The following is a 461,373-nucleotide window of genomic DNA, read 5'->3' on the forward strand; positions in this document are numbered from 1 at the left end:
CAGAAAGTTTTCATAGTTGCAGTCATGGTGCTGGGCGCGTGATGTCGCGCACTAAGGCAAAGCAATTGGTTAATTTGGAAGAGCATAGACGAGCATTGCAGCGTGTAGAATGTAAAAAGGATGCCAGTACTTTGGATGAGACGCCCAGTGCATATAAAGATATTGATGCTGTAATGGCAGCACAAAATGATTTAGTTGAGATTGTTTATACTTTGAAGCAGGTTTTATGTGTGAAAGGATAGTTTGAAAAACTATTGTAGTTTTATGTTTATTTTACAAGAGGAAAAATTCGACGCACCGAGGCACGTCGGAGAATTTCTGTGTATCTTTGAAAACGGGTTCTAAACATAAGCTGAGTGATTTCCAGTCGTAGGTTCAGGCATATAGTTTGGCTGGAACTCACATAGAAAGTTAATTCCCTCTTCAATTTCGCCAATTTGTTGATCTACTACGAAACGTCCATCAACATATAAACTATAAGCAGCCAATATAGCGAGCGAAGCAGATAAAACAGCCATTCCCATTGAGAGAAGTAGGGCACTAGCAGGTCCTGTAAGCACGGCTGCAGTAAATAAAATAGAACTAGCGCCACCTATTCCCATAACGAACGAATTCGACATCATATTCAAGCAACTAAAAGTGACATCCCAACATACAGAATTTGAAAGTTCATCTTTTAAGCGAAACATAGTATTCTGTAATGGGTGAATATGCTGCGTAAGGTTAAGTTTACCTCCGGCAAGTACATGATCAAATGCTTCGGTTATATATTTATTTAACGCTTTAACCGTTTCTTCATTACTTGCAAATGCTTCTAGCTCATGAATACTTGCGGCAACTTTTTCCGCATGTTTTTTTAGTTTCCATAACTGTTTGTAGTCTTTATTCGCTAGAGCCAATGTTTCTGGTTGGCGAAGTTTTTTGTTAATTTCTGTTTCATATGAAGGGCTAAAAAAAGCAGGGAAATATAGTTTCATTGATGCAACTCGCTTAACTGATCATTAAGTGTGCAAATTATACGTGTTTTATATTTTACTGCAAGAAAAACATGGCATTTAAAGACAAAATTAAACCGAACTCATTCTTTTATAAACAAAAAAGGGAACTCTACTTATAATCGCCATAATTCCTCGCCAGAAAAAAGGATAATAAATAAGTCGTTTCTTTCTGCGCAAAGCATTCCAGCAAGCTTGGGCACATGCTGTAGGCGGGCCAGCATAAAAAATTCCAGGTTGACCATAAGTTTGTCGCGTATCAATAAAACCTAAGCGCGCAATAGTAATTTGTTGGCTGCTGCTTGCTCCCTGTTGCAAGCCGTGCAGGTAAACTTCAATGCATGCTTTAGTCGCACCATAAAGGCTGTTTTTAGCACGCCCACGGCAGGCAGCCACTGAGCTTAAATAAAGTAGGTGATGCTGTTTTTGTGTCCTATTTAAGTAGGCATTTATAAGTAGGGTCGTTGCTTGAATATTTACTTGGATTAATTGCTGTATCGAGTGCGGATTTAAGTGATCATTTTCGGTAAAATCACTATGTGCAATGAATAAATCCAGCTCCTGAGCATTATTATTTAAAACGGTAGGTAAGGTTTCAGGAGCGGTCATATCTACAACAAAAAATTCACATGGAACTTTATAGCGTAGTTGAATATCTTGGGCTATTAAGTTTAATTGCTCTGATTGACGACCAATTAAACGTAAGCGATGTCCAGCTTGTGCTGCGATATGGGCGAATTTCTCTGCAATAATTGATGTAGCTCCCAAAATTACCCATGTTCTTTGTGTCATTTTATTATTCCTAAGCGTCGCGCCATATCTGACTGGGCAGTGCAGCCATAATGTTTTAATACAGAAGAAAACGCATTTTGATGTTCATACATTTTTTGATACTGCTCCGCATTGAGCAGTTGATCTTTTGCTAAATATACTCGTCCATTACACTCGCTAATTAATTGATTCATGGCGTTTACAGCATTTATGGCGCTGTTATTATGGATAAAATCAACAGCAAGCGTGAAACCGGGTTGGCAAAACGAAAGTAAGCCATGGCCTGATTGGGCGAATAGTTTAAGTACAGCAAGTGTTGGTGTCGCTTTGTAGATTCTTATTAATTGTATTAACTGTTCTAATATTTTTGCTGCTTGTTCCGGAGCAAATACTGCTTGAAATTGCATAAGTCCTTTTGGGCCGTAGAGCCGATTCCAATGATTTAATTTATCGAGTGGATTATTAAATTGTAGGAGTTCAAGAGTCTCTGTTGCTTTTTGTTGTTTATAGAACAGAGAATTAAATAATTTCATGTTCCATTTTTTAATGCAGCTAAAGGGCAGCTTGGGTACTGTAAGTTCTTTATGTTTTGGGAATGGTTGAGTAGAAACACAATGATCCGCCAACGAGAGGACGGAACGCGGTGTTGTACGCAACAAATCCAGCCAAGCAACTTGATAGTCATGTTCACGTCCATAACCTATCATAGCCTGAGTTAGGGGACCTAAAGCGCTAAATTGTTCGCGTTTGATTTGCAGCAATCGCGATTTTTTTTGTAGTCGGATGGCCGCACGCATAATAGTTCCAGTTAGCCCAAGACCTGCAATTGTGGCATGGAACAGCTCCTGATGTTCCTCAGGACTACAGCGTATTTGTTTTGTTCCTAGAAGTAAGTCCATCCAAAGAATATGATGGCCGAAACTGCCTGCATGAGGATTATTTTTTCCGTGAACATCATGAGCGATGCCACCAGCTACCGTTGCATAAATTGTTCCTGGGATGACTGGCGGAATAAAATCTGGATGCACTAAAAACAAATCTTTAATAGGCAAGCCCCCTTGGCAGACCACAACGCCCGAGTTCGCGTCAAAACTGATTAAGTGATTGAAACGTTGCGTGTCAACAATAAAGCCATCTGTATTGAAGCAACTGTCGTTATAGCTTAATCCTGCTCCACGGGGGAGTAGCGGTTGGTCTGGATGTTGGACGCTGTATTCAAGCAGCTCATGTTCATTTTCAGGGCGCGCACATAAAGATTGGCTGAACATTGCATGGCTAAAATTGGACAGTAGGATTTTTTTACTGCGCATGTACCATTGCCGAATTAGTAAAGATACAAAACTATAACGATTTAGATAGTGATTGAAAAGAAATTGTTGGCTATATTCTGGTTGGAAATACAAATAGTTCGTTTTCATTACAGTTATTTACTAATAAAAGTCTTATTTTTGTTAACTCATTGACGAGGCCCTCTTTTTTATGTCAAATTGCGTAGTCTAAATGGATCAGCTGTTTGATTTTTAATTAAATTTTTAAAAATATGCAATTTGCATAGAAACATCAAAAAACGGTATTGAATTTTAGTATTTTTTAGTATGGATTGCTTATGGCTGAGAAAAACGTTTTATCGCAAGAAGAAATAGATGCTCTTCTAAAGTCAGTTGATGAGTCTGCTGAGGAAAAAGAAGCGCAAAATGCTGAGTTTCAAGAAACAGCCAAAAAGAAATCTTCCCGAAAAAAAAGTAGCGCTGCTAAACAAGATGAAGTGAGTGAGCTTGCAGAAGAAGCTGCTGAGCCTATTATTACTTTTGAAGAGAGTGAGGTAAAAACACTCAACTTTTCCACTCAAGAACGAATCATAAAAGGTAAATTGCCTGTACTCGAGCGAATTTATGATCGAGCTGTACGTTCATTTGCCGCGGATATATATCAATTAACTGCTAAAGACTTCGAAATTTCTCAAGATCAGTTACAAATCGTTAAAAACCGCGATTTTATGGAAAGTCTTCCCAACCCCAGTTTGATGCATGTTTATAAATTCAAACCTTTGCGTGGCAAAGGAATTATAATGTTTGATAGTACCTTTGTTTATGATTTGGTTGATTATTATTTTGGTGGTAGTTCGCAATTTTTTGCCCAAAAAGACCGTACTGACTTTACTGCAACCGAATTGCGGGTGATGGATGCTGTATCTAAAAAGTTGGTTGCTGATTTGATGTCAGCCTGGAAGCCGATTATTCAATTAGATATTACTAAATTTAATGATGAAACAAACCCCCAACTCGTGAACATCGCAGAACCGGAAGAAATGTTGTTGGTGGTGCGTTTTACCTTGGATTTTGGTAAGGAAACAGGAGATTTTTATTTTGTTCTTCCTTATTCCATGGTTGAGCCTATTAAAGAGCAATTAGAATTAGGTGCTGCTCGCCCCGAGGATGAAATCGATCCAAACTGGGTCAAATCCTTAAAAGAAGAGTTAATGGATGTCGAATTAATTATTAGCTCGGCAATGGCGCAAGCAAAAACTACTCTAGGTGGAGTAATGGCTTGGCAAGCAGGGGATTTTATACCGGTAGAAATGAAAGAAATTGTCACATTAGATATTGAAGGCACACCGGGTTTTACAGCAACTCAGGGTACGGCAGGTGATAAGCGCGCTGTAAAGATAATCAAGCATATTAGTTATTAGGGGATTTAGATGACAGATTCAGCAATGGAGCAGCCAAAACAAGTAAGTGCACTACCTCATGAAAATGATGAAGAAAAAATGGCACTGATTTCAGATATACCTGTTGCGATAACGGTAGAAATTGGTCGCACTAAAATGACCATTCGTAACTTACTGCAATTAAACCAGGGGGGGATTGTAGCTCTGGATCGTTTAGCGGGTGATCCTCTTGATGTATTAGTTAATGGTACGTTGGTTGCCCATGGCGAAGTTGTTGTGGTTAACGATAAATTTGGAGTTCGATTAACAGACATCGTGAGTAAAGCTGAGCGGATTAGACGATTAAGATGATGCAACACGCAATTACTCAAGGCGAGCTTGTGCGTCTTGTATTGGGCTTGTTTTCGGTCCTGTTAGTTATCATGGTTTTATCTTGGGTGGTAAAGCGATTGCAAGGAGCACACTTAGGCTCATCTAAAGGATTTCAATCTGTTGCCAGTATGATCCTGGGGCCTAAGGAAAAGATTATGCTGTTGAAAGTTGGTACACGATATCTATTGCTGGGTTCTGGTTCCGGTCACATCACACTTCTGTATGATTTTGGCGAAGAGTTACCTCCAGGTTTTGATGCACCAAATAAACCTTCATTTGCGGAGCTGCTTAAATCGGCGGTAGTGAAATCATAAAATGAAAATAAAAAGTTATGTATTATTTGGTGCTTTATTAAGTGTTTTACCTTTTGTAGCACAAGCGACAGCTTCTTTATCTTTGCCGGCAATGACTGTGCAGCCAGGGGCTCATGGTTCTGAATCATATAGCGTCAATTTGCAAATCCTTATCTTTATGGCGTTGCTTACGGTCTTGCCAGGTTTATTGATGGCAATGACCGCATTTACACGAATCATTATTGTTTTGTCCATTCTACGTCAGGCAATTGGCTTGGCCCAGGCACCCACAAATCAAGTATTAATTGGTATTGCCTTATTTATGACTTATTTTGTGATGGCACCCACATTTAATAAAATTAATGAGACTGCGATTCAGCCTTATTTAGCTGAAACTATGGAGTTTCCTCAGGCTATGGCAAATGCACAAGCACCATTGCGACAGTTTATGCTCAATCAAACCCGAAAAAATGATTTGGCTTTATTTGAAAAGTTTGCCAATAAAGAGCCTGCCTCGTTAGATGAATTGCCAATGAGTGTGATTATTCCTGCTTTTATTACTAGTGAATTGAAAACAGCATTTCAAATTGGGTTTATTTTATTTTTACCTTTTTTAATTATTGATTTGGTTGTATCGAGCGTTTTGATTGCGATGGGGATGATGATGCTATCGCCTTTAATTATCTCCTTACCATTTAAGATTATGTTGTTTGTTATGGTTGATGGTTGGACATTAATTCTAGGTTCTTTGGCATCAAGTTTTGCAGTGTAGCTAGAGTTGTAGCCCATATTAGCGCAGCGTAATACGGACTACGACTCCTGCTGAACGAATAGGGCGATTGAGGTGAAAACCCTACGCTTAAGATTTTTTATGTATTTTTACAGGGAGAGCAAATGACACCGCAGTCGGTTGTTGCGATATTCAGCGAAGGTGTTTACATCATGCTGCTACTGATTACCGTGTTAGTTGTGCCAGGTATGCTCGTTGGACTAGTTGTCTCCATGTTTCAGGCTGCAACGCAAATTAATGAATCAAGTATCAGCTTTATTCCCAAATTATTTGCCACTTTTTTAGTGATGATATTTGCAGGGCCATGGTTATTAAAAACGGTGATCAATTATACAAGCTCTTTGATTAGTAATATTCCTTATTTGATAGGTTAATGCAGCAATGAATATTGATTATCCAACATTAATACGTTACGTCAGCCAGGTTGTTTGGCCGTTTGCACGTGTTGGCGGATTATTAATTGCTGTCCCTGTCTTTTCATCAGTACTAATACCGACTCGAGTGAAGATTATTTTTCTTTTTGTTTTAAGCTGGATTTGTTCCACTTTAGTGCCTCCGGAGCTTAGCTTTCTTAATTTTAATGCCGCTTACCCTTTATACATTGCCCAGGAAGTATTATTAGGTATGTTGATGGGCTTTGTGGTGCAGTTATCCTTTCAGGTATTTATTTTAGGCGGGCAAATTATTTCCATGCAAACCGGGATGGGATTTGCGGTAATGGTTGACCCAGCCAGTAAGGCTAGTGTTCCATTAGTTGGTCAGCTTTATTTAATGATGATGACCTTAATCTTTTTAGCTTTGAATGGACATTTACTCATTGTCGAAACATTAATGGATAGTTTTAAAACGATGCCTATAGGTAAGGCATCGGTGAGTTCTAATATGTTGTGGAGTGCAATTACTTTTTCAGGATGGATGTTCAAAAAAGCATTGCTAATTTCTATTCCTGCTTTATTGTCTTTACTCATAGTTAGTTTATCATTTGGAGTTATGGCGCGTGCCGCGCCTCAGTTGAATATTTTCTCTTTAGGTTTTCCTATTACTTTAGTAATGGGAATTGTAGTGATTAAAATTGGCTTGCCTAGTGTGGCAGCTCAGATGACAGATATTATTGATGATGGAATACGATTTGTAGTAGGGATGTTACGTTAATGTCAGAACAAGAGAACGACGAAAAAACCGAACAGCCCTCGCCCAAGCGACTTAAAGAAGCTCGTGAAAAAGGTCAGGTTGCTCGTTCGAAAGACTTTAATACTACCTTTGCGTTGTTATTTACAGCAGTAGGTTTTTTAGTTTTTGGCAAACAGTTATCAACGCAATTAGGCTTGATGATGCGTGAGGCCTTTGAGTTTGATACAGAAGTAATTATTACGCCCGTCGTTAGTCTGGAGCGTTTGTTTTTTACTGCTAAAATGGGGGTTTTGGCATTATTTCCTCTGTTGATTGTTATTTTCCTTGTTTCTTTAGTCGCGCCCCTTTTAATGGGGGGGTGGGTATTTAGCGCTCAAGTTGTAAAACCAAAGTTTTCCCGCTTAAACGTATTGCAAGGTTTGAAGCGTATGGTTTCGCTCAAGAACTTTGTCGAAATGATTAAATCATTTTTTAAGTTTGTCTTAGTTGCCATCGTTGCCGTTGTAGTACTTAACCTCCAAGTTCCTATGTTGCTTGCCTTAGCGCATACGCCTATTGAAATTGCAATTAGTACTGGTGCGCTGATTGTTATCAAATCGTTTCTTTGGGTTTCAGCAAGCCTGCTTTTAATTGCTGCAGTGGATGTGCCTTTTCAATTGTATCAGCACAATAAAGGCTTGAAGATGACTAAGCAGGAGTTACGGGAAGAGTATAAAGACACTGAGGGAAAGCCTGAGGTTAAAAATGCTATTCGCCGTGCCCAACAAGAAATTGCCAGACGGCGAATGATGGCGGAGCTACCTAAAGCGAATGTTGTATTAACCAACCCAACGCATTATGCCGTCGCGCTAATGTATAAAGAAAAAGGGAATAAAGCTCCTGTTGTAATTGCTAAAGGAAAAAATTTAGTAGCATTTCAAATCAGTGGTGTTGCTAAAGAGCATGACATTCCAATTATTTCTGTACCTCCTTTAGCTCGAGCACTTTATTTCTCGACCAAATTGAATGCGGAAATTCCCAGAGGACTTTATGTTGCAGTGGCACAAGTCTTAGCTTACGTGTTTCAACTACGTGATAAAACACGTTATGAGCATAAACCGGAAGTATTGCAAAATGTGCCTATTCCACCTGAATTAGCGCGTGAGGAGGATGTTTAATGAGTAGTACTAAGAGTGCTTGGCAACATGTGCAATTTTGGATGCGCCAAGGTTTAGGCACACCGTTGATGTTAGTGGTCATGCTTGGCATGATGATATTGCCCTTACCGCCATTTTTATTAGATGTATTTTTTACTTTTAATATCGCCTTATCTTTAGTGGTTTTATTGGCCGTAATTTATAGTGAGAGACCTTTAGATTTTGCCGTATTTCCTACCGTTATTTTGCTTGCCACCTTGCTTCGTTTAGCGCTAAACGTTGCTTCTACCCGTGTTGTTTTATTGAATGGGCATAATGGAACGGATGCTGCAGGGCATGTGATTCAGTCATTTGGTGAGGTGGTTATTGGCGGTAATTACACTGTTGGTTTAGTGGTATTTATGATTTTGCTGGTGATCAACTTTGTGGTGGTTACCAAAGGTGCGGGACGCGTTTCGGAAGTGAGCGCTCGTTTTACTTTGGACTCCTTACCTGGAAAGCAAATGGCGATTGATGCGGATTTGAATGCCGGACTAATCAATCAAGAACAAGCGATTAAGCGTCGTTTGGAAGTGGCTCAGGAAGCTGATTTTTATGGTTCAATGGATGGTGCGAGTAAATTCGTACGTGGAGATGCTGTTGCGGGGATATTGATTCTCGTAGTTAATATTATTGGTGGATTAATCATCGGCGTATTTCAACACAGTATGAGTATCTCTGATGCCTTACATAATTATATTTTGTTAACTATTGGTGATGGCTTGGTTGCACAAGTACCCTCATTAGTCTTATCTACTGCAGCTGCGATTATTGTTACGCGTGTTTCTAGTGCACAAAACATGGGGCATGCGGTTGTTTCACAAGTTGTGGCTAATCCGCGCTCCTTAATTATTGCTTCAGTGATTATGGGAGTGATTGGTATTATTCCCGGAATGCCTCACGTGGCATTTATCCTTTTGTCTGTAGGACTTGGAGGAATAGCTTATTTATTTGCACAGCAAGAAAAAGAAAAGCATAAAAAGAAGGTGGTCAAAGAAAGCGATACATCTACTGTTCAAAGCCCAAGTATGTCAACCGAATTATCATGGGATGATGTAAACCCTGTTGATGTGATTAGTCTCGAAGTAGGTTATCGATTAATACCGCTTGTTGATAATTCTCAAGGTGGTGTTTTATTGGCACGCATTAAAGGAATACGTAAAAAGATATCGCAAGAATTAGGTTTTTTAATTCCCTCAGTGCATGTTCGTGATAATTTGGATTTAAAACCCAATCAATATCGAATTAGCCTTGCTGGTGTGATTATGGGCGAGGCGATTATTCACCCTGACCGTTCTTTGGCAATTAATTCTGGACAAGTGTTTGGGGAGTTGGATGGGATCAAAGGGCGGGATCCTGCTTTTGGTATGGAAGCGGTATGGATTACTGAAGCACAAAAAGAACAGGCACATACTTTAGGATATACGGTGGTTGATGTCTCTACAGTTGTTGCCACTCATTTAAGTCAAATTCTTGAACGTAATAGCCAACAGTTACTTGGCTATGAAGAAACACAGCAATTATTGGATAAACTTGCAATTTCCTCACCGAAGTTGGTGAAAGAGTTAGTACCAGATGGATTAACTTTAGGAATGGTCAATAAGGTACTTCAAGGTTTACTCACAGAACATATACCTTTAACAGATATTCGCACGATTGTCGAAACGTTGGCAGAAATGGCGCCAAAGTCTAAGGATAGTGAATTTTTAATTAGCCAAGTACGCATTGCTTTATCTCGATTGATTACGCAGAAAATAAGCGGTATGAATGAAGAGCTACCCATTATTACGTTAAAACCTGAGCTGGAACAATTACTGCAGAACACAATTCAAAGTGGTAATTCCAATGGTGTAAGTTTTGAGCCTGGCATGGCTGATAAAATACAACATTCTTTAGCGCAGCTGGCTATGCAGCAGCAAGCAAAACAAGAAAGTTCAGTATTGGTTGTTCAACCGGGAATACGCTCTGTGTTAGCTCGATTTGTACGTAATATTTCTCATGATTTCCATGTTTTGTCATATCAGGAAATTCCTGATAATAAACAGATAAGAATCATTGGCACCGTGGGGTAAGTAATATAGAATTTTCGTTATAAGTCTGTAGGTTGGGGCATGGTTCAACATGGAGTTCTGATGTGGCTCGATGTTTTTGTTGGGCTATGAGCCTAACCTACAAAGAATAACTCTTAACTTAATGGTAATAAGGTTAGGTAAAGGGGCTGACTTTTTGCGATTTTTCAGGTAAATAGTTGTTTTATATAAAAAAACGGAAGTAGTACTTAATTTTTAATATTGACGATTGGGTACGCGTCATAGCAGGGGGAGCTTTATGAAATTAAAACGATTTGTCGCCGCAGATACACGAACAGCAATGCAGCAAATTAAGGCGACATTTGGTTCTGATGCAGTTATTTTATCCAGCAGTGATGTTGATGGTGGAGTTGAAATTGTCGCAGCGATTGATTTTGATGAAACGATTCTTTCAACAGAAGCTGCGGTTGCATGTGCAGAACCACCAAGTCAAGTCGATAAATTCCAAACCCAAACACCATTTGATGATTTGCGTATGGAAATTCAAACTCTGCGTGGCATGCTTGAAGCTCAATTAAGAGGCGGAAGTGTAGGGGGAAGCACAGAACCTCTACATACAGTCTTATTACAAAAGCTTTTGTATTTAGGTGTTAGCCCCACAACAGCGGCAGCCTGGACACGTTCAGTGCGCCCTGATTTAAATCAACAACGCGCATGGCAAGCTGTTTTAACTCACATTACTGAGCAACTACCCATTCGTGACACCCGCCGAATCGAAGAGGGCGGAATCTATGCATTTTTAGGGCCTACTGGTGTTGGTAAAACAACGACCTTAGCCAAGATTGGTGCTCGCTTTGCGCTACGTTTTGGTGCAGATAAATTAGGGATGGTAACTATGGATACCTACCGTATGGCAGCACAAGAACAATTAATGCTCTACGGAAAAATTTTGGGTGTGCAAGTATGCCTAGCTAATGATGAAGTGTCCTTATCTCGTGTATTGCGTCAATTAAGTGATAAAAAACTTATCCTTATCGATACTGCAGGAATGAATCCTTCGGATGAGCGGGTCATTCGCCAAATGCAAATTCTTAGCAATCACATGCAATCCATTTCTAAGGTATTGGTTCTGCCCGCAACAAGTCATTACCAAGTGCTTGTTGATGCAATTCATCGCTATGAAACCAATTGTGTGGATCAATGTATCTTAACGAAACTGGATGAGGCACAAGCAATTGGTGGTGCTTTAAGTGCTGCAATTGAAACAGGATTACGCATCAGTTATTTAACACATGGCCAACGCGTTCCAGAAGATATTAAATTAGCTACACGTCATCAGCTTGTTGAATTATTTGCTCAACAAGAACAGCAATTGTTTCCAGTAGAAGCGAACTACATGAGTAAAGAGCGACAACCTGCTGGGAGAGAATATTATGTTGAGAGTTAATGATATTATTGGCGATCAAGCTTCGGGCCTGAGAAATTTATCTCGAGTTAAGCCAATGAACATCATTGCGGTTACAGCAGGTAAGGGCGGTGTTGGCAAAAGCAATGTATCGGTGAATTTAGCTGTTGCATTGTCTCAGCTGAATAATAAAGTGATGCTCTTGGATGCTGATTTAGGCTTGGGAAACATCGACATTATGTTAGGTTTACATACCAAGTATGATTTGTCGCATGTGATTCAAGGATCCTGTCAATTAAATGATGTAATTTTACAAGGTCCTAATGGCTTAAAAATAATTCCTGCAGCCTCTGGTACAGAGTTTATGGCACAACTTGGTAGTCGACAACATGCTGGAATTATTGATGCATTTAATCAGCTCACTGAAGATTTGGACTACCTGATCATTGATACTGCCGCAGGGATTTCCGATACAGTTTTAAGTTTTACCCGCTCTGCTCAAGAGTTGCTCGTAGTGGTTTGTGATGAGCCAACCTCACTCACTGATGCCTATGCATTAATTAAAGTGATGAGTAAGCGCTATGGATGGCCAAATTTTCATATCGTAGCCAATATGGTTCGAAGTGAGAAAGATGGACGTGATTTATTTAATAAATTATTCCGAGTTTCCGAGCAATTTCTTGAGGTTAAGCTAGACTATTTAGGAGCGATACCGTTTGATGAACATGTTCATAAGGCGGTAAAAAATCAAAAACCTGTACTAATGGCTTATCCGGATTCTAATGCTGCGGCTTCTATAAGAGAAATTGCTGCAGGTGTAGCTAATTGGCCATTAAAGTCTTTATTAGGTGGCAATACAAGTTTCTTTTTAGAGCGTTTGGTAATGGATGAAGTATAAATTTGATGGGTAGTTTGCGATAAGGAGAGTGTCGTGGATGCTTTGGCTGCTTACAGCAAAGTAAATCAACAAATCCAGGAAACGCTGGTAAAGAATCATGCTTTGTTAGTGAAACGCATTGCCCATCATTTGCTGGGACGTTTACCGAGTAGTGTTCAGCTTGATGATTTAATTCAGGCTGGGATGCTTGGTTTGTTAGAAGCTACAAGACATTATGATTCATCCAAAGGCGCTTCATTTGAAACTTATGCTGGAATTCGCATTAGAGGCTACATGCTTGATGAGGTTAGAAGGAATGATTGGGTTCCGCGCTCAGTATACCGGAACTCAAGAATGATTTCTGAAGCAGTAAAGCATGTAGAACATCAACTTGGGCGCGAGGCAAAAGATTTTGAAATTGCTGCAGAGCTTGGTATTCCGCTTAATGAGTATCATGAAATGCTGCAAGATTCAGCCAGTAGCCACTTATATGGTTTTGAAGATTTAGGCGTTACGGACGATGCTTTGCAAGGAGAGGATGGACAAACCTCTACTGAACCTCATGCAAATGTGTTTCATAATGATTTAATGAGCCGTTTGTCAGAGGTGATAAAAGGGTTACCCCACAAAGAACAAATGGTGTTGTCTTTGTATTATGAACACGATTTGAATTTGAAAGAAATTGGGGAGGTTCTAGGAGTAAGTGAATCACGTGTTTCACAAATTCTTAGTCAAGCAACACATCGTGTTAAATCACGATTACCGGAATAGTAGGGATAGTAGAGCGTATGGATGCATTAACATTTATGGGTCTTGTGACCAGTTTTCTAGCCATCATCATTGGGCAAATGCTTGAAGGTGGTACTATTCAGTCTTTATTAAACTTTTCTGCCTTGCTTATAGTGGTTGGAGGTACGATTGGTGCGGTGCTCGTACAGTCGCCACTACATACCTTTAAGCGGGCAATAAAAATATTACCCTGGATCTTTAAACCGCCACATCTTGATTTCGAGGCGTGTAGAACGCGCATGTTTGAATTAGCGCGAAAGGCCCGCCAGCTCGGGATGCTCTCTCTTGAAGATCATTTGGAAGTAGAAAAAACACCACTGATTAATAAGGGATTAGAGTTATTAGTGATTGGAGTCGATAAGCAGACGATTAGACAAGTTTTAGAAGCTGAAATTGATCGCATCGAGCATAACAATTTACGTGCAGCCCACGTTTATGAAAGTATGGGAGGCTATAGCCCGACTTTAGGAATTTTAGGGGCAGTACTTGGATTGATTCAGGTAATGCGTCATTTATCTCAGCCAAATGAACTCGGGGCAGGTATTGCTGTGGCTTTCGTTGCTACTGTGTATGGTGTTGGATTAGCGAACCTGGTTTTTCTACCTATTGCAAATAAGTTAAGAGCCTGCATTGCACGTCAGGTTCATTATGATGAAATGATTGTTGAAGGGATGGTTTCTATTGCAGCCAGTGAAAGTCCCGGCATTTTATTGTTAAAACTTAATAATTTTGGGCAGCAAAAGAAAAATGAGATCAAGAAAATCAAAGACTGAAGAACACGTAGATCATCATCGTTGGGTTATCTCATACGCTGATTTTATTACCTTATTGTTTGCGTTTTTTGTGGTGATGTATGCCATTTCATCCGTGAATACCGCAAAGTACAAATCACTTTCTGAAGGGATGAAAACAGCGTTTAGTAAAATGGATAAGCCGCATGAAGAGCAGTCTAAAGAAGATCAAAAAAAGGGCCCCTATACGAAGAAAGTATACGGACAATACCAAGATGGTTTAGATGAAATAAATCAATCCTTGTCTCAGTTGGAAGATAAAAACTACAAGATTAATCGGCAAAAAGGTTGGATTGAATTAGATATCAAATCAGGTGCTTTATTTGGTTCCGGTGATGTAGATTTAAAGGCCGATGCATTAGTCAAATTAATGCAACTTGCTGAAAAGCTTAAAAAATCACATGCTATTGTTTCTATAGAAGGGTATACTGACAACATGCCAATAGAAACACCTCAGTACCCATCAAACTGGGAACTGTCAGCTGCTCGTGCAGCAGCGGTGGGTCGTATTTTAAACTCTTATGGTATTGATACGAGTCGCTTGATGGTGACAGGATATGGAGAGCAGTATCCTATATCTGATAATGCTTCAGATGTAGGAAGGGCATTAAATCGCAGGGTAAGCATCATTATTGCTGTAGACAGAAATAGTAAACGTCTTCTTAATCCAGCATTAAATAAACAGGTGCATCATGTTGTTGTAGGGAAATAAGGAAATAAAATGATAAATAGTATTATTATGAGTTTAAACGTAGGACTCTTCGTGTTGTTTGGAAATTTTTTATGGGCTCAACGTAAGAAAATGATGGTTCTTGAAGAACGTCAGGAAAGCCTTGCCAAGTCTGTAGAACAAATTGCTAAAGATCATCCTGTTTTGATTCATGCTGATTTATTATTCTCAAAGCAATTGAAAGAATTAAACTCACAGTTAGTCAGTATGGATAGCCAAATCCAAGGTTTAGAAAATAAACGTGATAACGATGGCGGTTACCAGCATGCAATGAAAATTCTGGAAATGGGTGGTAATCGAGAAGAGATTGTTGATAGTTGTCATCTTTCTCACGCAGAAGCAGAGTTTTTAATGAATTTACAGGCCTACCGCGCCGCAATGAAAACCGTTTAATTGTCAAATCAACATAGCCTGGTTGTTTGCAACCAGGTTGTCAATGTCATGCCATGCTGTTAATTAAGTCTTAATTACAAGCAGCCTACTTATACCCCATAAATGATTATCAATACCAAGCCAATCTAGCTTGTACTCAAAAAATATTATGTTACCATCCCGGATGTGTAGGGCTATTTACAGGTCAAAATGTAAGTAATCCATAGATTATTATAGAAATAAATTTAAGGATAAATGATATGCGTTTAGGAATCTCTGTTCTTGGTATAGCCGGGGCTTGCTTCTACTCTTCATTTGCTTTCGCAGGTGAATCAGGTATTCAATCCATAGCTCCCAGTTATCGGTCAGTAGTTTCCCTTCTTGGTGGATATGCCAGTATTAATGTCGGTAGTCGCGGTTCTTATTTGGGTGATGATGATAATATTTATACGTACCACAGCTCAAAGGATAGACATAATGACGGTTTTATCGGGGGATTTATAGGTTTAGAACATCCATTACCTTGGTATAATGTGTTGTTGCAGGCAGGGGTTGAATACAGCTATTTTTGGCCTGTAACTGTGCATGGATTAAATACTGTTGGTGTTGAACCGGAAACATCTACCTTATATGGCTACCAGTACCGCTTTCAAACGCAGCAAGTTCTTGCTTCAGCTAAATTCTTAATGACAACTCATGAGCGTTATCATCCATATGCTTCAGTAGGCTTAGGCGCTGCATTTAATGATATTGGGTGTTTTCGGGCGGCAACTGCAGAAACAGGCAACCTAAATGGTACTGCATACTTCAAAGATAATAATAAAACACAGTTTAGTTATAGCCTGGGCGCAGGTATTGATGTGGATGTAAATTCGAATGTTCGCGTGGGATTAGGTTATCGATTCAGCGGATTTGGTGATGCCTCGTTTAAAGGAGGACATATTGTGGCTGGTGATTATATGGCTCCAGTACCATTTACCTATGGCATTCGAAATCTTTATGCGAATCAATTAGTTGCACAAATCAGCTACATAATTTAATTTCATTGGAACAGGATTTTCATAAATGAATAAAAAATATAATTTGGGCTTGTCTCTTATTGCTATGTTTGTCTCGGCTCAGGCAATCGCCGCCGCTAATTTTACGATAGGTCCCAAACCAGGGACCACACTGCCAACCACGGTACCCGCCGGAAAAAGTGTCTCTGCATATTACACAATCACTAATAATACGAATTCAACACGCAGTGGATACACTTTAAAAGGACTTCCAGCAACAGTAATAGCGAATGTAAGTAATGGAAATTGCACGTTCCCCCTTACGCTAGGAGCTAAAGCAAGTTGTGTATTACAGCTAGACATCAGTGGAGCTGCTTCAGGTGTCTTTTACCTATGTAAAGCATCCAGTTGCACTTCCGCATCAGAACCTTTAAATGTCAGTGTGGTTTCTATAGCACCTTTTATTGCGGTAGGGGGATATGACAGTAGCACTAGGGCAAATTCTTTAATTGCAACGAGCATTGATAATGGTGCGAAATGGAGTTATACCCTTTCAGGGGTTACAGGACCCTCTATTCCTGCTGCTTTAGCGAATAGCGTACCTGCTTATAATTTCGATGGCGGACCAGCTCCGCTGTGGGCCGTTGATTGTGTGCAGAACAATTGTTCTGCTGTCGGTGGCTATGGCACCCAACCTTATCCACTTATTGCGAGCAGTACTGATAGCGGACAAACTTGGAGCTATACTATGACTGCACATAGTGCAGCACAGCAGCCTACGGATTTTACTAGTGGAAACTTTTTAGGTGTTTCCTGCAGTGGAGTATTTTGTGTTGCGGCAGGTACCTATTCTGATAGCAGCAAACAGTATCCAGCAATTGTTTTTAGAGCTAATCTTACTGCGAATTGGACTTACGCATCACTGCCAGCTCTGTCTAATTTTAATATCAGCATGGGGTATTCAAATGTGAAGTGTACTACAACAACTTGTGTTGCTGTAGGCACCTATACTACGAATTCTCTTACCACATACCCACTCATTTCAACTAGCCAAAACAAGGGAGTGACTTGGGCCAATACAGTTGATAGCAATTCAAGTGGGCTACCTACTGATTTTTATAATCAAGGGGTTCTTAATGCGGTTGATGCAAGCGGAGCTAATTTCATTGCTGTAGGTTCTTATGATGATTTTAGTTTAGTCACCTACCCGTGGGTGGGACTAAGTACCAATAATGGTTCTACTTGGACTTTCCCTATTGATAGCAATACTTTAGTCGATGATTACTCTGGCAATGGCGTGTTTTATAGTGCGAGTTGCAGTGGTAAGACATGTGTTGCGGCAGGCTCTTATAGAAACAACGAAAATAATACTTATCCTTTAGTAATGACAAGTTCAGATCAAGGTCAGACTTGGACCTATACGATGGATAGCTCTAAACCCCTGCTACCTGCTGATTTTCTCTCATCAGGAGGTTTTGGCCAAGTTTATTCCGCTGCCTGTAGTGGAGATATTTGTGTTGTCGGAGGAGTGTATCAAAATGAAAATGGAGCTTTTCCTTTATTGGCAAACAGTTCTAATGGTGGGAAAACATGGACTTATAGAATTACTAGCTCTTATCCTAAGATGACGAGTGATACGATGGTGGAGGGGAATTTTAAAGTAGTTCAGTGCAAAGGAACCACCTGTTTTGCGGCTGGGGGTTACTCCAATGGCACTAAAAATTATCCCTTATTAGCAGTGAGTCGTGATGGAGGTATTACTTGGAGCTATTCAATTAATAGTGTTTATCCTACATTGCCTTCTGATTATCAAGATAATGGATTGTTCACTAGTTTTGGTATCCCTGGGGTATCTAAATTTCTTCCTCATTCCTTAAAATTCCTGGTAAGTTAGTATTCAGTTGTCCTCACTTCAAAACTGTGCCGGCATCGGCACAGTTTTGTATATTTAACTCAGTTAATGCAGTTGACTCTAGATAGAAAAGCACTTTCGCGGTAGAATGCGAAGTTAATTTTTTAAATGAGACACTTATGTTGGAAGTAAACCAAATTAACCTTAATCTGGTAGATCTGGATAAGCGGGTGGAAGCGCTTAGGGGGTATCTTTGACTTTGACGCCAAACGCGAGCGTTTAGAGGAAGTTGTTCGTGAGCTAGAATCCTCTTCGATATGGGATAATCCTGAAGTTGCCCAGGCTTTGGGTCGAGAGCGAACTCAACTTGAAAAGATTGTTTTGACATTAACGGAATTAGGTCAATCCATCACGGACTCGATTGAGCTGTTTGAATTAGCTCGAGAAGAAAATGATGAACAATCGATTAATGAAATAGGATTCGAAGTACAAGCTATTGAACAGAAAGTGGCTGATTTAGAATTCAGACGGATGTTCTCTGGAAAGATGGATACCTGTAATGCCTATTTAGATATTCAATCAGGTTCAGGCGGTACCGAAGCCCAGGATTGGGCTGAAATGTTATTGCGGATGTATTTGCGTTGGGGTGAGCAACATGGGTTTACTACTGAACTCATTGAATGTTCACCTGGAGATGTTGCGGGAATTAAAAGTGCCACTATTTATTTTAGTGGCGAATATGCTTTTGGCTGGTTACGCACTGAGAGTGGGGTGCATCGCTTGGTTCGTAAGTCACCATTTGACTCTGGAAATCGACGACATACCTCTTTTGCTGCGGTATTCCTTTCTCCAGAAATTGATGATGACATTGAGATAGACATTAATCCGGCTGATTTACGGATTGATACTTATCGTGCTTCAGGCGCCGGTGGCCAGCACGTAAACCGAACGGATTCTGCAGTACGTATCACTCATGCTCCAAGTGGCATTGTGGTCCAATGTCAGAATGATCGCAGCCAGCATCGCAATAAAGATCAAGCAATGAAGCAATTACGTGCTAAATTGTATGAATTGGAAATGCAAAAGAAAAACGCTGAGCAACAAGCGTTGGAAGCCAGCAAATCAGATATAGGTTGGGGATCACAAATACGTTCTTACGTATTGGATCAATCCCGTATTAAAGATCTACGGACCGGTGTAGAAACAAGCAATACGCAAGCCGTGTTGGATGGTGCCTTAGATCAATTTATCGAAGCCAGTTTAAAGGCAGGAGTAGGTGCAGCATGACAGATGAGCAACAAGTAGAACATTTAGATGAAAGCGAAGTTTATCTTATCCGTAAGCAAAAGTTAGCAGACTTGCGCACAACAGGGTTTAATTTCCCTAATGAGTTTCGTCGTGAACATTTAGCTACTGATTTAGTTAAAGAATATGCTGAATCAGAAAAAGAAATGCTTGCGGAACAGCATGTTAAAGCTGCAGTTGCGGGACGAATTGTACTAAGACGTATTATGGGGAAAGCAAGCTTTTTCCACATTCAGGATGTTTCTGGTCGTATTCAAATTTATATTAGAGCCAATGATCTTCCTGAAATATATGAACAATTCAAGCATTGGGATTTAGGTGATATCGTTGGTGTTCGTGGGGAGTTGTTTAAAACGAATACTGGTGAATTGACCGTAAATGCAGAACATGTTGAATTGTTGACTAAATCCTTAAGACCATTACCAGATAAGTTTCATGGTTTGGCGGATCAAGAAGTTAAATACCGTAAACGTTATGTTGACTTAATTGCAAATGAAGATAGCCGTGCTACCTTCTTGGCTCGCTCACGCCTTATTCAAGCATTTAGACAGTTTATGGATAAAAATCAGTTTCTCGAAGTAGAAACTCCTATGATGCATCCTATTCCTGGCGGAGCCGTTGCGCGTCCATTTATTACGCATCACAATAGTCTTGATATGACTATGTATTTGCGTATTGCTCCAGAGCTGTACTTAAAACGCTTGGTTGTTGGTGGTTTTGAACGCGTTTACGAAATCAACCGTAACTTCCGTAATGAAGGGCTTTCTACGCGCCATAACCCTGAGTTTACAATGGTTGAGTTTTATCAGGCATACGCTGATTATAATGATTTGATGGACTTTACTGAGCAATTATTACAGTATTTATGTGATGTAGTAGTTGGCTCGCGTCAAATTGACTACCAAGGCCACGTGATTGATTTTAATAAGTCATTTGCACGTATGACAGTAAAAGAAGCGATTTTGCATTACCATCCAGAAATCAGTGCGCAACAATTAGAAAGTGTCGAATTCTGCCGTAAGCAACTTGAAGAAAAAGGTTTTGCGTATAAAGAAACTGATGGTTTAGGTAAACTACAAATGATTCTGTTTGAAGAGACTGTAGAACATCAACTGTTTCAACCTACCTTTATTACTGCATATCCTACGGAAATTTCACCTTTAGCACGCCGTAATGATCAGGATCCTGAAGTTACCGATCGTTTTGAGTTCTTCATTGCTGGCCGAGAAATTGCGAATGGATTCTCTGAGTTAAATGATGCAGAAGATCAAGCGGAGCGTTTCCGTAAGCAAGTAGAGGAAAAGGATGCTGGGGATATGGAAGCGATGCATTATGATAGTGATTACATTGAAGCCCTTGAATATGGATTACCGCCAACAGCAGGAGAGGGGATAGGAATTGATCGATTGGTCATGCTATTTACCAATTCGCAATCTATTCGCGATGTAATTTTATTCCCACATTTACGTCAATAGTAAATCATTTTGTTGTAGCCTGGTTGCTTGCAGCCAGGATCCACTGAGGTATGTCATCCTGAACGAAAACACCGATCGTCAATGTGTCACGTTCAGGAGACCAAGGCTTAATCTTAATTTGTTCTAATAACAGGTGAGCAATGTTAGCTAACGAGTTCCACAAAGCAATTACATACATTAGAGAAACTCAAGAAGTCGCGTTATTTTCAACCATGGCTGATACTCGATGGTACTCTGCTTTTGGAGGTTCTCCCTTATTCTTTATCATGTTGCCTTTTATTGGGATTTTATTAACTCTTAACGCATTGATGAATGCTTATAAACTGATTCAGGCTAGTAATAAAAACCTGGATAAATGGTTTAATCTGATTATTTCGGCAACCTGTGCTTTTTTTGCGAGTATCTCCCTTTACGGGGCGGTACTATCAGCCTTTATGGGCCTTAGTTTTACTGCTGGGCCATGGTTCTTTTTAAGCAGCTTGAGCCTTGCTTTTACTCATCAAACAATAATGATGGGGATTAATTTTTATCGAGCTTACGAATCATGGGCTGACCGTAGCCCGCGTATGCACCATGTTCAGGCAGCACTCAATAATTTATTTATTCTTGGATTACTTTCTGCCGCTGTGGGCTCCGTTCTTTTTATTATGCTGTTTCCTTCTGTAGCACCTACTTTAGGTATAGCATGCGCAATGTCTGCAGCAGCATTAACTCTATTTGATATGATATGGCGCACACTTCCTCATAATGGAAAAGTGTGGATTAAAGGCGCACTTCATTTAGGAAAATCAGAGTTACCTCAGAATAATATGCAGCCTCAAATGGTGCACGGTTCTAGACCGGGAGATGAGGAAGCTCAGGAAATCAATCCTAATCATCATAGATTATTTACTTGTGTTGCATACAGTAAAGAAGTGAAATGTATGGATGTTGAGCAGGCCAGTAACTACCTCACACGAATCATTGAACGAAAAATCAATGCTTATGGTGCTAGTGAAGTCATTCCCCATGATATGAAGACAAACGACAAAATTGCTGTATTAAGTAAATTACTTACCGTTATTTCTAATAAAGAAGATACTCCGTTATTGAAAGACTCTTTGCTTGCAAAATCTCCCTTAGCCTTCCAAAGCTTCTGGGTTGAAAAGGGAGAGGTAGAGCAGCTCTGCGACGCTGTGATCGAATTTCAGAAAAAGCTGAAAGACACACCCAACACTGATCTCAGCTTGAGTGATGTGCCCCGCAATTTGGGTTTCTGAGCATATTCATTTTCCCACTATTTCGTGAAACGTAGTAACGAAACAATCCAGGGGCGTGTGGATTGGACCCTGGATTTCCCCTCATTTCGTTTGTAATAATAGGCTTAAAGTAAAGAAATAAAGCCTAATCGTGCTTCAATTTTTGATATGGATTAAACTTTTCAAGAACATCGGTCCATGCTTGTTCTTCTGATTCATTTTTGTAAATCTCTTTAGCAGTTTTATTGGTTTTGTAAGATTTAAAGTGCTCTGGTTTAATAGGCTTTTCGTTAATCTTACTGACACGGTCTACGGCATATGGTTGAGGATTGAGATAGCTTTTCATAGGTGTATCCTCCTTCATAACTGTTAGCAATAAATTAATATCTATTAATTATAGACGAAAATTAAAAAACCTCTCGGAGAATAGCTTTCAACTAAGCTACTTAGGCAAGGATTCGGGATAAAAAGTTACGATAAATTGAATGAGTTTTTCGCGAAGTTCATTCCGCAATCGTGACATATCATCGGCATTTTTAGCGCTCGCTAAAACTTGTAATTGCATCACGTGTGTTTGTAAATCGCTTACGATGATATTCGATACTTGCCCATCCCATAAAGGAGAAGTACTTAATATTGTATTCAGTTCTTCGCGCAGTTTAGGTACGGGTAAGGTAAAATGCACATATAAAAAAAACGTGCCAATTAAATTACTGTTTTTAGTTCGGCTCCAGTTCTCAAAAATATGATCTAAAAAATAATTGGTGGGAACAACCAAGCGGCGCCAGTCCCACAACCTTACGACAACACTTCTAAAATTAATTTCTTCGATAGTTCCCAACTCATCGTTAATAACAACACTATCGCCAAGTTTAATTGGCTGAGTAATAGCGATTTCTAATCCAGATAAGATGCTGCCTAAGGGTTTTTGTGCCGTAAATGTAAAGATTAAGCCTACGACACCTGCGGTGGTTAAAACACTGGCACCTAATGCTCTAACATTATCAAACAGCATCAAAATCGAGCCAATACTAAAAATGACAATAAGGCTGTATATAATTCGTTTTATAATCAATGTTTGGGTATAAATTTTCCGTGACGCGAGTGTGCCACGTTTTTGAGTAAAATAGCGGCGAACTAATATTTGTTCGGCAATATCAACGATTTTAAATAAAATCCAACTAATAGCACTAATGATTAAAATACTCGTAACTTTCGTGAAAATAAACGACAGTGCCGGAGGTATATTTATATATTGAACAATAACATTGAATAAGATTAAAAAAGAAAGGATTTTTAAAATCACAACAAATAAGGGCAAAACGATTTTAATCAGTGAGTGATCATTAAAAATGTTTGATTTAATTAATAATAAAAACGCTTTATTAATCACCCGAACAGCCAGCCAATACGCACTTAGAAATATAAAAAGATAAAAAATTATCTGCTCTATGGTCCTTATGGCTGAAGATGCGGGAAATAATTCTTTTAGAGCGCTACTGCCTTGTACAAATAAATGCACAGCCAGCAAGGCTGCCATGAGTAAAACAGGCCCTAACCAGACTTTAAAAAAAGCTTTTGATTGCTCGGCTTTTACTATTCTTTGTTCTTTCATAAGATTACAAGTAATAAATTATAAAACCTAGAAGACAATAGCATTTTTTTAAAACAAAAAATGAATTGAATCTAGGTTTTTAGTTTGCATTATTCTGCATAACAATAAATATCACTACCACCAGCTACTCCTGCATGGAATATTATTGCATTAACTCCTACAATGTCTCTTTTTTCTTTAAAACACCTATGGCCGCTATAAGAATAATAAAAATCACCTTCGGGAACTGGACCTTCATAACGATAGACCTGGGTGCCGGGATCAATAACTATCGGGACGCTTTTCCAATTACTTGTCTCGGTAACAATAGTATCTGCAAAAGCTAGTGAGCATATTTGAGTTAACAATAATCCTATAAGAAGCTTTCTCATTTCATCCTCTCCTTAGATAAGTTTCACTCTGATACAATTATAGTTCAAATATCACTCAAATGGTGCGCTGCGGAATTCTAGGGCTTCGTGCATAATAAATTGACCCTGAGCACCCAGGGAGTATAATGTACCACTCTTTATAGTTTTTTTTTCTTTGGTAGTTTTAATATATGCTAACCCATGCTATGGCAGCAGCTTGTCCTGTAGTGCTCCAGAGCTTTTTAAAAACGCCTGATGTGATTGATAAGTTGGCGTTTCTTAATATGCCCTCAGAGGTTATTGTTAACTTAATTGATGAGTTACGCAATGAATCTCTTTATTGGGCTGTGAAAATTTTGCTTTCTCGGAATCAAGATGATGATCTTCGTTGGCAAATCCAAAGTTTAAAAAAACTAATTAAAGCTAAACGATATGGCAATGAACACCTGTTTTTTTGCAAAACGCATAATATCAATCATCTTGATGAATTAATTAGAGAATATATTAAAGACAAAACCGGCGATGCCCATCTTTATGGTTTAGTTTTTTTGCTTATAGGCTCAAACCTTTATTTACCTGATGAGTTAGCACGCCATTTATTAGTAATACATCATGCGAATCACTGGATTCCGCTTACGACTGAAGAGCAGCGGGTCGCTTGTTTTAATGAGTTATTAAATAATGCGGATACTCATAAAAAATATATTAATTTGATACAGTTTTTAAGCATTAATAAAGAACAAGTTAAGGCTGAAGTAAAAAATATCATCGATGATATCTGGGAAAAGTATCCGCATTTTTCTTCGGACAAAGGGCAAGGTTTTGATGCGGAAGATAGTCTTACTATATTACAAATATTACCAGTATTGATTCTTTGCCTTAATGATAAGAGACATCAAGAATTAATTGATGTCATTCTTCCAAAACTAAATGATGATGCTCCTTCTATTCGTGAGGCAATACTAAAAATTATTTCTGTATGTATTCCTTATTTTAATGATAAGAATCGTGAGCTGATGTTTGCTGCCATACGCTCTAAATTAAATGATAGAGAACCAAAGGTTCGTTTTGTGGCACAGAAAATCGTCAGTGAGCATTTATCCCAGCATGAGAGTAACTTGCAAACAAACGATGCTGTTTGGGAGTTATCGAACGGAATAAATAGTATTTATGAACATGCCTTTCCTGCAGTTGCTACGGCTTATTTTGACGATGCTCGACACGAAAAAGTAAGTGAATTGATTGTATTAAAGTTGAATGATAAAAATTGGCTTATTGGTGAAGAGGCTTTAAAAATTATATCTACGTGCATACCTTATTTAGATAATGCCTGTTGTGATGTGGTAATTCGTGCACTTTTTGTTAAATTAAGCATTGAAGATTGGAAGCAAAGCCTTGCTGTTTTAAAAATTATTTCTGCGTGCATACATTATTTCAATAGGGAACAATGTATTGAGGTATTTAATGCAGCTCTTCCTCACCTGGAGAGCAGCAACGGACGAATACGCAAAGCTGTTTTAGAAATTATGGGGATATGTATTCCTCATTTGAGTGATGTTAAACGTGAAGAAGCGTTTAACGTTATTTTTGCTAATTTAACTGATATTAATTGGATCGTTCGTGATGCCATATTGCAAGCGATGCTTCAGTTGATGCCCTATCTTAGTAATGAACAACATCGACAAGTACTTGAAATCATTTTACCTTATTTGGAGGAGAATGACTGGAGCCATCGTTACATGATATTGCAAGCAATGCTGTCGCTTATCTCGTACTTAAACGATGAGAATCACCAAGTGGCATTTGATGCAATTATTCCTAGGGTAAATGATAATCACTCTATTGTCCGAGGCATGGCATTGCAAGTGATTACCCCTTTGATACCAGGGTTAAATGAACAAAATCGCCAGAGAGTTTTTGATCTGATTTTGCCTATGGCTAATGATAAAAACTCTTTTGTGAACAATATAGCTCGCAAGACGATTATTAAATTCATGCCTTATCTGGAAGAACCTACACAGCAGTTGATTCTTAAGCAAATGCTCTTAAAAATATATGACAAAGATCCCCGTATTTGCGAGGTTGCATTACATGATTGTATTGGCTGTATCCCATATTTTAATGAGACACTACGTAGCGAAATATTGAACGCTTCTCTTGGATTGCTTGCTCAAGCTCCTTTAGAAATTAAGCGTGCTTTATTACAAGTACTTACGGCATGTATGCCTTATATCTCTGATGCGGAACGTCAGGAGCTAATTCCTACTGTTTTCTTAAAATTGAATGATGAGTGCTGGGATCTTAGTGAGGAGACTATTAGGATGGTGCTTACTTGCAGTTTATATCTCGATGATGAACGTAAAGCATTGCTCTCAAACCAATTGGCTGTTTATTTTAATCAATACTCTTTAAGCAAGTGGTGGGATGAGCTTGCTATCATGCAATGGGATAGTGAAGTTGTGGAAGAAGAGGCTTAGCCTAGCCTCCAAGAACTGTTGTTTTGATTAGCTTTGGGTTTTTCTTGCCAATGCTCGAATTACCGTGGCTTGACCACGATATCCATAAATATTCTGCGCTTATTCACCGCGGCCAAGCCGCGGCAAGCCGGTTTTCTAATAAGCCATTTAGGCTACATTCCCGAATAATTAGGACCACCGCTTCCTTCAGGAGCATGCCATACTATATTTTGGCGTGGATCTTTGATATCACAGGTCTTACAATGAATGCAGTTTTGAGCATTAATTTGTAGACGTGGTCCGTCTTCGTTTTCAACAATTTCATAAACTCCTGCAGGGCAGTATCTGCTTTCAGGAGATGCATATTTTTTTAGATTCACATCGATTGCTAGTTGAGGTTTTTTTAACTCAAGGTGGCAGGGTTGATCTTCCTCATGAAATGTACCTGATAAAAACACGGAGGATAATCGATCAAAAGTAAGCACATTATCTGGTTTAGGATAATCGATTTTTTTAGCTTTCTTAGCTAATTTTAAGCTCTTGTAATCGGCATGATTTGTCAATGTCCAAGGTGACTTCCCATTCGTAATGTAGGTTTCAAACGCGGCATTAATTAATCCCGGAATTAGCCCACATTTAAAGCCTGGTCTTATATTACGAACAGAATATAATTCTTGTTCCAACCATGAGCTCTTTACTTTTTCAGGATAACTGGTTAATTCAATTGGTGTTTCTTCTGTTTGTTTTAATGCGTCGAAACAGGCTTCAGCGGCGAGCATTCCTGATTTCATCGCCATATGAATACCTTTAATTTTGGGAACATTAAGGAAACCCGCTGCATCACCAATTAATGCTCCACCAGGAAACGTCAATTTAGGCAGGGACTGCCATCCGCCTTCATTTATAGCACGTGCTCCATAACTAATACGCTCCCCACCAGCTAATAGCGAACTAATCATTGGATGAGTTTTAAAACGCTGGAATTCAGAAAAGGGGCTAAGCCAAGGATTTTTATAATCCAATCCGACAACAAAACCAAGGGCCACACGTTGTTTGGACAAGTGATAAATAAAGGAGCCACCATAGGTAGAATAGTCCATAGGCCAACCTATGGTATGAACCACTTTACCTGGCTCATGTTTCTCGGCACTGACTTGCCAAATTTCTTTGATTCCTAAACCATAAGTTTGTGGGTTTGATTTATCTCTTAAATGATAACGAGCCATCAATTTTTGGCTTAATTGGCCGCGGCAGCCTTCAGCCAATAAGGTTTGTTTGGCAAGCAAATGCATACCCGGTTGGTAATGTTCTGTTTTTTCATTATTTTTATTAATACCAACACTACCTGTTTCTACACCAATAACTTGATTTTGGTCATTATAAAGTGCTTTGACTGCAGCAAAGCCAGGATAAATTTCACAACCCAAGGCTTCTGCCTGTTCTGCAAGAAATGTACAGAGCTCGCCTAGGCTAATAATATAATTTCCCTCATTGTGCATTTGTTTTGGAGTAAGGAGCTTATAGGAGCTGTTTTTGGTGAGAAAATAAAATAGATCCTCACTCACAGGGGTATCTAGTGGTGCATCTTGCCAAGTATCAGGTAGAAGCTCTTGTAGGCTTTTGGGTTCCAGCACAGCTCCTGAAAGTATGTGAGAACCAACTTGAGATCCTTTTTCCAGAATACAAACGGAAAGCTCTTGTTGCGCGGCTAAGGCTAATTGTTTTAGTTTTATCGCGGCAGACAAGCCTGATGGCCCCGCACCGACGATAAGTACATCAAATTCCATAGTTTCGTATTCCACGCGCGCTCCTACGTACAAAAAAGTAAAATAATCGCCTTTATAGGCTTTAATATCAAGAGCATAACGAGAGATATTTTTTTATTTTTTTTGTTTCATTTTGAAAAGTTGGTCTTTAACATAAATAAGAGAGCGTGCATGACTAAATCCTAGCCAACTGAATAAATTAACAATGGCTGCACGGTGCGTGTTAAGAGCAATATAAAGTTCTGATTTAGGATTGTTAATCAGTTCTTCAATGCGGTCTGTAAATTTTAATCCCTCAACAGCATAGATAATATGATCCAATTTGGTACCGCTATTCATCCAAAAAGGGTTCCAACGTCGGTCTTGGCCTGTTCTTAGTCGGTGCATTACGTCGATGATTGCGTGGCCAGCAGGTCCATGCCGGGTAAGTATATTAACTGCAAAATAAAGACGGGGTACGGGCTCACTAGAACGTGCATAGCCTTGGGCAATGGTTTTAAGTGATGCATTATAGTGCTTACGATAATATTCTACTCGGTTATGGTTACCTGCGAGCGCATATCCCATAGCAATAAAATCAGGATTAACCAGGTGTCTTAAGCGATATTCTTCTACTTTGCCATGATTCCCAGTACGTGCATAGCCTATAGCAATCAGACCTGGGTCGGCACGATATAACAGGCGGTACTCTTCAGCCCGCACATGATTATTAGCTAGTGCATAGCCCATGGCAATTGAACTTACATCTGCCTCATGGTGTAAACGGTATTCTTCAACCTTAGCGTCATTACTTGCTTGAGCATAGCCTACTGCGATGGCATTGGGGCTCGCCTCATGCGTGATGCGGTACTCTTCCACTTTGCTGTGATTACCTGCGAGCGCATATCCCATCACAATAGTATTTACATCGGCTTTGTGCTGAACCCTATAGTCATTAACTTTTTTGTGTTCCCCTGCAAGAGCATAACCCATAGCAATCGCTTTAACATCCGCTTTATGTTGGGTTTGATATTCTTCGACTTTGCTATGATTACAGGCTTGTGCATAGGCCATTGCTATGGCATTTATATTGGCTCGATACTGCAGACGATATTCTTCTACCTTTTCATCATTATGGGCATGGACATAACCCATAGCAATAGTACTGGGATTGGCTTGGCATTTAACTCGATAAAGATCGACACTATCGTGATCACCGGCAAGGGCATAGCCCATGGCAATGGAGCTGGGATCTGCTCGATGGGTTATGCGGTATTCTTCAACCATTCGATGAGTGCCCGCGAAGGCATATCCCATTGCAATCGGATCGACCAGTGCCCCTATGTTACGTAACATTTCTGCGGCTTTATAGTGCCCACCTGCGGCTAATTTACCTGCAGGGGTAAAATAGGGGGGCGAATGATCCAGTACATCAATATGTGTATCTGGGAGGCTCTTATTTAGCTCATAAACATCTTGGGCTTCCAGTGCCGCATTATAAATTTTGTCAAACATAAGATCTCTTATGTAAGGGATAACTTCTTTAATATATTATGGCAAAGAAAATTAGCTCTGTTGGTAATAATCTATTTTAAGTGAATCAACATAAACGTCAATTGAGAGATTAGGTTATTTTTCAAAAAGTTGATAACCCATATTAGACGAAGTCGTAATATGGGTATCATGCGATAAATTGATTAGATCATGAACGAGTTTTCTGGTTCTACATAGAGGTTAGATAAAGGAGGTATTACCGTGGATGACATGCGCGTAGCTAAAGATACGGTATTGTAAGGAATACTAAGTACGGCTAATAATAGCCCCGCAGCAGTACCAAGGAGCATCGTGCCTGTATAAGCCAATGCCTTACCTGTGTTTTCCAAGGCGGTATCTACAGCCTCTTCACTCATAAAAAGAATGCTCGCCATGGTGATTAATAAATCGCCCACCAGGGCAACAGCTCCGATAAGTGTATTATAGGCGGCAATGACGGAGCCAATTGAAAAAGCAAGGGGACAACGTAATATAGTGAATAGGTCGTGAAAAAAATCAGGCCTGTCTTCAAAGGGTTTAAAAAAATTCATCCTTTGTTTGTATACTTCAAATCCACGTTCTGAAATATCAGAAAGATAGCTGCGCTCCTTACACTCGTCGCTTAGATCAAAAATATAATCTAAATCTTCCCAGTCTTCTACATTAATAAACATAAAAAGTCCCCACTGATTGAAGTCGCTCTATGGTATTTAATTTGGTCTTTGTAGTCAAATAATTATCAAAAAAGAGACTGATTGCTTGCAACTAGAACTTCCTTAAAATAAGCTACACTGACAATAGTGCATCTAAAGGAGAATAGAATGAGGGTATTACTCAGCTGCTTGCTTTTGGGGATATCAATTATGGCTTATGCAGACGATGAGACAATGACGGTGAATGTGAAAACTCCTGAATTTGTTATTAACTTACCTGCAAATCCTACTACAGGATTTCAGTGGTCCGTTGTTAAATATGACCATGGTCTTTTAACTTTAAGTTCTAGTGCTTATGAGAAACCTAAAACGAATCTGATTGGCGCTGGTGGTCAAATGCATTATGTTTTTCAGTTAAATAAAGGGAAGGCTGTTCCTGAAAATACAGTGTTGAAATTTAAATACGGCCGCAGTTGGGAACCTAAAACAGCGACGCTAAAAACAATTAAAGTTAATTTTGTTAAATAGACTGTTATTAGTGGTGCAACCAGGTTATAGATAGTGAATTAATTGTAGCAACTGTCTCTTGTTCGGCATTAACTAATAATGTGTATAAGATACAGTTGCAAGCAACCAGGCTATACCTAAATCAAAAATTATATTTTCTTAAAAGGTAAATACCTAGGCATCCAAAACATATCCGAAATTAATTTTTCCAAATCTTCCGCTTGATTCTTTTGAGCATGACCTGAAGCTATTGCGGATTTAGCTACGGCAATAGCAATTTCTTTAGCCACTGTTTGTGCATCATCTAAAGAGGGCAGTAATGGTAAGAAACTATCTTTCTTGCTTGGAGCAAACCGGCACAAGGCTTCTGCAGAAGCAAGAATCATATCTTCAGTCAATTTTGATGCGTCAACCGCTAATACTCCCAGACCAATACCTGGAAATACTAAGGCATTATTGCATTGGGCAATTTGCACCATACGATTTTGATACTCAATTGCAGGAAATGCGGTTCCTGTTGCTATTAACGCTTTTCCTTGGCTCCAAGCTAAAATATCTTCAGGTTTTGCCTCACATTTTTCATCCGGATTTGATAATGGGAAAATAATAGGGCGTTCACAGGTCTGGGTCATTATTTCAATAATGTCTTGTGAAAAAGCACCTGCTTGAGCAGAACAACCAATAAGAATTGTGGGTTTAACATGCCTTACTGTATCCGTGAGAGAAGGGTTCTGTTTCTTAGTATGCCATTGGGCTATCTCATTGGGATCGCGGGCATAAGGTTTTTGTGCTCCAGTAAGCTCGGCATCGTTATTAAGCAATAGACCTTGCCTATCAATTAGCCAAAAACGGTTATATACTTCTTCTTCACTTAAACCTTCACGAATCATCGCGTCGACAATTTGATCACTGATGCCTGTTCCTGCAGAGCCCGCACCAAAAACAACAATACGCTGATCTTGAAGTTTGGTTCCTGTGACATTACATGCAGACATGAGGGCTGCTAAAGTAACGGCTCCAGTACCCTGGATGTCATCATTAAAGGTACATAGCTCATCTTGGAATTGATCCAGAATACGGCGGGCATTACCGCGACCAAAATCTTCCCAATGTAAAAAGGCATTAGGGAAGTGTTTATGAATGGCTTCGACAAAGCTCGCAATAAACTCATCATAAGCAGCACCACTAATTCGTGGATGGCGGCAACCCAGATATAATGGGTCATTCAATAAGTCCTGGTTATTGGTGCCTACATCAAGGAAAACTGGGAGAGTGCGTACAGGATTAATACCACCACATAAGCAATAAACCATTAGCTTGGCTACAGGGATATCCATGCCACCAATACCCTGATCACCAATGCCTAAAACTCCTTCACCATCAGTGACCACAATCACATCAATTTCTGGATTAGAGCGATTACCGATGATTTCATCAATTAAGTTTTTATCTGAATGAGCAATATACAAGCCTCTGGGTTGTCTGTATTCATGACTGAAACGCTTTACTGCAGTGCCAACAATAGGGGTATAAATGGTTGGCAACATTTCACCTAAGTGGCGATGCAATAATTTATAAAATAAGATCTGATTTTTATCGTGTAAGTTATTTAGATAAATATTCTGCTGTAGTCTTGTAGTGTAGCTAGAATATTGTAAATACGCACGCTTGACTTGTTCATCGAGCGTTTCTACCCGATGTGGAAGTTTACCTAATAAACCAAACGCTCTTCGCTCTTCATGGGTAAATGCGGTGCCTTTATTTAATTGGGGCGTTGTCAGTAACGGTTTTCCGCACAAAGAGGTTTCTAAATATTGTTCTCCAGTATGTTCATCACGTTGTAATTTAAAATCTAACATGGGGAAATTCTCACTAAGATGGAATTAGGAATTATCTGATGATAATATCGACTTTTTGTAGTTTACATCAAGAGGTTGAGCATGAATAAGTACTTGGTGGCAATATTAGTAATGTTGGGATTAACATCTTGCATGAATAAAGATGAACATTATTACCAAACCCATCCCAATGAATTACAACAGGCAATAAAAAGTTGTCCAGAACAACAGCCACAAGGTATGACTTGTAATCAGATACAAGAGATTGCAGGAAGAATGAATAGCCTGGCCTATCAATTACAACAAAGTCCCCAAGCCTTTGGTAATAAAATTTTAGCATTGCAAGAGCACATTGCGGCTCAAGAGCAGAAATTAAAAACAGACGCCAATAACAAAGAATTGCAAGCAAGTGTTGCTCAAAATCAGCATGATTTAGAAGAGTACTTAGCAGTTGTGAAATGGTTAGAGTCTCCAGCGAGTTAACAATGAAAGTACTAATAAGCAATGATGATGGGGTGCATGCTCCAGGAATTACTATTTTAGCTAAAGAGTTATCGACTTTTGTGGATATAGACGTCGTAGCCCCTGACCGCAATCGCAGTGGAGCCAGTAATTCTTTAAGTTTGAGCCGCCCATTGAAAGTAAAGCAATTAGAGAATGGGTATTATAGCGTTGAAGGCACACCGACTGATTGCGTACATTTGGCGTTAACAGGGTTTTTAAGCCAAGTTTTTGATATGGTTGTTTCAGGAATCAATGATGGCGCTAACTTAGGTGATGACGTTCTTTATTCGGGAACCGTAGCTGCTGCAATGGAAGGGCGTTATTTAGGTTTGCCTGCAATCGCTATGTCTATGGTTGGTGACACGATTAAACATTATGAAACAGGTGCCTATATTGCCAAGCAATTGGTGGGAAAATTAAGCACCCATAGTTTGCCCTCACAAACAATTTTAAATGTGAATGTTCCTGATTTACCTATTGAGCAAATTAAAGGGTTACAAGTTACTCGTTTAGGGACTCGCCATGGTGCGCAGCCTTTAGTAAAAGATCAAGATCCTCGAGGACGTCCTATTTATTGGATTGGATTGCCAGGAGAAGCTGCTGATTGTGGTCCTGGAACTGATTTTTGTGCGGTTAAGGAAGGCTATGTTTCTATAACGCCCTTACATTTGGATATGACCAACTATAAAATGTTTGATCAATTATCCAGTTGGTTAACTGGCGTTAATTTGATACTTTAGTAAGGGACATTATTCTGAAGCAAGATTCTGAACGGGATGAGGGCGTTGTACTTATGGCGCCCCATGTTTTCTCGATGTTACGCGGCATGTCTGCGGAATCCAGTAATCTGGCAGATTTTTTAGAATAACAGAGAATACGAGCTTTCCCTAAGGTTTAAAATTATTTGAGGCAGATTTTTTAATGAAATTATTTGCTTGAGGCAATTCATGATACTGACATTTTGCAAAAGATCTTTATGTCTTTTTCTGGCAATCGCACTTGTAGGTTGTGGTTCCAATTTAGCTCCTGTAACTGAGTCAAAATGGCGACCATACTCCAGGTATCAAGGAACACATATTGTTCAACGTGGTGAAACACTTTTTGCTATTGCATTTCGTTATGATACTGATTACCGTAGCCTGGCGCGTTTAAACCATATTTCTCCCCCTTATTCATTAAGAGTTGGTCAGGTTTTAAATGTACGAGGAGGAGCTCGTCGGGTGCCTGTACAAAGACGAGTATCACAATTTAAACAATACCGACCAGCACCTATTGTTGTACCTCGAGTAATTCACTCGCCCACTCGACGCTACGCTCGTTCTGCTTCTGGATGGTTGTGGCCTGTTAGTGGACGTGTGGTTACGTCTTTTATTCCTGCTCAGGGTAAAAAGGGCATAAATATTGCTTGTAAGTCTGGGGAAAAAGTTATTGCTGCTTCAGGTGGTACAGTAGCTTATGCTGGAAGTGGTTTGTCAGGATATGGTAACTTAATTATCATAAAGCATAACAATGAGTTTTTGACCGCTTACGGCAATAATGCGCGAATTATGGTTTCTGAAGGGCAACATGTGAATGCCGGTCAAGTAATTGCTATTGCCGGAGTTATTGATCGTAAGTACACAGGTGTACATTTTGAAATCAGAAAAGCGGGGATTCCTGTCAACCCGTTGAATTATTTACAAAAAGGTTGACATTTAATGAGTGGTTGTAGCAACAATAGAGGTACTATATGGTTGCAGCTCGTCATGTTCTAAGGGATTTCGTGATGGGATGACTACCTGAAAAGGTGTAAATTCTAGAAACACGGCTAAACATTACAGGGTGAAATCATGCAAAATGACGATGAGTCAATTAAAGATACTGAATTTAAGGATGAGGAGTTGCCAGAAATAAGTACTGACGACGAGGCGTTCTTGATGGATGATGACGATTTTGAGGTCCTCACTGAAAAGGATGAGGGAGAATCTGAGTTACCTGATTTTTCGGATGATGCTGCTTTTCCTTCTTTTAGTCGCGGCAAAAATGCCATAAAAATGATGGATGCAACTCAATTGTATTTGAGTGAAATTGGATTCTCTCCCTTATTAAGTGCTGAGGAAGAAGTTCATTATGCAACGCTTGCGTTAAAAGGCGATGTTGCAGCGCGTAAAAAAATGATTGCATCGAATTTACGTTTGGTTGTTAAAATTTCTCGACGTTATCTTAACCGCGGACTTCCTTTACTTGATCTGATTGAGGAAGGAAATTTGGGGTTAATGAAATCCGTTGAAAAATTTGATCCAAATCGTGGTTTTAGATTCTCAACTTACGCTACTTGGTGGATTAGACAAACGATTGAACGTGCGATTATGAATCAAACTAGGACGATTCGTTTGCCCATTCATGTGGTTAAAGAACTTAACGTATACCTACGAGCAGCGCGCCAGCTTACTCAAAAGCTAGACCATGAGCCTTCACCGGAAGAAATTGCCGAAATGGTAGATAAGCCTTTAGAGGATGTGCAAAAGCTCTTGGGCTTGAATGATAAAGTTGCTTCTGTTGATACACCTATAGGCTTTGATGAAAACAAATCTTTGTTAGATACCATTGCCGATGAAAATAGTGTGAATCCAGCAGAGCTATTAACCAATGAGAATCTACGCCTTCATATCGAATCGCTTTTGGATAAGTTAACCGAAAACCAACAGCAAGTTATTGCTCGACGTTTTGGTTTACGTGGCTTCGAAAAAGCAACTTTGGAAGATGTGGGGAAAGAAATTGATCTTACTCGTGAGCGTGTACGTCAAATTCAGGTTGAAGCTCTAAAAACGCTACGTGGCCTGTTAGAGAAAGTAGGTTTAACCCAAGAAGATCTATTCTAAAATGCCCTAAATGTAGGCTGGGCAGCCCAGCCTACGATTTATATCTACAGACTACAGCTTAAAAGCTGGCTTTAAGCCCTGCCAACAATCCGCATAATTCCTTTGTCGTTCTTGGGCATCCATTGCTTGCTCAGTAACTTGCCAGACATCACGCGTTTCAAACATAAAAGCCAAGGTATTTAAATAAGCTTCCGGCTCTAATTTCTTCGAAGTAGCGGCTTCATAACTTACTTGATCAGGACCGTGCGGTGTCATGCAATTATGAATGCTCACCCCACCAGGCACAAATCCCTCTTTTTTCGCATCATATTCGCCACGTATAAGCCCCATTAATTCATTCATGTAGTTTCGGTGAAAATAGGGTGGTCGGAAGGTATGTTCTGCTACCATCCAACGTGGAGGGAAAATAACGAAATCAAGATTGGCGACCCCCGGGGTATCACTTTCGGATGTGAGCACGGTAAAAATAGAGGGATCGGGATGATCAAAGCTCACCGTATTAATGGTATTAAATAAGCTTAAGTCATAGCAATACGGAGCATAATTTCCATGCCAGGCAACCACGTTAAGTGGGGAATGAGTGCTGGGGGCGCTCCATAGTTTGTTTTGGTGTTTACAAACTAAAGTAACACGTTGCTCTTGCTGTTCATATGCGGCTGTTGGGTATTTAAAATGACGTGGATTAGCTAATCCATTCGAACCAATAAGCCCTAATTGCGGTAGGGTTAAAGGATTACCCGAGTTTTCACATAAATAGCCTTTGGCCTCTTTGCTGATTAATTCTACTTTAAATTTTACCCCACGAGGAATAACGGCAATCATACCTGGGCATATATTTAACCTGCCAAATTCGGTATGAAGGTTTATTTCCCCTATATAAGGTACAAATAATAATTCGCCATCATTATCAGCAAAATAGGTATGTTGCATGGAACGATTACACTGATAAAGATAGGTTGTTACTAAATGGCATCCTGCAAGATGAAACAAGCCATTAATGAAGTCAGATTCGTTATCTGCATTGCCAATAGGTGACCAGCGTAATGGATCGGGAGATTGTTCAGGATGATAAGGTTTTACTAATTCATTTTTGTAGGGTTCATAATTTCCTTGGACCACCGAAGGGAGTATACGATAAAGCCAACTATGTTGATTCATGTGGCGGGGTCGGGTAAACGAAGTGCCGCTTAATTGTTCTGCGTAAAGACCTAAATTACAGTTCTGCGGAGAATTTTGGTTACTTGGTAATGCCCCTGGGACCGCTTCGCTTTGATGATAATTGCCAAAACCTTGCAGATACACTGTCTATCTCCTTATATAATCGATTAATAGGTTAGTGTGCCATGAAAACAGGCAATTTTATAGCCTGTATTAGACGAAGTCGTAATAGGGGTAGTTATGGTACAAATCCCTATGTTACTAGGAACATTATCTAATTAAGGATGCAGATTTTTAATAACAGAGAATGTATAATCGTACACAAATTAAATTCGAGTTAGAGGTCAGTTATGGCAGGTCATAGTAAATGGGCGAATATTAAATTTCGCAAAGGAGTTCAAGACGCCAAGCGCGGTAAAATATTTACAAAACTAATTCGTGAAATTACTGTAGCCGCGCGCATGGGGGGAGCAGAAGAGTCTTCTAACCCGAGATTACGTGATGCAATTAAAAAAGCACTTGCTGCAAATATGAAACGCGACACAATTGATAATGCAATTAAACGTGGTGTTGGTGGACTGGATGGCGAGGCAATGGTTGCCATGCGTTACGAGGGTTATGGTCCAGGTGGTGTTGCTGTATTAGTCGATTGTTTATCTGATAATAAAAACCGTACGGTTTCTGAAGTGCGCCATGCCTTTACTAAAAATGGTGGTAATTTAGGAACAGATGGTTCTGTAGCTTATTTATTCACCAATCAAGGTGAAATTCTCATGGCTGTAGGCGTATCTGAAGATCAAGTAATGGAAGTTGCGCTTGATGCTGGGGCAGATGATGTTTCAGTTGAAGATGGACAAATTGAGGTAATTACTCCTGTAGAAGCTTACCATAGCGTATTAAATGCTCTGAGCGAGGCTAACTTGGTAGTAGAACAATCTCAATTAACAATGCGTGCTCAAACCTTAGTACCAATTGACGATGAATCAGCTGAGAGCTTGATGAAAATGATCGACATGCTGGAAGATTTAGATGACGTCCAGGAAGTTTACAGCAACGCTGAATTCTCCGAAAAACTTTTAGAATCAATGAGCTAATGACTGTCATTCTAGGTATTGATCCAGGCTCACGAATTACTGGTTATGGTTTAATCAGACAAGTAGGCCAGAAAATAGAATACGTGGATAGTGGGTGTATTCGTACTACACCTACTGGCGAGTTGAGCCAAAAGCTATTACAAATCTATGATGGCGTTTGCCAATTAATGGATCATTACAGTCCTGAAGAGGTAGCAATCGAGCAAGTGTTTATGCACCAAAACCCTAATTCTGCCTTGAAATTAGGCCATGCTCGTGGGGTTGCCATGGTTGCTGCTGCATCACATCGTGTAAAGGTCAGCGAATATTCTGCACGAGAAATCAAACAAACAGTTGTTGGCTATGGAGCTGCAGAGAAAGCTCAAGTAGGGCATATGGTAGTGAGTTTGTTGTCGTTAAATAAAGCACCACAAACAGACGCCGCAGATGCTTTGGCAATTGCTATTTGCCATAGCCATATGCGTCATAAATTATCTGCAATTATAGGCAATACCAGTGTTAGTTTAAGGAGAAGAAGACGATGATTGGATGGCTTGATGGTCAAATAGTTGATAAGCATCAACCCGGCAAATTAGTAGTGAATGTCCAGGGGGTTGGCTATGATGTGGAAACCTCATTAAATACCTTTTTCCAGTTAGACAGCTTACATGGCTCTGTCGGTTTACATATTCATACCGTTGTTCGTGAAGATGCTTTGTTATTGTACGGTTTTTTAGATAAGCAAGAACGTGCATTGTTCCGGGCATTAATCAAAGTAAATGGTGTAGGTCCTAAAATGGCGATGGCTATTCTCTCCAGCACAACGCCTAATGAATTTATTCAATGCATAAAGCAGGAAAATGCTGCCTTTCTAACTAAACTACCCGGGATTGGTAAAAAGACTGCTGAGCGTTTGGTTGTCGAAATGCGGGATAGCATTAAGCAATTTACTGACTCACCTACGGATGCTTTACAGGCACCAGTAAACGTAATTCTTGGACAGGATGAAGCTGTAAGTGCGTTAGAAGCATTGGGTTATAAACCTCAAGAAGCGTTAAAAGCCGTGAATAAGGTTGATGATGGAACGAAGAGTTGTGAACAGCTAATTCGGGAAGCACTACAGATTTTAGCTACGCGTTAGTTGTAGGTTAGGGGTAAACGGCCCAACATTAAGTTCTGTATGGTTCGGATACCCCGTTGAGTTCGGGGCCTATATATCTACTTCTCCCCATCAAGCGGTAAAAACACCCGAACAATAAGCCCTGTGCCTGTTGTCGGTGCATCCAACTCAACGCGTCCATTATGCAACTGACAAATTTGCTGAACAATACCAAGTCCCAATCCACTTCCAGGACTTTTATTACCCAAAATACGGAAGAAGCGCTCAAAAACACGAGCGCGTAATTCGGCTGGAATACCTGGACCGTTATCGCAAACCTCAAGCATCATTTCGTGTTGTTGCTTAGAAAGCCGCACAACAATATGCCCATTTTCATTACAATAGCGAATTGCATTATCTACGAGATTACGGATTAATATGCCAAGTGCTGTTGAGTTTCCATGAATTGTAAGACTCTCTGCATTGCTTTCAAATTCTAAATCAATTTGTTTTTCAACTGCTGATGGGGCAAGCATCGCTAGCGTCTCACGAGCCAGACGGCTCAGATTTACCTCATCCATTCCATCCATGTGAGCAGCTTCAGGAACTAAGCGGCTCATAGTTAATAGCTGTTGCACAACGTGAGTACTACGGTTTACACTCGCAATCAACTTTTGTAATGCTTGGTTTTTTTCTTCAATATTATTCGTATGTAATGCAACTTGGGCTTGGGTTTTCAAGGCTGCAAGGGGCGTGCGTAGTTCATGGGCGGCATCAGCTGCAAAACGTTTTTCTCGTTCAAATCCTTCTTTTAACCTAAAAAATAACTTATTTAATTCATCAATAACGGGTTTTATTTCTTCTGGCACTTCCTGCAAATCTACTGGTTCCAAATGACTCGGTGCACGGTTTGCTACTTCCTCGGTAACCTTATCCAAGCTATCTAAACCTCGTCCAATAATAATCCATATTAACAATCCCGATAGGGGAAAGGTGAGGAGCATGATGTAGAGATCATCTTGGGCAATACGATGCCCTAATTCATTACGTGTATCATAGCGCTCAGCTAAAACAGTGCGAACCCCAGCTTTTGCATTATAGGTGGTAAATACACGCCAGTCTTGATCTGCAATTTTTTTATCACTAAACCCATCAACCTCTGAAGCAAGGGGGATTTTAGGTGCTGTTGATGAATGTAATAAAAGGTTTCCGCCATTGGTCCAGACCTGAAAATTAAATTTATCCATGTAATTTTCTGGTGGTTCGTCATTTAAAAATCTTTTTTGATAAAAGTTATCTACCTTTTGGGGAATCGTTTCTAGTGCTTCTTGAATTTTTACAAGGGGACGTTGATGGAGGTCATCACCTAAAAGAGCCTGATACGATAATGCGGAAACAGCCATTAACGTATCTAGGTGATCTTGAATATCTTTTTGATCAAGATAATAGTTTCCAATGGCTGTTAAAGTAGTGGTAATCGTAATAGCCAACAATAAGTTAAATAATAAGAACTTTCGTATAGACGATTTCACGATACCACAATACCATCATTTTTTTCAGCCATATAACCAACGCCGCGAATAGTACGTATAAAATTGGCATTAAGTTTTTTACGTAAATTATGAATATGAACTTCAAGTGCGTTACTATCTACGTCCTCTTCCCAGCCATAAATACTTTGCATCAACTGTTCACGTGATAAAACTTGTCCGCTGTTTTCTAACAGTTTTTGTAGTAACGCAAATTCTCGGCGCGGGACGTTAACCAGAACATCATCAACAAATACTGAATGAGCTGCAGGATCTAAGGTAATGTTTTTATATTGTAACACAGCATCAGCACGCCCTTGAGAACGTCGTACCAACGCTCTAATTCGTGCACTGAGCTCATTTAAGTCAAAAGGTTTAACCAAGTAATCATCCGCACCACTGTCTAAGCCTTTAACGCGATCTTCAACTGATTCACGTGCAGTGAGAATAATTACCGGAGTAGGGTTGCCGTCATTACGAATATTTTGTAATAAGCCCAACCCCGATAATTTCGGCAAACCCAAATCAAGAATAATTAATTCGAAGGATTCTGATTTTAAAGCAGCTCGTGCTGCCTCCCCATCCTTGAGCCAGTCGACTATATAACCAAACTGGGTTAATCCTGTTTTTACAGCATCTCCTAGTAATTCGTCATCTTCAACTAGCAATAGTCTCATTCTGGCTCCTATTGTTTCTCAAGTCCGGTTTCATCCATATGTTTTGTTAGGTAAAACGCCTGTATTAATACAAAAAGCAGGGTAAATCCTACTCCACCAAATAATTTAAAGTTAACCCAGGCATCTGTATCGTAATGGTAGGCGACATAAATATTGACCGCACCCATTAGAATAAAGAATAAAGACCATGCATAATTGAGTCTATGCCAGATTTTGGATGGCAGCGATACATTAGCCTCCATCATTTTTTGAATTAGGGGTTTGCTTCCTATAAAACTTGAGCTGAAGAATATCAAAGCAGAAAGCCAATAAATTCCGGTTGGTTTCCATTTAATAAACCATGGATTATGGAAAAAGAGGGTAGCTCCGCCGAGTACCATAATGATTGCTAGGCTGATTAGGTGCATTTTTTCATAATGCTGGAATTTTAAGCGGTAGAAGGCCACTTGGCTTAATGATGCAACCATTGCGACTGCTGTGGCTGTATATATGTTAGAAAGTTTATATACGATAAAAAATAAAACTATAGGGAAAAAATCAAATAGTAATTTCATATATTCATTAATACTATAAACAAGTTATTTTCAGTATAACACAAGTTTTGATTTCACTCTCGCAAGGTTCATGCCCGAAATAAAAAATTTTTGTAACTATTTTGTTAAAAATGAACGAGCTAATACGGTTGCCAACCAAACTTCGCTTGGCTTCATGTAACTAAGGGAAATTCTTGAAGATTTTTTGAAAAATAATTCGCGATTCACTAAGCCATAGAAAACCAGGTGGGCCCCTTGACCAGACACTATCTTCCTTGATTGACACATATCTGATTTAATGGATAAATCAATAAGACCAGCATGTTGTTAGTGTTCATTTGGCAGTGGAGCCATCACTGTGCTTCCAGCAAGAGAAACGTCGAGTCATGGGCCTGACCTACGCAGGCAATTTATCCGATAAGAATTTTTTGCCCAAGATATAACGGCGTATTCCATTTAAGCCCAGGATTCAATGAAATAATTTGATTTAATGGAAGTTTATGACGTTTTGCGATTCCATCCAAAGTGTCGCCGTTGCGAACTATATATTGCTTCGGTGGCTTTATTGTTTTCCAAATAATTAATTGTTGTCCGACACGTAAAGCTTGATTACTGGATAATTTATTCCAGCTTAGAATGTCGTTCGCATTAACCCCATACATTTTTTCCAGACGTTGGTAGCTATCAGCTGCTTGCACTATATGGATCATGCGGTGACTTCCCACCATAATGGGAGTGGACGTAGAAGGGAGTGGTGCTTGATATTGGTTCGGCTTTCCATAGTAGGTCGTTTTGACTAGGGCAATATTATGCTTCGGAGTGGCCGGAGCTGGGGCAAGTGGTGCATTTCGAGTACTGGGAATCAAGATGGACTGATTGAGCTTTATTTGATTTGTAGTTAATTGGTTTAACTGCTTAATTAAATTTACGGTCGTATGGTATCTATTCGCAATAGAGTCTAGATTATCTCCCTGCTGTACTTGATGTTTGGTCCAACTTACTCGTTTATCTTCAGGAAAATTCGCTAGATTTAAGTTAAATTGACGTACCTTTTCTGCAGGGATTAATAGTTTAAAGGGTTTATAAGGTGCTGTAGTCCAATGATTGAATCCGGGATTTAACTTGATTAACTCTCGATAACTAATTCCGGCTAATTTGGCAGCATGGTTTAAATCGATTTGACTGCCTATGTTTACTTCTTGGAAATAGGGCTGATAGGGAATTTCTGGAATTGATAATTTATATTGCTGCGCATTTTTTACAATCTCTGCAAAGGCGAGCAGTCGTGGTACGTAAATCTGGGTTTCTCTAGGGACTGACAAGTCCCAGAAGCTTGTGCTGCGATTCTCTTGTTGGGCTGCTTTGATCGCCCGAGAAATAGTTCCTTCCCCTGCGTCATAAGACGCGATGGATAGTGTCCAATTGCCGTCAAAAAATTTATTCAGGTAGACTAGGTAATTGAGGGCTGCATCAGTTGAATGACCAATGCTACGTCGTCCATCAAACCACCAGTCTTGTTTTATTCCAAAATCTTTGCCTGTTCCAGGCATGAGTTGCCATAAGCCTGCGGCACCAACAACCGAATAAGCAAAGGGATCAAAGGAGCTTTCAATCATAGGGATTAACGCTAACTCACCAGGTAAGTTTCTTTTCTTAATTTCTGTAACGATGTGGTAGATATAAGGTTGGGATTGGCTAAAGACTTTTTGCAAATAACCTGGATGAGCTATTAACCAGCGGATTTGTCCTTGGACTTCGGCTCGTGAAACTTCATGATCTAATTTAAATTCGCTACGAAGCACTTCCCATACATCAGAAGTAGCATGGGCATTGGCTATACCACAAAAAATGAGAATACCTAATAAAAATCTTTTTATTATTATTATTTTCAATGGTATTTACCTATGAATACTATTGGTTTGCCAGTGTACTAAAGTTTATTCGATGATTAAACCCTTTCTGATTTAAATTGACCCACAGAGGAATAAATTGAGTCTTTTTGTTTTTTTTATTTGAAATTGTTTTTTGCTTCGCGTAGTGCCGCAAAAATATCTAATGAGTTAGTGGATGAGGCTCCATGATGCCGTGCATACGTTTGTACCTCGGTACTCTGAGTGCGTAAAAAAGGGTTTATTAACAGTTCCATTTCAATCGTCGAGGGTAAAGTACAAGGATTCGTTTGTGCGTGTAATTTTTGGATGTACATTTTGATAAATTGGTTATGCGGTTCTACCGTCTCAGCAAAGCGTAAATTTTGCATGGTATATTCATGAGCACAATATACTTCTGTTTCTGGCGGTAATGATTTGAATAGTTCCATTGAACGATGCAATTGCTCCATTGTTCCATCAAATACTCTGCCGCAACCAGCAGAAAAAAGTGTATCGCCACAAAATAACCAGCCTTGCTGGGCTTCATAATAGCTAATATGGCTGGAGGTATGTCCTGGATTAGATAGAATGTGAAAAGAATAGTGCCCAATGTGTATGGTTTGATGCTCACTTACATGATGATTTATGTAGGGAATGCGAGAATCGTGTGGACCATAAACAGTACAGTTAGGGGCGTGATGAATGAGCGGACCAACACCACCGATGTGATCGTGATGATGGTGTGTTAATAAAATAGAACGTAATTGCAGATGCTGTTCTTTCGCAAATTGAAGCACTGGCGGTGCCTCACCAGGATCTACGCAATCAAATAATCCCTTCTCTTTATCAATAATTGCCCAAATGTAGTTATCAGAGAATGCAGAGATAGGGATGATTGTCATGTTAGTATGTCTCAATAAGGTAAGAAGAAACCCCTGGATTAAAATAGACGCGTAGGGCATCTAAGGCTGTTTTCATTTCCTCAGCAAACGTATAGGGCGGATTAATTATCCATAGTCCTGCTCCGGACATTCCTGCCATGGGGGCCATAGTTAAATTAAATTCAATGCGTAAGGCGCTATTGCCTTTAATCTCTTTCATGTTTCGTACTAGTCTATCAACGAGTCGTCTATCAACAACTGGATACCAAAGACAATAAACGCCAGTAGAAAAACGAGCAACTGCTTGTTTTATCGCGGCAGGGATTGTTTTGTATTCATCTTTTATTTCAAAAGAGGGGTCAATAAAAATTAAACCTCTTTTTTCAGGTGGTGGCAGTAATGCATTCATTGTGGCAATTCCATCAGTATTACTGAAATGCACTTTTCTGTTATAACGAGGTAGGGTACTTAGTTCATCAAACTCTTTTGGGTGGAGCTCGCAAAAATACATTCGATCGTGAGCTCGTAAATTTTTAATGGCTAAACTTGGAGAGCCTGGATAGTACTTCAACTCGTTATTTTTATTGAGCTCTGATATAGCTTGTGTGTAATTATGGAACACAGGAGGTAGGGCTTTATGATCAGGCCAGATTAGCTTGATACCTTGTTTGTATTCTCCTGTTTTTTCAGCTTGTTTATTCTTTAAGTCATAAACCCCTTTTCCTGAATGAGTTTCTAGGTAAAACAAAGGCTTATCTTTGATCGTAAGATAGTTTAGTAGGCGTGTTAACGCAATATGTTTAATGACATCGGCATAATTACCGGCATGATATCCGTGTTGATAACTCAGCATAATTAATTTTCGTATTAAGAGTAATGTGATGAATTATATCAGATTAAAAAAATTTTCTACTATACTCTTTGTAGGAAGGGTGAATTTTACAGTATCTCGTACCCTTTTGATAAGTCGGCTAGGAGACAGTGATGAGAGATCTGCATGAAGATTATGATGATCAGTCTTTTTCTGATTATGGTTACGATGATGAAGCTGATGTTACTGACACTGCTCATCGAAAAAATGTACGACGAATGCTAGAAGAACGATTAGAGCGCAAACGTTTACGTGAGGAATTTAAAGGCGATTTTGACGAACTCAGTGGTGAGTTTGATTGGGATTCTTTTGAAGACAAATAGCCTTAAAATCTATTCGATAACCTGGTAATTTTGACCAGGTTTTCTCTATTATTTGAGCATTAAGGTGGCCATTAATGTGTTTTCAAGTAAACTGACAACGGTCATTGGACCTACACCACCAGGAACCGGAGTAATCCAGGCAACTTTATCGCGTGCTTTTTTGAAATCCACATCGCCACGAATTGTTCCATCAGGGAGTCGGTGGATCCCCACATCAATAATGACTTGGTTTTCATTGAGCCACTCAACTTCAATAACATCCATATGACCTGCTGCCACAACAATAAGATCAGCAATGCGTACGAACTGTTCGAGGTTTTGAGTAAGACGATGACACACGGTAACTGTCGCTCCTGCTGCCAGTAATTCCAAACTCATGGGGCGTCCCACAATGTTTGATGCACCAATGACCACAGCATGTTTCCCTTTCACGTTCAACTGATAATGTTCCAGCAGGTTCATAATGCCCATAGGAGTGCACGGACGAAGCAGGGGATTTCGTTGTGCCAGCCGACCTAAATTATAGGGATGGAATCCATCAACATCCTTTGCAGGCTTTATGCGTTCAATGATTGTTGCTTCATTTATATGCTTGGGGAGTGGTAATTGGATGAGAATGCCATCAATTTCTGGGGCTTTATTTAACTTCGTGATAAGTTTAATTAATTTTTTCTGGCTAATGTCTTCAGGCAAGTGATGAAAATCAGAGAGAACTCCTACTTCCTCACAAGCTTTACGTTTGTTATTAACATAAACTGAGGAGGCTGGATCTGTACCAACAAGTACCACTGCAAGACCTGGAGCACGATGTCCTTGCTGCACGAGCTCATGCACACGTTGTTTTAATTGATCTCGACGGAGAGCAGATAAAGTTTTTCCATCAATCAATGATGCTGACATAGTAATCCGGGAAAAAAGCAGGGGCTAAATTATGTATTAGAGGTAGGGCTAATGCAAGTGAAGAATTCTATTTGTAGGTTGGACCTTGGCCCTGCGAAGGATCAGACCACATCGAAACTCAATGTGGGGCCATGGATCCAACCTACTGGTACCCAATTTTACTTATCTACTTGTACCGCCTGGTTCCGGCCAAAAATATAACTTACAGAAACCAATACTTCATTAGAATGATACGAACCTGGGTTTAATGATTGATTCGACCAGGTTCCTTTTCCTGGGCCAGAACTAATTTGCCCTAAGTCTTGATAGCTATATCCAACCGACAGGGTCCATTGTGGTGTAAGTATTAGATCAATACCTGCACCAACATTGTACGTAAACTCACTCGTGCTGAAATTGCCAAATTGTGGGCTTATTCGTGGAGTTACGCCAGCGGGAGCTCTTTCTCTATAGTGAGAGGTTCTGTTAAACGAGCTTCCAATTCCTGCATGCGCAAAAGGAGAAAGTTTTTTATATTGAAAGAGATTCACTTTTGCAGAAGCCAGCAGCATATTTGCTGTTAAATCCCAATCATATTTATAATTAGCAAATTCTGGGCCTGAGTTGTGCAGAATTGTATTTCCAATATTCGTTCTGAAAAAATACTTCCATACAGCGTTAAAGGAATAGGCCGGAAACCAGACGCTATCATGTTGCCAACGCCGTCCTAAAGCCATGCCAATCACGGGCTCACTTTGATTGCGAGTGGAAAATAGATTGTTACTACGAGGAGTTAATGGGTTCGGAGTATTGTTAACTCTCATTAGATCATTCCATTGTGGATACTGCACGCCAGCCCCGAAAGAAACAACCCAATTTCCTGATGAACTCCAAAATGGTTCTAAGTTGTTTTCTGTATCTTGAGAAAAAGTAGGACTACTAAAAACAAATGCTAAACTAGCAATGCTGCGACAAAAAAAATTCCATCTCATAGAATACGTCTCAATGTGCTTTTTCGAAATAAACCCATGAAATTATCATGGCTAATTAAATGGATCAAGAAAAATAATTACTCTCTGATGCTTGAGAAGATAAACTTTGAAAATGAATCATCTAAGGTATAGACAAAGCAAATACAGTAATATAAATTGAGCCATTTTATTTAGGAATAATGAATGCGTATTGCCTTGGTGCTTGAATACGATGGTAGCCACTATCATGGCTGGCAAGCACAAACGGGCTTGCATACCGTGCAACAAGCCTTAGAACATGCTTTATCAAAAGTCGCCGATAGTCCTATTTCTGTTGTATGTGCTGGCAGAACAGATACAGGGGTGCATGCAACCAATCAAGTGGTCCATTTTGATACAGATAAAGAACGCAGTATAAGAGCGTGGATTCATGGTGCAAATTCCTTCTTGCCTAAAGATGTTTGCGTTAAATGGGGTAAAGAACTTCCAGAAGAATTTAATGCACGGTACTCAGCAACAGCCAGAAGATATCGTTATATAATATACAACGGGGCGATTCGACCTGCATTACTGCGCAGCAATATGACCTGGCAATACAGACAACTGGATCACCGTTTAATGCATCAAGCTGCACAGTTTTTAGTTGGGGAAAAAGATTTTACTTCCTTTCGTTCGGTTGAATGCCAGTCAAATACACCGATGCGAAATGTTCATAAAATCCACGTAACCCGTGCCAATGATTTAGTCATCATTGATATTACTGCAAATGCTTTTTTGCATCATATGGTGCGTAATATCGCTGGTGTTTTAATTGCTGTAGGCTCAGGAAAACATCCTGTCTCTTGGGTTGAAGAGGTTTTAACAGCACGTGATCGCCGACTAGGCGCAGAAACGGCACCTGCCTATGGTTTGTATTTAGTCCAAGTGACGTATCCTCAAGAGTTTGGAATATTACAAAATAGTCCGGGACCAGCTTTTCTTTGGGAGAAATAATTGAATCCGTCGCGTGTGCGAGTCAAAATGTGTGGTATGACGCGTAGTGACGACATTGCACATGCTGTTCACTTAGGCGTTGATGCTATAGGTTTAATTTTTTATCCTAAAAGCTCGCGCCATGTCACGGTTGAACAGGCTAAGATTTTATTAAAAAATAGTCCACCATTTGTTGATGCAGTTGCCGTTTTGGTTGACCCTGAGGTGGAGTTAGTACATCAAATTATCGAGGAACTACCGATTCAACTACTCCAGTTTCATGGTGCGGAATCAGTAGAATTTTGTCAGCAGTTTAATAAACCGTTTATTAAAGCCATTCATTCGGATTCAAGTGCATACATTCAACAGATGGCACAAGATTATGTTAATGCACGTGCTTTATTGTTGGATACGCCCTCCAATACCGCAAGAGGGGGGACTGGGCTTACTTTTGATTGGGGAATCATTCCCCGACGACTAGAGAAATCATACATATTAGCAGGTGGATTAGATGAATCGAATGTGTTGGCTGCAATTAAAAGTTGTCATCCTTATGCAGTAGATTTATGCAGTGGTATCGAAGCGTCTCCTGGAATAAAAGATCACACTAAGATGACGCAATTTATGAAGCGTATTTCAACGCTTACCTTAAATTAAATACCATGACTACTAGGTTCTTTAGCCTAGTTTACATAGTGAGGTATATACGCAATGAATAAAAAAGAACTTCCTGATGAACACGGGCATTTTGGCCCTTATGGCGGCATTTTTGTTGCAGATACATTGATGCATGCCTTAAAAGAATTAGAACAAGCTTATAATAAGTATCGCCATGATCCTGAGTTTTTGGCAGAACTAAGTCGAGAATTAAATTACTTTGTGGGTCGTCCGAGTCCACTTTATCATGCAGAACGTCTAAGCCAGCTTGTTGGTGGAGCACAAATTTATCTTAAACGAGAAGATTTGAATCATACCGGCGCACATAAAGTGAATAATACGGTAGGACAGGCGTTACTTGCAAAACGCATGGGCAAAACACGAATTATTGCTGAAACGGGGGCAGGGCAGCATGGTGTTGCTTCAGCAACCGTGGCTGCCAAGTTGGGCTTTGAGTGCGTTGTTTACATGGGTTCTGAAGATGTTAAACGTCAAGCAACTAATGTCTATCGCATGAAATTATTAGGTGCTGAGGTAGTGCCAGTAACCGCAGGCTCTCAAACATTAAAAGATGCACTGAATGAGGCAATGCGCGATTGGGTCAGTCACATTGATGATACCTTTTATATTATTGGGACCGTGGCTGGTCCTCATCCTTACCCACAAATAGTACGTGATTTTCAGACAGTTATTGGGACAGAGGCTCGTGCCCAATTTTTAGAAGCAAAAGGACAGTTACCTGATGCATTAGTAGCATGTATTGGTGGCGGTTCTAATGCAATTGGCTTATTTCATCCTTTCCTTAATGACGAGTCAGTAGCCATTTATGGTGTTGAAGCGGGTGGTAAAGGTTTGGAAACTGGCGAACATTCTGCTTCTCTAATTGCAGGAAAGCCAGGGGTATTGCATGGTAATCGCACCTATCTACTTTGCGATGAGAATGGACAAATTCAAGATACCCATTCGATTTCTGCGGGTCTTGATTATCCTGGCGTGGGGCCTGAGCATGCTTATTTAAAAGATATTGGTCGCGTCAAATATGAAGCGATTAATGATGATGAGGCCTTACATGCGTTTCGCACCTTGACGCGTGTAGAAGGTATTATGCCTGCTTTAGAGTCTAGCCATGCGATAGCCTATGCGATGAAATTAGCAAAGACAATGGAAAAGAACCAAAACATTATCGTGAATTTATCGGGGCGTGGTGATAAAGACATGCATACTGTTGCAAGCATTGATGGGATTAGCGTATGAACCGAATAGACAAAACTTTAGCCAAGCTACAAGCTAGTGGCAAAAAAATGCTGAGTCCTTATATTACAGCAGGTGATCCTTATCCCGAGATAACCGTACAGTTGATGCATGAGTTGGTAAAGGCGGGAGCGGATGTTTTAGAGTTAGGCATCCCTTTTTCTGACCCCATGGCGGAAGGAATCGTAATTCAGCAAGCTATGGAGCGTGCATTAGCGCATAAGGTATATACTACAGGCGTATTAGCCATGGTCAGGGAGTTTCGCCAACAAGATAAAGAAACACCTATTGTGATCATGGGGTATTTAAATCCTATCGAGCAATACGGCTATGAATTGTTTGCCGAACACGCAGCTGAGGCAGGGGTTGATGGTACGATTTTAGTGGATTTACCGCCTGAAGAGGGGACAGAGATTAATTCTATATGGAAAAAGCATGGCTTATATAGTATTTTTCTTTGCTCACCCACAACTACTGATGAGCGTATGGCTTTAATTCAAGAGCATGCGCAAGGGTATTTATATTATGTTTCTTTAAAAGGAGTGACAGGCTCAAGCACTCTTGATACCACTTCTTTAAAGGCCCAATATCAACAACGCAAGGCGCAAGTAAATTTACCTTTGATGGTTGGTTTTGGCATAAAAACCCCGGAGATGGCTGCAGAGGTTGCCAGTTTTGCTGACGGGGTTATTGTTGGTGCTGCTTTGATTAATCAGATTTTAGAGGCATATCAAGCAAAACATGATATGCTGCAAGCCGGAGCAAGCTTAATACATTCCATGCGCTGTGCGATGGATCAGTGAAGAGCAATGTGTAGGTTGGGCTGTGTCTGACCTGCAAAAACTAAGTATTTAATATAACGATCAAACAGAGATCATATGGAAACGATGGAAAAACCGATGACAGAATCAACCGAAAAACGAGCACATTTTATCAGACAATTGATTACTGATGAGCTAGCTAGCGGCAAACATAAATCATTAGTGACGCGCTTCCCGCCAGAGCCTAATGGTTATTTGCACGTAGGGCATGCCAAGTCCATTTGCCTCAATTTTGGTTTGGCACAGGAGTTTGGTGGTATCTGTTATCTACGATTTGACGATACAAATCCCATCAAGGAAGAAGATGAATACGTACATGCCATTATTGATGATGTGCGTTGGTTAGGTTTTGAATGGTGCGCTATGACCCATTCATCTGATTATTACAAAGAACTTTATGAGTTTGCTGTGTTATTAATCAAAAAAGACTTAGCTTATGTAGACAGTTTAAGTATGGAAGAGATTCGTGCTTATCGTGGAACTTTGCAAGAGCCAGGACGTGAAAGTCCGTACCGCAATCGTCCTATGGAAGAAAGTCTTGATTTATTTACGCGCATGAAAGCTGGTGAGTTTGCTGACGGTACGCATGTATTAAGAGCAAAAATTGACATGCAATCGGGTAACATTAATATGCGCGATCCGGTTTTATATCGTATTCGCCACGCACATCATCAACGCACGGGTGATGAGTGGTGTATTTACCCAATGTATGATTATGCGCATCCAATTTCAGATGCATTAGAGAAAATTACTCATTCTTTATGTACTTTGGAGTTCCAAGACCATCGACCATTGTATGATTGGCTTATCGAAAATTTACCAGTGCCTGCAAAACCAGTACAAACTGAATTTGCCCGTTTGAATTTATCACACACGGTAACGTCTAAGCGTAAGTTACGTGAGTTAGTTGAGAAAAATGCAGTTTCTGGTTGGGATGATCCACGTATGCCAACATTACGTGGTATGCGTAAACGTGGTTATCCACCAGCAGCGATTCGTCAATTTTGTGAAATGATAGGTATTTCGCGTAGTGATTCAGTCATTGATATGACTTTGTTGGAAGAATGTGTTCGCGCTGAATTAAACCGAACTGCGAAGCGTGCTTTATGTGTGATGGATCCTTTAAAAGTAGTGATTGAAAACTACCCTGAAGGCAAAGTTGAGCAACTTAATGCATCATATAACCCACAAGATCCTGAAGCGGAACGGCGAGAACTTCCTTTCACAAGAGAGCTTTATATTGAGCGTTCTGATTTTATGGAAGAGCCTCCTAAGAAATTCTTCCGCTTATCACCAGGTGCGGAAGTGCGTTTACGTCATGCTTATGTAATTAAGTGTAATGATGTAATTCATAACGAGCAAGGTGAAGTGGTTGAATTACGTTGTACCTATGATGAAAACACTTTAGGAAAAAATCCAGAAGATAGAAAAGTCAAAGGTGTTATTCATTGGGTATCAAGCGAGCATGCGTATCCGGTAACGGTTTTACAATACGATCGTTTGTTTACTGATGCGAATCCGGCTCGTGAAGATGATTTTTTCCAGTTTTTAAATCATGACTCATTGCAAAGGACGCAAGGATTTTGCGAACCCTCTTTAGCTAATCAGCCTGTAGGTGAAGTATTTCAATTTGAACGGCTGGGCTATTATTGTGTTAATGAAGAAAAAGACGGGCGCGTAAGTGTTTTTCATCGTGTGGTTGATTTAAAAGATACTTGGGGAAAAGTGAGCTAAGGGGCAGAAATGTTACATTTATTTAATTCGCTAACAAGAACAAAAGAGCCGTTTGTTTCCATTAATCCAGGAAAAATCGGAATGTATGTTTGTGGTATTACGGTATATGACCACTGCCATTTAGGCCATGCTCGCTCTATGGTGTCCTTTGATGTGATTGTGCGTTATCTGCGTTCCCAAGGCTATGATGTAACCTTTGTTCGTAATATTACCGATATTGATGACAAAATTATCGCACGTGCCAATGAGCGTGGTATTCCCATTGAAGAATTAACTGCGCATTACATTGCCGCCATGCATGAAGACATGAAGGCTTTAAATATTCTGCCCCCCGATTATGAGCCAAGAGCAACCGAACATATCGCTACGATTATTCGTTTAATTGAGCGGTTGTTAGCAAAGGGTAATGCTTATGTAAGTGATAATGGGGATGTATGCTACCAAGTAGATAGCTTCGCTGATTACGGTAAGTTATCGCATAAGGATTTAGATGGTTTGATGTCTGGTGCGCGTATTGAAGTAGTGAAAGAAAAGCGTTCACCACTTGATTTTGTGTTGTGGAAAAAAGCCAAAACGGGTGAGCCAAGTTGGCCTTCACCTTGGGGTGAGGGACGCCCAGGATGGCATATTGAATGCTCCGCGATGGCGATGGAAGAACTTGGAGAGCAATTTGATATTCATGGTGGTGGTTTAGATTTACAGTTCCCGCATCATGAAAATGAAATTGCGCAAAGTGAAGCTGCTACCTGTAAGCCATTTGCTAATTATTGGATGCACGTGGGTATGCTGCAGGTAAATAATGAAAAAATGTCTAAATCATTAGGTAATTTTTTTACTATTGCTGATGTGTTAAATGAGCATCATCCTGAAGTTGTTCGTTATTTCTTGTTAAGTAGTCATTATCGCAGCCCATTAAATTATTCTGAAGAGAATTTAGTAAATGCTAAAAAGGCATTAACTCGTCTTTATCAAACGATGAAAGATGTTTCGATTTTGAGTAATGGTGAGTTGGATGAGCATTGGATTGCTGAATTTAACAAGGCAATGAATGATGATTTTAACACGCCTGTTGCTTTATCTGTTTTATTCCAGTTGAGTCATGAAGTGAATAAAAATGCCAGTCCCGTTTTAGCCACAACCTTAAAGCATCTTGCTGAGGTAATGGGGTTATTGCAGTCTGACGCTTCAGAATTTCTACAAGCAGGCCTTGCAGATGACGACAAAGCAATAATCGAGCAATTAATCACCCAACGCCTACAAGCAAGAGCAGATCGCAATTGGGAGCGCGCCGATCAAATCCGCGCTGAATTACTCGAGCAAGGGATTGAGTTGGAGGACGGCCCGAAAGGAACGACGTGGCGGAAGCTGGTTAAGTAAAGCGCAAATTTGATGCTATAATACCCGTGTTACGACTTTGTCTAATACGGGTTACGGCTGAGGAGGATCAAGTGATCGTACGATTATTGTTAATTCTGTGTCGTCACACGAAGCACTTCTGCTAGAGCAGTATCACCCGCGAGAACGCGTTTAAAACCATCATCACGAATACTCGGCATGGTCGGTCTTAGATATTCTTCCATTAGCTGCAAATTATCATTTCGATGAATCATGCCTCTTAAGGTGTCATCAATGGTGATTAATTCATAAATACTTGTTCGGCCACGATATCCCAGATGATTACATAAATCACAACCCTTAGGCTCAAATACCTTAGATAAATCCGCATTAGGAGCAAGGCCCATTAATTCTTTTTCATCATCTCTTAATTGATGCGGTGTTTTACAATGAGGGCAGAGCCTGCGAACTAGACGTTGTGCAATCAAACCAACAATACTTGATGACAAAAGGAATGATTCCACGCCCATATCACGCAAACGTGTTAATGCACCCAATGCGCTATTGGTATGTAAGGTGGAAAGCACCAAGTGTCCCGTTAAACTCGCTTGTACCGCGATTTCGGCTGTTTCCAGGTCACGAATCTCTCCAATCATCACCACATCTGGATCCTGCCGTAATATAGCTCTTAAGCCCTTAGCAAAGGTCATTTGAACTTTGGTATTAACTTGAGTTTGGCCTATTCCTTCTAAGTCATATTCAATTGGGTCTTCAATGGTCAAAATATTTCGCGTAACCTCATTTAATTCGGTAAGCATTGCGTACAGTGAGGTTGTTTTTCCTGAGCCTGTAGGGCCGGTAACCAAAATAATTCCATGCGGTTCGGCAATTAATTCGCGAATTGTTACTAAGGCTGAAGCTGGCATACCCAACAGATTTAAATCTAATTGGGCCGCTTGCTTGTCCAGAATCCGCAATACCACACGTTCACCATGATTTGAGGGTAGGGTAGATACCCGCACGTCGATATTATGTCCACCGATGCGTAATGAAATACGACCATCTTGTGGTATGCGTTTTTCAGCGATATCAAGTTTAGCCATTACCTTTACCCTAGAAATAACTAAGGGAGCAATAGCACGTTGAATCTCTAATACTTCATGTAAAACCCCATCAATACGATTACGAACTAATACGCGATCCTCATAGGTTTCAATATGAATATCTGATGCTTTTTGTTTTATTGCTTGTGTAAATAAGGCATTAAGTAAACGGATAATTGGTGCATCATCCTGATTTTCTAATAAGTCCTCACTGACTGGAAGCTGACTTGCTAATAATGAAAGATCCATATCCTCTTCCATACCACCAGCGGCTTCTAAAATAGATGATTTAGACTGATAGGTATTTGCCAGGTGTTGTTGAAAAGCTGTCTCATCAACTGGTTTTAATGACAACTCATACTGCAATAGTCGCTTTACTTCAGCAAGTGATTGGAGGGACACAGTGGGTAGATGGTAAACAATAGCTTTTCCATCGACTAACTCGGTCCCAACAACAATTCCATGGTTCTTTGCAAAACTATATGGAATTTTAAGTGATTTCTCTTCAGCATCCATAGTTTATTTAGTCACTAATAAAGGTGGGCGGCTAAAGGGTCTAGGTAAGTCGGCTCGGTTTAATGCAGGTAATACTGTCGAGTTATTACTTTGCAGATAGGCCTCTTCTGAGCGTAACCAATCCAATTGATACTGACGAGTATGGTTGTATCTCTGATCAGTCGCATGCACCGTATCACGTTCATTCCGGAGAATAATAGGCTTGATAAACACCATAAGTACTCGCTTATCTCTTGTGTGTATACTCCGTTTAAATAATCTGCCAACACCAGGTATATCACCAAGAATAGGAATACGGTTATTGTCACTACTCAGACTATCTTGGGTTAATCCCCCTAAGACAACTACATTACCACTTTCGACATGTACTGAGGTTACAATACTACTGATTCTAAAGGTTGGTATGGTTGATGTCTCTGCTACTACTGGTGGATCTAAAGTATCATTACCTTGGTCAATTTGCATTTGAATACCATTGTCACGGGTAATTTGTGGTCTTACATACAGATGCAATGCTACGTTAACTCGATCGAAGGTGGTAAATGGGCTTGCTGTTGTGGTGCCATTCGCATTGTTTGGATAATTACTAGCCGCAACAGAAACCTGTTTACCCACAAGGATTTTTGCCTGACGATTATCAAGAACTACAACTGATGGTGTTGATAATATATTCGCCTTGTGCGCGCGAGCTAGTGCATAAATTTGCGCTTGGAAATCATCAAATCTAGTTTGGTTATTGATAATAGCAAATCCATTTCTAAAGCTAGAAGGTTTTCCTGTTTGTTGATTCGTACCCCATTCAATACCCAGGTCATTTGCATCTTCTTGGTTAATTTCAGCAACTAAGGCCTCAATTAATAATTGTGCAGGTTTAATATCTAATTGCGAAATAACGCGCTTTAAAATGCGAATAACAGAGGCGGGGGCATTAAGAATAATGGAGTTAGTGTTTGGTTCGCCAATGATTTGTACTGTTGGCTTAGTGGAACCTTCATTTTGGGTGCTGGCTGCAGAGGTATTTGCTGTAGCAGCAGAAGAAGACAAACCACTGCCACTATTACTCGTGCTTGAGCTCATTTGATTATTTTGGCTATTATTTACAAGATTTGAAGCAGGATTTGTACTATCTAAGGCTGGTCTGGTAATGGTTCCCATTGTTGTGCCTACATTTCCACTAAAGTTTGCTTGAGCAATACCTGCAAGAATAGGGACCAGATCTTCGGCACGCATGTAATTGAGATACACAACTTGAGTATTGCCATTTAGGCCTGTTGAGCTTTCTCGGTCTAGCTTTAGAATAAGCATTCTCAGCCGTATTCTATCTGTTTTGGAGCCGCTAACTAAAAGAGAGTTGGAGCGATCATCTGCGGAAATAGAAATTTGTGTTCGCCCTCCGGCCATATTCGGTTGGGCTTTGATTAGGTCCTTCAGTGTATTTGCGATATCCATCGCTAAAGAATGTCTAAGTGGAACAATATCAATTCCGTTGGCTGCTGAGTTATCAACCTGTTTTATGATATCAGCAAGGCTTTTAATATTATTTGCACGCCCCGAAAGAATCAACATATTGGAGGGACCATAAGCAGACACGCTACTCCATTGTGGCATTAAAGGCCTTAAAACGGGGACTAATTGTTCTGCAGGGACATAGTGTACAGGCACCACTGCAACCATCATGTCATCGCCTTGCGGAGGAATTCTTAGATCAGATGATTGTGTTTTGGCATCAATATTAGGAATAATTTTAATAATTTCGCCACTGGGAATTGCTGCATATCCAGAAACCTGAAGGACAGAAAGAAAAACCTGGTACAGTTCATGGGAGGACATTGGAGTGGAGGATACGATGGATATTTTTCCTTGTACTCTTGGATCAATCACAAAGTTTTTACCCGTAACACGAGAAACCTCAGCAATAACCGCGCGAATGTCTGCATTGCGTAAATTCCATAATTGGCTGTCTTCAGACACTTCAGACATTGTTTGTGTTGTATCTGCACCATTAGCTGTTGAGTTTGCAGCAACTAAAGAAGATTGATTTTTGGATGTTGCGTTATTATTAGAAGTATTTATTTTTTGAGAAAGTGTACGCTGTAATTCTCTTGCAGTTGGGTAATCATTTATTGGGCCGATTTGCACGAGATAGAGACGTTTATCGGATAGATTTTTAATTTCTATTGGTGAGTTAACTAAGGTGGACAATTGCTTTTTTCGTTGTTGAGCATCTTTTTCTAAATTAAAGGCGCCAGCCTGAAGAAAGAACGTTGTATTTCCATCCTTGGTGGTTGTCGAAATATTAATGTCATTTGCATAAACAAATGTAGAACATAATATTAAAAATGTAAGTACTATCGAGCGCATTGAAAAACCGCAAAATCCTAGATAGTAACATGATATCTAAATTTAAAAACTTAACAACAAATTTTTTGATATTTTAAGGAAAGATGATTGATTTTAAAAGGAAAATGGTGGCTATGGGTGGACTCGAACCACCGACCTCAGCATTATGAGTGCCGCGCTCTAACCGACTGAGCTACATAGCCGCGAGGACCGAGATTTTGTCCTTTTAGCGGGCATATGTCAATACTTAAATTAATAAAAATAATATTTTTTTTTATAAATCTAATAATTCGATTGTTTTTGTTGATTAATTGTTCAGATGAACGGCGTCACATTAATTGTTAGGTGTAGCCTTGTTGTGTGCAACCAGGCTACACGGATTTGATAACTACATGTTCGCCATCGTTATCACAAAATTAGGAATATTGGGTGAGCCCACTCCAACAGCGTCATTCCAAAACTGATCTTCGGGCTCAACTGTAAGAGCTGAATCCCAACCAAAGGTTATATGACCAAGTGTAAATGCAGAGGCCGGAGCTGGAGTATTCTGTATTGTGTTCGATGGGGGCGGGGTAGCACCACTAATAATCAGAGCTGGGGGAATAATCAAATTAATCGCTCTGTTGGCAAGTAAAACATCATTCTTTTGATATAAGTAAGGCGCTGCTTGCCCAATAGGGGTTCCCTTATTTAATAAACTACGTGCTTGATTTACTAACACCAAGGTCGCGGAAAATAAGGGGCAAGCCAAACTGGTGCCACCATCTTGTACTTGGGCTCCATTAGCAATAATTAATAGGCCTGTTTGCGGATCACCAAGCATTGCAACGTCCGGTAAAGCACGTCGGCTGCCATAGTTGCTGATAACTCCGTAACCCCCAGCAGTAAAGTTATTGATCGAACCTTGCCATGCGACAGGCCCGTAATACTGACTAATTCCTCCACCTGTGCCCCCATCGTAGGATAAGGTACCACCAATAGAGCGTACTGTTCCCCAAACGGTTTCAAAGGCATAGCGGTAATTGGCGTCCACAAATAAGGCAGTTGCTCCTATGGCAGTAACATAAGCCGAACTGGATGGATAATTTACTGTCAGTGGCGAGGGCCACGTTCCGCTACATTTTGACGAGGTTGGGTAGGTATTATCGCCACAATCTCCAGAAGAAAAATTCACACTGATTCCTGCCGCGGCGGCAAGCTCTAATGCGGATTCCAGTGCCGGGTCATTAATTTCAGCTCCGCTCCAGCTATTGGAAATAACGTAGGCATTCTTAAAGCCGTGGATGCTGTAGTTATTCTGAATTAAAGTATTAATCACATCAATTAATGTATCACGCTGGTTTGTTCCCAAAACTAAAGCAGTATTATTACCGGGGGCAATGGTGTGGGATGCTTCAACATCTAAAACAATTTCTCTACTAAACGAAGGAGTCCCTGGGCAGGATGTAAAAGGAGTACCATCAGGATTAATGATGGCAAAATTCTTCGTTGCCCCTGATACCTTAAACGGGGTAATGCCATTGCTAATAAAATATTGATTGGCATCACTTAATATTTGCGCAGGTCCATTAGAACCACATTTATCAACAATCACTAAGGTTTGCCCTGCACCATTTAAATGTACCCCATTAATTCTGGGAATATTGTTCAGGTTATAGGTTTTTTGTAGATTGGCTCCCGTAAAACCTTGTAAGGAAATAGTGGTAGGAATCGCGCTAGGCATAAAATTGCGCCAAATAAAATTTAATTCATCAATTTGTGGTGGTTCTTGCTGAATGGTGCTCCTTCGATTGGAATGAAATTCAGGGATATTATTAAGCCCGGTAATTTCTGAAATAAATTCAGCGAGTTCTGCGGGACATTTTGGCTGGTTAGCATTAGCATAAAAGGTTTCTTGTTGATAACGATAATAATTCATTTGTACTTGGAGTGCGCGTTCGATTTGCTTTGCTGTACCTGTTACACGAATACTGTGATTTACTATTTTAGCTCGCATACCTTGGGCGGTAAAAAAATGTTGAATTAACTCTTCTGTATCTCTGCTTGGAGCAAATTGTTGCTCATAAATATCTGTAGTCAAATAGTGATGATAACGAGGACTATCCGCATCATAAACATCTTGAACAAGCTGATTTAGTGCTTCCTTATTGCGTAATTTCAGCCATACAGTAAATGATAGCTCTGTACTTGCTGTGACTGGTTTGATCAAATTTGCCTGGCTTAGCAAATTAAAACCAGTACTGAATATCGGCGCGAAATCCTTTATTGTATTCGCATAGGAAGTCATTACCATAAAGCCCAGTGGCAATAAGAATTTAAGTTTTGACATGAGTTATCTCCCTATGACTCAATTAATCTAGAAAATATAAGCTGGTTATGGGGCTATAGGTTACAAATCCCAATTCATCACCCGTTGTTAATGAGAAGACATAACCACCTTGGGTGCCAGCATAAATTAAACTCGCATCAGCGTTGACGAATAAGGTATAGGTTATCTGTGATAACAGACTCCATATCGGATTAGCATCGGTGAGGCTATTGCTTGTATAAGTGTATTCAAAATCAATTGTTCCTGGGGGTAATGTATCATTAGAGGTCGTTTGCCGCGTGTTGACATAAAGTTGGCTATTGGTGGCGAACACATTGTATACCGGTACGGAACTACTTGTTTCTGGACCATTAATTAGGTGCCAGCTAGTTCCATTATTTAGTGAATAATAAACGTTCCCATCCTGACTTCCGGCATAAATTGTACTGGTTGGTGTGATGAATAGGCTATTTACAGCCCCTGTGCCTGGATTTGCTGTTGCTGTCCATGTAGAGCCATCAGTAGAATAATAAACATGTCCATCTTGGGTTCCACAATAAATGGTAATCGAGCCGTTTCCTAGTACAAAAACACTATTTACGGGGCTGTTTCCACTAACTGTTGAAGTAGCATTCCAAGAGGAGCCATTATTCGTTGAATAATATACTTTGCCATCGGCACTTGCTGCATACAGGGTTGAGGCGTTTGCAAAAACACCATTGACGCTATATCCACTAGAGGGTGGGGTGCTGGCATTCCAGGTTAAACCATTATCCGTAGAAAAATAAACAAAGCCACTAGCGGTTCCCGCATAGATTATTCCACTACGTGTAAAGCTTGCTTCTACGGTGTGATTTGCATCAATCTGAGATAGAGTTAAGGTTGAGCCGCCTTTTTGAGCAATTCCACCATCAACAAGCCATTGATCCACTTGATATCCAACGCTTGGTATTGCCCTAAATGTTAAGTTGGTTCCGGCATATACTGTTTGCGGTGTGTTTGGCGTGATTACTCCATTCATGCGCATTAATGGAGTAATTAGGTATTTTGTTAAGGGGACAAAGATGATATTTAAAGTATTCGCTATGCTCGGTTGATAGCATTCAAGCATGCTTCCTTGCTGACATATAATGGGGCCGCCATAGATATTGCCGCTTAAAAGGCTACCATTAACTAATAAATTTAGGGTGCACGATTGTTTATAAGCCAAAGTAAATGAACTGGGGCAATTTCCAGCACTTGTGATTTGCGTAATTCCTTGAATGGGTTTCATTACAAGCGTATGGGGTCTATGGGAATTATTCGTGATAGTGTATTTAATTGTCGCAGAGTTTGTTGATGTGAGTGATATTTGTGGTGGGTAATCTGGATTCGGGGTAATCGTCCATAAGGGGTTGCCTGCATAACAGCTAAGATTCAACAATAAAGTAACCAGGTATACAGCCACTTTGACCATTTTGGGCATTTAAAAATCCATTTCTTAGGGCAATTTTTTTACTATTTTAGCCTTATTTATATAAATCAATCAATAAAATTAATGTGTTGGGTTGAGGCTTTACAAAAGAAAAACCTGGTTGCATGCAACCAGGTTTTCATAATTAGATAATCAACAGATAAAGAGCACCAGGTCCACGTAACACTTGTACCAGTAACTCATTTTTCTTTTGCTGCGCAATGTGTTGCAGAGATTTTACGTCTTTAACAGGAGATTTATTAGCCGAGATAATAATATCACCAGGTCTTAGACCTGCTCGCCATCCAGCACTGCTTTCTACCGCACCTACAACTTGAACCCCTGTGACATTGCCATGAGGTGGTGTTTCTTGATCAAAAGCTCTTAATGCTAAACCATAAAGGAATGGGTTGCTTGATTGCAGCTTTTGCTCATGAGATTTAACATCAGTAACTACTGCATCAAGAGTGATTGGCTTACCATCGCGTTGAACCATAATCTTGGCACTAGAACCTACACGCAATAAGCTTACTGTTGTTTTTACCTGAGTTCCTTGGGTAATTTTAGTATTATTAATTTGGGTAATAATATCGCCAGCTTTCAAACCTGCAAATTCTGCTGGAGAACCAGGATTTACTTGTGCAACCAGGGCGCCTTGGAAATCTTCTGGATATCCCATCGCTTGGGCTAATTCAGGGGTTAAGTGTTGAACAAAAATCCCCATCAATCCGCGATGAATTGAACCGTATTTTATTATTTGTTGTGCAACATCTTTTGCCATGTTAATTGGAATAGCAAAACCAATACCTACGTTGCCACCGTAAGGTGAAAGAATTGCTGTATTGATACCAATTAATTCACCCTTAGAGTTAACCAGCGCACCACCTGAGTTACCTGGGTTAATTGCAGCATCTGTCTGGATGAAGTTTTCTACACCTTCAATATTTAAATCGCTACGCTTTAAGGCACTAACAATACCAAAGGTTGCAGATTGGCTGTTACCAAAACTATTTAAGCCAAATGGGTTACCAATTGCTACCACAAAATCACCAACTTGTAGTTGATCTGAATCACCTAGAGGCAATGATTTAAGGTTTTTGGCATCAATTTTTAACACGGCCAAATCAGTTTCACTGTCACCACCGATTAGTTTTGCTTTTAAACGTCGACCATCTTGTAGTGTAATTGTAATGAGAGTGGCATTACGAATCACATGGTCGTTTGTAATAATAACTCCCTGGTTCGGATCGACAATTACCCCTGAACCTATGCTTTCAAACTTGCGTCCTTTTTCAGGTAATTGTCTTGAGCGTCTATTATTTTGTGCCTCTTCATCCGCTGCAGCGCCTGGAGCGTTGATTTCACTGGGTAAGTAACCTTGTACGGCAACATTCACAATGGCAGGCATAATGTTTTTTAATACAGGTGCCATACTTGGCATAACCACTTCTTCGGCCGCATATGCTAGCGGCATGGTTGCAAAGAGCAGGGCACTAAAGAATACTTTCATGCTTTTTATCATTTTTAGTCCTGAGGTTGAGGTTGATTATTAAACCAGATTAAGGTGCCTATTCTACCTGTTTGAGAGGTTTTTCGATAGGAAAACAACTCATTTTCTGACTCAAAAGTGCATAATTCGGACTGATATACCGCATTTATACCTTGTGAGTTCAGCACCATTTCCGCAATTTTCGGCAAATTAGCCAGCCATTTTGAGTTAACTGGTTTAAATGCTTCTTTGCTAAAAGGATATTTCGTAGTGAAGGTTTGGTATACCTCATCGCCCACTTCATAACATTTTTGGCAAATTGCGGGTCCTATCCATGCGAGCAGGTCAGAAGCTTTGCTGTGCATTTTGGCAAGCGTATTTTCTACGATCCCATTTACTAAGCCTTTCCAACCTGCGTGAATGGCGGCAATTTCATTGCCTTGTACATTGCATAGAGTAATGGGTAAACAATCTGCGGTAAGAATTACGAGCGGATGTTTACTTGAACGAGTTACTGAGGCATCTGCCTCACGATTTACATCTTCTTCTACCAGCACACAACGAGTACTGTGTGTCTGACGTAGCCATTGAGGTTCACCAGGTAAATGCAGTAACTCAACCAGTTGTTGGCGGTTTTGCAAAACATGCTGATCATCATCTCCAATTCCTAATCCCAAGTTATTGGAGTTATAAGGGGGCAAGCTATATCCCGATAGACGAGTTGTACTCAGCGCGGTGATATTTTTAGGCGCTGGCCAACAGGCTAAATTAGTCTTCATAATGCGCATCCAATGTGTTAAGAAGATATTGAAAATCATCAGGTAAAGGCGCTGTAAATGTCAACTCCTCATCCGTTTTTGGATGGAAAAAAGAAAGGCTACATGCGTGTAGGGCTTGTCTTTTAAATTCCTGAATGAGTGTTCGAAGCTCAGATGATGCCTGGGTAGGGACTTTCATGCGACCGCCATAAAGTTGATCGCCAACAACTGGATGATTAATGTGTGCCAAATGAACGCGAATTTGATGCGTACGCCCAGTCATTAATTTAACATCCAGTAGAGTAAAGTCTTGGTATTGCTTGTTGATTGAATAATGAGTAATTGCCTCGCGCCCATATTCTTGCACTGTCATTTTCAAGCGGTTACGCGGGTGACGTCCAAAACCTGTCTCAATGGTTCCCCCTGAAATAAGATGGCCTTGCACTAAGGTAATGTAGTGGCGTTGAATTTCTCGTGCCTGCATTTGCCTTATCAGGGAAGTATGTGCGGTTAAGCTTTTGGCTACCACTAATAAGCCCGTGGTATCTTTATCCAAGCGATGAATAATCCCGGCTCTGGGTAAATGATGTTGAGCAGGCTCATGATGTAATAAGGCATTAACCAAGGTATGTTCCCGATTTCCAGCGCCTGGATGTACCACCATATTGGCAGGTTTATTCAATACCAATAACTCATCGTCTTCAAAAACGATATTTAATGGAATTGCTTCAGGAGCACAAGACTCGAAACTGGTGTCAATTACATTTAGATCCACGTTAATTTCAATAAGATCACCATCCAAAGCCTTATCTTTAGGTTTGCAGGACTTTTGATTCATGGTGATCGCACCGCTTTTTATCCAGTTACTGATTTGTGAGCGGGAATATTCGGGAAGCATATGCGCGAGCACACTATCTATGCGCTGATTATGATGCTCGCGGGGAACGGTTAATTGTTTTTGAATATGTTCTATCATTAGGATGTGTGAGCCTCAACTTCAACGAGTCGTCCACGTAATGAGTTAGGTAATGCCTCATTAATATGAACATTAACAAATTGGCCGATTAAATGAGCGGGGCCATCAAAATTTACTACACGATTGCATTCAGTACGACCAGAAAGTTGTTGGCTGTCTCTTTTAGCATGTCCAGTAACTAATATTCTTTGCGTACTATCAATCATTGATTGGCTATAACGAGACGATTGGAGCAACAATCGATTTTGTAGAATTTGTAGTCGTTGTTTTTTGACTTCGAGTGGGGTGTCATCAGGTAAATTAGCTGCTGGTGTTCCTGGTCTTGGGCTATAAATAAAGCTAAAGGAAATATCAAAGCCGATTTCATGCACTAAATCCATAGTCGCCTGGAAGTCTTTATCTGTTTCTCCAGGGAAACCCACGATAATATCAGTAGACAAGCGAATGTCAGGACGTACTTTACGTAGTTTTCTGATTTTCGATTTAAATTCTAATGCGGTATAACCTCGTTTCATCAGGCCTAAAATACGATCAGAACCACTTTGTATTGGTAAATGTAAGTGATTTGCCAATTCAGGAACTTCGGCATAGGCATTAATTAAATTATCTGAGAATGCTAATGGATGAGAGGTGGTGAAACGAATTCTGCCAATTCCATCAATTGCCGCAATATAATGAATTAGAAGCGCTAAATCAGCGATGTCACCATTTTCCATTTTGCCACGATAGTCATTAACGTTTTGCCCAAGTAAGTTGATTTCTCTTACTCCTTGGGTTGCTAAATGGTAGCACTCAGCCAATACATCATCAAAAGGACGGCTGATTTCTTCACCACGAGTATAGGGGACTACACAGAAGCTGCAGTATTTGCTGCATCCTTCCATAATGGATACGAAGGCAGTAGGTCCTTCTGCTCTTGGCGCGGGTAAATGGTCAAATTTCTCAATTTCCGGAAAGCTAATATCAACAACAGGCTTTTTCTTTTCAATACGCTCATTTAGCATGGCGGGAAGACGATGTAATGTTTGTGGGCCAAAAACGAGGTCCACAAAGGGGGCTCTTTTAACAATATCAGAGCCTTCCTGGCTGGCAACACAGCCGCCAACGCCAATTACCACATGGGGGTTTTTAGCTTTATAATCACGCCATTGCCCGAGTTGAGAAAATACTTTTTCTTGCGCCTTTTCACGAATAGAACAGGTATTAAGTAATATTACATCAGCTTCTTCAACTTGATCTGTTTTCTCCAGACCATGAGATTCCCGCAATACCTCTGCCATCTTTGTTGAATCGTATTCATTCATTTGGCAGCCATTCGTTTTAATGTACAGTTTTTTAGCCATATTAAAAATCTACTTTTAAAGATAATGCAGGCTTGTTGCGTGCCGATTAAACCTACATTGAGATCACAATTTGTGTGTATTATACCCAAGAAACTTCAAAATGCCATTTTTGTGAGTAACTTCATGGATTATGATGTGAATTTAGAGTGATAGCCTTGATGCAGCTCAACCAATGGGGTGTCTGGTACAACCAAGCCTTGATTACTGCGCTGCATCAAGGCTACTGGTTTGAGACGTGTTTAATTTACGCTTTGACAATAAGTTTCTTTTATTTTAGGCAAAATAAGTAAGGCGATAAACATACCTAATGGGAGAATTGCTAATCCAGTATGATAGGCCTCCATGGGATATACTCTGACAGTACCATTTAATTCCCCGGTCCATAATCTGTCAAGGATATAGCCGATAAGTGGTTGAGCTAGAGCAATACCTATCATATTCATCATGTTCATAAAACTTAAACCGGTCGCAACGTATTTTTTATTACACAACTCTTTAACTACAGTAAATGCGGGTAAAAAGCCTGCAGAAAATATACCAAAGAAAAACAGGAAAAATTGCATTAAAAAAGAGGTGGTGATCGGAGCAAAGATAAAAAATGATGAGCAGAATAGGGCGCCGACACAGCCTATGTACATTGGTGGTTTGCGTAGACCAATGCGGTTGGAAAATATTCCCCATAATGGGCTCGCAATAGCCCAACCAACAAATACTAAGGAAATATAATTAGCGGCTGTTTCTTTACTAATTGCCATTTTTGCCATAAGGAATGGAACACCCCAAAGCCCACAAAATACGGGAGTTGCCATATACATTAGTCCGCCATAACAGGCGACCAACCAAATTTGTTTGTTTTTCATCAAGGCAATTAAGCTGGGTATTAAATGCTCTTCTTCCTCTAGGGGATGATGATGTACTGCAGGCTGATAGTTTTTGGGTGCATCTTTAGCGATAATAAAAATCAATACGGCGAGAACAAGGCCAATGTAGCCCATAATCATCATGCTTTTGCGCCAGCCAAAAGCTTCAATAAGCAGAGCTAAGGGTGTTTCACCACCAATGGCACCAAGCATTCCAAGGGTAACCATTAAGCCGGTTAATAGTGCAAAGCGATGTGCAGGGAACCAGTTTGCTGCTAATTTCATGGTTCCTACTGCGGCAAAAGCAGAACCAAAGCCAATCATTAATCGGGCAATGCACGCCATGAAAAAGTTATCAGTCATTCCAAAGGCAATGGTACTCCCCGCACAAACAATAGTTGCCAGGGTCAAAAGACGATGGGGCCCAAAATAATCCATTAACACACCACCAGGGAGCTGCATTGCCGCATAAGAGTAGAAATAGACTCCTGATAAAATACCTAGCGTTTGCCCTGTAACAGCAAAATCCCGCATTAACTCATTACTCATCACACTGGGGGATACTTGGAGAAGACATTCATAAAAATAGAACAAACAAGCTAATCCCCATACGATCCATGACATAATGGAACCTTTGCCAGAATTTTCTAGCGATTGTGTATTGTAATGTGCCATTAGTGTTTCATTCTCCAGATTCGTCCAATCAAAAGCCAACCGCTAAAAATAACACATTAATATCAAATACATCAAATAAAATATCAGCCTGTGTAATAGAAGCCCATATTTTATGCTCAGCAAGCACCTTATCTATCGTTTGCATCATTCGGAGCATCTATTACCACTCTGGTTCCTTGCATGCCCCCACCTGGTAAATCCACAAACTCTTCATTAAGCCAGCGTGCATCTTCAGTAAACATGCGTACACAACCATGGCTTGCTCTAAAGCCTGGAACATCATCGCTACCATGTAATGCATAACCACGGAAAAAGTGCATGCAGTAAGGCATTAAAGCGCCACCGCTTTCACCATAAGATCGTTGTGGGAATACCGTAGAGACACAATCTATATCTTGCTTGCGAATAATACGAAATGAGCCAGTAGGTGTAGTGCATCCACCACGTACTCCAGGGCATTTACTAAGTCCAGATGAAATAGGCCCCCACCAAAGAAGTTCCCCATCGACATCATAGGCTGCCCAGGCTAATTTTTTTTGACTCACGTAAATCGTTTTCTCACCTGTAGATTCTATATAACGAGGGAATGGGGATACATCATAAATTGTGAGGCGATCGATGTTTTTGGGAACCGCAATGGTCATTCCTGCACGCAAGGATATGTTCATGCGATTAATCCGGCGCACCATATCGCGCTCTTCTGGATTAGGAAAGAGTTGATCCCAACTTTCTCCTTTTTTAATTTTAATACAGAGGTAATCTGATGAAGCACATAAGCTTTCTCCATAACGTGTGGCGGCTAGGGCACATGGGCTAATCAACATAAAGTATACTGAAATCAAGATTGATATCATAATTTTCATGGCATGATCTCAATTTGTGGGGCTTATATTATCCTTAGCGGCATGTTGCTGAATAACTTTATAAAAATTTTGCAGTGGATTTTTCGGGGGAGCCCGTATTAGGTGAAGTTGTAATACGGGTGGCACATAATTTACGTTTATTAGTAAGTTTAATTTGTTGTTTCTGATGATTTGGGAGAAATTTCTTTCCAAGCTTCATGTATTTCTCGTAGTAATTCAGTCGATTTAGCCAATAAGTCTTTATCATTATGCAGGTTAGCTTTTAAAAGTAATATTTCTATGTGCTCATAAATTTGGAGTAGGTTAGCTGCTATTTCGCCACCTTCTTCCTGATTTAGACAAGTTTTTAAACCGGCAACAATACCCAACGCTTTGCTTATGTGCTCGCCTTTTTCGCGGATTTGTTTGCGTTCTATACTTCCTTGCGCTGCAGCAATATGATTACGTGCGCCTTGTAAGAGTAAGTTGATTAACTCATGAGGATCTGCTGCCGCGACTCGAGTTTTTAACTCAATAGATTTATATTGCTCTGCTGCTTTGTTATATGGGTTTTTCATGAATTAAACCTCTTAAGTCTGTATGTAAGTTGGCCAACTTAATTTTAGAGCTGGCCAATTGTTTTATAGAATTAATCTTTAGTTTTTAATTTGGGTAAATTAGCCAGAACTTGACTAAGCATCCCGCTTGTATCTTGTAGTTTTGAGATGAGTAGATCGACAGCATTCCATCGTTTTAGATATTTTTGCTCCAGCATCTTGCTTTTATCATCAATTCGTTGTTGCTGTTTATTTAACTGATTTACGTCTTTATTTAATGCATCTGTTCGCTCTTCAAATTCACCTTTCTCACCGACATATCCATCAAGCATCTTATCTAGCAGGACTGCAACCCCATCATTAACAATGATTTGACCACGATCACCTGTACTACCGGCAAGCACGTTAATTGATAAAGTATTTAATTTCCCAGCTCCTGTCATGGTAATACCATCAGTAGATATTCCAGGAAGATCACCAATACGTCCTGATAAATTCACGCCAGGAACAAAATCAGTTAAAAATACGTCATAACTTCCGGCAGCAACTTTAGTATCCATTGAGTTAATTTGAATGTTGGGATCTGTTGCAGTGATGGATTTTGCAAATAAAGCACCGATGGCTTCAAAGTTTTCATTGAGGGCTGTTTTGAACGTATCTTGATCTAACTCCAGTGCACCACCTTTTTTAGTGGTAATACCGATGTCTGTAAGTGACTGAAAAGGGCTACCGCTTGGCGCAGTAAAACTGCTTATGAGGTGCTGCATGTTTTGCTTCAAACCTTTGATTTGGGAGTCACCCTGGAAAAATCCACTGGTTTGAGTCTCGGCGTCATATCCTATTGCGCTACCTAATAGCGTCATGCATTCGTTATATTTTTTGATGAAGTCATTAATGCATGTTGTTAGATGCTCTTGGTTGTTTGAAACCGTTAAACTAATGTTTGAACCAGTGGTAACTTCTTTTAAGTTAAGTGTAATTCCTGAAAGCACATCTTTAAGTTGATTTGTACTTTGATTTATTGTCATACCATTAACGAGCACGACACTATTTTGTGCAGCTAAATTTTGTGTTAGTGATGTATTACTCGTTGTTGGATCATAATTCAAGGCAGTGATATCACTAGTAATTTGCATTGCATAGTTCTCTCCTGTTTCAGAAGAGGTAAGACTTAATCGAGCACCTAAGCTATCTTGTATGATACAAGCACTTACTCCCGCATCTGCTGCATTGATTGCATCACAAACTGCACGGAGGCTATCACTTCCTGGGGCGATGGTAATCGTTAATGGATTTACCTCTGAGTTTGCAGTAAACGTACTTAGATCACTGCTATAGGTGCCGAAATTAAAAGTAATCGTACCATCACCTAAAGAGGTAGCACTGTTTGCAAAATAAGCGCTGGAAAGGCTTTGGGATTGAGCAAGGGATTGCACTTGCACTTGGTATGTCCCCGGTTGAGCCTGAGTCGTAATTGTTGCATCAAAATATTTAGAGTCGCTAATCGAGCTTTTCATTTTAGTGATTTGGCTCATGTTGGATAAGTTATTTAGCGTCGTTTTCAAATTAGCTAAAATGCTTTTAACTTGTCCAATCGCGGAAATCTCTGCATTGGCATAGGTTAATTTTTTATCATGGCGGGCTTGCGCACTTGCTATGTCCGCTTTAACCATGGCATCCACCATGCCTTTAATATCGAGTCCAGATCCTATTCCAGGTGATGATAAGCCCATAATGTCCCTTATTATTATTCTTATATTCGTTTATTTATTCAAAAGCAGATCATTCGTTTTAAATCCGTTTATTGACGGATCCATTAACTATTTCATCAAGTAAACTTAATAAATGCAAGTATTCATCGGAAGGTATTTTACGTAGTACTTTATCTGAAATTTTTAGGGTTACAATGCTTTGTAGTAAGCCAGTTACGTTATCAATAGTTTGCTTCACGTCAGTATCTAAATTCTCTGTGGAAGTAGAACTTTTTGTCATTGGTTTAATATTTTTGTCATTAAGCTTTACTAAATCAGCTTGTAGCATTTTATTTGTTGGGGGGATTGATTCAATTGTCATTTATTATTCCTATTCCCATAGCAATAGATATTTAGCTGTTAGGGTAATAAATAAAAATCGAAGTACAGTAGACTGTACTTCGATTAAAATACCTACAATTAGTTTAATAATGAAAGAACAGATTGTGGCATGCTGTTTGCTTGTGCCAACATTGCAGTTCCAGCTTGTTGCAGGATTTGGTTCTTAGTTAAATTTGCCATTTCAGCTGCATAGTCAGTATCTTGGATACGGCTACGAGCAGCTTGAGTGTTATCAGAAATGTTTTCTAAGTTAGCAATAGTTGCTTCAAAGCGGTTTTCCATAGCACCCATAGCAGCACGGTTAGCAGTAATGCTTGCTATTGCTGAGTCAATTCTTTGGATTGCTGTTGTTGCACCTGATTGAGTACTAATGTCCAGAGTATCAATACCGCTGGTATCAGTCATAATTGTACCGGAAGTAAATCCTAAGTCAGCAATAGTACCACCTAAGTAAATTACGTTGTTACCTGTCATTGTTAATGTACCGGTTAACGCAGTACCAGATGTAAATGATCCTGCAGCTGTTAATGGAGTATCTCCAGTTTCAGTCACAGTAATATCACGGCCATCAGCAGCAGCTAAAGTAACGATAGTACCAGTTGCGTCTAATGAAGATACCACACCAGTTTGTGATGATTGGCTGTTGATCAAATCATTCAATGTAGTTGCAGTTAAAGCAGTATCATCACCATCAAATATGGTTATGCCGTTGATGTCTAAAGCATAAGCACCACCAGCAAAAGCGAGGGCACCAGTAGTACCTGATGTTTGTGCAGTAACTGATAAGCCATTAACGTTTGCTGCATTGATTGCTGCTGCTTTCGCGAATGCAGAACCAGCGCCTTGACCTGCAATGCTGGTAGCATAAAGTGCAGAAGAAGCAATCGTTTTAGTTCCAGGAGTACCTGCCATACCAATTGTGATATCAGTAGCAGTAGCTGTAGTTACGTTAGTACCAGTAGCTTGTGCCAGGAAGCCTATAGAACTAGCTGAAATACTATCAATTCCAAAAGAAGTAGTTTGGTTTGCGTTAGCACCTACTTGGAATGTTGTACTTGAGAATGCACCGTTAATAATGCTTTGACCGTTGAATTGCGTGTCGTTTGCAATATCATTAATCTGGCTAATCAACTGACTGACTTCATCTTGTAATGCCAAACGGTCAGCAGAATTGTTAGTACCGTTTGCTGCTTGTACAGACAATTCACGCATTTTTTGTAAGTTGTCAATAGCTGAACCCATACCGCCTTCAGCAATACGCGCAAGAGAAATCGCATCGCTAGAGTTTTGAGCTGCTTTATTCACACCATTAATTTGAGCTGTCATTAATGTAGAAATTGCAAGACCTGCAGCGTCATCTTTTGCACTATTGATTTTTAAGCCAGATGAAAGTCTTTGAATTGCTGTAGACATTGCATCACTGCTTTTTGATAAGTTACGTTGTGCTAATAGCGACGATACGTTGGTATTAATAACTTGAGCCATATTTATAGTCTCCTCAGACTTGATCCCTGTTTGGGATTTTATTTCCGTTTAGTAATCAAGAATTTCATTTTTAATATGAGCTTCCTGTTCCCAAAATGTTTATCGGCGATGATGTAAAAAACTTTAGGAAAAAAATGGAAATTTTTTAAAAAAAATAAAAAAAATGATTAATAAAATGAATATGTTGCGTTGGTGCTCTTTATTTGGTCTCCCTGAAAATATTAATAATAAATCGTTTACTTTGATAGGGGATTATGGTATTGAGGCTAATGTTTAACTGGATACGATTTCAGAATATTTTTTTATGTGTATAATGCTAGCGAAAAAAAAGCAGTAGATTTTTCCTATAATGGAAGAGACTGCTTTTTTTATGACTAAGATTCTATAAATAATGGGTTCCAATTTATGAGTTGGTTAAAAAAATTATTACCATCAAGAGTAAATACTGATACCTCGCAGAAAAAAGGGGTACCTGAAGGTTTATGGCTTAAATGTTCTGGCTGTAATGAGGTTCTATATAGCACTGAATTGACCAAGAATTTAATGGTCTGCCCGTCATGTAATTTTCATCATAGAATTTCAGCACGAGTTCGTATTGGCCAGTTTCTCGATGAAGCAGGTCAAGAGGAAATCGCCGCATCGTTAGAGCCAATTGACAGGTTGAAGTTTAGAGACTCCAAAAAATATAAAGATAGAATTTCTCAAGCTCAAAAAGCTACGGGTGAAAAAGAAGCATTAATTGTTGTTAAAGGTACATTAATGCAACAGCCTGTTGTGGTTAGTGCTTTTGAATTTAACTTTATGGGTGGCTCAATGGGAGCTACTGTGGGTGAAAAGTTTGTGCGTGCGGTTTCTGTAGCAGCAGAAGAACATCGTCCTTACATTTGTTTTACTGCCAGTGGCGGTGCGCGTATGCAAGAAGGTTTATTTTCTTTAATGCAGATGGCGAAAACTTCAGCGGCATTGGCAAAATTTGCTGAAACGGGACTTCCTTTTATTGTGGTGCTGACAGATCCTACTATGGGTGGTGTATCTGCGAGTTTTGCAAGTCTAGGGGATGTGATTATGGCTGAGCCTAATGCTTTAATAGGTTTTGCAGGCCCAAGAGTAATTGAGCAGACAGTACGACAAACTTTGCCGGAAGGTTTTCAACGTAGTGAGTTTCTTTTAGAGCATGGTCATATTGATATGATTGTGCAACGAAAAGAACTTCGTCCGCTTATTTCTGAATTGGTATCGAAGCTAACTCGCAAATATTAATTAGCTGAGCTTATCTCAGTGAATGCGGGACTTTCAGTACTCCCGAATACCGCGTCAAGTCGCGGTAATTCGGGGGTGAGTTGCGAGCTCCAGAGCTTTTATCTTATCTAAAATTCAGCCAGGAGTACTTTTTTGTTCAAGCCTTATCACGAATGGAGCTTAGCTGAATGGCTATCTGATCTCGAAACTCGAAATGTCAACGAAATTCAATTAGGTTTAGCTCGAATTCAAATCGTTGCAGAGCGATTACAATTACTTAGGCCTAAATGTAACGTCATTACCGTTGCCGGAACAAATGGAAAAGGTTCTACAGTAACCGCCTTAGAACATATTTATCATACAGCTGGTTATAAGGTAGGGGCTTATACCTCTCCGCATCTTATTCATTTTAATGAGCGTGTCCGTGTTGGTTTAACACGAATAAATGAGGACATCTTGTGTCAGGCCTTTGCTTTAATTGAATCAGTACGCCAGGATACGGTATTAACTTACTTTGAATTTATAACACTTGCTGCATTATGGTATTTTCACCAAGAGCAGGTAGATATTATTATCCTTGAGGTTGGTTTAGGTGGGCGTCTGGATGCAACCAATATTATTGATGCGGATCTTTCAATCATTACTACTATTGATTTGGACCATCAGGACTTTTTAGGTGATAGTCTGGAGGTGATTGGTTATGAAAAAGCAGGCATTCTTCGTAGTGGAAAGCCATTTATTTATGCTGATGAGAATCCCCCTGCAAGCATTGTCGAAGTGGCTACAGCATTGCCCGTTTCTTCTTATTATATAGGTAAGGAATTTTCATTTGAAGAACTCGATCTGACTTGGAGTGTTTATTGTGGTGAAACAAAAATACATGATTTACCAAAACCGGCCATACAACTGAAATCAGCCGCCGCTGCAATTACTGCATCCCATATATTAGCCCAGAGCCTCCCTGTGTCTTACGAGCATTTACAAAAGGCAATGGAGAGTATTTTTATTCCTGGACGTTTGCAATTACAGAAGGGGAGCGTTGATGTTCTCTATGATGTATCTCATAATCCTCAATCTGCAAGGTTATTAGCTAAGACTTTGCAGCATTATGGTAAAAAGTCTAAGATTCATGCTGTGTTTTCAGCGTTAAAAGATAAAGATATCCTTGGTTTAATTGTACCGTTAAAGGATTATGTTGATTATTGGTATCCGGCTCAATTAAATGTTAAACGCGCCATTAGTGCAAATTTATTGCTTTCTTATTTTAATGATGCAGAAATTTTTGTGAAAATTTGTTATAATGAGCCGCTTCTTGCCTTTAAAACGGCATTAGATCAGGCAAAACCAGGTGATTTAATCGTTGTTTATGGGTCATTTTTTACTGTGAGTCATATAATGGCTGTCCAGTCTAATTAGGAGGTTCGATGAAACTGGTAATGGATGAGAAATTAAAACATCGTTTAGTTGGTATATCTGTGGTTTTATCATTAGGGGCAATTTTTTTACCTGCTATGATGAAAAAATCAAGCCAACATTTAGAAAGCAACCTTAGTGTTAATGTTCAGTTACCCCCTAAACCTATTGCTCCAAATGTTGCCGTTACTGATGAAGAGCAAATGTTCAAAACGATTAAAATTGCTAAGGTAAATATTAAATCGGCTGCTCCTCAAGTTAAAGAAGATTTCATTGCTTCAGCCCCTGTTCATGAAAAATCAAATATGCCTGTTGCTACGGTGGACCCAACGCCAGCTCAGGTTGCAATCGAAAAGCCAATAGAACTTGCCTTAAACAATGCGGTACAAACTTCCGTACATAAAGAAGTCAAAGTAGTTCAGGCTAAAGTTGAAAAACCTGTGATTAAACCTACAGCACCAGTAGTTAAACCTGTTCAGGTTGCTGCACAACAAGTCATTCAGCGTAAAGTAGAGCTTGTTAAACCTAAGATGCCGGTAAAACCCGTTGTGGCCCAAGTAGTTACTAAAAAGCCTGCTGTGAAGCATGATATTTATGCAGTACAACTTGCATCTTTTTCAAAGCTCGCTAATGCAGAAGCTTTGGTACGTAAATTGCAAGGTAAAGGATATAAAGCGAGTTATGCACGAGTAGCAGGAAGAAATGGGACCATTTACAAAGTGTATGTTGGGCATTCTCCAATTAGAGACAACGTAGTTAAGCTGAAAACTCAATTGGCAAGTGCTATGCAATTAAATGGATTTGTGGTTAATACTGGAGTCAGCTAGTGATGCAATTTCAATGGATAGATTTAATTCTTATAGTGTTGATTGGATTATCTACGATAACCGGATTATTTCGTGGGGTAATAAAAGAAGTAATTGCTTTAGGTGTCTGGATAGTTGCCATATGGACGGGATATAACTATTCACAAAGTTTAACCCCCTGGTTGTCACAATTTATAGGAAACCAAACAGCACGCACCGCCGCAGCATTTATGATTATTGTTATTGGTGTGATGTTTGCTGGAGCGGTAATTAATTTTATTCTAGGTCTTATGCTTCGTCGTTCAGGTTTAAGCAGCATTGATAAGATTTTGGGAGGGTGTTTTGGTTTTGCAAAAGGAGTTTTAATGGTGTCATTTGTATTGGCTGTATTAAAAATGACCTCCTTGCCTTATCAGCCTTATACCCAAACCTCAGTGATTTGTAACAAACTACAGCCTGTAGTGAATTGGGTGTCTAGTTATATTCCTATCGTGCTTAATCAAATGAAGTCAATGGATGCGGTTTCAGGTAATCTTGGTAATATTATCGATTCCATTCCTCACCCTTAAAAAATATAACTAAATCTGAGTAGTTAATAATACCTGGTTGCATGCAGCCAGGTTTTCTTTCTTTATAATCCTGATACACTAGGGACTGTAAACAAGCCTTGAATATTTCTCGAAAGTAATGAGATAGTTACTATTTACAGGATGAATCTTAATCTATGGTTGGATTAATTAACTTCTTATCTTTTTTAGCGCTACTGGGGGTTATCCCGGTCATTACTTTATTCCTGCAATTTCTTTTAGTTGGTCTTCACGGATTAAAAAATCATTACTCACAATGTAAAAATTACACTCCTAGGGTGGCCATTATTATCCCTGTTTGGAATGAAGAGGATGTGATTGGCTTTAGTATCGATAGTCTCATGAGCATGAATTATCCCTACGAGTGTTTACGAGTTTATGCCATAGATGATGTTAGCACTGATAATACACCCCAAATTCTTGCGGCTAAAAGCCAAGAATACCCTGATCATGTTTTTAACGTTCGTCGTACTGAAAAAATCGATTTTGGCAAGGCCGCAGTAGTTAATCACGGTTTGCGAACAATCTTGAACGACTCTTGGGCTGAAGCGATTATGATCATTGATGCGGACGTCATGTTCGAAAAAAATACTTTGCTAAGAATGACTCGTCATTTTGCCGATCCACATATTAGTGCGGTAACTGCCTACATTAAAGAGGGGCAGAATCCAGGTAATTTCATTAGCCGTAGCATTGGATTTGAATATATAGTTGCCCAAGCTGCCACGCGACGTGCACAAAATGTTCTTGGTGTAATGGCATGTCTGGCTGGAGGAGCACAATTACACACCAGGGCAAATATTGAGCAATTGGGCGGCAAAGTTGATACTTCAACATTAGTAGAAGATACCTACACAACATTTAAAACCCAGTTGCATGGAAACAAAGTCCTCTTTGATGGAAATGCCATCGCGATTGCTGAAGAGCCTGGCGATATAAGCAGTCTATGGCGACAGCGTTTTCGTTGGGCAGAGGGTAATGTACAGATTATTCGAAAGTTTAAGAAAATATGGTTCCGCCCTAATACACCTGGCGGGCTTGGAGGGATTTTTTTTGGGTTGATTTGGTTTAGCACGGTTTTGATGCCCTTAATCATGATTACCACTTCTTTAGCGCTGAATACTCTTTATTTTTTAAACACCTCATTATCGTGGCAGTTTTTCCGCATTTTTTCTCTAATCAGTTTTGCCGCTTATTTATTCACTACTTTTTATAGCTTTTGTATTGATCCTAAAACCGCAAAACGAGTCTGGTTTGAAGGAATTATGTTTCCAGGATTAATTTCGTTAATTAATATGTTGGTCGCTGTTTTTCCAGACCATGCAACTTTACTCATTCATCACTATGGTTCAATAGAACTCATCTATATTTATGACCATTATTTTTTACTATGGGCTAATACTTGGATTGCTTTATGCATGTTTTGTGCTTGGGTTGTTTATCACTTGGATAGGGCGGGCGTACCACAAATAATTACTAGCCCATTACTTTTATTAGTTGGTTATGGACCATTGCTCTGTGTTATTACCTTATCTGCTTATCTTGTGCAGTTTTTTCATCGTGAAATGAAATGGAATAAAACTATAAAAACGTGCAAAGTAGAAGTGAAAAAGAATACACCACCTATGGCTTACAATTTTCAAAAGATTTTAGTGACTGATCAGAAAGCAGAACGGCGTTTATTTTATTATGAAGTGTTGATGCTTATGATTTTAATTATTTTTTGTGTTTTACATCGATATTATGGATTATCATGAATATGACTTGGTCTAAATACAGCCTAGTACTTGTTATGCTTGGCCAGACTTTTTTGTTAAGGGCAGAAAATGCACCATTAGTGTGCGATGCTAATCAGGGACTTACTTTATTAAATCAAGACAACCCAGCCTTTTCGCAAATCAAGAGCATGCTCGCAGCTTGTGATAAAACCATGCCCAAAAATGTGCAGGTTTTACTTTTGCATGGTTTATTAGCTCGAAAAGAAGGAATGAAAAATAATGATTATTCAGAAGCAATTGCTTGGTTGAAACAAGCTAAAGCAATAGCCGCTGCCACTAATTATATTCCGGCATTAGAATTGGCGGTCACCTATGAATGGGCGAGTCAACCAGATAATGCACAGCCCATATATGAGCAAGTTTTAGCAAAAAATCCTGATTCTCGCCCCGCATTACTGGGATTGGCTCGTACAGCAACAGCAAATAATCACTTGGAGAATGCACTTAATATTTATAAAAAGCTATTAAGTATAAATCCCAACGATCTTGATGCGTTAAATGGAATGGGGCGGGTCATGATGGCTTATAAAGTGTATGATGAAGCGGCACTTTATTTTAATCAGGTTTTAACCATACAACCAGGCAATGCAGATGCGCAAATTGGCATGAAGCAGGTTAATCGGTTAAATGAAGAAGTTGCAAAGCTAGACTCTACCATTACGCCAATTTTTACTTGTGATCCTGCCCAAGGGTTAAAATTAATTAACCAGTCTCCTCCCCAATTATTGTTGGTACAACAAATCCTCTTAAATTGTGCGCGTGAGAAAAATACTGATGTGCAAGTATTATTGTTGCAGGGATTACATGAGCGTGCACAAAAAAGATATCCTCAAGCCATCGAATGGTTAAAAAAAGCTAAGGATGCAGCTCCAGCAGATAATCCTGTGCCCGCACTGGAATTGGCTGTAACTTATGAATGGTCGCATTTCGATTTAACAGCAAAAAATATCTATGAGACCCTCTTGGCTAGCCATCCTGATTTACGTCCTGCCTTACTCGGTAAGGCGCGTATTGATTTATGGCAAAAAAATAATGTTGAAGCCCAACGCATTTATATGGGGTTATTGCAAAAAAATCCTAAGGACGTAGATGCCTTAAACGGTTTAGCCCGTATTCACATGATGGGAAAAAATTATGCGCAAGCCAAACATTATTTTGATCTGGTTTTGAGTCTGGAGCCAGGAAATTATGATGCTAAAATCGGTTTAGAACAACTTAATTCAAACAAAGTTGCAAGCCAGCCTGTACACAAAGTGCTCCCAACAAAACCTTCTCCTTGCAATACGGCGGCAGGATTGCTATTGGTTAATGCAAAAAATCCTCGCGTGAACGAGGTGCAGCGCATTTTGAATTATTGCAACCAATTAAAGCATCGTGATGCTCAAGTCTATTTATTGCATGGCTTATTAGCTCGTTCACAAAAGAATTATCTTGATGCTATACGCTGGCTTCAACGTGCTAAAGATGCTGCACCGAGTAACGATCCCGTGCCAGCACAAGAGTTAGCATTAACTTATGAATGGTCTTTACAATTAAAAAAAGCACAAGCTGAATATCAGGAGTTATTGGCTAAAAATCCCAAATCTCGGCCCGCATTATTAGGTGTGGCACGAGTTGAAACAGCACAATACCATATTCGCCTAGCGAATCTTATTTATAGTCAATTGTTGGCCGAAAATCCTAACGATGTCGATGCATTAAATGCGATGGGCCGTTTACAAATGACTAATAAAAAATTCAAGCAGTCACGTGCTTATTTTAATAGGGCTTTACAACTTAACCCCAAAAATAGCGATTCACTATCGGGATTAGAGCAACTGAATAACTCCACGCGTTATATGGCCAGTTTTAATCAAGGACAATACCGAGTACTCGACAAACAATCAAACAGCAGTGTGCTTTATGGGTACAGTGATATTAATGCTACGGATAGGATCATTGGTATTGCCACCCATAACAGCCAACAATTAAATTTAGATTTAACCGTTGAACCAACGATCTTGCCTAATAACAGCATTTTTCTTGCTTACCAACGCCAACTCCCTGGTAAATATGGTTGGGGTGTTAGTTATGATTTCCGACAGCATAATAATTTGCCTATAGAGTCACGAGTTGGTGGCACAGGTAATCTTTACTTGCTTAATTCTTTACAATGGTTCGGTGGTTTTTGGGCTGGTTTTCCTTCGCCATGGAATAACCAACTATATTTTTCCGGCCTCACTTATTATACCCCACTTCCGTTCAACATTAGCGCTACAGGTTTTTGGGGAAATCAGCAAATAGGGGGGCAAAACACTACCTATTCCCTTGATTTAAGTAAAGAATTTGCAAACTCTGCTTTTTATGATGTGGGAGCTTCTTATAACACAACGCAAAAATTTTGGGGTTATCATGGACGCCTTATTTTCCCTACATTTAAGCATCAGGCGATAGAGGGAGCTGTTGAGCATTATGAGTTTAATAATACAACCATTTTTTCAGCGGGTTGGCGAATATACTGGGCGTAATGCTGTATGTAACATACAGAGTTAAACGGCGACAACGCTGTCGCGTAGAGGGCAAAAATAATGAGAATTTTATTAACAGGAGCTGGTGGGGCGGCAGCAGTCAGTGTTTGGAAAAGCCTTAATCAAGAACATGATATTTTCATGGCAGATATTGATCCTTGTGCAGCTGGTCTATATTTAGTTCCTCCAGCGCGAAGATTGATTATTCCGCCTGGCAATTCACCGAAGTTTTCATCTATATTGCTTCAGGAATGTCAAAAGCATCAAATCGAATTGTTTATTCCTACAGTAGACTGTGAATTAGCTCATTTAGCATTACAGGCTAAACAATTTGCCGAGCATGGCATCAAAATGCCACTTAGTTCAGTGGAGTCCTTAGAACGTTGTCGTGATAAATACTCCTTGTTAACTTATTGCCAAAGCACCGGTCATACACCCACATTTAGCTTGTTTACACCGGCGCTTGATGTGGCACTATTGCAATTTCCTTGTTTTGCCAAACCACGCTGTGGTGCAGGCTCAAATGGCGCTATGATCATTAATGGTGTTGAGGAACTTAAAATGCTACCTGATGATGGTAGTTATCTAATTCAGGAATTGCTTCCTGGGGATGAATACTCTGTTGATGTGTATATTCACAGTACTGGTATTCCAATAGCTGCAGTCCCTCGTTTACGTATGAAAATTGATTCTGGAATTGCAGTTGCAGCACAAACCTGTATTAATCCTCAATTATCCAGGATGGCTATTGATATTGCTACAAGGGCAGGAATTACTTATGTGGCCAACGTACAATTTAAAGCGGATGCAAAAGGGGCGTTTAAGCTATTAGAAATTAATCCTCGTTTCCCAGGCACTTTGCCATTAACTGCCGCTGCTGGAATTGACATCCCTCAACTATTAATTGACGATTTGTTAAATAAACCATTTACTTCTGATTTATTACCCTTTAAAGAGTTAATGGTTGTTCGCTATTGGACGGAGCATTTTTTTGCTCCTGATGAATGGAAAGCACTTTGTTCATCTCAAACCCCTGATTAGTCCAGCATGGAGGAGCTAATATAAGAATAATATATTAAAAAACTGACTTATATTTTTTCTCCTCTATACTTATCTATAAATATTGCCTAAAATTTTTAATAGTTGGATATGTTATGGATAGACCACCTTATAAAATTTTACTCATCGAACCCAATCACAATGTTGCTCGTAGCATTTTAAATTGGTTACAAAACCACGCGGAAGTAACTCATGTATTGGATAGTGACGACTGCAAAAAGAAAGTGGCGCTGGCCGATTGGGATCTAGTCATTACTGATATGAATTCACCTGAAATGGATGATTTGGATATCACCATTATGGTAAAAAATGTAAATCCTGAAACTTCATTACTTATCGTTACAGAAGATAAAAAGGTAGACTTTATTATTTCCGCCATGCAAAATCATGCGGATGGCTTATTTTTTAAACCATTACAAGAAAAAGAATTTGTTTCTAAGGTGTTAACACTAGCAGAAGAGTCGAGAAACAGGCGTTTTAAAAGCAAAAAAATAGTCCTTGCAATAGGAGCTCATCCAGATGATGTAGAGTTTGGTTGTGCTGGTACGTTAGCAAAGCATCGTGCTGACGGAGACTCTCTGAACATTCTCACATTAAGTATGGGTGAGGTTGGAGGGGATTCATCAATTAGAAAGCAAGAATCACAGAAAGCAGCAGAGATTCAAAATGCACAATTATTCATGGGAAGATTTGTTGATACCGATATCAATCATTCGGCGAGTACCATTCAGTTTATTGAGAAAATAGTACAAGAAATACAACCTACTCATATTTATACGCATTCATTTCACGACAGCCATCAAGATCATCGGAGTACGTATCAAGCAACGATCACGGCATGCAGAAAAATCCCTAATTTATATTGTTACTTATCTCCCTCAAGTACCGTAGATTTTAAGCCAAATGTATTTATTAATATTGATCGGTTTATCGAGGCTAAGCTGCTGATCCTTGGCGCTTTTTCAAGCCAATACGACATTCGCCCATATCTTGAGCCGGATTTGATCAAAGCAACGGCAAGATACTGGGGACGTTTTAGCAATTACCATTTGGTTGAACCAATGGAAGTGATTAAAGGACATTCATAATTACTGCTGTTTTACCTGATATAATCGTTTATTCTTAATGTATTGATACACCTCTTTAGGTATTTTGCAGTCTACATTATTTCCATTTTTAATCTCTTCACGAATCATCGTTGAAGAAATCTCATAATAACCGGCATCAAACAGATATACGGCACCAGCCTTACTGTTCAGGAAGACTGTTTTTTCTTTACATTGATAATTCTTTAAGAATTGTTGCATTAGTTCAGGGATTTGATGTTGAACAAATTCATTACGATTGATAACTAGAATATTCGCTAGAGTAATAAGCTTTTCCCACTCATGCCATTTAGGCAACGAAATAAAGGCATCATAACCAATAATTAACGTAATTGACGCATCTGAATGTTGGTTTCTAAAGCTTTGTAGCGTTTCAACCATATAGGAGGGACTATCACGTTCAATTTCACGTAAATCCAATTTAAAATGAGGATTGGCCTTTATAGCTAACTCGATCATTTTGATACGTTGCTCATTACTGGCTAAGGCAGCCGGCTTTATTGTTGGAACTTTGCAGGGTAAAAAAAAATAAGTATCAAAGATAAAAGAGGATTGAATGTTTAAACTTGTTTGTAAATGCCCATTATGAATTGGATCAAAGGTACCACCAAAAATTGCTATATGCTCCATGTATCACCTATTAATTTTCCAAGACATAGTGAGAGAGCAAGATTTTCCAGAGCATTCCATATTTGGCTGCTAAAACTTGATTTAATGCGTTCATCGATTTGGTAACAATATTGGTGTAGCTGTTGGAGTTCGGCTCTATTTAAGCGTTTGCTGGCCGCTTGATAATGGCTAAAGCGCTGAGGCCATATCTTTAATTGGCTACAGGCAGTTTTAATATCTACTTGTTGCTGTAGTAAATGGGATAGTTGGAGCAGGAGTCTTACTTCTTGAGCGAGCATCCACAATACTAATGTTGCTTCTGTTTTATTATTTGCCGCATGCCTTAAAATTGGAATAGCCTGTTCAGCATGCCCCAATAAGCAGGCTTCAGTTAATTCAAACAAATCATGATCACATTGATCGGATAACTGTTCTTGGGCTTGTTGAACACTAATCTTATCATTTGGTGCATAGGTTAAAACCAGTTTTTCAATGACTTGTGCACAAGCAAGCATGTTGCCTTGCGTGTAATGATGAATTACTTCCGGCACTAGTGGGTCGAAGCTAAATGCATTAGCTTTCAGTTGATTTGCAATCCAACCCTTCATATTGGCTGGATTTAATGTGTAGGCTACCGAAAGAACTGCTTGCTCGTGTGCGGCAAGCCACTGTAATTGCTTTGCCGGTATATTCGGTGCACGGATGATAATAAAACAGCGTGTATTAATTGAGTTTAGATAATTGGTGATAATTTTTTTTCCAGTAGCATCCAGTGATTTTTTATCAAAATAAATATTTAATAAGATAGCGTCGGAAAATAAAGAGTAGCTATTAGCCTCTTCAAGAACGTTATTCCAGTCATCAGTAGATTGAATGGATATGATTTTTTCATCACACTCATAATCTTTTTTAATGGCCGTTTTTATCGTGCTTAATGAATCATCAAGAAGGTAAGTATCCTGCCCAATCAGCATGTAGAATGGAGCAATTTTTTTTTGTACCTGCTGAGCAAGCATTTGCTGTTTAATTTGCATGGTATTTCACTAGTTAATTAACAGGCTGAATTCCATTAGTATTTATTTCTACGTCACGATGGCTGAGTTGGTTAAGTAGTTGAATGGCCGCGTCTTGCTTCATTTCACTTATTAAAATGGCCTCTTCATCGGTGGAGCCCAGAATACGATCATTGTTTATAGTGATTTGACGTGTAACCTGAACTTGTTTTGGTACTTTTAGTATTTTTCCCTTACGGGTTTGCAGCATAAACTCAATAAGCAAGGTGACTGTAAACTGTCTGGGATTAGTACTCGCTCCCACACTAACAATTTGACGTGAAATAAGCTCTCGGTTGATCACTAACCAGTATTTAGCTAGAGCAGGCTCTGATTCCACATGAATATTATAACCTTCTAATTGGGCCTGAAGTATCGATATGAGCTCTTTATCGGGTTCTTTAGCAACAATTGCAATATCATTGAGCCAGGTTGGGATATTTACCATACCACGTAAATGAAAGCCGCATGCACAGAGCAGGAGGCTAAGCATTAGTGGTATGAATAGTTTTTTCATTAGGCTACGACCAGGTTAATCAATTGTCGGTGAGCTACTACAATCGCTTTTTTAACGGTTTTACCTACGATAAAATCATGAGCATGCACTTTTGCTGCTTCAATTAAAACATCTTCAGCTGAATCAACACTTGCCGTAAATTGTGCTCTTAGTTTTCCGTTAACTTGGACCACGAAGTCAACTTCTTCAGTCTTTAATGCGCCTTTATCAACCCGAGGCCAATTAGCATCAATAATTGCTTTTTCAAAGCCTAATTGCTGCCATAAATGATGCGTAATATGGGGGGTGATTGGTGCAAGCAAGCGTAATAAAATACTCATGCTGGAGTGAATAAAGAATTTATCCTCTTCAGTTTCCATAGAGTATGCTGAAATTTCATTAAATAGCTTCATGCAGCCAGAAACAACCGTATTAAATTGGTTTCGATCATAATCATGAGTTGCTTGGGCAAGGATTTGGTGCACCACATGTCGTGATTTTTTCAAACGGTTATCTGCTTGTTGCCAGTTAACATGTCCGTTACCACCAAGGATAATGTCATTAATCTCAACAAACATATTCATGTGTTGGTATGCATAAGCCCAAACACGTTTTAAGAAACGATGGGCTCCTTCAACCCCAGCATCTGACCATTCGAGTGATTGCTCAGGAGGAGAGGCGAACATAACAAATAAACGCGCTGTATCCGCACCATAAGTGTCAATAAGTTGATTTGGATCAACAATATTACCAACAGACTTCGACATTTTATGGCCGTCTTTTAATACCATACCTTGAGTCAACAAGGCTTTAAATGGTTCATCCGAATTTACTAAGCCTTCATCGCGCATCAATTTATGGAAAAAGCGAGCATAAAGTAAATGCATTACTGCATGTTCAATTCCACCCACATATTGATCTACAGGAGTCCAATATTTGGCACGATCGTCTAACATGGCATTTTCTTGGCCTTTACATGCAAAACGTGCGTAATACCAGGATGACTCAACAAAGGTGTCAAAAGTATCAGTTTCACGGCAAGCATCCTGTCCGCATTTGGGGCAGGAGACGTTAACGAATTCTGGACACTGAGCTAAAGGAGATCCTGTGCCAGTAAACGATACATTTTCGGGTAAAACTACAGGCAAATCAGAATCTGGAACCGGAACAGTACCGCATTGTTCACAGAGAATCATTGGTATTGGTGTACCCCAGTATCTTTGTCTGGAAACACCCCAATCACGCAAGCGATAATTAATGGTTGCCTTACCTGCATCATTCTCTTCAAGGAAATCAGTAATTGTTGAAATTGCCGTAGTTGAGTCTATTCCATCAAATTGACCGGAGTTAATTAAAGTACCTTCACCAGTGTATGCTGATTTTTTAAAATCATGATCCGCATCGCCAGTAGGCTTAATTACTTGCTTGATCGCTAAGTTGTACTTTTGTGCAAATTCCCAATCTCTTTGATCATGGGCAGGAACTGACATTACCGCACCAGAGCCGTATTGCATTAATACGAAATTGGCGATCCAAATCGGAAGTTCTTCACCGGTAATTGGATGAATTGCCGTCATACCTGTTGCAATTCCACGTTTTTCCATGGTTGCTAGTTCAGCTTCAGCCATTTTAGTGCCCTGACAGCTGGCAATAAAGTCGGTTATTTCTTGGCTATGAATTGCCGCTTCTTTCGCAATAGGGTGATCGCTTGCCACTGCAAGATAGGTAGCCCCCATTAATGTATCCGGGCGTGTGGTATAGATTTTTAAACGTTTAGGATAGTTATTTACGTTGAAATGGATTTCTGTTCCTGTTGAACGGCCAATCCAATTACGCTGCATTTGTTTAACCTGAGCAGGCCATTCATCTAAAGTATCTAATGAGCTCAATAATTCATCAGCATAAGCAGTGATTTTAATAAACCATTGGGAAATTTCTTTTCGTTCAACTAATGCACCAGAACGCCAACCACGACCATCAACTACTTGTTCATTAGCAAGTACGGTTTGGTCTACCGGATCCCAGTTAACAACCGCATTTTTTTTGTAGACTAAACCTTTTTCAAATAAGCGTATAAAAAACCATTGTTCCCAACGATAGTATTCAGGAGTACAGGTGCAAATTTCACGGCGCCAATCATAGGCATTACCTAAGCGTAAAAATTGCTTCTTCATTGATTCTATATTTTGTTTAGTCCATTCTGCAGGATGAATGCCATTTTTAATCGCAGCATTCTCGGCAGGTAGGCCAAAAGCATCCCAACCAATAGGTTGCAGTACGTTTTTGCCTAAGGCTCGTTGATAACGTGCAATCACATCACCGATGGTGTAATTACGAACGTGCCCCATGTGTAATGTTCCACTGGGATAGGGAAACATGGATAAACAATAAAATTTCTCTTTGTTTAAATCTTCAGAAACATTGAAAGACTGTTTTTTATGCCAATACTGTTGAGCTTGTTCCTCAACTTCTTGTGGTATATAGGTATTATCCATGGTTCAACATTATTTAGTAAGTAACTTTAAGATCGCTAAGGATAACTCCTCTTGTCCTTGCCAGCAATAGAAAATCGGGCTGCTGCATGCATAAAAATTTCTTGACATTTTATAGGCATCACGTTAGGGAGTAGGTAAAAGTAGACATAATGTAGCCCGTATTAGCGCTGCGTAATACGGGAGTTTGTGGCATAGTCACCCGTATTATTGCTTCGGCTAAGACGGGATACAATTAAGCTTTCTGGCGAAACCACATTAATAAAGTAAAGGAGAGAAATAGAGCACAAAAGATAAATGCGGGCATTTCACTCCATCTAATCCAGGGAGTCATACCTTCAGCAGGATAAATGCTACCTTGCAAAATTCCCGCACTAAAGGGAGGGAGCATTTCAGTTATATCACCATTAGCACTAATTACCGAAGACAACCCATCATTATTCACTACGACCTGATAGCGGCCTGTAAGGATGGATAAAATTTGAGCCATTTGCAGTTGCTGGTAACTGGCAAGGGAGTGTCCGAACCATCCATTATCACTAATTGAAACAATCCATTGAGCCTCTGGCATTTGCATTCTCAGAAGATAAGGATATGCAATTTCATAGCAAATAAGGCTCGCTATTGGATGATTCGCTACCTTAATTAATGACTGATGAATTTTTCCTGGAACTAGATTGGCATCTGGTAAATTAAACCAACGATTTATAGTTTGTAAGGGTTTGGGAATGTATTCTCCAAAAGGCACTAGCTGCCTTTTTAACACGTTCCCTTTCCCGGTCCCGAGAGTAATGACGGAATTATAGTAATTAGCTTCACTGTCATTCGTGGGTTGCAGTATGCCTAACATAAGGGCGCTATTAGCTTTTATAGCCTTGTCATTGAGTTTATGTAAATACTTATCTAAATAGCTAGCAGGCAAGGGGAGTGCTGATTCAGGCAAAATAATTAATTGTTTACCCAATAGCTTGTTAATTGCTTGCTCATAATATTTTAACAAATTCCAAAACAGCGTTTCATCCCATTTGTCGCGCATGGATAGGTTTGCTTGAACCCCGCCAATGGTAATAGGGTCTTTTTGCACCTGAGTCCAGTTCACATTTTTCAATGCAAAAGGGCTAAGGATTAGGAGGATAAAAACAATTACATAGGCATTGCGTTTGTTGGAGCGCTCTTCTTGCACCGTAAGTACTAAAAATGCTGCAATGAAGGCACACATCAAGCTTAAGCCATAAATTCCTAAAACTGGGATTAGGTATTTAATCGGTGTATCAATAAGTACGGTTCCTACAAATAACCAAGGAAAACCACTAAATAAAGTTGCTCTCAGGTATTCACTGACGCACCATAAAACTGCAAAAAGAACAGCAGATAACAATTTACTGTGCTTAAATTCAAGAATATTGAATAAGTAAGCAACTAGTGCAGGGAAGAGTGACAGATACATAATAAAAATTAAGGTCACTAACCCTGAAAGGAGATAATTTAATTGACCATAGTCATGAATGCTAACAATAACCCACGAAACGCCAAAGCCAAAGAAGCCCACTCCATAAAAAAAGCCACGATAAAAACTTTGTTTTCTAGAGCAACTTTTTAAACTGGCATATAAAAAAGCCAAACTTAAAATCGTTAATCCCGGCATATGAAAGGGAGCAAAGCCCAGTGCCGCTATAAGCCCAAGAATGAGAATCAATAGATATTTAATATAGCCAATGCGTATGGAAGTACTTAGTGGAATGGAATTGGCGAAAGCAGTTTGCTTCATATGCTGTCATAAAATTGGAAAATCATAAGATAAAGGAGTACTGTTTTCAGGTCAAGAAATTTGAAAAAGCTATTTTGAATATAGATTAACACAGCTCACTTTGCAATTGACGAGTTTTTGTGTACGATTATCCCCGACTTACAATGGAGAGGGATTTATATGTACAATGTCATGATTACGGGTGCAGGGAAAATTGGGAGTTTAATTGCCTGTTTATTAACGGAAAGCGGCTCTTATCAAGTCCATTTAGTCGATGTTGATTTTAATGGGTCTGATGTAAAGCGATTACTCAGTGCTTTACCCAAAGTAAAAACAGTAGCTTTAGATGTTACTGATGAGCTAGCCACAAAAGCTTATATGGAAAAGAATAATATTGTGGCGGTTATTTCGAGTTTACCTTATTTCTTAAATACGCATGTTGCCTCAGCAGCTAAAGCAGCTGGAGCCAATTATTTTGACTTAACTGAAGATACATCGGTTACTGAAGCAGTAAAAGCAATTGCTAAGAATGCTGAAACCGCCTTTGTTCCTCAGTGTGGATTAGCTCCAGGCTTTATTAGTATTGCTGCAAATAGCTTAATGCAAGAATTTGAAGAGTGTCACCATGTTAAAATGCGTGTAGGTGCATTGCCACAAAATGCAAATAACGCATTGCATTATTCACTAACCTGGTCAACTGACGGGGTAATCAACGAGTACGGAAATCTTTGCTATGGTATTAAATACGGTAAAGAAGTTACTTTATCTCCCCTAGAAGGTTTAGAAGCAATTCAAATTGATGGCTGTGAGTATGAGGCATTTAATACTTCGGGTGGTTTAGGAAGTTTGGCAGAATTACATACCGGCAAAGTTCAAACTATGAACTACAAAACAATGCGCTATCCTGGCCATTGCCAAAAAATGAAATTCTTAATGAATGACTTACGCTTAAATGAAGATAGAGGAACTTTAAAGCGTATTTTAGAAAACTCTATTCCTAAGACTTATCAAGATCTTGTTATCGTTTATGTTACTGTTGAAGGTATGAAACGTGGTGAGCTGACTGAAAAGAACTACGTGAAGAAAATATATCCACAAGTCATTGCAGGATTAGAATGGTCTGCAATTCAAGTAAGTACTGCTTCTGGCGTTTGTGCTGTAGTTGACTTGGTATTAGGACAAGCGAATGAGTACAAAGGCTTAGTCTATCAAGAAAACTTCCAATTATCGGCAGTATTAGAAAACCGCTTTGGCCGTTATTACGCTTAAGGCTAATAACGTGACCCGTATTAGTCAAAGTCCTAATACGGGTATCAGTGCCACAACGCCCTGTATTACAACTTCGTCTAATACGGGCTACAAGTTAAATCAGTCCCATTATCCTATACAAAAGAGTTTTCAAGGAGTTATACATGGAATTATTAAGGCAATTACATATTCAAGATACCAATGCAGGGGCTTTTAGTGGCCAAGGCTGGCACAGCAATGTTCATGCAGATACCTTTGCCTCTTTCTGTCCAACGAACAATGAAAAACTTGCTGAAGTAGCGTCTTGCACTATGGATGATTATGAACAGGTTATGACTCGTGCACAAAGTGCTGCTCAAGCCTGGAGAATGGTTCCTGCACCAAAGCGTGGGGAAATCATTAGACAAATCGGTCAAGCTCTACGTGAGAAAAAAGATTTACTTGGAAGCTTAGTTTCTTTAGAAATGGGTAAATCCAAGCAAGAAGGTGATGGCGAAGTTCAGGAAATGATTGATATTGCTGATTTTGCAGTTGGCCAATCACGTATGCTTTATGGTAATTCCATGCATTCTGAGCGTCCAAATCATAGAATGTATGAACAATGGCATCCATATGGGATCGTTGGTGTTATTTCTGCCTTTAATTTTCCGGTAGCTGTTTGGGCTTGGAATGCCTTTTTATCAGCAATCTGCGGAAATGTGACGTTATGGAAACCTTCTGAAAAGACTCCGCTTTGTGCGATCGCGGTTCAACATCTATGTAATGAAGTTTTAAAAGCAAATAACTGCCCAGAAATTTTTAGTTTAATTATTCCTCAAGGCCATGCAGTAATCGATGCAATGGTTAATGACAAACGTATTCCACTGATTTCTTTTACTGGTTCAACTGCGGTAGGGAAACTAGTTGCTGCAAAAGTTGCAGCACGATTAGGTAAGACTATTTTAGAGTTAGGTGGTAATAATGCCATCATTCTCGATGAATCAGCTGATTTACATTTAGCAGTTCCCGCGATTGTTTTTGGTGCGGTAGGAACAGCAGGCCAACGATGCACTACAACACGGCGTTTATTTGTTCATGAGTCTCAGTACGATTTTATTATCGAGAAATTGCGTTCTGCCTATGAGCAAATAACAATTGGTGATCCTTTAGACACACATAATTTAATGGGGCCTTTGATTGATAAGCACGCAGTAGAGCAATTTAAAAAGACTGTTATCCGTGTTAAAGAAGCTGGAGGCAAGATTGTTTTTGGTGGTGAGACATTGAATCAATCTGGTTCTTTTGTACAGCCAACGTTAGTCTGTAATGTAAAAAATGATTGGGATATCGTGCAAGAAGAGACTTTTGCACCTATCTTATATGTGATGTCGTATCGTTCTTTAGATGAAGTGATTGAGATGCATAATAATGTTCCTCAAGGCTTGTCTTCCGCGATGTTCACGCAAAACTTAAAGCATGCAGAGCGTTTTTTAAGTGCTTGGGGTAGTGATTGTGGAATTGCGAACATCAATATTGGTACTTCAGGAGCTGAAATTGGGGGGGCCTTTGGAGGTGAAAAAGATACGGGTGGTGGACGTGAATCGGGCTCCGATTCTTGGAAGGCATATATGCGTCGCCAAACCAACACCATTAACTGGGGTAATGAGTTGCCATTAGCTCAGGGTATTAAATTTAATCTAAGTTAGGAACTTTTTATATTTCTACTAGCTTGACCAACATGGCTTGATTTTCTGTGCTCCGATGCTCACATACTTATGTGTGCTGTACTTCGGTGCTCGACAATCAAGCAATTTTGCCTCAAGGGAGCGAAATGTAAACAGTTCCTATAATTGGTCCTGCAGCCGCAGGACCTTGAGTGCGGATGATATTCATTAATTAATGAGGGAAAAATAATGCAGGAACCATTTTTCATAAAAAAAGTCGCGGTTCTCGGTGCAGGGGTTATGGGCGCACAGATTGCTGCACATTGCGTCAATGCTGGAATAGAAACTCTACTCTATGATTTGCCTTCTAAAGATGCTAATGCCAATGCATTAATCGATAAGGCAATTGCCAATTTAACCAAGTTAAAACCAGCACCTCTTGCCACAGCACAAACAGCTGCGTTGTTACAAGCTCGAAATTACGAGCAAAATTTAGCTGAGCTGGCTGAGTGTGATTTAATTATTGAAGCAATTGCAGAACGTTTGGATTGGAAAGAAGACTTATACAAACGTATTTCACCTCATTTAACGAGTCGCTCCATTTTAGTTAGTAATACTTCTGGACTTAGTATTAATGCTCTGTGCGCCGTCTTACCTGAAGCACACCGTAAAAATTTCTGTGGCGTTCACTTTTTTAACCCACCACGTTATATGCATCTTGCAGAGCTTATTCCTGCCCATACAACTGATGCAAAATTAGTGGATCATTTAGAAGCTTGGTTAACCAGTTATTTAGGCAAAGGTGTGGTTCGCGCTAAAGATACTCCTAATTTTATTGCAAACCGCGTGGGTGTGTTTTCTCTGTTAACCACCTTGCATCATGCTTCTGTCATGAATATGGGATTAGATGAAGTTGATGCTTTGACTGGGCCTTTATTAGGCCGACCAAAATCTGCAACCTTCCGCACTATGGATGTAGTTGGTTTAGACACCATGGAACATGTTGTTCGCACCATGCAAGAACAATTAAAAGAGGACCCTTGGCATCATAGTTTTAAATTACCTGAGTGGTTAGCCGGACTAATCAAAGAAGGGCATTTAGGACAAAAATCAGGCCAGGGTATTTATCGCAAAAATGGTAAAGTCATTGAAGTATATGACATTCAATCAGCAAGCTATCGTCCATCAAAAGCAGAGGTAAGCGATGAGCTGAAAGCAATCATGGGGAATGCTGATCCTGTTGCACGCATGCACGGCCTGATGACCTCTAACAATAAACAAGCTAAGTTTTTAGCTGCTTGTTTTAGAGATCTATTCCACTATTGTGCTTATCATCTCGAGACGATTGCTGATAACGTAAGAGACGTGGACCTGGCAATTCGTTGGGGCTTTGGTTGGATGCAAGGGCCATTTGAAACTTGGCAATTATCTGATTTAGCTAAAACAATACAGTTTATTAGTGAAGCAATTAAAGAAAAAGCAACCTTAAGTACAGCTCAATTACCTGGATGGCTTTTTGAAATAGATGCATTTTATAAACAAGAGGGTGCTTATTCACCACAGAAAAATAATTATCAACCACGCAGTGAATTGCCTGTTTATCAGCGTCAGTTTTTCCCTGATCGCGTAATTAAAGAATCCGCACATCCTATGCCTGTTCTTTATGAAAATGAAGGGGTACGTTTATGGCATTTACAAGATGATGTTGCTGTTCTTAGTTTCAAGAGTAAAGCGAATACTTTAGGACAAGCTGTTCTGGATGGTTTGGAAGCATCCTTGGATGTTGCAGAAAAGCAATGCCGTGGACTTATTATTTATCAACAGGATGCTGCAAACTTTAGTTCTGGAGCTGACTTACGGCATGTCATGAAATTAATCCAAGATAATAAGATGCAGGCGCTTGATGACATGATTGCCCAATTTCAAGCAGGAGCAATGCGTTTAAAATACAGTTCTATTCCAACGATTGCTGCACTAAGAGGTCGTGCTTTAGGTGGTGGTTGTGAGTTTATGATGCATTGTGATGCCGTCGTTGCTGCTTTTGAATCATACCCCGGTTTAGTTGAAGTTGGAGTCGGGGTAATTCCAGCTGGTGGCGGATGTAAAGAAATGGCGATGCGGGCTGCAAGTATTCCTCATGCTGATTTAATGACCGTCATTCAAAGTTACTTCCAACAAATTGCTATGGCACAAGTAGCTGGTTCTGCTGCTGAGGCAAAACAAATGGGCTATTTACGTAGTACTGATACCTTTGTAATGCATGCGGATGAAGTGCTTTATGCGGCACTACGCAAAATTAAATTAATGCATGCGGAAAATTACCTCCCACCGTTACCAAGGCAATTTAAAGTGGCAGGAATAGAGGGATTAGCTAGATTGCAAACAGGCTTAGTGAATTGGCTAGAAGGTGGATTTATTTCACAACATGATTATTTCTTATCTACTGAATTAGCAAAAGTACTTTGTGGTGGCAATCTCAATCAAGGTGCATTGGTTGATGAAGCTTGGATGTTGAAATTAGAACGCGATGCATTCGTTACTTTAGCATCAACGCCAGCAACCCAGGCTCGTATCAGTCATTTATTAGAGACTGGCAAACCATTACGTAATTAAATGCAACTTATCTTCTCTCTCGGCCTAGTCGAGAGAGAATGAAGCATAAGGAAGATTAACAGATGACTAATGTATACATAGTTGATGTATTAAGAACTCCAGTAGGAAAAGCTCCTCGTGGTGTATTTAAGCATACGCTACCTGATGATTTATTGGCGCATACAATACGAACCTTAATGAGCCGCCATCAAGGTATTGATTGGGAAGAAATTGGTGATGTTGTTATTGGTTGTGCGATGCCAGAAGCAGAACAAGGTATGAACGTGGCACGTATCGCTTCTCTCCTCGCAGGCATGCCGCAATCTGTCCCTGCAATGACAATCAACCGTTTCTGCTCTTCAGGAGTACAAAGTATTGCAACTGCTGCCGCATCGATTCGCAGTGGTGAGATGCAATTAGCTCTTGCAGGTGGTGTTGAAAGTATGTCTATGGTGCCTTTAGGTGGTAATAAATACACAGCAAATCCATCGTTTTTTGATAATGAACATGTTGCTATTGCTTATGGAATGGGGATAACTGCGGAAAATGTGGCGAAGCAGTGGGAAATTACCCGTGAACAGCAAGATGAGTTTGCTGCTGAAAGCCATAAAAAGGCAATTGCTGCTCAATTGCGAGGTGATTTCAAAGCAGAAATTACACCAGTAGAAATTACCATAAGACAGCCGAATTTGGCAGACTCAACAACAAATGTTAAGAAAAAATTGATCACTGATGATGAGGGGCCAAGAGCAGATACATCTTATGATGTCATCTCTAAATTAAGACCTGTGTTCGCCTTGAAGGGAACAGTTACTGCTGGTAATAGCTCACAAACCAGTGATGGAGCAGGTATTGCTTTGTTGGCTAGTGAAGAAGCGGTTCGTAAATATAATTTAAAACCAATGGGACGCTTATTAAGTTTCGCTGTAGAAGGGGTTCCACCTGAAATTATGGGAATTGGACCTATAAAAGCCATTCCGGTTGCTTTAAAACGCGCTGGATTAACTTTAGATCAAATCGATTGGATTGAATTAAACGAGGCTTTTGCGGCTCAGGCTTTAGCAGTTATTAAGGATCTGGGTTTACCGCGCGATAAAGTAAATCCTTTAGGTGGAGCTATTGCATTAGGGCATCCTTTAGGAGCAACCGGCGCAATTCGAACCGCAACCTTATTACATGGTTTACAACGAACCAAAGGTAAATACGGTATGGTGACAATGTGTATTGGTACTGGTATGGGAGCCGCCGCAATATTTGAGGCCTTATAAATCTACCATTAAATAGCATCAGCCGTCACGGTATGGTGGGTGTGAGGTGAAATCCGGGAGCAGGCTTGAGTCCGCTCCCGTTAGGTTTACTGTTGCATACCTAATCCTGGCTTTTATGCACCTAATAAATTAATTACCTCCCTCGAATCCCTTTGTTTTTTATTGGGCCTATTACCAAGTGCGTATACAGGGCATTATTTGATAATCGTTATAATTCTCTTTCATTTGTCGATACCCTGACAATAGAACAATCTGAGTTTTTGTAATCGATTTAGGGTGACGATTGAAAATGCTGCTCGAGCATTTGCAAATGCCTATTTTGAAGAAGATAGTCTGGACAATGCACAAAAATTCTTAAAAAACTTTTACCGAATGCTCCTAGTACAACCTTTTTTTGTTTCAGATTTTGACGCAGATAATTCTAGTTTTAAGCCGTCTATATGATAATGGGCCTGATGGCCCATTGCATATTAGCAAACAAATTAATTCTTATCGCGGAATATAATGCGAGCTTTTGATAAGTCGTAGGGAGTTAATTCCACTTTAACTTTATCGCCGGTTAAAATTCTAATGTAGTTTTTGCGCATGCGACCAGAAATGTGAGCAGTGACAATATGCCCATTTTCTAATTCAACACGAAACATGGTATTGGGCAGGGTATCTATAACTGTGCCAGCCATTTCTATATGATCTTCTTTTGCCATAGGTCTCTCAAATGATTACCAAATCGGTTAATTAATGTTTTCAATATGAAAACATGACTCTCCCGCAAGTATACTGCTAAAATGAAGATAATGGCAATTATGCGATGCTGAAATTTATACTATAGGTATAAATTGTAAATTAATTGTACTGATGTGCGTTATCCTGCGATCTAAAACCTCACGAAGTATGATGTTTTAATTTATCCAAGTTGTATTTTTTTAACCTAATGTTTGGGCTACTATTATTTCCTTTATTAAAGGGGTCTGTTATTTTATGACTCTTCCATGGAATGGAAATAGCCTATACTTTTATAAACAACTGGAGCATCAAGTGAACCGTATTTTGCTATTTATTCTAATCAGTATTGTTGGTGTTGCTAATGCCGGGCAATTTGGGCCTAAAGTAAAACCTACTTGTCCTGTGCCTGGAAAATCCATGAACGTTGATAATTTTCGAATAATTCCTACTGGTGCCACTTCGGTAATTGAAGATGAAAAAGGTCGGGAATGGAATGTATACATTTACGGTAAAAACATCACGATAAACAAAGAGATTATTAAAGAGGTAATTTCTAACCCTATAAATGAAATGCCCAGACAGGCAAAAGAAGTATTCGGTGCTTGGTTGTGTGTTTATGATGGTAAAGCTAATGATGTAACATTTGAAGGTAGTTCAAGTTACATAACGCCATAAGTATGTAGTCAACGGTATCTTATACACCTCGCTTAGGACATAGGCTGCTCTACACTTTGATGTTTCGTGATTTTTTGCCAATCCCAGAGACACTGCCATTAAGTTAAAAAAATTTATACAGTTGCTTGCAACCAGGTTTTCCTTAGCGTAATAACTTTCGCAATCGAGCATTAAAAAGGAGCTTGCCATATTCCCTGCATGCTCGGATATTCCAATGTATCATTTAATAGGCGCATAAAATCAGTACGACTAATAACTTCCGCCCCCAAGCTAAGTAAATGAGGGGAGGGAAGCTGGCAATCAATAAAATCAAACCTCCATTGATTCATTGTTTGGCATAAATAATAAAAAGCAATTTTTGAAGCATCTGTGACCTTATGAAACATAGATTCACCAAAAAAAGCACGACCCAGACTAATTCCATATAATCCGCCAACTAATTCATCGTCAAGCCATACTTCAAACGAATGAGCATAACCCATTGCATGTATTTGGGTGTAGGCCTCGATCATGTCGTTAACAATCCAGGTATTATCCATTCGCTCTGAACTGGTGGCACAGGAACGTATCACCTCTGGAAATGCAGTATCCACAGTGATTCTAAATGGTTTTTTTAGTGATTTTTGTAAACTATGAGACACTTTAAATGCCGAAGGGCGTACAATAAGTCTTGGATTCGGTGACCACCAAAGAACGGGAGAGCCAGGCCCATACCAAGGAAAAACACCTTGCGAATAGGCTTGTAATATACGTTTGGGGTTTAAGTCACCACCGATAAGTAATAGCCCTTGTTTATCACTGGTTTCAGGATCTGGAAATACAAAATCCTCGTTAAGGTCTATTAACATTTGTACAGTTTCTCCATGAAGCTCACAAAAATCGAGATTTGGAAGTATATTGAATATATTCTACAATTACTATAAATAAGCACGGGGGAAATCAATTGCACTTGGATTATCTTTACAGTTTAGGAAACATTTTAATTCTTCTTAGCCTGAGCTGCAGAAAAGTTCTTTTGATCCGTATTATCTTTGCTTTATCAGACGGATCGTTTCTATTGTATGGAATATTAGCTCACATTCCACCAATGGCTTATTGGGCAATTGCTTCGTTACTTATTAATTTCGTGCAAATTGGTTTTTTGATACGCGATATGATGCCTAAATATTTAAGTGATGAATTACAATCGATTAAAAAAATATTTTTCGACAGCATGCAAACCAGTGACTTCTTACGCTTGATTAAATTAAGCCATCGAGGCACGGCCTGTAATGAAATTGTGCTAGAAAAGAATAAACCAGTGAAGGCCTTAATGCTCATAACCAATGGTCAAGTTTACATTGATCTTCCTGATTCAATTCTAGAGCTGGGGCATTATCATTTTATTGGGGAAATGAGTTATTTTAGTGATGGCAACGCAAGCACTACAATTCATGCACGTGAACCGGTCGAATATATTTATTGGAATTACAGCGACTTGCGACGGTTACAAATTAAAACGCCCCCATTATTCATGAAAATGATCGAAGCTATGGGGAAAGACATTATGTTGAAAATGTTGAACCGCAATAAAGAAACGCCCAGAGCAACGCCAGCCAATTAACAAATAAAATCAAGTGCCTTTTTTAAAGAGGCTCAGAGTTCAGTACCTCATTCCCCTGAAGGGCTTTCTCACGATGAGTCATTATTTGAAATCGAGCCGGAAGCTAAAGGAATGATATATGAGCATATGAGCAATAAACGCTCTAGAACTCGAAATTAGAGGCGGTTAACACCAATGGTGTAGCTTTATTTTGAAATCATTAATACTTTGCGAATTCCCTTCGTTTGATCGCGGGAATTCGCTTGTGATTTTTCTCCCTCTAGAAGGGGAGAAGGACTTTTTTACTTATTCGAACTCTAAATCCAAATACTGCTCTGCATCAAGTGCTGCCATACAGCCAAACCCCGCAGAAGTAATTGCTTGGCGATAAACGTGATCAGCGACATCACCACAAGCAAAGACTCCGTGCACTGAAGTACTGGTTGCCATACCATCAAGCCCTGATTTAATAGTGATGTAACCATCTTTCATATTAAGTTGCTCTTTGAATAACTCAGTATTTGGTGTATGACCGATAGCTATGAACACACCATCAACATCGAGTTGCTCTGTAGAATCATCACGAACATGACGGATTTTTGCACCAGTAACTTTTTTCCCATCGCCAATTACTTCATCTAAGGCGCTGTTCCAAATGATTCTGATATTACCATTTCGCGCTTTTTCAAATAATTTGTCTTGAAGAATTTTTTCTGCTCGCAAACTGTCACGTCGGTGAATCAGGGTGACATGAGATGCTAGATTAGACAAATACAAAGCCTCTTCAACTGCGGTATTTCCACCACCGATAACACAAACAGCTTTGTTACGGAAAAAGAATCCATCACACGTTGCGCAGGCAGAAACTCCACGACCTTGATATGCTGATTCGGATTCTAGACCTAAGTAGCGAGCAGATGCTCCAGTTGCAATGATTAATGCATCACAGGTGTAGGTTTCGCTATCGCCACGTAAGGTAAACGGTCTCTTAGATAAATCAGTGCTGACGATATGATCATAAATAATTTTTGTATCAAAACGCTCAGCATGTTTTTGCATGCGCTCCATTAATGCAGGGCCTTGTAGACCTTCAATATCTCCAGGCCAGTTGTCTACTTCCGTAGTGGTGGTCAATTGTCCACCTGGTTGCATGCCGGTAATTAATACTGGATTTAGGTTTGCTCTTGCGGCGTAGACAGCAGCAGTGTAACCTGCAGGTCCTGAACCCAAGATGATTAAGCGGTGGTGATTACTATCGCTCATCGACTCTGCCTTCCTTAATATTTTGTGTTAAGATGGCGAACATTATGACATAAACAAACCTTTGAATATACCTATGGCAAAACAACAATCGGGAAGAAAGGCTGGCTCCCTAAAAAAAACCATGCCAAGTTTTATCATTAAACGTCTTAGCGAGGGCAGTTTTATATTGTCTTTAACTGGGGCCTTATTTGTTCTTTTATCGTTAATGACCTATCAATTCACTGATCCAGGCTGGTCGCATGTATCACGTGCTGGAAAAGCAGTTGCTAATTCTGGTGGACAAGTAGGTGCGTATATTGCCGATGCGCTTTATTTTATTTTTGGTTATTTCGCTTATTTATTACCTGTTGTTTTTGTTTATGTTGCTTGGGCAATCCTGCAAGATCTACGTGCATTAAAAGTACTTGATCTTCGTGTTTTATCGTTGCGCCTAGGTGGATTCTTGATGATGGTCATTGGTGGCAGCGGTATATTAAGTTTTCAAGCGCATTGGAATCGTTTGGATGCCATGCATGGTCCAGGAGGGCTTATTGGCCAAGCCGTGGGTAAAGCATGGTTTCACATGCTGAATTTACATGGTGCAGTACTTGTTTTATTAGCCATGCTTTTGGTAGGAACTACCTGGCTTACTGGAATATCATGGTTGCAGGCCGTGGAGCTAATTGGTTTTTACACTTTATCTCTGATCAATAGGGCTTATGTTGCGGCGAGAAATGCGATTAGTGCAAGCCGTTCATGGATTGCCGGGTATCAAGCGCGCCGACCAGCTACAGAAGATAGGCCAGCACAAGAAAAAGCAGTGCCTAAGTTATTTAATTCCAAACCTGAGCCAGAACAGGAAAAAACACCTCCTGTATTAATGGCTAATGTAGAGAAACCCATTGCTCCAAAACCTGAGCCGGTTAGAGCCGAGCCAGTTCGAGCGGAGGTAGTAAAATCTGCTCCAGTGGTTGTTGCTGCTGCTGCTCCTCCTCCACGTGAATTAAAAGAAATTCGTGCCCCTAAACTTCATAATCCAGGCACTTTACCAGGCTTAGACTTGCTAGATAGAGGAGAGCCCGGAAAACCAATGGGAGGTTATACCCATCAGGAATTAGAACACGTTTCTCGAGAGGTTGAGCAACATCTATTGGATTTTGGTGTGCAAGCAGATGTTGTTGCTGTACATCCAGGCCCTGTTGTTACTCGTTTTGAATTGCAATTGGCTGCTGGCGTTAAAGTTAGTAAGTTAACGGCCTTATCTAAAGACTTGGCGCGTTCTTTATCAGTAATTTCAGTACGCGTAGTTGAAGTTATTCCAGGTAAAACAGTTGTTGGTTTGGAGTTACCGAATCAGTCGCGAGAAATGGTTCGCTTGTCGGATGTCTTGTCTGCTGAGGTGTACCACCAGGCACACTCACCAATTACCTTAGCCTTAGGAGTTGATATTGCAGGACATCCTGTGGTTGTTGATTTGGCTAAAATGCCACACTTATTGGTTGCTGGAACAACTGGTTCGGGTAAGTCAGTAGGGATTAACGCGATGATTTTGAGTATCCTATTCAAGGCTACTCCAGAACAAGTTCGTTTAATCATGGTGGATCCAAAAATGTTGGAATTGTCTGTTTATGATGGTATTCCTCATTTATTAGCTCCAGTAGTAACCGACATGAAAGAGGCTGCAAGCGCCTTACGTTGGTGTGTTGAAGAAATGGAGCGGCGTTACCGACTAATGGCTTCACTTGGGGTCAGAAACCTTGCTGGTTTTAATACGAAAGTTTCTGAAGCGATTGCTAGTGGTGAACCATTAACGAATCCATTATGGAAGCCAGTAGATTCAATGGATGAAACTGCGCCCTTGTTAGAAACTTTACCTCATATCGTTATTGTTATTGATGAGCTTGCTGACATGATGATGGTTGTGGGTAAAAAGGTTGAGCAATTAATTGCTCGTATTGCCCAAAAAGCACGTGCTGCGGGAATCCACATGATTTTAGCAACACAGCGTCCGTCGGTGGATGTTTTGACTGGATTGATTAAATCAAACATTCCAACACGAATGTCATTCCAGGTTTCTTCAAAAATAGATTCTCGTACTATACTGGATCAGCAGGGCGCTGAACAATTATTAGGACATGGAGATATGTTGTATTTAGCTCCAGGAAGCGGTGCTCCATTACGTGTTCATGGTGCGTTTGTTGATGATAAAGAAGTTCATCGTATTGCTGATGATTGGCGTGCTCGTGGTGAACCTGATTACATTGAAGACATCACTCGAATTGGTGTTGATGGTGATGAAGGTAGCGGTTTGGATGGAGAGAGCCAAGCTGAAGATGATGATCCACTTTATGACCAAGCCGTAGAGTTTGTCATTCAAACACGTAAAGCCAGTATTTCTGCAGTACAACGACGATTGAAAATTGGTTACAACCGTGCTGCACGTATGGTTGAAGAAATGGAACGTACAGGAATTGTTGGCCCCTTAGACGGTGGCTATCGTGATGTCTTAGTGAACTCAGTAACAGAGGATTGATCATGAAAAAAATACTGCTTGCAGTTCTTATGAGTTTTTCTGCCGGTGCATTTTGTGAAGCGGCTGATCAGGTATTACAAACTAAATTAAATGCGATTCGTTCAATGACCGCGAGTTTTAAGCAGGTTGTTAAGGCGAAAGAGCGTGTGGTTTCTCGTTCTTCTGGGACTATGGCCTTGCAAAGACCAGGACGTTTCCGCTGGCAAACAAAAGAGCCTATGGAACAATTGATGATCGCTGATGGTCAACGTATCTGGATTTATGATACGGATCTTGAGCAGGTTACGGTGAAAAAACAAGAAAAAGGCTTAGGTGGGACGGCTGCTTTATTTTTAAGCGGCTATGATGATACGGTAACTCGAGATTTTACCGTAGTTCAGAGTGGTTCTGGGGATAATTCTGTTTTTGATCTGAAATCCAAATCATCCAAAGCAAATTTCCAACGTATGAAGCTAGTATTTCATAAAAATATGTTAGCTGAACTAGTATTGTATGATCAGCTAGGACAAGTGACTACAGTAAAGTTGACCCAACCGAAGTTAAATCCTCAATTGGCTGCTTCATTGTTTCAATTTAAGGCGCCAAAAGGGGTTGATGTGGTACAACAATGACAGAGTCAAGGAAACAACCCTCCCTACCATTGGCTGAATTATTGCGGCCGAAACATATTGATGACGTAATCGGTCAGCAGCATTTGTTGGGAGAGGGAAAACCCTTACGACTTAGCTTCATGGGTGGCAAGCTCCACTCAATGATTTTATGGGGGCCTCCTGGGGTTGGTAAAACAACCTTAGCCCGAATCACAGCGGAGGCATTTGATTGTGAGTGGATCGCACTTTCAGCTGTTTTCTCCGGAGTTAAAGACATTAGGGCCGCAATGGAACAAGCCCAAGAGAATTTAACTCAAGGCAAACATACCATCCTGTTTATTGATGAAATCCATCGTTTTAATAAATCCCAACAAGATGCATTACTTCCTTATACTGAATCGGGTTTAGTAACGTTTATAGGGGCAACAACAGAAAATCCTTCCTTTGAAGTCAACTCTGCTTTGTTGTCACGGGCACAAGTTTATGTATTGAAGTCATTAACTAATGAAGAATTAAAACAATTATTTGAAAAAGCACACCAGGCAGTTCTTGCTGAAATTCCATTCGATGAAGCAGCAATAGCAATTATTATTGACTATGTTGATGGGGACGCCAGAAGATTACTGAATTGTATGGAACAGTTACAGACTGCATGTCGCGCAGCGAAAGTAACTGAGGTGACTAAAGATTTTGTGATTAACTCCTTAGCTCAGCATATGCGACGATTTGATAAAGGCGGCGAGAATTTCTACGATCAAATTTCTGCCTTACATAAATCAGTTCGTGGTTCCAATCCCGATGCAGCTCTTTACTGGCTTTGCCGCATGCTTGATGGGGGAGTTGATCCCTTATATCTGTCCCGACGCATTATTAGAATGGCATGGGAAGATATTGGCTTAGCCGATCCCCGGGCTATGCAAATTGTTAATGATGCCGCAGAAACCTACGAGCGATTAGGTTCTCCAGAAGGAGAATTAGCCTTAGGTCAAGCCGTAATTTACTTGGCAATAGCTGCTAAAAGTAATGCGGGTTACAACGCGTTTAACGAAGCCATGGCTTTTGTAAAAAAAGACAAGTCGCGAGAGGTTCCTATCCACTTACGAAATGCCCCCACACGTCTAATGAAACAATTAGGATATGGCCATGAATATCGATATGCCCATAATGAGCCTCATGCCTATGCTGCAGGAGAGCGTTATTTACCTGAAGGCATGAGAGAGCCTAATTGGTATCAACCTGTACTGCGAGGTTTAGAACTCAAGATTGCAGAAAAAATGGCATTTTTAAGAAAACTTGATTCAGAATATAAATCTAAGTAGTTCCTTAGTTTTACTGCGCTTTAGCTGACACAGCTTTGTATGATGCCCATCGAAAAAAACCTTTATAAAGGAGAAGGGTTTTTGGGCGCAAGGGATTCACCACCGTCTGATACCACGGGCTCTTTCCTAAACATGCTCAGTTTTTGCAGGGGGCTGTTTCCACGCCGTTCATTATTTTGCCCATTAAACTCGATTGGGACGTTAGGCAACGAGGGGGTATTTTGATTTGCTAACTCCGGAGAGTTTAACTCTTTTGAGGAGCTCTCCTCAGACTCTAAAACTTCTTTTCCTTCCAATTCACTTAGCTGCTTTTGATACCTTTGCAGGAGTTTTTGAAGGGAGTTAATGTTATCAGATAGCTTTTGCTTAAGTTCTGTTTCATTCGATGGGTTTGATGTGTCTTTGGAGGCAGAAAAAAGCTCTGCTAATTCTCTTGATTCATGAGATTCAACTATAGGTCGCTTATTTTCCTCTTTATCCTTTAATGCACTTTGTAATAAATCAATTTTCAATGTTAGTAATTTAACTTTTTCTTTTAACGAGTCATTTTTATATTCAATTTGCGACAATAAAAGGTGATTTTGATTTAAACTATCAATTAGAACTTCTCTTCTTTCTTCTAGCTCTTTGGTTAATTGCTCATGAGGATCATGAAAGAATACCTTGTTTAAAAGTAGACTTGCTGAAATGAATAAGAGAGTTACACCAATTATTGCTAGACTAATTGGGGATAAGGATGCTGCCAATACAGAAGATGTCTGCAGAAAACTCAATTGCGTGAGTCCCCCACCAAGCAAAGAGGATAACCACGTAAAAAGCCCAGTAAATGCGGTAGTTACAAAGGTTAAAACAGCAGCAAATTCTTTTAATCTTGTTTGTATGGGCGAGGTTGCATTTATCAGCTCTTTCAATTGAGGTAATTTTAACAATCGCAACATCTGATCAAACAGCTGCCCTAGAGCAATAAAAGGTATTGCTATATAACTAGCTAAATTTTTTAAAGCCTGAAGGAAGTAATGTTCTTTTTCTGTGTTTTTAATGTTATCAATAGGTTCTTTTTTAATATTAACAGAGGAGGTATTTGGAGGTTCTATATCTGAAGAAATACCTAAGCTTTCCGCAGATTGACGAAGAGATTCCAGCTCTCTTTCTAATACATCGTGTTGCGCATATTGGAGCTCAATTTCTTTTGCAAGGCTTTTAATTTGGCTTTCATGTGCATCTCTGGTCTCAATCGCTTCCATTAGTTTTTGGGACTTATTAAGATAACTGTATATGCTATGCCCAGCCAGTACTACTCCCCCTATCAGCATCGCTGATCCAACGGCTATCCAACCAGCTGGTGTCATAGCGAAGCCTAAAAAGGAGCTAACGGACAAGGCAAGGGTTATTACTGCACCGTATTTAGTAAAATGGTCTAAAAAAGTATTAAAGCCAGTAAAGAAACCAGCAAGGTATTTTTGTTTACTGTAAAGGGGGTCCTGTGGAAGAACTGACAAAAAGTGGGATTTCAAGATTTAGCCCAACAATCCGTGCAATTTTATTGCAAATAATTAAAAATGAACGCGTTACTTAAGTAACTTTCCAAAAATGCTGCTTTAAATGTTTTTCCAGTTCCTCAACCATTGTTGCAATATTAATATCACCATTACTTTTTTTAAAACTGTACTTTCCGGTAAAGGCAATATGCGCCCAAGCAATAGGTGATATTCTAATAAATTCATCAATAATGTTTTGGCTAACTCCTTCTTTAAGCATTTTTTCATAAATAGTATTCAAAATAATACCGTTGTAGGCAATGATACAGTTTGCAACAAGTCTTACTGCATGTGCACTGACTCGATTATTAACAATTTTCTTTCCCTTAAAGACCCCACGATAAACTTTCCTAATGAGACCTTGCAATTGGTGATAAGCCTCTGTTCGATTTCTTGCTGCACGTATGGCCTTCCTAAGCGCCATGTTATCTATTAAATTTAATACATGCGTAGTTTTTAATATTTTATTGTACTCAAAAAGTGCTTTTTTTAATCTTCCATACCGAGCAGAAGAGTTTATTTTTTTAACGATGATGCTCTGAGTATTTTCCTGCAAAAGTAAGGAGAGTAAAACCCGTAATATCCCTCTTTCCTCAGATTTAATCAGACCTTTATTAATAACCCCACTAGGACGAATAATTCCAGTGTAGTGATCAACTGATTTAACTGAAAACAAATCATTTGTCGCTTCTTTAACATTTTTTATACTTGGAACATATTCAATATCTATTGAATCCAGTATAACAAAATTGAGTTGATTTAAAGAGTGGTTGTCTCCAGTCACCATGTCAATATCAATGTCTGTCTTATTGCCAAAGATTACATCATAGAGACAGTGTCCTTCATACTCGTTAGGTCCAATATTCTTGGCATTCACAGCAACAAAATTTGCAATTAATGTATACACAGAAAGCCCAGGTTCCTTACCAAGAAATTTTTTTGAATATCTTGACTGAATTGTACTTTCACTAGTTGGAAGCTTTTGCCCGTCTGCATCAGCTAATAATTGTAAATCCATTAAATTCCATTGTTTAAAAATAGGCAATGAATGGAGTAAATTGCTTGCTATATCATTCGCAGGGCATAAAGTATCCACACGAATGAAATCTTCATGAGTTGATCGCAAAAGATTATGGCTAAGATCTGACATATCAGCCATTTTTTCCTCACCAATACCAAAGGCATCGGACAGTACGCACGCATTAACAACCAAAGGAACAGGCTTTCTTTTTTTATGATAACGGGTTTTCATGTGGGTAAATGCACGCCACATATCAACGTGATTACCAATATGCATAGTAATATCAGGGATTTCTACTTGTGTGAGGGTCTTAAAAAAAGCATCATCTAGCTTATCCAGGCTATCGTAGCCTAGACTCCACTCTTGCTCACCAGATTTAGTTTCTTTTATCAGAAATCCAGGATTTTCGCCAAGACTAATGCGTTTTGTTGCCCTATCCCACGTGTTATCTAGGACGTTAAGCACTTCATCTAAGTGCTCACTGCAATAGATTGGAATATTTGGATAACCAAATTCATGGGCTATTTTTTCTACATCATCCACTAACGCATCATCAATTAAATCATGGTCTATGTCACAATAAGAGACACTTTCATTGCAACAGAGCAGTCCTTTATCTAAACGACGATACATTTTTTGATAGACAAAAAATTCAAATAAATGGGGATCTACATGCTCATCAGTTGGATTTGCTTTCAAGTAAGGAATCATTGTTTTAGAGATGGCGTCCTCCAAATCCTTTGGCAGCTTAAATGATGATGGACTTTTATCAGCACCATAGTGTTTTTTGAGTAAATCGATAAGCCTCATAATATCGCTGTCTTTTTTATAAAATACGAGCGGTACTGCTAACATAATAGGCCGGAGATACAATGCAATTTGCCTTGATGATTCCAGAAAAAATGCCCATTTGGCTGCTTTTTTATCAAATACACTGCCTTCCAAAAATTGTGCAAGAGCAGGGAACTGTTCCACTGGTAAAATATTATAAGCTTGGTGGTTTAGCTCATCATGGGTTAAATTATGCTTACGATTTGGAAACCATTTTAGAAATCGAGCCAATTTTGGTAAGTCAACAACCAAACCTGAACTATGCTCAGCCATTGCCTTTTCAGCATATATTTTACCCTCATTCATTATACCTCTGGTGTGATATATAAAGCTGGTAATTAAGTGATCCATAATTTGTTGATAACGATGATATACAAAACACAAAGCTTGAAGCCATTGTTGTGGCTTACTTAAACGTCTGAGCCTAGAAGCCGCGTACTGTTCCGCTAAATCAGCATAATAGCGAATAGAGTTCTTGGATATTTTGAGTCTTGGGAGGAAGCTTTTTGCAAAATCATATAATTCGGCAAGTCTCAAGGCCTTATCTACCTCAGCCTTGATAGCCTTATATTTAAAATTCTTCTGATCCAACCGGATTACATTCAATGGAGTTATCCCATCCTCTTTATTGATTAAAACCGACAGTTGTTCTTTTTTTGATTCTGGAATAACTGAAATAAGTGCATCAAGTCGAGCATCTTCTATTGAATATGCATTGGTAAACATATCCTGTATGGTGCGATACGAAGGTAAAACAATCTGTTGATTACTAAAGTAGTTTAATAATTGTCGTAGAGCATCATGTCCTTTTGGGTACAGCTTGATCAGCTCACTTAAATGAAGCTGAATTTTGGGCTCATACGGTGGCTGCCAATCTTTAAAGCCAAACAACAAGAGAATATCAGTTTTTTGTTTTTGATAAGTTTTAAAATCGATTTGACCTGTAAGTCCTAGTAGGTGTTCCCCGAAATATTTTCCTAAAATAAATTGTGAGTCATTATCTTGGCCTAAATTAAATTTATAAAACTGTTGCTTGGCCTTAAAATACCCAAGCAATCGAATAAAATAAATCTGTGCCTTCGTAGTGCGATATTTTTTGACGATGAGCATTTCCTCATCCGTTATTGAAAAATACAACTCTCGTTCAGCTTTATTAAATTCAGGGATAGCATAAATGGCTTCAATTTCTTGATCAGATAACAGGTTTATTCGATTAGGGCTATACATTAATTACTTGGATACCTATTATTGAAAACGTTCGTTTTTGAGTAGATTAAACTACGTTAGGGTAGATCCCCGTTTTTATTGGATTCTGTTATTCTCAATAACCATTCTTGATATTGCTTTCTTACTGCATTATACTTGATATGAGTTTTGAGAAAAGAGGACAACGAGTAAATGCCAACAATTAGTGCATTTTATGGAATACTGATTCAAATGTTTTGGGGTGATCATGCGCCACCTCACTTTCATGCCTTATATGCAGAATATGAAGTGCTCATTGATATACATACACTTGAAGTAATTAGGGGCTCTATGCCTCGTCGAGCATTGGCTTTAGTATTGGAATGGGCATTTGCACACCGCGCAGAGTTACTTGAGGATTGGACATTATGCGAACAAAATCAGTCACCAAAGAAAATATCGCCCCTGGAATAGTATGCACTGCTCCTTGGCGTTTAACAAAAGTAAAACCACTACAAAATTATGAAATTGAAGTCGAATTCAATGATGGCACACATGGTTTTGTTGAAATGATTACATTAATAATGAGTGAGCGAGCGGGCATTTTTGCTGCACTTAAAGATAGAGACGTCTTTAATCAAGCCCATCTTGAATATGGGGTATTAACTTGGCCTGGAGAAATTGACTTAGCACCAGATGCGATGCACGATGCAATCAAACAAAAGGGTCGCTGGGTTTTATCATAGAGGATTTGTTATGTTGGTTGGTTATGCGCGTGTTTCAACAATTGATCAAAATCTGGAACTTCAACTTTCTGCATTGAAGGAAGTGGGCTGTGAGAAGCTATATCAAGATCACATATCAGGAACCAAAGCAAATCGCCCAGGTCTCGATCTAGCTCTTGAAGTATTGAGAAAAAATGACACTTTGGTTGTTTGGAAATTAGATCGATTAGGACGAACTGTTAAAGGATTGATTGACTTAGTTAATCATTTGCATCAGAAAGAAATCCACTTTAAAAGCATTACCGATAATGTCGATACGTCCACACCAGCAGGCCGTTTCTTTTTTCATGTTATGGCAAGCCTTGCACAAATGGAACGTGAATTAATGGCCGAACGAACTAAAGCGGGCTTAGCTGCTGCGAAAGCAAAAGGTAGAGTTGGTGGTCGTAAACGAAAAATGACTCAAAGCAAAATTGAGTCGGCTAAACAATTACTGTCTTCTGGCTCGTTACCTCGGGATGTTGCACAAAATCTTGGGATATCTATACCAACTTTGTATCGATGGATACCTGCTTCTAACCAGGGATAGGAAACAAAGCTCCGTATAGTTACTATAATAATAGAATAATTCTTACAAAACAAAACCAGAGAAAGACCATGCCTGAACCTATTGCCTATATATATAGACAAGCTCGCGACTCCAAGGGGAAGATTAATGCTGATGCTTTGGGTAGTCTGATACCTAAAGACACGGTGGAAGAAACAATGGAAGGTGATCGCATTCTTTATATTCATCAGCCACCCTCTACTGAAACTCAACCAGGAGTTTTAATACTCATGGATGGCGAACAAGAAATGCGGCCAGGGGATTCTGTTAAATCTACCCCTGCAATTTTAGATGAGTTGTGTAAAAAGAAACAAATATCTCCACAAGTCACTGTATATATTCCTGCACCGGAGGATAGGATAGGTGAGTACGCTTGTAATAAAGAATTCGCTGATTTTTTAAGTAATAAACTTGTCCCTCTGCTTCAAGAACCTCCATTTGGATGTAGTAAACGCCGAGAACAAACAACAATAGGTGGCACCAGCTTTGGTGGGCTTGCAGCAACACATGCTGCACTTACAAATCCTGAAACATTTGGTAATGTTCTTTCTCAATCAGGTGCTTTCTGGTGGAATAAAGATTGGAAAGGATTTGATAAATTTGAGGAGTGGGGAAAGGCAGCCAAAACATCAATACTTGAAACAACTAAACAAGCAACGGCGATGGCGTGGTTGAGTAAAATACCTCATAAAGATGGCTTGCCAATAAAATTTTATCTAAGTGGTGGTGAAATTGAGGAAGGTAAAACTCCTAGTTTAAATGGTGAATCATTCCCTGGAGCAATTACATTAAACAAGGGGTTGAGTTTACAGTTAGCCGAACGTGGACATATTGTAAAAACAGAAATTAAAAGAGGAGACCATAATTACGACTCTTGGCAAGCTGATAAACCAACGGCGTTGCGAACGTTGCTCCCTAAACCAACACCACAGTTAATATCCGAGAAAGAAAAAACAAACCAATATAGAGATCATGTTAGAGAAATGAGGCGACCTGAGCCAGGATATATGGCACCTACAGAGTCATCTAAGGCAAAAGAAAGAGAAAAATTTAGTCCTTTGCACACAACACCAAAACCATGGAAATAATACATATCAATGGCTATTATTTTTATTTCCTAGCGCTTTAATTAAAACCGAATTAATTGTTGGGGTTTTCCTGAAATCCCACTTTTTGTCAGTTCTTCCACAGGACCCCTAAAGCATTTTCACTGCTTGCTCAGTATTACGTTTTTCATACCAAGACGTTACTTTTTTTAGTAGGGCCGTGACTCGTTCGATCATTTTAATCCAATCATAATGAATCCCAATAATTATGATTATAGATTATGCTCATTGATCATTAATTGATTTATTTGTTTTTTTGTGTCTAATTTTATTAAATAGTGATTTCTCTCGCGGGACGACAGTGCTTCATACTGGATTTAAATAATCGAGTTGAAAATACCTGTCAATGATGCAGTAATATTAGGAGTCCTCTCTAGCACTCATCCAAACCATCACATTTTTTAATATAAAATAAACGATAAAAGCTTAAATCCTATTTATTTTTCTGTGCTTTGTTCAATTAATAATCACAGAACATTTAAAAATAATTCTATGATTTTAAAAGCATTTTGCTTTCTATTTAAAATTTGTTACAGTCTTTAGATTCGTATAATCATAATGTCCAGTATGCATTATTCAAATTACCAAACTTGTGCAGTAAGGCCTCAGATGCCTATATCTGAATGGGATATTTTGTCGAGCCTTCCGACTGCTTTAGTTATTATTAATTCTCAAGGCCGGATTGTTTGGTTGAATCCTCCTGCGGAGGCAATGCTGGGTTATGGTTTATTTGGATCTTTATGGTTGGATGTTTTATTACGTGCTTTTGCTCCACGCGCAGATGATGGGCATGAGGTTTCTTTGGTTGATGGGCGGCGTGTGCATGCTGCTCTTGCTACTTTAGATAGTTTACCTGGCATTTTAATTAGCTTGACTGATGTAACCACAACGCGTGATTATGAGAAAGCAAAAGAAAATGATAAGCGTTTGGTTTCTATTGGTACGATGACCGCGCAATTAGCGCATCAGATCAGAACGCCTTTAGCTTCTGCGATGTTATTTACTGATCATTTGCATAGTCTCACTGGTATTGATGAGCGAACACAAAATTGGCTTCAAAGATTGAAGGAGTGTCATAGTAGCATCGAACAGCAGATTCAGGATTTGTTGTTATTTGCTCGGGGAACTACTATAGAGCCTACACGGATGGATATGAGTTATTGGTGTTCACAGTTAATCCAGAGGGCGCAACCTTATGTTACATCACATTCGGTATTGTTTGAGGTAAATAACCAATTAATTTCCCAAGAAGGGATGATTCATGGAGAATCGTTAATTGGAGCCGTTTTAAACTTAATAATTAACGCAATACAATCTGGGGCAACAGAGGTTTACTTAACTCTTGCATCAATGGATAATTTAGGTATTCATATATCAGTTGAAGACAATGGTAAAGGAATGTCTGAGGAAGTGAAAAGTCATGCTTTTTCACCTTTTTATACGACAAAGGCCCAAGGAACTGGTTTAGGTTTAGCTGTAGTTTTTGCAGTCGTAAAGGCTCATGGAGGAACCGTGAGTTTAGAATCTATGGAAGGGGTAGGTACGCAGGTTAATTTGTATTTGCCATAATCTTAAAATTCAGTTTTTAAGATGATGCGTAAGCCTTAAGATAAAATCAGAAGTTGTTTACATTTTTTCTGTAGAACGAGTTGAAATGTAAGGGACTTTAGCTTGGAAAAAGGGATTTTTATTATGAGTCATGTTCTAATTGTTGAAGATGATCCAGTCTTAAGAGAAGCCTTAGCTGAAACAATGACCATTGCAGGGCATACCTACATTACCGCTAAGGATGGTAAAGAGGCTCTTGTGCTACTTGAATTGCATAATCCAGCAGTTGTGCTGACTGACATACGTATGGATGGTCTGGACGGCAATCAATTACTGAATGAAATTCAACGAAAACGCCCTGGCTTGCCAGTTATTTTGATGACGGCTTATGGCTCAGTCCAAGATGCTGTTGATGCGATGCGTAGGGGGGCTGTCGACTATTTACAAAAGCCTTTTAGCGCTCAAGTTCTCATTGAAAAAATTAATCAGTTCATTAAGGTTGGACCGGATGAAGACGATAGTGGCGAGCCTATTGCCCAAGATCCAAAAAGCCAAGCTTTATTATCTATGGCATTAAAAGTTGCCCAATCTGACGTAGGAGTCATGATTAGCGGGGAAAGTGGAACGGGAAAGGAAGTACTAGCTCATTTTATCCACGATCATTCCACGCGTAAGAAAAAACCGTTTATTGCTATAAACTGCGCGGCAATTCCTGAGCAAATGCTAGAGGCTACTTTATTTGGCTATGAGAAAGGCTCATTTACAGGGGCCTATAAATCAACCCCAGGTAAATTTGAGCAGGCTCAAGGCGGGACTTTGCTTCTTGATGAAGTAAGTGAAATGCCTTTAAGCCTGCAGGCCAAATTATTGCGGGTTCTGCAAGAAAAGGAAGTGGAACGCATTGGCTCGAATAAAACGATTAGTTTGGATGTGCGAATTCTTGCGACAACCAATAGACAATTAAAGGATGAAGTTCAAGCGGGTCGTTTTCGAGAGGACTTGTTTTATCGCCTAAATGTATTTCCATTACAGTGGCATCCTTTAAGAGAGCGGAAAAATGACATTATTCCTCTTGCTAATTACTTAATTCGTAAGCACTGCAACCATAAACAACCAATTGTGCCTGTAATTAGTCCTACAGCACAAAAATCTATGCTTGCATATGCTTGGCCTGGAAATACACGTGAATTAGATAATGTCATTCAACGCGCTTTAGTATTACAAACACAAGGTATTATTGAAGTAGAGCATTTACAACTTACATCAATCGAAATTCAAGAAATCGAGGTTGTGGCAGCGAGCAGTAAAAATTTGCAAGTGCATGAATTTGAACTAATTGTTAAAACTTTAATGGAAAATAATGGGAACCGACAAAAAGTTGCCTCATTATTAGGAGTTAGTGAGAGAACTTTACGTTATAAGCTAGCAAAAATGCGTGAAGAAGGGTATGTTGTATAGCATTCATGTTAGTATGTTAGTGAAAATTAGGTTTGCGTTCAAAGTATGTTAAACCTGATTTTTCAGTGAACTAAGCTGAATAGTTACCATGTTTTTAGGCGGAGCTAAACAGAGAGCGTTTTAGGGACTAAATGCGTTCGAGGTTTAAGTTTTATAGATATAATAAGTACGTTATGTAGAGGAAGACGAAGGAATGAATGACATTAATACCGTTGGCCTATTTGATCAAATGCAATCAATGGCAGCAAAGGCTGAAGGCGCAATAGTCGATAGGGAAGCAAATCAATCCTCATTCAGTGCAATTTTTAAGAATGCTTTAAATCAAGTGAGTGATTTAAGTAATAACGCCGATTCTTTAAAAAGCCGTTTTGAACTTGGTGACCCCAAGGTAAGTATTGGCGAAGTAATGATCGCAACTCAAAAGTCAAATATTGGACTTGAGGCTGCTTTACGAGTCAGAAATAAATTTTTACAAGCATATCAAGACATTATGGGCATGCCAGTATAGACAAATCATAACTCCCAAGTTATTTTACAGGGTAGATTTTACAGGAGTTTCGTATGGCATTGGCTGATAATGCTTCAATGGTGGCAGCAAAATTTGCAAGCTTATCTATACCACGACAAATTGGCTTATTAGTTGGTTTGGCGGCGAGTGTTGCTATAGGTTTGGCAGTGGTTTTATGGTCTCGCGACCCTAATTATGTTCCTCTATATACTCAAATGAATGCCCGAGACACTGCTGAAGTCGTATCGGCTCTTGAGCGCAATGGTATTGAGTTCAAAATTGATAACAATAACAGTACCATTTTAATCCCCTCAGAAAAACTACAAGGCACGCGCCTTAAGTTAGCTGCTGAAGGCTTACCACGCGATCCGGTGGGTTCTGAGGAGCTATTCACCAGTGGTAATGCATTTAATAGCAGCCAGTTCATGGAGGTTGCGCGCTACAAGCAAGCGTTGGAAGCAGAGTTAGCTCGAACTATTAGTAAATTTAATGACATTAAAGCAGCTCGTGTGCACCTAGCTATCCCACGTGAATCTGCGTTTGTTCGTGATACACAGCAGCCTAGCGCATCAGTTTTCATTGATGTCTATTCAGGGCTTGAGCTTAAAAAGCAAACCATCGCAGCGATCGTGAATTTGGTCGCCTCCAGTATTCCTAATTTAGCAGCAAGTCGTGTTACGGTTGTGGATCAGGATGGTCAATTATTGAATGAGGGTGGTGGGCAGAGCTTCTTTACTGATACCGAGCGTTTCCTGGATTACAGACAGAATCTTGAGCGTCAATATGCGCAAAAAATTCAAGATATTCTGACACCATTATTAGGCTATGGTCGTGTGCGCGCTAAAGTATCTGCTGACGTCGATTTTACCAGCTACGAGCAAACCCAGGAGCTATTCAACCCAGAACAATCTTCTTTGCGTAGTGAACAAACACTGCAAGAGAAACGCAATGCGAATAGTGATGCACAGGGAGTTCCTGGTTCATTATCTAATACACCGCAGTCAAATCCAGCACTTACAGGTAAGAATCCAAATGCTCCAGCTAATCCGCAAGGGCAAGGACAGCAATCAGCAGAGACGACTCAAAATACTGATGTACGTACGCAAAGCACTAAGAACTTTGAGTTGGATAAAACCATTAGTCACACTAGAAATCAGCCTGGCTCGATTAAGCGCTTGTCGGTAGCTGTCTTAGTAGATAATCCTGCAGTAATGGATGAAAAAACTAAGAAGATGACTAAGAAAGCTTTAACTGCCAAGGAGATCGATCAAATCAAGCTGTTGGTGGCTGATGCGATTGGTTTAAATGCTAAACGTGGTGATAGCTTGAATGTAATCAATAGTGATTTTGTGAAGCCAGATCCTATAGCGCCTCTCCCTGAAGAACGTTTTTGGCAAAAAGAAATCTTCTGGTCCATCGTCAAGCAAGTTGTTGGCGCACTGTTTATCTTGTCAATAATCTTTGGGGTTTTAAGGCCAATGCTTAAAACCCTGGCAAGTAATAAAGGAGCGGGTGGGGATCTGCCTTATCTTGAAGAGCAGCCAGAGACTCGAGGCGAATTGCCTTTTGATGACGGAATTAATGTAGGTGATGCCCATGATTATGAGTCACAATTAAATTTACTACGCCAAGTTGTTGATAAAGAACCCAAGCGTGTTGCGCAGGTAGTTAAAACTTGGGTTGATCGAGGATAAGCGATGGATGGAATAGAGCGTGCGGCCATACTGCTTCTCAGTATGGGGGAGAAAAATGCAGCTGAGGTTTTAAGGCATTTAGAACCTCGACAGGTGCAGAAAGTTGGAATGGCAATGGCTGCACTAAATAATGTCAGTAAAACAAAAATGCAAAATGTTTTAGCTGACTTTACTAGTGCTATCGGTGACCAGACGAGTTTGGCTGTTGATACAGAGCATTATTTAAGAACCATACTTATAGAAGCCTTGGGACTAGAAAAGGCAACGCCATTTATCGACCGTATTTTGGTGTCGGATAAAGACAGTGGTCTTAATCGTTTGAAATGGTTAGATGGACGGTTAATTGCTGATGTTATTCGAAATGAACATCCGCAAATTATTGCAACCATTTTGATTCATTTGGATAGTGAGCAGGCTGCCGAAGTAGTTAGTTATTTTAGCATGGAAAAACGCTCAGAAGTTTTATTACGAATGTGTAATATTGATACTGTAAAACCAGAAGCTATTAGTGAGCTTGGACAGGTAATTGAAAAACAACTTAGCGGGCAAAAGGTGAGTAAATCAGCTTCTGTTGGTGGAATCAAAAGCGTCGCTGATGTTATTAACTATTTTGATGGTGCGATGGAAGAAGAGGTCCTGGATAAAATTAAAGAATGGGATTCGGATTTAAGTGAAAAAATTCGCGATAAAATGTTTGTGTTTGAGAATTTAGTCGATATGGACGATCGCAGCGTACAAACTTTGTTACGTGATGTATCTCAAGAGTTATTGAAGTTAGCTTTAAAAGGTACAACCGAAATAACCAAAGAGAAAATATATACTAATATGTCCAAACGTGCAGCTGACCTGTTGCGTGAAGATATTGATCTTCAAGGCCCGGTTAAGGTTGTGGATGTAGAACGGGCACAACGAGATATTCTTACAATCGCTAAGAGCTTAGCAGAAGAAGGGAAGATTGCATTAGGCTCTAAAGGTGGGGATGAGATGATTTAATTTTCGAAGGCGAGTGTACGCGTTGTGCGGGATAGAATATAGGCTCGGCTCTGCGGCAGCCCGGCTTACATTAGACAAGTTGGCGCCATTAGCGTTTACTAGGTTTTTAAATTTCACCGTTGCGTTCGCAACAGGCGAAATATAAGGGACTAAGGGTTTTACATGGCAAATAAATTTGAGCCTTATCATACAAAGCAAACTAATGATGATTTTAGTGTCTGGGATTATCAATCAACGCAAAAAAAAGAAGAGGAAGCTCCAGCTGTTGATGAGCGAGAACTCTTTCGCGCTGAATGCGAACGTTTAAAGCAAGAAGCAATACAAAAAGGCTATGAGCAAGGATTACAACAAGCCCAAGTAGAAATAGATAAAAAAAAGGAAGAGCTTATCCGTTGGCTTGATTTAGTTAAAAATCCAGTAAAACTTTTAGATGAACACGTTATCCAGGAAACATTACAAACAATTCTCTGGCTGAGCCAACATTGTATTGCTGTTGAGTTATCCGTAAACCCTGAAAAATTACGGGATTTACTTAATGAAATTAAAACCGAATTACCTACTTTGAATAATCATCGCATGCTGGCTATGCATCCATCAGATGTCGAGTGGCTTAAGGCTGAAATCGAAGAAAATGAGCTTCCTGGATTACATGAAATCTTGGCTGCAGATCCTACATTAAATCGAGGTGATTTTTATTTAAAAGGTGAGCATAGTGAGTTAGACGGCCGGATTCATACCCGCTTTGCTACTCTTTTCTCTAAGTACATTACGAAAGATAATTTAATGCCAATGAAGGTTCAGGATTAAGTTATGGAACAGTATGAATCTCGCTTGGTAAAAATAATGTCTGATGTGCGTACTCAAGAGCACTCTGGTTTATTACATTGTGGACGAATAAGTCGTGCTGTGGGGCTTACTTTAGAAGCAAAAGGCTTTAATCAACCAGTAGGGGCTCGCTGCTTTATTAATGTTAATGAATCCCACTCAATTGAGGCTGAAGTTGTTGGTTTTGGTCAGGATCGCACTTACTTAATGTCAATTGGCGCCATTCAGGGGCTTGCACCAGGTATGATCATTGCGCCTACTGGTCGTGTTGCTCGAATTGAGGTGGGCTGGCCTTTATTAGGACGTATTGTCAATGGTTCAGGTGCGATTATTGATGAAGCAGCTCCTATTGAGCTAACAGAAACTTACCCCTTAGAGTCTGCAGTAATTAATCCGCTCAAACGAGCGGCTATTGATACTTATATGGACGTTGGAATACGCGCAATTAATGGTTTACTCACCGTTGGGCGTGGTCAGCGAATAGGCCTTTTTGCAGGAAGTGGGGTTGGTAAATCAGTACTGTTAGGCATGATGACGCGTTTTACAAAAGCTGATGTGGTTGTCGTCGGTTTAATTGGTGAGCGAGGCCGTGAGGTTAAAGAATTTATTGAGTGCAGTCTTGGGGAGGAAGGTTTAAAACGAGCTGTTGTTGTTGCAGCTCCTGCTGATGAAAGCCCATTAAGACGGTTGCATGGTGCAAAGGTTGCTACCAGTATTGCGGAGTATTTCCGCGATCAGGGAAAACATGTGCTTTTGTTGATGGATTCTTTGACACGTTTTGCCCAGGCACAGCGCGAAATAGCCTTATCTATCGGTGAGGCGCCTGCAACTAAAGGCTATCCTCCTTCGGTATTTACCAAACTCCCCAAATTGGTTGAACGAGCAGGAAATGGTGAGCCGGGAAGCGGGTCAATTACCGCATTTTATACGGTCTTAACGGAAGGTGATGATTTACAAGATCCGATTGCCGATGCTGCACGAGCTATTTTGGATGGACATATTGTTTTAAGCCGTTCTTTAGCAGAGGAAGGGCAATATCCTGCTATTGATCTAGAAGCATCGATTAGCCGTGTGATGCAAACTATCGTTTCTGAAGAGCAAATGAAAGATATGTTACAGTTGAAAAAATATTTGTCTCTTTATGAGAAAAATAAAGATTTCATTCTGTTAGGGGCTTATGTGAAAGGTTCCGATCCTAATTTAGATAAGGCAATTTTAGCTCGAGATAAGATCAGGAAATATATGGAACAGGGAATGAATGAACAGGTTAATTATGAAGAGAGTGCCCGTTTGTTATCCGAGTTAGCTAAGTCATTTAGGTAGGAGTTAATTCATGAATCAGCGATTGGAACGCTTGACGCAATTATGGGAAATAAAAAAGAATTTGACGAATACTGCATATCAACAACTTTTATACGCGCAAGAGCAGTTTAGTAAAAATAAAGAAAAGCATGACCAATTAGTCGGTTATCGGCAAGATTATTTGCAACAATTAGAAACAATGGGCGAACAAGGTGCTTATGTGAGGCGTTTGCGTAATCGTATTGATTTTATCAGTCATCTCGACATGGCTCTAGTGCAATTAAATGGCCATTTAGCTCAGCTAGCCAAGGCAAGGCGAAGTGCAGAATCAACATATAAGCAAGCTAAAATTTCTGAAGAAGGTGTTAATTTATTAATAGAGCGTGTTAAAAAAGATCAAAAATCTAAATTGAACCTCCAAGAACAGAAAGAAAATGATGAGTATGCACAAAAGCAGTGGTATAGTAGAGAACTTAACGACGAGTGATTAAGCGGATACGGTGAATAAGATTATTAAAAAAATTTGGATGACCCTTGCCATCCTCATTATTCTTATGGCTGTTTTGTCCAGCGTGTTTCGCTCGTTAACTCCTTGGGCAAAACAATATAAAGGTGAGGTTGAACAGCATCTTTCAGTCCTTTTAGGGCAGCCCGTGACCATTCAAACTATGGAAACCGGATGGTATTGGTTTCAACCTGTACTTAAGTTGAAGCAAGTCACATTGGGCGGTGACTCCAGAAAATCATTTCATTTAAATAAACTACTTGTAGGAATTAATGTTTTTAGATCAATATGGAACTGGCAGATTCAGCCCGGTGTTCTTTATATTGATGACATGCATTTGACGTTAAGAGAAAAAGGCGATCATTGGACTATTGATGGTATTAGTACGGATACACTTAATAGTGAGGACATGACTCCTGAAAAAACAAAACAGATTTTAGTTTGGTTATCCCAGCAAGAACGTTTAACCATTAAACGTGTTTCCATGTATTTTCATTTTAGCGATGGTGGTTTGATTCCTGTTGATGGCCTGAATGTTTCTGTATCAAATAATGGCGGACATTATAAATTCAAAGGCAGTGCTAGACTGGAACAAACTAATAGTACTGACTTTCAGTTACTTGGGGATGGTTATTTTGATCCTGATAATTTTGATGAAATTGAAGGAAAGTTTTATTTTTCTGCTCAAAATATTATGCCCGCTCAATGGCAGAGCTTATTTCCCAATGCGACGGAACATTTAGAAGGTGGGAAAGGGGGCTTACAGGTCTGGATGGATGTGCATAAAGGCTCGGTTGCATCGGTACAAGCTCAAGTAAAATTAGAGCATCTGGCCTGGCGTTTGCTCAATAAAGAAAAAAGTCAGTTAGTGCAATCATTTTTTGCAAACCTGTCTTGGAAGCCAGACACTCAGGGCTGGCAATTGCATGGGGATCAGATCCAGTTGCGAGTTGGTCGTTTAAATTGGCCTGAAAATCAGCTTTTGGTCAAATATAATCAAGAACAACAAACGTATCAGTTTTTTATTAAGAACATCATTATTGAGTCACTACTTTCAGATGCGATTAATTGGCCTAAACGTATTCAAAGTCTATTGCAGATCAAACCACAAGGTATTTTGCATGATACTCAAGTTTTGGTGAGGCTCGCAGATCCTTCTTTCCGTATTCCGCTTATTCCTCAATTATCCTCGACTAGTGCTGCTTCGGAGCCTGTCAAAACATGGGAACAAGGAAATGAAATTACTTATGTGCTGACGCGTTTTGATCAGTTGGGATGGAATGGGAATCCAAAAACGAAAATACCTGAAGTCAGAAATCTTTCTGGTGTGGTCAATTGGCAGCCTGAGGAAGGTCGCTTGGAGCTGGACTCTGAGAATACATTGGTGGCTGCACATGGTTACCCCACGCAGAATTTGACTTTACTAAATGGAGCTGTCGATTGGAAGGAATTAAGTGATGGTTTACGGATTAGTATTGATCGCTTTGTTCTAAGCATGCCGGAGCTTACTTTAAGTGCGCAGGGTGCTGTCGACCAAGTAACGCGAGATTCTGTTGGTGCTATTCGTTTGAATGCAGAGTTTTCAGGTAAAAATATTGAGCAATGGACTCCATTTCTCCCTAAAAAGCATATGAAAGCGAAACTGTATACCTGGCTGACACGTGATCTGAAGCATATTGCTGAGCTTAGTGGAACTGTCAGCTTAAATGGGATGGCTCAAGACTTTCCTTTTGATGCTCATAATGGTGAGTTTGCTATTAACAGTCATGCAAGTGGTGGAGAGCTCTACATTAATCCTAAATGGAAGATCATTAAGGACATTGAAGGAGATATTCAATTAACTAATCGTAATTTAAATATTGCTATTCTAAATGCAGATTTTCAAGGTGTTCCTGTTAATCAAATGAATTTACGTATCGACAATATAGGTAATAATAAAGAAAATCTTATTATTACAGGAAACATCAATGCCCCCGTGCAAAAGATGGTGAATTATGTGATGTCTTCTCCTTTAAAAAGTAAATTAACGCTACTAAAACAATTGGCAATCGAAGGTTATGCCCAATTGAATCTTAATTTAGAGGTTCCGTTATATCCAGAAAACGACAAAGTATTAGCTAAAGGGGATTTAACCTTTCAAGACAATGCCATTACGGTAAAGTCCGATGTGGTGAAGTTTGGGTTAAAGGGTGTAACCGGTGAATTATTTTTCACTGATGATGGGGTAAGTGATAGTGCATTAGTTGCTAATTCGATGGGGCATCCGCTTAACATTAAGATTCAGTCAGTAAAAACGCCAAAACCAGCTACCTCGATTGCTGTAGAAGGTACCTGGACTGTTGATTCCTTGAAAACTCGCCATAATGCACCAATTCTTGCCTTATTAAATGGTTCTTTTCCTGTTAAAGCTATTTTGAAATTGGCAAATAAATCCTCTGAAGCAGATACAATTAAGTTAACTTCTACACTACAAGGTTTGGCCGTTAATTTACCTGCACCACTTGGTAAAGCGTATAATGATACAGTTCCTTTAGAAGTAAATGTGGATTTAAATGCAGATAAATCAATACGTTTAAAATCGAATTATGATGCGCGTGTCAGCACGGACTTATTATTTAAGACCACTAATGGCGCTTTAGATTTGGATTCAGGCCAGTTACGTTTGGGGAGTGCAAAAGCGATTAACCAAAAACTGCCAGGGTTAGCGATCGTTGGATCATTAAAAGGCTTTGATCTAGATGAATGGAAGGCTGTATATAATCGATATACCGCAACTGAAAACACTGGTCCTTCCTTACTTAATAAACTAAGAATTATTAATGTGACTCTGGATAAGTTTAGTATTTTGAAACAGCAATTTGATGCATTGACTGTTAAAGCAAAATTATTATCCAATAGAGATTGGGCTTTTAGCTTGAACCAAAAAAATGTCGCAGCAGATTTATTGTACCGTGTGCCAGCTAATGAGTTGAGTGGCCATATTCAACGCTTACATTTAGATAAGTTCGATACAAAAGGTATTAAGTCGGGTGAGCCTGCGAAAAAAATTCATCCGGACCAAATTCCAAATCTTAATTTACGAATTGATAACTTATCGGTAGGGACAGTCCTTATTGGAGATGTGACTTTAAAAAGCCAGTCAACCGCGAAGCGTTGGTCATTGAATTATTGTCGTATTGATTCCCCTGTATATCAATTTAATATTGATGGTGCATGGACACAGACAAAAAAAGCGGAGCAATCGACGTTCCATTTAAAACTCGAGATGAGCAATGTAGCTAAAAGTCTTGAGCGTTGGGGGGTTAATCCTTCAGTTCGCGCCAAAAAAGGTTATCTGGAATTTAAAGGTGGTTGGAACAGTGATTTAGCCGGCTTTTCATTAGTGAAACTAAACGGCGATATGTTTTTACAACTTAAGAATGGCAGAATCACTGATTTGAGCAAATCAACTGAAGGAAAATTGGATCTAGGTAAATTACTGAGTATTTTAAGTTTGCAAACCATACCACGAAGATTGCAACTTGATTTCAGCGACCTAGCATCCCAAGGATACAGTTTTGATATCTTTCAGGGGAACTTTTCGGTTCGTAAAGGAAGAATGACAACTCAGGACAGTTACATTGATGGGCCGGTTGCTTATGCAAGCATGAAGGGAGATTTAGATTTAGTAAGACAAACCTACGATATGAATTTAAAAATATCTCCACACATTACAGCCAGCTTGCCTATTGTGGCAACAATTGCTGGTGGTCCGGTTGCAGGTGTTGCCACTTGGGTTGCGACGAAAATTATTAATCAGGGCATGCAAAAAATTTCTGCTTATAGTTATAAGATTTCTGGCCCATGGAAACAACCAGTCGTACAACAACTGACTATTGTTAGGAAAAAGAATAATCCCATCCCAACAGGGCAAGGGGCGTTGAAAGATCAGCTTAATTTAGATTAATTAACCATCGCATCCTTGTTGTATGGTATTTATTACACCGAGCTAATACGGGCTACAGTTTCGTTATTTAATCCAGTTTGTAACCCATATTAGATGAAGTGTAATACGGAATGTTGCGCCAACCAACGCATATAAAAAAACATAATATTTTTATCAAGATAGTAGAATTCTGAAGCTTTCCTAGACTAAACTTAACAAATGGAAAGAGGAGTTTTTCCACAAGGTGTCGAGATATTGCCTAATCAACTCATCTGTAACCTGTAGCAATAACCTTAGCAAATCAGGCTACACATAATAAATGAAGGTTTTAAATGATTCACTTTGTTTTGGGCCGATATTGGAATATTTGTTTATTAAAGGAAAGCCCTGAAAATACCCCTTACTCAATTATTAGAGTATTTTTGAGTGGAATTGTATTAGCCATTATTATGGTAATTGAATGGAATTATTCTTATTACGATTCCTCTGGAGATCTGGGGTGGTTGTTGACTATTGCTACTTGCCTGCTTTTTTCTTATGTCATTTATACTTATGCCGTATTATTTTTAAAAGGATTTACTCCAAGATTAGTACAAACAGTTACAGCATTATTTTATACTAGTATCATTATTCACATTCTAGTAGCACCATTGGTATTTTTTGGTCCGTATTTAGCGCATATACACATAAAAAACCCTGTGCTCTTGTTTTTAGGTGTTATTTATTTATTTATGAGTATTGGATTATCTGTATGGCAATTTGTAATCACTGCACATATTTATAAATATGCACTGAGCATTACAGCCGTACAATCAGTGATCGCTGCTTTTGGTTTAATTGCTGTTAATATTTTAACTGTTTCTTCACTACAATGAGAGAATTATGCATTTACATATTTTAGGGATAAGCGGGACCTTTATGAGCGCGCTCGCGTTACTAGCACGCGAATCAGGCTACACGGTCACTGGGAGTGATGCTAATTGTTATCCCCCAATTAGTGATTTGCTAACCGCTAAAGGGATCACTTGGACTGAGGGATATGAGGATGCGAGCTTGGCATTAAAAGCGGACGTAGTTATTGTCGGCAATGCCATTAAAAGGGGTATGCCAGTTCTTGAAGCAGTCATTGAAGCAGGAAAAAACTATACTTCTGGGCCACAGTGGTTTGCAGAAAATATTTTATCCAAATATCAGGTTATCGCAGTTGCAGGAACTCATGGTAAAACGACTACAACGTCTATGGTTTCCTGGATCTTAGATCAAGCTGGATTAAATCCTGGGTTTTTAATTGGTGGTGTTTCTTCTGATTTTAAAACCAGTGCACGGCTGGGAAGTGGTAAATGGTTTGTTATTGAGGCCGATGAATACGACAGTGCTTTTTTTGATAAAAGACCCAAATTTATGCACTATCGTCCACGGATTGCTATTTTAAATAATCTTGAATTCGATCATGCAGATATTTACCCTGATTTAGCAGCAATCCAGTTACAGTTCCATTATTTATTGCGGACTATTCCTGCCAATGGTGTTGCAATTAAACCACGTGACGATAAAGCATTGAATGAAGTTCTGGAACGAGGTACTTACTCACGTGTCGAAGAACTTGCTTTATATGGTGATGCAGAATGGAGCGCTCAACTAATTGAGGAAAATGGTAGTTCGTTCAAAGTGTTACATCGTGGTGAAGAAGTAGCAGAAATCAATTGGTCCTTAATTGGACGTTTTAATGTCGAAAATGCTTTAGCAGCTCTTGCCGCAAGTGCTAATGCTGGAGTAGATCCTAAAGTTGCGGCAGAAGCGTTAGAACGCTTTACGCCGGTTAAACGACGATTAGAAGTAAAATCAAATAAATATGGGATAACAGTTTATGATGATTTTGCGCATCATCCTACGGCAATTACCCGCACAATTGATGCCTTAAAACGAAGTAATCGACATCATCGTATTTTTGCGGTTCTTGAATTTGCTTCATATACCATGCGTACGGGAGTACACGCTACAGAAATGGCGCAAGCTTTAGCGCCAGTCCAGGGAGCTTATGTATTAGAGCCGCATGATTTTGATCTTACTGAAACTATTGGTAATTGGACTTGTCCTTATCGTGTTTGTAAGAATACGGAGGAAATTGTTAAGGAAATTACAAGTAGTGTTCAAGAGGGCGATGCTATTTTAGTAATGAGCAATCGCGGATTTAATGGTATTCACCAACAATTAATCAACTCTATTGATGCACGCTACTCTAGTATTCATTGCTAAAGAGTAAGAGAAAAACTATGCCCCAAGGCTTGTCCAAGGGGCATAGCTAGCTGTTGTCCCTCATTAAAATAGATTTTTTCCCACGAAAAAAAATGCGAATGATTCTTTTTCTGTTCAATTAGTCAAATTAATAGTTGCAATATTTCAGATTGGTTGTTATAAAAAAAGAGTGCCCTTATAGATTAATGACACGTCGGTATTTACTATGCTCTTAAACGGTTTTAGGGGATAGGATATCAAGCTAAGCATCAGTATAGGCTTAGAGGAAAATCCTTAGGAATTAGGGTATTAGCAAAAGGAGATTGTATGACATTAAAAACTGTAGGGTATGAATTTCTAAGAATTAATATTCAGAATTTAAAGAGAGAATATTCTAATTATTTAGAGCGTTATACAATCGAGATGACCGAAGCAGAAAAAAAGGATGCATCTGAAATAACAGACAACCCTCTTTTGATTTTACTGGATCGGGTCAATAAGTATGTTGTTCAATGCAAAACTGATCGAGTAAGTGATCGCGACGTATTTCCTAAATTGACTGATGAAATACGGCGCTCTGCGCAAACGACTGCCGAAGATAAAAAAAGAGATACCCTTTATTTATTAGGTGGACTAATTCATCGTTATTTAAGAATTGAGACTGAATATAATGAATATAATCAGTCTAGACTCAATCTTTACTCATGGTTTAGCCGCAATACTCTTTGGAAGCCTACTGATTGCCGTTTATATGTTGCAATAAAGAGTGCATTAGGGTTGAGTGAGGCTAATAAACTGGATGACTACACTATAGTTAATGCCTTAGAGGTATTCCAAGAAAATATGGAGATGGACGTTGAGGTTGAGGAACAAGTAGGTAAAGAGAAAAAGCAGGTCAAAAAGAAACGATACCAGACCTACCCGCATTTTAGTACGGTGGATCCAAATTTCAAAAGTAATTTAGAGAAAATGATTGCCACTCATAAAGAGAGTGGAAAATCGATGATTCGACAATTTGAAGCAATTGACTTTTTGCAATCGCTAATGAAAAAGCTAGATCAGGAAAATCAGCCTATTGAACGAGAAATAAATGAATGGTGTGCGAGCCTGGCTAAGACCCATAAAAATTTTGGCTTGTTAAGTAAAGAATTAATTGAGCAACACCTTAATCAATATTATCAATCAAAACCCGAAAAAACGAATGATAAAGAACATATACAATATTTACTTGAAGGGATATTGAATAATCCAACCTTCATCGCAAATAATGATCATAGTAAATTTTTAAACGAATTAGTGATCTCTAATACTGATCCCAGCCGTAGTATTTGTTGTGGGGCTTATATTTTGTTATTGAAGCAAGGAAATCTAGATAAAAAGCTAGTTACACAAATGACCAATGCTTTTGGTTTTAGTGAGAAACTAACAATTGAGGTTCAGGTAGCTTGTCTGAAAGCCTTTAAAGCGTATGCCGATGATGTGACCGACTTGAGTAAAGCGTCAGCGCCTGAAGATGAGGTGCAATTAGATTACAAATTTTTTGGCACCTCAAAAACAATGGTGAGCCAGACAACACAATTGATCGTTATGTTGGGTGAGGAAAAAGCACATTCTTTGGTTATGTAATGTAGCCCCGGTTGCTTGCAACCGGGAAGGCATGAGCGTAGCGAACCCCTTAAGTAGAACGTTTGGTTACTGGCAACCAGGTAATTTTTAAACTGTAAACTGCATTAAACCATCCTGATAACCAACACGTATGGTATCCCCAGATCGAAACTTCCCTGACAGTATTGACTGTGCTAATGGATTTTCAAGTTGCTGTTGAATTGTACGTTTTAGAGGACGTGCCCCATACACGGGATCAAACCCAGCTTCTGCCAGATGAGCAAGAGCTTCTGAGCTGACGTCCAGATGAATTTCTTGTTGGCTCAAACGTTTACGTAAATGCTCAATTTGGATATCAGCAATTTTAGCGATCTGTGCTTTGGCCAAAGAGTGGAACACGACAGTATCATCAATACGGTTAATAAATTCAGGACGGAAATGCTGACCTACAAGCTCCATAACTGCATTTTTTACCTCTTCGTAGCTGTATTTACTACCCATTTCTTGAATGACATGAGAGCCTAAGTTTGAGGTCATGACAATAATTGTATTACGGAAATCAACAGTACGACCTTGTCCATCTGTGAGACGACCATCATCCATTACCTGCAAGAGAATATTAAACACATCAGTATGCGCTTTTTCTACCTCATCAAGTAAAATAACTGAATAAGGTCGACGTCTTACTGCCTCTGTTAAATAGCCACCTTCCTCATAACCAACATAGCCGGGAGGGGCACCAATTAAACGTGCAACAGAGTGTTTCTCCATAAATTCAGACATGTCAATACGAATCATAGCCTCTTCAGTATCAAAGAGGTAAGCAGCTAATGCTTTACATAATTCCGTTTTACCAACACCTGTCGGCCCTAAAAATAAGAAGGAACCTATTGGTCGATTGGGATCGGCTAAGCCAGCTCGAGAACGGCGAATCGCATTGGATACGGCATTAATCGCTTCCTCTTGTCCGATGAGGCGTTGATGCAAGACCTCTTCCATTTTTAAGAGTTTTTCTCGTTCGCCTTCCATCATTTTAGAAACAGGAATTCCAGTCCACTTTGAAACCACATCAGCAATTTCATCTTCGGTGACTTTATTACGGACTAATTTAGTTTCATGTTCTTCACCTTCTGCAACTTGAGTGAGGCGCTTTTCTAATTCAGGGATGCGTCCATATTGCAACTCAGACATACGGCTCAAATCCCCAGCCCGTCGAGCTATTTCCATCTCTTGTTTGGCGTTCTCTAGGGCCTCTTTAATTTGAGTGGCTCCTTGCATTGTTGCTTTTTCAGCTTTCCAAATCTCTTCGAGATCGGAGTAGCTTTGTTCGAGCTCATCAATGGTATTTTGTAAGTCATCCAATCGTTTTTTGGAGGCTTCATCATGTTCTTTTTTCAGTGCTTCACGCTCAATTTTTAATTGAATAAGGCGACGCTCTAATTTATCCATACTTTCCGGTTTTGAATCGATTTCCATACGGATAAGGCTTCCTGCTTCATCGATGAGGTCAATCGCTTTATCCGGTAATTGTCGATCGGTGATATAGCGGTGGGATAAAGTAGCTGCACCAACGATTGCCGGGTCAGTGATTTCTACCCCATGATGCACTTCGTAGCGTTCTTTTAAACCTCGCAAAATAGCAATAGTATCTTCAACGCTAGGCTCATTAACGAGAACTTTCTGGAAGCGACGCTCTAAAGCTGCATCTTTTTCAATATACTGGCGATATTCATCTAGGGTGGTGGCACCAATACAATGCAACTCACCGCGAGCTAAAGCAGGCTTTAACATATTTCCAGCATCCATAGCACCTTCGGCTTTACCAGCACCGACCATTGTATGAATTTCATCGATAAATAGAATAATTTGGCCTTCTTGTTTCGCCAAATCATTGAGTACAGCTTTAAGGCGCTCCTCAAACTCCCCACGGAATTTTGCACCAGCGATTAACGCTCCCATATCAAGAGATAACAGCCGTTTATTCTTTAAACCCTCAGGCACCTCACCATTGATGATACGTTGAGCTAAACCTTCCACAATAGCTGTTTTACCGACTCCAGGCTCCCCAATTAAAACAGGGTTATTTTTCGTACGTCGTTGCAATACTTGAATGGTCCGGCGAATTTCATCATCGCGCCCAATAACAGGGTCTAACTTACCTTGCTCGGCACGTGCAGTTAAGTCTAGGGTGTATTTTTCTAGCGCTTGACGTTGTTCTTCGGCATTCGCATCGTTTACCGTTTCCCCCCCACGAAGCTCATTAATGGCATTTTCAATGGCTTTGGGGTCACCGCCAGCTTGTTTTAAGAGACGAGCTAGAGAACCATTTTCTTCATTAATTGCTGCTAAGACAAATAACTCGCTAGAAATAAAATTATCTTTTTTTTGTTGAGCTATTTTATCAGTCAGGTTCAAGAGCCGATTTAATGAATTGGAGATATGAACATCACCACCAACCCCCGACACTTTAGGGAGCTTATCTAATGCTTGTTCTAAAAGGGTTCTTAAGAGTGAGATATTTACTCCTGCTTTACTAAGCAATGGCCGACAACTGCCGCCTTGTTGATCCAAGAGCGCTTTCATTAGGTGCTCTGGTTCAATGAAATTATTATCTCCACCTAAGGCCAAAGATTGAGCATCAGCCAAAGCCATTTGGAATTTTGAGGTCAATTTGTCCATTCGCATATTTATTCACCTTATCTTATGGGTGTTATTTCTATCTTATCTACCGTAAAATGGGGTTTAATTTAATTATTTCAAGTGATGAATATGACTACAGAAATTTCTTCTAACTCTAACTCTAACTCTAATCCTGATCCGCAAGCTTTACTTAATCAAATCATTATAGACTACATAAAAGAGCAAAAGCGTAAACGCCGATGGCGCTGGTTTATGCGGGTTGTGTACTTATTAATAATCCTTTTTATTGCCTATCAATTCATGTCTAGTAGTAATGAAGAAAGTGGCACGAATACAAAGCCGCACGTGGGTTTAATTGATTTAAATGGCGAAATATTTGATGCGAAGCCAGCTAATGCTGATGATTTTGCAAAAGGAATGGAATCAGCATATAAAAATTCAGGATTAAAGTCGTTAATTATTCGCATTAATAGTCCTGGTGGGAGCCCTGTACAAGCAGAATATATGTACAATGCCATTAAATTTTATCGCGCCAAGTATCCTGACATTAAAGTTTATGCCGTTTGTGTTGATTTGTGTGCTTCTGCCGCTTATTACGTAGCAGCTGCTGCGGATGATATTTATGCTAGCCCTGCCAGTATGGTGGGTTCAATCGGGGTTATTTATAGTGGTTTTGGTTTTGTGGATGTTATGAATAAGGTTGGTGTTAGCCGTAGACTGCAAACGTCAGGGGTAAATAAAGGATTTTTAGATCCATTCTCTCCAGAAACTGATGAGCAAAAACAAAAGTTACAAGTAATGCTTGATACAGTGCATCAGCAATTTATTAATCGTGTAAAAGAAGGGCGTGGAAGTCGTCTGCATATTGATAATGATACCTTCTCAGGACTTATGTGGACTGGTGAGCAAGCTTATCCTTTAGGTTTGATTGATGGTTTTGCTAGCAGTGGTCAGGTGGCTCGTGATGTTATTAAAATTGATTCATTAATTGATTACACACATAAGCAAAACATTTTTGATCGTGTGACTAAAAACTTAGGAACTGCGATGGCGGATGAATTGCCATCTAGTTTGGGTATGAAGACGGGGATTAGGTAGGTTTAAACGTAATACGGGTATTTGTGCCACAACTTCCCGTATTACGCCTTTATCTAATACGCGCTACGTATAGTCACTTTATTTAAAAGCAATAAAACTGCCGTCATAGCGAATAATGTGAAGCAATCCCGGGGTTCTATGCTTCAAGTCTTGGGATGATGTTTGAGGAAAATCTGGTTGTGAGCAACCAGATTCCACCGTTTATATAAAAGCTTAAATATATAATTATTCGGCGTAAGAAATATTTGTTACCGTTAAATTACGTTCACCATCACTCACCCGCAATGTTATGCTATCCCCAACTTTGGCTTTCAATAATGTTTTCGCCAAAGGGGAAATCCAGCTTATTTTTCCTACATTAATATCTGCTTCATCCAATCCTACAATTTTGACAGAATGAGATTCACCATGTTCATCAATATATTGGACGGTGGCGCCAAAAAATACTTGAGTAAGACCTACTTGAAGTTTAGGATCGACAATTACAGCACTTTCTAATTGTTTCGTTAAATAGCGAATGCGTCGGTCAATTTCACGTAAACGTTTTTTTCCATAAATGTAATCACCATTTTCCGAGCGGTCACCATTACTTGCGGCCCAACTTACTACGCTCACAATTTTAGGTCGTTCATTACTAACTAAATCGCGTAATTCCGTTTGCAACATTGAAAAACCAATAGGGGTCATATAATTTTTGATACGTGGTAGCTTATTATCTTCTTTAGTAATAGTCTTTCTCACCACAAATTCCTATAAGATTGTCGTTATGACAGGGTACTTTAAATTATATCACTCTATTCTACGAGGGTAATTAAATTTAAAATCAATAAAACTGCCCTCATTGCGAACGTAGTAAAGCAATCCAGGGGGCTGCGCTTCCAGCTTCTGATGCACCAGATCCTCAAAAAATGATATCTATTCGTGAGGATGAGTGGTAGCCCTTAATCGATGGAAAAGCAAAGCCTATATTGGTTCTGCTTCTGGCCCGGGAAACGAAGAACAAACATCCCATTTTAGTTTGTAACGTGCCTAGCTCATTGATTAGTGTATTTGTGTCAGGCAACCAATCTTGGTTGATGCTGTTTTAAGGAAACCTGGTTGCGAGCAACCAGGATACTTATTTTGCGGTAGGTATTTTGTATACCTTATCTTAAAGCAGGGGAGATTGTTTGTAATAGCGCTTTAAATACTTTTGGTGTTCCTGCTACGACATCGCCATGTTTTAGGAAGTCTTCACCACCTTGAACGTCACTGATTAAGCCGCCGGCTTCTCTAACGATTAATGAACCAGCAGCAACATCCCAAGGGCGTAAGCCTAATTCCCAAAAGCCATCAATACGGCCACTGGCAACGTAAGCCAAATCAAGAGCAGCGGAACCTGTTCTTCTCACTCCGGCACATTTGCCAAATAATGCTTCAAAAGCAGGTAAATAGCGTTGGCCTATGCTTGCGTCACGAGAGGGGAAGCCTGTACCTAAAAGCGATGCGCTCAATTGAGTTTGATTTGATACACGGATTCTGCGGTCGTTTAAGCGCGCTCCACGTCCACGGCTAGCTGCGAAACATTCATGACGTAATGGATCGTAAATAACTCCGTGCTCTATTCTTCCTTTAATTCTTAAAGCAATTGAAACTGCAAAAAATGGGAACCCATGCAGGTAGTTGGATGTACCATCCAAAGGATCAATGATCCAGACAGCATCTTCATTAGCACCTTCTTGCATTCCGCTTTCTTCAGCCATAATTCCATGATCTGGATAGGCCTTACGGATGGCATTAATAATTACCTGTTCCGCTTTAATATCAACTTCACTAAAGAAATCATTAGGTGCTTTAGAAGTTACTTTGAGATGATCCACTTGCTCCATGTGGCGAATAATAATTTCCCCGGCTTGACGTGCCGCATTCACTGCAATATTTAAAAGTGGTTCCATGGATTTCTCGTTGAAATTACAAAACCGGTGATTCTAGCATATTTTTTTTGTACAAAGGTAACTCTTTTCACTTACATGATGCCTGAATAGGATTCAGCTAGGTGCAAAAGCACTTAAATGATATCATATACGCCTCTTTTGCATTAAGTTAAATCGCCTTTATGAATTTAAGTTCAATTCGTATCATTTTAGTTGGTACATCACATCCAGGTAATATTGGTTCAACTGCTCGAGCTATGAAAACTATGGGTCTAAGCTCACTTTACCTGGTTAGCCCTAAGTCTTTTCCCGACATGAAAGCACGTGAAATGTCTGCAGGAGCCGATGATCTTTTAGAAACCGCGGTGGTTACTGATACGCTGGATGAGGCTTTAGTAGGTTGTCAGCTAATTTTAGCAACTAGCGCAAGGCCTCGAGGGCTCTCATTACCAGGACTAACTCCTGCTGAAAGTGCTGAATTGGTAAGCAAGCAAGCGGATACAACCCAAATTGCTATTGTATTTGGGCGTGAATATGCGGGTCTTACTAACGAAGAACTGCTAAAATGTCATTATCATATTCATATTCCCAGTAATCCTGAGTACAGTTCGCTTAATTTATCTCAGGCAGTGCAGATTGTTGCTTATGAATTACGTATGAAATTGTTAGCGCCTAAGGCCGAAGTTTCTTTACGTGCTGCTGATGACTATGCTACCGCTGATGAAATTGAACAATTTTATGAGCACTTAAGAGAAGTGTTTATTGAAATTAAATTCTTAAAGGAAACAAATCCACGACGCTTAATGCAACGTGTAAGACGCTTGTTTAATCGAGTGAATTTAGAAAAGATGGAAGTTAGTATTTTACGAGGTATGTTAAGCCAGGTACAAAAATCACTGGAGTGGGCTAGCAAACGAGGTAAAAGTGAAGAAGGAAATTAAGGTCCCTATTTATCTGGATTATATGGCAACCACACCTGTGGATCCACGGGTAGTTGAGCGCATGCTGCATTTTCTAGGTCCTGATGGTGATTTTGGAAATCCTGCATCAATTACGCATGACTTTGGCCGTAGAGCGGCTCAAGCAGTTGAGCAGGCTCGTTACCAGATTGCTGAGGTAATTCACGCCTCTCCTCAAGAGATTATTTTTACATCTGGAGCCACTGAAGCTGATAATTTAGCGATTCTCGGTGCGGCAAATTTTTATCAGAACAAGGGTAAACACGTGATCACTATGAGTACCGAGCATAAAGCGGTGCTGGACAGTTTTCATCGTTTAGAGAAGGATGGTTTTCAAGTCACTTATCTTGAACCTGAGGCTGATGGTTTACTGGATTTGCAGCAATTGGAGCGGGCTTTACAACCCGATACCATTTTGGTGTCGATTATGCATGTGAATAATGAAATTGGGGTGATTCAAGATATTGCTGCCATTGGGGAGTTATTGAAAGAGAAAGGCATTATTTTTCATGTGGATGCCGCACAAAGTGCAGGGCGTCTTGCGATTAATGTAAGCACACTTCCTGTCAATTTAATGTCTTTCTCTGCTCATAAATGCTATGGACCTAAAGGGATTGGGGGTCTATATGTGCGTCAGCGGCCTAGAGTGCGTTTACAGCCACAAACTTTTGGGGGCGGGCATGAAAACGGTTTGCGCTCAGGTACCTTGGCAACGCATCAAATTGTTGGTATGGGCGAAGCCTTTGCATTGTCTGAATGTGTTCGCGAAGAAGAGCAAGCGCGTCTTTTACATTTTCGCCACCGATTGTGGAATGGAATTAGGCATTTACCCGGAATTCAGCTCAATGGTCATAAGGAACAACGTATTGCGGGTAATTTGAACATTAGCTTTAAAGGATTGGATGGTGATTCTTTATTACTTGCCTTGAGTGATTTGGCTGTATCTACAACTTCAGCCTGTAGTTCGGCAAGTATCCAGCCTTCTTATGTCTTAAAGTCGATAGGTTTATCTGATGAATTGGCTCAGAGTTCGATTCGATTGTCTTTAGGGCGTTATACTAGGGAAGAAGAGGTAGAGCATGCAATCAAGGTGATTAATGCTCAAGTGGCCCATTTACATAACATATCCCCATTATGATGTATAATAAAACAGTACTTGATTATTTTTTTTCACCTGCACATGTAGGGATTATTGATTTAAATGACCATACCGTTGTTGTTAAAAACAATCAAAAAAAGCAAGGAACTATTGAGCTCTATATGCAATGTGGACAGAATAGGGTGATTCAGCGTATTTGTTTTAAAACCAATGGTAATCCTTATCTTATTGCTGGTTTGGAGTGGTTATGTCGGCAGATAGAGGGTAAGCTAATCGATGAATTACCGCCAATTGATTATCAGTTATTGGTGAATGAGTTGAGTATACCCGTAACTCAATATCCATTGGCTTTACGGATTTTTAGTGTTTTTAAAGAAACGTTAATTTTAATGAATAACAAGTTGCTTCCGAATGAGCAGCATACCTAGAGGTATATATAATGAGTGTAGTAATGCAACATGCAGTAAATGAGCTGACACCAGAAATCAGTTTCACTGAATCAGCAATAAAACACTTAACTTCCTATTTACAAAAGAATACTGGGCATGCGGGTGTGCGTTTGTCAGTTAAAAAAACTGGGTGTTCGGGTTTTTCTTATGTTGTTGATTATGTCCATGCTCCTGAAGCGGGGGATTTGGTCATGTTGCTAAATGAGAACTATGTAGTTTGTGTGGATAAGGCAAGTTATCCTTTTCTTAGAAATATGAATGTTGATTATGTGAAGCAGGGATTAAATTATAAATTTATTTTTAATAATCCAAATCAAACAGGGCAATGCGGATGTGGAGAGAGTTTTACTGTTGAGTAGTTGCCCTGGTTTTTATTAATGTCTTCTCGCTCCAAATTCCGCCGTTATTGCGTACAAAATGAAGCAGCCAGGGGTATACACACCTGGCTACGCTTTTCGCAATTAAGGTTCTATTTTTTCATTTAAATCTCATCGCCGTTATTGTTAATGAAGTGAAGTAATCCAGGGTTCAGTACTTCGAGCTTTAGACTGGTTCCGTCGCTATTTTTTTTTACCAACAGTACAATTTATTTAAACAATAATTCAGAGTGAATTCGCTGAGTCAATGTTTTTTGGGTAATACAACATCACTAGGATAATGTTAGCTCATTACGGTTTATTGACTTTCAATTGGTGTATTTCTTAATCTAAGCTAATTATTATTAAGATTTTAATCGCGAAGTTAAGTTTTTTTCTCTCTATTTATCTGCCCAATAATTAATCTAATTTTAAGAAAATTATTTTTTTTCCTTAAGGTTCCCTTAAGGTTCCCTTAAGGAAAGACACAAATTATTCATTACAAAACATACGGTTAGTACAAAAATAATCCTTAGTGAGCATAATAGATGAAATTAAATAACAAAATAACCTTGGGATTTGGCGCGTTAAGTGATAAAATTTTTTTATCTTAATATTTCCTTAATAAATGAATATCATTAAAACAATGTTTACACTCTTTGGGATGTTTGATACTATATAGACCATGGTGTTCAGTGAGAGAATCTACTGAGCATAATTTGTTTGTTAATTTGTACTAGGAGACTTAAATGAGTACAGAAGTTATGGTGCAAAACAGCGAGTCGCTTTCGCATCAAGTTATTCATGCGGTAAAAAACTATTTAACTACTGTTAATAATAAAGATGCTAACTTGAACTTATATCAATTAATTGTTGAAGAAGTTGAAGCACCTTTATTCAGAACTGTTATGGAATTAACTCGTTACAATCAATCTAAAGCTGCTCGTGTTTTAGGTGTAAGCCGTGGTACTTTACGTACTAAGCTAAAGCGTTATTTTGATGATGAGTTTATCGGTACTCGCGATTTCTAATTTGATATTGCGTGAGAAGTTGTAGTTTTTTGTGGTTTTTTCGTATAAAGCACTCATTATAGTGGCCTTTAGCTAAGCACTCTGCTACTATTGGTAACAGAGTTGGTTAGACAATCGCTCCTTGCTTCGGTAGGGGGAGGAAAGTCCGGGCTCCATAGGGTAGAGTGCCAGGTAACGCCTGGGAGGCGTAAGCCTACGGAAAGTGCCACAGAAAATATACCGCCTCTTCGGAGGTAAGGGTGAAATGGTGCGGTAAGAGCGCACCGCGCGTCTGGCAACAGACGTGGCAGGGAAAACCCCACTCGGAGCAAGACCAAATAGGAATCCATTTGACTACAATGTCATGACGTGCGACCCGTACGGGATTCGGGTAGGTTGCTTGAGGCATGTGGTGACGCATGTCCCAGATGAATGATTGTCCAAGACAGAACCCGGCTTATCGACCGACTCTTTCTTTTTTTCCTTCATATAATCATTGTGTTGTTGTTACGTTGGGCTGAAAAGCCCAACGGTGAATTTAATAGCCCTTTTTAATTATAAAATTCCCTCAAAATATTGTAATAGCCATGCTTATTGCAATTTATTGGTGTTTTTTAAGAAACTTAGTTGCTCACAATGAATGGAACTTACTTAAAGCCGAGGTAGCTCAGTGCTGAGTGAATGACACCCAATACCTGAGCTCCTACTTCACATTTATGTTGGGCTTCGCGCCGCTCAGCGCCAACCTGCATTTTAGAAGTAGCCCGGTTGCTTGCAGTCGGGAAGCTATGAGCGCAGCGAACTCCTTAAGTAAGTATTATTCGCTGCGAGAAAAGTGTGTACCTCACCCTGCCAGGTGTTTTTTTAACAGTGTATTAATTAACTCTGGGTTTGCTTGGCCTTTTGTCTGCTTCATCATTTGTCCTACAAAAAAGGCTAATAAGCGTTCCTTTCCTGCCCGATACTCAGCGGTTTGCTCTGGGAATTGTAGGAGGAGAGAGGCAATCATTTCTTCTAAGCCTGCGGTATCTTCCACTTTTTGATAACCTTCTCGCTCAATAAGCGCGTCGATGTCCTCTTCACCGGCCCATAAGAATGCAAACAAAGAGCGGGCATTTGTTAATGAAATACTATTCTCATGCAATTTATCTAAAAGCTGTGCCATTGTTTTTGCAGAAACTCGAGGAGTTTCAAAACTTAAATGCTCATTATTTAGTGCGGCCGCATACGGACCTTTTAACCAGTTAACAATCACTTTTTCTGAGGCTTGGCTCATCATTTTGATGTCTTTATAGAAGTGATAAATTGCTGGCGCTGAAAGAAGAAAATCAATGTCATCTCCTTTTAGATTTGGGAGCTGAGTTAATTGAGCACGAATTTTACTGGGTAAGTCAGGTAGTTGGCTTTTTATTTCAGCAATCTGGTAGCGGGTGATTTGAATTGGTAATAAATCAGGATCAGGAAAATAACGATAATCATTTTCATTTTCTTTTTCACGCATGGTATGGGTGCTGTTGGTATCCGGATTATAAAGGCGGGTTTCTTGTATGATTTTCTCTCCACACTCCAACAAATCCTGATGCCTTGCCGCTTCATAAGCAATGGCTTTTTCAATATAACGAAATGAGTTTAAATTTTTTAATTCCGTACGAGTTCCTAAAACAGTGGCACCTTTAGGCTTTAATGAAAGGTTCACGTCACAGCGAAATGATCCTTCCTGCATGTTTCCATCACAAATTCCTAAAAACTGGACCAATTGATGCAAGGTTCTTAAATAGCTAATCGCTTCTTGGGCTGAATACAAACAAGGGGCCGTTACTATTTCCAATAATGGGGTGCCTGCACGGTTTAAGTCAATTCCACTAAAGCCTTGCTGCACACCATGTAGCGACTTGCCTGCATCCTCTTCTAAATGAGCGCGTACAATTTCTATCTCGCGTTCACTACCATCCTCTAGAGTAATTTTAAGTGTACCATTACTCACAATGGGTTTTTGAAATTGGCTGATTTGATATCCTTTAGGGAGATCAGGGTAAAAATAGTTTTTACGTTCAAAAATGGATTGATCATTAATATCAGAATGAATAGCAAGACCAAATTGAATTGCCATAGTTACTGCTTCTTGATTCAGTACAGGCAAAACTCCAGGAAAGCCTGCGTCAATCAAACAGGTTTGGGTATTGGGCGCTGAACCAAAGGCTGTGGAGGCGCCAGAAAAAAGTTTGGATTTTGTTTTAAGTTGGACATGTACCTCAAGCCCAATTACAGTATCCCATTCCATAATTCACCTCTATTGCTGTGGTTTGGCTTGATGCCAATCAGTATGTTGTTGATAATGATGTGCTGCGTTCAGCAGAACTCCCTCGCTAAAATGCTTACCCATTAATTGCATGCCAATAGGTAATCCCTTAGCAAAGCCTGCAGGTATAGATATTGCGGGAATGCCTGCAAGATTAGCAGCTACAGTAAAGACATCAGCGAGATAGTTTTGAATGGGATCAGCGATTTTTTCACCCAATTTAAATGCTGTTGTTGGGGTGGTTGGGCCAAGAATCACATCAACCGAGCGAAGAGTGGTGAGTAGTTCTTCTTGAATTAAACGGCGAATTTTTTGTGCCTGTAAATAATAGGCATCAAAATAACCTGAAGAGAGAACATGAGTACCGGTAATAATGCGACGTTTTACTTCTGCACCAAAGCCTTCACTGCGTGAACAGCGGATCAATTCATTCAGATTTGCTGCTTTAGCGCTGCGATGACCAAAGCGCAGCCCATCATAGCGAGATAAATTAGAGGAGGCCTCTGCACAGGCAACAACATAATAGCAGGGCACCCACAAGGGTTGTAGCTTTAAATCAAGAGGAATTATTTCTGCTCCCAGGCTTTCATATACTTTAACCGCGACGTGAATGGCTTGTTGAATTTCAGGCTCTACTTGAGGTTGAAAAAAACAAGAAGGCAAGCCAATTTTTAATTTCCCTAAGGGTTTATTTAATTCGCTTTCATAGCTAGGTATTGCTGTCTCTACAGAGGTTGAGTCTTTATTATCAAAACCTGCAATAGCCTGTAAAGCTAAGGCCAGGTCTTCAGCGCTACGAGCCATTGGGCCAGCTTGGTCTAGACTGGAAGCATAAGCAACCATTCCATAACGTGAGACCAAGCCATACGTTGGTTTAATACCACTGATCCCACAAAATGCCGCGGGTTGGCGTATGGAGCCGCCTGTATCTGAGCCAATAGAAAAGGGGATTAAACCTGCAGCAACGGCCGCAGCTGAGCCACCGGAGGAACCACCAGGAACTCGCTCTTTATCCCAAGGATTTTTTACTGCGCCAAAATAACTATTTTCATTGCTAGAGCCCATAGCAAACTCATCCATATTGGTCTTACCGACTAATATGGCACCATATTCTTTTAATTTTGTTGTAAGAGTTGCTTCATAGGGGGATTGAAAGTTAGCTAACATTTTTGACCCACAGGTAGTGGGCATCCTCCGGGTGCAAAATAAATCTTTAAGCGCTATTGGAATTCCAGTAAGTGCATGAGCATTGCCTCGTCGTAATTGCAGATCAGCTTGTTGCGCATTCGTTAATGCTTGTTCCTCATCCAGACTAATAAAGGCGTTCAACTCTTGATATTTATTAATTTGCGTCAGATAGTGCTGAGTGAGTTCGACACTGGATAGTTTTCCTTGATGGAGGGCTTCAGATAATTGTTTTAAAGCGAGTTGTTCCATGGTTATTTGTCCTGTTCAATGACTTGGGGGACTAAATAAAGATCATCCTCAAACAAAGGTGCTATGGCCTCTAGCTCTGCCAAGCAGCTTTCTTCAGTAATGACATCAGACCTTAGTCGTTGTTGTAAGGCAAAGGGGTGAAATAAGGGGGCAACATCGGTGGTGTCTACCGAACGTAATTGCTCCACAAAGTCCATGATCTCATTAACTTCTTGTATTAATTGAGGCATGTGATCCGTATCTGTATCCAGATAAGCGAGTTGTGCGATTTTTTCGAGGTCTGTCGGTGTGATGGTCATGATGAACAACGTCCAAAAAGAGAAACAGCTTATTATAGCGAGGATAGATTAAGTTACAAATAATTATGATTGTTCTATGAAGCGGTGGGTGTTTGTTCATCAAGAAACAAACGTGGGTCGGCCCCTCTTCCTAATGGCGAACTCCTTAAGTAAGTGCCATTATGCCAAAGCCCTGACCTACTTATGTTAAATAGGGGAACTCTGCACGTAATTGATTTAATACTTCTTCTTGCTTTTCCTTGCTTTTAACAATCAACAAAACAGTATCATCTCCAGCGATGGTTCCTAAAATTCCTGAATTTTTATCGTTATGCATCGAAAATGAGACGTATTTCTTATCAAGATAATAAGCAAGACTATTGGCATTACCTGGATGAGTATGTAAGACAATTAGCCCAAAATCCGAGACCTGTATGTTTAGTACCAAGGGCAGATTCGGAATATTAAAATCAACGACCTGATAAACCCCACCAACCTTAGCAATTTTAAGTTTTTTTAAACGACGAGATAAGGTTGCTTGCGGGATAGTATACCCACGTTCAGTTAGACTTTTTTGTAAATCGATCTGTTCGGAAATTTTTTCTGTTTGCACAATATTTAATATGTGTCCGTCGAGAAGCGCATCTTGGCTCATGGTAACCCTCTATTGAATGCATAATCATTTTCAAGAAATTATATTCACTTGTGCTTGACATGACAAGCACCGGTTTGTTAAATTCTAAAAACGGATAAAATTTGGATTTGTATTCACATGAAGAAGATGTTAAATATAGTAATCATTAGTTTCGCTCTTGTTGTTTCATGGTGTTATGCTCATATGCCAGAGGAAAATAAGAAATTTATTCATTTTGCTACTTCCGCAGAATATCCACCTTTTGAATATAATGAGCGCGGCGAGATTAAAGGTTTTGATATTGATTTGGCACGTTTGATCGCAAAGCAACTTGGTAAAGAGGTTGTTTTTGACAGTATGCAATTTAGCAGTATTTTACCAGCGCTGAGCATGGGGCAGGTGGATGCAGCCATATCGACACTCACGATTACCGAGCAACGAAAAAAGAATTTTGACTTTAGTACTCCTTACTATTTTGAAAGTCTTGCGGTTGTCTATTCTCAGCAGCAGCCTTTTAAAAATATAGCGCAGCTTACGAATAAAAAAATTGCGGTGCAATTAGGTAGCACCATGGAAATTTGGTTAAAAAATAATCTTCCTAATGCCCAGTTGCTGGTTATGGATAATAACAACCAAGCTATTGCTGCATTAAAAGCAGGGCATGTTGAGGCGGTTGTGGTCGATGGAGCTCAAGGTGCTTCCTTTAGCCAGAAAAATCCTGGGTTATCGTTTACTGTGATTTCCAAATCCAACGATGGCTACGGTTTGGCTTTGAAAAAGAATTCTCCGCTAACTCATGAAATCAACAAGGCTTTACAACAGCTTGAGCAAAATGGTGAGTTGGCCAAACTCAAACAAAAATGGTTTGGAGGCGCTTAATGGATGAGTTGAAGCAAAATATTCTGTTTATCGGTGAAGGGATCATGATGACCCTAACTCTTTTAATTGGTGGCTTAGTGATTGGAACTTTATTGGGAACGACATTAGCCTTATTGCGTTATCAAGGTATTGCAAAGCCAATAATTAATGGATTTATTTCCATCATGAGAGGGACGCCCATGATTTTGCAATTAAGTTTTGCATACTTTGCAGTCCCTGTTCTGGTTGGTTTAAAGCCGAATATTTTAACAGCAGGTTTGTTGACCTTTGGTTTGAACAGTTCTGCTTATGTTGCGGAAATTTTAAGAGCAGGGATAGAGAGCTTGCCAAAAGGACAATTTGAAGCAGCGGCAACATTACAGATTTCTGGTTTTTACTTATGGAAAGACATCATTCTACCGCAAGTAATAAAGAATATTTTTCCGGCATTTATTAATGAAACAATCGCTTTGCTTAAAGAAACCGCGTTGATTGCAACGATTGGAGGGATGGATGTAATGCGTCGCGCACAGTCTGTTGCAGCCGAGCAATTTACTTATTTTGTTCCTTTATGCATCGCAGCCGCTTATTACTACGGATTAGTTTTATTTATTGAATACTTAGGCAAGAAAATTGAGTCAAAGGGGGCGCTATGCTAACGATAAACAGTGCCTGTAAGCATTTTGGTTCCTTGCCCGTATTAAATGGGATTAGTCTCGAAATTGAGTCGCAAACCGTTTTGGGGCTAGCTGGGTCTTCAGGTGGCGGAAAATCCACCTTATTGCGTTGCATCCAAGGATTGGAAACTTTGGATTCAGGCAGCATCAACTACAATGGCAAAAGTGGTTTTATGTTCCAGGACTTTCAATTGTTTCCACATATGACGGTACTGCAAAATCTAATCTATGCACCCAGCTTACAAGATAAGATCGTAAACCATGAGCCTCAGGCTCAAGCCTTACTTCAACGTTTAGGAATTAATGATAAAGCAGGTTCTTATCCGCAGCAGCTTTCTGGTGGGCAAAAACAGCGTGTTGCTTTAGCGAGATGTTTGATGATGCAACCCGCTTTATTACTTTGTGATGAGCCTACATCTGGCTTGGATTTAGCAACGATCGATGAGGTTATTCACATATTAAACTCGGTTAAATCTTTAGGCGTGACGATGGTAATTGCCTCTCATGACCTTGATTTTCTTAGCAAAATCGCTGATCGTTTGGTGGTTTTGAAAGAAGGGAAAATTGTTGCAGATGTACTACCTAAAAATTTAGCTGAACCCATTTCGTATTTAAAACATTATTATCAGGAGTAAATCATGGCTGAATCCATCCAAAAAATTGTACTGGCTTATTCTGGTGGACTTGATACCTCAGTAATGATTCCATGGTTAAAGGAACATTACCAACAAGCAGAAATTATTGCAGTGATTTGTGATCTTGGTCAAAGTGAGGATTTACCTGCAATTAAAGAAAAAGCTATTCGCAGTGGAGCATCTAAAGCTTATCTTATTGATGTACAGCAAGAATTTGTCGATGATTACTTGTGGAAATTAGTCAAAGCAGGGGCTCTTTATGAGAATCAGTATATTCTTGGAACGATATCCAGACCATTGATTGCTCAGAAGTTAGTTGAGATTGCTAAGCAAGAACAGGCTGAAGCAGTAGCTCATGGTGCTACTGGCAAAGGAAATGATCAGGTACGATTTGAATACACGGTTAAAGCCTTAGCGCCTGAACTTAAAATCATTGCGCCTTGGAGAGTCTGGTCGATTAAATCCAGGCAAGAGGCTATTGAGTATGCCAAATTACATGGGATTGAGGTGCCAGTAACGCCTAAATCACCGTATTCCAGGGATCATAATGCTTGGTATATCTCTCATGAGGGCGGGGTTTTGGAAGATCCATCTCAACCTAAGCCAGATGATTTGTTATTAATGACAGCACCCTTGGCGCAGACTCCAACTACTCCAGAATTGATTAGCATTGATTTTGAGCAAGGGGTGCCTGTTGCTTTAAATTCCAAAGCAATGTCGCCTGTAGCTTTATTAGCTGAGCTCAATAAAATTGCTGGGAAACATGGTATTGGTGTGGCTGATCTTGTTGAAAATAGATTGGTGGGAATGAAAATTAGAGGGGTATATGAAGCACCTGCAGCTGCTGTTCTGTATAAAGCTCATTTAATGCTCGAAAGCCTATGCATGGACAGAGCTACTTTACATCTAAAACAATCATTACAACAGACCTATGCCAACATGGTGTATGAAGGACGTTGGTTTTCACAAGCCAAAAAAGCTTTGGATGCTCTAATTGATGTAACACAACAACATGTAACAGGAACAGTTAACTTACAATTGTTTAAAGGGAATATGATTCCTCATGGAATGCGGTCTCCCTTTAGTTTGCATGACCCAGCGTTAGCTACCTTCGAAGAAGATTGCGTTTATAATCAATATGATGCTGAAGGGTTTATTAACTTATTCTCTTTATCCGCTAAAATATATGGTATGGTCCACAAAGAGGATGTTTTATGAGTCATAAAACCTGGGGCGGACGTTTTAGTAAAGAGCTAGATCCACGCGTGATGCATTTTAATGCCTCATTAGCTTTTGACCGAGTACTTTATGCCCATGATATTAGTGGAAGCCAGGCGCATGCTACGATGCTTGCGCAACAAGGGCTTATTTTATACAGTGAAGCAGAATTAATTTGCCAGGCGCTTGCTGAGATTGGCTATGAAATAGAACATGGTATCCAAGAGTTTGATGAGTCTTGTGAAGATATTCACATGTTCATTGAGCAATTACTGATTGCTAAAATTGGTGATGTAGGAAAAAAACTACACACGGGAAGAAGCCGTAATGATCAAGTGGCGCTTGATTTACGATTGTATGCGCGTGATGCAGGAGATAAGATCCGAGCCTTGTTGAAGGGGTTGAATGCTGTACTGGAGGAGTTGGCCACACAACATGCCGAAGCAAAAATGCCAGGATATACGCATTTACAACAAGCACAGCCTATTTATCTAGGTCAGTATTTTGCAGCCTATCATTCTATGTTCCAGCGTGATTTAAGTCGAGTGGTTGATTGGCATGCTCGTATGAATTACTCGCCATTGGGTGCCGGGGCCTTGGCTGGCAGTAATTTACCCTTGGATCGAGATTGGACAGCTAAAGCATTGGGCTTTGCTGGAGTCATTGAAAATACATTAGATGCAGTAAGCGATCGGGATTTTGTAATTGAGTTTTGTTCGCTTGCCGCAATTATCATGATGCATTTATCACGTTTGGCCGAAGATCTTATTTTATGGGCAACCCAAGAGTTTGGATTTATTACTCTTGATGATGCTTTTGCTACGGGTTCATCGTTAATGCCTAATAAGAAAAATCCTGATGTATTGGAGCTAATTCGCGGCAAAAGTGGCAGGGTATTCGGGCATTTAATGGGGATTTTAACCATAATGAAAGGATTACCGCTCGCATATAATAAGGACATGCAAGAAGATAAAGAGTGTTTATTTGATACGGTAACAACACTTACAGCGTGCTTGCAAATTATTGCTCCATTTTTACAAAGTATTCATTTTAATACAATGCTAATGCAGGAAAAGGCAAGCAGTGGTTATCTTGATGCTACTGAGGTTTTAGAGTCTTTAGTGCTTAAAGGTATTCCATTCCGCGATGCACATCATCAAGTTGGACTTTGGATTAAAGAAGCCATCGAAAAGAAATGCTCTTTAGCTGAGATAGTGAATACCAAAAACATTGAGTAAGTCGGGTTGCTTGTAACTGTATTTTCCTCATCTCTCTTTAAATTCAGCGTTACATTATTCTTCATTCTTCAAGTCCCGCGGACAAGTCGCGGGGCATGTGGTTGTTTTCATGGTAAATCCAAAGAGCTTAATGTTGATTCGCTAATTTTTCCTTAATCTTCTTAGGTTAAAATTGGTCTCATTGATCTGTAAGAGCGTACCAATATTATGTCAATAAAAACTGAAAAAGCTCAATCATTTGAACAGGGCCATAATAACATCACCTGTATTGTCGGCGAGCGTGTGTTTAAAGTTTCTAAAGGATTAGGTTTTGAATTATCTTTTACGGAGCAGGTGCGATATTGGAACGAGTATTACAAAGACACAGAGTATGAAACCGCATGTATTACACCAAGAGATGAACTTTCTTTACCCTTTATTCAGGGGCGTTATCCAACAAATTTAGAACGACTTTTTTGTCTTAAGCAAATGTGGGCGAGAGAGTATATTATGGGGGATTGCCATGATCCAAGAAATTTTATCACTAAGGGCAATCAAACATACCCCATTGATTTTGGACAGGTATTTTCGCCTGAGTGTAAATTTTATACTGTATACAAAAAAGTATTTTTAACTGAAATCAATAGACTTACTGTGTTGGTTAAAAATGAGATATCACCTAAACTTATACCAATAAAGCAATCTATTGCTAAGTTAAATCAATACAAAGAAGAACATTTAAGCTCTACTGATCCGCAAACACTAATTAAAGTACAAAAAATTAATGCCCTTATCACGGATACTGAAGGACGTATTTCTGCATTTGATTCAGGTCAATTAGATGCATTCTTTGATTATGTAGAAAAAAATAAAGAAGCAATAGACATTCTTAGTGAAAATCGTGTAACCGGAGCATTATGGAAATCAATTTTGCTTGTCCTGGCTACGGGTATTATTCCGGCACTTGTTGGCGGTGTTGTCCAGGCCATAGCAACTAACGGGAATTCATTTTTATTTTTCAACATGCAGCCTCAATCACGCCAATTAGCTTTAAATGTTCAAGCAGATGTAACCGAGCTTTTAATGCGGTAGCCCTTCTTATTGAAATGGATTCAAATCTTTCATCCGCCAGGCTGCTCGTAACTGTATCTAATACACATCTTTACTACATAGGCATGTTCTACACTTTGATGGTTCGTGATTTTTCGCTAACTACAGAGACACAGGCATTAAGTAAATGAAATTTTGTAATGACGGTAGGTTGGGCCCTATGGTGCATTACACAAGGCCAACCAATTCCTTAAGACAAATCTACTAAAATTTCATATTAAAGAAATTAAGGTGGATTTAAACTTTCTCTTAACAATAGGTTAAAGCAATCTTTAGGGTTTTTAAATGAACAAAAAAAGGGTAGCTGTTGCTCAAGCCACCCTATCTGCAGGCTTAAATTACTTTAAATATTAGAGCTAGCCCATTTAAGTCCAGCAAAAATGCCATGGGCACCAAAATCAGAGCTTGCAAAATGATCGCTTCCAGAACCCGGTCCAAAAGGAATAAAAACTGGTTGGGCATTAAAATAATTTACCCACATATAACCAATATCTAGGACTAAACTTCCATTGCTAACCATATGAGAATAATTTATTCCTAGTTTAGCTTCAAGATCGGTAACAATGGTGTTTTTTCTAGCATGGTTATTTATGGTCTCAGGAAAATCAATATTTCCCACCGTACGATTTAAAGTGCTCGTACCCACTAAAAGCGCAACAGCGCTTTTTGCGAAGATGGAAAAACTCTCTCCTAAACCATAATACAAGTCACTACCTATTCGGGGGCCAAAATTTGAGGTTTCCATTGAGATCGAATTGTAATCTCCTGGAACTAAAATAGTATCTTTATTATTAATTTTTGTAGTAATGTTTGCATACTGTACGCCTCCATGGAAACGTATTTTTTTAAAGTTACCTAGATCCACCCGTTGGCCTAACTCAATATTTACAGCATCCCATCTTGGTTTAAGTGAGGTGATATTGGTGGTCATTGACCGAAAACCAAAACCAATAGTATTTTCCGCATTTACTTGAGTCCTTGAACTATCAAGACGAAGCCAGCTGAGATTGATATCATTTCCGGTGTTAAAATAATAAGACGCTCCCACTTCAAATCCCCAGCCCCAATCAGGGTTATTTTTGACTAGGCCTAAAACTTCCCCATCAGCATTATTGCGGGTTCCCAAATAATTTAGCGAGTTGTTATACAATGGTTGCAAATATAATGCTTTCGCGCTCAAATCCCACCCTGTATTTTGGCAAGGTACTGTGACTAAACCGGCAGTACATGTAGGGCCAATTGTTCCAGAAAATGCCACATTGGTTATTAATAACCCAACGAGTGCTGCTTTTGATAAATGAAAATAGAACATACACTATCCTTGTTTTTAATATACGTTTGAAGTCGATGACGCATTCACCATCCTATCTTAATTTTTTTGTTACAGCAACGCTGAAAATATAAACTTTTCTATTTAATTTAAGCGAATTAAAATAGCGCTCAACTGTATTAAATTGGTACGCAAAAGATCAAAATTTAAAAATTAGTTATTTTTATATGGCATGTAGCGCTGTTTGCAGAATTAGCCCTAATTCTTGAACTTTCATTAGATGCAAGTTTTTGCTGAATTTAAAGAATAGAGAAAGGGAGCTTATGAGTTATAAGGACGAACACTTTTTAGCGTCTACACTAATAGGCACTTGCTTATTTTTACAGTAGAATGTTGATTAATCCCTAATCATCAGTCGAGTAAGTTATTCATGCTGCAACATTTTAAAACCCAGGGGGGTGTTCAGGTAGAGGTTTCTCAACAGCAATTAGATTATCAAGAGGGTATCACACACCTTATTGAGCGTTTGGATTCAGAACGAGGAGCTTTGTTTGCTTCCAGTTTTGAGTATCCAGGACGTTATACTTGCTGGGATATTGGATTTTGTAATCCGCCTCTAGCCCTTGTATGCAAGCAGAACTCTATTCAGATTGATGCCTTAAATAAACGTGGGGAAGTTTTACTTGCGTTTGTTCAGCAGTTATTCAGTACAGATGAAAACTTAGAACTTATCGTTCAAGGTACGCGCCAAATCCAGATTAACCTAAAAGCTTCAGAGCTGGTCTTTAGTGAGGAAGAACGCAGCCAACAGCCTTCCGTATTTACTGTAATCAGATTATTACTTTCATTTTTTAAATCGGAGCAGGAGCCCTATTTAGGTTTATATGGATCCTTTGGTTTTGATTTAATTTTTCAATTTGAGGATTTGCTTCAGCATAAGGAGCGTGATCCCGCTCAACGTGATATGGTTCTTTATTTGCCGGATGAAATTTTTGTGGTGAATCATCGCAAAGAAGAAGCTTTTGTTAATCGCTATGAGTTCCAATTTCAAGAGTATGCAACTCATGGCCTTCCACGAGAGGGTACACATTTAGCCTATGAAGCGCCCAATAAACCTGAAAAATTCTGTGATCATGAGCCTGGCGAATATGCGACAGTAGTCAATAAAGCAAAAGAACGATTTGCATGTGGCGATTTATTTGAGGTTGTGCCAAGCCAAACTTTTTATACGCATTATACTGAGCAGCCATCTTATTTATTCAAGCAAATGCGTCAGTTAAATCCTTCGCCTTATGGATTTTTTATTAACTTAGGTGAGGGAGAATATTTGGTCGGTGCTTCTCCTGAAATGTATGTTCGCGTGACGGGTAAGCGAGTAGAGACTTGCCCTATTTCTGGAACCATTAAACGTGGCGCTGATGCGATTGAAGATGCTCAAAATATTCAAATCTTACTTGATTCTCCCAAAGAAGAATCTGAATTAACCATGTGTACGGATGTGGATCGTAATGATAAGTCGCGTATCTGTGAAGCAGGTTCTGTGAATGTAATTGGTCGACGCCAAATTGAAGTTTATTCTCGAGTGATTCATACTGTGGATCATGTTGAAGGAACTTTAAGAGCAGAGTTTGACGCTGTGGATGCATTCCTAACACATATGTGGGTGGTTACAGTAACTGGGGCGCCAAAAATTTGGGCTTTAAATTTTATCGAGCAGCATGAAAAATCACCTCGTAAATGGTATGCAGGAGCAGTTGGCTGGTTTGGGTTTAATGGAAATTTAAACACAGGTCTAGTTTTAAGAACGGTACGTATATCTCAGGGTATTGCCGAAGTTCGTGTTGGTGCTACTTTACTCTATGATTCAGTTGCTGAGTCTGAAGAGCAAGAAACACGCTTAAAAGCTTCGGCGTTTTTGGATATGTTAAATCATAAAGCTCCCGCGAGCGCTAATAGAGAGTCTTTGCCGCTAACAGGAAAAGGCAAGCGCGTGTTACTGATTGATCATCAAGACTCATTCGTTCACACACTCGCCAATTACATTCGCCAGACTGGTGCAGAGGTAAGTACGATCCGTTTTGATAAAGCTCAACAATATTTGCAAGAGCATCACTATGACTTAGTCGTTTTATCTCCTGGGCCTGGTAAGCCAAGTGATTTTAATTTATCTGCAAACATTGATGCTGTTGTAGCCCGAGGTATACCTTTGTTTGGTGTGTGCCTAGGCCTGCAAGGGTTGGTTGAACATTTTGGTGGTGTTTTGGATATTCTTGAATATCCTATGCATGGTAAATCGTCAATGATTAAGGTTTTAGATTCTTCTGATTTATTTGCAGGTTTAGGGGAGGAATTCAAAGCGGGTCGATACCATTCACTTTATGCGCGATTTAATGAAATGCCTGAAGCACTTAAGGTAACTGCATTGAGTGAAGATGGGGTTGTGATGGCTATATCTCATCGACATTTACCGATTCATGCTGTGCAATTTCATCCAGAAACTATTTTATCTTTAGTAAATCAAGCTGGATTAAAAATTATTACGAACTTAATGGGACTGGTAACAAGGAATGCGCCATAAAATTGTAATTCTGTACTTTGTATCTATTGTACTGGGGGTTATTGTTGGATTAGTCGGATCTTCATTTCGCTTGTCAATCGATCTGCTCGGTTCTGCTTTAATGCATGTGGTTTATGTGTTTGGCGGGCAGGGATGGCTTGCAGGTATTATTTCTGGAGTTTTCTCTATGCTCATGGTGCTTTCTGCATTCATGGCCGTGAAATATATTGCTCCGGAGGCTGGTGGCAGTGGCGTTCAGGAAATTGAAGGGGCCTTATTGCATGTGAGGCCTATTTTTTGGCGACGCTTAGTACCAGTAAAATATTTTTTCGGTATCTTGGCTATTTCTTCAAACATGATTTTAGGACGAGAAGGCCCCACCATCCATGTAGGTGGTAATTTAGGGGAAATGTTGGGGGCTGTATTTAATCTCAGCCGTCGCCGTCGGGATAGTCTAATCGCCGCCGGAGCGGCAGCAGGGCTGGCTGTAGCATTTAATGCTCCTTTGGCTGGCGTTATTTTCGTGATGGAAGAAATGCGTAATCAATTTAACTATTCATTTACCAGTTTCACGATGGTGGTAATTACCTGCATTACGGCCACGGTCATGTTGGATTTGATTATCGGCACCCAGGCGACCATTCCTATGGACGTGTTTCAATTTCCATCCCTAGATGCATTATGGCTTTTTGTGTTTTTTGGGTTTATTGTTGGCGTGGCAGGGCTTTTGTTTAATAAAGGACTCATGGCTACCTTGGCCTGGATGGATCGATTATCGGCATCTCAAAAGTTGGTTTATGTTTTAATCGTAAGTTTCCTTATTGGCTATTTAGCAGTTTTTACTCCGGCAGCCACAGGGGGAGGAATGCATATTATTCATCAAGCTTTGACACTTTCTCCGGGATTCGCTGTTTTATGTATGCTGTTTCTTGTCCGTTTTGTTGGGACCATTGGCTGTTATGCCACTGGCATTCCGGGGGGGATCTTCGCACCAACTTTAGCATTGGGAACCTTGCTTGGCTTGGCTTCATTTCAGGTGCTTACATTGTTCCATCTAGACTTCTTAGTGCATCCTGGCATGTTTGCCGTCGCAGGAATGGCTGCATTTTTTGCTGCAATTACACGTTCGCCAATAACAGGAGGGATCTTGGTTGTGGAAATGACACAAAATTACGCGCTAATTTTTCCGGTAATGATTACCTGTATTTGTGCCACGATTATGTTGCAACTTGCTCGCAATGAGCCTATTTATGCCCAGTTGTTGGATCGTACTATGAGGAATAGTAAGTTAGCGTAGCGTAATTTTGGCGCTTGGAACAAGCATTGAACCCGTATTATCCTGCACTAATACGGGCTGCATTTTAAGCTACGTGAATAACAATTTTACCAAAATGAATACCCGCTTGCATGTGTTGTTGTGCTTCCTCGATTTGTTCTAAGTTGAACTCTGAATCAATAACTGGTTTGATTCGTTTTTTTGCTATGGCATCAAACCAGCGGTCATGAGCTTGTTTCCATAAAAGTGCTTTTTCTTGCAGGCTTTGCGAACGCAGAACAAAGCCAATAATTTGTAGCCTTTTCTGCATGATTAAAACCAGATTGCATTCAACTTTCGGGCCTTGAAGACAGGCGATTTGAATTAATTTCCCTTGAGGTTTTAACAGCTGAAGATGCTTGTCAAAATAATTGCCAGCAATAAAATCCAGAATTAAGTCAATGCTTTGTTCGGCAATTAAATCTTCAAAATCATGCGTTTTATAATTGATTACCTGATCAGCACCAAGTTGTACTGCTTTATCAATTTTATCATCTTTACCCACAGTCGTGATGACTTTGGCACCTACTTGTTTTGCCATTTGAATTGCTAATGAGGCAATCCCACTTCCAGCTCCATGGATTAAGAGCGTTTGTCTTGATTTTAATGCGCCGAGATTAAATAAGGTGGTATTAACAGTGACCAATGATTCAGGAAGGGCTGCGGCAAGGGAGTAATCCCATCCTTCAGGAATTAAATGAGCAAGGGATGATTCAACCAGACAATATTCGGCATAGGCACCACTTCCTACTAAAGCATAGACTTTATCTCCAGGCTTAAATTGAGTTACCTGTGAGCCTACTGCAACTACATCCCCAGCAAGTTCTAAACCTGGAACTGTTGATTCTCCTTGTGGAGGTGGATATTTTCCATAGCGTTGCATCAGGTCAGCACGGTTTAGTGCCGTTGCTTTGACCTGAACTAATATTTGACTGTCTTTACATTCAGGGGTAGGGGAATTTTCTATAGCAAGGCGGCTGTATGAGCCTGGATTCTCTATATGTACGTAGCGCAAAATATCTCCCTTAATTATGTTTGGTTTTGATTTATCAAGTTACTGCTTTACTTGAATCTATATACCCAAAGTATATAATCATAGGCCTACACGACTTTCTATATCATGCAGGGCTAATGTCAAAATTTAATCATCAGCGTTTTTATGCCTGGCTTTTTATAGTCCCGCAACTTATAGTTACTTTAATATTTTTTATTTGGCCTGCATGTAATGCTTTAGTACAAGCATTTTTTTATACCGATGCTTTTGGACTACATAAGCACTTCGCTGGCCTAAGCAATTTTACTGACTTGTTTGCTGATCCCAGCTACCGCAAAGCAATAGTCGTAACTTTTATTATTGCGTGCAGCGTCACTTTTTGCACCATGAGTCTTGGGCTTCTTACAGCCATATTAGTTAACAATCGTAGTAAAACGCAAGGAGTTTATAAGTCTTTATTATTATGGCCTTATGCCGTAGCGCCTGCGGTGGCTGCAATTCTTTGGCGTTTCTTATGTCATCCAACTTTGGGTTGGTTAACTCATGTATTACAGTCCCTGGGAATTAATTTTGATTACGTAAATAATGTAAACCAGGCCTTGCTGGTTGTTATTCTTACCGCCAGTTGGCAGCAATATAGCTATAATTTTTTATTTTATTTTGCTGCATTAAAGGCAGTTCCACCATCGTTGATTGATGCGGCAATTATTGATGGGGCATCAGTTTGGCAGCGTTTTTGGCAAATTATTTTTCCCTTGTTATCGCCAACGACTTTTTTCCTATTGATTATGAATTTAATGTATGGATTTTTTGATACCTTTGGAATTATTCATGTTATGACGCATGGGGGGCCAGGTAATAGCACAACGAATATGATGTATAAGGTCTATCAGGATGGATTTGAAGGCATGGATTTGGGAAGCTCTTCGGCTCAGTCCGTAATTCTAATGGTTGTTGTGATACTTGTTTCCTTAGTGCAATTTAAGTATCTCGAGAAAAAGGTTCATTACGCATGAAATTAATGTCTCGCATTTTATCCCATGGATTTTTAACCTTATTCATTTTGCTAATGCTGTTGCCGCTTTATTTGGCCATTGTTGCTGCGAGCCACGATGGTAGTGCAATGATGCATTCATCCTTACCCATGATTCCAGGGACCTTATTATTAAAAAACTTAAAAGCAGTTTTAAGTGAAGGACTATCCGTTACCGGGGGCGAACCAGTTACTGCTATGTTATTTAATAGCTTGGCCATGGCTTTGGCGATTGCTCTAGGGAAAATTATTTTGGCTCTTGGGTCTGCATTCGCGTTAGTTTATTTTGATTTTCCGTTTAAAAAACTTTGTTTTGCACTGATTTTTGCAACGATGATGTTACCGGTAGAGGTGCGTATTGTTCCTACCTTTCAAGTAGTCGCTTCATTTGGATTATTAAATTCATTTACAGGATTAACTTTGCCTTTATTTGTTTCTGCTACAGGAACCTTTTTATTCAGGCAGTTTTTTAAAACCGTACCCGCTGAATTAGTTGATGCAGCAAAATTAGATGGCGCAGGTGCTGTGCGTTTCTTTTTTGACATTCTTTTACCTTTATCTAAAACGCAAATCGCTTCTTTATTTGTAATTTTATTTGTCTATGGATGGAATCAGTACCTATGGCCCTTAGTCATTACTACTGAAACGAAAATGGCGACGGTAGTGATGGGAATTCGTTATCTTGCGGGGGTAGCTGATCAAGTTCCTCAATGGCATTACATTATGACAATTGCCCTAGTTGCTTTAATTCCACCTTGTTTGGTTGTGATGTTGATGCAACGATGGTTTGAAAAAGGATTAAAGTAACATGGCAACAGTAACTTTGGTTGATGTCACAAAACGCGTTGGGCAAACGACTATCTTAGAAAGAATTAATCTTAGCATCAAAAAAGGTGAGTTTATGGTCATTGTGGGGCCTTCTGGTTGTGGTAAATCAACCTTGCTACGATTGATTGCGGGTTTAGATGACGTAAGCTCAGGCTCTATTTTAATCAATGAGCAACGAGTTAATGAGGTGCATGCCGCGAAACGCGATATGGCCATGGTATTTCAAAATTACGCTCTTTATCCACATATGACCGTTTTTGATAACATGGCTTATGGGCTAAAAATGCGTGGTTTTAAAACGGATGTGATTCAACAACGAGTGGCTGATGCAGCGAAGTTGCTGCAATTAACACCTTATTTGGAACGAAAACCGCAAGCATTATCTGGTGGGCAAAAGCAAAGGGTAGCAATGGGAAGGGCTATAGTTCGCTCTCCTGCTGTATTTTTATTTGATGAGCCTTTATCGAATCTTGATGCAAAACTCCGCACAGAAATGCGTCATGAGCTGAGAAGCTTGCATCAAAAGCTTAATACTACCAGCGTGTATGTAACGCACGATCAAACAGAGGCAATGACTATGGCTGAACGTGTGATTGTACTTAATCAGGGGATTGTCGAACAAATTGGTACACCCCAAGAATTGTATCAAAATCCAGCGAGCTTATTTGTCGCAGGATTTACAGGTCATTATCCATTAAATACATTTTCAGGAGTATTTAATAAAAAGAATGCTACTATTGAAACAGGTTTAGGAATTAATTTTCCGATTCCCGAAACGAATTGTTCTCTTGAAGATAAGATGGAATTGGTTTTGGCTATTAGAGCGGAGCATGTGCAATTGACTAGTGAATCTAATCATCAAAGCATCTCAGTTGCTGTTGAGTTTATCGATGATATGGGGGCGGATAAGTTAATTAGAGCACGCTGTATAAAAAATGGAGAACAACTAAATTTACGAGTTTCTGCCGATCAAGTAATTCCTAGTGGACAATTCGAGGTTGAACTACCTAAAATGAAATTACATGTATTTAATCAGCAAACTGGACAACGTATTGGAGAATGGCGTGAGTAAAGAAAAAACAGCATTAAAACCAATTGATACACCGGTATATGGTTATTGGTCTGCACTGTATCGATCATTTTATTCACGACGCCTGTATGTGGACATAGGCAAGCGCTGGAAAGGATTTGGTGCGCTATATCTCTTGTTGGTTATTGCGATATTGAGCGTGCCATTCTTTTTTAGAATGTCGATTAGTTTAGATGAGTCTTTTAAAGAGCAGATTGTTAACCCCTTATTAAAAATTCCTGTTTTTTACATTCAAAACGGAAATGTTCTTTTTGATAAGCCAATGCCTTACTTCATTAAAAATGATAAAGGTCAAACGGTGGTTATCATTGATACGACAGGAATCATCAATGATTTTACAGCACAATATCCTTATTTAAATATCCTGATTAATAAAAATCAGATTGCCTTTAGGATACCTAATCCCCAACTGTTTAATATGAATAAAGAGGCGCCTCCGAGTAGAAGTACTCCGATTGTGCAGACTTTTGATAAGGGGGCGAATTTAGTATTTGATGGTAAAAAAATGGTAGAAGCAAATTCCGTTACAGGACTTAAATATGCCTCACAAGCGGTGCTTTATCCTATTATTGTGGGTATTTTCTTTTCTATTTTTATTGTTTTCTTTTTAGTGTTTGCTTTACTAGGACAAACTTTTTCCTCGATTTTCTTCTCGTTTAAAATACCTTTTGCCACCTCAAGTCGCTTGCTCATGGTGGCAGGAACGCCAATGTTACTTGTGTTAATGACTATATTGTCACTTAATAGCGTATTTACGGGGTTAGGTATTCTCTTATTCTGCCTCTTAATTGCTTATTACAGTTTTGCACTTTATGCATTAAGAGCTGAAAGTAGGCGAGTAGCTCTTGTATGAAAGAGCTAATCCATTTTGCCCACGGAAATGGGTTTCCAGCATTATGCTATAAGCAGATGCTGGATGGCCTTAAACCTGATTATGATTACTGCTATATCGATAGGGTTGGCCACGATCCGGACTTTCCAGTGGGTGAAAATTGGCATAATTTGATCACTGAGGTGATTGCCAGTATTGAACGACAATCTGACCGTCCTGTGATTGCTCTAGGTCATTCTTTAGGTGGGGTTTTAAGTTTATTAGCTGCCATTGAACGGCCTGATTTGGTTAAAGCGGTTGTCATGTTGGATTCTCCTTTACTTGGAGTACTAAAATCCAGTGCAGTTCGACTTGCCAAGGCTTTTGGTATCATTGATAGGGTTACTCCTGCGTTTAGAACAAAAGGACGACGCGAGTATTGGGAACGTCGTGATCAAATACTGTCGTATTTAAAAAGCAGGGATTTGTTTAAAAACTTTGCAGAATCATGTTTGAACGACTATATTGAATATGGTCTGGAGCATAAAACTGATGGTTACTACCTTCGCTTTAATCGCAATGTGGAGTATCAAATTTATCGAACAATTCCGCATATTATTCCCAGTTACGAGGGGAAATTATTAACCCCGTCGGCATTAATTTATGGTGACAAAAGTAACGTGGTTGGTAAAATGGATCTGCGTTATATGAAAAAGAATTTTAATATTACCTGCTATAAAACCCATGGGAGTCACTTGTTTCCTATGGAGCATCCACAGGTTGTAGCTGCACAAGTTTTAAGGGTTTTGGATAAGCTAACATCATAAGGAGAATACAGTGCTACATGCTATTTTAGTGCTTCTAGCAATAGGAGCTGCAGGGGTATTGTTAACGCGGCAAGCGGCGGTCGCAGTATGGGCTATTAGTTTTGCTATATTTACTGGGCTGGTTTTTTACTATGGAGCTCCAGGTTTTTTAACTAAAGCTCTTTTAATTTTGATTGAGCTTACGTTAATCGCATTTGCAATTAAGCCATTACGACGCGAGTTTGTTTCTAAACATTTATTTAAGACGGTGAGTAAGGCAATGCCTGCCATGTCTGCTACAGAGCGAGAAGCTTTAGAAGCAGGAACAGTGAGCTGGGAAGGCGATATCTTTAGTGGTGCACCAGATTTTTCAGTTTTGCGTAGCACACCTCCTGTGCGTTTAAGCGAAGAAGAACAAGCATTTCTAGATGGTCCCGTAAATACCTTATGCTCCATGCTTAATGATTGGGATATTACTCATAATAAAACTGATCTACCTCCCGAGGTTTGGAGCTATATTAAAGAAAACCGTTTCTTTGGCATGATTATTCCTAAGAACTATGGGGGATTAGAGTTTTCGGCTACCGCACAAATGACTGTTTTAGCCAAAATTTACGGCTGCTCTATTACTGCAGCATCAACGATTTCTGTACCTAATTCTTTAGGCCCAGGTGAGCTATTGCTTAAGTATGGAACAGAAGAACAAAAGAATTTTTATTTGCCACGGCTGGCGGATGGACGAGAAATCCCATGTTTTGCTTTGACTGGCCCTAATGCGGGTTCTGATGCTGCTTCAATTCCAGACCACGGCATTGTATGTCGTCAAGAATTTAATGGTAAGGAAGTCATTGGTATTCGCTTAAATTGGAATAAGCGCTACATTACTTTATGTCCAGTAGCTACTGTGGTGGGCTTAGCTTTTAGAATGTTTGACCCTGAGAACTTATTAGGAAAGGGTGAGGATATTGGTATTACCTGCGCATTAATCCCAGCTGATACCCAAGGAGTAATTAAGGGGCGTCGCCATTTTCCTTTAAATATAGGATTTTTAAATGGCCCAACACAAGGTAAAGATGTATTTATTCCTCTAGACTACATCATTGGTGGTGCGGCAATGGCAGGCCACGGTTGGCGTATGCTTATGGAGTGCTTAAGTGCGGGTAGGGCAATTTCTTTACCTTCAAGTGCCAATGGTGGTGCTCAGGCAGCGGCTTTAGCTTCAGGAGCTTATGCTCGTGTTCGTAAACAATTCAATCAGCCCATTGGTAAGTTTGAGGGAATTGAAGAGCCATTAGCGCGAATTGCCGCAAATACTTATATTATCGATGCAGGGGTAACTATGGCTGCAGCGGCCATTGACCATGGAGCCAAACCTTCAGTAGCTGGCGCGATTTTAAAATACCACACAACTGAGCGTGTTCGTCAGGTATCTATAGATGCTATGGATGTTCATGGTGGTAAAGGCATTTGTCTTGGCCCTAATAATTACCTAGGCAGAGGATTCCAAGGGGCACCTATAGCCATTACTGTTGAGGGAGCTAATATTCTTTCACGCAGTTTAATTATTTTTGGACAGGGAGCAATTCGCTGTCATCCTTATGTATTTAAAGAGTTAGAAAGTGTAAGAAAGCATGATTTAGTAGGGTTTGATGATGCATTTTTCTCACACGCAGCCTTCTATATTGCCAACTTTACTAAGTCGCTCTTATTTAGTTTGACCGATGCTCATTTTTCTAAAGCACCAAGCAGTTCGGTAAAACGCTATTATCAATTAGTTCATAAATACAGTACTAATTTGGCATTTCTTTCTGATTTTTCTATGACGATCCTTGGTGGTGACTTAAAGCGTAAAGAAAAGTTGTCTGCTCGTTTAGGAGATATGCTAAGTACCCTATATTTAATTTCAGCGGTGTTAAAACGCTACCACGATGATGGTGAGCCGGCAGCTGACTTGCCTATAGTCGAGTGGAGCTGTCAACAATTGTTACATGAATGTGAAATGGCGATGCAAGGCGTTATTATAAACTTCCCCCAACGTTGGGCGCGTGTTGTACTAAACATTATTTTAAGGCCTTTAGGTAACCGCAGACACAGACCAACGGATCAATTAGGTCATAAGCTAGCACGTATTTTAATTGAGCCAGGTGAAGCACGTAATCGACTAACTCATTTTGTTTATAAGATGGCCGGAGAAAATTGTCCAGTTGGTCGATTGGAAGAGGCCTTCTATAAAATTTGTGCGGTTGAAGAAATAGAGAAAAAGATAATGCGTGCTGTAAAAGATGACGTATTAAAATCACTAACCTTATTAGAGCAAATTGATGAAGCTTTAGCATGCGGTATATTAACTCAAGATGAAGCTAAGCAAATGATGGAAGCTGAATTAGCTCGTCAAGATGTGATTAAGGTTGATGATTTTAGTGATGATGAGTTACGTCGCCCAAGTAGTGCGTCTAAAGCGAAAAAAACAGCAGCTAAAAAAGAACAATCTGCTGCTCTAGTTTTGGATGAAGAGATTGTTAATCCAGAACCAGAAGTACCTTTTCATTAACTTACGTTAATAACTATTCTAGGCTACAACGAGTTCATTTAGTGTAGCCTAGGCTGGGTACTGTATCTTATACACATCTTTGCTGGCACACAGCGGTTTTCATTAAGTTAAGAATTATACCATGTAGCAACTGCCCTGAATTTTAATTCAAGACAGTTGCCACAATTCATTACAAATTTCTATTTACTTCATGCTAGTGTGTGTTCTGGGCTTGGCGAAAAATCACGAAACATCAACGTGGAGAGTCTGCCTATGTCGCGAAGAGATGTGTATAAGATACAATGGCTTATAACCGGGAGTTTTTTTCTAATCTAAATGCTTCTCCATAATTCGCCAATCGAGCAGAAACGCAATAGAACTAGAGATGGCAATTTTATTCAACGTACCATGGCGAGATTTGCAAGAATAATGAAAACCTGGTTGCAAGCAACCAGGTTACATTTAAAGCAAAAGAAGAGCTACATTTGGTAGAGCAGGTTAACAAAAACCTTGGAACAATTATTATATTTGATAAAATCAAACAAAAGAAAAACTGCCTCGGAAGGAAGGAACCAAGGAAAATATAATCAGTAACGAAAAGCTAAACTTCTTCAGCAACATCATCCGGCATGGTAATGTTCAATTCCAGGACTGAGTTGTCTCCCATGCGCTCAAGATTAACACTCACTTGATCTCGTGTTACATGAACGTACTTAGCAATAACTGCCAGAATTTCGTCTTGAAGTTGTGGCAGATAATCTGGAGTGCTTCGCTGCGAACGTTCATGAGAAATAATTATTTGCAGACGTTCTTTTGCAACTGATGCAGAAGCGGTTCTCCTACGTAAATAGTTGAAAATGCTCATACGGTCACTTCCTCCTTGTTTTTGCTGAATAAGCGACGCAATAATCCTTTACGTTCATTGCTAATGAAGCGCATTGGTCTTTCTTCTCCAAGAAAGCGTGCAATGGCATCTTGATAAGCAAGACCGGCATCACTGTTTGTATCAAGTACAACTGGTACACCTGTATTTGACGCTTTCAGTACAGATTTTGATTCTGGAATAACGCCAATCAATGGAATAGCTAATATTTCTTTAACGTCTGAAACAGAAAGCATATCACCTCGTTCAACACGCTCAGGATCATAGCGAGTTAACAGTAAGTGCTCTTGAACTGGTTTGTTGTTATCAATAGCTCTCTTGGTTTTGCTAGAAAGAATACCAAGAATACGGTCAGAGTCACGCACAGAAGAAACTTCAGGGTTTGTAACTACAACGGCATGATCTGCGAAGTGCATTGCCATTAATGCCCCAGTTTCAATACCTGCAGGTGAATCGCAAATAATAAAATCAAATTCTTTGGAAAGATCATTCAGAACCTTCTCAACTCCTTCGATAGTTAATGCATCTTTATCACGAGTTTGTGATGCAGGAAGAATGAAAAGATTGGGAAGACGCTTATCTTTAATTAATGCTTGATTCAAGCTTGCTTCACCATTGATTACATTAATGAAGTCGTAAACAACGCGTCGCTCACAACCCATAATGATATCTAGGTTTCTTAAACCGATATCAAAATCAATGACGACGGTCTTATGCCCTAATAAAGCAAGGCCTGATGAAATAGCCGCAGATGAAGTAGTTTTTCCTACTCCGCCTTTACCTGAAGTAATAACAATAATTTTAGCCAACGCTGAACCCTTCCCGTTTTGTTGATTCAACACAATAATTAACCAACAGTGTACACGTTAATGAATATTCAATTCAAGTATTATCAATTTTATTCGTTTTAATCATGCTGATAATAGTCAAGATGATCGTTAAAGAGTTAGCTCGTATTGATGTTGGGCAATAATTGCGGGAATTGGTCTATATCTGGGCGAATGAGCAGTGAGATATCGCCTCTTGAAGATAGCGATGGATTCCTTCATGATTTTGCGTATAAAAAAGGCTATTTCCTTTAATTTATGTGGTATTTGTGATATACTGTTTGGTTAATTTAACTACTTTACTGAGAAGAAAATGTCTCTTAATATTGTGCAGCAATCATTAACGTTTGACGATGTTTTACTTGTCCCTGCACACTCTTTAATTCTACCTAAAGATGTGTCCCTGAGAACCAAATTGACTCGTGAAATAAATCTGAATATGCCCCTGGTATCTGCTGCGATGGATACCGTGACGGAAGCTCGTCTGGCAATTGCTTTGGCGCAAGAGGGTGGATTAGGCATTATTCATAAGAATATGACAATCAGTGCACAAGCTGATGAAGTTCGTAAAGTGAAGAAATTTGAAAGTGGTATGGTGAAAGATCCTGTTACCGTTACCCCTAATATTACAGTTAGGGAGTTAATGGATGTGATGAAAAATCATCATTTCTCAGGAGTTCCTGTAGTTGATGGTAAGAATTTAGTAGGGATTGTAACCAGCCGTGATATTCGTTTTGAAACAAATTTATCTTTGCCTGTATCTCAGGTAATGACTCCTAAAGCGCGTTTAGTTACGGTAAAAGAAGGTGCCAGTCGTGAAGAGGTTCGTAGTTTATTGCATAAACATCGTATCGAAAAACTTTTGATAGTGAATGATGCATTTGAATTACGAGGTTTAATTACCGTTAAAGATATTCAAAAAGCCAAAGAAAATCCCTATGCAGTTAAAGATGATGCAGAGCAATTACGCGTTGGTGCCGCTGTTGGGGTTGGTGAGTCTACTGATGAGCGTGTTGCAGCCTTAGTTGAAGCAGGAGTTGATGTTCTAGTTGTTGATACCGCCCATGGTCATTCTCAAGGCGTACTTAATCGTGTGAAATGGGTGAAACAACATTTCCCAGGTGTGCAGGTAATTGGTGGGAACATTGCAACGGCCGCTGCTGCTCGTGATTTATACGAGGCAGGTGCGGATGCTGTTAAAGTAGGAATTGGCCCCGGTTCCATTTGTACTACACGTATTGTTACCGGTGTAGGTGTACCACAAATCAGCGCGATTGCTAATGTTGCTCATGAGTTGCAAGGTAAAATCCCAGTTATTGCGGATGGTGGGATTCGTTTTTCCGGCGATGTGTGTAAGGCTTTGGCTGCCGGCGCAGACACAGTTATGTTAGGCAGTATGTTTGCAGGAACCGAAGAGTCTCCTGGTGAAATTGAATTATACCAGGGGACTACTTATAAAAGTTATCGGGGTATGGGGTCAATTGGTGCTATGGCGTCATCTCATGGATCTAGTGATCGCTACTTCCAAGATGCTACAGCAGGTTCTGAAAAATTGGTTCCAGAAGGAATTGAAGGTCGTGTTCCTTATAAAGGTCCTGTACAAACAATCATTCACCAGATATTAGGTGGTTTACGTTCATGCATGGGATATACTGGATGTGAAACAATTGAACAATTGCATACCAAAACTGAGTTTGTACAAGTAACGAATGCGGGAATGCGCGAATCACACGTCCATGATGTGAGTATCACTAAACAAGCTCCGAATTATCAGGTAGATAAATAATAATGAATGATTTAAAACAACATCTCTTGCTTATTCTTGATTTTGGCTCTCAATATACTCAACTAATTGCACGCCGAGTGCGTGAGTTAGGGGTGTATTGCGAAATTCATCCTTTTAATATTAGCCAGGAAGCATTCACAAAACTTAATCCTTGCGGGGTGATTTTATCAGGTGGGCCTTCAACAGTAACTCATCACGCAAATCCTCGTACCCCTGAATGGATCTTTACTTCGGGACTGCCAATATTGGGTATTTGCTACGGTATGCAAACGATGGCCGTGCAATTGGGTGGTGAAGTACAATCTTCTAACATTAGAGAATTTGGCTATGCTGAATTGAAATTGCATGGGCATAGCCAGTTATTTGCACAAATCGAAGATCGCACCACTGATGAGGGTGAGGCTTTATTAGATGTGTGGATGAGTCATGGCGATAAAGTAACCCAATTGCCTTCTGGATTTAGTGTTATTTGTGAAACGCGTAATGCTCCAATCGCTGGAATGGCTGATGAAAGTCGTCGCATGTATGGGTTACAATTTCATCCAGAAGTAACTCACACCTTACAGGGTACACGTATTTTACAACGTTTCGTAGTGGATATTTGTCAGGCACCTACCAATTGGACTTCAGAACATATTATTGATGAAGCCATTCATAAAATTAGAAAACAAGTTGGTTCAGAAAAAGTATTGCTTGGTTTATCTGGTGGGGTTGACTCGTCTGTTGTAGCCGCTTTATTACATAAAGCAATAGGTGACCAATTAATCTGTGTTTTTGTGGATACTGGTTTATTACGCCTTAATGAAGCTGATGAAGTCATGAAAATGTTTGGTCAGCACATGGGGATTAAAATCATAGCGGTCAATGCAGAAGAGCGATTTTTAAATGCATTGTCTGGTGTTAGTTGCCCTGAGGAAAAAAGAAAAATTATTGGCCATACCTTTATTGACGTATTTGATGAAGAGTCACATAAGGTAGAAGGTGTTTCTTGGTTGGCTCAGGGAACAATTTATCCTGACGTCATTGAATCTGCTGCAACGAGCACAAATGGGGCTTCAGTTGTCATTAAGTCACACCATAATGTGGGTGGTCTACCTGATACCTTACATTTAAAATTATTAGAGCCTATTCGCGAATTGTTTAAAGACGAAGTGCGAAAGATTGGTTTGGAATTAGGTTTGCCGCACGATATGGTTTACCGACATCCATTCCCTGGTCCTGGTTTAGGCGTACGGATTTTAGGGGAAGTTAAAAAAGAATATGCTGATATTCTTCGTAAAGCGGATGCAATCTACATCGAAGAACTACGAAAGGCGGATTTGTATCATAAAGTGAGCCAAGCCTTCGCGGTTTTTTTACCGGTTAAGAGTGTTGGGGTAATGGGGGATGGGCGTAAATACGAATACGTAATTTGTTTGCGCGCTGTTGAAACCATTGATTTTATGACGGCACATTGGTCGCATTTACCTTGGGAGTTTTTAGGCAATGTTTCCAATCGGATCATTAATGAGGTTTCTGGGGTATCGCGTGTGACTTATGATATTTCAGGAAAACCACCTGCAACGATTGAGTGGGAATAAATAGTGTAGCCTAGTTGCTAGCCACTGTATCTTATACATAACTCTACAGTCTGCCATTAAGTAAAGGATTATATTTATAAGTTGTAGGTTGGGACTTTGGCCCAACAAGGGCATCAAGCGAGACAATAACTCCATGTTGGGACATGGGCTTAACCTACAAAATTCTTTAATTTAATGGCTGTGTCTCTTGGGTTGGCGAAAAATTACGACACATCAAGTGGAGAGCCTGCCTATACAGTCGCGAACAACCAGGCTACAACTATGATGATGAATGATCGATATTGGATGCAAAAGGCTTATGAACAAGCACTCCTTGCTCAGACTGAGGAGGAAGTTCCTGTTGGGGCCGTAATCGTAAGCCAAGAGGGCTCGCTCTTAGGCATGAGTCGAAATGCTGTTCAAGCGAGTCATGATCCCTCGGAACATGCCGAAATGCGTGTAATCCGCCAAGCCGCACAACAGCTTAAAAACCATCGCCTAGTTGGTAGTACTTTGTATGTCACATTAGAACCTTGTTCAATGTGTGCAGGCCTTATAGTTCATGCACGTGTAAAACGTCTAGTGTTTGCCACTCGGGACTTTAAAGCCGGTGCAGCAGGTTCCGTATATAACTTACTGCAGGGCTATCCTTTAAATCATAAAGTAGACATTGATGAAGGCATTATGCAGTCAGAATGTGCTCATTTACTCTCCGAATTTTTTAAAACCTGTCGCTACTAGTTTATTAGATGTAGCCGCTTGCTTGTAGCTAAGAGGTCATGAGTGCTTTAAATTTCTTAGAATTGATTTTTCTCTCTTTTTTATGGTTCTTTTTACAGACCTGGGCAAAAAAATTGAGTAGGGAGCTTCTAAGTTTACAACGGCGTTTACTTGTATGTTGGCACATACAGGCCAAGTTTTGTGAGGATTAAGCCTTTGTTTTGATAGACGCTGGGCGTCTTCAAGGCCCAGCAGGGTGGACACTAAGCATTATACCCATTACATTCTGATTGTGTAACTATATTCAATATCGTTAATGATACATTTTTGTTTCGTATATTTTTTTCTCAGCTTCTTCAATAATCCCAGCCAGTGCAAAATGTTTTAGACGATTATATTGAATATGTCCCATAGTAAAATTAATTGGGTGGTCAGATTTAGTTGCAGCTAATTTATTTTGTAGTCTTTTTAAAACACCAGAAATATTCTCCTCAAGCATTCCAGGGCATAATACACCGAACTTGTCACCTTCGATTCGTGCAATGGCATCTGAATGGCGAAAGTTACTGATTAAGAACTGGGCAAATGTTTTTAAAACTTTATCTCCCTCATTATAGCCAAATTCCTTATTGATGGATTTTAATTGTGTAATGTCAAAATAAAGTAACATGAGGCTTTTATCATAACGAGTACACAGATTTAAAATTTGCCTTCCAATTACAAGAAGGCCTTGGCGGTTAGATATTTCCGTCAGGGAGTCTGTTGTCGCATAGCGATTTGTAACAAATTCTTTAGACACGGCAGTAGCTAATTCCTTTACAATGTTTAAGTCAATATGTCCTAAGGTAGTTAATTGAGGAACAATGTCATGCATAAGACATAATGTACCAATGTTAAATTGCCCATCAATTTTTAGAGGGCATCCTAGATAAAATCGAATTTTAGGCTCACCAATCACTAAGGGATTATCTTTAAAACGAATGTCTTGCTGTGCATCATTTACAATCATTACTTCTTCTTGAAGAATAGTATGAGCACCAAAAGAAATTGGTCTTGGGGTTTCTTGAACATGTAAGCCGTATTTTGATTTGAACCACTCTCTATCTCTGTCAATTAAGGATACTAAGGCAATGGGTACTTTAAATAGACCTTGTGCAATACGTGTGATGCGATCAAAGCGTTCTTCAGCCATTGTATCTAGAATCTGAAGATTGTAGAGCGATTGTAAGCGTTGTAGCTCATTTTTGGGTGTTTCTGCATTTATCATGGTTAACTCCAAAATAATGAATGAGCGATTTTTGAAGTCTTTAGTTAAAAGTATAGTACAAAAGTATAAAAAATATACATCTTTAGTGTTTTTTTTTCGTAAAAGTTATTAGGAACTTATTTTTATGAGAGCTCTTGAATGAGTAAGTCGCGTAAATTTTCTTTTTCTTCGCTACCTAATGCCTGATTATTTTGGTTGGTGATGTAAAACATATCTTCCGCGCGTTCTCCAGCCGTTGCGATTTTTGCATTATGTAAATGTATATTTAAAGTTAAAAAAATACGGCTAATGGTGGCTAGAAGCCCTGGTCTATCGCCTGTTACTAAAAATAAACGTGTAAAATTGTTATGAGGGTCATCGTTGTAGCTAATTTGGGTTTTAACATTGAAATGAGCTAGAACACGAGAGCGCCTTTTTTGAGCTATAGCGGGTAATTGATCCTGTCTCTTTAGATGAAAGCATAAAGCCTGGCGTATGTCTTCTGACTGTTGTGGATCAAAAAAGGCTTGGTTTTGTTCATCTAAAATAATATACGTATCTAAATCGAATTGATTATCGCAGGTAATAATCATTGCTTCTTGAATTGTAACATGATGATTACTTAGTACAGCCGTGGTAATCGTAAAACGAGCGTCACGGTGTGGCATGTAAATAAATACTTCCGTACCACCTTGGCTATGATGTGGCATAATCATAATTAAAGGGAACTGGGTACAGTTCAGTATGGCTTTAGTATGCCGCGCAATAACTTCGGGTGATTCATGTAAAAAGTATCGATCTTTAAATTGGGCCCAAAGCTTTTCAACTGTGTTCGGCACAATGCCCTCAGAAACTAATATAGTTAAAGCGGATTGTTTTCTTGTCCTAATTAAGGCTGTTTTATCCATCAACTCTTGCGCTTTATGCATCATATGTTTCGTTGCTCGATATAATTCCTTTAGCAACGAGTCCTTCCATGCATTCCATAGCTGAGGATTGGTGCCACAAATGTCGGCTACTGTGAGCAAATACAAATAATCTAAATAATGTGGATGAGGTAATAATTGGCAGAAATGTTTTATTGTATTGGGATCATAAATATCTTGGCGCTGTGCGGTTTGTGACATTAATAGATGATTACGTACCAACCAAGTAAGTAAATCGCAATCTTCTTTTTTTAGGTGGTGATTTTGAGCAAAATTATTGGCTTCTATTGCACCGAGTTCGGAATGGTCACCGCCACGTCCTTTGGCTATGTCATGGAATAATGCGCTGAGATACAGGATTTCTGGTTTATCCAAGGTTGGCATGATCTGGGTACAAAGTGGAAATTGTTGTGCGTAATGTGCTTGTCTAAAGCGTGACATGTTGCGTACCACAAATAAAGTGTGCTGATCTACAGTAAATACATGGAATAAATCATATTGCATCTGTCCAGTAACTTGAGCAAAGCATTCAATATAATGGGCTAAAACGCCATATTGGCTCATGTAATGTAAGGCTTCATAAGGGCCGTTAGGTGCTTTTAGAATACTCATAAAGAGTTCTGTGGTTTTTTTTGATGTTTTAAAACGCCTACTAATCAAATAGAGAGATTCTCTAATTAAACGAATGGTGCTTGCTCTTACTCCTTCAATATCAGGTCGATCGGCTATCCATAGAAATAATTTTAATAAGGCCTGCGGTGTTTGGATAAAGACGCGGTTATTACGTACTTCAATGTATTGATTGGATAATTGAAATTCATTATCTAATGGGACTAGTTTTTGTTTTGAGGATTGGGCAATTGTTTCATCAAACCATTGTAAGAGCATTTCATTTAATTCTCGACTACTTTTTATGACTTTAAAATAGTCCTTCATAAATTGCTCAATAGCTAAGGAGTGAGGTTTATCCTCATAGCCGAAGAAGCTTGCTAATTTAACTTGATAATCAAAGGAAAGCCGTTCTTCTGCTTTTTCTGCAAGACAGTGTAAGGCAAATCGAACTCGGCAAAGAAAATGGTGGCAGTGCATTAGCTTTTCATATTCTTTATCAGTAATAAATCCATAGCTAATGCCATCGGCTAATTTTTTAATATTAAAATGGCGTTTACCGATACTGTACAGTATTTGTAGATCCCGAAGTCCGCCTTGACCATACTTGACGTTAGGCTCTAGGTTATAAGCTGTTTCACCGTATTTAATATCGCGTTTTTTTTGTTCTTGTAGTTTGGCAATAAAATAATTTTTGCTTGTCCACATATGTAGTGGATGGGTTTGATACAGCAATTCTTCCATTAATGCACCGCGTCCGCAGAGCAAAAACATGTCCATAATGCTTGAAATAACGGTAACGTCTCGACAGGCCAACTCAGCGCAAGAGGATACGTTCGTAATTTGATGACTGATTTCTAATCCAACATCCCAGCAGTCCTGGATGAAGGATTGTGCGCGTTGTAATTTTGCTTTGGAGATTTTATCGGTGTGAAGTAGTAATAGATCAATGTCAGAATAAAGTAGGAGTTCTCGTCGTCCATAACCTCCTAAAGCAAGGAGACAAAAGCTATCTCCTTGATCGAGCTGGTTTTTATGAAAAAGACTAATGAGCAGCTCATCAGTAAAGGCAACGAGCTTATGCATAACGGTACTTACATTAGCTTTTTGATCAAAGTCTTCCCGCAGTTTTTCTTTAAACTGTTTTACTGTATTTTTGAGCTGCTGATTATCGTTCTTCATCGCGTAGAGTCAAAATTTCTACACCATCATCAGTTACCAATAGGGTATGTTCCCATTGTGCGGAAAGGCTATGGTCTTTGGTAACCACGGTCCATTGATCAGGTAACAAACGGGTATGGTGTTTGCCCACATTAATCATTGGTTCAATAGTAAAGGTCATACCTGGTTCCAGTTTCATCCCAGTTCCTGGTACCCCATAATGTAACACTTGCGGATCCTCGTGAAATACTCGGCCAATTCCATGCCCGCAATAATCACGAACTACGGAACAACGGTTTTTCTCAGCATGTTGCTGAATGGCATGACCAATATCGCCCAATTGCATCCCGGGTTTAACCATCTCAATACCGATAAATAAGCAGTCATGTGCTATTTGCACTACATGCTTGGCTTTAACGGCAGGTGTGCCGATATAGAACATTTTGCTGGTATCACCATGATAACCATCTTTAATTACGGTGATGTCAATATTAATGATATCGCCATCTTTTAATGTCTTTTTTCCAGGTATGCCATGACAAACAACGTGGTTTACCGAAGTGCATATCGATTTTGGAAAGCCATTATAATTTAGAGGTGCTGGAATAGCTTGTTGTACATTAACAATGTAATCATGACAAATAGTATTCAGCTCTTCAGTGCTAACGCCTTCTTTTACGTAAGGGCCAATCATTTCAAGAACCTCGCCCGCAAGCTTGCCTGCAACGCGCATCTTTTCTATTTCGTCAGGAGTTTTTATGGTAACGGCCATGTGGTGAATCCCAAAATAGTAGTGTGGAACAGCATGAATAGTAGCATAATTGATTATTGAGCAACAGTATTTGACTTATTTATGAGTCATTTATCAAGATTGAAATATCGTCACTAACTACTTCCACGCCAGCTATCCACTTATCAGACTATACTATATATAGCAAATTGCTTGTCCAACCCAGGAAACTAAAATGATGTATCAAGAGCGTTTATTTCTATTTATAGCATGTCTATTTATTAATTCCATATCCTTTGCACATACTCATAGAAGCCATCATGGTGGTAGTCACCATAATGAGGTATATGATAATGTTAATTATAATAGTTACAACCAGCCTTACCATAATAATGTCTGGTACATTGAGGGGAGCCGTGGAACAGTACATCGTGCTGGTGGCCACCATGGGGACTGGTATAATGAGGGGGGCATTGCGATTATTAATACCGGTGGAGATGCGGCTTGGTTTGATGATAGTTTAAATAATGAGGAGGTTATAGGTGTTCCTGTGAGTGGACATTTTGATCCTTCATGTATGACAATTCAAACCTGTACCTACGATGGTCACTGCATTACGCAGCATAAATGTGATTAATATGGATAATTATGAATAAAAAGAAATTCCAATGGGCAGTAGTGGGAGCAGGGCCTGCGGGCATTGCTGCGGTAGGAAAATTATTAGACCAAGGTATTTTATCTGATGATATTTTGTGGATTGATCCACATTTTAAGGTTGGTGACTTAGGGCTTCTATGGCGCAATGTTTCAAGTAATACAAGCGTAAAATACTTCAATAGTTTTTTAAAGGATGTACGAGCGTTTAATTACGAAGATGCGCCTGATTTTGCATTAAAGCATTTACCCAAAGAGGAAACCTGTACTTTAGGTTATGCAGTGGAGCCATTGCAGTGGGTTTGTACGAATTTAACGCAGAAAGTACATGCAGTAAAAGCGATGATCCACAATATGTTTTTAGCGGAGCGGATGTGGACTTTATCTACAGCAACTGAATCTTATCAAGCTAAAAATGTTATTCTGGCTACAGGTGCATCAGCATCTTCATTAAATTATCCTGGCCTTAATGTGATTTCCTTCGATACGGCAATTGATAAAGAAAAGTTGGCTGCAGAGCTTAACCCTAATGAAACTTATGGTGTGTTTGGTTCGTCACATTCAGCCATCATTATAGTGCGCTATTTGGTGGAGTTAGGCGTTAAAAAAGTAATTAATTTTTATCGTTCACCTTGCCGTTATGCAATTGAAATGGATGATTGGATACTTTTTGATAATACGGGGCTGAAAGGGCAAACCGCTGCTTGGGCAAGAGAGAATATTGATGGTGTATTGCCTGCAAATTTGGTGCGTTATAACACGTCTGAGCCTAATATTGCGCGTTATCTACCTGAATGCGATCGGGTTATTTATGCAGTTGGTTTTGAAAAGCGTAAAAATATTATCATTGGTGATTATGAGGACACGCGCCATAATCCTCATGTTGGTATTATCGGACCTGGCTTATTTGGTTTAGGAATAGCCTACCCAGAAAACAAAACGGATCCATTTGGGAACGTAGAGTCACAGGTAGGTTTATGGAAGTTTATGGTCTATCTCAATAAAGTGATGCCAGTATGGTTTAAATATCCTACTTAATACTCCTAATTAAATACCACAGTCATTGCGAATGCCGTGAAGTAATCCAGGATTCTGTGATTCGTACTCTCCTGGATTATTTAGTCACTACGATTCTCGCAATGACGAGGTATTTAACTACTCAATTAAATTCAGCATTAAATCCAGCCGTCATTGCGAACGTAGAGAAGCAATCCAGGGTTTCGTGCCTGGAGCAGTAGATTTACTTCCTCTCTATATTCTGCACATTTAAACATTTAATTTATGATTTTTTTTGAACGAGGGAAAAAAAATTTGTAAACTATGCGCCTATTTTGAGGAGAATTATTATTTTAAACACGAGACGATCGAATTACTGGTCAAGTGAACTAATTACTTTATTAAGTAGTGTATTTTTTACTCTTGCATGCAATGCCTCATTCTGGGCTGAATTATTAAGTAGTAAAGAGCTCACATTAACACATACCTGGCTCATTATTATTTGTACTGGAATCGCAATTACGGGATTGCAGTGGTTTTTATTATTGCTGGTCATTAACCGATGGACTTTTAGATGGTTTATGATTGGTTTGTTTTTAGTCACATCCATTATGGTTTATTTCATGAATACTTTTCATGTTTATATCGATCCGAACATGGTGACGAATGTAATAAGTACCGATTATCAGGAAAGCAAAGAGCTATTACAGTGGCGAGTTATTCCTTATTTTTTGCTACTCGGTGTGATTCCCTGCTGGATTGTATGGCATATTCGCATTTATAAACGAAGTTTACTTTCATACTGGACTGGCCGGTTTGGTTGTATATTTTTATCGTGTCTTATGTTTTTTGGCGCAGGATGGGCTGTATATAACGATCTGAGTCCGATACATCGTGCTAAAAAAGAAATTGTTTATTTAGTTACACCGTTAAATCTTTTCTCGTCTTCAGCAAAAGCTTATTGGCGAGCTCAAAGAACTAAGGCAAATAAAACAAGAACACTTATTGCAAAAGACGCACAGCAAATACCTCGAGCTGAGGGAACAAAGCCTCGCGCGATTGTTTTGGTGATTGGTGAAACCGTACGTGCCGCAAATTGGGGGTTAGGGGATTATAGCCGTCAAACAACTCCTGAATTAGCGAAGCATCAGCTGATTAATTTTAGCCAGGTAAGCAGTTGCGGTACCTCAACAGCGGTATCCTTACCCTGTATGTTTTCTCCTTATGGCCTTCACCATTATGATGAAAAACGCATTAATCAAAGCGAATCATTTCTACATCTTTTAAATCGTTTAAATATTTCTGTATTGTGGCGTGATAATCAATCAGGCTGCAAAGGGGTCTGTGATGGATTGCCTATGGAGAAATTAAAAATTGACGCACTGTGTAAGAAGGGTCGTTGTTTTGATGAAATTCTGCTACAACAATTAAAAGAAAAAATTAGCTCCGTAAAGGGCGATCAATTGATTGTATTACATATGCTGGGGAACCATGGGCCAGCTTATTTTGAGCGCTACCCTGAACAGTTCAAACGTTGGCAGCCAACTTGTGATACGGCGGATTTAGCAAGTTGTTCTCAGGAATCCATAGTAAATACCTATGATAATGCCATTTTGTACACGGATAGTGTTCTAGCTCGTGCATTGGATGAATTAAGTGCGATTACGACACATGATACAGGGCTAATTTATGTTTCTGACCACGGTGAATCCCTAGGAGAGCATAATTTATTTCTGCACGGATTGCCTTATTTCATGGCTCCTGATGAGCAGAAAAAGGTGCCTATGATTTTTTGGTCATCGAAAGGGTTGTCAGAACAATTGGCGCTTGATGATCAGTGCATGCAGAACAAGAAAGAACAAGCGATTTCACATGACTATCTTTTTTCAACCGTATTGTCATTATTTGATGTGAAAACAAAAAGTTATGATAAGAAGTATGATTTATTGCACTCATGCCGAAAAGGATAAAACGTAGCCTTGATTACGCTCCGCTGCATCAAGGCTATGTTATTAATTACCCTTTGTTTTGATAATGCCAAAATTTAGGTAAGAAATAACAACAAATACTTACCCCTAAAATACATAATACTCCGCCAGAAATAAGTGCTGTACCAATTCCTAAGCTTGAGGCAACGAATCCTGCACGAGTATCACCTAGTTTGGGACCACTCAGATAACTAATCATTTCGATTCCTGCTAATCGACCACGCAGCTCAGTAGGAATCGTATTATTCCAAAGTGTTACCCTAAATATACCACTGATCGCATCAAAGGCACCGGCAAGAGCGAGAAACAAGAGCACGAGCCAAAGTGATTTTGATAAACCAAAACCAATAATCGCCGCTCCCCAAAAGGCTGCTGCAATCGCAATCGCTTTACCATCCTGAGTAATTTTTGATGTCCAGCCACTAAAAAAGGAAACAATCAATGAACCAACGGCGGGAGCTGAGTAAAGTAACCCTAACGTTTGTGCTCCACCAAAGGATTGAGCAATCGCGGGTAATAATGCATTGGGCATCGCAAAAACCATGGCAAAAAAGTCAACCAAATAGCTGCCAACTAATTCTTGTCGACTAAATGCAAAAGAAATACCTTGCTTAAGCGATAACAAAATAGAAGGGTGCTCTTTTACCGCTGGCTTAGGAATGTGATGCATTTTTATTAGCGTAATTAATGAAAGGAAAAAGGTCAGCAAATCGATAAGATAAGTAATGAAAATTCCATGATGAGCAAGAATCAATCCGGCAATTGCTGGAGCAATAATCATACAAAAGCTGAACTTAAACGCGGATAAAGCCCCAACATCTTTATAGTCCTTCGCGTCAACAATTTGCTGAGTAACACTGTCATAGGCCGGACGATGTAGTCCTGTAATCGCAGACATGGTTGCTGATGTAATAAAGATAAGAATTAATGACGGATGTTCCTGATAGGAGTTTAATGCAAGAAATAAACAGCCAATACCAAGCAGTAGCTCACTGACAATTAGCAATAAACGTCGGTTGTAACGATCCGCGAATACTCCGCCAATAAGCGCTGTAATTAAAAGAGGCAGCAACTGCACAAGGCTTAAAAGCCCCACCATCCAGGTGGATTGGGTGAGGTGGTAGATTTGATAGGGAAGTGCCACGCTGCTGATCATGGTCCCAATAAAAGAAATAAATTGTCCTAAATAGAGTAATCGGAAATCACGATTTCTTTTAAGGATTGATATATTTAGAAGATGACTCATATTGGGCAAGATCCAAAAAACACAAATGAAAATATCAATTTTATGCTTTTTCATGAATTGAATACAAATAAAAAATTTCCTACTGAGGCTTCATTTTTGAATTGGGTCTGGCTCTTTGGGTTGTTCATATAATGGACTCAAAGGTCAAAATAAGGTAGTATGCGCGTTTTTTAAGAGAGGATTTCTATGAGAAAAGTTTATATTTTTGGTGCCTCCAGTACAGGTAAGACAGAGTTATTAAGACAATTAGCGAATCAAAATGTTACACTTCAGCCTGTTTATACCCCGACAAAAGGTCCTGAGTTTCTAATAGTAAATGACTTGATGATTTGGGATTCCACTGCAACCAATGGCAACTACAAACAGTTTTCCCTTCCTTTTAGACGTGGGGCAGAGTTCGGGATTTATTGTATTAATTTATCTCAAGAAATTGATGGTGAAAGGATTGCTCAAATAGAATTAGACATTAAAGAGTTTCAGGAAGAAAACCGGGATGCTAAACTAATTTTAGTCGGTACCTTTAGCGACAGGGCTCTTTCCCAAAACACTGTAGAGTTATTGCGAAACCAGTTCCAAGAGGTTGTTTTTGCGGATGTACTCACCACAACCACTATCATAAAGAATGGTACACAGCCATTACTTACGGCACTTAATCGCCTGAAGCTCGAGGAAGAGCAAAGATTAACGTTTGTGTCTAATAGTGGAGATTCGGAGCTTAATAAGCTAGAAGCTTTGCGCGATAACTTCTCTGAGGATTCTGATTTATATAGCGCTTTAAACAAGTTAAATAATCAAGTGATTTGTTTGGGACTTAATGCTGATGAAATTGGTGTTTTGGGGGATGAAGTCAATAACTTGCTTACCGAGATATCTAACCCTCTGCTGCTCGATAAGACTAAAGCATATGATAAATTCCTTGCGAATTGTGATGCAAAGTTTACTGAAAAATATCATGGTCTTAAGGCCGCAGTTAAAACATTTGCTGCAGTAGTTTTAGTTACAGCGTTAGCAGCAGGCATATTCTTTGGCGCTGGTATTTTCTTTGGTGCGTGGACCGGTGCTTCTACATTTTTTGCGGCATTAGCAGAAGGAACTACAGGAGCTACTGCATTTTCTGCAGGAACTTGTGCAACTGGTATAATTTCCTTAGCTCATTATGGGAATAGCTTTTTCCAGAAGCCAGTCAAGAATGCGGCAAATGAGTTTATAGAAAACGTAAAAAATGCAGATATCGAAGATGTTAATATCACTTTGTAATAAGGCGTATTCCAACGTATCCTGATTGCTAGTAATGGTGTTTGCTCTAGGTTGACGCTGAGGGGCAACGAAGCCCAACAACGGAGCATCACTCTACGCCTATGTTGGGCAGAGCAATGCTTAGTGCCAACCTACATTGTTAAGAAAAAAACAGAAGAATTCGCTATGCTCATAGTCTCCCAGCTTTCGCTGAGCTGTATCCAGGCTACATTTAAAATTGCCATGATGTAGCGCAGCGAATTCCTTAGTGACAAGCAACGAGCTACACTAATAGATAATGGCATAAAAAATTAACGGGCATTTTTGAAAAAGACCGTTCGCTTAAGGATGGAGCGAAATCATGGACACTCAGTCAAGACAATTAATTCGCTCGTCAAGTATTGGCGTACTTGTTCTATTGTTACTCCTTTTTGCCCCTGTTGGAACTCTATACTATTGGCAAGGGTGGTTGTATACGGTTGTGTTTGTTAGTGCCTCTGCTGCATATACTCTATACTTGCTAAGACATGATCCCGCATTACTTAAGCGCCGTATGGAAGTTGGTGTATCCTATGAGAAGGAACTTGCGCAAAAAATTATTATTTCTTTGCTTTTTGTCATCTGCATTGTGTTGGTTGTCTTCTCGGCACTCGATGTGCGATTCGGTTGGTCCTATATGCCATGGTACATCTCTATCTTAGGTAATCTATTCGTTGGCTTTTCCTTTTATATTTTTCATCTCGTTTCTAAAGTGAATACCTATGCTGCAGCCAATATTCGTGTTGAAGAGGGACAACACGTTATTTCTAGTGGTCTATATGGATTTGTTCGTCATCCGATGTATTTGGGGGCTCTATTTTTTTTCGGCGGTACTCCTATAGCTCTCGGATCCTGGTGGGCACTTCTTTTAACGCCGATCATATTTGCAATTTTAGTTGCGCGTATCCTGAATGAAGAAAAAGTACTTGTGCGAGATTTACCCGGATATGCAGAATATCAAGAGAAAGTCAGCGCTCGATTGATCCCCTTTATTTGGTAAGCCTATGCCATGATGTGATAGCCACTATCAATATAAATCGTATCTCCAGTAATACTCTTCGCATAATCGCTGGCGAGAAAAGTTACCATGGAACCAATGTCATTGATATCAGCTAAAGAGCCGAGCGGCGATTTATGTGTTGCATCTCGTATTAACTCATCAAACTTGTCTAATCCAGAGGCTGCGCGTGTTTTGAGCGGGCCGGGGGAAATCGCAATGACTCGAATACTTTCTGGGCCAAGTTCTGCAGCCATATAGCGCACTGAAGCCTCTAATGCTGCTTTCACAGGCCCCATGAGATTATAATTGGAGACGACTTTTTCAGCCCCATAGAATGACATAGCAAATAGTGAGCCACCATTTTTCATGAGCGGCTTGGCGAGATTTGCTATACGTATAAATGAATGACATGAAATATCCATAGCCAATAGGAATCCATCTTTTGATGATGCGAATAAAGGGCCATGTAAATCTACGGTAGGAGCAAAGGCAATTGAATGCACGATAATGTCAATCTGTCCCCAGGTTTTGGCAATTTCTGCAAATAAAGCAGTTAAATCTTGCTCATGAGTTACATTGCAACGCATATAAATGGATGGCGCGAGCTCTTGAGCGAGAGGGTCTACAAATGGTTTTGCTTTTTCATTGATGTAGGTGATTGCTAATTCAGCCCCCGCTGCTTTTAACATCCGTGCACAACCATAGGCAATCGAACTTTCATTGGCAATACCGACTACCAATGCTTTTTTTCCGGAAAGTAAGCAATTATCCATGATGTTTTCCTTTACGTCCTGTTTGATTTAATTATACATGACAATTTTGTTTTTAATTTGTCCTATAATCTAAGGATAACGTTCCATATGGAAGGGAATCTTGGCTCTACATTAAGGGGGCACTTTAATCTCCTTTTGATCGCTAAATCAATGACTTAGTTTATACTAAGTTGATTAAAGTGCCCCCTTAATTGGGAAAGACCCAACTTCTTGGAAAGATGAAGTAGCTAGAATGTGGCGGTTTAGTAAATCTAATGGGATAACAGAAGGGTTTCATAGAAAAATGAAATTGATTCAACGTAGAGCTTATGGTTTTAGGAATTTTGAAAATTACAGAGTGCGTGTTAAGGTGCTCTGTGGGTGATTATAGCTGCTCCCTTAAATGGGAAAGAGCCGAGTAATGCAGTAGAGTAGTTTCTTATTGATTTTAATTTCTATGTTGTAGGGTGAATAAAAAATAGGGGGCTAAAAACAAAAAAAGACACCTAAGTGTCTTCATAATGCAGTGGCTGTATTCTTATTTTTTCTTAAGAACCACTTTAAGAATGGCGCGCCCGGAAGGATTCGAACCTCCGACCCTTTGGTTCGTAGCCAAATACTCTATCCAACTGAGCTACGGGCGCGTTGACTGGCGGAGAGAGAGGGATTCGAACCCTCGATGGGATTTCTCCCATACTCCCTTAGCAGGGGAGCGCCTTCGACCACTCGGCCATCTCTCCAATCAATGCCGCGGAGTATACGCAGGTATTTTTAGAACGTCAACACTTCTTTTGAAAATATCTTAAAAGCATTAAAAAAATACGTTAAATGTACAATATTTGTTTAATTGTATTTCAAAAAAAGCAATGTATTTCATTCAACCTAACTCTATGTAATTATGTTGAAAACAGTGTTAATCGTTTCCAAATTTATATGTTTACTGCTACTCTTACACTATAAAAAATCAGACCAATTATTAAGGAGGATCAATGAATCAGAAGTCGAATTTAAGTGGTCGCGATGTCTATGTAGTTGATGGTAACCGGACCCCATATCTTAAAGCGAAGGGACTAGGTCCGTTTTCAGGATCTGATTTAGCGGTTGCAGCGGGTATGACTCTATTAAATCGACAACCATTTTCTCCAACCGAATTAGATCAAGTAATTATTGGTAGTGCTATGCCTGGCCCCGATGAGGCGAACATTGCGCGAGTAATTGCATTAAGATTAGGTTGTGGTGATCAAGTTCCTGCGTTTACAGTAATGAGAAATTGTGCTTCCGGTATGCAAGCACTTGATAATGCAGCAATAGAAATTGCCAGTGGCCGCAGTGACCTAATTTTAGCGGGGGGCACCGAAGCGATGAGCCATGCTCCTTTATTACTCAACCACAAAATGGTTTCTTGGCTAGCTAACTGGTATGGAGCTAAAAGTATAGGGCAGAAACTAGGGTTAGTTACTCAGCTCAGACCTTCTTATTTAGCACCCGTAATTGCTTTATTACGTGGATTAACGGATCCCATCGTAGGGATGAACATGGGGCAAACTGCTGAAAAAGTTGCTTATCGATTCAATATTACTCGTGAGCAAATGGATGAGTTTTCTTTACGAAGCCATTTGAAATTAGCAGAAGCCTACACTGAACAACGCATGACTGAAGTAACTCCTATTATCGATAGTAAAGGGCGTGTGTATGCGCAAGATGATGGAATGCGTCCTGATTCTACTTTAGAAAAATTAGCGAAACTAAAACCTTTCTTTGATAAGAAGTACGGCATGGTGACGGCAGGTAATAGCTCTCAGGTAACTGATGGTGCTTGCTTATTATTGTTAGCCAGTGCAGATGCGGTTAAAAAATACCGTTTAAAAGTAATTGGTCGCATTGTGGACTCACAATGGGCTGCACTTGATCCCGCCAAAATGGGATTAGGTCCCGTTCATGCAGCAACACCAATTATGCAACGCCATAATCTAAAAGCAGATGATATTGATTGTTGGGAAATTAATGAAGCCTTTGCGGCCCAAGTTTTAGGTTGCTTGGCTGCTTGGAATGATGATGAATATTGTAAGACACAATTAGGCTTAGATAAGGCCTTTGGTGCTCCATCCATGGATAAATTAAATCGTGAAGGGGGCGCAATAGCAGCTGGACATCCTGTAGGTTCTAGTGGTGCGCGTATAGTGCTTCATGTATTGAAATCATTAGAGCAAAGAAATGAGTCACGTGGAATGGCCTCTATTTGTATCGGTGGAGGACAAGGCGGGGCTATGTATCTGGAACGTGTGACTGAGGTGAAAGGACATGAATAATTATAAAAACTGGGACTTAAAACGAGACAGCGATAACATTTTGTGGCTTGGTCTAAATAGACACGACACGAGTGTGAACAGCATGAATGAAGAAGTCTTAGATGAGCTAAATAGTCTGCTTCAGGAAATTGCTCAAGATAAAAATGCTATCGGTTTAATTATTTATTCAGCAAAAGAAAAAGGATTTATTGCAGGAGCAGATGTTTCTTTATTTTCTAAATTTGAAACTCCAGCCCATGCCGTTGATTTCTTACGCAAAGGTCACGCAGTTTTTGCTAGATTACAGGCATTAACAATCCCTACGGTTGCCATGATTGATGGTTTTTGTATGGGGGGCGGGTACGAATTAGCTCTTTCATGTACTTATCGTATTGCCACTGACGAAAAAGATACACGAATTGGTTTGCCTGAAGTGATGTTAGGTATTCATCCTGGTTGGGGTGGTACCGTGCGTTTGCCACAGCTGATAGGTGGCTTCAATGCGTTAACACAGACTATTTTAACCGGAAGTACCGTTGCTGCATCAAAAGCTAAGGCCTTAGGTATGGTTGATGATGTAGTTCCTGTTCGTCAATTAAAGCGTGCTGCAGTTTATTTTATTAAAAATAAGCCACCACGCCACAAGCCTTCATTCCTGCAAGGATTAACCAATGCGGCTTGGGTTCGTAAACCTCTTGCTGCATTAATGCGTAAAAATGTTGCCAAGCGTGTACGCAAGGAACATTATCCCGCACCTTATGCCATTATTGATTTATGGGAAAAAGAAGGGGGAATGGGAGATAGGGCGTACCAGAAAGAAATTGAATCAGTTGAACATTTGGTTACTCAAGGGACTACGTCTAGAAATTTAATCCGTGCGTTTGGTTTAAGAGAACGTATGAAAGCATTTGCAAAAGACAGTAACTTTAAAGCACAACATGTACATGTAATTGGTGCTGGGGTTATGGGCGGAGATATCGCTGCCTGGTGTGCTTTGCGTGGCCTTCGAGTAACGCTTCAAGATCAATCTTACGAACGTATTGCGCCTGCAATTGGCCGAGCTTATTCTTTATACAAGAAAAAATTACGTAAACCACGCTTAATCCAAGCTGCGATGGATAATTTAATTCCTGATCCAGACGGTCGGGGCATTGCGCAAGCGGATGTGATTATTGAGGCAGTTTTTGAAAATTTGAATGTGAAACAAGAAATTTTCAAAAAAGTAGAACTGCAGGCGAAGAAAGATGCAATTATTGCTACGAACACGTCCAGTATTCCTTTGGATGAGATAAGCATCGTGATGAGTGACCCGACACGTTTAGTTGGCATTCATTTCTTTAATCCAGTTGCTAAGATGGATTTGGTTGAAATTGTTAGCGGTGCATCAACTGCTACGCAAGTGGCGCAAGCCTCTTGTGCCTTTGTCAATCAAATTGCCAAGTTGCCTTTACCTGTTAAATCCAGCCCTGGCTTCTTAATCAACAGAGTATTAATGCCTTATTTAATGGAATGTGTACAGCTCTTAGAAGAAGGTCATAGTGGAGAGACTATTGACGAAGCGGCCTTAGAATTTGGAATGTTTATGGGACCTGTTGAGTTGGCTGACACCGTAGGTATGGATGTTTGCTTGGCTGTAGCAGAAAACTTAACCGCGCATTATGGTGGTACCGTGCCACAGAAATTACGTGACATGGTCAAAGCAGGTAAACTTGGCCGTAAGACTGGCGAAGGTTTTTATCAATATAAAAATGGTAAGCCTGTGAAAAGTCGTCCAGCAGAGGTCGCTAAAGATCAACATATAGCCGATCGATTAATTCTAAGAATGGTTAATGAATCTGCAGCTTGTTTGCGTGAAGGGGTAGTAGCTGATTCTGATTTGCTTGATGCGGGTATGATCTTCGCAACAGGATTTGCACCTTTCCGTGGTGGCCCAATGAATTATGCTAAAGATTTTGGTACTAATAATTTGGAAAGCTTATTTAAAACTCTGGAAGTAAAGTACGGAGAGCGTTTTAAAGTCGACGAAAGTTTGTAGTCTATTGAATGTAGCCTGTATTAGCGCAGCGTAATACGAGGATTTATGTGTCACAACATCCCGTATTACGACCTCGTCTAATACGGGCTATTTTATTGATTAATACAGCGTAGCCTATGGTTGTTGAAACTGTATCTTACACATCTCTGAAGACATAGGCAGATTCTACACTTTGATGTTTCATGATTGTTCTCCAAAGTCAGAGACACTTGCCCTTAGGTTAAAGTAATTTTGCAATGACCTGTAGGTTGGACCCATGGCCTGAGGGATCGACTCGTTTTAATTTAGAGGAGCATGTATTATGCTCCTTTAAAATTACCTCCCAATGAGTCTTAATGTTTATTTTTTTCCTAGTCAGCTGGCACCCTAGATAAAAGAAAGACAAGACCCTCCGATGTTTATAAGAGTTTGCTTGAAAATCATAATGTAATTTTAATTCCTCCACCGAAGCCCCCGTAATCCAGGCAATGAGGCTAGCTATGGCCGCGCCATGGGCCCAATCTACAACGTATAAAGATATTCCTTAACTTAATGGCGAACTGAGGGGCTTGCTGAGATATGGATAAGATACGGCTGCTTGCAACCAAGGTTTTATTTTTATCGCGCAGAGGAAACTGGGTTACGAGTAACCAGGCTACACTTATTTATGTGAGCAGTATTTTAAAGCAAAATAACTAATAAAAAGTACAATCAAACTTCCAAGAATATCCGTACTATAATGCCAGCCTAATAAAACACAAGAAGCGATAAGCATTACATTAATAACCGCCAACACAATACAGGCTATGGGCCACTCTCTAAGTAAGTTAACACATAAAATTGCCCAAATGGCATGAAATGATGGTAATGCTATTAAGCCACCCTCATTTGTAGTTGGCACAATATGATGATGAAGTTCGGAAAATTTTAATCCGGTAGCAATTTGGCTCGAGTCAAACAAAGCATGGTTAAATATACTTGCAGGTGCCGCAGTAGGGAAGAAGTAATAAAATGCAAACCCTAAAAGCACTGTGCACAGCAACAAAAAATAGTATTCACGCAATAAATGAAAGCGACAGGAAAATAATACAAGTAAAGGAATAATACTCATTTGATAGGCTAAACTGTCGTAAATCGTGCTAAGTAACGCTTTGAACTGCGGATGAGCATTAGTCCAGCTCACGATAGAGGATGTATCAATTCCCACCCGGGCTTCCAGTGTTACGATATATTGATCAATTATCGGGAATGGTGTTAATTGAACAGCATTCGTCGCCATTGCAATAATTGCCATAACCACAAAAAAATAGATTAATTCATTTCCTATCTGGCAGGCTTTGCTGTCCTTTGCAAAGCTCAAATGAAGTCCAAGATTGAGAAGGACTAAGAATATACCAAAGGGAACCACGTTATCCGGAAAATAGTTATTTCCCGGAAACTGATAAATAAAATAATTGATAAAAAGAGCTATAAATGAAAAAAAAAGAATAAATCCAGCTAGTGAACTAATACATCGAGAAGATACCTGACGCATTCTAAGGATTATTCAGTCGTTTCTAACAGCTGTTTTTGTTTGATTGCATGGAAAATTTCTTCTCGGTGCACATTAACCGAACGAGGTGCTTCAACGCCAAATTTAATATTTCCATGTTCTTGGGTTTTAAATGCCAAGATCTTAACAATTGTATCATTAATACTAATCATTAAGGGTTCTTCAAAGTGAAGAGAAACAATATCCATTAAAAACCTCATCATTATGTCCAAGCTCGTTGTAAATCAACGATATCGAATAGAAAGTTAACCTAATTTGTAGATGCTTGTCACTATATATTTGGTTGAAAATGATAAAAAAAATTGGGTTGTGCTCTTCCTTTCAATGGAATGTATAAAATTGTGCATGATCATTGTCATTAACGATTAAAAGCGTTACAATTGGCAGCTTTTTTAAAACCTTGCCTTACTGCTATATGTCAGCAGAAGGCTATTAATACATAAGGAGAAATCATGAGACATTATGAAATTATGTTTCTTGTGCACCCGGATCAAAGCGAACAAGTACCAGCAATGGTTGAGCGCTATGAAGGGATCATTAGTAAGCATGAAGGTAAAATTCACCGAAAAGAAGACTTAGGTCGTCGTCAATTAGCATATCCAATCAATGATGTGCATAAAGCTCATTACATTCTGATGAACATCGAATGCTCACTTGAAGCACTGGAAGAAATTAAAAATGCATTCAAATATAACGATGCAATTTTAAGAAACTTAATTACTCTTCAAAAACAAGCGATTACTACAGAGTCTGTTTTAATGAAGAAAGAAAAAGAAGTTAGAACTGCTTAAGAGGAGTCATTAGATATGTCAGCTTATTTTCGTAGAAAAAAAATGTGTCGTTTCAGCGCTGAAGGCGGCAACGAGATTGATTATAAAGACATCAATTTATTAAAGAACTATATTTCTGAAACTGGAAAAATCGTACCGAGCCGTATTACTGGTACTCAAACCCGTTTTCAAAGACAATTAGCTAAAGCAATTAAGCACGCCAGATTTATTGGTTTATTACCTTACTGCGATAGCCACGGTTAGTGAATGATGCACATGGGCGACTTTATAACAAAGCAGTGTAAAGCATTACTTGAAAATAAGCAGCAAGCAATTATGTATGCTGCGTTACTTTCGATTATACCTTTTGCCACTTGGTTATCAGTTGCCCTTGTATGCTTGGTAACATTAAGAAAAGGGGTTCGATCCGGCTTTGATGTTTTGTTACCAGCGCTGGTAATTCATTCTGTTCCATTGATGATGTTAGTACCAATATCTGGCGCATTAATTAATACGCTAATTGCCTATTTGCCTTGTTATTTTGCAGCGATTACATTGCGCAGCACACAAAAATGGCAGGCGGTTTTTGGTGTGTTTTTTATTCAAGCAGTTCTTGGATGTTTGCTTCTTCAATTGCTCGCACCTGAGTTTATTGTAATACAGTTCAATCAGCTTAAAGCGTTACTGATGCAATACCAGGAGTTAGTTGAAACCGGTATGGATAGCATAAGCACGCTCAGTTTGGCACAGTTATTTTTCGGTCTTCAGATATTAAGTGCTATTGTTTCTGCGGTAGTTTCTTTAATGTTTGCTCGATCAATTCAAGCCAAATTGTTTTTACCCGGCGGGTTTAAAAATGAGTTGTTAATGTTCCGTAGCGGTAGGTTTTCATTGTTAATACTCTTATCTGTATCTTTGGGTACTTATCATGAAATTCCTTTAGCAATTAATGTCCTACCAATTGTGCTGAGTTATTTCTTGGCCTCTGGATTTGGTTTAGCTTATTTTATTTTGGCTCGCAAAAGTCAAGTTAAGGTGTTTCTATTATTAATGTTAATAATACTGTTAAAGCCTACTTTTGCACTATTTGCCTACATCGTTTTTGGTTCATTAGATAGTATATTTAATTTTAGATCGTATCTCCCTGAACGGGTAAACGAATCAATTTGAGGGTTATTAAGATGGAAGTTATCTTATTAGAAAAAGTGAGAAATTTAGGTAACCTAGGTGATAAAGTTCACGTAAAATCTGGTTATGGCCGTAACTACTTAATTCCACAAAACAAAGCTGTATTTGCTACACCTACAAATGTAGAGATGTTTGAACAACGTCGTTCTGAGCTTGAGAAAAAAGCGCAACAGTCTTTCTCTGCTGCTGAACAACGTGCCGCTAAGTTAAATGATGTTGTTTTAGCTATTAATGCAATGGCTAGTGACGAAGGAAAGCTTTACGGTTCTGTTGGCGTTAACGAAATCAAAGACGCTTTAGTTGCAAAAGGCATTGAAGTAAGCAAGCGTGAAATCGTTATGCCAGAAGGTCCTTTACATTCAATCGGTAATTTCGTTGTTGAAGTTCATGTTCACAGTGATGTTATTGCTAATCTACAAGTTGAAATTTCTCCAGCAAAATAAGCTAATTTCAAATAGTAGTACATTTGTCGCGTAATATGTAGGCTGGGCTGTAAAGCCCAGCAAATAGGACTTGCGCTACACTGGAAGCTGGGTTTCACAGCCCAGCCTACACTCAGCGATCAATCCCGCAAATCATTATCCTCCATTAGAAGAATGCAATTCAGAACTTGGCGATGTTACGTTTTCTTCCTTATTATAAGGTTCTCTGTGAGAAAACAGCATTTGTGGATGGCTTCCGTATTTACCGTTCCAACGCTTAGAATGCCCCTTTCCTGCATCCTGAGGACTTAGGACGGTTATAATATGATCTTGATACTTTAAACAATGTTTAATAATTGCTGCTTGATTATCAGGTTGCAATTGCAATTGTTCATCCACATTTACTGCTTCATTCAACCAGGGATCACAGATAGTTGCCTGTTTGCCCCATGTTTTGAGATCTGTGGGGGTCGATTTTACTAACCGATTAAGAACAATAAAGCTGTGGTCTCCTTTATCTTTTCCCATCATGCCTAGTGCTTCGTACCGTATGGGGAATATGGGTTGATATTCGGCAAGAAACATAAAAACCAAGACAACGTACTCCATACAATTACCCACACCGTGTTTAACCGCATTTTTGGCTATGTTTTCAATAAGCTCCATTTTTGATATGAGTTTACCATCTTTATGGTAGATTTTTTTATCGCGAGGAGTTAGTTGCCCTTTAAGCTCATCCAGAATACTTTGTAGGGTATAGACAGACATTTCACCATTAGATTTTTGAATCGTAAAGGGTTGAGTAATAGGAATATCTATATTGGGATCAAGATTTAATGCAGCAAGTTGTTTAGTAAAAGTGTTGCCACTGCAGCGAGCAAGCAATAACAATATTATTTTTTTATAAGTATTCCCACCTGGACGATTGACTGAGAAGGGGATTAATGCCCTTGCCTTGTTTACAAAATGCTTAGCAATATCTAATAAATATTTTTTTTCATCGTTCTCTAGCGCGCTTATTTGAGTTTGTAGGCCATTACAAACACTGTGTTGTTTTAATATATTTAAAACTTCAAGAGCATGTTGACGAGCAGTATAAGTATAAACACTTAGAGCCGTTTTAAGCACGGATTCGGTAATTAATGCATTATTATTAAGTAGAAACAGGACTGCATCGCACGAACTTCGGACTATAGCTTTGGATAACGGGGATTGACCTTTTTTATCTTTATCATAAATCCAGTTAGGATTTTGGTTAGTCCAGAACTGAGCCATCTTAACATCAGTACCATCCCAGCATTCTGGATGATAGCTGGCTAATAAATGTAAATTAGCATCGATTAGGTGAATTTTTTTACCAAACCTAGGGGTTGCTTTGATACCTGCATTATTCAGCACATTTGTATAAGCCGCTAACTCATCTTGCGTTGGTGTCTGCGCAAATTGAATATGAATAAATGCGGGTAGAGTTGCATCTAATTCGAAGTCTTGTGTACCTAACCATTTACTGAGTACGCATTTTGCTTGTTTTATTAATTTATTTTGGACTTGTTCTTCCAAATTAATCCATGAACTTCTAATACTTCTGTCAAACACGTGCACACCTCAAAATCACTTTACATGTGGCTAATTAATGCAAAAAAATTCAATAATAATTCACTTCGGTCTTTGTTCAAGTTTTCGTGATGTGATAATTACATCATGTTACAGAGGATGATAGTTTAGCAAATCATCCTCTGTAACATTTTGATTATCAGTAGGCGAATAGCTAATATCACTGGGGTATTGCCATCTGCAGGGTTTTTTCTGGAATAGAAATAGAGGCAATGAGATGCTTCCTAATAAACATTGAATAATGTTTATTAGGCTCATCTAATACATAGGATTGTGCTAATTCGAATCTTCTTTGGTCAGAAATAGTTGAGTCTGATAAGGATTTTCGTATTTGCTGTGTTTTAGATGTTGAAAAGGTAGTAAAGGATTGAGAGGCTCGATAATATTTATCAAATTCTTTAAAATCCTCAGGACTACAATGAGCGTAATTCTTTATTAATTCAACTACTTCTGAGTGATATTCCTCGCCAGCTAAAGTTATAAGGTTTTCTAATTTTACTGACAGCAAGAGCATACGACTTAATTGCTGTTTCTTGGTGATGTCTTCTTGGGGACATTCTTTCAGAAATCTCAATAAAGTAGTTACTTTGGTGTCTTTTTCTTGTTCTGATAATTGGCTCAAAATTTCTGAAAAAGGAACCGCCTTTGTTTTAACTCGTAACCCTCTTGCAATTTGAGCAACGCCATCTAAAAGTGGTTTTTGCATTGTAGTTACATTAAAGGGTTGATGTGCTTCTGTTGTTTGTAAGCCTGTGACATCAACAAATTCGGCGATACCCACATCAGAATCACCTTTAATGTCTTGAGTTATATTTTTAATTTGTTCTGCATCCAACGACCCCAGGTCGAGATGATAACAATGCAATTGTTGTTGGAAATTCAAAGTGCCTCGCTTGCCATAAATTAGATTCGTTTGCAGGTGGCGAAACATAGCTTGGGGAACATGCTCTGCAATAACATCTACCATCAAATGGCTTTCTTCTTCCATTTCTTTTAAAGCAGTATAAACTAGACCATGATCTTTATCCCTACGTCCTCCCGGAGTTAATACGTGCTTATCTGCAGCACTATCCTTTATTCCTCTTGGCTTATTAAGTGTCACTAAGAGAAAATTTTTTTCCTCATGTTCATAGGTTACATAAATACAAGCATTTTGGTAAAGTTTTTGATCAAAAAGAGCGGTATCTATAATATCTGGATCCAAATAACAACGAGTCTTTGGTGAAATTGCCGGCTCAAGCTTACACATAAGCGCTGCAGTAACCTCGTTGTTTTTATAGTCATTAGCATATTGATCCACCGTGTCAGGGCTGACTAAAGGCATATTTGTCTCCAGAAGTTATTAAGCCGTAGAGGCTTGAACTCAGTTAGATTTGCGCAATTTTAAATCAAGATGATAATCTAATGCAATGATTAATTGATTTTATTTCTTATCGATTGGCATTAAGATGGGGAGGGCTTTGAAGTGAAGCAATTGAGCGCACTAGAGAAAATATATTTTATAAACAGACAATAAAGCAAAAATGCTATTTAATACAGCCCAAATATATGCTGGGCGTCGACCTCTGTAACCGCTGTAATAAGAGTAGATTGCAATAAAGCTACTTCCCGTACCAAATATCCATTGCTGATCATAGGCAAATCCCACTGAAAGCAGGGCAATGCCACAAATACCAAATAGTAAAAAGATACTACTTTCTTTAGCCAAGAATAAATAAAAAATTAAAAGTTGCACACATAATAAAATTGGTAGGGCAAGTTGAGTATATCTTCCACTACCGAATACAATAGCTAAATGCCCTGCAATGAGAATAAGCTCCAGAGCAACATAAAAAAAAGTTTATAATGAATTGCCGTGCCGAGCAGAGCGATGCCGCCAATTATATAATAGGGTTGAGGGGGCCACTGTGTTGTTCCATAAAGAACAACAAGTGCCCCGATAATGCCTAGGAGCAAATATTTATTTTCATAAATATTAGTCATGAATCACCATTTGAGATAAATACCCTTATTAACTGATTCTTGAATGATTGCATTTTGAGATTTATTGAATGCAACCCAGTAATTACCCATATTACTCAACGCAAAACGTACACGTGGGTATTGGCATACATCTAAAACAGTGTGGCAGTCGACAAGTACGGTTGCTTCACCTTCGTGTTTATAACACTTAAAGTTCAAATTTTTAACATCTGATGCAAAAGCTCCCCAGCTCATTGGATCAAAAGTTGCATGCAATGGGGGACTCATAAATGCTTCATCAGAAGCTTGGTGTTCCATTTCAATTGATGTATTTGAATGGTTCTGGATTAGATAATAAGCTTGTTTTCCAGTCTCGTTTAGTACTAAAAAATTTTGATTATAACCAAAGCCAGTAACCTCACATCCTCTAGGAAATGAGCCAACAGCGTGAGCGCTGCTCATTAAAATACTAGACAAAACAATGGGCGTACTAATACAGCTGAACCGTGACATAATTACCTCTATAAGCAAATTTGGGTGCTATTTTAATCATAAAAAAACCAAAGTCTATTGGAAAATAAAAAATATGTCCAAGATACATCAAATGTTAATTGGCGTAGTCAGATTGCCTGCGACTAATAGTACTTAATGAATTCGCTTCGTTCATTGTCTCCAGGATTACGCTACGCTGCATCCAAGCAATTTTAAATGGAGCCTGGATGAAGCGTAGCGTAATCTGGAACGTTATGCGCGTTTTCTTAGTAAGAGTGACTGGTTGCAAGCAACCAGGCTACGCTAGTTAAATTTAATCCTTACTTGCTGCAATTTTTGCTTTTATCATTGGATAATAAGTCCGATAAAAACTTAAGTACAAGTACATGGCAACATAAGCCATTGATAGACTAAGCCAAACATTATTCGTGTTTGGATAGTTAATCAGTAGGCAAATAGAGCTGATCCCATAAATAATCGAGCAACAATGCATCAACATTTTTAATACTCTAGAATCAGTCAGATAATCCAATCTAGAAGGATAAACATATTTTACAGGTACAAAAATCAAAATTGAAAGTATGGCCAAGATGAGCGCGTTGGCTGTAGCTGATGTATTAAAAAGAATCATATAGAAAATCGTAATATTCCAATAACAAGGGAACCCTTTAAAGAAGTGGTCCGGTGTTTTGGCATCTGATTGGCAAAATTGATAAGACGAAGTGATCGTAACTGCCGCGATAATTAGTACGGAGTAATCTTGTGGCAGCATATCTGGCTTAACTAACAAGAAAAAGCAGGGGGTGATTACATAGTTCACGTAATCAACGATATTATCCAGTAAAGCACCATCAATTTTGGGCAATACATTTTTGATATTAACTTGACGCGCAAGGCTTCCATCGACTGCATCAATGAACACTGTAATTGCCATGAGCCATAGTGCAAAAATGTATTGGTGGTGATATATCTTTTCTAGAGTAAAAACGCCAATGCAAGCGGCACTTGCAGTAAATAAATGCACCGACCATGCTGCTAAATATTGCATTGGTGGGAACTGTGGTTTGCTTAAGCTCATTAATTATCCTAGTGTTAATGAATGTTAATTTAAGTAGGCTTGCTTCTGCTCTACTATTAATGACCGAAGTATAACCGGCGCGATTAACATCATGATTTATTACTGTTGTTTTTTGTATAACATCCATAGAATATAAAAATAGTATCAATAATCAAAAGTAGTGCGCAAGAAAAGTTGTTAACTTTAACGAAATATAAAATTTCATAGGGTGATTTTGATGAAAATTCAAACTATAAATCCGGCAACTGAAAAAGTGATTGAATCTTATGAGTGTCTGGATGAGTCGATGAGCCATGAGCGAGTTACCACAGGAGACCAGGCTTTTCGTAAATGGAAGTTAACAACTTTTACTGAGCGAAAGAAATTGATGTTGAAATTGGCGCAAATACTCAAAGCGCAAAAAGAAGAGCTGGCGGTTTTAATGGCTACAGAAATGGGCAAACCAATTACTGCTGGCCAAGCAGAAATTGATAAATGTGCCTGGGTATGTGAACACTATGCAGAACATGCCGAAACTTACTTGGCTCCGAGAGTCATTCAAACAGAAATGAAAAAAGCAAAAGTATGTCATCTGCCTCTGGGAGTTGTTTTTGCCATTATGCCTTGGAATTTTCCTTTTTGGCAGGTATTCCGCTTTGCCGCACCGACAATTATGGCGGGTAATGCTGCTATTTTAAAACATGCACCCATTTCATCTGGAACCGGGAATAAAATAGAACAGCTATTTAAAGACGCCGGATTTCCTGAACATTTATTTCAACACCTTATTGTTGATAATGAGGTGGCGGCACAGATTATTGCTCATCCCAAGGTTGTGGCTGTTACATTAACAGGAAGTGAGCGGGCTGGCATGGCTGTTGCCGCTCAAGCGGGGGCATTTTTAAAGAAAGCTGTATTAGAGTTAGGGGGAAGTGATCCTTATGTGGTACTCGAAGACGCTGATTTAGATTTAGCCGCGCGCTGTATTGTGAACTCACGACTTAATAATTCAGGCCAGGTATGTATTGCTGCCAAGCGTATTCTAGTTTTAAGTTCAATTGAAAAAGAACTTACAGAAAAGATTAGTCAGCAGATGCAATTATTTAAAATGGGGGATCCTTTGGACGTGGAAACCAAGCTTGGACCTCTTGCTCGAGCTGACCTGCGTGTTACAGTGCATAAACAAGTAGAAAAATCGCTTAAACAGGGTGCTAAATTATTGTGTGGTGGTATAATTCCCGAAGGTCAAGGATTTTATTATCCGCCAACGTTACTTACAAATGTAACGCCAGGCATGCCGGCTTTTGATGAAGAGCTATTTGGACCTGTTATTTCTGTTATTTCAACGGAAAGTGAACAGGAAGCAATAGCTTATGCAAATCAAAGTCAATATGGTTTAGGCGCTGCAGTATTTACACGTGATTTGGAGAAAGGTGAGCGTATTGCTGCGTATGAAATAGATGTAGGTGTCTGTTTTGTCAATGCAATGGTTGTCTCAGATCCACGATTGCCTTTTGGTGGAATAAAGCATTCAGGTTATGGGCGCGAATTGTCGAAAGAGGGCATCTTAGAATTTGTGAATACCAAAACCGTAGGAATTAGTGATTCGTAATAATTAAAATAATAGTTGCTGTAAACTAGGGGCGAGCACATCGTTCCTAAAAGGCAAAACTGACGGGGTAAGCAATGTCATATAAATTTGAAGAGGGTAAAGGGGTATTAATCGAAGCTATTGTCGATAGAATTAAAAATTCTATGACAGGTGAACAAGCTGAATTTTGTGCCGAATTTGCCAAGCAATTATATGGAACTGTCGCCATGGAAGACCTGAGCGCATGGGAACTAGATGATCTTTATGGCGCTGTAGCAAATTTTTGGTCACTTCTTAGTGAACGCAAACCACATGAGACCAAAATTCGCATTTATAACCCAGATTTTGAACGCCATGGTTGGCAAACAACGCATACCGTAATAGAAGTTGTTTGTGATGACATGCCTTTTCTAGTTGATTCTATTCGCTTAGTTATTCATCGCATGGGCTTAGCATCTCATTTGAGCATTCATATGGGGGGGATTCGTGTTAAGCGTGATCAAAATAATCATATCTCCGCTATTTTACCGCGCGATCATACAGGTGATGAGAGCGGTGTAATCCATGAAGCTCCAATATTCCTAGAAATTGATCGTCAAACTGATCCTAAAGTCCTCCAAGAATTACATGATCGCTGCTTGCACGCCCTTGAAGATAATCGAGTTGTTTTCGAAGACTGGGAAAAAATGCGTTCTGAAGTTCGTGAAGCTGTTTTAGAAATAGATAAAGTTTCTTCAGTCCTTGATGCTGGAGAAGTTGCCGAAACAAAGGCTTTCTTACAATGGATAGAGGATCACCATTTTACTTTCTTAGGTATAAGAGATTATGAATTAGTAAAAAAAGGAAGCGAAACCTTATTACAAGCAATTCCTGAAACAGGTCTTGGTGTGTTACGAGAAAGCGTGACTAAATCAATGACGCGCAGTATCTCTGCAATGGCTCCTGAAGCTCGCGAATTTACTTTATCACCACGTATTTTAGTTATGTCTAAAACGAATACTTTAGCAAGTGTTCATCGTGATGCGTATACTGATTATATTGGTATTAAGCGTTTTGATGCTCAGGGCAATGTTATTGGCGAGCGGCGAATCATTGGTCTTTATACTTCAGCTGCATACCATACGAATCCTACTCAAATTCCTTTCCTGCGCCGTAAGGTTGCAGTGATTATGGAAAACTCTCAATTGAAGCCACGTAGCCACGCCGCTAAAGTTTTATTAAATATTCTTGAGACTTTGCCGCGCGATGACTTAATTCAAGGTACTGAAGAAGAGCTGTTAGAAATAGCAATGGGTATCTTTTATATGCAAGACAGAAAGCGAATTCGCTTGTTTGCACGTATGGACGTATATCGTCGCTTTGTTTCTTGTTTGGTTTATGTGCCTAAAGAGCGTGTAAATACTGAACTAAGAATGGCAATGAAGCGAATTCTAGAAACGAGCTTTAATGCCGTTGATACAAACTATACGACTTTGTTTACTGAGTCAGTTCTTGCACGCATTCATTTCATTATCAAAATTGATCCTGAGAATTGCCCTGATTATGATTTCAAAGAAATCGAAATGAAACTGATTGAGGCCGGACGCTCTTGGACCGATGACTTGCAATATAATTTGTATGAAGCTTATGGTGAGGAGCAAGCAAATAGTTTATTTGCACGTTATCGCAGTGCTTTCCCTGCAGCATATTGTGAAAACTTTACTGCTAGAACGGCAGTTTATGATATTAAACATATTGAAATGCTGACCCCAGAAAATCCTTTAGGAATTAATTTCTATCGTGCATTGGATGAGTCAGAAAATAACTTTAGATTAAAAGTTTATCATCATGATGCAACTATTCCTTTATCAGATGTGTTGCCTATTTTAGAAAACCTTGGTTTACGCGCAATTACTGAGCGTCCATACGCATTAAAATTTGATGATGGCAAAGTGACTTGGGTTAATGATTTTGCTATTCAATACAATAAAGATGGTAGTGTAATTGAGCTGGATGATATTAAAGAATTATTCCAGAATGCTTTTGCCAAAGTATGGTTTAGTAATGCAGAAAATGATGGTTTTAACCAATTAGTATTAGCTGCTGGCCTTGATTGGCGTGAGGTTGCAATTTTACGTACTTATGCCAAGTATTTTAAACAAATGGGCTTCACTTTTAGCCAGGAATATATGGAAAGGGCGTTAAATAATAACGTTAGCATTGCAAAAAAACTGGTTCGATTATTTGAGATACGTAGTAACCCTGCCGAGGAAAATGCTCTTCGTGAACAGCGTTTTACCGAACTGTCTGAAGAAATTTTAGCGGATTTAGATTCAGTATCGAACCTTGATGAAGACAAGATTATCCGCCAATACATCCATGCGATTGCTGCTACGCTTCGTACTAACTTCTATCAGGTTGATAAGCAAGGTCAGCCTAAAGACTACATTTCAATCAAATTAAACAGCAAAACAATACCTGGTTTGCCAAAGCCTTACCCACTATTTGAAATCTTTGTTTATTCCCCACGTCTTGAAGGGGTTCATTTACGTTGTGGTAAAGTAGCTCGTGGAGGATTGCGTTGGTCTGATCGCCGAGAAGATTTCCGTACTGAGATTCTTGGTTTGATGAAGGCACAACAAGTAAAGAACTCCGTTATTGTACCTTCTGGCGCTAAAGGTGGTTTTGTACCTAAAAATTTACCTGTTAATGGTAGTCGCGAAGATATCATGGCTGAGGGTATTGCTTGCTACCAAATTTTTATCCGTGGTCTGTTAGATGTTACTGATAATTATGTTGAGAATAGCGTGGTTAAGCCTGATCATGTGGTGTGCCATGATGAAGATGATCCGTACTTAGTTGTTGCTGCGGACAAAGGTACTGCCACATTCTCCGATTTAGCGAATGCGATTTCTTTAGAATATGGTTTCTGGCTGGGTGATGCTTTTGCCTCCGGTGGTTCTGTTGGTTATGACCATAAGAAGATGGGTATTACTGCTAAAGGTGCTTGGGAATCAGTAAAACGTCATTTCTATGAATTAGATATAGACATTCAAAATAATGATTTTACCGTTGTCGGTATTGGTGATATGGCAGGAGACGTGTTTGGGAATGGAATGCTGTTGTCGAAGCATATCAAACTTGTAGGTGCCTTTAACCACATTCATATTTTCATTGACCCCGATCCAAATGCGGAACTTAGTTTTAAAGAAAGAGAGCGTTTGTTTAACTTGCCACGTTCTAATTGGACTGATTATGATAAAAAACTCATCTCCAAAGGTGGTGGTGTATTTAATCGTAATGCTAAATCAATTCCAGTCAGTAAAGAAATGCAAGAGCTTTTTGGCATTAAACAGGCTGAAATCGAACCAAATGATTTAATTAAAACGATTCTAAAAGCTAAGGTTGATTTACTTTGGAGTGGTGGTATTGGGACTTATGTAAAAGCAAGTTCTGAATCCAATTTGAATGTAGGAGATCGTGCTAACGATTCGACTCGCGTTAACGCCAAGCAATTGCGTTGTAAGGTAATTGGTGAAGGTGGCAACTTAGGCCTAACTCAATTAGCACGTATGGAATATTCGCTAGGTGGTGGCCTGGTTTATACTGACTTCATTGATAACTCAGGCGGTGTAAATTGTTCTGACAAAGAAGTAAATATCAAGATCTTACTAAACGGTATTGTCGCCGTTGGTGATTTGACACCTAAGCAAAGAAATGAATTGCTTAGTGATATGACGGATGATGTTGCTAAATTAGTGCTTCGTGATAACTTCTTGCAAACACGTGCGATTAGTTTATCTGCTTCACAGGCAATGCAGGCGTTGGAATTACAAGGTCGTTACATTAAAGAATTAGAGAGAACTGGAAAAATAGATCGTAATCTTGAGTTCTTACCTGATGACAAAGCATTGCAAGAACGTAAGTTAATGGGACAAGGTCTTGGCCGTCCTGGCATTGCTGTGTTGATGTGCTACAGCAAGTCAATTTTAAAAGAGCAGATACTGGCTTCCGGGGTTCCTGAAGAAAGTTATATGGAACAGTTTCTGATTAATTCGTTCCCCAAACAACTTCAAGAGCGGTTTAGCAAGCAAATGCAAGACCATCCGCTGAAGAGAGAAATTATTGCAACTAAGTTAAGTAATATCATTGTAAATGAAATGGGCTTTACTTACGTTTACAGATTACAAGATGAGACTGGTGCGCCTGTTTCTGCGATTGTTAGAGCGTATATGATTACGCGTACAGTGCTTAATTTAGAGTCCATTTGGAAGCAGATCGAGGACCTAGGTACGCAAATCAGTGCGAAACGACAAATTGAAATGATGATGTTTTATGTTCGACTTTCAAGACGTATTACCCGTTGGTTCTTACGTACACAACGTAAAACAATGGATATCAGTGAGGTCGTAAAGTTATATTCACAAGGAATGAAAGAGCTGAAAATGTCTATTCCTTCTATTCTTAACGAAGAACGTAGAGGTCGATACGAAGAACACTATCAAGAGTTAATTAAAGAAGGTATTCCTGGAGGCTTAGCACATGAGCTTACTGTAGCTCGATGGCTGTTCTCTGCGACTGATATCATTGAAATTGCGAGTAAGCGTGATATGAAAGTATCGCAAGTTGCTGAAGTTTACTTTGGTATAGGGGAGTTCTTGGATCTCGCTTGGATAAGAAAGCAAATCATCATGCATCCAACGGATAACCATTGGGAGTCTTTATCTAGAGAAGCATTACGTGATGACTTGGATTGGCAACAGCGACAGTTAACGGATGGTTTACTGAACTACGATGGCGCTAATACCGATTTACAAGAACGTTTGACGTCCTGGGGAGATGCTCATACGGCGTTGATTGAGCGTTGGCACTTTATTTTATCAGACTTAAAAGCAAGTACTGTGTTGAACTATACGATGTTTTTTGTTGCGATAAGAGAGTTGCTGGATTTGACTCAGACGACATTACAGTCGTATTCCGAAGTAGAGATAGCATAATAAAAAAGCGCGCGTAGGTCGGGCCCATGGCCCGACATTTCTTCTTGAGTAATTTATTTTACGATGAGGAACTTCGGGCCATGAACCCGACCTACGCTACTTGCAACCAGATTTTATTAAAAAGATACTTCTTCTAACTGCACAGCGTTTTTATGACCTTCCAATAGCACTAATGGCTCAATCCCTTTAAGCTCGCTAACTGCAATTAAATAACGTCCTGCCCCCAATATCGAATAATCAACTAATTCTCCTAACTCCGAACCAGTAGCCTCATGCACTAACTTTTGTCCAGAATAAATATCTTCATCAGTTGCGATTGAATAAATACTTAATTGATGCTTTAAGGTCGACTTGTAATGCATACGGGCAATAATTTCTTGTCCTTTATAACAGCCCTTATTAAAACTAAGATATGGTGTCTGATGTAAATCCAGACGATGAGGCAAAAATAAGCCGCGCGACTCGGGATAAATTTCAAGTTGCCGTTGAGCAAGCCTTAAGCTGTGCCAAGTTAAAGAACCTAATAATTGCCGTTGTTCAGCAAAGCGTTTAGAAACTGTCTCAGCAAAAGCGGGTTCACCGATAAAAATGTAAAAACTATTACCTAAATGAAAACAACAATAGCCTGCACCAATGGTTAATGCATAAAGGTTATTAGGAAAAAAATGAGACTCAGGAACTATATCTTGAGGATTTTGTAAATAAAATCCAAGAACAGTTAACTCATTGTTTTCTTTAAGACTGACTCGTGAAAGCATTGCTGTCTTATTTAAGGAGTTAATCGTTGCTTCTAATAAGTCTTTAGGAAGCATTAATTTCATTCCTTTCCAATCTAATATGTCCATCAAGGTAAGGATGCGGCCTTTGAGATTGCACTGAGCTCCTTGAATCATTTGTATGTCCGAAATTGAATTGACATCACAAGTGAGTTGGCCTTGCAGAAATTCACCAGCCTTGTCTCCAACAACATCGAGCATACCTAAATAAGATAAATCAAATAAATAATTCTTTTCAGGGTGGAGTTTTAGCTCTGTTTCAATGGGGCCAAAAGTGGTTAAGGTTCTATGGTTAATTAAGTGACTAAAAGTAGTGTTCATCATAGATAAGCGTTTCCGATTTCAAAGACAGTAGTGTATCATTTGCGGGTTCATTAAATCATTAAGAGATTTACAATGTTGGATGCACGTGAAAAAGCAAGATTAGCATGGCACTGTCGCCGCGGAATGCTAGAGCTGGATTTAATACTGCAGCGTTTTTTAGAACATGGTCTTGATAAGCTATCAGCGGATGAGGTTAACGTGTTTGATTCTCTATTGAGCTGTACTGATCCCGAGCTTTATGCATGGTTAATGGGGCAAATCGATCCTGAGGATGACGAGTTAAAAGCAATTGTTACACTTATCCGAAATCAACATTAAAGTTGGGACATCTGAGATTTATTTCCGATTGGTTTTGGTAATCAGTTTATTAACCACGGGTTTGATCTTTTACTCCGCGCTTTATTTTTCTGTAAAACTTATTCTGACTGGCTTTATTTTGGCTATGCTCCGGTTGGATTGGTTACATAAACAGCCGAGGAATGGCATTAAAGAAATTCAATTCAGGGCTAACAAATGGACTTTGATTTTAAATAACAATGAACAACAGGATTATCAGGATGCTCAAGTCCTTCTTCATAATGTTCTGTTCCAACTAATTCAATTTACTGATTTAACGCAAAAAAAGCATGTTATTCTCTTTATGGATCAAATTTCAGAAAATCAATTTCGACAATTACATTTAAAACTTCTTTAGAGGGGAATGAATTTTTATTGAACAGTTCGTGTCCTTTTATGGTACAATATACTCATTTTGTATCCTAAGAGATGTAGCCATGGGAATTGAATCAAAACAAGGTAAGGCAGTTGTGCATGTAGGACTTGACGATGTGTCTTATACCCAATTAGATAAAATCTATCCAAAAAGTCAACTATTCCATGTTGGTTCCTACAAAGCATATATGGGGGGTGTTTCTGGTTACTGGAATGATTTAAATAAAGGTATTTCCCCACATCGAATTGAGGACTCTGATCAGTTTGCTTTTTTTACAAAGACAGATTCGCCCCGTGATAATGATTCCTCTTGGAAAATTCATTTAAGTATTCATCCGAGTGATCTTAGTAGAGCGTGGGATTTAATTTATCCTATTCTTATGGAAGAAAATGTTCCCTGTTTTAAAACAACACGCAATGTTGTATCCCAAGCTATGTATATTGCAATGAAGGACGCTGATACAAGTACTGACTCTCTTACGGCAGCGGAAAAAGCTCAATCATTGCGTGATATCATTCGTGTATTTAATGGAATGCAAATCACTGTTTATATTCCTGAAGGAAAGGAGCGTGAATACAATGAGCTTTTGGAACGGATAGAACCAATACTCTATCAGGCCGGTATTCGTCCAGGGGTAATTGATAAAAGTGACCGAGCTTTGGGATTGTACAGTTCTGTGCGTAATGAGGGCGTAAAATATACAGCACACAACAACGTGTCAGGCTATAAAGTTGCTGAGCTGCAGGATCCTTTTCATGCTCTTGGTGTTGAATGGAAGAAGGTCAAAATAAATTGGGGTGGTTTAGATTATGCACGGCATGTGAACAAAGCCAAAGGGTTGGTTTTGCAAATGCTTGATGCTGAAGCGAAATATAAAAGTGGAATGCACACGAAGAATGAGTTTCAGCAGATTTATGACGTTGCAATGGAGTACTTTCAGCGCTGGCATACTTTTATGGGAAAGGCTGCGCCGGAAGATTTGGCAACGTTAGCCGCTCGAGATCAAGACGGGTTCTTGGAGTTAAAGGAATGGATTGATCGAGGATACGAATTCTTGCCACCAATAAGAAAACATAATGTGAAAAAGGTCAAAGAGGCAGAAGATGTTCTAGCCAGATCCCCACGTGTTGATACTTTATCATTAAAGACGGTGCATTTACTTAAAAGAACGAAGGCACATTTTGCTTTAAACGAGGGAGTAGTTGTTAAACCACAAGTTGATGATGTAGTTGAGCCAGTAGAAAAACCAAAGTTAGAGAAAGAGTCTTCTGTTAAAGCGCTTCAGGAATTAAAGGCTTTTAGAAAAGAATCATTTAGCGATCCTCTCTTAAAGCTTAAGCTGGAAGAGGTAATTAACAAGCCTAAAGCATCAAATACCAGCAAATCATCAGCGCGAGTATTTTGGGGGATGTTTGATGGTTTATTGATAGGTGGCGCCTTGGGTTTAGCGCTCAGCATAGCGTTTGCCCCTTGGGCTTTAGTGATATGCCTTAGCTTAAGTGCTGGCGGAATGGTGATTGGTGGGGGGATTGGGCATTTTACAGCTCCATCCAGTTCGGATGTTGAGAAACAGCCTTTTATCCAGAAAAAAGCGGTTGAAGTTAAAGCAGAACAAGCTACTTCTCCCCATAAGTCATCAAAGGGGTTAGGCTTTTTTGATAATGACGTGGTAGACGATGGGCATCAGATAGTTGTTCAGCCTACAGATAGTATCCAGTTAGTTCAATAAAATTATTAAGCGAAGCCTGGTTGCTTGCAACCAGGCCACACTCGCAAAATTAATCTGCGGCTTGATAGCTGTATCTATAAGCAATGCCCCATCCAGATGACAATTTAACAAACTAATTTCTCTAAATGATATATACTAAATCATAACGGACAAATAAAAATCCAATTTCGCACAATGGAATGAAAAGAAAGAGGGTGTAATGAATCGAAATGTTTCTTATAGTGACGAAGAACTCGTAAACTTAGCACAGCAAGGGAATCAGGATGCATATAATCTATTGTTTACGCGCTATCATAATAAGGTACAGCAAATTATTTATTTTCACATCAATGACCAAACCTATGTAAATGATTTAGCACAAGAAGTTTTATTTAAGGTTTTCCGTTATCTCCATTATTTCAAAGAAGAAAGCCAATTTTCCACATGGCTTTATCGTATTACGCAAAATACTATTAAAAATCATTATCGTACGGCAAGTACTCGTAGCGATTTGGAAACTGAATTTGAAGAGAACCAAACTCATTCCATGACCCATCAATCTCCAGAATACGCATTAATAACTATTGAGTTCGGAGAACAACTGGAGTTAGCTATATCTATGCTCTCTGAAGAATTACGAGCATGCTATGGTATGCATATTTTTGATGGTCAAACCTATGAGGATATCGCTAAAAAGATGGATTGTCCCATAGGAACTGTTCGCTCCCGCATTTTTAGAGCCAGAAAATTATTAATGGCCTCAATCGAAAATTTTGTTTAATACCAGGAATGGTTTAAAATAAGCCACGCTAAATTACGACATAAAGGGTATCATTATGCCAGACATGTTTAAAACACGTTTAAGTTCTTGTAATACGAGGCTTGATGGATTTTTTCAAGGATTGATTTTGAACGAAAAACTTAACCTTCAGATACAAGCAATTAAGCTCCATTACCACAGTATGATGCTTAATGCAGGTGAAAAAAAAGAACGTGTGATTCATATGTATGAGTTTTTTATTGATACTCTGTATCGGGTTGAAGCTAATAAAATCACGCTAAGCGATGCAATACAGCGCATTGAGCAAAAGGCTACGGCAAGAGAAAATGAAATTTTTTGGAATAATGGTTTTAATGGGCTATCACTAGCTGCTTTAGTCCTTTTAGCAACGGCAGCTTATCTATCTCTTTATGTGATAGTTGCTTCATGTTTTCCCATACAACCGATTGTTGGTTTTGCAATGCTTGTTTTTGCTTCGGGATTATTTGTTGAGCAGATGAATAAGCTTTTTAGCGAATATATTGATTTTGAAGTTTCTGCTCCGATTAAAGATGAATGCAAGCGCGAGGTTAGTGTTATGTCATTTTTTAAGCCAACTTCGGTTGAAACACCATCAACATTTAATGTGGAGAGCCCACAAGTTGATGTTTCTTTATAGCTGAATAAGCTGTTTTTAGAAACATTTTTAAATTCTAGCTCAGATATACTAAATAAATCATCCGCTATTAAAAAAACATATGTTAACATAGCTGCATTTATCTGAATCCTAATAAGAACTATGCTGGAAAGTGATCGCTTAATCAGTACCCAAAGCATTGCCTCGGAAGAAGCTATTGATCGCGCTATTAGACCGCTAAGCCTTCGTGAATACATTGGCCAAGAGGCGGTGAGTTTGCAAATGCAAATTTTTATTGATGCGGCAAAAAAACGCAGAGACGCACTGGATCATGTACTAATTTTTGGCCCGCCGGGACTAGGCAAAACAACATTGGCTAATATTATTGCGCATGAAATGGGTGTAAATCTTCGCCAAACCTCTGGTCCTGTTATTGAACGGGCAGGGGATATCGCTGCAATATTAACGAACTTGCAAGAAAATGATGTATTGTTTATCGATGAGATTCATCGTTTAAGCCCAGTTATCGAAGAAATCCTTTATCCGGCAATGGAAGACTATAAACTGGATATCATGATTGGTGAAGGACCTGCCGCGCGCTCTATAAAATTAGAGTTACCTCCTTTTACTTTGGTTGGTGCTACAACACGCGCAGGTTTACTTACCTCACCATTACGAGATCGATTTGGCATCGTACAACGATTGGAATATTATTCCGTCGACTCCTTATCACAAATTGTGTCACGTTCAGCGCAATTATTAAATGTTAAGACTGAACAGGAAGGAGCACGAGAAATTGCAATGCGCTCACGAGGTACGCCTCGTATTGCTAATCGTTTATTACGACGTGTCCGGGACTATGCTGAAGTGAAAGGCGGGGGAATAATTAGTTTAGATATTGCCCAAAGAGCTTTAGAGATGCTTGATGTAGATCAGCATGGATTTGATCTGATGGACAGAAAACTTTTAATGTCAGTTATTGAGCAATTTAATGGCGGTCCTGTTGGGGTAGACAGTATTGCTGCTGCAATTGGTGAAGAAAAAGGGACAATTGAGGATGTTTTAGAGCCATTTTTAATACAACAAGGATTCCTTATGCGCACACCACGAGGTAGAATAGCAACACCTCGGGCTTATCAGCATTTTGGTTTAAGTATGGCTGCACAGGAATAATCCATGAATCAGGAAACGATTTATCAATATAATATACGTGTGTATACCGAAGACGTGGATTATATGGGTATTGTGTATCATGCAAATTACCTGTGTTATTTTGAACGTGCTCGAACTGAAATGTTGCGTCAAGATAATGTAATTCTTAGTGATTTAGCAAAAACTGATACGCTTTTTGCAATTACTGAGATTAATATCCGATATCTTGCTCCAGCACGATTAGATGACTTGTTAAGCATTACTACTAAATTAGGAAAGTCAGGAGCTTGTAGTTTTGAATTTGAACAGGAAATGAAAAGCCAGCAGGAAAAACTGCTGTGTAAAGCACAAATTAAAGTAGTCTGTGTTGACGGAAATTTAAGACCGAAACGATTTCCAGGTAAATAAAAGATAATAGGGCACGTCATTACAATGGCGTTCTTTGAAAACTAATTAAAAATAAAGATCTTGGTAGCGGAGACAAAAAAAGATGGGTAGTCAGGCAAATGTATTAATGTATTTTATGCAGGCAGGGTTAGTAGTTAAATCAGTGATGATGTTGCTCGCCGTTGCGTCCATTACTTCTTGGACATTGATTTTTCAAAGAGCCTGGTTTTTTAACCGTAAAAAGCAAATGACCGAAGCCTTTAGCCGAAGATTTTGGGACAGTGGCGATTTGAGCCGCCTTTATGCAGATATTGATAGTAATGCCGATGAACGACAAGGCATGGCGGCAATTTTTCATGCAGGATTTAAAGAATTTGTGCGCGCTAGAAAACAAGGGCAAGTGGTTTTAGAACCTATTCAGCGTGTAATGCAAATTAGTCATGCCAAAGAAGCTGAGAAATTAGAACAGCATTTACCGTTTTTTGCCTCGGTTGGCTCCATTTCACCTTACATTGGATTATTTGGTACGGTTTGGGGGATTATGACCTCCTTCCAAGCATTAGGACATGCACAACAGGCGACCATTGCAATGGTTGCTCCAGGTATTTCTGAAGCTCTGGTTGCAACGGCTTTAGGATTATTCACGGCAATACCTGCAGTTATTGCATACAACCGATATTCAACTCGTGCTAATGGTTTATTGGATCGATTTGAATTGTTTCAGGAAGAATTGATATCACTTATAGAGCAACAAAACAATAATACTGTAAGAGGATAAAGTTCAAAATGATCAAAGCAAAGACCAAACGTGAACGTCCCATATCTGAGATTAACGTTGTTCCTTACATTGACGTAATGTTAGTTCTGCTGGTTATTTTTATGATTACAGCTCCAATGCTGAGTCAAGGCGTGACCGTTGATCTACCTAAAGCGGCAAGCCAGAATTTGGCACCTACAGATAGAGAGCCGATTATTGTTTCAGTAAATCAAGAAGGTACTTATTTTCTTAATATCAGCAGTACGCCGGCAGATCCTATTGATCCACAAGCGTTAACGGTTCGTGTTGCTGCTGAATTAGAATTAGCAAAGCAGTCAAATCAGAAGCTAAATGTATTAGTTAAGGGAGACCAAGGCGTCGCTTACGGTAAAGTAGTTCAAGCCATGGCTTTATTAAAGCAAGCAGGCGCTGAGCAAGTAGGATTACTGACTGATGACACAACACCCAATCAATCAGAGGGGCAAGCATGATAAATCCTAGTTACCGTAATGCTTTTTTTATAGCGATTGGTTTGCATCTTTTTTTAATCGTGATGCTCCTGTCTGATAATTCAAGCGAACGTCCAGTATTAACTGCCGAAGCTAAAAACGAACCAGGAATCGATCAACCTCTTGCAGCGACGCCACCGCCACAGCAAGAAGTTGTTAAAGCGGTAAGTGTTGATAATAAGCAAGTGATGGAGACGGTTAATCGTTTAAAGCAAGAGCGTGAGCAGCAAAAACGAGCCGAACAGAATCGTCAACGTGAACTGAACCGACAGCTCGAGGCGGCCAAACAACAACGCATCAAAGAGCAGCAACAGCTTGCACGCTTGAAAGAAGAAGCTAATAGAATTGCAATTGCTCGTAAGAAGCAGGCAGAAGAAGAGAAAAAACGGCTTAAACAGATGGCTGAACAAAAAGCATTGGAAGCCAAACACATTGAAGAGTTAAAGAAACAAAAAGAAGAGTTGGTAAAACAACAGAAGCTTGAAACCAAAAAGCTCGAAGAGCTTAATAAGAAAAAACTTGTCGAAAAAGCGCAGGTTGAAAAGCAAAGGGCCGAAAATGCCAAAGCAGAAGCTGATGCTAAAGCGGCAAAAGAGCTTGCTGATAAAGAGCGTATAGCTAAAGAAAAATCAGATCTTGCCAAAGCGGAAGCAGAGCGCAAGAGACAAGCTCAAGCTACGGCTGCTCAAAATGCGGAACGTGATGCTCGAATTGCAGGAGAGGTGGATAAGTATAAAGCATTGATTGTGAATGCTATCGGTAGAAATTGGATTCTACCTGAAAATGTAGACAGCACTTTATCCAGCCAGTTTAGAATACGTTTAGCTCCAGATGGAGCTGTATTGGAAGTTACTTTAACACGCAGCAGTGGCGATCCACTTCTTGATCGCTCAGCACAAACAGCAATTCGCAAGGCGTCACCACTTCCTGTACCTACAGATGCAACGACGTTTAATATGTTCCGCGATATTAGTTTAACCGTTCGTCCACAACAAGTTAGAGGATAAAACTCGTGATTACTCGAATAACTACATTATTTCTTTTGTTGTTTACGCAACAGCTTTTCGCTCTTGATTTAGAATTAACTCAAGGGATTAACTCAGCTTTACCAATAGCTATTAATTCTTTTGGCTCTGATCGTGGCGCCCAGGAAATAGCCCAAGTTGTTGAGCATGATTTAACTTTTTCAGGACAATTTAAAATTGTTTCAGGTCCCCAAGGTCCTAATGCACAATCATCCGTTGCTACGTTAAAGCAATTAGGAGCTGATAGTGTGGTGACTGGGCGTGTTGTTCCCGTGGGGGGGCAATATGAGGTTAGTTTTACCTTGTCGGATGCCGTAGCTAATGGTTCAGTTTTATTGACCAAAACCTATAAAGTTGCTGCGAGTCAGTTAAGACCTTTGGCACATCATATTAGTGATGAAGTCTACCAAAAGCTGACTGGTGAGCGAGGAATTTTCTCTACTCGTATCGCGTATATTTCTGTACAAAGAAGTACTCGTGGATCTCGTTATTCACTAGAAGTTGCTGATGCAGATGGCTATAACCCACAAAGTTTATTGGTTTCATCTGAGCCAATTATGTCACCATCTTGGGCACCAAATGGGCGCAGTATTTCGTATGTATCCTTTGAGAAAAAGCGCGCGCAAATTTTTACAGTGTCTGTTGAAACGGGACAGCGTCGATTAATTACTAGCTTCCCAGGCATTAACGGTGCTCCAGCCTGGTCACCAGATGGTAATCAATTAGCAGTAGTTTTATCAAAAAGTGGCACGCCTAAACTATACAGTGTTGATGTGGGTAGTGGGGCGATGAAACAGCTCACCTTTGGTGATGCAATTGATACAGAGCCTCGCTATGCACCTGATGGTAAGAGCATTCTTTTTACTTCTGGTCGCGGTGGTTCACCTCAAATCTATCGTTTATCTTTAGCTGATGGACAAGTAAGTCGTGTTACTTTTGATGGTAACTATAATGCTCGTGCATCATACACTCCAGATATGAAAAACATCATCATGCTGCATCGCGATGACCGACAGTTTAATATTGGCCTACAAAGTGCCAGTGGCGGTCCTGTGGTAAGTTTAACCTTTTCTGGGCGCGATGAATCTCCATCTGTAGCCCCTAATGGACGGTTAGTGTTGTATGCAACTCATAACCAGGAGCAAGGTGTGTTAGGTATCGTTTCTCTTGATGGTCGTATTCGAATGAAATTACCAGCACGTGAAGGTGATGTTCAAGAGCCAGCATGGTCTCCATATTTAGGCTAAGGTTTATTGTCAGATGAAACGGATTTTATATATATTAATACTTGGTCTGATGGCGTTAAATTCTTATGGATGGAATATGCAAGGCCATCAGGTTGTGGCGCAAGTTGCGTATAATAATTTGACGCCACAAGCAAAGGAAATGTGTCGTAAGATTTTGAATTCACGTTCAAAAAAATCATTTAATGCTAATTTTATTGCTGCGGCTGTTTGGTTAGATCAGATTCGTTTTAAAAATGTGCATTGGTACGATACGTTCCATTATATTAATACTCCATTTGCTGAGGACGATACTGCACTTCCTTCTGTTGAGACGAGCAATGCTGTATGGGGTATTAAGAATGCGATTGCCGCACTGTCGGCAAAAAGGGCCAGTGCTTCTGATAAACGTTTGTCATTATTGATTTTGATTCACTTGGTAGGGGATATTCATCAGCCTCTACATACAGCAACTAAAGTCAGTCATCGCTTACCTAAAGGTGATTTGGGTGGCAATTTATTCCCCTTGGGTGCCAATTATGTTGGCGCTAATTTGCATCAATATTGGGATAATGGTGCCGGATTTTTTATTGGACGCAGTAAAATAGGCCAAATTAAGTTTAAGGCACGATTATTAGAACAGCGATGGCCTTGTAATCAGGTTTCTACTTTAAACGATCCGGGGCAGTGGGCTAAAGCCTCTTATGAATTAGCTACCAATCAGGCTTATCACATCCATCCCAAGGAAGTACCTAGTAAGCAGTACCAGCTAAGGGCACAAAGCCTGATTCAAAAGCAGACTGCTACTGCAGGATGTCGTCTGGCTTTTGTGCTTAATCAACTAGCCAAGTCTTAGTCAAGCTCTGTAAATGCAGGCTAGCTTGCAGCAGAACCTTGGTGCATCAAGATTAACAGAAACATAAGAACGAAATCATATATTGACCTGTACTAAATTTGTATTTTATGTTAGTCTTATCGCCAGATAATTTGGCGTCAGGATCTTCTATATGAAAAAACAAGTTGAACGATTAGCTCATCAAACATTAAAAAAGCTTACCCATCAATTATTAGAATCTCCACGTGCATCCTCTTTAACAAAAGACGAAATAATTCAAATTATAACCGATACTATTCATAATGATTATATATCTTGTAGAAAATCGCAAAGACAGGATTTTTATAAAAAGTTATCCCATTTATTGCATCCTGATCGGTTTTCTAGAGATTTGGAATATAGAAACCTTGCCGTTTATCTAAATGAGCGGGAACTACTCGAAGAACCCCAGAAAATTTTAAATGAACACTATAAAGGCGAATCTGTTGAAACTTATTTTACTTTTTTCAAGGACGTTTTTAGTAATCCAAGCCAATCTCTAGATATTCTTAGACGTCGTGCACCAGATAATCCATTAGTTAAGAATATACAGCGCTATAACGCTCCTATTAAGTTGGGAGTTATTATCCTATTGGCTGTTTCTTTACTTGCCTCTGGGGTGATTGCGGTATTAAGTAGCCTTGCTTCCACTATAACTCGTTCGCTTATCAATGCTGCGAATAACCTTATCAATCATGGGCTAAATAAAATTACAGAAAATAGATATGAGCAAATGGCTGAGCTTTATAAAGAAGCTAATTTTTTGCAATATAAAAAGCAGTTTTTGATCAAATCAAAGATAACAATACAATCTGAAATGTTAATGAGTAATTATGAGTTGTATAGCGCCATAAATAGCATGGATGATTCAGAGTTTTGGGACTACCTGTTAACTATTGAGCCCATCAATGAAGCGACAGTTAATACTGCTGAAGAACTGGTTCATGAAAAAATAAAGAAGAGTGCCGTATTTTCAATAGATAAAATAAAATCTGCCTTTTTTGCACTTTATGAAACAGGAACTGATGTAAATAAGGGCCTATCACAGCGAGCTATGCTGTTAATTACGTCTCCTTTCGTATTGACGGCACTTGTATTAGGAGAAACAGTTTCATTGGCGCAGCATTGGTTTTTTGCAGCACTGGATGCCGCAAACGTGGTTTCGTCTTATGTGGTGTTTACGGTATTAAATGCACCTCTTATTAGCTATGATGTTTCAGTGTCTCTATTGGAGTACTTATTGGATAAAGATATTGTTGACCATGAGGTATCTGCAACTGAAGTTCATAAAACTCCATTGTATTTATTATTTGATAAGCCTGTGGATTCTGTCAGCCTGTCAAGCTCTGAAGTAGAACCTATTCATATGGGCTCACCTATTCAAGGTACTCTAGTACAAGAAACAAGTGTTAGTGTACAGACTAATGACAGGTTAACTGTGTCGTTATAAGGTCACTTCCCGAGCTATATGAGGAAATTTCACTTTGCGGTCTGCGCCGTAATGACGAAACGTACGCGTACATTTTGAAATTTTACGGGTACGTTAAGTAGCATTAAGTTAACTTATTGTATAAATAAAAATAATTTTTATTTATAGGATTGTTTGTTCGTGATTTTGTTTTGTGTTACTATTTGACCATTTTGCGATAAATGGTTTGTATTTGATGAATAAATCACCTGATTTGTTAGCTGTTCATACAATAGAATCGATTGGTAATGATCTTTCAATAATGCAAGAAGAAGGGATAGCACTAAATCCCAAAAGGGTTTGGGCCCTTATTAGTCGTCATATTAGCAAATCTTATGCTGAAGTAGGGAAAGAAGATAAAAATACATTCTATCATGAGTTATCGTTTCGTTTGCAATCGGACAAATTCAAGGCCTTTTATCCTGAGTTGTATAACACTTTAAATTTTTTGAAATTGGTAGATAAACCACGAGAAATATTAAATAGTCTTCACCAGAAATATCACGATCGTAAGCAATTATTTAATAATTTGGTTAAGAGTAAAGCATTAAGAACTTTGTTAGAGTATACATTAGATAATCCACTAACAGCTCAATTAGCGCGTTATACACAACCATTTAATTTTTTATCAAAAGCAATTTATTTAACCATACTTATCCCATTAATTATCAGCATTTTTCTTGGTTTTGTTGCGATAAGAACCGTCGATTTAGCATTATCGGTTATTGATTTTTTTGCTAATGTACTGACTCCACTTTTTGTGGGGCATTATTATTCCCAAGAGCTAAATAACTATCGTTTATCACAATTTGCTCATTATAAAAAAGAGTATTTAGTTACTTTACGTGATGATTATATTGCCAAGACGATATGGAATGAATTAGACCATCAAGGATTGCAAAGTTTAAACGATGAGCAGCTTTTTGAATTAATTTTAAATAACGAACTTGATGATAATGGACTCTATAAAAATGCTCCTACTCAAAAGGAAAATGAAACTGCATCCCATTATCAAGAATTACTTAATGATTGGGGGCAAGCTAAAGAGCGGCATGTCGAAGAGATATTGACTCGCCATAATAAAAAAATTAACGATAGCATTTACATTAATGGCGTTGGTCGTATAAAACGCTTATTCATGGCTTTTTATATGGCAATGAGTGAACCAGTAAATGTTGTATCACTATTTTTTCGTCCTTTGCAATTGATTGCAGCAGCATTCATTTTAGCTATGGTTGCGTTAACCGAGCTGGTTCGTTATGCTGCTTTTACTGCGGCTTTAGTAGGAATGACGGCTACGGTATCCGTATGTTTCCTTACTTTATCTTTGTTGAGTAGTCCTCTTTATTCCTATGATTTTTCTCGAAATGTAATGAATAAGTTACAACGAAGTTCTGATAATGCGGAAAAGGCAGAAGCCGGTTCTGAGCTTGAGTTTACAAGCAATCCCTGGCAGGAGTTGTTGAAAAACAAATCTGTAACGCAAAATAAGGCTAAAGGTCGGACTGAGCCGCCTTTCCATCATCACTCTCCTATTGATGAGGTTTCAAAAGGGCCGGAGGATGGGCCTCAAAATGAGCAGGGTTTATCTACCACATTGGTTCAATGATCTGTAGCCTGAACACACATTCAGCGTGTACGCTCTGAACCAACCCATATTAGCTTGCAATAAAGTATTTTTATTTTATTTATAAGGTAGAGCACTCTATGTTTCCAGCAGTTTCTGATAGTAAGTTAGATTCTAAATTCCAAGAAGAGTTAACACCAGAGGTTTTATTAATCGCTGATAAATGTGTGCAACTAATACAAGATACCAATACGAGCCAACCTGATAATCCATTCGATTGGTTTATAAAAAATATGGGATTTACCTCTAAGCATAGACAACCACACAAGGATTCTTCTATTTGTTTCTATTTCCGTATTGTCCGGAATCTGAAAGTGGCCGGAGAAATTACATTTGGATTTCAATTTGCCAATTGGTTTCTATCATTCACCCCAGCTGGGAAAGTTGTTTGCGAAACATCTAGAAATATAAGTAATGATTTAATTTATCACGAACGTGTGGCGCTTTTTTCTGACGATAAAACTATTCTTGAGGTTCTGAAAAAGCTACTTAGCTATAGATGGGCGTGTGATCACACCAGATATTTTGATGAAAAAAAATTTAATGGCGCTCATTTTGTTAGTTATGGTTTGCAATACTTGGGTTTATACGATGCGTTGACTTTTATTTCTAAAAAATATTTGGAAACTTATATGGAGTCTCAATGTTTTCCTTGCATGCTACGTGTGTCTAAAGAGTTCCAAGAGCTAGACGAGTTCGATGATATATGCAAAAACAATCAGGTGCAAAAAGAAATATTGCCCAAAGGTCAGTTTTTATTAACAGCAGAAAGTTGGGCAAAGTTTGATAAATTATATTGTGAGCTCGTAGAAAAGTGGCCTGCGCTTACAATACATTCATCAGACGATGTAAGAGGCTCAATGGAGATCGTTAGGCTTATGATAACCCAGGCGGGAAATTCATTCGCAATGCCTCAGTCAACGTGGCCGAATGACTGCCCACTTTTATGTAGGTTTAATTGGGCAGGCTATAATAACTTAAAGGAAAATCTAAAAGAGTGGTTTTCAGCGGATAAACCCTTAATCAATGAATCTATTGATACAGAAGATAAACCTATATATATAAAACAAAATAGTTTTTTTGAGCAAGCTCCGAATTTATCCAACGAAGTTTTACCTGTGCCGGAGCTATTTAATAATTTTAACAAGCTCTAGTTGTTAAGAGCGCCTATATTCATACGTACTAATATTTTAAAAATACGATTAGAGTAATCAATGATAACCCTCATTTCATTTTAAGTAGCGGTACACCAAATTTAATTAACTGTGCTATATTTTATTGGCAACTGTACAAAAAATAATAGATATCTTTCATTAAAAGGAATTAAATTATGAACAAGATTCTTGCTAAAGCAGGTATGTTTACTTTATTAGTTAGTGTTTCTGTTTATGGTTGGGCTAATGCCTGTATGCCTATTGCAAAAGCATGCATGCAAAATGGCTATCATAAAGGCGGTGAAAAGGAACATAAAGGCTTAGTAAAAGACTGTGTTATGCCAGTTGTAATGGGCTCTAAAACCTTACCAAATACTAATTTTAGCCAAAACGAACTGCAAGGTTGCAAGGAAAAAATTGCTCAAAAAGTAAAAGGTAGAATGTAAGATAAATGTATATCGTAGGCTGGGCTGGTAAGCCCAGTTGACAGAATTTTTGCTACTTCCCGATGCTGGGCTTAACAGCCCAGCCTACAAACGATTTTTGCTACGCTTGTTTCAATGACTCAATTACCGCACCCAAGAAGCGAGTTGCCTCACCTCCAGTTGCCGCTCTGTGATCAAAACTAAGTGATAAAGGCAGCATGTTATGAACTTCAACAGCTCCATTCTCATTTGCAACAACAGCCTTGTAGAGTCGTCCTACTGCTAAGATAGCTACCATCGGGGGGACAATGATTGGACTAGCAAAGCGGCCTGCAAATTTTCCAAAATTAGATAGAGTAATGGTTGCGCCTTTTAATTTGTCGGCAGAAATCTCTCGATTTGCCACAGAGGTTTTAAACTCATTAATCGTTTGACGTAATTCAGCATCAGAACGTTTTGCTGCGTCATGAATAACTGGTACAAATAAGCCTTCATCATTATCCATGGCGAGTCCAAGATGTACTTCGTTAAAGCATTGGCGGGCTCCATGCTTCGTATCAAACCAGGCATTCATTGCGGGCTCTTTTTCTGCAGCATGAATTAATGCACGAATTAAACGCACAGTAATGTCTGTTCCTGGTTTCCAGTTATGGATATCTGCTTCATCAAAGATACTCACTGGAACTACTTCTGCATGTGATTGCACCATGCTGTTTAACATGGCTCGTCGTACACCACGGAGAGGCTCATATCCTACCGGAACCTGGGAGTTTTTATCCGCTTGAGCCTGCACGTCTTCACGTGTAATCATGCCAAAATCACCAGTACCTTTTAGGGAAGCTAAATCTATCCCTAATTTTTTAGCAAGCATTTTTACTGCTGGTGTTGTCTTAATTCGGGCTTTGTCAGAATGCTGAATACCGATAACAAAATTATCTTCACTGATTTCGCTACTTTCTTCTAGGTTTCCAACTACAGTTCCTTTGTCAGCTGTTTTTGCAGTGCTTGATTCAAATGCTACTAATGGTTCACCTGTTTTAATTACATCGCCTGGTTTACCAAATAATTTACCAATAACACCACTTTGAGGGCAGGGAACATCAACAACAGCTTTCGCTGTTTCCATAGAAACCAGGGGCTGATCTGTTACAACTGTATCACCTTCTTTGACAAACCATTCATGAATTTCTGCATCAGGTAAACCTTCGCCTAAATCAGGTAGATTAAAAATATTCATTATTACTCCATTATGCTCATAACACTGTTTTTAATACGTGCAACACTTGGGATGTATTGTTTTTCTAATTGAAAATAGGGCATAACTGTATCATAACCAGTGACGCGTTGAACCGGTGCCATAAGGTCTGCCATTAAATTTTCCATAATCAGCGCGGAAATTTCTGCGCCAACACCGCAGGTTTTTGCCCCTTCATGAACAATAACGCAACGTCCTGTTTTTTCCACAGAAGCAAGAATAGTGTCGATATCTAGTGGCTTTATGGTTGCAACATCAATGAGCTCACATGAAATACCTTCTTCTTCAAGTTGCTTCACTGCTTGCTGGGTTTCATGCAAACTAGCGCCCCAGGTAACTAGCGTGATGTCATCGCCTTGTTTTAAGGTAAAACATTTGCCAATTGGTAATGCTTCTCCATTATCTTCAACTGGCTGTTTAACTAAACGATAGATTCGTTTAGGCTCTAGGAATATAACGGGGTCAGGATTTCGCATCGCTGCAAGCAATAAGCCATAAGCTCTTTTCGGTGACGAAGGAATTACTACTTGCAAGCCTGGAATATGTGCAAATAATGCTTCTGTGCTTTCTGAATGATGCTCTGGCGCTCTAATTCCACCACCAAACGGGGCACGAAATACCAAGGGACAACTCAATCGTCCACGAGTACGGTTGCGCATGCGCGCAGCATGAGAAATAATCTGATTCATTGCAGGGTAAATAAATCCCATAAATTGGAACTCAGCTACAGGCTTTAAACCTTGTAGAGACATACCAATCGCTAATCCTGCAATCATGGATTCAGCAAGCGGTGAGTCAAACACTCGTTTTTCTCCAAATCGTTCTTGCAAGCCTGCTGTTGCACGAAAAACGCCCCCATTCTTACCAACGTCCTCTCCAAAAACAACAACATTATCATCATGAGCTAACTCATAAGCTAGGGCCTGAGTAACAGCTTCAATTAAGGTAATATCAGGCATTAGATGCTTCCTCCATAGCGATTGCACGTTGTTCCACTAAATATTCAGGTAGTTCCGCAAAATGATAATCGAATATACTGCTGATTGGTTGTGGTGTTCTACTCAGGTACTCATCCACTGCTTTTTCAACTTCAGCAGCACAGTGCATCACTAATTGTTCTTCTTCCCCAGCACTCCATAGGTTGTTCTGTACTAAATATTCTTTGAAGCGAGCAATCGGCTCTTTGGGTTTTGCTTGTTCAACTTCAGCAGAAGGTTGATAGCGAGTCGCATCATCAGCTGTGGTGTGATCGGATAAACGATAAGACATGGCTTCAATCAGAGTAGGGCCTTCACCGCGACGGGCTTTTTCAATAGCATCACCAATTACTTGCCGGGTTGCTAAAATGTCATTACCATCTATTTGCACGCCAGAAAATCCGGCGGCTATGGCTTTTTGAGCAATAGTTTCTGTTCCAGTTTGTTTGTCTCTGGGAACAGAAATAGCCCATTGATTATTATTTACTACAAAAACTACGGGTAACTTCCAAGTGCCTGCTACGTTAATGGCTTCATAGAAATCACCTTCTGAAGTTCCACCTTCACCAATACATACTACCGCTACTCTTGGCTCATTCCGGTATTGGAATGCAAAGGCAAGCCCTGTTGCATGCAAGCATTGAGAAGCAATAGGTACACAGATGGGTAAATCTTGAGATTTGCAGGCAAAATCACTGCCACGCTCATCACCACCCCAATAGGTTAGAATTTCAGACATTTTTACGCCGCGCTGAATTTGCGCTGCATAATCGCGATAATATGGGACAAACACATCCTCAGGCTTCATCGCATGACCTATTGCGGTAGAAATCGCTTCTTGGCCATTGATTGGGGCGTAGGTCCCCATTTTACCTGTCCTTTGTAATGCAATTGCTTTCTTATCAAACGTTCGAGTAAGCACCATAACTCGATAGAGTTCTTTAAGTGCTTCAGGGTTACTGGCAAAAGCAGGGGCTTGTCCTGCTAATTTGCCTTGTTCATCTAGAAATTGAGTATATGTAATATCAAATTGAGCAATCGTTGCCATACATGGCTCCTTGTCAACAAAGCGTTTGCATAGCATACTCACAAATTAATTTAAAAACCAGTTAATTATTTGTATCAAATGATGAGAAATATTATAAAGCAATCAGTGCTCTTGACGCTCGATTATTTCCCCTTAATGCAAGAGTATTATCAAAAATTGCGCCATTTACCTGGATTTGTGCTTTTGGAAAGTACGGACCGTTCTCAAGCGCGTTATGATCTAGTCAGTGCCTATCCATATGAGCGGATTAGGATCGATCATCAAACACAAAATGTATCTGAAGTATTATCCTCATTACGAGAGGTTTTAACGGTACAAGCTTCTGTAGCTGATCTTCCGTTTCAAGGTGGGGCAATAGGTTATATTTCTTATGACTTGGGTGCTCAATTGGTTGGAATCGAATCTTCTGCACAACCCAGTTTGGAGACAATGCCCTTATTGGATTTAGGATTGTACGATTGGGCCATTATTGTTGACCATCAGTTTAAAAAGGTAACGTTATTTGCTGCGAATACGCAGCCTTCAACCGCGGCCATTCTTGATGAAATTCTTAGTTTATGGAATGGCAGGCAGGATGAGCCGAGTAAGGCGGTACTAACTAGTGATTTTATGCCCTTAATTTCTCAAAACGAATACCAAGATGCATTCGACTCTATTTATAATTCTTTAATAAAGGGTCGATGTTACCAAACCAATTTGACTCAACCATTTCATGCTAAATATGAAGGAGACAGCTGGGCCTTTTATCAGAAAATTAGTCGTAAAAATCCAGTTCCATTTTCTGCCTTTTTACGAACCCAGGATGCTGATATTTTAAGTTTTTCGCCTGAGCGTTTTCTTCTTTACGATGAAGGTGAGCTACGTACATCTCCAATTAAAGGAACCATAGGGCGCTCCGCAGATCCAATCGAAGATCAGCGTTTAATAAATGAGTTGCTAGCAAGTGAGAAAAATAAAGCTGAAAATGTCATGATTGTTGATTTATTACGTAATGACTTGGGTAAAATAGCTAAGCCTGGCTCGGTACGTGTAACCTCGTTATGTGCTATTGAAAGTTATAATTCAGTACATCACTTAGTAAGTACTATTGAAGCCCAGTGCATAGACTCCATTCATCCGTTAGATGCTTTTTTATCGTGTTTTCCTGGTGGTTCAATTACAGGAGCACCTAAAATTGAATCGATGCAGATTATTAACCAAGAAGAATCTTATGGCCGAGGGGTTTATTGTGGGTCTATTGGTTATTTTTCCCGTCATGGGTATTTTGATACGAACATTGCGATAAGAACCGTGACAGCGAAAAATAATTTATTACACCTCGCGGCAGGTGGTGGAATAGTTATTGACTCCAACTGTGAAGACGAATATCGTGAATGCTTCATCAAAATTGCGGCGATAATTAATGGACTTAAGTGAATTCAAGGATCGTTCTCCAGCTAATGCAGCGGTTATGGTTTTGTATGAACGAGCTTCAGACTCACTCATTTTAACAAAACGCCGAGAAAATCTTCGTGCTCATCCGGGGGAAGTCTGTTTTCCTGGTGGCGCTTGGGAAGAGGGAGACCAAGATTTATATGCTACTGGGTTAAGGGAGCTCTATGAGGAGTTGGGAATTGCTTGCGAGCGAGTTACTTTAATTAAAGCGTTAGAGCCTCAGCCTACTTTATTAGGTAAAATTATCCAGCCTTGGTTTGCCCATATTGAATGCGTTAAGCCTTATCAAATAAACCCTGATGAAGTAGCACGATTGATTATGATTCCTATGCCTTTGGTGCAATCAGCAAAAAATTATAAGGATATAATAGTTGAACGAGGACATTTTCGGTTTAAAAGCTGTGAGTTTGTTTTTCATGAAGATTGGGTTTGGGGGGCTACGGTGAAAATCATGAAGCAGTTGATTGTTGATTGATTACTTAGGGTTCTATTTAATTTAAGGAAATGCCGGGCCATGGGCCCGACCTACTCGGCATGTTTTTGTTATTTCAATGCACGACGAAGAATTTTACCCACGTTCGTTTTAGGAAGCTCATCAAAGAACTCCACAATTTTAGGAATCTTATACGCAGTTAAATGCTCACGACAATACGCAATCACCTCTTCTGCTGTTAAGTTAGGGTCCTTTCTTACGATACAGGCTTTAACACGCTCCCCTGATTCTGCATCGGACACGCCAACCACACCGACTTCCAGTACTCCTGGGTGCATGCTAATTACTTGTTCTACTTCATTGGGGTACACATTGAATCCAGAAACCAGGAGCATGTCCTTCTTTCTATCAACCAGATAGATAAAACCCTCTTCATCCATCCTGCCGATATCTCCAGTTTTTAAATAGCCTGAGCGGGTAAATACTAATGCTGTTTCATCCGGACGCTTCCAATACCCAGGTGTAACTTGAGGGCCTTTAATACAAATTTCACCACTGGAGCCAATAGGTACCTCATTTTCCTCATCATCCAGTATCAAAATATCTGTTGAAGGAAGAGGTAAGCCAATGCTGCCGTTATAACTAGATAATGTCATTGGATTAATGGTTGCCGCAGGGCTTGTTTCTGTTAGTCCATAAGCTTCCAATATAGGTGACTTGGTTACTTCTCTCCAACGTAGAGCAACACTCTTCTGTAGCGCCATTCCACCAGATAAAGACAGTCTTAACTTACTGAAATCCACTTCTTTAAATTGGGGATGATTTAATAAACCATTAAACAAAGTATTAACACCAGTAATGGTAGTGAAGCCGCAATTTTTAATTTCCTTAATGAAGTGCTTCATATCTCGAGGATTGGTAATTAAGATGTTTTTTGCCCCCATTTTCATAAAGGTTAGGCAGTTCGCTGTTAATGAGAAGATGTGATACAAAGGTAATGCGGTGACAATGACTTCTTTTTCCTCCTGTAATGCTGGAGATATCCATGCATAAGCTTGCAACAAATTGGCAACCAAATTTCCATGAGTTAAAATCGCACCTTTGGCTACCCCGGTTGTACCACCAGTATATTGTAAAAAAGCGATATCACTGTGGTTCAACTCGACCTTGTGTAAGGTTGATTGTTTTCCTTCAAGCAACGCATAGTTAAACGCAACAGCATGCGGAATAGAGTAAGCAGGAACCATTTTTTTGACGTATTTTACAACAGCATTAACAATAAAGCGTTTTACAGGAGGGAATAAATCACCGATTTGTGTCACGATAACGTGTTTTATCGTTGGGGTCGAAGGTAATGCGTTTTGAACTGTTTTGGCAAAATTAGCAAGTACAACAATTGCTTCAGCTCCTGCATCATTCATTTGATGAATAACTTCATCAGTCGTATATAAAGGATTTGTATTAACTACAACATAGCCCGCAAGCAAAATACCAAATAGTGCAACGGGGTATTGCAATAGGTTGGGCATCATAATACCGATGCGTGCACCTTTTTCCAACTTAAGCTGTTGGAGGTAGGCTGCAAAACTGTGGCTTAGTTCTTCTAATTCAGCAAAAGTAATTTCACATCCTAAATTGGAGTAAGCTACTTTCGTTGCATGATTAGCGCATGATTCTTTGAACAAAGCGACAAGGGAAGAGTATTGACTAGGGTCAATTTCATGTGGAACGCCATTCTGATATTGTTCAAACCACCGTTTATCCACCTTAATATCCTTCTGTTATTGTTTTTCACATGATAGTATAAATGTTAGTATAAACAAAAAATCTGGTTATGGATATCATACTCATGAGTGAAAATACAACACAAACTCAAGCATTTAAGCTTAAAGGCCGACTTTACACATTCACTGTTTTGCAAGTGCTTAATACTGATAGTGAGGTTTTTACCCAACAATTGGTTGAAACTGTAACAAGAGCTCCCAAACTTTTTGATAAAACTCCAGTTGTTTTTGATCTTACAGCGGTTCATCAATTAGAGTTTGATTTGAATGCTTTAATTCAAGTTGCACGTGCTAATGGGATGATTCCTGTTGCTATTCAGGGCGGAAGTGCCTTGCATGACACATTGGCTCAATGCCAAGGCTTAGCTGTGCTGCATGCTTCTGCAACTCAAGATAAGCCAATTATTGAACGTTCTATTGAACCTGTTCCACAACAACAGCCTGAGGCTGCAAAAACTAAACTAATAACAACTCCGGTACGTTCTGGGCAGCAATTTGTGGCTAAAAATGCTGATCTAATCGTGGCTTCCTCTGTAAGTCATGGTGCGGAATTATTAGCTGATGGTTCAATCCACGTCTATGGTGCTTTGCGTGGTAGAGCTTTAGCTGGGATTTCTGGGGATAAAGAGGCTCGTATTTTTTGCCAATCACTTGAAGCTGAGTTGGTATCAATTGCTGGATTTTATCGTTTAAGTGACGCAATTGAACCGCATAATGGCCCATGCCAAATCTATCTGTTGGATGATCATATCCACATCGAGCCTTTATGATTGATGCTGTTTTTATTTCTGATCTTCATTTACATCCAGAGGAATACGGCATTCAGGCTCATTTTGAATCTTTTCTTAAATGGGCCGTACAGCATTCAGTAAAAAACATTTATATATTGGGTGACTTTTTCCATGCCTGGGCTGGTGATGATACCCTAAATGATTGGAGTAGGGGTATTGCAGAACAATTACATGCCTTAACACGACGAGGGATTAATTTATTTTATATGCATGGCAACCGAGACTTTTTATTAGGGAAAAGTTTTGCCAAGTTGGCAGGATGGTCTATTTTAAAAGAACCAACGATTATTCATTTAGATAATGAAAAAATAATGCTAGTGCACGGGGATCGTTACTGTACCAAAGATGCGGCTCACCAGCGCTTTAGACTTCTTACCCGCAATAAAATTTTCCCCATCTTATTTTTAAGCTTATCGCCAAAATATCGTGAACATTTAGTGAATCAAGTACGCACTCGTAGTCAGAATAATGTGAGTAAATCTATGGAGCAAATGGATGTGGTTGCTGAGTCAGTAATTCGGCATATGCAAGAGCATGGAGTCAGCAAACTTATTCATGGGCATACTCATAAACCGGGTGTGACAAGGTACCCTATTGAGCAAGAAGAATTTGTACGTTATGTACTTAGTGACTGGGATGACAATCCCAACCTGTTGTGTTATGATAATACAAAAGGGCTTTATTTTACCCATATGTAATTCTTTTTTAGGAGCTAAAGATGGCAGAAGACAGATCAACACAAGATGAAATAGCTCAAAAGAAAAAATCGATGGACGATGAAGCTAGGCGTTTAGCGGAAGACAATGCTAAGAAAGCTTTTCAAGCTGCCAAAAATCAAGCAGACGATCTACGAAAAGCAGCCATAGTGGAAGAAATTGAAAAGATAAAGAGACAAGCCATTGAGCGTTATGATGAAAAAGGAAATCCCATTACGAAGCAAGCTATTTTTGAAGATAAGCTTAAATCGGTAATGAGTTCTGAACAAAGCTCAATCCATGACTGGAAGTCAGCCATGATGTCATTGATGTCCGTATTGTCAGCGTTTGTTTCTGCAATGAACCAAGAAGTTAATGAGAAAACGTCTCCGTATTATGTTACGTTAAAGCATGCTCTAAAAAATGGCATTGTCGATATGAAAGATACTCTTTTAGATAAGCTTCGTGGTAATCCAAGAGTGGATTTACCCACGTTAGTTCATAACGTTCAATTAGGAGCAGATAATAAGCTAGAGGTAAAATTACATGCTGGTGCGCAGGAGCTGAAGAACGGAGAAGAGCTTCCTTTAGGCCTAAGAAGTTTAGTTGCTCTGTGGTTAAGAGAACAAGGATATCAGCCAGATCAAAATAACCCAGAAGGATTTTGGACTACAGAAGGGCATGAGCCTTTAACTGCTCAACGGTTTAATGAGCTTAAAAACGACCCAGATAATGGATTAAATGCGTTTTTAAACCGGGCATCAGAAGTGCAATATCGTGAGGAGCTTGATAGTAGTCCAAATCCTCCTTAGGGCTTATTTTTATTAAACAAAAAGCCGTCATGCCCAGGCGAAACCATGACGGCTTTATGTATGTTTTTACTAAGAGCTTTGCAATCTAACATCTGGGATTCCACTGTGAAAACGAAATACTGTATCTGCTGTTAAAATAAATTCATTTTCAAGCGCTAAAAATTTAGCAATGCGCTTACTAACATCCCCGCCATATAACTTAGCCAGACGTAAATAATCTTCAAAATGCCGAGCTTCAGATTTAACCAGGGTACCGTAAAATTTTGCTAAGGCTTCATCTTCAATGTAAGGCATAATTGCATAAAAGCGCTCACAGGAGCGAGCTTCAATAATAGCACCGACGATTAATTGATCACATAAGCGTTCAGTGCCATCCTTACGTGTGACTTGTTTATGTAATACAGTAGCGTAGCCTGATGGATGCAATGGCGCAAATTTAATTCCACGCTGAGTCATTACATTTATTACTTTTTCAAAATGTAGAAGCTCCTCGCGTGCTAAAGGGGACATAACGTCAATAAGTTCCTTTCGCTCAGGATATTTGCTCATAAAATTAATGGCAGTAGCGGCTGCTTTTCGTTCACAGTGTGCATGATCAATCAGTAATAAAGGAATCTGCTGAGCAGCATGATCTAGCCATAATTGGGGTGTTTTTATTTGGAGAAATTCATTTAATGTTTGTAAATCAGTATCTAATCGTTTTAACATCTGGGAAATACACTATACTTTCAAATAAATAGTCTTATATCACATACTGTAAATAAATTAAATTGGATGAAAAATGAGCGTAGAAAAATCAGAAAATGACTTAAGCAACTGGTTTTCAACTTACGGGGTGATAACTGCTGAGCGTATTTTAGGTCGATATCATATCAATTTAACGCAAATTGACTTAGTCGCGGCGGTAAAAAGTAGCTTTAGTTTTTATCATAAGGTGTTGCAAATACCGTTACGAAATGTCCTTAATGGGATCGTGTTGCAGCAGGCAAATGATTATCACGTCTATGTGCAAAAGCTTTTTATTGATTATTTATTATCCGGAGAAAACTCTAAGGATGAATCATCGCCGGGAGCGAATACTCGTGAGGCATTGGAAAATGAACGCCAGCAACTTCTTGCACTAGGTGAGGAATATCATCAACGAGAAGGAGAGCATAATCATTTAATTTCAAGCAGTCAAAGCTTCCTAATAAAAATTTCTGCTGATTTTAATAAAGCTTTTGAAAAGGCTATTACTTCAATTGCACAAATCTTTAAAAAAGAGGGACTTACTGAAGACAAAAACAAAATTCGTAAGGCAATTAATTTTGCACTAATTAATTGTGATTTAATTAATCCTAAGTTACAAAGTGATCCTTTACTTTTTGTAGTAAAAATGAGTGAAGATCTTAAATTATCATTAAATGATGATTTAAAAGAGAAAATTGTAGAGAGTATCTCTGAGCTTACTGATATAGTCCTTCAGTTTGACGAGAAAACGCGGGCTTTCCGTGAGCGAACAGAGGACATGACTGTCTTCGCAAATGGGTTTAGAACGCAATTTTATGACACTATTTTACGGGTTATTGAGCTTATTAAAATTTTACCCGAATATAAGATTGACGCTGAGCAGGATATCATCAACAGAGAGTCATTGTATTTTGATAAAAGCATAGGTCAACTTGAAAAAGCTTAATTCGTAGGCTGACTTGTGATGTCGGTCGGGTCCATGGCCCGACATTTTATCAAACTCTACATCCTCGCAATCCATCAAGTTTGTAAGGGAATTTATCTCCGAAACGTCGGGCCGTGTGCCTGACCTACGGTATTTTACGGCCCCGCATCCCTCTATGACGTACTCTTATGAATTTATATTAGCCATAAAGCATTTATTTCGTGTATAATAGCGCGCTTTAACTATTAATTCCTATGGAGTGTGCATAATGGCAAAAGAATTAACATTATCAATTATTAAACCGGATGCTGTAGCTAAGTCTGTAATTGGTAAAATTTATACTCGTTTTGAAGATGCTGGTTTAGATGTTGTTGCTGCAAAAATGGCTCATTTATCTCGCGAACAAGCTGAAAACTTCTACGACATTCACCGTGCTCGTCCTTTCTTCAATGCTTTAGTTGAGTTCATGATTTCTGGTCCTGTAATGATCCAGGTATTAAAAGGCGACAACGCTGTACTGAAAAACAGAGACATCATGGGCGCTACTAACCCTAAAGAAGCTGCTCCTGGTACTATTCGTGCTGATTTCGCTGATAGCATTGATGCAAACGCAGTTCACGGTTCTGACAGCTTAGAAAATGCTGCTCGTGAAATTGCTTTCTTCTTTGAACCACACGAAGTTTGTGAGCGATAAGAATTAGGTTTGGAGTAAAAATGACTGAGCAAAAAGTAAATCTATTGAATTATAATTATCAGCAAATGCGAGAACTATTGAGTTCATGGGGGGAACAACCTTACCGTGCTCAACAGCTAATCCAATGGATTCATCAAGCTGGCTTAGTCGATTTTGCTCAAATGACCAATCTAGGGAAGGCTTTAAAAGTAAAGCTTTCCCAGCTTTCTTATGTTGCAGTGCCTGAAATCGTTGCTTGTCAAAAATCAAGCGATGGCACTCACAAGTGGTTACTTAAGCTTGATTGTGGTAACTGCATTGAGACAGTATTTATTCCTGAAGCAAACCGAGGAACCCTCTGTGTTTCATCGCAGGTAGGCTGTGCTTTAAATTGTTCTTTTTGCTCAACAGCAAAACAAGGATTTAATCGTAATTTAACTACTGCAGAAATTATTGGACAGGTTTGGCTTGCAGTACGAGAATTATCAGCTAGCCAAGGGGCTCATGACAAACGTGTGACGAATGTGGTTATGATGGGAATGGGTGAGCCCTTACTTAATTTTGATAATGTTGTTTCAGCAATGAATATTATGATGGACGATTTTGCTTATGGTCTATCAAAACGACGTGTAACATTGAGTACATCAGGCGTGTTACCTGATTTAGAGCGTTTAAGAGAAGCCAGTCCAGTAGCGCTAGCTGTTTCATTACATGCTCCTAATGATGAATTACGTAATGAGTTGGTGCCAATTAATAAAAAATATCCTTTGGCGCAGCTTATGGCTTTATGCAAATCTTATTTTAAAGACGAGCCAAGAAGAAAAGTAACTTTTGAATACGTTATGTTAAAAGGGGTGAATGATCAACCCGAACATGCAAATCAATTAATTAAGCTACTGAAAAATGTTCCATCCAAAGTGAATTTAATCCCCTTTAATCCATTTCCTATGGCACACTACGAGCGTTCTCCACAAGAGGCTATTGATGCGTTTAGAGATAAGTTAATTGCTAATGGAATTAATACTATCACACGGAAAACACGCGGTGATGATATTGATGCTGCTTGCGGGCAATTGGCTGGTGAAGTAAAAGACAGAACAAGCCGTTCTCAACGCTGGCAAAAGTTGAATTTTGTATCCAAGCCTGGATCTGAGACTAAAACAGAAGGCAGGGCCTAATGTAGGCTGGGCTGTGTAGCCTGGCAAGCCGGACTTGTACAATTTCTGATGCTAGCTATACAGGCTTAGCCTACATTCATCAATGTAACGGCAAACGAATAAATAAATGCTTAATTTAAAGAGGGTGTATTTATTCGCGATTAAATATTTTTAATTTACCTGTTAGCAGGTATAATGCCGATTCTTTTTTGAATCGTTATGTGAGCATGGTGGTGAAAGCACGTTATTCCTTCGGCATTGCCTTGTGTTTGCTTTTGCAAGCATGTACGCATAATAATGGCGCAAGTGAGCAACAAATACTCAAAAAACCAGATCTTACTAAGGCTGCAGCGTATAACGTTCAACTAGGACTAGGGTATTTAAAACAAGGCGATAGGCCTAGAGCGAAAAAGAAATTACTAACTGCTTTAGAACAAGAGCCAAAATCCGTTGATGCTAATTCAGCCATGGCTTATTATTTTGAGCAAACAAGTGAGCCGTTACAAGCAAAGACTTTTTATTTAAAAGCGTTGTCTTTGGCGGGTAATGCTGGGGCACAACTTAATAATTATGGTGCCTTTTTATGTCGACAGGGCGATTATAAACAGGCAGAGTTTTATTTTTTAAAAGCAGCTGCTGATTTACGCTATGTGCATACTGCAGGAGCTTATGAGAATGCTGGACTTTGTGCTTTATCTGTGGATCAGGTAGAACAAGCTAAGCCGTATTTTATAAAGGCATTAAATCAGGACCCGTCCAGAAAGGTTTCTTTTTACGAATTAGTTAAAATTGAAACTAAGAGTGGGCATAATGCTAGTGCATACGCATTAATACAAAACCATGCGGATTTAGTTTTAAATGATAGGACCTTGTTGTTTTTGGCCAAGGAAGTTGCAGAAAAGGCTGGCCAATATGATGTAGCTGCAATGTATAAACAAACTATTAAAAAAATGGATCCAAATCTCGATATAGGTGGAGCAAATAATGAGTACAATAACCACGCTTGATGATAATACAATCGTTCATGCGATTAATCCCGGAGCACAACTTGCGAGCATACGTGAGCAAAAAGGGTATACAGTAGATTATGTTGCTGATAAGTTGCATTTACGAAGCCGCATTATTGAACTAATAGAAAGTAATGAGTTTAGTTCATTACCTGGGGCAGTCTTTACTAAAGGCTATTTACGTGCCTATGCCAAACTATTAGATGTCTCTCCTGAGCCTTATCTTGCAGTGTTTAATGAGCGTTATGCTCCTGAGAAAAAAACTGATCGGGCTTTATGGCAACAAACGAAGCGTGAGCCTAATAAGGCAGAGCACTTAATTCGATGGGTAACAATTTTATTTGCTTTAGGAGTTATGGTTGCTGTTGGGGTTTGGTGGCAAAAAAACCAAGAAAATCAACAATTGTTTTCTGAGAAAAGTACGCCTACTGATTTATCATTGAATAATAAAGCAATCAATGAAGTAAAACTTACAGATATCTCCAAAATGCAATCAATATTAAATCCTAAACCAGATATGTCTCCATTGGAGAAAACAGGTGGCTGATAAAATCCAAGCAATCCGTGGTATGAATGATGTTTTGCCTGAAAAAACTGCATTATGGCGTTACATTGAGAATACATTTATTACCTGTCTTAGCAATTATGGCTATCAGGAAATTCGTTTTCCTCTAGTAGAAAGCACACAGCTTTTTAAACGGACTATTGGTGAAGTTACCGATATCGTTGAAAAAGAAATGTATACCTTTAATGATTTAAATGGTGACAGCATAACCCTTCGACCTGAAGGAACTGCGGGTTGCGTTCGTGCTTGTCTGGAACATGGATTGTTACACAATCAGCAACAAAAATTATGGTATTTAGGTGCCATGTTTCGTCATGAACGTCCTCAAAAGGGGCGATACAGGCAATTTACCCAATTAGGGGTAGAGACTTTTGGTGTTCCAGGAGCACAAAGCGACATAGAGCTAATTGCTCTATGTCGCAAATTCTGGACTGAATTAGGATTCGCTGATTTAGTTCAATTACAAATTAATACTCTTGGGGAGCTTTCCGAACGCCAAAACTATAAAAATATTTTGGTTGAATACCTCAACGATCATATTGATCTTCTTGATGATGACAGCAAAAGGCGATTAACTCGTAACCCATTGCGTATTTTAGACAGCAAAAATCCTGAAATGCAGCAATTAGTTGCCAATGCACCTAAGTTGATTGACGTGCTTGAAGGAAAAAGCCGTGATCATTTCCAAGCTTTTTGCGCGGGTCTGGATGCATTAGAAATTCCCTATGTTGTGAATCCCGTCTTAGTAAGAGGCCTGGATTATTATGGCCATACCGTGTTTGAATGGGTTACTGACCGTTTAGGGAGCCAGGCAACAATTTGTGCTGGTGGTCGTTATGATATTTTGGTGGAACAATTAGGCGGTAATCCTACCTCAGCTGCAGGTTTTGCATTGGGAGTGGAGCGTATTTATCTGCTGATGGAAACCCTAGAGTTACTGAAACAAGAAGCTAAAGCGAACTCCATATTTATTATTGGCACAAATGAAGAATCGATCGTTAGAGGGCTTGTAATTGCTGAGTCAATTCGTGCAGCATACCCCGCGTTAGAAGTTATTGTAAATACTGCCGGTGGTAGCTTTAAGAGCCAATTTAAGAAAGCTGATAAAAGTGGGGCTCGTTTGGCTTTAGTTTTAGGTGAAGACGAGCTTGCTAATCATAAGGTTAGTATTAAGGATTTACGCACTGGAATGGAACAGATAACTGTGGATCAAACTGCGGTTAATCAGTTTCTAAATGATTATTTGAAATAAGGTTACGTTGAGTTCAGGAGAGTGTTATGTCAGTTTATATGACAGAAGAGGAACAGTTAGAATCGATAAAAAAATGGTGGAAACGCTATGGTAATATAGTTTTCGTTATCATATCGGTAATACTTTTTAGTATTGCTGGCTATCGATATTTCACTTGGCACCAGGGTAAACTGACTCAGCAAGCGTCTATTGCTTATGAGCAAATGATGATTGCTTTATCAAATAATAATACTAAGGCGGTAAAATCTTTCGCTAATGAGCTCATCAAGGACCACAGCAAGTCTGTATATGCTGATGCGGCCCATATGACCCTTGCCAAAGTTTATGTTTCTAAAAATAAGTTGGAGCAGGCTCAAAGTGAATTACGCATTGTGGCAGATAACAGCAAATTGCGTACTTTAAAACAAATAGCGAAGATTCGTCTTGCGCGTATTCTTGTAGCGAATAAATCATATGCTAATGCACTAAGCGAGCTAAGCAAAGTTGAAGATGCTACTTATCTCCCTGTAATTAATGAATTGAAGGGTGATATATACGGCGCTACAGGAAAATACGAAGAGGCGATGAACTCTTATAAGCAAGCGATGGATGAGGTTAAGGTAAATGGAATGGGGAATTTATTTTTAGAAATGAAAACCAATGAAATTGCCGTTAAGACTCAATCGATGATTTCGGATGAAAAGAAGACTCAAGCAGCATAATGAGGTTTAGTTTGATGAAAGTTAAATTAAGTATTTTAGCTCTTTGTGTAGCCATGCAAGGATGTTCAAAAGTTGATGATTACTTATTAGGTAAGGATAATACTCCTAAGCCTAAAGAGTTGGCTGAATTACACGATAAAATTAAAGTAGCGCAGAACTGGTCTGCGCCGGTAGGCAAATCTGCTAAAAATAAAGAGTATTTAAGGCTAAAGCCAGTAATACGCGGAGGCATTATTTATACTGCTGATGCTAGCGGAATAGTACGCGCTGTCAGTAAGCGTGATGGCCAAATTCACTGGACAACCCCATTAAAGCATGGTTTGGTAAGCGGCCCGACTTTGGGCAAAGGCTATTTGGCGGTTGGCACTGATAATGCTTCAGTGGTTCTATTGAATCAGGCTGATGGCAAACAAGTGTGGCAAAAGAAAGTTTCTGGCGAGGTATTATCACCACCAGCAGTGACACACGGTAAAGTAATTGCCAAAACCATTGATGGAAAAGTTTATGCTTTTAATGCAAAAGATGGTAAGCAACTCTGGATGGCAGAACATGGCTCACCTAGTTTGATCTTAAAAGCAAGCTCTTCTCCTGTAGTTGTTGGTGGATTAGTACTAATAGGTTTTTCTGATGGAAAGATGGATGCCTATGATATTAGTAGTGGACGATTAATGTGGCAGCGCAGTATTGCTTATGCATCAGGCGCGAGCGATGTAGAGCAACTGGTTGATATTGATGCAGATCCAATTATTGATGGTAATGTTGCTTATTTGGCTAGCTACCAAGGTTATATTGGTGCTTTATCATTAAGTGATGGGCAATTTATCTGGAAAAAACCAGGCTCAGTTTATAAAAATATGCTGCTAAGTGGTAATACATTGTATGTAAGTGATAGCCATGATGTTATTTGGTCTATTAATAAGCAAAGTGGTCAGGTTAATTGGAAGCAAAAAGTGTTAAAGGCGCGAGGACTAACGGAGCCGGCACTTGTAGGTACTAATTTAGTCGTTGGCGATAAAACAGGGTATTTGCATTTTATCGATCCCCAAAATGGTGAAATGCTGGCTCGGTTTAAGGCGGCAGGTGGGGTAAGTATTTCTCCAAGCGTTACAGGACGAACGCTTTATGTGCTAACTGATAATGGAATACTTAGCAAACTATCTGTGAGTTAATATAATGGTTCCTGTAATTGCGCTGGTTGGGCGTCCTAATGTAGGTAAGTCTACGCTATTTAATCGGTTGACTAAAACCCAAGATGCTCTCGTTGCTGATTTTCCAGGCTTAACGCGTGACAGACAATACGGTCAAGCAGTTCATGGCCTTAAGTCTTATATAGTGGTCGACACGGGTGGCATTGGTGTTGATGATATTGAAGTTGATGGTTTAATGTCAAAACAGTCAACTATAGCCTTAAATGAGGCGGATATAGTTCTTTTTCTAGTTGATGGGCGTTCAGGCTTAACTGGAATCGATGAGAATATCGCCACAAACTTAAGAAAATTAAGCAAAAAGGTACATCTTGTTGTTAATAAAACTGAAGGTATTGATGATGATGTGGCTTGTGCTGATTTCCAATCATTAGGAATTAGTGATATTCATTCGATTTCATCATCGCATGGCAGTGGCATTTATTCATTACTCGATGAGGTTTTGGAGCCATTTGCTCCCCAGGTAGAGGATGAAGTAGGGGAAGAGGACGCGATCAAAATCGCCTTTGCAGGTCGTCCAAACGTAGGCAAATCAACCCTTATTAATCGTATTTTGGGTGAAGAGCGAGTCGTTGTGTATGATATGCCTGGTACAACGCGGGATAGTATTGCTATTCCTTTTACTCGAGATGAAAAACGTTACATCTTAATTGACACGGCTGGTGTGCGTCGTAAGTCACGCATTGATGAAAAAATAGAAAAGTTCTCAGTAATTAAAACTTTACAGGCTATTAAAGAGTCGAATGTTTGTTTACAACTTCTTGATGCTGATGAAGGGATTACAGATCAAGATATGAATTTACTTGGCTTTATTATTGAGTCAGGTAAAGCTTTAGTTATTGCTGTAAATAAGTGGGATGGCAAAGACGAAGAGCATAAGGAAAAAATTAAAAGCGAATTATCGAGAAGATTACATTTTGCCAGCTTTGCTAAAATTAGATTTATTTCAGCACTGCATGGCAGTGGTGTGGGAACTTTATTTAAGGACATTAATGAGGCTTATGCTTCAGCCGTACAGTCCTTTTCTACACCAAGGTTAACTCGTTTATTGCAAGATATTAGTACCAAACATACTCCACCTTGTGTTAGTGGTCGTCGTATCAAGCTTCGTTATGCACATCTTGGTGGGCATAATCCTCCTGTAATCGTTATCCATGGAAATCAGCTTGCTGATTTACCTGATAGTTATCGACGCTATTTAAATAATGAGTTTACCAAGCATTTAGGGTTGGTTGGTACTCCTTTGAAACTTGAATTTAAAGGTGGCTCAAATCCTTTTGCCGAGAAGAAAAATAAACTATCAGAGCGTCAGGTAAATAAGAAAAGACGATTAATGGCTTGGTCTAAAAAGAAAAAAGCAAAGTCAAAAAAGAAGTAATGATTGAGCTGGAAATGTAGCCCGTATTAGCGTAGTGTAATACGGGACACACACTATCTATCCATGCTATTTTATTCTCAATGTTAATACATCACAGGGTGCATGGTTTACTGTTGCATGTGCTGTACTTCCTAGCAACGAGCTTAGCCCGGAAGTTGAATGGCTACCAAGTATGACCAATTGGCAATTCAATTCTTTCACTTTACTAAAGATATGTTCCTTCACGGAGCCAACTTCCACAAATTGTTGTTCGGCTGGGATATGAAGACTCTCACCAAGTAATGATAAAACCGTTTGTGCATCATCTTTGGTCGGGTTTACTAATTCAGTAAATCCAAGCCCCTGAGCTAACTGAAAACTGGCAGGTAGCTCAATTACATGTAAAAGATATAATTGGGCATTAAGTTGTTTTGCTATTTCCACTGCTTTTTCAGCGAGATGGCTATGTTCTTTAAGTAAGTCCGTAGCAAATAAGATATTGTTATACATGGCATCCCTCGCAGTTAATATGTTCTTTATTTTGAAGTGTAGTCGATTTAGGCTGAGTGGTAAACGTTTATGGAGAAGTGGTTAATGTGAATTAAGAGGATAAATAATGTAGATTGGGCCCATGGCCGATATTTCCTCTTAAAAAGAAGAAGTATTAATGATGGCATCTAATTTTAATGAGCAGATGAGAAACGTCAGGCCAGGGGCCCGACCTACAATAGTACTATTTTGATAGTAATCAGTAGTTGTAATCAGGTAGTGTATTTACTGATGATCCGCTTATACCAGCTCGTCACAAAGAGCTTCTTGTTCTATTGTCTCTGTAAGGAGGGAGGGTAGAATTGTAATGTGAGGCTTATTTTTCATCAGCATATTTATTAAATTAATTCCACACACCTCAGAAAGTGGCTGGAGCACAAAATCTCTTGATGTAATATAAGGATGAGGAATTGTCAGATTATTAATCTGAATTGTTCTATCGCCATAAGTAAGGATATCTATATCAATAATCCTGGGCCCCCAACGTTTTTTGCGTACCCGGCCTTGCTGTTTTTCAATTTTTTGGCAGGCTCTTAATAACTGTAAAGGCGCTAAGCTAGTACGGATTTCAACTACTGCATTACAAAAATCTTGTTGGCCTTGTAAACCCCAAGCCTTAGTCCAATGAAAACGCGATACTTTAGTTAGTGAGGTAGATCTTAAGGCACTGATGGCACGGATGGCACATCGGAGTTGGCGTTCAGGTGATTTTTGATTTGAACCCAACCCGAGATAACATATATTCATTTTGGTGTAGTGGCTTTAGGTTTTCTACGACGTCTGCTTTTTTTGGCTGGTGAGCCGGCATTAAGTTCCGCCACCATTTTATTACGAACCTCCTCACTTGCCTCTTGGAATGAGGTCCACCATTGTGCCAGTTCCATTGACTCGTCGCCTGCCAGCGCGCGCAAGGCCATGAAATCATAAGCAGCTCTAAATCGTGGATGCTGTAATAAGTTAAATGCTCTACCACCCAAGCGTTTGACGAAACGGTACTGTAATAACCATATTTCTCGAATAATCTGGGTGTAACGCTTAGGAATTGAAATGATTTTATTTTGTTCTGCAATAACAATAGACATCGCTTTTTCTACAGCAGGTAAGGGGTCCATACCGGAGCTTTGTAATTGTTTTGAGCGCTCAATCATTGGGAACCATAAGATCACTGCAAACAAAAAGGCAGGAGTTACTGGTTTGTCATCCTGAATTCGCGTATCTGTATTTTCAAGGGCAATCGCTAATAAGGCATTAACAGGGTACTGGCTATTAAATAGAGCGTTTGTTTGGGGGCATAAGTGCTGGAATAAGCCATATTGCATCAGTAATTTCTGTACGGTTTCAGCATTTCCACACTGATACAACTTAGTCATTTCATCGAATAAACGAGAGTTAGAGACATGTGTAATCAATGAACTAATTTCAGGAAATGGGGCTTCAGTCTCTGGAGCTAGATTAAAATGCAATTTGGCACTAAATCGTATGGCGCGCAGCATTCTTACTGGATCTTCCTTATAACGGGTTACGGGATCGCCAATCATGCGGATAAGTTTATCCTGAACGTCCTTAACACCGCCTGTAAAGTCAATAATAGATGAATCCACTACGTTATAATAGAGCGAATTTATGGTGAAATCGCGCCGCCAGGCATCTTCATCCAAAGAGCCAAAGGTATTATCACGAACCAGCATACCACGCTCATTTGTCTGTTGGCTTTCATCAAGTGCAGCATGGCCACGAAAGGTCGCTACTTCAATAATTTCACGATGAAAAAGCACATGAACTAGCTTAAATCGGCGACCAATAATGCGCCCGTTGCGAAATAAGCTTTTGATTTGATTTGGTGTTGCATTAGTCGCAACATCAAAATCTTTGGGGGCTTTATTAAGTAAAAGATCACGAACACTGCCACCAACAATGTATGCTTGAAATCCACTTCCATTTAAGCGGTTAAGTACTTTTAGTGCATTACTGCTAATGTCCGCCTTTGAAATGGAATGATGATTCCTTGGAATGATGTAAGCTGTACTAACAGGATCTGTATTAGCCCTGTTTCTCTTAAGCAGCTTTTTGATAAATTTGATGATTGTAGTTTCTCACATAATTAGACAAAACTAGATAATTATAACGAAGCAAATCAATAAAGTGAATCTTTTGTATTTAGAAACAGTCCTCAAATATGAAATTTATTTCAAAATAGATAGAAGTGGATTAAAGAAGCCATTTTTAATATACAAAAAGAACATCATGCGCTCTTTATAGGCATTTCTATGCTATGATCTCTATATCAAATACCTAATTATTATTTGACCAAGTTTTCTAATTTAAATTCAAGATCTGGGAATTCATTTGTATGCCATTAACCACAATAGACCTTATTAAAGCTGTGAAAGATAGATCCCTCGAGTCTATTGATACTCCGAAAAAAGTTTCGGGCTCCATAAGCGAGACGCGTTTTTACTTAGATTTTGTTTCTAATAAAATGAAAGAGTATGAGGCAAAAAAATATCCAACCCCCCTTTATAAGTACAATAAGATGTCGCTCACAGTTGATGAAGGAAGAAAAGAGACTACTCATGTTACTTATAGTGGCGCGCCTGTTGATGAATTTAGACATTTGTATACATTTGAAGACAACGCACTTGTTGTGCGTAAGCTTAGCGTCATTGCCGGCATATTAAATGCTTTAGAATTTGCAAATCTAGAAGATGGGTTCCTTGGCATCAACAATGAAGGGCAACTAAAGTCTATTCTTGAATTACTGGGTGAACAGTTAAACATTGGTGGGTTGCTCTTTCCTGACAAAACAGATATGAATGTTTTTATTAACAACTTAGTGACTTTAATTTCCACGAAAACGAATACAGATCCCAAAAGGATTATTAGTGATATTCGTACGGCAGAGCGCTATTTTGTTGCTGACTATAAGCGTGATCAGATATTTATTAATGAGATAAAAATTAATTCTGAAAAAACTATTTTTCAAGTGGATCAGTATCTGGGTAATCAGCTTACTATAAATCAAAAAAGGGAGTTTGTGAGTATTCATGTGTTGCCGAAAGAGAATAGGCCTTTATGGTTTAGGGGACTCTCTTCTTGGGAGCAAACTTGGTTACTTAAACATGTGCCAGCTACTTTAGATGTATCTTGGGCTGAGTTTGAAGGGTTAAGCCAATCCTCTGCCATGTCACATATCCCTGGTATACAAAATGCTCGTATGAACTCTTTAGTAACTTTTGATGGTAAGGAATATACTTTATTATCACGTAGTTTTAAAACCAGTACTATGGTTCCTTATGAATTGCATGTAGCTAAAAAGGATCGAGGCTTTTATGTAAAACAAACTGCAGAACAGGTTTTAGGCTATTTAAGTCGAGAGGTAACCCGAGATTTTGAGCAAATTTGGGCTGGTCTAGGAGCTAATGGGCGGTTTCGTCCTTTAGTTTTTGTGCAATCGCTCCTGAGTGATACAGTGATTGATAGATTGGTTGCAACGGCTGATACGCGTTTAACGAGAGAACAAAGAAGAGCAATTCAAGAAATCAGTTTAAGTGGTACTTATCCAGGAGTAACTATTGTTACGGGTAATGATCCAATGAATTTCTTGCGATTCGGTGATGCATTGTCTGGAGGCTTATCCAAAAAGCTTAATCGTTGGGCTCATACTGATTCCATTCTCGCTTATGGGAAACAATTTATTGCATATCTTGAGTTAGAGCTTGCTAAAAATACACTTAATGCGGACCAAGCTGCTCGATTGACTTTGATAAAGGCGGCACAACAAGAAATTAATAACCTGCGAAATGAGAATTTTATTGGCCAAGGTGGAGAGCGCAATTTCGTTGCTTTTAAAGCGGCATACACCAGTGTTTTTGTAGAGTCCATGGGAGGGCTCGTTTCTACAAACTGTAAAAGTGGTAAGGATAGAACGGGGGTTGAAGAGCTCTATAAAAATGCAATGATTTATTATTATTCAATTTATGGAGTTTTGCCTAAATTTGATGATGAAGGAGTGGCACGTAAAAATTTTGTAGATATTTTTGTGCATCTTTTTAATAGCATGAAAGCTCAGGAAACTGCCGCTGGAAATACACCTGGTTCCCTTGGGTTGAAGTTGGATCCTACCATGCTTTGCTCGGATATTCGGGCGGCGTTACAGACATATAATATATCCATTGCTTTAGCAAATTTGAATAAGCCACCATTATTTGTTGAAAGTGAAACAAAATCAGTTAAATTACGTAAAGTATCAATCTCATCATTTAACGCAAAAACCAAACCTATTGATTTAGTAAAACAACTTGAAAAAGATGTAACTTCTTTTGCTAAATTACATCCTGTTGCGGATAAGCTAATGCCTTTTACTAGTTTTAGGAAAAGTGTCGTTGAATACGGTGCTGAACCAGGTATGTTAACACCATTACGTGAACATTTTGCAGAAATTCAAGATGATGTTAATGATCTAGAACTTTTGACTAAAACTTTAAGTGAGTTTACACAAGAAGTAAGAGATTTTATTAATAGTTTTACCAAAGCTAATCCTAATTTGAATGAAAAACAAAAGCGAAGCATGAAACAACTTGATTTGCTATTACAAATAATTGCAAATGGAGAAGAGTTATTTTTTAAAAGTTATGACTTAATGAGTACTGTGCAAGTTCTTAAGTTTAGTACCCTAACTAAATTAAAGGCACAATTTGCAGAGCATAAACAGCTACTTTTAGCTAATCACACCAAAGAAGAAACCGCAATATCCAGTCCAAGAATATCAGATAATCCGCATACCTATTTCATCTCTCCGGGTAGTGGAAAGGTGCGGGATTTTATCAAGCAATATAACGAATTATCAAAAGAAGGGAATACCCCGATAATTAGCCCCACTCCAGGCTCATCTGGTGCTAAGGTGAAATAAGGGGCGGGTTCATGATAAATATGCTCACCTGACTTCCGCGGGAAGTTCAGGTGGTTGGGCGTTGATAAGATATTAAAGCAATCCAGCCAGGAGCTATAATCTAAACCATCGTTGATTGGCTTCTCCCTCTTCTGCAGCCATGCTATTATTACTTAATATATGGATGTCCGGAATATAGCTAGCTGCTATGGTATTATTACTCCAGCGCTCGGCATCCCAATGTACAAAGTCCAGGACTTGATAACCTTTTGTTTTGAGTTTTTGAATCGCATCATCACGATATAGTTCATATTCTTCTTCACTCCCATCAATTCCATATAAAAGGTCTGCAATTTTAAATATATAGATAGGATTTTCTGGGGCTAAGCGAGCTGCTTTTTCAAAATGACTCCGATATTCCTCACCTAAACTGAAGAACAGAATTATATCTGCCAGAGTAAAATGGGCTTGAGCAAGTATTAGCCTTTGTTTTGAGTCATCAATAGGTGTCAATAATTCAATGACCCGAAGTAGTGATGAACGGATTTGAGCAAAATTAGTTTGGTGTTCCTCCTTATGTCTCCTTTGCTCATCCGTATCGCAGTCATAGGTGACGCCAACCTTAATTTTTGCACTTATATAAGCTATTTGGCTCATTAAGCCTTTGGCTAATGCTTTTTGATGCCGCTTCCGTTCTAAATCTGTTTTGGGAAAACAGCCATCAAGTAATCGGATTGCTTTATTGATCACTTCCAATTGACCTTTGTGATTTTCTGCATCCGAATCAATGAGTAATTGAGCATAAAGCCTTCTGTGAGTGTAATAAACTTCCATATAGGCGTCGGGTAATAAAGTGGCTGCCTTTTTCTTGGCATATAAGCTATCCAGATAATTTTTTTCTGCTTTATCCCATAGCTTATTCTCTCGTTGATCTGCACCTTGCTCGTAGAGTGCTTCACCGACATTATCAAAATGCTGGGCTAAAGTTTCTAGTTGTTGATGAGGAAATTGAACTATCTTGTGGTGTTTTTCAAATAATGCATATGCCTCATCATATTTTTTAGTCTGTACTAAAAGCATGAATACTTTATCAGGATTATGCTCTGCCAAGTGGGAATCATAATGTGCGGCAAGCGCGATATTTTGTATGGTATTATTTTCTTGCAGAATATGTTGCGCTAATTTTAATGCTAAAGGTGTATCTTGTATAAGATAGCGAACGTGCTGTTGTGCTGTAAATCGCTCAACCAAGTATTTAACGGCTCTATCTACGTCCAAGAGTTGATTAATCAAATTAAATGCATCATCAAATTCTTTGTGCTCTAGGTGATGCTCAATATATAAATTTAACTCTTTATTATAAGCAATAGGGTCAATCTGCCGTGCCCGCTCAAGAAGTAATTGTGCTTTGGGTTTTGCAGAGCTAATTAAGCTCATCCCATAAAAGAAGCTTCCTTTTTCAGCCTTGGCTGCCTTGATATAGTGCTCTGCCATTTTTTGAGCATAAAGACTGTGCTTAGGATAGCTGTATTTGGGCTCGGCGAAATGTTTTTGTAAATTACTGAGATTAATACTTTGCACCGGTTCAAGAGCGGTGATAGTAGCCTCAACTAAATCTTTATTTTGTGGATCAAGCAACGGTATTTCTTCAGGTAAGTTCAGTCTTTTTAGGGTTTGGCCGAAAGCATAATTTGCGTATAGATACTTCGATGTATATGGGACAATAAGATTATTGTAATCTAGTATGAGTCTTTGTTGTAGGGCATTTGTGGTTTGTGGATTTTTAGTCTGTGTATCAACAAGGTCTAAGTATTCAGCCGGTAATGAATAATAGTGCATTTGCCTGACAACGGATTGGTCATAACCACGCAAATAGCCGTAATACGCTAACTTTTCTAGACTAAATTGAACTTTTTCTGTTTGACAATGATTGTCAAAGCCCAGCCAACCTTTAAAACTTTGAAATGCATACATAAACCAGTTGGTAGGTTCTATCACATAACCATTGGTATAAATGTATTTACTTGTAGTTAATGCGTGCCAATGTTGAAAATATTGTGCGTCATTATGTTGAAAGGAAATGATATCAGGATAATATACTAAATAACTTAACAACGATTTGGGGAGTTTAAAAAGTAAATCATAGCGAATTGACATAATAACATGCCTTCTCATGTGTCATTGAGAACAAAAAGAGATCTAATTATATGATTTTTGTATGCTCAATTGCAAGATAATAAAGGTTCAGATGTTTTTATGATATCTTATAAACATGATCTTCGCAGTGAATAGTGCGAAGTTTGGTATCATAATTAAATTATTTATTAATCAGAGAGATAGATGGAATTTTTAGATATTATTACAAGTTTAATTGTCCTAGTGATCTTAGAGGTGGTCCTAGGAATAGATAATCTGGTTATTCTCTCCATTTTGACGGAAAAATTACCTGTTCACCAACGAAAAAAAGCGCGGCGTTGGGGACTTACTTTTTCTTGGGTAACGCGATTAATGTTGCTTGGATTAGCGGTTAACCTGATTCGGTTGACTAGACCTCTAATTACGATTAGCGAATTTTCTCTTTCAATGCGAGATATATTTTTAATACTTGGCGGGGCGTTTTTAATTTGGAAGGCTACCGATGAAATTCATCAGGATGTGATAGCCGATGATGCTGACGAAGCAGAAAAAAATGAAATGACTTCTGCCAAAGCAAGTTTTAACATCGTGATCTTTCAAGTAGGGGTGATGGATATTATTTTCTCCTTAGACAGTGTCTTGACGGCGGTAGGGCTAACTTCGCGCTTTTGGGTTATGGCTTTTGCAATCACATGCGCTATTTTAATTATGATTTTTGCCAGTGAATGGGTTAGTGCGTTTATAAAAAAACACCCAACTATTAAAATGTTGGCTTTAAGTTATTTAATTTTAATTGGTATGGTACTTGTTGCTGATGGCTTGTCTTTCCATATCCCACGTGGGTATCTCTATTTTGCAATGGGATTCTCATTAGCTGTGGAATCTTTGAATTTAATCAAACACTCTCGAAAACGAGGGAAAAAAACTTCAGGACGTTAATTTATGTTGTACGTTAAGGCTTTTCATATTATTGCCATGGTAGCTTGGTTTGCTGGTTTGTTTTATCTGCCACGATTATTTGTTTATCATGCAGATACACAGGATGAAACCAGTAATGAACGTTTTAAAATTATGGAGCGTCGGTTGTATTATGGAATCACTTGGCCTGCGGCGCTACTTACCACAGTTCTTGGGCTCTGGTTATTAAGTTACAACCCGAATTACTATTTGAAAGCGGGCTGGATGCACGCGAAACTAACGTTGGTGTTAATTTTATGGGGTTATCATTTGTTGTGTGGGCATTATCGAAAAGTTTTTGCGCAAGATAAAAATCAAAAAAGTTCACGTTTCTTTCGTATTTATAATGAAATGCCAACGTTGCTGTTGGTAGGAATCGTTTTATTGGTCGTGGTGAAATAACAGAGCTTGTGGGTTGGGCCCATGGCCCAACATTGATTTCTGGTGCGGATCGATGTCTTGCCAGGGAAGGCCCCAATCTATTTTAAACAGCAGTCAATCAGAGGAAAATTCGCTGTGCTCATAGTTCTCAGTTGTAAGCAATCAGGCTACAGTAGATTGTGCTATGAGTTATTTTAATCCATTTCCACCATATCAAAATCTTCTTTACCCGCGCCACAATCAGGGCAAAACCAGTTTTCGGGCACATCTTCCCAACGAGTGCCTGGCTCAATGCCATCTTCAGGCCAACCTTCGGCTTCGTCATAGATGAATCCGCAAATGACGCAGATGTATTTTTTATATTCTTGCATAATCGTCGATACCCATTAAAAAAAGTGTAATTTATCGGCTGTAGGCTTAGATGTAAAGCGAAAGTTTATTAGTCAATACGTTTTTGCCAAATTTCAGATTTGATTGTAGTATACCGACAAAAATTATGGAGACTTTTATGACCCGCTCATCTGATTTATTCCACCAAGCCCAGACTCTTATCCCAGGAGGAGTTAACTCCCCAGTACGTGCATTTAAAGGTGTAGGCGGGGATCCTATTTTCTTTAAACAGGGGAAAGGGGCTTATCTTATTGATGAAGATAATAATGAATATATTGATTATGTGGGTTCGTGGGGACCGCTAATTTTAGGACATTGCCATCCTGCAGTGATTGATGCCGTAACAGAAGTGTTACATAGTGGAATGAGCTTTGGTGCGCCTACTGCGCTTGAGGTGCAATTAGCAGAAAAAATTATTTCTTTAATTCCTTCTATTGAAAAAGTACGCATGGTTAATTCAGGTACTGAAGCTACTATGACTGCAATCAGACTGGCTCGTGGAGTTACGGGTAAAAACAAATTTATCAAATTCAATGGTTGTTACCATGGTCATAGTGACAGTTTATTAGTTAAAGCAGGTTCAGGCCTTTTAACTTTGGGGATTCCCGCTACGCCAGGTATTCCTCAAAGTGTTACAGAACATACGTTAACTGCTGATTTTAATAATTTGGAGCAGACAGCGTCTTTATTTGCAAAATATCCGAATGATATTGCTGCCATTATTTTAGAACCTGTTGCTGGGAACATGGGATTTGTATTACCAGACCCTGATTTTCTAAAAGGCTTACGTGAATTATGTGATCAATATAACGCTTTACTTATTTTTGATGAGGTAATGACCGGCTTTCGAGTTGGATTACATGGTGCTCAAGGTGTTTTTGGTATTAGACCTGATATTACAACTTTAGGTAAAGTTATTGGTGGAGGAATGCCTGTGGGGGCTTTAGGTGGACGTGCGGATATTATGTCTCATTTAGCTCCAGAAGGACCTGTATATCAGGCTGGTACTCTTTCAGGAAATCCCTTGGCTATGGCTGCTGGTTTGGCGACCTTGAGTGAAATTGAAAAACCGGGCTTTTTTGATGTTTTAAGTCGTACGACGCAAACTTTAACTCAAGCATTAGCAACAGCGGCAGAAGCTGCAAAAATTCCATTGTTTACTGCATCTTTAGGCGGTATGTTTGGTTTTTGTTTTACAGAGAAAAAGCATATAGCAGATTACGCGGATATTGCTGCTTCGGATGAGGTTTTGTTTAAGAAGTTTTACCATGCCATGTTGGAAAAGGGTGTTTATTTTGCTCCGTCAATGTATGAAGCAGGATTTGTGTCTATTGCCCATGGTGAACCTGAGATTGCTAACACCCAGGAAGCTGCAGAGCAGGTTTTACGTAGTTTAGCTTAGGTTTGGCATTTTTTAAGAGTAGGTCAGGCCCATGGTTCGACATTTTCTCGTGCGCCAAGTTTTTGCAACTCCATAGAAACGTCGGGCGATGGGCCCGACCTACATATAATGTAGGTAGTATCAGTACAGCCTAATGCGGATTCAAGCAATATTCAGGCCAATTTTTCCCAGCCAAAATAAATTTTTAAAACACTAGACAGTCATTTTTGCCCATGTCATAGTGATTTTACGTTTTATGCTTGAAAGGATCGGCATTTTGAATAGAAAAAAGGATTTATTTAGTTCTATGCCAGAGGGGATTCTTGCCCTTTTTGCTATGCAGATAGTTTCTACCTTAAGCTTTAGTGTTCTGTATTCAACTTTAGTGTTATACATGGAAGGTAAATTAGGGGTCCAAGCTAGTTCTGCGCACAGCGTCATGGGGGTTTTTGTCGCCTTTAATTATGGTCTGCATTTACTTGGTGGTCTTTGGGGCGGGCGCTTATTGTCTAACCGCTCTTTATTTTGCGTAGGGATGGTTCTTCAAGTTATTGGCTGTGTTTTATTATCATTCTGTGAGGTAAGTTTGCTCTATTACGGTTTAGCAGCATTCTTATCTGGATCAGGCCTAAATGTTACCTGTATCAATTGTATGTTAACCCAACGATTTACTCCCGAGGATAATCGACGTGAATCAGCATTTTTAATGAATTATGCGGGTATGAATATTGGTTTCTTTGTTGGTTTTAGCTTAAGTGGTGTTTTTCAGCTAAGCCAAAATTATGAACGTCTTTTCTTGCTAAGTAGCTTGGGAAATCTAGCTGCATTAATTATTTGCTTGTACTGCTGGTCTCAATTGGCAGATCGAGAAACACAATACGCGTTAAAAGATAAAGCAGCACAGAAAAAATCAAATATTTGGGGAATGTTGTTCATTCTTGCGCTTCCAGTTTTGCTAAGCCAATTACTGCAGAATGCTGAATGGGCAAAAAAACTGGTTTTATTAACAGGCATATTGATGGTTGGTGTTATTGTTTATCTTGCAAAGCAACAAGAAACAAAAATTGCCCAAGATAAAATGTTGGCTTTTGTTGTATTGATGCTTGTTGGGACTATTTTTTGGATGCTCTATCATGTGGCTCCTATGGGCCTGACTACTTTTATCGAGCATAATGTTCAACGACAATTTGCTGACTGGATTATTCCACCGCAATGGTTTCAAAACATTAATACGGTGTGTATTGTTATTGGAGGGCCTTTACTTGGGGTCATCCTGCATAGAATGCGTAAAAAAGGAATCCAAGTAAATATTCCTACTCAATTTGCAATTGCTTTATTTTGTATTGGTTTTGCCTTCATTGTATTACCGATTGGTATAGCCTATGCGAATGATCTGGGTTTAGTTAATCCTTCATGGATTGTATTTTGTTATGTGTTACAAAGTATTGGGGAGCTTTTAATTTCTCCGATTGGTTATGCTATGATTGGTTATTTGGCACCGACATCATTACAAGGTATGATGATGGGTATGTGGATGCTAACTTCCGGTATTGGGGGAACTTTATCCAGCTATAGTTCCAATTGGATGATAGCAGGACAAAGCAGTAATTCTCCATTAGCGACGAATAGCGGTTACAGTTATGTATTTTTAATGTTAGGCTTATTTGCAGTGGCTTCTGCTGTGGTTTTGTTTGCGCTAGTTCCTAAATTACGCGCATTAATAAAAGAAAACGGCGAATCTGGATTGCAAGAGGCTAAAGCGTCGGTTTCTGAACGAGTGGTTGTATGTGAGTAATCTTTTTGTACCCATTAAAACGGCAGAGCTTGATTGGCATCAGGATCTGCCTTTTTCTATTCAATATGATGATGTTTATCATTCCTCAGCAAGTGGGATTGAGCAAAGTCGTTACGTATTTGTTGATGGAAATGATTTAATTTCCCGCTGGCAGAATGTGCCAGACCAAAGCCAATTTACCATCGCTGAGACAGGTTTTGGTACGGGGTTAAATTTTCTATTAACCTGGCAACTCTGGGAGCAGCATGCTCCAGAGCAGAGTTGTTTGCATTTCATATCCTGTGAAAAACATCCATTAACTCATAATGATTTAATCAAGTCATTGGCTTGCTGGCCTCAATTGGAAAAACAAGCCGCCCAGCTTATTGAACATTATCCCGTGTTAACTCCAGGTTATCATCATTTAATATTTGCTAATGGGAGGGTTCGCTTAACCTTAATGTTGGGTGATGCTCTAGAATGTTACGAGCAGTTATTAATTTGCGGTGAAGCTAATCTAGAGCGTTCTTTGCGTACTACCTATGTTAATGCTTGGTATCTTGATGGTTTTGCCCCCGCGAAAAACCAAAACATGTGGTCTGATTCGTTAATGAAGGTGATTGCGATGTTATCGCAAGAAGGCACGACTTTAGCGACCTATACGGCGGCCGGCATAGTCAAAGAAAACTTGCGCCAACATGGTTTTATAGTCGAGAAGAAAAAAGGATTCGGCCCCAAACGACATATGATTAGTGCTTATTTTAACCCGGACGAATTAGTAAGCCCGAAAAAAAGGCATACACCATGGCATGTAAGTCAGCCTGAGCATTACAATGAGCGTTCTGCATTAATTATTGGTGCGGGACTTGCAGGATGCTTTACGGCGCATTGTTTAGCTAAGCGTGGCTGGAAGGTCACTTTAATTGATGAACTTAATGAAGTAGGACAGGGGGCCTCTGCAAATCAACAGGCTGTTTTATTTCCGAAGTTATCCGCATACAATTCACCACTGACTCAGTTTATGTTGATGGCTTTTTTATACGCAAGCCGTGAATACAAAGCGATTTTAAGCCAACATGACATGGGGGTACTCAAGGGTTCTCTCTTATTGGCATACAATCAAAAAGAACAACAGGCACAAGCAAGCCTCGAGGAATGGCTCAATCAATACCCATCTTTGGGAACCTTAGTTAATGCACAACAAGCCTCTGAGCTGGCGGGAATCCCGTTACAGCAATCGGGATTATTTATACCATTATCAGGATGGATTAATTCCCCTGATCTATGCCAGTTTCTAGTTCGAACAGAAGGGATTAATTTAATTACAGATACTGTCGTCGATCAATTAGTCTTTGATCAAAAGTGGCGAGTAAATAATTGTGAGGCGGATGTGTTAATTTTGGCTAATGGTTATAAAGTAACGACTTTTCCAGAGACTGAGTCACTACCAATTAAACCCATAAGAGGGCAGATGACGGTGATGTCAGCGACATCAGAAACAACGGCTTTGCGAATGCCTTTATGTGCTGACGGGCATGTATTACCTGCTCATAGAGGTACACATTATCTTGGTGCTTCTTATGAGCTAAAAACAGATCATGCGACCATAAAAGAACAGGATGATTTGCTAAATTTGGATAAACTAAAATGTATCGCACCCGATGTATCTTGGTCTTATGAGGTCAAATCTCACTGGGCTGGAGTGCGGGCAACGACAACTGATTATTTACCCATTGTAGGCAGAATCGCCGATGCGACAGCTTTTAATACGCTATATGCAGGTCTCGAAAGTAATGCAAAACGTTGGATAGCCAAGGCTGGACCCTATTATCCAGGTCTTTATGCCTGCACAGGATTTGGTTCGCGTGGTTTAACCACTATTCCTTTGTGTGCTGAATGGTTAGCTGCACTTATTAATAATGAAATGTCTTTTCTACCTAGAAATATACAACAAGCATTATCACCTGCACGCTTTTTACGTAAAGATATAGTACGCGGAAAAATCGCAAGTCCTAAACATACGTAATGGGAATTTATCTGCTACACATGAAGAACATTCTGACCTGTCATTGGTTGAGCTAATTCATTTCTTTGATATTCATGGTACAATTAAATTTTTAGCAAAATGAAAAACACATGATCGATCTTCATTGTCATAGTCATTTTTCAGACGGGGCTTTAAGTCCTAAAGAACTTATAGAACGAGCGCAAAAACAAGGAATTCAGTGCTTATCTCTTACAGACCACGATACTGTTGCAGGCTACACTGAATTGGTGCAGGCAGCGGCATCTACTTCTATTAAGATTATTAATGGCATTGAATTGAGTACGCGTTGGAAAAAACATGATTTTCATATCCTAGGTTACCAAATCAATCATACGGATGGTCTATTTGCATTAATTCAGCGCCAAGTTGAAAGTCGCATTGAACGGGCAAAGCAGATTGGTGAGGCACTTAATGAGATTGGTGTCACTGATGCATATGCTAAAGCATGTGATTTAGCTGGACACACACGTGTTGCACGTCCTCATTTTGCTCGAGTATTGGTTAATGAAGGTAAGGCTAAGGATTTGCAAAAAGCATTTAAACAATATTTAGTACGTGGAAGAAATGCCTATATTCCTACGCCTTGGTTAACGGTTCAAGAGGCAGTAGAAGGCATTGTTGCCGCGGGAGGGCAGGCGGTTATTGCTCATCCGCTGAAATATGGATTGACGCGCTCTAAATTGCATGAGTTAATTGAAGATTTTAAAGAGGCTGGTGGTGTAGGTATTGAAGTGGTTTCAGGAGAGATGACTGTAACTGAAATCAATGAGATGGCAGGAATTTGCTTACGATTTAATCTTTTAGCATCTTCTGGATCTGATTTTCATGCTGATGGTATATCTCGTGTAAACCTTGGCGGTCAGAAGCAATTACCGGTAAACTGTGTGCCTATTTGGCATGAATGGAACATAAAACAGGGGACTTTATGAGTCAGTTTTTTGCATTACATCCTGATAATCCTCAAGCTCGTTTATTGAGAAAGGCTGTATCTATAATTCAAGATGGTGGCGTAATTGTTTATCCAACCGATTCGGGTTATGCCTTAGGTTGTAGCTTAGGAAATAAAGCCGCACTCGAACGGATTAGACGGTTAAGACAGTTGGATAAAAATCACAATATGACTTTGGTTTGCCGTGATTTATCGGAGTTAGGTACTTATGCTCGTGTTTCAAATCCAATATTCCGTTTATTAAAAGCACGAACGCCTGGTTCTTATACCTTTATTTTGAATGCAACTCATGAAGTACCACGCCTAATGTTGCATCCAAAGAAAAGAACACTAGGACTAAGGGTTCCTGATAATGTGATTACACTGGCCTTGTTGGATGCTTTAGAGTCTCCTTTAATGAGCAGAACTTTGATTCTTCCAGGTGCTAAGGCGCCATTGAGTGAGCCTGAAGCAATCAGGGATATTTTAGGTAACCAAATTGATTTAGTAATTGATGGCGGTAATTGTGGGCAAGAGCCAACTACTGTTGTTGATCTAACGGGTGATTATCCAGTGATTTTAAGGGAAGGAAAAGGTGATCCCGAGCCGTTTAGATAATTTTAAAACGGACTCATCTCCTTTAGTTACCCCTAAGTTGTATTTTAATAACAAAAAAGAGGATATTGATGTCAGCATTATTTAGTTCCAATAAACGGGTTGTTTCTGGTATGCGTGTAAGTGGACGATTACATCTCGGCCATTATCATGGCGTACTCAAAAATTGGATCAAATTACAACATCAATACGATTGCTTCTTTTTTGCTGCAGATTGGCATGGCCTAACAACTCAATATAATGAGCCGGGATTTATGGAGAAGCATCTGTGGGATATGATTATTGATTGGCTTGCTTGCGGTGTAAATCCGGGCTTATCACGCATTTTTATCCAATCCTGGGTTCCTGAGCATGCCGAACTGCATTTACTCTTATCCATGATTACTCCATTAGGTTGGTTAGAGCGTGTTCCTAGCTTTAAAGATCAACAGGAAAAGTTAAAAGAAAAAGATCTCTCAACCTATGGCTTTTTAGGTTATCCCTTATTGCAGAGTGCGGATGTTTTGTTATACCACGCTGACTATGTACCTGTAGGAGAAGATCAGGTTGCTCACATTGAGTTGACTCGTGAAATTGCGCGTCGTTTTAATCATCTCTATGGTAAAGAGCCTAATTTTGAAGAATTAGCTGCCGAAGCCATTAAAAAGATGGGCAAGAAAAATAGCAAAATATACAGTGAACTACGCCGCCAGTTCCAAGAGCATGGCAATCATGAGTCAATTAAGACAGCGCAAGCTTTGCTTGAAGATCAAGCTAATTTATCGATTGGCGATAAAGAGCGTCTTTTAGGCTATTTGGAAGGAAGTGGTAAGATTATTCTCACTGAGCCTCAGCCTTTGCTTTCCGCAACCTCAAAAATGCCGGGAACCGATGGGCAAAAAATGTCTAAATCTTATCATAATACTATTATGTTAAGAGAGGAGCCAGCACAAGTAGAAAAGAAGGTATTAACGATGCCAACTGATCCTGCGCGAGTTAAGCGAACGGATCCAGGTGAGCCTGAGAAATGTCCTGTATGGCAGTTCCATAAAATTTATTCTTCAGATGATGTGAAAGATTGGGTGCAAACTGGTTGCCGTACTGCTGGAATTGGTTGTATTGATTGTAAGCGACCCGTCATTGATGCCATTAATAAAGAATTGGAACCAATACAAGCTTCTATTGCTGATTATGAATCCGATTTAGGCTCAGTAAAGCGTATCGTTACAGAAGGAAGTGAGGCTGCTCGTGAAGAAGCCTGTAAGACAATGAATACGGTTAGAGAAGTGATGGGAATTGATTATTGATGGAAGCTGAAGTACTCAGTAAACCGGAAATTAAAGCCGTTGTTGATGGTAAAGAGTTTACTGAAATTCCAGATGATTTGTTTATCCCACCAGATGCGCTGGAGGTTCTTTTGGATTCCTTCAGCGGTCCGCTGGATTTGCTGTTATATCTTATTCGTAAGCAAAATATTGATATCCTAGATATTCCAATTGTTAGTATTACAAAGCAATATTTGCACTACATTCAATTAATGGAATACAGACGAATGGAGCTCGCGGCGGATTATTTACTGATGGCAGCAATGCTCGCTGAGATTAAGTCGCGGATGTTATTACCGGTTACACCAAGTGGTGATGAGGATGAAGATGAAGATCCTCGCATGACTTTAGTTCGTCGATTACAAGCGTACGAACAGATTAAACTCGCTGCCGAATTATTGGATGGCTTACCTAGACAAGACCGGGATAATTTTGCAATCCAATTAGAGGCTCCAGAAATAGAATTAATTAAAGTCCATCCGGAGGTGGAGTTGGCTGAATTGATTGCGGCAATGAAGACTTTATTGCAACGTGAAGAGCATATCAGCCATCATCAGATATCACGTGAAGCAATGTCTGTTCGCGATCGCATGAATGCAGTATTACTGCAATTACAAGAGCATAAGTTGCTCGAGTTTGGGCAATTATTTACTTTAGAAGAAGGGCGCATGGGATTGGTTGTTTCTTTGTTAGCGATACTTGAATTGGCCAGACAATCGCTAATTGTTATTACACAACAAGAAGCATTTTCTTCGATACATCTACAGGCAGCCTAAAATGGATGAAACTGAATTAAAAAATATCGTAGAAGCATTATTATTAAGTTCTTCTGAGCCTTTGTCTTTGGATAAGTTATTAGAGGTTTTCGAGGAATGGCAAAAACCAACGAAGGAGCAATTGCATGGTGTGATTGATCTGTTAAAAGCAGATTATGCTGCACGTGCATTTGAGCTGGTTCAGGTTGCTACGGGCTATACAATTCGAACTAAAAAAGAATTTGGTCCTTGGGTTGCTCGCTTGCAGATTGAAAAGCCAGCTAAATATTCGCGCGCATTTCTGGAAACTTTGGCAATAATTGCCTATAAGCAGCCAGTAACTCGTGCTGATATCGAAGAGTTACGTGGTGTGTCTGTAAATAGTCAGATTATGAAAACATTATTAGAGCGAGAATGGATTCGTATTGCAGGGTATAAGGATGTTGCGGGTAAACCTGCGGTTTATACAACAACGAGAGAATTTTTAAATTATTTTAACCTTAAAAATTTAAATGAACTTCCATCTTTACCCGAAGTATTGGAAACATTAACCCTAGATAATCCTATTGAAGAGTGTACTACTGAATGAGCAGCGAACGGTTACAAAAAATATTAAGCCAAGCGGGGCTTGGTTCACGTCGTGAAATGGAGCGATGGATTGAAAATGGTTGGGTACAAGTCAATGGAAAACCCGTTAAGTTGGGTGATTCTGCAACTGGCGAGGACAAAATTACAGTAAAGGGCAAGTTAATCGCTAACCCACTTAAAGTGAAACAAAATACACGGATTTTACTTTACCATAAGCCCGTTGGTGAAATATCAAGCCGCCATGATCCTAAATTTGAAAAAACAGTGTTTGATAACCTGCCTCATTTAAGACAAGGCCGTTGGGTACAAGTAGGGCGCTTGGATTTAAATACATCCGGCTTGCTGATTTTCACTAATAATGGTGAATTAGCAAATCAACTTATGCATCCTCGCTATGGTTTAGAGCGCGAATATGCGGTACGTGTACATGGGCAGGTAAGCCAAGAATCATTAAAGAATTTACTAAAAGGCGTTGAGCTTGACGATGGCGTTGCCAAATTTACTCGCCTGGAATCTCGTGGTGGAGAGGGAACAAACTCATGGTACCATGTGACGCTAAACGAAGGCCGTAACCGTGAAGTACGTCGTTTATGGGAATCACAAGGTGTTGAGGTCAGCCGCCTAATACGCGTTCGCTATGGTATGATTTCTATGCCAAGATATTTGACTCGTGGACAGACTTATGAATTAACCCCTAAAGAGGTAACTGATTTTTTAGCGTCGTTGCCTAAAGAATAATGCAGTTCGTAGGCTGGGCTGTAAAGCCCAGCAAATAGGGTTTAGTCTGCTACACATATTTCTATCTTATCTCATCAATGAAAGTTTTTTGCAAGCAGCCAGGCTACACTGTTTTAAAAATTCCGTGAAATGCATACGACACTGTAGTCCGTATTTAGAGTAGCGTAACAGGTCGCTTTGTATACGTGAAGACATTGTGCCACAACATCCCGTATTACGACTTCGTTGAATACGGGTGCTACTTTCGTTGAAGCTACGGAGAGTTAGGTGGTGTATGTGCTCTTGCCAAAAGGCTTGAGCGATTCTGCAATATGTTTGTACAATTCAGGCAACCAACGTGGTTGTGCGAAAGTTGAAGTAGATGGCTTTTCATGACGTAAGTCATTCGGGGCGATTATTATCTGAATATTATTTAAGCCAACACGACGTGCCAAAATAAAGAGTTGATCAATGGCCAAGTCTCCAATGGCTAAACAACCTACAGATAAGTTTTTGCCATGAATAAAAATGTTATTACCTAGCTGTCTTCTTCCATCTTCATACCCTTTTTTTCTATCAAAGTTATTAGGATAGTTAATCATCATAGATAAATGCATACTACTGAATGGGTTAAAATTCACTAATTTGTATACACCTTCAGGAATTTGCTTGTCATTTTCACGTAATTTCGGACCAAGACGACCGCTAAAACCAGTTAATGGATAATTATGGACATGTGTCCAATCTTGATCGGAGTTTTTTGCCCAAAGCTCTACTCGACGCTCTGATTTAAATGCAAGCAGCGCAATTTCGCGGGGGGGATAGCTTACCTTTGCTTTGGTAAAGTAAGACTTTAATTGGGGCTCAACACGTAAACCATAACGTTTTATTGCACGGTCAACTGCCTGATCCCAGTCAAGCTTATGTGACATCGCAAAGCTATTCAAACTCAACAGCATAATTGCCAAAGTAATAAGACGTTTCATAAAAACACTAAGATGATAAATTATAGGCATGGTATCAAATAATAGTCCGTAGAACAATTCAAAACTCCCAGGCGGGGAATGTAAACAGTCCCTAAAAATGCTTGGGTATCAATAACCTTACTTACTTTTTTCTGGTTTAGCCGCTTTCGTTGACAACAAATGTAACTGAGTTGTAACAAAACTTGGACTTGTTGCTAAGTGACCTACAGAAGCAACTAATCCATAATAATTAGGGCACAAATACATTACTGTGTCATCGGGCATAACTTTATAAAATACATATTTATAATCACAATAACTTGGTTTGTTAAATAGAGCAACCTGCATTACCGGTGTCCCAGGTTTTTTATCTTCAATGAATATGGCATTAACCCACACATTGATTACCACTAAAAATGCACCCACAACAACTAAGGCATTAATAAAGGTAGCAATATAGTTAAAAACTGGATGGCCGCTACTTAAGTGCATAATGACACGAATCAGTGAAACGAGTAGAACCAATAAGGTAAAGGAGTAAATTGCTGCATTTGTATAATCAAAATAAGTACTAAAAATTTGATTTCCAGAAAATTGGAAATGAATAAGCACCGCAATAAGGCTAATCCAAAGAGAAGAAATAACATACTGAATAGCTTTTCTTTTAATTCCAATAATTAAATGCACTAAAGCAATTAATGGGAAAAAATATTGAATAACTTGGGCCAGCGTGTACATTAAGTTCATTTCTTAAATTAAAGCTTATTTTTCCTAGATTTACATAGTTATATCAGGATTTTAAAGTGTTGGCTAGACGTGTGATTAAAAGAAATATGGGCTGGTTTTGTTAAGGTTGCCTGCAACCAAACTACAGTTTTTGTCTAATTAAAATAATATATGGCTGCGTTGGATACGTTGTAGATTTAATCATTTCATCTGGAAGAACGATTTTTCGTACACCAAAAGCATTCTTAATGCCTGCTAGATAGTCTAGTGGGTTAATCAAATCGGGAGTGTAGCCTAGGTTATTACGAGCTCTATTAATTGGTGCCCTCGGATGCAAGCTTCCAATCCATAAAGGCTTGTTTGATTTTGATAAATTATAATTTGACTCCCAAACTCTTAATTCTAAAGTTAAATTAGATTTACTATCCGTATAAACCATACTTAATGAAGGAGCTTTATTTTCATATAACTGCGTTAACAAGGGCAATTTAATATTAGTTGGTTGACTGTTTATCCACGTAAGTAAATTAGAAAAAAATGACTCTGTATGAGGGATCCATCCTTTTTGGGCCAGATGTTCTTCAAGAACCGCGAGATCTCCAGCGTATTCAATATTAAATAAGCTAATTCTTTTCCCAATTCGATTCAGTCTATAAATTGGTAATGTTGGTTTTTTTTGACTCCACCAAGCTGCTTCGTCGAGAACAAATTCCTTATGATACGGAGTGTGGTTATACGAAAGGGTCTGAAAATTAACGTAAGTAGAAATTAGGGTTCCCAAGAGGGTACATGCAAAAAGAGACAAAATCATGTAAACCGCTTTGTTTACTGTAATTGGCTGCATAGACCACCTTCTATAAAGAAGACTACAAAATAAACCGATGGTTGCTCCGGCAAGATAAGAGGCTAGTACGTCAGTTAACCAATAGTCGCCCAAGTAAAGAGCCCCAAATCCACTTAAGGCAAGAATACTAAATACAAAAGTTCTTAGCGTGTTGGTGAATGGGGAATAGATCCTATTAATGTAAAATAGAATGAATCCGTAAAAAGCAGAGGCCACGAGAATATGTGCTGCCGGATAGGAGGAGCCGGGCATGAGAACTAATAATCCGGGTGGTCTTGGGGTATATATAAAATGAGAAAGTATAAAAACTACTAAAACACTGAAAAGAATTAAGCCACTACTATAAATTATCGCTTTATAATTCTTGCTATAAATAAACCAGCAACAGCTGGCAATAAAGAGACACCCTATTGTGATTGTAGAGGTGAGTTGGGTGCAAAAAATAAAAAATGCAGCTAATACCAAAGAGTGGAAGCTTTGAATAAATAAATGAGTTGGCGTATTTATAACATTGAGCCATTGTCCCTGGAGCGTTAATCCAGTAAAAATAATAAAACCCGAAAAACAGAATAACGTTATAAGAACAAGTGACGCGGTAGTATCATGATTTTTTTCACTTTTTGGAGTAATGGCTCGCGCTAAAGGTGAGAATAGAGATTTCCGTTTCAATCGATTAAGCCAAAAACTGTGTAGGTTGCTTTTAAAGAAGTTGCTTAATTTCATAACAAGCCATTTTATCATTAAGCTCAGAAGCCAGAGAACTCCCAAAAGGATGAGAATTATGACAAATAAATGGGTTGCCGAGTCTACTGACAGTTCATGGCTGGCTGCACCAATAACGACACCTGGCATCACATAAAGCAGGGACCAACCAACAGCAGATAAGAAATTTGCGATAAGAAAACGCCATTGTGGCATATGCATTATCCCAGCAATGACTGGAATAATTGAGCGTAATGGACCAACGAAGCGACCAATTAATACGCTTTTTCCCCCATGCATTTCAAAAAAGTCTTTACCATATTTGAGCCATGATGGGTATTTTTTAAAAGGCCAAATCTCGGTTAGTCGATCACTGTAAACATAGCCTAGGGTATAGCTTAGGCTATCGCCAGCTATGGCACCAAGAGTTGCTGCTATTAGCGTCAGATCTATACGCATAGCTCCGGATCCGGCCAGCATTCCTATTGCCGTCATTGTAACACTTCCGGGGACTATGCTGCCGATAATCGCTAAAGATTCCGCTAATGAAATTAAAAAGGTAATGAACAGAGCCCAGTGTGGGTAGTGTTGTAACCAATCTTTAAGTGGTGCTACATAATCTACGAACAAACTCATAAGGGCTCATTGGCTAAATTGTTGTAGAAAATATTGCGTGAATTGTTGATTAACGTCTTCTAATGATACTTGTGGATAAAAATGACTGATTTGCGTCATTTCCATTTTAGCAAATCCACAAGGGTTAATTCCTAAGAATGGTTTTAAATCCATATCAACATTCAGTGCAATTCCATGATAGGTACATCCATTTTTGACTCGTAAACCAATCGAGGCAATTTTTTGATCTTTGACATAAACACCAGGGGCACCACAACGAATGCCTGCTTCAATATCATAGTGACCTAAGACAGATATTAAGGTCTGTTCCAATTGAGAAACTAAGGTTCGCACGCCTAGGTTTATTCTGTTTATATCCATTAAAACGTAAGCAACTAACTGCCCTGGGCCATGATAGGTTACTTGCCCGCCTCGATCGGATTGAACGACTGGTATGGCGGCGGGATTTAAAATGTGTTCAGGCTTTCCCGCCTGACCTTGGGTATAGACAGCATGATGTTCCAATAGCCAAAGCTCATCGCGAGTTTGAGCATCACGATTTAACGTGAACTCTTTCATCTGGAGCCAAACATCACTATAGTTTTGAATACCAAGCTGTCGTACTTGCATTATAGAACCATTTTAATATCAGGATGCTTTGTCACGTCTTGATAGAAGGCATCAAGCATCGCCTGGTTTTCTGCATAAACAACTACCGTAATTGCTAAAAAATTATTTTCCTTACTGGGCTTATGAGTAATTTTCTCTTGCTCAATTTCTGGAAAATGTTTTAGCGTTATTTCCCTAATTTCTTCAAGAAATTTTGGGGAGTTTTTCCCCATTATTTTTATAGGAAAATGACAGGGAAATTCGATTAATGTTGTTTTAGTCATCTTATAGCCTTAAGAGCCAAACCAGCTTCTAAATGTTAAGCGAATAGAGTCTTTCATACGAGTAAAGAAGCCCCCAGACTCAACATCTTGTAATGCATAAACAGGACGAGTCGCCACAACATTATTATCAAATTGTACAACTAAATCACCCACTTTATCGCCTTTTTTAATCGGTGCTTCTAAATAAGAAGGGATCTTTGTTGATACATTAAGGCGTTGATATTGACCAGTAGGAATCGTAATGAATTGATCTTCATTCAATCCGACAGATATTTTATCTGCTGTTCCTTTATAAAGGGGAAGTTCGGTAACTGATTGGCCTGTCTTATAAAGTTGATGCGTTTCAAAAAATCTAAAGCCATAGTTTAATAATTTTTCACTATCGTCAGCACGTGAGGAGTCACTTGGCTCACCTAAAACGACGGCTAGTAGGCGCATATTATCGCGTTTAGCAGAAGATACTAGGCAAAAGCCCGCTTCATTTGTATGACCCGTTTTTAAACCATCAACTTGATTATCACGCCACAAAAGACGGTTTCTGTTGGGTTGACGAATTCCGTTATAAGTAAACCATTTTTGTTTGTACCATTCATAGTATTGTGGGAAATCAACAACTAAAGCTCTACCAAGAATTGCTAAGTCTTTTGCAGTTGTATAGAGGTTTGCATCGGGTAAGCCAGTACTGTCTGTAAAATGGCTATTTTTCATGCCAAGGTTTTGAGCTTGTTGGTTCATCAGGTCAGTGAATGAATTTTCAGTTCCACCAATGTGTTCTGCCATCGCCACGCATGCATCGTTACCTGAGTCGACGATAATTCCTTTGAGCAAGTCTTCAACTGGAACTTGCTGGCCTTCCTTAATAAACATTCGTGAGCCACCTATTTTCCAGGCCTCTTTACTCACGCGAACTAAATCAGTTAAATGGATTTGCTCATGTTGGAGTGCGTTTGAGATAACATATAATGTCATCATTTTGGTTAGGCTGGCAGGAGGTAAACGTTCTTCACTATTTTTTTCAGCAATAATTTTTCCACTGTTTACATCGATAAGAATGTAAGCTTTTGCGTTCAGTAGGGGCGCTGCTGGAGTAACCAAAGGCTTATTGGTAACTGTTGGGGAAGGTCTTTCCAGATCGGCATTAGGTGTTGGCCTTTCTAGCGTGTCGGTGCCATCAGCAAAAGTATTTGTTGATTGAACGAATAAAGTGATAAGAAACAATGTAGTCAATAAAAAAGACGTTGCGCGTGTCATGTTTTTACCTGATATGGGTTACAAAATGTCATATCTTACCACAGCCTAGTGCAGGCGACCAATTAACAGATTAAGAAATATTGAATTATTTTCATAAAAAAAAGAATATTCTTAGTAGGGTGGCTAGGTTTATTTAGAACAATATTTTTATTATTAACCCATGTGGGCTTTATATGATTCTATTCGGTTTGTATTAAGTCTTTTTGGGCTTAAATTTTATGGTTATGAGTTTTTTTTCCAGTTAATCCTTCGAAATTTTGTAATCTTTCTGTATATTACTGCGAAGATTTATTTCAAAATTGGAAATTTATGAGAAAGATACTTATTGCTTTAGCAATCTTATTATCAGGTTGCCAAACTACAAATCAGTCTCTTAACTCTGGGGTGTCAGGAAACAAACACGCTGCAAAAAGTACCCCGCAGAATAGAAACCAAGCGATTTATAATCGATATAAGAATAAAGGAAATCGCTACACCCAAGTGCAGGATGGCGCACCAATTAAAGAACGTAAAATGAGCTTTAAGGAGCCTGTTCCGACTCAAGAGCCTTTAAGCCGTTATGGAAATCCTACGGAGTATTATGTTGATGGTAAAACTTATCGGGTGATGACAAATACACGGCGATATAAAGCACGAGGAACGGCTTCATGGTATGGAACTAAATTCCATAAGCAACGAACTTCAAGTGGTGAGCCATATAACATGTATGTTATGTCGGCAGCACATAAGACTTTACCATTACCTACTTATGTTCGTGTGAAAAATCTAAATAATGGCAAAGTAGCTGTAGTCAAAGTAAACGATCGAGGTCCGTTTCATTCTGACCGAATAATTGATTTGTCTTATGCAGCAGCATTAAAACTGGGCGTATTTCCTAAAGGTACTGCTCTTGTAGAGATTGAAGCATTAGCTGGTCCTGCGACGGAAGGACGCTATTTTATTCAAGCAGGAGCTTTTGTAACGGCTACATCGGCAAAACAATTGAAATCGAAATTAGATCGTCTATCCCGTTCGCCGGTGACTATTGAACATTATAAAAAGCACTATATTGTTCGGGTCGGACCATTTGCGAATAAGGATATGGCAGACAGTTTAAAGCAAAAATTAGCACGTAATGGTGTAAAAGGTTCTTTTTCCGTTTTGATTTAGCGGCGGTATATGGAATAATTAACGTTGTGAGATCAAAATAGTTTTTAATTTTAATGGTGAGGTGTTCGATAAATGCATGAAGGCTCTGTCTTTTATACAATATTTTTAATTTTTGCAGGGGCTGCATTTCTATCGACGCTAGTATTGTATACCAAGCAGTCATTATTAGTGGCCTATATCCTGCTTGGCGCCATACTTGGCCCCTGGGGAATAGGGCTTGTACCTGATGTGACTACGGTGCAGCAAGTAGGAGATATAGGGATTGTGTTTCTTTTGTTCCTGTTAGGCTTGCACTTACAACCGCAAAACTTGGTGCATATGCTTAAAAAGGTAACTTGGATTGCTTTAGTTAGCTCCCTTCTTTTTGCTGTGCTTTCTTATTGTGTAGGTCGTTATTTTGGACTTACAGTAACTGAGTCGTGGATTTTAGGCGGGGCGATGATGTTCTCCAGTACTATCATCGGCTTAAAGTTATTGCCTACGACCATATTGCATCACCAGCATACGGGTGAAGTAATGATCAGTGTGCTGCTTATGCAAGACGTTATTGCGATTGTAGTGCTGATTTTAATTAATGGGGCACAAAAGGCAGGTGGATTATCATGGGACGACTTATTCCTAGTAGGTCTTGCTTTACCCGCATTATGCTTGTTTGCCTTTGCTGTTGAGAAGCATGTTTTAATTAGATTATTAGCTCGTTTTGATAGAACTCAAGAATATGTCTTTTTATTGTCTATTGGCTGGTGTCTTGGTTTGTCAGTATTGGCACAAAAAATCGGTCTTTCTGAGGACATTGGTGCGTTTGTTGCCGGTGTAGCTTTGGCAGCAAGCCCGATCTCACTTTTTATTGCAGAAAGTTTAAAACCTTTAAGAGACTTCTTTTTGGTTATGTTTTTCTTTTCTATTGGCGCAACCTTCAATTTTGGTTTTGTAGGGCAAGTAATTATTCCTGCTCTTATCCTTTCTGCGTTACTTCTAATTTTTAAGCCAGCTTTATTTTATTTATTATTAGAAAAATCAGGTGAAAAGAAACAAGTTTCCAAAGAGGTCGGTATTCGATTGGGACAGGCTAGTGAGTTCTCTTTGCTTGTTGCAAGTATTGCATTAAGTTCTAAACTTATTTCAGAGTTAGCTTCTAATCTAATTCAAGCAACAACTATTTTAACCTTTATTGTTTCTTCCTACTTAGTTGTGCTGAAATACCCAACCCCTATAGCACTGTCTGATAAAATGCGTAAGGATTAATTATAATGAAATTATTGGTCATATTATTGTGCTTGTTTAGCGAACGTTTTTTAGTTCATACCATTTCTTATCAGCGGTTTTATTGGTTTGGTAATTATTATCAATCAATCAAAAACATTGCAGACAAACATGGTTTTTTTAAGAACCCCTGGGCTTTGCTTGGGTTAATTGTATTACCGCTTATTGTTGCAACGGGTTTTATCTATTTGCTACTTCATGGAATATTTTACGGTTTTATGGGCGTGCTTTTAAATATTGTGTTGTTTTTTTACTGCTTAGGCCCACAGAATGTTTTTTATCCAGTCACGCATTCAGAGACTGAAAATAGTAATGAGCTCGCAGGCAATTATCTGTCCATGGTCAATCAGCAGTTATTCTCGGTGATATTTTGGTACATTGTTGCAGGTCCAATTGCAATGGTGGCTTATCGATTAATTGCCTTGTGTCGAACTATTGCGCCAGTTAGTTTTCAGGCGAATGAAATTGCTGATCTACTTGAGTGGATACCAGCGCGCTTAACTGTTCTCTTATTCTTATTGGTTGGGAACTTCCAACGTGGTTTAAAATTGTTTTCCAACTATTTTTTAGCTAAGCCTGATTTCAATAATGAAATGATCCGCGAATGTGGTTTGCAGGCTGCACGTACTAATGATTCAGAAGAAGTGCCTATGCCAGTAGCAGAAGGATTGGTTGAGCATGCCATTATTGTGACGTTGGTACTTATTGCGTTGTTTACATTGATTTCCTGGTTGTAAGATTAGCCATAGGAAATGTGTATCAACGCTGACTTCCTGATACTTGCCCGCAGGATCCAGAGATTTTGATGAGAAACTGGATTCCGCGGACAAGCTGCGGAACGTCGGAGAGGATAAAAGTTACGACACGTTGCAATCATGTTTTTAATTAATGGATCCTTAGTCGATGAATGTTTTAATACGTATTTGTTTTTGTGTGCTATTACTTAGTCTCTTTGGCTGTGTATCTAAAGCCGGACTTCGAGGGCAAGCTTTAGCTCAATGCAATGCAACATGCATACAGCATTTTGAGTTTTGTAAGCAAAATTGTGTTGATAATTGTCCTACCTGCTCATGGAATTCAACACGCCAATCTGCAGTAAACTTTTCAAAATATGTGAATGAGCGCAAAGTAGAGGGTAAAAAGGTCATGCGTGAGTTGAATTCTTACCGCGATCCACTACAATGCCGCAAAGTTACATGTGATTGCATCGCTGATTTAACAGCATGTAAACAAAGTTGTTCTGGTGTAATCCATAAACGATTACAAGCGATACCTAATTGTGTTTAATAGATAAAAAGAATGTCGGGGACATGTTCATGGCAAATGAAACTAATTTAGATTTGGATCCTATTGAAACGCGTGAATGGCTGGATGCCCTACAAGCTGTATTGACCAATGATGGTGCTGAGCGCGGAGCTTTTATTTTACAGCAGCTTTTAAATAAGGCTAATACGGAAGGAGTAAAGTTAACTGGTTCACTCAATACTCCTTATCGCAATACGATTAAAACTTATGAGGAAAAGCCAATTCCACCAGATGAGGGGATGGCTAAACGTATTAATGCCCTAATTCGATGGAATGCCGTGGCGATGGTATTGCGTGCTGGAAAATATGCTGCTGAGCTTGGTGGTCATATTGCCTCTTATGCTTCTTCATCCACACTGTATGAGACTGGCTTCAACCACTTTTTTAAAGGCCCAAATAGTGAAGGTGGTGGTGATTTACTTTACATCCAAGGCCATTCTTCGCCAGGTATTTATGCTCGTGCATTTCTTGAGGGCCGCTTAGATGAAAATCAATTAAACAATTTTAGACAAGAGGTTGAAGTCAATGGCTTGTCTTCATACCCACATCCTTGGCTAATGCAGGATTTTTGGCAATTCCCAACAGTTTCCATGGGCTTAGGACCATTACAAGCTATTTATCAGGCACGCTTTTTAAAATATTTGGAACATCGTGGTCTTATTAAAGAAACCGGTAGAAAAGTATGGGCGTTTTTAGGTGATGGGGAAACTGATGAGCCAGAATCTTTAGGTGCTTTAAGTATCGCTGCCCGCGAGCAATTGGATAATCTTATTTTTGTAGTGAATTGTAATTTACAACGCCTTGATGGCCCGGTTCGTGGTAATGGCAAAATCATTCAAGAGCTTGAGCGTGTGTTCCGTGGCGCTGGTTGGAATGTAATTAAAGTAATTTGGGGTAGCCGCTGGGATCCTTTATTTGCTGTAGATAAAGATGGTTGGATGCAAAAGCGCATGGAAGAATGTGTTGATGGTGAATATCAGGCTTATAAAGCAAATAATGGTGCTTATGTAAGACAACATTTCTTTAATCAATACCCTGAGTTAAAGAAAATGGTTGAGCACTATTCAGATGACGACATTTGGCGCTTAAATCGTGGTGGCCATGACTCTCAAAAAGTATATGCAGCATACGCTGAAGCCGTAGCTCATAAAGGCACTCCTACCGTAATTCTTGCTAAAACAATTAAAGGTTATGGAATGGGGGCTGCAGGCGAAGGGCAAAACATCACCCATCAGCAAAAGAAAATGACTGCAGATCAGTTAAAAGTGTTTAGAGACCGATTTAATATTCCAATTACTGATGAGCAAATTGCTGACCTCCCTTTTTATAAGCCAGCGGATGATAGCCCGGAGATAAAATATCTTAAAAAGCAACGTGAAGCATTAGGTGGCTACCTGCCTTCGCGTACTACTAAAGTGGAGCCATTGAAAGCTCCTGAGCTAGCTGATTTTGCATCAGTTACCAAAGGCTTAGGTGAGCGTGAGATTTCTACTACAATGGCTTTTGTACGTATTCTTGGAACGTTATTAAAGAATAAAGAACTCAGTTCACGAATTGTTCCTATCGTTCCTGATGAGTGCAGGACCTTTGGTATGGAAGGTTTGTTCCGCCAAATCGGTATTTACTCACCAGTGGGCCAGCTATACACCCCAGTGGATCATGAGCAGGTTATGTTCTATCGCGAAGCTAAAGATGGGCAAATTCTTGAAGAGGGTATTAACGAGGCTGGTGCATTCTGTTCTTGGATTGCCGCTGCGACTTCATACAGTACCAATCAATTGGCGATGATTCCGTTCTATATTTACTACTCCATGTTTGGTTTCCAACGTATTGGTGATTTAGCATGGGCTGCGGGGGATATGCAAGCTCGAGGCTTCTTATTAGGCGGTACTGCAGGACGAACTACACTTGCGGGTGAAGGGTTACAACACCAAGATGGCCATAGCCATATCATGGCATCAACGATTCCTAACTGTGTTTGCTATGACCCAACGTATGCTTATGAGTTGGCAGTAATTATTCAGCACGGTTTATATCGCATGTATGAAAAAATGGATAACGTGTTTTATTACATCAGCGTAATGAATGAAAACTACGTACAACCTGATATGCCTGAAGGAGTTGAAGAGGGCATTATTAAGGGGATGTATCTATTACAAGAAAGCAAGAATAAATCAAAGCAACATGTTCAATTAATGGGATGTGGAACTATTCTTCGCGAAGTAATTAAAGCTGCGGAAATGCTCGAAGCTGATTACTCAATCACTTCAGATATTTGGAGTGTGACCAGCTTTAATGAATTACGTCGTGAAGGTTTAGCTGTAGAACGCTACAATGCGATGCACCCTGAACAAAAAGCCCAAGAAAGTTATGTGACCACGCAATTAAAAGGAACACAAGGTCCTGTTATTGCGGCAACGGATTACATGCGTCTTTTTGCTGATCAAATTCGTCCTTTTGTACCAAATCATTATGTGACTTTAGGTACTGATGGTTATGGACGAAGTGATACTCGCGAACGTCTACGTCATTTCTTTGAAGTTGATGCAAAATATATCGTGCTAGCGGCATTAAATGCTTTAGTTGCTGAAGGCAGCATTGATAAGTCTAAAGTAGCTGATGCAATTAAGCGTTACAACATTAATCCTGACAAGCTGGATCCAGTAACTCATTAAGAGATTTCAACAAAGGCTAGGTAATAAATCTAGCCTTTATCCAGACTACATTAGAGGACAGATATGGCAAATGAAATAGAGGTTAAGATCCCTGATATAGGCGGTTCTTCCCAGGTTGATGTGATTGAGGTTTTGGTTAAAATTGGCGATAAAATTGAGATTGATACGCCATTAGTTACTTTAGAATCAGATAAAGCCAGTATGGAGATTCCTTCCTCGGTCGCAGGAACAATTACTAGCTTGAAAGTTAATGTTGGAGACAAGGTTTCTGAAGGTGATGTGATTTTGCTAGCTACAGTAGACAATGCCAGTGGAGCTCCTAAAGAGGATACTAAGCCTAGTGAGCCAGTAGCTGAACGTAACCCTGAGCCAAGTGCTACTCAAGAAACTTCTACAGCAACCGTAGAGAAAGAAATTGAAGTTAAGATTCCCGACATTGGTGGTGCTAAAGTTGATGTAATTGAAGTGATGGTTCAAGTTGGCGACCAAATTTCAGTTGATATGCCACTGATTACGTTAGAGTCTGATAAAGCCAGTATGGAGATACCCTCTCCAGTGGCAGGGACTATCACGAAGTTAAGTCTTAAAGTTGGAGACAAGGTTTCTGAAGGCGATCTAATTCTTCTCGCTAAGACGATGGGGGCTGCGGAGCAAGCTCCAAAAGAAGAAGTGAAACAGGCTGCTGAAGCCCCCACTGCGTCTTCTGCTCCAGCAAGTGCACCTGTAAGTGCTCAGCCAGCAGCTAGTGAATACAGTTCTGAATCTGCAGCATTAGTTTCCGCAGGCCCTGCCGTTAGACGCATGGCAAGAGAGCTTGGTGTTAATTTAGCTGCTGTAAAAGGAAGCGGACGCAAAGGTCGTATCGGTAAAGAAGATATTCAAGCTTATGTTAAAGCGCGTTTGAGCGAGCAATCTGCCCCTGGTTCTGGAGCTTTCGGAATTCCAGCTGCTCCAGTCATTGATTTTACTCAGTTTGGTGAGATTGAAACAAAGCCGCTTAATAAAATTAAAAAACTTACTGGAGTGAACGTTCATCGCTCATGGATCACTATCCCTCATGTGACTCAGTTTGATTCTGCAGATATTACTGATGTTGAAGCATTTAGAAAAGAAGAAGCGGAACGTTCTAAAGATAAAGGCTATAAACTTACTTTATTGGCTTTTGTTTGTGCTGTAGTGAGCAAAGCATTACGTACTTTCCCCCAATTTAATGCATCTTTGGATGCCAGTGGAGCTAACTTAATTTATAAAAAATATTGCAATATTGGGATCGCAGTGGAAACTCCAAATGGTTTGGTTGTTCCTGTAATTAAAAATGTTGATAAATTAAGTATTGCCGAGATTGCTACTGAAATGGGACGTTTAAGTGCTAAAGCTCGTGATAAAGGATTAATGCCAGCGGATATGTCTGGTGGTTGCTTCACGATTTCAAGCCTCGGTGGTATCGGGGGGACTTCATTTACGCCTATAGTGAATAGCCCAGAAGTTGCGATTTTAGGCTTGTCTCGTTCAGAGATAAAACCTGTCTATGAGAACGGAGCGTTTCAACCAAGGCTGATATTGCCCTTATCATTATCGTATGATCATCGTGTTATTGATGGTGCAGAAGCTGCGCGCTTCACGCGTTTTATTTGTGATAGCTTAAGTGATATCCGACGAATTTTGCTTTAATAACTGATTAATAAATAAAGAGGTTTTGCAATGGCTAGTAAAATAAAGACTGATGTTGTCGTATTAGGAAGTGGCCCAGGTGGATATACTGCTGCATTTAGAGCAGCTGATTTAGGAAAGAAAGTTGTTTTGGTTGAGCGTTATGATTCATTAGGTGGTGTTTGCTTAAACGTAGGTTGTATCCCATCTAAAGCTTTATTACACATTGCTAAAGTTGTTGAAGAAGCGCATGAGATGGAAGATCAAGGTGTGAGCTTTGGCAAACCAACCATGGATAATAAAAAAATGGTTGCGTGGAAAAACTCCGTTGTTAGTAAATTGACTGGAGGCTTAAAAGCACTGGCAAAACAACGTAAAGTTGAGGTAGTTACTGGTGTAGGTAAGTTTTCTGGCACGCATCAAGTTACTGTGGATACTAAAGACGGTCCTGTTGACGTTGAGTTTGAAAATGCAATTATTGCTGTAGGTTCTGAATCAGTTAACTTACCATTCATTCCAGAAGACAAGCGTATATTTAGCTCCACTGGTGCTTTAGAACTTGCTGATATTAAAGGCAGCTTATTGGTTTTAGGTGGTGGAATCATTGGTCTGGAAATGGCAACTGTTTATTCTGCTTTAGGAGTAGATGTAACTGTTGTGGAGTTTATGGACCAATTAATTCCTGGTGCTGATGCTGATTTAGTTAACGTGTTACAAAAACGTATGACCAAAAAAGGCGTTAAATTCTTGTTAAAGACCAAAGTTACTGGGGTTGAAGCGAAGAAAGATGGTATTTACGTTTCTATGGAAGGCGAACACAAGACTGATAAGCCACTTTGCTTCCAACAGGTTCTTGTTTCTGTAGGTAGAAAGCCTAACGGTGGTATGATTAATGCTGAGAAAGCTGGCGTTAATGTCGATGAGCGTGGATTTATTCAAGTAGATAAACAACAACGTACCAATGTTCCACATATTTTTGCTATTGGGGATGTTGTAGGCCAACCTATGTTAGCACATAAAGCTATCCCTGAAGGTAAAGTGGCTGCAGAAGTAATTGCAGGCATGAAACATTTCTTTGATCCTAATTGTATTGCCAGTGTTGCTTATACTGATCCTGAATTAGCTTGGGCTGGTTTAACTGAAAAAGAAGCCAAAGAGAAGGGCATTCGTTACGAAAAAGCAACCTTTCCTTGGGTTGCGAGTGGGCGTGCATTAAGCATGGGGCGTGAAGAGGGGATGACTAAATTGTTGTTCTGCCCAGATACAAATCGTATCCTTGGTTCTGGGATTGTTGGTGTTAATGCAGGTGATTTAATTGCTGAAACTGCATTAGCAATCGAAATGTGCTGTGATGTGGAAGATATCGCATTAACGATTCATCCTCATCCAACATTATCCGAAACAATTGCTCAGGCGGCTGAAGCTTTTGAAGGAACGATTACTGATCTTTATTTACCGAAGAAAAAGAAAGATTAAGTCTACGTAGGTAGCCCGTATTCGTACAGCGTAATATGGGGATTTACGCCAAAATGTCCCGTGTTACGACCTTTGTCTAATACGGGCTACATTCTTTAGGAGCACAAGGAATTATGTGGAATATCCGCTGTATGCACGAATCTGATATAGATAACGTTTATGCAATTGAAACCACGGTTCATATTGCCCCTTGGAGTCGTACTATTTTAAGAGACTGTGTGGTGGTAGGATATGATTGTCTCGCTCTTGAAACAAGAATAAATGATGATTGGGTACTTGGTGGCTATATGATTTGTAGACGCAGGGACCATGTTTGTCATATCTTAAATTTCTGCATTGCCAAACACTTACAATCACAAGGCTATGGACGTAAGTTTCTAGAGCATGTGCTTAAGTTGCTAAGTAAGAACAAAGATACTCACTCAGTTATGCTTGAAGTAAGGCCAAGTAATGTATCTGCACTGCATCTTTATCAAAGTATGGGATTTGAACAGGCGGAGATTAAGCAGAATTATTATAAGGATAATGACAAAGTAGAGGATGCTATTCTTTTAAAGAAATTTTTACGAACAAAATAAAGCTGCGAACAAGGAATTCGTTGAGCCCATGGCTCTCGGTTACAAGCAACCAGGCGACATTAATTATCGATGTACATTTTTAGCAGTAAAAAAGTTAATAAAACTTGCCTGTCAAGACTGTTTTTTCTTTATTTCTTTGTTATCATACACGACCCAGACAACCTGTCTGTTCGCTCATCCACTTGTGGATAACTTTTCTGAAAAATCCTTAATACACCTAAAGCATATCTTTATATTCTCAAGGAAAATCCTTTAATATCTAGGCCTACGCTATTGTTCTATGTTTTTTTTGGGCCAAAGGGTTATCCACAAAATCTGTGGATAACCTTGTGTATAGATCTGTGAGTTATTTGAAAACCAATCATTTACAGGGGTGTGTTAATTTTAACCACCATATACGATATGGTTTTAATTATTGATAAATCTGTGTCTAGAAGTAGAATAGGTGCGATTCTAATTTAGGATGATGCGATTTTTTATAAGGAGATTTATACATGAAGGTATCGACATACGGTATGTGGGAAGAGTTTCGTACTCAGTTCGTAACATCGTTACTTACTATTCCTGAATTTAATTGTACACGTGAACAAATCGATGAAGCATTATTAGGACCAGTAATTACAGAAGTTGTTGATGTTGCGTTTAAATGCCATGAAGAATTGGCAAAAACTGACTCTCCATTGAGTATGAAGGACCGAATGATTTTTTCTTATGAAAAATCCTTAGAGTCAATCCTGCCAACTTTGGCTTTAGCCTTACAAAAGCAGCCAGAACTTATTGCCCCATACCATGAATTCTTTAAAAAAGAGTGTCTTGTTTTTGCTAAAGATAATGTTGATTATTTAAACCGTTTAGGTGATATAAGCCGCAAGATTAAATCTCAGTATATGGGTGAATTGTATGGAAAGGATTTTACGACGACTTATCCAACTTTGGCAAAACTAATACCCTTTAACGATTTGGAACTTGTTAATGCAGCGGCTAAAGCTGTCTCAGCGGAAATAAAAAAAGAATGCCCTGAATCGATTCATTCGCAAATGGAGTTGCATGTTTTTTATATCACGGAAATTTCAAATCAACGAATGGTCAAAGCAAGTTTTTCTGAAGACTTTAAAAGAGAAACTGGGTTGAGCATGGAAGAGTTTAAGAAACAACATGCTGCAGATAAAAAAGAGCAAGCTGTTTCTGTGACTGTTGGAGGGATGTTTAAAGAGGTTAGTACTAATACGAAAGGGAGCGAGCACTTAAGCCATTCTTTTACTCCAAGTTAGAAGCTGATTGCGTATTATGCTGCTCCGTTGGTAGGCTGGGCTGTAAAGCCCAGCAAAACTCTGATGCGACTACCGATGCGGAGCTTACAGCCCAGCCTACATTAAAATGGTTAAATGAGTACAAAAAAATTAACTATAAATACCAAGTCAAGACTGTTTTTTATTTTTTTCTTTGTTATCATGTCCGACTTGAAGTCTTATCATCCCTACCCACAGCCTGTGGATAACTTTTTCAGCTATCTTTCTGTATTTTTTAAACTAATAAGTTAAATTTCTCGATTAAACCCTTTGGCAATGCGACTTTAACCTTCAATTCTGTGATTAAAGTATTTATGCTTTATCCACAAAATCTGTGGATAACCTTGTGTATAGAGCTGTGAATTACTTGATTAATCAGTCTGTTTTTGACTTGTTTCAAAATTCAACATATCTCTTTTTAAGAGAGCACGACGGGATAAATGATATTTAATTATTCACTATGAATTAGTGATCGCCAAATTATCATGACAAATATGAAGGGGATATGGTACCCTTGGAAGTTGTATTTCCTTGATTAAAAAACACATTTGTTGAGAAGAAATTCATGAGAAGAACTCGTTCCAAACCCAATCCCACGCCACAAACCGCTGAAATCGTTAATTTAAGTCATGATGGAAAAGGTGTGGCTCGTATTAATGGGAAGGCCACCTTTATTCAAGGTGCATTACCTGGTGAAACGGTAGAGTTTCAATATACCCGTGTAAAAAAAGATTTTGATGAGGGGCAATTATTATCAGTGATTGAACCCTCTGCTTTGCGTGTAGAACCGAAGTGCCCACATTATGCTATGTGTGGTGGGTGCTCTTTACAGCACTTAAGCGAGAAAGAGCAGATCCATTTTAAGCAAGAGCAATTAATCGATTTATTGGCACGTTATGGCCATACCCAAGCGCAAACCGTATTGCCGCCTTTAGTTGCTAATCATTGGAATTATCGAAATAAAGCACGTTTAAGTGTGCGCTATGTTGATAAGAAGGAATCCTCAATGGTGGGGTTTCGAGAGAGAAATAATCCACGTTATATTGCTGAAATTACTCAGTGTCCTGTTTTAAATGCTCGATTGGATCAAGACATTATTCCTCTAAGAAATTTAATTAATTCGATGGAAGATAAATACTGTATTGCGCAAATCGAGGTAGCAGCGGGGGATGAGGAAATTGGCCTGATCTTTCGTAATTTATCACCATTAACTGCGGCCGATGAATTAAAGCTTCAGCAATTTGCGGAAGACTATCAGTATAAGATATTCTTACAGCCTGCAGGTCCTGATAGTGTTTACTGTTTTTACCCTCACAACTCAAGTGACTATTTAACTTATAGTTTGTCTGATTATCAAATAACTTATTCATTTCATCCTACTGACTTTACTCAAGTGAACTCAGAGTTAAATCGCTCAATGGTTGCACTTGCGCTGGAGCTAATGGACTTAAAAAGTACAGATATCGTGCTAGACTTATTCTGTGGGCTAGGCAATTTTTCGCTTCCTATGGCTAAATCTTGTGCCAAGGTATTGGGTGTTGAAGGCAGTGAGGCAATGGTTGAACGAGCCTATATGAATGCCAAATTAAATCAGTTGAGCAATGTTGATTTTTATGCCGCTAATTTAGATGATGTTCAAGAAGTTCAAAAATTAGTACAACAAACATGCAATAAGGTTTTAATTGATCCTCCACGTTCCGGGGCATTGGAAATTGTGAAGCAAATTGATGCCTTAAACCCCGAACGTATTGTCTATGTGTCGTGTAATCCCGTAACATTGGCAAGAGATACTGATATTTTAGTAAACCAAAAAGGTTATGTCTTGATAAAAGCGGGTGTGATGGATATGTTTCCGCATACTGCTCACGTCGAGTCAATCGCGTTGTTTGAAAAAGGATAATACTCATGGTTAGAGTCAAAGATACTGTTCCCCTGGCTGCGGATGGCAGCATTGATGTTAATTTATGGTTACATCAACTTGGTGCAAAAGGTTATTTGGACAGTATTGAACTCATCCGAAATGCTTGTGCTTTAAGTCAATTGTCAGGGCAGGATCATGCTACGGAAACGGGACATTCCTGCTTGCAACAAGGATTGGAAATGGCCGATTTGCTTGCGGATCTGGAGGTTGATCCGGAAACATTGGCGGCGGCAATTATTTTCGAAAATGTTCATTACGCTGATTTATCCCTAGATGATGTTGAGGAGCAGTTAGGTCCCAATATTGCTAAGCTTGTGAAGGGCATTGAGCGCATGAGTGCAATGCATAGTTTTCAAGCTTTGAATAAATACCCTCAAAATAAACATCAAATTGATAACATCCGTAAAATGTTATTGGCTATGGTCGATGATGTGCGGGTTGTTTTGATCAAATTGGCTGAACGTTTATGTATTCTTAGAGCAACAGCTCATTTACCCGAAGCTTTGTGTATCCAATTAGCTACGGAAGCGATGGAAATTTATGCTCCTCTAGCAAATCGTTTGGGAATAGGGGCCATAAAATGGGAAATGGAGGATTTGGCATTTCGTCATTTGCATCCTGCTGATTACAAGGCCATTGCCAAAGGATTAAAAGCGAAGCGTCTAGAACGTGACAATTTTGTTAATGACATTGTTGCGCAATTAAATGAACAGATCAAAAACAGTGGGGTTGAACATTTTGCCGTATACGGCCGCTCTAAGCACATCCATAGCATTTATAAAAAGATGACGCGTAAGAATGTAGCACTGGATGAAATATACGATGCAACAGCGGTGCGTGTTCTGGTAGAAACAGACCATCAATGCTATGAAGTATTAGGAATGGTACATACCTTATGGAAGCAGATTCCTGCTGAGTTTGATGATTATATTATTAATCCTAAAGAGAATGGATATCAATCATTACATACCGCGGTAGAATGTCCTGAAGGGCGGGTGTTCGAAGTACAGATTAGAACCTTTCATATGCATGACTTGGCTGAGATGGGTGTGGCTGCGCATTGGAAATACAAAGAAGGTGGTGCTACTCATAAAGAGAGTCATGAGCGTAAGATTGAGTGGCTGCGTGATGTATTAGCATGGCATCGAGAAATGGCCAGCAATAAAGGGGTTCCAGAAAGTGCAACTACTGAATTTTTGGAAGACCGAGTTTATGTATTTACGCCAGATGGTGATGTTTTAGATTTACCACAAGGCGTTACTCCTTTGGATTTTGCTTATCATGTACACAGTGATTTAGGGCACCGTTGCCGAGGAGCGCGCATTAATGGACATATTGTACCGCTTACCTATCAATTAAAAACTGGGGATAAGGTTGAGGTTTTAACTGGTAAGCAAATTAAACCTTCACGAGATTGGATTAACCCTCATTTAAATTACTTAAAAACTTCGCGCGCGAAGGCCAAAGTATTGCATTGGTTTAAGATGCAGGATTATGAACGTAATCTGCAAGAGGGGCGGGAGTTATTAGATAAGGAATTGAAATCATTAGGGATTAAATCAGATAAGCTTAATGAAGTTGTTAATGCATTGCATTTCAAAAAGCTGGATGATCTTTATGCTAACTTAGGACGTGGTGATATTAAAATTGGGCAGATTATTAATAAGCTTGCTCCGCCACAAACGTCTGAAGTAAATCTTGATAAATTTGTCAGATCGCAAGGAAAGCCAGAGGTAACTGGAAGTGATTTGCGTATCGAAGGCGTAGGAAATTTACTGACCTTTATGGCGCGTTGCTGCCAGCCTGTTCCAGGAGACAATGTGATTGGTTACATCACTATTGGACGTGGGGTATCGGTGCATCGTCAAGATTGTCCTAATATTATTCATGCGAGTGAGCGACAAAAACAACGTTTTTTACAGGTAACCTGGGGAAGTGCTACTCGCGAAAATTATGTAGTGGACATTTTGATTAAAGCCTTTAATCGCTCAGAACTATTGAAGGATGTAACCTCGCTACTTGCGAATGAAAAAGCGCATGTTTATGCATTACAAACTCAAAGTAATAAGCATGAAAATATGACGTTTATCACTTTAACTGTGGATATTGATGGTTTAAGCAGTTTGTCGCGGCTTTTGGCGAAGTTGATGCAGATTCCTAATGTTTTGGAGGCGAGAAGACAAGTATAGTTTTATGTCTTGCTTGTCTGATGTTGGCTGGTGTAACGCTCAGCATGGGATTAAATTACTACTACTGATGCTGGGCTTTACAGCCCAGCCTACATTAGTTAGCAAAAATAAATCCTGCAACAACTGCTCGTTGTTCACTTAACAATACGTTGTATGTTCTGGACGCAGCACCAATTGACATGCATTCAATACCCACTCGATGCTGTGATAGGGCACTGATAATGGACATCGGTGGAAATTTTCCAGTTTGTTCATGACCGATAATAACGACTTCAGGATTAAATTGAAGTAACTGCTGTAAATACTGCTCATCCATCGCTTGAATATCATGAATTGCTAGATCAGAGATGACTTCCTCTTGAGAAACAATTAGACTTCGCTCATAAGTAATCGAATTAATCTGAACTTGATTTTCACTGTAAGCTTGCACCGCATTTTTTTCTGCTGCTTCTAAATTAATATTCATGGTTTTCGATGATTCATTGAGTTATAGTGGCTACGAGTATACTACAGAGGTCGATATTATGAGTCAATTTCCCCGCATTAAACGGTTACCACCTTATGTTTTTAATACGATGACCCAATTAAAAATGGAAGCACGAGCGCGCGGAGAGGATATTATTGATTTTGGTATGGGAAATCCCGATCAACCCACGCCACCTCATATCGTCAATAAATTGATTGAAGTGGTGCAACGACCTGATACGCATCGTTATTCTATGTCCAAAGGAATACCGCGATTAAGACGTGCCATGGCATCTTGGTATCATCGTAATTATGATGTTCATTTAGATAGTGAAACTCAAATTTTAGCAACCATTGGCTCTAAAGAGGGATTGGCACATTTAGCTTTAGCAATTAGTGGACCTGGTGACACCGTATTAGTTCCTGATCCTGCTTATCCAATTCATACCTATGGATTCATTATTGCTGGCGCAAACGTAAAACAAATTCCATTAATTGATGAATTGCAGTTTTTAGAGTCAGTTGAAGAGACGATTAATAGCAGCTGGCCCAAACCTAAAGCACTAGTAATCAATTTTCCATCCAATCCGAGTACTCATTGTGTTGATTACCCATTTTTTGAAAAGGTTATCGAGTTGGGTAAAAAGCATGGCATTTGGATTATTCACGATATTGCTTATGCAGATATCGTATTTGATGGCTATAAAGCGCCTTCGATATTACAAGTCCCCGGAGCAACGGACATTGCTATAGAAACCTATTCAATGTCTAAGTCATATAATATGCCCGGCTGGCGTGTTGGTTTTGCTTGTGGTAATACCGAATTGGTTGCTGCATTAACACGCATCAAATCCTATTTGGATTATGGTACCTTTACTCCAATTCAAGTAGCAGCCATTGCCGCTTTAGAGGGCTCTGATGATTGTGTTGAGGAAATTCGCTCCCTTTACGAAAGACGCCGTGATGTGCTTTGTGATGGATTAAACGCAATTGGCTGGGAAGTCACTAAACCCAAAGCAACAATGTTTGTTTGGGCACCGATTCCTGCCCACTATGCATCTATGGGATCGTTGGAGTTTAGCAAATACTTACTTAAAGAAGCGCAAGTTGCAGTATCACCAGGTATTGGTTTTGGTCAGCAAGGAGATGGTTTCGTTCGTTTCGGACTGATTGAAAATAAAGATCGCACACGCCAAGCTTTACGGAATTTAAAAGCGATGTTTCGCCGTGATGGATTAATAAGCGCCTAACGTTTTAGTAAGAGATACTACATGCACCTTGTTATTAACTCTGAGTGCAGTTCTGTTCCTGAAGGAGTAAAACCCTTAAGCTCGGATGGAACTGCTTTACTTAATTTATTAAGTTGTCTTGGCTATGATCCAGCAGACCCACCTTTGGGTGATTTGCTACGAAAAGCTCATCAACTTGATGGTGATTGGTTAGTTGTTAGTCCGGTTCACTGGCAAGCCAGTCATAATGATGCATTGATTTTAGCCGTTGGAAAAGATTTGGAATTAAAAGAGGCTGAAACCAAGCCTTGGTTTGAGCTCTTTGTCAATTATTTTGCCGAAGAAAAGATGACTTTGTATTATCATGACGCAGAAACCTGGCTTCTCCAAGACCATAAACAGCGTACACTCAAAGCCAAACCAGTCTATCAATTAGTGAATAAATCATTAATGCCTGAACTGGCGCAATTGGATGACAGCTTATTTTGGCAACGATTTGTTACTGAGTCACAAATGCTTTTTGCATCAAAGCCTAATTCATCTGCTGCTAATGGTTTATGGCCTTGGGGGAATGCAAAACTTGCAGAACCTAAAACAACAGCAATTTGTGCCGATGCTGCCTTTTTTCCTTTAGCCAAACAATGCAGCACCAACGTTACTTTATACAGTCCTGAAGTAAATCTCAAAGAACACGAAATCGTATTGATTAGTGAATATTCCATCCTTAGTCAGCCACATCAAGAGGAATTAACAAAACGGCCTGTTCAATGGCATTGGAATAATACTGCATACAGTAATCATTGCGATAACTGGTTTGTTCGCTTATGGAGAAAATTGATTCATGCTAATTAAGCGTCGTGCTCAGCCTGAGCATCCTTTAAATTTACCGAATACACCTGAGGTATTAAAACGAATCTATGCGACGAGAGGGATTACTGATATCGCTCAGTTGGATAAACAATTACAAACTTTGTTACCTTTTAATTTATTAAAGGGAATTGATGTTGCCTGTTTACGCCTGGAAAAGGCTTTGCGTGAACAACAACGCATTCTAATTATTGGGGATTTCGATGCGGATGGAGCGACCTCAACCGCGGTTGCGATTACGGCATTGCGTGCGATGGGGGCTCAGTTCATTGATTATTTAGTTCCCAATCGCTTTGAGTTTGGTTATGGGCTAACACCACAAATTGTGGAGGTTGCGAGTAAATGGCGTCCAAGTTTAATTATTACGGTAGATAATGGTATAGTCAGTTTTGATGGAGTGGATAAAGCGAATCAATTAGGCATTGATGTTTTAGTTACCGATCATCATTTGCCAGCAGATAAGACGCCTAATGCTTGTGCTATTGTTAATCCCAATCAAAGCGGTTGTGCTTTTCCCAGCAAGTCGATTGCTGGAGTTGGCGTAATTTTTTACGTCATGCTTGCTTTACGCCGACACTTAGTGAATGTCGGGTGGTTTGCAGAAATGCAAATTGCAGAGCCGAATATGGCAAGTTTTCTCGATTTGGTTGCTTTAGGTACCGTTGCTGATGTGGTCGGTTTGGACCAAAATAATCGAATTATGGTGAATCAAGGAATGGCTCGCATTCGTCAAGGAAATTGCCGTGATGGAATTAAAGCCCTGATAGAAGTGGCCGGGCGTGAATGTTCACGATTACGAGAGTCTGATTTAGGTTTTGCTATTGCGCCTCGACTCAATGCAGCTGGAAGACTTGATGATATGGCGTTGGGAATTGAGTGCTTGATTTCTTCAGATTTTCAGCAAGCCAGGAATTACAGCCAGCAATTGGATGAGTTAAATCAGGAACGCAAGCAAATCGAAACGGAAATGAAAGAGCAAGCCATGTTGGCCTTGGACAAACTATCCGCGAGCAATGATTATAAAGGCAATCATTTGCCTATCGCGTTATGTCTTTTTGATAAAACCTGGCATCAGGGGGTAATTGGTATTTTAGCTGGGCGAATGAAAGAGCGTTATCATCGACCTGTTATTGCCTTTGCGGAGGTAGGTGACGGTGAGCTAAAAGGTTCCGCTCGCTCAGTGCCTGATTTGAATATTCGGGATGTGTTAGCTGCAATTGATCGCGACCATCCTGGAGTGATCATTAAATTTGGTGGACACGCAATGGCTGCTGGTTTAAGTATTCATCCGCAAGCCTTGAATGCTTTTCGTGACGCGCTAGTTGCTGAAGTAGGTAAGCACCTTGATTTATCTCAATGTGAAGGTGAGCTACTCACTGATGGCCCGTTAGCACCGAATGAAATGAACTTGGAAACAGCACAATTAATTCAACACGCAGGGCCTTGGGGGCAGCAATTTGCCGAGCCTGTCTTTGATAATATTTTTGAGATTTTGGATCAACGTCTCGTTGGCAAGAATCATTTAAAAATGACGTTGGTTTCGAGTCAAGGTGGGCAACAGGTTGATGCAATCGCCTTTAATGTGGATTTAAATGCATGGCCAAATCACCGTGCCAAGTTTGTTCATATAGCTTATAAATTGGATATTAATTTTTATCAGGGTAGATCGCGCCTGCAGTTAATGGTTCAAACAATGAATGTAGCAAACCAATGATAAATATCGCTATCTTCTAGTCTGGCTGCCTGTTATAAATAATATTCCCATCCTCATACCTATGCCACGCGGCTTGCCCCGCGTGTTCCATTAGCTCTAGGGCCTTCACGCCTATGTTGGCTCATAATCTGTGGTGTTCACTAATATATTTTAGGGCTAATGCTATACTTTATGTAAAAATTAAAGTGAGGCGTATGGTATGTCTATTCGTTTATTGTTGCATCCAGGCTATATTTTTGTACAAAAATCGATAATTAAGATATAATCATCCCTTTTTTTATCACCCCTTGAAATGACATCGGACATTCTATTTTCATCTTTAGCAATTGCCCCCATGATTGACTGGACTTACAGTCATTTTCGCGTTTTCATGCGTATTCTGGCCCCACATTCGCTTTTATATACAGAAATGCAAACTACTGGCGCAATTCAAAATAATCCAGAGCGCTCTTTACGATTTAAAGAGCAAGAGCATCCGTTAGCGCTTCAATTGGGAGGTTCTGATCCACAGGCCCTGGCGCTATCCGCTAAATTGGCGCAAGCAGAAGGCTATGATGAGATTAATATTAACTTGGGATGCCCAAGTGATCGAGTAAAAGCAGGGCATTTTGGTGCGTGCTTAATGAATCAGCCTAAACTGGTGGTTGATTGTATCAAGGCCATGTGCGATGCAGTGACAATACCGGTTACAGCAAAAACAAGAATTGGTATTGATCACCAGGACAGTTATGAGTTTTTTAGTGATTTTGTGCATCAATTAGTTGAGGCGGGTAGCCAAAAAATTATTGTACATGCCCGAAAAGCTTGGCTTAACGGCCTAAGTCCAAAACAAAATCGTACAATTCCTCCAGTTAATTATGATTTTGTTTATAAAATAAGAAAAGAAATTCCTCATATTCCCGTGGTCATTAACGGCAATATTAAAAGTTACTCAGAAATTAAGGAACATCTTGAGCATGTAGATGGTGTCATGTTAGGGCGCTTGGCTTGTGATAATCCCTATCAAATAGCCAGTATTCATCATGCTCTTTACCCAGAAAGCCCAATGCTGTTACGTAGTCAGTTATTTAACCAGTATAAAGATTATTTGATTACGGAATATCATCAAGGTACGGCCCTTAGTTTATTGGTAAAACCAATATTTAATTTGGCTTATGGTTTGCCGGGTGCTAGTCAGTGGAAAAAAACATTAATGCATCTCTTGCAAACTAAAGATTTGTCCCTATTTGAGCAAGTAAACCATTATCTATTAGAGATAGAAGAGGTTGTAGCATTATAAAAAGGGTGGGCGGAACGCCGACGGTGAGTATAAGTGCTTAACTTTATGGTGGGGCATTCAGAAATTCTTTTGCTACAAGCTGGAATAAGATACTGAATTTACGTTTTACCCCTCGAAAATCAGCTTATTTGAGCTCAAACTAGTGAAATGTCAGCAGACTCTGATGTTATTCATAGTATTTTTCTCTAATTTTTAGTACATTAACACATTTATTATTTAAAACCTTCAGAGGATTGTTTAGGCCATGCTGAATACGTTGATCAAGAAAATGTTTGGAAGCCGAAATGAGCGTACATTGCGGCGTATGGAAAAGGCAGTAGTGGCTATTAATGCGTTTGAATCTCAGATGCAAGCCCTGACTGATGCCGAGTTAGCAGAGAAAACTGCACAATTTAAAGCCCGTTTTAATGACGGAGAAAGTCTTGATGAGCTATTAGCGGAAGCATTTGCTACGGTCCGAGAAGTGTCTGTACGTACTTTAGGATTACGCCATTTTGACGTGCAATTGATAGGTGGAATGGTATTGCATGAAGGAAATATTGCCGAAATGCGTACTGGGGAAGGAAAAACTTTAGTTGCAACATTACCTGCTTATTTGAATGCAATTACTGGTCGTGGCGTACATGTGGTTACAGTTAACGATTACCTCGCTAAGCGCGATAGTCAGTGGATGCGTCCTATATTTGAATTTTTAGGATTAACTATTGGCGTAATTTATCCAGATATGTCTCATAGCGAGAAACAAGCTGCATATCGTTGCGATATCGTATATGGAACTAATAATGAATACGGTTTCGATTACTTACGCGATAATATGGCCTTTAGCTTAACTGATAAAGTGCAACGAGAGCTTAATTTTGCCATCGTAGACGAGGTAGACTCCATTCTTATTGACGAAGCACGTACTCCATTAATTATCTCTGGTGCAGCTGAAGACAGTTCTGAATTATACATTAAAATTAATAAACTAATCCCGAACCTGAAAAAGCAAGAAAGTGAAGAGGCTGGTGATGGCGATTATACGATTGATGAAAAACAAAAGCAGGCGCATTTAACGGATGCAGGGCATCAACACATCGAAGAGTTATTGCTTAAGGCTGGTTTGTTAGAGCAAGGTGAGAGCCTGTATCACGCAAGCAATATTATGCTGATGCACCATGTTAACGCTGCATTAAAAGCACACGCTATGTTCCATCGGGATATCGATTACATTGTTAGCGATAATCAAGTAGTTATTGTTGATGAGCACACTGGACGTACTATGCCTGGCCGTAGATGGTCTGAAGGTTTGCATCAAGCTGTTGAAGCGAAAGAAGGTGTGGCAATTCAAAATGAAAACCAAACCTTAGCATCCATTACCTTCCAGAATTTTTTCCGTATGTACAATAAGTTGTCTGGAATGACGGGTACAGCAGATACAGAAGCTTATGAATTACAACAAATTTATAACCTTGATGTTGTGGTTATTCCGACCAATAAACCCATGATGCGTAAAGATGAGGCTGATTTGGTTTATTTAAATCAAGAAGATAAATTCCAAGCTGTTATTGATGACGTGCGTGCTTGTGTGGAGCGCAAACAGCCTGTTCTTGTTGGTACCGCATCAATTGAAGCGTCTGAGTTCTTAAGTCAACTGCTTAATAAAGCGAAGATTAAGCATCAAGTATTGAACGCTAAGTTCCATGAAAAAGAAGCTCAAATTATTGCTGAAGCAGGGCGTCCTGGCGCGGTAACCATTGCTACGAACATGGCTGGTCGTGGTACTGACATCGTGTTAGGTGGAAGCTTATCTGCTGATTTAACCCAATTGACCGAAACTGCTACCGCTGAAGAAAGAGAAGAAGTAAAACGAGTATGGCAAAAACGTCATGAAGAAGTTCTTGCATCAGGCGGTTTAAGAATTATTGGTTCTGAGCGCCATGAATCACGCCGTATTGATAATCAGTTACGTGGTCGTTCTGGTCGTCAAGGAGACGTAGGCAGCAGCCGTTTCTATCTATCACTTGAAGATAATTTGATGCGTATTTTTGCTTCAGAACGTGTTGCATCCATGATGCGACGCTTAGGAATGAAGCCTGGAGAACCAATCGAACACACTCTGGTGACTAAAGCGATTGAAAATGCTCAACGTAAATTAGAAGGTCATCATTTTGATGTCAGAAAGCAGTTGCTGGAATACGATAACGTGGCGAATGATCAACGACAAGTCATTTATACGCAACGTGCGTCTATTATGGAAATGGCCGATACTGAAGAAGTCGTAACAATGATGCGTGAAGAAGTAATCAACAATCTTGTTGATACTTACATTCCTCCACAAAGTTTAGAAGATCAGTGGGAGCCTAAGGTATTAAACGATGTTTTATCTGAAGAGTTTAAATTAAAAACGCCTTTGCTTGAGTGGATTGAAAAAGATCATCATATTCAACCTGAACAAATTAAAGAGAAAATTCTTGATTTAGCTGTAACGCATTATGATGCAAAAGTACAGCAGGCTGGTAGACCTGTTATGTCGCAGTTTGAAAAATCGGTGATTTTACAAACTTTAGATAATCAATGGCGTGAACATTTGGCAGCAATGGATCAATTGCGTCAAGGAATTCATTTACGTGGTTATGCTCAGAAAGATCCAAAGCAAGAGTATAAAAAAGAAGCATTTTCTTTATTTACCAGTATGCTGGATAACTTAAAATACGATGTGGTTCGCCTGCTTTCTTCAGTTGAAATTCAAAGCGAGGCTGATGTAGATGCAGTTGAAGAGCAGCGTCGTGCTGATCAAGTAAGTAAAATGAGCTTAAATCATGGCGAGTTGTTCAATGACGATGAAAGTGGTTCTCCACAATCACAGACTTTCAGACGCCAGGAAAAGAAAATTGGGCGCAATGATCCATGCCCATGTGGTTCAGGTAAGAAATACAAATCATGTCATGGTAGTTTGTCGTGATTAAAGTCGCTGTAGCCATTATTATTGACGAACAGCAGCGTATCTTAGTGACTCAACGCCCACTCCATGCATCGCATGGTGGGTATTGGGAGTTCCCCGGTGGTAAATTAGAAGCCAACGAACTTGCCGAACAAGCGTTAATCCGAGAGATAAAGGAAGAAGTTGGTTTGGATGTGCTTAAACATGAGTTTCTTGGTGAAGTGCATCATCAATATGCTGAACGGTCAGTGCAATTGTTTATTTTTCTAGTAACGCAATTTTCCGGAAGTCCTACATGCATTGAAGGACAGCTTGCGATGAAATGGATTCATCAAAATGAGCTAAACCCTGATGAGTTTCCTGAAGCGAATCGGGAAGTGATGCAGTTAATCCCTAAACAGTAGTTTACCAGGATTACGATTAATTAAAATCCAGGTACAACGCTGCATGATCTGAAACTTCTTCACTCATGACTTCGAATTGATTAATTTTTATTTCTGGCGAAGTCAGGATGTAGTCCGCAAATTTTTCACTTTTTTTATAATAACTGGTGCGTGTAGAACGTACCTTATTAGCGGTAATAAGGTTAGTCATGCCTTCTTCGATAATATGCATGCTTTGTGTGTTTGGCCTTAAATTAAAATCGCCGCACAGTATTTTAGGTGTATTAATTGTATCCATAAAATGGCGTATACGCATGGACTGCGCGATTCGATCAGGGGTATCACTTTTACCACGACCATTCCAAAGTCCATGTACATTTAAAATTGAATAGGTTTGATTATTGGATTCACATTCTACCCACTGCATGTTACGCGGATGATTCTCGCCAATTCCTGGATGATATTTTTTTTGATGAATATTAATTTCACCCTCACTCAAAATATCTATGTTTTTTCTTAATAACATGGCTATGCCATAAACATTATCTACTGCGGGTTTAAAAATGGCGTAATGTTCGGGAAGTAATTTTTGTAGGTCTGAGAAAATATTCAAACTTAATTCTCGTTCTTGGCGAGAGATAACGCGATGCGCCTGGTGATAGACCTCTTGCAGACAAAAAATATCCACATCCTTATGATGATTTATAAATTTTAATAAGGGGATCCTTAAATGCCCCCCCCATAAATTTAATGTAACTAGCTTCATTGCTTGCTCATGTCTTTGATCTTATTCAATAATCATAGACTATTTAGTTAAAATAATTCCAGGGATATTGATATACCTTGGCAAAATTCCTATGGTTTTCCATTATTGACATAATAACTGTTCTTTGTAACGCTGCAATTGATTAACTAAGGAGCTTATGTGAACGGATTGAAATATATTTTATTAATCACCTGTATTTGTCTTACATCTATAGCCTATACACAATCAGAATCCCAATTACGTATTATAACCCCCGATAGAACAGTTACCTTCGACCGAGAGGCTCTGCTTACTCATCCAGCACTCACTCCAGTAACAATTAACAATGATCGCGCCTATCCTAATCAAATTATGTCTCATAAAGGAATACCTTTATGTAAACTCCTCAGGCCTTATGTTGCTCCGGGTAATAAAATGATTGAGTTCGTTGCCAAAGATGATTTTCATGTCTATGTGCCAGCGCAGAAAATTATGGATTGTAGTAAGCACTCATCCATTGGAATGCTGACAATAGAACCCCAATCTAAATGGCCGGTGATTGATAATCATACTGGAACTACGGCAGGACCTTATGAAATTATTTGGCTTTATCCTGAACGTTCATACATCTCTAATGAATATTGGGCTTGGAGTGTCGTTGCTATAAAGATAATGAATGATCATGATTATAAAGACTTATTACCCGCTCCTAAGACTGCGGATCAATCGATTATTAATGGTCATAAGATATATATTAGTCATTGTGAAGGATGCCATGCGATGAATCGCATTGGGAAAAGTAAGATTGGTCCTGATTTAAATTGCTCTAAAAATCCATGGGAATATTACCCTGATCGAGTGGTGCTGAAAAAGTTTATTCGTGAGCCTAAATCGGTTCGGGTTTTGTCTAAGGGAAGGATGAGTGGTTCTGATCCTATATCCCTATCTGAAAATGATCTGGATGATTTAATTAAGTTTTTCGCGGTGATGAAGAACAAAAAGGAATGCTAATTTGAATAGGGCTAACATCATATGCGTTTTGAGCACGGCTCCAGATGGTGGCTTCGCCTTCATCCAGGCTATGTTTTTAGGAGATATTTATGATGCAGGTCAATAATTGCTGTTTTTAGCTTATCTGTTCCTGCATCGTTAATAATAATATCATCTGCATTTTTTAAACGTAGGTTTGTATCGGGTTGTGCTGCCAAAATGGATAGGGCTTGCTCTTGATTACACTTATCACGTTGCATAAGGCGTTCTATTTGTATGTGTTTGGGCGCTTGAATTAATAAAACACGGTTAATATATGGGTAGGCCTTCTTATCGATTAGCAAAGGAATTTCTACAATGCAATATGGTGTGGTGGTTAAGCCAACTTGCTCTTTAATTTTTTGACGGATAAGAGGATGTAGTAGCTGCTCAAGCCAAGTGCGCTCTTTGGGGTCGCTAAAGATAATCGTTCTTAATGCGTTACGATTAAGTTCATTATGTTCATTTAAAATTTCCGGACCATAATGTGCAACAATTTGAGTATAAGCATCTTGACCTTGCGTAGTCAGAATACGTGATATTTTATCCGCGTTAACAACATGTATTCCTAACTCTGCAAATACCTCGGCTGCAGTACTCTTGCCGCTTGCAATCCCACCTGTTAAACCCACACAATACACCATTAATCTAGCCCATTTTTATTAACACAAGTAATTAAATTAACATAGCAGGTTCCAGGTACCACACTTTTTTGACGGCAAAAATCTTTGGCTGCTAATGCTGCATCATCGCGTTGCGGATAAGGATTACTTCGCCAAACAATCGCAGTGCGGTCTAAAGCAGAGCATACCCACATAGGCTCAACACTTACCCCATGAACGAAGCGTTCACAATTGTTCCTTCTTACCTTACAGGTTGCAGGGTCTGTACTTCCTTTTTTACACATATCAAAAGCATAATTTACGGCGACTTTTCGATAAGTGCTCGCAGCAATCCATGGTTTGCCACTTGCATCATAGGTAGTACATTGCCAAAAGTTTCCACTCAGTGGCTGTTGCGCAAATGCTGAAACAGAAAAGCTAAACAATAATAAAACACAGATGCGTACATAATAATTCATTTATTTTCTCCCTAAAGCAGGCTTTTTAATTGCTCAATAGATAGAGCCTTTGAAAAATACCACCCTTGTAATAATTGTACTTCATTCTTAAGTAAATAATTGGCTTGTTCTTTAGTTTCAACACCTTCTGCAATAATAATTAAATTCATTTTTTTAGCCAAATCAATGATTGCATCGTTGAGTAATTCGGTAATGGCTTTCGTACCAATAGCCTGAACATACATTTTATCTATTTTCAAATAGCTGAAAGGGAAATGTTGTAAGTAGCTTAAACTTGCATGGCCAGTACCATAATCATCAATCGCTAGTGAAAATCCTTTGTTGCATAATTCGTGCATCCTTTTTAGATAAATTTCGTCATGCTCATCGAGTAAGTTACGCTCTGTAATTTCAAGTAAAACCTGTGTTGATGCAATTGAATAGTCCTGTTGTAATTGATAAAACTTATCAAAAAAGTCAGGGTCGATAAAATGAGCCGCACAAATGTTGATTGATAAATGGAATAATGGATTAGCTTTTAAAATATCTTGAGTTTCTCTAAAGGCAATTTCAAGAATTTGTAGTGTAATAGGAACAATTAATCCAGTTTCTTCAGCTTCTGTTATAAACGAATCGGGCATAATAATTTCGCCATATTTCGTTCTCCACCTTAACAGAACCTCAACACTGGAATATCGATTTAGCTTAACACTAAAAATTGGTTGATAGACGGGATAAAACAGTTGGCGTTTGATGGCTCTTTTTATCGACCATTTTAACGAAGTGCGCGCACGAATCAAATTGTTTAGTAAGTAATATGAAAAAAAAGACAAAATTAAAATATCAATAGTAAGTAGAATTTGCTTGTTTCGTAAGTTGCTAAATAGAACTTGAGGCGAATAAATTAATTTTACAGCGACGCCTTTAATACTATGGAGATTTACGTGGGCAACAATGGGTTTAACAATTAAAGGAAGCCTGGGGTTTGTGACCGGATTATATATCAGTGATTTTTTTGGTTTATTAGAAATTCTAAGCAAATCTTTTTTATTGTTCTTATCATATAAAATGATCGTGAAATTGTCTTGTCCCGTTGGTTTGAGGAGCGCTTCAAGCATGGATGCTATAAAAATTAACTCTATTTGGTAATGGCCAAAATCCTTTTTTAATGAATAAATCGGAAAATTATAAGTAGGTAATTGAAGGGGGCCTACTATAGTTTTTGATGAGATGTCTCCATTTAAAAGAAAGCTTTTATTGTAAGGTAAAGTGGAACAAATAAGCCCATGGTCGGTATCCTTAGTCGCGATGCCTAAAATTTCAGGGTGAGCAGTATTTATGTAATTTAAATAGGGCAGAAGATCTGCTTTACAATCTAAATTAGCTTTTTTAAAAATGGGTAATGTCTCCAGTCGAGAAAAGGTTTCATCTATTAAATTATCAAGGCTATATGCTGAATTATGAGCTGCTTTTAACGCTTGGGTGTATGCATTAGCAATAGAGTTCTGCCACATCATGTAGGAGCAGAAACAAATAATCGTTAGAGTAAGGATCCCCCAAAACACTGTAAACTGCCTATAAATATAGTGTAGAAAGGGATGCCGCAATTGGTCCATAATATTATGTTTTATGCATAGGCGTCCTTTATAGAGTTTAGTGTGATTTCTGCTAAATTCCCAATAATATCTCTATTTGTATTTAATGGAGGAAGCCAATAAAGGGTAGTTCCAATAGGGCGTATTAAAGCGCCATGCTCTAATGCTTGCTGGTATATTTTATTTCCTATGCGACTTGATGGTGTTGTTATTTCTAAATCGGCAGCAACTAGGGCGCCAACACCGCGAACATTGGTTAGTTTACCTGATACTTGTGCAATTTCTTGCATGCAGGCAAACATATAATCGCCAAGCGAACGTGCTTGGTGAATAATCTGTTCTGCATGCATCGTTTTTATGGTGGCTAAGGCTGCGCAGACAGCTAATGAATGACCACTATAGGTATGTGAATGCAGAAACGAATTGCCGCTGGAGTAGTCATTATAAAAAAGCTCAAAAATGTTGTTATCGATCATCACGCAGCTTAGTGGAACTGAACCCGAGGTTAAACCTTTCGATAAGCAAATTAAGTCCGGCTTAATACCTGCATGATCACAGGCCAGCCATTCACCCGTTCGGCAAAGCCCTGTCATGATTTCATCGGCAATGAGGTAAACGTCGTTTGCTTGGGCCCATAGAGACAGTTTTTTTAGAAAGTCAGGGCTATAACACAACATTCCGCCAGCCCCCTGGACTATGGGTTCAAAAATAACCGCACAGGTTTTTTCAGCAAGCGCATTTAATTGCCTTTCTGTTGCAGGCCAATATTCATCACAATTATCCCATAATGGATCATTTTTTCCTGAGACATAAGGAATATGTTCAAGAAAATGGCAGGGCACGCCGTAGGCTTCGTAAGGCGCTTTATAAAGGCCCAAATCACTCGTTCCCATTGTGGCAAGGGTTTCTCCATGATAGCCATTTTTCAGAGCAATAAATTGCTTTTTATGGTTTAGTCCTTTGATTTGATTTGCATGAATTGTCAGTTTTAAGGCGATTTCAACCGCACTAGAGCCGTCACTTCCAAAGAATATATGTTGCTTTTGGGTGACCTGGGCTAATTCCTCAGCCAGTTCAACTAAAGCGGGATGTGTGGTATTTGCGGCAATGACATGTTCGAAGCGGTGCAGCTGATTTGTTATGGCCTCGATTATTGCGGGATGTCCATGACCTAAAGATTTGCACCACCAGCTGGAAATTCCATCGATAAGCGGCCCTTTATTGGTATAAAGGTAACTTCCTTGGGCGCGTTCAACAACGAGTGGGGGAATTGCTTCAAAATCCTTCATTTGAGCACAAGGATGCCAAACATGTTTTAAATCACGATGAATTAATTGTTCTATGTTGACCATTTTTAAAATTTTGGTTGACAAGACGGTGCGCCACTTTATCATGTCCTTTATGACAAATAATAGGGGTTAATTGTGACTCAAAATAAAAAAAAATGGTCAACATCTGAAATTACTGCAATCTATGAGCAATCATTTAATGATTTATTAAATCAAGCACATAGTATCCATAGAGAAAACCATGATGCAAATGCCTTACAGTTTGCTACCTTACTAAGTATCAAAACAGGAGCCTGCCCAGAGGACTGCGGCTATTGCTCCCAAAGTGGTCATCATCAGACACATGTAGAAAAAGAAAAGTTGATGACGGTTGATGCGGTGCTAAAAAGTGCGCAAGAAGCAAAAGATGGTGGTGCGAAGCGTTTTTGCATGGGGGCTGCTTGGCGTTGTCCTCCAGATAAAGTAATGCCTCAATTACAAGAAATGATCACAGGTGTTAAGGCGCTAGGCTTAGAGACCTGTATGACCTTAGGTATGCTTAATAAAGAGCAAGCAATGTGCTTAAAAGAGGCTGGCCTAGATTACTATAACCACAATATCGATACGTCTCCTTCTTATTATGAAAAAGTGGTTACTACCCGTAAATTTAGTGAGCGTTTAGAAACTTTAGATAATGTGCGTAAAGCGGGTATTAACGTGTGTTGTGGTGGAATTTTAGGCTTAGGTGAGACTCGAGAGGATCGTATTGAGTTTTTATTAACTTTAGCCAATATGGATACACCACCCGAAAGTGTTCCAATTAACCGTCTAATCCCAGTTGAAGGAACTCCATTAGCAAAGGCTCAACCTGTTGAGGGTATTGAGTTGGTACGTACTATTGCCGCTGCTCGCATATTAATGCCCAAAAGTGTAATTCGTTTAACCGCAGGACGTACTGAGATGAGCGATGAGTTGCAGGCCTTGTGTTATTTTGCGGGTGCAAACTCCGTGTTTATTGGTGATAAGTTATTAACGGAAGATAATCCACAACGCACTAAAGATAAGGTGTTGTTTAATAAATTAGGCTTAACCGAACTGGTTGAAGCCTAATCCGTGATTTTTTGTCAATCCCGTATTATGTTACGCTAATACGGGCTACATTCTCTTAAATTAATAGAACAGTAATGTCCTTAAACGAAAAAATGACAAGCTATACGAGTCAGCTTAAAGAACAAGGCTTATTGAGAAAGCGAACCGTATTTAAATCGGATAACTCATCATTAATTCATTTCGACAGTAATGACTATTTATCATTAGCTACGGACAAGCGTATTTCTGCAGCCTATCAACAAGGATATTCTTGTTATCCTAGCGGCAGTGGTGCATCCATGCTCCTTAGTGGTTACCATGAAAATCATCGCGCTTTGGAGCAGGCTTTTGCTAAATTATTAGCCGTTGATGAATGCCTTTTATTTTCATCAGGATACGCTGCAAATCTTGCTATGACGGCATTGCTTGGCCGATTAAAGGCTCATTGCTTTGTTGATAAAGAATTGCACGCGTCGGCTTATGATGGCTTGGCCCTATCACAGGTTAGTTTTACGCGTTATTTTCATAATGATCTGGCGGACTTAACTCGTAAGCTACCGCAAAATGCAACAAATTCCGCATTAATTACTGAAGGTATTTTCAGTATGAGTGGGCAAATAGCGCCATTATCCTCTATTTCTGCTTTATGTGCGGCAAACCAAACTGAGCTCTTGGTCGATGAGGCCCATTCTTTTGGGGTGATAGGTGAGCAAGGCAGGGGGGCTGTTGCTTATCATGGACTAACACAGAATGAAGTTCCTTTACGCGTTATTCCTTTTGGTAAATCGTTTGCATCACAAGGCGCTTTAATTGCCGGAGCACATGATTGGATTGCTGCGCTATTGCAAGCTGGTCGTTCATTAATTTATTCAACAGCAATTAGCCCCGCTTTAAGTTATGGTTTATTAACCACCCTAGATGTCGTGGTTGCTGCGGATGAGCGGCGTTTAAAACTGAAGCGCTTGGTTAACTTGTTTCGTGAGCATATCCAATCTTCACCTTTTGACTGGGCTGATTCATCAACACCAATTCAGCAACTGCGCTTGGGGTGTCCGCATTTGGCTTTGCGCTATAGCCAAGAGCTCAAAAAACAAGGGATCAGTTGTCTGGCGATTCGCAAACCAACTGTGGGTAAAAAAGAAACTGGATTACGCATTATTTTGAATTATGAGCATACTCCAGAGCAAATTAATAGTTTATTTAATAAGTTAAATGTGATTTATGAACATACATCTCAATAAGCACGGCTCTGGATTTCCATTGGTTTTTTTCCATGGCTGGGGTTTTGATCAGCACATTTGGATGACCTTAGTGCCTGAGTTACAGTCAAGGTATCAACTTATTCTCGTTGATTTACCTGGTTTTGGGCAAAGCCCAATGATGGATTGGACTACTTTTAAAACAAACTTATTAACCCAATTACCCGAGTATTTTGCTGTGGTTGGTTGGTCTATGGGGGGATTATATGGCACGCGTTTGGCTTTAGATGTTCCACAACGAGTGACTCATTTACTTAATATTTGCTCCTCACCACGCTTTTTGTTGGATGACTCCTGGCCCGGGGTTGCGCGAGAGGTATTTGCTGAGTTTTATTGCAAATTATCACAAGACCCTCAGAACACATTGAAAGAATTTATTGAATTACAGACCAGTAGGACTAAATTCAAGATGGAACTGGGGCTTTTACCGACTGATGAAGGCTTAGCATCTGGATTGGAAATCTTGGATACTTGGGATTTTCGCGAGCGAATGACACAGTTTGACCGTCCCGCATGCTATATGTTTGGCCGTCTGGATCCTATTGTTCCTGTTAAAACAATGAGGGAGATGCAAGAAATTTATCCGCACTTTAATTACGTATTTTTCAATCGCGCTGCGCATATGCCCTTTTTATCACATCCAGATTTATTTCTTAATGAACTCCGAGGGTTTATTAAATGAAGCGATATTTTATTACCGGGACTGATACTGATTGCGGGAAAACTTATGTTACAGCAAAGTTAGTCCAATATTTTTCAAAATCTGCGGCAATTAAGCCCATTGCGAGCGGTTGTTTGGAGTTGAATAATCAGCAAGTGAGTACCGATGCTTTAGCATTACAAGAACAGTGTCATTTAAGTTTGGATGTAATTAATCCTTGGCGCTTTAAGTTACCTGTTTCTCCTCATATTGCCGCCCGAGCCGAGGAATGCTATTTATCAGTGGCTGAGATTGCAGACTATTGTCTTAACTTGCAACTAGCAGGTATTGATCGATTATTTATTGAAGGTGCGGGAGGACTAATGGTTCCCCTAAATGATAATCAAACGTGGATAGATTTTTTAAAAATAACTCGATTTCCTGTAATTTTAGTCGTGGGAATGAGGCTGGGATGCATCAATCATGCCTTGTTGACTACTACTGCATTAAAAGCGCACAATATTCACTGTGCCGGGTGGATTGCGAATTGTGTTGATCCAGATATGTTGGCTTTATTCGAAAATATAGAGACATTAACTTCGCTCCTTGAAGCCCCACTTTTAGCTACATTGCCATATTCAGGCGCTTTTTTTGAGGTTAGTTTATAGAATGATATGGCTCGGTGTAATGAGCCACACCACTCAAGGAATCATCTTTAGGGAGCAATACGCATCCACCCAATGACACCTTTATCCGCTAATTGATAATGTCCCTTTTGCTTTATTAATTTAATCCGTCTGGCGTAGGTTGGATGTTCCCACAGCGCATTCGCATAATTTTGCTCGGCAATTAAAACATCGTCTCCTGCAACAGCAACAATCACGGAAACATGTCCATGTACACCCTGTGTCGTGTTATATATGAGTAAATCATGGGGTTGTGGTTTTTCTTCTGTAACCGCATTAACATAGTGAAGCCAAGGAGTTTCTTTGTATGTGGTTAGGTTGGTTGCTGTTTTTAGATTCCAAATTTGATATGCATGATCGATTGATGCAAAAGAATATCCTCTTTGTGTCATTAACCAACGACGTGCATATTCAACACATTGCCATTTCATGCCTGTTTTTACTAACGAGCCTTCATTTAACTTCACATAGTGCCAAAGAGAACTTTCACAATCATTAGAACAATTGCTGTACGCACTTACTTCGTTTAAACCGCCTAGCTTTTTTCCAAAAGAGGTGGTGCATTTGTTTAAACACATTTTATCTAAGTGGGGTGCGGAGGAGGCCCAAGGCACTAAATAAAGCAAACACATTTGTCCTAAAATAACCCAACGAATCATCAAACGCATGATTGAAATCTCCTACATCATGATACTTAGACTTTCTTTAAAACAGATTTTAAAAATAGTCAATATTCAATTATTCACGAAAAATCGAAAGAACCTATCTACATAGAAACGCGATGTTTTTAATTTAGGAGATGCTTGATTTGAGGTTGGCCTATGACGAAGGTAATTGGAAGCTCATTAAATTATATCCTACCTGTTGAATATAAAAACAAAGTAGCATAGGATTAATATGCAAACGGATTTAGTGAATATGCCAAATATTTGTCATGTTACCCCCTAAAGGGCGATTAAATTTTATATAAGAGATAAATAATAAGGGAGATAGAATACACCATGGTATGTTTAAAATTAATTTCCATAGAGCAAGTAAAGTCTGATAGACCGAGGTGGAAAAAAGAAATGGAAGATTTTGAGCATCAGGTTCGGTGTTATTTTGAAGAAAAAATAGGTGCAGCAGGGTTGGCTGCGGCACATAGAGTCATTCTTGAAAGTTTAAATGAGCTCATAAAAAATGCGATAGATGCAGGGGCAGAAAATTTCTTTATAGAAGACCGTTCAACTACATTAGCATCATCCATTTGTATTTTCGATGATGGCATCGGATTTTCTTCTGATTTTTTAGGAGCAGACTGCGCTTCCATAGATTATGAACGTAAATTATCTGGTTGTCATTCGATCATGTCCCATAAAATAGGCCAAAATAAATTGGGGGGGCAGGGGCGTGGTTTAGCACAAGCTTTTGAAGTAATCAAAAGCTTTGATGGTAAAGTTATTTGCTCTCATCGCCCAGATGAAATGAAAGGTGCATTTATAACATTTAGTTCATTGAATACTCCTGTTTCAATGGAGCACATTTCCGAACTCTTCAATGCGGCAAGAGCTTCATGGGCTTCTCCTTATTGTCAATATGCACAAGAAGATGCAGAATCAATAGTCAGCCAAATGAAAGATAGTTTTCGCTTGTTTACTCGAAAATCATCTAAAGACCATGGTCTAAGCCTGAGTAAGTCGAACGACTCGTCAGTGCCGACAGAAGCAGATGTAAGGCCAATATTTGCTCCGAATTAGATTGTTATTACCCCTGAAATTTCTTATCATGGTCGAATATTATTGGGCCGTTTGTATGGCCCTTACACAATGCAAAGTAATTTATACTTTCCGGCCAGGCTCACAGAAGCATTTCTCTTTTGTTCAAATAAAACCACTTGATGTCCTACTTGTTGTCAAATAATATATTCACGACTATCAATAGCTTAGAGGTGATTTTATGTTGACCAAGGATAAGCTTGTACATTCAGTTATGACCGCGTTTTTAGTTCTTGCTACCACTAGTGCAAACGCAACCGATGGTAATGAAGCTCCTGCAATGGAAAAATGTTATGGTATTGCTAAAATGGGTATGAACGATTGCTCCACTGCTACTGCATCATGTGCTGGTTCCGCAACTAAAGATCAGCAAAAAGATGCTTTTCTTTTTATGCCCAAAGGTCTTTGTGAAAAAATTGTGGGTGGAAGTCTTAAATCAGAATAAGGACATGAATATGAAACAATGGATTGCTCACTGGGGTTTATTATTTATTAGTTTAATTAGCTTCTCTGCTGCGCTGCGAGCGGAGCCAGAGACTCTTATCCTCGATAACAATCATACCTATGTTGCATGGAACATTAAACATTTAGGTTTTTCAACGCAAACAGGAAAATGGTATGCAACAGGACAGCTTGTTATTGATAAAGAGCATCCCGAGAATAGCAAAGTTGTGGCGAATATTAATGTTGCCGATATTGTTACTGGTATACCTGAATTAGATAAGCATTTAAAAGACAAATTATTTTTTGATGTTGCGCATTTTCCTAAAGCAACGTTTGTCAGTGACAAAGTCAAAGTAACCGGTGAAAATAAGGCTGATGTTAGTGGGGTGTTAACTCTACACGGTATAAGTAAACCTGTAGTTTTGCGTGTGATCTTTAACAAAGCGGGCATGAATCCTATCAATAATAAAATGACAGCGGGATTCACTGCAACTGCAACGATTAAACGTTCTGATTTTGGGATTAATACTTTGTTGCCCTCTCTTGGGGATGAAGTGGAGCTTAATATTAATGCGGAAGCTTATCAGGATAAAAAGGCTGAGTAGATTAGTCTGTTTGTGTAGCCATATTAGCGCAGCATAATATGGGAACGGAGCAGGAACTGAGGGTTCGATCCCGTATTATGCTGCGCTAATACGGGTTATTTTTATGAATTTCCTTAACTAAGGAATGACAATGCAAATTAAAAATAGCGCCACCCGTTTTGGTATTATTGCTATTTTGCTTCATTGGATTATCGCAGTATTAATTATTTGCTTATTAGCTCTAGGTTTATATATGGTGAACTTGCCCATTAGCCTGGAAAAGTTGAAATTTTATGGATGGCATAAGGAGTATGGTTTTTTAGTATTGTTTCTTGCAATCTTCCGTCTTATTTGGCGTTTAAGTAATACAACCCCAGAATTGGCATTACCTTGGCTAGAACAAATCGCAGCGCGTAGTATGCATTGGATTTTTTATGGATTTATGTTTGCTATGCCGATTACGGGTTGGTTAATTACTTCTGCTGCGGGCTTACCGGCTTCTTTTTTTGGCTTATTCTCTTTACCTAATCTTGTGGCTCCGGACCAACATAAGCTTGCTTTATTTGAGTGGATGCATCAATGGTTAGGATATGCGCTGATTGCTGCGATTTGTTTACATATAGCTGCAGCGTTAAAACACCATTTTATTAATAAGGATGACATATTACGGAGAATGTTACGATGAAATTAAGTCAACGATTTTTATTTTTAATCTTATCTTTTTGCTCTAGTGTTTATGCGGACTCCATACCTCAATGGGATATTATTCCCGCAGAAAGCAATATTAGCTTTACAGGAACACAAAATAACGCACCTGTAACCGGAGCATTTAAGTCATTTAAAGGAACGATCCTGGTTGATCCCACAAAGCCTGAAAGTGCTACGCTCGATTTTATTATAAACATGGACTCACTTTCTGTTTCTTATGCGGATTTAGCTAATATATTGATTACTCCTGATTGGTTCGACGTTAAGGCATTTCCAACCGCAGAGTTTAAATCAAACAAAATTAATAAAATCGATGATCAACATTATACAGCCGCTGGTGTTTTAACCATTAAAAATAAATCTCAACCCGTAGTTTTGAAGTTTACTGCAGTAGAGTCTCCTAAAGATCACGGGGTTGTGGAAGGCTCAACCATAATTAAACGTAGCGCTTTTGGTGTAGGTTCTGGTGAGTGGGCGAGTACTGATACAGTTAAGGATGAAGTAACGGTTAATTTTAAAGTAGCTGCTTCACGTAAAAAATAGAGAAAATTCTTAAAGATCCCATGGTCCAACAAGAGCATCGAGTTACTCCTTAACTTAGTGTTGGGCCAGGAGCCCAACAATTATAAATGGATTAAAAATTTGCATGCTCTTTGTGTAAATAATATACTCATATTGATTATGATTGTTTCGTTTTTGGTGTGACCAAGGAAAAGGAGCTCTATATGATAATCAAATCATTAGCAGCTGGATTTGTGCTTGTTTCTTCTTTAATATTAGCAAATAGTCCAAATCAATCAGCATGTTATAAGGAGTTTCATGGAAAGAAAGGATGGAATATGGTTTCGAAAACATGTCCTATCCCGCCAGCACGTAATTGGCAAGAATATTACAGTGGAGGCTATACTCAGCCTGCGTTGTAGGTAGGTTGTTGAAAGCTCTGCAATACTTTTGCTACTGGGCTTTACTGCTCTAGTCTACATTAACGGTGCTGGGCACCATTTATAGTGAGCAGGGATAGAGTATTTGCTCATGAGATTCATCAAAAAAGTGTAATTCGTATTCTACTGCTTGAGCAAAAGCGGCCTTCATTTTCTTCTGGGTATTTGGGGTTGACTCAAGGGCTAATGTATCAATCGTATCTGCAAGTGTTAGTGTTGCCTCAACAAAGCTACTACTCGAATAGGTTTTTATCCAGTCATTATAGGGATTTACAATTAATTGTTTGGGTGCTAATTTTTTGGTTCCTAATTGATAATAAATCCAAAAACAAGGAAAAATGCTGCAGAGTGATACCGGAAGCTCTTCTGTATCAAGTGACTGTTCTTGGAGAAACTCAATGTAGGATGAGATAGCAATGCCAGGTCGAGATGTTTCGGTATGGGTAAAATATTTTTTATACCGTTCTTGCATGCGTTGCTCACCGGAAATGATGTCGCTGTGCAAATAGTCTAGTTGTTGGGATAGCTTAGGATTAACTTTAGTCGCTCTTATTGAGATATTTTTTAATATTAGCGCGTAGTGATGTAGGTAGATGTAGTCATCATGCAAAAAGTAGCCGAAAGCATCCGGTTTTAAGGTGCCGTCAAACAATTGTTGATTAAACGGATGTTTATAAATTTTTTCTAAATTTCGGGCAATGGGTGGGGTTTTCAGCAAAACAGAAACAAAATTAGCTGTTATTGGTGCTGGGAAAAAAGATAGACTTTTACTGTACATAATTCACTCTTCCTTCGCTGGCATTATCCAGAGCAGGTACAAAGGGTGATTCTCAGCTAAACCGGATATTGGTTTAGCACCCCTGGTGATAAAAATGTGATCCTACAGTTTAAACTATGGGCTTGTCAATAAAACTTTTGTGTATGTTTTTATTGGAGAAAATATAGGAAAGGTTGTTATTTACTTAAGGAATTCGCTGCACGCAGACCTCCTGGATTACGCTATGCTGCATCAGGGCTACATTTAGAAGCAGCCCCGGGAGATATGCGCGCAGCGAGTTCTTCTGTTTATTCTTACCCAGCTTAATAAATTAGTGCCTTAGCTCTTTATCGGTAGCATTCAATATAATTTTTCTTTGCTGCGTTAATCCAAACACCACCGCCTCGTGGCTTAGTTTTTGTAAGTCTTGAATAAGCCGTTTAGTTGGGCTGAAATATAAATGTGTGACTTGGTCATTTTTCTTTAATAAAATGCTTTGGAATTGCTCCACATCAAAATCGTACTCTTGTTCTTCATGAAAGCATTCCAATACTTCATTAAGCAGTTGTTTTTTGGTTTCATTACGTTTCTTAAATAGGGGCTTACTGCTTTTTTGCAGATTAGTTTCTAAATCTTTTTTTATACTTAGAAGTGATTGAGATAAGTTTGAAGAAAAAAACTCTTTTTGTGCTTTAAGTGTTTTTATTCGTGCTTCTTGTAATTGCTTTCCTGATTCTAGCCAGGATGAATCATTAACCTCGCCTTCGCTAGCCCCAAGGAACTTCATCATTCCTAATGGATTCTCATGTAATGGAATGGAGTTTGGCGATTTAAATGCATGCTGTAATTGATAATGGTTAAATGATAATGGTTGGACTTCTTTAATAAGTTCATGACTATCCATTACATATTTACTAAAAAGTGCGTTGGCGATTTCCACGGGCCCAGTAGTGCAAACAATGATGGACTTAAGGTAAAGATTAATTTCTTTTTTCCTGCAATAGGTTAAAAAATCATTATCATTTAATTGTAGGAGCTGTTTGGTTTCTGCATATTCTTTATTAAAAAATAGAAACTTAACTAGATTAAGGTTTTGTTCTAACTCATTTCTTAGCCTTTGTATGATCTCTGCGGATGATTCACTTCCTTGCTTATTAAAACGTAAAAATAAATCATTATTCGTCATTATTTGTTGAATATAATTCCTATAACTACGTGATGAATTCAATGGTGTTGAATCAATAAGCTCAGGTTGTTGTTTTAGATCTTTTGATTTAGCAATATAGAGAGTTTCGGAGCGATTTCTCATTAGTCGGATTACGTAGCGACTTAATAAGTTATCACTAAATTGTTTTTCAACTTGCTCATTAAAATCATTGTCGTAATGTGTCAGTTTTGATAATAGGTTATGATGTACTTTATTTATTAGATGACTCGCTGCTAGTTCATCAACGACTGCAATAAAATCATTATTCGCCAGGATAAACTCTTTGTTTCCTAGCTTTAAACTACCAATGTTAAGCAATAAGGGCGCATCAACATCGATTAGTTCTGGAAGCATTGATGTATCAATTGGATAATCAAAATCAGAATAAGTGCCCAATTTATAAAATGGTGATAGCCATCTCAATATATCACTGGCAACAGCAAGATTCCCTCCCTGATTTAAGTGAGTTATTTCATCATCATAAAAATGAAATAACTTCTGCTCATTATCAGAAATAATCTCGGCTCGAGTCATGCGAATGTCAACGGGTATAATCCGATGCTCTCGGCAATAGTGCATTAAATCTTGAATTGCATTACTATTAAGAAGCAATGAATCGTATATTAAATGAATCACATCGGATAGGTTGGTTTCGCGCATTTTTATTAGGCGAATCTGATTTTCCAGATTCATAAATAGATTGCGATTATTGCTCAACCATATTTTTATGTGGTGGTGCGGATTGTATCTGTATGTATTCATAATCATATTTTTTTAATTAGTGTTAATTTAATTAAAGTATTAGATTGCTGAATATTCCACTTTATGTTATAAATACCGCGCTTTTTAAATACACACACGTTTCGGCACGTACGTTAGGGTCCCTTGAGGTGGCGTATGGGGAACGTGGAGGCTTAACCCTGGAGAAATAATAATGAATGTAAGTATGCGTGAATTGCTCGAAGCGGGCGCTCATTTTGGACATAGAACACGTTTCTGGAATCCTGAAATGGGAGAGTACATTTTTGGTGCTCGTAACAAGATCCACATTATCAACCTAGAAAGAACGATGGTAATGTTAAATGACGTAACTAACTACGTTGGTCGTTTAGCTTCTAACAAAGCAAAAATCCTTTTTGTTGGTACTAAAAGAGCTGCACAAGAAAGTATTCGTGAACATGCGAAACGTTGTGGCATGCCTTATGTTGATCACCGTTGGTTAGGTGGTATGTTAACTAACTACAAAACTGTTCGTCAGTCTATCTTCCGTTTGAAAGAATTAAAAGAAATGAAAGAGAAAGGATTGTTCGAAGGGATGATCAAGAAAGAAGCGTTAATGCTAACCCGCGAGCTTGAAAAATTAGAGCGTGGTTTGGGTGGTATTGAAAACATGGGCGGATTGCCTGATGCGTTGTTTATTGTTGACGTTGGTTTCGAACACATTGCTGTTGAAGAAGCTCGTCGCTTGAAGATCCCTGTTATTGGTGTTGTTGATACAAATAACAGCCCTAAAAACATCGATTACATTATTCCTGGTAATGATGATTCTATGCGTGCAGTAGACATTTATGTTCGTTGCATAGCTGATGCTATTTTAGATGCAAAAAACAGTAATTCTGTTGGTGGACTTTCTTCTGACGCTGAATTTGTTGAAGTTGTTGAGAAGGAACACAGTGCTGAAAAAGCTGGTGAATAATTAATATTATGAATGGGGGCAAGTAGGTTGTAGAACCTCACTTAGCCCCCTTTTTTCTATGCGGAGAAAATGAAGATGTCAATTAGTGCAAAATTAGTCATGGAATTACGCGAGCGTACTGGCGCTGGTATGATGGAATGCAAAAAATTCCTAATCGCTACCAACGGTGATATTGAAACGGCTATTACTGAAATGCGTAAAGCAGGTCAAGCAAAAGCTGATAAGAAAGCAGATCGCGTTGCAGCTGAGGGAGTAGTTATTATTGCTCGTTCTACTGATGGACGTTCTGCTGTAATGATTGAAATCAACAGTGAAACAGACTTCGTTGCTCGTGATGAGAACTTCACTAGCTTTGCTGACAAAGTTGCAGCTGCAGCATTAAACAGCTCAGTTCCTACAATTGACGAAGTGTCTGCACTTACATTAGATTCTGGTATTACTGTAGAGCAAGCAAGACAAGAACTTGTTGCTAAGATCGGTGAAAACATTAAGTTACGTCGTATTGAGCGTATGAGCACTGATGGCGTTGTTGGTCACTACATGCATGGTTCACGAATTGGTGTAATGGTTGCTCTGAAAAATGGCGACGAAACTCTTGCTAAAGACATTGCAATGCACATCGCTGCAAGCAAGCCAATTGTTGTTAGCCGTGATCAAGTTTCTGCTGAAACAATTGAAAATGAGCGCGAAATTTTCACTGCTCAAGCTAAAGAAAGTGGAAAGCCTCAAGAAATTATCGACAAGATGATCGAAGGCCGAATCAACAAGTTTGTTGATGAAGTAAGCCTGTTAGGTCAACCTTATGTTAAAAACCCAGATATGAAAGTTGGTCAGCTTCTAAAAGAGAAGAATGCCGAAGTAATCGCATTCATCCGTTATGAAGTTGGTGAAGGTATTGAGAAGAAAGAAGACAACTTTGTTGAAGAAGTAATGGCTCAGGTTCGCTCATGATGAATGACAGTCACCTAAAACTAAAATATAAACGTATTCTACTCAAGTTTAGTGGCGAAGCCCTTATGGGGAAGTCACAGTTTGGTATCGATCCTGCGGTTTTAGATACTTTAGCCAAAGACATCGCCGAACTAATTCAAATGGGTGTAGAAGTTGGCTTGGTATTAGGTGGGGGTAATTTATTCCGTGGTAAAGCGCTTTTTCAAGCTGGGGTTGGACGTGTAACCGGTGACCATATGGGGATGCTGGCTACAGTTATGAATGCTTTAGCAATGCGAGACGCATTAGAGCGTATCGATTTACCTGCTCGTATTATGTCAGCTATTCCCATGATGGGAGTAGTTGATTCATATCACAGACGTAAGGCGATTACTCATTTGCGTACTGGCCATGTGGTTATTTTCGCAGCCGGAACAGGGAATCCATTTTTCACTACAGATACTGCTGCTTGCTTAAGAGCTATTGAAATAGGTGCTGATGTGGTTTTAAAAGCGACTAAAGTAGATGGAGTTTATTCCGCTGATCCTGTTAAAAATCCTGATGCAACGCGTTATGATTATTTAACTTATAAAGAGGTCTTAACTCAAGGCTTAGAGGTAATGGATTCTACGGCAATTTGTTTATGCCAAGATCAAAATATGCCATTACAGGTGTTTGACATGGCTGCTCCTAATGCGTTAAAACGCATTGTCGAGGGCGAACGTGTAGGAACTATAGTTGGAGCAAATAATGATTAATGAGATTAAGCAAGACTCAGAACGACGCATGAAAAAAACCATTGAATCATTGCAAGTTGATATGACAAAGATTCGTACTGGAAGAGCCAATGTTGGGTTACTGGATCATGTTCATGTTGATTATTATGGTACCTCAACACCGCTAAGCCAGGTTGCGAATATTACAGCAAGCGATTCACGAACCATTATGGTTACTCCTTGGGAAAAGTCTATGGTTGCTGCTGTTGAAAAGGCAATTTTGACTTCTGATTTGGGACTTAATCCATCAACTGCTGGGGCTGCAATTCGTGTGCCTATGCCTCCATTAACTGAAGAGCGTAGAAAAGAGTTGATTAAAGTAGTCCGTAATGAAGGCGAGCAAGGAAAGGTTTCTATTCGTAACATTAGACGTGACGCGAATAGCCAATTAAAAGACTTAGTTAAAGACAAATCTATTTCTGAGGACGATGAACGTCGTGCTGCAGAAGTAATTCAAAAATTAACTGATAAGTACATTGCTGAAGTAGATGTATTATTAGCGAATAAAGAAAAAGATTTAATGGAAATTTAATCTTTGTTGTGTGTGACCTGGTTGCGAGCAACCAGGCTACATCATTTAATTATCTCTCGAATATATTTTTAAAATATTTAAAGTCAAGACTGTTTTTTATTTTTATCTTTGATAAGATACATGTGTTTTTACACTCTTGAAAATATCCTGTGGATATCTCTAACTTCTGTTAATCTATCTAACTTCTTATTTTTTATCCTAAACCTAAATAAACTCCTTATTTTATAAGGATCTTCGCGTATTTATTTTATTTTGATTCACGAGTGTTTTTATCCACAAAATCTGTGGATAACTCTGTGTATAGGGTGTAAAATTTCTTGTATTATCAGCGAAAATGATAGTGTTTCAGAACTTATCAATGTGCCTCTACTACACTATCGGTACTATGCTATATTGATGGACCAACGGAGCAAGAATGACTGTAAATGACGAAGTGCCTGATATTCCTGTTTATCAGCAAGCATGTGACTATCTATCTAAGTTAGATGCTGATTGGTCATTAATTATTGAGCGAGTTGGCCCTTGTAAATTAGTACCCAAATTAACTGAGGAGCCTTATGAGACATTGATTCGCGCAATTGCGCATCAACAATTACACGGTAGGGCGGCTGAAGCAATTTTAAACCGTTTTTTGGCTTTATTTCCTGAAGAAAAATTTCCTGAGCCACAACAGATTTTATCTATTGAGAGCGATGTTATAAGGAAATGTGGTTTTTCAATGAGAAAAATTAATACGATAAAAGCGATTGCTGAGGCTCGTATTCATGGGCTTGTACCGACTTTTGCTAAGGCAAAAGAGTTATCAAATGAAACATTAATTCGTGAGCTTACTGTTTTACCTGGAATTGGTCCTTGGACTGTTGAAATGCTCTTAATTTTTAATCTAGGACGTTTGGATGTGCTTCCAATTCATGATTTTGGTGTTCGAGAAGGGTATAAGCGTATGAAATCTTTGGATAAGCAACCAACGCCTAAGGAGTTAGCAAAATTAGGAGAAGATTGGTATCCTTACCAAAGTATTGCATCATGGTATTTGTGGCGGGTTTAGGCGTGAAGCCTCCTATGTTTTATTTGCAAGGGCGTGGCCCTTCGAGTACCAATTCATCTTCTTTATCAAGTGGTTTTAGGGCCTGGCTTTTCTGTTTAAAATCATTAAATATCGCTTTAAATTTTTCTTTAGGTGACGTATTAAGGGAGTTTATTTTTTCTTCATCAGGAGATGAACTAGTTTGAGTCTCAGCTGAAGGATTCGTTTCTTTTTGTGAAACACTTTTTAATCCCAAAGCAGCTTGCATATAATCGATAAATTTAACTAATTTAATTCCAATAATTTCGATAATACCAGTTTTTTGAGCTTCTTTTTCGGCTACAATCAATTGCCCTTGTTTTTCCAAAGGAAATCCATTTTTTTCTAATGTTTGAAGTATATGTAGATTTGTTTTTTTCATTTGCTCTGAGGAAAGAGTTAAACCGCTCATTACTGACGAGAGCATGTTGGGATCGATATGATTAATAAGCTTATCGACCATACGTACATCATTTTTATTAATCGCTGCAGAGAGGTAACTTTGATACTCCTCCGTTGTTGGCACATAGTTCTCCTTGGTTAATTGTTTCAACAAGATGCCAAGACATTCAGGTGAGTTGCCTTTTATTGCACAAATAATTGCATTTTCTCCTCTTGAGTCAAATTCAAGAAGCATCACGGCCATTTCAGTCATTTGCGATTCTGGCGCAATCTCTTCCTCTTCACCTAAAAAATCATCACCGAGGAAATCAGAAAGGTTCATTTGTATCACATCTGCTAACTCGTCAAGATCTTTCGACTCCTCATTATGGTCGACCTCTTCAGTATCTACTAGTTGTTCCTCTGCAACAGCATTGTTGCGGACTCGCTCAAGTATATTGTTTAAGAGTTCTGGATTGCCGCCTCGAGCGACCATATTTAATAAGACACTATCATCGATGGTATCGAAAATTTTCTTTCCATAATCATCAGTTATTATCTTTTGAAATAATTCATTGCGTCCATCACGCAGAGCTAACAATATGAGCACATTGATCGCACCCTCTTTATCTTTTCTCTCTGTTTTTGTCTGCGCCGGACAGGCATTTAATTTATCTAAAATAGCATCCAGGCTGTTAGCATTATTTTTCAGTATTGCTTGAATGCCCACCTCCTTAAGCTCATTCGCAGTCCAGTCTCTCTCATGATCTAACTCAAAATATATTTTAATTATTTCCTTATCTTCTGCTCCTGCCGCGATATATACATCGTTAGCTACCGATTTACCAGGTGGGTAAAAAGCAACTGAATCAACGTCAAGATATTCTCTAACATAATCAGCAGGCTTGGCACGACTAAGAGATGAATCAGGTTTGAATTCTGAGCTGGTAATTTGACTTACTGTTAAAGCCATATCACTGCCCTCGAATGAAAAAACATTTGTCCGTAATTCCTCAATTAAATCTTCCTCGTTGTTAAATTGTTTCATTCCTTCTGGATAATTAGGATCAAACACTACATATTGGCCATTTAAACGATACATGGATATGCATGATTATTTGATGTAACCTTAAATATTTCTCCGGGTTGCAGATCAATATCTTTTACGATTTTTGCCCAATTTTCATCTGATGTTACTAAAGGCAAAACAAAATTGGATTGTAAGGGTTCTCCATTAATTTTAAATGCTTTATGGGAGTCTCGTTGAGATAAGTTTTGAGCAAAAATACTGGGGTCATAGGCTAAAATAACTTGGCTTATAAATGATCTAAGTCTTCTTCTGGAGAATCATTTACCGTGGATTGTGAGAAATCTCCTTGGGACATTGCAGAGATTTTATGCAGCATTTTAAAAAATACATCTTCCTTTCCTTGCAGTGCATAATGAACATGGACAACTGCTAAACCGTTACATACACCTGTATTATTCCAATGTACTGGCAGGTTATGCCATTTTAAATAATTGTTAATGACCGTTATTGTTTTTGCTTGAGAAATATTAGAAATGGCCATATTTGTGCTCACTGTAAATAGAGTATCTCAGTTTCTGATTTATTATACCTCATTTAGTAAAAATATAGCACATTGCTTGTGGTTTTCAGATGTTTTTATCGAGTGTTGTTAAAATATTTTTTGTCTATGCTCTTATAGCTCACCCACGTAATCCCATGATTCAACCCATATAATTTGCTTTAACTCTCCGGACTTTCTGACTTGTTGAAAAAAATGCTCTTTGCTTTCATTATTGGAGGCGATGATCACCATATTAGCGCTTTTTTTAATAGGTACGACCAGAGTGTGTTTAAAGAACCTTTTTACTAGTTGAAACAAGGGCCATTGCTCTTTGATATTGGCAAGATTTAAGGCTAAGAAGCCATCTTGGGCGAGGATCCGTTGGCATGAGCAAAAAAATAATTCATTGTTGCATTCTGGGGGGAAAAAGTTGGCGTTGTAAAGATCAACCATTAAATGTTTGTAAGTTACGTCGGTTTGGACAACATAATCCATAGCATCGGCATGAATAATGGTTAAGTTTTTAAGTTCTTCTGTGATAAAAAAGCGTTTCGCAATATCAATGATTTCATCACTTTTATCAATTACAACTAAAGGTGGTGGCGGATGTTCTATGGATAACATTAATGGAATTCCTGCACCACCCAGGCCTAGTAAGCAGCTTGGGCCAGGATATTGGCGCGCCATTAAAGTCAGACCGGGTAAATAATGTAATGCCGGTTTCTGTGGATGGCGCCGGTTAATTACTGTTTGCAGCGCTTTTGAGCCTAAAGTTAACCAACGATAAAAAAAATTTTGATAAACCTTATAGCCTGAAGGCGATTCATAAATACATTTGCCAAACTTTGTTTTCCACATTGCAGTGCATCTATTCTGTTTGAAATGGGTAGATGGAACCAAGCCTAAGTATCTGAGTTAATTCATCTAAAGCCTGAAAGCTTTCAGTAATTAACTGAGGATCTACTAAATCCGCTGTACTTAATTCCGTACGGTAATGTTTTAATACCCAAGCATCTAAGGTATCTAATAGTTGATTATTCACTAAAACACCTTGATGCATCGCTTGAAGTTCTTGTTTTTGCAATGGAATACGCAATCTTAAGCAGGCCGGGCCTCCACCATTGCGCATACTTTGTTTTAGATCCATATAATGTACTGAATTAATTGGATTTTGTTTATCGGCAATTAACTCATCAATGCAAAGTCTAACCCGCGGATTAGTTTCACATTCAATCGGAGCAATCAACATCATCTCATTTTGATTCGCTAAACTAATAATTTGTGAATTAAAGAGATAAGATTCTACTGCATCTTTAATACTCAGTTGTTCTTTGCTGATTTCAATAATTGATAAGGGAAAGGATGCTTTTTCTCGTAGTTCATTCAAAACCATTTCTTGGTTATGGAATGCTTGTTCATGGACAAGAAATACGGACTCATTCGCAACCGAAATAACGTCATTATGAAAGACCCCTTGGTCTATCGCAAAAGGGTTTTGGCAAGCGAAAATAACCTTTTCCTTCGGTAATTGATGGTTACGTACAATAGCTTCAGATGCTTCCAATGTTTGGCGAGCAGGGTATTTGCTTGGGCCGATAGAGTACTCACCTCTATTTAAGGCTTTTCTTCCATAGACAAAAAGATGAATCCCAGGCTTCGAGTGGTTTTGGCAGATGCGGCTGTGATTTGCAGCCCCTTCATCGCCAGTAACGGTTGAGCGAGGTACTATTGGATGATGGCTAAAATAATTCGCGTCAGCAAAGATAACTTGCAGTAGTTTTTGTGAAAAATCGGCCTCTTGGTGACGGTGTAAGTTACCGATCAGATTGGCTGCGGTAAAATGAGTTTTCTGATCTAAGGTATCGATACTTGGCGAAACGGTCGCTGCATTTGCAGTCCACATGCTGGATGCTGAGTAGCTAGCGCTAAGAAGTTCAGGTGCTATTTTAAACGCTTTATTTATTTGCTCCGCGCCACTTCCTTGAAAACCTAATTGTCGTAGTAATTCAAGATTGGGGCGTTGGTGAGGGGGCAATACACCTTGTTTTAATCCCATATTATGCAACAGGCGCATTTTCTCTAAACCTTGTCTTGCAGCTGCTTGTGGATTAGCCATGCTGAATGCATTATTTGTCGATGCAACATTACCCGCAGCCAAGCCCGCATAATTATGGGTTGGGCCAACCAGACCATCCATGTTTAATTCATACATTGTCATTTACTAATCCAATATAATGCCAGGTAATTGTTGTGCTGGCGTCGTTAGTGAGGGCTGTTCCATACTCGCAACAGGATAGGCGCAATAATCTGCAGCAAAATAGGCACTGGGGCGGTGATTACCACTAAAGCCAACTCCACCAAAGGGCAGGTTGCTGGCTGCCCCTGTTGTCGGCCTATTCCAATTAATTAATCCTGCACGAACCTTTTGATAAAAGTGTTGATAATTCGCTTCGTTATCACCGAGCAAGCCTGCAGCCAACCCATAACGGGTTTGATTCGCCAAGCTAATTGCCTCATCAAAATGTTTGTAGCGATGAATTTGTACTAGAGGTGCGAAAATTTCTTCATCCGGGGGATTAGATACTTTAGTCATATCAATAATACCCGGAGAGAGTAAACCTGTATTTTCTTTCAATAAACTCATAGATAATAAGGATTCACCCCCAGATTCAAGCAGCTTTTTTTGGCTTTGTAGATGTATTAATGCTTGGTCATTACTAATCACAGGACCCATGAAAGGCTCTGGTTGTTGATCATAAGGACCTACTTTTAATGATTGGCAGGCTTTGATAAAACTTTTAAGAAAAGCATCACCTTGGGCCGTATCAGGAATCATAACTCGTCGTGCACAGGTGCAACGTTGTCCTGCAGTAAGTAATGAGGACAGTATTGTATAATATACTGCTGCTTTGATATTACTAACTTCATCGATCACTAAGGGATTATTACCCCCCATCTCTAAGGCCAGAATTACTTCAGGTCGATCACTAAATTGTTGATGAATACGCAAGCCGGTTGGATAACTGCCTGTAAAATAAACTCCCTGAATATCTTGAGCTAAAAGTGCTTTGCCTGAGCGTGCGTCACCCTGGATGCAATTGATTACGCCAGCTGGCAATCCACTATCATGCCAACATTGCATAATTAATTCAGCTACAGCAGGTGTCTGTTCGCTGGGTTTATAAAGAATTGTATTCCCAGCTAAAAGTGCGGGAACAATATGCCCATTGCTTAAATGTGCAGGAAAATTAAAGGCACCTAAAACAACGACAACGCCTTGAGGTTTAAAACGTAGGCAGGCATTTGCTTCGGCTGTTGCATTGTGTTTTGCCGCAGTGCGCTCTTGATAGGCTTGAATTGATATATTAATTTTAGCCACTACAGAACTTACTTCTGTTTGTGACTCCCACATTGGTTTCCCTGTTTCTTGAGCAATCAGTAATGCGAGTTGCTCTCGCTTTTTTTCTACTTGTTCTGCAAATTTTTTGGTGTATTGGGCTCGTTGTTCAAAATCGAGAGCAGCCCAGGCGGGGAGGGCTTGATGGGCTGTTTCTGCTGCTATAGAAACGTCATGTTCTGTGGCACTACTTCCTTGCCAGAATACCGTGCCATAACTGGGATTAATAGACTCTAAAGCCGAACCATTGCTTTTTATCCATTGCCCATTAATGTATTGACCTTTACTTTGCATCATAATTTAAGCTTCCTAGGGTGTGGTCGCAATTTGTAAGGGAGAAACGCGTACAACATCTCCTCGATTTACCTGTAGTAAATCAGCTGTTTTTTTGCTGAGAATACAGGTATTTTGTTCTTTATTAACTAATGCTGTATTGATGGTGGCACGAAAATTTAATTGGGCATTTGTTAGTAAATAATTGGAGCTACTTACTTCATCACTTAGGCTGCCAACGGTAACTAAACGGCTTAATTTAACTGTTTTAATTTCGTTTAATGGCACTTCCAGTGTGGGGCCCCCATCAAAAATATCAACATAATTGTTATAACGAAAACCTTCTTTTAATAAGATGCTCATTGCTGGTGCTGTTAATGGATGAGGCTGACCAATGACTTCCTGTGCTTCTGCCGAAAGTAATTTGACGTAGATTGGATTGCGCGGCATTAAATCAGCAATAAATTGTTTATCCGTTGCTAAGGTCAGCCTATCAGCCTCCGCAAAAGGCATTTGAAAAAAATGGCTGCACACATTATCCCAGAAGGGCGAGCGCCCATGTTTATCGGAAACACCGCGCATATCAGCAATCACAATTGGCGCAAAACGCATAGGGAATTGTGCCATGAAAATAAAACGCCCTTTAGAGAGCAGGAGCCCGTTATTGTCCTTTCTATATTTAGGATTCAAAAATAGGGTGCATATTTCACTGCGTCCTTGATTATCATTTACCAGACTTAATACTTCGTACTCACTGCGTATGTTTAAGGTGCGTGATATTCGTGTACGTTTGGAAAGTTTATAGGAGTAAAAAGGCGTATCATGGCCTATGCGAGCTTCAATTGCGGATACCCCAACAATTTCTTTGTTTTTTTGATTTTCCAAAACAAAAAGATAATACTCACTATTGGGATGAACTATCTTTTTTTTATACGATGCACAAGACCAATCGATTCGTTTTTTTAATAGATTAATATCTTTAGGAAGCGTCGTCATCCCTATACCGCTTTGTTCTGCCAAATCATGAATGGCTTCTAAATCAGAATCAAGTGCGCTGCGAAATAGCATCATTTTTTTAAGTCCTCTAAACCACCTTGTGCCAAATCAAGCAAAAGCAAGGCACTTAGCGTTGCTCGCTCAGCTAAACTATCCAGTAAAATATACTCCTCATGACTATGAATATTTCCGCCGCGTACTCCTAATGTATCTAAAACAGGTAAGCCATGACGGGCTAAGTTATTGCCATCACAACAGCCGCCGCTGTCTTTCCAATCAATAGTTAAACCTAGCTCTTTACCTAGGTGTTGAACTCGTTGAAATAAACGTTCGGTGCCTGCGCATACCCGCTTGACCGGCCGGCCAAAAGTTCCATGCATTGTCAAGGAGTAATCAGTACGTTTTAATTTCTGGTCAATTTTAGCTAACTCATTTTTTACCCATATCTCGTCTTCGGGATCACTAATGCGGATGTCAAGTTTTGCAACGGCCTTATCTGGAACGACGTTTAGTGCTTCACCACCGGCAATTTTTCCAAAATTAATCGTAACGCCGTCTCGTTTGCCGTTGAGTGCATGAATTTCACAAACTGCTTCCGCTAAATAACAAATAGCATTTCTGCCCTCAGCAAATGCTCTGCCAGCATGGGCTGCTTTGCCTGTGGCGATTAAGGTATATTTAGCGCTACCTTTCCTGTTTTTCGCCAAAGTTCCTGTAGGTGTCATTGCGGGCTCATAAACTAAGGCTGCTTGATAGTGAGGAGCTAACTCATCAAAAAGAATGCTTGAAGCTGGTGAGCCAATCTCTTCATCAGAATTAATCAGGACATCCCAGCCTAATTGTGTTGCCTGTTCTGTTTGCTCAAAAGCCGCTAAGGCATGCAGCATTACGATTAGCCCACCTTTCATATCGGCAACGCCAGGCCCATTTACATGGTTATCATTAATGTAGGTTAATTTTTGAAAAGAGCTATTAGCCGGATAAACAGTATCCATATGCCCACTCAGTAATATTCGGCGCTTTAGATGGCGACGCTTCCTAATGAATAAGGCATCACCACAACGTTGCAGGGCCTCATCTCCTGACATATTAATGACAGGTAAGGGAACTAATTTTTTTACCTCAATTGCATCGGCAATGGGGTTGTATGCGTCACTTAACGCCGTAGCGATTTGCGCTAGGCCTTGTAAGTTAGTGGTCCCGGAATTAATTTCACAAAAATGGTGTAACTGTTGCACCATAAGTTCTTGATTATTGCTTAGGGTACTTATCAGTTGTTTGTATGGTTCCATCATGATTTCAAACTCTAAATCTTAATTTTAAACAATAGCTTAAATTGAAACGATTCACAACTAGGACGCTCACCCCATTCCTAAATCCCGCGGTTAAGCCGCGGGAGCTCGGTGTGGGTAATTTTTTCCCTTATCCTGGTAAAAGCCTATGAGAAAATAATTACTGTATGTTGTTTATCGGTTGTTGATGTTTTGCCTCGGGTTTTTCTACGGTTTTTGCCATAATTCCATAGGTACACAGTGCATCGATATTTATTTTATTGTCTCGGGTCATTGGGGACTCAGGTACCAGCTGATCGATCAATTCCAGTCGTTTAATCAACTGATTTTGTTTCTCCATTAGTTCTTGCTGAAGTTTTAGGCTATCTTCTAATTGTTTCTTAACAGAGACTAACTCTGATTCTGTTGCACAAAAACGGTCGACAACTTGAGTAAAATGTTGTTCTTCGTTTTTTACAAGGTTTTCCAAGCGTTTTTGGAAGATATCTCGTTGTTGGGAATCATTAATTACGGTACTTGAAAGCGTTTGTACGGCTACTTGTAGTGTGGATGTTAGCTTTCTCGTTTTTTCTAGCTCTTCCTCAAGTTGTTTTCTTTTTACAGTTAGCTCATCAACTTGTTGTCTTAATAACAAGGTGCATCGTTCATGTTCTTGTTTTAAAGTGCCTATTTCTCGTACAGCAGTTTCATATTGTTCCTGATTAAGTGATAAATCTTTTTTTAGTTCAGTTGCTGTCTCCTCTAATTGCTCTTTGGTTTGGCGCAAATGTTTTTCGGTGATCATGTAACTTTCAATTTGCACGCTAAGATCATAGGTTTCATCGGATAGTTTCGTGATGTTGAGGGTTAGTCGGCTATTTTCTTGTTGAAACTTTTCAACCTCGGTAGCTAGTTTTTGACGGATGATATCTAAGGAGCGAATCGTTAGTACGAGTACATCTGCAACCTCAAAAACACCTTGTTTTAGTTTTTCCGTAATTCTCTTCGTGTTTTCAAAGTGATCTTCAAATACGACACCACTTGTAATATAAGCCCCCGCGCTTAAGCCACTGAGAGTAACAAGAAAACCAACATTGGCCGCAACGCCTATGACTAAGGTGGGGCCAGTAATTAAAATTCCACCAAAAATCTTTTCCCATAAGGACAGATTACCCCAAAATTTAGTGATTGATGTGAGTATACTTGGATTTTGCTCAAGTGAGTCGATAATAGCTTCCAAGCTTTTTCTAACTTGGATTAACAGCTCGTTTGATGGAGCAATAGACTCGAGTTCTTTGGCATTTTGCTCAAAGGAATTGGGGTCTAATATGATTTTTTTTGCTGCATCAGAAAATTGCAATTGTGAAAGTACATGTTCTGCGCTTTGGGGGTTTAGTTTTACCCCTTTATCTACCTGTACTAACTCTGCAAGCTTGTGTTCTGTCGTCGCCATAGCTCACTCCCTGTTGTTAAGAATTTCCATATAATGACTATTTTTAATCACAAATTCATAGAGAAGCAAGTAAAATATTAAATTTTATCAAATTTATAAATAATTGTAGTCTGAGTGCCTGCAATCAGGTTTTTCTGCTATTTACTGGCCAAAAAAGGGTGATTGCAAGCAGTCAATTACTATATTGATAGTTCTTCTGAGAAATGTTCCATTTCTTGGGATAATTGTTCACATTGTTCTGCAAAGAAGCCTGTTTTTCTCAGAGCATTTCCATGTGTGATTAATGAATGGGAAAAACCAAATGAAGGCAAATATAAGATAATCCCTAAAATTGTTTCCATGATTCCAGCTACCGCCGTGAATATAGGATGCTCCACTTTTAGTTCTTTAGCCAACCGTCCATAATTTTTGATGGATGTTTCTGACGGCCTAATGAGTAATTCAATGGTACGTGAAACCGCTTCAAGTAAGAGGCGCTTTCCATTGATATTTATATCATTTAGAGTGCTTATCATTGTGAATAATTGGTTACCATGCTCTTTTATCATTGGGGCTATTTGGGTCAAATCATCAAGTAACTTTCTTCCTTGCTCGATTCGAATAGGGAGTAGTTCTTTAACTCGTAAATGTGGGCAATTCATATCTCGCCAATAAATTAGCCATGATTTACGTGGGTCAACAACTAAATCCTTATAATGTGCATGAACATAAGTGTCTAAAGCGTTCCATATTATCTTCCGATGAAAGTTCATTCCTCGTCCCTTGACCATTGCTGCTGCGGCATCTAACGAACGTTCAAATTCTTCTTTGGTGAGTGGATAATCAGATTCAAACGACTTGAGTAGATTAAAATAGGTAGATGATACGGCGCCTCGATCAATTGCGTCTTTACATGAAAAATTATAGCTCTTAGGTTTGAGCGTGGTAATTATGTAATCTGTTAGCTCATATTTTATGAAATGAACCCAAACTGCTTGCTTTTGTGCGGTTGATAATGAGTTTTCTGGAGATATTCCTTGTTTTTTAAAGCTTTTTTCCAATAGATCCCTTAATACCCATTGTTCTTCCCCCTGATTCTTGAATAAGGCTTTTCTAGCATTAGGACTAATAATAAAATCAGAAACCCCACTTTGATGTACCTTACCCATAGTAATATCGAAAAGCTCATCAAATACAGAGGAATAGGGAGATTCATCATCAGTGATTTGATAATTATGTGACGCCATTACCCCTTCATGTGCAGGAAGAGTTATAACCATTACTTTTAATTCGGAATCATCTTCTAACTCATGGAGCGTATGCGTTAAATCTCGTTCTTTAGAACCAGCAACGTCAAGATAACCTCGATGATAGCCTAAATTATTAAAGTAAATATGATTTATTTCTTGTGATGATTCTTTTGCATTGATTCTAAGCCAGCGTATAAAGAGGGGGCTTATGCGTTTTTGCCCATTATGTCGTTGGGCCTGGGTACTAAAACGATATTCAATTGGATCATCAGTAGTTTTATAGGAAAAATTTTTAATCGTTGGAATATTTGTAGCAAGTTGGGGCTTAAAATTCCGTGAAAATAAAGAGCAAAAGCGATTAAATAATCCTTCTGCGTCAGCTGGTGACATTTCGTTTACAGTATTTTCGGAATTGGTTAACTGATTTTTAATTAACCTACCGGTGTTCGATGCTAAAGGGCGCGCCTGCGATGAGAGTGCATTTATCCATCCTGCTAATTCATGTTCTAGTATATGGTTATCATTATGGTAAATGACTTTAACCAGTTGATCTAATACATCATTTTGATCTTGGGTAAGAGAGGCTTCTTTTTCAATTAATTCTTCTAAAGAAGCAATAATAGAAGAATATAAGTTTCCATAAGGAATCTGTTCGTTATAAGCATTTTCGAGATATAGCTCTAATTGCTGAAGTTCAGGCAATAATGCGACAAGCGTAGGATTTAGTACGGGTTTTAATTGAAGAAAATAGGCATAGCAGTTACGATTGTGTACCGCATCGCTAGATAATAATGGAGTGGGTGCAGTAGTGGTCATAACGCGGATCTCCGCTGAGCAAATATTCGCCATTATATTGAAAATAAGGGCACAATGGAAGTGGGTTAGTATTTCTCTACAAATTTTTGTTTTAAGGTAACATTGTGAAAAATTATAATTGTCTTGATGTGTGCCATTCTGATTGGAAAAGTATTTTGAGCCAGGCTTTAGATGCTATGGACAAAGACTACTTGCAGCAATTAACAGATAATCCTAATTGGCTCCCTGGGGCTGAGCGTATTTTTGCCGCATTTAGCTTACCTATGGCGAATACCCAATATATTTTATTCGGTGAGTCTCCTTATCCTCGTGAGCAATCTGCTAATGGCTATGCCTTTTGGGATAATGCTGTTGGTGGCTTATGGAGTCCTAAAGGGTTAAGTACGCCTGTTAATAGGGCTACCTCCTTACGTAACTGGATTAAAATGATGCTGGTTGCTCGTGGGGACTTATCTCTTAATAACACGTCACAAGAATGTATTGCGCAGTTGGATAAAAACGACCTAGTAAAAACAGGAGAGCAGCTATTCCAGGGAATGATGAATAAAGGAATTTTATTGCTTAATGCCTGTTTAGTTTATAGTGAAGGAAAGGTGCCTTATCATGCTCGCCAGTGGAAGCCCTTTATGCAAAGTTTTTTGAGCCAATTAGCGGCTATAAAACCGACTATAAAATTAATTTTATTAGGAAAAATTGCAGAAACAATTACTCAGGATCAATTACCCATAGGATTGTGTGCGGAACATCCATATAATGTGAGCTTCATAAGCAATCCGAATGTGATTGAATTTTTTAAACCCCTGGACTTAATGTCATTATGAATAAATCAACAATTAATGCAGAGGAAGTAAATAAATTTGCTCAACACGCGAAACACTGGTGGAATCCTGAAGGGCCATTAAAAACCCTACATGATATTAATGGGACTCGGTTAGAGTTTATTGCTCAGCATGTCACATTAATGGATGCCACTGTTTTGGATGTGGGCTGTGGTGGTGGAATTTTATGCGAAGCACTAGCAAAGTCAGGAGCAAATGTTACTGGTATTGATGCGGAGCAAGATGCCATTCATACGGCCCACGAGCATGCGAAAGACAATAACTTATCAATCGAATACTTTTGTACTCCTGTTGAGCATTATGAGGGCAAACGTTATGACGTGATCACCTGCATGGAAATGTTGGAGCATGTAGAAAATCCACACCTGGTTTTTGAGCATTGCAAACGATTACTTAAGCCCAATGGATTTTTGTTTTTATCAACAATTAGTCGCACCTTAAAAGCTTATGCAAGTGCTATCATTGCCGCTGAGTATTTATTGAATTTGCTACCTAGGCAAACGCATGATTACAACAAATTTATAAAACCTAGTGAGTTGATTGCGATGGCACGGTCTTTTGATTTTAATCTAGTGGATATGAAGGGGATGGATTATAACCCTATTTTGAGAACTGCTTCTTTAGGGACTGACGTGCAAGTAAATTATTTGGTGGCTTTGCGATCAACTTGATAATATGTGCTTAATGGCACTTACTTAAGGGATTCGCCGCGCTCATGGTCTCCCGGATTTCGCTGCGCTGCATCCAATGTATTTCGAATGAGTATCCAGGCAATTTAAATGTAGCCTGGATGCAGCGCAGCGAAATTCGGGGAGTGATTAGCATAGCGAATTCGTCTGTTTTTTCTTAAGTAAGTGCCATTAGGCCATAGACCCAGCCTACGTGGTTCCTAACTATGTGCCTGTTCGATGTCTTTCTTCTTATTATAACGTTCCTGAAATCTCTGGTACGCATACTTAGCTTGTTCTGTTGTTACCACATCCACTTCATTTCCATAGATGTCTACCCGAGCCGTGTTTTCTTTTTGGCAGCTTAGATAAGAAGGTGAGGCGCTATAGTAGCTTAGTGCTTCACGAAGCGCTTTTTTACTAAAAGGAGGAGAATCCAGGCGCTCATAAAAATCAATTATGTCATCAAAGATTCCAATTTTTAGCGGTTTAATTTGGCTCCCTTTTTTAAAAAAGGCGCAGGGGAAATGTTCGATTAACCAATCTATAATTTGTAGCTTATCTTTTTTTATTGCGATTTGTTGTTGCTTATCCATCATTTTGCTCTAAAGCGTTATCATTTGCCGAATAAGCTACCATATCCTTGGACAGAATCAAGCTTTGCGTGCAAGTAAATCAATATTTATTGTTAAATTGTAGAACAAAAAAGACCTTATTGCTCAAGGATTTGTAAGAAATATCTCAATATATGCGTAGAAAACAGCCGATATTGCTTGTCTGTAAATTTATAGATCAAAATAACCCTTTGTTTTATAAGGGGTTTTATTAATCTTTAATAAAAGTAAAAATAAAAACTAATATTTTTTTATATTTTTTGATGCTTGCACTTCGTAATCACAATTGCTAAATTCAAAACATGACTTATAGGGAAATTTGAGTCATGCAAAGGGACTTGAATCAAACGGATTTGATTTTGTCGGGGATGACTTATAAGGACGGGACGTTCTTATACGGATCACTGCGAAAAAAGCCAGGTTAAAACCTGGCTTTTTTATTTTACCAAATAATTTCTTAGCCGACTAGATAGCCAGAGCGTGATAAGAACTTCTTATCTGGGAAGTAAGCAAAGATTACAGAACCATTTTTGATGGTATTAATTACAGGCTTCGCTAATTTTTCAGAAATCGCAGGGCATCCCCAAGATAAGCCAGCACGGCCAGATTTGCGAATGAAGCCGGGATCCATATACCAGGCTCCGTGCATGACAACGCGACGGTTGTATGCATTGTCATTGAATCCTTTATCTAATCCTTGCAGATTTAACGAGTATCCTTTGTGACCGATATAGGTTCCTTGGGTGATGTACGTACCTAAACTGGATTGCTTACTTGAGTTTGTGTTTGAAAATTGAGTTGCGTTGTTGCCTCCTGAGTTTCTGCCGTGAGCAACATAAGTATTATACAACAAGCGTTCAGAATTGAGATCAAATACCCACATACGTTCTTTATTTGAAGGCAACGAGTAATCAATTACTGTAAGTACGGGCTTCTTTACAGCACCTTTTTTGTTAGCGTTAGTGTATGCGGTTAATGCAAGTTTTAGAACTCTTTTATCTAACCTTGGCGCTTTAGATGCCAGGTGCTGGAGTTTGGTGTTTAGTTCTGTTTCTGTGTTTGCAAAAGATGGGGTACTAGATGTTAAATTACCGGTTAACAGGACGGTCGAAATTAGAGTTAATAATGTATTCATACAGCTCCCTATTCTTATAAAATCACCGTTATTGGCTCTTGAAAAAAACGGTGATTATATTAACAATTGAGGCAATTGTAAAATCACAAGATCTTTCCTTGTCCATAAGGTTTAAATGTTATTCAAATCAGGAGCTTAGCAAAGTAAGCTAAAAGAGTATGAAACAATTACCAGGCTTTTTGTGCAAAATTTGCACCGATCTCAGGTTAATTAATAGCTCAACTTGAATTAAATTACATAAAATAGATTATAATTTACGCAACGTTTACATTGGATTTGGCACAGTTGTTGCTTTATTGATTAGGCTAAAAATCATATAATGTCGCAAAACTGAAGTGAATTATTCCATTTTTCTTGGGGCTCATCTATGATGTCCCGTTGTTATTTTTAGTTCGGAGAATACTATGCTTGAAAAGCAGACCATACAATTACCAGAAGGGGTACGCGCTGCTATTAATCATGCTTATCGCGGTGATGAGTTATCGTTGATAACAGAGCTTTGTGATAAAGCAGATTTAGATTCCTCACAATTAGCGGCAATTAAAGCCAGCGCAACTAAATTAGTTGAGTCCGTACGCTCCGACCGTAAAAAGAGTACCGGTATCGATTCCTTTTTAACTGAATATGCCTTATCCAGTGAAGAAGGGATTGCTTTAATGTGTTTGGCAGAAGCCTTATTACGTGTGCCCGATAGTGCAACAATCGATAATTTGATTAAAGATAAGCTTGCAGGTGGTAATTGGAAGTCTCATATAGGTCAGAGCGATTCTTTTTTTGTTAATGCGACAACCTGGGCTTTAATGTTAACTGGAAAAGTATTAACTCCTGAAAAAGCGGAAAGCTCATTGACCAAATCCCTAATGAAAGTGGTTAATCGTAGCAGCGAGGCTGTAGTCCGAACAGCTGTTGATAAAGCGATGCGAATTATGAGTAAGCAATTTGTTAAAGGGCGTACAATCAAAGAAGCATTGACTCGCGCTAAAAAGAAAGAGGCAATAGGGTACCGTTTTTCTTATGATATGTTAGGAGAGGCCGCATTAACTACCGTTGATGCTGCACGTTATTTTGAAGCATATCGAGATGCAATCGAAACGATTGGGAAAGAAGCAGAGAAAAACTCAGATGTTTATCGACGTCCAGGAATATCAATTAAATTATCTGCGTTACACCCACGCTATAGTGAGAGCCAATATGATCGTGTAATGGCTGAATTACCGCCCAAGCTCTTAGCGCTTGCACGTTTAGCGAAAGAATATGGTATCGGATTAACCATTGATGCTGAAGAATCTGAGCGTTTGGATCTATCTCTTGATGTGATGGAGCGTGTTTTTGTTGATGATAGTTTGGATGGATGGAATGGTTTTGGATTGGCAGTGCAATCTTATCAAAAAAGAGCATTCTACGTATTAGACTGGGTAGCTGCTTTAGCGCGTAGCAAAAAACGCCGAATGATGGTTCGTTTGATTAAAGGTGCTTATTGGGATAGTGAAATTAAAAAATCGCAAATGCAGGGACTTGCAGAATATCCTGTATTTACTCGCAAAGTGTTTACCGATGTCTCATTCCAAGCCTGTGCTAAAAAAATACTCACTATGACTGATGCTATTTATCCTCAGTTTGCAACACATAATGCATATTCTGTGGCGATGATTCTAAATATTACGGGAAGCTACCGCGATTTTGAATTCCAATGTTTGCATGGAATGGGAAATGAGCTTTATCAACAAGTCGTTCCAGAAAATTGCCATGGAATTCCTTGCCGTATTTATGCTCCGGTAGGAAGTCATGAGGATTTACTTCCTTATTTAGTTCGTCGTTTGTTAGAGAATGGGGCGAATTCATCTTTTGTGAATCGTATCGTTGATGATAATGCGCCTATTGATTCTTTAGTTGAAGATCCAGTTGCCAAAGCGCGTTCTTTGTTTAGTCGTCTTAATAAAAATATTCCATTGCCTAAGGATATTTTTGCTTCTCGTAAAAACTCTGAGGGTATTGATTTTAGCAACCGCGCTGAGCGTGCTCAATTGCAAGAAATATTAACTCATTTTACTAGCAAACAATGGACTTCTGGCCCAATGATTGCGGGGACTCCAGATTCAGGTGAACCACAAAAGGTCCGTTCGCCACAGCAGGCTGAACGAGTCGTGGGTACAGTGCAAAATGCTTCAGTTAATGATGTTGAAAAAGCCTTATCTGCAGCGGCAACAACATTTTCAACTTGGGCAGAAACATCTGTGGAAGAGCGTGCTTCTTGCTTAAATCGTTATGCCGATTTATTGCAGGAGAATGGCGCTGAATTTTTAGCTCTTGCTTGCCTTGAAGCTGGAAAAACTCTGAATGATGGAATAGCAGAACTTCGCGAAGCAATTGATTTTTGTCGTTATTACGCCAAGTTAGCTCAAGAAATTTTAATTCCAAAGAGTTTGAGTGGATATACCGGTGAGCTAAATGAATTAAGCTTACATCCACGTGGTACGGTACTCTGTATTAGCCCTTGGAACTTCCCTTTAGCAATCTTTACTGGTCAGGTAGTTGCTGCATTAGTTACTGGTAATTGTGTGATTGCAAAACCTGCAGAACAAACGCCATTGATTGCGGCCTTAGCTGTGAAATTAATGCATCAGGCTGGTATTCCTGCCGGCGCAATACAATTGCTTCCTGGAGATGGTGAAACAGTTGGCGCAGCTTTAGTCGCTGATAAGAGAATTAAGGCAGTCTTGTTTACTGGTTCTACTGAGACGGCAAATTTAATTAATCGTACTTTAGCTACGCGCGGTGGAGAAATTATTCCATTAGTTGCAGAAACGGGTGGCCAAAACGCGATGCTGGTTGATTCATCTGCTTTATTGGAGCAGGTTGTTGTTGACGCAGTAAATTCGGCATTCGGAAGTGCTGGACAGCGTTGTTCGGCGTTACGTGTGTTGTTTGTTCAAGAAGAAGTTTATCCACGTACGGTAGCCCTATTGAAAGGAGCTATGGAAGAATTAGTTGTTGGAGAACCACAATGGTTAGTTACTGATGTGGGGCCTGTGATTGATAAACCCGCTTTATCTGTACTTAAAGCTCATGTGGAGAATATGAGAAAACGCCATGAGGTGATTTACCAGTGTCGCTTGAATGAGTCATTAGAATCAGGATATTTTATGCCACCAACTGCATTAGCTCTTGATAGCATTGACTCTTTGGAGCGAGAAGTATTCGGCCCCGTATTACACGTCGTTAAGTTTAAGCGCAAAGATTTAGATAAGGTTATTGAGCAAATTAACGCGACAGGTTATGGCTTAACTTTAGGAATTCATAGCCGCATTAATGAAACGGTTGAGTACATCAGAAAGCGTGTCCATGCTGGAAACTGTTATGTAAACCGTAATATGACCGGAGCTGTAGTTGGGTTGCAGCCTTTTGGTGGTGAGGGTTTGTCTGGTACTGGTCCTAAAGCAGGTGGTCCAAATTACCTGGTTAGACTTTGCCATGAGCGTACTTATACTGTGGATACGACTGCGGCTGGTGGAAATGCTAGTTTGATGTCATTACCGGACTAAGATCGAAGTGTAATCAGTCTCAATTACCCGTATTACGCTGCGCTAATACGGGTTACGTTTCCTTTTCGTCAAGAAGACGGCGTATTTACATTTTGTCATTACGAACGAAGTGAAGCAATCTATGGTTCTATGTCACATACTCCTGAATTGCTTCACTTCGTTCGTAATGGCGGCATTTTTCCTACTGCCTTAAAGCTTCGATTGATTCTTTCATTTTTGCGGGAATAACAATAGGATCTTGGATGGCAATAGCGTAAAGATCAGAAATCCCAGTGCTATAAATACATTCATGATAATAAATACCTGGGCCATTCATAGTGCTTAAGGTGGAGTATGCTGCTTCTAAAGCGGCTTCACGGGTGGGCACTGCAAATGGTCCCATGATAAAGCCCCAATTTGTATCGGTATTATAATTACTGAGCTTGTAGGCGAAAAAATGATTTGCAGTACCGAAGGCTACCGAGAAACCTCCTAATTGAATTTCTTTGAGATCTGGGCATACTGGATCAGCAAAAGAGGAACCTGCAAACATTAAGGCTCCGGCTAATAATGATAATTTGCTACTGAAATTCATAAAAACTCCATTAATTATTATTTTTAAGTCAGTGTTCACGCTTTGACGTGTGAACAGGTACATTTATATTTTAAGCGATATACTGTTAGTAATAAATGAACATTTAGCCAGAAAGGGAATAATGAATACAGTGCGTGTTTTTTTCGCTATTCGCCCACCTAAATCCATACATGAGCAATTAAGACATATATTGGAGCTTGCTCGAATGGCTTTTCCAAAGAAAACACTTAGATGGATTGATTTAGAGCATCTACATTGTACTTTGCAATTTATTAATGCCATTCCGCAAGAACAGATAGCTGTGCTCATTGAGCGTGTTACTACCTTAGTCAAGAACAACCAACCTTCATTTTGGTTGCACTTAGGTTCATTGGAGTGGTTTCCAAGTCTGGAACATCCTAAAATTCTTTCATTATCTGTAGAACCTCAAGAAACACTTAAGCAATTGTCGGAAAACCTCAACCATATTATTGTTGAACAGGGATGTAATGTTGGATTTCGTCCATTTAGGGGGCATATGTCTATGGGGAGGGTGCTAAAGCATAATCTATCAACAGAAGGGATAAAACAAATTAAAAACGTTATGGTTTCTCCTGTATTAATTGATAAAATTTATCTTATTGAAAGTAGACCTGCACAAGAGGGACGTTCATATTGTACTTTAGCAGAGTTTAATTTAGTTTGATTTGGGTTAATATAGGATCTTTAAACGATAAGGAACGTCAATGTTACGGATATTATTTTTATTCACGCTCTTATTTTCTTCTTTATGTAGTGCGCAAGATAAAGAAATTGCTATTACGATAGATGACTTGCCCCTGGTTGCTTCACAAATGAATACTCCAGGTAATAAGCAACGATCTACGGAACGTTTTGCCCAAATCATACAAGCATTCCAAAAATATAAGGTTCCCGCCACTGGTTTTGTGATTGCTGGGGCTATTGAAAAAGGACAATGGGATTTTCTTGAGCAATTTCGTCAAGCAGGATTCATGCTGGGAAATCATACTTATTCGCATTATAACTTAAATCAAATGAGTGCTGAGAAATACATTGGGGATGTTGAGCGTGCGGATAAAATTCTTGCGCCCATTATGACAGAACCTAAATATTTCCGTTACCCTTATTTGGCTGAAGGAAATAAAAAGACCAAACAAAAGGTTTATGATTATTTGAGCGAACATCACTATGTCATTGCTCCAGTGACGATTGATAGTAAAGATTATGAATTTAATAAAATGGCGTATGGAGTTCCTTTTCGAGCACGCGCAGCCTATATCCAAAAATTAAAATCTCGCTATCTAGCCTTTATTTGGAAGCAAACCCTTTTAGCAGAGAAGAAAAGTGCTGCGAAAAATGGCAAGCAAATATTACTTATTCACGCTAATTTGCTTAATAGCTATTTGTTAGGTGATGTGTTAGAAATGTATCAAAAAAATGGATATAAATTTATTAGCTTAACGGATGCATTAAAAAATCCAGCTCCAGCACTTAATTTTCCACCTATTCAGGAACATAAAGATGAAAATGATAGCAGTGGTTTGGAAACTTTGTTAGAGGATGAGATGTTCTATATTAATTAAGGGAAGGGATCTTGTATGTTAATATTGGCAATCTGTTTATTTCTTTTAGCTGCAACATTTGGTATCGCTATTTTAGTCGCTATATTGCAGGACTTGCCTGTAAATAAAATCGCGTTGATTGGTCATGGTTTGGTTGCCGGGTTGGCGATTGCGATCATGGTGACTTATTTAATCATTTATGGTATTGCGCCTTTATTGCTCGCCAGTTTAATTTTATTTTTGCTCGCGGCAATGGGGGGATTAACCTTATTTATAATGGGACGTAAGGAAATGAAAGTCCCTAAGTTATTAGTCTTTATTCATCCGTTGGTTGCATTGGCGGGATTAATTACTTTAGTTATTTATGTTTTACCATAAGGTGTTGCTTGGTTGTTTGTAACTGTATCTCTTACAAAATCGGCGGGCTCTACACTTTGATGTTTCCCAACCCCAGAGATACCGTCATTAAGTGAAAGAACGTGTAGGTTGGGTCCATGGCTCAACAGTTTGATGTCCTTGTTGGCCATAGACCAACCTACAACTTATAAATATCATTCTTGACTGCGTAGTGTCAGCAGAGATATGTATGAGGTACGGTGGTCTGCAACCAGGCACGCTGTTTTTTATGAACGTTCATAAAATTTTAGAGCTAAAGTTCCATGTGTAACTGCTGCTCCGGCACGTAAATTAGCGGCAATAAAGCAGGTCTCAGCAACCTCTTCTCGCGTTGCTCCTGCACGTTTTGCTGCGGCAGTATGTACTTCTAGACAATAGGGGCATTGGGTAGTAAAAGCTACGGCCAGCGCCATTAGTTCACGATATTTTTTGGGAATCGCGCCATTGTCACGATTAAATGCATTATTTAAGGATAAATACCCATCAGCTTCAGGTTTGGCTAGGCCAAAAAGATCTTTTAAGCGTGCTAGATCGGCATGTTCATGATAATCGGCCATGATTTATTCTCCATTTTGTAAAATACTTGATCAGCTAATTTAATATAGATGATTAATCTGTATTTGGCGAATTTATGGCTTGAAGAAATTCATTGTGGGGTATTTATTAGTTCGGAATAGGGAAGAAGATATGGATACCGCGGTTTGAGCGCGGCATCCATCTGTATGACTTAAATAAAACCTGGAGCATAGGACGATTGATTAGCTAATATCGAATTCGGACATTTACTTAATATCAAATTGGCGATTACTTCAGATTGGCTTCCAACACTATGATCTGTTTTTAACGTGTTACCAATGAATTGAAGAAGTTTCGTAAATAGCTCATCTGATTTTTGGGGATTATTTTCAATCAAATAGGTTTGAGCATTTCTGATACTGTCTGCAATTGAATGGTTAAAAATACCTGAAGCAGCTTTGTGCTGAACGACCGTTTGTTTTTTATCACTCAGAACAAGTTTAAAAATCTGGGCACCAAAAGGAATACTTTTGAGTTCATCCTTTTTGCTTCGTGCTGCAGCATGTTGTGGGCTAAGTTTGAGCGCATCTTCGTATAATGAATAAGCTATAAACATTGCTTTTGGTGACAATGAATTTTCTTTTGAGTGTTTGCCTTGATAATAAAAATCGGCAACGATGATTAGCAAATTAGCCAAGGTCTCAGAATTATTATAGCTTCCAGCGAGTTCTTTCATTGTTTCGGTGAAGGTGATTTGACTCGGTTTTTGCTCAGGTACTGAAGCAAAAAATGAAAGGGTGGGCGCAACCTGAGGAAGAGAGGACATAGGAGCCTGTTCTGTTGTCGCTACATTATTCTCTAATTCTGGTGCTTCATTCAATAAATGAGAGGCATCTGGTGCAATCGTACCTTCACTGAGTTTTGATTTTTTCGTCAAAAAGAGCTCATCTTCGCCATATTCCTCTTCTTCATCTCTGTCTCGTTTTTTAGGATTAGGCTCTGAGGTTGGCTCAGGTTCTATAGCGTTTTCTATAACATTTTCTTTAGCTAATAAATTCTTAATATGTTGAATAAGCTGGCAATTTTCATCAAAATCAGGATCATTAATTAATATTTCATCAAAATATTGGCTAAGCATATAGATGGCATATTCATCGTTGTCTTCAACTGCAACGAGAAGCTCATAACTTAAAAGCGCAAGCTGTTCTTCGCTTGTTAAACACAATCCATGTAGTTTGTTTTCGCTAATATATTTACTGATCTCTTGGAGATAAGTCTCATCATGGTTACAGTAATATGCACGCTCCATGAGGTCCAAACATCCAAGATGCAGCTCTGTTCTTACTGCACCACTTGCTTTCTTTCTGTTTCCTTCAATCTCTAAAGAGCTATTTGCTTTAATGAGATATTTTTGGGCGCGCTGCAACCACATAACAGCTTTCATATAAGCTTTGTCTCTTCCCACCCAATCTGTTTCTCTGTCTGCGAAATCACTAATGGCATCACTAATTTTTTCAGCGGTCACGGCTAAAGAATAAAAAACTTTTTCTGGACGTTCAGTGGCATTTCGGCTAATGCCACCAAAATATTGATCAAGTATGCTATGGAGAGCTAAAAAATCCTTTCGATTACTGCGAGCTTTTCTCATGTGTAATTTAATAAGCTCATAATCTGGCAGGACATCTGGGGAGTCAGCAATTAAGGCTTGTACTGTTTGGGTAATGCACTTAATAATTTGACTATGGGCATAAGCCAACTCATCATAATAGAGTTTTGTTGGCGAAAAACCTTTTTGAGCACCAAGTTCACGAAGTTTAGCTATCGCATTTTCGTAATTTGTTAATGCATTTTGATAGTTACCCAATTGATATGCCGCGTTAGCTGCTTCTAACTCTTTTTTTGCCAAATAAATCATGTCCAATACAAGCCCATAAAAAAGATATATTTTACCAAGTGACTTATTTTGGATCAATGATTCTGGTGGAAAATTTTCCTTGGCGTACGATTATTATGCTCCGTAACGCCAAGTGAATGTGAGTACTTAATAAATCTAATATTTCATCGCAGCAGACTCAGGAGAGACCTCTACAGATGGCGCTTGCTCCTCTTTTAACTCATTCATCTTCTTCTTAAACTGATGAAAGCTTCCGGAGGCTTTTTGCTCATTAATGTGCCCATCCTCGTGGTAAACTTTTCCGTGTTTGTGACGGTGTGAAGCAAGGGCTTCTAATACGGGTTCTGCGTCCTGAATTTTTCCTCGCTCAGAAATAGGTACACTGTCCCCAATCGCTCGTTCAATTCGATTTGCTTTGCTTTTCATACCAATAGTAAACGCGTGTGATCTGTCTCGAAAATCTTGGATAATGGTTCTTAATGTATCTATTGCAGGTTTATTTTTTTCTAAAGTGGCTAAAGTAGATTGTAACTCTTCTTTAAGCTTTTTCTGTTCATCTAGATTAGTGCATTTATCCATTTTCTTCATCGTTTCTTGAACAAACATATTCATTTGTTTGTCATTAGGGCCGAAACGCGTTGCCTCAATTTGTTGTAGAAGTGATTTACATTCTAGATGCTCTTTTATTTGTTCAAGTCGAACAATGCTTTTGGTTCGGATAATCTCCTCATTCACTGGCCCAACAAATTTATTGATGTTTTTATCATTCAGTTGCTCTCCCTGGTCTTTAATCTCACTTAATTTAATTAAACAGTCTAACTTTTTAGTCGCGAGTAAATCTTTACCGATTTCCTCTCTGATTGTTAGCAATTCAGGGACACTCATCCCATCAAAACCATCGGGGTATTTAGTAATCAATTGTGGGTATTGAGAACTATTGGCTGCTTGGAGTTCGCTCATTATTTGCATACACTCTTTGGCAAGCAGAGGAGCGGCTATTTGTTGCTCCAGATCTCGCTTTTGTCCGATTTCTTCCTGATACGCAGCAAATTTCGCATTATTCTTTAGCGCATTTAAACTTATATCAGACAATTTACTCCACATAACACTTAGATCAGCTGCAATATTTGCAGGACTAGGGTTTTTGGCTAATTCATCTAATTTAACGATAGCCCATGCTTTTATTTCATCTACTTGAGCTTTATAAATTTGATATTCTGCTGGAGAGCAATGAGCTTTTAGGGCTTTATCAATTGTTTTTAGATAATGGTATAACTCATGAACTTTGGCTCCGTTGATGCGGCTTTTATGAGCAAACTCTTGAGCATTCTCATGAACTAAATTCAAATCAACTACTGGTTTGGCGTGAAAATAATGTACCCCATTTTCCTTAACATATCCCTCATAAGTCATTTGAGTAGGGGGAATTAAAAATTCTTTTTCAGTTGGAAATCGAGATAGTGGTCCAAGATATTTTCCAACCAGTCCAGTATAGGTAATTGCTACTTTATCTTTAAACGGTAGAGCGGGTTCTTCACCTGTGCTAATAAAGCCTCTTACTATTTCAGCCCCACCTTCTTGTGCTATTTTTATGCGATTGTTTAATACGTCCTGGTTAAAAACACTTTCATAACGGAAGGTACCATCAATTACCTTATTAGGAGCATGAGCCAATGCTTGTCCGCACATTGCGCTATGTACGATAACATCTCTTATTTGAGCGGGTGTTTTGTCAGCAAAATTATAATATCCACGTAATAGTGGATTCATCTCCTCATAATATTCTGTAGAATAAACATTAAGAGCTAATCTTTCTCCATAATGCATCTCAGAAAAAACTCCCCCTGCTTTTTTATTTTGTTTCTCAAAATACTCCTCCGTAGGGAACTCTTCATCCGAATTTTCGGGCCGTACAATAGATGTATCTTTACAATATTCAACGTATTGTTCTAAATCACTTTGGTTAAACGTTAAATGATCTAAATTTGAGTAGGCTAAGATTTCAGTAAGGTTATATACTCTGTTCTTAAATCGAATGAGGTGGCTCTTGTCTGCGGCTTTTTCGTAAGTAAAGGCCTCTCCATCCATAAGTCGTCGAGTTAATTCTTCATAGTAGAAGGTATAATCTGTTTTGGGTAGGGGGCCTAGGGCGGGATTATAGTCGCGAGCCACTTGATTGTTAAGTTGTTTAAACGAGTCAATTACATCGACTACACTACCGTTTTCAAAGTGTTCTGTTACATTTGGTTTAGGCATATATTTCTCATAAAGCAACACACCTTATGTTTATTATATGCACAATTAGGGTGATTTTCCCTCCAAGGAAAAATTATTTATCTTTGATCAAAATAATCAGGAGTGACGCCATAAATGGAGCACGCCAATGGGTTCGTCGATTTGTCTTCCCATTTTGGCTCGTTTAATACCTCAATAGCATTTTCATACCCGGTATTCATGCGTCGCTCAATAACCGCCTTTCCAAAATTATAATCTTTGAATGAATGAGCAAAAGGCGAGCCTCGATAAATAATATGTACTACACTAAAACGTTTTTGATTACCTAACTGTAAAATTTGTTGTATCTGAGGATCATTTTTTGCTTCAGGCGTTAAATGTTGGCCTAATATGGTAATTGCAGCCTGTAAATTTTGTCGACTACTGTAGACATTGGTGAGACGGCGAGAGTGGCTGGCATAACGAATGTCTTTTTGTCGTTCATCTACCTGATCCATGTTCTCAGGTAGCTGACCTGCCAAACTAAAGCAATCCACGACAAAACACAAAGTATCTTCTTCTGGTAGGGCATCAAGCACCGTAACTAGAGGGGTATTTGCATAGATTCCGCCATCCCAGTAATAATTATCACCGATTTTCATTGCAGGGAATCCTGGGGGCAGGGAGCAACTCGCCATAATATGCTCCGGAGTAATCGTCATTAATTGATTATTAAAAAATGACATTTCTCCTGATTCAACGTTCACCGCACCAAGACATAAAGTCACTTCTTTCGAATTAATTCGGTCAAAATCAATTACTTTTTCAAGGGTATTTCGTAACTCCGAGGTGTCATAATAACTTAATTTATCAGGAGTGCCTGTTGTTAACTCATTTGGAGCTATATAACGGGGTTTAAAAAAGCCATCTAAACCAAACATAATGACATGGAGTGCAGTGATGCTGTTGTTTACATGTCGAAAATAATCAAAAGAGCTCCACGGGGAAAACTGATCGCTCCATAACTTAGGAACAATAGTGTTCCAAAATTCCATTAGTTTTTCGATCTGTTTTTCAGGCGGATTTCCAGCAACAATGGAACTATTAATTGCACCAATGGATACCCCAGAAAGATAATTAGGGATATATCCACGTTCATGAATTGCACGATAAGCCCCAACTTGATATGCACCTAAGGCCCCACCACCTTGAAATACACAGGCAATGCGTTTGTATGTTTGTTTTTCGTGGATAGGTTTGTAAGGCATATTAATTATGCCAAGAGCTTGTTTTTGTACCTGTCCTTTACTTTTTTTAGCCATATTTATTGGTCCCTCAAAAATTATATATAAAACAAGTATATACTGCTTACATGCTTTTGTTGTAGATGAAGCTTATTTGTTGTCGCTGTAGAGGTAAAAAAAAGGTTTTCAATGCCATTTTGTTTTTAACATTGACTAAATGATTAATTTTGTTACTATGTGCGTATTCTATATTATGTCTTAAAAGCGGAGTTTTCATGCAAGCAAAGCAAGAAGCAACATCTAATGTAAATCAGGAGCAAAGTGATTTGGTTCCAATTTTCAAGATGAAGCTACCGAACTATTCTCATTTAGATGCTATTGACGGATACCACCAATTTTTTAGCACAAAGGTAGCAGGTTCTTGGTTGATTCGTGAAAGCCGAGTCCAAGGAATGATATCGCTAACGTTTAAACGAGAAAATAGTGAAATCGCTCATACTCGTTTTGCTTTTCTTGGTGATAAATGGGGGATTGTAGATAATAAGATGCGGGATAAACATCTGGACGGCTCTTCTACAATCAATTATGAGCATGTAGATAAAGAGAGTGCAAAATCAAAATTTGAGTTGTTATTAGAGGCAATCCATAAGTTCTCTGAAACCTCCAAAAGCAAATTGGTGTTCAAAGATGACCGTATGATTATACCAATTCCAGAGCAAGCCACCCCAATGCAAGCTTATTACGTTGATTGTGTTAGTTATGTGTTAACCAAACAAAGGACAAAAGATGAAGTGATTTATGCTAACCTTTTGCAATCTTTGGACAAAGTCAAAGAGGTTATAAGAGGCTGCATAGATACTTTAAATGCAGACGCGGAGCTCAAGGAGAGAGCGATGGATTGTCTTGATAAGATCCAACTATCCTACAAAAAATCGGATTTATCGCACATGCTACGAAATATAAGTAAGCCATTTCAATCAAGCAGTGATGCGCAAGCGTTTAAAGAATTATTGGATACTTGGTTAGAGGCCAACGCATTAACATTTGATCTAATGTGCCCGGTGTTACATGCACTATTTGAAGAACCTTATTATGTTGTTGAAACAGGCATGGTTTACGATGCCGCAGCATTATTTTATAATGGAACATGCTTAGATAACTGCCCTTTAACGCAAGTCAAAATCCAGTATAACCCGGTTCATTTGGATGGTTATCGAAGAGCATTATATGAAACACTAGAGTTGTTTTTTGATTTAGTTGAACTATATCAAGAGAAAACGAGCTTGCTTAAAGAGAAACAAGAAGATTTGAGCAATCTTTCTCTTTTGTCAATTTTTGCTCCTCCATTATCAGAAGTAGCAAATAAATCCTCAGAAGATAATACAAAAGTAGATGTTAATATTTTCTTAGGATAGTCTCTGCAAATCAAGCCATGACATTTAGATTATGGCTTGTGTTTTAATTACGGCAGTATCTCTATAACCTGCGCTAACCATTGGTGGTTGTCCCCCCGGACAATCGTATTTTTACGTCCATAAAGTACTTTATTCAAATTACATTGCATGAATAAGGCAAATTCTTTGGTACAGGTCGTTGTAAAATATACCCGATTTTGAGTCAGTACTTTTATTTGATGCTTTTCTAAGAGCTTGCCAAAAGGAATGTTTGTATGACGAATCTCTTCAATAATTTCTTTAGGTAATTCACTAAAGTTCATTTTAATAAATGCTAATTCGATTACCTGTGTCTCACCTGTTTTTTGTGCCTCGTCAGCATTATTCCTCTGTTTATCGCGATCAATGAGCATTGTAATGGTTCGGGCGTAGCTATTTTGGATTGGATCAAAATCAGTTGCTTGGGTTTGAATAATCGGTGTTCGCTTATAATATTTTTCAAGCGTTTGAGTCATCAAGGGTTGAGTTAATAAAAAATTATAAGGATAAGGAAGTTTGGCTTGCTCTATGTTGGTGATGGAAAAGGCTGATGTAGTGGATGTTGTTAAGATTAATAATAACCATGATAGCAACTTTTTTTTTAGCATTTGAACATGATTCCTTGCTGTAAGCTTGTGTTTTCTGGGCTTTAACAGCCCAGCTTCCGTTATTACACTCTATTTTTTAACTTATAATACATAATTGCTAGAGGCTCTTTGGCAAAATAAAGGCTTAGATATTTATTGTTCGCCCAACATGCACTTTTTACTGCGGGTGAACCCACTGCTTTAAGCCCAACTTTTTTTGCAGCGAGCAGAGCTCGAGGCAGATGGAATGGCTCTGTGACGACGATAATTGAATTCATATGCTCTTCATCCAATATTTTTTTAGAAAGCAGCATATTTTCATAGGTTGATGTTGAGTCGGACTCAAGCAAAATATCGTGTTCCGGAACGCCTAGCGACATGGCGATTCTTTTCATTTCTTGGGCTTCATTAACGTTATCTTCTTTATCAACACCACCTGAAACCACTAGTTTAGGAGCATAATGTGCTTTATATAATTCAACAGCATGTTCAACTCGTGCGACAAGGCAAGGGTTGAGTGCCTTATCACGATTGATTTTGGCGCCAAGGACTAAAATTGCATCCGCTGGTTTTTTATTATCTTGCTCCGAATTTTTGGCAATGTAGAAAGCAAGTAGTAAATAAATAACAGCAGGGATCAATAAGATAAGGAAACAAAAACGAGTTATTGTGGTATAGTTCATCGACTTTTTCATGGGTTAATTTTTTGCTGTATTTTTTGCGAGAATACCAATTTTTGCAATATATTCGATAAAAAAAGGATTATAATGGCTAAAGCTATTTTCAGTCGCTATTTGCTTGTTGTGTTTATCTTGGTTTTTTCAATCATCAATGCAGCAACAGCCCAAGTACATCCGTCCAGTACTAATTTAAAAACCAAACATCAAAAAGAAATTGTTATATTAATTCATGGGTTAATGCGCACATCAATGAGCATGCGCCCGTTAAAATCCTTTTTAGAAGGTTATGGATATCAAGTTTACTTGTATAGTTATCCATCAGCACGCTATTCGATTCAGCAGCACGGGGTTCGTTTGCAGCACTTTGTTGATGATTTAATTGCCAAAAATCCGGGGAAAAAAATTAATTTTATTACCCATAGTCTTGGGGGCATTATCACTCGCGAGGCAGTATCTAAATTAAAGCCCAGACAAGTGAAACAAATTGGTTGCTTAATTATGTTAGCACCACCGAATCAAGGTTCTACCTTAGCTAAAATATCTACCAAAATATTCCCACTATTTACGTTACCGATAAAGCCCTTAGCCGAACTCAGTTCAGAAGAATCATCTTATGTTCATCGTGTACCTGTTCCAAAAATTAAAATGGCCATCATTGCTGGAAAATACGATGCTAAAGTTCCTCCTGAATACGCACGCTTGGATGGGCAAATGGAACCTATGGTTATTAGTACAAATCATATGGTTATCATGAATAACTCAAAAGTACGTGAGCTTATTCTTCAGTTTCTGGCGAATGGGAGATTTGAAAAAGCAAGAAGGTAATAAATGTAATAAATAGTGCGCTGCACAAAAAATGTGCTAATTTTTCGCTAAATCATTTGCAATTCCAGTATTCTCAACTATGTTATAACAAGGACCAGTTTGAAAAAATTGGATAAAAAACATGTGGAGATGCATCCAATGAATAATAACTACTATAAGATCAGTGGTAGATTATCTCACACAAATAACTTTGTTTTACCCCCAGAGTTAATGAATTTTTTGGTTACTATGGAACGTTTTGCACGTGACCGCCGACAAGAACTTTTATTAGCCAGACAAAAAAGGCAACACGAGTTTGATAAAGGCGTGTATCCTAATTTTTTAGAAGAAACTGCCTCTATTCGCCAAGACAACTGGAGAGTCCATAATACACCAGCCGATCTGCAAGACAGAAGAGTTGAAATTACAGGCCCAGTAGATCGCAAAATGATTATTAATGCCTTAAATAGTGGTGCAAAAGTATTTATGGCGGATTTTGAAGACTCAAACTCACCAACATGGAATAATTGTATTGATGGGCAAGTTAATTTATACGATGCAGTTCGCAAAGAAATAACCTACACGGATCCGCAATCCAGCAAGCATTACAAGCTTAATGAAAAAACAGCTGTTCTTGTGGTACGCCCAAGAGGCTGGCATTTAGACGAGCCACATGTACTAATTGATGAAAAACCTATGTCTGCATCATTATTTGATGCGCTCACCTATCTCTTTCATAATGCAAAGACTTTATTAGAGCAGGGCACCGGACCTTATTTCTATTTACCCAAAATGGAGTCTCATTTGGAGGCTAGGTTGTGGAATGATGTGCTCCTTAAAGCTCAAGAACTATTAGGTTTACCTCGTGGTTGTGTGAAGGTAACCGTATTGATTGAAACCATTACTGCTGGTTTTGAAATGGATGAAATCATTTATGAGTTACGTGATCATATCGTCGGTTTAAATTGCGGTCGTTGGGATTATATATTTTCTTATATTAAAAAATTCCGTAATCATAAAGAGTTTTTATTACCTGACAGACAACAAGTGACCATGACCAGTCATTTTCTTAGCTCTTATGTCAATTTATTTCTACAGACTAAAATCATAAAACAAGAAAAGAAAATCCAGCAAGAAGAGAAGCAAACACAAGTTCACACCAGCAAAGACAATCACCACACTCATATTGAACGCTCTATGTCGATTAAACAACAACTCCAAGAATCCAAAACGTTGGAAAGAGACGAGCTATTGAGTCATCAGAGCGTTATTAGAGTGAAGTAAATACAACACAGGAAATGAATAAGATTGAGAGTAGGCAGCCAATACTCATACACTAAGTCTGATTATTTTGATAATCAGACTTAGTGGCACTATAGTATTCATAGTATTCAATGATAGAAATTAAGCGTATATCCGCATTCTTCATTGAGGTATTTATGAAAGTACAAAAAAAAAAGCTAAGTCCTTATGACTATAGCTGGATCGTTCTTGATAATAATCATTTGCCAAGCAAACCAATCACCGAGTTTATTCGTTACTTAAATTCGTATCATTGGGTTATACCGCATATCAACCCAAACTGGCAATGAGATATAATTAAACTCGAACATCAACAGAATGACCAATAATTTGCCACTCAATAATCTAGTTTCTTGTAATGTAAATGTATAAGTAACCAATCCAATTGCGGCAATAAAAGATAGTGAAATAAATCCCACATGAAATCCGTAAATTTCTGTTATGAATCCTGCGGTAATGTTACTCAGTAATGAACCGATACCTACGCATAAGAGTACCCAATAAAAAATTAAATCGCCCTGTTCTAACATGTATCTCGATTTATGGTCGTGGGTGTAATAATTAATTTGCATTAAATCAATATTTATTTATGATAGCTTACCTCTCAGGATAGATAACACTTTGTTTTTATGGAATAATTTTTTAATGCGAATTATGTTCTAAAGAATGATTGTTTTTGGGATATCAGAAGTTAAAAGTTTGTTAAAGGCAAAAAAATAAATTGCCTATTGGATTAGGTACTAGGGATAGAATTAATAATGAAATTTATTATACATGTTTTCATCTTGGCACTATTATGGCTGGGATCATTAGCTTATGCAAAAAATGGGCATTTATTCAATATTGTTGAATCAGGAGATCCTGTTTTATTGGATATTAATTTATGTTTAAATGGAAAAGCCCCGCATTCGTGTCAGAAATATAGAGTTTCTGCTACGAATTTAAGCCTTACGACTACTCCCAAACATGATTATCCAGCTGCAGGCATTAAAGTCTTATCTACCAATTATAAGCCAAGCAACTGTAGGCCAATACTTAATGGATATTGTTTATTTTCAGCAAATCATTCCCAAGCGACCCTAATCAAATTAAATAATTTACAAATAAAAGAGCAAAAAATTTTACTAAATAGTGTTCCTCCAGCAATGCCTACAGTTGGAGATACCTATACGCTCACAGCTACTGGTGGTGGCTCAGGTAATCCGGTGGTGTTTAGCATTGATGCGGGCAGTAGTTCAGGAGCTTGTACTATCAGCGGCAATGAGGTTTCTTTTACTGCAGTAGGAACTTGCATTGTGAATGCCAATCAAGCTGGAAATGCTCAATACAACTCTGCACCACAAGTACAGCAAAAAATCACCGTAAACAAAAAAGAACAAAACATCGCGTGGATCAGTATTCCCCCAGTTACACCTACAGTAGGCGATGCCTATACGCTCACAGCTACTGGTGGTGGCTCAGGTAATCCGGTGGTGTTTAGCATTGATGCGGGCAGTACTTCAGGAGCTTGCACCCTCAGCGGCAATGAAGTTTCTTTTAATGCAGTAGGAACTTGCATTGTGAATGCCAATCAAGCTGGAAATGCTCAATACAACACTGCGCCACAAGTGCAGCAAAATGTGGCAATAAACAAACAAGAACAAAGCATTACCTGGACCAGTACTCCTCCAGTAACACCTACCGTAGGCGATACCTATACGCTCACAGCTACTGGTGGTGGCTCAGGTAATCCGGTGGTGTTTAGCATTGATGCGGGCAGTACTTCAGGAACTTGCACCCTCACCGACGATACTGTTTCTTTTACCGCAGGGGGAACCTGTATTGTGAATGCCAATCAAGCCGGGAACGCTCAATACAACGCTGCGCCACAAGTGCAGCAAAATGTGACAATAAACAAACAAGAGCAAAGCATTACCTGGACCAGTACTCCTCCAGTAACACCTACGGTAGGCGATACCTATACGCTCACAGCTACGGGTGGTGGCTCAGGTAATCCGGTGGTGTTTAGCATTGATGCAAGCAGTACTTCAGGAGCTTGTACTCTCAGCGACAGTACCGTTTCTTTCACCGCAGGGGGAACCTGTATTGTGAATGCCAATCAAGCCGGAAATGCTCAATACAACGCTGCGCCACAAATGCAGCAAAATGTGACAATAAACAAACAAGAGCAAAGCATTACCTGGACCAGTACTCCTCCAGTAACATCTACCGTAGGCGATACCTATACGCTCACAGCTACTGGTGGTGGCTCAGGTAATCCGCTAGTGTTTAGCATTGATGCAAGCAGTACTTCAGGAGCTTGCACCCTCACCGACGATACTGTTTCTTTTACCGCAGGGGGAACCTGTATTGTGAATGCCAATCAAGCCGGAAATGCTCAATACAACGCTGCGCCACAAGTGCAGCAAAATATGACGGTAAACAAACTAGAGCAAAGCATCACCTGGACCAGTACTCCCCCAACCATGCCTACGATAGGCGATACCTATACGCTCACAGCTACTGGTGGTGGCTCAGGTAATCCGGTGGTGTTTAGCATTGATGCGGGCAGTACTTCAGGAGCTTGCACCCTCAGCGGCAATGAAGTTTCTTTTAATGCAGTAGGAACTTGCATTGTGAATGCGGATCTGGCTGGAGACGCTCAATACAACGCTGCGCCACAAGTGCAGCAAAATATGACAATAAACAAACAAGAGCAAAGCATTACCTGGAGCAGTACTCCTCCAATAACACCTACAGTAGGCGATACCTATACGCTCACAGCTACGGGTGGTGGCTCAGGTAATCCGGTGGTGTTTAGCATTGATGCAAGCAGTACTTCAGGAGCTTGCACCCTCACCGACGATACTGTTTCTTTTACCGCAGGGGGAACCTGTATTGTGAATGCCAATCAAGCCGGAAATGCTCAATACAACGCTGCGCCACAAGTGCAGCAAAATGTGACAATAAACAAACAAGAGCAAAGCATTACCTGGACCAGTACTCCTCCAGTAACACCTACGGTAGGCGATACCTATACGCTCACAGCTACGGGTGGTGGCTCAGGTAATCCGGTGGTGTTTAGCATTGATGCAAGCAGTACTTCAGGAGCTTGTACTCTCAGCGACAGTACCGTTTCTTTCACCGCAGGGGGAACCTGTATTGTGAATGCCAATCAAGCCGGAAATGCTCAATACAACGCTGCGCCACAAATGCAGCAAAATGTGACAATAAACAAACAAGAGCAAAGCATTACCTGGACCAGTACTCCTCCAGTAACATCTACCGTAGGCGATACCTATACGCTCACAGCTACTGGTGGTGGCTCAGGTAATCCGCTAGTGTTTAGCATTGATGCAAGCAGTACTTCAGGAGCTTGCACCCTCACCGACGATACTGTTTCTTTTACCGCAGGGGGAACCTGTATTGTGAATGCCAATCAAGCCGGAAATGCTCAATACAACGCTGCGCCACAAGTGCAGCAAAATATGACGGTAAACAAACTAGAGCAAAGCATCACCTGGACCAGTACTCCCCCAACCATGCCTACGATAGGCGATACCTATACGCTCACAGCTACTGGTGGTGGCTCAGGTAATCCGCTAGTGTTTAGCATTGATGCAAGCAGTACTTCAGGAGCTTGCACCCTCACCGACGATACTGTTTCTTTTACTGCAGTAGGAACCTGCATTGTGAATGCGGATCAGGCTGGAGATGCTCAATACAATGCTGCAGCACAAATGCAGCAAAATATCTCCGTAAAATTGACTCAAACGATTGTTTTTAGTAGCTCCCCACCTTCATCCATTACTGCAGGTGGAACCTATTCAGTGGCTGCCACAGGTGGTGCTTCGGGTAATCCTGTGGTTTTTAGTATAGATGCGGGCAGTACTTCAGGAGCTTGTACTATAAGCGGTAATACTGTTTTCTTTACTGCAGAGGGAACGTGTATTGTCAATGCGGATCAAGCCGGCGATAATCAATATTATCCCGCCTCTCAAGTGCAGCAAAATATTAGTGTGGGGGCCGCAATTGCAGTTCCATCCCCCCCAACCTCAGTAATTGCTATTCCTGGAGACGGTCAAGTAACGTTAAATTGGTCGGCTCCCCTCTACCCAGGTAGTGCTCCGATTACAGGTTATATCGTAACTTATGGGGACACTAGTACTTCTTCATACAATACTATTGTTGCTGATTGTAATCCAACTACAGCTCAATCTTGTGTTGTGACTGGATTAACCAATGGCACTTCATACACTTTTAGGGTCAGTGCGAGTAATAGCAGTGGCTATGCTCGTTATTGGTTTGGGTATTCCAGCCCGGTTATACCGTTATCAGGCCTTGCAATAAGCCCCTCCACGTTAGCCCTTTCAGGTCTTGGTAGTGCTCATGCTAGAAAAATTAAACTCATCAATAATTTAAATTATGATATTACTTTAGATGCTATACCTGTAGATACAGCTTTTTCCCCCGCCCTCCCCACAGGTACTACTTTGTCTAATACTACGTGTAATACTGTAACGCCATTGATTGCTAAGGGAGGTTCATGTGAGATCACAATAACGCCGGATTCTACTGTATCAACTAATGATTCTGGCACACTTTGTACTTTAGGCGTGGCTCCCAAGCCGAGTGTACTTACTGTTACAGCTAATTCAGGCACAGTCCATGCAGAAGTTAATGTTGTAGTATTGGGATATGGCTGTCAGTATCAAGGAGGTTATATTTTTTCAATCGATGATACAACTGTAGTTACACGAAGTATTGGGGGTAAAGTTGTTGCCTATAAAGATCAAACCTCTAGGTGGTGGATGCCTATTATTAATGGTGGGTATCCTTATTTGGTGAGTATCTGGGGAATCGATGAGGGGTCTTCGTATTTAAATCCAAGTCCTAATGCATCTTCTAGCATGCCTGCCGAATTGAAGGCAGGTCAACTTAATTGCAATGGGAATTATGATGGCGCTTGCAACAGTAATAATATTATTACTGTTTATTATCCAGAACAAGAATATGCGGCAGCCATTTGCAATCAACCCATCGATTCATTAGGTAATTATCCATGCATTACGGGCACATGTTATACAGATTGGTATTTACCTTCGATTTGTGAAATGGATTCCGTGGGTTTCGGATACTCTAATTGTCCCTCAGATGCACAAAGTATGACAAAGAATCTTTTGGGCTTAATTGGCAATTATTCTAATAGTTGTTCGTTTAATACAACAAATAATTGTATTGCTGATTTTCATTGGAGCTCTACTCAACTTTCAAGTAATACACAAGATTATGCGTGGTTTGAATATTTCTACAATGGTGGAGGCTATCAGAGCAATTACAATAATAAACCTAATTATTTCCTATTAAGGTGTGTTCGGAGTTTAACTTATTAAGATTGAAGATGGCTATGTCTGTTTCACTTTGACTCGGATTATTTTTATTTGTTTGTAAGTGAATTTCTGAATGTAAGCTGACGACAAAAGTTAAAGGCGCTGTTCTATGTGTTAAAGCAAGGTAAGGGTGTAACCGGGGGCTGATTGCTGGCTCCTCGACGTAAAATATGAAATTTCGAATATTTAGCCCAAACTGGCAATGAACTAAATAGGCTTCAAAATCTTAGTTAAACTCAAATTGGAAACTTGATTCTTGAACTGTTTTGCTTTCAGCAGCTTGAGAATCAGGATTTAAGCTGCCAAATAAAGTACTTTCTTGCTTCAGGGAAGCAATCCTGTTTAAAAAGAGACATTCCAATTACAAATGATGGTGCATTTTTTTGAGGATGTACTTCTTCATTTTCTTACTGATTGATTATAAAAACTGCGTTAACGAGTAAAAGCCTCTTCGTATTTGCAAATATATTAGGTCAATTTATAAACAACCCCTCATAAAAGGTCTATCATTAAAAATACCGATTGATGTCTAGTGTATGCACAGCGCTCTTCCTAATAAGTTTCGCAGCGCGCAGTAAGTAACCGCAAAAAAATCCGTACAGAGCACATCATTGAAATTTCCGTAAAGGTGCAGAATGCTGTATTGCACTAATTAATAAATGTTCGAGCACATATTGCTCATCGGAAAAGGATATATACATGCTTACATCCGAAGATATTAAACAACTCAACGATTTTTTCAACTTAACTATTGCCGCAGATACAGTGCAAAAAATTAGCGGAGGAGATGTCAACGAGACTTATCTTATTGAAAGCGCAGATAAAAAATTTATTGTAAAAACCATTCATGACGATGCATATACAAAAGATTATAACGTTACACTTAATGAACTCATCAGTTCGATTACCTTCAGTGAACATATCGCCCAACAATTTCTTGAGACTGAGAACGCATCATCCGCATTATTCGTCAAACAAGATTGTGTGCTCAAAACGCCATCGGGATTATTTACGGTGTATCCATTTTCGCCTGGATCGATTAAAGAAAATGAAGCTATTTCCTTAGTGATGACAAAAAAAATTGCCCAATTTCTTTCTTTGCTGCATCAGACTGAGCCCGCTTTTAATTATTCATTCGCCAAAGAAAAAATAAAAATATTTAAAAACATAGGTCAAGAAATAATCAACCTCTCTCTTTGGGCTAAAATAAAAAAATGCTCTCACGAGGCCTTTCTATTTCCCAAGCTCAATCAAATCGCCACCTATTTATTAACTAATAGAGCAACATTCCTTAATGCAATAAACCAATTAGAGGGAACGATCATTTGCCACAATGATTTAAAGCCAAAAAATGTTTTATGGGAGGATGAACGGCGTTTTAAGATTATTGACTGGGAAACGACCGGGCTTTTTGATCCATATGCTGATTACTTAGACACGCTTCTAGCGTGGTGCACTCACTATAATGGAAAAGAAATTACCTTACACCAAGAAAAACTACAGACTTTTGTCAGTACATATCCGCTTGTATCTCATGCGGAACTACAAAGGAATCTACCTGTCATTTTTATAAAATGGTATTTTTGGCTCGCCTTTTGTAGCAAAAAAATGGTTGATAACCCCAAACAATGGCGACACTACTATTGGCATCTTTGCTACTCGGTTAATTTTATTATTTTCTTAATCAATCATGAGTTTTTTAAAAAGTTATAAAGTTCTCCAGTGAAAAACTCATGAAATTTATCCATCACTAACTTGAGGTGGCTTTAATACCTATGACAGGAATAAATAATTCCAGGTCGCTTTTTGCTGTTGCGCTTTATCCAGCCTGGAGAAAAGTTAAGTTAATGCTATCATCATTGACGATTTGAACGCTTTTTTAAAGTCCCCTTCCAATAAATGGATAATTGTTGTACAATTGGATGTAAAAAATCACAAGGCCGATGATGATAGTCATAAACCAAAAAACGCTGAATCTCTATACACTCAAATTGGATAAACTCATCAGTGAGTTACGTATTGAAAAAATCAATCATCAGAATAAATACACCAACGAAGAGTTGAATGAAATAAGTCGCCTTATTAATAAACTGGAACGTTTCCGCTCTATTGCAGCAATACACGCGAATCAAGCGATTGTAGCGTTATCTTTACTCCATGAACAAGACGATAAAGACACAAAGGAGCGGGCTGAATCAATAATAATGGAACTGACTCAAGAGGCACTAAAATTAAAGGAATCAATTACTGAGATACAAAAAAAATTAGCCTTAAGGAAGGAAAATGAATTTCTGTTCTCAATGATAACAGGAATAACTACCGTTATTGTGGCACCCATACTCTTTATTTCGGCGGCTCTTCTTCTGGGGCCTGTAGCCTCTCTGCCACTGACAATGATTATAGCCTTGTTAGCCCCTGCCCCCATACCTTTGGCTATTCCATTTTTCTGTGTAGCACTTCCTTTCGGATTGTCATATATGATAACGTCCATCTTTCTTGATGAACCCTATGACCCAGCCGCCGAAGAACTACTTTTAGGACAGAAAAAGAAGCTGCAGCCAAAATTAGAACTATTACAACTTCTAAAAGATACATCAATTAACTCCCTTCCTAGAAATATTGTCCCCTCTGCTCATAGATTTTTTAACCATCAGGAATCACAAAATCCAAGCCATCATCAAGGCGTCAATAGCACTCACGCCAACGAAGTCGGCACTCTGTCAGGTCCCATACTAAACTAATAGTCTTATTATAAGACATTATTCGTACTGAAAAAACTTCTGCTAAAAAAAGAGAATTGGTACCGCCAATTTTGTTCGGAGCCTGGCTGAATAAGGGAACGCGCGTCCGATAAAGTGAAGCTCTAGGTAAGACCACCTACCTACCAATCTTCAACGCAAGAAGCGAAAGGAATTTGTTAACCCCATTTCATCACTCTGACTTGTTTCGTTACTTGTTTTTTCAGCTAGCTCCATTCTTGCTTGATGAACTCTTTCTTTAAGTGCTTGAAATAGATCGATGCCCATTGTTTTTTCATCGGTGATTTCTTCAGATGGTGTTACAGTAACTAAATCCTCAACAACTTCATCTACTTTTCTCTCGAAACTGAAGATTAACTGTTGTTGTAACTCGGGAGATTTGCGAATTTCAGTGATACGACCCGCGGTTATAGTTTTTTTTTCTTTATATTCAATTAAAAGAGCAGCGAAAAATTGAGGGGTTTCCATTCGTCTATCAACATCAACATGAGGCATAATACATGTTGTATCCAATACATTGCGCAGCTCTTCCGGCATTTCATCAAAATTGCGACGATGAAAAATAGCCATTGCATGTTCGCTACAGAGATCGAAGGGATTCCACAAAGTTCTTAACAGTGCGATTCTATCCAACGTGGCATTTGTGAGCACAGGAGCCACTGGAGAAATCCCAGTTTCACGTTGAGCATACAAACTGGAGATCCCGTTTTTAACCTTTAATGCTTTTGGTCCCTCTTTGACTAATTCTGCAACATCAATTGCAGCATACTGTAGTGTGCCTTTAAACGTATAGTTCACAAATTCATCAACATCTACTTTTGAGGTCATGGAACCACAATCAATAACCATAATTTTGCCATTTCTATCCACTACGAAATTTTCGGGTTTTAGATCTCTATGAGCATAGGGCGTCCCTGTAGAAGACAATAATCCAGCACCCAATTTGCTAATTAAAATACTTATTTTGATTGCAAAATCCATTTCTAATGCTTTGAGCTTAGCCGATGCGACTATTTTCTCATCCACATTCCCGCTTTTTTCAACTTGATCAAATTGTTTTCTAGCCTCTATTATTTTCTTTTGTAAGGAGTCTCCTTTATTTTCCATGATTTGATACACTTTACATGGATAAATAGAATCTGTAACAAACTCAAAACCAAAAGAAGGAACATCATCATCGGGAAGTGGGGCTGAAACCACTGTTCCGATATCAATAAAATCTTCCCCCCCTTTTCGCACGTCTTGTTTTTGTCTCTCCGAGTTTGTTCTCACGAGCATCGAACCACGCGAAATACCTAAATCTTTGTTAAAAAGCGCCTCTACTTTGAGATCTTCCAGCCCTTCCTCATCATCAATCTCTACAATTTTGATTGCCAATGCTTCGCTACGAGGCCCTAGCGAACGCGCCTCTTTTACCTTACCAAAAGCCCCTCTCCCTAAGAAACTAGATCCTAAAATAGCGATAGCTCCCTCACTGTCCTTTATATATGATTGCGTCAACTTGATATCATGGATTTTTTGTCCTCGGCTGCATTTTACATTTTCTGGATTATTGTTGAAAAAATCGATGACAATCGCAAGTTCAAGCAGTTTTTGTTCCTCTGGACTTAATGCCACTGTAGATAATAGTTTAATATCGTTTTCTGCTAATGGTATGTACTTAATGGGCATATTTAAACCTCACAAAATAACTATCTAAACAACATCCTATTTGTCTAATAGTAGACTATTATGTGGTTGACTTAACTTTAAATATCCGTGGGTAATAATTCTTAGCTGGCTGCCGCCATTAAGAGATTTGAAATCCTTGCCGGAAACGGTTCTGTAATAACACTATTCCTTCAAGATGGCACGTGGATCCCAAAGGGGCTTGTTCCTTTGTCAGGGCATTCTATTAGAGCAGAAAGGGCTTTGATAAGCGTGCAGAATTCGTAAAGAGGCGTTCTTGGCTCAAAGAGGATATGGTCTTCACATTCGAACGCTAAGCACTTCTATCTGGTACGGCCCAAGAGGGTTGCAATGAAGTTCAATCGTACATCTAAAGGGTCCGTGTTTTGAATCAGGTATGGATTTACGCAGCCGATCAATAAATGATACAATTGTTCTTTTTTTTGAGATCAGCGATAAATAATGCCTATAAAAAATAGAGATGATGAACGTGGAAATGCAATTAAAAAAATAGTTACTCAGCGAATGGCTGTTCTGCCTGAGGAAGAAGCGCCAAAGCCAGTTGTTCAAAGATATATTGATCCAATAAATTCTGAGGCTATAATAAGCGCAGCAAACCGTACTAGGTTACGGCCTTCAACGCCTCCCCCTACTCCCATACCTAGTTTGGTTTTGGATGAAGGTTCAGCTGATATTAATCTATCAAATTCATTTTATGCCAGTACTGAGGATAGATCCTCCACAAGCTCACCCTTATTTTTTACTTCCTCAGCGGCTCAAGCAATGCCAGAGGTTAACCTCCCTCACCCAGCGCATCCTATACAAGAAATTGACGCAACTCGAAAAAAGACACTTACATCGACAAGAGATACGCAGCAACAACCTTTGGCCCAAGGCGCTACAACGAATACCTTAAAACTATTAAGAATGATGCGTAATTCACTAGCGTCACAAGAAGATGCTAAAGCTCCGCGCATGGGATCATCTGTTTTTTCCCCTTTGCAGCAACGACCTTTGGCCCAGGGCTCTAAAGCGAATGTCTTAAAACCATTAAGAATGATGGGTAATTCACTGGGGTCAAAAGAAAATACTAAAATAGCGCCTTTCCGTAACGCTCCTTCGCCTGAAGCTCCGCACAAGGGAACATCTGTTTTTTTTCCCTCGCAACAACAACCTCTGGCACAGGGTTCTAAGGCAAATATCTTAAAACCAGTAACAATGAAACATGATTCACCGTTTTCAAAAGAGGATGCTGAAATAGCAGCTATTACTGGACATTTTTCTGGACCAGCAATCTCCTTGCGACGACGCGATAGAAGGCCTCCAACTCTAGATCTGACCTCAATAAATACTGAAACAACATCTTTCGATGACACCTTTGAGCCTGAAGATGCTGGAGTGACGATGACTTCTGGACATTTTTCTGGACCAGCGATCTCCTTGCGGCAACACAATAGAAGGCCTCCAGCTCTAAGTCCAGCCTCAATAAATACTGAAACAACTTCTTTCGATGACACCTTTGAGCCTGAAGATACTGGAATGGCGACGACTTCTGTATATTTTGCTGGACCAGCAATCTCCTTGCGACACCGCGATAGAAGGCCCCCCGCTTTAAATCTAACCTCAATAAATACCGAAGCAGGGTTTTTCCGTAACGCTTCTGAGCCTACAGCTCCGCGTGCCCCTCATAAGGTCACATCTGTTCTTTTCCCCTCATATTAAAGAACAAAAAAACACAAATCCTATTTCCGACATGGACATAGGAGCGAGCGGGACCAATTATCCACGATAGTTTTTAATTATTAGTGCGCAATCCGATTTAAGTCCAGTCAATTTGCGCATTAATTAGAAGGTCATCACCAAGCAGTAGCTTATTTATTAGATAGTAGACATTTAAATTCTAGAAATGCTAATTTCTTGATTAACAAGAGGTTTTGTTAATAGTTCCTCTAAAGCAATTAAAAAACACGGTTCTTCTAACATTTTCATTAGGTTCTTTTCGTGTACATAATATTCTAAATACCCCAGCAATATTTCCGGTTTCCGAAGAAGAAAAAAACAGCTTATTGAGCGAGATTCACGCTAAGATTGAAGACAAAGAAGCACCAGGAGACATCGATTATCTACCAGAACATGCTTTTTCCTTCCTTGCCTCTAGATTTCTTAAAGAATATGAGTCTAGAATGGGACATATTACCGCCAAGGAAATTGAACTTCTCTTTTCCATGGAGCGTCCATCAGCATACCATCCCTTGGTCGTGGCAGATCTAAATCAATATCATCAAGAGCAGCGTGCAGAGTTACTAGCTCTGAACCCTAATCGATTTTTTATGACTCATGCTAACCAAGGGAACGAAAGCTCGGCTATGGATGTTGATGTGCAACCCACGCAACCTCCATCTTCTCCGCAAAATCTTTGATAAACGACACAATTCGAACTCCCGTAGCCTAGAGCGGGAGTTTTTTTACTTAAGAACCTAAGGAGGCATAATTCTTCCCGTATTTTTCCATAACTCGTGGTGACGCTTAAAATATTTAGACTTCTAAATATTTACAGCTAAAATTATAAATATATTTCATGGAATAAAAAATTGACTCCGCTTATATCACTATACACATGGTCTAGCTCCCTAATATTCACTATTTGTTTCCCTATTTTTCTTTTGAAAAATCACTTCTATATTAAACAAATATTAGTACCTTTAATGAGATGGTATTCTGCTTACCCCTTAACTATAAATAACTTAGAAGAATTAGCTGCTGAAAGAGGAGTACGTGTAAGATTTTCGAACGTATTAATAGACTACCTTGAAAGATGGCACACACCTTTTTTAATTCAACAACAGAAGAAATGGCTTGCAGGCCCAACACCAGGTAACTGGATAATTAAACGATACCCAGTAAAATCTCGTGGCCAACGTGTTTATTTGTATACATTGATTGACCGAGATAATAAAATTATTGATTTTGTAGCCTTAGAAAGCAGAGATGAATCAGTTGCTCGATCTTTTTTTAAAAAATCAGTGAACGATAAAGGGATCCCTATTCAAGTTGAAGCATTTATTTCCACATTGCTCCGCATTTAGATGAACGAAATTTCTATTCAATTGAACTAAGACTGGTTTCTTTTAGACTTAGTTCAAGTTTAAAGAGTAGATTATTGTTATGTAACCAGGACTTTAAAATGAATCAGTTCATCTCCTCTAGCTCTTTTATAATCTGTTTAAGTTCATAAATAGATATCTGAATAGCAACTTGTCGATCGCAACCATTTTTTTCTGCCTGTTGTAAATTATTTAATGAATGATTAGTTCCTTCAAACCCGCAGGAAAAGTGATGCTCATACAGACAGTCTCTAGACACTTCAAGAAAAATCGATGTGGCGCCCAATTTAATCTAATAAAGATTTTGCTGAACGATACTTCAAATGAATCTTCCATCCTGGGGCAAGCCCTGGAAGATTAAAATTAACTAGGCTGTGATGTGACCAAATCAAAACGCGCTAAGTAATTAGACGTTACAGTAAGATAAGTGTATATTAAGTAAAAGATCATAAATATCAGTAAATTGAGATATTAAAAATGCAACGAAAATACACCCTCCTTATTTTAGTGATTGCAGGATTAATTATTGCTCTGAGTCGGCAAGAACAAATTACTGATTATGTGCAAAACTGGCTTCATCCAAAACCAAAAAAACTTTGGTTTTGCCCTGCCCCTGAGCAGGTTGCAGCGAATCAATCAAATCCTGGTGCGTTTAACGCCAATGGAATGGATTGGGTAATTGATTATCACGGTTGGCCCGCCCCAGAAAAAATAGGTTTTATGCAAGCATTAATGACTGAAGATAATAATGTGAGTTGCTATTATCAATGGAGTAATCCCGAAGAGCCGGGAACTAATTTATGGATGACTGTTAAATTATCCCCATTGGTTAATCAGAAAATCCGTTCCTATGGTTCCTATTGGCAACAAGATAAATCCACGCATATTTGTTCTGCTGGAATTAATGCTTGTGCGTTTGAAATAAAATAATCACCTGAGCTGCAGCTCTGCCAATGCTTGTCCCTACAGCCAGGAACGCCGTGAATTCCTTAAGTAAGTGTCGGTCGGCAGCTATGGATTACTTCCAATTACATCAAATAATTCCCTCTCTTATTTTTTTATGCTAAAAATAAATTCCTAACTTGTAATGAAGGAAGCTTTATGAGCCTAACGACCAACAAAGTCCTTGCATATTTAAAAGAAACAAATCCTTTAACAGCAATTAATAATCATAAGGTTATGGATGAATATAATTGTAAAACTGGACAAATGCCACTGACCATTAGTGTGAGTATATGGTTAATTGACGGCATTCTAAATGGAAATACCAAAGAAGACATCGAGGATAGCGACGTCGACGAATATGACGTAGAGGATAGTGAAGAAGAGGAAAAAATCAGGGAATTAGGCGATGAAGAGAGAAAGGCCTTGGCTCGATTACAAACGGCCCTGGGGAGTTTGCCCACTTCATTTAGTCTTCAAACTTTGTATTCTGTGGTGACTACCGGATTCGATGGCATACAAAAAGAGCTACTTGAGTCTGTTAATGATTATTTAAATAATATCCAAGAAATTACAGAGCATAAATTATTATTAAAAGCCGTTGTGTTGGTGCTTAAAATTTTAGAATATGATTTGAGCAAAAATCCTGGGCCGATTACTAAAAGTGGTTTATTTTTCTCAGTGGAAATTTTGTCGGATGCAAAAAGAATAGAAAATCATGGCATAGTGAAAGGACTCTTGAACAGAATCATCGAGCAGTATAATGAACACTATCCAGCGCCTACAGTAACTGTTACAGCAGCAAGTGTGCCTTGAAGATTGAACTAAACTGTCTCAATTCTCTCGCTGCCTGATGAGGATGCTGCTCCCGTATTACACTGGGCTAATACGGGTTACGGTTTTTCTTTTAATTAAATACACAGTTTCGCTTTATCGGCATCCTCAAGCGATGGCCCCTTTTCTGCATTTTCTTCTTTAAAAAAAAGATGTTGACTCCTTTTTTCACATTGTTTTTTCAAAAAAGTTTCGATACTTGAAAAGAACTCGTGTGGAACATCAGATTCCATTGAGTGATCCGCATTGGGAAACACAATAAATTGATTATTTGGGATCTTGCTGGCCATGAGTTCAGAATGCTTTTTATCAGTAACCCAATCTTCTTCCCCAACAAGAATAAGCGTGTTGCATGCTACTTCATGCAGACGCTCCTCATAATTAAAAGTTCGTAAAAAACCGCCAAATCCCTGGTTCAATGGTTCACGTGCAAAATTATAATCTGCTGCGGGCCGATTTACAGGAAGATTATGTCTTTTTCTCCAAGAATACATTGTGCCCATAACATCAAAAAAATTATCTACTTCTTTATCGCTTTTAAAATTTCCTGCCCATAATTGTTCACAAACTTGTTGTTGAGCAAGAGAGCCTCTTTTTTCAATATTTAAGCGAGCGGACTCAATGTTTTTGAAGCTTGGAGAACCTGCAGCCAAAACCAAGCTAGAAACATGTTCTGGATAAGTCAGAGTGTATCCTAATGCGCACATTGCTCCATATGATTTGCCCAATAAAGTTATTTTTTCCAGATTAAGATGCCTACGAATTACATCAACATCCTGGATGTAATTGTCCATGCTGTATGATGAGGGTTCTCCTTTTTCACTTAGGCCACATCCTCTAGGATCAAAAAATACTACATTAGCGCTCGAATGAAGACATTCATAATCTTTGTAATGAGAATGGTTAGCTCCGGGACCGCCAGGAAGCATAAAAACATATGGCATAGTGTTGAGGCTATCCTCATTGTCACTAACTATACGTATATGTAATTGAGTTTTGGACGCATTAGCTCGTTCGGGAATATCAATCAATAAATCCTTAACCAACATATAATTCTCCTAAAAATCAGCTTATGGATAATGGCATTAATTCGTCATAGCTTCTACAGATAAATGAAAAAAATTAATCCTATTTGTTCATAATGTCTGGATACAGAATAATCATCGCCCGCAAGCAATTGATTTATCTAGAACTATTCCCTAGTTATAGCAAAAAGACGTATGATAAAGGCATCTTTTAGCTAATAGGGATGTTTAATAATGAAAAAAACGATACCACTAATACTTCTATCAGGAATAATGGCGGCATCATGCACAAAACAAGATGTAATTACAGATGATGCTGGAGGGTTACACTATACAACGCCTTACCAGGATGATACGCGAGGAAGAAAAGCCTTTCCCAAAACCTGGGATGTTAAGGGTAAGAAATTATTTGTATTTAACCCTAAGAAATATGCTTGGGCAGCTTATGATGCTAAAGGTAATCGGGTTATGACTGGAAGCGCCTCAGGCGGGATGAACTACTGTGGTGATATCAAAGAAGAGTGTAAAACAGTAACCGGAACCTATTCCGTATTTAATAAAAAAGGAGCTGATTGCAAATCCAATGAATACCCTATTGCCAAAGATGGCCATGTAATTGGCGGAGCTAAAATGCCATATTGCATGCATTTCCATAATGGCTACGCGATTCATGCAGCTTATGAAGTTCCTAAAGCAAATTCCAGCCATGGCTGCATTCGTGTATTACCTGGCGCTGCGAAATGGTTAAATGAGCAATTTATTGATGTAGGAACAACAGTTCTAGTTCTTCCTTATGCATAGTAACCTGTTATAAGAAAATTTTGAATCACTTAATGTTGGACCATGGCCCAACGTTAAGTTCTAGCACAACTGGATATTTACAGCTTCATATATTTCTGACCATGCTTTTCATGCAACTTCAGCTCCATATGTTCCTCACTGTCTTCATTGATCTCATTTTGGGGCGAATGATTTCCTACTTGCGTTAATTGCTCTAGTTGCTCGTTTACTCTGGCCAAAGCCTTTTCCATAGGAAGTGGGATATGGGCAGAAAAAAGCTCAATAATACTTTTTATAAACTTGCCCTGTTCACTCTGAAACGCTGGGTGACTAAAATCATAAGTATTTTCCCAGCTATTGATACCCCCATTTGACTCGGGTAGTTCACCACATGCTAATTGATATAAAGTAGCCGCTATGGTCTGACACTGTAATAACTCGAGATTAACATAATGATCATTGAAAAAAACATTTGAGGAATGATATCCCTTAGTGGCATTGATCCTATTACTGGTGACTTTATCCGATTGGCTGGCTAATAACCCTTTAATATCACTAAGAATAATTTTTCCTTCACTTAATAAAATATTACTCGGCTTCATATCGGTATACCAAATTTTACGCTCATTTAAAGAAACCAGAAATTCCATCAATTGCCTGCTACAATCCAATAAGGCTTTATCAAATGTTAGTTCGTTTATAGTGCCTTGTTCTTTTTGTTCGCGTAAACGTGCAAAATGATCTTTTAAATTACCTTCCGGATAAAACTGACTGTATTCAAAATACAATTCATCATTACCCTCTTTGGCAATCCGCTCCATTGCTAAAGGAGCTGGAATTTGAGGCATGTCTTTACTACATTGCTCACGAATTTCTTTTGGTGAAATATGCTTGCCACCTCCTGTATTTAACATACGGAAATAGCGAACAATAAAAGTTATATTGGCTTCTGGATTGGTGACTACTATTGCCGGATTGTTTTCTGCATTTAACGATTGAAACTGTAATTTTTCATCGATTTTTTTAAGTTTGTTACCGATCAACTCAGGATAGCTTGAGGGACTGTGTTCCACATTATATATGCTAGGCAATTTTGCTTCCACGCTTAGCGCCTTTACTTTTTCTTGGAGTTCACGTTTCTTACTCTCGTTCATAAGGTTTTTTTGACATTCATCAAGTGAGTTTTGCTCCGCCCATTCTTTTATCGCTGGCTTTATTTTATGTTCACTATTGAGTTGCTGTATGTACGTTATTAGCTTGTCAACGTAATGCAACGCATTCAGCGGCAGATTTTTTTGTTGATACTTATTGATTTTTCGTACTAGGGCATTAACTTGTTTGATTTGAGATCTTGTTGTACTGAAAGGTGAAGAGCTTTGCTGCTTTAATAATGGTAACATCATGGTTAAGCCTTAATAAATTCCATTCTGACTTAAATATAGACTTATTGATTGTTTTTTCAAGACAAAGTCCAAACAGAATGCGAATTTATTAAATATGTATTCGTAAAAATAACCTACCGTTAAACGCTTAAATTTCTTGCATTTAATCCTTTTCGATTTCAAAATCGACTTTTTATCCGACCGAATAAGGAGATATAATGGGACTATTTGATTTTTTTTTGCGACCACGCAGACCCCACATCACCCACACAAACGCAGATAATTTCGCTTTAGATAACATAACTAACGACACTATCTTTACTCGAGAAGGCAGTGGGTTAACTACCGTTGGCTCAATAGGATACAATGTCAAATTAAATATTTTTGAACAAAGCAATGTAATTATTAGCGGAAATATTGGCGCTAAATGCCAGATCTTAAAAGATGGTAGCGGAACGCTGACGATCGATGGAGATGTAGCAAGGGATTTAAAATTAACCATATCAGGTCAAGGGACAGTATATTTTACACGCAAGCCCCATGATGATGTCATAAAATCCATCCGTAGAAGTGGGGTTGCGGCTGAGATCTATTGTGAGGGAGTACTTGTACCAGCAGCTAACCCAGCTTATACCCAGCATAATATGGGTCGGTCTGTCCCTGAAACGCGGGTTGTTGAAGTTGAACGCGTTATCGAACGAGTTGTTGTACGAAATGTGCCGGTTCCGGTTGCTTCATCTTCACGGCAGGCTCCTCTTGTTAAAGATGAATATATAGAAGAGACGTGGGAATATATAGAGGGATTCCATCGCGCACATCCCGAATCAATAGCTACGCGTGTCGAAAAATTGGGGCCATTGAGCAAAAAAGAAGAAGAGTTGCTTGAAAAATTTACCGATAAGGTCGTCACGTTCGATTATTTCAAAGACATTCCGGTTATGTATAATGAGCGTCATTATGACCTGTCTACTGTGCATCAGCTCAGAGAGGAGCCTCTTACAAAAAGGCCTATCAAGTTATTAAAAATTCAACCAGCTCGAGTCTTATTAGAGGAATTTGAAGCAGTCATGGCTACGATCCAATTAAACCGCCAGAAAGCCGCTGTGCCAGAACATGTGGAAGAGGAATCTACCAACTCTAGCCTTAGGATGTAAGTTTCGTCAAATGACTTGTTGGGCAATGGCCCAACCTACGCTTATACATATCTAAAACTAAACGCTCTTCCACTTAATATCAACCGCCCTAACGAAATCCTCTTCAGGAACTTTGGCCTGAATACGCTTTAAAGCTCGCGTCATGGTAGTTGAGTGTTTGCATAACGCCGAAATCGGGACTTGTTTTGCTTGTTGCTCACCTGTTGGTGTCAACGTGTTCGTATTTTGGCAAATAATACGTAATAATTTTTGCATCCCCGTACCACGAATATGCTCTTGCTTGGTTTGCGATGTTTCTAATGCGTGCAGAATATATTGGCAGCGCAGTGCGGCATGATCAAACGATGGAGCCTGCTCCACTTGCTGACTAAGCAAAGCGCGTAGCGCATTATTGTGTGTCATTAAATGAATTAACCATTGTTTTGCTGCCTGTGAAGTACTCAAAGGATTATTAATGGTTTTCGTATTCGTGCAGGCTTGTTGATCTAAAAGCCCATTAACAAAAACGTTCATGCTTACGTTGACCCAATCACGTAAAGGACTTTCTATAGGGCAGGAAGCCAATATCTTTATTGCTTGACTATAAAACAAATTAAATGCCTGACTACGGTTAACTCCATTTAAACAATTATCATAAATACGCACTAACTCATCTAAATCTGCGTGATAAGATGAAGCCAGTTGTTTCTTTGTTTCCTCAATAATACCCCCTACGGCATCCATAGGTACTAATCGGTGTAGACATTCGCGCCGCTTAAATTGAGTTAATTTCAAATGTTCTTGAGCCTTAACACTTAACATTTGCTCTGGTTGCTTAGAAACATCGGCCAAATCCTGAATACGTTGTTGTTCTGGTTGAGAGGTAATTTCTCGATAACAACGCGAACAGTGCAAAAGAAAAGCTTTTTGTGGTCTATCTAGCTCAAAATCATTCAATATTTTTATTTCTTGCTCTGAGGGATTGGAAAAAAGCTCTAACACGATTGCTTTGATACTATTGGGAAGCTTAGAGACAATGTGTTCCATTGTGTCTTTATTTAAAAAGACATGGTACTGATTAAGAAATCTGTTAAACAGTGTTTCCAATGACCATTGAATATCAAGGGCATTATTTATCCATGTTTGGATTTTACGTAGTTGCTGCTCATTCTCTTTTAATTTTCTTACCGCTGTTCCGTTAAAACGATACTGCTCAATATCTCGCTTCTTGGCCTCTGGATTACTCACATAATAATGAACTAAAGCCGTTAATGCCTTGTCTTGTGGGTTCTTTAATTTATGCTTATCGATAATCGCCTTAATGACTGGTAAAACTCCTTGTTGATTATTCGATGCAGTCAAACACTCATACAAAGCATAAATAAGTACGCGATCGATTTGCAAAGGATATTGCTTCAAAATATCTTGCAAGACATTATCGTCTCCAACCTGTATTACTGGCTCAAATAACTCATTCCAAGCATTCAAGTCTAATGGGAAAGTCGTTTGCAGAATTTCTGCATAACGCGCTTCCGTGGTTAGCTTACTGGATAATAACGAAGGATGTATCTTATTCACATACTGCAACACCAACGCAATTAATTGTTCAGTGGATGGCATATGATCATTTGATGTAGCCATGAGCCTCAATAAATGATCACGAATATTCATCATTGCCTCAATATGAGCCCCCGGCTCATTACTAGCAGCAGAAGAAATTGCCAAGACATGATTGGCTTTATGTCGCTGTACTCTAGGGGCAAACCAACCATGATAAATAGCTCTAGGAAGGCTCGTTAACGCATAACTTGCGCCAAGGATGGTGCCATAAAAAAATCCACCTATACCTGATAATACTCCCCACAATACTTTGTATTTATTGTGACGATGAAAAGATTGACGGCCTTGAGTGTATGCTTCGGAAAATGGTTGCGTTACTAAACTAAAAATGGATTTGTTACGGCGAATGAGAGGTAATGCCGCTCCTACCGTTTTACTTAATTTATCTAATAATAGCTCGCGCGTTGATGGCGTCACTATTTGCTCACCATCGATACCTCGAAACCCAGAGGCAAAGTTATCTCCATGACGCCGATTATAAAAATCGTGGAATACCTCCGGAGATGGGCGTTGATATTTTAATGCATCGTGCATCAATCCCGGTGACACCTTTGGTGAGATATTCGCTTGGGCCTGCTGGCTAAGCATCGCAAAATAATCCTTGATTGCAGCTTGCTTCAGTAAGGGACTGACATGAAGCTGTGCTTGCTCTGCAACTGCTTTTGCCATTTCATCACAAGGAGCCGGATAAAAGAAACGAGTTAGTTCACCAAGATAGAGTAAAGTATCTTCATACTGTTGATGATTTTCTCTATTTTCATTTGTTAGTAACGGCTTTAATGTGGTCAACTCACGAATCAAACGTTCGCAGGTTGCACGATTATGAGGACTGAGCATCTTCGGTGAGCGAGTCAACTCAACGAAATAATAGTGTAAATCAGCATCGTCTTTGGTTAAGGAATAAAGACTATGAATTAACTCTTTAAATAAAGAAAAAAATGCATCCTGACAAGCTCCTGCACTTCGCCCAGTGTCATGCACCAGGTGATCAAAGTCACTCCATTTATGTCTTATTGTAGGATTCATATTAAGAGGTAAGGCAGGTGTCTTGCTCTCCAGGGAAGGCAAAAACCGGGACAAAATGGAAAAATAATACTCTTTAAATGTTGGGCAATAGGTCATTAAACGAGAGGATTGCAACATGCGCACTACAAACGAAGCACAAAGCTCCACTTGTTTAAAATGACCATCGAAATTTTTAGGGACTACTCCAATAAAAGGCACAGATACATGGTCACTTTCACGTATAATCTGTCCATAAAAGGTATCAGGAATAAATTCGTCTGGACCAATTGGGTTATAAACCGTATGCCCCCTAATGCAGCTCGAAGAGGCTTGTGCGTATTGCAATTGTAAAGGCCATAAAGGATTTGCCACTGAAAGCGATTGCAGACATTCTCCAGAGCCAATGTCTCGAGGGAAAGACTCTACCACTAAAGAACCTGCTTGCCGAAACATGGGGGTCTGCTTGAAGTCCCCTTTTTTAGTTTTAAAGTAGGTACCTTGTGAATCAAGTTGATAAAAGGATTCAACTTGCGGCATGCCCTCATCTGTATATTTAAGAACAAAGTGCCTACGGTACTTAGCATAAGCGGCGTTTTCGAAATAATGAGGTTCAGGAAACAAGGTCGCCATAAGATTGTCGACTAAAGCACTGTAGAGCGTATTACCGTATTCAGAAGGTTGCAACTGGGTCATGTATTCAAAGCTTGAGAGCAATGCTTCAAATTCATAACGTACCCCAATTGTTGCGTTCATATGCGCTTCAGCAGGTCCTTGGCGATGAAGACTTAAATTTCTAAAATGCGCAGCCCATTCTGAATCCTTAAAACGAAATGCATCAGTCCCCGCCTCATTAGACTCATTAACCACACCACCCCAGTTAGCACCAATTCCTAATGCTTGACCACGATTAAATTGGAACGTCTGCAAAAAACGCATTAAGTAACGGCTGATTATTAACAAATTTGCATCATCAATAAAGGTTTCACCTAAATTACATTGCTCTCGCAAAATACCTAGAATCATGTCTTCATTTAAGGTACTTAACGTGGTCTGCTGCCGCAAAAAAGGACTTACATAGCATTCTGAAGAAGATGCTTGCAGTGTCATAAATTCAACGCCTAGACGTTGTAATACAATCTGCAACCAATCAAAAAACTCATCATTTAATGGTAATTCAACCAATTGAGATAATTGACGTCGAATAGCCCCTTTCCATTGCTTCCAGGGTAAGAACTCCGGTGCTTGCTTCGTGAGCGCATCAGCATGTCCCCCCGGCTTAAAGGCAAATCCATTAATTAATAAATAATCGCTGGATTCTATAAGCCCCGCCGCATTTAACTTGTAGTTAAAATTTTCTGAAAACGGCTTCTCATTAGTACTTTTATTCGAAGATAAAGGCCGATTAATTTCAGCAACTGGCTGTTTAGGTAGCGGTTCTTGTTCTTTTAATACCATGGATGCGGTATTGGTAATGGGTGACAATAAATAAGAAGATGTCTCCAAAAACTCATCAATTGGAGCAGAAGACCAAGGCGTCATTGCTTTTAACAATTGCCACAAACTATGGGGATTACATCCCATATGATGGTTTGCAATAGCAAGCAAGATATCTTGATAAGCCTCATCTAATGCAGCCGCATCAAGCTCTTGGTCTGACTCATTAACATGATAAGCTTCAATAAGCAGGTTAAACTGCTCGATCTTGCGATTGATTTCTTGGCTATGAATAGGATACTCGCTCAAAAAACTGGGCAAGCGGTATTTGAACACAGCATTAGGGTTGCATGGAAATTGCTGCAGCTGAGCCACTAATCCTAAGGCTTGTTCGATTGGTGATTGCTCAGTAGGTGGCGTTTGATATTGCTGTTGTAAGCACGTGTGTAATTCATGAACGCATTCATCATCACTTAACATCGCCAGCAAAAAGTACGCTTGCGCTTGTGTGTCCGGGTTTAACTGCTCACGCATTACGCGTGGCAGTTTCGCTCGAAGCTGTTCCAATAATTTAGAACTCCCAATTGCTTCATCCTCTGTACTTAATGCTTGATACTGTGGCATATAATTTACCTTAATCTCAATCCATTATCTTCTTCAACATTCACTTCTTGCTGGACTGGCATCAACCCCATATCCGTTTTGAATGCATTACGGGTCGGTTCTTTTCTTCTACCGGAACCATGGATGATAATGTCGTTTATTTTGACTTGCTTATAACGTTGGTATACCTCTTCAAACACATGCTCATACAATACCTGTGCCTTGGTGCTGCGCTGTTCTTCAGGTAGTGCATTATGCAAACGGCTTAATAAAGGAGAGCCTGTTTTTTTGGCTTCATCAATGAATCGGCGCAATATGCCTTGCGCATCATCATCATTTGCAAAGTGTCCTACGAATCGTAGATCCCTTCTAGGCTCCTCATCATAAGCGCCAAATAACGAATGATAACTTGATAAAGAAATACCGCCAAAATCCAGCCGTTTCACTAAATCATCTTGAGCTTGTACATTTTGCTGAGGTGCCAACAAGCCAATAATAATGCGATAAAACTCTTTTAAGCCTTGTTTATTGTCACGTGCCTCTTCATCATCATCCAACACCGCCAAGCCTTCAATCTGCTGATCCACCACTTGTTTTAAACGCTCTTGGGCAGTTAAAGTTAATTGAGTTTGAGAGCATTGATCTACTGTTTGTAATGAGGCCAACATATTAATAAGTATTGCCCCTGTTCCAGCACTAGAACCAACACTTGGATCTTCAACAATATTTTTAGATAGGCCATTGGGGTTCGATGAGTCGTTACTTTCAACGCGCAGTGCAACATGTGAATCACGATGCAAACTAAGAATTTCCAAGATCTTAATGAGTTCGATTGTAGTATCCAAGCCAATCAAACTACCTTGTGCTAAAACTTTCACGACGTTGGTCACAGTGCCAGCAACAGCATCGGTGAAAAAACCAATTGGTTGAAATGTCTCTGTACTTTCTTTGCTGGATTTTTCACTCTCATGGGTTTGCACAGGATGCAAATGTTGATCAGTAGAATGAGCTTGTTTGTGTGACCAATTAGCCGAACCATTTGACAGGACGGGCAAGGCTAAAGCCCCTCCAGTTGACCATAAAGATCCCTCAGCAAGATAGCACAGTGCTTCTGCAGCAGAAGACAACAGCGTCCTTTGTAAAGTATGCATCGCAAGATCGTGCTGTTCAGTATCCATGTTATTTTTTACTGCATGGTGTAATGCCATAGCGATTCTCATTAGAGAAACTCCGCTATGTGATAAGGTAAGACGTAACGCAGTGATGGCGTGTGTTGCACTGCTTTCTTGCTGCGAATGACTATCCCAAGCAATCTGTTCACTGGATTGAGCGGATTCATCTTTGCTTGGTAGCTCATTAATTTTTTGAGAAAGCTCATTGGCGCGATTCTTATCAATTAAACTAAGTGAGCGACAAACACTGAGCATTTCATCACAGATTAGCAAAATAGCGCTTACTGCCCAATAAAGAGCGGCTGTATTACTCGCACCTGTATGATGTGTCGATAATAGAGAGCCATCTTTTTGGGAACTACCTTGCCCCATGACTTTTTCCATTTCTTGCATCATGTTTCGCGTTGATGCCTGGATCATGTTAAGCCCTTGAGTTAGGCTAGGCAGTGTTTCCATCAATGCTTCATTTTTCTGAGCATCATTCGTATTAACCCCTCCCTTGCTTGCTTTGGTAGCCAATAAGCTTGGATTAGTAAACACGCTATGGGTCAATAAAAGAGAGGCTAAACTCGATTGAGAGCCTGTTTCCAATTGGCTTGCCATATCTCGATTTAGTCCAGGAATAACATGTTGACCATTTTCTTGTTCAACGCGATCAAGCACTGCTTTGATCATAGCTTCTGAGTTATTTAAAATGCCCTGCTTCGCTAAATCGACAACACGATTAATACTAACACTAGAGGAACTTTCTTCCTGATTTACTTGTTGCTGATTTAGCAATTGACGTACCGCATCAGCAAGTTGTGAAACATTACTTAATAATACTGACATTGAACGGCTAGAAATAACTTCACTGCTTTGCACTGTAGTTTCAATTGCAGTTGGGCCCTTTAGATTATCTGCACAAAGACGCAAGATATTGGATAAAGAACTCAAGTTTGAATGTAAACTATTAATACGATCAACACCGCCAGAAGATCCTTGAGCTGTTGCCTCAACCAGAGCTCGTTTTAACCGTCCTTCCGACATTACAAGTGACGTTTTGTTAAGCGCACGTGATGACTTTACAAATAAAGATAAGGCAATTAAACGAATTAATACGGTGTTTATAGGAGAGGTAAGACTTTGATTAGATAGCAAGTTAGAAGCATGGTCCATATTGGATAATTCTTCATCTAACTCCAGTGACCGCCCTTTGGATTGTTGACTATCACTATTCTGTGTTGCTTTTGAAACATTGCTACTTGCAACATATACATTTTTTTTACCGTCTCGGCTTGCTGACTCTTCCGATAAAAAGTGACTTGTTACACTTGTTTCCTTGGACGTTTTTCCGACAAGATCAGTACCTAATGCCAACGCCATAGGCAACGCGCCTGTAATGCCTATGCTCACACCTGCAAGAGTGGAAGCAAATTGTGCATGGGGGCTAACGTGTGAATTATTTCTCGGAAACTCCCTATTCAGGCCTTCCATCACCTTCTCGCTTTGCTTAGCAATTGCCCCTGATACGCTCTGCATACTCTGGAATGAGCCATTACCATTCGCTTTAAATGTAGATGTCTTTTTGAACGCTTCTTGCACTTTATCTGATGGAGTTTCTACGTGTGATAAACCATCTCCCGTATGTTTAATTACGGAGGACACATCACTCGGGACTTGGGCTAAATGAGTTGCGCCACTGTAAATGCTTAATAAAACATTGCGAACTACAAATGCTATAGAGTTATCTGTTGCAATCAATCCATCTTTCAATTCAGGTAAGTACGTTTCTAAGACAGAAGGCTCCATTTTGGGTTGATCATCAAATAAAGCTTTTAATGCGTTGAATAACGAATCACGCTGACCACTGTTTGCGGAAAGTACAGCACTTGCTTTTTGTGCTGCCAATGCGGATTGAGAAAGTCCACCACCAAGTCCAGAAACGGTAGCAGTTGCTCCACCCGGAATACCCGCGGTGGTTACACTAGAACTACGAAAGAAATCATTTTTAGGCATATCCAAGTCCCTTAATTGCTTCGAGTTAAAGGGCGGAAATTTATAGAATAGCATTTTTCTTGTCAATGAAGTTATTGATCATGTTGATAAAAATATTTTCTTAATCATGCAGGTTATGGAAAAAAATGAGTCAAAACAATGGGATTTTAAAATTTTAAGGATCACCTGGTTGCCAACAACCAGGTGATCCTTAAAAATTACTTACCAGCATTCATTTTATCAAAATAACTGGTCATTAGATTACGATAATTAGGAATATAGCTCGAGAACAAATTACCTAATCCTTCGATGTCATTACGCCAATCACGATGAAGCTCACACGCCATACCAAACCATGTCATTAATTGCACACCTGCAGCCTGCATTCGCAACCAAGCACTGTGACGAGTGACCTCATTGAACGTACCTGATGCGTCAGTCACAACAAATACCTCAAACCCCTCTTCTATTGCTGAAAGAGCGGGAAAAGCAACACATACCTCAGTCACAACACCTGCAATAATTAATTGCTTTTTTCCGGTGGCTTTTACGGCCTTAACAAAATCTGGATTATCCCAAGCATTAATATTTCCTGGGCGTGGAATATAAGCAGCTTCAGGATGCATTTCTTTTAATTCAGGTACAAGAGGACCATTCGGACCTTGTTCAAAGCTTGTAGTTAGCACCGTGGGTAATTTAAAGTATTTGCCACAAGCTGAAACCGCAAGGACATTATTCTTAAATTCATTGGGTGAAAAATCTTGGACTAGAGAAATAAGTCCTGATTGATGATCAACTAATAATAGAGCACAATCATCTTTATCCAGGCGTCTATATTGAAATTGATTGTTCATTTAAATCTCCATATTTTAAAATTATCCTCCTGGAATTATAGACAAGAAATGAAATCGGAATTGCTGAAACAATCACGCGATAGTCTGCATCAGGTGTGTCTACGCATCCCCACAGTGGCAAAGTCGCCTTGTTTCACAGGAAAAGAAAAATTGACGGGAGCACCTCGATGTTCAAAGCAATCTTGAAACGCTTTTAGCATTGTTCCCAATTTGTATTACTCTGGCGTTTATAATCAGCCCAGTCAATTAAACCCGCATAATGCATGGTATTTAGCTTTTCTTGCATATTATCGTAATTAAATTCGGCTTTTTCGATCCTGGCAGCATCATGATTAAGGCTTAAAAAGCTTTGATTTTCACGAAGATTTCATACCATTTATCGGAAAAATATTGATTAGGACTTGCTACTTGCTCACTTTTTAATTGATTATCAAAATTAGGGATTTTTTCAACGACATTCATTATAGGCTATTATTCTATTAAATATGAATTAGCTACAGAGTACTTAGAACAGTTCATTAATAGATGTAATCCTCAGGATGTTTTACTCGCTCGGCTCGAGCTAATGCAATCTCGAAATCGCCATCAAGACATAAGCTCCAAGGGCATCCAAAAATTGAAAGGTATCCAGGAAAAGCACAAGGAGTTTAATGTAGACAGGGCTCCCGAGTTTAATTTAAATAAAGGAAGCAATTTTAATTATCGTGCAAACAAAGTATATGAAGCACAATTCTCCTAGCAATGCCGCCACTTCTTCTTTCAACTCAGTATAATTTTCAAGCAAATCAACGGTCGTGATGACTCCAAACCTCTTCCTTAAATAATAATTGCTTTTATGCTTAAACCCCCTTAATGGGTTCTAAGCAGGATAGATAGCTTGTTCCATATATTGGCACTGATTGACGATTGGGCCTGTTGATTCGGATGTAGAGCGTCCTCCTGAAATAGTTCGGGATTTTCATCAATTCCTTCTAGTAGATTGGGTAATAAAAGAACTTTTTCTTGTTCTGCTAATTTAGGATAAATTGCTGTGAAGCGTTGGGTATAAGTAGGACCTAAATTCTCAGGAATGCGAATTCCTACTAATAAAATTTGTGATCCAGATTTTTTTCCGAGGCGGATCATTTGACTTAAATTATTTTCAATCACTTGAATAGGTAATCCTTGTAATCCATCATTAGCTCCCAACTCAATAATTAGAATACGTGGTTGATATTTTGCTAATAATTCAGGTAAACGGCTTAGCCCCCCGTTGCTAGTTTCACCACTAATACTCGCATTAATTAGATAATAATCAGGGTATTTTTTATGTAAATTCTCTTTGATTAACGCACTCCAGCTTTTATTTTCTTCGACTCCATAACTTGCACTCAAACTATCTCCTATAATTAAAATATTGTTGGTTGCTGTTGCAAGTGATGAACAGAGTATGAGTAGATAAAAAATGATTGATCTCATTGATAGACCCTCGATTATTGTTGCAAAAAATGTAGGAAAACAGGTTCTAGTTCATTCGAAAACCTTAACTATCTTGCATAATGTTAGCTTAAAAATCCATGAAGGAGAAACCATCGCAATATGTGGACCTTCTGGTGTAGGTAAATCAACTCTTTTGGCATTATTAGCTGGTCTGGACAATCCTTCCAGCGGAAAAATATATTTATCGGGATATGACCTGGCTACTCTTGGCGACCGCGAGAAATCCAAATTACGATCGAAAGAAATTAGCTTTATTTTTCAGAGCTTTTATTTATTACCGATGCTAAATGCTATTGAAAATGTCACTCTTCCTTTAGAGATCCAAGGTATCAAACAACCTGAACTAATGGCAAAGCATATTTTAAAACAGGTAGGTTTGAGTGAGCGCTTGCACCACTATCCTAATCAATTATCTGGTGGTGAACAGCAAAGAGTAGCAATAGCGCGAGCTTATGTCACTCAGCCTAAAATTCTTTTTGCAGATGAAATTACAGCTAATTTAGATGAAAAAAATGGGTTTTTAATCAGTGACTTGGTGTTCAAATTAAATCAAGAGTTTAAAACCACTCTCATTATTGTAACTCATGACTCTAAATTGGCTGATCGCTGCCAACGAAAATTTACTATTGTTAATGGATGTTTACATGCGTATTAACCAATTAGTTTATTTTGCAAGTTTGTTGTTTTTTCGTAATTGGCGTAAGGGTGGATTAAGCGCTATTTTCTTATTAATGATTATGGTCGTTACTTTATTATCTAGTATTTCCTGGTATTCTGAAGGAATACAAACTGGGATTAATACAAAAGCAGCTGAATTATTCGGTGGCGATTTGATTTTAAAAAGCCCTCGTCCATTACCCCAACTTTGGCAACAACAAGCAACTAAAATGAATTTGGCTACGGCAAATGTAGTCTATACCAATACCATTGCAGCCAGTAAAACACCCGATACTCAGTTCGCCAACATCCAGATAAAAGCAGTAAGCCCTAATTATCCTTTATACGGAAAAATAAGAAGCAGTGACAAAGCAGATCCAAAAACAATACAAAGTAGCAATGCTCTGCCTAAGCCAGGTTCGGTCTGGTTAGAACCCAGAGCCGCGGAGCAATTGCATGTTCATCCGGGAAATACTATTGAAATAGGGACTAAGAATTATCTATTTGAGCGTTATTTGTATGCAACTCCTGATGGCCAATCAGAGCAATTTAAAATCGCTCCTACAGTTTTGATGTCGTTAGAGGATTTATCCCAAGCTAACATTCTTAGCCCCAGAAGCAAAGCGGACTATTTAGTTCTTATTGCTGGTCAAATAGAACCTTATGCTGCATGGGTTAAGCCCTTGCTGCAAAATGGCCAGAGTGCAGTTTCAGCTTTAGATGGAAGACTTGAATTGAAAACGGGTTTTTCTCAAATTATGAGTTATTTAAAAATCTCTATTTTTCTCATTCTGTTATTAACAGCTAGTGTAATTAACGTAGGCTTAAAAGAATATAATCGAAAAAACGATGTATCAGTTGGACTATTGCGGTGTTTAGGCATGACACAGCCACAAGTTCTTATTCTTTTAGTGGTTCAATTTCTGATATTAATTTTTCTTGCGGGGCTAATTGCATTGCCCTTAGGATTTGCAATTCATTCGGTGTGGCATTCTTTTTTAGAATCTATATTACCCGGGGTTCTTTCCGGGGATTCTGGGCCTGTTGGATGGACTTCGGGAGTAAAATCTCTACTTTTTTGTGGCTTGTTTCTGTTTGTTTTTGGGTTTCAACATTGGCTAGGTTTAAGCCAGGTTTCTCCTTTACACGTGTTACGACGTCAACCTTTCAAAAAGGAGGCTTTTCATTGGTTATTTGTTTTCGTTAAAGGCGTAATACTTTTCGCATTACTTTATGCATACTTACAAGATACACGGCTGCTTTTATTCGGACTTTTGTTTTTGTGTCTCATTGTAATAATAACAAAAACACTGTGCTTTGCTTCGGGGACTTTTTTACGAAAAATTGCTCATAAATTACCTGTTGTTTTAAATATAGCTGCTCTTAACATCGCACGATATATGCCTCAGAGCTATATACAAATTATCGTTTTCACTCTTATTTCTTTTGCTGCCTGTTTTAGCTACCTGCTTTATGACAGTTTGCTTAATAGCTGGCAAAAGCAAATTCGTCCTAATACGGCTAATTATTTTATTTTCAATATTGCACCGGAAAATATAAATCCGTTAAAACAATTCCTTACTCTCCATAAATTGCATATGGTGCATGAATATCCCATTTTGCGTGGTAGATTAACCATGTTAAATGGAGTTCCTCTGAAAAAAAATGAAAGTGGGGAGCACATTCATAATAATGCCTTAACACGTGAATTAAATATAACGGCTAGCAATCAATTGCCTTTAGATAACCAAATAATCTCCGGAACATGGTGGTCTAGTGCGAAAAATCAGGCGTACCAGGCTTCTATAGAAGAAGGCTTGGCAAAGAATTTTGGAATTAAGGTAGGTGACAAACTGTCGTTGCATATCGCCGAACAACAACTTTCTGTACCTGTTACCAGCATACGAAAAGTTGCATGGGCAAATCAACAGCCTAATTTCTACATTATCGTGCCTCAATCGCTTATGGAACATATCCCTATTAGTTATTTGGTTGGCGTTCGTTTACTTGCATCTCAAGAAGCCGATTTGGATTTACTGCGCCAAACATTTCCTTCGTTTTCAGTTTTATCCATAGCTATGCTTATTGAGCAAGCCAAACACTTTTTTCAACAATTATCTATCTTAACTGCCTGGATTTTCCTCTTCGTTCTTTTTGTTGGGATTGTTTCACAAAACATGGTGTTATGGACTACCCGGAAGGAGCGAGAAACAGAAACGGCTATGCTCAAAGTGTTTGGGATAACACACTCTCGTTTAATGGGAATCTGGTTATGTGAATATGGATTTTATGCAGTGTTTTCTAGTTTTATCGGCATTATTCTCGCTTATTTATTACAAAAAACTCTCTTGGAGATGTACCTAAATGTTACTCCAATTGTTTACGCTAGCACTATTGTAATTATCATTTTGCTTAATATTTCGATTATTTTGATATCGACTTTTATTAATGTAAAAAAAAATATGGATCATTCCCCATTATGTTTTATTACCCAAAACTAGATGTGGAACAAAGGCAAGGAAATGTAAAAACCAAATGTTGTGTAAGGATTTTTATTATGAGTGTTCTGCTTTTTATTATTGGTAGTTATTTTCTTGCTGTTTGTATTGGTTGGTTTATTCATTTTTTTCTGCATTGCAAAATCTGGGGGGTCGCAATATATAAGTATCATTTGTTTGCTCATCATCGGCATAAAGAAATAGCGAATCACAGCGATTTAGATCGTTATAATATAATTGAGCATATTATTTGGCTGTCTGTTATTCTTGCGGTGGAGTGTGCTGCTTTTATGCTATTTTCTTTAATGTATTCGCTTATTTTTATAATAACTACCTTGTTGTATGCAGTAGCTTTTTATTATATTCATGACAATGTGCATTTCAAACATTCTCTTTTAAATCAGTATAAATGGTTTCGCCGTTTAAAAACGCGTCATTTAATACATCACCGATATGGTGGTGTTATTTATTTTGAAAAAAAACTAAGGGATGAGTGTCCTAATATTTCTTTCGGTGGCCCCATAGGTGGGAAATTTATGGATAAATTATTTAATGCTGATTATAAAGAATAGATTAGGAGAGGAAATGATGTTTCTCAATAAAAAACTGTATCATTGTATTCGAATCATAATAGGCCTTTTATTCTTGCTCTATGGAATTAATGATTTGTTCCATTTAAATATGCTGCCTAAATCCTCTACTTCGTCACATGGGCAAAGTTTACTTTCCGCACTGAGTACCACCGGTTATCTTTTTATCTTTATGAAGATGGTTGAAATTTTTATGGGACTGTTTTTTTTATTTAACTATGCGATACCTTTAATTGTTATATGCCTTTTAGTTCCATTTGTGCTTAATTATATTCTTTTTGCTGTTTTTTTAAACCCACCGAGCATTCCTATGGCATTACTTGCTTTATTGGGTACAAGCTATTTTCTTTACTATTTTAAAGAACGTTATAAGCCGTTGCTGAAAGGATAAGAAAATCTTAATTCAGGATAATTTATATGAATATACTTATTACTGGTTGTTCTTCTGGAATTGGCTTTCAATTGGCTTTATCGATGGCTGAACAAGGATATACTGTATTTGCAACAGTATTGGAAGATGAGGAAAAAAAGAAGTTTACTCATCCCAATATATATCCCATATTACTTAATCTATTAAATAAGGAGTCGATTGTTAAGTGTGTAGATGAAGTGAACTATCTTAGTCATGGAAAAGTTGATGTGTTAATTAATAATGCCGGAGTTGCAGTTGCAGGGGCCATTGAAGATGTAGCATATGAAACCTTAGCATATCAATTTCAAATTAATGATATTGGCTTGTGTGAACTTACACGTTTGATATTGCCATTAATGCATGAAGCAAAAACAGGAACAATTATTAATATTAGTTCTATGTTAAGTATCTGTGCTTTTCCATACAGAGGTATATATGCGGCATCTAAATATGCGCTTCGTGCTATAAATGATGCTTTACGCTTAGAGTTAAAAGCGATTGATAGCCCTATTCGTGTAGTTTTAATTGAATCAGGTCCTTTGCAAACGGAAATCAGAGAAAATGCAATAACGCTATCAAAAAAATATCTGGATATTGACGCAAGCCGTTATAAACAAGATTACGCTAAACTTTTAATTTCAGGGAGCAATCAAAAAGAGATGCGTTTTATTAAGCCACCAATAGCAATTGTTGGATTAATCGTAAAAATTATTAAATCAAGGCGGCCAAGAGCACTTTATCGGTTCGGGATATTGCCGAAGGTGCTTAATATTTTAAAAATGTTACTGCCTATCAGTTTGTTTGACCAATTAATTTTATACATTTTAACTATTGAATAAATATGATTTCATCGCTATTTCCGTACATCCAGATAGTAAACTGCCCTTTTTAAACATTCGCATGATTTCAAAAACCTTAATGATTACATAGGCCGTTTTCATGGATTCGAACCCCGCGGTGTCGCTTCACATTGAATTCATGACTCGTATTTAAGATAATTGAAAAATAAAATGCATCGATGCAAGTCAGCAAATAAAAAATGCCCTTAAAAACCTGCAGTTATACAATTTCTGAAGCATTAACTACTTTGAAAAAAGGAGTGCTTCTTTTTTTATTGTTAGAACATCTTAATATAGACCAAGAGGAGATTATTGGGGTTTCTGGTGATAAGCATCCAAAGGTTTCGTTCAACAAAGATGGTTTTTCTAAAATCATCAATACAAATATTGACGTACCGTTTATTGAAAAAAATGCGACAACGCAATCAATTAAAATAAATGATTTAAATAAGTTACTCCAAGCCTTATCCTCACAAAAAATAATGGCTAAATTTCCTTATTTTTTTTCCATGCACCAGGAAACTCAATATGACAATGTAAACGCTGTCATTGAAGATCATGGACAGGTCAATCGCTGTGAAAAAATGCAACGCACATGGCAACAATGGGGAGTTCTTGCTTTGCCCCACCTTATTTCATCGCATCAGGCATTACAAAGAATACTTGCCGCAAAAATGAAACGACCTCTAGCCCACCACTTAGACATAAGTACATTGGAAAACGGATTAAGCATTGAATATCAATGTGAAATTTATTCTAACCATGTATATGGAGCCAAGTTGTTAGATATCTGGCATGACTACTTAATGAGTACCTATCCTCAAAGCCGCCATCCGAAAAAATTTTTAGAATGGTTATCAAAGCAATCACCAACAAAGCTACAAAACTACGGAATAAACCACTTAGATGCCCTACCTAAAGTAAATTATCTGACGACCCCTACTCAACGAACGCCTTGGTTATTACATTTTAAACCAGGAAATATTGTTGAAGGAGCCAGTTTACCCAAACCGACGAAACAAGAAGAACTGCTTGAAATTATCTATGTCTTAGGCCTTCTAGAAAATAAAGAGGTGTTCTTAGGTGGAGTAAAAAAAAGAGGCGTAATTAATCACTCCAGCTTTTTTGGCGGAGAAAAAACTCAAGGGGCAGGAAAAATAATCCTAAAGAGCACACTTGATACCACAAATAGTCTTTCTTGGATTTTCCATAAAATGGATAACAATAGTGGGCATATTAAACCCACAGATCAAATGACTATAAAAATTTTAGAGAAATTAATGCGTTTGGGATTAGATTTAAAAGCTATTGCCTGGAACTCTAAATGGGGGGCGGCAGGCCAGTATGATGAGAATGCATTGATTGCGCTGAAACGTTTAAAACAAGATTTTTCTTATGTCAAAATCTTCGAAACAACACACTCAATTAGCTCAAAGCGTTTGGAAAAAATTGCTCTATTTGCCCAACATGGCGCAGTAAAAGAATTGCTTTGTTACCTCACTGTTAGAAGCTATAAAATAAGCATCAATGAAGTGATAACCACAAGCATGTTTATCATGCACACTCTGAAAAATCATTTACTTCATTGTGAAAAAGGAACCCTCCAACAGAAGGAAAAACCTCAAACTGCTAGAAAGTTAGTAAATCAGGCTATTGAGCTTTTAAAAAACTCAGGAATATATTGCCCTGAATTTGAGGAAGAATTAGAAGTGATTATCCTCCAATTTAAAAATCGCCCGACGCCTCAACAAACCATCAAAGAGACTCAAGAAAATAGTCTCAATCAAAAGGCGCATTCTCATTATAATGGTCTATGATATTATTTACATTTTTAATCTAAAGGGATTTTTATGAGCAAACAAACAGCTTTTGTTTCTGGATTTGCGCGTTCATTTGTATCCGGAAATGCTATTTCGGATGGACTAGTTTGGCCACTAGGTGCTAAAGAAAAAGGAGTTTACACTGACTCGGAAGGAAAGTTTTCCATTGAATGGCCTGTTGGTCAGCCAATTACTTTAGTTTTTGAAAAACCAGGCTCTTATTGGTCAGGATATAAAACAACACAATCAGCAACGTTCATCGTACCACCTGAAGGTATAAATGATAAAAACTATTTAAAAAATGTATCATTTCAGGTTCCATCAGAAATGGCTTATTCATTTATCCAATGGGCTACAGGCTTTACCCAATCCCCAGGCAAAGGTCACATAGCAGCAACAGTTACCCCACCCAATATGACCTTAGATGATATTCCTCAAGGTATCGAAGGTGTTACGGTACGACTTTCACCAGCGGTGGAATCAACCCCGTTTTACTTTGGTATATTTCCATTAGCGCATAAAACAAATCCTTTTGATCACTCATTAACGAGTACTTCATTAGATGGCGGAATTCTTTTTTCAAATGTTCCTCCAGGCGAGTATGATTTGTATGCGGAGAAAGAAGGTTATATCTTTTCGAAAGTACACGTTACTGTTCGGGCAGATGTTTTGGTTAATGCAAGTCCGCCTAATGGTCCGACGCAACAGGTTTCTCAAACAACTGAAAACGCGCTAATTAATGAAAATGCTATAGCAAAGACGAAAGCATCAACTAATTCGAATAGCTTTTTTAAGCCTGCTGTTGTGGGGTTGGCCGTTGCTGCTAGTGCCTGTGTTGCGCATGCGGTAATTAGTAGTATGTAACCTCTGCTCCCTATGTCCCGCGGCTTGTCCGCGGAATCCAGGCGATATACGATAGAACACTGCCCCTTGGCCAAGCTGCGATTACTCCGTTACCTCATGCAATTTATCATATCGATTAAGCACATAACTCCCGATATTTCGCGCAATCTCTTCCTCAGCAAAAAAGACTTTTCCCTCGATATTAGCTTGCAATAATTTCGCTTCTTTTTCATTATGCATACGAACTACTGAATCGATTTCAGGATTTAATTTCAAAGCATTCCCTATCATTTTTCGTACATCGATGGTGTTTGCGATAAGAAGCATCAACATACTTGCATGAGCAACCTGGGCTTGCTCTAAAACAAAAGGATCAGCTGCATCGCCATAAATAGCTGGGATGCCTTCGGCTCGTAATTTAGCAATTAACTCACGATTATTATCCACTACCACATAAGGAATCCCTTTTTGAATTAATAGTTGAGCCACTCGTTCCCCTACTCTGCCATAGCCAACTAAAACCACTTGCTTGCTACGATACTTATCTGGAGTGTTAACCGGCAATTGAGCCAATAGATCATCTGAGTGTTCAAGAAAAACCGACCATTTTGAATACCGTTTAGTCCATTTTTTAATAGGGTCTATCAAACGGAAAACTAACGGGTTCATCGCAATCGAAATAAGTGCTCCTGCGAGGATATAACTTCGTGCCTCTACAGGTAATACGCCAAAGCGCACCCCTAACTCTGCGAGAATAAAAGAAAACTCCCCAATTTGTGCCAGGCTTGCCGAAACAATTAATGCGGTATAAAACGGATAACGAAAAAGAAGGACTAAAGCAAAAGCGGCAACGGATTTTCCCAGAATGATGATGCAGATTACCTCAAAGATTTTTAAAGGATCATGAACTAACACCATCGGATTAAATAACATTCCCACTGAGACAAAAAACAACACCGCAAACACATCTCTTAAAGGTAAAGAGTCTTCAGCTGCTCGATTACTAAAAGAGGACTCTCGCAAAACCATTCCGGCAAAGAAAGCACCTAATGCAAATGAAACGCCAAAAAGCATTGATGCAATATAAGCAATACTGATTGCGGCCGCAATAATGCATAAAGTAAATAATTCACGCGATCCGGTACTGGCAACATGCCAAAGTACTAGTGGAAAAATACGCTTACCCACCACAAGCATCAGGAGAATAAAAGCCGCAACTTTAGCCAGAGTAATACTTAAAACAACAGCAAAAGGATGAGCTGCATCAATTTCCCCTACGGAACCCCCAAGCCAAAAAGAAAATGGCGGTAGCAATACCAACACGACCACCATAACCAAATCCTCAACCAAAAGCCAACCAACTGCGATATGCCCATTAATTGATTCAATAGCTCCTCGTTCTTCCAAGGCCCGCAATAGGACTACGGTACTGGCTACAGACAAGGACAGCCCGAAAATCAATGCGCTTCCGTAACTCCAGCCCCATAAAATAGCAACAGCAGCCCCCAATAAAGTAGCAACTGCTATTTGCACGATTGCTCCAGGTATCGCGATCGATCGCACTTTTAATAAATCACTGAGTGAGAAATGCAGTCCTACTCCAAACATCAATAACATAATCCCAAGCTCAGCTAACTCTTGGGCAATATTCACATCAGCAAATATGCCTGGAGTAAATGGACCAATTACAATTCCTGCCATTAAATAGCCAACTAAGGTAGGAAGTTTTAATTTGAGTGCAATAAACCCAAACATAACCGCTAAAGCGAAGGCAAAAGCCACAGTAGTTATTAATGGAAGCGAGTGATGCATACTTACTCCTATAAAATGGTGCAGTCACCGGATTTTCGATTGGTATTCACTTCTTCATCAGTTGTTTTAGAGTCCATCAACTGATTTTTATATTGGGTAGTGATTTTCGTTGTATTCGTCGTTATTGTTGTTTGGAGGTTTTCAGGTATTGGGGCTAGTTCTCCACTCAGAGCCTTACATGTGAACGCTAAAGCTTCCTTGTAAATGATATTCTCATCTGGCGTTCGATTTTGATAATAAGGCTTTTCTATTATATCACCCCTTAAAAAACTAAAATCCCCCGTACGTATAGCCTCAGCGACATCCTTTAACATAGCACTCTGCTCATGACCAGAAAAACTCATCATTCTTTGTATTTTCGCTAGTAACTCATCTCTTCTAGCGGATAGCTCCTGGCAATAGGGTTGATACAACTCTCGATATTTTTCTTTCAACTGCGGATCAGAACCCATATGAGGGTCACTAACAATAAACTCCACAGATCGTTTTTTTGTCCATGAGTCGCAAAGCTGTTCTACTGACTGAAGTATCTGTTCATCACTTTGATATGTTGCTTCTTTAGGTATATAGGGCTCTAAGTAGTTTGAACACAAGGTTCTATTAGGTGTTGCAAAAACATCTTTCACATCAGACATATCTAAAAAGAGTATAGTATAGTTATTTATGCCCTCCTGTTGGCATAATTGTTTTAAATAAGTTTCCATGCCTAAAGAAGGATGCGTGTCAAAAACCTTGCCAGGAAAATCGCCACGCACAGTGATACATGATGTCCCTAGTTCAAAATGAATTTTCTTATCTTGTACATGATAACTTTTTAAATGATGTAACCAATCTTTAAAATTTTGATTAAAACTATTCTCTCTGTTTTCCAAAGTTGAGCGCAGATGATAAAGCCCATACCCCTGATCGGTTTTCGCATAAAAAACAGTGCACCCACTAAAACCCGTAGTAAAAATCTCCTTATCGGTATTGCGAGGCTCTATCGCTCCAGGGCCATCCATTTCAACCTCTATTCGTTCTCGCATAGCTCCGTTCCTTGACATGCAAGTTTTATATAATTATATATCCATATCGTAATTATATTTGCATAACTGTGCCAATGAAGAACATCATGTTGTAATTATAACCCCATTTTATTGAACTGAACTCAGCTTATGTCCCTTTTAAGCCCTGCTCCTTTTCTTTATGTTACAAAAGAAAAACAGTCGATATTTTCTTTTAATACTGCAGCAAAATATTCATGGAGCACAGAGGCTATAGGGGTTGAATAGGACATGGGTCTTCGTTTATATAAGCATCTAGTTGAGTACTGGATACAAGATCGAGCCTATTTCAAATCCGAGACTAAAGTCCCTAACCTCCCAAGTAGAATAGCCAAAGAAAAAACAACAGCGTATTCTCTGCCTGTAGGAACACGTAAACATAAAATACATTTAGACGATTTTGATGATTTAAATATTGAGCAGTGGGGGGATCTCAATTTTGCTTTTGATTTCGTGGCGCTGCGTCCAGGCTACATTTAAAATTGCCTGGATGCTCTTCGGAATGCATTAAAAGTAGCCTGGACAGCTCCGCGAAATCTGGGAGACCATGAGCGAGGCGAACTCCTTAAGTAAGTGCAATTAGGCTTCACAGCCCAGCCTACAATTCACGGCAAAGCAAAATGCCATCCCATTGCTTTGGACAGCCCTTCCAGCATGATTTCCCCACGTATACTATTGCCTTTGGAGTTAACCCTTGGGCTGAGAACGGCTATACCAGCCTTACCAGGAACAGTCGCTATAGTGTAACCCGACACGCCACTTTTAGCAGGCATTCCCGTTTTAACCATGTGAGTGCCAGTTTCATCATATAAACCGCAGGTAGTCATAATAGCAACTGTAATTTTGCAAGTTTCTACAGAGATAATTTGCTCACCGCTCATAGGATCCTTTCCCCCATTAGCCAGTAAGGTAGGCAGATACAACATTTGCTCCAACATTGCCTCATAAGAACATAAGGCAAAATAAAGATCTAAAGTTTCATGAACATCAGCACCTAGATTATTCCTACTTTTCAATAAATACGCGAGTGAGCGATTGCGATTTCCTGTCCGTTTTTCAGAAGCAAAAACTAAGGGATTAATATTTAAACGCTCTTTAAATAATTTCTGTACCCAATGCTCCAACCATCTAAATTGTTGCTCTCCTGAACCCGGGATGCGTGAACATAAAGTAATTGCACCCGCATTAAGCATAGGATTTGAGGGTTTAGGGCCAAATTGCTCTAAACGAGTAATCGAAGCAAAGTCATCTCCCGATGGCTCCACCTTAACCCATTCAAATAATTGCTCCTCCCCGAACTCTTCCAGTAAGCCAATCAGGGGAATCATTTTAGCAGTACTTTGTAGCGTAACGGGATGAAGAGAACTATTGCTATAAGAGAGCGCAGGTTCCCCTATAGGCTGTACGGCAATTGCAGTTAACTCTTGATTTACATTAGCAAGTTCAGGAATGTAATCCGCTGTCTTGCCCTCTTTATTTAACTCAGCTGCTTGCGCAAGCTCTTGTAACAAATTAATGGTAAGTGACTTCGATGACATAAGGTTATTAGCGTGAAAAAGGGTCTATTATGGTAGATATAGCACAGTAAAACAAATATTTTGTTCCTAAATGCTTTTTTATTTCAATTTGCTCTTTAGTTAAACCACTTCAGCAGAGCGAGCTATACTTAAAAAGTAGCATAATTCTTTTTAAACAGATAAGAGTAATAAGGAGGGTACATCATGTTAGGATGGGCATTAACCTTTTTTATTATTGCACTTATTGCTGCAGCATTTGGATTTGGGGGTATTGCCGTAGCCGCTGCAGGGATTGCAAAAATATTATTCTTTTTATTCCTGGTCATTTTCCTAGTATTTTTAATTCTGGGTTTGCTAGGACGACGGCCTCCACCTCCACCATTATAATTTCAATAGATAACAGGGATAAAGGTTCTTACCTTTATCCCTGTATGGAATGAGGTCACACAAATATGGGGTCGCGGGTTGGTGCTGAGTGTAACGAAGCCCAACAACTGAACCTCAATTCCACACCCATGTTGGGCTTCGCAATGCGCAGCGCTAACCTACATTTTATCACTACTTTTTAGCAAAACCCTTAAGAATATGTTTTGGTAATAAAAGCCAATAACGGCCTCGATTCTTCATATGCTCGCCCAAAAAGGCAGCCATCTTTCCTGAGCCCCAATAAATATCACCCCGCATAAAGCCACGGATTGCGCCGCCTGTGTCCTGAGCAATCATAAGGCGTTGTAGGCGTTTTTCCTCATCATGATCCTTTTTAGGGCGTGTAGTACTTAACCATAATGGTGCGCCTAAAGGAATCCATTTTTTGTCTACCGCTAAAGAGTAACCTGGTGTAAGAGCCATTCCTTGAGCACCTAGAGCCATCGGCTTCTTTAATGACTCAAAGAAAACAAACGACTTGTTTTGATGCATAATCTCTTTTGCTTTTTGTGGATGAGCTTCCAAATAACGAATAATGGCTTCTTTAGAAGCATTATCACGCGTCATAATTCCTTTATTTATGAGGATCTTGGCAACTGAAGTATAAGGCGCCCCATTTTCCCCAGCATAGCCAAGATAAATACTCTTGCCATCAGGCAAAAGAATAACCCCCGACCCTTCAATTTCTAGAAATAATCGTTCAATAGGGCTATGGATCCATGCAATAACTGGAGCCTTTTTCTTAAGCGCACCATTATCAATTTGCGCCCGCGTCTTATTGCGTCCCCCACGCTGGGGTAAGCCATAAATAGGCGTACTGTATTTGGATGTTTTCTTTAGCCCACCCTTGATTTGCGGCATGTAATAGCCCGTAAATAAGCCCTTAACTGGTTTTTTTTGTTCAAATTTAATCGGATGGAACCATTTTTCAAAAAATGTTCGGGCAATGTCTTCTGAAACGGTTTCAATAGCAACCGCAGCCTTACATGCAGGATGCCAATCCCCTACTTTTAGCTTAATATGTTGAGAACCAATCGGATGTGAAGGGTGTTGTTTCAAAAAGGTTTCACAGGACAACTTAAATGCCAATAACGATTTTTTAACATCAGCCGTATCCCAACCTGGCAATTCCTCAAAAGATACCGATGACAAAGCAAGATTACCGCTAATCTTACGCTTTACTTTAATTGGTTTTTCATGAGGTTTTGGTAGCTCGCTTTTATGGGCTATATTTGCTGCTTTAGCTGATTGAGCTGTTACCTGCTTAGAAACCGTCTTACATGCGGCATCAGCAATTAATTTTACTGTTTTTGCAGAGGGCTTTGGGGTCTTCTTTATTATCTTCGGCGGCTTACTAACACCGCTAACCTTTGAAAGAGATTCCTGTTTAAGAGACTCCTGAGGTTTTTTGTAATGCAACAATCCCCAAACGCACAAAACAAGGCCAATAATAATAGTTGTACAAAGTAATTTCTTATTCATAGCGGAAACAATTTTACACAGAATGAAATTAAAATCAACATCAAGGCAAGTTAGACTAAAACAATCGAGCCTGTTGTGCAATGCATTTTGTTAATTTAAGAACAAACTTTATACTTATTAATCATGGACTAGGGTATTAATTAATCACATTGTTTTATTTAAGAATATCATAGTTAACTTAGGGTATAATGACGATACTACAAACGATGGAATACGTTTGAGGCATATCAAAACCAATACAATAAAACGCACAAAGCGCCTCCTTTTGTTATCTATGAGGTCGAGTGTGTTCCTACTAAGCTATAAACAGGGGGAAATTTGCGCAATCACCAGGAAATACTAAAACATACACACGCAGCTTATTTCTATAATTTATCGACTCCATTAACTCCTCAGCAGCTTAAATCTCATAAATGGGCATTCCTGGAGAAACAGGAATGACTCATTATGGCTTAGCTTAATAATAAAGCTTCCTACCTAAACGCAAATGACTAAAATTTGTACTATATTCTTAAGGTGTGATCATTAAAGAATCACTCTCATGGAGGAAAATAATGAAAAAACTAATCATTACATCATCAGCCTTACTTGCGGTTTTGAGTTTATCCGGTTGTAACACAATGAATACTGCCGGTGAAACCGTGGGAAATGGCGTTCGATACACGACCAATACTGTGGGAAATGGGATAAAGTACGGCGTTAATACCGTAGGCAATGGCGTGAGATATGGCGCTCACACAGTGGGTCAAGGTGTGGGATTTGTAGGCAACGTAGTCGGCTCTGGTGTTGGCCTTGTAACCGGAAAACCCGTTACTTATCAGAACAAAGTTGTTTACCATAACGGCCACAAATATGTGGTACGCAATGGTCGATATGTTCTTGTCAGATAATTCGTACCTTAATAGCCCTTCCTTAGCTTCATTGAAGAAGGGCTAACTACTCCTGCAATGCTTACATAATCCCTTAATTTCAATAGTTATATTGCTAATAGAGAATTCAATTTGATTCGCGGCATTGTATGCAGGATTAATATCAGTAACACAATCAAGTTCTTGAACAAAATCACAATGATTACAAATAAGAAATTGCGTCTGGCCTACATGATGCTCATGCAAGCAAACCACATAAGATTTAAGGCTATCAATACAGTGAATAAAGCCCTCTTCATGCCAAAATTGAATAGCCCTATAGACAGTTTGCGGCTTAGGATTTTTTACTTCCTGAGAAAGCTTTTCTAGAATTTCGTAGGCGCCTAATGGTTTATTTTCATTTACTAATATTTTAAGCACCCTCTCCCGTGGCTCTGTATATCGATAACCATTATGAACACAATGCTTATAAGCCTTATCAAGCAAACTATATTTCATCAATTTCCCAGTCACTAAATCCTAAATTAATCATACCATGCTCATTTTTAATAAAAAAATCCTGCTTGTTAAACATGGGGTCAATCTAGATTATTACATATTTGACAAAATAATAAACAAAAATTTATGTTTTTAGGCTTTTTATTTCCCTCAGCGCAAACCAGAAAAGATTACAGACTAATCAAAACACCCAATTATTGCCTATAATGGATTAAAGAAGCACATAAATCACAAAAAATAGGATTCAACATCCTCGTAGGACGGTTTTCTATGTTTATTGATGAATTGGCCAGTACATACCTTGCTCTTGAAAAAATTAAACCTTTACTTAATAAGGTGTCTCAGAAGCAGAAGAGTGTCCTTGAACAATTAAACCAAAATGTTGCGATTACTGATTTAGTCGTTAGAACGCCTTTTACTCCCTACGGAGAAGCAGTTCCCTCCATAAATAGCCCATCAAAGCACCCGACTATAAATCGCCTTCAAGCATATATTACAAGCCTATTTGCATTTGCTAATGAATACCATGGTGCAATTAATTGTGAACTAGAGTCAGATGGCTACCAGTTAAAAAAAGATAAAAAAAATAGCATTACTCGTCTCTCTACCCATGAGTTCTCTTTTTACACTGAGCAAGCATTAACGCTTACTGAATTTCAATTAATCTTAAATAAGATAGAAAAAATGGCAGAAAAATTAACGCCAAATATCCATATTTTATTAAGCTCATTTGCAGTGAAAAACCAAGATGGCACCTTATTAAATATGTCCATTTTTATTGAGAGCGGCACCCACCCCACAATTCATGTTTTCTCTAAAAATACCGCCTCTAAAAATGATGTTAATTATGATGGAGTCAACTCCTTATTTTCACAGCAACACGATGAGCAAGTAACCTTTCATGCAGATAATATCAGTGAACAAAATGGCTCTATTATTTCAACAGGGAGTGTTTTTGAGGTAAAAACTCATGGAGGTGCCTGTTATACACAAGCTATTGATATCTGCTTAGACCATGGCTTACAACACAGTAAAGAACAGCTTATTCGCCGTATACTGGAAAATAACGACGAAATTTTACCTAGCCAAATCGAGCATTGCGTCTCATCCAACAGTATTGAGTTATATAATGACAGCATTATTTCGGATTATTGTGTACACATTGATCCGTCAACATCAATGCAAATCTATGGGGCACAATTCGGCTTAAAAGTACTTACTGCTGAAGCGAAAAAAAACATCATTCCAGATGAATATCCGCAAATGGAGATTGTTGAAAAAAAATGGGGATATACCATGGTCAATCCCCCTTTTGGTTCGGATTGTTGTATTGAAGTGTTCAGTGAGCGCCCGGCGGCAAAGTATATTCCCGAATTACAGGCAACTGTTGAACAACATAACCAAGAGGTACAAGCCAAACAATTGGCCACGTTAAAACAAGAGTATTTAGGAACAAAAGGGAAAGTAGTTCGGCAGATTGAACAAAGCAATCAATTAGTACATCGAATAGAAGAACTAGAAAAAAGAATGCTTAAACGCTGCAAGCCTAATATACTGCAAGAGTTGTTAAAAACAGATGAATACAAACATAAGCTGGAAGCAAAAAAAGTGGTTTCTAATTGCATAAAGCTCATGAATGATGCCATCAATGCCAAAGGTAATGCGAGTTTGCTCTTAGTACGTGCATGGAAAAAAGACTTTAATGCCAGAATCGACGCAATTACACCATTTGGAGTTCTATCATCATTTAAAAAAGCATTAAAAAAAGAGCTTCATGAAGTAATTGATAACAAACTATCCAAGGCTCTTGGCTGCGATTTTGAATCACCTCGCCCCTAAAATGTGATATCATCTTGTTTTTCATTTACTTATATTAACAATGAACCTTAAAGCCTTCTTTTTGGGGATGCTCGTTTGTAGCCCAAGCTTTGCCACTGCAAAATTTACTCCCACAGAACCGCTCCCAGCCCAAAGTTACACGCTAAATGGCTCTGCCTTATGTGCAACAGCTAAAGAAACTTTAGCCTATTTAAATAAAGGACAACACTATGATCCTCAAGTAATTCATGAGGGAAAAGTTTTTAAAATACCTCTTGCCCGAGTGAAACAAACATTAAGCTTTATTTGTCAAAATCAAAGTAAATTGAATGACCCTGCTTTTGTGAAACAACATTTTGACTTTGTTCGTTGGTATCCTGATCAAGCGCAGGCAAAACCACTTAAAGCCCAAAAAGCCCTTCTTGCTCACTTGCCCCAAGATAAAATTTTGATGACTAAATATTATGTGCATCGGGCAAAGGCTGTGTCCAAGCCTAATCCGTCCTACCCTGTTGCATTGTATGCTCTTCCTCAAGATGAGGCCGCATTAACACTTGAAGAAGCAAATACAAAACCGGGATTAACACGTTTTCATTATGGAAAACAAGCCATAATAAAAGGCGCTTTGGCAAATAAAAATGTACCCGTATTGGCCTATTTAAAGCGTACTGATTTAGAAGCAGCATTGCTACAAGGCACGATTGTCGTTGAATTTATGGATCAAGGCCATAAAACTAAAGTTTTTAATGTGCATCGTTGCAACAACATTGCTTATGATAAAACCAAGTCACCTTACCAGCAGGAGCGTTATTGGTTCTTCAAACAAGTTAATGGCATTAAAGGATATGGTAAAGATGCAGACCATAAAATTACCGTAAATAGCGAAGTAACCTTTGCGGCGGATCTTGAGCAATTTGGTCTGGGTAAATTACTGATGGTGCAATACCCGGATCATTCAGGAAAGCTAATAACTCGAGCCGGTATTTTTGCCGATACGGGGGGGGCTTTTACACATAACCAATATCAAGTTGATTTTCTGACAGGGACATATGCAGGTAATGACGCATTTTATAAGGCTAATCGCCATTTACCGGACTATGTAAATGCTTATTTTATGGTGTTAAAAAACTAATATGAAAAACTCGCTACTTTTTTTATGCTTTATCAACTCATTTGCGCACGCTTTTTCTTGTGAAAAGCCCCAAGTGATTCATCAAGCTCCAATTCAATTTGGCAAAGAGCGCATTGCCTTAACTCAGCAATATCAAAAAGATCATTATGGAATAAACTCTAAATCAATCAAAATTGAGCCTAAAATGATTGTGTTGCATTGGACCTGTATCTCCAGCTTAAAAGTAACGTTCCGTGTATTTGACTCCCCTGCATTTCCACAAAACTCCCCACGCACTAAGGATTTGCCAGGAGCGTTGAATGTATCAAGTCATTTTGTAGTTGATCGTGATGGCAGCATTTATCAACTCATGCCCGACAATTGGATGGCACGCCATGTAATCGGTCTGAATCACTATGCCATTGGCATTGAAAATATTGGTGGGATAGACGGTAAAGATGATCTGACAGATGCGCAGGTTAAAGCAAATGCATTTTTAGTCTGTCATTTAAAGAAAAAATACCCACAAATAGAATATGTTATTGGGCATAATGACTATTTAAGTTTTAAAAATACACCACTTTGGCAGGAGTTAGATCCTAATTATCAAACAGATAAAGAGGACCCCGGACCTACTTTTCTTAATAAGGTTAGGGCATCCGTTGGGACGTTTAAAACACCGACTTATTGGCGAACTTATGCTAACAAATAATGTAACCCTTCACGTATGGTGTCAACATTAAGACACCGCAAGCACGCGAACTACAACAACCGCATTCCCACGGCTTGACCGCGAGAATGCGAGAGAGAAAATTAAAACATCACTACAGCTCTATCCTAACCCTAGCCATTCCCTCCCCACCTGGTACCCCCATAGTAAGCAAATCCCCATTTGTTGAATCAAAAACAGGCGCTGCAGCAGCACCAATTCCCCAAGAAGTTCCTGAAACAGCCTGGGCTGATGCAGGAATTCCTGTTCCAGTAACTAATAAAGCTAAATTAGTTACTGGAACCGTGGGTGCTAAATAATGAATTGGTGCCGTTGCGTTGGTTGCAGGCACTGGCGTACTCGTAGTTGAATCATAAATAATGGTGCTCGTTGAGCCGATAATTGTTCGTAAGGTAGTTACCGAAACCGACGTGATTCCCGTGCATTGAGTTGCAGAATGTGCTTTTTTTGCATCCCATTTTACAATGAGTGAACCATTAAAATTTAACATCTGCTTCAATGAACAAGCGCCAATATGATCAGAAACCTGAACTAGAATACTTGTGGCTGTCGAACCAACATTTATCCCATTGGCCAAACTATTAATAATAGTAACTTTCCCTGAAGTAACCGCGCTAAATGCTGCTCCAGAAACCAACACAAAAAAAGCCATAGTTAACTTAAGCAATTGACCCCCTCTTTCATCCATAACAAACCTCTTCCTTTTTTATTCAGATACATACGGGAGAACACCATAAAGCCTTGCGGTCTTCTCTGCTTGAAATCCAGCCAACCCCATTCCACCAGGTACACCAACCACTGTCAATGCCCCATTGTTTATATCAAAAACGGGAGTCGATGCCGCATTAATTCCCCAGCCAGTTCCTGAAACTGCCTGATTAGAACTTGGCTCCCCTGAGCCTGTAACTAAAAGAACTAAATTAGACATTGGATTAGTTGGGGCAATATAGGTAACTGCTCCACTTGCCGTAAGTGCAGGCACAGTCGTAGATGTGGTTGTATCGTAAAGAATGGTATTTACGGTACCTACACGAGTTTTCAACGGAGTAACCTTAACCGAAACAATTCGTGTGCATTGGGTTGCCGAATGCGTTTTTGTAGAATCCCACTTAACTACTGTTGAACCGTTATAATTCACTGTTCGTGTAGTAGCACAAAAGCCTGTAGCATCTGAAACTTGCACATTAATACTTGATGCCGTAGTTCCCGTCCCTGAGCCTGTCTCATTGGCTAATCCATTGATAATAGTAATCTGTCCCGAAGTGACTGCACTAAACGCAGATTGTGAGGCTATAAATGTCAATGCGATAGCAAATCTTTTTGTTCTTATATCCATAATAAAATTGTCCTTACATTTCTCGCATTAATTAAGCCGCAAAAGAAAGTCTAGCAGCAGAATAAGGCTCCTTGCAAAAACTGTTCCCTATCATAGAAAATGCCATCATCAAATGCTGATTCATAACCATGCAAGGAATAAATGATGGAAATTTTGCAATGACGTGTTGGGGCTGTGGACCCACCTAAACTGTATAAATATCAGCCTTAACTTAATAGTAAACTACAGAGTGCCCACAGAGATATACATAAGATAGAGTGGCCTACAACCAGGCTAGGCCTCTCAAAAATTAGCGATTTTGCTTTCTTGATATACCTCAGAAATACGGCTTCCATCCCACATATAACGAAGATGACAACCCTGCCTGGGTAAAGTCAACGCAGGCGGCCTAAAAACTGCCATACATAGTCCCTCATTATTTCGAATACTCGGATAAAGTAAGCCCCAATGCTTCTCATCATAAACCTTTTTTCCAAAAGCCTGACTTTTATCGTAAAACATCGGGTCTGGGTTTAATAACTCACTATATTCACTGCTTCTCAGATCAATTAATGGTTTTTTAATTTTAGCAATGTATTCACGCATGGTAATCGCGCAAGGCTTTTCCTGGGATGCACTATAAAACCGTTCGCGGTGAAAAACAGTCTCTTTTATAGCGGTTTCTAACGAGCAAGCGGCATAATAAACACCATAACTTCCATCTGTAAACCGTGAGGGCTGGCCAATATGAGTAAATGCGGCCATAAGTGGCGTTGAACCTGGCCCTCCAATCCAATCTTCTTTAGGAATTAAATTTATTCGGCCTAGTTCAGACTGTATACGCTCATTTGTTAATCCTTCAAGTAAAGCGATTTGCTCAAGTTCTTCCTCTGTATCCGCCCAATCAAACAATGAGATGGGCGGAAATTTTGAAGGAACCAGTCGATGCACATTTTTTTCATAATTTATTGATGAGTGCATTTAATATCCTCGCCAAAAGTCCAAAAATTTTCGTACCTCCGCAAGACGAACTATCCCCCCTTCTAACATGTATTCTTTGGGGGTTAAGCCATTAAATGGCGGTAATGTATTTTTACGATTAATCCAAGTTCTCGCCTGCTCGGCATCATCAAATAAAATGCGTAAATCCTTATAAATTCCTAAAAGGTAAGAAACACGCTCCTTCTGATCTCGGCTCAGCTTTGACCGATGAGAAGTATAGGTTGAACGCGGCATGTCCCCCATGAGAATACGTGCCTCAGACTCTTTAAGGTCAAAACGCTCAACAAGATTAAATAAAGACTTCCATACAACTTCCTCAGGGATTGCATTAATGGGGCTTGTACTAACATGCATATCAATCACCTTGTTATATTACTCTATTGATATCAAATATAGACCATATAGAGACAAATGTCTATATGGATGCATTTTATTGCATGATAAAGACATGCCCTTAAAATAGTTATGCATTCTACCTAGCGTATTTGTATTGTTTAATCAAGCCCAAATAACGCGATACAAAAACCAATTATTGAGAGACCGTCAACTATTGACTATTATTTAGACATGCCTTACAAGAAATCGCATGTGAGATTAATCCAATGAAGAATACAGTGTCCCAAGATCCTACTGTAAAAAAGCTACTCCAACGAGTTAAAGAATTGGAACTCACCATTAAAGTACAACAAAATAAAATCAGCCAACTGGATTCAGAAAATTTTCAATTAAAAAATCTCATCGACAATCTTCCTGACGGCATTTATTGGAAAGATAAAAACGGCCTTTGGTCTGGTGTTAACAAACAAGAAGCGCAAAACCTAAATAAAATGAGCTTTATTACTGACTGCCCTGACATACTTGGTAAATCCGATTATCAGTTATTCGATAAAGAAACCGCCGATGAATATCGAAAAAATGACATTGAAGTGATGACGAACCAAGTCGAAATTACCCGTGAAGAAATCAACAAACTACCCAATGGTGAAATATTGGTGCAGCTCGCTACAAAAAGGCCTTTATGGGATAGAGAAGGCAATGTTGTCGGCATTGTTGGTAATACCGTTGATATATCCTATTTAAAAAAAATCGAAGGCGAAGTAAAAATAGCGATGGAAAAATCAGAAATAGCCAATAAAGCCAAAACCGAATTTCTAGAAAACATGCGTCATGATATTCGCACACCATTAACAGGCATTGTCGGTTTTGCAGACATACTAAAACTGGAATCCGATAATGTTCAAATTAAAGAATATGCCGAAAATTTAGTTGCCTCAAGTCATGCACTGCTTGATCTATTAGATGAAGTACTGGAAGCCGTCCGAGTAAGTTCAGGAGAAATCCCTAAACTTAAGAAAAAATTTGATTTGAAAAAGTCCTTACAGCAAATCATTGATTTAAATAGAGCCAAAGCCGCTCAAAAAAAACTGGAACTTTCTCTCAACTTTGATCCATCAATTCCTGAACACTTAATTGGTGATAAGGTTCGGGTGAATCGAATTGTTCTTGAGCTCATCACCAATGCCTTAAATTTTACAAATAATGGTTTTGTTCGGCTCAGTGCGGAACTTGCTAAACGAAACAACAGAGAACTTATCATCAAACTTATTGTAGAAGACTCAGGGATAGGTGTTCCCCCAGAGCGGCAACAAGAAATTTATGTGCAATTCACCCGCCTTACACCTTCATATCAAGGAATTTATAAGGGCACAGGGCTCGGGCTTTCTGTGGTAAAACAGTTTATTGATGAGCTTGGAGGGGAAATTTATCTAGAAAGCGAACCTCGAAAAGGCTCAAAATTTATTTGCATCATCCCGCTACAAGAGTCATTACTTAATGATAATTTAGGACTTGACGAAGCATTTGAGCCCCCACGCGCGCTAAGCTATCGCGAGGAACTTAAAACACCTCATAATGATTTAAATAGCAATGAATTCCGTATTCTGGTTGTAGAAGACAATCCCATTGCGCAAACCATGGCTAAATCTATTCTCAGTAAGCTAAATTGTAACACCGATATTGCAGAATCAGGTAGACGGGCTGTAGCTCTATGGAAAACCAGATACTATGATTTAATATTTATGGATATCGGCCTACCCGATTTAGATGGTTATGAAGTAACACATCAAATTCGAGTGAATGAATTGCCACGAAAAACACACACACCAATCATTGCCCTGACAGCTCATATTGGTGATGAAAACAAAAAACGCTGTATTGAAGCCGGAATGAATGCCGTACTGACCAAACCGCTGACCCTAAAAAACTGCTCAGACATTCTTGATGCATTCATTCCTGGGCACAAAAAGAAAGAAGATGAATCTCAAACTGCATACTATTTAGCTGATTTGCCCGATACCATAGAGCATTTATTTGACCTAACCGAGTTTCCCCTGCTAGATATTGATGAAGGCATTAAAACTACAGGTAATCAAGCCATATTAGCCGAAATGCTCAGCTTGTTGATTCAGGATTCATTGCCTAAAGATGTGCAGCTCATGGAAGAGGCTCATCAATCTCGTGATTGGGATAAAACACAACAACTGGCTCATAAAATTAAGGGGGGCGCAATTTATGTGGGTACGGTGAAAATGAAAATAGCCTGCCAGTACCTTGAGCGCTATTGGAAAACAAGACACTCTGAGTTGCTTGAGGAGCTATATCAACAGGCGGTTACGGTAATTCACGAAAGTATGCAGGAAGTTAACCGTTGGCTGAAAGCTCAGCAGGGAACTGCGCGCAATTAAAAGCACCTCATTCAAGGAATTCCCTACGGTTGCAAACAGCCAGGTTGCTCTAAATGTAGCACACGGAGTGTATGTCTAAACCATTGATGGCTTTACTCGTAGCAACTGTTTTGAATTAAAACTCACGACGGTTGCGACGCTATAAATCATTAAACTCTTCACTGGATGCAAAAGGGTCAGCTGGCTCCCCAGGAATTTTTCGCGACTCATTAGCCCACTCACCAAGATCAATTAATTTGCACCGATCGGAGCAAAATGGCCTGAATTTGTTTTCTGGTATCCAGGTGTTAGGTTTGCCGCAAGTAGGGCACTTTACTTTCTGTGGATTCTTCATAACTACATTTATTTGTTTATTTTAGAACACATAGTATATATCAAGCCTTTCAGACAAAGAAATCTCAAATATTAATTTATATTTTCCTGCTTGATATGTAACAATTAGAAAAAGAAACTAAATGATTTATTACAGTAATTAGGATATGTACCCTAAATGGACGTTACCAAGCTTCTTATTAATTTTGGATTTTCAATCAGTTTAATTGCAAATGCTCTTTTATTTATCCCCCAAATTATTTCCCTTTTAAGGCATCAGTCAGCACAAGGCGTTTCCTTATTAACCTTCGCAGGATTTAATGTCATCCAGTTTTTTACTGTATGCCACGGATTAATCGAAGCGGATCATTTACTCGTCGCGGGTTACATTTTAAGCTTAATTACATGTGGCACCGTTACATTCTTGATCATTTATTTTAGATACATCAAAAAAAATTAACGAGCATAGACAGGCATGAATTATCTCACAGAGCGTAACGTTACTATATTGGCCTTGCTCCCTTATTCTACAGAGGAAGCGGAGCTTTTACATAAAAAACAGAAGCTTGATAATTTATATTTTTTAAAGGTCATTGTAACATTTGCAATTACAGCACTGGAGTCTTTTTTAAACGGACAACTCACTGCATTTGATGCCCAAGTCGGTGAAAACTTGTGCCAAGTCAGAGCTTATAAGATTCTACACCTTTGTTATAAATGGCTACATTCTGACAGTGCTTTAAACCAATTCAAAGAAGAATTAGACAAAATAAAAACCTATAAAGATCATCTAAGCAACCTCATTGCACAATGGGAAGATGCTGTAAAACATTCTGTTGCTTACAATAAACATTTAGATGCACCGGAAAAAATTGCACCTTTTTTAACTCGCCACCAACTATTAATTTCACTCCATAGTGAAATTGTATTTATCATTCTTTCCTGGTTTTTGACCCATTTTAATGTCCGCGAGGATCATATTCCTATTGCCATCAACTTAGAGTATATTGCTCGGGAACTTAAAATATCTAAATACAGAGCAAAACGGCTTACACACAAGTACCAACAATTAATTTGCAAATTAGGATGCGACTTCATTATCACGATTAGCCAAGCCCTTCCAAATACATGGCGTCTGGGAGAGCTGTTACCGCAAGTATGCAAAATTGCTGATGAAAATCGCGCAGTGCTTCCCTGCTATATAAGCAGTGAAGTAATTTTTCATCATACTATTTTACAAAAAATCCCGATGATATTAATTACTAAGCGCTATGATAACGAACAAAATTTAGTAGATATTATTTACTTTTTAATCGAAGGTAATGAACTAAAACCCTACAATTTAGCCCAACAAATCGACTTGGCAATGCCCTATTGTCTTGTTGTTAGAGGATTAGTACTTAACGCAACAGAAACCATTAACACCTATGTTCAACGCATTATGCAAATAAGTCCTTTAACAATAATTTTGGCAAATACGGCAAGCCATCCTCAATACTCCGGTAAACGGCTTCAAAATCTACGTGAAGACCCTTATCGTGATATAGAAACAACTGAACTGACAACAATGCATCTGGCTCGTTTTAACGAGATGAAAAAAGTCGCTTTAGCAGAGGGATGCTCTAAAGAAAACCAAACTACTTTTTTCCTAAAACATATTTATGCAAGTCAGTTAAAATCCGAAATAGAACATCTCGAATCTCAATACGTCAATTTGGCCTTTAATGCCTATGATGTTCAACAAATTAGTGATAATCATGTTAATTAAAAAACAAAGAGTGATGAAAAAACGATTTGATTTGTACAGTCAAATCATCGAACGGATGCCAGTACATATTTATTGGAAAGATAAACACTTTAATTACATAGATTGCAATAAAGTCTTCGCAAAGTATTTAGGTTTTGCCACACCTAAAGAAATTATTGGCCGCTCAGATTATGATTTTCTTTGCCCTGATGAGGCTAATATAATACGTGAAAATGATAAACAGGTATTAACACTGGGTAACATCTGTGTTTTTGAAGAAGACATTTCTGATAGTTTAGGAAAAAAAACAGCCTATCTTACCCAAAAAATACCTCTATTTAACACGCCTGGAGACATTATTGGTTTAGCTGGAATTTCCATAAATATTACTACCCGTAAAGCACTGGAAGAAAAAGCCCATGCGGATAAAGAAGCAACCGAACACCGACTGTTTAATATACTGAATAATTTACCTGGACACGTCTATTGGAAAAATAAGGATTCAATTTATCAAGGCTGCAATCTTGCTCAAGCACAGTCTGCGGGGTTTTCAAATCCAGAGCAGATGATTGGCAAGTCTGATTTTGACATGCCCTGGAGCCATGAAGCAGAATCTTTACGTGAAATGGATCTCTGCGTAATGCAGCGAAAAGACGTAATTACCCGAGAAGAAGCATCGAAACTCGCTAACTCGGATAAGGTATCCATATTCTTATCGAAAAAAGCCCCTCTACTCGATATAAATGGAGAAATTGATGGTGTTCTTGGAATTTCATTTGATATTAGTGATCGCAAAAAAATGGAAGAAGAACTCGCCAAATCACAAGTTGCCGCCGAAGCAGCAAACCTGGCAAAAACAGAGTTTTTGCGTAATATGGAACATCAGTTAAGAACTCCTTTTAGTGGAATTTATAGCTTGATTGAGTTTTTGGCATCCAAGGAGACTGACCCAGAAAAGAAAATGTATCTGAAAACGGTTCATGAATCAGCAAAGGAGTTCGTAGATTTATTGAATGATATTCTTGAGTTTACCCGCAATGAGACAGGAAACTCCCCTATTTTAGAAATGAAATTTAATCTCTATGAAACCCTATCGCAAGTGGTCAAGCTAGAACAAGCAACCGCTTTGGCAAAAGGAATTGATTTAACGTTGAATTATCCCGAAGCGCTCCCAGAAGTATTTCTTGGAGATCCGTATCGTATTAAACGTTTAATGATGAACTTGATTAGTAATGCAATTAAATTTACAGAACACGGCCATGTCTCTTGTCAGGTGCGTTTAGGTGAACGAGTCGATTCGCGCCATTGGATTCTCCAACTCATTGTTTCAGATACAGGCATAGGCATTTCTGAAGAAAAGCAATTATTGATTTATGAAAAATTCTTTCGTTTATTTCCTGCCAACCAAAATAAATATAAAGGAGCAGGATTAGGGTTATATGTAGTAAAACAAATAATTCATGAGCTTGAGGGGGAAATAGAAGTCCAAAGTGAACTTAATAAAGGCACTACGTTTATCTGTACACTACCTTTTAAAAGTCCTTTGCTTTTTAATGATAACCATTAAAGTCTTTTCTTGAAAATTAGATTATTCTCAGCAAAAATTAACATAAAATGCAAAGTATAAGATACTTAAAAAAACTTAGATTATTGGATTTAATATAAGGCAAATAATGCTCAACTCTATTCGAATACTAATCGTCGAAGATACGCGAATTGCCCAACTTGTTGTAAAAGCATATATGACTCACTTGGGATGTATAGTTGATATCGCAGAAGACGGGAAGTCTGCCATTGAAAGTGCTTCTCAAACTCAGTATGACCTTATTTTAATGGATATTGGTCTGGGAGATGGTCCTAATGGTTTTGAGACTACTCAATACATTAAGTCACACAGTCTATTAAATAAGGACACCCCTATTATCGCCCTAACCTCTCATGGTGATTCCGATATCAGGCAAAAAGCTGCAGATGTGGGTATGATCTTATTTTTACGTAAGCCATTCACTACAGCCTATGCACAACAAGTCATGGATTATTTAAAGCATAATTAACTAGCAGGATAAAGATACCTGCGCATGCATTAACACAAGCACCTCCCGAAAAAGAATACCCATAAAAATAAAACAAAAAATACCTTTTTACCTCCAACCTGGTTGCAAGCAACCAGGTCTTCTCTGTTTTTTATTCAGAAAAATTCCAGATTACTCGACGTCAGGCTACGCGCCACACCTAGAAAATTTAGCAATTACTCTAGTTTCCCCATACATAAATGTGGTACTTTTACTTGTAGAATTAATGAGATAGCAATTTATCCAGAAATTCACCTGCCAAAATAAAGACAGAATATCTGGCTAAAAAATTTATAAAATTAATACGGACGACTTGGTATGAAGAAAAATGTACTTGTTTTAGCGTTATCAACAAGCTTTCTAATTGGTAATGCGTTCGCAGGAATCATGGGGCCAGTAAAATCAAGCTGGAGATGGCTGGGCGAGTTTAGTGTTGGACCAGTTTGGCAAAATGGAGGTAGCACACAATCGTTCTATCTTGATCCAGATATCGAAAAAAGTTACGTGGCTAATAAAACAACGCATGCATTAGCTGATTTCGGGGTTCTTTTAGGCGCACAATACAGCCTAAATCCAACGCTGATTACGCAATTTGGACTTGCTGTAGGAGCAACCACAGACACAAACTTGTCAGGCGAAATCTGGGATGATGCTGATCCACAATTTAATAATTTCACTTATAGCTATAAACTCCAGCATACTCATCTCGCGGTGAAAGCCAAATTACTTGCGGATATGGGCTATGTAGTCATGCCTTGGGTTAGTGGTAGCGTAGGCGTAGGATTTAATCACGCCTATGCATTCAATAATGTTCCAATTATTGAAGAAGCAATAAAAAACCCTAACTTTTCAGCTCGTACCCAAACAAGCTTTACCTATACGGTAGGCGCAGGTATTCAAAGATCATTAACTGACCATATCCAAGTAGGTATTGGTTATGAGTTTGCTGATTGGGGTAACAGTTCGCTAGGAAGAGCCGAAGGCCAATCAATGAATGAAGGAATTTCATTAAATCACCTCTACACTAATGGCTTTTTAATAAATCTTACCTATGTAGGATAAGCAATTTAAGCCTAGATGGAACATCTGTAGACTAAGGAAAAATCACCACCGCCTATGCCCGCGATTTGTCTGCGAGACATAGGCAAAAGAAAGCTAATTAACCACTTTTAGGGAATAACTATGTTAAAGAAAATTTTGTGTGGTAGCGCTATTTCTTTATTTCTAAGTACTCCATCTATTGCTGGATTCTATGTTGGTGCAGGGATTGGGCCTGAATATGCTCAATTTACTCAAAAAAGCCATGTTTTTGATAATTACGGTGATTTTAATGTCATCGATGAGCAGAATTTTTCCGGCGCCGGTATTTTTGGTACTTTTTTTGGCGGCTACTCTTGGACACGTAATTGGTTTTATTTGGCGGGCGAAGCTAATTTTAATCCCAGCTCACTGCAATATAGATTAGTCAATAAAGAATATATTCATAAAAATTTCGAGAAATCGTCATTTACTATTCACTACAGTGAAGGTGTAAGTGCCCTTCCCGGAGTTTTATTAACTAAGGATGCCATTGTTTATGGGCGAATTGGTTATGCAAATGGCCATGTGGAACTTCACAATTCTGACCCAACCACACGCAGTTCAAAAGCAAATCGTAGTGGCATTCGTTATGGTGTGGGAATACGCTATAACTTATCAAATCAATGGGCATTAATGGCGGATTATAGCCAAACTAATTATGAGAAATTCCATAGCCGCGTTTACGAAGCAAACGGCGGAGTCACCAAAAACTCACGAATTTATCCGGTTTCAGCACAATTTGCTTTTGGCCTTATTTATAACTTTGAAAAACCAGCCGTTTTTGTTAAATAGAGTAAGAAACCGAACGGTACTGCGAAACAGTCTTGAATGGATGCTAACTTATTAAATTTCTGGGGCGCACAAGTCCCAGAATTCGTTACCATTTTATAAAAAACAAAACATTTTATTTCTGTTAATTTCCAGCCCCCTCTTTTCGCCTTCCAATATTGTTCTAAAATTTAAGTAATAAAGCAAAAAAATGGACGCATCATTTATGCTAATTTTTAAAGGAGTATGAACATGCTCAACTTAGATACCGACATGATTTGCAATATTCTTGATAAAATGCGCCAGTTTCAAGCCAAAGAAGAGGTTTCTTTTCCTGAAGTAACCGATGATATGGATGCATATTATGTTCTGGCTGATTATAAAAATGATGCTGTTTATGACGAAGCAGTTAATATTATTAATAACTTACGTCCTGACCAGCAAGTAACACTAGTCGCCTTAATGTATCTGGGGCGAGAAGATTTTGAGGTAAGTGAGTGGGATAATGCCATTGAATTAGCAAGCCAGGAATTAACGGATCACACAGGACAGTATCTTTTATCTCGGCCGTTAGTTGCTGATCATATTGAAAATGCATTAAATTTATTAGGACTTTCTTGTTCTGAATAAGCCCCCATATTACGATTTTGTCTAATACGAGCTTCATTATTATCCAGATAAAGAACGTGTTATAGTGCAAAATCCTAAATACACTATAAAAAATAAAATGCACGTAATTACTATTTACCACAATCCCAGATGCTCTAAATCTCGAGAAACGTTAGCATTACTGCAAGAAAAAGGGCTGGAACTCACTATTGTCGAATACCTCAAAACCCCGCTTAATAGGGAACAGCTAGATGAATTAAAAGCATTTTTTCCCTTTAAAGACTTCGTTCGTAACAATGAACCTATTTTTAAAGAACTTGGGTTATCCCTGGATAATGAAGAGCAGGTATTAGATGCCATGGTAAAAGAACCTGTGTTAATGCAAAGGCCTATTGTCACCTTTCAAGGAAAAGCCATTATTGGGCGTCCTCCTGAAAACGTATTAGAACTATTTGCTTGATGGAACCTAATTAAAGAATTCGCTTCGCTCATAATTCCCGGATTTCACTGCGCTACATTGTAAGTTGCTTGATATGCATGAGAAGTAGCCTGGATGCAGCGCAGCAGAATCCTGGAGGCCATGAGCGCAGCGAATTCCTTAAATAACTGCTATTCACCGCAAGCAACTAAACTACATCCCCTTAAAAACCGGCATTGTTTCCTCATCCATTAGAGGTGCTGAAGGTACCACTGTTTCCTGAGCCGTATTTTTTAATTCATCAAGCGTAAAACTAAGTGACGCGTGGATGGTTTCCAATTTATTAAGCAATCGCTCCAAAATAGACACAGAAGCAGTAATTGGTTTATTAAAACCCAGCTGGGTCAATCCATACTCCAGCGCAACTCCTCCTAACAATGGCACGCCAGCCAATAAAAAAGAACCTGAAGCAAAACCTAAGGCAACCGAACCAACTAAAGTTGCTTCCGTACTGTTTTGAGACAACCTATGAGTTAACGTTGGTCGTGGCTGATTCAAAACCGCTCTATGTTTTTCCAAGCAACTAGAAATAGCATTTTGTAAAAATGAGATTAAAATAAGAATATTATTAATTTCTATAATGCGTTCGGCTGCAACAGGCAGACAATCAAACTGAATGATAATTTCATCGAGCTGCACACAAAGATTAGTAATGATGATGCTTTTTTTATAACTTTGATTTCCTGCATTATTATCCACTAGCTCCTTTAATTCTCTATTCTTATTCCGTAATTCATTCAATAACGGATGTAAATCACGTAACTCTTTAACACTTTTAAAATGACTCTGTCTTTTAGAAAACATACTTCTTCCTTGAGTTGAAACAAATCTCTCCACCCACTTTGAATAAAAGCAAATCATTAGTCAAGCCCACAAGCACTTGACGATCTCAAGCTTATGTGTGAGTCTTTAAATATAAATCCCATGGAGTAAACTCAATGCTTACACAAGTTTTAATAAATATCTGTTGGGCTCTGTCATTCACCTTTTTTGGAGCAATACTCGGCACTGGATTAATGCTGATGGTATCAACCATTGCACCTCGAATTCTTAATAAAAATACCCCTCATATCGATGAGGCAAAAGAAATGTTGCGCGGTAACTCTGCCGTTGCAGAATATTATGGGCGTGTAGTTTCTTCCGTTATTATCGGTGTCAGTATCATCATTGCCGCCTCTGTTCTCGGAGGGCTCATTGCCGGGCTGCATGGTTGAGTCTCACGAATGAGACGATTTCTTTTAGTACTAACCATTCTATGCACATTTAGTCTAAACGGGTGGACTCGGGGCGGCGGTGGTTGTTTTGAGCAAGGAACCTTAATTGCAACGCCTCACGGCGAGCGTCCTATAGAATCGCTACGTCCTGGTGATTGGGTTTGGAGCAATATTTCAGGAAAACATGAAAAAGCAAAAGTTGTTGCTACCAGCCAAGTAACACCTCAAAACTACCTGGAGCTGACTCTTTCAAACGGTGTTATTCATGTAACAGAAGAACATCTTTTCGCTATAAAACCGGGAGAGTTTCGCCGAGCAGGCAATCTTAAAGCCGGTGATAAAATGATCATCTGGCGTAATAATCAATGGCAGCACCTAGCCATTGATCGCATCGGGCAAATCAACGCGAAAAAACCTGCGTTTAATTTATTAGTAGACTCAGGGGCTACTTACTTTGCAAATGGGGTTCTCGTTCACAATAAGGGTTGTTTTTTGCCCAATACCCCTATTCTGCTCTACAATGGGCAAAGTAAAGCAATTAACCTAATTGAACCTGGAGATATAGTTCAAGCTTATGAAGTTAATGGCTCTCTTGTTCCAACTAAAGTCAAGCGCGTACTAAAGCACCAAGTAAACGCATATTATGTGATTGGTACGCCAAGCTCAACCATCAAAGTAACTGGAGAGCATCCTTTTTATGTGGGCAATGGCCGATTTAAAACAGTGGAAACACTACACCCTGGTAATTTAATTTATGCATTTGCCAGCAATCAGTTAAGGTTTGAGCGAATTACTTCCATGAAGAAAGTGAGCGCAAAAACCACCGTCTATAACCTACAAACAGAGGAACCACATACCTATTTCGCTGCGGGCATCGCGGTTCATAATAAGGGAGGTGGCGGTGGCCATGGTGGTGGTTTTAGTCATGGAGGTGGCTTTAGAGTCGGATCCAGCGGTAGCAACGATGATGATGGAGCATTCTTTTTCTTTATCCTAGCCGGCGTTATAATATGGTGCATCATTAAAAGCGCTCGGGAACAAAGAACCAATCTAGATTACAACTATTCACGAAATACGATCGAGCGTAAATCAGAAAAGACATTAAAACTACTGACTTTTCTTTCTAAACAAGACAAAACCGTTGATCCTGGCGCACTAAAAAGCATGGTGCACTTAACCTTTCTTTCACTCCAAGATTGCTGGATGAAAAGAAATTATGGCCCCATGAAAAAATTATTAATGCCCGATTTATTTCAACAACATACAGCACAAATTGAAGGGTTGATCCGTAATCATGAAATTAATCGTCTTGATCGGTTACAGATTTTAAACATTGATTTAGTGAATGTTCGCTATACTGAAAAACCTAACCAACGTGAATTTACTGCGTTAATCACCGCCTCAGCCCGTGACTTTTATGTTGATGATCGTACGAGGCAATATCTCCGCGGTGATGATGAACCACAAAGCTTCCAAGAGTTTTGGACCTTCCAACTTCAAGACGGAGACTGGCTACTGCGTGAAATTGAACAATCACGTGAATCCGACTATTTAGAGGAAGAAAATTTTTGTGAATTCTTTACCGACACGCAAATTGCAAAAATTTATCAGGATAAGGTGGATAACTTAGGTACTGCGGGTCCTTGGCTTGCGAGAGACGTGCAAGAAAAATCAAATAAAGTAGATCGGATGCTTAATTTCTTAGTTCAAAGCAACAAAATCTGGAATAAACAAGCCATGCTTAATCGCGTACGCTTAGTGTTTACAAATGTCCATTTAGCTTTTGAAGCCGGTGAACTGAGCGCTGAAACTCAAACACAGTTATATCCTGATCTTGTTGAACAATTTAATGAGTCAATAAGCTCTTGGAAAGCCTCGGGAAAAACAATTGAATACCGAAACTTTTGTGTTCGCAAGGTGGAAATACTGCTGGTAAAAAGCTTTGACGATCAATCAAATAATGAATTTACGGCCAGGGTGAGCGCGCACGCACAACGTATTCAGCAGCAAGATGGCAAAATAATATCCAAAGATGTTGACGTGACCCCATTTGAAGAATATTGGACATTTGGGCTGTTGAGCGAGGAATGGAAGCTTAAAGAAGTAATGCCAAAAACAAGTAAAAACCAAATCCTCAGTGCAGAAAACCTTGAGGAAGGAAGTTCTCCTGACCTGGTTAAATGGTATTATACGAAAAAACGTGCCATTTAAAGCCTAAAGAACGATCTCTTTGCCCACATTATTATATCTGTAATTTTTAAAGAACTGTGCTCCCGTTGAAATTCAATTCGCTCGACGTGCCTATGCACGTCGGCAGTTCCGCGGAATGGCTAGAGTGTAAGAGAAGAGGCACTTTTCTGTTTTTGCCAATCCACCATATTTATAACTTCAATCCATCGTTTTGAAGACCAGTTATTAGTGGCAATAAGGCATGGATGATTTGCCTCCTGGATTATTTGTTTTAACTGGCTAAATTGCTCTTCTTCTAAATCATCAAGATCGTTATATTGCAAGGAAATTTTTTTCAGCGGTAATGATGCAAAAAGAGAACGTAATACTTGCCAATGCTGGGAAGAAAAATCCGATACATGTAACTGATTAACATCAATAGCAAATTCAACAAGCTCCTCGGCCCCACTGAGTGAGGTTGCAAATGCTTCTAAACAAGGAAGAGAAAGAAGGCCAAAATCATTTTTTCTTAAAATAAGATGAGTAACCTTGGAATCACGCACCATCTTTCCCAAGGCCGCCATTTGTTCAACAGACATTGACGGAAATGGAGAGTTCCATAAATCCAAGTGCGTTATTTTTTCCTTACGTAGTGTGAGTGCATAAGCACTCATTTCCTCACAAGTGTATAAATGAATATCCTTAGGCTTTCTTGATTTAGTAAACATTGGTATTTACCTAGTCCATAAAGCTACCAATTCAAACATAAACAAACTAATCTTGTAAATTATTTTTATCAATTAGCCGAAAATTAAAATAAGCTTACCAACGCTCATCATTTCCCCAATTATTGCTGTTTCCTCCATAACCATCGTTATGCTTCTGATAATCTCGACCTGCATGGTGGTGGTAGTCATCGTTATGCTGGTGATGCTGGTAACCACGATGTGAATGACCATGCTGATGATTTCCATGATTTGAAAAACCACGGTGCGGAGGTGGGCCCCCTCGAAAACCAGCACCAGGATGAGCAAATGCAAATGAGCAGCTCAAAAAACAGAATAAAGAAATACAGACGCATACATGTCTTTTCATTTTGGTCCCTTATAAAAATGAATTTAAAACAAGAATTAGCGTACCGATGTAAAAATAAGCGTAGCACAGAATTTAAATAATGTTAGAACATTGAATACTATAATTTTTTTAGCATCTTAATCGCCTCTATTGCTAATCTAATTACTATCTATCGATAGTTTTTCAATTTTGTGCCGCATGAGGAAGATTTCTTACCCTAAAGACCCTACCAGTCCATATATTTTTCGTATATTCTCTAAATCTGGAGTAAGTGATTAGTTAGGGATTGAATAATGAATGTTGCAAAATTAAAGGAACTCATTGAGAAAATAAAAGCACAGCTACCAATAGACAATGACTCCGCGCAAAGCATGGATTTATTCGCGCAACTGAGTAGAAACCTGGACGAACTAGAACCAGAAACCGAACTCACTTATAAAACACTAGATGTTTCTGTTCTTAAAATAACGGATTCCTTATATGAGGAGTTAACCTCTAAACAATATATGTTAACCGAATTGCTGACATTAATTACCATGTGCGGCAGACAAATAGGATATGCCCATGCAAAAACTCTCGATGATTACCCTCAACTCACATTAATGGATAAAATTAGTAAAAAAAGACCTCAAGAACAAGAAAAATTAGAAAACATCATCTTCTTCCTCAGGGCCACCTTTTATCTCATCCACAAACATTATACTCAAGAGCAATTAACCATACTGCCCTTTTTAATTTATTTCCGTTCCAAAACTACCGATGAGGAACGACGCTCAGAACTCGCGATTTTTGAATGGCTATATCATCAAAAAGCAAACTGCCTTAATTTTTTTAGAATGCATGTGGACTGTGTAAATATGAGATCCCTGCAACTGATTCGTTTTTTACCAAACATTCTTAAATTAATTCCAATAACGTACACTGCATTCATAAAAAACACACAGAGTTATGATTTGCTTTGGAATGCGGAACAAAACAACCCCATTTCGAGAAACACACTTATCACTGATACCTGCAGGCTATTAGAAACTAACTTCCTAACTCAGGCAGAGCAAGACTATACAGCTAGCCTGGAGTTCGCATACAGCATAAAAATGCAACTACCAGCTCAAGCTCACAGCGAGTCGCTAGTGGTCTATTTAGCACTCTATTCATTTTGTCTCCATCAATATAAAGAATTACGTCATGCCGATCCCAGGGACAGACATAGTTTAATATCGCCTTCCAAACAAACGAAAGAAGATGCCGTTGATAAAAAACAAATAGAACTTCGTGGGGTTTCTGTTCGGTATGGCTTTTTTGAAAGCATCGCATTAAAAGATGGTCGCTTAGGAAAATTAATTACATCTTTTGAAGAACAAACATCCTACGTGAACCTTTTAGCTTATTCAAAATTATAGAGATGGAACAGCAAGTAATGTATGCACTCATATAAAAATATTGTCTATAATTAAAACAAGTAATTTTGTATGGGTATATGTTATGTCACCAAATCCTTTAGCTAAACTAATTAAACCCTCCATGAATTCAGACATGAAACAACTTAAACAGTACGTTAGTGAATACGCTAGTGCGGTAGATAGCTTACGAGTAGCAGGGGGAGGCAGAGGATATACCGATGTGGAAAGAGCTCAAGCCATGCAAAAACTGGTAAATGCAGCTGAAAAAATCAAACTGTTTGATTTGAGTGGAAAGGAATTTGAAAAAGGCTTGCAAGGCTTTTCTTCTGAACAAAAAAGACTATTGCGTCTTAACTATAATGAGTATTTAGAAATCAAAAATGGGCAAAGCAGCCCTCAACAACTTTTTAAGGACTTAAATATAAATCTACCTGTTCCAGGACCGATTTTAGACGACGCGGTATTAGTGAAAAAACTACAGAAAGCCGTTAGTTCATATAATGCAGCAGAAAATACTTTACGAGTAGGTGAGTTTACAACAAGTTACACGGATCAAATGCGTAAGCAAGATCTACAAAAATTAGTAAATGCTGCTGAAGAGGTCAAAAGATTACATAGTTGGATACCTAAAGAACAATTTGAGAAAGCAATTGCAGCAACTATCCCAGAAGAGGATCGCAAAAGAATGTTCAATTCCTATCTGAGTGACATGGGAAAAATTGCCAGTGGCGAAAAGAACCCTAAAAAACTCGCGGCAGATCTAAGAATAGAATTAGCGATTCCAGCTCACACTGTCCCACTAACCCCTCCTCCCAATGTGGTAGAGCCTCAGGCAGATAAACCTGAAGAATCTAAAAAGGAAGGCTTTTTTAGTAGGTTAAAAAATAAAATATCAGACGTAGCTTCTGGTTTTGCAAACTACATGAAGGAACACCCAGTGCGAGGAGGGCTATTAATCGCGGGAGCAGTGATAGGTATTGGAATCATTGTTGCAGCTTCAGTATTTACCGGAGGTGCCGCCGGGGCAGCTGCCGTAGGTGGATTTGCTGCATTGATGGGTGGTGGTAGCGCAGTAGTTAGTGGGGTTTTGTTTGGAGCTGCCGTATCTGGTTCCTGCGCCATAGCTTTAGCATATGATGTGAACAAAGACATGACAGCGGCAAAAAATACTGCAAATCTACAAGCTAGATTGAATGCAGGTCTTACCTCTCCAGCATCAGCAAAACCCGCTGTAGAGGAGCAACCAAAACCTGAACCAACGCAAACTCATTCATGGAAATGTGGCACAAAATGCCATGAGGATAGAGTTCATCATTTGAATAATGGAAATAATGAGGCAAATATAGCCACAACTGCTGAATCACGAGAGAGCGTACATGCGTCAAGAGGTCCAACAGCGCCTAGTGTAGATAATCTAGCTAATGAAACAAACAATGAAGAGGATAGAGAGGATGATAGAGAAACTGAATCTCCTCATATGTAAATCAAAAAGATGCAACCTGGTTGCGTGCAACCAGGTTTTCTCTAAACGTCAATCAATCAGATTTTATAGAACATGAAATAGTACATCCCATAGCAGCCCACAAATGAATAAAAATCATCTCTATCAATAAAAAACGTAGCCCGTATTAGACGGGGCTCGCCTCCAACAGCAAGACCTCACTTAATAAGACGATTCAAATCTGCTACAAGATCACTAGCAGTAATAGGATAGTAAAAATAAGCCTGAACTCTTCCCTCCGGATTAATAAGCAAAATTTCGGTTCCATGACTCATAGGGCTTGCAGACACCGTAATATGTAATTGTTTTTGTAGGGAATTTATTAGCGACATTGGGCCGCTAAGTGCAATAAAGTGTTCATTAAACTGATGCACAAACTGATTAAGCTCGTCTACTGAATCATGTTCAGGATCTACAGAAATAAAAATTACTTGAGGCCTTTTTGCTGGTGATAATCGCTCATAAGCTTGATTCAACATAGACATCGTCAGTGGACAAACCATCTTGCAACGGCTAAAACCAAAAAAAAGCAATGACCAGTGGCCTTTTAGTTTTGCTTCAGAAAATAAATTACCTTGATTATCAATCAGTTCAAAATTAGGTACTGGTTCAATTTGACTGATGTAAACCCCATGTTCTAAGCGAACAGGGCTACGATAAACGGCAAAATAACTGATAAGAAGTGCAATAAGAATTAAATAAAACAAAATCATCCTGATTATCTTATTCATTTTATTCAATCCTATATAATAAAAATACCGTGCTAAAATTAAAAGAACGAACTATATAGAAATAGATTAAAACATAAAGAGCATTAAGGAAAATGTATACTGAATTTTTTCAATCAAATGCTTTACCACTGGATCAGTTAAAAGGAGTATATGATTCTAGATTGGTCATATTATCATATCTGGTCGCCGTGATGGCATCTTATGTTGCTCTTGACTTAACCGGTCGATTACGTGATCACAATAATACCAAAAAAGATACATGGCTCTGGTTAATAGGAGGAGCTATTGCTATGGGCTCAGGAATTTGGTCCATGCATTTTATTGGTATGCTTTCATTTAGTATTCCCGGCATCACATTAGAATATAATGTGTACTGGACTATCCTTTCACTTTGTGTTGCTATATTCGCATCCGGATTTGCTTTATTTTTACTAAAAAGATCCATTATTAATGTTATTCATCTAATCGCTGGTGGTTTCATTTTAGGATTAGCTATTGCATCAATGCATTATACCGGTATGACCGCCCTACTTATTTCCTTAAATATAAGTTACTTACCTAGTTTGTTTTTATTGTCCATTCTAGTTGCCATTATAGCATCAGAAACAGCCATTTGGTTTGCTTTAAAAAGCAATACTGTTGTTGCTACATTAAGAAATCGAATTAAAATTTTTTCTGCCCTGCTTATGGGTTTTGCAATTTTTGGCATGCATTATACGGGTATGGCAGCATCTGTATTTAGCCCGCTGTGCACCCCCACCATAAGCACAGATGAAATACCCGGAATAGCCCCTGAGGTCTTATCAATTGTTATTGCCGCAGCAACGTTTATCATTCTGGGAATTGCCTTTTTGGCTTCCAACTATAAGGAGGCTAAGAATCAACAGCAATTTGAAAAAGCGCGTGAATTAGGTATGGCAGAAATGTCCGCATCGGTTTTACATAATGTAGGCAATGTAATCAACTCCATAAATATTTCTATTGAAACAATGCTCGCAAACAGAAATGCTACTCCCTTAAAAGCTCTAGAGAAATTAGCAACCTTATTTAATACCCATAAAGAGGATTTAGCCCTCTTTCTTAGCCAAGACAGTAGAGGAACACATATTCCAGCCTATATTAACGAACTGGCACTATGCTGGGAAAGAGAACACAAAAACGAAGTCGCTGAACTGGAGGAAATGACTAAAAATATAAAGTTAATAAAAAGCATCATTAACACTCAGCAAACATCCCTTAAAAGTGAACGTTTTGAGCAAATTATTTCACTTCATGAGCTCATTGACGAAACCCTTTTATTATCAGGAGTTTATCTTAATAAAGAAATTAGCGTTATCAAAGAATACAGTGATATCAAACCAATTGTGATTGATAAAACAAAACTGTTTCAAATACTAAACAATATTATTTCTAATGCTAAGGATGCATTAGTTGAGTCAGCTAATTCAGCCAAAGTATTAACAATTAAAACCACATTAATAACTAAAGATAAAATTGAAATTCAAATTTCTGACAATGGAGTTGGTATTTCCAGCGTTAATTTATCGCAGATTTTTATTTTTGGTTTTACAACTAAAAAATCGGGACATGGGTTTGGACTCCATGCATCTGCTGTTACGGTTAATGAACTAGGTGGGGAAATTCACGTTTCAAGTGAAGGATTGGAGCAAGGCTCAACATTCACCATTTATTTACCTAACAGCAAAGCAAGCACCTTAAAAAACATGTAGGAGTTTTGTTATGAATAAGCAAATAGATTTTCGAATCTTAATTATTGATGATAATCCTGCTATTCATCAAGACTTTCAAAAAATATTAAAACCTGAGCAGTCAAACACTCATCTTAATAAGCTCAACCGACTTATTTTTGGTGAGGAAACGGATCTAGAACCGGATTTTAATTCAAGTAACTTACCTAACTTTCACATAGACTGCGCATCTCAAGGTCACGAAGGAATTCAATGTATTCAGAAGGCGTTGAATGAAGGAGAACCTTATGCTTTGGCTTTTGTGGATATACGTATGCCTCCAGGCTTAGACGGCGTACAGACGATCAAGCAAATTTGGGCATTAGATCCAGAAATACAAGTTGTAATATGTACTGCCTATTCAGATTATAGCTGGGAAGAAACCGTCAACGCATTAGGTCTAAGAGACAACCTATTAATTCTCAAAAAGCCTTTTGATAGTGTTGCTGTTCGCCAATTGGCCTGTTCGTTGACAAAAAAATGGCGTTTAATGCAAGAATCAAAAAATCGTGAGGAAATACTAGAAAAAACAGTCAAAGATCGCACTGATTCCCTACAACAAACTTTATCAATGTTGGAGTATCAAGCGACTCATGACAGCTTAACTAATCTGCCCAATCGCGTATTACTCGTGGAACAAGTTAAACGTGAAATTGCTTATGCGCAAGAAAATAACTCAAGCTTTATATTAGTTTTTATCGACCTGGATCGCTTTAAATTAATTAATGACAGCTTTAATCATGAAACAGGCGATATCTTGCTCAAGTTAGTTGCCGAGCGTTTATCTAGTATTGCACGTAAAAAAGACATGATCGCTCGCTTAAGTGGTGATGAGTTTATTTTTATTGCTGTTCCATCCAAAGCAGAACATATTGAAGACAGTTCGTATATTGCAAAGAGGATCTTAGAGGCACTTAATAAAACATTAAATATTGCTCACCGAGAATTGATGATCTCAGCAAGTCTTGGACTCAGTATTTATCCTCAAGATGGCACAACCGTTGAAGAGCTTTTGCGTCACGCTGACTTGGCAATGTATCGAGCAAAAGCATTGGGCGGCAATCAATTTCAGTTCTATGCCAATGAATTACAAGAAAAATGTGTTACTCGTCTAGAAAAAGAAACAGACTTACGCCAAGCCTTATTAGAAAATGAATTTTTTATAGCGTATCAACCACAATACGATACTAAGAATCAGAAGCTAATTGGTGTTGAAGCCTTAATTCGTTGGAATCATCCTAAACACGGCATTCACTTACCCATGGATTTTATACCGCTTGCCGAAGAAACAGGCCTTATCGTTCCAATTGGTGAGTGGCTGATTCGTACTGCCTGTCGGCAAAACAAGGCTTGGCAAGATAAAGGCCTTACTCCATTCCCTATCGCGGTAAACATTGCCACCAAGCAATTCATGCAACCGAATTTTATTTCTATGATAAAAGACATATTGACTGAAACAAAGCTTGAGGCTAAATATCTTGAAGTAGAAATAACCGAAAATGTTCTTATTAATTCAAACAGCGTAATTCATGCTATTCGCCAACTGAAACAAATGGGGGTGAATATTGTGCTTGATGATTTTGGTACCGGAAATTCTGGATTTAATTATCTGCATCATTTGCCAATTGACCAGCTAAAAATCGACCAATCATTTGTGCAGAATATAAATACAAATCGTTCTGATGAGATAATTATCCAAGCAATTATCAATATGGCTAATAGTTTAAAATTAGATGTAGTGGCGGAGGGAATTGAAACCCTGGGACAACTTAAATTTCTTGAGTCACATTCCTGTTATAAAGTTCAAGGCTTTTATTTTAATCAGCCGATGTCAGCGAGTCAGCTTGAAGAATTAATTCAGTCATTCCCGGATAATATTCCGTCGATGTAAATGCGTGGCATCAATTTATTATAAATAGAATAAATAGCTATCTTTGTGAAGAACATAACGCCTCAGGAATACAAGGCATGGAACCATGGATTGCTTCACTGCATTCGCAATGACGGCTGGTGTTAAATTAAAAGATAGTACCACAATAAAAATCCCGTCATTGCGAGGAACGTAGTGACGAAGCAATCCAGGAGCGTGGGGCACAGAACTCTAGGTTACTTCACTTCGTTCACAATGACGGAATGCTGATGCCTGAATCGATTGCTCCGCTCAATTTTTAGAATGGCGCTCCAACTCAATAATTCTTAAGAACCGCTTGAGCTGTACCCGGCATAACTAAATCACCATTGGTTGGATCATACTTTGGCGGCGCATTTTCACTAACCGTTAACTGATTTAAATAATAATTGGTGTTAACCCCCACAGGAGTTAGTGTGCTATACACGGCTCCACTCGGCCCAATAACCGGGCTAATAAGAATACTTGTAATAGGAGCAATACACGCCATACCAACCCCGGCCCATACCGTTATTCTCCCTTGATAAGGAAGCGTTGCCGTAAAACACGGGGTTGCTGGCCCATTTTCAAAAGAAATGGTTACTGCGGTAGGTACAGAGCCATTCGCTCCTAACAAATTAACTACGTCAATCCGCTGAATTGGTGCATTTCCAGCAAAAAGGCTTGTGGAGGCGACCAGTCCTAATAATGTATAGGTGAGAATCCCTTTTCTCTTCATGATATATCCCTCAAAATATTAAACTGGCCCTGCTGCTTGAACAGGTACGCCAAAACAATTATTCACATTAAATGGATTACTCTGATCCAGATTAGTGAACACAAGATATCCCGTTGTTGGATTAGTAAAAAAGCCAGTAATTACAGCAATATTATGCCCCGTAATTAACTGATCTTGCATCACATAGTTTCCATTTAAGCTATATGAAGTAACGGTGCTTGTAGTCTCACTAAAAGAGCTGCCTAGCAAAACATACTGAAATGGATAGATGGTATCGATGTAACAAATAACATTATAAGTCACCGAAGGAATCAAGCCTGCAAGCGAAATCTTCGTGCTTGTCCCCGCAGCCACATTTCCCCCCCGCTTAAAGTCACTACAGAACTTGTTGGCGCAGCAACACTGCTCATCGTTCCTAAAAGAAATAAAGCAGCAATGCCCATTCTCCCCTTATTCATACAAACTCCTCCTGGAAAACTGCTTTTATAATAAAACATTCAATAGTGTAAAGATTTAACTAACTATTTCCTGTTCCCATTATCTGGTTTATAATCGACCAGTCATGACGACTGGCCATAAGTCCTTAACCCATCGTACAGTATAAAACTATTTGATTATTTTCAATATTAATGAGATTTGTTTATGGGAAAATCACAAATCAGCCATATAAAGCAGGCATTTTTTAATCATACATTGAGTAATGATACTCAATTTTCTTTTACTCATGCCGACTTTGATTTAGGCCAATTACAAAATGAGTTTTCCTCTTTATATCAAATACTTCGATCAAATAAGGAGTATTGGGCAAAGCATGTTGAGGTGGTGCTGTATGCCAGCTATGTCTGTGATTTAATGATTCGCTACTATGAAATAGATTATCACCCTGCCGAAATAGAAAAGCTAAAAAAACAAAAAAAGGAAATTGATTCGTACGCACAAGGCCACTCCTTATCTAGCGAAAACTTATCAACCAGCAATACATTTTTTATCTTTTTGCTAGAGCAAATTAAAAATAATTTTGATGCCCCTAACGCTAGTTTGGATACGTTAACCACCATACGTCAAAAAGTTGGTGAGCTAAATACCAACCGCTCTAAATTTGGTTACAGCCGCGCCCTAGCCATCCAACTTTTGGTTTATCTGGAACATAGTTCGCTTTTTGAGTTAATTCAGGAAATGAATGAGATCCTCGGTAATCAATATGGTTTTGTAGATGGTATTAACCTATTAAACGAATCTCGTGAAGCATTAGCAGCATTGGGCATCGTTCTGTTTGCTTTTCGCTTTATCATTAACCTTATTATTGGAATTAAGCAAATAGTTCAAGCATCGATTGAAAAAGAACTATCAGTTTCTAAAGTGTTTAAACAAGAACTAGATAAACGTGGCTTTACCATGGCAAGCGATTTAGTTTGGTCTCTAGTCGGCTTATTAACTACATATCCCAATTTTTTCCATGTTCCAACTTCGTCAATATCCCCCACAATTCTCGCCTTTTTAGTTTTTGATGCCTTATTGCTCTTGACTCAATGGCTTTATGAAGCGACGAATTACAAAAAACAGATACAGGAATTAACCGAACAAAAAATAGGGGCTCAACCTATTGAACTTCTCGTGATTCAAAGACAAATGGATTTGCTAAAAGATGAATGGGAGTCTCAATGCTCTTATTACGCAATTAATATCTTGGGCGCACACATATTAGCTATCAGTTTTGCGGCAACTCTAATGTATTCCGGCCCGCTAGCCATAGCGGGAGTAGCATTGTTTAGCATGCTAGGTAACGCCTTGTATAATACCGCGGGAGAATATAAAAAATACAAAAAAGCCCAAATTGCAGTAACTCGTGAATTAGCTAATGGTGAAATCCTTAATAATCAGCATCATCAACAATTATTAAGCCTACTGCGCGAAGAACGTGACGAAGCGCATACCGAATTATGGAATTCATTAGCATTTAACTTTGGTGGCATCGCATTTATCATTTCCGCTACTGTTATTTGCTGGCCTGTAGCCTTAGTGGTTACCGTAGGTTATATTGGCCATCAACTGAATAAATCCTACCAAAAACAGCTTCATCTTCATGATAAAGATGGAGTCACTCATGATCTTTATCGCTTTATAAGCGTCGAACAAGATGATGAAGAACCTTCTGCCAGCTTGAGACTAACACAGCTCTCCAATTTGCTATAATTAACAAAAAGGAGATTATTATGAGCAAAAATACTCAACCACACAGAAAAAGAAACCAAGCTCATCAACCTGAGAACACGAGAAAAGACAAACAAAAAGCACGTGAAAAAGAGTTAGATGAGACTTTAAAAGAAACGTTCCCTGCGAGTGACGCAACTGCTAAATATTAAAAACCCGTAGGTTGGCCCATGGCCCAACATCAAGTTCTAGTGTGACTCGATGAATTATTGAGCCAGAAGACCAACCTATAAATTTATTTATATTCCCCATATCCACCCCCACCAGGTGCTTCAATAATGAAAAAATCCCTTGGGTACATTTCTACTTGTGTACATCAATCCAAAACTCCCATTGACGTTGCCTGTCCATAAATATTCCATTACTTATGCCTTAATTTTAATTATACTACATTATTTTTGGCCACATGATTAACAAAAAATGCCTTTTTTCCATTCTTTTTGCTCGATGATAAATGCATTGCGATCAAAACACATACTATATTTATATATGTACCAAACCAGTTAAGTGGATACCATGACACCATTATTTCCAGAAAAAGGGCAATATATCCTTATTCAACAAGGGCAAGCAAGTGACTGTTATCTTTTATGCTCATTAGATTGTATTCTTAATGGGGGGACAGAACACCAAGATTTAATTCGTTCAAAATTCACTCAAACATCAGAAGGCGTATTTTTACGCATCAAGCGCACGGATCAAAGTCAGAATTTAAAACTAGAACAAATGAAGGGAAAATATATCTATTCCTATGATGTGCAAACAGATGAAGATGTGATTTTTATCGATAATCAAAAGCTTGAGGCAATAGATAAGGATCCACGCAGCGTAAAATCAAACGCTCTTGCAGTAAAAATTTTAGAGCGGATTAGTTCTTACTATTATATAGGATCTTGGGATAACGATGAGCAATTCGGCAGCATCTATGCCCATAACATACCTGAACGGCATCAGCAATCCTCTACTATATTTGTCGGTAAGCTTTTAGGACTTGAAACAACAGATACTCGAGATATTAACGCAATTGTTAACTTAAAAGCGATAAACCCCAATCAGCCCATTTACATTAGTATGGATTATGCGAATAAAGATGATTTTGGCAAAATTCATGGACGGCATGCATTAAGAATAGAACGAATAAGCCCGATGCCCAATGGCGATTATGAAGTAGTATTAGTTAATCCATGGGACAATACAAAGCAAGAATTCTTCACTCTTTCAGAGATTAAAACAAGACATTACCGTTTTGCTATTTTTGATACAGGCCCCCATAAAAAGAATTTAATAAATCAGGAATATAATGTAGCCCCCTCACCTCTTTTCATTCCCTATCCATCCCCTGTACTTCGCCCCCAGCAACCAATTAGATACGACCAGCAAGGCTATGATTACGCTCTGACTCCAGCCAATGTTGCTCATCAGCTACCACTCATGATGCCTCCACCCAATAGAAATGAAGCAATATTCCCCCCTCAAAACCTGCCTCCATTTCCGGTCCTGAATCTACATGCAAACTACGGCCAACATGGTTACAATAGATATCAACTACCCCCTCGTGCTCCCCTCCCAACCCCAAATGTTAGGTACGCTCAACAAGAGTATAATCTCGTTCCAAAACCAATAGCTATTCCACCAGTACTCCCTCCTCCAGATATACATGAGCAACCTACTGAACCCTATATAGCTAAGGCGCAGTTTTTTCTTAGAAAAGGGCTTCACGGAGTTGAACATTATCAAGTATTGTGCTCTAGCAAAACAGAAGCCGATGCAATTCAACAGCAGTTAAATGCCATAGGGGTCAATCCTTCTCGTATCTTTGAAGCAAGAGGCTTTTGGAGGATAAATTGTGATAAATCAACCCTTAAAATAGATGCCAAACAATGCATCGAGAAAGCCCTTAAAATTTATCAAGGAATGCCACAAAACTATTTAATATCAGGCCGAGGGCCAAGACTATTTAGTCGACGCCCGAAGGTAAGCTATTATGAACTATCGTGCTCTAGTCACCAACAGGCAGTAGTACTTGTTCAGCAATTAAAAACTCTAGGTGTTCACTGCGAACACATGTTTGAAACTAAGGGTTTTTGGAGAATACACTGTAATAAAATAACCTTAATACAGGATGCAAAACAAAGCATAGAAGCGGTACTTAACTATCAAGTAACTCCAGCAGCCCAAGGCATTGGCCAGCAAGCTCAACAACCGCCCATCCCCCCCATAGGAACAAATCCACCACTACCACGGGCATATCAACATGCAGCTCCTCCGCAGCAGCAAGCAGCACAATTTAAGCAAGGACTCAATGCATGGCTTATTTCACCCTCTCCACTATCCTTCAGAGACTGGATTGCAGGACTTGACAACCAAAAAGCCGCGATTCTTTCTAATGGGTTACACAACCTTGAAACACAATTTAGTTTAAATCTAATGCAACAATGGATGAAGCCCCTATCACCCATAGACGAAAGCCAATTATTATTTATATTAAGCAATTATAAAGTAGAGTACCGAGGTGGAACAAACTCGAAAAATTTATTAGTAATTAACGCGATAACCGGTGAAAAAGAAATTTTAAAACTAGAACATCGAATGGGGAATCCGAATACGCATGTTCAATTATTGCAAAATATTCCTGACTTACAAGGATATTTTGTTCAAGTTCACTTTAGTAAAGCCGTAACCGTTGCAAAAGACAGTAATGGTCTGAACGAGCGATGTTTACAAATAACTGATTTTTGCCCTGGTAACGACATCAGCTCTCAAGCGAATATGTGGCTTTCAGATGCTGAGCGGCTCGCTGCAGCAAGTAATATCTATTCACAAATGGCGCGTGCTTTAGTTCTGATGGATAAAAATGCAACATTCTATATGGATATGAAAAATTCCAATTGGTTGCTGGATGTGAATGGCAATTTAAAAATAGCTGATACTAAATCCATTTGCCCTGCACAGGGTCCTTTAATTAACCTTAACATGTTATCACGCAGCGGATATCGCTGGCTTAGGACTAATTATCTAATCCCTCCAGAGCTATCCAACTGGAACGACGATCTCGATGCCTTTATTTCAATCTCCCATGCTGAAGCATTTATGTTTGGAAAAAATCTCTATGAATTTTTGGCTGCTACTCCTCCTTCACGTACAGTAAATGCAATTCAATCGTTTATGGAACAGCATGCAAATGTAGATGCGTACGATTTTAGCGCCCCGATTTTTCAAACCCCCGTAGGGGCTAGATATGTATTATTGATTAAACACTGTATTAGAGAAAATCCTATTGAGCGATTTGATGTAAATCTAATTCATCAAGCAATGCATGCAATTCAAAGTTTAGAAAAAGATCCTCAAGTTTTAACTACATATTGGGAAAACTATAACAAGCTGAATCAAATGCAAAATCAGTATTCAAATCTGGCTATAGAAATAAATAATCAAATGGCTAGTTGGCAAAATCTCACGCTTAATCCCTTATTAACTAATTTTGGGTATGCCTTAATTAACGAAGCGATGCAAACTTATGGCCTTATTATTGACACCATGCAATACGCTAGAGAGCAGTATAAAAATGATGGGCGTGCACAACAAGAATTAGACAAAATTCAAGGAAGTCTAAATGGAGTTAATTTAAAACCAGAGCATTTAAAAGTAATCATGACGAATCTTAACCAATTGATCGATGAAGCGGAGCAAGCTTATATTCATCAACAACAGCAAACATTTGAGGCTTTAACACACAAACTGAAAGAAAATTATAGACACTCACCTCAAATACGGGATAATTTAGCACAAATCGAAAATAGAATCGGATTTTATGCTTATATGCCTCTAGAAGACATTAATAATTTTCTTAGGGCAATGGCTAATGCGATGGAACATTCAAACGCATATGCCAATATGGCTGCTCAGCAACAACACCATCAACTAGAACTAAATATGAGGTTCCGGGCAAATATGGTCGCTGACAATCCTTATTCCTTTTTAGCAGGAACCAAAATGAATATAGATCAACCCCAAGACTCAGTACCGACAAATGCTAATGAGAACCCTCCTGACATGCAGAAAAAAAACATAGAGCCCAAGTAACGGAGTTAAAGATGCCTCAAAATTATTCTCAGCTAGCTACAGAATTAAATTTGTCCCCAGTCTATGAAAATGAAGCTCAGCTTATTGCAATTAAAAACTGGTGTGCCGATCATTTTTTAGATGATTTCAGAAAATTTAGAGAATATGCACCAACAGATGAATATCAATCATTAATAAAACTGGCAGAAGAATACTTAGATTTGTTTCCACAACATAATAGCGACATAAATGCTCCAAATAGTAATCTTGCCGGCCTTTCTCCCATACAATGGGCTACCTTAAAAGGATATAAAGACTTTTTAGAGCATCACATCAACAATGTAGATCCAATTAATCAAAGAACCCCTTTACACATAGCCGCAAGCTATGGGAAATTATCTGTTGTACAATTTTTATTACGCCATGGTGCAGAAAACACCCCTGATATCAGAGGCGAATATCCTATTCATTTGGTCTTAACCTTAAATATCATAGAAGAACGCCCTACTTCAAAAAGCAAGAGCATACAAACTAGAACAAGCATTTATCGGTTATTAAAAGAAAATAAACCTGAAGCGCTGGCAATGAAAGACTCAGAAGGTCGAAACGTTGCTCATCACATGGCAATATACGGATTTAATACACTATTGAGCGAATTGATTGGAACTAAAAGTGGACTGCTTATAGAAAATGATATAAAGAAGCTTACGCCAGCCCATTTAGCAATTAATACAGGACAAACTTCGAGTTTAACTTTATTACTCAAGGATGAACGAATAAAAAATTTATTCGATGAAAAAGGAAGCTTATTACATTACGCTGCAGATGTAGGTTCAAAAGATCAAATTATAGCGTGTTTAAACGCGGGTATCGATGAACAGAGACTGGATCCAAACAACCGAACCCCTGCTATGCGCGCAGTACTTATGGGGAACGATAAAGCACTACCTGGTTTTAATATAGAAAGCTTGTCTCAAGAGCGAATTGGGGAAAATGAATTAACCCTCTTACACCTGGCAACAAAAAACAATATAGGGACATCCGAAAGATGGCTATCTGAAAATACTGTTCTCTCCAATGTACGAGATAAAACAGGGCTTCTTCCTGAGGATTATAGCTCAGAGGATAACCTTATCATCTCAAAAATAAGTCGCTAAAGATTTGTACACTACAATTCCCCGTATTAGGATTTTGCTTAATATGGGGTTATAGACCCATCCCAAGCCATTAACAAACTCAATAAAACACAGTATGATGCTGGCCTAAATTAAAAATAGAGGTACCGCAATGGATTCCATCAGAAAAATCATGAGTCGTTTTATATTTATGGGCAGATGGATTCAATTACCCTTATATTTAGGGCTTCTTTGCATTCTGGCTGCTTATGTTTATCGTTTTTTATGCGAACTAGCTGAACTTATTATTCACATCAACAAGGCCGATGATACCCTTATTATGCTGGGCGTATTGGATCTAATTGACGTTGTGATGATAGCTAATCTACTCATTATGGTTATCTTAGGTGGTTATGAAACCTTCATTTCTCCCTTACGACTAGACTCCCACCCTGATCAGCCTGAATGGCTAGGACATTTAGATGCAGGAGGAATGAAAGTTAAATTGGCACTTGCATTAATAGGAATTTCCTCCATTCATTTATTACGTACCTTTATTGATCCGAGCAAATTAGATAATTATGGCATTATGTGGCAAGTAGTTATTCATTTAACACTTATTGTTTCCGCACTTGCAATTGCATTTACGAACAAAATACTCAGTCAAACCGCTACATCCCATGCGCTCAATGAAGAAATTCATTAATCGTTGAATTAAAAAAAGTTTGTTGACTATAAATACAGTTACTGTACATTTAACACTAGCAATTTAATGGCTAAACACAGAGTATGTTAACTTTAGAATAACGTGTTCCCTGCCTATATCCCGCTGCTTGTCCGCGTGATATAGGAATCAGAGATAACTCTAGATTCCGCGGAAATTCCGTAGAACGTCGATAAAAAGGCTTAACACCTAACTAAATGATAGTAAATTACTGTACTCTAACCACGATGTTGCTTTATCCAGAAAATGATTTTTTTTAACAATACAGGAGTAATATATATGTTTAAAGCAAAATTAGCTGCCTTTACCAGCGCCTTAATTCTTGCTGGAACTACTTTTGCTAGTTCAGAAGTATGTCCTGATCTAAGTGCGATTCAAGCCGAAGGTTTTTCAATGTCAATGCAAGTTTATGGTGTTTATGCTGCTTATCAAATTAGCGATTTTGGCACCGATGAAAACTGGGGTTTTGTAATGGCGCCTGTTGAGGCTGATTCTGAAGAAGAAGCAGTAGAAAATGCAAACGATATCTTAAACAGTATGACTGCCCCAGGCGTTCTTATCGATACTGGTGTTTGCAACTATGATACGGGTGTGCCCGACGTTTATGCCGTAGCGATTCAAGATGAATTCCCAACACCATTAAAATTAAGACAACATATTCCCCACTAATCTAGTCTTATGTAAGCATTTCGCGTAATAGCGTCTAAAACACCCGCGGCTTGGCCGCGGGAATTCTAAATAAACTCTGTAAGCATTTACCTTGTTCGTACCTTGGCAACAAAAATCAACCTACAATAAGCCCAAAATGTTCTATAATTGATCTTATTCAGACGCTTTTTTGTTGTATTTTTAACCGTTAACTTCAACTACGAGGTGTGAAAAATGGATTTAAGTAAACGCATCGAACCCAAAACCTGGGCTTTTGTAGAAAAAATCAAACAAGCTGGCGGAAAACCACTCTATGATCTTCCTGTAGAGGAAGGCAGAGCTATATTTGATAAATTACAGGAATTATCAACTGATAAACCTGCAGTGGATATTGATGATCACGTAATTAAGCAAGGAGCTAAAGGTGATCTCAACATTCGTATTGTTCGCCCTAAAGGTGCTAAAGAGTCTTTGCCCGTAATTATGTTTTATCATGGTGCAGGTTGGGTTTTTGGTGATTACCAAACCCACGGGCGACTCGTACGTGAATTGTCTGTTGGCGCTCATGCTGCCGTTGTATTTGTGCAATACAGCTTAGCTCCTGAGGCGCAATATCCTACACAAATTGAGCAAGGCTATACTGCAATGAAATACGTTGCTGAACATGGTAAAGAGCTCAATCTGGACACATCACGGTTAACCGTTGCTGGTGATAGCGTTGGTGGAAACATGGCGATTGCAATGACCCTGATGGCAAAACAACGTGGTGGTCCTAGAATTGACTATCAAGTACTCATTTATCCTGTAACTGATGCCAATTTTGAAAATGCTTCTTATACTGAATTCGCTGAAGGACCATGGCTGACTAAAAAAGCCATGCAGTGGTTCTGGGATAATTATTTGCCTGATAAAGCACGAAGAAAAGAAATAACTGCTTCGCCCTTGCAAGCAACGGTTGAGCAATTAAAAGACTTGCCTCCTGCATTGGTTATTAATGGTGAGTGCGATGTCTTACGTGATGAAGGTGAAGCATATGAGCATAAGCTCAATGCAGCTGGGGTTCCTGTAACTGGAATTCGTCATCATGGTACGATTCATGACTTCTTGATGCTCAACGATTTAGCAGATACACCCGCGTGCCGTAATGCAATCGAAACTATTACTGCGCATTTGCGTTCAGTGTTTGCGAAAAAGCATTAAAATATCCTTGCTGGGCTTTACAGCCCAGCCTACTTTTATTCAGTCAGAATGACGTTTAATGAGTTACTCTCTTCACCCTAGCCACATCATAAATCGTAATCGGCTCTTGAATTCCTTTGACTTTAACGCGCAAATGCCCATTTGTTTCAATATTTTGCCCAATCTCAGAATAAGTAGCCTCAGAAATTAAGATTTGACCACCTAGGCTTAATCCTTGGATGCGAGAAGATAAATTAACTGAAGAGCCTATGGCACTGTATTGCATGCGTTTTTTAGAACCAATGTTACCTACTATGGCATTTCCTGTATTAATGCCAATACCCATATCTAATTGAGGTAGATTTTTTTGCTCATTTTCCCGATTAAATTTTTTAAGCTCTTTTTGCATATCCAATGCACAATCTACGGCACGTAAAGAGTCGTTTTCTGTCGTGTATGGCGCCCCAAAAAGGACCATAATCGCATCACCAATAAAGGCATCTACAGTACCCTTATGCCTCTCAATTACCCGTACCATTCGAGTAAAATATGCATTCAAAAGCGCAACGAGCTGCTTAGCAGGAACTTTTTCTGATAAAGAGGTAAAATTTCTTAAGTCACTAAATAGGATGGTAATTTTAGTTTCATTGCCCCCCAATTTATGCTGTGTTGGGGACGCTAAAATGGTGTTTACCACATCATCAGACATATAAAAGCTGAAGGTTTTACGAATCAAGTCATTACGTATCTCTAATTGTTTTCTAATTTTACACAATACATGATTTGAATAACGTAAAGAAAGCTCATCTTTAGCAATATTAGCCAGGGTTATCAACAACTCAAGTTGCTCCGGCCTAAGCTCTTTGGGAATGGTATCTGCCAGGCAAAAAGTTCCTACATTATAACCATCAGGAGAAGTAAGAGGCACACCGGCATAAAATCGAATAAAAGGTGAGTTTCGTACAAAAGGATTGTTTACAAATCGCTGATCTAGGGTCAAATCTTGAATAATTAAGGGTTCATTTTTTTTTATTGTCTCATTACAAAAAGCAATTTCTCGTGGAGTCTCTTTCTCTTTTAAACCATGCAATGATTTAAACCACAGCCTTTTTTCATCTAAAAAAGCAATATAACAAATGGGAGCTTTTAATAAATCAACAGCTAAGCGCACTAAGCGGTCATAGCCCTCTTCACTATGAGTATCCATGATTTGCAAAGCATTCAAAGCATTAACCCTTTGTTGCTCTAATTGGTCACTGCTTAATGATTTTTTTGCCATAGCCATGTTAATCACTCCATTACACAGAGACATCAAACCCATTAAATCAAGTATAGACCATCAGAATTTATCAACTATGCTTCGCGTGTAAGGCACAGCTCCCCCTCTTCATTCGAATGACGACCACGGGATTTAAGTTAAAGAATTGTACTCAAAATAGATACCATCATTGCGAGAAACGTAGTGACGAAGCAATCCAGGAGTGCGTGGCACAAAACCATGGATTGCTTCACTGTGTTCACAATGACGGTCGTGGAAAGACTGTTAGAAATAACACTATCTGTCATTGTAATTATCCCAAATAAATCCAGCCTATTCCTAGCTTTAAAACCAGTTGAAAGAGTTGCAATAAATAGATTGATCTTATATTGTGTCATCGGGATTAAATGTAACTAAACAGGAGTTGTTATGCCCAAGCAGAGTGACTATAAGGTTTTGGATTTTATTACCCCCAGTATTTCTCTTACCTTCGATCTAACCAAAGAGCCTATACAAACAAAAGCACTGCTTGTGGTTGGACGAAATCCAAACTCCTCATCCGAGGCCACTGATCTACATCTAAACTGTGAAAATATAAAATTAATAAGCCTTTCCTTAGGAGGGAAACCTCTGCATCCTGATGAATATGAGCTAAAAGACAATATATTAACTATTAAAAACGTGCCTCCCAAAGGCCTTTTTTATCTTGAAGCCATTTCTGAGTTAGGTCAAAACACCGACTTGTTTGGTTTATATAAAACAGAAGGCACTGTCTTAGTGAAAGCAGAAACCGAAGGTTTACGACGTGTATTCCCCTGTATCGACAGACCCGATAATTTAGCAGATTACGTTACCACCATCATTGCAAATGAAAATCAATACCCAACCCTGCTCTCGAATGGGGTTCTTACAAGAAAACGCAGCTATGATAATGGAGTCCATTCAGTCACATGGAATGACCCAATTGCCAAGCCCAGTTATCTTTTTGCCATGGTGGCTGGTGATTTAACGTGTTCTGCCGCCACGTATAAAACAAAACAAGGTCGAGAAGTACCGATCGAATTTTACCTTCCCAAAAGCGATATTGAAAAATGCGATTTCGCTAAAGACATACTAAAAGGTGCCATGAAATATGACGAAGATCGTTTTAATTTAGAGTACCTCCCTGAGCTAGTTAAAATTGCCGGGGTTAATAAGTATGCCTCTGGGGCATCTGAACCAACAGGCTTAATTTTATTTAACACTGCAAATCTATTAGCTACTCAAGCAAGTAGAACAGATACCGATTTTATCCGTGTTCTTGACGTGGTAGCACATGAATACTTTCATACCTGGAGCGGTAATTTAGTGACCATTCGCGACTGGTTTAATCTGTCCTATAAAGAAGGATTAACCACACTAAGAGCGTCTTTATTCTTAGAGCATTGTTTAGGGGTAGATTTAGACCGAATGTTTGATGGAAGAAGTCTGGACGAACGCGCCCCAAGACCAGAGTCATACACTGCAGTACGCAGTTTATACACTACCGCAGCCTACGAAAAAGGGGCGGAAATTTTCCGTATGATCATGAATGCCATGGGTGAAAAAACATTCAATAAATGCTTGTCTGTCTTTTTGAAAAAGAACACTGGTAAAGCCATTACCCTAGAAGACATTATTGACTCCTTGAGTAGTCAATCTAATGTTGAATTGCGGCCCTTTTTAAACTGGTTCTCGGCCACCGGAACCCCTAAGGTTACGGTAACGGATGAATACAATTCAGAAACAAAAACTTATAAAATAAAATGTGTCACTCACGATGGCAAAGATCGCCCAATTCCAGTGAATCTCATGTTATTCAGCAAAGACGGAACCCCAATTTCTCAAGAAGATGTTCTTATGCTGGATAAACCCGAAATGGAATTTGAATATACCAATATCCATGAGCTCCCAACACCGTCATTACTGCGTGGATTTTCAGCGCCAATACACTTGCAATATGAATACAGTAACGAGCAATTACTGTTGTTAATGCAGTATGATGGAGATATTTATAATAAGTGCAAAGCAGCCAAAATGCTTATTACCCACATGGTTCAGGATTATTGTGCTGGTAAGGAACTTGAATTTAGCTCCGACTTTATTGTCGCCTACATGAATTTATTGCTTAACAACCAACAAAAAACTTGGGTTTTAGCCGAATTGTTGGCACTACCTTCAGAAGAAGCATTAATTGCCAGTTTACCCAATGCTGATTTTGAAAAAATTGCCGAAGCACGTCGATTGATCCAAAAAGAACTGGGTATGTCCTTAAAGGCTGATTTACAAGTAACAATTGACGAACTCCAGGCACCAGCTAAAACAGATTCCCACGCCCTTTTTGATATTAATGCAGCAGGTAATCGTCGCCTTAAATCGGTGTGCTATTCTTATTTACTGGCAGCTGATCCAGAAGCCTCGCAATACGCCTTAATTGCTCAGTTTAATGAAGCTTTAGGTAAGAATATGACCGAAACCGTTTCGGCATTAAGCTTGTTAGTTAACATCAATTACAGCCAAGTGAATGAGTTATTAGAACAATTCTATACTTATTGGAAGCATGATATTGATGCCATTAACTACTGGTTTAATTTACAAGCAGCGGCCCATTCAACAACAGTTATAAGTCGAGTAGCAGATCTTTTAAAGCATGAAGCCTTTGACATGACCAACCCTAATAAAGTAAATGCATTATTAGGCGTATTTATCAAAAACCCATATGGTTTCCATGACGCCTCCGGTGTAGGCTATGAATTAGTTGCCTCAACTATTTTAAAATTGGAGCAATTTAACCCAAGCTTAGCCGCAAATCTCACTGAGAAATTTAGTAGCTGGATAAAAGTAGAACCCAAACGCCAAAAACTAATGTTAGATTGCTTGTCTCATATATATGAAAAAGCGTCTACTGAAGATGTGAGAAACATGGCAAAAAAGGAGTTAGAGAAGGCTAACGTTACATTACCTTCTCCAAAACCTCGTCTTATTATCGACCCACAACGAATTATGTGGGACTTTTTTGCAGATGAGACGCCTCCTCGAAGCAAAAAAGTAAGCCCTAGAGAAGAACCTAGCCCACCAGAGCAAGATCCGACAGGCTTATTCGATGATATATTGAATGGTAGTAATGTTTTATAAAAACACCGCGGCTCCCGCGGTCAAACCGCGGGAATTCGGCGACAGACCTGTAGGTCTAATGGAATTTACTTAAGGAATTCGCCTCGCACATGGGCTCCAGGCTACTTTTAATGTATTCCGAACGAGCATCTAGGCAATTTTAAATGTAGACTAGATGCAGCGCAGCGAAATCCGGGGAGTGATGAGCATAGCGAATTCGTCTTAGCTTAATAAGCAAGCTTATTCATGATCCGGATGAACAACGAAAATACCTGGCGCATTACGTAAATACTCATTGTAATCCATTCCATAACCAAAAATGAAATGATCTTCTATTTGCAACCCAACAAAATCAGCAGCTTGCAAACCATTTTCAACACGCTTGCGGTATTTATCAACCAATACAGCACTGTATACTTTCTTTGCACCTAATTGATGAATTTCATCAATAATGGCAGCAAGAGTAATCCCCCCATCAAGAATGTCATCAACCACTAAAACAGTTCTTCCAGCCAAATTAACAGATGGTTTTACTTTCCAATGGATATCGCCACCAACGGTCGCACCACGGTAACGAGTTGCATGAACATAATCTACTTCTAAAGGAAAATCCAAACGAGGAAGCAAGTTGCCTAAAAGAACCAGTCCGCCAACCATAACACATAACAATACAGGGTTTTCATCCTGCAATTCCTTATGGATGTTAATCGCCATTCGATCTAAAGCAGCTTCAACTTCATTAGTTGTAAACAAGCAAGTAGATTTTTCATATACTTCTTTAATTTTACTAGGAATAGTCATTTATGTGTCTCTCGGTAAAGATAGGGTTATATATTAGGAGTTGTTTCATTCCTACTCCTTGATTTTTCCTTTCCCAGGAAATGGACTGACAGTACTACCATAGGCAGGGTTATCCTTAACTTTAGCTATTCCTTGCTTCTCTACTTCATCAATGCGATAAACTGATGGCATAGGGATAAACGTACGTTTTACACCACTAAATTCCAACTTTAAGCGCTCTTCAGAAGGGTCGACAACTAATGTAGTCTGTTCGCCAAATACCAGCTCCTCCACTTCAAGAAAGCCAAATAAGTCACTCTCCTTAATAGATCGCGCATATATTTCATAAATTGCTTCTTGGTTAGCAAAAGTAATTCTGAATAAAGTTTTCTTCGTCATAAAATGAGCCTGTTCTGAACGCTGGGCAAATTATACAAAAATACGAATGTTTTGGGTATAGATAATCTATCTATCTGCTCGTTTTCACTTTGTCGAGGTCAAAGTAGCCGGTTGTAGCGGTGATTGGTAATCATTAATTGGCTGAGATATAGACATCAACGTTAAGGAAGGTTGTATTACTTGATACTTTTGCGCAATATAGCAATAAAAACCAGAGGGGTAAGGCCAAAGCATCTTACCAATTTCATCTAAAAAAGTTAATTTTTTAATCAATGTGGCACTATTTACCGGCGGGAGATAGCAAAAATTATTTAATGAAGCCTGCCTGTAGCCTCTTTGAATGAACATCCGATTTAAATTAAAGGGAGTGCGCATTTTTATATTATGGTCGTTATAACAATTTAATAACCCGCACTTTATGGCCCCCCCCCACAAGCTCCAAGGGTTAATGCACAGCAAAATAACATACCCCATAGGTTTTAACACCCGATCAATCTCATCGATTAAACTGGAGCTCATATTAAACGGTTCTAAACTTAATGGAGCAACAATACAATCAATACTGTTCGCATTTAATGGTAAATGATTTAATTCACTTTCAATATGAACTTGATGGGATAAGGCAAAGGGTGAAACAATCCATTTGTGTTCAAAATCCAGTTTTTTTAACCAAAGATTCTCACCACAATTTCCTAACTGAATTAGAGTATCGCCATAAACAGGTAAACCAAGTGCATCCAAATTAAGAGAAAACTCATGCGCAGCAAAAAGACCAAGAGGTGATTGAAACCATTTATTCAATGCTCGGTAGTATTTTTTTTGCTGTTTAATCAACAAAGTAATGCCTTTTAAAAAGGTTAATCCTGAATTAAACTACAATACAACGAGTTTCACCCGCAAACAATCCATTTTCCTTTTTTATATAGAAAAATGGTTAGGAATAAATTAATGGAATTTAATATTACTGGTCAACAATTTGCCTTAGAACCGCTTTTAGGTAAAGCAGAAACCGCAATCCATTCTGAGCAAGCCACTAAAGAAAAAATTTCACTCACTCAATATCTTATCAAAAATAATATCTTATCTGCCACAATAATTGCCCATACATCAGCTCAAAGTTTTGGTGTTCCAATACTGGATCTAGATAGTATTGAGCTCAGTACCCTGCCCTTATCATTAGTAGATGAAAAACTGATGCTTCGCCATTCCATGGTGCCCCTATTTTGCCGTGGAACCCATTTATATCTGGCTGCCGAAGATCCCGGTAATCATAATGCCTTAAAAGAAATTCAATTCCATACCGGTTTGAATACCCATGCGATCGCAGTAGAAGCGAATAAATTGACTGCCGTGTTCGCCCATTTATTAAACATGAGGCATCATCAAGAATTATCTACATTCGATACAGCAATGCATCATGAAGAACAATATGAATTTACAATTAATCCAATAGATAACGATGATGATGCCCCTATTGTAAAATTTGTTAATCAAATTTTATTTAAAGCAATTCAACAAGGGGCTTCCGACATCCATTTTGAGCCCTTTGAAAAAGAATATCGCATTCGCTACCGACATGATGGCCTTTTACATGAGGTAGCAAATCCACCAGTCAATCTGTCTGCCCGAATTACAGCGCGGATTAAAGTCATGGCGAAATTAGACATTTCAGAACGTCGTCTCCCTCAAGATGGTAGTTTTAAGATAAATCAACCTAATAAGCACCCCATTGATTTTCGTGTAAGCACCTGCCCCACCGCAAACGGGGAAAAAGTGGTTATAAGAATATTGGATCTCGATACAGCTAAATTACACATTGAAGCCTTAGGATTTAATCCCAAACAACACGAATATTTTATGCAGTCAATAAAACGTCCTCAAGGAATGATCCTGGTTACTGGCCCCACAGGTAGTGGAAAAACCGTAAGCCTGTATGCAGCCTTAAATCTGCTTAACACACCAAAAGTTAATATCTCTACCGCTGAAGATCCCGTTGAAATTAAAATCACCGGCATTAACCAAGTAAATATCAACCCTAAAGTAGGCCTCAACTTCTCCAAGGTTTTACGCTCTTTTTTACGACAAGACCCTGATATTATTATGGTTGGTGAAATTCGTGATTTAGAAACCGCTGAAATTGCAGTTAAGGCAGCACAAACAGGGCATCTCGTCTTATCAACATTGCATACAAATAGTGCAGTAGAATCCCTAACACGCTTAATGAACATAGGTATTCCCAGCTTTAATATCGTGAGTTCAATAACCCTTATTATTGCGCAACGTTTAGCACGAAAACTTTGCGAGCAATGTAAAACTCCACGAACCGATCTTCACAAATCCAATTTACTAACTTTGGGTCTTAATGAAACAGACCAAATTTATCAATCCGTAGGCTGCTCTCAATGCACTGACGGATATCGAGGCCGGATAGGATTATTTGAAGTATTACCTATGACAAATACTCTAACCGAACTCATTATGGCGGGTGCTAATTCATTAGAAATTTTAAAAGCAGCCCAAAATGAAGGCCTGACTAGCATTTATCAATCTGGCATTGAAAAAGTACAGCAAGGAATAACTACCCTAGAGGAGGTCAATCGGGTAACCGTTGAATAAATTATGTTTCAGGTTAAAAAAAATACCAACTCCCTATTAACATTTCGTTATACGGGTAAAAATGTATTAGGACAAAAAATCTCAGGAGCCATTCGAGCACGTAATTTGACGCTCGCGAAAATAGACCTACGCAAGCAAGGCATTACTATTAGTAAAGTAGCTCAAAAGCGGAATCTAATAATCTTTAATCAATTAAATAAAAAGCCAAGTTCAGCAGACATTGCGCTATTTAGCCGTCAACTTGCCACCATGGTTGAATCAGGAATACCGTTAATGCACGCGCTTGATATTGTTGCGAAAGGACAAATAAATCCCCATCTTCAGGAATTAATTAATGAGATCAAACATGATATTGGGGCAGGTTTAACACTGTCTGAAACATTAATGAAACATTCACAGTATTTTAATAGCCTATTCTGTAATTTAGTTAAAGCAGGCGAACAATCAGGTACGCTAGATATTATGCTCAATAAAATTGCCTGTTATAAAGAGAAAATTGAATCCATAAAAAAGAAAATAAAAAAAGCGGTAAGCTATCCCATCGCCATTGTAAGCGTGGCAGTTATAGTGACAGTGGGCTTACTTATGTTTGTTGTTCCACAATTTGAAACCTTATTTCAATCATTTGGAGCCGATTTACCCACCCTAACTTTGGCCGTAGTTAAAATATCTCAATATATTCAATCCTGTTGGTATTGTATTTTTTCGTCTTTGGCCTTGAGCATTTATGCATTTATTTATGCACAAAAGCATTCTACGGCCTTCGCAATAACTGTTGATAAACTGCTATTAAAAATACCGGTTATTGGTCCAATTATTGAAAAAACCGTTATTGCACGCTTTTCACGAACATTATCTATTACTTTTGCAGCTGGTTTGCCTTTAGTAGATGGCCTCAAATCGGCGGCTGGTGCCACAGGCAATATAATGTATGCTAACGCAATAGAATATATAAAAAATGAGGTTTTTACAGGAATATCCATGAATAAGGCTATGGAAAATACCCACCTATTTCCCAATATGGTCATGCAAATGATCGCTATTGGTGAAGAGTCAGGTGCCTTAGAAAAAATGTTAAGTAAAATTGCAGACTTTTATGAAGAAGATGTAGATAATTCAGTGGACGCACTGAGTCGTTTATTAGAACCGATTATCATGTCCATCATTGGGATTCTCGTGGGTGGGCTGATTGTGGCAATGTATATGCCTTTGTTTAAATTGGGCGCGGTAATTTAAAAGGAAAAACACAATGATGCATGAACTCATCACACACCATTCCTGGTTCCTTTACCTAGCTATAGCCTTACTTTCGCTTGCAATAGGAAGTTTACTTAATGTAGTCATTTACCGTTTACCGATTATGCTCAAAAATGAATGGCAGCGTGAATGCAATGAATTAATGAACAATAAAAATGACGAGAAAGTGACGCTGAATTTGTTTTTTCCTCGCTCATTTTGTCCCTCATGTAACACCATGGTTAACGCCTGGCAAAATATTCCCATATTAAGTTTTTTAATACTGCGGGGTCGTTGTTATTACTGTAAAACCTCTATTTCACCTCGCTACCCATTAATTGAATTGGGCACGATGCTGTTGTCACTCTATGCCTGTTGGCATTTTGGCTTTACCTGGCAATTAGCTTTTGCACTGAGTGCTATATGGATTTTAATTTGCTTATTTTTTATTGACTTAGATCATCAACTACTGCCCGATAGTTTAACGCTAAGCTTATTGTGGTTAGGCTTAATTGCGAATACGCAAAACTTATTTACCTCACTCCCTGACGCTGTGCTTAGTGCAGCGGGTGCCTACCTTGCTTTATGGCTTGTTATAAAACTATTTTATTTCGCTACAGGTAAAATTGGGATGGGAAATGGCGATTTTAAATTGTTTGCCGCTTTTGGTGCCTGGTTTGGCTGGAAATTATTGCCACTAATTCTCCTCTTTTCGTCAATTACGGGTACAATAATTGGGCTCTTATATTTATACTTGAACGATAAATCAAGAGATACTACAATCGCCTTTGGCCCTTTTTTATGCATTTCAGGATTAGCCGTATTATTTTGGGGACAAGAGCTTTTAGATTGGTATTTGCATTTGTGGTTCTAAAAAACAGTCCACTACAAACTTTGCAATGACGTGTAGGTTGGGCCCATGGCCCAAAATTGAGTTCAAATGTGGCTCGATGCATTGTTGTTGGGTCATGGGGGTCCAACCTAATGCCTGTAGGAGCTCCCTAATAAAAGGTCCATACGAGGAGTAAGACGTTGTATCAAATTATTTTGTTTGATTTAGATGATACCTTAATTGATTTTTCAGCTGCAGAACAAATCGGTGTACGTAAAATTCATGAGCAGTTTTATCCAACAACCCCCTACCCACTCTTCGAACAGCGCTTTAAAAAAGTGAATAATGAACTTTGGGCACGCGTTGGTGCCCAGGAAAATGGACTCATGCCCAGTGATGTGCGATTTTTACGTTTTAAGCAATTAAACGAAGCCATAGAATGCGCAAGCCACTCTAATGAAGTCGCTGAGGCGTATGAACATTATCTGATTGAGCACATTGAGTGGATTCCTGATGTTAGAAAAACCATTGAATTCTTGCATCAAAAAGGTCATATTTTAGGCATTATTACCAATGGATTCTCTGCATCTCAATTGAGGAAAAAAGAAAAATTTGCCCTTGAAAATTGGTTTGATTGTTTTGTGATTTCTGATGACGTTGGCTTTGCCAAGCCCAATAAGGAAATTTTTAATATCGCCTTACAGAAACTGTCTAATACTCATAATCAACCCATTCACAGCTATCACAAAAACTCCATTCTAATGGTTGGTGACTCTATTATTAGCGATGGGCATGGAGCAAAAAACTTCGGGGTTAACTATTGCCATGTTCATCATAGCCCACCACAAACAGCCCAGTTAGAAACAACGCTTACCTATCACATTAATTCGGTAGCGAATTTGCCAAATTGTATTGGCTATGAAACAGAATATAAGCTTTTTTTGAATTCTTTCTAGGGAACATCGTTCCCAACATAGAGAAGGAACTCATTATATATTTTTATGCCCTCTGAGCGACTACATATAACTTTTAAATGGAAGAAACATGACTGATTTTTCAAGTGACTTGCAAAAAATAGCTAATAATGACCCCAATTTTAAAAATCTTGAACCAAGCTGGCTCATAACTGATGACAGAATTCAAAGTTTAGCTGCTGCTTTAATTAACAATACTACATTGATTGGCATTGACCTATATGATCATTATATTGGCGATCTAAATCTTGGATATTTAACCAAGGCCATAGAAGCTCATAAAAAATTATCCTCGCTAAACTTGGATAAAAATCAAATTACCGAACTGGGAGCAGACTATATAGGTGAATTAATAGAAAAAAATGACGTATTAATAAACCTTACACTTAACAACAATGCTATTGGTAGTAGAGGAGCCCAAGCGATTGCCAGAGGATTAGAAGTTAATTCGCAATTAAGATCGCTCCATCTTAAAAACACTGCGATAGGTGATCCTGGTGCTCAAGCATTGTTTGAAGCATTAGAAGTAAATACCTCTCTTATTTTTCTTGATCTAAGTAATAATGAAATTAACGACCTCGGCGCCTCATACATAATACAGATGCTCGGACATAATAGCACAATAAGTTCATTGTATCTTAAAGGAAATCCTATTAGTAATAAAAACTTGGTAGAGATTGAGAGCTTATTAAGCCGTAACCAAAAAATTTACAACATAGCCCAAAAAGCAATCGATACGATTAGAAGATTACCATCCAGTATACCTAACTGGGAAGAAGAAGGCGCTTTTGATAATTTTAATGAGGTTCTTAAACAAAAAGAACAAGCCCAGCTTGAAATCGAGACACTATTTCCAGGCGCTAACCTAATATCCCGTATTGAAGAGGTATGGGCTGAAAAACAAATTGCGATTATGCTTGCAAACCCACTCTATATTCAGAAAAGCTCCATCATTGGACTCTTCGACTCGTTAAATCCCAAACAAAAACAGTCGCCTAAAAATCAGCAATGGCTTGAATCGACAATTCTGCATTATTTTTCAAGCATACAACCCGATAGCGAGTACACTCATAAAAAGCTGCTGTCCTATATTCTCCAAACATCAATAAGTGCAGATGTAGAACGGCTCATGGATCTCTGTTTATTCCATCATTTCACTCCTAAAGTAACGCGAGTAATGAAACCAGAACCAATACAGTTAGTACGGTTACTGATTAATAACCGTGAAGCGCTTAAAACACTACAAAAAGAAATGCCAGGTATCAATAAGCTCGTTTTAAACATCATTACTCGCTTTTATAAAGAAGAGCAATCAAGCAAAGAAATTGAACTCAATACACAAGTCATTGGACTGTTATTAGAGTGTCCTCAAGAAAATAAAGAAACGAATATCACATTGAATGCAGCTCTACTTCGTAGTCTAAATATTTTTTTCTGTGCAGATCCAAACATCGCCAATAGCTTTTACAGCCTATGGCGCCATCTCTCATCAGAAAATACATTACCCATACAAAATTCAGCAACGGAAGAGGTCGCTAAGAAACTATTAATAAAAAAATATAATGCCCTAGTTTTGGAAAGCATTCCCAATCATTATCAAAATCGATTCTTTATTCAGCAGGACGTAAAGCAAGTGAAGCAGCAACCCGCTGAACTAGTGCAGGAGCAACACATTGAACTAGTGCAGGAGCAACACATTGAACTAGTGCAGGAGCAACACATTGAACTAGTGCAGGAGCAACACATTGAACCAGTGCAGGAGCAACACATTGAACCAGTGCAGGAGCAACACATTGAACCAGTGCAGGAGCAACACATTGAACCAGTGCAGGAGCAACACATTGAGCCAGTGCAGGAGCAACACCTTGAGCCAGTGCAGGAGCAAAATTCTGAACTAGCTCAAGAGCAAAATGCAGTGTTAGAGCAAGAAGATGATGATGAAGAAAACTCGATGTTAATGAGGCCATAAAAATCAATAAAACAACTAATGCCTAGCTACTAAGCGAAAGTTCCTCCCGCGGCTTGACCGCGGGCTCATCCATGCCAACAGCCCGCGCAATTAGTCCGCAAGAATTCAAGAAAACAGAGCTCCAATTCCCAAAGCTATATTTTCCAAGTTGATGTCATTGAAAATCCCATCCCAAAACACACTGGTAAGTTCTAAACCAGGCATCAGTTTAACTGATAATACAAGAACTTTTACACCCTATGCACAGAGTTATCCACAGTTTTTGTGGATAAATAACCCCATACTAGAAACAGAATAAATACCCTAAGAGCCTTATAACACAAGGGATTTTATAAATAAAATAGCAATTTTTGAGAATTAGAGTGATTTAATTTAAATGGAGATATCCACAGGATATTGGCAAAGATTGAAACGACCAGCCCGTGTATCTTATCAAAGAAAAAAATAAAAAACAGTCTTGACTTGGTATATTTCAAAAAAAATTAAACGTCCAAACAAAATGCTTATTTTATCATTTTAGTGCTTTACAGAAGTACGCCATGATAAAATATCAGCTTTTTTATATAAACAAAGCCGAATTATGTACGACCTAATTAATAAATTAATCAAGTTGAAGGACGAAGAAACTACTCTTGATTGGCATGAAATGGACTTCTATAACAACCCTACCCAACAAATTTTACAAACCTTACCCAAAATTCCTGAAACAGTTGTAATCTTAGACCTTGCTTGGAACTATTCTGCATTTAAAAGTACCGATGAATTAAAAATGATTTTTGCAGCAATCCCTAGGCAAATTAAACACATTGATTTAACAGGACAATCATTACATCTAAGAGATAAAACAGAGTGGTTTGCTTTATTTTCCTGCTTTTCACCAACCACAATCATTAGTACAGGCCATGCCGAACTTGATAATTTTATCAGAGAACTCCAAAGGCCTCAGTCATCTATTTTACTACCTACCCTCGCTCCAATTGAGCCCCCTCCTGCGCCCGAAACACAAAGCACAAACCAACAAACAGAAAAAGCGAAACAATGTGACACTCTGTCTCTACGAGAAATCATGGAGAATCCTGATCAGGAAAAACTAACCCCAACACAGCTCATTGGACTACTCATTAAGCTCGTAGCACGAATTGATTCAGCTCCTAAAGATCAAGTTATTTATCCTACTTTAGACCGTATTTATATCAAAAATTCTGCACTAATAGGCGAAGAGTCATCCCTACTATTTGAAATAGACAAATCAGCTCAAATCCCTGTGCACAATTTAGAGCCCGGTGTTGAACGCCATATTGTGCATTGGCGTATGGTTGCAGAGTTATTTCTCTTATTGGGCGCAAATACAGCCCAGCTAAATGATCCTGATTTAGAGTTTAAAATTAATCAATCATTTAAACGCTCCCCTGCATTCCTTTGTGCCTTTGTCGAATTATGGGAAGCAACACTTCCAGAAAAGCAACATGCTCCCGATACGTCAATGCAGAATATATCGCCAACTATCAAAGCGTTAGCTAATATTCACATGCCAAAGTCACAAGCATGGTCAATAGAACACTTACCCAGTTTGCTTTCAGGGCTCACCTGCCATCATGATAAAACCATGCGCACCGAGTCCATTCATGCTTTATACAACTTCATACGCGACACACCCGTATCTAAAAATAAACAAGAGCGTGATGAAGCTCTAGGGATGATAGAGCATTGTATTGAGCTTATTATCCCTAATGAGCTCACCGGACTAGCGAATATCGCCTCAGAGACCGTGCAGGGGGAATGGATAAAGCGTATTCTTCTCATTTGCACGGTCTTGGGAGAAGCCGAGCTTGTTAAAAACTACGAAAAACTTCATCAACTGCAACAACGTTTACTTGAAGCCGGAATTGCACATAATTTCATTGATGCTCTTTTTGAGCGGTCGAAAACAATACCTTCCCCAATATTTCTTGCGTCACTTAACGCAACAATATGGATGTGTTTCCAATTTGATACCCTGCGAGTCAAACTAATTAATGAAGAATTCGTTGAAATGATGATATCTCAACTCTATAAAAGAGGATACGGGGAATTCCTTGTATATAAAGAAATGGGGATCATGCTTCTTTTAATGTCTGACTTTGGAAAATGGATGAATCAACATAAGGAAAGCAGTAAAAAATTCGTGACATTATGGCAAAATGTAAGTAACGAAACATTTTTACACTTTGGCTTATCTTGCCTTCCTACCAATCTATCGCTAAATACGCGCTGGTATGTAACACAAAAAGTAGTGGAGATTTTGACCAAACTCATTAGCATCCCCGGCGGAGTCAATAAAGAAGAAAAAGAGCAACAAATAAAATGCTGTCTGGATTATTTACGCTGTTCCGCCTGGAGTGGCCTTACACAAGCAGCTTATGCTTCGAATAACTCGTTGGAAGATGCTTACCTGCAAGCATTCATTTTTAAAGTTCCGCAATATCCTATATTTAAGCAGACAGTAACGCAGCAGGCTCATTTCCAAGCCCAAACAACACAGGCTTTATTTGAACACATAATACAACTTAAACGCACTACTCATGCCCCTGTTGAACGTTTACAATATAATGCACCATTAAAAAAGCACGAGGTGTTAGAGCTTCTATCCGTGCCTAAAAACTCCCTACAAGGCAGATACAAAGTACACTCCTCGCGCGCAGGCGCTCCGTTCAATATTAATACATTCAATCTGGAGCTCCCTAATAATACGATAGTCAATGTAAGTAAGAATCTGGATGAATTACGTACATTGTCCTCTATTGAGTTAAACGAAAAACAACTATCATTTATTCCTGCTACGCTAAGTTCTACCCAACGAATTTGCACTGTTGTTGACCGCGGTGTAAATACAGGAACCCAGGGAGCGTATCAACTGCTCCTCGTTTCTGCGGGTGATAGTAATAAATTGCTGTTTGGAATCACCTGGGATAAGGCCCAAACAAATGAAACCACCATTCCAGGTACCACCACCATGTCCTTAGCCCTGGATGCAGCTACAGGAAATATTTTATATTGTGATCCAGCAACAGGAAAGCAAAAAAATTACCCCTATACACAACCAATTAATACTGGAGCCACCGTTAAAATATGTATTACTGGGAGACTGGTATACTTTGTCGTTAACGATAAAGTATACCCTCCGATTCCTGATATCTTACTTCCTCTGGGCGCAGACGTGCACCCATTGGTTCGCTTAGAATGTCCTGGAATTTACATAAAAACTCAAGTTATGGGCTCTTATTGGCCCCGTGATGCCGATAATGCAACCTTGATTCGCCATGCGCGTACCAACCCTATTGCTTATGCTTTACATTTTGCAGAACGGAGCAACACCGCCTGCCCTCATATTCATGCGCAAAAGATCGATCGATTGTATACAATGCCCAATCTTGAAGTGCTATTACATTATTCCAAGCAAATTTCGGCATTACCTCAAGAAGAAATATTGAGTATTTTATTAATTGTATTGGCTAAAAAAGGCTGCGAAGGCAATGACTGCTATGCCTACAAGCTAATACATGAACTTGGACAGGAGTTACTTACTAAACCACCAGGTTATCCAAGACTAAGTGAGATTGCTATGGCATTGGGATTGCGTACGCTATCTGTGGAGCTATTGAATCAGCAATCGATTATGATGAGCGAACCAACAAAGGTGGGATACGCTGCAAATAGAAATTTACTGTTTAGTCCTCAACCGGAGGAAGCATCGCCAACGGCAGCCCCATCCTCCGCCATAAATCCATGATATGAATAACATTCACCATTACCCAAGCGTGGGACGAAGCAAACCAAGAACTCGAGGCACAGAGCCTTGGTTTGCTTCACTTCGTGGCCAAATCAATACTTCGCATTTATTATGCTAATTGACCCGAAACACGCAACTGATGCGCAACAATGCGCGTCAAATAATCAAACTCTATATTAACCTGTTGCCCAGGCTTTAAAACATCTAAAGTAGTATTTGCCAAAGTATGTGGAACCAGCATTAATTTAACGCTTTTATCTCCCACTGAATTGATTGTTAAACTGACTCCCTCAACCGTGATGCTGCCTTTAGGAAGTAAGTAAGCCATTGCGGCCTCCTCAAAACCCGCCAACTCAACCTCAAGATACTCCTCAACATGGTTAACTGCGCGAACGACTGCGATCGCATCCACATGACCGCTGACATAATGCCCACCAAAGCGTGTTGAAGAAAGCATGGCTCGTTCTAAATTCACAAAGTCTCCAGCCACTGCATCGGCTAGCGTTGTCACATTTAAAGTTTCTGGAGAAACATCAAAATGCAATTCATTATCAGCCGTAGAAGGCAATAATGTTAAGCAAATACCGTTGACAGCGATACTTTCTCCCACCTGCAATTGTTCAAATACAGCGGAAATAATAAGACGATGAGCACTGCCCTTACGAAGGTTGCTAAGAATTATCCCTTTTTGTTCGATTATTCCAGTAAACATCAGGTTCTCTCTAACTGCAAAATAATATATATGGATAGTCTAATGAGTTTTTCTAATTTGCCAAGTTATTTTTTGACACTGATTGTGTAAATTTTCACACATCATCTCCTACCATATTATTTTTATCCCACCGCTTTACGATACCAGCGTCCAGATCAAATAAATCAAGTGCCCTGCCTACGCTGTGGTTTATTATGTCATCAACCGTTTCAGGCTTGTTATAAAAAGCTGGCATTACAGGACAAACAATAGCCCCTTGCTGAGTCACCGCAACCATGTTTTGTAAATGACCTAAATGTAAAGGTGATTCCCGCGTCATTAATACCAGCTTTCTTCGTTCTTTTAAAATCACATCCGCAGCCCTGCCAATTAAATTCGAGCTAATACCGTGAGCAATTTCTGCAAGCGTTTTCATTGAACAAGGAGCAACAATCATTCCTAAAGTTTTATACGAGCCACTGGCAATATTAGCGCCAATATCATTCCATGGATAACAAACATCGGCCATTGCTTTTAGTTCAGAAACACTTAACTCCGTTTCGTACTCTCTAATTAATTGAGCGGATTTGCTTACAATTAAATGTGTTTCTACAGGAAGTTTTTTTAATACTTCTAATAATCTTATTCCATAAATGATACCTGAGGCACCACTAATACCAACAATAATACGCGACTTCGTTGCCATAGCCTGTCCTCTTTAATTAAACGAAAAAATAGTTAACTCATTGCTGCTTCATTAAAAAAATTTCTTTTTTTACAATTTTATAACTTGTCTTTTAGTATAAAATATAAAGTCTAGGCAATGAAGACAAATAAGCCATAAAACTAACACGGTTATAATGATAATTAGGAACACTCTATGTTCAACAACTCTTCAGTAAAACCACCAGAAAATCCCTTTTGGCAGTTTTCATTAACGATTTATGATGACGCCAACATTAAAGAGGCATGCCATATATTTCAGAATATCGATTCTGCTAATGTCAATTTAGTCTTGTTTGCGTATTGGCTTGGCTATGCCGTACATGACATCAGCCATGAAGAATTTACCCACGCATGCAAGAGTGTCTCCATCTGGAATAAAGAAATAACTAAAAATCTGCGCAAAATACGTATTTTCTTAAAAGAAATCAGCGAGAATGAGTGGGTAAAAAGTTACTACTCACAAATGCTTACTGACGAAATCATTTCTGAATCTTATCAACAAGAACTGTTATATAACCAAGTCAAGCATCGTTTAAAAGAAAGAGCCATACAAAATAATGCAATGTCATCTCAATATCTATCCTGGCTTTTTAGCGATTCGGGCCACGAGCTTTACGAGCCCCTAAAGATAAGAATCGAGCATTTTATCAAAATAATGAGTGATAAATTAAATCGTATACAAAAAGCATAACCTAGTTGCAACCAACTACATCCATATCTGCTGATACATCGCTGTCTCACATTATACTTATAAGGTTGGGGCCAAGGATGTAATGCACAGGGACATGGTTTACACGATAACTCACAAGGAATTACCAATTTTTTTAACTTAATGGCAGCTACACCGTCATGATAAGCACAATTACAAAATTCAACATATAAAAAAATCAAATTGTTTCATTAATAATCTCTTAATACTTTCCTGATAAAATAACACGCAACATTTGTTTGTTCTTATTCGCTGTCGAGGTATAAGTAATGAAAACTAATCATGGGGTTCCTCAGTTTACTATCAATTATATTTGCTCTTGTCTTTTAGTTTGCAAAATTTCTACAACAAAGGATTTAGGCGAGCGATTTAATGTTCTGATTGCACAAATCAACCAAAACCCTAATATTTTTAAAGACTTATCCAAAAAACAGGCACATCATGCATTAAAAGTAGCGATTGATGTCTACAATGATATAAATGCATTAAAGATTCATTTTACACCAGAACTAATTAAATTCTGGGCAGCGCAAAATGACGAGTTAGCATCCCATGCCTTAGTGGATATTCCCGCTGATGATGATTTATCCCGAGTAACCCGTAGTTATGATCGCTTATCCCAAGCCCATCAAATAAAAAAATCGGTACAAGCAAGTATTCCTGGTTTATTAGAAAAAACAGACCATGCTATTTTCTCACACATTATTATTGGAACAGGCGATACCGGCACCACTCTTTGGCTGGAAAAATATAAACAACACCATGGAACCACAACAGATCTATTAGCAGATGCTAAGTTACCACCAGTATTGATGATCGGTAATAACACCGGTAGTTGGAAACATGACTATACTCTTGCACAACCACAAAATATTCTAGAGCGAGCGCAAACAAAGGAAAACCCATCGGCTTATTTATCAACAAACTACTATTTAAATAATCCCTATGCTAATGGACGCCACGTGTTTCAAGCAAACCAAGTTAATTTAGCGAAAACTCAAGCCCCATTAGTGCAAGCAACGGTGCTTAAAATAGAGAAAAAAGAGAATCATTTAAATGACTGGGCTGATGACGCATCAGCTCAAGAATATCGTGTATTTGTTGCGGTTGCTGGAAAGGTAACAATACTGTACACGAGTGAGCTTAATATCTGTACGGGCCTTGGCCCTGCTCGAAATGCAATTTCTAGTAAACTACTCTCTACTGAAGAATTTAAACGATTAAATACCTGGGATAAAACAAAGAAATTTACCCCTATAGTCGATGGTAACCAATTCATCTTAACAGGCACCGAAGAACAAGGCACCGGACCAAGAGTTATTGTTATCTACGGTGGGGGCGGAACTGCAGCCGCAGTTTATAGAAAAGGGTTCTTTGGCAATGATATTCGTACTGAAGGCCGTGAATTTAACACCAAAAATCAATCCAATACTGTATTCTGGATTGCCAAGCAATTTGACAAGGCAGGTACTGGTAAATTAGCTACCACGGCCTTAAGAACAGCAAAAGAGCGTGATGAGTTGTTGCAAGGCGAACTTATTGAAATTAATCAAAAATCTAATGGGAAATTAGTCCTGGTATTCAAAAAAATGGGCACCAGTACCGATGACACCTTTGAACAAGAATGCGATCAGCTAGTCTATTCAATTGGCCAAGATGACAGTGCCATGAAAAAAGTCTATGCAGAAATAGAGCCTACCTTAGTACCTACATTCGATGGCTATGGAATGATACTTAATATCAGTTCACCTGATGGAAAAGTAGTGTTCTTTGGTGCCGCTGCCATGGCTGTTCGCGAAACTGAATATTCAAAAGAAACCTGGAAATGGCTACACCAAGAAAACATTGGTGGCGACGTAGGTCCAGGCTCAATGCCTCCTTCACGAGCACAAATTAAGCAGTATAACTTTTTAAATGGGATTCAGCCTGAAAGCATTAACGCCAATATGGACAGTCAGCATTTAATTATTCAATACCTTGAAAATGCAGGTGCAAACCATACAAATGCCATAAGCTTTGTTCATGATTTACTCGAAGCGCGAAAACACAGTACCGCAGGTTGCAAACGCGAGGTGCTCAGCACCTTATTAATAAAGCACAACCTGCAGGATCTCATTGTAATTCATGGGCATGGGCATTTGGTTCACAAACCTATTGACGCAATTCCCGTAATTCAAATAGCACAAACGAAACCTGCTCATTCACTCTTATCCTGGTTGAAGAAAGATAAAAAGAAAACGCATGATGCAAATATTCTTCTCTCTACGGTTGATGCTCCGGAAACAGGTAAAGAAGATTCTCTATTAGAGACTGGACAAGCAACATCGACTACAATCAAAATATACTCATAAACTAGGAGAACCTCCTGAATAGAGCAGATGCCGCATTCAGGAGTCTCTGCATAAATAGGATTTGCAATATGATTGTCCCCCGTTGGTGTTATCAATTGGATGAATCTGAGAAGTTATTAAAAAATGAACTCTATCGAACCTGGCAAAAAAGCATAAATGACAACCAACCTGAATTAATAGAAACGCTCATCCAAGAATATGACACCGAGCTATTATTTAAACTGGCCTTAACCGATCCTGAGTTTAATACGTTATGTAAGTCACCTAACTTAGAGCCACATTGGGTTGAGCTCTGGCGTTTGTGCGGTACTAATCCCAGAGAAGATGCAGAGAAAAACCATAAACCTATTCAAGAATATTCCCCTATGCTTACGGTCCCCTCCTGCTTTGAGTTATTGAAAGGCTATTATTTATATTATACTTATACCACTTTAATTGAGTCTGGGGGTGACTTATCCGCAGCAGAATTTGAGGAAGCTAAAGAACTATTAGTGGCGTCAGCCGATTGCGGCTGTTTTTTTTCCATGAATGTTTTATGTCGGGAAGGACTTTCAGCATTGAAAGAATCCGTCGATGATGAGATAACCGAATTTGTTTTAAAGTATGCAACTCTCGCTGCCAATCTCTATTTAGCTCCTGGGTATTTATTGCTGGGCTCAGTATGCCAAGAACTAATGGGTTACCAAGATAATGCTCATTGGTCTTCCTATCCGTTTGTACAAATGACTTTTCAAGCGTATACAATTGCAAAACACCTAGAACCAATATCTGGTCCGATGCTCAATAATGCATATCAAGGAAAAACATTAAAAGAGGCTAGCAATGGAGCATTTTCAACCTTTTTTGAAGGCCAATTAAGGGCACAAGAGTATTTAATGTTAAACCCTATAGAAATCCACCATTGGAGTATTTTAGCCAAAAATGAAGCAAACATAATTGAGGCTCGCTACATGGAAGAAAAAAGAAAACTCAATCAACAAAACAATGATGAAAAGTCTGAGCCGCCCTCCTATTTTAGGATGTAATAAACTGCCCGCGAAATAATTCTTAAAAACTCGCTCGTCATTACCAACAACTATGTTGGTAATGACGACGAGGTTTCATCGAAAACATTGATCAAATATAATCCCCAAAAGTTAAGTGATAAAATGTTATTTATCAACTGGATAATCCAAGTCAATCCAGCCTTGCAATCCCGTATCCAGTGAATACACTTGAGCATATCCCATCTTTTGTAAACTTTCAGCGACCAAAGCGCAGCGAAAGCCACCACTGCAGTAAACAATTATTTGCTGCTGCTGATCGGGGATTTTTTTCTCAATATCACGTTCAATAATTCCTCGTCCTAAATGTATGGCAGTAGGAATATGTCCCGTAGTCCACTCATGATCTTCACGCACATCGATCACGTGCATGTCTTCATGATTATCCAATTTTTCTTTTAATTTTTGGGGGCTGATTTCCTTAATATGCTTTTTAGATTCAGCAACTAGTGATAAAAATCCTGAGGCATGTTGTTTCATTTGTCATTCCTTATGTTTAAACCAGTTCCTTATTGTAGACCAAAAGGCAGCAATAAAAACAATTATGGTAAATAGTAAAACGGCAATAACCATTTCAACAATTGCGAAATTTAAAGCATCACGAGCCACAAACCAGCTGGCTAATGAGCCTGATATGACTAAAAGCAATTTGATGATCCATTCAATCATTTCTTAACTCCACATCCGCAACAATTATGTTACAAAATTACTTGGTACATAGTATCGCTCCCTGCATCCCGCCAGAGTTAGATTAAAGAAACGAATCCAAATCAAAAGTAGAATATTTATTCAATGCTTTACCATGGCTCACTAGAAAAGCATCTGCTGTTTTACGTCCTTCTTTAAAAAGCATGCGGAGAAAATCCCATTCGGCATTGAGCTTGGAAGAATAGCCCAATTTAACCATTTTCGCGCTGGTAATTCGATGAATACGCATTTTTGCCCAGCGATCTCGCTCTCCCGAATCCGAATTAAGCGTTTTGCGTAATAAAGCAATCATCCGTAACTCTTTCATTAAGGTTGCATTAAAAGCAACTTCATTAAGGCGATTAAGTATGTCACGAGCAGTTTTTGGAGTTCCTGGACGCTCTACAGGATTAATTTGCACTAATACAGTGTCACTGGATTCACACTCTTGCACTAAAGGCGTAATGGTAGGATTACCGGTGTATCCCCCATCCCAATAAGCCTCTCCATCAATTTCAATAGCTTGAAACATTAAAGGCAAACATGCAGATGCCAATAAAACATCAGCGTTAATTTCTTTATTTTTAAATACCTTACCACGACCAGTACGCACATTAGTCGCTGTAATGAATAATTTGATGGGTGAATCGTTCAATAATGAAAAATCAATACTTTCAGCTAAGATGTCTCGCAATGGATTTAGTGCGATCGGGTTAAGATCATAGGGCGAAAACACATGACTCGCCATTTGAAAAGTAAGAAAAGAAGGAGAGTAATCCATAGTCCATTTCCCAGACATAATGTCCAACCACCCTCGTTGTAACGGGCTATAGCGCGCAGCTTCTGAAACCCGATACCAAAATGCCTGCAAGGCCCTACGAGCACCTTCTGGGCCATCACGAGTAAAACCACTGGCCATAACCGCAGCATTCATGGAACCTGCCGAAGTCCCTGAAATCCCTTCTATTTTCACTCGAGGCTCTTCGAGCAAGCGGTCTAGAACACCCCATGTATACGCTCCATGAGCACCGCCACCTTGCAATGCTAAATCAATAAGAACAGACTTCCCTCGTGTCTTGGATCCTTGCGATTTTTTGTCCATTAATTGCCGCGCCTAAAGACATACCTATAGCTAAGTTTAGCAGCTCTTTGGGATGATGCGCATTTCATCGCGAGTGCAGATCTTCGTGGGATAGAATTCGCTGCTCCCGGATTCACTGCGTTGCATCCAGGCTACTTTGATTTGCTCCGGCGTAACATTGATGCAGCGCAGCAGAATCAATGGTTTCTTAGATGGCCGTATCAATTATCCAACTGAACCAATAAGTCCCGAGCGTCAGAAAGTCCATGATCATCTACAGCTCTTACCACAAACTTCCCGGGTCGAGCATGCCAGAGAAAAGATTTTCCAGCCTTAGTTTTCGCAACAAAAGTTTCATTAACGAACCAATACACATAAGCAATTCCTGCATCCGTAACGGCCGTAAATGGAATCGTATTATTTTGTTGAGAATTCGCACGAACAATATAACTAATGCCCGCCTGTGGTGAAGTGATTTGCGGTGTAATTCCAACATTGCCTGATAAACTACAATCGGCCTCAAAAAATGGCGGTATGTGTCGCTGTATCCCTGCCCGTTTAAAAATTTGCAGTAAATCAGAAGGCCAAAACTCAAACACCTCAAAACGTGTATTGTCATCAATATGACAAGTACGCAATCCATTTTTACTATTTATTGCTATTTCTCGATAAATTGTATCTGTTTTAATGGGGGATTTTCCTGGAATAAACCAAGTCCATTCCCTATCTTTGCAAAAACGTGTGGGTAGCATTCCTGAAGCACTGCATACTTCCACCTTTTTAAGATTCATGTGTTCAGGATGTTTATCTAAAGGTTGTAAAGGACCACGTTCTTGCTTAAGGGCATCCACTAACTCAAAAAATAAGGGCGCGGCGATATCTTTTCCAATAAAGGCAGGATTTGCTTTATTATCGAAATTACCTACCCAAACAGCCAAAGCATAAGGGCCAAAAACACCGACACTCCATGCATCCCGATATCCTGAAGAAGTCCCCGTTTTCCAAGCAACCGGCAATTGCGACCAGCTTCGGTAATTCACATCATGGTGGGGAGTACTTTGCAACATATCTAAAATTAAATAACTGGCTTCGGAGCTTAATAAGCGTTGGCCTTTAGACTTCGTTTCTTTTTGTAACAAACGCGTAGGATACCAAACCCCATCATTAGCTAACATGGCATAGAGGCCAATCAATTCGCGCATGGTTAATTCCACCCCGCCGAGGTTTAACGATAACCCATAGTAGGATTCTGAGCGCAAATGACTCACCTGCCCTTGCTCTAACAATTGATGCAGTGAAGGCTTACTTAAGAGACTAGAAAGATAGATAGCGGGAATATTACGACTTAAAACTAAAGCATCTCGCGCTTTGATTGGCCCCATAAAGTCATAATCGAAATTTTCTGGATTATAGCCATTAAAACTATGCGGCACGTCTTTTAAAACCGTATTGGGATGGATTAAACCTTGATCCAAGGCCAATCCATAAATAAACGGCTTCAAGGTAGAACCAGGAGAGCGCTTGGTTTCAATACCATTAATTTGCCCACCTATTTCACGATTGAAAAAATCAGCCGATCCCATTAAACCTTTAATTCCCATATCACGGGTATCTACTAATAAAACCGCGGCATTATGGACCCCTAAACCTTTTTTCCTTGCTAAATAACTGCGCGTAATCCGTTCAATAATAGTTTGTGAGCGTGAATCCAGCGTAGTCACAATATCTTGCTGTTTAGAAACATCAGACAAAACTTTATTCACAAAATGGGGCGCAGCAAAAGGTAAAGAGCGATTAGTTTGCATAACTAAAGGTAGTTCAAACATGACTTTTTTATTCTTATCCTCAGGATGCTGCTCTAGCCACCGTTGAAAGAGGTGCGCTCTAATCTTTTTCAAGTCTTGATTATGGGGTGTTCTTTTTCCCGGATTTTGGGGAATAATACTCAAGGTTAATGCCTGAGGTAAGCTGAGTTTATCTACAGCAGTGCTAAAATAAACCAAACTTGCCGCGCCAACACCTTCAATATTGCCACCATAAGGAGCCATATTTAGGTAAGCTTCTAAAATTTCGTCTTTGCTATAATGCATTTCAATTTGAATTGCACGAATAATTTGCCAGAGTTTCCCTGTTATTTTTTTGGAATTAATTCCATAGTGCATCCGTGCTACTTGCATGGTAATAGTTGAAGCACCTACTCGCCGGGATTTGACCGCATAAGTTTGCCAAATTGCCTTCGCTGTTGCTAAGGGATTGATTCCATAATGAAAACGAAAATACTGGTCTTCCTGCAACAAGGTTGCATCGATTAATTGTTTGGAAATTTTAGGCAACGGGGTGAATAGACGATATTTATCATCTCTACTTAAAGTGAGCCGTAATAATTGATGATGATCATCATAAACAGCTCTGGAAAAACTGGTGCCATTCAATAAAACCGGTTTGGGTAAAAAAAATAATAGTGCAAACCCACTGACAAACAGCAAAACAAGGATTATGCTTAAGCGTTTTATATTTTTTTTCATATTCGCTATTATGCACCAAAAAGAGTAAAATGACGCCAATTTTGAAAAGAAATTATAAACGGAACGTCAGAGGAAGGACTACACGAGTCATTTAATGAATTTCGAGCCGAGGCTCGCTAACAGCCAGGATAAATTATGAGCAAAAAAATATTCAATGCTTTCTCCGCTGTGTTTGGCAAATTAAATTGGAATAGTCCTCCCTGGCTGAGCTATCTAAAAAATAAGTCGAAAGCATCTCCCAAGACATTTTGGGGAGGGAGTTTGCTTGCCCTGCTCTTATTGTGCGCCGCAGGATATACTGCACATTGGTATAAAAACCGACCTCAACCCGTCTACACCATCGCAGAAATTACACCACCAGCTATTACTCCTAATGAGGAAACCTTAGTTCCAGGGAATTTAGTCATTGATTTTGGAGTAAGAAATAAGGATGGCTTTATTAATAAATCCGTTGCTCCTTTAAACTTAGTTGGCCAGACCATAACTAAAGGTATTGAAATGTCACCAACAACTCCAGGAACCTGGAACTGGAGCACCGACAGCCAATTAACTTTTGTTCCTGCTGAGGACTGGCCTGCAGGACAAAAATACACAATTAAATTTGCGCCGGACTTTTTTGCAACTACAGCAAATATGGAATCCCATACTTATTCATTTTCTACCCAACCATTCATTGCTAAAATCGCTGAATTCAAACTCTATCAAGACCCAGTTCATGTAGAGGTAAGAAAAGCCGTAGCTACTATTGAATTCAATTTCCCTGTAAACCCTGAAATCCTGGAAAAAAATACTGCGTTAGCATTCCAAACTCAAGAAAAAGGAAAGGCAGGTAGCACCACCGAATCGCTTCCTTTCTCGTACACCTATGATCAACACAAACGGATTGCGTACCTAAATTCAGACACCATTAACATTCAAGACGTTGCCCGCTTTTTACGATTAACATTGAATAAAAACATAAGCTCATTAACTAAATCAGCAACATTAAACAAAGAATTATCTGATAAAATATTAATTCCCGATGCTTATAGCTTCCTTAAAGTTACTTCTGCCTCAGCCTCTATTGTTAGAAATGAAAAAGACCGCCCCGAACAAATTCTGACGGTTGAAACCTCTTTAGGCATTAACGAAAGTGAATTTAATAAATCAGCACATTTTTACTTATTACCTAAAGATCGCCCCGCTACTGCAGCTGAACCTGCAAAAGAGAATTACCAATGGCAAAATCCGGGAGAAGTAACCCAAGAAATTTTGGCTTTAGCCACGCCATTGACCAAAGAAGCACTCCCAACAGAGCAAAACTATTCAACGCTGCATAGCTTTAAATTTGCGGCCAAAACACCCAGCTACATTTACGTTAAAATCGATAAGGGCATGAAAGGATTTGGCAACTTCAGCTTGAGTAATGGATATGCTAGCGTAATTTCTGTTCCAGTCCTTCCTAGAGAAATTAGCTTTTTACATAAAGGCTCTCTATTGGCTTTAGGCGGCGAAAAGAAACTCTCTGTGTTAGTACGCGGTGTATCTGCAGTCAAATTTGATTTTGCACGCGTGCTGCCTGACAATGTCAACCAACTTGTCACTCAGACTCAAGGCGACTTTAATAACCCCTACTTTATTAATCCATCCTTTAATCAGCAAAATATCAGTAAAATTTCTAGTGATATTCAGCAATTTGATACTTCAGACTTAGCGAAACAACAATATACAGCCCTGGATTTTAGCAAGTATCTTGCTACAGAAACAAACACGGCTGGCCCTCAAGGACTATTCCTATTGCAAGCAACGGAATGGGACACAGCCCATAACACGCCAATGGATGTCAAAGCCAGCCGCTTAATACTCATTACAGACCTTGCCCTCCTGGTTAAAGATAATAATAACGGCAGTCATGATGTGTTTGTAAACTCCATTACTCAAGGAGGCCCAGTGGCTAATGCCACCGTAACGGTTTTAGGTAAAAATGGCCTACCTATTTTATCTCGAGTTACGGATTCCCAAGGACGCGCCAACTTCCCGACACTAAAAGATTTTATTGAGGATAGAGAACCAACAGTTTATTTAGCACAACTGAGTAACGATGTGTCATTTATTCCATTTAATAATACCAATCGCCAACTAAATTTTTCTAAATTTGACGTCGGTGGACTGTACACTTATTACAGTCAAGACATGCAAAGTTTAACAGCTTATCTGTTCTCTGATCGCGGTATTTACAGACCAGGTGACACGGCACATATTGGCATGATAGTGAAACAAACTTTTGCACAGTCCCAACCCGCCGGCTTGCCTTTGCAAGTTACCATTGTTGACCCACGCGGGACTACGGTTAAAGATGAGAAAATAACCTTAAATGATTTAGGGTATATGGACCTTGATTTTGCTACCAATGCCAATGCTCCTACTGGCCAATACACAGTGAACTTATTCTTGGTTAAGGATAATCACCCACAAAATCTATTAGGCTCAACTACTCTACGAGTTTCTGAGTTTTTACCCGATAGAATGCGAATTAGCACCAGTTTATCGCCTAAGCCAGCTGCAGGCTGGAGTGCTCCAGCAAACCTTAAAGGTCAAGTCAGCTTATGGAATCTTTATGGAGCCCCTGCTGCAAATAGAACGATTAGCGGAAAAATTCTACTGGTACCTCAAAAAGTACAATTTTCCAAATATCCAGACTATGTATTCGCAGATCCTCTAATCGATCCGAAAAAACCAGCCAAAGTATTTACAGAAGCCTTAGCAAATACCAAAACCAATGATAAAGGTGAGTCTGAATTTGATTTAAATCTTGGACGCTTTGAACAAGCAACCTATCAATTAACTTTCTTTGCTGAAGGTTTTGAAGCCGATGGCGGCCGTAGTGTAACCAGCCAGGTTCAAACACTAGTCAGCCCCCTGCCTTATTTTGTAGGCTATAAAGCAGATGGAGATCTGTCGTTTATCAAACAAAACACGGCCCGCGCGGTGAATTATATTGCTGTAAGTCCGGAACTGAATAACATCGATGTAAATGACCTGAAAATACAATTGGTTTCTTTACATCCGGTTACCACTCTGGTGAAAAAACCTGATGGAACCTACCAATATCAATCCATAATCCAATCCAGCATTGTGAGTACCACCCCATTTACTATTGGCAAACAAGGTTCAAACTATGCCTTGCCAACACAAACTATTGGTGACTATTCTCTAACTGTTCTGGGTAAAAGTGATACGGTACTTAGCCAATTAAAATTCAGTATTGTAGGTGCCAGCCAACAACCTTTGGCCAAGAATGCTGAATTATCAATTAAACTAAACAAATCTGAATATCATGCTAATGACGACATAGAAATTCAGATTACAGCCCCCTATACCGGTTCAGGATTAATCACCATCGAGCGAGATAAAGTCTATGCCGCTCAATGGTTTAAAACCGACACCACCAATTCAGTGCAAACCATCCGCATTCCCGCTGATTTTCAAGGAAATGGGTACATTAACGTCGCCTTTATACGTGACTGGAGTTCTCCTGAACTCTTTATTAGTCCGCTCAGCTACAGCATCACACCTTTTGCAGTCAATCATGATAACCATAATGTTAAAATTGACTTAAAAACAGCAACGGTTTCTCGTCCGGGCGAACCATTGACTATCGAGTACAGCACAGATAAACCTGGAAAAATCATTGTGTTCGCAGTAGACCAAGGTATTTTGCAGGTTGCCCGCTACACAACTCCTGACCCGCTTGCCTTCTTCTTTCAAAAACAAGCGCTTGAAGTATTAACCCAACAAACTGTAGATCAGATTATTCCTCAATTTATTCAATCTAGAGAATTATCCGCGATTGGTGGTGATGATGGCGAAGAAAATATGGCAAGTCGCCTCAACCCTTTCAAACGTAAGACCGATTTGCCTGTTGTATTCTGGTCTGGACTTCAAGATGCAGATACAACCCCTCGTCAGCTTGTTTATCAAGTTCCAGATTATTTTAATGGCAGCATTAAAGTAATGGCTGTAGCCGTATCAACTGATTCGGTTGGTTCCAAGGATACCTCCGCAGAAATTCGTGGTGATTTTATCATTAACCCCAATGTGCCTACCTTTGTGGCTCCTGGGGATGAGTTTGAAATATCTTCCTCCATTGCCAACAACATTAAAAGTTCTGGAGAACAGGCTTCGGTTACTGTTGATTTAACTACCTCACCAGAAGTTGAGGTTATTGGTACCTCCTCACAAACCGTAAACATTGCGGAAGGAAAAGAGCAAACTGTTCACTTTAAATTAAGAGCAAAATCATTATTAGGTTCTGCAACTGTAGGATTTAAGGCAACAGCGGCGGACAAGTCGAGTAGCATGAGTGCTACATTGAGTGTTAGACCAGCAATGCCTTTAATGACTTATATTGACAGTGGTAAATCTAAAGATGCGCAAAAAACACTAGATATTATACAAACCTTTTATCCTGAGTACCGTAATGTAAATGCAACGCTCTCTACCAGCCCATTAATCCTGGTATTTGGTTTGCAACGTTATTTGGATAATTATCCTTATGGTTGTACAGAGCAATTAACCAGCAAGGTTATGCCCTTGTTAGCGATGAACAATCAAACCGGTTTTGCTAGTGAAACTAAAGAAATCACAAGCAAGATAAATACTACTGTGCAAATGCTAAGCCAACGTCAAATGTCTAGTGGTGGATTCAGCTACTGGCCAGGTCTTGGCGATAACCAAGGAAATGATTTTGCTTCGGTATATGCCATGCATTTCTTAACGGAAGCAAGAGCTCAAGGATTTACCGTACCGAACGATCTCTTCTTTAATGGCATTAATTACTTAAAAACTCTGGCAAGTCAAAATGTTGCTGATTTGAATGCGGCACGAATTCAGGCTTATGCAATCTATATTTTGACACGTAATGAACTTGTTACAACCAACTACATTACGAATTTGCAATTGTATTTAGAACAAAATTACGCAAAGCAATGGAGCAATGACATTACTGCGGTTTATCTTTCAGGTGCCTATCAGTTGCTGCAAAGTCATGAAGAAGCAAATAAGCTAATTGGTCAATACAAGCCACAGCTAGACCTGTCTTCTGATACAGACTTCTACGACAGTAATATTGCGGATGCACAATACCTCTATATTGTAGCCAAGCATTTCCCCAATTTATTGCCTCAAGTTAGTGATACAGTACTAATGCGCTTGATCGAAGCAATTAATAACAATGAGATTAATACCGTATTATCAGGTTATGTCAGCCTGGCTTTGGGAGCTTATCCTCAAAATACAGCGATTAATACTTCCTCTAGCTTATCGATGACTAAGATCTTAGCCAATAATGAGCAAGTTCCTGTACCCGTTAATAATGCCAATTATCAAAAAGCCGCATTGGGTATAGATACCAAGCAAATTCGTTTTGAAAATCCTGGTAAAGAGCTATTCTTTTATCAACTCATACAATCAGGATTTAATACGATTCTTCCTAAAGAAGTGGAGAAATCAGTCATTGAGATCTTTAGGGAGTATCGTGATGCTCAGGGGCATGCAATTACCTCAACCACTTTAGGTAGTGAAATTGAAGTTCATATTCAAGCTCGCACTTTAGAAGTGGATTATTTAACCAACATAGCTATTGAGGATCTACTGCCCGGTGGATTTGAAGTGGTTCGCGACTCCGTAAAACTTAATAATATGGATTATTTCGATGTGCGCGAAGACCGAGTTAATTTCTTTGGTGGTTTAAGCAGTACCGTAACGGAATTAGTTTATAAAATTAAAGCCGTCAACATTGGTACGTATACGGTTCCTCCAGTGTTTGCTGAAGCGATGTATGATCCCAATACCTTTGGTCGTGGAGCTGCCTCAAGCATTAAAGTAATGCCTGGAAAATAAAACATGTAGCCCGGTTGCTTGCAGCCGGGAAGCATGTGCGCGGTGAATTCCTTTTTAGCCTATATTGATACGTTGTAGGTTAGGCCACGTGACCAAGGGCATCAAGCCATACCAGAACCCTATGTTGGGCCATGAGCCCAACCACACGTCATTGCAAAATTTCGTTAACTTAATGGCGGTGATGTGTATAGGATATAGTGGAGCAATCAAGCCAAATAAGACAAAAAACAAACCATTATTTTCAATTATTGGTCTACACTTTATATTGAACTTGTATCTTATACAGGCAAGCCGATAAGGATATTGACATAAACCACTTAAAACGAGGTTAAAATGAAAAAGATGGAATCAATTAAACTTGCTACACCTAACGATCTAGCACCGAAAGATCGACGAATAATTGCTCAAGTAATTAACCCACTCGTAGCTGACACTTTTGCCTTATATGTTAAAACGAAGAATTATCATTGGCATATGTCTGGCCGTCATTTCCGTGATTACCATATATTACTTGATGAGCAAAGCGATCAGATTTTTGCGATGATTGATGTATTGGCTGAGCGTGTACGCAAGCTAGGAGAAGAAACGATTCACTCAATCGGTCAAATTAAAGAATTACAACATGTTAAAGACGTCAACTCAGTATTATCTGCTGACGATATGTTACGTGATTTAATGCTGGAAAATAAAAGCTTTTTAACCCGCATGCGCGCTGCTCATGAAATTTGCAGCGAAAAAAATGATGTGGCAACAACTAGTCTTTTAGAAAATTATATTGACGAGGCCGAGCGAAGGGTTTGGTTCTTATTTGAAACTGTAGGTTCATAAAAATAAATAGTACTTCGCCAGCAACCCAGAGGCGCAATGCCCCCTGGGTTGCTTCGCTTTGTTCACAATGACAACGTTTTTTCCCATTTCGGTTTTATTTACAGCCAAAACGCCCGCACAAAAATATACAGCAGCGTCATTCCAATTATAGGAATAATCACAAATCCTAAAAAAACATGGATCTGAATTCTATTTTCTGCTGATGATCGATAAAACTTTTTAAACCGTTTTAATAAAGACATTTTATACACTCCCAGATAAATTGTAGGTTGAGGCCATGGCCCAACAAGGGACATCTAACTACATCAGAGCACAATGTTCTGCCATAGGCCCAACCTACACAAACGTTCCTTAACCTATGCCTCCCGCTTAAATGCATCAGGATATTTATCCCCTTTAACGGCATTAACAGGAACCAATCGCTCTAATAATTGCAAATCCTCTTCAGACAACACCACCTCAAGTGCTCCTAAATTATCCTCCAGGTAACTTAAACGTTTCGTTCCAGGAATGGGGATCACCTTACCGGGCTGAGCCAAAACCCAAGCCAAAGCCAACTGACCTAAACTGCATTGTTTTGATTCAGCAATTTCGCTTAACTTCACAATAAGCGCTTGATTTGCACTAAAATTTTCACCTTGGAAACGAGGCAATAAATGACGGAAATCATCAACAGCTAATTGAGACATATTCGCAATTGCACCGGTCAAAAATCCTCGGCCTAAAGGACTATAAGCAACAAAACCAATTCCTAGCTCCTGACAAGTAGGTATAATTTCATGCTCCGGATTACGCTCCCATAACGAATATTCTGTTTGTACCGCAGCAATAGGATGAACTTGAGCAGCACGTCGAATAGTAGCAGGTTTTACCTCAGAAATACCGATATAACGCACCTTGCCTTCCTTTACTAACTCAGCCATCGCTGCAATTGTATCCTCTATGGGCGTTTGCTTATCTACCCTGTGTAAATAATATAAATCAATGCACTCAGTTGCCAAACGCTTTAAACTCGCCTCGCAAGCTTTTTTAATGTAAGCAGGCGATCCATTAATAATATAGTCGCGCGCGCCACCACCCGCTTGCTTAGTAAATCCCACTTTAGTCGCCAAAACAATGCGGTCTCGTTTCCCTTTGATTGCCTTAGCAATAAGCTCTTCATTATGCCCCCAACCGTACATGTCCGCCGTATCCAAAAGCGTTACACCTAATTCCAGCGCACGGTGAATAACCTCCATGGAATGTATATCATTCGCAGGCCCATAAGATGTAGACATTCCCATACAACCAAGCCCTATTGGGCTAACCCAAGGTCCATTTTTACCTATCTGTCTTTGTTCCATAACGAAAGAGTCCTAATTTTTAAAAAACAACCATCTCACCGGAAATTGCGGAAACACGAGGTCCAGGCAAAATAAATCCAGAAACATTCAATGGATCAACTGCAGCAACAGAAACCGGTCCATGTTCAGTCTCTTTATTTTTAAAGGCGCGCAACGACTCAACCGCATAAGGCAAGGCAAACTGCTCACCTAAAAAGCCCTTCACAAAACACCCCCCTCTTATTTCCCCTCGCTCCTCAAGTGTTCTTAATACCGCATGCAACTCACGCCAGCTGGGAATATTTTTTTCACGAAGCAAGAGATCACGAAACACCACGCCATAGCGTTTAAGTAAAATCCAACACACTGCCTCTACCTGCTCTCGCGTAAATGAACCTACACGCTTCTTCAACAAAAACCAACGCCCTGAGCTGTACAAATGAGGATTTACCCTACGTCTTTTTTTAATTAAACGTCGCTTAGGATCAATTAAAGAACGCAAATTATCAAAAAGATCTGCTGTTGCAAGCCCTGCAGCGACTAACTCCCATAAACCCATTTCCACCTCAGACTTCAGATGGTGCACTTCATCGGTGATATCCATAAAAAAGGAAGCACCATTTCGCAGCAAATAAAAATAAATATCCTTAGCAATATGACTTAAGCCCCCTAAAGCTTCCTCGCTTAGACCTTCCTTAACATCAACCATCCACGAAGAATCCTTGCGTAGAAAAAAAGTCATCGGGGCAATACTTGTCGGTACCACACGCTTGGGGTCTTCGTCTATGGAATTTAAAGTAGTGGATAAACGCCCCCAACCAACAATCCCCATCATGCATAATTTATCCAACAAAGATGAGTCATAATTCTTCACACGCTTTGAAAAAATAAGCGGTTCCCAAGCTTTAGCTGGGATTTCAAAACCTTGCAGCTGCTCAATAATAGCCAGTAACCCTTGCTCGCCATTTAGTTGAGAGCCAGGAGCAATATGCTGCCAAGTCAATAACCAGCGAACAAACTGTTCCGGACGTACAGGCTCAATTTCCTGGCGCAATTTAGCTAAGGTTAAACGATGAATACGGGCTAATAGACGGCGTTCACACCATTCTTGCTGCAATGATTCATCTGTAAATGTGCCACGTAAAATAAGCCCTGAAGCTTCAAGACGAACTAAAACTTGCTGAATGGTTGCTTCCGCTAAAACTAAAGATTGGCTTAACAATAACGCGGTTGTAGGACCTAAATGATAGATCCAACCTTGGACTAAATGAAAAATACCTTCATCAGGTTCTAATGGTTTATTTTCTATATCCTGTAATGAATGTTGAATTAATGCATCAGGATAAATTCTGGAAAAAGTTTTTGCTCTATCTACTGCGAACCAAAATACCCGCTCATCAACAAAAGCCGTACTGGCTCGACCTGAAGCAATTAATTCATCCATAAACTTTTGCCATAAATTTGTAGCCTGTAAATAGGATTCATAATTTGCAGGAAAAGCAATTACCGTTTGTAACAAGTCCTGTAATTCATCCGCATTACGAAGATCAGGCCAAGCCTGTTGTCGCACCTCATGAATCACTTCTGGATCAAGTTTCCCTAACTTATTCGCCAAGTGCGCTGGTAAAGTCTGCCTCATTTCCACAGCCCATGCACGTCGCTCTTCTAAAGGGGCATCATCTAAAAAGGCATAGGGGTTTGCGTTTAAGATTTCGTGGGCAAAAACCGAGGGCGTTGTAGTATCAATAGCAACACATTCAATTTCTTTATTTTTTATTTTCGTTAACACATCTAAAAGCCCATCAACATTTAAGGCTTCGGTTAACGAATCCTTCATTGCCTCATTAACTAAGGGATGATCAGGTAATTCAATGTCTTCAATATCCACATTATCCTGACAGGCCACCGCATCAGGAAAAACAGCAGCCAATAAATCTTCGGCCCGCATTCGTAAAAGATAGGGAGGAACTTTACGTCCATTACTAAAACGTACTAAAGCTAGGGCTCTACCTGCATCCCAACGCCAGCGTGTGGGAAACAAGGGGGATTGTAATACGGCTTTTTCTACTATATCTCTGGCTGTTTGAGTACTTAGAAATGCAAATACATCCGCAAGAGGAAAGCTGTGTTGCTCCGTCAAGGAAATATTAATACCATTATCTGTAGCGGCTGCTTGTAATTCCACGTTAAAAGAACGGCAAAAGCATTTTCGTAACGCCAATCCCCAGGCTTTATTTATACGGGCGCCAAAAGGAGCATGAATCACCAGTTGCATACCTCCTGACTCATCAAAAAAACGCTCTGCAATGATGCGTTTTTGCGTTGGAACGTTGCCTAATAAGGCACGGCCTTGGAGAATATAATGAATAAGTTGTTGCGCCCCCAACTCATCAACATGGCACGAGTTAATAAGCCATTGTTGCACCTCCGAGAATGAATCCTCTGAGGTAGTTAATTGGGTGCTCAGCCATTCTCGCAAATTAGAAACGCGTAATGACAGCTCCGCAGTACGCTCAGGTGCCTCTCCTCGCCAAAATGGAACGTTCGGTGAAGCGCCATGTGCATCTTCAACAAGAACCAGACCTTTAGTGCTTTCAATACGGTTAATTTTCCAGGAGGTGCTACCAAGTAAAATAATATCGCCGCGATGGCTTTCTACTGCAAAATCCTCATCAAGAGTACCAACCACGCCCCCAGATTCTTCTGCTTTTACGGTGTATAAACCATTATCTGGAATGGAACCACCACTGGTTATAGCAATCAAGCGGCTACCACGGCGTGCTTTCAAAAGATGATTTACTCGATCATGAAACAGATACGCACCATAACGTCCACGCATTCCAGATATTCCCTCACTGAGCATATGAATCACTGCATCAAATTGCTCACGTGATAACTCTTTATAATGAAAGGCCTTACGAGTTAAAGCGAATAACTCATCAACCTGCCAATCTCCAGTGGCGCAGGTCGCCACTATTTGCTGCGCTAAAATATCAATGGGTTGCTGGGGTATGACTAATTGATCCAGATCCCCTTCCAAAATAGCATTCACAATCGCAGCACATTCTAACAATTCATCACGTGTGGTTGCAAAAAGACGCCCTTTTGAAATCGCCCCACGCCAATGGCCTGCACGACCCACCCGTTGTAACATGACGGCAATAGAACGAGGTGAACCTAATTGGCATACTAAATCCACAGAACCAATATCAATTCCTAATTCTAGGGAGGCCGTTGCTACTAAGGCTTTCAGTTCTCCATTTTTTAATCGAGTTTCTGCAGCTAAACGTAGTTTTTTCGATAGACTCCCATGATGCGCAACAACCAAATCCGTTCCAAGGCGCTCTGCTAAATGATGCGCAGCACGCTCAGCCACTCTACGTGTATTGGCAAAAATCAGCGTCGAACGATTCTGCTGCGCCAATTCAGCAATACGATCGTAAATTTCATCCCAAATTTGATTGGAAGCAACCGCACCGAGCTCGCTGCGCGGAATCTCGACATTCAGTTCTAAATGCTTTGCATGCCCGATATTGATAATTGCTGGTTGAGGACGATCGTTGCCCACTAAAAAATTAGCAACTAAATCCAGTGGCTTTTGGGTTGCAGAAAGGCCTATACGTAATGGTGTATGTGCGGTTAAGGCCTCTAATCGTTCTAGTGATAAGGCCAAATGCGCGCCACGTTTGTCATCTGCCAAAGCATGGATTTCATCAACAATAACCGTTTTAACGTTGCGTAAAATTTCACGGCTTTTATCTGCAGTTAGTAAAATATAAAATGACTCAGGGGTGGTAACTAAAACATGAGGAGGATGTTTGAGCATCCCTTGACGTTCTTTGGGAGAGGTGTCTCCAGTACGTACAAGCACAGTGATTTCAGCCATGGCTAAGCCTTGCCTTTTTGCCAGTGCCATAATTTCTTGCAAAGGCCCCATTAGGTTTTTTTGTACGTCATTTCCTAAAGCTTTTAATGGGGAAATATAAAGTACTTCTGTTTCGTGACACAACTGGCCCGTCAGTGCTTGACGCACCAAGTGATCAATACAGGCTAAAAAAGCGGCAAAAGTCTTCCCAGAGCCTGTTGGAGCCGAAATTAGGGTATTACACCCAGAACGAATAAATGGCCACCCTTGTTTTTGTGGTTCGGTTGCTGAGCCAAATTTTTCTAAAAACCACTCTTGTACTATTGGATGGGCCCATGCAAGACTGTTATTAATATTCACAGAAATCCACCCTGAATGAGTCATCAGAAAAATAGAATTATCCAGTTAAGTATATCATACGTGGGGCGCTAGCTTTAAGGAGTTCCTGACACTCACAGCCTCCCAGTTGCAAGCAACCAGGCCATTTCCAGTACCAGAAATATCGGGCCATGGACCCGTCTACATCGCTGTAGGTTGGCGCTGAGTGAAACGAAACCCAACAACGGAATTTTAATTCCACATCCATGTTGGGCTTCGTTTCACTCAGCGTAAGTAACAATTACTTTCTTTTATCTGATTTTGACTTGTCAGAATGCTTTTTCATTTTATCCTGATTATGAGAAGCATGTTGTTGATCATGGCGGCGTGCATCTTGTGATTCATTCTTAAATTTATTGTCTTTGGACATTTCCTTTTCTCCATAAGATTAAAATAAAATTAAAATTGCCTACTACAGAAATAAATTTAGATTGAGTTGTTGAAAAAAGCAAATTGAAATGTGCGCTTGTTAGGATTAAGAATAAAAGACCAAATTACTGTGGCATGGCCTCAGTAACTCGGTCAATACGGTATATTAAATTTCAATCACAATCTTGCCTATAGCTTTACCAGATTCCATTAACTTATGCGCCTCACCTACATTCTCTAGAGAAAATTGATGTAAGTCGATAAGTGGTTTTAAAGCGCCGTTATCAACCAAGGTGGCAATCGCCTTTAAAATAGTACCGTGACGTTCACGCTGCACATTATTTAATAAAGGCAGTAACATAAACACCGCATGAAAACTAGCGGAGCGCGAATGTAAGGGGGTTAAATCATGAGGCATTTTTGCTTGAATGCTAATCACATGGCCATACATGGCTACCGCAGCAATTGATTTATCTATATTATCGCCACCAACGGTGTCTAAAACCACATCAAAACCCTTACCTGACGTCAAGCGAGCCACATAATCCTCGACAGATTCTTTAGTATAATCAATTGCTTCTTTAGCACCTAAAGCTTTGGCGATTTCTGATTTTGTAGGAGATGAAACAGTTGCATAAACTTCCGCCCCTGCCCATTTTGCCAACTGGATTGCAATATGACCTACGCCCCCTGTAGCTGCATGAATTAATACCTTTTGTCCAAAAGTAACGTGGACTTTTTCAAATAAAGCTTCCCAAGCAGTAATGGATACTAAAGGCAATGCTGCTGCTTGCAACATATCTAAGGATTTAGGCTTTTTAGCGATTAAACGTGCATCAGCAAGCATAAATTCGGCTAACGCACCAGATTCTGGTTTAAAGCCTCCTGCACAGCCATAAACCTCATCCCCGACAGCAAATTCAGTAACACCTTCACCAACCTCTTCAACCACTCCCGCCATGTCACCATGTAAAATGGCAGGAAATGCAGGGGCAATATGTCCATATGCTCCTGAGCGCACCTTACAATCAACAGGATTCACACTAGTTGCTTTAACGCGAACTAGTACATAACCTGTCTTAACTTTAGGAATAGCAACTTCCTCTGTTTTAAAAACGGAATAATCACCAAAAGATGATATAGTTTGTGCTTTCATAGCGCTCCTAAAAAATAGTAACTTAAGCTGTTAATTCTTCGTGAATTTTTAAATGTGCATGAGGTTGTCGTTTTTTAAAGTGTTTACGGCAAGTAGATGAATATAAGTTATTCCCACCAATTAACACTTGATCGCCCTCAGTAATCGCTTCGCCCTGCTCATTGAGTCGTAAAATCATAGTAGCTTTACGCCCACAATGGCAAATTGTTTTAATTTCACTAAGTTCATCAGCCCATGCAAGTAAATATTGACTGCCTTCAAATAACTCACCACGAAAATCAGTACGCAAACCATAGGCCAAAACTGGAATACCTAATTTATCGGTAATTTCTGTTAATTGATAAACTTGATCTCGAGTTAAAAATTGCGCTTCATCAATCAAAATACACGCATATTTTTGCTCTAAGCTGATTACTTTTTTATATAAATCATCCTGGGTATTAAAGACAAGCGCTTCTTCAGATAAACCAATACGCGAATGAACAGTGCCTGATTGATAACGATCATCAATTGCTGGGGTAAATAATAAAGTTTGCATTCCACGTTCGTTATAATTATAACTTGATTGTAAGAGCACAGTGCTTTTCCCAGCGTTCATTGCTGCGAAATAAAAGTAGAGTTTTGCCATCTTTGTTTTTGTTTTTTTAACCAGGGAATTATTATATCATTACCTCTCATGCGCACGACATGATTTTAAAGGAATTCAATTTATGAAAATCATTATTGGTGGTGGAACAGGATTAGTTGGACGCTCTTTAATTGCCGAATTATTGTTAGCCCAGCATGATTTATGGGTTGTTGGCCGCAATAAGGATAAAATTAAAAAAATATTTAATAATCAGGTTCATGCAATCACTTGGGATGAATTACCGCACTTAAACCCTGATGAATTTGATGTGTTAGTTAATCTCGCAGGTGAAAATATTGCCGACCATCGTTGGTCCTCTAAAATCAAAAATAAATTATTATCCAGCCGCATTGAACCAACCAAACAATTTGTTCTATGGGCTAAAAATGCTGCAAAAAAACCTCATTTATATAATGCCAGCGCT

General features: G+C 39.1%; 396 protein-coding genes, 3 tRNA genes, 1 other RNA gene, 1 pseudogene and 1 riboswitch (2 of these 402 running past the window's edge). Of the genes and pseudogenes, 250 read left to right on the plus strand and 151 right to left on the minus strand.

Annotated features, from left to right (window positions below; all coding sequences use genetic code 11):
- Positions 1-242, plus strand: the end of a protein-coding gene (locus J2N86_RS06860; RefSeq protein ID WP_252582161.1) for an RtcB family protein. It extends 961 nt beyond the left edge of the window; only the last 242 of its 1,203 coding nucleotides appear in the window; its start codon lies beyond the left edge, outside the window; its stop codon occupies positions 240-242.
- Positions 243-341: 99 nt separating this feature from the next.
- Here J2N86_RS06860 and J2N86_RS06865 read toward each other — a convergent pair whose 3' ends face one another.
- The 3 genes from J2N86_RS06865 to J2N86_RS06875 form a co-directional block, all read right to left on the minus strand.
- Positions 342-977, minus strand: a complete 636-nt coding sequence (locus J2N86_RS06865; protein ID WP_252582164.1) for a hypothetical protein — start codon at positions 975-977, stop codon at positions 342-344.
- 90 nt (positions 978-1,067) lie between these two features.
- Positions 1,068-1,787, minus strand: a complete 720-nt coding sequence (locus J2N86_RS06870; protein WP_252582167.1) for an SDR family NAD(P)-dependent oxidoreductase — start codon at positions 1,785-1,787, stop codon at positions 1,068-1,070.
- Complete coding sequence (locus J2N86_RS06875) at positions 1,784-3,076, minus strand: FAD-binding oxidoreductase (RefSeq protein ID WP_252582398.1); 1,293 nt, start codon at positions 3,074-3,076, stop codon at positions 1,784-1,786. Before J2N86_RS06875 ends, J2N86_RS06870 begins: the two co-directional genes overlap by 4 nt.
- 296 nt (positions 3,077-3,372) lie before the next feature.
- Between J2N86_RS06875 and fliM the strand changes: the two genes are divergently transcribed.
- From fliM to J2N86_RS06970, 19 genes are all read left to right on the plus strand, one after another.
- Positions 3,373-4,455 carry a flagellar motor switch protein FliM gene (gene fliM, locus J2N86_RS06880; RefSeq protein WP_252582170.1) on the plus strand — a complete coding sequence of 361 codons (1,083 nt, stop codon included), beginning with the start codon at positions 3,373-3,375 and terminating at the stop codon, positions 4,453-4,455.
- Between the two features lie 24 nt (positions 4,456-4,479).
- Positions 4,480-4,785, plus strand: coding sequence for a flagellar motor switch protein FliN (gene fliN, locus J2N86_RS06885; RefSeq protein ID WP_252582400.1), 306 nt, complete (start codon positions 4,480-4,482; stop codon positions 4,783-4,785).
- Complete coding sequence (gene fliO, locus J2N86_RS06890) at positions 4,782-5,120, plus strand: flagellar biosynthetic protein FliO (RefSeq protein WP_252582173.1); 339 nt, start codon at positions 4,782-4,784, stop codon at positions 5,118-5,120. Before fliN ends, fliO begins: the two co-directional genes overlap by 4 nt.
- Position 5,121: 1 nt before the next feature.
- A complete protein-coding gene (fliP, locus tag J2N86_RS06895) occupies positions 5,122-5,871 on the plus strand; it encodes a flagellar type III secretion system pore protein FliP (protein WP_252582176.1) in 750 nt (249 codons plus the stop codon).
- 122 nt (positions 5,872-5,993) lie between these two features.
- Positions 5,994-6,263, plus strand: coding sequence for a flagellar biosynthesis protein FliQ (fliQ, locus tag J2N86_RS06900; protein ID WP_252582179.1), 270 nt, complete (start codon positions 5,994-5,996; stop codon positions 6,261-6,263).
- A gap of 7 nt (positions 6,264-6,270) precedes the next feature.
- Positions 6,271-7,041, plus strand: coding sequence for a flagellar biosynthetic protein FliR (gene fliR, locus J2N86_RS06905; RefSeq protein WP_252582182.1), 771 nt, complete (start codon positions 6,271-6,273; stop codon positions 7,039-7,041).
- Positions 7,041-8,177 (plus strand): flagellar biosynthesis protein FlhB, encoded by a 1,137-nt coding sequence (flhB, locus tag J2N86_RS06910; RefSeq protein ID WP_252582185.1) that lies wholly within the window; start codon positions 7,041-7,043, stop codon positions 8,175-8,177. Before fliR ends, flhB begins: the two co-directional genes overlap by 1 nt.
- Positions 8,177-10,267, plus strand: coding sequence for a flagellar biosynthesis protein FlhA (gene flhA / locus J2N86_RS06915; protein ID WP_289781849.1), 2,091 nt, complete (start codon positions 8,177-8,179; stop codon positions 10,265-10,267). The genes flhB and flhA overlap by 1 nt, the downstream gene beginning before the upstream one ends.
- Before the next feature lie 256 nt (positions 10,268-10,523).
- Entirely contained in the window at positions 10,524-11,672 is a 1,149-nt protein-coding gene (gene flhF / locus J2N86_RS06920) for a flagellar biosynthesis protein FlhF (RefSeq protein ID WP_058534837.1), read from the plus strand.
- The gene (locus tag J2N86_RS06925; RefSeq protein WP_252582188.1) at positions 11,659-12,528 is read left to right on the plus strand and encodes a MinD/ParA family protein; all 870 of its coding nucleotides are present in this window, start codon (positions 11,659-11,661) and stop codon (positions 12,526-12,528) included. The genes flhF and J2N86_RS06925 overlap by 14 nt, the downstream gene beginning before the upstream one ends.
- Before the next feature lie 33 nt (positions 12,529-12,561).
- The gene (locus J2N86_RS06930) at positions 12,562-13,278 is read left to right on the plus strand and encodes an RNA polymerase sigma factor FliA (protein WP_252582191.1); all 717 of its coding nucleotides are present in this window, start codon (positions 12,562-12,564) and stop codon (positions 13,276-13,278) included.
- 17 nt (positions 13,279-13,295) lie between these two features.
- Positions 13,296-14,069: a flagellar motor protein gene (locus J2N86_RS06935; protein WP_252582194.1), complete on the plus strand. Its 774-nt coding sequence runs from the start codon at positions 13,296-13,298 to the stop codon at positions 14,067-14,069.
- The gene (locus J2N86_RS06940; RefSeq protein WP_252582197.1) at positions 14,044-14,799 is read left to right on the plus strand and encodes a flagellar motor protein MotB; all 756 of its coding nucleotides are present in this window, start codon (positions 14,044-14,046) and stop codon (positions 14,797-14,799) included. Before J2N86_RS06935 ends, J2N86_RS06940 begins: the two co-directional genes overlap by 26 nt.
- A gap of 12 nt (positions 14,800-14,811) precedes the next feature.
- Positions 14,812-15,210 carry a DUF2802 domain-containing protein gene (locus J2N86_RS06945; protein ID WP_322790920.1) on the plus strand — a complete coding sequence of 133 codons (399 nt, stop codon included), beginning with the start codon at positions 14,812-14,814 and terminating at the stop codon, positions 15,208-15,210.
- A 239-nt stretch (positions 15,211-15,449) separates the two neighbouring features.
- Positions 15,450-16,229: an outer membrane protein gene (locus J2N86_RS06950; RefSeq protein WP_252582203.1), complete on the plus strand. Its 780-nt coding sequence runs from the start codon at positions 15,450-15,452 to the stop codon at positions 16,227-16,229.
- A gap of 25 nt (positions 16,230-16,254) precedes the next feature.
- The gene (locus J2N86_RS06955) at positions 16,255-18,081 is read left to right on the plus strand and encodes a sialidase family protein (RefSeq protein ID WP_252582206.1); all 1,827 of its coding nucleotides are present in this window, start codon (positions 16,255-16,257) and stop codon (positions 18,079-18,081) included.
- Positions 18,082-18,218: 137 nt separating this feature from the next.
- Positions 18,219-19,326 (plus strand): peptide chain release factor 2 gene (gene prfB, locus J2N86_RS06960; protein WP_252582208.1). Its coding sequence is split into 2 segments (ribosomal slippage): positions 18,219-18,293 and positions 18,295-19,326, totalling 1,107 coding nucleotides; the frame shifts between segments, so codons are not numbered across the junction.
- Positions 19,323-20,819: a lysine--tRNA ligase gene (gene lysS / locus J2N86_RS06965; protein ID WP_252582211.1), complete on the plus strand. Its 1,497-nt coding sequence runs from the start codon at positions 19,323-19,325 to the stop codon at positions 20,817-20,819. Before prfB ends, lysS begins: the two co-directional genes overlap by 4 nt.
- Before the next feature lie 140 nt (positions 20,820-20,959).
- Positions 20,960-22,078, plus strand: coding sequence for a hypothetical protein (locus J2N86_RS06970; protein ID WP_252582214.1), 1,119 nt, complete (start codon positions 20,960-20,962; stop codon positions 22,076-22,078).
- A 124-nt stretch (positions 22,079-22,202) separates the two neighbouring features.
- Here J2N86_RS06970 and J2N86_RS06975 read toward each other — a convergent pair whose 3' ends face one another.
- From J2N86_RS06975 to J2N86_RS06985, 3 genes are all read right to left on the minus strand, one after another.
- Entirely contained in the window at positions 22,203-22,403 is a 201-nt protein-coding gene (locus J2N86_RS06975) for a hypothetical protein (protein ID WP_252582217.1), read from the minus strand.
- Between the two features lie 96 nt (positions 22,404-22,499).
- Positions 22,500-23,672, minus strand: coding sequence for a mechanosensitive ion channel family protein (locus tag J2N86_RS06980; RefSeq protein WP_252582220.1), 1,173 nt, complete (start codon positions 23,670-23,672; stop codon positions 22,500-22,502).
- Positions 23,673-23,761: 89 nt separating this feature from the next.
- Positions 23,762-24,043 (minus strand): hypothetical protein, encoded by a 282-nt coding sequence (locus J2N86_RS06985; protein WP_252582223.1) that lies wholly within the window; start codon positions 24,041-24,043, stop codon positions 23,762-23,764.
- A gap of 170 nt (positions 24,044-24,213) precedes the next feature.
- On the opposite strand from J2N86_RS06985, the gene J2N86_RS06990 reads away from it, so the two are divergent.
- Positions 24,214-26,499: a HEAT repeat domain-containing protein gene (locus J2N86_RS06990; RefSeq protein WP_252582225.1), complete on the plus strand. Its 2,286-nt coding sequence runs from the start codon at positions 24,214-24,216 to the stop codon at positions 26,497-26,499.
- Positions 26,500-26,651: 152 nt separating this feature from the next.
- Here J2N86_RS06990 and J2N86_RS06995 read toward each other — a convergent pair whose 3' ends face one another.
- The 3 genes from J2N86_RS06995 to J2N86_RS07005 form a co-directional block, all read right to left on the minus strand.
- Positions 26,652-28,280 carry an electron transfer flavoprotein-ubiquinone oxidoreductase gene (locus J2N86_RS06995; protein ID WP_407658977.1) on the minus strand — a complete coding sequence of 543 codons (1,629 nt, stop codon included), beginning with the start codon at positions 28,278-28,280 and terminating at the stop codon, positions 26,652-26,654.
- A gap of 78 nt (positions 28,281-28,358) precedes the next feature.
- On the minus strand, positions 28,359-29,738 hold the full coding sequence (locus J2N86_RS07000; protein WP_252582228.1) for a hypothetical protein: 1,380 nt from the start codon (positions 29,736-29,738) through the stop codon (positions 28,359-28,361).
- Between the two features lie 182 nt (positions 29,739-29,920).
- The gene (locus J2N86_RS07005) at positions 29,921-30,430 is read right to left on the minus strand and encodes a hypothetical protein (RefSeq protein ID WP_252582231.1); all 510 of its coding nucleotides are present in this window, start codon (positions 30,428-30,430) and stop codon (positions 29,921-29,923) included.
- 147 nt (positions 30,431-30,577) lie between these two features.
- Between J2N86_RS07005 and J2N86_RS07010 the strand changes: the two genes are divergently transcribed.
- Positions 30,578-30,937 (plus strand): protease inhibitor I42 family protein, encoded by a 360-nt coding sequence (locus J2N86_RS07010; RefSeq protein WP_252582234.1) that lies wholly within the window; start codon positions 30,578-30,580, stop codon positions 30,935-30,937.
- 128 nt (positions 30,938-31,065) lie between these two features.
- Here J2N86_RS07010 and J2N86_RS07015 read toward each other — a convergent pair whose 3' ends face one another.
- A complete protein-coding gene (locus J2N86_RS07015) occupies positions 31,066-32,775 on the minus strand; it encodes an NAD-dependent malic enzyme (RefSeq protein WP_252582237.1) in 1,710 nt (569 codons plus the stop codon).
- 81 nt (positions 32,776-32,856) lie between these two features.
- Between J2N86_RS07015 and J2N86_RS07020 the strand changes: the two genes are divergently transcribed.
- The 4 genes from J2N86_RS07020 to rpoS all read left to right on the plus strand — a co-directional run bounded on the left by J2N86_RS07020 (position 32,857) and on the right by rpoS (position 36,119).
- The gene (locus J2N86_RS07020) at positions 32,857-33,237 is read left to right on the plus strand and encodes a hypothetical protein (RefSeq protein WP_252582240.1); all 381 of its coding nucleotides are present in this window, start codon (positions 32,857-32,859) and stop codon (positions 33,235-33,237) included.
- Positions 33,238-33,239: 2 nt separating this feature from the next.
- On the plus strand, positions 33,240-33,998 hold the full coding sequence (gene surE, locus J2N86_RS07025; RefSeq protein WP_252582242.1) for a 5'/3'-nucleotidase SurE: 759 nt from the start codon (positions 33,240-33,242) through the stop codon (positions 33,996-33,998).
- Between the two features lie 207 nt (positions 33,999-34,205).
- Positions 34,206-34,949: a peptidoglycan DD-metalloendopeptidase family protein gene (locus J2N86_RS07030; protein WP_252582244.1), complete on the plus strand. Its 744-nt coding sequence runs from the start codon at positions 34,206-34,208 to the stop codon at positions 34,947-34,949.
- Between the two features lie 138 nt (positions 34,950-35,087).
- Positions 35,088-36,119 carry an RNA polymerase sigma factor RpoS gene (gene rpoS, locus J2N86_RS07035; RefSeq protein WP_252582246.1) on the plus strand — a complete coding sequence of 344 codons (1,032 nt, stop codon included), beginning with the start codon at positions 35,088-35,090 and terminating at the stop codon, positions 36,117-36,119.
- Between the two features lie 51 nt (positions 36,120-36,170).
- On the opposite strand, the gene hmgA is transcribed toward rpoS, so the two are convergent.
- Complete coding sequence (gene hmgA, locus J2N86_RS07040) at positions 36,171-37,421, minus strand: homogentisate 1,2-dioxygenase (RefSeq protein ID WP_252582248.1); 1,251 nt, start codon at positions 37,419-37,421, stop codon at positions 36,171-36,173.
- A 206-nt stretch (positions 37,422-37,627) separates the two neighbouring features.
- Between hmgA and J2N86_RS07045 the strand changes: the two genes are divergently transcribed.
- Genes J2N86_RS07045 through ruvA form a run of 3 tightly spaced genes read left to right on the plus strand, consistent with a single transcriptional unit; the run spans position 37,628 to position 39,491 of the window.
- The gene (locus tag J2N86_RS07045) at positions 37,628-38,371 is read left to right on the plus strand and encodes a YebC/PmpR family DNA-binding transcriptional regulator (protein WP_252582250.1); all 744 of its coding nucleotides are present in this window, start codon (positions 37,628-37,630) and stop codon (positions 38,369-38,371) included.
- Positions 38,371-38,895, plus strand: coding sequence for a crossover junction endodeoxyribonuclease RuvC (gene ruvC / locus J2N86_RS07050; RefSeq protein ID WP_252582252.1), 525 nt, complete (start codon positions 38,371-38,373; stop codon positions 38,893-38,895). Before J2N86_RS07045 ends, ruvC begins: the two co-directional genes overlap by 1 nt.
- Positions 38,892-39,491 carry a Holliday junction branch migration protein RuvA gene (gene ruvA, locus J2N86_RS07055; protein ID WP_252582255.1) on the plus strand — a complete coding sequence of 200 codons (600 nt, stop codon included), beginning with the start codon at positions 38,892-38,894 and terminating at the stop codon, positions 39,489-39,491. Before ruvC ends, ruvA begins: the two co-directional genes overlap by 4 nt.
- 77 nt (positions 39,492-39,568) lie before the next feature.
- Here the strand turns inward: ruvA and J2N86_RS07060 are convergent, their stop codons facing one another.
- From J2N86_RS07060 to J2N86_RS07085, 6 genes are all read right to left on the minus strand, one after another.
- A complete protein-coding gene (locus J2N86_RS07060) occupies positions 39,569-40,981 on the minus strand; it encodes an ATP-binding protein (protein ID WP_252582258.1) in 1,413 nt (470 codons plus the stop codon).
- Positions 40,978-41,655: a response regulator gene (locus J2N86_RS07065; RefSeq protein WP_252582261.1), complete on the minus strand. Its 678-nt coding sequence runs from the start codon at positions 41,653-41,655 to the stop codon at positions 40,978-40,980. The genes J2N86_RS07060 and J2N86_RS07065 overlap by 4 nt, the downstream gene beginning before the upstream one ends.
- 8 nt (positions 41,656-41,663) lie before the next feature.
- Positions 41,664-42,209, minus strand: a complete 546-nt coding sequence (locus J2N86_RS07070; RefSeq protein ID WP_252582264.1) for a septation protein A — start codon at positions 42,207-42,209, stop codon at positions 41,664-41,666.
- Between the two features lie 389 nt (positions 42,210-42,598).
- Entirely contained in the window at positions 42,599-44,086 is a 1,488-nt protein-coding gene (locus J2N86_RS07075) for a lytic transglycosylase (RefSeq protein ID WP_252582405.1), read from the minus strand.
- Positions 44,087-44,196: 110 nt separating this feature from the next.
- Positions 44,197-44,961, minus strand: coding sequence for a hydroxyacylglutathione hydrolase (gene gloB / locus J2N86_RS07080; protein ID WP_252582267.1), 765 nt, complete (start codon positions 44,959-44,961; stop codon positions 44,197-44,199).
- A gap of 1 nt (position 44,962) precedes the next feature.
- On the minus strand, positions 44,963-45,793 hold the full coding sequence (locus J2N86_RS07085) for a 23S rRNA (adenine(2030)-N(6))-methyltransferase RlmJ (RefSeq protein WP_252582270.1): 831 nt from the start codon (positions 45,791-45,793) through the stop codon (positions 44,963-44,965).
- A gap of 131 nt (positions 45,794-45,924) precedes the next feature.
- On the opposite strand from J2N86_RS07085, the gene J2N86_RS07090 reads away from it, so the two are divergent.
- Positions 45,925-46,134 (plus strand): hypothetical protein, encoded by a 210-nt coding sequence (locus tag J2N86_RS07090; protein WP_252582272.1) that lies wholly within the window; start codon positions 45,925-45,927, stop codon positions 46,132-46,134.
- 48 nt (positions 46,135-46,182) lie between these two features.
- Here J2N86_RS07090 and folD read toward each other — a convergent pair whose 3' ends face one another.
- On the minus strand, positions 46,183-47,034 hold the full coding sequence (folD, locus tag J2N86_RS07095) for a bifunctional methylenetetrahydrofolate dehydrogenase/methenyltetrahydrofolate cyclohydrolase FolD (RefSeq protein ID WP_252582275.1): 852 nt from the start codon (positions 47,032-47,034) through the stop codon (positions 46,183-46,185).
- Positions 47,035-47,192: 158 nt separating this feature from the next.
- Positions 47,193-48,005: an outer membrane protein gene (locus tag J2N86_RS07100; RefSeq protein WP_252582278.1), complete on the minus strand. Its 813-nt coding sequence runs from the start codon at positions 48,003-48,005 to the stop codon at positions 47,193-47,195.
- Positions 48,006-48,188: 183 nt separating this feature from the next.
- Here J2N86_RS07100 and truA point away from each other — a divergent pair, with 183 nt between their 5' ends.
- The 6 genes from truA to cysS all read left to right on the plus strand — a co-directional run bounded on the left by truA (position 48,189) and on the right by cysS (position 54,796).
- The gene (gene truA, locus J2N86_RS07105) at positions 48,189-48,977 is read left to right on the plus strand and encodes a tRNA pseudouridine(38-40) synthase TruA (protein WP_252582281.1); all 789 of its coding nucleotides are present in this window, start codon (positions 48,189-48,191) and stop codon (positions 48,975-48,977) included.
- A complete protein-coding gene (locus J2N86_RS07110; RefSeq protein ID WP_252582284.1) occupies positions 48,978-49,613 on the plus strand; it encodes a phosphoribosylanthranilate isomerase in 636 nt (211 codons plus the stop codon). It abuts the gene before it with no gap.
- A gap of 54 nt (positions 49,614-49,667) precedes the next feature.
- Positions 49,668-50,867 carry a tryptophan synthase subunit beta gene (trpB, locus tag J2N86_RS07115; RefSeq protein WP_252582287.1) on the plus strand — a complete coding sequence of 400 codons (1,200 nt, stop codon included), beginning with the start codon at positions 49,668-49,670 and terminating at the stop codon, positions 50,865-50,867.
- Complete coding sequence (trpA, locus tag J2N86_RS07120) at positions 50,864-51,667, plus strand: tryptophan synthase subunit alpha (RefSeq protein ID WP_252582289.1); 804 nt, start codon at positions 50,864-50,866, stop codon at positions 51,665-51,667. The genes trpB and trpA overlap by 4 nt, the downstream gene beginning before the upstream one ends.
- A 96-nt stretch (positions 51,668-51,763) precedes the next feature.
- Positions 51,764-53,419 carry a glutamine--tRNA ligase/YqeY domain fusion protein gene (locus tag J2N86_RS07125; protein WP_252582292.1) on the plus strand — a complete coding sequence of 552 codons (1,656 nt, stop codon included), beginning with the start codon at positions 51,764-51,766 and terminating at the stop codon, positions 53,417-53,419.
- Positions 53,420-53,428: 9 nt separating this feature from the next.
- Positions 53,429-54,796 carry a cysteine--tRNA ligase gene (gene cysS, locus J2N86_RS07130; RefSeq protein ID WP_252582295.1) on the plus strand — a complete coding sequence of 456 codons (1,368 nt, stop codon included), beginning with the start codon at positions 53,429-53,431 and terminating at the stop codon, positions 54,794-54,796.
- Positions 54,797-54,885: 89 nt separating this feature from the next.
- Here the strand turns inward: cysS and lspE are convergent, their stop codons facing one another.
- The 15 genes from lspE to J2N86_RS07205 form a co-directional block, all read right to left on the minus strand.
- Positions 54,886-56,373 carry a GspE family T2SS ATPase variant LspE gene (gene lspE / locus J2N86_RS07135; RefSeq protein WP_252582298.1) on the minus strand — a complete coding sequence of 496 codons (1,488 nt, stop codon included), beginning with the start codon at positions 56,371-56,373 and terminating at the stop codon, positions 54,886-54,888.
- A 3-nt stretch (positions 56,374-56,376) separates the two neighbouring features.
- Positions 56,377-58,734 carry a GspD family T2SS secretin variant LspD gene (gene lspD / locus J2N86_RS07140; protein WP_252582301.1) on the minus strand — a complete coding sequence of 786 codons (2,358 nt, stop codon included), beginning with the start codon at positions 58,732-58,734 and terminating at the stop codon, positions 56,377-56,379.
- Positions 58,735-58,839: 105 nt separating this feature from the next.
- A tRNA-Met gene (locus J2N86_RS07145) sits at positions 58,840-58,916 on the minus strand.
- A gap of 185 nt (positions 58,917-59,101) precedes the next feature.
- Positions 59,102-61,042 carry a S53 family peptidase gene (locus tag J2N86_RS07150; RefSeq protein WP_252578631.1) on the minus strand — a complete coding sequence of 647 codons (1,941 nt, stop codon included), beginning with the start codon at positions 61,040-61,042 and terminating at the stop codon, positions 59,102-59,104.
- 22 nt (positions 61,043-61,064) lie between these two features.
- Entirely contained in the window at positions 61,065-62,486 is a 1,422-nt protein-coding gene (locus tag J2N86_RS07155) for an exo-alpha-sialidase (RefSeq protein ID WP_252578632.1), read from the minus strand.
- A 133-nt stretch (positions 62,487-62,619) separates the two neighbouring features.
- Positions 62,620-63,996, minus strand: coding sequence for a Do family serine endopeptidase (locus tag J2N86_RS07160; protein ID WP_252578634.1), 1,377 nt, complete (start codon positions 63,994-63,996; stop codon positions 62,620-62,622).
- 2 nt (positions 63,997-63,998) lie between these two features.
- On the minus strand, positions 63,999-64,742 hold the full coding sequence (gene pgeF, locus J2N86_RS07165; protein ID WP_252578635.1) for a peptidoglycan editing factor PgeF: 744 nt from the start codon (positions 64,740-64,742) through the stop codon (positions 63,999-64,001).
- Positions 64,732-65,697 carry a 23S rRNA pseudouridine(1911/1915/1917) synthase RluD gene (gene rluD, locus J2N86_RS07170; RefSeq protein WP_252578636.1) on the minus strand — a complete coding sequence of 322 codons (966 nt, stop codon included), beginning with the start codon at positions 65,695-65,697 and terminating at the stop codon, positions 64,732-64,734. Before rluD ends, pgeF begins: the two co-directional genes overlap by 11 nt.
- A complete protein-coding gene (gene miaB, locus J2N86_RS07175) occupies positions 65,697-67,040 on the minus strand; it encodes a tRNA (N6-isopentenyl adenosine(37)-C2)-methylthiotransferase MiaB (RefSeq protein ID WP_252578637.1) in 1,344 nt (447 codons plus the stop codon). The genes rluD and miaB overlap by 1 nt, the downstream gene beginning before the upstream one ends.
- Before the next feature lie 239 nt (positions 67,041-67,279).
- On the minus strand, positions 67,280-68,575 hold the full coding sequence (locus J2N86_RS07180; protein WP_322790899.1) for an MFS transporter: 1,296 nt from the start codon (positions 68,573-68,575) through the stop codon (positions 67,280-67,282).
- Positions 68,576-68,703: 128 nt separating this feature from the next.
- Entirely contained in the window at positions 68,704-69,429 is a 726-nt protein-coding gene (locus J2N86_RS07185) for a L,D-transpeptidase (protein ID WP_407658987.1), read from the minus strand.
- A 158-nt stretch (positions 69,430-69,587) separates the two neighbouring features.
- Positions 69,588-69,995, minus strand: a complete 408-nt coding sequence (fliS, locus tag J2N86_RS07190) for a flagellar export chaperone FliS (protein WP_252578642.1) — start codon at positions 69,993-69,995, stop codon at positions 69,588-69,590.
- Between the two features lie 71 nt (positions 69,996-70,066).
- Complete coding sequence (fliD, locus tag J2N86_RS07195; protein WP_252578643.1) at positions 70,067-71,707, minus strand: flagellar filament capping protein FliD; 1,641 nt, start codon at positions 71,705-71,707, stop codon at positions 70,067-70,069.
- A gap of 58 nt (positions 71,708-71,765) precedes the next feature.
- Positions 71,766-72,047 carry a hypothetical protein gene (locus J2N86_RS07200; RefSeq protein ID WP_252578644.1) on the minus strand — a complete coding sequence of 94 codons (282 nt, stop codon included), beginning with the start codon at positions 72,045-72,047 and terminating at the stop codon, positions 71,766-71,768.
- A 98-nt stretch (positions 72,048-72,145) separates the two neighbouring features.
- Positions 72,146-73,552 (minus strand): flagellin N-terminal helical domain-containing protein, encoded by a 1,407-nt coding sequence (locus tag J2N86_RS07205; protein WP_252578645.1) that lies wholly within the window; start codon positions 73,550-73,552, stop codon positions 72,146-72,148.
- 405 nt (positions 73,553-73,957) lie between these two features.
- Between J2N86_RS07205 and accD the strand changes: the two genes are divergently transcribed.
- From accD to J2N86_RS07245, 8 genes are all read left to right on the plus strand, one after another.
- On the plus strand, positions 73,958-74,812 hold the full coding sequence (gene accD / locus J2N86_RS07210; protein WP_252578646.1) for an acetyl-CoA carboxylase, carboxyltransferase subunit beta: 855 nt from the start codon (positions 73,958-73,960) through the stop codon (positions 74,810-74,812).
- A gap of 132 nt (positions 74,813-74,944) precedes the next feature.
- Complete coding sequence (folC, locus tag J2N86_RS07215) at positions 74,945-76,207, plus strand: bifunctional tetrahydrofolate synthase/dihydrofolate synthase (RefSeq protein ID WP_252578647.1); 1,263 nt, start codon at positions 74,945-74,947, stop codon at positions 76,205-76,207.
- A gap of 8 nt (positions 76,208-76,215) precedes the next feature.
- Positions 76,216-77,031, plus strand: a complete 816-nt coding sequence (locus J2N86_RS07220) for an SPOR domain-containing protein (protein ID WP_252578648.1) — start codon at positions 76,216-76,218, stop codon at positions 77,029-77,031.
- Between the two features lie 2 nt (positions 77,032-77,033).
- Positions 77,034-77,579, plus strand: a complete 546-nt coding sequence (locus J2N86_RS07225; protein WP_252582406.1) for a CvpA family protein — start codon at positions 77,034-77,036, stop codon at positions 77,577-77,579.
- 155 nt (positions 77,580-77,734) lie between these two features.
- The gene (locus tag J2N86_RS07230; protein WP_252578649.1) at positions 77,735-79,354 is read left to right on the plus strand and encodes a glycosyltransferase; all 1,620 of its coding nucleotides are present in this window, start codon (positions 77,735-77,737) and stop codon (positions 79,352-79,354) included.
- Positions 79,351-81,882, plus strand: coding sequence for a tetratricopeptide repeat protein (locus tag J2N86_RS07235; RefSeq protein WP_252578651.1), 2,532 nt, complete (start codon positions 79,351-79,353; stop codon positions 81,880-81,882). The genes J2N86_RS07230 and J2N86_RS07235 overlap by 4 nt, the downstream gene beginning before the upstream one ends.
- A gap of 60 nt (positions 81,883-81,942) precedes the next feature.
- The gene (locus J2N86_RS07240; RefSeq protein ID WP_252578652.1) at positions 81,943-82,923 is read left to right on the plus strand and encodes an ATP-grasp domain-containing protein; all 981 of its coding nucleotides are present in this window, start codon (positions 81,943-81,945) and stop codon (positions 82,921-82,923) included.
- Positions 82,924-83,036: 113 nt separating this feature from the next.
- Positions 83,037-84,029, plus strand: a complete 993-nt coding sequence (locus J2N86_RS07245; RefSeq protein WP_252578654.1) for a PIG-L family deacetylase — start codon at positions 83,037-83,039, stop codon at positions 84,027-84,029.
- Here J2N86_RS07245 and nadD read toward each other — a convergent pair whose 3' ends face one another.
- The 5 genes from nadD to lnt all read right to left on the minus strand — a co-directional run bounded on the left by nadD (position 84,030) and on the right by lnt (position 90,464).
- The gene (nadD, locus tag J2N86_RS07250; RefSeq protein ID WP_252578656.1) at positions 84,030-84,677 is read right to left on the minus strand and encodes a nicotinate-nucleotide adenylyltransferase; all 648 of its coding nucleotides are present in this window, start codon (positions 84,675-84,677) and stop codon (positions 84,030-84,032) included. It abuts the gene before it with no gap.
- Positions 84,665-85,690: a DNA polymerase III subunit delta gene (gene holA / locus J2N86_RS07255; protein WP_252578658.1), complete on the minus strand. Its 1,026-nt coding sequence runs from the start codon at positions 85,688-85,690 to the stop codon at positions 84,665-84,667. The genes nadD and holA overlap by 13 nt, the downstream gene beginning before the upstream one ends.
- 13 nt (positions 85,691-85,703) lie before the next feature.
- Positions 85,704-86,225 carry an LPS-assembly lipoprotein LptE gene (locus J2N86_RS07260; protein ID WP_252578660.1) on the minus strand — a complete coding sequence of 174 codons (522 nt, stop codon included), beginning with the start codon at positions 86,223-86,225 and terminating at the stop codon, positions 85,704-85,706.
- The gene (gene leuS, locus J2N86_RS07265; RefSeq protein ID WP_252578663.1) at positions 86,225-88,699 is read right to left on the minus strand and encodes a leucine--tRNA ligase; all 2,475 of its coding nucleotides are present in this window, start codon (positions 88,697-88,699) and stop codon (positions 86,225-86,227) included. Before leuS ends, J2N86_RS07260 begins: the two co-directional genes overlap by 1 nt.
- A 232-nt stretch (positions 88,700-88,931) precedes the next feature.
- Positions 88,932-90,464 carry an apolipoprotein N-acyltransferase gene (gene lnt / locus J2N86_RS07270; RefSeq protein ID WP_252578665.1) on the minus strand — a complete coding sequence of 511 codons (1,533 nt, stop codon included), beginning with the start codon at positions 90,462-90,464 and terminating at the stop codon, positions 88,932-88,934.
- A gap of 159 nt (positions 90,465-90,623) precedes the next feature.
- Here lnt and J2N86_RS07275 point away from each other — a divergent pair, with 159 nt between their 5' ends.
- The 4 genes from J2N86_RS07275 to J2N86_RS07290 all read left to right on the plus strand — a co-directional run bounded on the left by J2N86_RS07275 (position 90,624) and on the right by J2N86_RS07290 (position 97,194).
- Entirely contained in the window at positions 90,624-91,712 is a 1,089-nt protein-coding gene (locus J2N86_RS07275; RefSeq protein WP_252578666.1) for a saccharopine dehydrogenase family protein, read from the plus strand.
- A 143-nt stretch (positions 91,713-91,855) separates the two neighbouring features.
- Positions 91,856-93,376 carry an L-piperidine-6-carboxylate dehydrogenase gene (gene amaB, locus J2N86_RS07280; RefSeq protein ID WP_252578668.1) on the plus strand — a complete coding sequence of 507 codons (1,521 nt, stop codon included), beginning with the start codon at positions 91,856-91,858 and terminating at the stop codon, positions 93,374-93,376.
- Between the two features lie 207 nt (positions 93,377-93,583).
- Entirely contained in the window at positions 93,584-95,947 is a 2,364-nt protein-coding gene (locus tag J2N86_RS07285; RefSeq protein ID WP_252578669.1) for a 3-hydroxyacyl-CoA dehydrogenase/enoyl-CoA hydratase family protein, read from the plus strand.
- A 62-nt stretch (positions 95,948-96,009) separates the two neighbouring features.
- Positions 96,010-97,194: an acetyl-CoA C-acyltransferase gene (locus J2N86_RS07290; protein WP_252578671.1), complete on the plus strand. Its 1,185-nt coding sequence runs from the start codon at positions 96,010-96,012 to the stop codon at positions 97,192-97,194.
- A 482-nt stretch (positions 97,195-97,676) separates the two neighbouring features.
- On the opposite strand, the gene infA is transcribed toward J2N86_RS07290, so the two are convergent.
- Complete coding sequence (infA, locus tag J2N86_RS07295; RefSeq protein WP_252578672.1) at positions 97,677-97,898, minus strand: translation initiation factor IF-1; 222 nt, start codon at positions 97,896-97,898, stop codon at positions 97,677-97,679.
- A 274-nt stretch (positions 97,899-98,172) separates the two neighbouring features.
- Here infA and J2N86_RS07300 point away from each other — a divergent pair, with 274 nt between their 5' ends.
- Positions 98,173-98,592 (plus strand): hypothetical protein, encoded by a 420-nt coding sequence (locus tag J2N86_RS07300; RefSeq protein WP_252578673.1) that lies wholly within the window; start codon positions 98,173-98,175, stop codon positions 98,590-98,592.
- Between the two features lie 170 nt (positions 98,593-98,762).
- Here the strand turns inward: J2N86_RS07300 and aat are convergent, their stop codons facing one another.
- A complete protein-coding gene (gene aat / locus J2N86_RS07305) occupies positions 98,763-99,440 on the minus strand; it encodes a leucyl/phenylalanyl-tRNA--protein transferase (RefSeq protein WP_252578674.1) in 678 nt (225 codons plus the stop codon).
- A 209-nt stretch (positions 99,441-99,649) separates the two neighbouring features.
- Here aat and J2N86_RS07310 point away from each other — a divergent pair, with 209 nt between their 5' ends.
- Positions 99,650-100,195 (plus strand): cyclic nucleotide-binding domain-containing protein, encoded by a 546-nt coding sequence (locus tag J2N86_RS07310; RefSeq protein ID WP_252578675.1) that lies wholly within the window; start codon positions 99,650-99,652, stop codon positions 100,193-100,195.
- 285 nt (positions 100,196-100,480) lie between these two features.
- Here the strand turns inward: J2N86_RS07310 and trxB are convergent, their stop codons facing one another.
- Positions 100,481-101,437 carry a thioredoxin-disulfide reductase gene (gene trxB, locus J2N86_RS07315; protein ID WP_252578676.1) on the minus strand — a complete coding sequence of 319 codons (957 nt, stop codon included), beginning with the start codon at positions 101,435-101,437 and terminating at the stop codon, positions 100,481-100,483.
- A gap of 73 nt (positions 101,438-101,510) precedes the next feature.
- On the opposite strand from trxB, the gene J2N86_RS07320 reads away from it, so the two are divergent.
- Genes J2N86_RS07320 through J2N86_RS07330 form a run of 3 tightly spaced genes read left to right on the plus strand, consistent with a single transcriptional unit; the run spans position 101,511 to position 105,858 of the window.
- Positions 101,511-103,949, plus strand: coding sequence for a DNA translocase FtsK (locus J2N86_RS07320; protein WP_252578678.1), 2,439 nt, complete (start codon positions 101,511-101,513; stop codon positions 103,947-103,949).
- Between the two features lie 2 nt (positions 103,950-103,951).
- Positions 103,952-104,560: an outer membrane lipoprotein chaperone LolA gene (lolA, locus tag J2N86_RS07325; RefSeq protein WP_252578679.1), complete on the plus strand. Its 609-nt coding sequence runs from the start codon at positions 103,952-103,954 to the stop codon at positions 104,558-104,560.
- Positions 104,557-105,858: a replication-associated recombination protein A gene (locus J2N86_RS07330; protein ID WP_252578681.1), complete on the plus strand. Its 1,302-nt coding sequence runs from the start codon at positions 104,557-104,559 to the stop codon at positions 105,856-105,858. The genes lolA and J2N86_RS07330 overlap by 4 nt, the downstream gene beginning before the upstream one ends.
- A 62-nt stretch (positions 105,859-105,920) precedes the next feature.
- Here J2N86_RS07330 and J2N86_RS07335 read toward each other — a convergent pair whose 3' ends face one another.
- Together J2N86_RS07335 and J2N86_RS07340 are read right to left on the minus strand one after the other, a co-directional pair.
- Positions 105,921-107,207, minus strand: coding sequence for a hypothetical protein (locus tag J2N86_RS07335; protein ID WP_252578682.1), 1,287 nt, complete (start codon positions 107,205-107,207; stop codon positions 105,921-105,923).
- Between the two features lie 223 nt (positions 107,208-107,430).
- A complete protein-coding gene (locus J2N86_RS07340) occupies positions 107,431-110,475 on the minus strand; it encodes a Tn3 family transposase (protein ID WP_252578683.1) in 3,045 nt (1,014 codons plus the stop codon).
- 171 nt (positions 110,476-110,646) lie between these two features.
- Here J2N86_RS07340 and J2N86_RS07345 point away from each other — a divergent pair, with 171 nt between their 5' ends.
- The 16 genes from J2N86_RS07345 (at position 110,647) to J2N86_RS07420 (ending at position 129,490) form a co-directional block, all read left to right on the plus strand.
- On the plus strand, positions 110,647-110,907 hold the full coding sequence (locus J2N86_RS07345; RefSeq protein WP_252578685.1) for a DUF4160 domain-containing protein: 261 nt from the start codon (positions 110,647-110,649) through the stop codon (positions 110,905-110,907).
- Positions 110,862-111,179, plus strand: coding sequence for a DUF2442 domain-containing protein (locus J2N86_RS07350; RefSeq protein ID WP_252578686.1), 318 nt, complete (start codon positions 110,862-110,864; stop codon positions 111,177-111,179). Before J2N86_RS07345 ends, J2N86_RS07350 begins: the two co-directional genes overlap by 46 nt.
- 10 nt (positions 111,180-111,189) lie before the next feature.
- The gene (locus tag J2N86_RS07355; RefSeq protein WP_252578687.1) at positions 111,190-111,747 is read left to right on the plus strand and encodes a recombinase family protein; all 558 of its coding nucleotides are present in this window, start codon (positions 111,190-111,192) and stop codon (positions 111,745-111,747) included.
- Between the two features lie 68 nt (positions 111,748-111,815).
- Positions 111,816-112,853 (plus strand): alpha/beta hydrolase, encoded by a 1,038-nt coding sequence (locus J2N86_RS07360; protein WP_252578688.1) that lies wholly within the window; start codon positions 111,816-111,818, stop codon positions 112,851-112,853.
- Between the two features lie 585 nt (positions 112,854-113,438).
- The gene (locus J2N86_RS07365; RefSeq protein WP_322790900.1) at positions 113,439-114,440 is read left to right on the plus strand and encodes a sensor histidine kinase; all 1,002 of its coding nucleotides are present in this window, start codon (positions 113,439-113,441) and stop codon (positions 114,438-114,440) included.
- A 123-nt stretch (positions 114,441-114,563) separates the two neighbouring features.
- Positions 114,564-115,877 carry a sigma-54-dependent transcriptional regulator gene (locus J2N86_RS07370; RefSeq protein WP_252578691.1) on the plus strand — a complete coding sequence of 438 codons (1,314 nt, stop codon included), beginning with the start codon at positions 114,564-114,566 and terminating at the stop codon, positions 115,875-115,877.
- 193 nt (positions 115,878-116,070) lie between these two features.
- Entirely contained in the window at positions 116,071-116,385 is a 315-nt protein-coding gene (gene fliE / locus J2N86_RS07375) for a flagellar hook-basal body complex protein FliE (RefSeq protein WP_252578692.1), read from the plus strand.
- 53 nt (positions 116,386-116,438) lie between these two features.
- Positions 116,439-118,079 (plus strand): flagellar basal-body MS-ring/collar protein FliF, encoded by a 1,641-nt coding sequence (gene fliF, locus J2N86_RS07380; protein WP_252578693.1) that lies wholly within the window; start codon positions 116,439-116,441, stop codon positions 118,077-118,079.
- Positions 118,080-118,082: 3 nt separating this feature from the next.
- The gene (gene fliG, locus J2N86_RS07385; protein WP_252578694.1) at positions 118,083-119,072 is read left to right on the plus strand and encodes a flagellar motor switch protein FliG; all 990 of its coding nucleotides are present in this window, start codon (positions 118,083-118,085) and stop codon (positions 119,070-119,072) included.
- 162 nt (positions 119,073-119,234) lie between these two features.
- Positions 119,235-119,879, plus strand: a complete 645-nt coding sequence (locus J2N86_RS07390) for a flagellar assembly protein FliH (protein WP_252578695.1) — start codon at positions 119,235-119,237, stop codon at positions 119,877-119,879.
- Positions 119,880-119,882: 3 nt separating this feature from the next.
- Positions 119,883-121,220: a flagellar protein export ATPase FliI gene (gene fliI / locus J2N86_RS07395; protein ID WP_252578696.1), complete on the plus strand. Its 1,338-nt coding sequence runs from the start codon at positions 119,883-119,885 to the stop codon at positions 121,218-121,220.
- Between the two features lie 10 nt (positions 121,221-121,230).
- Positions 121,231-121,686 (plus strand): flagellar export protein FliJ, encoded by a 456-nt coding sequence (gene fliJ / locus J2N86_RS07400; protein WP_252578698.1) that lies wholly within the window; start codon positions 121,231-121,233, stop codon positions 121,684-121,686.
- Between the two features lie 13 nt (positions 121,687-121,699).
- Positions 121,700-125,650, plus strand: coding sequence for a YhdP family protein (locus J2N86_RS07405; RefSeq protein ID WP_289781823.1), 3,951 nt, complete (start codon positions 121,700-121,702; stop codon positions 125,648-125,650).
- Positions 125,651-125,961: 311 nt separating this feature from the next.
- Positions 125,962-126,504 (plus strand): hypothetical protein, encoded by a 543-nt coding sequence (locus J2N86_RS07410; RefSeq protein WP_252578699.1) that lies wholly within the window; start codon positions 125,962-125,964, stop codon positions 126,502-126,504.
- A gap of 7 nt (positions 126,505-126,511) precedes the next feature.
- Positions 126,512-127,885, plus strand: a complete 1,374-nt coding sequence (gene mpl, locus J2N86_RS07415; RefSeq protein WP_252578701.1) for a UDP-N-acetylmuramate:L-alanyl-gamma-D-glutamyl-meso-diaminopimelate ligase — start codon at positions 126,512-126,514, stop codon at positions 127,883-127,885.
- Between the two features lie 306 nt (positions 127,886-128,191).
- On the plus strand, positions 128,192-129,490 hold the full coding sequence (locus J2N86_RS07420; RefSeq protein ID WP_252578702.1) for a hypothetical protein: 1,299 nt from the start codon (positions 128,192-128,194) through the stop codon (positions 129,488-129,490).
- 87 nt (positions 129,491-129,577) lie between these two features.
- On the opposite strand, the gene clpB is transcribed toward J2N86_RS07420, so the two are convergent.
- Positions 129,578-132,154, minus strand: a complete 2,577-nt coding sequence (clpB, locus tag J2N86_RS07425) for an ATP-dependent chaperone ClpB (RefSeq protein ID WP_252578703.1) — start codon at positions 132,152-132,154, stop codon at positions 129,578-129,580.
- Between the two features lie 84 nt (positions 132,155-132,238).
- On the opposite strand from clpB, the gene J2N86_RS07430 reads away from it, so the two are divergent.
- Positions 132,239-133,207 carry a S49 family peptidase gene (locus tag J2N86_RS07430; RefSeq protein WP_407658954.1) on the plus strand — a complete coding sequence of 323 codons (969 nt, stop codon included), beginning with the start codon at positions 132,239-132,241 and terminating at the stop codon, positions 133,205-133,207.
- Between the two features lie 225 nt (positions 133,208-133,432).
- Here the strand turns inward: J2N86_RS07430 and greB are convergent, their stop codons facing one another.
- Both greB and J2N86_RS07440 read right to left on the minus strand, forming a co-directional pair.
- On the minus strand, positions 133,433-133,948 hold the full coding sequence (gene greB, locus J2N86_RS07435) for a transcription elongation factor GreB (RefSeq protein ID WP_252578704.1): 516 nt from the start codon (positions 133,946-133,948) through the stop codon (positions 133,433-133,435).
- A 404-nt stretch (positions 133,949-134,352) separates the two neighbouring features.
- Entirely contained in the window at positions 134,353-135,141 is a 789-nt protein-coding gene (locus J2N86_RS07440; RefSeq protein WP_252578705.1) for an inositol monophosphatase family protein, read from the minus strand.
- Positions 135,142-135,302: 161 nt separating this feature from the next.
- Between J2N86_RS07440 and trmJ the strand changes: the two genes are divergently transcribed.
- The 6 genes from trmJ to rnpB all read left to right on the plus strand — a co-directional run bounded on the left by trmJ (position 135,303) and on the right by rnpB (position 139,469).
- Positions 135,303-136,061 (plus strand): tRNA (cytosine(32)/uridine(32)-2'-O)-methyltransferase TrmJ, encoded by a 759-nt coding sequence (gene trmJ, locus J2N86_RS07445; RefSeq protein WP_252578706.1) that lies wholly within the window; start codon positions 135,303-135,305, stop codon positions 136,059-136,061.
- Between the two features lie 22 nt (positions 136,062-136,083).
- The gene (locus J2N86_RS07450) at positions 136,084-137,217 is read left to right on the plus strand and encodes an IscS subfamily cysteine desulfurase (RefSeq protein WP_456085779.1); all 1,134 of its coding nucleotides are present in this window, start codon (positions 136,084-136,086) and stop codon (positions 137,215-137,217) included.
- Entirely contained in the window at positions 137,214-137,606 is a 393-nt protein-coding gene (locus J2N86_RS07455) for an iron-sulfur cluster assembly scaffold protein (RefSeq protein ID WP_252578708.1), read from the plus strand. Before J2N86_RS07450 ends, J2N86_RS07455 begins: the two co-directional genes overlap by 4 nt.
- Before the next feature lie 11 nt (positions 137,607-137,617).
- Positions 137,618-137,986, plus strand: coding sequence for a HesB/IscA family protein (locus tag J2N86_RS07460; RefSeq protein WP_252578709.1), 369 nt, complete (start codon positions 137,618-137,620; stop codon positions 137,984-137,986).
- Between the two features lie 746 nt (positions 137,987-138,732).
- Positions 138,733-139,014: a helix-turn-helix domain-containing protein gene (locus J2N86_RS07465; RefSeq protein ID WP_252578710.1), complete on the plus strand. Its 282-nt coding sequence runs from the start codon at positions 138,733-138,735 to the stop codon at positions 139,012-139,014.
- 98 nt (positions 139,015-139,112) lie between these two features.
- Positions 139,113-139,469, plus strand: an RNA gene (gene rnpB / locus J2N86_RS07470) — RNase P RNA component class A.
- A 368-nt stretch (positions 139,470-139,837) separates the two neighbouring features.
- Here the strand turns inward: rnpB and gatB are convergent.
- From gatB to J2N86_RS07490, 4 genes are all read right to left on the minus strand, one after another.
- Positions 139,838-141,274, minus strand: coding sequence for an Asp-tRNA(Asn)/Glu-tRNA(Gln) amidotransferase subunit GatB (gatB, locus tag J2N86_RS07475; protein WP_252578712.1), 1,437 nt, complete (start codon positions 141,272-141,274; stop codon positions 139,838-139,840).
- A 9-nt stretch (positions 141,275-141,283) separates the two neighbouring features.
- Complete coding sequence (gatA, locus tag J2N86_RS07480; protein WP_252578713.1) at positions 141,284-142,729, minus strand: Asp-tRNA(Asn)/Glu-tRNA(Gln) amidotransferase subunit GatA; 1,446 nt, start codon at positions 142,727-142,729, stop codon at positions 141,284-141,286.
- Between the two features lie 2 nt (positions 142,730-142,731).
- The gene (gene gatC, locus J2N86_RS07485) at positions 142,732-143,028 is read right to left on the minus strand and encodes an Asp-tRNA(Asn)/Glu-tRNA(Gln) amidotransferase subunit GatC (RefSeq protein WP_252578714.1); all 297 of its coding nucleotides are present in this window, start codon (positions 143,026-143,028) and stop codon (positions 142,732-142,734) included.
- A gap of 181 nt (positions 143,029-143,209) precedes the next feature.
- The gene (locus tag J2N86_RS07490) at positions 143,210-143,662 is read right to left on the minus strand and encodes an arginine repressor (protein WP_252578716.1); all 453 of its coding nucleotides are present in this window, start codon (positions 143,660-143,662) and stop codon (positions 143,210-143,212) included.
- 117 nt (positions 143,663-143,779) lie between these two features.
- On the opposite strand from J2N86_RS07490, the gene J2N86_RS07495 reads away from it, so the two are divergent.
- The 6 genes from J2N86_RS07495 to J2N86_RS07520 all read left to right on the plus strand — a co-directional run bounded on the left by J2N86_RS07495 (position 143,780) and on the right by J2N86_RS07520 (position 149,338).
- Positions 143,780-144,520, plus strand: a complete 741-nt coding sequence (locus tag J2N86_RS07495; protein WP_252578717.1) for a substrate-binding periplasmic protein — start codon at positions 143,780-143,782, stop codon at positions 144,518-144,520.
- On the plus strand, positions 144,520-145,158 hold the full coding sequence (locus J2N86_RS07500) for an amino acid ABC transporter permease (RefSeq protein ID WP_252578718.1): 639 nt from the start codon (positions 144,520-144,522) through the stop codon (positions 145,156-145,158). Before J2N86_RS07495 ends, J2N86_RS07500 begins: the two co-directional genes overlap by 1 nt.
- Positions 145,152-145,811, plus strand: coding sequence for an ATP-binding cassette domain-containing protein (locus tag J2N86_RS07505; RefSeq protein ID WP_252578719.1), 660 nt, complete (start codon positions 145,152-145,154; stop codon positions 145,809-145,811). Before J2N86_RS07500 ends, J2N86_RS07505 begins: the two co-directional genes overlap by 7 nt.
- Before the next feature lie 3 nt (positions 145,812-145,814).
- Positions 145,815-147,029 carry an argininosuccinate synthase gene (locus tag J2N86_RS07510; RefSeq protein ID WP_252578720.1) on the plus strand — a complete coding sequence of 405 codons (1,215 nt, stop codon included), beginning with the start codon at positions 145,815-145,817 and terminating at the stop codon, positions 147,027-147,029.
- Complete coding sequence (argH, locus tag J2N86_RS07515) at positions 147,026-148,267, plus strand: argininosuccinate lyase (RefSeq protein WP_252578721.1); 1,242 nt, start codon at positions 147,026-147,028, stop codon at positions 148,265-148,267. Before J2N86_RS07510 ends, argH begins: the two co-directional genes overlap by 4 nt.
- A gap of 207 nt (positions 148,268-148,474) precedes the next feature.
- A complete protein-coding gene (locus tag J2N86_RS07520; protein WP_252578722.1) occupies positions 148,475-149,338 on the plus strand; it encodes a hypothetical protein in 864 nt (287 codons plus the stop codon).
- A gap of 361 nt (positions 149,339-149,699) precedes the next feature.
- Here the strand turns inward: J2N86_RS07520 and J2N86_RS07525 are convergent, their stop codons facing one another.
- Positions 149,700-150,668: an Lpg1974 family pore-forming outer membrane protein gene (locus J2N86_RS07525; protein ID WP_252578723.1), complete on the minus strand. Its 969-nt coding sequence runs from the start codon at positions 150,666-150,668 to the stop codon at positions 149,700-149,702.
- A gap of 388 nt (positions 150,669-151,056) precedes the next feature.
- Here J2N86_RS07525 and J2N86_RS07530 point away from each other — a divergent pair, with 388 nt between their 5' ends.
- Positions 151,057-153,204 (plus strand): anthranilate synthase component I, encoded by a 2,148-nt coding sequence (locus J2N86_RS07530; RefSeq protein ID WP_252578724.1) that lies wholly within the window; start codon positions 151,057-151,059, stop codon positions 153,202-153,204.
- Positions 153,194-154,480 (plus strand): H(+)/Cl(-) exchange transporter ClcA, encoded by a 1,287-nt coding sequence (gene clcA / locus J2N86_RS07535; protein ID WP_252578725.1) that lies wholly within the window; start codon positions 153,194-153,196, stop codon positions 154,478-154,480. The genes J2N86_RS07530 and clcA overlap by 11 nt, the downstream gene beginning before the upstream one ends.
- A gap of 64 nt (positions 154,481-154,544) precedes the next feature.
- On the opposite strand, the gene J2N86_RS07540 is transcribed toward clcA, so the two are convergent.
- The gene (locus tag J2N86_RS07540; protein ID WP_252578726.1) at positions 154,545-155,513 is read right to left on the minus strand and encodes an NAD(P)H-quinone oxidoreductase; all 969 of its coding nucleotides are present in this window, start codon (positions 155,511-155,513) and stop codon (positions 154,545-154,547) included.
- 116 nt (positions 155,514-155,629) lie between these two features.
- On the opposite strand from J2N86_RS07540, the gene J2N86_RS07545 reads away from it, so the two are divergent.
- The 6 genes from J2N86_RS07545 to J2N86_RS07570 are packed head-to-tail and all read left to right on the plus strand — an operon-like array spanning position 155,630 to position 162,611.
- Positions 155,630-156,508, plus strand: a complete 879-nt coding sequence (locus J2N86_RS07545; protein WP_252578727.1) for a carbohydrate ABC transporter permease — start codon at positions 155,630-155,632, stop codon at positions 156,506-156,508.
- A complete protein-coding gene (ugpE, locus tag J2N86_RS07550; RefSeq protein ID WP_252578728.1) occupies positions 156,505-157,332 on the plus strand; it encodes a sn-glycerol-3-phosphate ABC transporter permease UgpE in 828 nt (275 codons plus the stop codon). Before J2N86_RS07545 ends, ugpE begins: the two co-directional genes overlap by 4 nt.
- 1 nt (position 157,333) lies before the next feature.
- Positions 157,334-158,425 carry an ABC transporter ATP-binding protein gene (locus J2N86_RS07555; protein WP_252578729.1) on the plus strand — a complete coding sequence of 364 codons (1,092 nt, stop codon included), beginning with the start codon at positions 157,334-157,336 and terminating at the stop codon, positions 158,423-158,425.
- Entirely contained in the window at positions 158,418-159,296 is an 879-nt protein-coding gene (locus J2N86_RS07560; RefSeq protein WP_252578730.1) for a DUF1189 family protein, read from the plus strand. Before J2N86_RS07555 ends, J2N86_RS07560 begins: the two co-directional genes overlap by 8 nt.
- The gene (locus tag J2N86_RS07565; RefSeq protein WP_252578731.1) at positions 159,293-160,081 is read left to right on the plus strand and encodes an alpha/beta fold hydrolase; all 789 of its coding nucleotides are present in this window, start codon (positions 159,293-159,295) and stop codon (positions 160,079-160,081) included. Before J2N86_RS07560 ends, J2N86_RS07565 begins: the two co-directional genes overlap by 4 nt.
- A 10-nt stretch (positions 160,082-160,091) precedes the next feature.
- Entirely contained in the window at positions 160,092-162,611 is a 2,520-nt protein-coding gene (locus J2N86_RS07570; protein WP_252578732.1) for an acyl-CoA dehydrogenase, read from the plus strand.
- Positions 162,612-163,191: 580 nt separating this feature from the next.
- Here J2N86_RS07570 and minE read toward each other — a convergent pair.
- Both minE and minD read right to left on the minus strand, forming a co-directional pair.
- The gene (minE, locus tag J2N86_RS07575) at positions 163,192-163,455 is read right to left on the minus strand and encodes a cell division topological specificity factor MinE (RefSeq protein ID WP_252578733.1); all 264 of its coding nucleotides are present in this window, start codon (positions 163,453-163,455) and stop codon (positions 163,192-163,194) included.
- Positions 163,452-164,282 carry a septum site-determining protein MinD gene (gene minD / locus J2N86_RS07580; protein ID WP_252578734.1) on the minus strand — a complete coding sequence of 277 codons (831 nt, stop codon included), beginning with the start codon at positions 164,280-164,282 and terminating at the stop codon, positions 163,452-163,454. The genes minE and minD overlap by 4 nt, the downstream gene beginning before the upstream one ends.
- Positions 164,283-164,613: 331 nt before the next feature.
- Between minD and guaB the strand changes: the two genes are divergently transcribed.
- From guaB to tadA, 3 genes are all read left to right on the plus strand, one after another.
- Positions 164,614-166,086, plus strand: coding sequence for an IMP dehydrogenase (gene guaB, locus J2N86_RS07585; protein WP_252578736.1), 1,473 nt, complete (start codon positions 164,614-164,616; stop codon positions 166,084-166,086).
- Positions 166,087-166,088: 2 nt separating this feature from the next.
- Positions 166,089-167,666, plus strand: a complete 1,578-nt coding sequence (gene guaA, locus J2N86_RS07590; RefSeq protein ID WP_252578738.1) for a glutamine-hydrolyzing GMP synthase — start codon at positions 166,089-166,091, stop codon at positions 167,664-167,666.
- A 267-nt stretch (positions 167,667-167,933) separates the two neighbouring features.
- Positions 167,934-168,386 (plus strand): tRNA adenosine(34) deaminase TadA, encoded by a 453-nt coding sequence (gene tadA, locus J2N86_RS07595; protein ID WP_252582413.1) that lies wholly within the window; start codon positions 167,934-167,936, stop codon positions 168,384-168,386.
- A gap of 292 nt (positions 168,387-168,678) precedes the next feature.
- Here the strand turns inward: tadA and J2N86_RS07600 are convergent, their stop codons facing one another.
- The 3 genes from J2N86_RS07600 to map all read right to left on the minus strand — a co-directional run bounded on the left by J2N86_RS07600 (position 168,679) and on the right by map (position 173,079).
- Positions 168,679-169,632, minus strand: coding sequence for a sensor domain-containing diguanylate cyclase (locus J2N86_RS07600; RefSeq protein WP_252578739.1), 954 nt, complete (start codon positions 169,630-169,632; stop codon positions 168,679-168,681).
- A 122-nt stretch (positions 169,633-169,754) separates the two neighbouring features.
- Positions 169,755-172,328 (minus strand): [protein-PII] uridylyltransferase, encoded by a 2,574-nt coding sequence (glnD, locus tag J2N86_RS07605; protein ID WP_252578741.1) that lies wholly within the window; start codon positions 172,326-172,328, stop codon positions 169,755-169,757.
- On the minus strand, positions 172,315-173,079 hold the full coding sequence (map, locus tag J2N86_RS07610) for a type I methionyl aminopeptidase (RefSeq protein WP_252578743.1): 765 nt from the start codon (positions 173,077-173,079) through the stop codon (positions 172,315-172,317). Before map ends, glnD begins: the two co-directional genes overlap by 14 nt.
- A 193-nt stretch (positions 173,080-173,272) precedes the next feature.
- On the opposite strand from map, the gene J2N86_RS07615 reads away from it, so the two are divergent.
- From J2N86_RS07615 to J2N86_RS07625, 3 genes are all read left to right on the plus strand, one after another.
- Entirely contained in the window at positions 173,273-173,674 is a 402-nt protein-coding gene (locus J2N86_RS07615; RefSeq protein WP_252578744.1) for a hypothetical protein, read from the plus strand.
- An 11-nt stretch (positions 173,675-173,685) separates the two neighbouring features.
- Complete coding sequence (locus J2N86_RS07620) at positions 173,686-174,729, plus strand: FAD-dependent oxidoreductase (protein WP_252578745.1); 1,044 nt, start codon at positions 173,686-173,688, stop codon at positions 174,727-174,729.
- 293 nt (positions 174,730-175,022) lie between these two features.
- Entirely contained in the window at positions 175,023-176,657 is a 1,635-nt protein-coding gene (locus tag J2N86_RS07625) for a phosphoethanolamine transferase (protein WP_252578746.1), read from the plus strand.
- A gap of 46 nt (positions 176,658-176,703) precedes the next feature.
- Here the strand turns inward: J2N86_RS07625 and J2N86_RS07630 are convergent, their stop codons facing one another.
- Positions 176,704-177,921: an MFS transporter gene (locus J2N86_RS07630; protein ID WP_252578747.1), complete on the minus strand. Its 1,218-nt coding sequence runs from the start codon at positions 177,919-177,921 to the stop codon at positions 176,704-176,706.
- Between the two features lie 186 nt (positions 177,922-178,107).
- Here J2N86_RS07630 and J2N86_RS07635 point away from each other — a divergent pair, with 186 nt between their 5' ends.
- The gene (locus J2N86_RS07635) at positions 178,108-179,178 is read left to right on the plus strand and encodes a GTPase domain-containing protein (protein WP_252578749.1); all 1,071 of its coding nucleotides are present in this window, start codon (positions 178,108-178,110) and stop codon (positions 179,176-179,178) included.
- 340 nt (positions 179,179-179,518) lie between these two features.
- Entirely contained in the window at positions 179,519-180,196 is a 678-nt protein-coding gene (locus J2N86_RS07640; RefSeq protein WP_252578751.1) for a methyltransferase family protein, read from the plus strand.
- A gap of 2 nt (positions 180,197-180,198) precedes the next feature.
- Here J2N86_RS07640 and fabI read toward each other — a convergent pair whose 3' ends face one another.
- Positions 180,199-180,969 carry an enoyl-ACP reductase FabI gene (gene fabI / locus J2N86_RS07645; protein ID WP_252578753.1) on the minus strand — a complete coding sequence of 257 codons (771 nt, stop codon included), beginning with the start codon at positions 180,967-180,969 and terminating at the stop codon, positions 180,199-180,201.
- Positions 180,970-181,180: 211 nt separating this feature from the next.
- Here fabI and J2N86_RS07650 point away from each other — a divergent pair.
- Positions 181,181-181,333 (plus strand): annotated as a pseudogene (locus J2N86_RS07650) (transposase); the annotation flags it as partial.
- A 182-nt stretch (positions 181,334-181,515) separates the two neighbouring features.
- On the opposite strand, the gene J2N86_RS07655 reads toward J2N86_RS07650, so the two are convergent.
- Positions 181,516-181,592: transfer RNA gene (locus J2N86_RS07655), tRNA-Arg, on the minus strand.
- Positions 181,593-181,598: 6 nt separating this feature from the next.
- Positions 181,599-181,688 (minus strand) — tRNA-Ser (locus tag J2N86_RS07660).
- Between the two features lie 249 nt (positions 181,689-181,937).
- Between J2N86_RS07660 and J2N86_RS07665 the strand changes: the two genes are divergently transcribed.
- Both J2N86_RS07665 and J2N86_RS07670 read left to right on the plus strand, forming a co-directional pair.
- Positions 181,938-183,257 carry an acetyl-CoA C-acetyltransferase gene (locus J2N86_RS07665; RefSeq protein WP_252578755.1) on the plus strand — a complete coding sequence of 440 codons (1,320 nt, stop codon included), beginning with the start codon at positions 181,938-181,940 and terminating at the stop codon, positions 183,255-183,257.
- Positions 183,250-185,271, plus strand: a complete 2,022-nt coding sequence (locus J2N86_RS07670) for a 3-hydroxyacyl-CoA dehydrogenase NAD-binding domain-containing protein (RefSeq protein ID WP_252578757.1) — start codon at positions 183,250-183,252, stop codon at positions 185,269-185,271. Before J2N86_RS07665 ends, J2N86_RS07670 begins: the two co-directional genes overlap by 8 nt.
- Before the next feature lie 640 nt (positions 185,272-185,911).
- On the opposite strand, the gene J2N86_RS07675 is transcribed toward J2N86_RS07670, so the two are convergent.
- Positions 185,912-186,784, minus strand: a complete 873-nt coding sequence (locus J2N86_RS07675; protein ID WP_252578758.1) for a phosphatase PAP2 family protein — start codon at positions 186,782-186,784, stop codon at positions 185,912-185,914.
- Between the two features lie 8 nt (positions 186,785-186,792).
- The gene (locus tag J2N86_RS07680; protein ID WP_058534980.1) at positions 186,793-186,990 is read right to left on the minus strand and encodes a carbon storage regulator; all 198 of its coding nucleotides are present in this window, start codon (positions 186,988-186,990) and stop codon (positions 186,793-186,795) included.
- A gap of 264 nt (positions 186,991-187,254) precedes the next feature.
- Between J2N86_RS07680 and rpsF the strand changes: the two genes are divergently transcribed.
- Genes rpsF through rplI form a run of 4 tightly spaced genes read left to right on the plus strand, consistent with a single transcriptional unit; the run spans position 187,255 to position 189,203 of the window.
- Entirely contained in the window at positions 187,255-187,593 is a 339-nt protein-coding gene (rpsF, locus tag J2N86_RS07685) for a 30S ribosomal protein S6 (RefSeq protein WP_252578760.1), read from the plus strand.
- 15 nt (positions 187,594-187,608) lie between these two features.
- The gene (gene rpsR / locus J2N86_RS07690) at positions 187,609-187,836 is read left to right on the plus strand and encodes a 30S ribosomal protein S18 (protein WP_006871756.1); all 228 of its coding nucleotides are present in this window, start codon (positions 187,609-187,611) and stop codon (positions 187,834-187,836) included.
- A 3-nt stretch (positions 187,837-187,839) separates the two neighbouring features.
- Complete coding sequence (locus J2N86_RS07695; protein ID WP_252578762.1) at positions 187,840-188,742, plus strand: hypothetical protein; 903 nt, start codon at positions 187,840-187,842, stop codon at positions 188,740-188,742.
- An 11-nt stretch (positions 188,743-188,753) separates the two neighbouring features.
- A complete protein-coding gene (gene rplI, locus J2N86_RS07700; protein ID WP_252578764.1) occupies positions 188,754-189,203 on the plus strand; it encodes a 50S ribosomal protein L9 in 450 nt (149 codons plus the stop codon).
- A 135-nt stretch (positions 189,204-189,338) separates the two neighbouring features.
- Here the strand turns inward: rplI and J2N86_RS07705 are convergent, their stop codons facing one another.
- The 4 genes from J2N86_RS07705 to pcsA all read right to left on the minus strand — a co-directional run bounded on the left by J2N86_RS07705 (position 189,339) and on the right by pcsA (position 194,328).
- On the minus strand, positions 189,339-190,778 hold the full coding sequence (locus J2N86_RS07705) for a hypothetical protein (protein ID WP_252578765.1): 1,440 nt from the start codon (positions 190,776-190,778) through the stop codon (positions 189,339-189,341).
- Positions 190,779-190,956: 178 nt separating this feature from the next.
- A complete protein-coding gene (locus tag J2N86_RS07710; RefSeq protein ID WP_252578766.1) occupies positions 190,957-192,120 on the minus strand; it encodes a hypothetical protein in 1,164 nt (387 codons plus the stop codon).
- A 662-nt stretch (positions 192,121-192,782) separates the two neighbouring features.
- Positions 192,783-193,271 carry an enhanced entry protein EnhB gene (locus tag J2N86_RS07715; RefSeq protein WP_252578768.1) on the minus strand — a complete coding sequence of 163 codons (489 nt, stop codon included), beginning with the start codon at positions 193,269-193,271 and terminating at the stop codon, positions 192,783-192,785.
- 292 nt (positions 193,272-193,563) lie between these two features.
- Positions 193,564-194,328: a phosphatidylcholine synthase gene (gene pcsA, locus J2N86_RS07720; RefSeq protein ID WP_252578769.1), complete on the minus strand. Its 765-nt coding sequence runs from the start codon at positions 194,326-194,328 to the stop codon at positions 193,564-193,566.
- Between the two features lie 217 nt (positions 194,329-194,545).
- Between pcsA and J2N86_RS07725 the strand changes: the two genes are divergently transcribed.
- A complete protein-coding gene (locus J2N86_RS07725; protein ID WP_252578771.1) occupies positions 194,546-195,919 on the plus strand; it encodes an NAD-dependent succinate-semialdehyde dehydrogenase in 1,374 nt (457 codons plus the stop codon).
- 74 nt (positions 195,920-195,993) lie between these two features.
- Positions 195,994-200,874 carry an NAD-glutamate dehydrogenase gene (locus tag J2N86_RS07730; protein ID WP_252578772.1) on the plus strand — a complete coding sequence of 1,627 codons (4,881 nt, stop codon included), beginning with the start codon at positions 195,994-195,996 and terminating at the stop codon, positions 200,872-200,874.
- Between the two features lie 116 nt (positions 200,875-200,990).
- Here the strand turns inward: J2N86_RS07730 and ygfZ are convergent, their stop codons facing one another.
- On the minus strand, positions 200,991-201,971 hold the full coding sequence (gene ygfZ / locus J2N86_RS07735) for a CAF17-like 4Fe-4S cluster assembly/insertion protein YgfZ (protein ID WP_252582415.1): 981 nt from the start codon (positions 201,969-201,971) through the stop codon (positions 200,991-200,993).
- A gap of 78 nt (positions 201,972-202,049) precedes the next feature.
- Here ygfZ and J2N86_RS07740 point away from each other — a divergent pair, with 78 nt between their 5' ends.
- From J2N86_RS07740 to J2N86_RS07815, 16 genes are all read left to right on the plus strand, one after another.
- Positions 202,050-202,292 (plus strand): FAD assembly factor SdhE, encoded by a 243-nt coding sequence (locus J2N86_RS07740; RefSeq protein ID WP_252582416.1) that lies wholly within the window; start codon positions 202,050-202,052, stop codon positions 202,290-202,292.
- 61 nt (positions 202,293-202,353) lie between these two features.
- Positions 202,354-202,668: a hypothetical protein gene (locus J2N86_RS16170; protein WP_407658988.1), complete on the plus strand. Its 315-nt coding sequence runs from the start codon at positions 202,354-202,356 to the stop codon at positions 202,666-202,668.
- Positions 202,669-202,747: 79 nt separating this feature from the next.
- Positions 202,748-204,415, plus strand: coding sequence for a hypothetical protein (locus J2N86_RS07750; protein ID WP_252578775.1), 1,668 nt, complete (start codon positions 202,748-202,750; stop codon positions 204,413-204,415).
- Positions 204,416-204,614: 199 nt separating this feature from the next.
- Complete coding sequence (locus J2N86_RS07755; RefSeq protein ID WP_252578777.1) at positions 204,615-205,175, plus strand: sigma-70 family RNA polymerase sigma factor; 561 nt, start codon at positions 204,615-204,617, stop codon at positions 205,173-205,175.
- 127 nt (positions 205,176-205,302) lie between these two features.
- Positions 205,303-205,833, plus strand: a complete 531-nt coding sequence (locus J2N86_RS07760; protein WP_252578779.1) for a DUF5638 domain-containing protein — start codon at positions 205,303-205,305, stop codon at positions 205,831-205,833.
- 120 nt (positions 205,834-205,953) lie between these two features.
- The gene (ruvB, locus tag J2N86_RS07765) at positions 205,954-206,964 is read left to right on the plus strand and encodes a Holliday junction branch migration DNA helicase RuvB (protein ID WP_252578781.1); all 1,011 of its coding nucleotides are present in this window, start codon (positions 205,954-205,956) and stop codon (positions 206,962-206,964) included.
- 3 nt (positions 206,965-206,967) lie between these two features.
- The gene (locus J2N86_RS07770) at positions 206,968-207,351 is read left to right on the plus strand and encodes a YbgC/FadM family acyl-CoA thioesterase (RefSeq protein WP_252578783.1); all 384 of its coding nucleotides are present in this window, start codon (positions 206,968-206,970) and stop codon (positions 207,349-207,351) included.
- An 82-nt stretch (positions 207,352-207,433) separates the two neighbouring features.
- Positions 207,434-208,108, plus strand: coding sequence for a protein TolQ (gene tolQ, locus J2N86_RS07775; protein ID WP_252578785.1), 675 nt, complete (start codon positions 207,434-207,436; stop codon positions 208,106-208,108).
- Positions 208,109-208,116: 8 nt separating this feature from the next.
- Positions 208,117-208,578 carry a protein TolR gene (gene tolR, locus J2N86_RS07780; protein ID WP_252578787.1) on the plus strand — a complete coding sequence of 154 codons (462 nt, stop codon included), beginning with the start codon at positions 208,117-208,119 and terminating at the stop codon, positions 208,576-208,578.
- On the plus strand, positions 208,575-209,603 hold the full coding sequence (tolA, locus tag J2N86_RS07785; protein ID WP_252578789.1) for a cell envelope integrity protein TolA: 1,029 nt from the start codon (positions 208,575-208,577) through the stop codon (positions 209,601-209,603). Before tolR ends, tolA begins: the two co-directional genes overlap by 4 nt.
- Before the next feature lie 5 nt (positions 209,604-209,608).
- Complete coding sequence (gene tolB / locus J2N86_RS07790; RefSeq protein ID WP_252578791.1) at positions 209,609-210,868, plus strand: Tol-Pal system beta propeller repeat protein TolB; 1,260 nt, start codon at positions 209,609-209,611, stop codon at positions 210,866-210,868.
- Positions 210,869-210,881: 13 nt separating this feature from the next.
- Complete coding sequence (locus tag J2N86_RS07795; RefSeq protein ID WP_252578793.1) at positions 210,882-211,700, plus strand: S1/P1 nuclease; 819 nt, start codon at positions 210,882-210,884, stop codon at positions 211,698-211,700.
- A gap of 151 nt (positions 211,701-211,851) precedes the next feature.
- Positions 211,852-213,168, plus strand: a complete 1,317-nt coding sequence (locus J2N86_RS07800; protein ID WP_252578795.1) for a hypothetical protein — start codon at positions 211,852-211,854, stop codon at positions 213,166-213,168.
- A 214-nt stretch (positions 213,169-213,382) separates the two neighbouring features.
- Positions 213,383-214,795, plus strand: coding sequence for a hypothetical protein (locus J2N86_RS07805; RefSeq protein WP_252578797.1), 1,413 nt, complete (start codon positions 213,383-213,385; stop codon positions 214,793-214,795).
- Positions 214,796-214,893: 98 nt separating this feature from the next.
- Positions 214,894-215,967: a hypothetical protein gene (locus J2N86_RS07810; protein WP_252578799.1), complete on the plus strand. Its 1,074-nt coding sequence runs from the start codon at positions 214,894-214,896 to the stop codon at positions 215,965-215,967.
- 176 nt (positions 215,968-216,143) lie between these two features.
- Complete coding sequence (locus J2N86_RS07815) at positions 216,144-216,413, plus strand: hypothetical protein (RefSeq protein ID WP_252578801.1); 270 nt, start codon at positions 216,144-216,146, stop codon at positions 216,411-216,413.
- 100 nt (positions 216,414-216,513) lie between these two features.
- On the opposite strand, the gene J2N86_RS07820 is transcribed toward J2N86_RS07815, so the two are convergent.
- The 3 genes from J2N86_RS07820 to pdhA are packed head-to-tail and all read right to left on the minus strand — an operon-like array spanning position 216,514 to position 219,672.
- Positions 216,514-217,629, minus strand: a complete 1,116-nt coding sequence (locus tag J2N86_RS07820) for a dihydrolipoamide acetyltransferase family protein (RefSeq protein ID WP_252578803.1) — start codon at positions 217,627-217,629, stop codon at positions 216,514-216,516.
- A gap of 2 nt (positions 217,630-217,631) precedes the next feature.
- Entirely contained in the window at positions 217,632-218,606 is a 975-nt protein-coding gene (locus tag J2N86_RS07825; RefSeq protein ID WP_252578805.1) for an alpha-ketoacid dehydrogenase subunit beta, read from the minus strand.
- The gene (gene pdhA, locus J2N86_RS07830; protein WP_252578807.1) at positions 218,599-219,672 is read right to left on the minus strand and encodes a pyruvate dehydrogenase (acetyl-transferring) E1 component subunit alpha; all 1,074 of its coding nucleotides are present in this window, start codon (positions 219,670-219,672) and stop codon (positions 218,599-218,601) included. Before pdhA ends, J2N86_RS07825 begins: the two co-directional genes overlap by 8 nt.
- 93 nt (positions 219,673-219,765) lie before the next feature.
- Here pdhA and pabB point away from each other — a divergent pair, with 93 nt between their 5' ends.
- Together pabB and J2N86_RS07840 are read left to right on the plus strand one after the other, a co-directional pair.
- Entirely contained in the window at positions 219,766-221,088 is a 1,323-nt protein-coding gene (pabB, locus tag J2N86_RS07835; protein ID WP_252582418.1) for an aminodeoxychorismate synthase component I, read from the plus strand.
- Positions 221,075-221,581: an NUDIX hydrolase gene (locus tag J2N86_RS07840; protein ID WP_252578809.1), complete on the plus strand. Its 507-nt coding sequence runs from the start codon at positions 221,075-221,077 to the stop codon at positions 221,579-221,581. The genes pabB and J2N86_RS07840 overlap by 14 nt, the downstream gene beginning before the upstream one ends.
- A 68-nt stretch (positions 221,582-221,649) precedes the next feature.
- Here the strand turns inward: J2N86_RS07840 and J2N86_RS07845 are convergent, their stop codons facing one another.
- Complete coding sequence (locus tag J2N86_RS07845) at positions 221,650-223,305, minus strand: AMP-binding protein (protein WP_252578811.1); 1,656 nt, start codon at positions 223,303-223,305, stop codon at positions 221,650-221,652.
- Positions 223,306-223,388: 83 nt separating this feature from the next.
- Here J2N86_RS07845 and minC point away from each other — a divergent pair, with 83 nt between their 5' ends.
- The 3 genes from minC to J2N86_RS07860 are packed head-to-tail and all read left to right on the plus strand — an operon-like array spanning position 223,389 to position 225,621.
- Entirely contained in the window at positions 223,389-224,093 is a 705-nt protein-coding gene (minC, locus tag J2N86_RS07850) for a septum site-determining protein MinC (RefSeq protein ID WP_252578813.1), read from the plus strand.
- A complete protein-coding gene (locus J2N86_RS07855) occupies positions 224,090-224,812 on the plus strand; it encodes a UDP-2,3-diacylglucosamine diphosphatase (protein ID WP_252578815.1) in 723 nt (240 codons plus the stop codon). Before minC ends, J2N86_RS07855 begins: the two co-directional genes overlap by 4 nt.
- 20 nt (positions 224,813-224,832) lie before the next feature.
- Positions 224,833-225,621 (plus strand): hypothetical protein, encoded by a 789-nt coding sequence (locus J2N86_RS07860; RefSeq protein ID WP_252578817.1) that lies wholly within the window; start codon positions 224,833-224,835, stop codon positions 225,619-225,621.
- Between the two features lie 69 nt (positions 225,622-225,690).
- Here the strand turns inward: J2N86_RS07860 and miaE are convergent, their stop codons facing one another.
- Entirely contained in the window at positions 225,691-226,329 is a 639-nt protein-coding gene (miaE, locus tag J2N86_RS07865; protein WP_252578819.1) for a tRNA-(ms[2]io[6]A)-hydroxylase, read from the minus strand.
- Between the two features lie 73 nt (positions 226,330-226,402).
- Between miaE and J2N86_RS07870 the strand changes: the two genes are divergently transcribed.
- From J2N86_RS07870 to der, 9 genes are all read left to right on the plus strand, one after another.
- Positions 226,403-227,296, plus strand: coding sequence for a hypothetical protein (locus J2N86_RS07870; RefSeq protein ID WP_252578821.1), 894 nt, complete (start codon positions 226,403-226,405; stop codon positions 227,294-227,296).
- A 247-nt stretch (positions 227,297-227,543) separates the two neighbouring features.
- On the plus strand, positions 227,544-227,969 hold the full coding sequence (gene ndk / locus J2N86_RS07875; protein WP_252578823.1) for a nucleoside-diphosphate kinase: 426 nt from the start codon (positions 227,544-227,546) through the stop codon (positions 227,967-227,969).
- 20 nt (positions 227,970-227,989) lie between these two features.
- Positions 227,990-229,126, plus strand: coding sequence for a 23S rRNA (adenine(2503)-C(2))-methyltransferase RlmN (rlmN, locus tag J2N86_RS07880; RefSeq protein WP_252578825.1), 1,137 nt, complete (start codon positions 227,990-227,992; stop codon positions 229,124-229,126).
- 206 nt (positions 229,127-229,332) lie between these two features.
- On the plus strand, positions 229,333-230,112 hold the full coding sequence (gene pilW, locus J2N86_RS07885; protein ID WP_252582420.1) for a type IV pilus biogenesis/stability protein PilW: 780 nt from the start codon (positions 229,333-229,335) through the stop codon (positions 230,110-230,112).
- On the plus strand, positions 230,090-230,659 hold the full coding sequence (locus J2N86_RS07890) for a helix-turn-helix domain-containing protein (protein WP_252578827.1): 570 nt from the start codon (positions 230,090-230,092) through the stop codon (positions 230,657-230,659). The genes pilW and J2N86_RS07890 overlap by 23 nt, the downstream gene beginning before the upstream one ends.
- 22 nt (positions 230,660-230,681) lie before the next feature.
- The gene (gene hisS / locus J2N86_RS07895) at positions 230,682-231,929 is read left to right on the plus strand and encodes a histidine--tRNA ligase (RefSeq protein ID WP_252582422.1); all 1,248 of its coding nucleotides are present in this window, start codon (positions 230,682-230,684) and stop codon (positions 231,927-231,929) included.
- Between the two features lie 26 nt (positions 231,930-231,955).
- Positions 231,956-232,630, plus strand: a complete 675-nt coding sequence (locus J2N86_RS07900) for a YfgM family protein (protein ID WP_252578829.1) — start codon at positions 231,956-231,958, stop codon at positions 232,628-232,630.
- Positions 232,631-232,644: 14 nt separating this feature from the next.
- A complete protein-coding gene (gene bamB / locus J2N86_RS07905) occupies positions 232,645-233,799 on the plus strand; it encodes an outer membrane protein assembly factor BamB (protein ID WP_252578832.1) in 1,155 nt (384 codons plus the stop codon).
- Between the two features lie 4 nt (positions 233,800-233,803).
- A complete protein-coding gene (gene der / locus J2N86_RS07910; protein WP_252578833.1) occupies positions 233,804-235,213 on the plus strand; it encodes a ribosome biogenesis GTPase Der in 1,410 nt (469 codons plus the stop codon).
- A 66-nt stretch (positions 235,214-235,279) separates the two neighbouring features.
- On the opposite strand, the gene J2N86_RS07915 is transcribed toward der, so the two are convergent.
- The 3 genes from J2N86_RS07915 to pcnB all read right to left on the minus strand — a co-directional run bounded on the left by J2N86_RS07915 (position 235,280) and on the right by pcnB (position 237,804).
- Positions 235,280-235,702, minus strand: coding sequence for a universal stress protein (locus J2N86_RS07915; protein ID WP_252578835.1), 423 nt, complete (start codon positions 235,700-235,702; stop codon positions 235,280-235,282).
- A gap of 279 nt (positions 235,703-235,981) precedes the next feature.
- The gene (gene folK, locus J2N86_RS07920) at positions 235,982-236,488 is read right to left on the minus strand and encodes a 2-amino-4-hydroxy-6-hydroxymethyldihydropteridine diphosphokinase (RefSeq protein ID WP_252578837.1); all 507 of its coding nucleotides are present in this window, start codon (positions 236,486-236,488) and stop codon (positions 235,982-235,984) included.
- Positions 236,485-237,804, minus strand: a complete 1,320-nt coding sequence (pcnB, locus tag J2N86_RS07925) for a polynucleotide adenylyltransferase PcnB (RefSeq protein ID WP_252582424.1) — start codon at positions 237,802-237,804, stop codon at positions 236,485-236,487. Before pcnB ends, folK begins: the two co-directional genes overlap by 4 nt.
- 287 nt (positions 237,805-238,091) lie before the next feature.
- On the opposite strand from pcnB, the gene J2N86_RS07930 reads away from it, so the two are divergent.
- On the plus strand, positions 238,092-240,650 hold the full coding sequence (locus J2N86_RS07930) for a hypothetical protein (RefSeq protein WP_252578839.1): 2,559 nt from the start codon (positions 238,092-238,094) through the stop codon (positions 240,648-240,650).
- A gap of 93 nt (positions 240,651-240,743) precedes the next feature.
- Here J2N86_RS07930 and J2N86_RS07935 read toward each other — a convergent pair whose 3' ends face one another.
- Positions 240,744-242,786, minus strand: coding sequence for a hypothetical protein (locus J2N86_RS07935; RefSeq protein ID WP_252578841.1), 2,043 nt, complete (start codon positions 242,784-242,786; stop codon positions 240,744-240,746).
- Between the two features lie 183 nt (positions 242,787-242,969).
- Between J2N86_RS07935 and J2N86_RS07940 the strand changes: the two genes are divergently transcribed.
- Positions 242,970-243,704, plus strand: a complete 735-nt coding sequence (locus J2N86_RS07940) for a TerC family protein (protein WP_252578843.1) — start codon at positions 242,970-242,972, stop codon at positions 243,702-243,704.
- A 3-nt stretch (positions 243,705-243,707) separates the two neighbouring features.
- Positions 243,708-244,124, plus strand: a complete 417-nt coding sequence (hemJ, locus tag J2N86_RS07945; RefSeq protein WP_252578845.1) for a protoporphyrinogen oxidase HemJ — start codon at positions 243,708-243,710, stop codon at positions 244,122-244,124.
- A gap of 173 nt (positions 244,125-244,297) precedes the next feature.
- On the opposite strand, the gene J2N86_RS07950 is transcribed toward hemJ, so the two are convergent.
- Complete coding sequence (locus tag J2N86_RS07950) at positions 244,298-244,474, minus strand: rubredoxin (protein WP_058535029.1); 177 nt, start codon at positions 244,472-244,474, stop codon at positions 244,298-244,300.
- 137 nt (positions 244,475-244,611) lie between these two features.
- Here J2N86_RS07950 and hemL point away from each other — a divergent pair, with 137 nt between their 5' ends.
- The 9 genes from hemL (at position 244,612) to rluB (ending at position 254,623) form a co-directional block, all read left to right on the plus strand.
- Positions 244,612-245,895: a glutamate-1-semialdehyde 2,1-aminomutase gene (gene hemL / locus J2N86_RS07955; protein ID WP_252578847.1), complete on the plus strand. Its 1,284-nt coding sequence runs from the start codon at positions 244,612-244,614 to the stop codon at positions 245,893-245,895.
- Positions 245,896-246,181: 286 nt separating this feature from the next.
- A complete protein-coding gene (locus J2N86_RS07960) occupies positions 246,182-247,669 on the plus strand; it encodes a peptide MFS transporter (RefSeq protein WP_252582425.1) in 1,488 nt (495 codons plus the stop codon).
- Positions 247,662-249,674 (plus strand): bifunctional tRNA (5-methylaminomethyl-2-thiouridine)(34)-methyltransferase MnmD/FAD-dependent 5-carboxymethylaminomethyl-2-thiouridine(34) oxidoreductase MnmC, encoded by a 2,013-nt coding sequence (mnmC, locus tag J2N86_RS07965; RefSeq protein WP_252578849.1) that lies wholly within the window; start codon positions 247,662-247,664, stop codon positions 249,672-249,674. The genes J2N86_RS07960 and mnmC overlap by 8 nt, the downstream gene beginning before the upstream one ends.
- Before the next feature lie 110 nt (positions 249,675-249,784).
- Complete coding sequence (locus J2N86_RS07970) at positions 249,785-250,624, plus strand: PHP domain-containing protein (protein ID WP_252578851.1); 840 nt, start codon at positions 249,785-249,787, stop codon at positions 250,622-250,624.
- Entirely contained in the window at positions 250,621-251,241 is a 621-nt protein-coding gene (locus J2N86_RS07975; protein WP_252578853.1) for an L-threonylcarbamoyladenylate synthase, read from the plus strand. The genes J2N86_RS07970 and J2N86_RS07975 overlap by 4 nt, the downstream gene beginning before the upstream one ends.
- 68 nt (positions 251,242-251,309) lie before the next feature.
- On the plus strand, positions 251,310-252,524 hold the full coding sequence (locus J2N86_RS07980) for a tryptophan--tRNA ligase (protein ID WP_252578855.1): 1,215 nt from the start codon (positions 251,310-251,312) through the stop codon (positions 252,522-252,524).
- Positions 252,524-253,318, plus strand: coding sequence for a segregation and condensation protein A (locus J2N86_RS07985; RefSeq protein WP_252578857.1), 795 nt, complete (start codon positions 252,524-252,526; stop codon positions 253,316-253,318). The genes J2N86_RS07980 and J2N86_RS07985 overlap by 1 nt, the downstream gene beginning before the upstream one ends.
- A 1-nt stretch (position 253,319) precedes the next feature.
- Positions 253,320-253,886, plus strand: a complete 567-nt coding sequence (gene scpB, locus J2N86_RS07990; RefSeq protein WP_252578858.1) for an SMC-Scp complex subunit ScpB — start codon at positions 253,320-253,322, stop codon at positions 253,884-253,886.
- Positions 253,883-254,623 (plus strand): 23S rRNA pseudouridine(2605) synthase RluB, encoded by a 741-nt coding sequence (gene rluB / locus J2N86_RS07995; RefSeq protein WP_252578859.1) that lies wholly within the window; start codon positions 253,883-253,885, stop codon positions 254,621-254,623. Before scpB ends, rluB begins: the two co-directional genes overlap by 4 nt.
- Before the next feature lie 263 nt (positions 254,624-254,886).
- Here rluB and J2N86_RS08000 read toward each other — a convergent pair whose 3' ends face one another.
- From J2N86_RS08000 to J2N86_RS08025, 6 genes are all read right to left on the minus strand, one after another.
- Positions 254,887-255,588: a L,D-transpeptidase family protein gene (locus J2N86_RS08000; protein WP_252578861.1), complete on the minus strand. Its 702-nt coding sequence runs from the start codon at positions 255,586-255,588 to the stop codon at positions 254,887-254,889.
- A 117-nt stretch (positions 255,589-255,705) separates the two neighbouring features.
- Positions 255,706-256,305 carry a type I secretion system protein LssZ gene (locus J2N86_RS08005; RefSeq protein WP_252578863.1) on the minus strand — a complete coding sequence of 200 codons (600 nt, stop codon included), beginning with the start codon at positions 256,303-256,305 and terminating at the stop codon, positions 255,706-255,708.
- A 130-nt stretch (positions 256,306-256,435) separates the two neighbouring features.
- Positions 256,436-258,475 carry a bifunctional DedA family/phosphatase PAP2 family protein gene (locus J2N86_RS08010; RefSeq protein WP_252578865.1) on the minus strand — a complete coding sequence of 680 codons (2,040 nt, stop codon included), beginning with the start codon at positions 258,473-258,475 and terminating at the stop codon, positions 256,436-256,438.
- 6 nt (positions 258,476-258,481) lie between these two features.
- Complete coding sequence (gene lipB, locus J2N86_RS08015) at positions 258,482-259,084, minus strand: lipoyl(octanoyl) transferase LipB (protein ID WP_252578867.1); 603 nt, start codon at positions 259,082-259,084, stop codon at positions 258,482-258,484.
- A complete protein-coding gene (locus tag J2N86_RS08020; protein WP_252578868.1) occupies positions 259,084-259,347 on the minus strand; it encodes an HP0495 family protein in 264 nt (87 codons plus the stop codon). Before J2N86_RS08020 ends, lipB begins: the two co-directional genes overlap by 1 nt.
- Positions 259,348-259,356: 9 nt before the next feature.
- Complete coding sequence (locus J2N86_RS08025) at positions 259,357-260,598, minus strand: D-alanyl-D-alanine carboxypeptidase family protein (protein WP_252578869.1); 1,242 nt, start codon at positions 260,596-260,598, stop codon at positions 259,357-259,359.
- 309 nt (positions 260,599-260,907) lie between these two features.
- Here J2N86_RS08025 and J2N86_RS08030 point away from each other — a divergent pair, with 309 nt between their 5' ends.
- The 11 genes from J2N86_RS08030 (at position 260,908) to relA (ending at position 276,093) form a co-directional block, all read left to right on the plus strand.
- Positions 260,908-261,747: a septal ring lytic transglycosylase RlpA family protein gene (locus J2N86_RS08030; RefSeq protein ID WP_252578870.1), complete on the plus strand. Its 840-nt coding sequence runs from the start codon at positions 260,908-260,910 to the stop codon at positions 261,745-261,747.
- A 72-nt stretch (positions 261,748-261,819) separates the two neighbouring features.
- Positions 261,820-262,992 (plus strand): cation:proton antiporter, encoded by a 1,173-nt coding sequence (locus J2N86_RS08035; RefSeq protein ID WP_252578872.1) that lies wholly within the window; start codon positions 261,820-261,822, stop codon positions 262,990-262,992.
- A gap of 5 nt (positions 262,993-262,997) precedes the next feature.
- Positions 262,998-263,747: a regulatory signaling modulator protein AmpE gene (ampE, locus tag J2N86_RS08040; protein ID WP_252578874.1), complete on the plus strand. Its 750-nt coding sequence runs from the start codon at positions 262,998-263,000 to the stop codon at positions 263,745-263,747.
- 166 nt (positions 263,748-263,913) lie between these two features.
- Positions 263,914-264,297 carry an acyltransferase gene (locus J2N86_RS08045; protein WP_252578876.1) on the plus strand — a complete coding sequence of 128 codons (384 nt, stop codon included), beginning with the start codon at positions 263,914-263,916 and terminating at the stop codon, positions 264,295-264,297.
- 29 nt (positions 264,298-264,326) lie between these two features.
- Positions 264,327-266,990, plus strand: a complete 2,664-nt coding sequence (gene aceE / locus J2N86_RS08050; RefSeq protein ID WP_252578877.1) for a pyruvate dehydrogenase (acetyl-transferring), homodimeric type — start codon at positions 264,327-264,329, stop codon at positions 266,988-266,990.
- A gap of 63 nt (positions 266,991-267,053) precedes the next feature.
- Positions 267,054-268,661 (plus strand): dihydrolipoyllysine-residue acetyltransferase, encoded by a 1,608-nt coding sequence (aceF, locus tag J2N86_RS08055; RefSeq protein WP_252578879.1) that lies wholly within the window; start codon positions 267,054-267,056, stop codon positions 268,659-268,661.
- 30 nt (positions 268,662-268,691) lie between these two features.
- A complete protein-coding gene (gene lpdA, locus J2N86_RS08060; protein WP_252578880.1) occupies positions 268,692-270,116 on the plus strand; it encodes a dihydrolipoyl dehydrogenase in 1,425 nt (474 codons plus the stop codon).
- 110 nt (positions 270,117-270,226) lie between these two features.
- The gene (rimI, locus tag J2N86_RS08065) at positions 270,227-270,694 is read left to right on the plus strand and encodes a ribosomal protein S18-alanine N-acetyltransferase (protein ID WP_252582427.1); all 468 of its coding nucleotides are present in this window, start codon (positions 270,227-270,229) and stop codon (positions 270,692-270,694) included.
- A 494-nt stretch (positions 270,695-271,188) separates the two neighbouring features.
- A complete protein-coding gene (locus tag J2N86_RS08070; protein WP_252578881.1) occupies positions 271,189-271,965 on the plus strand; it encodes a hypothetical protein in 777 nt (258 codons plus the stop codon).
- 583 nt (positions 271,966-272,548) lie between these two features.
- Positions 272,549-273,883, plus strand: coding sequence for a 23S rRNA (uracil(1939)-C(5))-methyltransferase RlmD (gene rlmD, locus J2N86_RS08075; protein ID WP_252578882.1), 1,335 nt, complete (start codon positions 272,549-272,551; stop codon positions 273,881-273,883).
- Positions 273,884-273,888: 5 nt separating this feature from the next.
- Positions 273,889-276,093, plus strand: a complete 2,205-nt coding sequence (gene relA / locus J2N86_RS08080; protein WP_252578884.1) for a GTP diphosphokinase — start codon at positions 273,889-273,891, stop codon at positions 276,091-276,093.
- 94 nt (positions 276,094-276,187) lie between these two features.
- On the opposite strand, the gene J2N86_RS08085 is transcribed toward relA, so the two are convergent.
- Positions 276,188-276,559 carry an Mth938-like domain-containing protein gene (locus tag J2N86_RS08085; protein WP_252578885.1) on the minus strand — a complete coding sequence of 124 codons (372 nt, stop codon included), beginning with the start codon at positions 276,557-276,559 and terminating at the stop codon, positions 276,188-276,190.
- Positions 276,560-276,617: 58 nt separating this feature from the next.
- Between J2N86_RS08085 and alaC the strand changes: the two genes are divergently transcribed.
- The 6 genes from alaC (at position 276,618) to mutT (ending at position 284,974) form a co-directional block, all read left to right on the plus strand.
- The gene (alaC, locus tag J2N86_RS08090) at positions 276,618-277,808 is read left to right on the plus strand and encodes an alanine transaminase (RefSeq protein WP_252578886.1); all 1,191 of its coding nucleotides are present in this window, start codon (positions 276,618-276,620) and stop codon (positions 277,806-277,808) included.
- Between the two features lie 21 nt (positions 277,809-277,829).
- The gene (locus J2N86_RS08095; RefSeq protein ID WP_252578887.1) at positions 277,830-278,639 is read left to right on the plus strand and encodes a hypothetical protein; all 810 of its coding nucleotides are present in this window, start codon (positions 277,830-277,832) and stop codon (positions 278,637-278,639) included.
- The gene (gene recJ / locus J2N86_RS08100) at positions 278,629-280,368 is read left to right on the plus strand and encodes a single-stranded-DNA-specific exonuclease RecJ (protein ID WP_252578888.1); all 1,740 of its coding nucleotides are present in this window, start codon (positions 278,629-278,631) and stop codon (positions 280,366-280,368) included. The genes J2N86_RS08095 and recJ overlap by 11 nt, the downstream gene beginning before the upstream one ends.
- Positions 280,369-280,660: 292 nt before the next feature.
- Positions 280,661-281,647: a tRNA dihydrouridine(20/20a) synthase DusA gene (gene dusA, locus J2N86_RS08105; protein WP_252578889.1), complete on the plus strand. Its 987-nt coding sequence runs from the start codon at positions 280,661-280,663 to the stop codon at positions 281,645-281,647.
- A gap of 244 nt (positions 281,648-281,891) precedes the next feature.
- Entirely contained in the window at positions 281,892-284,591 is a 2,700-nt protein-coding gene (gene secA / locus J2N86_RS08110) for a preprotein translocase subunit SecA (RefSeq protein ID WP_252578890.1), read from the plus strand.
- A complete protein-coding gene (gene mutT, locus J2N86_RS08115; protein ID WP_252582428.1) occupies positions 284,591-284,974 on the plus strand; it encodes an 8-oxo-dGTP diphosphatase MutT in 384 nt (127 codons plus the stop codon). Before secA ends, mutT begins: the two co-directional genes overlap by 1 nt.
- A 16-nt stretch (positions 284,975-284,990) precedes the next feature.
- Here the strand turns inward: mutT and J2N86_RS08120 are convergent, their stop codons facing one another.
- Positions 284,991-285,719: an endonuclease/exonuclease/phosphatase family protein gene (locus J2N86_RS08120; protein ID WP_252578891.1), complete on the minus strand. Its 729-nt coding sequence runs from the start codon at positions 285,717-285,719 to the stop codon at positions 284,991-284,993.
- A 159-nt stretch (positions 285,720-285,878) separates the two neighbouring features.
- Between J2N86_RS08120 and J2N86_RS08125 the strand changes: the two genes are divergently transcribed.
- Entirely contained in the window at positions 285,879-286,709 is an 831-nt protein-coding gene (locus tag J2N86_RS08125; RefSeq protein WP_252578892.1) for a c-type cytochrome, read from the plus strand.
- A 68-nt stretch (positions 286,710-286,777) separates the two neighbouring features.
- Here J2N86_RS08125 and coaE read toward each other — a convergent pair whose 3' ends face one another.
- The 4 genes from coaE to bioA all read right to left on the minus strand — a co-directional run bounded on the left by coaE (position 286,778) and on the right by bioA (position 290,734).
- Complete coding sequence (gene coaE / locus J2N86_RS08130; protein WP_252578893.1) at positions 286,778-287,371, minus strand: dephospho-CoA kinase; 594 nt, start codon at positions 287,369-287,371, stop codon at positions 286,778-286,780.
- Complete coding sequence (locus J2N86_RS08135) at positions 287,371-287,808, minus strand: hypothetical protein (protein WP_252578894.1); 438 nt, start codon at positions 287,806-287,808, stop codon at positions 287,371-287,373. The genes coaE and J2N86_RS08135 overlap by 1 nt, the downstream gene beginning before the upstream one ends.
- 11 nt (positions 287,809-287,819) lie before the next feature.
- On the minus strand, positions 287,820-289,304 hold the full coding sequence (locus tag J2N86_RS08140; protein ID WP_252578895.1) for an EAL domain-containing protein: 1,485 nt from the start codon (positions 289,302-289,304) through the stop codon (positions 287,820-287,822).
- A gap of 110 nt (positions 289,305-289,414) precedes the next feature.
- Positions 289,415-290,734: an adenosylmethionine--8-amino-7-oxononanoate transaminase gene (bioA, locus tag J2N86_RS08145; RefSeq protein WP_252582429.1), complete on the minus strand. Its 1,320-nt coding sequence runs from the start codon at positions 290,732-290,734 to the stop codon at positions 289,415-289,417.
- A gap of 72 nt (positions 290,735-290,806) precedes the next feature.
- Between bioA and bioB the strand changes: the two genes are divergently transcribed.
- From bioB to bioD, 4 genes are all read left to right on the plus strand, one after another.
- Positions 290,807-291,760, plus strand: a complete 954-nt coding sequence (gene bioB / locus J2N86_RS08150; protein WP_252578896.1) for a biotin synthase BioB — start codon at positions 290,807-290,809, stop codon at positions 291,758-291,760.
- A gap of 74 nt (positions 291,761-291,834) precedes the next feature.
- Positions 291,835-292,980, plus strand: a complete 1,146-nt coding sequence (locus tag J2N86_RS08155) for an aminotransferase class I/II-fold pyridoxal phosphate-dependent enzyme (protein ID WP_252578897.1) — start codon at positions 291,835-291,837, stop codon at positions 292,978-292,980.
- Entirely contained in the window at positions 292,961-293,680 is a 720-nt protein-coding gene (locus tag J2N86_RS08160) for an alpha/beta fold hydrolase (protein WP_252578898.1), read from the plus strand. The genes J2N86_RS08155 and J2N86_RS08160 overlap by 20 nt, the downstream gene beginning before the upstream one ends.
- A complete protein-coding gene (bioD, locus tag J2N86_RS08165; RefSeq protein ID WP_252578899.1) occupies positions 293,677-294,306 on the plus strand; it encodes a dethiobiotin synthase in 630 nt (209 codons plus the stop codon). The genes J2N86_RS08160 and bioD overlap by 4 nt, the downstream gene beginning before the upstream one ends.
- A gap of 47 nt (positions 294,307-294,353) precedes the next feature.
- Here the strand turns inward: bioD and J2N86_RS08170 are convergent, their stop codons facing one another.
- Positions 294,354-294,992 carry a CHAP domain-containing protein gene (locus J2N86_RS08170; RefSeq protein ID WP_252578900.1) on the minus strand — a complete coding sequence of 213 codons (639 nt, stop codon included), beginning with the start codon at positions 294,990-294,992 and terminating at the stop codon, positions 294,354-294,356.
- 399 nt (positions 294,993-295,391) lie between these two features.
- On the opposite strand from J2N86_RS08170, the gene J2N86_RS08175 reads away from it, so the two are divergent.
- The 6 genes from J2N86_RS08175 to J2N86_RS08200 all read left to right on the plus strand — a co-directional run bounded on the left by J2N86_RS08175 (position 295,392) and on the right by J2N86_RS08200 (position 298,737).
- Positions 295,392-296,060 carry an ATP-binding protein gene (locus J2N86_RS08175; RefSeq protein ID WP_252578901.1) on the plus strand — a complete coding sequence of 223 codons (669 nt, stop codon included), beginning with the start codon at positions 295,392-295,394 and terminating at the stop codon, positions 296,058-296,060.
- A gap of 199 nt (positions 296,061-296,259) precedes the next feature.
- Positions 296,260-296,523 (plus strand): BufA1 family periplasmic bufferin-type metallophore, encoded by a 264-nt coding sequence (locus J2N86_RS08180; RefSeq protein WP_252578902.1) that lies wholly within the window; start codon positions 296,260-296,262, stop codon positions 296,521-296,523.
- A 10-nt stretch (positions 296,524-296,533) separates the two neighbouring features.
- On the plus strand, positions 296,534-297,127 hold the full coding sequence (locus J2N86_RS08185; protein ID WP_252578903.1) for a YceI family protein: 594 nt from the start codon (positions 296,534-296,536) through the stop codon (positions 297,125-297,127).
- Between the two features lie 130 nt (positions 297,128-297,257).
- Positions 297,258-297,791 (plus strand): cytochrome b, encoded by a 534-nt coding sequence (locus tag J2N86_RS08190; RefSeq protein ID WP_252578904.1) that lies wholly within the window; start codon positions 297,258-297,260, stop codon positions 297,789-297,791.
- Positions 297,788-298,357: a YceI family protein gene (locus J2N86_RS08195; protein WP_252578905.1), complete on the plus strand. Its 570-nt coding sequence runs from the start codon at positions 297,788-297,790 to the stop codon at positions 298,355-298,357. The genes J2N86_RS08190 and J2N86_RS08195 overlap by 4 nt, the downstream gene beginning before the upstream one ends.
- Before the next feature lie 182 nt (positions 298,358-298,539).
- Positions 298,540-298,737 (plus strand): hypothetical protein, encoded by a 198-nt coding sequence (locus tag J2N86_RS08200; RefSeq protein ID WP_252578906.1) that lies wholly within the window; start codon positions 298,540-298,542, stop codon positions 298,735-298,737.
- Between the two features lie 79 nt (positions 298,738-298,816).
- Here the strand turns inward: J2N86_RS08200 and J2N86_RS08205 are convergent, their stop codons facing one another.
- Both J2N86_RS08205 and J2N86_RS08210 read right to left on the minus strand, forming a co-directional pair.
- Complete coding sequence (locus J2N86_RS08205; RefSeq protein WP_252578907.1) at positions 298,817-299,533, minus strand: TenA family protein; 717 nt, start codon at positions 299,531-299,533, stop codon at positions 298,817-298,819.
- Positions 299,525-299,627, minus strand: a riboswitch (TPP riboswitch). Its footprint overlaps the gene before it by 9 nt.
- Positions 299,628-299,843: 216 nt before the next feature.
- Positions 299,844-301,481, minus strand: a complete 1,638-nt coding sequence (locus J2N86_RS08210) for a glycosyltransferase family 88 protein (protein WP_252578908.1) — start codon at positions 301,479-301,481, stop codon at positions 299,844-299,846.
- A 169-nt stretch (positions 301,482-301,650) separates the two neighbouring features.
- Here J2N86_RS08210 and rpsB point away from each other — a divergent pair, with 169 nt between their 5' ends.
- The 5 genes from rpsB to J2N86_RS08235 all read left to right on the plus strand — a co-directional run bounded on the left by rpsB (position 301,651) and on the right by J2N86_RS08235 (position 305,701).
- On the plus strand, positions 301,651-302,415 hold the full coding sequence (gene rpsB / locus J2N86_RS08215; RefSeq protein ID WP_407658989.1) for a 30S ribosomal protein S2: 765 nt from the start codon (positions 301,651-301,653) through the stop codon (positions 302,413-302,415).
- Positions 302,416-302,490: 75 nt separating this feature from the next.
- Positions 302,491-303,366 carry a translation elongation factor Ts gene (gene tsf, locus J2N86_RS08220; protein WP_252578910.1) on the plus strand — a complete coding sequence of 292 codons (876 nt, stop codon included), beginning with the start codon at positions 302,491-302,493 and terminating at the stop codon, positions 303,364-303,366.
- The gene (gene pyrH, locus J2N86_RS08225) at positions 303,363-304,103 is read left to right on the plus strand and encodes a UMP kinase (RefSeq protein WP_252578911.1); all 741 of its coding nucleotides are present in this window, start codon (positions 303,363-303,365) and stop codon (positions 304,101-304,103) included. The genes tsf and pyrH overlap by 4 nt, the downstream gene beginning before the upstream one ends.
- Positions 304,096-304,653 (plus strand): ribosome recycling factor, encoded by a 558-nt coding sequence (frr, locus tag J2N86_RS08230; protein WP_252578912.1) that lies wholly within the window; start codon positions 304,096-304,098, stop codon positions 304,651-304,653. The genes pyrH and frr overlap by 8 nt, the downstream gene beginning before the upstream one ends.
- Before the next feature lie 415 nt (positions 304,654-305,068).
- Complete coding sequence (locus tag J2N86_RS08235) at positions 305,069-305,701, plus strand: DNA-3-methyladenine glycosylase family protein (RefSeq protein WP_252578913.1); 633 nt, start codon at positions 305,069-305,071, stop codon at positions 305,699-305,701.
- 19 nt (positions 305,702-305,720) lie between these two features.
- Here the strand turns inward: J2N86_RS08235 and J2N86_RS08240 are convergent, their stop codons facing one another.
- From J2N86_RS08240 to J2N86_RS08280, 9 genes are all read right to left on the minus strand, one after another.
- Positions 305,721-307,202, minus strand: a complete 1,482-nt coding sequence (locus tag J2N86_RS08240) for a hypothetical protein (RefSeq protein ID WP_252578914.1) — start codon at positions 307,200-307,202, stop codon at positions 305,721-305,723.
- A 214-nt stretch (positions 307,203-307,416) separates the two neighbouring features.
- Positions 307,417-307,671 (minus strand): hypothetical protein, encoded by a 255-nt coding sequence (locus J2N86_RS08245; protein ID WP_252578915.1) that lies wholly within the window; start codon positions 307,669-307,671, stop codon positions 307,417-307,419.
- A gap of 132 nt (positions 307,672-307,803) precedes the next feature.
- The gene (locus tag J2N86_RS08250) at positions 307,804-308,529 is read right to left on the minus strand and encodes a spermidine synthase (RefSeq protein ID WP_252578916.1); all 726 of its coding nucleotides are present in this window, start codon (positions 308,527-308,529) and stop codon (positions 307,804-307,806) included.
- A 10-nt stretch (positions 308,530-308,539) separates the two neighbouring features.
- The gene (astB, locus tag J2N86_RS08255; protein WP_252578917.1) at positions 308,540-309,889 is read right to left on the minus strand and encodes an N-succinylarginine dihydrolase; all 1,350 of its coding nucleotides are present in this window, start codon (positions 309,887-309,889) and stop codon (positions 308,540-308,542) included.
- Between the two features lie 3 nt (positions 309,890-309,892).
- The gene (gene astD, locus J2N86_RS08260; protein ID WP_252578918.1) at positions 309,893-311,365 is read right to left on the minus strand and encodes a succinylglutamate-semialdehyde dehydrogenase; all 1,473 of its coding nucleotides are present in this window, start codon (positions 311,363-311,365) and stop codon (positions 309,893-309,895) included.
- 12 nt (positions 311,366-311,377) lie between these two features.
- Positions 311,378-312,412 carry an arginine N-succinyltransferase gene (gene astA / locus J2N86_RS08265; protein ID WP_252578919.1) on the minus strand — a complete coding sequence of 345 codons (1,035 nt, stop codon included), beginning with the start codon at positions 312,410-312,412 and terminating at the stop codon, positions 311,378-311,380.
- Complete coding sequence (locus J2N86_RS08270) at positions 312,409-313,632, minus strand: hydrolase (protein WP_252578920.1); 1,224 nt, start codon at positions 313,630-313,632, stop codon at positions 312,409-312,411. Before J2N86_RS08270 ends, astA begins: the two co-directional genes overlap by 4 nt.
- Before the next feature lie 157 nt (positions 313,633-313,789).
- Positions 313,790-315,061, minus strand: coding sequence for a LegC2/C7 family Dot/Icm T4SS effector (locus J2N86_RS08275; protein WP_252578921.1), 1,272 nt, complete (start codon positions 315,059-315,061; stop codon positions 313,790-313,792).
- Between the two features lie 179 nt (positions 315,062-315,240).
- Positions 315,241-317,106: a hypothetical protein gene (locus tag J2N86_RS08280; RefSeq protein WP_252578922.1), complete on the minus strand. Its 1,866-nt coding sequence runs from the start codon at positions 317,104-317,106 to the stop codon at positions 315,241-315,243.
- Between the two features lie 104 nt (positions 317,107-317,210).
- Here J2N86_RS08280 and J2N86_RS08285 point away from each other — a divergent pair, with 104 nt between their 5' ends.
- Positions 317,211-317,927, plus strand: a complete 717-nt coding sequence (locus tag J2N86_RS08285) for a uracil-DNA glycosylase family protein (protein ID WP_252578923.1) — start codon at positions 317,211-317,213, stop codon at positions 317,925-317,927.
- Positions 317,924-318,616 carry a bifunctional 2-polyprenyl-6-hydroxyphenol methylase/3-demethylubiquinol 3-O-methyltransferase UbiG gene (ubiG, locus tag J2N86_RS08290; RefSeq protein ID WP_252578924.1) on the plus strand — a complete coding sequence of 231 codons (693 nt, stop codon included), beginning with the start codon at positions 317,924-317,926 and terminating at the stop codon, positions 318,614-318,616. The genes J2N86_RS08285 and ubiG overlap by 4 nt, the downstream gene beginning before the upstream one ends.
- 218 nt (positions 318,617-318,834) lie before the next feature.
- On the opposite strand, the gene J2N86_RS08295 is transcribed toward ubiG, so the two are convergent.
- Complete coding sequence (locus J2N86_RS08295; protein WP_252582430.1) at positions 318,835-319,209, minus strand: ProQ/FINO family protein; 375 nt, start codon at positions 319,207-319,209, stop codon at positions 318,835-318,837.
- A gap of 475 nt (positions 319,210-319,684) precedes the next feature.
- Positions 319,685-320,362, minus strand: a complete 678-nt coding sequence (locus J2N86_RS08300) for a murein L,D-transpeptidase catalytic domain family protein (RefSeq protein WP_252578925.1) — start codon at positions 320,360-320,362, stop codon at positions 319,685-319,687.
- A gap of 404 nt (positions 320,363-320,766) precedes the next feature.
- Here J2N86_RS08300 and putA point away from each other — a divergent pair, with 404 nt between their 5' ends.
- Positions 320,767-323,904: a bifunctional proline dehydrogenase/L-glutamate gamma-semialdehyde dehydrogenase PutA gene (putA, locus tag J2N86_RS08305; protein WP_252578926.1), complete on the plus strand. Its 3,138-nt coding sequence runs from the start codon at positions 320,767-320,769 to the stop codon at positions 323,902-323,904.
- A gap of 181 nt (positions 323,905-324,085) precedes the next feature.
- Here putA and J2N86_RS08310 read toward each other — a convergent pair whose 3' ends face one another.
- Complete coding sequence (locus J2N86_RS08310; protein WP_252578927.1) at positions 324,086-324,478, minus strand: DUF4949 domain-containing protein; 393 nt, start codon at positions 324,476-324,478, stop codon at positions 324,086-324,088.
- A gap of 121 nt (positions 324,479-324,599) precedes the next feature.
- On the opposite strand from J2N86_RS08310, the gene thpR reads away from it, so the two are divergent.
- The 3 genes from thpR to J2N86_RS08325 are packed head-to-tail and all read left to right on the plus strand — an operon-like array spanning position 324,600 to position 326,418.
- Positions 324,600-325,163 carry an RNA 2',3'-cyclic phosphodiesterase gene (gene thpR / locus J2N86_RS08315; protein ID WP_252578928.1) on the plus strand — a complete coding sequence of 188 codons (564 nt, stop codon included), beginning with the start codon at positions 324,600-324,602 and terminating at the stop codon, positions 325,161-325,163.
- Positions 325,164-325,203: 40 nt separating this feature from the next.
- Positions 325,204-326,061 (plus strand): polysaccharide deacetylase family protein, encoded by an 858-nt coding sequence (locus J2N86_RS08320; protein ID WP_252578929.1) that lies wholly within the window; start codon positions 325,204-325,206, stop codon positions 326,059-326,061.
- Positions 326,062-326,076: 15 nt separating this feature from the next.
- Positions 326,077-326,418 carry a hypothetical protein gene (locus tag J2N86_RS08325; RefSeq protein WP_252578930.1) on the plus strand — a complete coding sequence of 114 codons (342 nt, stop codon included), beginning with the start codon at positions 326,077-326,079 and terminating at the stop codon, positions 326,416-326,418.
- Between the two features lie 245 nt (positions 326,419-326,663).
- On the opposite strand, the gene J2N86_RS08330 is transcribed toward J2N86_RS08325, so the two are convergent.
- The 4 genes from J2N86_RS08330 to J2N86_RS08345 all read right to left on the minus strand — a co-directional run bounded on the left by J2N86_RS08330 (position 326,664) and on the right by J2N86_RS08345 (position 332,382).
- Positions 326,664-326,993, minus strand: coding sequence for a carboxymuconolactone decarboxylase family protein (locus J2N86_RS08330; protein WP_252578931.1), 330 nt, complete (start codon positions 326,991-326,993; stop codon positions 326,664-326,666).
- A gap of 170 nt (positions 326,994-327,163) precedes the next feature.
- A complete protein-coding gene (locus tag J2N86_RS08335) occupies positions 327,164-328,867 on the minus strand; it encodes an SPO22/ZIP4 family meiosis protein (RefSeq protein WP_252578932.1) in 1,704 nt (567 codons plus the stop codon).
- 135 nt (positions 328,868-329,002) lie between these two features.
- On the minus strand, positions 329,003-331,102 hold the full coding sequence (locus tag J2N86_RS08340) for a hypothetical protein (RefSeq protein ID WP_252578933.1): 2,100 nt from the start codon (positions 331,100-331,102) through the stop codon (positions 329,003-329,005).
- A gap of 77 nt (positions 331,103-331,179) precedes the next feature.
- Positions 331,180-332,382: a patatin-like phospholipase family protein gene (locus J2N86_RS08345; protein ID WP_252578934.1), complete on the minus strand. Its 1,203-nt coding sequence runs from the start codon at positions 332,380-332,382 to the stop codon at positions 331,180-331,182.
- A 197-nt stretch (positions 332,383-332,579) separates the two neighbouring features.
- On the opposite strand from J2N86_RS08345, the gene J2N86_RS08350 reads away from it, so the two are divergent.
- Positions 332,580-333,719, plus strand: coding sequence for a hypothetical protein (locus J2N86_RS08350; RefSeq protein WP_252578935.1), 1,140 nt, complete (start codon positions 332,580-332,582; stop codon positions 333,717-333,719).
- A gap of 47 nt (positions 333,720-333,766) precedes the next feature.
- Here J2N86_RS08350 and J2N86_RS08355 read toward each other — a convergent pair whose 3' ends face one another.
- Both J2N86_RS08355 and J2N86_RS08360 read right to left on the minus strand, forming a co-directional pair.
- Positions 333,767-334,345, minus strand: coding sequence for a hypothetical protein (locus J2N86_RS08355; protein WP_252578936.1), 579 nt, complete (start codon positions 334,343-334,345; stop codon positions 333,767-333,769).
- Between the two features lie 62 nt (positions 334,346-334,407).
- Positions 334,408-335,007: a YdcF family protein gene (locus J2N86_RS08360; RefSeq protein ID WP_252578937.1), complete on the minus strand. Its 600-nt coding sequence runs from the start codon at positions 335,005-335,007 to the stop codon at positions 334,408-334,410.
- 84 nt (positions 335,008-335,091) lie between these two features.
- Here J2N86_RS08360 and J2N86_RS08365 point away from each other — a divergent pair, with 84 nt between their 5' ends.
- From J2N86_RS08365 to J2N86_RS08390, 6 genes are all read left to right on the plus strand, one after another.
- Positions 335,092-335,829: an esterase/lipase family protein gene (locus J2N86_RS08365; protein ID WP_252578938.1), complete on the plus strand. Its 738-nt coding sequence runs from the start codon at positions 335,092-335,094 to the stop codon at positions 335,827-335,829.
- 138 nt (positions 335,830-335,967) lie between these two features.
- Positions 335,968-337,092 carry a malate synthase gene (locus tag J2N86_RS08370; RefSeq protein ID WP_252578939.1) on the plus strand — a complete coding sequence of 375 codons (1,125 nt, stop codon included), beginning with the start codon at positions 335,968-335,970 and terminating at the stop codon, positions 337,090-337,092.
- Between the two features lie 155 nt (positions 337,093-337,247).
- Positions 337,248-337,400 (plus strand): hypothetical protein, encoded by a 153-nt coding sequence (locus J2N86_RS08375; RefSeq protein ID WP_252578940.1) that lies wholly within the window; start codon positions 337,248-337,250, stop codon positions 337,398-337,400.
- Positions 337,401-337,868: 468 nt separating this feature from the next.
- Positions 337,869-342,482: a fibronectin type III domain-containing protein gene (locus tag J2N86_RS08380; protein WP_252578941.1), complete on the plus strand. Its 4,614-nt coding sequence runs from the start codon at positions 337,869-337,871 to the stop codon at positions 342,480-342,482.
- Between the two features lie 696 nt (positions 342,483-343,178).
- A complete protein-coding gene (locus J2N86_RS08385; RefSeq protein ID WP_252578942.1) occupies positions 343,179-344,192 on the plus strand; it encodes an aminoglycoside phosphotransferase family protein in 1,014 nt (337 codons plus the stop codon).
- Between the two features lie 230 nt (positions 344,193-344,422).
- Positions 344,423-345,220, plus strand: a complete 798-nt coding sequence (locus J2N86_RS08390) for a hypothetical protein (RefSeq protein ID WP_252578943.1) — start codon at positions 344,423-344,425, stop codon at positions 345,218-345,220.
- A 150-nt stretch (positions 345,221-345,370) separates the two neighbouring features.
- Here J2N86_RS08390 and J2N86_RS08395 read toward each other — a convergent pair whose 3' ends face one another.
- The gene (locus J2N86_RS08395) at positions 345,371-346,909 is read right to left on the minus strand and encodes a protein kinase family protein (protein WP_252578944.1); all 1,539 of its coding nucleotides are present in this window, start codon (positions 346,907-346,909) and stop codon (positions 345,371-345,373) included.
- A 459-nt stretch (positions 346,910-347,368) separates the two neighbouring features.
- On the opposite strand from J2N86_RS08395, the gene J2N86_RS08400 reads away from it, so the two are divergent.
- The 5 genes from J2N86_RS08400 (at position 347,369) to J2N86_RS08420 (ending at position 351,768) form a co-directional block, all read left to right on the plus strand.
- Complete coding sequence (locus J2N86_RS08400) at positions 347,369-348,628, plus strand: hypothetical protein (RefSeq protein WP_252578945.1); 1,260 nt, start codon at positions 347,369-347,371, stop codon at positions 348,626-348,628.
- Between the two features lie 212 nt (positions 348,629-348,840).
- Positions 348,841-349,326 carry a hypothetical protein gene (locus tag J2N86_RS08405; protein WP_252578946.1) on the plus strand — a complete coding sequence of 162 codons (486 nt, stop codon included), beginning with the start codon at positions 348,841-348,843 and terminating at the stop codon, positions 349,324-349,326.
- 285 nt (positions 349,327-349,611) lie between these two features.
- On the plus strand, positions 349,612-349,992 hold the full coding sequence (locus J2N86_RS08410; protein ID WP_252578947.1) for a DDE-type integrase/transposase/recombinase: 381 nt from the start codon (positions 349,612-349,614) through the stop codon (positions 349,990-349,992).
- A gap of 495 nt (positions 349,993-350,487) precedes the next feature.
- Complete coding sequence (locus J2N86_RS08415; RefSeq protein ID WP_252578948.1) at positions 350,488-350,940, plus strand: hypothetical protein; 453 nt, start codon at positions 350,488-350,490, stop codon at positions 350,938-350,940.
- Between the two features lie 171 nt (positions 350,941-351,111).
- Positions 351,112-351,768 carry a hypothetical protein gene (locus tag J2N86_RS08420; protein WP_252578949.1) on the plus strand — a complete coding sequence of 219 codons (657 nt, stop codon included), beginning with the start codon at positions 351,112-351,114 and terminating at the stop codon, positions 351,766-351,768.
- A gap of 95 nt (positions 351,769-351,863) precedes the next feature.
- Here J2N86_RS08420 and J2N86_RS08425 read toward each other — a convergent pair whose 3' ends face one another.
- On the minus strand, positions 351,864-352,835 hold the full coding sequence (locus J2N86_RS08425; protein WP_252578950.1) for an alpha/beta fold hydrolase: 972 nt from the start codon (positions 352,833-352,835) through the stop codon (positions 351,864-351,866).
- 210 nt (positions 352,836-353,045) lie between these two features.
- Here J2N86_RS08425 and J2N86_RS08430 point away from each other — a divergent pair, with 210 nt between their 5' ends.
- Positions 353,046-353,612 carry a L,D-transpeptidase gene (locus tag J2N86_RS08430; protein WP_252578951.1) on the plus strand — a complete coding sequence of 189 codons (567 nt, stop codon included), beginning with the start codon at positions 353,046-353,048 and terminating at the stop codon, positions 353,610-353,612.
- Positions 353,613-353,689: 77 nt separating this feature from the next.
- Here J2N86_RS08430 and J2N86_RS08435 read toward each other — a convergent pair whose 3' ends face one another.
- Entirely contained in the window at positions 353,690-354,994 is a 1,305-nt protein-coding gene (locus tag J2N86_RS08435; RefSeq protein WP_252578952.1) for a protein kinase family protein, read from the minus strand.
- Positions 354,995-355,191: 197 nt separating this feature from the next.
- Between J2N86_RS08435 and J2N86_RS08440 the strand changes: the two genes are divergently transcribed.
- Complete coding sequence (locus J2N86_RS08440; RefSeq protein WP_252578953.1) at positions 355,192-356,127, plus strand: hypothetical protein; 936 nt, start codon at positions 355,192-355,194, stop codon at positions 356,125-356,127.
- A gap of 57 nt (positions 356,128-356,184) precedes the next feature.
- Here the strand turns inward: J2N86_RS08440 and J2N86_RS08445 are convergent, their stop codons facing one another.
- From J2N86_RS08445 to J2N86_RS08460, 4 genes are all read right to left on the minus strand, one after another.
- Complete coding sequence (locus J2N86_RS08445) at positions 356,185-360,789, minus strand: hypothetical protein (protein WP_252578954.1); 4,605 nt, start codon at positions 360,787-360,789, stop codon at positions 356,185-356,187.
- Between the two features lie 5 nt (positions 360,790-360,794).
- Positions 360,795-363,938, minus strand: a complete 3,144-nt coding sequence (locus J2N86_RS08450) for a hypothetical protein (RefSeq protein WP_252578955.1) — start codon at positions 363,936-363,938, stop codon at positions 360,795-360,797.
- A 197-nt stretch (positions 363,939-364,135) separates the two neighbouring features.
- Positions 364,136-364,771 carry an isochorismate family cysteine hydrolase YcaC gene (gene ycaC, locus J2N86_RS08455; protein ID WP_252578956.1) on the minus strand — a complete coding sequence of 212 codons (636 nt, stop codon included), beginning with the start codon at positions 364,769-364,771 and terminating at the stop codon, positions 364,136-364,138.
- Between the two features lie 849 nt (positions 364,772-365,620).
- Complete coding sequence (locus J2N86_RS08460) at positions 365,621-366,229, minus strand: arylesterase (RefSeq protein ID WP_252578957.1); 609 nt, start codon at positions 366,227-366,229, stop codon at positions 365,621-365,623.
- Between J2N86_RS08460 and J2N86_RS08465 the strand changes: the two genes are divergently transcribed.
- From J2N86_RS08465 to J2N86_RS08500, 7 genes are all read left to right on the plus strand, one after another.
- Positions 366,216-366,905: an ABC transporter ATP-binding protein gene (locus J2N86_RS08465; RefSeq protein WP_252578958.1), complete on the plus strand. Its 690-nt coding sequence runs from the start codon at positions 366,216-366,218 to the stop codon at positions 366,903-366,905. The two genes, J2N86_RS08460 and J2N86_RS08465, sit on opposite strands and share 14 nt — an antisense overlap.
- Positions 366,895-369,408, plus strand: coding sequence for an ABC transporter permease (locus J2N86_RS08470; RefSeq protein ID WP_252578959.1), 2,514 nt, complete (start codon positions 366,895-366,897; stop codon positions 369,406-369,408). Before J2N86_RS08465 ends, J2N86_RS08470 begins: the two co-directional genes overlap by 11 nt.
- 56 nt (positions 369,409-369,464) lie before the next feature.
- Positions 369,465-369,977: a hypothetical protein gene (locus J2N86_RS08475; RefSeq protein ID WP_252578960.1), complete on the plus strand. Its 513-nt coding sequence runs from the start codon at positions 369,465-369,467 to the stop codon at positions 369,975-369,977.
- A gap of 13 nt (positions 369,978-369,990) precedes the next feature.
- The gene (locus J2N86_RS08480) at positions 369,991-370,386 is read left to right on the plus strand and encodes a hypothetical protein (RefSeq protein WP_252578961.1); all 396 of its coding nucleotides are present in this window, start codon (positions 369,991-369,993) and stop codon (positions 370,384-370,386) included.
- Between the two features lie 26 nt (positions 370,387-370,412).
- Positions 370,413-371,246: an SDR family NAD(P)-dependent oxidoreductase gene (locus J2N86_RS08485; protein ID WP_252578962.1), complete on the plus strand. Its 834-nt coding sequence runs from the start codon at positions 370,413-370,415 to the stop codon at positions 371,244-371,246.
- 200 nt (positions 371,247-371,446) lie between these two features.
- Positions 371,447-373,063 (plus strand): hypothetical protein, encoded by a 1,617-nt coding sequence (locus tag J2N86_RS08495; protein ID WP_252578963.1) that lies wholly within the window; start codon positions 371,447-371,449, stop codon positions 373,061-373,063.
- 33 nt (positions 373,064-373,096) lie between these two features.
- The gene (locus J2N86_RS08500) at positions 373,097-373,930 is read left to right on the plus strand and encodes a DUF2012 domain-containing protein (protein ID WP_252578964.1); all 834 of its coding nucleotides are present in this window, start codon (positions 373,097-373,099) and stop codon (positions 373,928-373,930) included.
- 81 nt (positions 373,931-374,011) lie between these two features.
- Here J2N86_RS08500 and ybaL read toward each other — a convergent pair whose 3' ends face one another.
- Both ybaL and J2N86_RS08510 read right to left on the minus strand, forming a co-directional pair.
- Positions 374,012-375,721: a YbaL family putative K(+) efflux transporter gene (gene ybaL, locus J2N86_RS08505; RefSeq protein ID WP_252578965.1), complete on the minus strand. Its 1,710-nt coding sequence runs from the start codon at positions 375,719-375,721 to the stop codon at positions 374,012-374,014.
- 8 nt (positions 375,722-375,729) lie between these two features.
- Entirely contained in the window at positions 375,730-376,746 is a 1,017-nt protein-coding gene (locus J2N86_RS08510; RefSeq protein ID WP_252578966.1) for a hypothetical protein, read from the minus strand.
- 249 nt (positions 376,747-376,995) lie between these two features.
- Here J2N86_RS08510 and J2N86_RS08515 point away from each other — a divergent pair, with 249 nt between their 5' ends.
- Complete coding sequence (locus tag J2N86_RS08515) at positions 376,996-377,244, plus strand: hypothetical protein (RefSeq protein WP_252578967.1); 249 nt, start codon at positions 376,996-376,998, stop codon at positions 377,242-377,244.
- 125 nt (positions 377,245-377,369) lie between these two features.
- Here the strand turns inward: J2N86_RS08515 and glsA are convergent, their stop codons facing one another.
- Positions 377,370-378,302 (minus strand): glutaminase A, encoded by a 933-nt coding sequence (gene glsA / locus J2N86_RS08520; RefSeq protein WP_252578968.1) that lies wholly within the window; start codon positions 378,300-378,302, stop codon positions 377,370-377,372.
- Positions 378,303-378,485: 183 nt separating this feature from the next.
- On the opposite strand from glsA, the gene J2N86_RS08525 reads away from it, so the two are divergent.
- Positions 378,486-378,668: a DUF1328 family protein gene (locus J2N86_RS08525; protein WP_252578969.1), complete on the plus strand. Its 183-nt coding sequence runs from the start codon at positions 378,486-378,488 to the stop codon at positions 378,666-378,668.
- A 171-nt stretch (positions 378,669-378,839) separates the two neighbouring features.
- Here J2N86_RS08525 and mltA read toward each other — a convergent pair whose 3' ends face one another.
- Positions 378,840-380,189, minus strand: coding sequence for a murein transglycosylase A (mltA, locus tag J2N86_RS08530; RefSeq protein ID WP_252578970.1), 1,350 nt, complete (start codon positions 380,187-380,189; stop codon positions 378,840-378,842).
- Between the two features lie 554 nt (positions 380,190-380,743).
- Here mltA and J2N86_RS08535 point away from each other — a divergent pair.
- The gene (locus tag J2N86_RS08535; RefSeq protein ID WP_252578971.1) at positions 380,744-381,079 is read left to right on the plus strand and encodes a hypothetical protein; all 336 of its coding nucleotides are present in this window, start codon (positions 380,744-380,746) and stop codon (positions 381,077-381,079) included.
- Between the two features lie 42 nt (positions 381,080-381,121).
- Here J2N86_RS08535 and J2N86_RS08540 read toward each other — a convergent pair whose 3' ends face one another.
- Positions 381,122-381,556, minus strand: coding sequence for a Fur family transcriptional regulator (locus J2N86_RS08540; RefSeq protein ID WP_252578972.1), 435 nt, complete (start codon positions 381,554-381,556; stop codon positions 381,122-381,124).
- A gap of 270 nt (positions 381,557-381,826) precedes the next feature.
- Here J2N86_RS08540 and J2N86_RS08545 point away from each other — a divergent pair, with 270 nt between their 5' ends.
- Genes J2N86_RS08545 through J2N86_RS08555 form a run of 3 tightly spaced genes read left to right on the plus strand, consistent with a single transcriptional unit; the run spans position 381,827 to position 385,197 of the window.
- Positions 381,827-383,395 (plus strand): hypothetical protein, encoded by a 1,569-nt coding sequence (locus J2N86_RS08545; RefSeq protein ID WP_252578973.1) that lies wholly within the window; start codon positions 381,827-381,829, stop codon positions 383,393-383,395.
- 40 nt (positions 383,396-383,435) lie between these two features.
- Complete coding sequence (locus tag J2N86_RS08550) at positions 383,436-384,506, plus strand: hypothetical protein (RefSeq protein WP_252578974.1); 1,071 nt, start codon at positions 383,436-383,438, stop codon at positions 384,504-384,506.
- A gap of 1 nt (position 384,507) precedes the next feature.
- A complete protein-coding gene (locus tag J2N86_RS08555; protein WP_252578975.1) occupies positions 384,508-385,197 on the plus strand; it encodes an N-acetylmuramoyl-L-alanine amidase in 690 nt (229 codons plus the stop codon).
- A gap of 112 nt (positions 385,198-385,309) precedes the next feature.
- On the opposite strand, the gene J2N86_RS08560 is transcribed toward J2N86_RS08555, so the two are convergent.
- From J2N86_RS08560 to J2N86_RS08575, 4 genes are all read right to left on the minus strand, one after another.
- Positions 385,310-385,903, minus strand: a complete 594-nt coding sequence (locus J2N86_RS08560) for a hypothetical protein (RefSeq protein ID WP_252578976.1) — start codon at positions 385,901-385,903, stop codon at positions 385,310-385,312.
- An 18-nt stretch (positions 385,904-385,921) separates the two neighbouring features.
- A complete protein-coding gene (locus J2N86_RS08565; protein WP_252578977.1) occupies positions 385,922-386,551 on the minus strand; it encodes a hypothetical protein in 630 nt (209 codons plus the stop codon).
- Positions 386,552-386,833: 282 nt separating this feature from the next.
- On the minus strand, positions 386,834-387,511 hold the full coding sequence (locus tag J2N86_RS08570) for an RES family NAD+ phosphorylase (protein ID WP_252578978.1): 678 nt from the start codon (positions 387,509-387,511) through the stop codon (positions 386,834-386,836).
- Positions 387,512-387,886 carry an MbcA/ParS/Xre antitoxin family protein gene (locus tag J2N86_RS08575; RefSeq protein ID WP_252578979.1) on the minus strand — a complete coding sequence of 125 codons (375 nt, stop codon included), beginning with the start codon at positions 387,884-387,886 and terminating at the stop codon, positions 387,512-387,514.
- A 248-nt stretch (positions 387,887-388,134) separates the two neighbouring features.
- Here J2N86_RS08575 and J2N86_RS08580 point away from each other — a divergent pair, with 248 nt between their 5' ends.
- Positions 388,135-390,276, plus strand: coding sequence for a response regulator (locus J2N86_RS08580; protein WP_252578980.1), 2,142 nt, complete (start codon positions 388,135-388,137; stop codon positions 390,274-390,276).
- A 139-nt stretch (positions 390,277-390,415) separates the two neighbouring features.
- On the opposite strand, the gene yacG is transcribed toward J2N86_RS08580, so the two are convergent.
- Positions 390,416-390,610 carry a DNA gyrase inhibitor YacG gene (gene yacG / locus J2N86_RS08585; protein WP_252578981.1) on the minus strand — a complete coding sequence of 65 codons (195 nt, stop codon included), beginning with the start codon at positions 390,608-390,610 and terminating at the stop codon, positions 390,416-390,418.
- Between the two features lie 156 nt (positions 390,611-390,766).
- On the opposite strand from yacG, the gene J2N86_RS08590 reads away from it, so the two are divergent.
- From J2N86_RS08590 to arsC, 8 genes are all read left to right on the plus strand, one after another.
- Complete coding sequence (locus J2N86_RS08590; protein ID WP_252578982.1) at positions 390,767-391,048, plus strand: PQ-loop domain-containing transporter; 282 nt, start codon at positions 390,767-390,769, stop codon at positions 391,046-391,048.
- A gap of 15 nt (positions 391,049-391,063) precedes the next feature.
- Positions 391,064-392,356, plus strand: a complete 1,293-nt coding sequence (locus tag J2N86_RS08595; protein ID WP_252578983.1) for a hypothetical protein — start codon at positions 391,064-391,066, stop codon at positions 392,354-392,356.
- The gene (locus J2N86_RS08600; RefSeq protein ID WP_252578984.1) at positions 392,346-393,902 is read left to right on the plus strand and encodes a PAS domain-containing sensor histidine kinase; all 1,557 of its coding nucleotides are present in this window, start codon (positions 392,346-392,348) and stop codon (positions 393,900-393,902) included. The genes J2N86_RS08595 and J2N86_RS08600 overlap by 11 nt, the downstream gene beginning before the upstream one ends.
- Before the next feature lie 106 nt (positions 393,903-394,008).
- Positions 394,009-394,389, plus strand: a complete 381-nt coding sequence (locus J2N86_RS08605) for a response regulator (RefSeq protein ID WP_252578985.1) — start codon at positions 394,009-394,011, stop codon at positions 394,387-394,389.
- Between the two features lie 336 nt (positions 394,390-394,725).
- On the plus strand, positions 394,726-395,469 hold the full coding sequence (locus J2N86_RS08610; protein WP_252578986.1) for an outer membrane protein: 744 nt from the start codon (positions 394,726-394,728) through the stop codon (positions 395,467-395,469).
- Between the two features lie 120 nt (positions 395,470-395,589).
- On the plus strand, positions 395,590-396,279 hold the full coding sequence (locus J2N86_RS08615) for an outer membrane protein (protein WP_252578987.1): 690 nt from the start codon (positions 395,590-395,592) through the stop codon (positions 396,277-396,279).
- Positions 396,280-396,507: 228 nt separating this feature from the next.
- Positions 396,508-396,885: a DUF3775 domain-containing protein gene (locus J2N86_RS08620; protein WP_252578988.1), complete on the plus strand. Its 378-nt coding sequence runs from the start codon at positions 396,508-396,510 to the stop codon at positions 396,883-396,885.
- A gap of 97 nt (positions 396,886-396,982) precedes the next feature.
- Entirely contained in the window at positions 396,983-397,324 is a 342-nt protein-coding gene (arsC, locus tag J2N86_RS08625; protein ID WP_252582431.1) for an arsenate reductase (glutaredoxin), read from the plus strand.
- A 171-nt stretch (positions 397,325-397,495) separates the two neighbouring features.
- On the opposite strand, the gene J2N86_RS08630 is transcribed toward arsC, so the two are convergent.
- Entirely contained in the window at positions 397,496-398,146 is a 651-nt protein-coding gene (locus J2N86_RS08630) for a hypothetical protein (protein ID WP_252578989.1), read from the minus strand.
- A gap of 134 nt (positions 398,147-398,280) precedes the next feature.
- On the opposite strand from J2N86_RS08630, the gene J2N86_RS08635 reads away from it, so the two are divergent.
- Together J2N86_RS08635 and J2N86_RS08640 are read left to right on the plus strand one after the other, a co-directional pair.
- The gene (locus J2N86_RS08635; RefSeq protein ID WP_252578990.1) at positions 398,281-398,556 is read left to right on the plus strand and encodes a hypothetical protein; all 276 of its coding nucleotides are present in this window, start codon (positions 398,281-398,283) and stop codon (positions 398,554-398,556) included.
- 9 nt (positions 398,557-398,565) lie between these two features.
- Positions 398,566-400,767, plus strand: a complete 2,202-nt coding sequence (locus J2N86_RS08640) for a TIM44-like domain-containing protein (protein ID WP_252578991.1) — start codon at positions 398,566-398,568, stop codon at positions 400,765-400,767.
- Between the two features lie 119 nt (positions 400,768-400,886).
- On the opposite strand, the gene J2N86_RS08645 is transcribed toward J2N86_RS08640, so the two are convergent.
- Positions 400,887-401,453, minus strand: a complete 567-nt coding sequence (locus J2N86_RS08645) for a hypothetical protein (protein WP_252578992.1) — start codon at positions 401,451-401,453, stop codon at positions 400,887-400,889.
- A 94-nt stretch (positions 401,454-401,547) separates the two neighbouring features.
- Positions 401,548-401,820: a hypothetical protein gene (locus tag J2N86_RS08650; protein ID WP_252578993.1), complete on the minus strand. Its 273-nt coding sequence runs from the start codon at positions 401,818-401,820 to the stop codon at positions 401,548-401,550.
- A gap of 272 nt (positions 401,821-402,092) precedes the next feature.
- On the opposite strand from J2N86_RS08650, the gene J2N86_RS08655 reads away from it, so the two are divergent.
- A complete protein-coding gene (locus J2N86_RS08655; protein ID WP_252578994.1) occupies positions 402,093-403,199 on the plus strand; it encodes a hypothetical protein in 1,107 nt (368 codons plus the stop codon).
- An 82-nt stretch (positions 403,200-403,281) separates the two neighbouring features.
- Entirely contained in the window at positions 403,282-404,682 is a 1,401-nt protein-coding gene (locus tag J2N86_RS08660; RefSeq protein ID WP_252578995.1) for a hypothetical protein, read from the plus strand.
- 176 nt (positions 404,683-404,858) lie between these two features.
- Here the strand turns inward: J2N86_RS08660 and J2N86_RS08665 are convergent, their stop codons facing one another.
- Complete coding sequence (locus J2N86_RS08665) at positions 404,859-405,431, minus strand: SCO family protein (RefSeq protein WP_252578996.1); 573 nt, start codon at positions 405,429-405,431, stop codon at positions 404,859-404,861.
- A 92-nt stretch (positions 405,432-405,523) separates the two neighbouring features.
- Here J2N86_RS08665 and J2N86_RS08670 point away from each other — a divergent pair, with 92 nt between their 5' ends.
- A complete protein-coding gene (locus tag J2N86_RS08670; RefSeq protein WP_252578997.1) occupies positions 405,524-407,161 on the plus strand; it encodes an MHYT domain-containing protein in 1,638 nt (545 codons plus the stop codon).
- Between the two features lie 10 nt (positions 407,162-407,171).
- Positions 407,172-409,070 carry an EAL domain-containing protein gene (locus tag J2N86_RS08675; RefSeq protein WP_252578998.1) on the plus strand — a complete coding sequence of 633 codons (1,899 nt, stop codon included), beginning with the start codon at positions 407,172-407,174 and terminating at the stop codon, positions 409,068-409,070.
- 295 nt (positions 409,071-409,365) lie between these two features.
- Here the strand turns inward: J2N86_RS08675 and J2N86_RS08680 are convergent, their stop codons facing one another.
- From J2N86_RS08680 to J2N86_RS08690, 3 genes are read right to left on the minus strand one after another with little or no spacing between them, the layout of a single operon-like run.
- Positions 409,366-409,806 carry a hypothetical protein gene (locus J2N86_RS08680; protein WP_252578999.1) on the minus strand — a complete coding sequence of 147 codons (441 nt, stop codon included), beginning with the start codon at positions 409,804-409,806 and terminating at the stop codon, positions 409,366-409,368.
- 18 nt (positions 409,807-409,824) lie between these two features.
- Complete coding sequence (locus tag J2N86_RS08685) at positions 409,825-410,160, minus strand: hypothetical protein (RefSeq protein ID WP_252579000.1); 336 nt, start codon at positions 410,158-410,160, stop codon at positions 409,825-409,827.
- Positions 410,118-410,264 (minus strand): hypothetical protein, encoded by a 147-nt coding sequence (locus tag J2N86_RS08690; RefSeq protein ID WP_252579001.1) that lies wholly within the window; start codon positions 410,262-410,264, stop codon positions 410,118-410,120. Before J2N86_RS08690 ends, J2N86_RS08685 begins: the two co-directional genes overlap by 43 nt.
- A 184-nt stretch (positions 410,265-410,448) precedes the next feature.
- On the opposite strand from J2N86_RS08690, the gene J2N86_RS08695 reads away from it, so the two are divergent.
- From J2N86_RS08695 to J2N86_RS08725, 7 genes are all read left to right on the plus strand, one after another.
- The gene (locus tag J2N86_RS08695; protein WP_252579002.1) at positions 410,449-411,999 is read left to right on the plus strand and encodes a hypothetical protein; all 1,551 of its coding nucleotides are present in this window, start codon (positions 410,449-410,451) and stop codon (positions 411,997-411,999) included.
- A gap of 20 nt (positions 412,000-412,019) precedes the next feature.
- Positions 412,020-412,169: a hypothetical protein gene (locus J2N86_RS08700; protein WP_252579003.1), complete on the plus strand. Its 150-nt coding sequence runs from the start codon at positions 412,020-412,022 to the stop codon at positions 412,167-412,169.
- Between the two features lie 364 nt (positions 412,170-412,533).
- On the plus strand, positions 412,534-416,100 hold the full coding sequence (locus J2N86_RS08705; protein WP_252579004.1) for a hypothetical protein: 3,567 nt from the start codon (positions 412,534-412,536) through the stop codon (positions 416,098-416,100).
- An 11-nt stretch (positions 416,101-416,111) separates the two neighbouring features.
- Positions 416,112-417,236, plus strand: a complete 1,125-nt coding sequence (locus J2N86_RS08710) for an ankyrin repeat domain-containing protein (protein ID WP_252579005.1) — start codon at positions 416,112-416,114, stop codon at positions 417,234-417,236.
- Between the two features lie 130 nt (positions 417,237-417,366).
- The gene (locus J2N86_RS08715; RefSeq protein WP_252579006.1) at positions 417,367-417,900 is read left to right on the plus strand and encodes a TIGR00645 family protein; all 534 of its coding nucleotides are present in this window, start codon (positions 417,367-417,369) and stop codon (positions 417,898-417,900) included.
- A gap of 297 nt (positions 417,901-418,197) precedes the next feature.
- Complete coding sequence (locus tag J2N86_RS08720; protein ID WP_252579007.1) at positions 418,198-418,587, plus strand: DUF4949 domain-containing protein; 390 nt, start codon at positions 418,198-418,200, stop codon at positions 418,585-418,587.
- Between the two features lie 213 nt (positions 418,588-418,800).
- Entirely contained in the window at positions 418,801-419,766 is a 966-nt protein-coding gene (locus J2N86_RS08725; RefSeq protein WP_252579008.1) for an alpha/beta hydrolase, read from the plus strand.
- Between the two features lie 55 nt (positions 419,767-419,821).
- Here J2N86_RS08725 and J2N86_RS08730 read toward each other — a convergent pair whose 3' ends face one another.
- Entirely contained in the window at positions 419,822-421,030 is a 1,209-nt protein-coding gene (locus J2N86_RS08730; protein WP_252579009.1) for an adenylate/guanylate cyclase domain-containing protein, read from the minus strand.
- 402 nt (positions 421,031-421,432) lie between these two features.
- On the opposite strand from J2N86_RS08730, the gene pepN reads away from it, so the two are divergent.
- Positions 421,433-424,156 carry an aminopeptidase N gene (gene pepN / locus J2N86_RS08735; protein ID WP_252579010.1) on the plus strand — a complete coding sequence of 908 codons (2,724 nt, stop codon included), beginning with the start codon at positions 421,433-421,435 and terminating at the stop codon, positions 424,154-424,156.
- 219 nt (positions 424,157-424,375) lie between these two features.
- On the opposite strand, the gene J2N86_RS08740 is transcribed toward pepN, so the two are convergent.
- From J2N86_RS08740 to J2N86_RS08750, 3 genes are all read right to left on the minus strand, one after another.
- Positions 424,376-424,936, minus strand: coding sequence for a hypoxanthine-guanine phosphoribosyltransferase (locus J2N86_RS08740; RefSeq protein WP_252579011.1), 561 nt, complete (start codon positions 424,934-424,936; stop codon positions 424,376-424,378).
- Between the two features lie 51 nt (positions 424,937-424,987).
- On the minus strand, positions 424,988-425,314 hold the full coding sequence (locus J2N86_RS08745) for a DUF1820 family protein (protein WP_252579012.1): 327 nt from the start codon (positions 425,312-425,314) through the stop codon (positions 424,988-424,990).
- Positions 425,315-425,398: 84 nt separating this feature from the next.
- Complete coding sequence (locus tag J2N86_RS08750) at positions 425,399-426,151, minus strand: methyltransferase domain-containing protein (protein ID WP_252579013.1); 753 nt, start codon at positions 426,149-426,151, stop codon at positions 425,399-425,401.
- Positions 426,152-426,262: 111 nt separating this feature from the next.
- Between J2N86_RS08750 and pilB the strand changes: the two genes are divergently transcribed.
- The 6 genes from pilB to J2N86_RS08780 all read left to right on the plus strand — a co-directional run bounded on the left by pilB (position 426,263) and on the right by J2N86_RS08780 (position 436,710).
- On the plus strand, positions 426,263-427,930 hold the full coding sequence (gene pilB, locus J2N86_RS08755; RefSeq protein WP_252579014.1) for a type IV-A pilus assembly ATPase PilB: 1,668 nt from the start codon (positions 426,263-426,265) through the stop codon (positions 427,928-427,930).
- Positions 427,931-427,933: 3 nt separating this feature from the next.
- The gene (locus J2N86_RS08760) at positions 427,934-429,166 is read left to right on the plus strand and encodes a type II secretion system F family protein (protein ID WP_252579015.1); all 1,233 of its coding nucleotides are present in this window, start codon (positions 427,934-427,936) and stop codon (positions 429,164-429,166) included.
- A 13-nt stretch (positions 429,167-429,179) separates the two neighbouring features.
- The gene (locus J2N86_RS08765) at positions 429,180-430,040 is read left to right on the plus strand and encodes a prepilin peptidase (RefSeq protein WP_252579016.1); all 861 of its coding nucleotides are present in this window, start codon (positions 429,180-429,182) and stop codon (positions 430,038-430,040) included.
- Positions 430,041-430,198: 158 nt separating this feature from the next.
- On the plus strand, positions 430,199-430,954 hold the full coding sequence (locus tag J2N86_RS08770) for an HAD family hydrolase (protein WP_252579017.1): 756 nt from the start codon (positions 430,199-430,201) through the stop codon (positions 430,952-430,954).
- 88 nt (positions 430,955-431,042) lie between these two features.
- On the plus strand, positions 431,043-432,941 hold the full coding sequence (locus J2N86_RS08775) for a hypothetical protein (protein ID WP_252579018.1): 1,899 nt from the start codon (positions 431,043-431,045) through the stop codon (positions 432,939-432,941).
- Between the two features lie 580 nt (positions 432,942-433,521).
- Entirely contained in the window at positions 433,522-436,710 is a 3,189-nt protein-coding gene (locus J2N86_RS08780; protein WP_252579019.1) for a hypothetical protein, read from the plus strand.
- Between the two features lie 109 nt (positions 436,711-436,819).
- On the opposite strand, the gene ribE is transcribed toward J2N86_RS08780, so the two are convergent.
- A complete protein-coding gene (gene ribE / locus J2N86_RS08785; RefSeq protein WP_252579020.1) occupies positions 436,820-437,422 on the minus strand; it encodes a riboflavin synthase in 603 nt (200 codons plus the stop codon).
- A 94-nt stretch (positions 437,423-437,516) separates the two neighbouring features.
- Entirely contained in the window at positions 437,517-438,107 is a 591-nt protein-coding gene (locus J2N86_RS08790) for a UbiX family flavin prenyltransferase (RefSeq protein WP_252579021.1), read from the minus strand.
- A 174-nt stretch (positions 438,108-438,281) separates the two neighbouring features.
- On the opposite strand from J2N86_RS08790, the gene J2N86_RS08795 reads away from it, so the two are divergent.
- The 3 genes from J2N86_RS08795 (at position 438,282) to J2N86_RS08805 (ending at position 442,212) form a co-directional block, all read left to right on the plus strand.
- On the plus strand, positions 438,282-438,818 hold the full coding sequence (locus J2N86_RS08795) for a TIGR02444 family protein (RefSeq protein WP_252579022.1): 537 nt from the start codon (positions 438,282-438,284) through the stop codon (positions 438,816-438,818).
- Positions 438,819-439,105: 287 nt separating this feature from the next.
- Complete coding sequence (locus tag J2N86_RS08800; protein WP_252579023.1) at positions 439,106-441,187, plus strand: hypothetical protein; 2,082 nt, start codon at positions 439,106-439,108, stop codon at positions 441,185-441,187.
- Positions 441,188-441,255: 68 nt separating this feature from the next.
- Positions 441,256-442,212 (plus strand): DUF5630 domain-containing protein, encoded by a 957-nt coding sequence (locus tag J2N86_RS08805; RefSeq protein ID WP_252579024.1) that lies wholly within the window; start codon positions 441,256-441,258, stop codon positions 442,210-442,212.
- A 126-nt stretch (positions 442,213-442,338) separates the two neighbouring features.
- On the opposite strand, the gene J2N86_RS08810 is transcribed toward J2N86_RS08805, so the two are convergent.
- The 4 genes from J2N86_RS08810 to pbpC form a co-directional block, all read right to left on the minus strand.
- A complete protein-coding gene (locus J2N86_RS08810; protein WP_252579025.1) occupies positions 442,339-442,710 on the minus strand; it encodes a rhodanese-like domain-containing protein in 372 nt (123 codons plus the stop codon).
- Between the two features lie 3 nt (positions 442,711-442,713).
- Complete coding sequence (locus J2N86_RS08815; RefSeq protein WP_252579026.1) at positions 442,714-442,899, minus strand: hypothetical protein; 186 nt, start codon at positions 442,897-442,899, stop codon at positions 442,714-442,716.
- Positions 442,900-442,981: 82 nt separating this feature from the next.
- Positions 442,982-444,019, minus strand: coding sequence for a patatin-like phospholipase family protein (locus J2N86_RS08820; protein ID WP_252579027.1), 1,038 nt, complete (start codon positions 444,017-444,019; stop codon positions 442,982-442,984).
- A gap of 200 nt (positions 444,020-444,219) precedes the next feature.
- Positions 444,220-446,523, minus strand: a complete 2,304-nt coding sequence (gene pbpC / locus J2N86_RS08825) for a penicillin-binding protein 1C (protein ID WP_252579028.1) — start codon at positions 446,521-446,523, stop codon at positions 444,220-444,222.
- A 135-nt stretch (positions 446,524-446,658) separates the two neighbouring features.
- On the opposite strand from pbpC, the gene J2N86_RS08830 reads away from it, so the two are divergent.
- Both J2N86_RS08830 and J2N86_RS08835 read left to right on the plus strand, forming a co-directional pair.
- The gene (locus tag J2N86_RS08830) at positions 446,659-452,403 is read left to right on the plus strand and encodes an alpha-2-macroglobulin (RefSeq protein WP_252579029.1); all 5,745 of its coding nucleotides are present in this window, start codon (positions 446,659-446,661) and stop codon (positions 452,401-452,403) included.
- Between the two features lie 333 nt (positions 452,404-452,736).
- Positions 452,737-453,231, plus strand: coding sequence for a Dps family protein (locus tag J2N86_RS08835; protein WP_252579030.1), 495 nt, complete (start codon positions 452,737-452,739; stop codon positions 453,229-453,231).
- 356 nt (positions 453,232-453,587) lie between these two features.
- Here J2N86_RS08835 and J2N86_RS08840 read toward each other — a convergent pair whose 3' ends face one another.
- The 5 genes from J2N86_RS08840 to J2N86_RS08855 all read right to left on the minus strand — a co-directional run bounded on the left by J2N86_RS08840 (position 453,588) and on the right by J2N86_RS08855 (position 460,949).
- Positions 453,588-454,574, minus strand: coding sequence for an aldo/keto reductase (locus J2N86_RS08840; RefSeq protein WP_252579031.1), 987 nt, complete (start codon positions 454,572-454,574; stop codon positions 453,588-453,590).
- A gap of 19 nt (positions 454,575-454,593) precedes the next feature.
- Positions 454,594-458,778, minus strand: coding sequence for a DEAD/DEAH box helicase (locus J2N86_RS08845; RefSeq protein ID WP_252579032.1), 4,185 nt, complete (start codon positions 458,776-458,778; stop codon positions 454,594-454,596).
- Positions 458,779-459,037: 259 nt separating this feature from the next.
- Entirely contained in the window at positions 459,038-459,166 is a 129-nt protein-coding gene (locus tag J2N86_RS16110; RefSeq protein WP_289781826.1) for a hypothetical protein, read from the minus strand.
- 165 nt (positions 459,167-459,331) lie between these two features.
- Entirely contained in the window at positions 459,332-460,321 is a 990-nt protein-coding gene (locus J2N86_RS08850) for a zinc-dependent alcohol dehydrogenase family protein (RefSeq protein WP_252579033.1), read from the minus strand.
- 22 nt (positions 460,322-460,343) lie between these two features.
- Entirely contained in the window at positions 460,344-460,949 is a 606-nt protein-coding gene (locus J2N86_RS08855; RefSeq protein WP_252579034.1) for a thymidine kinase, read from the minus strand.
- 82 nt (positions 460,950-461,031) lie between these two features.
- Between J2N86_RS08855 and J2N86_RS08860 the strand changes: the two genes are divergently transcribed.
- A protein-coding gene (locus tag J2N86_RS08860) for a TIGR01777 family oxidoreductase (protein ID WP_252579035.1) crosses the window boundary here: on the plus strand, positions 461,032-461,373 show its beginning. It continues 600 nt past the right edge of the window; only the first 342 of its 942 coding nucleotides appear in the window; its start codon is at positions 461,032-461,034; the stop codon falls past the right edge of the window.

Origin of the sequence: Legionella lytica (genome assembly GCF_023921225.1) — a bacterium.
GTDB lineage: Bacteria > Pseudomonadota > Gammaproteobacteria > Legionellales > Legionellaceae > Legionella > Legionella lytica.

Bases quoted from the DNA above. Each gene is read 5' to 3' on its own strand.
- J2N86_RS08535 (WP_252578971.1), top strand. From the start codon at position 380,744: ATGAAAAAACTAATCATTACATCATCAGCCTTACTTGCGGTTTTGAGT.
- holA (WP_252578658.1), bottom strand. From the start codon at position 85,690: ATGCAAATTAAACAGCAAATGCTTGCTCAGCAGGTACAAAAAAAAATT.
- mltA (WP_252578970.1), bottom strand. From the start codon at position 380,189: ATGAATAAGAAATTACTTTGTACAACTATTATTATTGGCCTTGTTTTG.
- J2N86_RS08690 (WP_252579001.1), bottom strand. From the start codon at position 410,264: ATGAATAAGGGGAGAATGGGCATTGCTGCTTTATTTCTTTTAGGAACG.
- J2N86_RS08445 (WP_252578954.1), bottom strand. From the start codon at position 360,789: ATGCCACAGTATCAAGCATTAAGTACAGAGGATGAAGCAATTGGGAGT.
- fliO (WP_252582173.1), top strand. From the start codon at position 4,782: ATGATGCAACACGCAATTACTCAAGGCGAGCTTGTGCGTCTTGTATTG.
- J2N86_RS07460 (WP_252578709.1), top strand. From the start codon at position 137,618: ATGAGTGTAGTAATGCAACATGCAGTAAATGAGCTGACACCAGAAATC.
- trmJ (WP_252578706.1), top strand. From the start codon at position 135,303: ATGAATTTAAGTTCAATTCGTATCATTTTAGTTGGTACATCACATCCA.
- J2N86_RS08565 (WP_252578977.1), bottom strand. From the start codon at position 386,551: ATGGATATAAGAACAAAAAGATTTGCTATCGCATTGACATTTATAGCC.
- arsC (WP_252582431.1), top strand. From the start codon at position 396,983: ATGCACGTAATTACTATTTACCACAATCCCAGATGCTCTAAATCTCGA.
- putA (WP_252578926.1), top strand. From the start codon at position 320,767: ATGCTTGAAAAGCAGACCATACAATTACCAGAAGGGGTACGCGCTGCT.
- J2N86_RS07715 (WP_252578768.1), bottom strand. From the start codon at position 193,271: ATGTCACGGTTCAGCTGTATTAGTACGCCCATTGTTTTGTCTAGTATT.
- J2N86_RS07695 (WP_252578762.1), top strand. From the start codon at position 187,840: ATGATGCACATGGGCGACTTTATAACAAAGCAGTGTAAAGCATTACTT.
- thpR (WP_252578928.1), top strand. From the start codon at position 324,600: ATGAATACAGTGCGTGTTTTTTTCGCTATTCGCCCACCTAAATCCATA.
- J2N86_RS08005 (WP_252578863.1), bottom strand. From the start codon at position 256,305: ATGTACACGCTGGCCCAAGTTATTCAATATTTTTTCCCATTAATTGCT.
- lipB (WP_252578867.1), bottom strand. From the start codon at position 259,084: ATGCAAGTACGACAGCTTGGTATTCAAAACTATAGTGATGTTTGGCTC.
- J2N86_RS07930 (WP_252578839.1), top strand. From the start codon at position 238,092: ATGCCATTAACCACAATAGACCTTATTAAAGCTGTGAAAGATAGATCC.
- J2N86_RS08855 (WP_252579034.1), bottom strand. From the start codon at position 460,949: ATGGCAAAACTCTACTTTTATTTCGCAGCAATGAACGCTGGGAAAAGC.
- fliM (WP_252582170.1), top strand. From the start codon at position 3,373: ATGGCTGAGAAAAACGTTTTATCGCAAGAAGAAATAGATGCTCTTCTA.
- J2N86_RS07430 (WP_407658954.1), top strand. From the start codon at position 132,239: ATGACTACAGAAATTTCTTCTAACTCTAACTCTAACTCTAATCCTGAT.
- aceE (WP_252578877.1), top strand. From the start codon at position 264,327: ATGGCAAATGAAACTAATTTAGATTTGGATCCTATTGAAACGCGTGAA.
- J2N86_RS08020 (WP_252578868.1), bottom strand. From the start codon at position 259,347: ATGACTAAAACAACATTAATCGAATTTCCCTGTCATTTTCCTATAAAA.
- J2N86_RS07275 (WP_252578666.1), top strand. From the start codon at position 90,624: ATGTACAATGTCATGATTACGGGTGCAGGGAAAATTGGGAGTTTAATT.
- J2N86_RS08640 (WP_252578991.1), top strand. From the start codon at position 398,566: ATGAGACGATTTCTTTTAGTACTAACCATTCTATGCACATTTAGTCTA.
- J2N86_RS07615 (WP_252578744.1), top strand. From the start codon at position 173,273: ATGATGTATCAAGAGCGTTTATTTCTATTTATAGCATGTCTATTTATT.
- J2N86_RS08500 (WP_252578964.1), top strand. From the start codon at position 373,097: ATGAGCAAACAAACAGCTTTTGTTTCTGGATTTGCGCGTTCATTTGTA.
- J2N86_RS07330 (WP_252578681.1), top strand. From the start codon at position 104,557: ATGACAGAGTCAAGGAAACAACCCTCCCTACCATTGGCTGAATTATTG.
- J2N86_RS06985 (WP_252582223.1), bottom strand. From the start codon at position 24,043: ATGAGAAAGCTTCTTATAGGATTATTGTTAACTCAAATATGCTCACTA.
- tadA (WP_252582413.1), top strand. From the start codon at position 167,934: ATGAATGATCGATATTGGATGCAAAAGGCTTATGAACAAGCACTCCTT.
- infA (WP_252578672.1), bottom strand. From the start codon at position 97,898: ATGGCAAAAGAAGATCATATAGAAATGGCTGGCACAGTTATAGATACC.
- fliJ (WP_252578698.1), top strand. From the start codon at position 121,231: ATGAATCAGCGATTGGAACGCTTGACGCAATTATGGGAAATAAAAAAG.
- lspE (WP_252582298.1), bottom strand. From the start codon at position 56,373: ATGGATGCTGAAGAGAAATCACTTAAAATTCCATATAGTTTTGCAAAG.
- J2N86_RS07805 (WP_252578797.1), top strand. From the start codon at position 213,383: ATGAATAAATCACCTGATTTGTTAGCTGTTCATACAATAGAATCGATT.
- J2N86_RS07600 (WP_252578739.1), bottom strand. From the start codon at position 169,632: ATGATAAATGCAGAAACACCCAAAAATGAGCTACAACGCTTACAATCG.
- J2N86_RS08575 (WP_252578979.1), bottom strand. From the start codon at position 387,886: ATGCATGTTAGTACAAGCCCCATTAATGCAATCCCTGAGGAAGTTGTA.
- rluB (WP_252578859.1), top strand. From the start codon at position 253,883: ATGAGCAGCGAACGGTTACAAAAAATATTAAGCCAAGCGGGGCTTGGT.
- J2N86_RS07975 (WP_252578853.1), top strand. From the start codon at position 250,621: ATGAGTCAGTTTTTTGCATTACATCCTGATAATCCTCAAGCTCGTTTA.
- J2N86_RS07860 (WP_252578817.1), top strand. From the start codon at position 224,833: ATGGCAGAAGACAGATCAACACAAGATGAAATAGCTCAAAAGAAAAAA.
- J2N86_RS08440 (WP_252578953.1), top strand. From the start codon at position 355,192: ATGGGACTATTTGATTTTTTTTTGCGACCACGCAGACCCCACATCACC.
- J2N86_RS08175 (WP_252578901.1), top strand. From the start codon at position 295,392: ATGGAAGATTTTGAGCATCAGGTTCGGTGTTATTTTGAAGAAAAAATA.
- J2N86_RS08450 (WP_252578955.1), bottom strand. From the start codon at position 363,938: ATGCCTAAAAATGATTTCTTTCGTAGTTCTAGTGTAACCACCGCGGGT.
- J2N86_RS07755 (WP_252578777.1), top strand. From the start codon at position 204,615: ATGAATCGAAATGTTTCTTATAGTGACGAAGAACTCGTAAACTTAGCA.
- J2N86_RS07000 (WP_252582228.1), bottom strand. From the start codon at position 29,738: ATGTTTGACAAAATTTATAATGCGGCACTGGAAGCCCAAGATGTTTAT.
- miaB (WP_252578637.1), bottom strand. From the start codon at position 67,040: ATGGCTAAAAAACTGTACATTAAAACGAATGGCTGCCAAATGAATGAA.
- gloB (WP_252582267.1), bottom strand. From the start codon at position 44,961: ATGACAATCATCCCTATCTCTGCATTCTCTGATAACTACATTTGGGCA.
- J2N86_RS07090 (WP_252582272.1), top strand. From the start codon at position 45,925: ATGAGAGATCTGCATGAAGATTATGATGATCAGTCTTTTTCTGATTAT.
- J2N86_RS07530 (WP_252578724.1), top strand. From the start codon at position 151,057: ATGCTGCAACATTTTAAAACCCAGGGGGGTGTTCAGGTAGAGGTTTCT.
- bioA (WP_252582429.1), bottom strand. From the start codon at position 290,734: ATGGTCAACATAGAACAATTAATTCATCGTGATTTAAAACATGTTTGG.
- J2N86_RS07185 (WP_407658987.1), bottom strand. From the start codon at position 69,429: ATGATATCAATCTTGATTTCAGTATACTTTATGTTGATTAGCCCATGT.
- J2N86_RS08700 (WP_252579003.1), top strand. From the start codon at position 412,020: ATGAGCAAAAATACTCAACCACACAGAAAAAGAAACCAAGCTCATCAA.
- J2N86_RS08025 (WP_252578869.1), bottom strand. From the start codon at position 260,598: ATGACACGCGCAACGTCTTTTTTATTGACTACATTGTTTCTTATCACT.
- J2N86_RS08185 (WP_252578903.1), top strand. From the start codon at position 296,534: ATGAAACAATGGATTGCTCACTGGGGTTTATTATTTATTAGTTTAATT.
- trxB (WP_252578676.1), bottom strand. From the start codon at position 101,437: ATGAGCGATAGTAATCACCACCGCTTAATCATCTTGGGTTCAGGACCT.
- J2N86_RS08835 (WP_252579030.1), top strand. From the start codon at position 452,737: ATGAAAAAGATGGAATCAATTAAACTTGCTACACCTAACGATCTAGCA.
- J2N86_RS08815 (WP_252579026.1), bottom strand. From the start codon at position 442,899: ATGATTGAATGGATCATCAAATTGCTTTTAGTCATATCAGGCTCATTA.
- pilW (WP_252582420.1), top strand. From the start codon at position 229,333: ATGGTGGTGAAAGCACGTTATTCCTTCGGCATTGCCTTGTGTTTGCTT.
- secA (WP_252578890.1), top strand. From the start codon at position 281,892: ATGCTGAATACGTTGATCAAGAAAATGTTTGGAAGCCGAAATGAGCGT.
- J2N86_RS07500 (WP_252578718.1), top strand. From the start codon at position 144,520: ATGGATGAGTTGAAGCAAAATATTCTGTTTATCGGTGAAGGGATCATG.
- J2N86_RS08480 (WP_252578961.1), top strand. From the start codon at position 369,991: ATGATGTTTCTCAATAAAAAACTGTATCATTGTATTCGAATCATAATA.
- J2N86_RS07950 (WP_058535029.1), bottom strand. From the start codon at position 244,474: ATGCAAGAATATAAAAAATACATCTGCGTCATTTGCGGATTCATCTAT.
- aat (WP_252578674.1), bottom strand. From the start codon at position 99,440: ATGTTAATAGACCTTAACGAGGATTTTGTATTTCCAGATCCTGAAACC.
- J2N86_RS08465 (WP_252578958.1), top strand. From the start codon at position 366,216: ATGATTGATCTCATTGATAGACCCTCGATTATTGTTGCAAAAAATGTA.
- map (WP_252578743.1), bottom strand. From the start codon at position 173,079: ATGGCCGTTACCATAAAAACTCCTGACGAAATAGAAAAGATGCGCGTT.
- J2N86_RS07285 (WP_252578669.1), top strand. From the start codon at position 93,584: ATGCAGGAACCATTTTTCATAAAAAAAGTCGCGGTTCTCGGTGCAGGG.
- J2N86_RS07970 (WP_252578851.1), top strand. From the start codon at position 249,785: ATGATCGATCTTCATTGTCATAGTCATTTTTCAGACGGGGCTTTAAGT.
- J2N86_RS08635 (WP_252578990.1), top strand. From the start codon at position 398,281: ATGCTTACACAAGTTTTAATAAATATCTGTTGGGCTCTGTCATTCACC.
- J2N86_RS07390 (WP_252578695.1), top strand. From the start codon at position 119,235: ATGGCAAATAAATTTGAGCCTTATCATACAAAGCAAACTAATGATGAT.
- J2N86_RS07030 (WP_252582244.1), top strand. From the start codon at position 34,206: ATGATACTGACATTTTGCAAAAGATCTTTATGTCTTTTTCTGGCAATC.
- J2N86_RS08030 (WP_252578870.1), top strand. From the start codon at position 260,908: ATGAGAAAGATACTTATTGCTTTAGCAATCTTATTATCAGGTTGCCAA.
- J2N86_RS08595 (WP_252578983.1), top strand. From the start codon at position 391,064: ATGAATTATCTCACAGAGCGTAACGTTACTATATTGGCCTTGCTCCCT.
- J2N86_RS08415 (WP_252578948.1), top strand. From the start codon at position 350,488: ATGCAACGAAAATACACCCTCCTTATTTTAGTGATTGCAGGATTAATT.
- J2N86_RS06935 (WP_252582194.1), top strand. From the start codon at position 13,296: ATGGATGCATTAACATTTATGGGTCTTGTGACCAGTTTTCTAGCCATC.
- fliN (WP_252582400.1), top strand. From the start codon at position 4,480: ATGGAGCAGCCAAAACAAGTAAGTGCACTACCTCATGAAAATGATGAA.
- J2N86_RS08715 (WP_252579006.1), top strand. From the start codon at position 417,367: ATGGATTCCATCAGAAAAATCATGAGTCGTTTTATATTTATGGGCAGA.
- J2N86_RS07350 (WP_252578686.1), top strand. From the start codon at position 110,862: ATGCGAACAAAATCAGTCACCAAAGAAAATATCGCCCCTGGAATAGTA.
- J2N86_RS07635 (WP_252578749.1), top strand. From the start codon at position 178,108: ATGAGAAAAGTTTATATTTTTGGTGCCTCCAGTACAGGTAAGACAGAG.
- tsf (WP_252578910.1), top strand. From the start codon at position 302,491: ATGTCAATTAGTGCAAAATTAGTCATGGAATTACGCGAGCGTACTGGC.
- J2N86_RS08300 (WP_252578925.1), bottom strand. From the start codon at position 320,362: ATGAATACATTATTAACTCTAATTTCGACCGTCCTGTTAACCGGTAAT.
- J2N86_RS08555 (WP_252578975.1), top strand. From the start codon at position 384,508: ATGAAAAACTCGCTACTTTTTTTATGCTTTATCAACTCATTTGCGCAC.
- guaB (WP_252578736.1), top strand. From the start codon at position 164,614: ATGTCTCTTAATATTGTGCAGCAATCATTAACGTTTGACGATGTTTTA.
- J2N86_RS08830 (WP_252579029.1), top strand. From the start codon at position 446,659: ATGAGCAAAAAAATATTCAATGCTTTCTCCGCTGTGTTTGGCAAATTA.
- J2N86_RS07180 (WP_322790899.1), bottom strand. From the start codon at position 68,575: ATGGCACATTACAATACACAATCGCTAGAAAATTCTGGCAAAGGTTCC.
- J2N86_RS08680 (WP_252578999.1), bottom strand. From the start codon at position 409,806: ATGAAGAGAAAAGGGATTCTCACCTATACATTATTAGGACTGGTCGCC.
- J2N86_RS08660 (WP_252578995.1), top strand. From the start codon at position 403,282: ATGTCACCAAATCCTTTAGCTAAACTAATTAAACCCTCCATGAATTCA.
- miaE (WP_252578819.1), bottom strand. From the start codon at position 226,329: ATGTTAAAACGATTAGATACTGATTTACAAACATTAAATGAATTTCTC.
- J2N86_RS07220 (WP_252578648.1), top strand. From the start codon at position 76,216: ATGAAACTGGTAATGGATGAGAAATTAAAACATCGTTTAGTTGGTATA.
- J2N86_RS07100 (WP_252582278.1), bottom strand. From the start codon at position 48,005: ATGAGATGGAATTTTTTTTGTCGCAGCATTGCTAGTTTAGCATTTGTT.
- J2N86_RS08190 (WP_252578904.1), top strand. From the start codon at position 297,258: ATGCAAATTAAAAATAGCGCCACCCGTTTTGGTATTATTGCTATTTTG.
- J2N86_RS08250 (WP_252578916.1), bottom strand. From the start codon at position 308,529: ATGTGGAAAACAAAGTTTGGCAAATGTATTTATGAATCGCCTTCAGGC.
- J2N86_RS08665 (WP_252578996.1), bottom strand. From the start codon at position 405,431: ATGAATAAGATAATCAGGATGATTTTGTTTTATTTAATTCTTATTGCA.
- J2N86_RS08850 (WP_252579033.1), bottom strand. From the start codon at position 460,321: ATGAAAGCACAAACTATATCATCTTTTGGTGATTATTCCGTTTTTAAA.
- J2N86_RS07630 (WP_252578747.1), bottom strand. From the start codon at position 177,921: ATGAGTCATCTTCTAAATATATCAATCCTTAAAAGAAATCGTGATTTC.
- J2N86_RS08385 (WP_252578942.1), top strand. From the start codon at position 343,179: ATGCTTACATCCGAAGATATTAAACAACTCAACGATTTTTTCAACTTA.
- J2N86_RS06980 (WP_252582220.1), bottom strand. From the start codon at position 23,672: ATGAAAGAACAAAGAATAGTAAAAGCCGAGCAATCAAAAGCTTTTTTT.
- aceF (WP_252578879.1), top strand. From the start codon at position 267,054: ATGGCAAATGAAATAGAGGTTAAGATCCCTGATATAGGCGGTTCTTCC.
- J2N86_RS07355 (WP_252578687.1), top strand. From the start codon at position 111,190: ATGTTGGTTGGTTATGCGCGTGTTTCAACAATTGATCAAAATCTGGAA.
- J2N86_RS07825 (WP_252578805.1), bottom strand. From the start codon at position 218,606: ATGCCTGATATTACCTTAATTGAAGCTGTTACTCAGGCCCTAGCTTAT.
- ruvC (WP_252582252.1), top strand. From the start codon at position 38,371: ATGACTGTCATTCTAGGTATTGATCCAGGCTCACGAATTACTGGTTAT.
- J2N86_RS07810 (WP_252578799.1), top strand. From the start codon at position 214,894: ATGTTTCCAGCAGTTTCTGATAGTAAGTTAGATTCTAAATTCCAAGAA.
- J2N86_RS08120 (WP_252578891.1), bottom strand. From the start codon at position 285,719: ATGAAGCTAGTTACATTAAATTTATGGGGGGGGCATTTAAGGATCCCC.
- J2N86_RS07935 (WP_252578841.1), bottom strand. From the start codon at position 242,786: ATGTCAATTCGCTATGATTTACTTTTTAAACTCCCCAAATCGTTGTTA.
- J2N86_RS07820 (WP_252578803.1), bottom strand. From the start codon at position 217,629: ATGAATATTTTTAATCTACCTGATTTAGGCGAAGGTTTACCTGATGCA.
- J2N86_RS07725 (WP_252578771.1), top strand. From the start codon at position 194,546: ATGAAAATTCAAACTATAAATCCGGCAACTGAAAAAGTGATTGAATCT.
- J2N86_RS08645 (WP_252578992.1), bottom strand. From the start codon at position 401,453: ATGTTTACTAAATCAAGAAAGCCTAAGGATATTCATTTATACACTTGT.
- J2N86_RS07640 (WP_252578751.1), top strand. From the start codon at position 179,519: ATGGACACTCAGTCAAGACAATTAATTCGCTCGTCAAGTATTGGCGTA.
- J2N86_RS08280 (WP_252578922.1), bottom strand. From the start codon at position 317,106: ATGACCACTACTGCACCCACTCCATTATTATCTAGCGATGCGGTACAC.
- fliS (WP_252578642.1), bottom strand. From the start codon at position 69,995: ATGAAAAACCCATATAACAAAGCAGCAGAGCAATATAAATCTATTGAG.
- J2N86_RS08235 (WP_252578913.1), top strand. From the start codon at position 305,069: ATGACTGTAAATGACGAAGTGCCTGATATTCCTGTTTATCAGCAAGCA.
- flhA (WP_289781849.1), top strand. From the start codon at position 8,177: ATGAGTAGTACTAAGAGTGCTTGGCAACATGTGCAATTTTGGATGCGC.
- surE (WP_252582242.1), top strand. From the start codon at position 33,240: ATGAAAGTACTAATAAGCAATGATGATGGGGTGCATGCTCCAGGAATT.
- J2N86_RS08310 (WP_252578927.1), bottom strand. From the start codon at position 324,478: ATGAATTTCAGTAGCAAATTATCATTATTAGCCGGAGCCTTAATGTTT.
- glnD (WP_252578741.1), bottom strand. From the start codon at position 172,328: ATGAAGAACGATAATCAGCAGCTCAAAAATACAGTAAAACAGTTTAAA.
- J2N86_RS08395 (WP_252578944.1), bottom strand. From the start codon at position 346,909: ATGCCCATTAAGTACATACCATTAGCAGAAAACGATATTAAACTATTA.
- J2N86_RS08795 (WP_252579022.1), top strand. From the start codon at position 438,282: ATGTTCAACAACTCTTCAGTAAAACCACCAGAAAATCCCTTTTGGCAG.
- der (WP_252578833.1), top strand. From the start codon at position 233,804: ATGGTTCCTGTAATTGCGCTGGTTGGGCGTCCTAATGTAGGTAAGTCT.
- J2N86_RS06990 (WP_252582225.1), top strand. From the start codon at position 24,214: ATGCTAACCCATGCTATGGCAGCAGCTTGTCCTGTAGTGCTCCAGAGC.
- leuS (WP_252578663.1), bottom strand. From the start codon at position 88,699: ATGGATAATACCTATATACCACAAGAAGTTGAGGAACAAGCTCAACAG.
- J2N86_RS08335 (WP_252578932.1), bottom strand. From the start codon at position 328,867: ATGATTTATTTGGCAAAAAAAGAGTTAGAAGCAGCTAACGCGGCATAT.
- J2N86_RS07360 (WP_252578688.1), top strand. From the start codon at position 111,816: ATGCCTGAACCTATTGCCTATATATATAGACAAGCTCGCGACTCCAAG.
- J2N86_RS08790 (WP_252579021.1), bottom strand. From the start codon at position 438,107: ATGGCAACGAAGTCGCGTATTATTGTTGGTATTAGTGGTGCCTCAGGT.
- ybaL (WP_252578965.1), bottom strand. From the start codon at position 375,721: ATGCATCACTCGCTTCCATTAATAACTACTGTGGCTTTTGCCTTCGCT.
- ruvB (WP_252578781.1), top strand. From the start codon at position 205,954: ATGCTGGAAAGTGATCGCTTAATCAGTACCCAAAGCATTGCCTCGGAA.
- J2N86_RS07980 (WP_252578855.1), top strand. From the start codon at position 251,310: ATGTCAGCATTATTTAGTTCCAATAAACGGGTTGTTTCTGGTATGCGT.
- J2N86_RS07370 (WP_252578691.1), top strand. From the start codon at position 114,564: ATGAGTCATGTTCTAATTGTTGAAGATGATCCAGTCTTAAGAGAAGCC.
- fabI (WP_252578753.1), bottom strand. From the start codon at position 180,969: ATGGATAATTGCTTACTTTCCGGAAAAAAAGCATTGGTAGTCGGTATT.
- J2N86_RS08135 (WP_252578894.1), bottom strand. From the start codon at position 287,808: ATGAATTATTATGTACGCATCTGTGTTTTATTATTGTTTAGCTTTTCT.
- J2N86_RS07510 (WP_252578720.1), top strand. From the start codon at position 145,815: ATGGCTGAATCCATCCAAAAAATTGTACTGGCTTATTCTGGTGGACTT.
- J2N86_RS06925 (WP_252582188.1), top strand. From the start codon at position 11,659: ATGTTGAGAGTTAATGATATTATTGGCGATCAAGCTTCGGGCCTGAGA.
- J2N86_RS08320 (WP_252578929.1), top strand. From the start codon at position 325,204: ATGTTACGGATATTATTTTTATTCACGCTCTTATTTTCTTCTTTATGT.
- J2N86_RS08370 (WP_252578939.1), top strand. From the start codon at position 335,968: ATGAATAATAACTACTATAAGATCAGTGGTAGATTATCTCACACAAAT.
- J2N86_RS08805 (WP_252579024.1), top strand. From the start codon at position 441,256: ATGATTGTCCCCCGTTGGTGTTATCAATTGGATGAATCTGAGAAGTTA.
- glsA (WP_252578968.1), bottom strand. From the start codon at position 378,302: ATGTCATCGAAGTCACTTACCATTAATTTGTTACAAGAGCTTGCGCAA.
- J2N86_RS08820 (WP_252579027.1), bottom strand. From the start codon at position 444,019: ATGGACAAAAAATCGCAAGGATCCAAGACACGAGGGAAGTCTGTTCTT.
- J2N86_RS07940 (WP_252578843.1), top strand. From the start codon at position 242,970: ATGGAATTTTTAGATATTATTACAAGTTTAATTGTCCTAGTGATCTTA.
- ugpE (WP_252578728.1), top strand. From the start codon at position 156,505: ATGAAATTAATGTCTCGCATTTTATCCCATGGATTTTTAACCTTATTC.
- tolA (WP_252578789.1), top strand. From the start codon at position 208,575: ATGATAAATCCTAGTTACCGTAATGCTTTTTTTATAGCGATTGGTTTG.
- J2N86_RS08425 (WP_252578950.1), bottom strand. From the start codon at position 352,835: ATGTTGGTTAAGGATTTATTGATTGATATTCCCGAACGAGCTAATGCG.
- J2N86_RS08435 (WP_252578952.1), bottom strand. From the start codon at position 354,994: ATGATGTTACCATTATTAAAGCAGCAAAGCTCTTCACCTTTCAGTACA.
- J2N86_RS07665 (WP_252578755.1), top strand. From the start codon at position 181,938: ATGAATCAGAAGTCGAATTTAAGTGGTCGCGATGTCTATGTAGTTGAT.
- J2N86_RS07245 (WP_252578654.1), top strand. From the start codon at position 83,037: ATGGATAGACCACCTTATAAAATTTTACTCATCGAACCCAATCACAAT.
- yacG (WP_252578981.1), bottom strand. From the start codon at position 390,610: ATGAAGAATCCACAGAAAGTAAAGTGCCCTACTTGCGGCAAACCTAAC.
- J2N86_RS07750 (WP_252578775.1), top strand. From the start codon at position 202,748: ATGGGAATTGAATCAAAACAAGGTAAGGCAGTTGTGCATGTAGGACTT.
- gatB (WP_252578712.1), bottom strand. From the start codon at position 141,274: ATGGAATGGGATACTGTAATTGGGCTTGAGGTACATGTCCAACTTAAA.
- J2N86_RS08270 (WP_252578920.1), bottom strand. From the start codon at position 313,632: ATGATGGAACCATACAAACAACTGATAAGTACCCTAAGCAATAATCAA.
- gatA (WP_252578713.1), bottom strand. From the start codon at position 142,729: ATGGAACAACTCGCTTTAAAACAATTATCTGAAGCCCTCCATCAAGGA.
- J2N86_RS07495 (WP_252578717.1), top strand. From the start codon at position 143,780: ATGAAGAAGATGTTAAATATAGTAATCATTAGTTTCGCTCTTGTTGTT.
- J2N86_RS07545 (WP_252578727.1), top strand. From the start codon at position 155,630: ATGTCAAAATTTAATCATCAGCGTTTTTATGCCTGGCTTTTTATAGTC.
- J2N86_RS08540 (WP_252578972.1), bottom strand. From the start codon at position 381,556: ATGAAATATAGTTTGCTTGATAAGGCTTATAAGCATTGTGTTCATAAT.
- J2N86_RS07160 (WP_252578634.1), bottom strand. From the start codon at position 63,996: ATGATAAAAAGCATGAAAGTATTCTTTAGTGCCCTGCTCTTTGCAACC.
- J2N86_RS08590 (WP_252578982.1), top strand. From the start codon at position 390,767: ATGGACGTTACCAAGCTTCTTATTAATTTTGGATTTTCAATCAGTTTA.
- gatC (WP_252578714.1), bottom strand. From the start codon at position 143,028: ATGACCATCACACCGACAGACCTCGAAAAAATCGCACAACTCGCTTAT.
- minE (WP_252578733.1), bottom strand. From the start codon at position 163,455: ATGAGCATTTTCAACTATTTACGTAGGAGAACCGCTTCTGCATCAGTT.
- fliF (WP_252578693.1), top strand. From the start codon at position 116,439: ATGGCATTGGCTGATAATGCTTCAATGGTGGCAGCAAAATTTGCAAGC.
- dusA (WP_252578889.1), top strand. From the start codon at position 280,661: ATGACATCGGACATTCTATTTTCATCTTTAGCAATTGCCCCCATGATT.
- astA (WP_252578919.1), bottom strand. From the start codon at position 312,412: ATGATGCTATTTCGCAGCGCACTTGATTCTGATTTAGAAGCCATTCAT.
- J2N86_RS07770 (WP_252578783.1), top strand. From the start codon at position 206,968: ATGAATCAGGAAACGATTTATCAATATAATATACGTGTGTATACCGAA.
- J2N86_RS08810 (WP_252579025.1), bottom strand. From the start codon at position 442,710: ATGAAACAACATGCCTCAGGATTTTTATCACTAGTTGCTGAATCTAAA.
- J2N86_RS08765 (WP_252579016.1), top strand. From the start codon at position 429,180: ATGATGCATGAACTCATCACACACCATTCCTGGTTCCTTTACCTAGCT.
- bamB (WP_252578832.1), top strand. From the start codon at position 232,645: ATGAAAGTTAAATTAAGTATTTTAGCTCTTTGTGTAGCCATGCAAGGA.
- J2N86_RS08655 (WP_252578994.1), top strand. From the start codon at position 402,093: ATGAATGTTGCAAAATTAAAGGAACTCATTGAGAAAATAAAAGCACAG.
- J2N86_RS08460 (WP_252578957.1), bottom strand. From the start codon at position 366,229: ATGAGATCAATCATTTTTTATCTACTCATACTCTGTTCATCACTTGCA.
- rpoS (WP_252582246.1), top strand. From the start codon at position 35,088: ATGCAAAATGACGATGAGTCAATTAAAGATACTGAATTTAAGGATGAG.
- J2N86_RS07855 (WP_252578815.1), top strand. From the start codon at position 224,090: ATGATTGATGCTGTTTTTATTTCTGATCTTCATTTACATCCAGAGGAA.
- J2N86_RS08580 (WP_252578980.1), top strand. From the start codon at position 388,135: ATGAAGAATACAGTGTCCCAAGATCCTACTGTAAAAAAGCTACTCCAA.
- J2N86_RS07620 (WP_252578745.1), top strand. From the start codon at position 173,686: ATGAATAAAAAGAAATTCCAATGGGCAGTAGTGGGAGCAGGGCCTGCG.
- J2N86_RS07320 (WP_252578678.1), top strand. From the start codon at position 101,511: ATGGCAAAACAACAATCGGGAAGAAAGGCTGGCTCCCTAAAAAAAACC.
- bioD (WP_252578899.1), top strand. From the start codon at position 293,677: ATGAAGCGATATTTTATTACCGGGACTGATACTGATTGCGGGAAAACT.
- hisS (WP_252582422.1), top strand. From the start codon at position 230,682: ATGAATGATGTTTTGCCTGAAAAAACTGCATTATGGCGTTACATTGAG.
- tolQ (WP_252578785.1), top strand. From the start codon at position 207,434: ATGGGTAGTCAGGCAAATGTATTAATGTATTTTATGCAGGCAGGGTTA.
- J2N86_RS08095 (WP_252578887.1), top strand. From the start codon at position 277,830: ATGCACCTTGTTATTAACTCTGAGTGCAGTTCTGTTCCTGAAGGAGTA.
- fliQ (WP_252582179.1), top strand. From the start codon at position 5,994: ATGACACCGCAGTCGGTTGTTGCGATATTCAGCGAAGGTGTTTACATC.
- J2N86_RS08010 (WP_252578865.1), bottom strand. From the start codon at position 258,475: ATGAGTTTGTTCGTAGATTATGTAGCACCACTTAAAGATTGGTTACAA.
- pcsA (WP_252578769.1), bottom strand. From the start codon at position 194,328: ATGAGCTTAAGCAAACCACAGTTCCCACCAATGCAATATTTAGCAGCA.
- J2N86_RS08205 (WP_252578907.1), bottom strand. From the start codon at position 299,533: ATGTACAGTAAAAGTCTATCTTTTTTCCCAGCACCAATAACAGCTAAT.
- J2N86_RS07670 (WP_252578757.1), top strand. From the start codon at position 183,250: ATGAATAATTATAAAAACTGGGACTTAAAACGAGACAGCGATAACATT.
- J2N86_RS08035 (WP_252578872.1), top strand. From the start codon at position 261,820: ATGCATGAAGGCTCTGTCTTTTATACAATATTTTTAATTTTTGCAGGG.
- pyrH (WP_252578911.1), top strand. From the start codon at position 303,363: ATGATGAATGACAGTCACCTAAAACTAAAATATAAACGTATTCTACTC.
- J2N86_RS07505 (WP_252578719.1), top strand. From the start codon at position 145,152: ATGCTAACGATAAACAGTGCCTGTAAGCATTTTGGTTCCTTGCCCGTA.
- J2N86_RS06940 (WP_252582197.1), top strand. From the start codon at position 14,044: ATGAGATCAAGAAAATCAAAGACTGAAGAACACGTAGATCATCATCGT.
- nadD (WP_252578656.1), bottom strand. From the start codon at position 84,677: ATGGAGCATATAGCAATTTTTGGTGGTACCTTTGATCCAATTCATAAT.
- J2N86_RS08745 (WP_252579012.1), bottom strand. From the start codon at position 425,314: ATGACGAAGAAAACTTTATTCAGAATTACTTTTGCTAACCAAGAAGCA.
- J2N86_RS08760 (WP_252579015.1), top strand. From the start codon at position 427,934: ATGTTTCAGGTTAAAAAAAATACCAACTCCCTATTAACATTTCGTTAT.
- J2N86_RS08720 (WP_252579007.1), top strand. From the start codon at position 418,198: ATGTTTAAAGCAAAATTAGCTGCCTTTACCAGCGCCTTAATTCTTGCT.
- accD (WP_252578646.1), top strand. From the start codon at position 73,958: ATGAGTTGGTTAAAAAAATTATTACCATCAAGAGTAAATACTGATACC.
- trpB (WP_252582287.1), top strand. From the start codon at position 49,668: ATGAATAAAAAAGAACTTCCTGATGAACACGGGCATTTTGGCCCTTAT.
- J2N86_RS06950 (WP_252582203.1), top strand. From the start codon at position 15,450: ATGCGTTTAGGAATCTCTGTTCTTGGTATAGCCGGGGCTTGCTTCTAC.
- J2N86_RS08620 (WP_252578988.1), top strand. From the start codon at position 396,508: ATGCTCAACTTAGATACCGACATGATTTGCAATATTCTTGATAAAATG.
- J2N86_RS08605 (WP_252578985.1), top strand. From the start codon at position 394,009: ATGCTCAACTCTATTCGAATACTAATCGTCGAAGATACGCGAATTGCC.
- J2N86_RS07455 (WP_252578708.1), top strand. From the start codon at position 137,214: ATGATGTATAATAAAACAGTACTTGATTATTTTTTTTCACCTGCACAT.
- pepN (WP_252579010.1), top strand. From the start codon at position 421,433: ATGCCCAAGCAGAGTGACTATAAGGTTTTGGATTTTATTACCCCCAGT.
- truA (WP_252582281.1), top strand. From the start codon at position 48,189: ATGCGTATTGCCTTGGTGCTTGAATACGATGGTAGCCACTATCATGGC.
- J2N86_RS07900 (WP_252578829.1), top strand. From the start codon at position 231,956: ATGTCAGTTTATATGACAGAAGAGGAACAGTTAGAATCGATAAAAAAA.
- rpsF (WP_252578760.1), top strand. From the start codon at position 187,255: ATGAGACATTATGAAATTATGTTTCTTGTGCACCCGGATCAAAGCGAA.
- J2N86_RS07870 (WP_252578821.1), top strand. From the start codon at position 226,403: ATGAGCGTAGAAAAATCAGAAAATGACTTAAGCAACTGGTTTTCAACT.
- J2N86_RS08670 (WP_252578997.1), top strand. From the start codon at position 405,524: ATGTATACTGAATTTTTTCAATCAAATGCTTTACCACTGGATCAGTTA.
- rplI (WP_252578764.1), top strand. From the start codon at position 188,754: ATGGAAGTTATCTTATTAGAAAAAGTGAGAAATTTAGGTAACCTAGGT.
- folK (WP_252578837.1), bottom strand. From the start codon at position 236,488: ATGAATATATGTTATCTCGGGTTGGGTTCAAATCAAAAATCACCTGAA.
- J2N86_RS07680 (WP_058534980.1), bottom strand. From the start codon at position 186,990: ATGGATATTGTTTCTCTTCACTTTGAAGAACCCTTAATGATTAGTATT.
- alaC (WP_252578886.1), top strand. From the start codon at position 276,618: ATGAGTCAATTTCCCCGCATTAAACGGTTACCACCTTATGTTTTTAAT.
- pgeF (WP_252578635.1), bottom strand. From the start codon at position 64,742: ATGAAGACTAATTTAGCCTGTTGGCCAGCGCCTAAAAATATCACCGCG.
- J2N86_RS07260 (WP_252578660.1), bottom strand. From the start codon at position 86,225: ATGAAAAAACTATTCATACCACTAATGCTTAGCCTCCTGCTCTGTGCA.
- ndk (WP_252578823.1), top strand. From the start codon at position 227,544: ATGGCAAAAGAATTAACATTATCAATTATTAAACCGGATGCTGTAGCT.
- J2N86_RS07125 (WP_252582292.1), top strand. From the start codon at position 51,764: ATGACAGAATCAACCGAAAAACGAGCACATTTTATCAGACAATTGATT.
- frr (WP_252578912.1), top strand. From the start codon at position 304,096: ATGATTAATGAGATTAAGCAAGACTCAGAACGACGCATGAAAAAAACC.
- hemJ (WP_252578845.1), top strand. From the start codon at position 243,708: ATGTTGTACGTTAAGGCTTTTCATATTATTGCCATGGTAGCTTGGTTT.
- J2N86_RS08610 (WP_252578986.1), top strand. From the start codon at position 394,726: ATGAAGAAAAATGTACTTGTTTTAGCGTTATCAACAAGCTTTCTAATT.
- J2N86_RS08740 (WP_252579011.1), bottom strand. From the start codon at position 424,936: ATGACTATTCCTAGTAAAATTAAAGAAGTATATGAAAAATCTACTTGC.
- clcA (WP_252578725.1), top strand. From the start codon at position 153,194: ATGCGCCATAAAATTGTAATTCTGTACTTTGTATCTATTGTACTGGGG.
- ubiG (WP_252578924.1), top strand. From the start codon at position 317,924: ATGAATAAATCAACAATTAATGCAGAGGAAGTAAATAAATTTGCTCAA.
- J2N86_RS08070 (WP_252578881.1), top strand. From the start codon at position 271,189: ATGAAGGTATCGACATACGGTATGTGGGAAGAGTTTCGTACTCAGTTC.
- J2N86_RS08210 (WP_252578908.1), bottom strand. From the start codon at position 301,481: ATGAATACATACAGATACAATCCGCACCACCACATAAAAATATGGTTG.
- J2N86_RS07490 (WP_252578716.1), bottom strand. From the start codon at position 143,662: ATGAGCCAAGATGCGCTTCTCGACGGACACATATTAAATATTGTGCAA.
- J2N86_RS07795 (WP_252578793.1), top strand. From the start codon at position 210,882: ATGAAACGGATTTTATATATATTAATACTTGGTCTGATGGCGTTAAAT.
- trpA (WP_252582289.1), top strand. From the start codon at position 50,864: ATGAACCGAATAGACAAAACTTTAGCCAAGCTACAAGCTAGTGGCAAA.
- pdhA (WP_252578807.1), bottom strand. From the start codon at position 219,672: ATGGCAACGATTGCTCAATTTGATATTACATATACTCAATTTCTAGAT.
- J2N86_RS08170 (WP_252578900.1), bottom strand. From the start codon at position 294,992: ATGCGTTTGATGATTCGTTGGGTTATTTTAGGACAAATGTGTTTGCTT.
- J2N86_RS08275 (WP_252578921.1), bottom strand. From the start codon at position 315,061: ATGGCGACGACAGAACACAAGCTTGCAGAGTTAGTACAGGTAGATAAA.
- amaB (WP_252578668.1), top strand. From the start codon at position 91,856: ATGGAATTATTAAGGCAATTACATATTCAAGATACCAATGCAGGGGCT.
- J2N86_RS07440 (WP_252578705.1), bottom strand. From the start codon at position 135,141: ATGGAACCACTTTTAAATATTGCAGTGAATGCGGCACGTCAAGCCGGG.
- J2N86_RS08330 (WP_252578931.1), bottom strand. From the start codon at position 326,993: ATGGCCGATTATCATGAACATGCCGATCTAGCACGCTTAAAAGATCTT.
- J2N86_RS07155 (WP_252578632.1), bottom strand. From the start codon at position 62,486: ATGCCCAAAATGGTCAAAGTGGCTGTATACCTGGTTACTTTATTGTTG.
- fliG (WP_252578694.1), top strand. From the start codon at position 118,083: ATGGATGGAATAGAGCGTGCGGCCATACTGCTTCTCAGTATGGGGGAG.
- J2N86_RS07800 (WP_252578795.1), top strand. From the start codon at position 211,852: ATGAAAAAACAAGTTGAACGATTAGCTCATCAAACATTAAAAAAGCTT.
- J2N86_RS07525 (WP_252578723.1), bottom strand. From the start codon at position 150,668: ATGTTCTATTTTCATTTATCAAAAGCAGCACTCGTTGGGTTATTAATA.
- J2N86_RS08355 (WP_252578936.1), bottom strand. From the start codon at position 334,345: ATGCTAAAAAAAAAGTTGCTATCATGGTTATTATTAATCTTAACAACA.
- ycaC (WP_252578956.1), bottom strand. From the start codon at position 364,771: ATGAACAATCAATTTCAATATAGACGCCTGGATAAAGATGATTGTGCT.
- J2N86_RS08420 (WP_252578949.1), top strand. From the start codon at position 351,112: ATGAGCCTAACGACCAACAAAGTCCTTGCATATTTAAAAGAAACAAAT.
- fliR (WP_252582182.1), top strand. From the start codon at position 6,271: ATGAATATTGATTATCCAACATTAATACGTTACGTCAGCCAGGTTGTT.
- fliP (WP_252582176.1), top strand. From the start codon at position 5,122: ATGAAAATAAAAAGTTATGTATTATTTGGTGCTTTATTAAGTGTTTTA.
- relA (WP_252578884.1), top strand. From the start codon at position 273,889: ATGGTTAGAGTCAAAGATACTGTTCCCCTGGCTGCGGATGGCAGCATT.
- rpsR (WP_006871756.1), top strand. From the start codon at position 187,609: ATGTCAGCTTATTTTCGTAGAAAAAAAATGTGTCGTTTCAGCGCTGAA.
- ribE (WP_252579020.1), bottom strand. From the start codon at position 437,422: ATGTTTACTGGAATAATCGAACAAAAAGGGATAATTCTTAGCAACCTT.
- J2N86_RS08675 (WP_252578998.1), top strand. From the start codon at position 407,172: ATGAATAAGCAAATAGATTTTCGAATCTTAATTATTGATGATAATCCT.
- J2N86_RS07230 (WP_252578649.1), top strand. From the start codon at position 77,735: ATGGTTGGATTAATTAACTTCTTATCTTTTTTAGCGCTACTGGGGGTT.
- mpl (WP_252578701.1), top strand. From the start codon at position 126,512: ATGCATTTACATATTTTAGGGATAAGCGGGACCTTTATGAGCGCGCTC.
- J2N86_RS08475 (WP_252578960.1), top strand. From the start codon at position 369,465: ATGAGTGTTCTGCTTTTTATTATTGGTAGTTATTTTCTTGCTGTTTGT.
- J2N86_RS08515 (WP_252578967.1), top strand. From the start codon at position 376,996: ATGGGTCTTCGTTTATATAAGCATCTAGTTGAGTACTGGATACAAGAT.
- J2N86_RS07960 (WP_252582425.1), top strand. From the start codon at position 246,182: ATGCCAGAGGGGATTCTTGCCCTTTTTGCTATGCAGATAGTTTCTACC.
- lolA (WP_252578679.1), top strand. From the start codon at position 103,952: ATGAAAAAAATACTGCTTGCAGTTCTTATGAGTTTTTCTGCCGGTGCA.
- J2N86_RS07555 (WP_252578729.1), top strand. From the start codon at position 157,334: ATGGCAACAGTAACTTTGGTTGATGTCACAAAACGCGTTGGGCAAACG.
- J2N86_RS08545 (WP_252578973.1), top strand. From the start codon at position 381,827: ATGTTTATTGATGAATTGGCCAGTACATACCTTGCTCTTGAAAAAATT.
- J2N86_RS08615 (WP_252578987.1), top strand. From the start codon at position 395,590: ATGTTAAAGAAAATTTTGTGTGGTAGCGCTATTTCTTTATTTCTAAGT.
- J2N86_RS07015 (WP_252582237.1), bottom strand. From the start codon at position 32,775: ATGTTAGATTTTAAATTACAACGTGATGAACATACTGGAGAACAATAT.
- J2N86_RS08525 (WP_252578969.1), top strand. From the start codon at position 378,486: ATGTTAGGATGGGCATTAACCTTTTTTATTATTGCACTTATTGCTGCA.
- J2N86_RS07225 (WP_252582406.1), top strand. From the start codon at position 77,034: ATGCAATTTCAATGGATAGATTTAATTCTTATAGTGTTGATTGGATTA.
- fliE (WP_252578692.1), top strand. From the start codon at position 116,071: ATGAATGACATTAATACCGTTGGCCTATTTGATCAAATGCAATCAATG.
- minC (WP_252578813.1), top strand. From the start codon at position 223,389: ATGAGTGAAAATACAACACAAACTCAAGCATTTAAGCTTAAAGGCCGA.
- J2N86_RS06875 (WP_252582398.1), bottom strand. From the start codon at position 3,076: ATGCGCAGTAAAAAAATCCTACTGTCCAATTTTAGCCATGCAATGTTC.
- coaE (WP_252578893.1), bottom strand. From the start codon at position 287,371: ATGGTGTATTGTGTGGGTTTAACAGGTGGGATTGCAAGCGGCAAGAGT.
- J2N86_RS08410 (WP_252578947.1), top strand. From the start codon at position 349,612: ATGAGATGGTATTCTGCTTACCCCTTAACTATAAATAACTTAGAAGAA.
- clpB (WP_252578703.1), bottom strand. From the start codon at position 132,154: ATGCGAATGGACAAATTGACCTCAAAATTCCAAATGGCTTTGGCTGAT.
- pilB (WP_252579014.1), top strand. From the start codon at position 426,263: ATGGAATTTAATATTACTGGTCAACAATTTGCCTTAGAACCGCTTTTA.
- J2N86_RS08375 (WP_252578940.1), top strand. From the start codon at position 337,248: ATGAAAGTACAAAAAAAAAAGCTAAGTCCTTATGACTATAGCTGGATC.
- J2N86_RS08045 (WP_252578876.1), top strand. From the start codon at position 263,914: ATGAATGTTTTAATACGTATTTGTTTTTGTGTGCTATTACTTAGTCTC.
- J2N86_RS08140 (WP_252578895.1), bottom strand. From the start codon at position 289,304: ATGATGTGGCAGAACTCTATTGCTAATGCATACACCCAAGCGTTAAAA.
- J2N86_RS06970 (WP_252582214.1), top strand. From the start codon at position 20,960: ATGTTAGCTAACGAGTTCCACAAAGCAATTACATACATTAGAGAAACT.
- J2N86_RS07300 (WP_252578673.1), top strand. From the start codon at position 98,173: ATGACTCTTCCATGGAATGGAAATAGCCTATACTTTTATAAACAACTG.
- J2N86_RS08180 (WP_252578902.1), top strand. From the start codon at position 296,260: ATGTTGACCAAGGATAAGCTTGTACATTCAGTTATGACCGCGTTTTTA.
- tolR (WP_252578787.1), top strand. From the start codon at position 208,117: ATGATCAAAGCAAAGACCAAACGTGAACGTCCCATATCTGAGATTAAC.
- J2N86_RS07985 (WP_252578857.1), top strand. From the start codon at position 252,524: ATGGAAGCTGAAGTACTCAGTAAACCGGAAATTAAAGCCGTTGTTGAT.
- J2N86_RS08365 (WP_252578938.1), top strand. From the start codon at position 335,092: ATGGCTAAAGCTATTTTCAGTCGCTATTTGCTTGTTGTGTTTATCTTG.
- J2N86_RS07065 (WP_252582261.1), bottom strand. From the start codon at position 41,655: ATGAGACTATTGCTAGTTGAAGATGACGAATTACTAGGAGATGCTGTA.
- J2N86_RS08345 (WP_252578934.1), bottom strand. From the start codon at position 332,382: ATGGCTAAAAAAAGTAAAGGACAGGTACAAAAACAAGCTCTTGGCATA.
- lnt (WP_252578665.1), bottom strand. From the start codon at position 90,464: ATGAAGCAAACTGCTTTCGCCAATTCCATTCCACTAAGTACTTCCATA.
- folD (WP_252582275.1), bottom strand. From the start codon at position 47,034: ATGTCAGCATCATTGATTGATGGAAAAACTTTATCTGCTCTCCGTCGA.
- J2N86_RS07890 (WP_252578827.1), top strand. From the start codon at position 230,090: ATGAGTACAATAACCACGCTTGATGATAATACAATCGTTCATGCGATT.
- J2N86_RS06955 (WP_252582206.1), top strand. From the start codon at position 16,255: ATGAATAAAAAATATAATTTGGGCTTGTCTCTTATTGCTATGTTTGTC.
- J2N86_RS07070 (WP_252582264.1), bottom strand. From the start codon at position 42,209: ATGAAATTACTATTTGATTTTTTCCCTATAGTTTTATTTTTTATCGTA.
- J2N86_RS08650 (WP_252578993.1), bottom strand. From the start codon at position 401,820: ATGAAAAGACATGTATGCGTCTGTATTTCTTTATTCTGTTTTTTGAGC.
- J2N86_RS08495 (WP_252578963.1), top strand. From the start codon at position 371,447: ATGCCCTTAAAAACCTGCAGTTATACAATTTCTGAAGCATTAACTACT.
- J2N86_RS06870 (WP_252582167.1), bottom strand. From the start codon at position 1,787: ATGACACAAAGAACATGGGTAATTTTGGGAGCTACATCAATTATTGCA.
- J2N86_RS08380 (WP_252578941.1), top strand. From the start codon at position 337,869: ATGAAATTTATTATACATGTTTTCATCTTGGCACTATTATGGCTGGGA.
- J2N86_RS08570 (WP_252578978.1), bottom strand. From the start codon at position 387,511: ATGCACTCATCAATAAATTATGAAAAAAATGTGCATCGACTGGTTCCT.
- J2N86_RS08240 (WP_252578914.1), bottom strand. From the start codon at position 307,202: ATGTATCGTTTAAATGGCCAATATGTAGTGTTTGATCCTAATTATCCA.
- J2N86_RS07205 (WP_252578645.1), bottom strand. From the start codon at position 73,552: ATGGCTCAAGTTATTAATACCAACGTATCGTCGCTATTAGCACAACGT.
- J2N86_RS08295 (WP_252582430.1), bottom strand. From the start codon at position 319,209: ATGGATAAGCAACAACAAATCGCAATAAAAAAAGATAAGCTACAAATT.
- J2N86_RS08400 (WP_252578945.1), top strand. From the start codon at position 347,369: ATGCCTATAAAAAATAGAGATGATGAACGTGGAAATGCAATTAAAAAA.
- J2N86_RS08510 (WP_252578966.1), bottom strand. From the start codon at position 376,746: ATGCGAGAACGAATAGAGGTTGAAATGGATGGCCCTGGAGCGATAGAG.
- J2N86_RS07150 (WP_252578631.1), bottom strand. From the start codon at position 61,042: ATGTCAAAACTTAAATTCTTATTGCCACTGGGCTTTATGGTAATGACT.
- flhB (WP_252582185.1), top strand. From the start codon at position 7,041: ATGTCAGAACAAGAGAACGACGAAAAAACCGAACAGCCCTCGCCCAAG.
- J2N86_RS08775 (WP_252579018.1), top strand. From the start codon at position 431,043: ATGACTGATTTTTCAAGTGACTTGCAAAAAATAGCTAATAATGACCCC.
- J2N86_RS07465 (WP_252578710.1), top strand. From the start codon at position 138,733: ATGAGTACAGAAGTTATGGTGCAAAACAGCGAGTCGCTTTCGCATCAA.
- J2N86_RS08725 (WP_252579008.1), top strand. From the start codon at position 418,801: ATGGATTTAAGTAAACGCATCGAACCCAAAACCTGGGCTTTTGTAGAA.
- fliD (WP_252578643.1), bottom strand. From the start codon at position 71,707: ATGGGCTTATCATCACCTGGAATAGGATCTGGACTCGATATTAAAGGC.
- lysS (WP_252582211.1), top strand. From the start codon at position 19,323: ATGACAGATGAGCAACAAGTAGAACATTTAGATGAAAGCGAAGTTTAT.
- recJ (WP_252578888.1), top strand. From the start codon at position 278,629: ATGCTAATTAAGCGTCGTGCTCAGCCTGAGCATCCTTTAAATTTACCG.
- hemL (WP_252578847.1), top strand. From the start codon at position 244,612: ATGACCCGCTCATCTGATTTATTCCACCAAGCCCAGACTCTTATCCCA.
- J2N86_RS07915 (WP_252578835.1), bottom strand. From the start codon at position 235,702: ATGTATAACAATATCTTATTTGCTACGGACTTACTTAAAGAACATAGC.
- ruvA (WP_252582255.1), top strand. From the start codon at position 38,892: ATGATTGGATGGCTTGATGGTCAAATAGTTGATAAGCATCAACCCGGC.
- J2N86_RS08155 (WP_252578897.1), top strand. From the start codon at position 291,835: ATGTCCTTAAACGAAAAAATGACAAGCTATACGAGTCAGCTTAAAGAA.
- J2N86_RS08360 (WP_252578937.1), bottom strand. From the start codon at position 335,007: ATGAACTATACCACAATAACTCGTTTTTGTTTCCTTATCTTATTGATC.
- J2N86_RS07840 (WP_252578809.1), top strand. From the start codon at position 221,075: ATGGACTTAAGTGAATTCAAGGATCGTTCTCCAGCTAATGCAGCGGTT.
- J2N86_RS07410 (WP_252578699.1), top strand. From the start codon at position 125,962: ATGATTCACTTTGTTTTGGGCCGATATTGGAATATTTGTTTATTAAAG.
- J2N86_RS07365 (WP_322790900.1), top strand. From the start codon at position 113,439: ATGCATTATTCAAATTACCAAACTTGTGCAGTAAGGCCTCAGATGCCT.
- J2N86_RS06865 (WP_252582164.1), bottom strand. From the start codon at position 977: ATGAAACTATATTTCCCTGCTTTTTTTAGCCCTTCATATGAAACAGAA.
- lpdA (WP_252578880.1), top strand. From the start codon at position 268,692: ATGGCTAGTAAAATAAAGACTGATGTTGTCGTATTAGGAAGTGGCCCA.
- lspD (WP_252582301.1), bottom strand. From the start codon at position 58,734: ATGCGCTCGATAGTACTTACATTTTTAATATTATGTTCTACATTTGTT.
- J2N86_RS08430 (WP_252578951.1), top strand. From the start codon at position 353,046: ATGAAAAAAACGATACCACTAATACTTCTATCAGGAATAATGGCGGCA.
- J2N86_RS06975 (WP_252582217.1), bottom strand. From the start codon at position 22,403: ATGAAAAGCTATCTCAATCCTCAACCATATGCCGTAGACCGTGTCAGT.
- J2N86_RS07815 (WP_252578801.1), top strand. From the start codon at position 216,144: ATGAACAAGATTCTTGCTAAAGCAGGTATGTTTACTTTATTAGTTAGT.
- J2N86_RS07710 (WP_252578766.1), bottom strand. From the start codon at position 192,120: ATGCCTTTAGTCAGCCCTGACACGGTGGATCAATATGCTAATGACTAT.
- scpB (WP_252578858.1), top strand. From the start codon at position 253,320: ATGGATGAAACTGAATTAAAAAATATCGTAGAAGCATTATTATTAAGT.
- J2N86_RS07675 (WP_252578758.1), bottom strand. From the start codon at position 186,784: ATGCGTCAGGTATCTTCTCGATGTATTAGTTCACTAGCTGGATTTATT.
- J2N86_RS07085 (WP_252582270.1), bottom strand. From the start codon at position 45,793: ATGCTGAGTTATCAACACGGATATCATGCCGGTAATTATGCCGATGTC.
- J2N86_RS07290 (WP_252578671.1), top strand. From the start codon at position 96,010: ATGACTAATGTATACATAGTTGATGTATTAAGAACTCCAGTAGGAAAA.
- J2N86_RS08160 (WP_252578898.1), top strand. From the start codon at position 292,961: ATGAACATACATCTCAATAAGCACGGCTCTGGATTTCCATTGGTTTTT.
- ampE (WP_252578874.1), top strand. From the start codon at position 262,998: ATGAAATTATTGGTCATATTATTGTGCTTGTTTAGCGAACGTTTTTTA.
- J2N86_RS08730 (WP_252579009.1), bottom strand. From the start codon at position 421,030: ATGGCTATGGCAAAAAAATCATTAAGCAGTGACCAATTAGAGCAACAA.
- J2N86_RS08390 (WP_252578943.1), top strand. From the start codon at position 344,423: ATGATGATAGTCATAAACCAAAAAACGCTGAATCTCTATACACTCAAA.
- J2N86_RS08085 (WP_252578885.1), bottom strand. From the start codon at position 276,559: ATGAATATTAATTTAGAAGCAGCAGAAAAAAATGCGGTGCAAGCTTAC.
- J2N86_RS07345 (WP_252578685.1), top strand. From the start codon at position 110,647: ATGCCAACAATTAGTGCATTTTATGGAATACTGATTCAAATGTTTTGG.
- J2N86_RS07340 (WP_252578683.1), bottom strand. From the start codon at position 110,475: ATGTATAGCCCTAATCGAATAAACCTGTTATCTGATCAAGAAATTGAA.
- J2N86_RS08560 (WP_252578976.1), bottom strand. From the start codon at position 385,903: ATGGATGAAAGAGGGGGTCAATTGCTTAAGTTAACTATGGCTTTTTTT.
- J2N86_RS08695 (WP_252579002.1), top strand. From the start codon at position 410,449: ATGGGAAAATCACAAATCAGCCATATAAAGCAGGCATTTTTTAATCAT.
- J2N86_RS08705 (WP_252579004.1), top strand. From the start codon at position 412,534: ATGACACCATTATTTCCAGAAAAAGGGCAATATATCCTTATTCAACAA.
- J2N86_RS07045 (WP_252582250.1), top strand. From the start codon at position 37,628: ATGGCAGGTCATAGTAAATGGGCGAATATTAAATTTCGCAAAGGAGTT.
- J2N86_RS08325 (WP_252578930.1), top strand. From the start codon at position 326,077: ATGTTAATATTGGCAATCTGTTTATTTCTTTTAGCTGCAACATTTGGT.
- J2N86_RS07005 (WP_252582231.1), bottom strand. From the start codon at position 30,430: ATGTTTATTAATGTAGAAGACTGGGAAGATTTAGATTATATTTTTGAT.
- fliI (WP_252578696.1), top strand. From the start codon at position 119,883: ATGGAACAGTATGAATCTCGCTTGGTAAAAATAATGTCTGATGTGCGT.
- J2N86_RS08195 (WP_252578905.1), top strand. From the start codon at position 297,788: ATGAAATTAAGTCAACGATTTTTATTTTTAATCTTATCTTTTTGCTCT.
- guaA (WP_252578738.1), top strand. From the start codon at position 166,089: ATGAATGATTTAAAACAACATCTCTTGCTTATTCTTGATTTTGGCTCT.
- rluD (WP_252578636.1), bottom strand. From the start codon at position 65,697: ATGATAGAACATATTCAAAAACAATTAACCGTTCCCCGCGAGCATCAT.
- J2N86_RS08245 (WP_252578915.1), bottom strand. From the start codon at position 307,671: ATGGCCATTTCTAATATTTCTCAAGCAAAAACAATAACGGTCATTAAC.
- J2N86_RS08350 (WP_252578935.1), top strand. From the start codon at position 332,580: ATGCAAGCAAAGCAAGAAGCAACATCTAATGTAAATCAGGAGCAAAGT.
- J2N86_RS07520 (WP_252578722.1), top strand. From the start codon at position 148,475: ATGTCAATAAAAACTGAAAAAGCTCAATCATTTGAACAGGGCCATAAT.
- flhF (WP_058534837.1), top strand. From the start codon at position 10,524: ATGAAATTAAAACGATTTGTCGCCGCAGATACACGAACAGCAATGCAG.
- astD (WP_252578918.1), bottom strand. From the start codon at position 311,365: ATGATGCAAAGTAAAGGTCAATACATTAATGGGCAATGGATAAAAAGC.
- J2N86_RS08710 (WP_252579005.1), top strand. From the start codon at position 416,112: ATGCCTCAAAATTATTCTCAGCTAGCTACAGAATTAAATTTGTCCCCA.
- J2N86_RS08600 (WP_252578984.1), top strand. From the start codon at position 392,346: ATGTTAATTAAAAAACAAAGAGTGATGAAAAAACGATTTGATTTGTAC.
- ygfZ (WP_252582415.1), bottom strand. From the start codon at position 201,971: ATGAACACTACTTTTAGTCACTTAATTAACCATAGAACCTTAACCACT.
- J2N86_RS07730 (WP_252578772.1), top strand. From the start codon at position 195,994: ATGTCATATAAATTTGAAGAGGGTAAAGGGGTATTAATCGAAGCTATT.
- astB (WP_252578917.1), bottom strand. From the start codon at position 309,889: ATGACAATGTATGAATTAAACATGGATGGTCTGGTTGGCCCAACCCAT.
- J2N86_RS08800 (WP_252579023.1), top strand. From the start codon at position 439,106: ATGAAAACTAATCATGGGGTTCCTCAGTTTACTATCAATTATATTTGC.
- J2N86_RS08470 (WP_252578959.1), top strand. From the start codon at position 366,895: ATGCGTATTAACCAATTAGTTTATTTTGCAAGTTTGTTGTTTTTTCGT.
- J2N86_RS08550 (WP_252578974.1), top strand. From the start codon at position 383,436: ATGAACCTTAAAGCCTTCTTTTTGGGGATGCTCGTTTGTAGCCCAAGC.
- J2N86_RS08630 (WP_252578989.1), bottom strand. From the start codon at position 398,146: ATGTTTTCTAAAAGACAGAGTCATTTTAAAAGTGTTAAAGAGTTACGT.
- J2N86_RS07420 (WP_252578702.1), top strand. From the start codon at position 128,192: ATGACATTAAAAACTGTAGGGTATGAATTTCTAAGAATTAATATTCAG.
- J2N86_RS07565 (WP_252578731.1), top strand. From the start codon at position 159,293: ATGAAAGAGCTAATCCATTTTGCCCACGGAAATGGGTTTCCAGCATTA.
- J2N86_RS08200 (WP_252578906.1), top strand. From the start codon at position 298,540: ATGATAATCAAATCATTAGCAGCTGGATTTGTGCTTGTTTCTTCTTTA.
- rlmD (WP_252578882.1), top strand. From the start codon at position 272,549: ATGAGAAGAACTCGTTCCAAACCCAATCCCACGCCACAAACCGCTGAA.
- J2N86_RS16110 (WP_289781826.1), bottom strand. From the start codon at position 459,166: ATGTCCAAAGACAATAAATTTAAGAATGAATCACAAGATGCACGCCGC.
- J2N86_RS07020 (WP_252582240.1), top strand. From the start codon at position 32,857: ATGAATAAGTACTTGGTGGCAATATTAGTAATGTTGGGATTAACATCT.
- argH (WP_252578721.1), top strand. From the start codon at position 147,026: ATGAGTCATAAAACCTGGGGCGGACGTTTTAGTAAAGAGCTAGATCCA.
- J2N86_RS07240 (WP_252578652.1), top strand. From the start codon at position 81,943: ATGAGAATTTTATTAACAGGAGCTGGTGGGGCGGCAGCAGTCAGTGTT.
- J2N86_RS07450 (WP_456085779.1), top strand. From the start codon at position 136,084: ATGGCAACCACACCTGTGGATCCACGGGTAGTTGAGCGCATGCTGCAT.
- J2N86_RS08840 (WP_252579031.1), bottom strand. From the start codon at position 454,574: ATGGAACAAAGACAGATAGGTAAAAATGGACCTTGGGTTAGCCCAATA.
- J2N86_RS08000 (WP_252578861.1), bottom strand. From the start codon at position 255,588: ATGAAACGTCTTATTACTTTGGCAATTATGCTGTTGAGTTTGAATAGC.
- J2N86_RS07010 (WP_252582234.1), top strand. From the start codon at position 30,578: ATGAGGGTATTACTCAGCTGCTTGCTTTTGGGGATATCAATTATGGCT.
- cysS (WP_252582295.1), top strand. From the start codon at position 53,429: ATGTTACATTTATTTAATTCGCTAACAAGAACAAAAGAGCCGTTTGTT.
- J2N86_RS08340 (WP_252578933.1), bottom strand. From the start codon at position 331,102: ATGCCTAAACCAAATGTAACAGAACACTTTGAAAACGGTAGTGTAGTC.
- J2N86_RS07200 (WP_252578644.1), bottom strand. From the start codon at position 72,047: ATGACAATTGAATCAATCCCCCCAACAAATAAAATGCTACAAGCTGAT.
- J2N86_RS07335 (WP_252578682.1), bottom strand. From the start codon at position 107,207: ATGACACCAGCTGGTTGGATAGCCGTTGGATCAGCGATGCTGATAGGG.
- rlmN (WP_252578825.1), top strand. From the start codon at position 227,990: ATGACTGAGCAAAAAGTAAATCTATTGAATTATAATTATCAGCAAATG.
- J2N86_RS08485 (WP_252578962.1), top strand. From the start codon at position 370,413: ATGAATATACTTATTACTGGTTGTTCTTCTGGAATTGGCTTTCAATTG.
- J2N86_RS07235 (WP_252578651.1), top strand. From the start codon at position 79,351: ATGAATATGACTTGGTCTAAATACAGCCTAGTACTTGTTATGCTTGGC.
- J2N86_RS08780 (WP_252579019.1), top strand. From the start codon at position 433,522: ATGTACGACCTAATTAATAAATTAATCAAGTTGAAGGACGAAGAAACT.
- pbpC (WP_252579028.1), bottom strand. From the start codon at position 446,523: ATGAAAAAAAATATAAAACGCTTAAGCATAATCCTTGTTTTGCTGTTT.